This is a genomic window from Streptomyces sp. NBC_00158, from assembly GCF_045160885.1.
In the GTDB taxonomy this organism is placed as follows: Bacteria; Actinomycetota; Actinomycetes; order Streptomycetales; family Streptomycetaceae; genus Streptomyces.
Window position 1 is genome coordinate 1,852,672 of record NZ_CP108161.1, and the last position, 453,994, is coordinate 2,306,665.

General features: G+C 72.1%; 407 protein-coding genes, 6 tRNA genes, 1 pseudogene and 4 riboswitches (1 of these 418 cut by a window edge). Of the genes and pseudogenes, 155 read left to right on the forward strand and 259 right to left on the reverse strand.

From position 1 onward, the window contains the following. On the reverse strand, positions 1–1,053 hold the 5' end (the start) of the coding sequence (locus OG553_RS08130; RefSeq protein ID WP_405978348.1) for an ATP/GTP-binding protein. 1,347 nt of this gene lie to the left of the window's left edge; the window shows 1,053 of its 2,400 coding nt (coding positions 1–1,053); it begins with the start codon at positions 1,051–1,053; its stop codon lies beyond the left edge, outside the window. 239 nt (positions 1,054–1,292) lie between these two features. On the opposite strand from OG553_RS08130, the gene gabT reads away from it, so the two are divergent. Beyond that, positions 1,293–2,627 (forward strand): 4-aminobutyrate--2-oxoglutarate transaminase, encoded by a 1,335-nt coding sequence (gabT, locus tag OG553_RS08135; RefSeq protein ID WP_405978349.1) that lies wholly within the window; start codon positions 1,293–1,295, stop codon positions 2,625–2,627. Between the two features lie 410 nt (positions 2,628–3,037). Then, entirely contained in the window at positions 3,038–3,550 is a 513-nt protein-coding gene (locus tag OG553_RS08140) for a phosphatase PAP2 family protein (RefSeq protein ID WP_405978350.1), read from the forward strand. On the opposite strand, the gene OG553_RS08145 is transcribed toward OG553_RS08140, so the two are convergent. From OG553_RS08145 to OG553_RS08180, 8 genes are all read right to left on the reverse strand, one after another. Beyond that, positions 3,538–5,340, reverse strand: coding sequence for a chitinase (locus OG553_RS08145; RefSeq protein WP_405978351.1), 1,803 nt, complete (start codon positions 5,338–5,340; stop codon positions 3,538–3,540). The two genes, OG553_RS08140 and OG553_RS08145, sit on opposite strands and share 13 nt — an antisense overlap. Positions 5,341–5,436: 96 nt before the next feature. Beyond that, on the reverse strand, positions 5,437–5,892 hold the full coding sequence (locus OG553_RS08150; protein ID WP_405978352.1) for a hypothetical protein: 456 nt from the start codon (positions 5,890–5,892) through the stop codon (positions 5,437–5,439). Between the two features lie 188 nt (positions 5,893–6,080). Next, on the reverse strand, positions 6,081–7,499 hold the full coding sequence (locus OG553_RS08155) for an NAD(P)/FAD-dependent oxidoreductase (RefSeq protein WP_405978353.1): 1,419 nt from the start codon (positions 7,497–7,499) through the stop codon (positions 6,081–6,083). A 22-nt stretch (positions 7,500–7,521) separates the two neighbouring features. Next, positions 7,522–8,316 (reverse strand): ABC transporter permease, encoded by a 795-nt coding sequence (locus OG553_RS08160; RefSeq protein ID WP_405978354.1) that lies wholly within the window; start codon positions 8,314–8,316, stop codon positions 7,522–7,524. Beyond that, on the reverse strand, positions 8,316–9,245 hold the full coding sequence (locus OG553_RS08165; RefSeq protein ID WP_405978355.1) for an ABC transporter permease: 930 nt from the start codon (positions 9,243–9,245) through the stop codon (positions 8,316–8,318). Before OG553_RS08165 ends, OG553_RS08160 begins: the two co-directional genes overlap by 1 nt. Further along, positions 9,242–10,390, reverse strand: coding sequence for an ABC transporter ATP-binding protein (locus tag OG553_RS08170; protein ID WP_405978356.1), 1,149 nt, complete (start codon positions 10,388–10,390; stop codon positions 9,242–9,244). The genes OG553_RS08165 and OG553_RS08170 overlap by 4 nt, the downstream gene beginning before the upstream one ends. Positions 10,391–10,459: 69 nt before the next feature. Next, positions 10,460–11,707, reverse strand: a complete 1,248-nt coding sequence (locus OG553_RS08175) for a PotD/PotF family extracellular solute-binding protein (RefSeq protein WP_405978357.1) — start codon at positions 11,705–11,707, stop codon at positions 10,460–10,462. 49 nt (positions 11,708–11,756) lie between these two features. Then, positions 11,757–13,271, reverse strand: coding sequence for a gamma-aminobutyraldehyde dehydrogenase (locus OG553_RS08180; protein WP_405978358.1), 1,515 nt, complete (start codon positions 13,269–13,271; stop codon positions 11,757–11,759). A gap of 180 nt (positions 13,272–13,451) precedes the next feature. Between OG553_RS08180 and OG553_RS08185 the strand changes: the two genes are divergently transcribed. Together OG553_RS08185 and OG553_RS08190 are read left to right on the forward strand one after the other, a co-directional pair. Then, positions 13,452–14,006 (forward strand): NADAR family protein, encoded by a 555-nt coding sequence (locus OG553_RS08185; protein WP_405978359.1) that lies wholly within the window; start codon positions 13,452–13,454, stop codon positions 14,004–14,006. Continuing rightward, positions 14,003–14,416, forward strand: a complete 414-nt coding sequence (locus OG553_RS08190) for an NUDIX domain-containing protein (RefSeq protein WP_405978360.1) — start codon at positions 14,003–14,005, stop codon at positions 14,414–14,416. The genes OG553_RS08185 and OG553_RS08190 overlap by 4 nt, the downstream gene beginning before the upstream one ends. A 30-nt stretch (positions 14,417–14,446) precedes the next feature. Here OG553_RS08190 and OG553_RS08195 read toward each other — a convergent pair whose 3' ends face one another. Then, the gene (locus tag OG553_RS08195; RefSeq protein ID WP_405978361.1) at positions 14,447–15,199 is read right to left on the reverse strand and encodes a DUF4190 domain-containing protein; all 753 of its coding nucleotides are present in this window, start codon (positions 15,197–15,199) and stop codon (positions 14,447–14,449) included. A gap of 111 nt (positions 15,200–15,310) precedes the next feature. Between OG553_RS08195 and OG553_RS08200 the strand changes: the two genes are divergently transcribed. The 5 genes from OG553_RS08200 to OG553_RS08220 all read left to right on the forward strand — a co-directional run bounded on the left by OG553_RS08200 (position 15,311) and on the right by OG553_RS08220 (position 20,318). Continuing rightward, positions 15,311–16,336 (forward strand): adenosine deaminase, encoded by a 1,026-nt coding sequence (locus OG553_RS08200; RefSeq protein WP_405978362.1) that lies wholly within the window; start codon positions 15,311–15,313, stop codon positions 16,334–16,336. Between the two features lie 28 nt (positions 16,337–16,364). After that, the gene (locus OG553_RS08205) at positions 16,365–17,063 is read left to right on the forward strand and encodes a glycerophosphodiester phosphodiesterase (RefSeq protein ID WP_405978363.1); all 699 of its coding nucleotides are present in this window, start codon (positions 16,365–16,367) and stop codon (positions 17,061–17,063) included. After that, positions 17,060–18,265 (forward strand): sensor histidine kinase, encoded by a 1,206-nt coding sequence (locus OG553_RS08210; protein WP_405978364.1) that lies wholly within the window; start codon positions 17,060–17,062, stop codon positions 18,263–18,265. The genes OG553_RS08205 and OG553_RS08210 overlap by 4 nt, the downstream gene beginning before the upstream one ends. Beyond that, positions 18,262–18,963 carry a response regulator gene (locus tag OG553_RS08215; protein WP_405978365.1) on the forward strand — a complete coding sequence of 234 codons (702 nt, stop codon included), beginning with the start codon at positions 18,262–18,264 and terminating at the stop codon, positions 18,961–18,963. The genes OG553_RS08210 and OG553_RS08215 overlap by 4 nt, the downstream gene beginning before the upstream one ends. A 152-nt stretch (positions 18,964–19,115) precedes the next feature. Then, positions 19,116–20,318: a serine hydrolase domain-containing protein gene (locus OG553_RS08220; protein WP_405978366.1), complete on the forward strand. Its 1,203-nt coding sequence runs from the start codon at positions 19,116–19,118 to the stop codon at positions 20,316–20,318. On the opposite strand, the gene OG553_RS08225 is transcribed toward OG553_RS08220, so the two are convergent. The 3 genes from OG553_RS08225 to OG553_RS08235 form a co-directional block, all read right to left on the reverse strand. Continuing rightward, positions 20,285–20,794, reverse strand: a complete 510-nt coding sequence (locus OG553_RS08225; protein WP_405978367.1) for a hypothetical protein — start codon at positions 20,792–20,794, stop codon at positions 20,285–20,287. The two genes, OG553_RS08220 and OG553_RS08225, sit on opposite strands and share 34 nt — an antisense overlap. Before the next feature lie 77 nt (positions 20,795–20,871). Beyond that, a complete protein-coding gene (locus OG553_RS08230) occupies positions 20,872–22,047 on the reverse strand; it encodes a spermidine/putrescine ABC transporter substrate-binding protein (protein ID WP_405978368.1) in 1,176 nt (391 codons plus the stop codon). A gap of 112 nt (positions 22,048–22,159) precedes the next feature. Then, entirely contained in the window at positions 22,160–23,599 is a 1,440-nt protein-coding gene (locus OG553_RS08235) for a gamma-aminobutyraldehyde dehydrogenase (protein WP_405978369.1), read from the reverse strand. A 170-nt stretch (positions 23,600–23,769) separates the two neighbouring features. Between OG553_RS08235 and OG553_RS08240 the strand changes: the two genes are divergently transcribed. The 10 genes from OG553_RS08240 to OG553_RS08285 all read left to right on the forward strand — a co-directional run bounded on the left by OG553_RS08240 (position 23,770) and on the right by OG553_RS08285 (position 33,505). Then, positions 23,770–24,273: an Lrp/AsnC family transcriptional regulator gene (locus OG553_RS08240; protein ID WP_037686641.1), complete on the forward strand. Its 504-nt coding sequence runs from the start codon at positions 23,770–23,772 to the stop codon at positions 24,271–24,273. 3 nt (positions 24,274–24,276) lie between these two features. Continuing rightward, positions 24,277–25,638 carry an aspartate aminotransferase family protein gene (locus OG553_RS08245; protein ID WP_007266858.1) on the forward strand — a complete coding sequence of 454 codons (1,362 nt, stop codon included), beginning with the start codon at positions 24,277–24,279 and terminating at the stop codon, positions 25,636–25,638. A 181-nt stretch (positions 25,639–25,819) separates the two neighbouring features. Beyond that, positions 25,820–26,587 carry an ABC transporter ATP-binding protein gene (locus OG553_RS08250; RefSeq protein WP_405978370.1) on the forward strand — a complete coding sequence of 256 codons (768 nt, stop codon included), beginning with the start codon at positions 25,820–25,822 and terminating at the stop codon, positions 26,585–26,587. Next, the gene (locus OG553_RS08255) at positions 26,569–27,651 is read left to right on the forward strand and encodes a hypothetical protein (protein WP_405978371.1); all 1,083 of its coding nucleotides are present in this window, start codon (positions 26,569–26,571) and stop codon (positions 27,649–27,651) included. Before OG553_RS08250 ends, OG553_RS08255 begins: the two co-directional genes overlap by 19 nt. 26 nt (positions 27,652–27,677) lie before the next feature. Further along, positions 27,678–28,769, forward strand: a complete 1,092-nt coding sequence (locus OG553_RS08260) for an LOG family protein (protein ID WP_405978372.1) — start codon at positions 27,678–27,680, stop codon at positions 28,767–28,769. Between the two features lie 117 nt (positions 28,770–28,886). Next, positions 28,887–29,792, forward strand: coding sequence for a hypothetical protein (locus OG553_RS08265; protein ID WP_405978373.1), 906 nt, complete (start codon positions 28,887–28,889; stop codon positions 29,790–29,792). A 106-nt stretch (positions 29,793–29,898) separates the two neighbouring features. After that, positions 29,899–30,516 carry a hypothetical protein gene (locus OG553_RS08270; RefSeq protein ID WP_405978374.1) on the forward strand — a complete coding sequence of 206 codons (618 nt, stop codon included), beginning with the start codon at positions 29,899–29,901 and terminating at the stop codon, positions 30,514–30,516. Positions 30,517–30,627: 111 nt separating this feature from the next. Further along, on the forward strand, positions 30,628–30,858 hold the full coding sequence (locus OG553_RS08275; RefSeq protein ID WP_042801903.1) for a ferredoxin: 231 nt from the start codon (positions 30,628–30,630) through the stop codon (positions 30,856–30,858). Beyond that, positions 30,848–32,242, forward strand: coding sequence for an NAD(P)/FAD-dependent oxidoreductase (locus OG553_RS08280; RefSeq protein WP_405978375.1), 1,395 nt, complete (start codon positions 30,848–30,850; stop codon positions 32,240–32,242). The genes OG553_RS08275 and OG553_RS08280 overlap by 11 nt, the downstream gene beginning before the upstream one ends. 15 nt (positions 32,243–32,257) lie before the next feature. Then, positions 32,258–33,505, forward strand: coding sequence for a cytochrome P450 (locus OG553_RS08285; RefSeq protein WP_405978376.1), 1,248 nt, complete (start codon positions 32,258–32,260; stop codon positions 33,503–33,505). Between the two features lie 15 nt (positions 33,506–33,520). On the opposite strand, the gene OG553_RS08290 is transcribed toward OG553_RS08285, so the two are convergent. The 9 genes from OG553_RS08290 to rpsB form a co-directional block, all read right to left on the reverse strand. Next, entirely contained in the window at positions 33,521–34,546 is a 1,026-nt protein-coding gene (locus OG553_RS08290; protein WP_405978377.1) for an ABC transporter ATP-binding protein, read from the reverse strand. Next, positions 34,546–36,162 carry an ABC transporter permease gene (locus OG553_RS08295; RefSeq protein ID WP_405978378.1) on the reverse strand — a complete coding sequence of 539 codons (1,617 nt, stop codon included), beginning with the start codon at positions 36,160–36,162 and terminating at the stop codon, positions 34,546–34,548. Before OG553_RS08295 ends, OG553_RS08290 begins: the two co-directional genes overlap by 1 nt. Positions 36,163–36,212: 50 nt before the next feature. Beyond that, positions 36,213–37,313 (reverse strand): thiamine ABC transporter substrate binding subunit, encoded by a 1,101-nt coding sequence (locus OG553_RS08300; protein WP_405978379.1) that lies wholly within the window; start codon positions 37,311–37,313, stop codon positions 36,213–36,215. A gap of 84 nt (positions 37,314–37,397) precedes the next feature. After that, a riboswitch (TPP riboswitch) is annotated at positions 37,398–37,507 on the reverse strand. Positions 37,508–37,567: 60 nt separating this feature from the next. Beyond that, positions 37,568–38,683, reverse strand: coding sequence for a 23S rRNA (adenine(2503)-C(2))-methyltransferase RlmN (rlmN, locus tag OG553_RS08305; protein ID WP_405978380.1), 1,116 nt, complete (start codon positions 38,681–38,683; stop codon positions 37,568–37,570). Between the two features lie 180 nt (positions 38,684–38,863). Then, complete coding sequence (locus OG553_RS08310) at positions 38,864–39,940, reverse strand: phosphatidate cytidylyltransferase (RefSeq protein ID WP_405978381.1); 1,077 nt, start codon at positions 39,938–39,940, stop codon at positions 38,864–38,866. After that, positions 39,940–40,497 carry a ribosome recycling factor gene (gene frr / locus OG553_RS08315; RefSeq protein ID WP_007266846.1) on the reverse strand — a complete coding sequence of 186 codons (558 nt, stop codon included), beginning with the start codon at positions 40,495–40,497 and terminating at the stop codon, positions 39,940–39,942. The genes OG553_RS08310 and frr overlap by 1 nt, the downstream gene beginning before the upstream one ends. A 94-nt stretch (positions 40,498–40,591) precedes the next feature. Beyond that, positions 40,592–41,371 carry a UMP kinase gene (pyrH, locus tag OG553_RS08320; protein ID WP_405978382.1) on the reverse strand — a complete coding sequence of 260 codons (780 nt, stop codon included), beginning with the start codon at positions 41,369–41,371 and terminating at the stop codon, positions 40,592–40,594. Between the two features lie 162 nt (positions 41,372–41,533). Continuing rightward, positions 41,534–42,370 carry a translation elongation factor Ts gene (gene tsf, locus OG553_RS08325; RefSeq protein WP_405978383.1) on the reverse strand — a complete coding sequence of 279 codons (837 nt, stop codon included), beginning with the start codon at positions 42,368–42,370 and terminating at the stop codon, positions 41,534–41,536. A 134-nt stretch (positions 42,371–42,504) separates the two neighbouring features. Then, a complete protein-coding gene (gene rpsB, locus OG553_RS08330) occupies positions 42,505–43,389 on the reverse strand; it encodes a 30S ribosomal protein S2 (RefSeq protein WP_405978384.1) in 885 nt (294 codons plus the stop codon). A 250-nt stretch (positions 43,390–43,639) separates the two neighbouring features. Here rpsB and OG553_RS08335 point away from each other — a divergent pair, with 250 nt between their 5' ends. Further along, positions 43,640–44,191 carry a M23 family metallopeptidase gene (locus tag OG553_RS08335; protein ID WP_405978385.1) on the forward strand — a complete coding sequence of 184 codons (552 nt, stop codon included), beginning with the start codon at positions 43,640–43,642 and terminating at the stop codon, positions 44,189–44,191. Positions 44,192–44,206: 15 nt separating this feature from the next. On the opposite strand, the gene OG553_RS08340 is transcribed toward OG553_RS08335, so the two are convergent. The 18 genes from OG553_RS08340 to proS all read right to left on the reverse strand — a co-directional run bounded on the left by OG553_RS08340 (position 44,207) and on the right by proS (position 58,773). Further along, positions 44,207–44,764 (reverse strand): TetR/AcrR family transcriptional regulator, encoded by a 558-nt coding sequence (locus OG553_RS08340; RefSeq protein ID WP_405982989.1) that lies wholly within the window; start codon positions 44,762–44,764, stop codon positions 44,207–44,209. A gap of 94 nt (positions 44,765–44,858) precedes the next feature. Then, positions 44,859–45,695 carry an RNA polymerase sigma factor WhiG gene (gene whiG, locus OG553_RS08345; RefSeq protein WP_405978386.1) on the reverse strand — a complete coding sequence of 279 codons (837 nt, stop codon included), beginning with the start codon at positions 45,693–45,695 and terminating at the stop codon, positions 44,859–44,861. A gap of 209 nt (positions 45,696–45,904) precedes the next feature. Further along, positions 45,905–47,086 carry a DNA-processing protein DprA gene (dprA, locus tag OG553_RS08350; RefSeq protein WP_405978387.1) on the reverse strand — a complete coding sequence of 394 codons (1,182 nt, stop codon included), beginning with the start codon at positions 47,084–47,086 and terminating at the stop codon, positions 45,905–45,907. Continuing rightward, positions 47,083–48,705, reverse strand: a complete 1,623-nt coding sequence (locus OG553_RS08355; RefSeq protein WP_405978388.1) for a YifB family Mg chelatase-like AAA ATPase — start codon at positions 48,703–48,705, stop codon at positions 47,083–47,085. Before OG553_RS08355 ends, dprA begins: the two co-directional genes overlap by 4 nt. Next, complete coding sequence (locus OG553_RS08360) at positions 48,705–49,076, reverse strand: YraN family protein (RefSeq protein WP_405978389.1); 372 nt, start codon at positions 49,074–49,076, stop codon at positions 48,705–48,707. Before OG553_RS08360 ends, OG553_RS08355 begins: the two co-directional genes overlap by 1 nt. A gap of 119 nt (positions 49,077–49,195) precedes the next feature. Beyond that, a complete protein-coding gene (locus tag OG553_RS08365; protein WP_007266836.1) occupies positions 49,196–49,516 on the reverse strand; it encodes a DUF2469 domain-containing protein in 321 nt (106 codons plus the stop codon). A 55-nt stretch (positions 49,517–49,571) separates the two neighbouring features. Continuing rightward, the gene (locus OG553_RS08370; protein ID WP_405978390.1) at positions 49,572–50,072 is read right to left on the reverse strand and encodes an NUDIX hydrolase; all 501 of its coding nucleotides are present in this window, start codon (positions 50,070–50,072) and stop codon (positions 49,572–49,574) included. After that, positions 50,062–50,823 (reverse strand): signal peptidase I, encoded by a 762-nt coding sequence (lepB, locus tag OG553_RS08375; protein ID WP_405978391.1) that lies wholly within the window; start codon positions 50,821–50,823, stop codon positions 50,062–50,064. The genes OG553_RS08370 and lepB (OG553_RS08375) overlap by 11 nt, the downstream gene beginning before the upstream one ends. Positions 50,824–50,867: 44 nt before the next feature. Continuing rightward, the gene (gene lepB / locus OG553_RS08380; RefSeq protein ID WP_405978392.1) at positions 50,868–51,767 is read right to left on the reverse strand and encodes a signal peptidase I; all 900 of its coding nucleotides are present in this window, start codon (positions 51,765–51,767) and stop codon (positions 50,868–50,870) included. Between the two features lie 114 nt (positions 51,768–51,881). Continuing rightward, positions 51,882–52,733, reverse strand: a complete 852-nt coding sequence (gene lepB, locus OG553_RS08385; RefSeq protein ID WP_405978393.1) for a signal peptidase I — start codon at positions 52,731–52,733, stop codon at positions 51,882–51,884. Between the two features lie 100 nt (positions 52,734–52,833). After that, positions 52,834–53,598 (reverse strand): signal peptidase I, encoded by a 765-nt coding sequence (gene lepB / locus OG553_RS08390; RefSeq protein WP_405978394.1) that lies wholly within the window; start codon positions 53,596–53,598, stop codon positions 52,834–52,836. A 44-nt stretch (positions 53,599–53,642) separates the two neighbouring features. Continuing rightward, the gene (gene rplS / locus OG553_RS08395) at positions 53,643–53,993 is read right to left on the reverse strand and encodes a 50S ribosomal protein L19 (protein ID WP_007266830.1); all 351 of its coding nucleotides are present in this window, start codon (positions 53,991–53,993) and stop codon (positions 53,643–53,645) included. 133 nt (positions 53,994–54,126) lie between these two features. Further along, the gene (trmD, locus tag OG553_RS08400) at positions 54,127–54,948 is read right to left on the reverse strand and encodes a tRNA (guanosine(37)-N1)-methyltransferase TrmD (protein WP_405978395.1); all 822 of its coding nucleotides are present in this window, start codon (positions 54,946–54,948) and stop codon (positions 54,127–54,129) included. Continuing rightward, positions 54,948–55,553: a ribosome maturation factor RimM gene (gene rimM, locus OG553_RS08405; protein WP_405978396.1), complete on the reverse strand. Its 606-nt coding sequence runs from the start codon at positions 55,551–55,553 to the stop codon at positions 54,948–54,950. Before rimM ends, trmD begins: the two co-directional genes overlap by 1 nt. Positions 55,554–55,630: 77 nt before the next feature. Continuing rightward, a complete protein-coding gene (locus OG553_RS08410) occupies positions 55,631–55,870 on the reverse strand; it encodes an RNA-binding protein (protein WP_007266827.1) in 240 nt (79 codons plus the stop codon). A 2-nt stretch (positions 55,871–55,872) separates the two neighbouring features. Beyond that, the gene (gene rpsP / locus OG553_RS08415) at positions 55,873–56,310 is read right to left on the reverse strand and encodes a 30S ribosomal protein S16 (protein ID WP_125817063.1); all 438 of its coding nucleotides are present in this window, start codon (positions 56,308–56,310) and stop codon (positions 55,873–55,875) included. Positions 56,311–56,561: 251 nt separating this feature from the next. After that, positions 56,562–57,158 (reverse strand): hypothetical protein, encoded by a 597-nt coding sequence (locus OG553_RS08420; RefSeq protein ID WP_405978397.1) that lies wholly within the window; start codon positions 57,156–57,158, stop codon positions 56,562–56,564. A gap of 202 nt (positions 57,159–57,360) precedes the next feature. After that, positions 57,361–58,773 carry a proline--tRNA ligase gene (proS, locus tag OG553_RS08425; RefSeq protein ID WP_405978398.1) on the reverse strand — a complete coding sequence of 471 codons (1,413 nt, stop codon included), beginning with the start codon at positions 58,771–58,773 and terminating at the stop codon, positions 57,361–57,363. Between the two features lie 131 nt (positions 58,774–58,904). On the opposite strand from proS, the gene OG553_RS08430 reads away from it, so the two are divergent. After that, a complete protein-coding gene (locus OG553_RS08430; RefSeq protein ID WP_405978399.1) occupies positions 58,905–59,585 on the forward strand; it encodes a methyltransferase type 11 in 681 nt (226 codons plus the stop codon). A 9-nt stretch (positions 59,586–59,594) separates the two neighbouring features. Here OG553_RS08430 and ftsH read toward each other — a convergent pair whose 3' ends face one another. The 6 genes from ftsH to OG553_RS08460 form a co-directional block, all read right to left on the reverse strand. Continuing rightward, positions 59,595–61,517, reverse strand: coding sequence for an ATP-dependent zinc metalloprotease FtsH (ftsH, locus tag OG553_RS08435; protein ID WP_405978400.1), 1,923 nt, complete (start codon positions 61,515–61,517; stop codon positions 59,595–59,597). Between the two features lie 177 nt (positions 61,518–61,694). Continuing rightward, positions 61,695–63,269 (reverse strand): signal recognition particle protein, encoded by a 1,575-nt coding sequence (gene ffh / locus OG553_RS08440; protein WP_405978401.1) that lies wholly within the window; start codon positions 63,267–63,269, stop codon positions 61,695–61,697. A gap of 358 nt (positions 63,270–63,627) precedes the next feature. Further along, positions 63,628–66,063 carry a [protein-PII] uridylyltransferase gene (locus OG553_RS08445; protein ID WP_405978402.1) on the reverse strand — a complete coding sequence of 812 codons (2,436 nt, stop codon included), beginning with the start codon at positions 66,061–66,063 and terminating at the stop codon, positions 63,628–63,630. A gap of 10 nt (positions 66,064–66,073) precedes the next feature. Further along, positions 66,074–66,412, reverse strand: a complete 339-nt coding sequence (locus OG553_RS08450) for a P-II family nitrogen regulator (RefSeq protein WP_361610247.1) — start codon at positions 66,410–66,412, stop codon at positions 66,074–66,076. Further along, positions 66,409–67,752, reverse strand: coding sequence for an ammonium transporter (locus OG553_RS08455; protein WP_405978403.1), 1,344 nt, complete (start codon positions 67,750–67,752; stop codon positions 66,409–66,411). Before OG553_RS08455 ends, OG553_RS08450 begins: the two co-directional genes overlap by 4 nt. A gap of 262 nt (positions 67,753–68,014) precedes the next feature. After that, on the reverse strand, positions 68,015–69,508 hold the full coding sequence (locus OG553_RS08460; RefSeq protein WP_405978404.1) for a hypothetical protein: 1,494 nt from the start codon (positions 69,506–69,508) through the stop codon (positions 68,015–68,017). 408 nt (positions 69,509–69,916) lie between these two features. Between OG553_RS08460 and OG553_RS08465 the strand changes: the two genes are divergently transcribed. Beyond that, positions 69,917–70,585 carry a bifunctional DNA primase/polymerase gene (locus tag OG553_RS08465; RefSeq protein WP_405978405.1) on the forward strand — a complete coding sequence of 223 codons (669 nt, stop codon included), beginning with the start codon at positions 69,917–69,919 and terminating at the stop codon, positions 70,583–70,585. An 87-nt stretch (positions 70,586–70,672) separates the two neighbouring features. Here OG553_RS08465 and ftsY read toward each other — a convergent pair whose 3' ends face one another. Then, the gene (gene ftsY, locus OG553_RS08470; RefSeq protein ID WP_405978406.1) at positions 70,673–71,893 is read right to left on the reverse strand and encodes a signal recognition particle-docking protein FtsY; all 1,221 of its coding nucleotides are present in this window, start codon (positions 71,891–71,893) and stop codon (positions 70,673–70,675) included. A 143-nt stretch (positions 71,894–72,036) separates the two neighbouring features. Between ftsY and OG553_RS08475 the strand changes: the two genes are divergently transcribed. Further along, the gene (locus tag OG553_RS08475) at positions 72,037–73,551 is read left to right on the forward strand and encodes a cytosine permease (protein WP_405978407.1); all 1,515 of its coding nucleotides are present in this window, start codon (positions 72,037–72,039) and stop codon (positions 73,549–73,551) included. Positions 73,552–73,613: 62 nt separating this feature from the next. Then, on the forward strand, positions 73,614–74,600 hold the full coding sequence (locus OG553_RS08480; RefSeq protein ID WP_405978408.1) for an LLM class flavin-dependent oxidoreductase: 987 nt from the start codon (positions 73,614–73,616) through the stop codon (positions 74,598–74,600). A gap of 44 nt (positions 74,601–74,644) precedes the next feature. Here the strand turns inward: OG553_RS08480 and OG553_RS08485 are convergent, their stop codons facing one another. The 4 genes from OG553_RS08485 to OG553_RS08500 form a co-directional block, all read right to left on the reverse strand. Next, positions 74,645–76,081, reverse strand: coding sequence for a sugar porter family MFS transporter (locus OG553_RS08485; RefSeq protein ID WP_405978409.1), 1,437 nt, complete (start codon positions 76,079–76,081; stop codon positions 74,645–74,647). A 182-nt stretch (positions 76,082–76,263) separates the two neighbouring features. After that, complete coding sequence (locus OG553_RS08490; RefSeq protein WP_405978410.1) at positions 76,264–80,013, reverse strand: AAA family ATPase; 3,750 nt, start codon at positions 80,011–80,013, stop codon at positions 76,264–76,266. A gap of 182 nt (positions 80,014–80,195) precedes the next feature. Continuing rightward, the gene (locus tag OG553_RS08495) at positions 80,196–80,411 is read right to left on the reverse strand and encodes a hypothetical protein (protein WP_362457577.1); all 216 of its coding nucleotides are present in this window, start codon (positions 80,409–80,411) and stop codon (positions 80,196–80,198) included. Between the two features lie 349 nt (positions 80,412–80,760). Further along, complete coding sequence (locus OG553_RS08500) at positions 80,761–81,042, reverse strand: acylphosphatase (protein ID WP_385771721.1); 282 nt, start codon at positions 81,040–81,042, stop codon at positions 80,761–80,763. Positions 81,043–81,174: 132 nt separating this feature from the next. Between OG553_RS08500 and OG553_RS08505 the strand changes: the two genes are divergently transcribed. Next, positions 81,175–82,035 (forward strand): CAP domain-containing protein, encoded by an 861-nt coding sequence (locus OG553_RS08505; RefSeq protein WP_405978411.1) that lies wholly within the window; start codon positions 81,175–81,177, stop codon positions 82,033–82,035. A gap of 70 nt (positions 82,036–82,105) precedes the next feature. On the opposite strand, the gene OG553_RS08510 is transcribed toward OG553_RS08505, so the two are convergent. Next, positions 82,106–82,717: a flavodoxin family protein gene (locus tag OG553_RS08510; protein WP_405978412.1), complete on the reverse strand. Its 612-nt coding sequence runs from the start codon at positions 82,715–82,717 to the stop codon at positions 82,106–82,108. 130 nt (positions 82,718–82,847) lie between these two features. Here OG553_RS08510 and OG553_RS08515 point away from each other — a divergent pair, with 130 nt between their 5' ends. Beyond that, a complete protein-coding gene (locus OG553_RS08515; protein ID WP_405978413.1) occupies positions 82,848–83,252 on the forward strand; it encodes a winged helix-turn-helix transcriptional regulator in 405 nt (134 codons plus the stop codon). On the opposite strand, the gene mutM is transcribed toward OG553_RS08515, so the two are convergent. From mutM to OG553_RS08560, 9 genes are all read right to left on the reverse strand, one after another. After that, positions 83,225–84,094 carry a bifunctional DNA-formamidopyrimidine glycosylase/DNA-(apurinic or apyrimidinic site) lyase gene (gene mutM / locus OG553_RS08520; protein WP_405978414.1) on the reverse strand — a complete coding sequence of 290 codons (870 nt, stop codon included), beginning with the start codon at positions 84,092–84,094 and terminating at the stop codon, positions 83,225–83,227. The two genes, OG553_RS08515 and mutM, sit on opposite strands and share 28 nt — an antisense overlap. Positions 84,095–84,179: 85 nt before the next feature. Continuing rightward, positions 84,180–85,001, reverse strand: a complete 822-nt coding sequence (gene rnc, locus OG553_RS08525; RefSeq protein ID WP_405978415.1) for a ribonuclease III — start codon at positions 84,999–85,001, stop codon at positions 84,180–84,182. 19 nt (positions 85,002–85,020) lie between these two features. Continuing rightward, on the reverse strand, positions 85,021–85,194 hold the full coding sequence (gene rpmF, locus OG553_RS08530; protein ID WP_003965982.1) for a 50S ribosomal protein L32: 174 nt from the start codon (positions 85,192–85,194) through the stop codon (positions 85,021–85,023). A gap of 2 nt (positions 85,195–85,196) precedes the next feature. Beyond that, complete coding sequence (locus OG553_RS08535) at positions 85,197–85,904, reverse strand: YceD family protein (protein ID WP_405978416.1); 708 nt, start codon at positions 85,902–85,904, stop codon at positions 85,197–85,199. Between the two features lie 69 nt (positions 85,905–85,973). After that, the gene (locus tag OG553_RS08540; RefSeq protein WP_405978417.1) at positions 85,974–87,008 is read right to left on the reverse strand and encodes a DivIVA domain-containing protein; all 1,035 of its coding nucleotides are present in this window, start codon (positions 87,006–87,008) and stop codon (positions 85,974–85,976) included. Positions 87,009–87,110: 102 nt separating this feature from the next. Then, complete coding sequence (coaD, locus tag OG553_RS08545) at positions 87,111–87,590, reverse strand: pantetheine-phosphate adenylyltransferase (protein ID WP_405982990.1); 480 nt, start codon at positions 87,588–87,590, stop codon at positions 87,111–87,113. A 14-nt stretch (positions 87,591–87,604) separates the two neighbouring features. Then, the gene (gene rsmD, locus OG553_RS08550) at positions 87,605–88,183 is read right to left on the reverse strand and encodes a 16S rRNA (guanine(966)-N(2))-methyltransferase RsmD (RefSeq protein ID WP_405978418.1); all 579 of its coding nucleotides are present in this window, start codon (positions 88,181–88,183) and stop codon (positions 87,605–87,607) included. 73 nt (positions 88,184–88,256) lie between these two features. Further along, positions 88,257–91,481 (reverse strand): helicase-related protein, encoded by a 3,225-nt coding sequence (locus OG553_RS08555; protein ID WP_405978419.1) that lies wholly within the window; start codon positions 91,479–91,481, stop codon positions 88,257–88,259. Between the two features lie 26 nt (positions 91,482–91,507). Then, complete coding sequence (locus OG553_RS08560) at positions 91,508–93,196, reverse strand: DAK2 domain-containing protein (RefSeq protein WP_405978420.1); 1,689 nt, start codon at positions 93,194–93,196, stop codon at positions 91,508–91,510. A gap of 241 nt (positions 93,197–93,437) precedes the next feature. Here OG553_RS08560 and rpmB point away from each other — a divergent pair, with 241 nt between their 5' ends. Continuing rightward, complete coding sequence (gene rpmB / locus OG553_RS08565) at positions 93,438–93,623, forward strand: 50S ribosomal protein L28 (RefSeq protein ID WP_007266795.1); 186 nt, start codon at positions 93,438–93,440, stop codon at positions 93,621–93,623. 131 nt (positions 93,624–93,754) lie between these two features. Here the strand turns inward: rpmB and thiD are convergent, their stop codons facing one another. Next, positions 93,755–94,564, reverse strand: coding sequence for a bifunctional hydroxymethylpyrimidine kinase/phosphomethylpyrimidine kinase (gene thiD, locus OG553_RS08570; protein ID WP_405978421.1), 810 nt, complete (start codon positions 94,562–94,564; stop codon positions 93,755–93,757). After that, on the reverse strand, positions 94,561–95,541 hold the full coding sequence (locus OG553_RS08575) for a thiamine-phosphate kinase (RefSeq protein WP_405978422.1): 981 nt from the start codon (positions 95,539–95,541) through the stop codon (positions 94,561–94,563). The genes thiD and OG553_RS08575 overlap by 4 nt, the downstream gene beginning before the upstream one ends. A 245-nt stretch (positions 95,542–95,786) precedes the next feature. Between OG553_RS08575 and OG553_RS08580 the strand changes: the two genes are divergently transcribed. Then, positions 95,787–96,020 (forward strand): Lrp/AsnC ligand binding domain-containing protein, encoded by a 234-nt coding sequence (locus tag OG553_RS08580; RefSeq protein WP_007266792.1) that lies wholly within the window; start codon positions 95,787–95,789, stop codon positions 96,018–96,020. A 23-nt stretch (positions 96,021–96,043) separates the two neighbouring features. Continuing rightward, entirely contained in the window at positions 96,044–96,535 is a 492-nt protein-coding gene (locus tag OG553_RS08585) for a DUF3515 family protein (RefSeq protein ID WP_405978423.1), read from the forward strand. A 78-nt stretch (positions 96,536–96,613) separates the two neighbouring features. On the opposite strand, the gene OG553_RS08590 is transcribed toward OG553_RS08585, so the two are convergent. Genes OG553_RS08590 through OG553_RS08600 form a run of 3 tightly spaced genes read right to left on the reverse strand, consistent with a single transcriptional unit; the run spans position 96,614 to position 99,570 of the window. Further along, the gene (locus OG553_RS08590) at positions 96,614–97,771 is read right to left on the reverse strand and encodes a D-alanine--D-alanine ligase family protein (protein ID WP_405978424.1); all 1,158 of its coding nucleotides are present in this window, start codon (positions 97,769–97,771) and stop codon (positions 96,614–96,616) included. Between the two features lie 39 nt (positions 97,772–97,810). Then, positions 97,811–98,821 carry an NAD(P)H-dependent glycerol-3-phosphate dehydrogenase gene (locus tag OG553_RS08595; protein ID WP_405978425.1) on the reverse strand — a complete coding sequence of 337 codons (1,011 nt, stop codon included), beginning with the start codon at positions 98,819–98,821 and terminating at the stop codon, positions 97,811–97,813. Beyond that, positions 98,818–99,570, reverse strand: a complete 753-nt coding sequence (locus OG553_RS08600) for a 1-acyl-sn-glycerol-3-phosphate acyltransferase (RefSeq protein WP_007266788.1) — start codon at positions 99,568–99,570, stop codon at positions 98,818–98,820. The genes OG553_RS08595 and OG553_RS08600 overlap by 4 nt, the downstream gene beginning before the upstream one ends. Positions 99,571–99,759: 189 nt before the next feature. Between OG553_RS08600 and cofC the strand changes: the two are divergent. Beyond that, positions 99,760–100,410: pseudogene (gene cofC / locus OG553_RS08605) on the forward strand (2-phospho-L-lactate guanylyltransferase); the annotation flags it as partial. A gap of 324 nt (positions 100,411–100,734) precedes the next feature. Here the strand turns inward: cofC and OG553_RS08610 are convergent. The 4 genes from OG553_RS08610 to leuC all read right to left on the reverse strand — a co-directional run bounded on the left by OG553_RS08610 (position 100,735) and on the right by leuC (position 103,952). Further along, on the reverse strand, positions 100,735–101,421 hold the full coding sequence (locus tag OG553_RS08610) for an HU family DNA-binding protein (protein WP_405978426.1): 687 nt from the start codon (positions 101,419–101,421) through the stop codon (positions 100,735–100,737). A 144-nt stretch (positions 101,422–101,565) separates the two neighbouring features. Beyond that, the gene (locus OG553_RS08615) at positions 101,566–101,793 is read right to left on the reverse strand and encodes a hypothetical protein (RefSeq protein WP_007266785.1); all 228 of its coding nucleotides are present in this window, start codon (positions 101,791–101,793) and stop codon (positions 101,566–101,568) included. A gap of 137 nt (positions 101,794–101,930) precedes the next feature. Continuing rightward, positions 101,931–102,524, reverse strand: a complete 594-nt coding sequence (gene leuD / locus OG553_RS08620) for a 3-isopropylmalate dehydratase small subunit (RefSeq protein WP_405978427.1) — start codon at positions 102,522–102,524, stop codon at positions 101,931–101,933. Positions 102,525–102,527: 3 nt separating this feature from the next. Then, positions 102,528–103,952 (reverse strand): 3-isopropylmalate dehydratase large subunit, encoded by a 1,425-nt coding sequence (leuC, locus tag OG553_RS08625; protein ID WP_405978428.1) that lies wholly within the window; start codon positions 103,950–103,952, stop codon positions 102,528–102,530. Positions 103,953–104,138: 186 nt separating this feature from the next. Here leuC and ndgR point away from each other — a divergent pair, with 186 nt between their 5' ends. Then, on the forward strand, positions 104,139–104,855 hold the full coding sequence (ndgR, locus tag OG553_RS08630; RefSeq protein WP_112450208.1) for an IclR family transcriptional regulator NdgR: 717 nt from the start codon (positions 104,139–104,141) through the stop codon (positions 104,853–104,855). 169 nt (positions 104,856–105,024) lie between these two features. On the opposite strand, the gene OG553_RS08635 is transcribed toward ndgR, so the two are convergent. The 9 genes from OG553_RS08635 to OG553_RS08675 form a co-directional block, all read right to left on the reverse strand. Further along, positions 105,025–105,097 (reverse strand) — tRNA-Glu (locus OG553_RS08635). A gap of 21 nt (positions 105,098–105,118) precedes the next feature. Beyond that, positions 105,119–105,190, reverse strand: a tRNA-Gln gene (locus OG553_RS08640). A 22-nt stretch (positions 105,191–105,212) separates the two neighbouring features. Next, positions 105,213–105,288: transfer RNA gene (locus OG553_RS08645), tRNA-Glu, on the reverse strand. 61 nt (positions 105,289–105,349) lie between these two features. Further along, positions 105,350–105,422, reverse strand: a tRNA-Glu gene (locus OG553_RS08650). 27 nt (positions 105,423–105,449) lie between these two features. Continuing rightward, positions 105,450–105,521: transfer RNA gene (locus tag OG553_RS08655), tRNA-Gln, on the reverse strand. 88 nt (positions 105,522–105,609) lie between these two features. Further along, the gene (locus tag OG553_RS08660; protein WP_405978429.1) at positions 105,610–106,338 is read right to left on the reverse strand and encodes an HAD family hydrolase; all 729 of its coding nucleotides are present in this window, start codon (positions 106,336–106,338) and stop codon (positions 105,610–105,612) included. Between the two features lie 203 nt (positions 106,339–106,541). Continuing rightward, positions 106,542–108,017 carry a glutamate--tRNA ligase gene (gltX, locus tag OG553_RS08665; RefSeq protein ID WP_405978430.1) on the reverse strand — a complete coding sequence of 492 codons (1,476 nt, stop codon included), beginning with the start codon at positions 108,015–108,017 and terminating at the stop codon, positions 106,542–106,544. After that, entirely contained in the window at positions 108,010–108,801 is a 792-nt protein-coding gene (locus OG553_RS08670; protein WP_405978431.1) for a fumarylacetoacetate hydrolase family protein, read from the reverse strand. The genes gltX and OG553_RS08670 overlap by 8 nt, the downstream gene beginning before the upstream one ends. Positions 108,802–108,912: 111 nt before the next feature. Next, positions 108,913–109,098 carry a hypothetical protein gene (locus OG553_RS08675; RefSeq protein ID WP_362457519.1) on the reverse strand — a complete coding sequence of 62 codons (186 nt, stop codon included), beginning with the start codon at positions 109,096–109,098 and terminating at the stop codon, positions 108,913–108,915. Between the two features lie 582 nt (positions 109,099–109,680). Here OG553_RS08675 and OG553_RS08680 point away from each other — a divergent pair. The 8 genes from OG553_RS08680 to OG553_RS08715 all read left to right on the forward strand — a co-directional run bounded on the left by OG553_RS08680 (position 109,681) and on the right by OG553_RS08715 (position 120,048). After that, positions 109,681–113,382, forward strand: coding sequence for a nitrate- and nitrite sensing domain-containing protein (locus OG553_RS08680; protein WP_405978432.1), 3,702 nt, complete (start codon positions 109,681–109,683; stop codon positions 113,380–113,382). 9 nt (positions 113,383–113,391) lie between these two features. Further along, positions 113,392–113,805, forward strand: a complete 414-nt coding sequence (locus OG553_RS08685) for a roadblock/LC7 domain-containing protein (RefSeq protein ID WP_007266776.1) — start codon at positions 113,392–113,394, stop codon at positions 113,803–113,805. 148 nt (positions 113,806–113,953) lie between these two features. Beyond that, on the forward strand, positions 113,954–114,346 hold the full coding sequence (locus OG553_RS08690) for a DUF742 domain-containing protein (RefSeq protein WP_007266775.1): 393 nt from the start codon (positions 113,954–113,956) through the stop codon (positions 114,344–114,346). After that, positions 114,327–114,911 (forward strand): GTP-binding protein, encoded by a 585-nt coding sequence (locus OG553_RS08695; protein WP_401246567.1) that lies wholly within the window; start codon positions 114,327–114,329, stop codon positions 114,909–114,911. The genes OG553_RS08690 and OG553_RS08695 overlap by 20 nt, the downstream gene beginning before the upstream one ends. A 293-nt stretch (positions 114,912–115,204) precedes the next feature. Then, complete coding sequence (locus OG553_RS08700; protein WP_405978433.1) at positions 115,205–118,411, forward strand: nitrate- and nitrite sensing domain-containing protein; 3,207 nt, start codon at positions 115,205–115,207, stop codon at positions 118,409–118,411. Positions 118,412–118,421: 10 nt separating this feature from the next. Beyond that, on the forward strand, positions 118,422–118,835 hold the full coding sequence (locus tag OG553_RS08705) for a roadblock/LC7 domain-containing protein (RefSeq protein WP_007266772.1): 414 nt from the start codon (positions 118,422–118,424) through the stop codon (positions 118,833–118,835). Positions 118,836–118,928: 93 nt separating this feature from the next. Continuing rightward, positions 118,929–119,483: a DUF742 domain-containing protein gene (locus OG553_RS08710; RefSeq protein ID WP_362474798.1), complete on the forward strand. Its 555-nt coding sequence runs from the start codon at positions 118,929–118,931 to the stop codon at positions 119,481–119,483. Continuing rightward, positions 119,464–120,048 (forward strand): ATP/GTP-binding protein, encoded by a 585-nt coding sequence (locus OG553_RS08715; protein WP_007266770.1) that lies wholly within the window; start codon positions 119,464–119,466, stop codon positions 120,046–120,048. The genes OG553_RS08710 and OG553_RS08715 overlap by 20 nt, the downstream gene beginning before the upstream one ends. Before the next feature lie 166 nt (positions 120,049–120,214). Here the strand turns inward: OG553_RS08715 and OG553_RS08720 are convergent, their stop codons facing one another. Continuing rightward, the gene (locus OG553_RS08720) at positions 120,215–120,415 is read right to left on the reverse strand and encodes an acyl-CoA carboxylase subunit epsilon (RefSeq protein WP_405978434.1); all 201 of its coding nucleotides are present in this window, start codon (positions 120,413–120,415) and stop codon (positions 120,215–120,217) included. 23 nt (positions 120,416–120,438) lie between these two features. Continuing rightward, positions 120,439–122,022, reverse strand: a complete 1,584-nt coding sequence (locus OG553_RS08725; protein WP_405978435.1) for an acyl-CoA carboxylase subunit beta — start codon at positions 122,020–122,022, stop codon at positions 120,439–120,441. Between the two features lie 252 nt (positions 122,023–122,274). On the opposite strand from OG553_RS08725, the gene OG553_RS08730 reads away from it, so the two are divergent. After that, positions 122,275–122,904 carry a YceI family protein gene (locus OG553_RS08730; RefSeq protein WP_405978436.1) on the forward strand — a complete coding sequence of 210 codons (630 nt, stop codon included), beginning with the start codon at positions 122,275–122,277 and terminating at the stop codon, positions 122,902–122,904. Positions 122,905–122,943: 39 nt separating this feature from the next. Here the strand turns inward: OG553_RS08730 and OG553_RS08735 are convergent, their stop codons facing one another. Beyond that, positions 122,944–124,326 (reverse strand): hypothetical protein, encoded by a 1,383-nt coding sequence (locus OG553_RS08735; RefSeq protein ID WP_405978437.1) that lies wholly within the window; start codon positions 124,324–124,326, stop codon positions 122,944–122,946. A 130-nt stretch (positions 124,327–124,456) separates the two neighbouring features. On the opposite strand from OG553_RS08735, the gene OG553_RS08740 reads away from it, so the two are divergent. Continuing rightward, positions 124,457–124,957: a hypothetical protein gene (locus OG553_RS08740; RefSeq protein ID WP_405978438.1), complete on the forward strand. Its 501-nt coding sequence runs from the start codon at positions 124,457–124,459 to the stop codon at positions 124,955–124,957. Between the two features lie 12 nt (positions 124,958–124,969). On the opposite strand, the gene cimA is transcribed toward OG553_RS08740, so the two are convergent. The 5 genes from cimA to ureA all read right to left on the reverse strand — a co-directional run bounded on the left by cimA (position 124,970) and on the right by ureA (position 131,118). Continuing rightward, positions 124,970–126,592: a citramalate synthase gene (cimA, locus tag OG553_RS08745; protein ID WP_405978439.1), complete on the reverse strand. Its 1,623-nt coding sequence runs from the start codon at positions 126,590–126,592 to the stop codon at positions 124,970–124,972. Positions 126,593–126,927: 335 nt separating this feature from the next. Further along, positions 126,928–127,542, reverse strand: coding sequence for a TetR/AcrR family transcriptional regulator (locus tag OG553_RS08750; protein ID WP_405978440.1), 615 nt, complete (start codon positions 127,540–127,542; stop codon positions 126,928–126,930). A gap of 29 nt (positions 127,543–127,571) precedes the next feature. Further along, positions 127,572–128,618 (reverse strand): agmatine/peptidylarginine deiminase, encoded by a 1,047-nt coding sequence (locus tag OG553_RS08755; protein ID WP_405978441.1) that lies wholly within the window; start codon positions 128,616–128,618, stop codon positions 127,572–127,574. Positions 128,619–128,653: 35 nt separating this feature from the next. Further along, entirely contained in the window at positions 128,654–130,336 is a 1,683-nt protein-coding gene (locus OG553_RS08760) for an urease subunit alpha (protein ID WP_405982991.1), read from the reverse strand. A 56-nt stretch (positions 130,337–130,392) separates the two neighbouring features. After that, positions 130,393–131,118, reverse strand: a complete 726-nt coding sequence (gene ureA / locus OG553_RS08765) for an urease subunit gamma (RefSeq protein WP_405978442.1) — start codon at positions 131,116–131,118, stop codon at positions 130,393–130,395. Positions 131,119–131,275: 157 nt separating this feature from the next. On the opposite strand from ureA, the gene OG553_RS08770 reads away from it, so the two are divergent. Together OG553_RS08770 and OG553_RS08775 are read left to right on the forward strand one after the other, a co-directional pair. Further along, a complete protein-coding gene (locus OG553_RS08770) occupies positions 131,276–132,706 on the forward strand; it encodes a cytosine permease (protein ID WP_405978443.1) in 1,431 nt (476 codons plus the stop codon). 35 nt (positions 132,707–132,741) lie between these two features. After that, a complete protein-coding gene (locus OG553_RS08775) occupies positions 132,742–132,897 on the forward strand; it encodes a hypothetical protein (RefSeq protein WP_405978444.1) in 156 nt (51 codons plus the stop codon). Positions 132,898–132,976: 79 nt separating this feature from the next. Here the strand turns inward: OG553_RS08775 and OG553_RS08780 are convergent, their stop codons facing one another. From OG553_RS08780 to OG553_RS08795, 4 genes are all read right to left on the reverse strand, one after another. Further along, a complete protein-coding gene (locus tag OG553_RS08780; RefSeq protein ID WP_405978445.1) occupies positions 132,977–134,062 on the reverse strand; it encodes a branched-chain amino acid aminotransferase in 1,086 nt (361 codons plus the stop codon). Positions 134,063–134,287: 225 nt separating this feature from the next. Then, positions 134,288–135,328, reverse strand: a complete 1,041-nt coding sequence (locus OG553_RS08785; protein ID WP_405978446.1) for a 3-isopropylmalate dehydrogenase — start codon at positions 135,326–135,328, stop codon at positions 134,288–134,290. A gap of 117 nt (positions 135,329–135,445) precedes the next feature. Then, positions 135,446–135,577: a hypothetical protein gene (locus tag OG553_RS08790; RefSeq protein WP_260614121.1), complete on the reverse strand. Its 132-nt coding sequence runs from the start codon at positions 135,575–135,577 to the stop codon at positions 135,446–135,448. Between the two features lie 264 nt (positions 135,578–135,841). Beyond that, positions 135,842–136,726, reverse strand: a complete 885-nt coding sequence (locus OG553_RS08795) for a LysR family transcriptional regulator (protein ID WP_405978447.1) — start codon at positions 136,724–136,726, stop codon at positions 135,842–135,844. Between the two features lie 99 nt (positions 136,727–136,825). Here OG553_RS08795 and OG553_RS08800 point away from each other — a divergent pair, with 99 nt between their 5' ends. Together OG553_RS08800 and OG553_RS08805 are read left to right on the forward strand one after the other, a co-directional pair. Next, the gene (locus OG553_RS08800) at positions 136,826–137,839 is read left to right on the forward strand and encodes an NADP-dependent oxidoreductase (RefSeq protein WP_405978448.1); all 1,014 of its coding nucleotides are present in this window, start codon (positions 136,826–136,828) and stop codon (positions 137,837–137,839) included. A gap of 119 nt (positions 137,840–137,958) precedes the next feature. Beyond that, on the forward strand, positions 137,959–139,989 hold the full coding sequence (locus OG553_RS08805; protein ID WP_405978449.1) for a phosphocholine-specific phospholipase C: 2,031 nt from the start codon (positions 137,959–137,961) through the stop codon (positions 139,987–139,989). Here the strand turns inward: OG553_RS08805 and OG553_RS08810 are convergent, their stop codons facing one another. Together OG553_RS08810 and OG553_RS08815 are read right to left on the reverse strand one after the other, a co-directional pair. Next, positions 139,990–140,538, reverse strand: a complete 549-nt coding sequence (locus OG553_RS08810) for a GNAT family N-acetyltransferase (protein ID WP_405978450.1) — start codon at positions 140,536–140,538, stop codon at positions 139,990–139,992. Continuing rightward, entirely contained in the window at positions 140,535–141,248 is a 714-nt protein-coding gene (locus OG553_RS08815; RefSeq protein WP_405978451.1) for a tyrosine-protein phosphatase, read from the reverse strand. Before OG553_RS08815 ends, OG553_RS08810 begins: the two co-directional genes overlap by 4 nt. An 81-nt stretch (positions 141,249–141,329) precedes the next feature. Here OG553_RS08815 and OG553_RS08820 point away from each other — a divergent pair, with 81 nt between their 5' ends. After that, complete coding sequence (locus tag OG553_RS08820; RefSeq protein ID WP_405978452.1) at positions 141,330–142,031, forward strand: nitroreductase family protein; 702 nt, start codon at positions 141,330–141,332, stop codon at positions 142,029–142,031. Between the two features lie 97 nt (positions 142,032–142,128). Here OG553_RS08820 and pruA read toward each other — a convergent pair whose 3' ends face one another. After that, positions 142,129–143,760: an L-glutamate gamma-semialdehyde dehydrogenase gene (pruA, locus tag OG553_RS08825; protein ID WP_401246621.1), complete on the reverse strand. Its 1,632-nt coding sequence runs from the start codon at positions 143,758–143,760 to the stop codon at positions 142,129–142,131. A gap of 35 nt (positions 143,761–143,795) precedes the next feature. After that, entirely contained in the window at positions 143,796–144,722 is a 927-nt protein-coding gene (locus OG553_RS08830) for a proline dehydrogenase family protein (protein ID WP_405978453.1), read from the reverse strand. A 199-nt stretch (positions 144,723–144,921) separates the two neighbouring features. Here OG553_RS08830 and OG553_RS08835 point away from each other — a divergent pair, with 199 nt between their 5' ends. After that, entirely contained in the window at positions 144,922–146,130 is a 1,209-nt protein-coding gene (locus OG553_RS08835; protein WP_405978454.1) for a PucR family transcriptional regulator, read from the forward strand. 161 nt (positions 146,131–146,291) lie between these two features. Here OG553_RS08835 and OG553_RS08840 read toward each other — a convergent pair whose 3' ends face one another. Then, positions 146,292–146,900, reverse strand: a complete 609-nt coding sequence (locus OG553_RS08840) for a TetR/AcrR family transcriptional regulator (protein WP_405978455.1) — start codon at positions 146,898–146,900, stop codon at positions 146,292–146,294. Between the two features lie 103 nt (positions 146,901–147,003). On the opposite strand from OG553_RS08840, the gene OG553_RS08845 reads away from it, so the two are divergent. Then, positions 147,004–148,545 (forward strand): MFS transporter, encoded by a 1,542-nt coding sequence (locus OG553_RS08845; RefSeq protein ID WP_405978456.1) that lies wholly within the window; start codon positions 147,004–147,006, stop codon positions 148,543–148,545. 77 nt (positions 148,546–148,622) lie between these two features. Here the strand turns inward: OG553_RS08845 and serA are convergent, their stop codons facing one another. The 6 genes from serA to OG553_RS08875 all read right to left on the reverse strand — a co-directional run bounded on the left by serA (position 148,623) and on the right by OG553_RS08875 (position 158,472). Beyond that, positions 148,623–150,212, reverse strand: a complete 1,590-nt coding sequence (serA, locus tag OG553_RS08850; RefSeq protein WP_405978457.1) for a phosphoglycerate dehydrogenase — start codon at positions 150,210–150,212, stop codon at positions 148,623–148,625. A 294-nt stretch (positions 150,213–150,506) separates the two neighbouring features. Then, positions 150,507–151,508 carry a ketol-acid reductoisomerase gene (gene ilvC / locus OG553_RS08855; RefSeq protein ID WP_405978458.1) on the reverse strand — a complete coding sequence of 334 codons (1,002 nt, stop codon included), beginning with the start codon at positions 151,506–151,508 and terminating at the stop codon, positions 150,507–150,509. Positions 151,509–151,665: 157 nt separating this feature from the next. Further along, a complete protein-coding gene (gene ilvN / locus OG553_RS08860; RefSeq protein WP_405978459.1) occupies positions 151,666–152,190 on the reverse strand; it encodes an acetolactate synthase small subunit in 525 nt (174 codons plus the stop codon). Positions 152,191–152,222: 32 nt separating this feature from the next. Next, entirely contained in the window at positions 152,223–154,112 is a 1,890-nt protein-coding gene (locus OG553_RS08865; RefSeq protein ID WP_405978460.1) for an acetolactate synthase large subunit, read from the reverse strand. Positions 154,113–154,340: 228 nt separating this feature from the next. Next, positions 154,341–157,217 carry a putative bifunctional diguanylate cyclase/phosphodiesterase gene (locus OG553_RS08870; protein WP_405978461.1) on the reverse strand — a complete coding sequence of 959 codons (2,877 nt, stop codon included), beginning with the start codon at positions 157,215–157,217 and terminating at the stop codon, positions 154,341–154,343. A gap of 307 nt (positions 157,218–157,524) precedes the next feature. Then, complete coding sequence (locus OG553_RS08875; protein WP_405978462.1) at positions 157,525–158,472, reverse strand: 2-hydroxyacid dehydrogenase; 948 nt, start codon at positions 158,470–158,472, stop codon at positions 157,525–157,527. An 84-nt stretch (positions 158,473–158,556) separates the two neighbouring features. Between OG553_RS08875 and OG553_RS08880 the strand changes: the two genes are divergently transcribed. The 3 genes from OG553_RS08880 to OG553_RS08890 all read left to right on the forward strand — a co-directional run bounded on the left by OG553_RS08880 (position 158,557) and on the right by OG553_RS08890 (position 161,250). Beyond that, positions 158,557–159,564, forward strand: a complete 1,008-nt coding sequence (locus tag OG553_RS08880; RefSeq protein ID WP_405978463.1) for an aldo/keto reductase — start codon at positions 158,557–158,559, stop codon at positions 159,562–159,564. A 148-nt stretch (positions 159,565–159,712) separates the two neighbouring features. Beyond that, positions 159,713–160,969, forward strand: coding sequence for a PQQ-dependent sugar dehydrogenase (locus tag OG553_RS08885; protein WP_405978464.1), 1,257 nt, complete (start codon positions 159,713–159,715; stop codon positions 160,967–160,969). 50 nt (positions 160,970–161,019) lie between these two features. Beyond that, entirely contained in the window at positions 161,020–161,250 is a 231-nt protein-coding gene (locus OG553_RS08890) for a DUF6191 domain-containing protein (protein WP_405978465.1), read from the forward strand. Here OG553_RS08890 and OG553_RS08895 read toward each other — a convergent pair. The 6 genes from OG553_RS08895 to OG553_RS08920 form a co-directional block, all read right to left on the reverse strand. Continuing rightward, entirely contained in the window at positions 161,247–164,321 is a 3,075-nt protein-coding gene (locus OG553_RS08895; protein ID WP_405982992.1) for a helix-turn-helix transcriptional regulator, read from the reverse strand. The genes OG553_RS08890 and OG553_RS08895 overlap by 4 nt on opposite strands. 80 nt (positions 164,322–164,401) lie before the next feature. Then, a complete protein-coding gene (locus OG553_RS08900) occupies positions 164,402–164,596 on the reverse strand; it encodes a hypothetical protein (RefSeq protein ID WP_405978466.1) in 195 nt (64 codons plus the stop codon). 158 nt (positions 164,597–164,754) lie between these two features. Further along, positions 164,755–165,351: a hypothetical protein gene (locus OG553_RS08905; RefSeq protein ID WP_405978467.1), complete on the reverse strand. Its 597-nt coding sequence runs from the start codon at positions 165,349–165,351 to the stop codon at positions 164,755–164,757. 91 nt (positions 165,352–165,442) lie between these two features. Then, positions 165,443–165,997: a GNAT family N-acetyltransferase gene (locus OG553_RS08910; RefSeq protein ID WP_405978468.1), complete on the reverse strand. Its 555-nt coding sequence runs from the start codon at positions 165,995–165,997 to the stop codon at positions 165,443–165,445. A gap of 27 nt (positions 165,998–166,024) precedes the next feature. Then, positions 166,025–168,262 (reverse strand): MMPL family transporter, encoded by a 2,238-nt coding sequence (locus tag OG553_RS08915; protein ID WP_405978469.1) that lies wholly within the window; start codon positions 168,260–168,262, stop codon positions 166,025–166,027. A gap of 208 nt (positions 168,263–168,470) precedes the next feature. After that, positions 168,471–168,863 carry a signal peptidase I gene (locus tag OG553_RS08920; RefSeq protein ID WP_405978470.1) on the reverse strand — a complete coding sequence of 131 codons (393 nt, stop codon included), beginning with the start codon at positions 168,861–168,863 and terminating at the stop codon, positions 168,471–168,473. Positions 168,864–168,924: 61 nt separating this feature from the next. Between OG553_RS08920 and OG553_RS08925 the strand changes: the two genes are divergently transcribed. Both OG553_RS08925 and OG553_RS08930 read left to right on the forward strand, forming a co-directional pair. After that, positions 168,925–169,737 (forward strand): GNAT family N-acetyltransferase, encoded by an 813-nt coding sequence (locus OG553_RS08925; protein WP_405982993.1) that lies wholly within the window; start codon positions 168,925–168,927, stop codon positions 169,735–169,737. Between the two features lie 77 nt (positions 169,738–169,814). Next, positions 169,815–170,324, forward strand: coding sequence for a DinB family protein (locus OG553_RS08930; protein WP_405978471.1), 510 nt, complete (start codon positions 169,815–169,817; stop codon positions 170,322–170,324). A 64-nt stretch (positions 170,325–170,388) separates the two neighbouring features. On the opposite strand, the gene OG553_RS08935 is transcribed toward OG553_RS08930, so the two are convergent. Then, positions 170,389–171,123, reverse strand: a complete 735-nt coding sequence (locus tag OG553_RS08935; protein ID WP_405978472.1) for a siderophore-interacting protein — start codon at positions 171,121–171,123, stop codon at positions 170,389–170,391. Between the two features lie 72 nt (positions 171,124–171,195). On the opposite strand from OG553_RS08935, the gene OG553_RS08940 reads away from it, so the two are divergent. Together OG553_RS08940 and OG553_RS08945 are read left to right on the forward strand one after the other, a co-directional pair. Then, entirely contained in the window at positions 171,196–173,268 is a 2,073-nt protein-coding gene (locus tag OG553_RS08940; RefSeq protein ID WP_405978473.1) for a penicillin acylase family protein, read from the forward strand. Beyond that, on the forward strand, positions 173,265–173,879 hold the full coding sequence (locus tag OG553_RS08945) for a GNAT family N-acetyltransferase (protein WP_405978474.1): 615 nt from the start codon (positions 173,265–173,267) through the stop codon (positions 173,877–173,879). The genes OG553_RS08940 and OG553_RS08945 overlap by 4 nt, the downstream gene beginning before the upstream one ends. 46 nt (positions 173,880–173,925) lie before the next feature. On the opposite strand, the gene OG553_RS08950 is transcribed toward OG553_RS08945, so the two are convergent. From OG553_RS08950 to OG553_RS09005, 12 genes are all read right to left on the reverse strand, one after another. Continuing rightward, on the reverse strand, positions 173,926–174,570 hold the full coding sequence (locus OG553_RS08950; RefSeq protein ID WP_405978475.1) for an isochorismatase family protein: 645 nt from the start codon (positions 174,568–174,570) through the stop codon (positions 173,926–173,928). 90 nt (positions 174,571–174,660) lie between these two features. Further along, positions 174,661–175,653 carry a GlxA family transcriptional regulator gene (locus OG553_RS08955; protein ID WP_405978476.1) on the reverse strand — a complete coding sequence of 331 codons (993 nt, stop codon included), beginning with the start codon at positions 175,651–175,653 and terminating at the stop codon, positions 174,661–174,663. A gap of 141 nt (positions 175,654–175,794) precedes the next feature. Next, positions 175,795–177,285, reverse strand: a complete 1,491-nt coding sequence (gene gatB / locus OG553_RS08960; RefSeq protein WP_405982994.1) for an Asp-tRNA(Asn)/Glu-tRNA(Gln) amidotransferase subunit GatB — start codon at positions 177,283–177,285, stop codon at positions 175,795–175,797. 37 nt (positions 177,286–177,322) lie between these two features. Then, entirely contained in the window at positions 177,323–177,568 is a 246-nt protein-coding gene (locus OG553_RS08965; RefSeq protein ID WP_125816106.1) for a hypothetical protein, read from the reverse strand. Further along, a complete protein-coding gene (gatA, locus tag OG553_RS08970) occupies positions 177,565–179,064 on the reverse strand; it encodes an Asp-tRNA(Asn)/Glu-tRNA(Gln) amidotransferase subunit GatA (RefSeq protein ID WP_405978477.1) in 1,500 nt (499 codons plus the stop codon). The genes OG553_RS08965 and gatA overlap by 4 nt, the downstream gene beginning before the upstream one ends. 5 nt (positions 179,065–179,069) lie before the next feature. Next, positions 179,070–179,366 (reverse strand): Asp-tRNA(Asn)/Glu-tRNA(Gln) amidotransferase subunit GatC, encoded by a 297-nt coding sequence (gatC, locus tag OG553_RS08975; RefSeq protein ID WP_007266718.1) that lies wholly within the window; start codon positions 179,364–179,366, stop codon positions 179,070–179,072. A 282-nt stretch (positions 179,367–179,648) separates the two neighbouring features. Continuing rightward, on the reverse strand, positions 179,649–181,847 hold the full coding sequence (locus OG553_RS08980) for a putative bifunctional diguanylate cyclase/phosphodiesterase (RefSeq protein ID WP_405978478.1): 2,199 nt from the start codon (positions 181,845–181,847) through the stop codon (positions 179,649–179,651). Between the two features lie 383 nt (positions 181,848–182,230). Then, positions 182,231–184,441 (reverse strand): NAD-dependent DNA ligase LigA, encoded by a 2,211-nt coding sequence (gene ligA, locus OG553_RS08985; RefSeq protein WP_405978479.1) that lies wholly within the window; start codon positions 184,439–184,441, stop codon positions 182,231–182,233. 31 nt (positions 184,442–184,472) lie between these two features. After that, positions 184,473–185,456 carry a methionine synthase gene (locus OG553_RS08990; RefSeq protein ID WP_405978480.1) on the reverse strand — a complete coding sequence of 328 codons (984 nt, stop codon included), beginning with the start codon at positions 185,454–185,456 and terminating at the stop codon, positions 184,473–184,475. Continuing rightward, the gene (locus OG553_RS08995; protein WP_405978481.1) at positions 185,453–186,142 is read right to left on the reverse strand and encodes an SDR family oxidoreductase; all 690 of its coding nucleotides are present in this window, start codon (positions 186,140–186,142) and stop codon (positions 185,453–185,455) included. The genes OG553_RS08990 and OG553_RS08995 overlap by 4 nt, the downstream gene beginning before the upstream one ends. 61 nt (positions 186,143–186,203) lie before the next feature. Further along, entirely contained in the window at positions 186,204–186,548 is a 345-nt protein-coding gene (locus OG553_RS09000) for a DUF1330 domain-containing protein (RefSeq protein WP_405978482.1), read from the reverse strand. An 88-nt stretch (positions 186,549–186,636) separates the two neighbouring features. Further along, entirely contained in the window at positions 186,637–187,641 is a 1,005-nt protein-coding gene (locus OG553_RS09005) for a GlxA family transcriptional regulator (RefSeq protein ID WP_405978483.1), read from the reverse strand. Between the two features lie 125 nt (positions 187,642–187,766). Here OG553_RS09005 and OG553_RS09010 point away from each other — a divergent pair, with 125 nt between their 5' ends. Next, the gene (locus OG553_RS09010; RefSeq protein WP_405978484.1) at positions 187,767–188,690 is read left to right on the forward strand and encodes an NADP-dependent oxidoreductase; all 924 of its coding nucleotides are present in this window, start codon (positions 187,767–187,769) and stop codon (positions 188,688–188,690) included. Here the strand turns inward: OG553_RS09010 and mnmA are convergent. After that, positions 188,687–189,829, reverse strand: coding sequence for a tRNA 2-thiouridine(34) synthase MnmA (gene mnmA / locus OG553_RS09015; protein WP_405978485.1), 1,143 nt, complete (start codon positions 189,827–189,829; stop codon positions 188,687–188,689). The genes OG553_RS09010 and mnmA overlap by 4 nt on opposite strands. A gap of 68 nt (positions 189,830–189,897) precedes the next feature. Between mnmA and OG553_RS09020 the strand changes: the two genes are divergently transcribed. Further along, entirely contained in the window at positions 189,898–190,566 is a 669-nt protein-coding gene (locus tag OG553_RS09020; RefSeq protein ID WP_405978486.1) for an N-acetylmuramoyl-L-alanine amidase, read from the forward strand. 186 nt (positions 190,567–190,752) lie between these two features. Here the strand turns inward: OG553_RS09020 and OG553_RS09025 are convergent, their stop codons facing one another. From OG553_RS09025 to OG553_RS09075, 11 genes are all read right to left on the reverse strand, one after another. After that, positions 190,753–191,916: a cysteine desulfurase family protein gene (locus tag OG553_RS09025; RefSeq protein WP_405978487.1), complete on the reverse strand. Its 1,164-nt coding sequence runs from the start codon at positions 191,914–191,916 to the stop codon at positions 190,753–190,755. A gap of 109 nt (positions 191,917–192,025) precedes the next feature. Further along, positions 192,026–192,877 (reverse strand): thioesterase family protein, encoded by an 852-nt coding sequence (locus OG553_RS09030; protein ID WP_405978488.1) that lies wholly within the window; start codon positions 192,875–192,877, stop codon positions 192,026–192,028. 48 nt (positions 192,878–192,925) lie between these two features. Further along, positions 192,926–193,582, reverse strand: coding sequence for a trimeric intracellular cation channel family protein (locus OG553_RS09035; protein WP_405978489.1), 657 nt, complete (start codon positions 193,580–193,582; stop codon positions 192,926–192,928). 329 nt (positions 193,583–193,911) lie between these two features. After that, a complete protein-coding gene (locus OG553_RS09040; RefSeq protein WP_405978490.1) occupies positions 193,912–194,958 on the reverse strand; it encodes an ABC transporter ATP-binding protein in 1,047 nt (348 codons plus the stop codon). 5 nt (positions 194,959–194,963) lie between these two features. Continuing rightward, positions 194,964–196,025, reverse strand: a complete 1,062-nt coding sequence (locus OG553_RS09045; protein ID WP_405982995.1) for an ABC transporter ATP-binding protein — start codon at positions 196,023–196,025, stop codon at positions 194,964–194,966. A 29-nt stretch (positions 196,026–196,054) separates the two neighbouring features. Continuing rightward, on the reverse strand, positions 196,055–197,056 hold the full coding sequence (locus OG553_RS09050; RefSeq protein WP_405978491.1) for an ABC transporter permease: 1,002 nt from the start codon (positions 197,054–197,056) through the stop codon (positions 196,055–196,057). A gap of 163 nt (positions 197,057–197,219) precedes the next feature. Continuing rightward, positions 197,220–198,929 carry an ABC transporter substrate-binding protein gene (locus OG553_RS09055; protein WP_405982996.1) on the reverse strand — a complete coding sequence of 570 codons (1,710 nt, stop codon included), beginning with the start codon at positions 198,927–198,929 and terminating at the stop codon, positions 197,220–197,222. Between the two features lie 94 nt (positions 198,930–199,023). Further along, positions 199,024–200,016, reverse strand: a complete 993-nt coding sequence (locus OG553_RS09060) for an ABC transporter permease (RefSeq protein ID WP_405978492.1) — start codon at positions 200,014–200,016, stop codon at positions 199,024–199,026. 625 nt (positions 200,017–200,641) lie between these two features. Then, complete coding sequence (locus tag OG553_RS09065) at positions 200,642–201,382, reverse strand: enhanced serine sensitivity protein SseB C-terminal domain-containing protein (protein ID WP_405978493.1); 741 nt, start codon at positions 201,380–201,382, stop codon at positions 200,642–200,644. Positions 201,383–201,444: 62 nt separating this feature from the next. Further along, complete coding sequence (locus OG553_RS09070; RefSeq protein WP_405978494.1) at positions 201,445–202,185, reverse strand: enhanced serine sensitivity protein SseB; 741 nt, start codon at positions 202,183–202,185, stop codon at positions 201,445–201,447. A 261-nt stretch (positions 202,186–202,446) separates the two neighbouring features. Next, complete coding sequence (locus OG553_RS09075) at positions 202,447–203,106, reverse strand: AAA family ATPase (protein WP_405982997.1); 660 nt, start codon at positions 203,104–203,106, stop codon at positions 202,447–202,449. A gap of 208 nt (positions 203,107–203,314) precedes the next feature. Next, a riboswitch (glycine riboswitch) is annotated at positions 203,315–203,418 on the forward strand. Positions 203,419–203,598: 180 nt separating this feature from the next. Between OG553_RS09075 and gcvT the strand changes: the two genes are divergently transcribed. The 7 genes from gcvT to OG553_RS09110 all read left to right on the forward strand — a co-directional run bounded on the left by gcvT (position 203,599) and on the right by OG553_RS09110 (position 209,958). Then, a complete protein-coding gene (gene gcvT, locus OG553_RS09080; protein ID WP_405978495.1) occupies positions 203,599–204,714 on the forward strand; it encodes a glycine cleavage system aminomethyltransferase GcvT in 1,116 nt (371 codons plus the stop codon). A gap of 79 nt (positions 204,715–204,793) precedes the next feature. Beyond that, positions 204,794–205,177, forward strand: coding sequence for a glycine cleavage system protein GcvH (gene gcvH / locus OG553_RS09085; protein ID WP_405978496.1), 384 nt, complete (start codon positions 204,794–204,796; stop codon positions 205,175–205,177). 17 nt (positions 205,178–205,194) lie between these two features. Then, positions 205,195–206,451: a serine hydroxymethyltransferase gene (gene glyA, locus OG553_RS09090; RefSeq protein ID WP_405978497.1), complete on the forward strand. Its 1,257-nt coding sequence runs from the start codon at positions 205,195–205,197 to the stop codon at positions 206,449–206,451. Positions 206,452–206,758: 307 nt separating this feature from the next. Then, positions 206,759–208,141 carry an L-serine ammonia-lyase gene (locus OG553_RS09095; protein WP_405978498.1) on the forward strand — a complete coding sequence of 461 codons (1,383 nt, stop codon included), beginning with the start codon at positions 206,759–206,761 and terminating at the stop codon, positions 208,139–208,141. A 192-nt stretch (positions 208,142–208,333) separates the two neighbouring features. Next, positions 208,334–208,648: a hypothetical protein gene (locus OG553_RS09100; protein WP_401251109.1), complete on the forward strand. Its 315-nt coding sequence runs from the start codon at positions 208,334–208,336 to the stop codon at positions 208,646–208,648. Positions 208,649–208,942: 294 nt separating this feature from the next. Next, positions 208,943–209,353: an SsgA family sporulation/cell division regulator gene (locus tag OG553_RS09105; protein WP_405978499.1), complete on the forward strand. Its 411-nt coding sequence runs from the start codon at positions 208,943–208,945 to the stop codon at positions 209,351–209,353. A 92-nt stretch (positions 209,354–209,445) separates the two neighbouring features. Beyond that, positions 209,446–209,958 (forward strand): hypothetical protein, encoded by a 513-nt coding sequence (locus OG553_RS09110; RefSeq protein WP_405978500.1) that lies wholly within the window; start codon positions 209,446–209,448, stop codon positions 209,956–209,958. A 27-nt stretch (positions 209,959–209,985) separates the two neighbouring features. Here OG553_RS09110 and OG553_RS09115 read toward each other — a convergent pair whose 3' ends face one another. Continuing rightward, on the reverse strand, positions 209,986–210,705 hold the full coding sequence (locus tag OG553_RS09115; RefSeq protein WP_405978501.1) for a flavodoxin family protein: 720 nt from the start codon (positions 210,703–210,705) through the stop codon (positions 209,986–209,988). Positions 210,706–210,836: 131 nt separating this feature from the next. Beyond that, positions 210,837–211,063: riboswitch (cobalamin riboswitch) on the forward strand. Between the two features lie 28 nt (positions 211,064–211,091). Between OG553_RS09115 and OG553_RS09120 the strand changes: the two genes are divergently transcribed. From OG553_RS09120 to OG553_RS09140, 5 genes are all read left to right on the forward strand, one after another. Continuing rightward, positions 211,092–211,790, forward strand: a complete 699-nt coding sequence (locus tag OG553_RS09120) for an energy-coupling factor ABC transporter permease (RefSeq protein ID WP_405978502.1) — start codon at positions 211,092–211,094, stop codon at positions 211,788–211,790. Then, complete coding sequence (locus OG553_RS09125) at positions 211,790–212,164, forward strand: energy-coupling factor ABC transporter substrate-binding protein (RefSeq protein ID WP_405978503.1); 375 nt, start codon at positions 211,790–211,792, stop codon at positions 212,162–212,164. The genes OG553_RS09120 and OG553_RS09125 overlap by 1 nt, the downstream gene beginning before the upstream one ends. 3 nt (positions 212,165–212,167) lie before the next feature. Beyond that, the gene (cbiQ, locus tag OG553_RS09130) at positions 212,168–212,917 is read left to right on the forward strand and encodes a cobalt ECF transporter T component CbiQ (protein ID WP_405978504.1); all 750 of its coding nucleotides are present in this window, start codon (positions 212,168–212,170) and stop codon (positions 212,915–212,917) included. Then, positions 212,908–213,735: an ATP-binding cassette domain-containing protein gene (locus OG553_RS09135; protein ID WP_405978505.1), complete on the forward strand. Its 828-nt coding sequence runs from the start codon at positions 212,908–212,910 to the stop codon at positions 213,733–213,735. The genes cbiQ and OG553_RS09135 overlap by 10 nt, the downstream gene beginning before the upstream one ends. Positions 213,736–213,876: 141 nt before the next feature. Next, a complete protein-coding gene (locus tag OG553_RS09140; protein WP_405978506.1) occupies positions 213,877–214,506 on the forward strand; it encodes a PadR family transcriptional regulator in 630 nt (209 codons plus the stop codon). Positions 214,507–214,571: 65 nt separating this feature from the next. Here the strand turns inward: OG553_RS09140 and OG553_RS09145 are convergent, their stop codons facing one another. Beyond that, complete coding sequence (locus OG553_RS09145) at positions 214,572–214,784, reverse strand: EF-hand domain-containing protein (protein ID WP_405978507.1); 213 nt, start codon at positions 214,782–214,784, stop codon at positions 214,572–214,574. A gap of 278 nt (positions 214,785–215,062) precedes the next feature. On the opposite strand from OG553_RS09145, the gene OG553_RS09150 reads away from it, so the two are divergent. Together OG553_RS09150 and OG553_RS09155 are read left to right on the forward strand one after the other, a co-directional pair. Further along, positions 215,063–215,824 (forward strand): tRNA-dependent cyclodipeptide synthase, encoded by a 762-nt coding sequence (locus tag OG553_RS09150; RefSeq protein ID WP_405978508.1) that lies wholly within the window; start codon positions 215,063–215,065, stop codon positions 215,822–215,824. Next, a complete protein-coding gene (locus tag OG553_RS09155) occupies positions 215,805–217,043 on the forward strand; it encodes a cytochrome P450 (protein WP_405978509.1) in 1,239 nt (412 codons plus the stop codon). The genes OG553_RS09150 and OG553_RS09155 overlap by 20 nt, the downstream gene beginning before the upstream one ends. Before the next feature lie 60 nt (positions 217,044–217,103). On the opposite strand, the gene OG553_RS09160 is transcribed toward OG553_RS09155, so the two are convergent. The 7 genes from OG553_RS09160 to OG553_RS09190 form a co-directional block, all read right to left on the reverse strand. Further along, entirely contained in the window at positions 217,104–218,294 is a 1,191-nt protein-coding gene (locus OG553_RS09160) for a YncE family protein (protein WP_405978510.1), read from the reverse strand. Continuing rightward, positions 218,291–219,088, reverse strand: coding sequence for a polysaccharide deacetylase family protein (locus OG553_RS09165; RefSeq protein ID WP_405978511.1), 798 nt, complete (start codon positions 219,086–219,088; stop codon positions 218,291–218,293). Before OG553_RS09165 ends, OG553_RS09160 begins: the two co-directional genes overlap by 4 nt. A 381-nt stretch (positions 219,089–219,469) precedes the next feature. After that, on the reverse strand, positions 219,470–220,078 hold the full coding sequence (locus OG553_RS09170; protein WP_128637141.1) for an ATP-binding protein: 609 nt from the start codon (positions 220,076–220,078) through the stop codon (positions 219,470–219,472). 147 nt (positions 220,079–220,225) lie between these two features. Then, on the reverse strand, positions 220,226–220,993 hold the full coding sequence (locus tag OG553_RS09175) for an enoyl-CoA hydratase/isomerase family protein (protein WP_405978512.1): 768 nt from the start codon (positions 220,991–220,993) through the stop codon (positions 220,226–220,228). An 86-nt stretch (positions 220,994–221,079) separates the two neighbouring features. Continuing rightward, positions 221,080–222,324, reverse strand: coding sequence for an Ig-like domain-containing protein (locus OG553_RS09180; protein ID WP_405978513.1), 1,245 nt, complete (start codon positions 222,322–222,324; stop codon positions 221,080–221,082). 112 nt (positions 222,325–222,436) lie between these two features. Then, entirely contained in the window at positions 222,437–224,731 is a 2,295-nt protein-coding gene (locus OG553_RS09185; protein WP_405978514.1) for a choice-of-anchor A family protein, read from the reverse strand. 165 nt (positions 224,732–224,896) lie between these two features. Then, positions 224,897–226,132, reverse strand: coding sequence for an Ig-like domain-containing protein (locus tag OG553_RS09190; RefSeq protein ID WP_405982998.1), 1,236 nt, complete (start codon positions 226,130–226,132; stop codon positions 224,897–224,899). A gap of 174 nt (positions 226,133–226,306) precedes the next feature. Between OG553_RS09190 and glgX the strand changes: the two genes are divergently transcribed. Continuing rightward, on the forward strand, positions 226,307–228,580 hold the full coding sequence (gene glgX, locus OG553_RS09195; protein WP_405978515.1) for a glycogen debranching protein GlgX: 2,274 nt from the start codon (positions 226,307–226,309) through the stop codon (positions 228,578–228,580). A gap of 139 nt (positions 228,581–228,719) precedes the next feature. Further along, positions 228,720–229,442 carry a CDP-alcohol phosphatidyltransferase family protein gene (locus tag OG553_RS09200; RefSeq protein ID WP_405978516.1) on the forward strand — a complete coding sequence of 241 codons (723 nt, stop codon included), beginning with the start codon at positions 228,720–228,722 and terminating at the stop codon, positions 229,440–229,442. Here OG553_RS09200 and OG553_RS09205 read toward each other — a convergent pair. Next, entirely contained in the window at positions 229,423–229,917 is a 495-nt protein-coding gene (locus OG553_RS09205; protein WP_405978517.1) for an adenylyltransferase/cytidyltransferase family protein, read from the reverse strand. The two genes, OG553_RS09200 and OG553_RS09205, sit on opposite strands and share 20 nt — an antisense overlap. A gap of 171 nt (positions 229,918–230,088) precedes the next feature. Between OG553_RS09205 and OG553_RS09210 the strand changes: the two genes are divergently transcribed. The 3 genes from OG553_RS09210 to OG553_RS09220 are packed head-to-tail and all read left to right on the forward strand — an operon-like array spanning position 230,089 to position 234,205. After that, entirely contained in the window at positions 230,089–231,294 is a 1,206-nt protein-coding gene (locus OG553_RS09210) for a glycosyltransferase (protein WP_405982999.1), read from the forward strand. Beyond that, entirely contained in the window at positions 231,291–232,997 is a 1,707-nt protein-coding gene (locus OG553_RS09215; protein ID WP_405978518.1) for a lipopolysaccharide biosynthesis protein, read from the forward strand. Before OG553_RS09210 ends, OG553_RS09215 begins: the two co-directional genes overlap by 4 nt. After that, positions 232,994–234,205, forward strand: a complete 1,212-nt coding sequence (locus tag OG553_RS09220) for a hypothetical protein (protein WP_405978519.1) — start codon at positions 232,994–232,996, stop codon at positions 234,203–234,205. The genes OG553_RS09215 and OG553_RS09220 overlap by 4 nt, the downstream gene beginning before the upstream one ends. A gap of 70 nt (positions 234,206–234,275) precedes the next feature. Here the strand turns inward: OG553_RS09220 and OG553_RS09225 are convergent, their stop codons facing one another. Together OG553_RS09225 and OG553_RS09230 are read right to left on the reverse strand one after the other, a co-directional pair. Continuing rightward, positions 234,276–234,845: a hypothetical protein gene (locus OG553_RS09225; protein ID WP_405978520.1), complete on the reverse strand. Its 570-nt coding sequence runs from the start codon at positions 234,843–234,845 to the stop codon at positions 234,276–234,278. A gap of 245 nt (positions 234,846–235,090) precedes the next feature. Beyond that, on the reverse strand, positions 235,091–236,611 hold the full coding sequence (locus OG553_RS09230) for a hypothetical protein (protein WP_405978521.1): 1,521 nt from the start codon (positions 236,609–236,611) through the stop codon (positions 235,091–235,093). A 96-nt stretch (positions 236,612–236,707) separates the two neighbouring features. Here OG553_RS09230 and OG553_RS09235 point away from each other — a divergent pair, with 96 nt between their 5' ends. After that, entirely contained in the window at positions 236,708–237,247 is a 540-nt protein-coding gene (locus tag OG553_RS09235) for a WcaF family extracellular polysaccharide biosynthesis acetyltransferase (protein ID WP_405978522.1), read from the forward strand. Continuing rightward, a complete protein-coding gene (locus tag OG553_RS09240; protein ID WP_405978523.1) occupies positions 237,244–238,362 on the forward strand; it encodes a glycosyltransferase in 1,119 nt (372 codons plus the stop codon). The genes OG553_RS09235 and OG553_RS09240 overlap by 4 nt, the downstream gene beginning before the upstream one ends. A gap of 4 nt (positions 238,363–238,366) precedes the next feature. On the opposite strand, the gene OG553_RS09245 is transcribed toward OG553_RS09240, so the two are convergent. The 4 genes from OG553_RS09245 to gmd form a co-directional block, all read right to left on the reverse strand. Beyond that, positions 238,367–238,582, reverse strand: coding sequence for a DUF6458 family protein (locus tag OG553_RS09245; protein ID WP_405978524.1), 216 nt, complete (start codon positions 238,580–238,582; stop codon positions 238,367–238,369). A gap of 70 nt (positions 238,583–238,652) precedes the next feature. Beyond that, complete coding sequence (locus tag OG553_RS09250) at positions 238,653–239,345, reverse strand: hypothetical protein (RefSeq protein ID WP_405978525.1); 693 nt, start codon at positions 239,343–239,345, stop codon at positions 238,653–238,655. A gap of 75 nt (positions 239,346–239,420) precedes the next feature. Further along, positions 239,421–242,195, reverse strand: coding sequence for a LamG-like jellyroll fold domain-containing protein (locus OG553_RS09255; protein WP_405978526.1), 2,775 nt, complete (start codon positions 242,193–242,195; stop codon positions 239,421–239,423). Positions 242,196–242,451: 256 nt separating this feature from the next. Continuing rightward, entirely contained in the window at positions 242,452–243,465 is a 1,014-nt protein-coding gene (gmd, locus tag OG553_RS09260) for a GDP-mannose 4,6-dehydratase (RefSeq protein ID WP_405978527.1), read from the reverse strand. Between the two features lie 282 nt (positions 243,466–243,747). Here gmd and OG553_RS09265 point away from each other — a divergent pair, with 282 nt between their 5' ends. Beyond that, positions 243,748–244,692, forward strand: coding sequence for a GDP-L-fucose synthase family protein (locus tag OG553_RS09265; protein ID WP_405978528.1), 945 nt, complete (start codon positions 243,748–243,750; stop codon positions 244,690–244,692). Positions 244,693–244,709: 17 nt separating this feature from the next. On the opposite strand, the gene OG553_RS09270 is transcribed toward OG553_RS09265, so the two are convergent. Next, positions 244,710–246,197 carry an exopolysaccharide biosynthesis polyprenyl glycosylphosphotransferase gene (locus OG553_RS09270; RefSeq protein ID WP_405978529.1) on the reverse strand — a complete coding sequence of 496 codons (1,488 nt, stop codon included), beginning with the start codon at positions 246,195–246,197 and terminating at the stop codon, positions 244,710–244,712. Positions 246,198–246,579: 382 nt separating this feature from the next. On the opposite strand from OG553_RS09270, the gene OG553_RS09275 reads away from it, so the two are divergent. Next, complete coding sequence (locus OG553_RS09275; RefSeq protein ID WP_405978530.1) at positions 246,580–248,853, forward strand: M4 family metallopeptidase; 2,274 nt, start codon at positions 246,580–246,582, stop codon at positions 248,851–248,853. Between the two features lie 105 nt (positions 248,854–248,958). Here the strand turns inward: OG553_RS09275 and OG553_RS09280 are convergent, their stop codons facing one another. Together OG553_RS09280 and OG553_RS09285 are read right to left on the reverse strand one after the other, a co-directional pair. Then, complete coding sequence (locus tag OG553_RS09280; protein ID WP_405978531.1) at positions 248,959–249,450, reverse strand: hypothetical protein; 492 nt, start codon at positions 249,448–249,450, stop codon at positions 248,959–248,961. Between the two features lie 152 nt (positions 249,451–249,602). Next, complete coding sequence (locus OG553_RS09285; protein WP_405978532.1) at positions 249,603–251,117, reverse strand: DHA2 family efflux MFS transporter permease subunit; 1,515 nt, start codon at positions 251,115–251,117, stop codon at positions 249,603–249,605. A 141-nt stretch (positions 251,118–251,258) separates the two neighbouring features. Between OG553_RS09285 and OG553_RS09290 the strand changes: the two genes are divergently transcribed. Then, a complete protein-coding gene (locus tag OG553_RS09290) occupies positions 251,259–252,260 on the forward strand; it encodes an Lrp/AsnC family transcriptional regulator (protein ID WP_405978533.1) in 1,002 nt (333 codons plus the stop codon). Between the two features lie 46 nt (positions 252,261–252,306). Here the strand turns inward: OG553_RS09290 and glgP are convergent, their stop codons facing one another. Next, positions 252,307–254,943, reverse strand: a complete 2,637-nt coding sequence (gene glgP, locus OG553_RS09295; protein WP_405978534.1) for an alpha-glucan family phosphorylase — start codon at positions 254,941–254,943, stop codon at positions 252,307–252,309. A gap of 157 nt (positions 254,944–255,100) precedes the next feature. Beyond that, a complete protein-coding gene (locus OG553_RS09300) occupies positions 255,101–255,700 on the reverse strand; it encodes a GNAT family N-acetyltransferase (RefSeq protein WP_405978535.1) in 600 nt (199 codons plus the stop codon). A gap of 341 nt (positions 255,701–256,041) precedes the next feature. Here OG553_RS09300 and OG553_RS09305 point away from each other — a divergent pair, with 341 nt between their 5' ends. The 4 genes from OG553_RS09305 (at position 256,042) to glgB (ending at position 263,615) form a co-directional block, all read left to right on the forward strand. Continuing rightward, a complete protein-coding gene (locus OG553_RS09305) occupies positions 256,042–258,036 on the forward strand; it encodes a maltotransferase domain-containing protein (RefSeq protein WP_405978536.1) in 1,995 nt (664 codons plus the stop codon). Continuing rightward, entirely contained in the window at positions 258,033–259,739 is a 1,707-nt protein-coding gene (treS, locus tag OG553_RS09310) for a maltose alpha-D-glucosyltransferase (RefSeq protein WP_405978537.1), read from the forward strand. The genes OG553_RS09305 and treS overlap by 4 nt, the downstream gene beginning before the upstream one ends. A 154-nt stretch (positions 259,740–259,893) precedes the next feature. Continuing rightward, positions 259,894–261,333 carry a maltokinase N-terminal cap-like domain-containing protein gene (locus OG553_RS09315; protein WP_405978538.1) on the forward strand — a complete coding sequence of 480 codons (1,440 nt, stop codon included), beginning with the start codon at positions 259,894–259,896 and terminating at the stop codon, positions 261,331–261,333. Next, positions 261,330–263,615 (forward strand): 1,4-alpha-glucan branching enzyme, encoded by a 2,286-nt coding sequence (glgB, locus tag OG553_RS09320; RefSeq protein ID WP_405978539.1) that lies wholly within the window; start codon positions 261,330–261,332, stop codon positions 263,613–263,615. The genes OG553_RS09315 and glgB overlap by 4 nt, the downstream gene beginning before the upstream one ends. Here glgB and trxA read toward each other — a convergent pair. Together trxA and OG553_RS09330 are read right to left on the reverse strand one after the other, a co-directional pair. Beyond that, positions 263,605–263,967 carry a thioredoxin gene (gene trxA / locus OG553_RS09325; protein WP_405978540.1) on the reverse strand — a complete coding sequence of 121 codons (363 nt, stop codon included), beginning with the start codon at positions 263,965–263,967 and terminating at the stop codon, positions 263,605–263,607. The genes glgB and trxA overlap by 11 nt on opposite strands. Positions 263,968–264,025: 58 nt before the next feature. After that, entirely contained in the window at positions 264,026–264,415 is a 390-nt protein-coding gene (locus tag OG553_RS09330) for a MerR family transcriptional regulator (RefSeq protein ID WP_405978541.1), read from the reverse strand. A 350-nt stretch (positions 264,416–264,765) separates the two neighbouring features. On the opposite strand from OG553_RS09330, the gene OG553_RS09335 reads away from it, so the two are divergent. Next, a complete protein-coding gene (locus OG553_RS09335; RefSeq protein WP_405978542.1) occupies positions 264,766–265,455 on the forward strand; it encodes a helix-turn-helix domain-containing protein in 690 nt (229 codons plus the stop codon). A gap of 128 nt (positions 265,456–265,583) precedes the next feature. Here the strand turns inward: OG553_RS09335 and OG553_RS09340 are convergent, their stop codons facing one another. Then, positions 265,584–266,609 carry an ATP-dependent 6-phosphofructokinase gene (locus OG553_RS09340; RefSeq protein WP_405978543.1) on the reverse strand — a complete coding sequence of 342 codons (1,026 nt, stop codon included), beginning with the start codon at positions 266,607–266,609 and terminating at the stop codon, positions 265,584–265,586. 224 nt (positions 266,610–266,833) lie between these two features. On the opposite strand from OG553_RS09340, the gene pta reads away from it, so the two are divergent. The 5 genes from pta to OG553_RS09365 all read left to right on the forward strand — a co-directional run bounded on the left by pta (position 266,834) and on the right by OG553_RS09365 (position 276,201). After that, positions 266,834–268,921: a phosphate acetyltransferase gene (gene pta / locus OG553_RS09345; protein ID WP_405978544.1), complete on the forward strand. Its 2,088-nt coding sequence runs from the start codon at positions 266,834–266,836 to the stop codon at positions 268,919–268,921. 35 nt (positions 268,922–268,956) lie between these two features. Next, positions 268,957–270,171, forward strand: a complete 1,215-nt coding sequence (locus OG553_RS09350; RefSeq protein WP_405978545.1) for an acetate kinase — start codon at positions 268,957–268,959, stop codon at positions 270,169–270,171. Positions 270,172–270,232: 61 nt separating this feature from the next. Beyond that, the gene (pyk, locus tag OG553_RS09355; protein WP_405978546.1) at positions 270,233–271,663 is read left to right on the forward strand and encodes a pyruvate kinase; all 1,431 of its coding nucleotides are present in this window, start codon (positions 270,233–270,235) and stop codon (positions 271,661–271,663) included. 309 nt (positions 271,664–271,972) lie between these two features. Next, positions 271,973–275,821: a hypothetical protein gene (locus tag OG553_RS09360; RefSeq protein WP_405978547.1), complete on the forward strand. Its 3,849-nt coding sequence runs from the start codon at positions 271,973–271,975 to the stop codon at positions 275,819–275,821. After that, on the forward strand, positions 275,821–276,201 hold the full coding sequence (locus tag OG553_RS09365) for a hypothetical protein (RefSeq protein ID WP_405978548.1): 381 nt from the start codon (positions 275,821–275,823) through the stop codon (positions 276,199–276,201). The genes OG553_RS09360 and OG553_RS09365 overlap by 1 nt, the downstream gene beginning before the upstream one ends. Before the next feature lie 63 nt (positions 276,202–276,264). Here the strand turns inward: OG553_RS09365 and OG553_RS09370 are convergent, their stop codons facing one another. The 4 genes from OG553_RS09370 to OG553_RS09385 all read right to left on the reverse strand — a co-directional run bounded on the left by OG553_RS09370 (position 276,265) and on the right by OG553_RS09385 (position 280,414). Continuing rightward, a complete protein-coding gene (locus OG553_RS09370) occupies positions 276,265–277,542 on the reverse strand; it encodes a hypothetical protein (protein WP_405978549.1) in 1,278 nt (425 codons plus the stop codon). Continuing rightward, complete coding sequence (locus tag OG553_RS09375) at positions 277,532–278,077, reverse strand: DUF6114 domain-containing protein (protein ID WP_405978550.1); 546 nt, start codon at positions 278,075–278,077, stop codon at positions 277,532–277,534. Before OG553_RS09375 ends, OG553_RS09370 begins: the two co-directional genes overlap by 11 nt. A gap of 113 nt (positions 278,078–278,190) precedes the next feature. Then, positions 278,191–278,835 (reverse strand): DUF6230 family protein, encoded by a 645-nt coding sequence (locus tag OG553_RS09380; protein WP_405978551.1) that lies wholly within the window; start codon positions 278,833–278,835, stop codon positions 278,191–278,193. Positions 278,836–279,421: 586 nt separating this feature from the next. Next, positions 279,422–280,414: a tetratricopeptide repeat protein gene (locus tag OG553_RS09385; protein WP_405978552.1), complete on the reverse strand. Its 993-nt coding sequence runs from the start codon at positions 280,412–280,414 to the stop codon at positions 279,422–279,424. A 238-nt stretch (positions 280,415–280,652) separates the two neighbouring features. Between OG553_RS09385 and OG553_RS09390 the strand changes: the two genes are divergently transcribed. After that, positions 280,653–281,291, forward strand: coding sequence for a TetR/AcrR family transcriptional regulator (locus tag OG553_RS09390; RefSeq protein WP_405978553.1), 639 nt, complete (start codon positions 280,653–280,655; stop codon positions 281,289–281,291). Between the two features lie 89 nt (positions 281,292–281,380). Here the strand turns inward: OG553_RS09390 and OG553_RS09395 are convergent, their stop codons facing one another. From OG553_RS09395 to OG553_RS09410, 4 genes are all read right to left on the reverse strand, one after another. After that, positions 281,381–283,081, reverse strand: coding sequence for a methylmalonyl-CoA mutase (locus OG553_RS09395; RefSeq protein WP_405978554.1), 1,701 nt, complete (start codon positions 283,079–283,081; stop codon positions 281,381–281,383). Positions 283,082–283,178: 97 nt separating this feature from the next. Beyond that, on the reverse strand, positions 283,179–283,508 hold the full coding sequence (locus OG553_RS09400; protein ID WP_362459597.1) for a DUF3817 domain-containing protein: 330 nt from the start codon (positions 283,506–283,508) through the stop codon (positions 283,179–283,181). A 91-nt stretch (positions 283,509–283,599) separates the two neighbouring features. Continuing rightward, entirely contained in the window at positions 283,600–284,109 is a 510-nt protein-coding gene (locus OG553_RS09405) for a MarR family winged helix-turn-helix transcriptional regulator (RefSeq protein ID WP_405978555.1), read from the reverse strand. 21 nt (positions 284,110–284,130) lie between these two features. After that, positions 284,131–285,366, reverse strand: coding sequence for an MFS transporter (locus OG553_RS09410; RefSeq protein WP_405978556.1), 1,236 nt, complete (start codon positions 285,364–285,366; stop codon positions 284,131–284,133). Between the two features lie 84 nt (positions 285,367–285,450). Here OG553_RS09410 and OG553_RS09415 point away from each other — a divergent pair, with 84 nt between their 5' ends. Beyond that, positions 285,451–286,458 (forward strand): DUF5937 family protein, encoded by a 1,008-nt coding sequence (locus OG553_RS09415; RefSeq protein ID WP_405978557.1) that lies wholly within the window; start codon positions 285,451–285,453, stop codon positions 286,456–286,458. Positions 286,459–286,654: 196 nt separating this feature from the next. Here OG553_RS09415 and OG553_RS09420 read toward each other — a convergent pair whose 3' ends face one another. The 5 genes from OG553_RS09420 to OG553_RS09440 all read right to left on the reverse strand — a co-directional run bounded on the left by OG553_RS09420 (position 286,655) and on the right by OG553_RS09440 (position 289,499). Next, positions 286,655–287,296, reverse strand: coding sequence for a TetR/AcrR family transcriptional regulator (locus OG553_RS09420; RefSeq protein WP_405978558.1), 642 nt, complete (start codon positions 287,294–287,296; stop codon positions 286,655–286,657). After that, complete coding sequence (locus OG553_RS09425) at positions 287,293–287,973, reverse strand: DUF4166 domain-containing protein (RefSeq protein ID WP_405978559.1); 681 nt, start codon at positions 287,971–287,973, stop codon at positions 287,293–287,295. Before OG553_RS09425 ends, OG553_RS09420 begins: the two co-directional genes overlap by 4 nt. Continuing rightward, a complete protein-coding gene (locus tag OG553_RS09430) occupies positions 287,970–288,671 on the reverse strand; it encodes a hypothetical protein (RefSeq protein ID WP_405978560.1) in 702 nt (233 codons plus the stop codon). The genes OG553_RS09425 and OG553_RS09430 overlap by 4 nt, the downstream gene beginning before the upstream one ends. A gap of 190 nt (positions 288,672–288,861) precedes the next feature. Further along, positions 288,862–289,158: an MTH1187 family thiamine-binding protein gene (locus OG553_RS09435; protein WP_345499757.1), complete on the reverse strand. Its 297-nt coding sequence runs from the start codon at positions 289,156–289,158 to the stop codon at positions 288,862–288,864. Then, a complete protein-coding gene (locus OG553_RS09440; protein WP_405978561.1) occupies positions 289,155–289,499 on the reverse strand; it encodes a DUF3817 domain-containing protein in 345 nt (114 codons plus the stop codon). Before OG553_RS09440 ends, OG553_RS09435 begins: the two co-directional genes overlap by 4 nt. A gap of 162 nt (positions 289,500–289,661) precedes the next feature. Here OG553_RS09440 and OG553_RS09445 point away from each other — a divergent pair, with 162 nt between their 5' ends. The 4 genes from OG553_RS09445 to OG553_RS09460 all read left to right on the forward strand — a co-directional run bounded on the left by OG553_RS09445 (position 289,662) and on the right by OG553_RS09460 (position 292,327). Beyond that, a complete protein-coding gene (locus OG553_RS09445) occupies positions 289,662–290,300 on the forward strand; it encodes an AIM24 family protein (RefSeq protein ID WP_405978562.1) in 639 nt (212 codons plus the stop codon). Further along, complete coding sequence (locus OG553_RS09450; protein ID WP_042801807.1) at positions 290,300–290,950, forward strand: AIM24 family protein; 651 nt, start codon at positions 290,300–290,302, stop codon at positions 290,948–290,950. The genes OG553_RS09445 and OG553_RS09450 overlap by 1 nt, the downstream gene beginning before the upstream one ends. Next, a complete protein-coding gene (locus OG553_RS09455; RefSeq protein ID WP_405978563.1) occupies positions 290,947–291,765 on the forward strand; it encodes an AIM24 family protein in 819 nt (272 codons plus the stop codon). Before OG553_RS09450 ends, OG553_RS09455 begins: the two co-directional genes overlap by 4 nt. An 85-nt stretch (positions 291,766–291,850) precedes the next feature. Beyond that, positions 291,851–292,327, forward strand: a complete 477-nt coding sequence (locus tag OG553_RS09460) for a MarR family winged helix-turn-helix transcriptional regulator (protein WP_405983000.1) — start codon at positions 291,851–291,853, stop codon at positions 292,325–292,327. Between the two features lie 101 nt (positions 292,328–292,428). On the opposite strand, the gene meaB is transcribed toward OG553_RS09460, so the two are convergent. Together meaB and OG553_RS09470 are read right to left on the reverse strand one after the other, a co-directional pair. Next, complete coding sequence (gene meaB / locus OG553_RS09465) at positions 292,429–293,391, reverse strand: methylmalonyl Co-A mutase-associated GTPase MeaB (RefSeq protein WP_007266619.1); 963 nt, start codon at positions 293,389–293,391, stop codon at positions 292,429–292,431. 10 nt (positions 293,392–293,401) lie between these two features. Next, positions 293,402–294,604 carry an acetyl-CoA C-acetyltransferase gene (locus tag OG553_RS09470; protein ID WP_405978564.1) on the reverse strand — a complete coding sequence of 401 codons (1,203 nt, stop codon included), beginning with the start codon at positions 294,602–294,604 and terminating at the stop codon, positions 293,402–293,404. A 137-nt stretch (positions 294,605–294,741) separates the two neighbouring features. Between OG553_RS09470 and mce the strand changes: the two genes are divergently transcribed. The 7 genes from mce to OG553_RS09505 all read left to right on the forward strand — a co-directional run bounded on the left by mce (position 294,742) and on the right by OG553_RS09505 (position 305,098). Continuing rightward, positions 294,742–295,170: a methylmalonyl-CoA epimerase gene (mce, locus tag OG553_RS09475; RefSeq protein ID WP_405978565.1), complete on the forward strand. Its 429-nt coding sequence runs from the start codon at positions 294,742–294,744 to the stop codon at positions 295,168–295,170. A 179-nt stretch (positions 295,171–295,349) separates the two neighbouring features. Next, complete coding sequence (gene scy / locus OG553_RS09480; protein ID WP_405978566.1) at positions 295,350–299,939, forward strand: polarized growth protein Scy; 4,590 nt, start codon at positions 295,350–295,352, stop codon at positions 299,937–299,939. A 194-nt stretch (positions 299,940–300,133) separates the two neighbouring features. Beyond that, the gene (locus OG553_RS09485) at positions 300,134–301,072 is read left to right on the forward strand and encodes a hypothetical protein (RefSeq protein WP_007266614.1); all 939 of its coding nucleotides are present in this window, start codon (positions 300,134–300,136) and stop codon (positions 301,070–301,072) included. A 113-nt stretch (positions 301,073–301,185) separates the two neighbouring features. Continuing rightward, the gene (locus OG553_RS09490) at positions 301,186–302,169 is read left to right on the forward strand and encodes an ABC transporter ATP-binding protein (protein ID WP_405978567.1); all 984 of its coding nucleotides are present in this window, start codon (positions 301,186–301,188) and stop codon (positions 302,167–302,169) included. After that, positions 302,162–302,941, forward strand: a complete 780-nt coding sequence (locus tag OG553_RS09495) for an ABC transporter permease subunit (RefSeq protein ID WP_405978568.1) — start codon at positions 302,162–302,164, stop codon at positions 302,939–302,941. The genes OG553_RS09490 and OG553_RS09495 overlap by 8 nt, the downstream gene beginning before the upstream one ends. A 181-nt stretch (positions 302,942–303,122) precedes the next feature. Further along, a complete protein-coding gene (locus OG553_RS09500) occupies positions 303,123–304,247 on the forward strand; it encodes an ABC transporter ATP-binding protein (RefSeq protein WP_405978569.1) in 1,125 nt (374 codons plus the stop codon). After that, positions 304,244–305,098 carry an ABC transporter permease gene (locus tag OG553_RS09505; RefSeq protein WP_405978570.1) on the forward strand — a complete coding sequence of 285 codons (855 nt, stop codon included), beginning with the start codon at positions 304,244–304,246 and terminating at the stop codon, positions 305,096–305,098. Before OG553_RS09500 ends, OG553_RS09505 begins: the two co-directional genes overlap by 4 nt. 24 nt (positions 305,099–305,122) lie before the next feature. On the opposite strand, the gene OG553_RS09510 is transcribed toward OG553_RS09505, so the two are convergent. Next, complete coding sequence (locus OG553_RS09510) at positions 305,123–305,449, reverse strand: ATP/GTP-binding protein (RefSeq protein WP_385767167.1); 327 nt, start codon at positions 305,447–305,449, stop codon at positions 305,123–305,125. Between the two features lie 248 nt (positions 305,450–305,697). Here OG553_RS09510 and OG553_RS09515 point away from each other — a divergent pair, with 248 nt between their 5' ends. Further along, complete coding sequence (locus OG553_RS09515) at positions 305,698–306,729, forward strand: LLM class flavin-dependent oxidoreductase (protein WP_405983001.1); 1,032 nt, start codon at positions 305,698–305,700, stop codon at positions 306,727–306,729. Positions 306,730–306,810: 81 nt separating this feature from the next. Here OG553_RS09515 and OG553_RS09520 read toward each other — a convergent pair whose 3' ends face one another. After that, a complete protein-coding gene (locus OG553_RS09520) occupies positions 306,811–307,203 on the reverse strand; it encodes an SCO5389 family protein (protein ID WP_007266607.1) in 393 nt (130 codons plus the stop codon). A 220-nt stretch (positions 307,204–307,423) separates the two neighbouring features. Between OG553_RS09520 and nucS the strand changes: the two genes are divergently transcribed. Further along, positions 307,424–308,095, forward strand: coding sequence for an endonuclease NucS (nucS, locus tag OG553_RS09525; protein WP_362459659.1), 672 nt, complete (start codon positions 307,424–307,426; stop codon positions 308,093–308,095). A 433-nt stretch (positions 308,096–308,528) separates the two neighbouring features. Here the strand turns inward: nucS and OG553_RS09530 are convergent, their stop codons facing one another. The 4 genes from OG553_RS09530 to OG553_RS09545 all read right to left on the reverse strand — a co-directional run bounded on the left by OG553_RS09530 (position 308,529) and on the right by OG553_RS09545 (position 313,224). Beyond that, positions 308,529–310,994: an ATP-binding protein gene (locus OG553_RS09530; protein ID WP_405978571.1), complete on the reverse strand. Its 2,466-nt coding sequence runs from the start codon at positions 310,992–310,994 to the stop codon at positions 308,529–308,531. A 177-nt stretch (positions 310,995–311,171) separates the two neighbouring features. Beyond that, entirely contained in the window at positions 311,172–311,813 is a 642-nt protein-coding gene (locus tag OG553_RS09535) for a LysE family translocator (protein ID WP_405978572.1), read from the reverse strand. 81 nt (positions 311,814–311,894) lie between these two features. Further along, entirely contained in the window at positions 311,895–312,218 is a 324-nt protein-coding gene (locus OG553_RS09540) for an STAS domain-containing protein (protein ID WP_125603340.1), read from the reverse strand. A gap of 157 nt (positions 312,219–312,375) precedes the next feature. After that, the gene (locus tag OG553_RS09545; protein ID WP_405978573.1) at positions 312,376–313,224 is read right to left on the reverse strand and encodes a 3-hydroxyacyl-CoA dehydrogenase family protein; all 849 of its coding nucleotides are present in this window, start codon (positions 313,222–313,224) and stop codon (positions 312,376–312,378) included. A 342-nt stretch (positions 313,225–313,566) separates the two neighbouring features. Here OG553_RS09545 and OG553_RS09550 point away from each other — a divergent pair, with 342 nt between their 5' ends. Next, positions 313,567–314,139, forward strand: coding sequence for a cob(I)yrinic acid a,c-diamide adenosyltransferase (locus OG553_RS09550; RefSeq protein ID WP_125816345.1), 573 nt, complete (start codon positions 313,567–313,569; stop codon positions 314,137–314,139). On the opposite strand, the gene OG553_RS09555 is transcribed toward OG553_RS09550, so the two are convergent. Continuing rightward, positions 314,136–314,711 carry a hypothetical protein gene (locus OG553_RS09555; protein ID WP_405978574.1) on the reverse strand — a complete coding sequence of 192 codons (576 nt, stop codon included), beginning with the start codon at positions 314,709–314,711 and terminating at the stop codon, positions 314,136–314,138. The genes OG553_RS09550 and OG553_RS09555 overlap by 4 nt on opposite strands. Positions 314,712–314,868: 157 nt before the next feature. Between OG553_RS09555 and OG553_RS09560 the strand changes: the two genes are divergently transcribed. The 3 genes from OG553_RS09560 (at position 314,869) to OG553_RS09570 (ending at position 318,747) form a co-directional block, all read left to right on the forward strand. Further along, positions 314,869–316,065 carry a sensor histidine kinase gene (locus tag OG553_RS09560; protein ID WP_405978575.1) on the forward strand — a complete coding sequence of 399 codons (1,197 nt, stop codon included), beginning with the start codon at positions 314,869–314,871 and terminating at the stop codon, positions 316,063–316,065. Beyond that, a complete protein-coding gene (locus tag OG553_RS09565) occupies positions 316,062–316,715 on the forward strand; it encodes a response regulator (RefSeq protein ID WP_405978576.1) in 654 nt (217 codons plus the stop codon). Before OG553_RS09560 ends, OG553_RS09565 begins: the two co-directional genes overlap by 4 nt. Before the next feature lie 136 nt (positions 316,716–316,851). Then, positions 316,852–318,747 (forward strand): glycosyl hydrolase family 18 protein, encoded by a 1,896-nt coding sequence (locus tag OG553_RS09570; RefSeq protein ID WP_405978577.1) that lies wholly within the window; start codon positions 316,852–316,854, stop codon positions 318,745–318,747. 93 nt (positions 318,748–318,840) lie between these two features. On the opposite strand, the gene OG553_RS09575 is transcribed toward OG553_RS09570, so the two are convergent. From OG553_RS09575 to OG553_RS09700, 26 genes are all read right to left on the reverse strand, one after another. Continuing rightward, entirely contained in the window at positions 318,841–319,287 is a 447-nt protein-coding gene (locus OG553_RS09575) for a DUF2550 domain-containing protein (protein ID WP_405978578.1), read from the reverse strand. Between the two features lie 127 nt (positions 319,288–319,414). After that, positions 319,415–319,789, reverse strand: coding sequence for a F0F1 ATP synthase subunit epsilon (locus OG553_RS09580; RefSeq protein WP_007266595.1), 375 nt, complete (start codon positions 319,787–319,789; stop codon positions 319,415–319,417). Positions 319,790–319,930: 141 nt separating this feature from the next. After that, on the reverse strand, positions 319,931–321,373 hold the full coding sequence (gene atpD / locus OG553_RS09585) for a F0F1 ATP synthase subunit beta (protein ID WP_401250393.1): 1,443 nt from the start codon (positions 321,371–321,373) through the stop codon (positions 319,931–319,933). Continuing rightward, on the reverse strand, positions 321,373–322,290 hold the full coding sequence (locus OG553_RS09590) for a F0F1 ATP synthase subunit gamma (RefSeq protein ID WP_405978579.1): 918 nt from the start codon (positions 322,288–322,290) through the stop codon (positions 321,373–321,375). The genes atpD and OG553_RS09590 overlap by 1 nt, the downstream gene beginning before the upstream one ends. 20 nt (positions 322,291–322,310) lie before the next feature. Continuing rightward, complete coding sequence (gene atpA, locus OG553_RS09595) at positions 322,311–323,906, reverse strand: F0F1 ATP synthase subunit alpha (protein ID WP_401250387.1); 1,596 nt, start codon at positions 323,904–323,906, stop codon at positions 322,311–322,313. Positions 323,907–324,040: 134 nt separating this feature from the next. Next, a complete protein-coding gene (locus tag OG553_RS09600) occupies positions 324,041–324,856 on the reverse strand; it encodes a F0F1 ATP synthase subunit delta (protein WP_405978580.1) in 816 nt (271 codons plus the stop codon). Beyond that, positions 324,853–325,383: a F0F1 ATP synthase subunit B gene (locus tag OG553_RS09605; protein ID WP_362471677.1), complete on the reverse strand. Its 531-nt coding sequence runs from the start codon at positions 325,381–325,383 to the stop codon at positions 324,853–324,855. The genes OG553_RS09600 and OG553_RS09605 overlap by 4 nt, the downstream gene beginning before the upstream one ends. Before the next feature lie 52 nt (positions 325,384–325,435). Further along, complete coding sequence (gene atpE, locus OG553_RS09610; protein WP_007266589.1) at positions 325,436–325,669, reverse strand: ATP synthase F0 subunit C; 234 nt, start codon at positions 325,667–325,669, stop codon at positions 325,436–325,438. 82 nt (positions 325,670–325,751) lie between these two features. After that, a complete protein-coding gene (atpB, locus tag OG553_RS09615; protein ID WP_007266588.1) occupies positions 325,752–326,588 on the reverse strand; it encodes a F0F1 ATP synthase subunit A in 837 nt (278 codons plus the stop codon). Between the two features lie 210 nt (positions 326,589–326,798). After that, positions 326,799–327,236, reverse strand: coding sequence for a hypothetical protein (locus tag OG553_RS09620; protein WP_405978581.1), 438 nt, complete (start codon positions 327,234–327,236; stop codon positions 326,799–326,801). Positions 327,237–327,522: 286 nt separating this feature from the next. Beyond that, complete coding sequence (locus tag OG553_RS09625; RefSeq protein WP_405983002.1) at positions 327,523–328,851, reverse strand: MraY family glycosyltransferase; 1,329 nt, start codon at positions 328,849–328,851, stop codon at positions 327,523–327,525. Positions 328,852–328,955: 104 nt separating this feature from the next. Continuing rightward, entirely contained in the window at positions 328,956–330,185 is a 1,230-nt protein-coding gene (gene glyA / locus OG553_RS09630) for a serine hydroxymethyltransferase (RefSeq protein ID WP_405978582.1), read from the reverse strand. Positions 330,186–330,744: 559 nt separating this feature from the next. Beyond that, positions 330,745–331,383, reverse strand: a complete 639-nt coding sequence (locus OG553_RS09635; protein WP_405978583.1) for a protein-tyrosine-phosphatase — start codon at positions 331,381–331,383, stop codon at positions 330,745–330,747. Continuing rightward, positions 331,380–332,027: an L-threonylcarbamoyladenylate synthase gene (locus OG553_RS09640; protein ID WP_007266583.1), complete on the reverse strand. Its 648-nt coding sequence runs from the start codon at positions 332,025–332,027 to the stop codon at positions 331,380–331,382. The genes OG553_RS09635 and OG553_RS09640 overlap by 4 nt, the downstream gene beginning before the upstream one ends. Before the next feature lie 52 nt (positions 332,028–332,079). Next, positions 332,080–332,925: a peptide chain release factor N(5)-glutamine methyltransferase gene (gene prmC, locus OG553_RS09645; protein ID WP_007266582.1), complete on the reverse strand. Its 846-nt coding sequence runs from the start codon at positions 332,923–332,925 to the stop codon at positions 332,080–332,082. Between the two features lie 46 nt (positions 332,926–332,971). Beyond that, entirely contained in the window at positions 332,972–334,051 is a 1,080-nt protein-coding gene (prfA, locus tag OG553_RS09650; protein WP_405978584.1) for a peptide chain release factor 1, read from the reverse strand. A gap of 120 nt (positions 334,052–334,171) precedes the next feature. Then, positions 334,172–334,390 (reverse strand): 50S ribosomal protein L31, encoded by a 219-nt coding sequence (gene rpmE, locus OG553_RS09655; protein WP_007266580.1) that lies wholly within the window; start codon positions 334,388–334,390, stop codon positions 334,172–334,174. Between the two features lie 173 nt (positions 334,391–334,563). Then, positions 334,564–335,664, reverse strand: a complete 1,101-nt coding sequence (locus OG553_RS09660) for an LCP family protein (RefSeq protein ID WP_405978585.1) — start codon at positions 335,662–335,664, stop codon at positions 334,564–334,566. 265 nt (positions 335,665–335,929) lie between these two features. Beyond that, positions 335,930–338,011 (reverse strand): transcription termination factor Rho, encoded by a 2,082-nt coding sequence (gene rho / locus OG553_RS09665; protein WP_405978586.1) that lies wholly within the window; start codon positions 338,009–338,011, stop codon positions 335,930–335,932. 418 nt (positions 338,012–338,429) lie between these two features. Continuing rightward, positions 338,430–339,368: a homoserine kinase gene (gene thrB, locus OG553_RS09670; protein ID WP_362467228.1), complete on the reverse strand. Its 939-nt coding sequence runs from the start codon at positions 339,366–339,368 to the stop codon at positions 338,430–338,432. Between the two features lie 329 nt (positions 339,369–339,697). Further along, positions 339,698–340,768: a threonine synthase gene (thrC, locus tag OG553_RS09675; RefSeq protein ID WP_386273219.1), complete on the reverse strand. Its 1,071-nt coding sequence runs from the start codon at positions 340,766–340,768 to the stop codon at positions 339,698–339,700. Between the two features lie 6 nt (positions 340,769–340,774). After that, a complete protein-coding gene (locus OG553_RS09680; protein WP_007266575.1) occupies positions 340,775–342,067 on the reverse strand; it encodes a homoserine dehydrogenase in 1,293 nt (430 codons plus the stop codon). Positions 342,068–342,244: 177 nt separating this feature from the next. Then, positions 342,245–343,636 (reverse strand): diaminopimelate decarboxylase, encoded by a 1,392-nt coding sequence (lysA, locus tag OG553_RS09685; protein WP_405978587.1) that lies wholly within the window; start codon positions 343,634–343,636, stop codon positions 342,245–342,247. 19 nt (positions 343,637–343,655) lie between these two features. Further along, positions 343,656–344,588 carry an ArgS-related anticodon-binding protein NrtL gene (gene nrtL, locus OG553_RS09690; protein ID WP_405978588.1) on the reverse strand — a complete coding sequence of 311 codons (933 nt, stop codon included), beginning with the start codon at positions 344,586–344,588 and terminating at the stop codon, positions 343,656–343,658. A gap of 10 nt (positions 344,589–344,598) precedes the next feature. Further along, on the reverse strand, positions 344,599–345,879 hold the full coding sequence (locus tag OG553_RS09695; protein WP_405978589.1) for an RNA-guided endonuclease InsQ/TnpB family protein: 1,281 nt from the start codon (positions 345,877–345,879) through the stop codon (positions 344,599–344,601). Then, complete coding sequence (locus OG553_RS09700; protein ID WP_405983003.1) at positions 345,879–346,352, reverse strand: response regulator; 474 nt, start codon at positions 346,350–346,352, stop codon at positions 345,879–345,881. Before OG553_RS09700 ends, OG553_RS09695 begins: the two co-directional genes overlap by 1 nt. Before the next feature lie 100 nt (positions 346,353–346,452). Between OG553_RS09700 and OG553_RS09705 the strand changes: the two genes are divergently transcribed. Together OG553_RS09705 and OG553_RS09710 are read left to right on the forward strand one after the other, a co-directional pair. Beyond that, positions 346,453–346,524, forward strand: a tRNA-Arg gene (locus OG553_RS09705). Between the two features lie 129 nt (positions 346,525–346,653). Then, entirely contained in the window at positions 346,654–347,106 is a 453-nt protein-coding gene (locus tag OG553_RS09710; protein ID WP_405978590.1) for a hypothetical protein, read from the forward strand. A 62-nt stretch (positions 347,107–347,168) separates the two neighbouring features. Here OG553_RS09710 and OG553_RS09715 read toward each other — a convergent pair whose 3' ends face one another. Both OG553_RS09715 and OG553_RS09720 read right to left on the reverse strand, forming a co-directional pair. Next, positions 347,169–348,347 carry a hypothetical protein gene (locus OG553_RS09715; RefSeq protein ID WP_405978591.1) on the reverse strand — a complete coding sequence of 393 codons (1,179 nt, stop codon included), beginning with the start codon at positions 348,345–348,347 and terminating at the stop codon, positions 347,169–347,171. Between the two features lie 37 nt (positions 348,348–348,384). Next, the gene (locus tag OG553_RS09720) at positions 348,385–349,665 is read right to left on the reverse strand and encodes an MFS transporter (protein ID WP_405978592.1); all 1,281 of its coding nucleotides are present in this window, start codon (positions 349,663–349,665) and stop codon (positions 348,385–348,387) included. A gap of 222 nt (positions 349,666–349,887) precedes the next feature. Between OG553_RS09720 and OG553_RS09725 the strand changes: the two genes are divergently transcribed. Both OG553_RS09725 and OG553_RS09730 read left to right on the forward strand, forming a co-directional pair. Further along, positions 349,888–350,874 (forward strand): XdhC family protein, encoded by a 987-nt coding sequence (locus tag OG553_RS09725; RefSeq protein ID WP_405978593.1) that lies wholly within the window; start codon positions 349,888–349,890, stop codon positions 350,872–350,874. 172 nt (positions 350,875–351,046) lie between these two features. After that, positions 351,047–351,442 (forward strand): DUF6479 family protein, encoded by a 396-nt coding sequence (locus tag OG553_RS09730; protein WP_405978594.1) that lies wholly within the window; start codon positions 351,047–351,049, stop codon positions 351,440–351,442. A gap of 49 nt (positions 351,443–351,491) precedes the next feature. Here OG553_RS09730 and OG553_RS09735 read toward each other — a convergent pair whose 3' ends face one another. Next, entirely contained in the window at positions 351,492–352,409 is a 918-nt protein-coding gene (locus tag OG553_RS09735; RefSeq protein ID WP_405978595.1) for an ATP-dependent DNA ligase, read from the reverse strand. Beyond that, complete coding sequence (gene ligD / locus OG553_RS09740; RefSeq protein ID WP_405978596.1) at positions 352,406–353,290, reverse strand: non-homologous end-joining DNA ligase; 885 nt, start codon at positions 353,288–353,290, stop codon at positions 352,406–352,408. Before ligD ends, OG553_RS09735 begins: the two co-directional genes overlap by 4 nt. A 31-nt stretch (positions 353,291–353,321) precedes the next feature. On the opposite strand from ligD, the gene OG553_RS09745 reads away from it, so the two are divergent. Next, positions 353,322–354,509, forward strand: coding sequence for a Ku protein (locus OG553_RS09745; protein ID WP_405978597.1), 1,188 nt, complete (start codon positions 353,322–353,324; stop codon positions 354,507–354,509). A 7-nt stretch (positions 354,510–354,516) separates the two neighbouring features. On the opposite strand, the gene OG553_RS09750 is transcribed toward OG553_RS09745, so the two are convergent. Then, a complete protein-coding gene (locus tag OG553_RS09750; RefSeq protein ID WP_405978598.1) occupies positions 354,517–355,311 on the reverse strand; it encodes a nuclease-related domain-containing protein in 795 nt (264 codons plus the stop codon). Between the two features lie 207 nt (positions 355,312–355,518). Here OG553_RS09750 and OG553_RS09755 point away from each other — a divergent pair, with 207 nt between their 5' ends. From OG553_RS09755 to OG553_RS09765, 3 genes are all read left to right on the forward strand, one after another. Further along, positions 355,519–356,193 (forward strand): hypothetical protein, encoded by a 675-nt coding sequence (locus tag OG553_RS09755; RefSeq protein ID WP_405978599.1) that lies wholly within the window; start codon positions 355,519–355,521, stop codon positions 356,191–356,193. A 125-nt stretch (positions 356,194–356,318) separates the two neighbouring features. Further along, on the forward strand, positions 356,319–357,050 hold the full coding sequence (locus OG553_RS09760; RefSeq protein WP_405978600.1) for a hypothetical protein: 732 nt from the start codon (positions 356,319–356,321) through the stop codon (positions 357,048–357,050). Then, positions 357,047–358,279, forward strand: coding sequence for a histidine kinase dimerization/phospho-acceptor domain-containing protein (locus OG553_RS09765; protein WP_405978601.1), 1,233 nt, complete (start codon positions 357,047–357,049; stop codon positions 358,277–358,279). Before OG553_RS09760 ends, OG553_RS09765 begins: the two co-directional genes overlap by 4 nt. Positions 358,280–358,365: 86 nt before the next feature. Here OG553_RS09765 and OG553_RS09770 read toward each other — a convergent pair whose 3' ends face one another. Genes OG553_RS09770 through OG553_RS09780 form a run of 3 tightly spaced genes read right to left on the reverse strand, consistent with a single transcriptional unit; the run spans position 358,366 to position 360,347 of the window. Further along, on the reverse strand, positions 358,366–358,665 hold the full coding sequence (locus OG553_RS09770; protein WP_405978602.1) for a hypothetical protein: 300 nt from the start codon (positions 358,663–358,665) through the stop codon (positions 358,366–358,368). A 10-nt stretch (positions 358,666–358,675) separates the two neighbouring features. Further along, on the reverse strand, positions 358,676–359,395 hold the full coding sequence (locus OG553_RS09775) for a TetR/AcrR family transcriptional regulator (RefSeq protein ID WP_405978603.1): 720 nt from the start codon (positions 359,393–359,395) through the stop codon (positions 358,676–358,678). A gap of 22 nt (positions 359,396–359,417) precedes the next feature. Then, complete coding sequence (locus OG553_RS09780) at positions 359,418–360,347, reverse strand: diiron oxygenase (RefSeq protein WP_386273241.1); 930 nt, start codon at positions 360,345–360,347, stop codon at positions 359,418–359,420. A 211-nt stretch (positions 360,348–360,558) separates the two neighbouring features. On the opposite strand from OG553_RS09780, the gene OG553_RS09785 reads away from it, so the two are divergent. Then, entirely contained in the window at positions 360,559–361,665 is a 1,107-nt protein-coding gene (locus OG553_RS09785; RefSeq protein WP_405978604.1) for a ferritin-like domain-containing protein, read from the forward strand. A gap of 77 nt (positions 361,666–361,742) precedes the next feature. On the opposite strand, the gene OG553_RS09790 is transcribed toward OG553_RS09785, so the two are convergent. Both OG553_RS09790 and OG553_RS09795 read right to left on the reverse strand, forming a co-directional pair. Beyond that, on the reverse strand, positions 361,743–363,209 hold the full coding sequence (locus OG553_RS09790; RefSeq protein ID WP_405978605.1) for a penicillin-binding transpeptidase domain-containing protein: 1,467 nt from the start codon (positions 363,207–363,209) through the stop codon (positions 361,743–361,745). Beyond that, positions 363,206–364,579, reverse strand: coding sequence for an FtsW/RodA/SpoVE family cell cycle protein (locus OG553_RS09795; protein ID WP_405978606.1), 1,374 nt, complete (start codon positions 364,577–364,579; stop codon positions 363,206–363,208). Before OG553_RS09795 ends, OG553_RS09790 begins: the two co-directional genes overlap by 4 nt. A gap of 162 nt (positions 364,580–364,741) precedes the next feature. Here OG553_RS09795 and OG553_RS09800 point away from each other — a divergent pair, with 162 nt between their 5' ends. From OG553_RS09800 to OG553_RS09810, 3 genes are all read left to right on the forward strand, one after another. After that, a complete protein-coding gene (locus tag OG553_RS09800) occupies positions 364,742–365,146 on the forward strand; it encodes a DUF6325 family protein (protein WP_405978607.1) in 405 nt (134 codons plus the stop codon). Continuing rightward, positions 365,146–365,604 carry a hypothetical protein gene (locus OG553_RS09805; protein WP_405978608.1) on the forward strand — a complete coding sequence of 153 codons (459 nt, stop codon included), beginning with the start codon at positions 365,146–365,148 and terminating at the stop codon, positions 365,602–365,604. Before OG553_RS09800 ends, OG553_RS09805 begins: the two co-directional genes overlap by 1 nt. 736 nt (positions 365,605–366,340) lie before the next feature. Continuing rightward, a complete protein-coding gene (locus tag OG553_RS09810) occupies positions 366,341–367,309 on the forward strand; it encodes an endonuclease/exonuclease/phosphatase family protein (protein WP_405978609.1) in 969 nt (322 codons plus the stop codon). Here OG553_RS09810 and OG553_RS09815 read toward each other — a convergent pair. The 4 genes from OG553_RS09815 to OG553_RS09830 form a co-directional block, all read right to left on the reverse strand. Continuing rightward, positions 367,296–367,802, reverse strand: coding sequence for a GNAT family N-acetyltransferase (locus tag OG553_RS09815; protein WP_405978610.1), 507 nt, complete (start codon positions 367,800–367,802; stop codon positions 367,296–367,298). The genes OG553_RS09810 and OG553_RS09815 overlap by 14 nt on opposite strands. 32 nt (positions 367,803–367,834) lie before the next feature. Continuing rightward, complete coding sequence (locus tag OG553_RS09820; protein ID WP_405978611.1) at positions 367,835–368,461, reverse strand: hypothetical protein; 627 nt, start codon at positions 368,459–368,461, stop codon at positions 367,835–367,837. Between the two features lie 88 nt (positions 368,462–368,549). After that, complete coding sequence (locus OG553_RS09825) at positions 368,550–368,756, reverse strand: hypothetical protein (protein ID WP_405978612.1); 207 nt, start codon at positions 368,754–368,756, stop codon at positions 368,550–368,552. 206 nt (positions 368,757–368,962) lie between these two features. Then, on the reverse strand, positions 368,963–370,207 hold the full coding sequence (locus OG553_RS09830; protein WP_405983004.1) for a helix-turn-helix domain-containing protein: 1,245 nt from the start codon (positions 370,205–370,207) through the stop codon (positions 368,963–368,965). Positions 370,208–370,985: 778 nt separating this feature from the next. Here OG553_RS09830 and OG553_RS09835 point away from each other — a divergent pair. Beyond that, positions 370,986–372,281, forward strand: coding sequence for an NlpC/P60 family protein (locus OG553_RS09835; RefSeq protein ID WP_405978613.1), 1,296 nt, complete (start codon positions 370,986–370,988; stop codon positions 372,279–372,281). Here OG553_RS09835 and OG553_RS09840 read toward each other — a convergent pair. Genes OG553_RS09840 through OG553_RS09860 form a run of 5 tightly spaced genes read right to left on the reverse strand, consistent with a single transcriptional unit; the run spans position 372,173 to position 378,090 of the window. Beyond that, positions 372,173–373,468 carry a styrene monooxygenase/indole monooxygenase family protein gene (locus tag OG553_RS09840; RefSeq protein WP_405978614.1) on the reverse strand — a complete coding sequence of 432 codons (1,296 nt, stop codon included), beginning with the start codon at positions 373,466–373,468 and terminating at the stop codon, positions 372,173–372,175. The genes OG553_RS09835 and OG553_RS09840 overlap by 109 nt on opposite strands. A 33-nt stretch (positions 373,469–373,501) precedes the next feature. Continuing rightward, positions 373,502–374,137 (reverse strand): GTP-binding protein, encoded by a 636-nt coding sequence (locus tag OG553_RS09845; RefSeq protein ID WP_405978615.1) that lies wholly within the window; start codon positions 374,135–374,137, stop codon positions 373,502–373,504. After that, the gene (locus OG553_RS09850; protein ID WP_361605209.1) at positions 374,118–374,501 is read right to left on the reverse strand and encodes a DUF742 domain-containing protein; all 384 of its coding nucleotides are present in this window, start codon (positions 374,499–374,501) and stop codon (positions 374,118–374,120) included. Before OG553_RS09850 ends, OG553_RS09845 begins: the two co-directional genes overlap by 20 nt. Continuing rightward, positions 374,498–374,974, reverse strand: a complete 477-nt coding sequence (locus OG553_RS09855) for a roadblock/LC7 domain-containing protein (protein ID WP_362471593.1) — start codon at positions 374,972–374,974, stop codon at positions 374,498–374,500. The genes OG553_RS09850 and OG553_RS09855 overlap by 4 nt, the downstream gene beginning before the upstream one ends. Further along, positions 374,971–378,090 carry a nitrate- and nitrite sensing domain-containing protein gene (locus OG553_RS09860; protein WP_405978616.1) on the reverse strand — a complete coding sequence of 1,040 codons (3,120 nt, stop codon included), beginning with the start codon at positions 378,088–378,090 and terminating at the stop codon, positions 374,971–374,973. Before OG553_RS09860 ends, OG553_RS09855 begins: the two co-directional genes overlap by 4 nt. Before the next feature lie 378 nt (positions 378,091–378,468). On the opposite strand from OG553_RS09860, the gene OG553_RS09865 reads away from it, so the two are divergent. Then, on the forward strand, positions 378,469–379,242 hold the full coding sequence (locus OG553_RS09865) for a hypothetical protein (protein ID WP_405978617.1): 774 nt from the start codon (positions 378,469–378,471) through the stop codon (positions 379,240–379,242). 29 nt (positions 379,243–379,271) lie between these two features. Here OG553_RS09865 and OG553_RS09870 read toward each other — a convergent pair whose 3' ends face one another. Then, complete coding sequence (locus OG553_RS09870; RefSeq protein ID WP_050779716.1) at positions 379,272–379,712, reverse strand: MarR family winged helix-turn-helix transcriptional regulator; 441 nt, start codon at positions 379,710–379,712, stop codon at positions 379,272–379,274. Positions 379,713–379,847: 135 nt separating this feature from the next. Then, a complete protein-coding gene (lon, locus tag OG553_RS09875) occupies positions 379,848–382,244 on the reverse strand; it encodes an endopeptidase La (protein ID WP_405978618.1) in 2,397 nt (798 codons plus the stop codon). 125 nt (positions 382,245–382,369) lie between these two features. Here lon and OG553_RS09880 point away from each other — a divergent pair, with 125 nt between their 5' ends. Next, positions 382,370–382,771: a RidA family protein gene (locus tag OG553_RS09880; RefSeq protein WP_405978619.1), complete on the forward strand. Its 402-nt coding sequence runs from the start codon at positions 382,370–382,372 to the stop codon at positions 382,769–382,771. A 4-nt stretch (positions 382,772–382,775) separates the two neighbouring features. On the opposite strand, the gene OG553_RS09885 is transcribed toward OG553_RS09880, so the two are convergent. The 3 genes from OG553_RS09885 to OG553_RS09895 all read right to left on the reverse strand — a co-directional run bounded on the left by OG553_RS09885 (position 382,776) and on the right by OG553_RS09895 (position 387,888). Then, positions 382,776–383,543, reverse strand: a complete 768-nt coding sequence (locus OG553_RS09885; protein ID WP_405978620.1) for a DUF4097 family beta strand repeat-containing protein — start codon at positions 383,541–383,543, stop codon at positions 382,776–382,778. Positions 383,544–383,623: 80 nt separating this feature from the next. Then, the gene (locus OG553_RS09890) at positions 383,624–384,460 is read right to left on the reverse strand and encodes a sulfurtransferase (RefSeq protein ID WP_405978621.1); all 837 of its coding nucleotides are present in this window, start codon (positions 384,458–384,460) and stop codon (positions 383,624–383,626) included. A 2,021-nt stretch (positions 384,461–386,481) separates the two neighbouring features. Continuing rightward, positions 386,482–387,888, reverse strand: a complete 1,407-nt coding sequence (locus OG553_RS09895) for a hypothetical protein (RefSeq protein ID WP_405978622.1) — start codon at positions 387,886–387,888, stop codon at positions 386,482–386,484. Positions 387,889–388,191: 303 nt separating this feature from the next. Between OG553_RS09895 and OG553_RS09900 the strand changes: the two genes are divergently transcribed. The 4 genes from OG553_RS09900 (at position 388,192) to OG553_RS09915 (ending at position 394,584) form a co-directional block, all read left to right on the forward strand. Then, positions 388,192–388,515, forward strand: a complete 324-nt coding sequence (locus OG553_RS09900; protein ID WP_405978623.1) for a hypothetical protein — start codon at positions 388,192–388,194, stop codon at positions 388,513–388,515. Positions 388,516–388,621: 106 nt separating this feature from the next. Further along, positions 388,622–389,362 (forward strand): response regulator transcription factor, encoded by a 741-nt coding sequence (locus tag OG553_RS09905; RefSeq protein ID WP_401250222.1) that lies wholly within the window; start codon positions 388,622–388,624, stop codon positions 389,360–389,362. After that, positions 389,359–390,450, forward strand: coding sequence for an ATP-binding protein (locus tag OG553_RS09910; RefSeq protein ID WP_405978624.1), 1,092 nt, complete (start codon positions 389,359–389,361; stop codon positions 390,448–390,450). Before OG553_RS09905 ends, OG553_RS09910 begins: the two co-directional genes overlap by 4 nt. 258 nt (positions 390,451–390,708) lie before the next feature. Then, positions 390,709–394,584: a multifunctional oxoglutarate decarboxylase/oxoglutarate dehydrogenase thiamine pyrophosphate-binding subunit/dihydrolipoyllysine-residue succinyltransferase subunit gene (locus tag OG553_RS09915; RefSeq protein WP_405978625.1), complete on the forward strand. Its 3,876-nt coding sequence runs from the start codon at positions 390,709–390,711 to the stop codon at positions 394,582–394,584. A 124-nt stretch (positions 394,585–394,708) separates the two neighbouring features. Here the strand turns inward: OG553_RS09915 and fxsT are convergent, their stop codons facing one another. The 7 genes from fxsT to OG553_RS09950 form a co-directional block, all read right to left on the reverse strand. Then, positions 394,709–397,714: an FxSxx-COOH system tetratricopeptide repeat protein gene (gene fxsT, locus OG553_RS09920; protein WP_405978626.1), complete on the reverse strand. Its 3,006-nt coding sequence runs from the start codon at positions 397,712–397,714 to the stop codon at positions 394,709–394,711. A gap of 88 nt (positions 397,715–397,802) precedes the next feature. Then, positions 397,803–399,131: an HEXXH motif domain-containing protein gene (locus OG553_RS09925; RefSeq protein WP_405978627.1), complete on the reverse strand. Its 1,329-nt coding sequence runs from the start codon at positions 399,129–399,131 to the stop codon at positions 397,803–397,805. Continuing rightward, the gene (locus OG553_RS09930; RefSeq protein ID WP_405978628.1) at positions 399,128–400,387 is read right to left on the reverse strand and encodes an FxsB family cyclophane-forming radical SAM/SPASM peptide maturase; all 1,260 of its coding nucleotides are present in this window, start codon (positions 400,385–400,387) and stop codon (positions 399,128–399,130) included. Before OG553_RS09930 ends, OG553_RS09925 begins: the two co-directional genes overlap by 4 nt. A gap of 98 nt (positions 400,388–400,485) precedes the next feature. Beyond that, the gene (fxsA, locus tag OG553_RS09935) at positions 400,486–400,695 is read right to left on the reverse strand and encodes an FxSxx-COOH cyclophane-containing RiPP peptide (RefSeq protein ID WP_405978629.1); all 210 of its coding nucleotides are present in this window, start codon (positions 400,693–400,695) and stop codon (positions 400,486–400,488) included. A gap of 67 nt (positions 400,696–400,762) precedes the next feature. Beyond that, complete coding sequence (locus OG553_RS09940) at positions 400,763–404,047, reverse strand: SAV_2336 N-terminal domain-related protein (RefSeq protein WP_405978630.1); 3,285 nt, start codon at positions 404,045–404,047, stop codon at positions 400,763–400,765. A 6-nt stretch (positions 404,048–404,053) separates the two neighbouring features. Beyond that, positions 404,054–405,073 carry an AAA family ATPase gene (locus OG553_RS09945; protein WP_405978631.1) on the reverse strand — a complete coding sequence of 340 codons (1,020 nt, stop codon included), beginning with the start codon at positions 405,071–405,073 and terminating at the stop codon, positions 404,054–404,056. A 94-nt stretch (positions 405,074–405,167) separates the two neighbouring features. Beyond that, positions 405,168–407,246 (reverse strand): trypsin-like peptidase domain-containing protein, encoded by a 2,079-nt coding sequence (locus tag OG553_RS09950; protein WP_405978632.1) that lies wholly within the window; start codon positions 407,244–407,246, stop codon positions 405,168–405,170. 142 nt (positions 407,247–407,388) lie between these two features. Here OG553_RS09950 and OG553_RS09955 point away from each other — a divergent pair, with 142 nt between their 5' ends. Beyond that, complete coding sequence (locus tag OG553_RS09955) at positions 407,389–407,574, forward strand: DUF6104 family protein (RefSeq protein ID WP_007266501.1); 186 nt, start codon at positions 407,389–407,391, stop codon at positions 407,572–407,574. Between the two features lie 84 nt (positions 407,575–407,658). Here OG553_RS09955 and sodN read toward each other — a convergent pair whose 3' ends face one another. Next, a complete protein-coding gene (sodN, locus tag OG553_RS09960) occupies positions 407,659–408,054 on the reverse strand; it encodes a superoxide dismutase, Ni (RefSeq protein WP_007266490.1) in 396 nt (131 codons plus the stop codon). 159 nt (positions 408,055–408,213) lie between these two features. Between sodN and sodX the strand changes: the two genes are divergently transcribed. Further along, complete coding sequence (sodX, locus tag OG553_RS09965) at positions 408,214–408,648, forward strand: nickel-type superoxide dismutase maturation protease (protein WP_405978633.1); 435 nt, start codon at positions 408,214–408,216, stop codon at positions 408,646–408,648. Here sodX and OG553_RS09970 read toward each other — a convergent pair. Next, complete coding sequence (locus tag OG553_RS09970) at positions 408,552–409,181, reverse strand: CGNR zinc finger domain-containing protein (RefSeq protein ID WP_405978634.1); 630 nt, start codon at positions 409,179–409,181, stop codon at positions 408,552–408,554. The two genes, sodX and OG553_RS09970, sit on opposite strands and share 97 nt — an antisense overlap. A 90-nt stretch (positions 409,182–409,271) precedes the next feature. Between OG553_RS09970 and OG553_RS09975 the strand changes: the two genes are divergently transcribed. Next, on the forward strand, positions 409,272–410,042 hold the full coding sequence (locus tag OG553_RS09975) for a class I SAM-dependent methyltransferase (protein WP_405978635.1): 771 nt from the start codon (positions 409,272–409,274) through the stop codon (positions 410,040–410,042). 136 nt (positions 410,043–410,178) lie between these two features. Here OG553_RS09975 and OG553_RS09980 read toward each other — a convergent pair whose 3' ends face one another. From OG553_RS09980 to OG553_RS09990, 3 genes are read right to left on the reverse strand one after another with little or no spacing between them, the layout of a single operon-like run. Beyond that, complete coding sequence (locus tag OG553_RS09980; protein ID WP_362468031.1) at positions 410,179–410,931, reverse strand: amino acid ABC transporter ATP-binding protein; 753 nt, start codon at positions 410,929–410,931, stop codon at positions 410,179–410,181. Positions 410,932–410,942: 11 nt separating this feature from the next. Further along, positions 410,943–411,890, reverse strand: a complete 948-nt coding sequence (locus OG553_RS09985; protein WP_405978636.1) for an amino acid ABC transporter permease — start codon at positions 411,888–411,890, stop codon at positions 410,943–410,945. 29 nt (positions 411,891–411,919) lie between these two features. Further along, positions 411,920–412,870, reverse strand: a complete 951-nt coding sequence (locus OG553_RS09990) for an ABC transporter substrate-binding protein (RefSeq protein WP_405978637.1) — start codon at positions 412,868–412,870, stop codon at positions 411,920–411,922. A 525-nt stretch (positions 412,871–413,395) separates the two neighbouring features. Between OG553_RS09990 and OG553_RS09995 the strand changes: the two genes are divergently transcribed. The 4 genes from OG553_RS09995 to OG553_RS10010 all read left to right on the forward strand — a co-directional run bounded on the left by OG553_RS09995 (position 413,396) and on the right by OG553_RS10010 (position 416,773). Then, entirely contained in the window at positions 413,396–414,598 is a 1,203-nt protein-coding gene (locus tag OG553_RS09995; RefSeq protein ID WP_385763485.1) for an NADP-dependent malic enzyme, read from the forward strand. A gap of 391 nt (positions 414,599–414,989) precedes the next feature. Beyond that, positions 414,990–415,952 carry a zinc-binding dehydrogenase gene (locus OG553_RS10000; protein ID WP_405978638.1) on the forward strand — a complete coding sequence of 321 codons (963 nt, stop codon included), beginning with the start codon at positions 414,990–414,992 and terminating at the stop codon, positions 415,950–415,952. 51 nt (positions 415,953–416,003) lie between these two features. Continuing rightward, the gene (locus tag OG553_RS10005) at positions 416,004–416,213 is read left to right on the forward strand and encodes a helix-turn-helix domain-containing protein (RefSeq protein WP_362467998.1); all 210 of its coding nucleotides are present in this window, start codon (positions 416,004–416,006) and stop codon (positions 416,211–416,213) included. Then, entirely contained in the window at positions 416,213–416,773 is a 561-nt protein-coding gene (locus tag OG553_RS10010; RefSeq protein ID WP_405978639.1) for a Clp protease N-terminal domain-containing protein, read from the forward strand. The genes OG553_RS10005 and OG553_RS10010 overlap by 1 nt, the downstream gene beginning before the upstream one ends. Here OG553_RS10010 and OG553_RS10015 read toward each other — a convergent pair. The 3 genes from OG553_RS10015 to OG553_RS10025 all read right to left on the reverse strand — a co-directional run bounded on the left by OG553_RS10015 (position 416,770) and on the right by OG553_RS10025 (position 420,172). Next, entirely contained in the window at positions 416,770–417,654 is an 885-nt protein-coding gene (locus OG553_RS10015) for a helix-turn-helix transcriptional regulator (RefSeq protein ID WP_405978640.1), read from the reverse strand. The genes OG553_RS10010 and OG553_RS10015 overlap by 4 nt on opposite strands. A gap of 1 nt (position 417,655) precedes the next feature. Then, the gene (locus tag OG553_RS10020; RefSeq protein ID WP_405978641.1) at positions 417,656–418,576 is read right to left on the reverse strand and encodes a DUF4097 family beta strand repeat-containing protein; all 921 of its coding nucleotides are present in this window, start codon (positions 418,574–418,576) and stop codon (positions 417,656–417,658) included. Positions 418,577–419,239: 663 nt separating this feature from the next. After that, a complete protein-coding gene (locus OG553_RS10025; RefSeq protein ID WP_405978642.1) occupies positions 419,240–420,172 on the reverse strand; it encodes a LysR substrate-binding domain-containing protein in 933 nt (310 codons plus the stop codon). A 225-nt stretch (positions 420,173–420,397) separates the two neighbouring features. Between OG553_RS10025 and snpA the strand changes: the two genes are divergently transcribed. Then, on the forward strand, positions 420,398–421,063 hold the full coding sequence (snpA, locus tag OG553_RS10030; RefSeq protein ID WP_405978643.1) for a snapalysin: 666 nt from the start codon (positions 420,398–420,400) through the stop codon (positions 421,061–421,063). A gap of 33 nt (positions 421,064–421,096) precedes the next feature. Here the strand turns inward: snpA and OG553_RS10035 are convergent, their stop codons facing one another. The 5 genes from OG553_RS10035 to OG553_RS10055 all read right to left on the reverse strand — a co-directional run bounded on the left by OG553_RS10035 (position 421,097) and on the right by OG553_RS10055 (position 425,288). Further along, entirely contained in the window at positions 421,097–421,294 is a 198-nt protein-coding gene (locus tag OG553_RS10035; RefSeq protein ID WP_405978644.1) for a hypothetical protein, read from the reverse strand. Between the two features lie 54 nt (positions 421,295–421,348). Then, complete coding sequence (locus OG553_RS10040; RefSeq protein ID WP_405978645.1) at positions 421,349–421,933, reverse strand: dihydrofolate reductase family protein; 585 nt, start codon at positions 421,931–421,933, stop codon at positions 421,349–421,351. A 101-nt stretch (positions 421,934–422,034) separates the two neighbouring features. After that, positions 422,035–422,628 carry a GNAT family N-acetyltransferase gene (locus OG553_RS10045; protein ID WP_405978646.1) on the reverse strand — a complete coding sequence of 198 codons (594 nt, stop codon included), beginning with the start codon at positions 422,626–422,628 and terminating at the stop codon, positions 422,035–422,037. A gap of 207 nt (positions 422,629–422,835) precedes the next feature. After that, positions 422,836–423,891 (reverse strand): family 2 encapsulin nanocompartment cargo protein polyprenyl transferase, encoded by a 1,056-nt coding sequence (locus OG553_RS10050; protein WP_405983005.1) that lies wholly within the window; start codon positions 423,889–423,891, stop codon positions 422,836–422,838. After that, positions 423,879–425,288 (reverse strand): family 2B encapsulin nanocompartment shell protein, encoded by a 1,410-nt coding sequence (locus OG553_RS10055; RefSeq protein ID WP_405978647.1) that lies wholly within the window; start codon positions 425,286–425,288, stop codon positions 423,879–423,881. The genes OG553_RS10050 and OG553_RS10055 overlap by 13 nt, the downstream gene beginning before the upstream one ends. 225 nt (positions 425,289–425,513) lie before the next feature. Here OG553_RS10055 and OG553_RS10060 point away from each other — a divergent pair, with 225 nt between their 5' ends. From OG553_RS10060 to OG553_RS10075, 4 genes are all read left to right on the forward strand, one after another. Then, positions 425,514–425,963, forward strand: coding sequence for an RrF2 family transcriptional regulator (locus OG553_RS10060; RefSeq protein ID WP_405978648.1), 450 nt, complete (start codon positions 425,514–425,516; stop codon positions 425,961–425,963). A 101-nt stretch (positions 425,964–426,064) separates the two neighbouring features. Then, positions 426,065–427,264, forward strand: coding sequence for a globin domain-containing protein (locus OG553_RS10065; protein ID WP_405978649.1), 1,200 nt, complete (start codon positions 426,065–426,067; stop codon positions 427,262–427,264). A 143-nt stretch (positions 427,265–427,407) separates the two neighbouring features. Then, complete coding sequence (locus tag OG553_RS10070; protein ID WP_405978650.1) at positions 427,408–427,998, forward strand: N-acetylmuramoyl-L-alanine amidase; 591 nt, start codon at positions 427,408–427,410, stop codon at positions 427,996–427,998. Positions 427,999–428,110: 112 nt separating this feature from the next. Further along, complete coding sequence (locus tag OG553_RS10075) at positions 428,111–429,004, forward strand: 1-aminocyclopropane-1-carboxylate deaminase/D-cysteine desulfhydrase (RefSeq protein ID WP_405978651.1); 894 nt, start codon at positions 428,111–428,113, stop codon at positions 429,002–429,004. Positions 429,005–429,008: 4 nt separating this feature from the next. Here the strand turns inward: OG553_RS10075 and OG553_RS10080 are convergent, their stop codons facing one another. Further along, positions 429,009–430,592: a Na+/H+ antiporter gene (locus tag OG553_RS10080; RefSeq protein WP_405978652.1), complete on the reverse strand. Its 1,584-nt coding sequence runs from the start codon at positions 430,590–430,592 to the stop codon at positions 429,009–429,011. A 65-nt stretch (positions 430,593–430,657) separates the two neighbouring features. On the opposite strand from OG553_RS10080, the gene OG553_RS10085 reads away from it, so the two are divergent. From OG553_RS10085 to OG553_RS10095, 3 genes are all read left to right on the forward strand, one after another. Next, positions 430,658–430,918: a UBP-type zinc finger domain-containing protein gene (locus OG553_RS10085; protein WP_405978653.1), complete on the forward strand. Its 261-nt coding sequence runs from the start codon at positions 430,658–430,660 to the stop codon at positions 430,916–430,918. Positions 430,919–431,174: 256 nt separating this feature from the next. Beyond that, on the forward strand, positions 431,175–431,588 hold the full coding sequence (locus OG553_RS10090; RefSeq protein WP_033218654.1) for an anti-sigma regulatory factor: 414 nt from the start codon (positions 431,175–431,177) through the stop codon (positions 431,586–431,588). Positions 431,589–431,605: 17 nt separating this feature from the next. Further along, the gene (locus tag OG553_RS10095; protein WP_405983006.1) at positions 431,606–432,583 is read left to right on the forward strand and encodes an RNA polymerase sigma factor SigF; all 978 of its coding nucleotides are present in this window, start codon (positions 431,606–431,608) and stop codon (positions 432,581–432,583) included. 23 nt (positions 432,584–432,606) lie between these two features. On the opposite strand, the gene OG553_RS10100 is transcribed toward OG553_RS10095, so the two are convergent. Further along, entirely contained in the window at positions 432,607–433,050 is a 444-nt protein-coding gene (locus tag OG553_RS10100; RefSeq protein ID WP_405978654.1) for a hypothetical protein, read from the reverse strand. Positions 433,051–433,134: 84 nt separating this feature from the next. Between OG553_RS10100 and OG553_RS10105 the strand changes: the two genes are divergently transcribed. After that, complete coding sequence (locus OG553_RS10105) at positions 433,135–434,100, forward strand: diacylglycerol/lipid kinase family protein (protein WP_405978655.1); 966 nt, start codon at positions 433,135–433,137, stop codon at positions 434,098–434,100. Positions 434,101–434,419: 319 nt separating this feature from the next. After that, positions 434,420–434,677: a WhiB family transcriptional regulator gene (locus tag OG553_RS10110; RefSeq protein ID WP_004937597.1), complete on the forward strand. Its 258-nt coding sequence runs from the start codon at positions 434,420–434,422 to the stop codon at positions 434,675–434,677. A gap of 160 nt (positions 434,678–434,837) precedes the next feature. Here the strand turns inward: OG553_RS10110 and OG553_RS10115 are convergent, their stop codons facing one another. Further along, complete coding sequence (locus OG553_RS10115) at positions 434,838–436,307, reverse strand: sensor histidine kinase (RefSeq protein WP_405978656.1); 1,470 nt, start codon at positions 436,305–436,307, stop codon at positions 434,838–434,840. 412 nt (positions 436,308–436,719) lie between these two features. Further along, positions 436,720–437,310, reverse strand: coding sequence for a TetR/AcrR family transcriptional regulator (locus OG553_RS10120; RefSeq protein ID WP_405978657.1), 591 nt, complete (start codon positions 437,308–437,310; stop codon positions 436,720–436,722). 85 nt (positions 437,311–437,395) lie between these two features. Between OG553_RS10120 and OG553_RS10125 the strand changes: the two genes are divergently transcribed. Together OG553_RS10125 and nagB are read left to right on the forward strand one after the other, a co-directional pair. Further along, positions 437,396–438,157, forward strand: a complete 762-nt coding sequence (locus OG553_RS10125; RefSeq protein WP_405978658.1) for an SDR family oxidoreductase — start codon at positions 437,396–437,398, stop codon at positions 438,155–438,157. A 370-nt stretch (positions 438,158–438,527) separates the two neighbouring features. Continuing rightward, positions 438,528–439,313: a glucosamine-6-phosphate deaminase gene (gene nagB / locus OG553_RS10130; protein WP_405983007.1), complete on the forward strand. Its 786-nt coding sequence runs from the start codon at positions 438,528–438,530 to the stop codon at positions 439,311–439,313. Positions 439,314–439,370: 57 nt separating this feature from the next. On the opposite strand, the gene OG553_RS10135 is transcribed toward nagB, so the two are convergent. The 4 genes from OG553_RS10135 to OG553_RS10150 form a co-directional block, all read right to left on the reverse strand. Then, positions 439,371–440,855 (reverse strand): glycoside hydrolase family 3 protein, encoded by a 1,485-nt coding sequence (locus tag OG553_RS10135; RefSeq protein WP_405978659.1) that lies wholly within the window; start codon positions 440,853–440,855, stop codon positions 439,371–439,373. Between the two features lie 6 nt (positions 440,856–440,861). Continuing rightward, positions 440,862–441,698: a carbohydrate ABC transporter permease gene (locus OG553_RS10140; protein WP_405983008.1), complete on the reverse strand. Its 837-nt coding sequence runs from the start codon at positions 441,696–441,698 to the stop codon at positions 440,862–440,864. A gap of 35 nt (positions 441,699–441,733) precedes the next feature. Further along, on the reverse strand, positions 441,734–442,756 hold the full coding sequence (locus OG553_RS10145; RefSeq protein WP_405978660.1) for a carbohydrate ABC transporter permease: 1,023 nt from the start codon (positions 442,754–442,756) through the stop codon (positions 441,734–441,736). 130 nt (positions 442,757–442,886) lie between these two features. After that, positions 442,887–444,173, reverse strand: coding sequence for an extracellular solute-binding protein (locus OG553_RS10150; RefSeq protein ID WP_405978661.1), 1,287 nt, complete (start codon positions 444,171–444,173; stop codon positions 442,887–442,889). Between the two features lie 297 nt (positions 444,174–444,470). Here OG553_RS10150 and OG553_RS10155 point away from each other — a divergent pair, with 297 nt between their 5' ends. The 3 genes from OG553_RS10155 (at position 444,471) to OG553_RS10165 (ending at position 447,802) form a co-directional block, all read left to right on the forward strand. Continuing rightward, positions 444,471–445,235: a GntR family transcriptional regulator gene (locus OG553_RS10155; protein WP_007266450.1), complete on the forward strand. Its 765-nt coding sequence runs from the start codon at positions 444,471–444,473 to the stop codon at positions 445,233–445,235. A gap of 129 nt (positions 445,236–445,364) precedes the next feature. Further along, positions 445,365–447,605 carry a carbon starvation CstA family protein gene (locus OG553_RS10160; RefSeq protein ID WP_405978662.1) on the forward strand — a complete coding sequence of 747 codons (2,241 nt, stop codon included), beginning with the start codon at positions 445,365–445,367 and terminating at the stop codon, positions 447,603–447,605. Next, positions 447,602–447,802 (forward strand): CstA-like transporter-associated (seleno)protein, encoded by a 201-nt coding sequence (locus tag OG553_RS10165; protein WP_405978663.1) that lies wholly within the window; start codon positions 447,602–447,604, stop codon positions 447,800–447,802. The genes OG553_RS10160 and OG553_RS10165 overlap by 4 nt, the downstream gene beginning before the upstream one ends. Positions 447,803–447,856: 54 nt before the next feature. On the opposite strand, the gene OG553_RS10170 is transcribed toward OG553_RS10165, so the two are convergent. After that, on the reverse strand, positions 447,857–448,441 hold the full coding sequence (locus tag OG553_RS10170; protein WP_405978664.1) for a Uma2 family endonuclease: 585 nt from the start codon (positions 448,439–448,441) through the stop codon (positions 447,857–447,859). 91 nt (positions 448,442–448,532) lie between these two features. On the opposite strand from OG553_RS10170, the gene OG553_RS10175 reads away from it, so the two are divergent. The 3 genes from OG553_RS10175 (at position 448,533) to OG553_RS10185 (ending at position 452,738) form a co-directional block, all read left to right on the forward strand. Beyond that, entirely contained in the window at positions 448,533–449,027 is a 495-nt protein-coding gene (locus OG553_RS10175) for a GNAT family N-acetyltransferase (protein WP_405978665.1), read from the forward strand. A gap of 19 nt (positions 449,028–449,046) precedes the next feature. Then, positions 449,047–449,181, forward strand: a riboswitch (cobalamin riboswitch). Between the two features lie 144 nt (positions 449,182–449,325). Further along, positions 449,326–451,722 carry a ribonucleoside-diphosphate reductase subunit alpha gene (locus tag OG553_RS10180; protein WP_405978666.1) on the forward strand — a complete coding sequence of 799 codons (2,397 nt, stop codon included), beginning with the start codon at positions 449,326–449,328 and terminating at the stop codon, positions 451,720–451,722. Next, entirely contained in the window at positions 451,722–452,738 is a 1,017-nt protein-coding gene (locus OG553_RS10185; protein ID WP_358899304.1) for a ribonucleotide-diphosphate reductase subunit beta, read from the forward strand. The genes OG553_RS10180 and OG553_RS10185 overlap by 1 nt, the downstream gene beginning before the upstream one ends. Here the strand turns inward: OG553_RS10185 and OG553_RS10190 are convergent. Continuing rightward, positions 452,735–452,944, reverse strand: a complete 210-nt coding sequence (locus tag OG553_RS10190) for a hypothetical protein (RefSeq protein WP_405978667.1) — start codon at positions 452,942–452,944, stop codon at positions 452,735–452,737. The genes OG553_RS10185 and OG553_RS10190 overlap by 4 nt on opposite strands. Before the next feature lie 81 nt (positions 452,945–453,025). Between OG553_RS10190 and OG553_RS10195 the strand changes: the two genes are divergently transcribed. Next, complete coding sequence (locus OG553_RS10195) at positions 453,026–453,994, forward strand: helix-turn-helix domain-containing protein (RefSeq protein ID WP_405978668.1); 969 nt, start codon at positions 453,026–453,028, stop codon at positions 453,992–453,994.

Below are 453,994 nucleotides of genomic sequence, written 5' to 3' on the forward strand. Positions count from 1 at the left end.
CCGGGCGGCGCGGACCGGCAGGTCGCGGTCGCCGGAGGGGTGCACGCAGGCGCCGGCGCCCTTGTCCCGTACGGCGGCGTCGAAGGCCGTCAGCCGGGTCGGGTCGGCCCGCACGGACTCCCAGGCCCGCCGGATCCGCGCGAAGTCCACGTCGTTCATCCGCCCCCGGCCGACCTCGGCCGCGAGCCTGTCGGCCACTTCCCCGAGCCCGGCGGCCCGCACCTCGGACCACTCGGCGCGGTCGGCCGCCGGGTTGCCCGACGCCTGCGGATGCGGGCGCTTCCGGTCTGCGGGGGCGTCGTCCGCCTTGGTTCGGGAGCCCGGGGCGACGCGGCGCCGGATCAGTCCGCCGACGGCGAGCCAGGCGAACGCGAGGAGGACCACCGCGTCGATCGCCGTCCTCATGTTGCCGATGAGTTCGGCATTGGCCAGCGCGTCGTCTTCGAAGGAGATGAAGGACTCCACCAGCTGCCGGACCGGCAGCTGGTGGTTGTCGATCAGCAGCAAGGTCACGTAGGCGAGCGGTACGACCGCGAGGACCGGGGCCCACGCCCCGCGCGCCACGACCAGACGGTTCCATGCCGTGGCCCAGCTCCCGAGCCGGCCGAATCCGTAGAGCAGGGCCGCGTCGAAGAGCAGTTCGTAGATGGGCTTGGCGCGCATTCCGCCCTGCCGCGCCGCGGGCTCGCCGTTCGCGGTCCACCAGCTGTCCGGTGTGAACAACTTCAGCGGCACGTCCCAGAAGGGGATGTAGGAGTTGCGCATGAGCGACCAGACGAGCACGCAGGCCAGGGCGGAGATGGCTGCTCCGACGGCGAGGGACCGGTCGGCCGTCCGCGCCGGCTCCGTCTCGGGACGCGGGCTGTAGCCGTAACGCCACACCCCCGGATCGGCGGCAGGCCGGGCCGTGTGGAGCCAGTCCGTGAAGGGGGTGGCGGCGGCCGGGGCGTGCCGGGGTTTCGGCGGGGTGCCGAGGGGTGGCGGCGGGGCCGCCGGCCGGGGGACGTGACCCCCTCGGGTCGACTGTCCGTCGTGCGTGCCCTCGGTGTTCATGAAACCCCTGCCCCCTGCCCGTTCCAACGCGCCGCGGCGCTCAATCTAGTGCCCGGTCAGGCCCTCCGCCCCGCACCCCGCGCTGATCCGCGGGACACGCCCCGGTTCCTTCCTATGGCCGTCACGGACAAGGACACGCGGGTACCACTCCCGAACGGAGCATGCCTAACCCCCTCCCCCGGGCCTAGCCTGCGGACAAAGACACAAGTGCGTCCGAAAACACCCCCCAGGAGCCTTCCATGACTGCTCTCCCGCAGGAGCGCAAGCTCGTCACCGCGATCCCCGGCCCCAAGTCGCAGGAGCTGCAGGCCCGCCGTCTCGGCACGGTGGCCGGCGGCGTGGGCTCGGTGCTCCCCGTCTTCACGAAGCGCCTGGACGGCGGCATCCTGGAGGACGTCGACGGCAACCGCATGATCGACTTCGGTTCCGGCATCGCCGTGACCTCGGTCGGCGGTTCCGCCGAGGCCGTCGTGCGCCGCGCCACCGCGCAGCTCGCCGACTTCACCCACACCTGCTTCATGGTCACGCCGTACGAGGGCTACGTCGAGGTCTGCGAGGCGCTCGCCGAGCTGACCCCGGGTGACCACGCCAAGAAGTCGGCCCTGTTCAACTCGGGCGCCGAGGCCGTCGAGAACGCCGTCAAGATCGCCCGTGCGTACACCAAGCGCCAGGCCGTCGTGGTCTTCGACCACGGCTACCACGGCCGCACCAACCTCACGATGGCGCTGACGGCGAAGAACATGCCGTACAAGCAGGGCTTCGGTCCGTTCGCCCCCGAGGTCTACCGCGTCCCGGTCGCCTACGGCTACCGCTGGCCCACGGGTGCCGAGAACTGCGGCCCCGAGGCCGCCGCCCAGGCGATCGACCAGATCACCAAGCAGATCGGCGCGGAGAACGTCGCCGCGATCATCATCGAGCCGGTCCTCGGCGAGGGCGGCTTCATCGAGCCGGCCAAGGGCTTCCTGCCGGCCATCGTGAAGTTCGCCAACGACAACGGCATCGTCTTCGTCGCGGACGAGATCCAGTCCGGCTTCTGCCGCACCGGCCATTGGTTCGCGTGTGAGGACGAGGGCATCGTCCCGGACCTGATCACCACCGCCAAGGGCATCGCCGGCGGTCTGCCGCTGGCCGCCGTGACCGGCCGCGCCGAGATCATGGACGCCCCGCACGCGGGTGGCCTGGGCGGCACCTACGGCGGTAACCCGGTGGCCTGCGCCGGTGCGCTGGGCTCCATCGAGACGATGAAGGAGCTCGACCTCAACGCCAAGGCGAAGAAGATCGAGTCCATCATGAAGTCGCGCCTGTCCGCGATGCAGGAGAAGTACGAGATCATCGGCGACATCCGCGGCCGCGGCGCCATGATCGCCATCGAGCTCGTCAAGGACCCGGAGTCGAAGACCCCGAACCCGGAGGCGGCCGGCGCCCTGGCCAAGGCCTGCCACGCCGAGGGCGTCATCGTCCTCACCTGCGGCACCTACGGCAACGTGCTCCGCTTCCTCCCGCCGATCGTCATCGGCGAGGACCTGCTGAACGAGGGTCTGGACGTCATCGAGGCCGCGTTCGCGGGCATCTGACCGAACGTCCAGTTCGAAGGACTGGAACGCTTGCACGCGGCGCCCGCCCCCTACCACCGGTAACCGTCGGGCGCTGTGAAGAAGCTGTGGGGGGCCGATGGCGGGAGCGCGTTCCCGCTGTCGGTCCCCCTTTCGCTGGCGTACGGTTTCTGCAGATGAGTGAGACAGACCGTTCCCGGACTGCCGGGGGCGACACCGGTACCGGGCTTCCCCAGCGCCGTACTGGTCATGCGTTCGCGCACACTCCTCTCAGATCGGACGGCCGTCCGCCCCAAACCCCCCGGGGCGCACGGCAACCCGATCCGGGCGGCCGTCCCGGAACCATCCCCCCTGTTCCGGGACGGCCGGCCATCCTCCTCCCGACGGCCCTGTGCCTCGCCCTCTTCGCCCTGGTCACCTGGCAGGTCCTGGTGTCGGGGCCGCTCCTGGTCCCGGACCACGCCCTCAGCCGCGCCCTGGTGCGCGCCGTCCCCGACGCCGTCACCGAGCGCCTCGCGGACCTGGGCAACGTCCCGGTCGCCGTTCCCGTCCTCGCGCTGGCCATGGCGTACGCCGCCTGGCACGGGCGGCGCCTCGCGGCGCTCGCGGGCGGCCTGGCGATGGCCCTGGTCCCGGCGCTGATCGTGCCCCTGAAGGCGTGGACGGCCCGCCCGGGCCCGCTGGAGCCCTGGGCGGCCGGCTACTTCCCCTCGGGCCATACTGCGACGGCCCTGACCGCGTACGTGGGCGCCGCCCTGCTGCTGGCCCCGCACACCCGCCGCCGCTGGCCGATGGCCGCCGCCCTGGTGCTGTCGGCGGCGACGGCCACGGGCCTGGTGCTGCGCGGCTTCCACTGGCCGCTCGACGTGCTGGCCAGCGTCCTGCTGTGCGTACCGCTGCTGCTGGGGGTCCGCCGGGTGGCCGGCGGTCGTCAGCGGCCGTAGTAGGAGTCGAAGTTCCGGCTGAACTCCCAGCCGCCGAAGCGGTCCCAGTTGACGGACCAGGTCATCAGGCCGCGCAGTGCGGGCCAGCTGCCGTGGGTCTGGTAGGTGCCGCAGTTCCGCTTCTTCGTCAGGCAGTCCAGGGCCTTGTTCACCTCGGCCGGCGGGGTGTGCCCGTTGCCCGCGTTGGTGGTGGCCGGGAGGCCGATGGCGACCTGCTCGGGGCGCAGCGCGGGGAAGGAGCGGGTGGCGTCACCGGCGACGGGGAAGCCGGTGAGCAGCATGTCGGTCATGGCGATGTGGAAGTCGGCGCCGCCCATGGAGTGGTACTGGCCGTCGAGTCCCATGACCGGTCCGGAGTTGTAGTCCTGGACGTGGAGCAGGGTCAGGTCGTCGCGCAGGGCGTGGATGACGGGCAGGTAGGCGCCCGCGCGCGGGTCCTGGCCGCCCCAGGGGCCGGATCCGTAGAACTGGTGGCCGAGCTGGACGAAGAAGGTCTCGGGGGCCATGGTCAGGACGAAGCCGGGACCGTACCTGGCCTTGAGCGTCCGGATCGCGGAGATCAGGTTGGTGATCACCGGGGTGGTGGGGGCGCGGAAGTCGGTGTCGCCGGCGGCGAGGGAGAGGGAGTGGCCCTCGAAGTCGATGTCGAGGCCGTCGAGGCCGTACTCGTCGATGATCTTCGCGACGGAGGTGACGAAGGCGTCGCGGGCGGCGGTGGTGGCGAGCTGGACCTGGCCGTTCTGGCCGCCGATCGAGATCAGCACCTTCTTGCCGGCCGCCTGCCTGGCCTTGATGGCGGCCTTGAACTCGGCGGGGGTCTCGACGCCCGGGCACTCGCTGACCGGGCAGAGCCGGAAGCGGATGTCGCCGGAGGTCACCGAGGTCGGTTCGCCGAAGGCGAGGTTGACGACGTCCCAGGAGGCGGGGGCGTCGGCCATCCGGAGGTAGCCGGAGCCGTTGGCGAAGCTCGCGTGCAGGTAGCCGACGAGGGCGTGGGCGGGGAGCCCGCCGCCGGGGTTCCCGCCGCCCGGGGTGGTGGTGGCGGTGACGGCGGCGCTCCTGGCCGACTCGCCCGCGGCGTTGGTCGCGCTCACCTGGAAGGCGTACGTGGTCGAGGGCGCGAGTCCGGTCACGATGGCCGAGGTGCCGGTGACCGCGAGGGGCGGGACGCCGTCGCGGTGGACGCGGTAGCCGGTGGCGCCGGCGGAGGCCGCCCAGGTCAGCGTGACGGTGCCGGCGGTGGCCCCGCCGGCGCTCAGGCCGGCCGGCGTGGCGGGCGGCTGGGTCTGGCCGCCGCCGGGGTCGGGGCCGACGAGGGCGAGGTCGTCGGTGAGGTGGGCGCTCTGGCCGTACCACCCGTGGGTCCAGACGGTGACGGAGGTGGTGGCGGGGCCGGTGCGGAAGGTGGTGGTCAGCTGCTTCCAGGCGCCCGGGCTCTGGGTCCAGGTGGAGACGTCGGTGGTGCCGGTGCCGGTCGCGCCGAGGTAGACGTACGCGCCCTGCACCCAGGCGGAGAGGGTGTACGCGGAGTCGGGCTTGACGGTGACGGTCTGGGAGCAGCGGGCGTTGTCCTGGCCCGCGGGGGTGGCCCTGAGGGCGGAAGTCCCGCTGTGGACGGGGGTGCTGACGGTGGTTCCGCTGCCGCCGGTGCAGCTCCAGCCGTCGAGGCCGGATTCGAAGCCGCCGTTGCGGACGAGGTCGGCGTCCGCGGCGGTGGCGGGCGGGCCCGCGGTGAGGAGGGCGGCCGCCGCGAGCGCGGCGGCCGCGAGGAGGGACAGGGCTCTGCGCACGACTGCCTCCGGAACGTGGGGGGATGGAGCATCCGGGCACGACGGCGACCAAGATGGTCCAGACCAATCCCCTTGTCAAGGCTTCGCGCAGACCCCTCAGGCCTCTCCCGCCAGGGCCCGCGCCGCCGCCTCGTGCAGGGCGAGCTCCAGCAGGGCCGGGTCGGTGAGGGTGCCCCGGCCGTCCGGGAGTTCGAGCCAGCGCGGCCCGCCCGCGGCCCTGCCCGGGTACGGGACCGCGATCCAGCTCCCGCGCCCCGCCCCCCGTACGCCCGTGCCGATCCAGCGGGAGGCCGTGCCCGGCGGCACGAAGAAGCCCACCCGGGCGTCGCCGGAGCCTGCGAGCACCGGGCCGGGCCGCCCGGGCAGCAGGCCCAGTACGCCGAGGGCGGCCTGCCCCAGTTCCCCGGGCACGATCAGCACGTCCCAGTGCCGGCCGGCGGGCAGCAGGGCGACCCCGAGGGGGTTGCGCTCCCACTCCCACCGGCAGGCGTCCGGATCCGGCGCCGCCGCGGCCAGCCATTCCACTGCGGTCCTCGCTCCCGGGAGCGTCATCGCCCGGCCTCCGTTCGTCTCGTCGCGGTGAGGGTCCTCACCGGGAGAGAGCGGGGCCGGGCGGGGCTATGACGCGGGTTGTGCCACCCCGTGGAGGTGAAGCCGGTCACGGGGCGAACCGCGGGCGTGCGCCGGGGCGTACGGCCCGCGGGTGCGGACGCGGGTGCGGGCGCGAGGACGTACGGGTGTCAGCTGTCGAAGCCGAGCCCGAGGCGGTCCAGCGCCTTGAGCCACAGGTTGCGGTGGCCGCCCCGGGCGTCGGCGCGGGCCAGCGACCACTTGGTCAGGGCGATCCCGGTCCAGGCGAACGGCTCGGGCGGGAACGGCATGGGCTTGGACTTCACCATCTCCAGCCGGGTCCGCTCGGTGGACAGGCCGTCGAGCAGGTCCAGCATCACCTCGGCGCCGAACCGGGTGGCGCCCACGCCGAGCCCGGTGTACCCGGCCGCGTAGGCCACCCTGCCCCGGTGCGCGGTGCCGAAGAAGGCGGAGAAGCGGGAGCAGGTGTCGATCGCCCCGCCCCAGGCGTGGCTGAAGCGCACCCCCTCCAGCTGCGGGAAGGCGGTGAAGAAGTGCTCGGCGAGCTTGAGGTAGGTCTCGGGGCGGTGGTCGTACTCCGAGTCGAGCTTCCCCCGGTAGGGGTAGATCGCGTCGTAGCCGCCCCACAGGATCCGGTTGTCCTTGGTGATCCGGAAGTAGTGGAACTGGTTGGCGCTGTCGCCGAGCCCCTGGCGGTTCTTCCAGCCGATCGAGGCGAGCTGCTCCTCGTCCAGCGGCTCGGTCATCAGCGCGTAGTCGTAGACCGGGACGGTGAAGGGGCGGATCCGGCGGACCAGCGACGGGAAGATGTTGGTGCCCAGGGCCACCCGGCGGGCGAGGATCGTCCCGTAGGGGGTCTCCACCGTCATCCCGGCGCCGGTCTGCGCCATCTTCAGGCCGCGCGTGTTCTCGTAGATCCGCACGCCCTGCTCCAGGCAGGCCCGCTTCAGGCCCCAGGCCAGCTTGGCCGGGTCGAGCATGGCGACGCCGTCGCGGTCCCACAGGCCCGCGAGGAAGGTCGGCGAGTTGACCTCCGCACGCAGGGCCTCGCCCTCCAGCCACTCGGAGCCGCCGCCGAGGCCGAGCTTGACGGCCTCCTCGTGCAGTTCCCGCAGCTCCTCGACCTGGTGCGGCTCGGTGGCCACGTCGATCTCACCGGTGCGCTCGAAGTCGCAGTCGATGCCGTAGCGGGCGACGGCCTCCTCGATGGCGTCGAGGTTGCGGGCGCCCAGCTCCTCCAGCTTGGCCAGCTCGCCCGGCCAGCGGGCCATGCCGTTGGCCAGGCCGTGGGTGAGGGAGGCGGCGCAGAAACCGCCGTTGCGGCCGGAGGCGGCCCAGCCCGCCTCCTTGCTCTCGATCAGTACGACGTCCCGGCCGGGGTCCCGCTCCTTGGCGATCAGCGCGGTCCACAGACCGCTGTAGCCGCCGCCGACGACCAGCAGGTCGCACCGCTCGTCGGAGGTGAGGGCCGGCTGCGGCGCCGGGCGGCCGGGGTCGTCCAGCCAGTACGAGACGGGCTTCGCCTCGGAAAGGGATTTCGCAACACTACGCATGGCGACTGGGGCCATGGCTTCCAACTCCCTACGGGGTCTACTTCGGTTGTGCCTTCTTGCGGCGGTTGCCGGCCCACTGGCCGGCGAGGACCACCAGCACCGCGATGACGAACATCGCCGTGCCGATGACGTTGATCTGGACGGGCGTACCGCGCTGGGCCGATCCCCACACGAACATGGGGAAGGTGACGGTGTTGCCCGAGTTGAAGTTGGTGATGATGAAGTCGTCGAAGGAGAGCGCGAAGGACAGCAGCGCGCCCGCCGCGATACCTGGGGCCGCGATCGGCAGGGTGACCCTGAGGAAGGTCTGCACCGGTCCGGCGTAGAGGTCGCGGGCGGCCTCCTCCAGGCGCGGGTCCATGGACAGGACGCGTGCCTTGACGGCGGCGACGACGAAGCTGAGGCAGAACATCACGTGGGCGATGAGGATCGTCCAGAAGCCGAGCTGGATGCCCATGTTGAGGAAGAGGGCGAGCAGCGAGGCCGCCATCACGATCTCGGGCATGGCCATCGGCAGGAAGATCAGCGAGTTCACCGCGCCGCGCGCCCGGAACCGGTACCGCACGAGCGCGAAGGCTATGGCGGTGCCGAGGACCGTGGCGCCGATGGTGGCCCAGAGGGCGATCTGGAGGGACAGTGCGAGGGAGCCGCACATGTCGGCGACCCCGCAGGGGTCCTTCCAGGCGTCGAGGGAGAACTCCTGCCAGGCGTAGTTGAACCGCCCGGTGGGGTTGTTGAAGGAGAACACCGTCACGACGACGTTCGGCAGGATCATGTACGCGAGCGTGGCGAGGCCCGCGATGACCACGAGATTGCGGCGGAGCCAACGCATCAGACCAGGTCCTCCGTTCCCGCTCGGCGGATGTAGACGGTGACCATGATCAGCACGATGGCCATGAGGATGAAGGACAGCGCGGCCGCTGTCGGGTAGTCGAGGATCCGCAGGTACTGCGACTGGATGACGTTGCCGATCATCCGGGTGTCCGTGGAGCCGAGCAGTTCGGCGTTGACGTAGTCGCCGCTCGCGGGGATGAAGGTGAGCAGGGTCCCGGAGACCACGCCCGGCATCGAGAGCGGGAAGGTCACCTTGCGGAACACGGTGGCGGGGGCGGCGTAGAGGTCGCCGGCGGCCTCGTGGAGGCGGGTGTCGATGCGCTCCAGCGAGGTGTAGAGCGGCAGGATCATGAAGGGGAGGAAGTTGTACGTCAGACCGCAGACCACCGCGAGCGGTGTGGCCAGGACGCGGTCCCCCTCGGTCATGCCGAGCCAGCTGGTGACGTCGAGGAAGCCGACGGCGTTGAGGGCGCCGACCACCGGTCCGCCGTCGGCCAGGATCGTCTTCCAGGCCAGCGTGCGGATCAGGAAGCTGGTGAAGAAGGGGGCGATGACGAGGACCAGCAGCAGGTTGCGCCAGCGGCCCGCCTTGAAGGCGATCAGGTAGGCCAGCGGGTAGCCGAGCAGCAGGCACAGCGCGGTCGCGGTGCCCGCGTACAGCAGGGAGCGCAGGAACTGCGGGAGGTACTCGGTCAGGGCGTCCCAGTAGGTCTGGAAGTGCCAGGTGACCTTGAAGCCCTCTTCGAGCGAGCCGGTCTGCACCGAGGTGGAGGCCTGGTAGATCATCGGCAGCACGAAGAAGACGAGCAGCCACAGGATGCCGGGGAGCAGCAGCCAGTACGGGACCAGGCGCTTCTTCATCGACGCGCGGTGTACCGGGGGCTCGGCGGGCGCGGGGGCCTCGGGGGGCGCGGCGGTGGCGGTCACGCGCTCTCCCCGACGGTCTCGACGCCGGCGTCGATGTCCTGGGCGGCGTCCAGGCCGAAGGTGTGCTCCGGGTTCCAGTGCAGGACCACGTCGGCGCCGGGGACGAGGCGGGCGTCGCGCTCGACGTTCTGGACGTACACCTCCAGCTCCGGGCAGACCTGGCTGTCGATGACGAACTGCGTGGAGACGCCGATGAAGGAAGAGTCGGCGATCTTTCCGGTGATCTTGTTGCGGCCGGTCGCGATGGTGTGCTCGTCGGCCGCCGGGACCAGGGAGATCTTCTCCGGGCGCACGCCGACGAGGAGCTTCCCGCCCGCGCGGGGCGTGGTCGAACATCGGGCGGTGGGCAGCCGGAGGGTGGTGCCGGAGGCCGAGACGATCACGTCGGAGCCGGTGGACTCGACGGAGGCCTCGATGAGGTTCGAGGTGCCGAGGAAGTTGGCGACGAAGGTGGTGCGCGGGTTCTCGTACAGCTCGGCGGGGGCGCCCAGCTGCTCGACGCGGCCGCCGTTCATCACCGCGACCGTGTCGGCCATGGTCATGGCCTCCTCCTGGTCGTGGGTGACGTGCACGAAGGTGATGCCCACCTCGGTCTGGATCCGCTTGAGCTCCAGCTGCATCTGGCGGCGCAGCTTGAGGTCGAGGGCGCCGAGCGGCTCGTCGAGGAGCAGGACCTGGGGGTGGTTGATGAGGGCGCGGGCGACCGCCACGCGCTGCTGCTGGCCGCCGGAGAGCTGGTGGGGCTTCTTGCGGGCGTGCTCGCCGAGCTGGACCAGGTCGATCATCTCGTCGACCTGCTTCTTGACCGACTTGATGCCGCGGCGGCGCAGGCCGAAGGCGATGTTCTCGAAGATGTCCATGTGCGGGAACAGCGCGTAGCTCTGGAAGACGGTGTTCACCGGGCGCTTGTACGGCGGGAGGTGGGTGACCTCGCGGTCGCCGAGGCTGACCGTGCCGGTGGAGGGCTCCTCCAGGCCGGCGATCATGCGCAGGGTGGTGGTCTTCCCGCAGCCCGAGGCGCCGAGCAGGGCGAAGAAGGAGCCCTGGGGGATGGTGAGGTCCAGCGGCTGCACCGCGGTGAAGGTGCCGTAGTGCTTGCTGATCCCGGCGAGGCGGACGTCGCCGCTCGCGGTCTTGTCGGTCATGGGCCTGGGCCTTCGGTGGTGTGTCGTGGGAAGGGGACGGGGCGCGGGGGGGCCGGTGCGTGGGTCCGGTCAGGCGCCGATGAGCTTGGCGAACTTCTCCTCGTACGCCGTCTCTTCCTCGCTGGTGAGGGAGCGGAAGGCGTGGGCCTTGGCGGCCATCTCCTTGTCCGGGACGATCAGCGGGTTGTCCGCGAGGGCCGGGTCGATCTTGGCGAGTTCTTCCTTGACGCCGTCGACGGGGCAGACGTAGCTGATGAACGCGGCCAGCTGGGCCGCGACCTCGGGCTCGTAGTAGTAGTCGATGAGCTTCTCGGCGTTGGCCTTGTGCCGGGCCTTGGCCGGGACGAGCAGGTTGTCGCTGGAGGTGATGTATCCGGCGGCCGGGATCGCGTACTTGATGTCCGGGTTGCCGGCCTGGAGCTGGATGACGTCGCCCGCCCAGGCGATGCAGGCCGCCAGGTCGCCCTTGTCGAGGTCGGCGGTGTAGTCGTTGCCGGTGAAGCGCCGGATCTGCTTGGTGTCCACGCCCTTCTGGAGCCGGCCGATCGCCGCGTCGTAGTCGGCGGTGGTGAAGTTCGCCGGGTTCTTTCCCTGGTCGAGCAGGGTCATCCCGACGGTGTCGCGCATCTCGGTGAGGAAGCCGACGCGGCCCTTGAGGGAGGGGTCGTCGAGGAGCTGCGTGACGGAGTCGACCTTCTTGCCGTCGGTGGCCTTGGAGTTGTAGGCGATGACGGTGTCGATGCCGGTCCACGGGTAGCTGTGGGCGCGGCCCGGGTCCCAGTCGGGGTTGCGGAACTGCGGGATCAGATTGGCGTAGGCGTGCGGGAGGTGGGAGGGGTCGAGCTTCTGCGCCCAGCCGAGGCGGATGATGCGGGCGGCGAGCCAGTCGGTGACGACGATCAGGTCGCGGCCGGTGTCCTGGCCGGCGGCGAGCTGCGGGCGGATCTTGCCGAAGAACTCGACGTTGTCGTTGATGTCCTCGGTGTACTTGACCTGGATCCCGGTCCGCTTGGTGAACTCCTCCAGCGTGGGGCGCGTCTTCTCGTCGTCGCTGGTGTCCATGTACTCGGTCCAGTTGGAGAAGATGAGCTCCTTCTCCTGGTCCGAGTGGTCGTCGGAGGCCACCGCTGTGCCCTCGCGCTTGGCGGGCGGGATGCCGCAGGCGGTGAGGGCGGAGAGGCCGCCCAGGGTGAGCGCCCCGACTCCGGAGGCGCGCAGCAGCGAGCGGCGGGTGAGGGCGCCGCGCCCGCTGGTGAGGCTTCGCCGCATCGCGGCGGTCTGCGCCGCCGAGAGGCGGTCGGGCTCGAACTGCTCCATGCGCGTTGCCCTTTCGGGAGGGATGGCCGCTGGTCAGGCGGCGTGCTTCTTATCGGTCCCCGAAGATCGTGCGGTGCCAGTCCTTCGCGGCCACCGCGGTGTTGTCGAACATCACATGCTTGACCTGCGTGTACTCCTCGAACGAGTAGGCGCTCATGTCCTTTCCGAAGCCACTCGCCTTGTATCCGCCGTGCGGCATCTCGCTGATGATCGGAATGTGGTCGTTGACCCAGACGCAGCCCGCCTTGAGCTCACGGGTGGCGCGGTTCGCCCGGTAGAGGTCGCGGGTCCAGGCGGAGGCCGCGAGCCCGTACGGGGTGTCGTTGGCCAGGGCCAGGCCCTCTTCGTCGGTGTCGAAGGGCAGTACGACCAGGACCGGGCCGAAGATCTCGGACTGGACGACCTCGCTGTCCTGCGCGGCGCCGGAGATCAGGGTGGGCCGGTAGTAGGCGCCGTCCGCGAGGTCCCCGCCGGGGATCTCGCCGCCGGTGACGACCGTGGCGTACGAGCGGGCGCGCTCGACGAAGGCGGCGACCCGGTCGCGCTGGGCGTGCGAGACGAGCGGGCCGAGGTCGGTGCCGGGCGCGAAGGGGTCGCCCAGGCGGACGCTCTCCATCAGCTCCGCGACCCGGGCGGTGAAGGCGTCGTGGAGCGGGCGCTGCACGTAGGCGCGGGTGGCCGCGGTGCAGTCCTGGCCGGTGTTGATGAGCGAGGCGGCGACCGCGCCGTGGGCGGCGGCCTCGACGTCGGCGTCGTCGAAGACGACGAAGGGGGCCTTGCCGCCGAGTTCGAGGTGGAGCCGCTTGACGGTGGCGGTCGCGATCTCGGCGACCCGCTTGCCCACGGCGGTGGAGCCGGTGAAGGAGGTCATGACCACGTCGGGGTGGCCGACCAGGCGCTCGCCGGCGTCCCGTCCGGCACCCGTGACGATGTTGACCACGCCGTCGGGGATGCCCGCCTCCTTGGCCGCCTGGGCGAACATCAGGGAGGTCAGCGGGGTGAGCTCGGCGGGCTTGAGGACGATCGTGTTGCCCGCGGCGATGGCCGGGAGGATCTTCCAGGCCGCCATCTGGAGGGGGTAGTTCCAGGGGGCGATGGAGCCGACGACGCCGATGGCCTCGCGGCGTACGTAGGAGGTGTGGTCACCCGAGTACTCGCCTGCCGCCTGGCCCTGGAGGTGGCGGGCCGCGCCGGCGAAGAACGCGGTGTTGTCGATGGTCCCCGGCACGTCGAACTCGGTCGACAGCTTGAGGGGCTTGCCGCACTGGAGGGACTCCGCGTACGCGAAGTCCGCGGCCTGCTCGGCCAGTACGGCGGCCAGCCGGTGCAGGGCGTCCGAGCGCTCCCCCGGGGTGGCGGCCGACCAGGCGGGGAAGGCCCGCTTGGCGGCGGCCACGGCCTCGTCCACGTCCGCCGGTCCGGCAAGCTCGTAGGTGAGCACCTCCTCGCCGGTGGCGGGGTCGACGACGGTGTGCGACCGCCCCGAGGTGCCGGAGCGGAGCCTGCCGTCGATGTACTGCGCGCCGTCTGCGAAGCGGTCCTTGACCTGGAAGCGGTTACCCATCGCTCTCACGCTCTCCGTAGCTACAGCTCGAATTGAGTGCCGATCCTGGCAGAGGCGTTCTCCTCCGCCAAGTGATTCCGTTGTTGCCTTTTGATTACGCGACGGAATCGGTCGACCATGTGTCGAGGCATCCCCGAAATCCCGTACGAAGTGTCAGTGGTGACTGCAAGACTCGCGTGCATGGAGATGATCGACAAGTTGATCGAGCAGGTCAGCCGTGGTGAGCGGGTGAAGTACCTGCCCTTCTGGGGACACCGCCCCCTGCCGGACGGAAGGCTCGGACCGAGCTGTCTCAGCCAGTGGTGGCCCTCCCCCTTCACTGTGGGTGACGTCCGGTACGCCACGGCGGAGCACTGGATGATGGCCGGGAAGGCACGCCTGTTCGGGGACGCCGAGGCCGAGCGAGCCGCACTGGAGGCCGGCAGTCCGGCGGCGGCCAAGAAGGCCGGGCGGCTCGTGCGCCGCTTCGACGAGGAGGTCTGGCAGCGGGAGCGGTTCGCGCTGGTCGTCGAGGGCAGCGTGCACAAGTTCGACTCCGACCCGGCGCTGCGCTCCTACCTGCTGGGCACGGGGTCGCGGGTGCTGGTCGAGGCGAGCCCCGTGGACCGGATCTGGGGCATCGGGCTGGCCGCCGACGACGAGCGGGCCCTGCGCCCGGACCGCTGGCGCGGCCTGAACCTGCTGGGCTTCGCCCTGATGGAGGCCCGGGAGCGGCTGCGGGCGGAGGAGGCGTGACCGGGCGGCGCCGGGTGGCGGCGGTCATCGTGCGCGAGGGCGCCGTCCTGATGGTCCGCGAGCGCCACCGGGGGCCGTCCGGGCTGCACGACGGGGCCGAGTACTGGACGCTCCCGGGCGGCGGGGTGGAGCCCGGGGAGGACCTGGAGGCGGCGGTCCGGCGGGAGGTGGCCGAGGAGACGGGACTGCGCCCGCTGGAGGTGCGGTACGCGTACGAGGCGCCGTACCCCTCCGGGTGGACCACCTGCTTCCGGGTGGAGGTCGCGCCCGGCGAGCCCGTACTGGGGGTGGACGGGGACCTGGACTGCGCGTGTCCCCGGATGGTGGGGCTCACCTGGGTCCCGGTCCGCCGCGCCGCCCCCGACGGGCCCTGGATGGTCCCCACCCTGCTGTCGGCCGCCCCGATCTGACCCGGGCGGGAGCGGGGCCCGGCGGGTCGCTCAGGCCCGCTCGCGCGGGCCGTCGACCTGGGACACGGAGGACGGGGAGTCGCTTCCGCCGTCCGAGTCGTCGATGTCGGGGCCGAGGAAGATGATCAGGGTCGCGACTATGCCCAGCACCATGCCGACCGCGCCGAGGATGATGCCGGACAGGGCCACCCCGCCGTTGTTGGCCTCGCCCCGGGTGGCCTTGCCCCTGCCCAGCGCCCCGAAGACGACCGCGCCTATGCCGAGCGCGATGGCGCCGACCATCGTGGCGCAGGTGAACACCGACAGGATGCCGAGGACGAGGGCGGTGATCCCGAAGCCGTTGCTCGCGGGCGGCGTCGCGTACGGGTAGGCGTACGGATACCCGGGCTGGCCCGGCTGTCCGGGGTATCCCGGGTATCCGGGCTGTCCGGGGTAACCGGGGTAGCCGGCCTGGGCGGGATACCCGGGCTGCCCCGGGGCCCCCGGCGGGCCGGGGTAGGCGTACCCGCCGGGGCCGGGCTGCGCCGGGTACCCGTACGCGGACCCGGCGGCCGGGGGCCCCGGGTACGGAGCGGCGGCCGGCGGGGGCGGCTGGGGCGGCGGGTACGCGGACGGCGCGGGTGCGGGCGCGGGCGGCACGCCGGGCATGCCCGCCATCGTCGGCTGCTCGTGCACCGGGGGCACCGGCGGGGCCGGCTGCGAGCCCTGCGGCTTCCCCTGGCCGGCCGGCGGCCGCTCGGGCGGCGCCCACGGGTCCCTCGGTTCAGGGCTGTGGTCGGTCATGCGGCGCCCCCCTTCTCTCGTACGGCCATGCTAAGCGCTGCCACCGACACGGCCCGGGCCTGCCTACGATGAAGCCGACCCGCCCGCACCCGCGTCCCCCCGGAGGCCCCCATGCCCGACCTGCACCCCTTCATCGCGGGGCTGCCCAAGGCCGAACTGCACGTCCACCACGTCGGCTCGGCGTCGCCCCGCATCGTCGCCGAACTCGCCGCCCGCCACCCCGACTCCAAGGTCCCCACCGACCCGGAAGCGCTGGCCGACTACTTCACCTTCACCGACTTCGCCCACTTCATCGAGGTCTACCTGTCGGTCGTCGACCTGGTCCGCACCCCGGACGACGTGCGCACCCTCACCTTCGAAGTCGCCCGCGACATGGCCCGGCAGAACATCCGCTACGCCGAACTCACCATCACCCCCTACTCCTCCACCCGTCGCGGCATCGACGAGAACGCCTTCATGGAGGCCATCGAGGACGCCCGCAAGGCCGCCGAGACCGAACTCGGCGTCATCCTGCGCTGGTGCTTCGACATCCCCGGCGAGGCCGGCCTGGAGGCCGCCGCCGAGACCGCCCGCCTCGCCGTCGACCTGCGCCCCGAGGGCCTGGTCTCCTTCGGCCTGGGCGGTCCCGAGATCGGCGTCCCCCGCCCGCAGTTCAAGCCGTACTTCGACCTGGCCCGCGCCGCGGGCCTGCACAGCGTCCCGCACGCCGGCGAGACCACCGGCCCGGAGACCGTCTGGGACGCCGTCCGCGAGCTGGGCGCCGAGCGCGTCGGCCACGGCACCAGCTCCACCCAGGACCCCGAGCTGCTGAAGCACCTCGCGGAGAACCGGATCGCGCTGGAGGTCTGCCCGACCTCCAACATCGCCACCCGCGCGGTGGCCGAGCTCGACCGGCACCCCATCAAGGAGATGGTGGCGGCGGGCGTGCTCGTCACCATCAACAGCGACGACCCGCCGATGTTCGGCACCGACCTCAACAACGAGTACGCGGTCGCCGCCCGGCTCCTCGACCTCGACGAGCGGGGCCTCGCGCAGCTCGCCAAGAACGCCGTCGAGGCCTCCTTCCTGGACGGGGCCGGCAAGGCGAAGATCACGGCGGAGATCGACGCGTACACCGCCGAATGGCTCGCCCGCTGACTCCCCTTGATCGCCCGCGCCCCCGAGAATGGGGCGCATGAGCAATCTGACTGCCGTCGGCCACCGCGGGGACCCCTACCGCTTCCGTGAGAACACCCTCGCCTCCGTCCGCTCCGCCTTCGCGCGCGGAGCGGACGCGGTGGAGATCGACGTACGGCTGACCCGTGACGGGGTGCCGGTCCTGCTCCACGACGAGACCCTGGAGCGGCTGTGGGGGCACGACGTGCGGCTCGACGCCGTCACGGCCCCGCAGTTGAAGGAACTGACGGACGGCCGGGTCCCGACCCTGCGCCAGGCGCTGACGGAGGCCGGGGCCGGCCGGCTGATGATCGACCTGCCGGGTGCGACGTACGAGGCGGTGAAGACCGTCGTCGACCTGGTGCGCGAATGCGGGGCGCGCGACCGGGCGTACTACTGCGCCGGGCCGAACACCATGCTCGCGGTCCGCGCCGCCGATCCGGGCGCGGAGATCGCGCTGACCTGGACCACCCTCTCGCCGCCGCGCCGGGTGCTGATCGACGCGGTGAAGCCGCGCTGGCTCAACTACCGTTTCGGGCTGGTCGGCCGGGAGCTCGTGGACGCCCTGCACCGGGACGGGCTCCTGGTGTCGGCCTGGACGCCGGACACCGGGCGGTCGATGCGGGCCGTCGTGCGGGCCGGCGCGGACTCGGTCACCACCAACAGGCTGGACGTGCTGGCCGCCGTGAGGGCCGGGCTCGGACGATGACGCGGGGGCCGGCCGCGCGCCTGCGCGAGCGGATCCTGCGGGCCGATCCGCGCTGGCGGGACCTGGGCCTGACGCTGCTGGTGCAGGTGGCGACGACCATCCCCTTCGTGGTGCCCCGGGACCCGGCGGACTCGCCGGCCACCTGGACGGCGTACCTGGTGACGACGCTGGGCAACGTGCCGCTGGTGTGGCGGCGGCGGGCGCCGGTGGCGGCGCTGCTCGGGGTGGTGGCGGCCGGTTCGGCCTACCAGCTGGCCCTGGACGGGCCCGGGCAGCCGCTGCCGTACGCCGCGCTGGTCTGCGTCTACTCGATCGCGCTGCTGGGGCCGTCGCGGGTGCGGCTGGCCGTCGGGTGGGGTCTGGTGGCGGTGATCGCGGTGTCCGTCGCGTTCAACACGGGTACGGCGAGGGAGCTGTTGTTCGCCTGGTTCGTGTTCGGGGCGGCGTTCGCCCTCGGGCGGCTCCAGGCCACGCGGCAGGCCTACACGGCGGCGGTGGAGGACCGGGCGGCGCAGCTGGAGCGGGCCAACCGGATCGAGGCGGAGCAGGCGGCGGCGCGTGAACGGGCGCGGATCGCGCGGGAGATGCACGACGTCCTGTCGCACGCCGTCAGCATCATGATCGTGCAGGCGGAGGCCGGTCCGGTGGCGGTGCGCCGGGCCCCGGAGCGTGCGGAGGCGGCCTTCGAGGCGATCGCCGAGACGGGCCGGGACGCGATGGCGCAGCTGCGGACGATGCTGGGGGTGCTGCGGGCGGAGGAGGCGACGGCTCCGCGGGCTCCGCAGCCGGGGATCGGGGGTCTGCCGGCGCTGGTGGACCGGGTGCGGGCGAGCGGGCTCGCGGTGTCGTACCAGCGGACGGGCGAGGTGCGCGAGCTGCCCGCGGCGCTGGAGGCGACGGTGCACCGGGTGGTGCAGGAGGCGCTGACCAACGTGGTGAAGCACGCGGGGGCCACGGCGGTGGACGTACGCCTGGAGTACGGGGCCCGGGAGCTCTCGGTACGGGTCACGGACGACGGGCGGGGACCGGCCGGGGGTGCTCCGGGCGTGGGTGCTCCGGGCGGCGGCGCTCCGGGCGGGCACGGGCTGATCGGGATCCGGGAGCGGGCCGCGGCGCACGGCGGGACGGCGTGGACCGGTCCGGGCGCGGACGGGCGCGGCTTCACGGTGCTTGTAACCTCGCCGCTGGAGGTGGGGAATTGACGATCCGTGTGGTGGTGGCCGACGACCAGGAGCTCGTGCGCAGCGGCTTCGCGATGATCCTGGACGTGCAGGAGGACATCGAGGTCGTGGCGGAGGTCGGGGACGGGGCTGCGGCCGTGGCGGCGGTCGGGCGGCTGTCCCCGGACGTGGCGCTGCTGGACGTGCGGATGCCGGTGCTGGACGGGATCGAGGCCTGCCGGGCGATCTCGGCGGGGAGCGCGTGCCGGACGGTGATGCTGACGACCTTCGACTCGGACGAGTACGTCTACGAGGCGCTGCACGCGGGGGCGAGCGGGTTCCTGCTGAAGGACGTGCGGCGGGACGACCTGGTGCACGCGGTGCGGGTGGTGGCGGCGGGAGAGTCGCTGCTGGCGCCCTCGGTGGCGCGGCGGCTGATCGAGGAGTACACGGCGGCGACGGCCCGGCCCCGCGTGCCGGACGCCCTGGCGGCGGAGCGGCTGGAGGTGCTGACGGCGCGGGAGCGGGAGACGCTGCTGCACCTGGGGCGGGGGCTGTCGAACGCGGAGATCGCGGCGGCGCTGGTGGTGAGCGAGCACACGGTGAAGTCGCACGTGGGGAACGTGCTGTCGAAGCTGGGGCTGCGCGACCGGATCCAGGCGGTGATCTGCGCGTACGAGACGGGCCTGATCGCGGCGGGGTCGGCGGGTCCCTCCTGGGTTTCTCCCTCTGGCGGGTGAGGTGCGGCGTGTCGGCTCCCCCGCGCCGGTGAGTTGTCGTACCGCTGAAAACCCCTCTTGTTGGTGATCCGCAACTACCCCTGTGACCTGGAGCATTGAGGTCATCGGGGGGCAGCGGGCCCCACCGGTCGCACAACGCAGGGGGAACCGTCATGAAGGCACGTACGCGCACGCTCGTCGCCGCCGCTCTGGTCCTGGGGGTCGCCGCCGGTCCGGTGGCCGCCGCCCAGGCGGCTCCGGCACCGGCGCCGGTCTCGGCCCGGGTCTCCGCCCCGCCGGTGTTCACGACGCCGCCGGACGCCGCGGCGCTGGCGAAGGCGATCGCGGGCGTCGGGGCGGGGAACAAGGACGCGACCGCCGCTCTGGTCCGGGTGGGCGGGACGAGCGGCGCCTGGCGCGGCAGCGCGGGTGTCGCGGACGTCCGCAGCGGGCGCGCGGCGGTGGAGGACGCCCGCTTCCGGGCCGGGTCGGTGACGAAGGCCTTCACGGCGGCGGTGGTGCTCCAGCTGGCGGCCGAGGGCAGGGTGGACCTGGACCGGCCGGTGCAGGACTACCTGCCGGGGCTGCTGCCCGGCTTCGAGCCGGTGAAGGTGCGGCAGCTGCTGGACTACACGAGCGGCCTGCGGTCGGCCGACGGCCCCGGGGACCGCTTCGAGGACGAGTACGCCCACCGTTTCGACGTGGTCGACCCGCACGCGCTGATCGCCAACGCGGTCGCGAAGGGGCCGGAGTTCAGGCCGGGCGAGAAGCAGCGGTACAGCAACATCCACTACACGGTGCTGGGCGTGCTGATCGAGAAGGTGACGGGAAAGACGTACGAGAAGGCCGTCGGGGACCGGGTCATCAGGCCGCTCGGCCTGCGCCACACCTCGTTCCCGGCCCGTACCCAGAACCGCATACCGGGCCCGTACAACCACGGCTACCAGGCGGTGGCGGGGGCCGACGGGAGCCGTTCGCTGGTGGACGTGTCGGAGTGGAACTCCACCTCCAACTGGGCCGCGGGGGACCTGATCTCGACCACGGCGGACCTGGAGCGCTTCACGGTGGCGCTGTTCTCCGGCAAGGTCGTCCCGAGGGCGCAGCTGGAGGAGATGTTCACGGTGCCCGACGTCGTGGACGCCGCGAGCGAGACCGGGGCGCACGCGGTGCAGACGGCCGGCCTGAAGGAGTTCGCACTGCCGGACGGTACGAAGCTGTACGGCAAGACGGGCTCGCGGCACGGCTACAGCACGGTCATCGGCGGGAGCCGTGACCTGTCCCGCACCCTGGTCTATTCGGTGAACTCCACCAATGCCAAGGGGCAGGACATGAACCAGGTGGCCTACGGCATCATCGGGGCGGCCTTCGCCAGGTAGCCGGCACCCTCCGCCGCTTCGAGCACCTCCAGCCGCTTGATCAGGCGGCGCAGCGCGATCAGGGGGAGGATGCCGAAGACCCCGAAGGAGATGTCGATGAGCGACCACCAGCCGGGGATCCCGCGGACCGGCGCGCTGAGCAGGGCGAGGGGGACGACGCCGACGCAGGCGACCATGCCGGCCTCGACGATCCAGACGTTGCGGACCGGGTCGCGGTAGACCCCGTAGAAGAACACGGCGATCACCAGGTGGGCGAAGGCCAGCCAGTCGGTGCCGTAGAGGAGGAAGGGGTATTCGGAGTCGGCTCGGTCCAGTCCGTCGCCGACACGGCGCAGCCAGTCGTTGGAGACCAGCCCATTGACCCAGTGGAGCTCGGTGACCAGGGGAAAGGCGGTGAGTCCGCTGAGGACCAGGCAGACCAGGAACAGCACAAGCCAGGCACGGATCCGCCGCTGGAGGGCGCTTCTCTCGCTCATGGAAGGGAGCCTACACACGAAACTGAACACGTTCAGCCGGTTTCCTGAACGTGTTCAGTTCCGCCGCGAGATCGTGATCACAGTCCGACGATGGCGTTCCAGCGCTTGGCGAAGGAGGGCCGTTCGGCCGAGGAGACGTCCCGGGCCACCGCGAGGCGCCGGCGCATCGCGTCGTCGGGGAAGACCAGCGGGTTCTCCGCCAGTTGGGCGGTCTCCTTGTCCGACGAGGCGGCCAGCACCTCGCGGGCCGCGGGCACCGGGCAGACGTAGTTGACCGCGGCCGCCAGCTCCGCCGCCACCTCCGGGTCGTAGTAGTGGTCGACGAGGGCCTCGGCATTGGCCTTGTGCCGCGCGAGGTTGGGGACGAGCAGGCTCTCCGCCCACAGCTCGGCACCCTCCTCGGGAACCACGAACTCGATGTCGGGGTTGTCGGCCCGGAGCTGGATGGCGTCGCCCGAGTAGGCCTGACAGGCCAGGACGTCGCCCTTGCCGAGGTCGGAGGTGTAGTCGTTGCCGGTGAAGCGGCGGATGTGCTTCTTGCGGACCATGTTCTCGACCTGGTCGCACATCCGGTGGAAGTCGGACTCGGTCCAGCGGGTGACGTCGGTGCCGTTGCCCTGCATCAGCAGCGAGAAGGACTCGTCGAGGCCCGAGAACAGGGTCACCTTGCCCGCCAGGTCCGGGTGCCAGAGGTCCTTGACGGACTTGATCTCCCGGCCCAGCGCCCTGCGGTTGTAGGCGATGCCGGTGATCCCGGACTGCCAGGGGACGGTGTGCAGCCGTCCCTCGTCGAAGGCGGGCGAACGCAGCTGCGGGTCGAGGTACTTGGCGACGTTGGACTGCGCCGAACGGTCCATCTTCTGGGCCCAGCCCAGGTGGACGAAGCGGGCGGCCATCCAGTCGCTGACCACGACGAGGTCGTGGCCGGTCGCCTGGCGGCTCATCAGGGCCGGGCTGACCTTGCCGAAGAACTCGTCGTTGTCGTTGATCTCCTCGGTGTAGCGGACCCGGATGCCGGTCTTGCGGGTGAAGGCCTCCAGGGTCGGACGGCTCTCCTCGTCCTCGTCGTCGGTGTCGATGTAGAGCGGCCAGTTGGAGAAGGCGAGGGCGCGGTCGCGGTCCGAGAGGTCCGGGGCCTGCCGCCGGTCCTCCGGGACGTACGCGGAGGGCACGCCGCAGCCGGCGAGGGCGGCGAGCAGGCCCGCGGCACCGAGGCCGCGCAGCGCCGCGCGACGGGAGACGAGTTCAGGCATGGCCAAAGCCTGGGACAACGCGAAGGGGCGGGCAATAGACAAGATGTCTACTGCCCGCCCCGTCAGGGCCCTGCGTTGATCAGTGCGCCGCCGGCCCGGCGGCGGCCGCGGATCAGCCGTCGAGCGAGGTCATCACGTGCTTGATGCGGGTGTAGTCCTCGAAGCCGTAGGCGGAGAGGTCCTTGCCGTAGCCGGACTTCTTGAAGCCGCCGTGCGGCATCTCGGCGACGAGCGGGATGTGGGTGTTGATCCACACGCAGCCGAAGTCGAGGTTCTTGGACATGCGCATCGCGCGGGCGTGGTCCTTGGTCCACACGGAGGACGCGAGGGCGAACTCGACGCCGTTCGCGAACTCCAGGGCCTGGGCCTCGTCGGTGAAGGACTGGACGGTGATGACGGGGCCGAAGACCTCGTTCTGGATGATCTCGTCGTCCTGCTTCAGGCCGGAGACGACGGTCGGGGCGTAGAAGTAGCCCTTCTCGCCGACCCGGTGGCCACCGGCCTCGACCTTGGCGTGGGCCGGGAGGCGGTCGACGAAGCCCGCGACCTGCGCCAGCTGGTTCGGGTTGTTCAGCGGGCCGTACAGCACGTCCTCGTCGTCCGGCTGGCCGGTCTTGGTCTCCGCGGCGGCCTTGGCCAGCGCGGCCACGAACTCGTCGTGGATCGACTCGTGCACGAGCACGCGGGTGGCGGCCGTGCAGTCCTGGCCGGCGTTGAAGTAGCCGGCGACCGCGATGTCCTCGACGGCCTTGGCCAGGTCGGCGTCCTCGAAGACCACGACGGGGGCCTTGCCGCCGAGCTCCAGGTGGACGCGCTTGACGTCCTTGGAGGCGCTCTCGGCGACCTGCATGCCGGCGCGGACCGAGCCGGTGATGGAGGCCATGGCCGGGGTGGAGTGCTCGACCATGGCCTTGCCGGTCTCGCGGTCGCCGCAGACGACGTTGAAGACGCCCTTGGGCAGGACCGAGTCGATGATCTCGGCCATCAGGACGGTCGAGGCCGGGGTGGTGTCCGAGGGCTTGAGGACGACGGTGTTGCCCGCGGCGATCGCCGGGGCGAACTTCCACACGGCCATCATCATCGGGTAGTTCCACGGCGCCACCTGGGCGCAGACGCCGACCGGCTCGCGGCGGATGATCGAGGTCATCCCGTCCATGTACTCGCCGGCCGAACGGCCCTCCAGCAGGCGCGCGGCGCCTGCGAAGAAGCGGATCTGGTCCACCATCGGCGGGAGCTCCTCGCTGGCCGTGAGGCCCAGCGGCTTGCCGGTGTTCTCCGACTCGGCGGCGACGAGCTCGTCGGCGCGGGCCTCGAAGGCGTCCGCGATCTTCAGCAGGGCCTTCTGGCGCTCCGAGGGCGTGGTGTCGCGCCAGCCCGGGAAGGCCGCCGCGGCGGCGGCCATGGCGGCGTCGACGTCGGCCTGGCCCGAGAGCGGGGCGGTGGCGTACACCTCGCCGGTCGCGGGGTTGACCACGTCGGTGGTCCGCCCGTCGGCGGCGTCCTTGAACTCCCCGCCGATGTAGTTGCGCAGACGACGCAGTTCGGTGGTCACTACAGCCACTCTCCTGATCACATGTCCAATGATTGAGACGACCAGCCAAGCCTAGCCCCTCTGGCGACGCTTTCGACAGAGCCGGACCCAGCCAACTACGAAATCCGTGAAATCCGAGACGCTCGACAACGGATTTCATCGATTACGGGTTGCGGAACAGACGACTCCTCGTGCAGAGTGAGGTCGTGGTCAGTCGAAGCGCAGATTCCAGGAACAGACAACCGTCCCCTTCGGTCGATGCTGTGTCCCTGGCGATCATCGAGCAACTGCAAGAGGACGGTCGCCGTCCATATGCATCGATCGGCAAGGCCGTGGGCCTGTCCGAAGCGGCGGTGCGCCAGCGCGTACAGAAGCTGCTCGACCAGGGCGTCATGCAGATCGTCGCCGTAACGGACCCGCTCACCGTGGGCCTGCGGCGCCAGGCGATGGTCGGCATCAACGTCGAGGGAGACCTCGACCCGGTGGCCGACGCACTGACCGCCATGGCCGAGTGCGAGTACGTCGTGATGACCGCGGGGTCGTTCGACCTGATGGTGGAGATCGTCTGCGAGGACGACGACCACCTGCTCGAAACGATCAACAAGAAGATCCGCACGCTCCCCGGCGTGCGATCAACCGAAAGCTTCGTTTATCTGAAGCTGAAGAAGCAGACCTACATGTGGGGAACTCGATAGCCCGTGAGCCAGGACCTCTCCAAAACCGCCTACGACCACCTGTGGATGCACTTCACCCGCATGTCGTCGTACGAGAACGCGCCCGTCCCCACCATCGTGCGGGGTGAGGGCACCTACATCTTCGACGACAAGGGCAAGCGCTACCTGGACGGTCTCGCCGGACTGTTCGTGGTCAACGCCGGTCACGGCCGCAAGGAACTGGCCGAGGTCGCGTACAAGCAGGCCCAGGAGCTCGCGTTCTTCCCCGTGTGGTCGTACGCGCACCCCAAGGCCGTCGAGCTCGCCGAGCGCCTCGCCGACTACGCCCCGGGCGACCTGAACAAGGTCTTCTTCACCACCGGTGGCGGCGAGGCCGTCGAGACCGCCTGGAAGCTCGCCAAGCAGTACTTCAAGCTGCAGGGCAAGCACACCAAGTACAAGGTCATCTCGCGTGCGGTGGCCTACCACGGCACCCCGCAGGGCGCGCTGTCCATCACCGGCCTGCCGGCGCTGAAGGCCCCCTTCGAGCCGCTGGTACCGGGCGCGCACAAGGTGCCCAACACCAACATCTACCGCGCCCCGATCCACGGCGACGACCCCGAGGCCTTCGGCCGCTGGGCCGCCGACCAGATCGAGCAGCAGATCCTCTTCGAGGGCCCCGACACCGTCGCGGCCGTCTTCCTGGAGCCCGTGCAGAACGCCGGCGGCTGCTTCCCGCCCCCGCCCGGGTACTTCCAGCGGGTCCGCGAGATCTGCGACACCTACGACGTGCTGCTCGTCTCCGACGAGACCATCTGCGCGTTCGGCCGCCTCGGCACGATGTTCGCCTGTGACAAGTTCGGCTACGTGCCGGACATGATCACCTGCGCCAAGGGCATGACCTCGGGCTACTCCCCGATCGGCGCCTGCATCGTCTCGGACCGCATCGCGGAGCCCTTCTACAAGGGCGACAACACCTTCCTGCACGGCTACACCTTCGGCGGACACCCGGTGTCCTCCGCCGTGGCCATCGCCAACCTCGACATCTTCGACAAGGAAGGCCTGAACCAGCACGTGCTGGACCAGGAGGGCAACTTCTTCAACACCCTGAAGAAGCTGCACGACCTTCCGATCGTCGGCGACGTCCGCGGCAACGGCTTCTTCTACGGCATCGAGCTCGTCAAGGACAAGGTCACCAAGGAGTCCTTCACGGACGAGGAGACCGAGCGCGTGCTCTACGGCTTCCTCTCCAAGGCGCTCTTCGACAACGGCCTGTACTGCCGCGCCGACGACCGTGGGGACCCGGTCATCCAGCTGGCCCCGCCGCTGATCGCCGACCAGGGCACCTTCGACGAGATCGAAGGCATCCTGCGCTCGGTGCTCACCGAGGCGTGGACCAAGCTGTAACCGGTCCCGGGACGCGGTAGCCCGACAGCCCGACCACACGGCCCGGATCCTCCGTTCGAGTAGAACGCGAGGGTCCGGGCCGTGTGCTGTCAGCTTTCACGACGTTCATCTCTTTACATCTCATTGCGGTGCCAGTGACCGAAAGGGCTCCGCTTCGTTCCCCCGGACGGAGGTGTACGCCATGGTGGCTCCCCCGGACAAGGCCCGGCCCGACCAGGCCCCACCGCAGGAAGACCTGCTCTGGGCCCGGTCCCTGCACTACTCCCACGGAGGTACCCCAGGCCTCATCGGGGTCTCCGCCGGAGTCCGCCAGGGCGAGATCCTCGCCGTGACCGGCCCGCGCGGCTGCGGGAAGACCACGCTGCTGCGCTGTCTGGCCGGACGGCTGCTGCCCGAGCAGGGCGAGGTCTGGTTCAACAGCGTTCCCGTCCACACCCTCGGCGCCGCCGCCCGCGAACGGCTGCGCCGCGACCGCTTCGCGTGGATCGGCCCCGAACCGCAGCTGCTCCCCGAACTCAAGGTCTGGGAGAACGCGGCCCTGCCCCTGCTCATCGGCGGCGTCCCGCACCGCGCCGCCCGCCGGGCCGCCCTCGAATGGCTGGAGCGCCTCGACCTCGACCGCTTCGCCGGCAAGCGCCCCGGCGCCCTCAACCGCGCCGAGGCCCAGCGGGTCGCCCTGGCCCGCGCCCTGGTCGCGGAGCCCGCGGTGCTCTTCGCCGACGAGCCGGCCGCCCCGCTGCACCGCGCCGAACGCGCACTGCTGCTGCGCACCCTGACCACGGCCGCCCGCTCCCACGGCATCACGGTCCTGCTGGCCACCCACGACGAGGAGACCGCGGCCGACGCCGACCGCGCGCTGGCCCTGCTCGACGGCCGCCCGGCCGGTGCGGCGGCCGCCGCTTCCGCCCTCACCACGGAGGACCAGGCCGCGTGCTCGCTCTCCGCCTAGTCCGCGGCTCCCGCCCCCTGGTCCAGCTGCGCCGGCTGCTGGTCGCGGCCGCCTCCGCCGGCAGCGGGTTCCTCCTGCTGTACGTCCTCGCGGACGCGACGGCCCGCCCCGCCGGATCGTTCCCTCGCCTGCTGTGGGCGCTGGTCCCGCTCGCCGCCACCGCCCAGTTCGCGGTGGCCGTCGCCCGGACCGACCCCGCCACCCGGTCCCGCGACGGGCTCGACGCCGCCGGGCTGGGACCCGTACGGCTCACCCTGGTCGCGGCGGTCTCCACCGCCGTCGCGTGCGCCCTCGGCAGCGCCCTGGCCCTGGCCGCCTTCCTCCACCTGCGGGGCGACCTCGCCGGGCTGCCGTTCGACGGCGCCGGAGCCCGGCCGCTGCACGCCGACCGGCCCCTGCCGGTGGCCGCCGCCCTCACCCTGCTGGCCCTGGTCCCGCTGACGGCCGCCACCGCCACCGCCCTCGCCCTGCGCCCCCGCCCGCCGCACGCCGGACTGGCCCCGCAGACCGGTGTGCCCTGGGGAGTGGCGCTGGCCGCGTGCGGGCTCGCCGTCCTTGCGTACGCCCGTCCCGGCGGAGCCGCCGTACCGGCCGGCTGCGTGCTGATCGCGGTCGGGCTGGCCCTGGCCGGTCCGGGGCTGGCCTACGCCTGCGGGACCCTGGTGCAGGCCGTCCGGCCGGGCCTGCTGCGGCTGCTGGCCGGACGCGGCCTCCAGGAGGAGGCGCCCCGGCTGGGCCGGCCGCTGGGGGTGCTGGCCGCCGTGGGCGCCGCCGCCCTCACCTCCATCGCCCCGCACGGCCAGACCGCCCCCCTCGCCCCGCTCGGCCCGCTGACCGGCCCCGCGGCCGCCCTGGTGGCCCTCTGCGCCGCCGGGACCCTGCTCACCTCGGCCGTCGAGTCCCGGCAGGCCCGCGCCGCCTCCCGGGAGGCGCTGGCCGGACTCGGCACCCCGGGTGCGGTGCTGCGTACGGCCGCGGTCCTGCGGGCGGCCGCACTGCTCACGGCCGCGGCGGGGCTCGGCTGGGGTGTGGCGCAGCTGACGTCGCTGGCCCTGACCCGCTGAGACGACCAGCCCTTAGGGTGGGCCGAATGGTCAACGCAGACATCGAGATCGAGACGCTCGCGGAGTTCGACCGGGTCGTCGCCCGGGGCTCGCTGAGCGGCTACCGGATCCAGTCGGTCAACCTCCTGGAGCGGACCTTCGCCCTGCTGTCCGCCGACACCTCCGCGGCCGTGTTCCTGGGCTGCGCGATGGAGCCCGACGCCTCGGTGAAGGTCCGCGCGGACGGCGCGCTCGTCTTCCCGCCGATACCGGACCTGCCGTTCAACCCGTACCGGGGTCTGCTGTACACGGCCGAGGAACTGTTCACCGGTCTGGCCGAAGGCTACGAAACCACCCCGGACGCCCTGGCCTACGCCTGGTTCCAGGAGACCAAGTCCGACGGCGACGTCTTCTCCTCGATGCTCCGCTCCATCCACGACGACGCCATCTCCGACGCCCTGGACGAACAGCTCGCGGGCGCCCGCGTCATCGGCGTGATGGGCGGCCACGCCATGGCCCGCGGCGGTACGGACTACCGCGGCGCGGCGGAACTGGGCCGCACCCTGGCCCGGTCCGGGCTGACGGTCGCCACCGGCGGCGGCCCCGGCGCGATGGAGGCCGCCAACCTGGGCGCCTACCTGGCGCCCGCGCCGGACGAGGCCCTGCCCGAGGCGCTGGAACTGCTGGCGAAGGTGCCCTCCTTCAGCCCGTCCGTCTCCGACTGGGCGCGCGCGGCCTTCGCCGTCCGGGAGCGCTGGCCCCGCGGCGGGGACTCGGTCGGGATCCCCACCTGGTTCTACGGCCACGAGCCGCCGAACGCCTTCGCGGGCCAGATCGCCAAGTACTTCGCGAACGCCACCCGCGAGGACGGGCTGCTCGCCCGGTCCAACGCGGGCGTGGTCTTCCTGCCGGGCGCCGCGGGCACCGTGCAGGAGGTCTTCGACAACGCGACGCCGAACTACTACGAGTCGCGGGCCGAGCCGACCCCGATGGTCCTGGTCGGCCGCCACCACTGGACCGAGCGGCTGCCGGTCTGGCCGCTGCTGCGCGCGCTCGCCGCGGGCCGGTCCATGGAGTCGCGGATCGCGCTGGTGGACTCGGTGGAAGAGGTCCCGGACGCGCTCGCCGCGCTGGGCTGAGCCCCGCCCAGGGCAAAGAACCGGTCAACGAACTCCCTTGCGGAGGCAACTTCCCGGCCCGATATGACGTCTGGCAGAGGTACCGCCTTACCTGCCAGACGTTGAACGGAGCCTTCTGTGCTCATAGGCCTGCTGACCGCTGTCGCGGCATCCATCTGCTACGGCACGGGCTCTGTCCTGCAAGCCGTGGGCTCGCGCCGCGCCGCCCGGATGTCCCCGGCCGCCGCCGGCGTGACCGCCCACGGCGGACCGAACCTGACCTCCACCGCCAAGGCCGCGATGACCTGGGAGTTCATCGTCGGCACCATCCTCGACTTCGTGGGCTTCGGACTGGGCGCGCTGGCGGCCCGCATGCTGCCCCTGTTCCTCTCCCAGACGGTGATCAGCGCCAACCTGGTGATCACCGCCATCCTCAGCGTGAAGATGCTGGGCATCCGGCTGACCCGCAAGGAGTGGACCTCGATCGGCGTGGTCTGCGCGGCGCTGGTGCTGCTGGCGACCGCCGCCGGCCACGAGGGCGACCACCACGCCCCGATGTCCACGCACTGGTGGCTGCTGGCCGTGACCCTCGTGATCATCATCGGCGGCACGGTGGCCGTACGGTTCCTCGGCGCCCGCGCCGCGATCCTGGCGGGCCTGCTGTCCGGTCTGGCCTTCGGCGCGCTGGGCGTCGGCGTGCGCATCCTCGACGGCGTGGACCCCTTCGACCCGGTCACCCTCGCCACCGACCCGGCGCTGTACGCCATCCTCATCGCCGGCTTCGGCGGCATGTACCTGCACACGGTGGCCCTCCAGATCGGCTCGGTCAACGGCGCCACGGCCGCCCTGGTCGTCGGCGAGACGGTGCTCCCGGGCGCGATCGGCGTCCTGTGGCTCGGCGACGCCTCCCGCCCGGGCCTGGCCTGGCTCGCGGTGACGGGCTTCGTGCTGGCGGTCGCCGGCGCCGTCGCGGTGGCCTGGTACGGCAACCACGACGGGGCCGAGGAGCCCGCCGAGGAGCCGGTCCCGGCACCGGTGGCCTGACCCCTCTGCCCGACCCCGCGGCCCGGCCCCGGCGGCCGGGCCGCGGATTCACTCCCGTGGGGTCCCCCCGGTGGCGGGGCCCCGGCGGGTGCCGCCTGCTGGGGGCATGGAGTCCACCACCACGCGGATGCGCACGCCACGGGCCGCCGGGACGGCCGGGCTCGTCTTCGCCGTACTGCTCGCGGTCGCGATCGTGCTGATGAGGCTCGCCATCCCCTCCGGGAGCCCCTCCGACGCCCCCGTGGCGGACGCCGACCGCTGGGCCGTCCGGCTGGCCCTGGAGATCGTCCCCTTCGCCGGGATCTTCTTCCTCTGGTTCATGGGGGCCCTGCGCGCACACTCCGGCGGCGGCGAGGACCGGTTCGTCGCGGCGGTGTTCCTCGGCAGCGGCTACATCTTCGTCGGGACCCTGTTCGTCGCCGCCGCCGCGGCCGGCACCGTGCTCCAGGAAGCCGTCCCGCCGTCCGGGTTCGGCCGCCCCTTCGCGTACACCGTGCTCACCACGTACGCGATGCGCATGGCGGCCGTCTTCGTCTTCGTGACCTCCACCATCGGGCGCCGCCTGGGCTTCTTCCCGCGCCCTCTGGTCGCCCTCGGCTTCGCCACCGGGCTGGTGCTGCTCCTCCTCGGGTCCGGGGTGCCCTGGGCCGAGATGGTCTTCCCGTTCTGGGTGCTCGTCGTCAGCCTGCACGTCCTGCGGACCAACCTGCGGCGAACGGCCTGACCAGCGGCCCCGTACCCCGGCAGGCGGCGCGCGGGACTCGCGCGCATGCTGGAGACCGGGAGGGTGTCGGGGGCCGTGGGGGTCAACAGGTCACGGAAAGGCTGATGCCCCATGAGGCTTGTCGTGGACCTCAACCGGTGCCAGGGGTACGCGCAGTGCGCGTTCCTCGCACCGGACGTCTTCGCCATGCACGGCGACGAGTCCCTGCTCTACGACCCGCAGCCCGACGAGGAGCACCGCGAGAACGTCGTCCGCGCCGTCCACGCCTGCCCCGTCCGGGCCATCCTGCTGGATGCCGTGAACGGGTCCCTGTCGACGGCGGAGGCGCGTGGTGAGCGGTGACGCAGCCCTGGAGCGGCTCAAGCGCGAAGGCCGCATCGTCGTGGTGGGAGCCTCCCTGGCCGGCCTGCGGGCCGCCGAGACCCTGCGCGAGAAGGGGTTCACCGGATCCCTGACCATGATCGGCGACGAACCCCACGAGCCGTACGACCGGCCGCCGCTGTCCAAGCAGGTCCTGCTCGGCAAGGCCACCGCGGACCGCACGGCCCTCCCCCGGCGCCGGGACATCGACGCCAAGTGGCGGCTCGGCGTACCGGCCGCCGGTCTGGACATGAAGGCCCGCCGGGTCCGCCTCGCCGACGGGGACGAGGTGGAGTACGACAGGCTCCTGATCGCCACCGGCGTCCGCGCCCGGCCGTGGCCGAAGCCGGAGGAAGGCGCCCTCGACGGGGTCTTCGTCCTGCGCACCCGGGACGACGGCGCGGCCCTGGAACGCGCCCTCGCGGCCGGGCCCGGCCGGGTCCTCGTCATCGGTGCCGGATTCACCGGCTCCGAGATCGCCTCCGCCTGCCGGGAACGCGGGCTGGCCGTCACCGTGGCGGAACGCGGTGACGCGCCCCTGGTCGGGGCCCTCGGCGGGGTGGTCGGCGCGGTCGCGGCCGAAATGCACCGCGAGAACGGCGTGGACCTGCGCACCGGGATCATGGTGACGGCCCTGGAGGGCGACTCCTCCGGCAGGGTCCGCTCCGCGCACCTCTCCGACGGCACCACGCTGGAGGCGGAGGTGGTGGTCGTCTCCCTCGGCGCCCAGCGCAACACCGAGTGGCTGGCCGGCTCCGGACTCGGCGCGGGTCCGCGCGGCATCGCCTGCGACGCGGGCTGCCGGGCCTTCGACATCTGGGGCATCGTCACCGACGACATCTACGTGGCCGGCGACGTGGCCCGCTCCCCGCACGCCCTCTTCGGCTACCAGTTCCTGTCCCTGGAACACTGGGGCAACGCCGTCGCCCAGGCCGAGACGGCCGCCCACAACATGCTCAGCGAGAGCGCCGAGCGCCGCCCGCACGTCTGGGTCCCGGCCTTCTGGTCGTCCCAGTTCGGCGTGAACATCAAGTCGGTGGGCGTCCCCTCGATGGGTACCGAGATCGTCATCACCCAGGGCTCGCGCGCCGAGCGCCGCTTCGTCGGCGTCTACGGCTACCAAGGGCGCGTCATCGGTGCCGTCACCTTCGACCAGTGCCGCTGGCTGGACTTCTACGAGCAGCAGATCGAGCAGACCGCACCGTTCCCGCCGCCCTACGCGACGGTGGACCGCAGGCCCGAGGGGAACCGGCCGCTGGACGCGGACTTCCCCGACCCGTCGGTGCCCACGCACGGCCCGACGATCACCCTGAGCGGCTACTCACCGGCAGACCGGCGGATGACGTTCACGCCGGCGCACAACTGAGCACGAGGACCCCTCATGACTGAAGGCATCCTGCGGCAGATCCTCGACTACTCCAGCCGGGCCAATCCGTACCCCCTGTACGAGGAGCTCCGCAAGACCCCGGTGTTCCACGACGGGGACGGCCCGTACGTCCTCAGCACGTACCACGAGATCAAGGGCCTGCTGCACGATCCGCGGATCAGCTCCGACTCGCGCAACCTGACGGCGGCCTCCGGCGACCCGCTCGGCGAGGGCGAGGACGAGGGGGAGGGCGTCCTGCCGCCCTCCTTCCTGAAGCTGGACCCGCCCGATCACGACCGGCTGCGCCGGATGACGAACCGTCCGTTCGGGCCGCCGCACTCCCCGCGGCGCGTCGAGGAGATGCGCGGTGAGCTGGGCGGCATCGTCAAGGGGCTGGTCGACGCGATCGCCAAGGAGGGCGACCCCGCGCGGATCGACCTGGTCGAGGAGTTCTCGTACCCGTTCCCGGTGACGGTGATCTGCCGGCTGCTGGGCGTCCCCCCGGAGGACGAGGCGCGCTTCCACGTCTGGGCCGACACCCTCGCCGCGAGCCTGGACCCCGATCCGGACGCCGATCCGGCCGTGCGCGCGGAGAAGACGAAGGGCGCCCGGATGGAGCTCGGCATGTACCTGGCCGGGCTGATCGAGGAGCGGCGCAAGAACCCCACCGGGGACATGCTGTCGGAGCTGGCGACCGCGCAGGGGCCGGACGGCACCATGACCACGATGGAGGTGCTCAGCACGGCGGCGCTGCTGCTGATCGCGGGGCACGAGACCACCGTCAACCTGATCACCAACGGCATGCTCACCCTGCTGCGCCATCCGGAGCACCTGGAGCGGCTGCGCGCGGAGCCTGACCTGGCCGTGCCGATCGTGGAGGAGCTGCTGCGCTACGAACCGCCGGTGCAGCTGCTGCCGCAGCGCAGCACCCTCTCCGACATCGAGGTGGCGGGGGTGACCATCCCCAAGGGCTCCTCGCTCTGGCTGATCCTGGCCTCCGGGAACCGCGACCCGCAGCGGTTCGAGGACCCCGACCGCTTCGACCCCGACCGCGCGGACGTCCAGCACCTGGGCCTCGGCAGCGGTATCCACAGCTGCTTCGGTGCGCCGCTGGCCCGGCTGGAGGCGGCGCTGGCGCTGCGCGAACTGGCCCGCAGGCTGGAGAACCCGCGGCTGCTGGAGGACCCGCCGCCCTACCGGCAGAACGCGGTCCTGCGCGGCCCGCGCCACCTGCCGATCGCCGTCGACGGCATCCGGGACTAGAGGGTCCCTTCCGGATCAGGCCGGCTCCGGGAGTACGACGACCTCCGACGGGCTGAACGCCACCGCGACCCGGTCCCCCACGGCCGGCGCGGTGGCCAGCTCGCATTCGGCCTCCAGTACCGGCCCCGACGCGGGCTTCAGCCGCAGCGCCACGTGCGTGCCGCGGAAGGTCCGGGACTCCACCACGCAGCCCAGCCCGGCCTCGCACAGCACCACCCCGGCGGGGCGGACCAGCAGCCGCCGCTCCCCCTCGGGCGTGCCCGCCGGGACGGGCACCCGGCCCCACGCGGTGGCGGCGGCGGTACCCGCCACCGTCCCCGGCACCACGTTCTCGAAGCCGAGGAAGCGGGCCACGAACTCCGACGCGGGCCGCTGCCACACCTCCAGCGGGGTCCCGGCCTGCGCGATCCGCCCGTCCCGCATCACCACCACCCGGTCGGCCAGCGCGAAGGCCTCGCCCTGGTCGTGGGTGACGGCCAGGACGGTGGTGCCCAGCCGGGAGAACAGCCCCTGGAGCTCGACCACCAGCCGCTCGCGCAGCCCCCGGTCCAGCTGGCCGAGCGGCTCGTCCAGCATCAGCAGCCGGGGGGAGGGGGCGAGCGCCCGGGCGAGGGCCACCCGCTGCTGCTCCCCGCCGGACAGCGAGGAGACGGCCCGGCCCTGGGCCCCCGGGAGTCCGACCAGCTCCAGCAGCTCCGCGACCCGGGCCCCGTACGCGCCCTTCCCGGTGCCCTGCACGCGCAGGCCGAAGGAGACGTTCCCGCCGACGTCCCGGTGCGGGAACAGCTGGTGGTCCTGGAACATCAGGCCCACCCCGCGCCGGTGCACCGGCACGCCGGCCTGGTCGGCGCCGCCGAGCAGCACCCGTCCCGCAGACACCTGCTGGAGCCCGGCCACCACCCGCAGCAGCGTGGACTTGCCGCTGCCGCTGGGGCCCAGCACGCACACGGTCTCGTGCTCGGCGACCTCCAGGTCGACCGCGTCCACGACCGCCCGGTCGCCGAAACGGACCGTCACCCCTTCGAGCCGGAGCAGGGTCATCAGAACTCTCCCGAGGTCTTGTCGGGTCGCAGTCGCTCCAGCACCAGCAGGGACACCGCGCACACCAGCATCAGAATCGTGCTCAGGGCCATCGCCTGCCCGTAGTTCATCTCCCCGGCCCGCCCCAGCAGCCGCGCCACGGCCACCGGCAGCGTCGGACGGTCGGGCCGGGCGATGAAGACGGTCGCGCCGAACTCGCCCAGCGAGACCGCGAAGGCGAAACCGGCCGCGATCAGCAGCGCCCGCCGCACCAGCGGCAGGTCCACCTCCCGCCAGGCCCGCAGCGGCGAGGCACCGAGCACGGCCGCCGCCTCCCGCAGCCGGCCGTCGACGGCCCGCAGCACCGGCAGCATCGTCCGTACGACGAACGGCACCCCGACCAGCGCCTGCGCGAACGGCACCAGGATCCACGAGGTCCGCAGGTCCAGCGGCGGCTCGTCCAGGGTGATCAGGAACCCGAAGCCCACCGTCACGGCGGACACCCCGAGCGGAAGCATCAGCAGCGCGTCGAAGCCGCGTACGAAGCGGCCCCCGCGCCTTGTCAGGGCGGCCGCCGCGAGCCCCCCGATCAGCAGAGCGATGGCGGTGGCGGCCAGCGCGTACTGGAGGGAGTTCCAGATCGCCTCCAGCGGCGGCACCAGAAACGTTCCGCCCCCCGAGCCCGCGTCCTGCAGCGCCCGGTAGAAGCCGAATCCGTACCCGCCCGGCGCGTCGAAGGACCGTTCCACCAGCACCGCCAGCGGCGCCACGACCAGCAGCGCCACCGACAGCAGCACCCCGCCCAGCAGGCCCCGCTGCGCCCAGCCCCGCGGCGGACGCGCGGTGCGCGAGGGGTCCACCAGCCGCAGCGCGGTCTCCCGCCGGCGCACGGTCCACGCGTGCACGGCGAGGACGGCGGCGATGGCCGCGAACTGCACCATCGTCAGCACGGCGGCGGTCGGCAGGTCCAGCAGCTGCGCCGTCTGCCGGTAGACCTCCACCTCCAGGGTGGCGTACGCGGGCCCGCCCAGGATCTGCACGACGCCGAAGGAGCTGAACGTGAACAGGAACACCATCAGCGAGGCCGCGGCCACCGCCGGCCCGAGCGCGGGCAGCGTCACCCGCCGCCACGCCGCGAACCGCCCGGCGCCCAGCACCCGGGCGGCCTCCTCCTGGCGCGGGTCCAGCTGCGCCCAGAGGCCGCCGACGGTCCGCACCACGACGGCGTAGTTGAAGAAGACGTGGGCGAGCAGGATCGCCCACACGGTGGTGTCCAGCCGGACGCCCCACAGCTCGTCGAGCAGCCCGCCCCGGCCGACCAGCGCCAGGAAGGCACTGCCGACGACCACGGTCGGCAGCACGAAGGGGACGGTGACCAGCGCGCGCAGCAGCTGCTTGCCGGGGAACTCCAGCCGCGCGAACACGTACGCGCCCGGCAGCGCCAGGAGCAGGGTGAGGGCGGTCGAGGCGAGCGCCTGCCAGGTGGTGAACCACAGCACGCCGGCGATGTCGGGCCGGGCGAGGACCTCGCCGATCCGGCCGAACTGCCAGCCCTCGTCCGTCTTGAGCCCGCGGCCGACGATCGCGGCGACGGGGTAGGCGAAGAACAGTCCGAAGAAGGCGAGCGGCACGGCCATCAGAGCGAGTCTGACGGCCGTGGCGCGCCCGCCCCCCGCGGTAAGGCGCTCTACTTCACGACGAGCGAGGACCACGTCTTGACCCACTGCTCACGGTTCTTGGCGATGGCCTCCGGAGCGACGTTCTCCGGCTTGTCGACCACGACGCCGTGCTTCGTGAACAGCTCCGGCAGCTTCGCGTCCTTGACGACCGGGTTCACGAACATCTGGAGCGGCATGTCCTCCTGGAACTTCTTGGAGACCAGGAAGTCGATGAGGGCCTTGCCGCCCTCCTCGTTCTTCGCACCCTTGAGCAGGCCCGCGAACTCGATCTGGCGGAAGCAGGTGCCGGTGGCCACGCCCGTGGGCGCCTCGGCCGGCTGCGGCTCGCCGTAGAGGACCTCGACCGGCGGGCTGGAGGCGTAGGAGACGACCAGCGGGCGGTCGCCCTTGGCCTTCTTGCCGCCGGCGGAGCCGGAGAACCGCTCGTTGTAGGCCTGCTCCCAGCCGTCGACGACCTCGACGCCGTTGGCCTTGAGCTTGGTCCAGTAGTCCTTCCAGCCCTCCTCGCCGTACTTGCCGACGGAGGCGAGGAGGAAGCCGAGGCCGGGCGAGGAGGTCGCGGCGTTCTCGGTGACCAGCAGGTTCTTGTACTCGGGCTTGAGCAGGTCGTCCAGCGTCTGCGGCGGGGCGATCTTCTTGTCGGCGAAGTACGCCTTGTCGTAGTTGACGCAGATGTCGCCGGAGTCGACCGGGGTGACGCGGTGCTGCTTGTCGAGGACGTACTCGGGCTTCACCGTGTCCAGGCCCTTGGCCTCGTACGGCGTGAAGACGCCGTTGTCGAGGGCGCGCGAGAGCAGGGTGTTGTCGACGCCGAAGAAGACGTCGCCGCGCGGGGAGCCCTTGGTGAGGATCTCCTGGTTGAGGGCGGCGCCGGCGTCACCGGACTTCAGCACCTTGACGGTGTAGCCGCTCTGCTGCTCGAACTCCTTGAGGACCGTGTCGGTCACGTTGAAGGAGTCGTGGGAGACGAGCGTGACGGTCTTGGACTTCGGGGCGTCGGTCGCGCCCGCGGACTTGTCCTTGGCGTCGCCGCCGCCGCAGGCACTGAGCGTGGTGACGCCGAGCGCGGCCGCGAGCGCGGCGCCCGCGATCTTCCTGGTGGTGCTCACTGGTGATTCCTCCTGGGATGACCAGGAGAAGACGCGGCCCTGCCCGGCGCTCTGTGGGAGCGGACGCCGGGCAGGGCGCAACAGCTTGAGTGGTGACCGAACTTCCTACCCCGAATGACCGGGGCGAGGTTCAGAGGGTCTGCGGATGACGGATACCGCACTCTCAGCGCTGTGGCGCTCCCCTGTCGGAATATGCAATTGGTTCGGCCACAGGGTACCCCTGCGGCCGATTCACGCGGACGCCCGTCCGGAATCTATCGTTCCGAGGCGGCGAGCTGGCCGCACGCGCCGTCGATCTCCTGGCCGCGGGTGTCGCGGACGGTCACGGGCACCCCGTGGCGGGCGATCGCCTCGACGAAGGCCTTCTCGTCCTCGGGGCGGGAGGCGGTCCACTTCGAGCCCGGCGTCGGGTTCAGCGGGATCAGGTTGACGTGTACGCGCTTGCCCTTGAGCAGGCGGCCCAGCAGGTCGCCGCGCCAGGCCTGGTCGTTGATGTCGCGGATCAGGGCGTACTCGATGGAGATGCGGCGGCCGGACTTCTCCGCGTACTCCCAGGCCGCGTCGAGGACCTCGCGGACCTTCCAGCGGGTGTTCACCGGGACGAGGGTGTCGCGCAGCTCGTCGTCCGGGGCGTGCAGCGAGACCGCGAGGCGGCACTTGAAGCCCTCGTCGGCGAACCGCAGCATCGCCGGGACCAGGCCGACGGTGGAGACGGTGATGCCGCGCTGCGACAGGCCCAGGCCGTCGGGCTCCGGGTCGGTGAGGCGGCGGATGGCGCCGACGACGCGCTTGTAGTTCGCCAGCGGCTCGCCCATGCCCATGAAGACGATGTTGGACAGCCGGGCCGGGCCGCCGGGGACCTCGCCGTCGCGCAGGGCGCGCATGCCGTCGACGATCTGGTGCACGATCTCGGCGGTGGAGAGGTTGCGGTCCAGGCCGGCCTGGCCGGTGGCGCAGAACGGGCAGTTCATGCCGCAGCCGGCCTGCGAGGAGATGCACATCGTCACCCGGTCGGGGTAGCGCATCAGCACGGACTCGACGAGCGTGCCGTCGTGCAGCTTCCACAGGGTCTTGCGGGTGGTGTCGTCGTCGCAGCTGATGTGCCGCACGACGTTCATGAGCTCCGGCAGCAGCTCCTGCTGGAGCTTCTCGCGCGAGGCGGCGGGGATGTCGGTCCACTCGGCCGGGTCGTGCGCGTAGCGGGCGAAGTAGTGCTGGGAGAGCTGCTTGGCCCGGAACGGCTTCTCGCCGATCGCGGCCACGGCCTCACGGCGCTCGGCCGGGGTGAGGTCGGCGAGGTGCCGGGGCGGCTTCTTCGCTCCGCGGGGCGCGACGAAGGTGAGCTCGCCCGGAACGGGACGCGGGGCCATGCGGTACTCCTCGGTACGACGGGGTGGGGGTCACCCCGCGCGTGCAGGGCCGGTCCGCGGCCACTCGGCCGCCGGACGGAAAGGGCGCGCCGCGTGAACACGGCGCGCCCTCCAGGATAACCCGGCCCCGACCCGTAAGCCGGTGCTCCGCCCCCGGGCCCATGGGCCCGGGGCGCCACCTCAGCCGGTACCGACGAACGCGGCCAGCAGCAGCCACACCACCGGGGCGGTCGGCAGCAGGGAGTCCAGGCGGTCCATGATGCCGCCGTGGCCCGGGAGCAGTGTGCCCATGTCCTTGATGCCCAGGTCACGCTTGATCATCGACTCGCCGAGGTCACCCAGGGTGGCGGAGACCGCCACCGCGAGGCCCAGCAGCAGGCCCTGCCACCAGGCACCGCCGTCGATCAGGAACTCCATGCACAGCGCGCCGGCCACCATCGCGAAGGCCACCGCTCCGAAGAGCCCCTCGCGGGTCTTGCCGGGGCTGATGCGCGGGGCGAGCTTGGTCTTGCCGAAGCGCCAGCCGACCGCGTACGCCCCGGTGTCGCTGACCACGGTCAGCACCAGGAAGGTCACCACCCGCTGCGGGCCGTCGTCGGGGGTCAGCAGCATCGCGACGAAGGTGGCCAGGAAGGGCACGTAGAACGCCGCGAAGACGCCGGCCGTGACGTCCTTGAGGTAGTCCTCGGGAGGCTCGGTCATCCTCCACACGAGGACGGCCAGCGCGGTGAGCGCCATCGCCACCCACGCGCCCTCGGCCCCGCGGACGTACCCGGCGATGATCATCGCCGCGCCGCCGACCGCGAGCGGGACCAGCGGGGCCTTGATGCCCTTCTTCTCCTGGAGCCGGGAGGTGAGCTCCCACAGGCCGACCACGACCGCGACGACGATGACGCCGACGAAGACGGCCTTCACGATGAACAGCGAAGCGAAGATCACCGCGCCGAGGCCGACGCCGACCCCTATGGCGGCACGCAGATCCCGCCCCGCGCGCTTCTTCTGCGGCGGGGGCGAGGCGTCCTGCGGGGCCTGCGGAGGCGGGGGCGGGGGGCTGGGCATGGGCTCCTGCAACGGCGTCTCGGCGCGGAACGGGGGGCCGCCGACGAAGGCGGCCCCCCGATCGCGTGCTTCCCGGTCGTCGAAGGCACGGCCGGCGGCATCGGGCACGATGGGCATGGGCGCAGTCTGCGGGCCCACCAGCGCATCGTATGCGGGACCCGCCGGAACCGGCTCAGCGGCCCAGGGAGAGTCGTTCATCAGACCTCGAGCAGCTCGGATTCCTTGTGCTTGAGCAGCTCGTCCACCTGCGCGACGTACTTCGCGGTGGTGTCGTCGAGCTCCTTCTCGGCGCGGCGCACCTCGTCCTCGCCGGCCTCCTTGTCCTTGACCAGCTTGTCGAGGGCGTCCTTGGCCTTGCGGCGCACGGAGCGGATGGAGACGCGGGAGTCCTCGGCCTTGGTCTTGGCGACCTTGATGAACTCCTTGCGGCGGTCCTGCGTCAGCTCCGGGAAGGTCACCCGGATGATGCGGCCGTCGTTGCTCGGGTTGACACCGAGGTCGGAGTCGCGGATCGCCTGCTCGATGTTGCGCAGAGCGGAGGCGTCGAACGGCGTCACGATCGCCATGCGCGGCTCGGGCACCGCGAAGGACGCGAGCTGGTTGATGGGCGTGATGGCACCGTAGTAGTCCGCCACGATCTTGTTGAACATCGCCGGGTGCGCACGGCCGGTGCGGATCGCGGCGAAGTCTTCCTTGGCGACGACGACGGCCTTCTCCATCTTCTCCTCGGCCTCGAGGAGGATTTCTTCGATCACCACGTGCTCCTGCATGTCAGATATGGATGGTTCAGGCGGGCGCGGGCGGTCCGGGCCGCCCGGACCGGGCCCCTGCGGGCCCGGCTCGGTGGGCTCAGGCCCGGGTGCCCTGGTCGCTCACGAGCGTGCCGATCTTCTCACCCTTGACGGCGCGGGCGATATTGCCTTCGGCGAGCAGCTCGAAGACCAGGATCGGCAGCTGGTTGTCGCGGCACAGCGTGATGGCCGTGGCGTCGGCGACCTTGAGGTCCCGGGACAGCACCTCGTTGTACTCCAGCGCGTCGAACTTCACCGCGTCCGGGTTGGTCTTCGGGTCGGAGTCGTAGACCCCGTCGACGCCGTTCTTGCCCATGAGGAGGGCCTCTGCGTCGATCTCCAGGGCACGCTGGGCGGCCGTGGTGTCGGTGGAGAAGTAGGGCATGCCCATGCCGGCGCCGAAGATGACGACGCGGCCCTTCTCCAGGTGGCGGACGGCGCGCAGCGGGATGTACGGCTCCGCGACCTGGCCCATGGTGATGGCGGTCTGGACGCGGCTGTCGATGCCCTCCTTCTCCAGGAAGTCCTGGAGGGCGAGGCAGTTCATGACGGTGCCGAGCATGCCCATGTAGTCGGACCGGGCCCGGTCCATGCCGCGCTGCTGAAGCTCCGCGCCGCGGAAGAAGTTGCCGCCGCCGATGACGATCGCGATCTCGGCGCCGTCTCGGACCACGGCCGCGATCTCGCGGGCGATGGCGTGCACGACGTCAGGGTCGACACCCAGCCCGCCGCCGCCGGAGAAGGCTTCGCCGGACAGCTTCAGCATGAAGCGGCGACCCTTCTTCTCGTGGTCGCTCTTGTCGTGGGATGCGGTGTGGGGGTCCACGCCCTGATTCATGGAGATCTCCTCGTGCACATACGAAGAAGGCCATTGCCGGTGGGTCCTCGCGGTTCCCTCTGCGGCAATGGCCTCCTCGTCAGATCTGCGGTCGTCCTGCGCAAGCGCGGACGACTGCCTCAGACCCTATCGGGGTCCGGTGTCCGTCGCGTACGGACGGACTCAGATGCCGACCTTGATGCGGGTGAAGCGCTTCAGGGTGACACCGGCCTCGTCCAGAACCTTCTGGACGGACTTCTTGTTGTCGAGCGCGTACGGCTGGCCGAGCAGCGTGACGTCCTTGAAGAAGCCGTTGACGCGACCCTCGACGATCTTGGCGATCGCGGCCTCGGGCTTGCCCTCGGCGCGGGTGACCTCTTCGGCGACGCGGCGCTCGGACTCGACGACCTCGGCCGGAACGTCCTCGGCGGTCAGGTACTTCGGCGCGAAGGCGGCGATGTGCTGGGCGATGCCCTTGGCCAGGTCGGCGTCGGCCTTGTCCAGCTCGACCAGGACACCGATCTGCGGGGGCAGGTCGGGCATGGTGCGGTGCATGTAGGAGGCGACGAAGGCGCCCTCGTACTGCGCGAAGCGGTCCAGGACGATCTTCTCGCCCAGGTTGGCGTTGGCCTCGTCCACGAACGCCTGGACGGTCTGGCCGTCCTTGATCTCGGACGCCAGCAGCGCCTCGATGTCCGCCGGCTTGGTGGCGGCCACGTGGGCGGCGAGCTGGTCGGCGACGGCCAGGAACTTCTCGCTCTTGGCGACGAAGTCGGTCTCGCACTTGAGCTCGAGCAGCACACCGGAGGTGGTGTCGGCGGCGATCAGGGAGGTGACGGCACCGTTCTCGGCGGAACGGCCCTCGCGCTTGGCGACACCCTTCAGGCCCTTGACGCGCAGGATCTCGTTGGCCTTGGTGACGTCACCGTCGGCCTCGACGAGCGCGTTCTTGCAGTCCAGCATGCCGGCGCCGGTGAGCTCGCGGAGCTTCTTGACGTCAGCGGCGGTGTAGTTCGCCATGAGTCTGTGATTCTCTCTCGAAGTCGTAGATCTACGGGTGAACGGCGGAGGAGCGCGCTCGTGGCGCGGCTCCCCCGCCGTCATCGTCCGTGCTGCGAGTGCCCGGCGGATGAACGCCGGGCGCTCTCAGTGGGTCAGGCCTGCTCGGCGTCGGCGGCCGGAGCCTCGACGACGGCCTCGGCCTCGACGGCCGGGGTCTCGACAGCGGCCTCGGCCGCGGGGGCCTCGGCGTCAGCCTTCTTCTCACCCTCGAGCAGGTCGCGCTCCCACTCGGCGAGCGGCTCGGCGGCGGCCTTCTCGCCCGGCTTCGAGTCGCCGGTCGCGGCGCCGGAGCGGGCGATGAGGCCCTCGGCGACGGCGTCGGCGATCACGCGGGTGAGCAGGGTGACGGAGCGGATGGCGTCGTCGTTGCCCGGGATCTTGTAGTCGACCTCGTCGGGGTCGCAGTTGGTGTCGAGGATCGCGACGACCGGGATGTGCAGCTTGCGCGCCTCACCGACGGCGATGTGCTCCTTCTTGGTGTCGACGATCCAGACGGCGCTGGGAACCTTCGACATCTCGCGGATACCACCGAGGGTCTTCTCCAGCTTGGCCTTCTCGCGGGAGAGGACCAGGAGCTCCTTCTTGGTGAGACCCGAGGCGGCGACGTCCTCGAAGTCGATCGCCTCAAGCTCCTTCAGACGCTGGAGGCGCTTGTAGACGGTGGAGAAGTTGGTGAGCATGCCACCCAGCCAGCGCTGGTTGACGTACGGCATGCCGACGCGGGTCGCCTGCTCGGCGATGGCCTCCTGCGCCTGCTTCTTCGTACCGACGAACATGATGGAGCCACCGTGCGCGACGGTCTCCTTCACGAACTCGTAGGCGCGGTCGATGTACGACAGCGACTGGAGCAGGTCGATGATGTAGATGCCGTTGCGCTCGGTGAAGATGAAGCGCTTCATCTTCGGGTTCCAGCGACGGGTCTGGTGACCGAAGTGGACGCCGCTCTCCAGCAGCTCCCGCATCGTTACGACGGCCATGGCCATCTCCTTGGTTTCTCGGTTTTGGTTCCTGACGCCCCGCCGCGCCCTGCCCCTTGAGGGACCGAGAGACGCATTCACCTGACCGGAACCGGTCGGCGCTGGGGCGTGCGAAGTCGACCCGGTGACCCGGATCGCCACAAGAAGTGTACGGGACCCGGCGGTATGCCGGGTGACGCCGTTGTCCACACCCCCTCGGCCGTCCACAGGCGCGGACCGGCCGGGCCGGCCGGGCGGGATCCTGCCGGGCATGACGAAACTGCTGCTCATCCTGCTCCTGGCAGTGCCCCGGCCGCTGCCCGGCCCGGCTCCCGCGCCCGGTCCGGCGGCCCCGGATCCCGTCGCGTCGGCACACGTCGCACCGGTGCGCGGCGGGGGCGCGGCGGGCGGGGCCCGGGGCGCGCGCCCCCTGCCCGCGCCGCTGTCCGTGGCACGGTGGTGGGACCCGCCGCCGACCCCGTACGCGGCCGGGCACCGCGGTGTGGACCTGTCGGCGCGGGCCGGGGCGGAGGTACGGGCCGTGGGCCCCGGGCGGGTGCACTACGCGGGGCCGGTGGCGGGGCGCGGGGTGCTCTCGCTCACCCTCCCGGGCGGCCTGCGCACGACGTACGAGCCGGTGCGGCCGCTGGTGGCGCAGGGCGAGGCGGTCGCGGCGGGGCAGGTGGTGGCGGTGCTCACGGAGGGCTCCCACTGCCCGGGCCCCTGCCTGCACTGGGGCCTGCTGGCGGGCGAGGACGCCTACCTGAACCCGCTGGCCCTGCTCCCCGCGCCCACGCCCCGGCTGCTGCCGGGGGCCCCGTAGGCCGCGCCTTCCGGATCAGGCCGTGACGCCCCGCAGGGCCATGGTGACGGCGGTCTCGGTGATCACGGCCGGGTCCTCGGCGGCACCGAGCTCGATGCGGCGGGCCGCGGCGTCCACGACGCCCTGGAGCAGCATCGCGGACAGGCGGGGCTCCGGCAGCCCGAGGGCGCCCAGGGCCTCGACGATCATCGCCACCAGACCGCCGTGCGCGGCGCGGATCTTCTCCCGCGCGCCGGCGTCCAGCTCTCCGGCGGAGATCGCCACCACCGCTCGGTGGCGCCGGTCCCCGACCAGTCCCAGCTGGGTGCGCACGTAGGCCTCGATCTTCGCCTCCGGCGTGGCCGCCTGCTCCATCGCCGCCTCGATCTCGGCGGCCCAGACGGGGAAGTCCACCGCGCACAGTTCTTCGACGACGGCCGCGCGGGACCGGAAGTACTCGTACACGGACGACCGGGCGAGCCCGGTGCGCTCCGCGAGGGCGGGGAAGGTCAGGGCCTCGGTCCCGCCTTCGGACAACAGGGAACGTGCGGCGTCCAACAGGGCGCCGCGCTGCATCGACCGGTGCTCGGCCACGGAGGCCGCTCGAATCCTGGGCACGTCACCACTGTACGGAGGTCCCGCAAGGGGTGTCGGCCCCACCGGTGAGGCCGCCGGGCCCGCCGGAGGGTCAGCGGCCGACGTCGGCGAGCTTGGCCCGCAGCTGGAGCACGGATTTGGTGTGGATCTGGCTGACCCGGCTCTCGGTGACGCCCAGCACGTTGCCGATCTCGGCGAGGGTCAGGCCCTCGTAGTAGTAGAGGGTCACCACGGTCTTCTCCCGCTCGGGGAGCGTGTTGATGGCCCGCGCCAGCAGCCGGCGCAGCTCCCGGTCCTCGGCCACCTCGACCGGGTTGTCGGCGGCGTGGTCCTCCAGGGTGTCCATCAGGGAGAGGCGGTCCCCGCCCTCCCCGCCCACGTGCAGCAGCTCTTCCAGGGCGACCACGTTGGCCAGGGACAACTGACTGAAGACCGTGTGGAGTTCCTCCACCGCGATGCCCATCTCCCCGGCGACCTCACCCTCCGTCGGGGTGCGCCGCAGCTGGGCCTCCAGCGTCGCGTAGGCACGCTCGACGGCCCGCGCCTTCTGCCGCACCGAGCGCGGGATCCAGTCCAGCGCGCGCAGCTCGTCGATCATCGCGCCGCGGATCCTGGTGATGGCGTACGTCTCGAACTTGATGGAGCGTTCGATGTCGAACTTCTCGATCGCGTCGATGAGTCCGAAGACGCCGGAGGAGACGAAGTCGGCCTGCTCCACGTTGGGCGGCAGGCCCACGCTGACCCGGCCGGCCACGTATTTCACCAGGGGCGAGTAGTGCAGGATCAGCTGTTCCCGCAGCCGCTCGTCGCCCGAGTCCTTGTATGAGCGCCAGAGCACCTCCAGGGACGAGGGCGCGGTGGACCGCACGCCGCCACGGGCAGCGGGGGGCACCGCAGCGCGGTCGGACCCTGAGGTGTGCTGGGGCATGCTTCGCCTTTGCCGGAGCGGGATTCCTTGGGAGCGTAGCGTGACGGAAGTGTCGCGGTGCGCGAAGAGTACGGGATGGCGCGGGGGCCCAGGGGCGTCCGCCCTCGCGCGGGCGGCCCGGGACCGGCGCCTCGCGCACGGTCCCGGCGACTGCCACCGGGAGGACCGCGTCTGTCATCGCCGTCACTCTTTCACCGGAACGCCCCAGGTCAACGACCGCCTCGCCGGTCGGCCCCGGATTGCACCCCCTCTCGCGACGTCCGCGGGGTCAACCGCCAGCCGTCGCCCTGCCGTTCGACGAACCCCAGAGAGTGAAGTTCGTACAGTCTGCCGATGACTTCATCGGTGCCGGCGGCCGCGGCGAGGGCGATCTCGTCGACGCCCGCGGACCGCCCCGCGGGGAGCGCTTCCAGGACGCGCGCGGCGCCGGGGTCCAGCAGGTCCCGGGCGTGCACCGGGCCGCGTCGGGCGGGGGCCAGTTCGCCCATCTCGCCGACGAGTTCGACGATCTCGTCGGCGTCGGTGACGAGCACCGCCTCGCCGCGCAGCAGTTCGTGCACCCCTGCGGAGAGGCCGCTGGTGGCCGGGCCGGGTACGCCCATGGTGAGGCGGCCCAGCTGCTGGGCGCGGCGGGCGGTGACCAGTGAGCCGCTGCGGTGGGCGGCCTCGACGACCACCGTCCCCCGGGTGAGGGCGGCGATGACGCGGTTGCGCAGTACGAACCGGCTCGGGGTGGGGTGGGTGCCGGGCGGCAGTTCACCCAGGACCAGCCCCTGGCGGGTGATCCGGCCGAGGAGTCCGGCGTGGCCGCGCGGGTAGACCGTGTCGACCCCGCAGGCCAGTACCGCCGCGGTGGCTCCGCCCGAGGCGAGGGCCCCGCGGTGGGCTGCGCCGTCGATCCCGTACGCCGCCCCGGAGACGACCACCCAGCCCCGCTCGGCGAGTCCGGCGGCGAGGGTCTGCGCCATGTGGGCCCCGTACGGGGTACACGCCCTGGCACCCACCACGGCGACCGAGCGAAGGGCCCACGTCCGCAGGTGGGGGCTGCCCCGCAGCCAGAGCCCGACGGGCCGGGCGTCGCCGAGGTCGTCCAGCTGGGTCGGCCACTCCGCCGAGCCGGGGCACACGAAGCGGACGCCCGAGGCGGCGGCGCTCTCCAGGTCCCGCAGGGGCTCCGCGAGGGCGGCCCGTCTGCGGTACCCGGCGAGTCGCTCAGCCCCCACCCGGGTCAGCTGCCCGGGCTCCGGGTCGGGGCCGGTCAGCAGCCGTATCACCGCGGTGGCCCCGAGCTCCCGGATCCAGCGCCCGCCGTGCTCGTCGCCCGGCTCCAGCACCCTGGTCAGCGCGGCCCTGGCCAGGACCTCCGGACCGGGCCCTCCCTCCGCGTTCACGGCCCGCCCCCCACGGCCTGGGCGGCGCCCCGGGCGATCCCGGTGCGCAGCTCCAGCGCGACGGCCGCGTCCAGCGCCTCGGGGCGGTCGCGGCCCCGCAGGTCGGCGACGGTCCAGGCGACGCGCAGCACCCGGTCCAGCCCCCGCGCGGTGAGCAGTCCCCGCTCCATGTCCCGTTCCGCCAGGGCCAGTGCGCCGGGGCCGGCGGGCCAGCGGGTGCGCAGCTCGTGCCCGGGGACCTCGGAGTTGAGCCGCCACGGGGTGCCGGCGAGCCGGGCGGCCGCCCGGTCGCGTGCCTCGCGGACCCGGTCGGCGACGGCGGCGGTGGCCTCTCCCCGGCCGCCCTGGCCGAGCAGGTCGGAGCGGGTCACCGGCTCCACCTCGACCCTCAGGTCGACCCGGTCGAGCAGCGGCCCGGACAGGCGGGCCTGGTAGCGCCGGATCACCGAGGCGGGGCATTCGCAGCCGGACCCGGTGAGGGTGTGCCGGCCGCAGGGGCAGGGGTTCGCCGCGAGGACCATCAGGAAGCGGGCGGGCAGCCGTACCACCCCGGCGGCCCTGGCGATGACCACGTGCCCGGCTTCGAGGGGCTGCCGCAGGGCGTCCAGCACCTTGCCGCTGAACTCGGCGGCCTCGTCCAGGAAGAGCACCCCTCTGTGGGCCAGGGAGACCGCTCCGGGCCTGGGGATCCCGGCCCCGCCGCCGACCAGCGACTGCATGGTCGCGGAGTGGTGCGGGGCGCAGTACGGGGGCCTGCCGACCAGCGGTTCCCCGGGCGGCAGGATTCCCGCGACCGAGTGGACGGCCGTCACCTCCAGGGAGTCCTGTCGGGTGAGCGGCGGCAGCAGCCAGGGCAGCCGCTCGGCGAGCATCGTCTTGCCCGCGCCCGGGGGCCCGCTGAGGAAGAGGTGGTGGCCCCCCGAGGCCGCCACCTCCAGGGCCCGGCGGGCGCCCTGCTGCCCGGCGACGTCGGCGAGGTCGGGGAGATCCCCCGCATCGCCCCGGCCCGAGAGGCCCGTGCCGAGCCCGGCGCCGGGTACCACCAGGCCGGCGAGCATCGGATCGGGGCGCCCTGCCTCCGGCGGGGGGTCCTCCTCGGGCACCTCCCCGTCGGTCAGCACCGCGATCAGCTGCCTCAGGCTGCGCACGCCCAGTACCGAGACGTCCGGGACCAGGGTGGCCTCGGCCGCGCACTGCTGCGGCACCACCACCTGCCGGTACCCGGCTTCGGCGGCGGCGAGCACGGCGGGCAGGATGCCCCGCACCGGGCGCACCCGGCCGTCGAGGCCCAGCTCCCCGATGAGCACGAGGTCGGCGATCCTCGCGGGGTCGACGACCTCGGCGGCGCCCAGCACGGCCGCGGCGACGGCGAGGTCGAAATGGGCGCCGGCCTTCGGTACGGACGCCGGGCTGAGCCCTACCGTGAGCTTCTTCTGCGGCCAGGGGGCGCCCGAGTTGGCCACCGCCGCCCGTACCCGGTCGCGGCTCTCGACCAGGGTCTTGTCCGGCAGCCCCACCAGGGTGAAGGCCGCCACCCCGGGCTCCAGGTCGGCCTGCACCTCCACCAGTACGCCCTCGACGCCGACCAGGGCCACCGAGCAGGCCCGCGCGAACCCCATCAGGCCGCCCCCCTGACGTGCTCCACCACGGGCGCCCCGCGCCTGGGCAGCGTGACCCCGACGAGGTCGATCCGCACCCCGCCCGGCGGCGGGCCCCCGTGGTCGGCGAGCCACCGCCCGGCGAGCCGGCGCAGCCGCTCGGCCTTGCCCGCCCGGACGGCGGCCATGGGGTGTTCGAAGTCCCCCGCGCGGCGCGTCTTGACCTCGCACACGACGAGGGCGTCCCCGTCCCGGGCGACGATGTCGATCTCGCCGGTGCGGCACCGCCAGTTCCTGGCGATCACCGTCATCCCGGACTCGGTCAGCCTCCGCGCGGCGAGTTCCTCGCCGTACCGCCCCAATGCCTGCTGTGCCACGCCCTTCGCGTTCATCCGGCACCACCTCCGCCGCCGACGGTCCCGCGTTCCGGCACAGAGAGTGGATCTTGGTGGACAACCGGGGCGTTGTGGAAAACCGGCTCACCCCTGGGGGTGAACCGGTCGGCGGATCATCAGCCCGGCAGGTCGGCGCCCGGCAGTTCGAGGTCGCTCTTGTTGAGCTCCTCGATGTTCACGTCCTTGAAGGTCAGCACGCGGACCTGCTTGACGAAGCGGGCCGGCCGGTACATGTCCCAGACCCACGCGTCGGCCATGGAGACCTCGAAGAAGACCTCGCCCTGGACCGAGTGCACCTGCATCTCGTAGTCGTTCGTGAGGTAGAAACGTCGTTCGGTCTCGATCACGTACTTGAACAGCCCGACGACGTCGCGGTACTCGCGATAGAGCTTCAGCTCCATCTCGGTCTCGTACTTCTCGAGGTCCTCGGCGCTCATGGCATGTTCCCCTTCAGCCGTGCGTCCCCCTATTGTGCGCCAGCGCCGTACGCCCCTAAACGATTTCCGGGGCGAGGACCACCGGAGCGCCCGGAGGACCGTCGTCGAGCAGCGTCCGGAGCAGCTCGGCCAGTCTGGTCGGGTACACCGTCTCACGGGCCGCGAGAAGTTCCTCGGAGGTCCACCACCTGGCCCCCGTGACGCTGCGCCGCTCCAGCTCGGTGAGGCCGCCCATCTCGGTGTCGGTCTGGGCGGTACGTGCCAGGAAGTACCACTCGTCCTGCTCCCAGCGCCTGCCGTCGAACGGGAAGGAGCAGTACCGGTGCCACAGGACCGGCCCCAGTTCCACCTGTGTGATCCCGGTCTCCTCGGCGAGTTCCCGCAGCGCGGCCTGCTCCCGGCTCTCGGCGCCCTCCAGGCCCCCGCCGGGGGTGAACCACCAGTCGTCGGCGGGATCGTCCGGCTCGAAGCCGTGCAGCAGCAGGATCCGGTCCTCGGGGTCGAGCAGGACCACCCGCGAGACCTTCCGGGGCGCCCCCGCCCGCTCAGCGGCCACCGGTGCCCTCCCTGCCGCGCCCGCGGCCCAGGAGCCGCACCAGCGGCCCGTACGCGCCGCCCAGCAGCACCAGCACCCCGCCGGCCAGCACCGCCGTCACCTGGAGCCGCAGCGGCCCGGGGGCGGAGATCCCGCCGGGCAGGGCGGCGAACACCCGCGGCCGCTCCAGCATCTCCACGGACGGCCACGCGAGGGCGTCGACCCGGGCGGAGACCGCCGACCGGGGCACGGTCCCCTGGCCGGCGTCCTCCAGGTGCGAGCGGGAGTCCAGCGAGGCTCCGCGGCGGTCGCCCATCAGGAAGAGGTTGCCCTCGGGGACCTTCACCTCGAACTGCTTCGTGCCCGCGGCCGCCGCCGCGCTGTCGCCCTCCCGGTCCAGGTACGGCTCGTCCAGCGGCTCGCCGTTCACGGTCAGCCGGCCGCCCTGGCCGCAGCAGGAGACGGTGTCGCCTCCGACGGCCACGACCCGCTTGACCATGGGCGCGTTGCTCCACACGGTGTCCGTGAAGACGACCACGTCACCGCGCCGCACCTCGCCGCCGTCGATCCGCTGCGCCAGCACCCGGTCACCCGGCCGCACCGTCGGCACCATCGAGTCCGTCGGCACCGTGTACGGCTGGTACACCAGGGCGCCCCAGACGAAGCCGCCGAGGAAGAGCACAAAGCCGACGGCCACGGCGATCCCCGACAACGTGTTGCCGAGGCCGCCGCGGCCGTCCTTGCGCGCGCGTATTGCCTGCGTTCCGCCCATTGCAGCGCCCCCATGCTTCGGAGATCGTCGACCTGGGCGGCACCCTACCGGGCGGTACGCCCCTTGGTCAGCCTCCGCCTGCGCCACATGACCAGGGGAACGGCTCCGACGAGCCCCAGCGCGGCCGGGGTGACACCCGCCGTGCCCGCCCCGCTCGCCTGCGGCGAGTGCAGCGGCGCCGGGGGCTGCTTGCCGATGCCCGGCTGGTCGAAGGTGTCCGGCACGGGGAGCGTGGACCAGCGGGTGATGGGCCAGGCCACCACCACGGCCCGCCCGACGACTTCCTTGACCGGGACGAAGCCCTGGGTGGAGTCCTGCTGGTGGTAGCGGGAGTCCTGGGAGTTCTGGCGGTGGTCGCCCATCACCCAGATCTTGCCCTTGGGCACGGTGATCGGGCCGAAGGGGAAGTCGTCGCAGGCACTGTTGCCGGGGAAGATGTACGGCTCGTCCAGCGCCTTGCCGTTGACTACGACCGGGCCGCCCTTCTTGCACTCCACGGTGTCCCCGCCGATGGCGATGGTCCGCTTGATCAGGTCCTTCTCGTCGGCGGACGGCATCAGGCCGATCTTGCTGAGGATCGTCTGCGCGATGTTGGGCTCCGGGGTGGGCTCCCCGGCCAGCCAGTTCGCCGGGTCGTGGAAGACCACGACCTCGCCGCGCTCGGGCTCCGAGCCGAACCACGGGGTCAGCTTGTCCACGAGCACCCGGTCACCGCGCTGCAGGGTGTTCTGCATCGAGTCGGACGGGATCGAGAACGCCTGCACCAGGAAGGTCTTGATCAGCAGGGCCAGCAGCAGGGCGATACCGATGAGGAGCGGGAGCTCCTTCCAGAAGGAGCGCTGCGGCTTCTCCGCCTCGTCACCCTCCTCCACGGTCTCGTGCCCGACGGCGTCGTCCGGCCGCTCCTCGCCCTCATCGCGTCCGGATCGTGCGCCTACCGCCACGTCCCCCACATCCACTCCTCACTCGGAAAACCGCTGCCCGTACCGGAACAGGAACGGGCCCTCCCCTCCCCTAACGAGCGGGAGTTCCCTAAGGCGCGGGAGACCAGGGCCACACTATGCGAACGGTGTGCCCCCACGGCGCCGACGGGGCCCGCGCCGCCTGCCGCCCCGTACGGGATCCGGCACCTGCAGGAAGGTCGCCGGCTGGTCGAGTCCGCGCCAGTGGTCGAAGGGCCAGGCGATCACCACGGCCTGCCCTACCACGCCCTTCTCGTCGATGGTCCCCTCGAAGGCCTCGTCGAGGTGGTAACGCGAATCGGCCGAATTGGCGCGGTGGTCGCCCATCACGAAGATCCGACCGGCCGGTACGCGCACCTCGAATCGGATTTCGGAAGGGGCGTTGCCGGGTGACACGTAAGGCTCATCGAGCGGCGTTCCGTTGACGGTCACGCGGCCCCGGGCGTCGCAGCACTTCACCGTGTCCCCGCCGACGCCGATGACCCGCTTGATCAGGTCCTGTTCGTCCGCCGAGGGCAGCAGGCCGATGAAGGTCAGGGCCTGCTTGATCTGCTTGACGCCCGCCGGGTCCGGTTCGGACCTCGCGGCCTCCCCCTTGAGCCAGCCGCCCGGGTCCTTGAACACGACGACGTCGCCCCGCTGGACCTTGGAGCCGAACCACGGGGTCAGCTTGTCCACCAGCACCCGGTCCCCGATCCGGATCGTCTGCTCCATGGAGCCGGAGGGGATGAAGAAGGCCTGCACCAGGAAGGTCTTGAGCACCAGGGCTATGCACAGCGCGACCGCCACCAGCAGCGGCAACTCGCCCACCCTTCGGGTACGCCTGCGCCGGCGGACCTTGCGCGCCAGCCGACGGCGTTCGGCCCTCCCCCCGGGCTCCACGGGCTCCGCGCCCTCGGCCTCCGCGCCCGCCGGCTCCGCCGCGGCCGCCTCAACGGGTTCGGACACGGGCTCGGGTCGCGGCTCCGGCCGCGGGCTCCGCCCGGGCCGCTGCGCATCGCCGCGCCGCCCCGGCTCCGGGCGCCCCGCGCCCCGCGGCCGCCCGCGGCTACCCATGCGGGCCTTCTCCGGCCGGCGCCCCGGGCACCGAACCCCAGCGCGACACCGGCCAGCCGAGCCAGTCGGCCCGCCCGATCACCTTCTCCACCGGCACCATCCCCCCGCCCGGCTCCCCCAGGTGGTCCCGGGAGTCACGGGACTGGGAGCGGTGGTCGCCCATGACCCACAGGGTCCCCAGTGGAACGACGATCCGGAAGGGCACCTTCGAGGCGGAGTCTCCGGCGTACAGGTAGGGCTCTTCCAGCGGGACTCCGTTGACCGCGATCCGGCCGCCCTGGTCGCAGCACACCACGTCGTCCCCGCCGACGCCCACGACCCGCTTCACGAAATCGGTGTCGGAGGGCTCCGCGAGCCCGAGCGCGGAGAGCGCGCCGTGCACGGCGTCGGCCACCGGGTTGCCGTCGACGGGCTCCTGCACGAAGGAGCCGGCGCCGTCGAAGACCACCACGTCCCCCCGCCGGGGCTCGGCGCCGAAACGGTACGCCAGCTTGTTGACCAGGACCCGGTCCCCCACCTGCAGCGTCGGCTCCATGGAGCGGCTCGGGATCTGGAAGGGCTGGACCACGAAGTTGGCCAGGAGCAGCAGGAAGACCGCGCAGACCGCGCCGATCAGCCCGGCCCGCCGCCAGGAGCCGGACGGCCAGGCCCCGGAAAGGGCCCCGGAAACGGCTCCGGAAAAAGCAGAACGCGGCCGCCCCTCCCCCTGTTCGGGGGAGGAGTGGCCGCGCTGTGTGAGCTCTGCTTCGGTGTCCATCGGGTGCGAGCCTATCCGCCCGTCCCCGGGACCCGGAGAGGAGATCAGCGGTCGCGCTTCTCCTTGATCTTCGCGGCCTTGCCGCGGAGCTCACGGAGGAAGTACAGCTTGGCGCGACGCACGTCACCGCGGGTGACGAGCTCGATCTTCTCGAAGATCGGGGAGTGGACCGGGAAGGTACGCTCCACGCCGACGCTGAAGGAGACCTTGCGAACGGTGAAGGTCTCGGAGACGCCAGAGCCCTGGCGACGGATGACAACGCCCTTGAACTGCTGGATACGGGAGCGGTTGCCCTCGATCACGCGGACGTGCACGTTGATCGTGTCACCGGGGCGGAAGGCCGGGACGTCCGAGCGCAGGGAGGCGGCGTTGACGCCATCGAGCAGGTGAGACATGTTGTTCGTCTGCTTTCTTCGCACGACGCCACAGGTCGCCGGTGCGGGTTTCCGTAGAGAATTCGGGAGCCGTGCCACTCCCCGTACGGCGATCCCCCTGTGGCAGGAGCGTACGGAAGCACACAGCAGCCGCCTATTCTTCCACGGCCTGCGGCCTGCGCCAAAATCGGCCGTCCCCGGACGGCTTCCAGCCCAGGATGCTGAGGATCTCGCGGTCCTTCTTGTCGAAGGCGGAGGCCTCGCAGCGCTCGATCAGGTCGGGGCGGTTCTGCGCGGTCCGGCGGAAGGCCTCGTCCCGGCGCCAGCGGGCGATCTTCCCGTGGTGGCCGCTGAGCAGCACCTCGGGGATGCCGCGGCCGCGCCACTGCGGGGGCTTGGTGTAGACGGGGCCTTCGAGCAGGTTGGCCATCTCGCCGGGGGCGAAGGAGTCGTCCCGGTGCGATTCGGCGTTGCCGAGCACGCCGGGCAGCAGCCGGGCCACGGCCTCGGTGACGACCAGCACGGCCGCCTCCCCGCCCGCGAGGACGTAGTCGCCGATGGAGACCTCGTAGACCGGCATCCGCGTCGCGTACTCGTCCATGACGCGGCGGTCGATGCCTTCGTACCGGGCCGGGGTGAAGATCAGCCAGGGCCGCTCGGAGAGCTCCACGGCCAGTTCCTGGGTGAAGGGCCGGCCGCTGGGCGTGGGCACGACGATGACCGGGCCGTGCGCGCCGGACTCGTAGCCGTCGGCCAGCGCCGAGTCCAGGGCGTCGCCCCAGGGGTCGGTCTTCATGACCATGCCGGGACCGCCGCCGTACGGGGTGTCGTCGACGGTGTTGTGCCGGTCGTACGTCCATTCCCGCAGGTCGTGCACGTGTACGTCGAGCTGCCCGCGCGCCCGCGCCTTGCCGACGAGGGAGACGTTCAGGGGCTCCAGGTACTCGGGGAAGATCGTGACGACGTCGAGCCGCATCAGGCTTCGTCCCCGGACTTCCCGGCCGGCTCGGAGTCCTCGGCCCCGCCGGCCCCGGCGGCGGCTTCGGCGTCACGGGCGGAGGCGATCTCGGCGCGGTCGTCGATCAGCCCGGGCGGCGGGGTGATGACGCAGCGCTGCTCCTCCAGGTCGATCTCGGCGACGATCTCCTCGACGAAGGGGATCATGACCTCGGTGCCGTCGGGGCGCTCGACGATGAAGAGGTCCTGCGAGGGCAGGTGGGAGATCTCGGTGATCCGGCCGATCTCCGTGCCGTCCTCGAGTACGACGTCCAGGTCCATGAGCTGGTGGTCGTAGTACTCGTCCTCCTCCTCGGGCAGCTCCGCGGGATCGACGTCCGCGATCAGGAGGGTGTTGCGCAGCGCCTCGGCGGCGGTGCGGTCCTTGACCCCCTCGAAGCGGAGCAGCAGCCGGCTGCTGTGCACCCGGCCCGCCTCGATGGTCAGCGGACCCGCCGACGCCGGCTCGGTCCGCAGCACGGCGCCGGGCGAGAGCCGCAGCTCCGGCTCGTCGGTGCGCACCTCGACGGCGACCTCACCCTTGATCCCGTGGGCGCGGCCGATCCGCGCGACTACCAGCTCCACCTGTATCTCCTGTTCAGACGACAACGGGCCGGGGCGGGCACGTATGCCCTCCCCGGCCCGTGCCGGTGTTCAACTGCTCAGCGGACCTGGTCCACGTCGACGAGGTCGACGCGGATCCCCCGGCCGCCGATGGCGCCCACGACGGTACGCAGGGCACGAGCGGTGCGGCCGTTGCGGCCGATCACCTTGCCGAGGTCGTCGGGGTGCACCCGGACCTCCAGCACCTGCCCGCGGCGCAGGTTGCGCGAGGCGACCTGCACGTCGTCGGGGTTGTCCACAATGCCCTTTACGAGGTGCTCAAGAGCCTCCTCGAGCATGCTCAGGCCTCGGTCGACTCGGCGGCGGCCTCAGCCTCGTCCGCCTTCTTGTCGGCCTTCTTCTTCTGCGTGATGGCCTCGCCCTTGCCCTCGCCGATGCCCTCGAGGGCCTTGGCGAACTCGTCGAAGGAGCGACGCTTGTCTTCCTTCGTCGCCGGCTGCAGCAGCGGCGCCGGGGCCGGGAGGCCCTTGTGCGCCTGCCAGTCACCGGTCAGCTTGAGGATGGCGAGAACGGCCTCGGTGGGCTGGGCGCCCACAGACAGCCAGTACTGCGCGCGCTCGGCGTTGACCTCGATGCGCGAGGGGTTGTAGGTCGGCTGGTAGATGCCGATCTCCTCGATCGCGCGACCGTCCCGGCGGGTGCGAGCGTCGGCGACGACGATGCGGTAGTGCGGGGAGCGGATCTTACCGAGGCGCTTGAGCTTGATCTTGACTGCCACTGGAGTGGTGTCTCCTGAACTTGACGTGGTTGGGCACTTGAGATGCCACGTGGGGTTGCGGTACTCGGGTGCCCGATGGACGCGTCAGCCGGAGGAGAGAGGGGTCCTATGCGGCTGTCGAGTACAGCTGCCCATTGTGCCACACGCCTGCGGTGCCTCCGAGCGGGAGGGACCGCCCCGGCGGCCCGCACCACAGGTCGCGGCGCGGGCCGCCGCACCGGCGGGCGCGGCCGCGCGCCCGGCGGCCGCGCTCAGGAGGCGGCCGCGGTGGCGACCTCGGGGATCCGGAAGGGCTTCATGCAGCCGCCGCAGACGATCGGCGCCTGCGCCAGCACGGAGGGGACCACCCGGACGTTGCGCCCGCAGTCGCAGACCGCCTTGACCCGTACGCCGCCGCCCGAGGAGCCGTGCCGGGCGGCCGGACCGCGGAAGCTGCGCTTGGTGTCGGCCGCGGTGGCCGCCGTATGCGCCTTGAGGGCGCGCTGGAGCCGCTCGATGGTGGGGCGGTAGCGCTTCTTGGCCTCGGCATTCAGGGTGACCAGGGAGAACCCGCTGCTGGCGTGCGGCTCCTCGGAGTGGTCCAGCCCCATCTCCTCGGCGATCGCGAGGAATCTGCGGTTGTGGTAGCGGCCGGCGCGCGAGGTGTCACGTACTCCGCGGGCGGCGGCGATGCCGTGGACTGCCTCGTGCAGCAGTCGCTCGAAGGAGAGCTCGGCGCCGCAGGCGGACGAGGACTCTCCGATCAGGGACTCGGGCGCGGCAAGGTCAGGCAGCTCGGGGTGGTACCGCTGAATGTCGGCCCACGCCTGCGCCAGCTCTGCGGCGAGAACAGGTGGTGTCGTGCTCACGTCGTGACAACGAGCCGGGGTGCCCCGGTGTTCCGATTCCGGGCCATTCCAAATTTTTTGCACGTACCAGTCAGTTCACACTGATGCGTCCCGACGAGGACGGGTGCGCATATCCCAGGAGGAGTCGGTACGTAACGAGGGCTATCGACACCGACGCCCCCGGCGCGCGGCCGAAGCCGCACGCCAGGGGCGCCGGGGGAAATCAGTAGGAGCGCGCGACGATCGCGAGCGTACCGGGGGCGTCGTCGGCCACCGGGACCGACCCGTCCTCGGCCACCAGGCAGCGCACCGAGACGGCCTGCTCGCCCAGCTTGGCCTCGCCCTCGGGGCCCAGGTCGGCCCACGGGATGCGCGCCCAGCCGCCCGCGATGGCGGCCTCGGCGGCCTCCTCGATGGTGGCGACGTCGGTCGTACGGGCCTCGCGGCGCTCGCGGGACTCGCGCAGCAGCTGCGCCTGGTCCTCGTCGAGGACCTTGGGCAGCAGGTCGGCGAGGGCGTCGATCTGCACCGGGGTCTTCCCGCCCGGGATGCGGCGGGCCAGCATCGCGGTGCCGGCCTCCAGGTCCCGGGGGCCGATCTCGATGCGGACCGGTACGCCCTTGAGCTCCCAGTCCACCGCACGGCGGCCGAAGGGGGTGTCGACGCGGTCGTCGACGTGCACGCGGATGCCCGCGGCCTTGAGCCGGTCGCCCAGCTCGCGGACCTTCGCCACGGCCTCGTCGCCCTTGATCGCCATGACGACGACCTGGACGTTGGCCAGGCGCGGCGGCACCCGCAGGCCGTTGTCGTCGCCGTGGGACATGATCAGACCGCCGACCATGCGGGTCGAGACGCCCCACGAGGTCTGCCAGACCAGCTCCTGCTGGCCCTCCTTCGACAGGTACTGGGTGTTGAAGGCCTTGGCGAAGTTGGTGCCGAGCTCGTGGCTCGTGCCCATCTGCAGGGCCTTGCCGTCGCCCATCATGCCCTCGAGGGTGAGGGTGTTGATGGCGCCGGCGAAGCGCTCCTTGGCGGTCTTGCGGCCGAGCACGACGTCGATGCCGAGCACGTTCGTCATGAAGTCGCCGTAGACGTCGCGGTGGATGCGGGCCGCGTAGTCGCGGGCGTCCTCGTACGTGGCGTGGGCGGTGTGGCCCTCCTGCCAGAGGAACTCGCTCGTACGGAGGAACACGCGGGGGCGCATCTCCCAGCGGACCACGTTGGCCCACTGGTTGATCAGCAGCGGCAGGTCCCGGTAGCTCTGGACCCACTTGGAGAAGTAGTCGTTGATGATCGTCTCGGAGGTGGGCCGGACGACGACCGGCTCCTCCAGCTCCTTGCCGCCGCCGTGCGTGACGACCGCGAGCTCGGGGGCGAAGCCCTCGACGTGTTCGGCTTCCTTCGTCAGGTACGACTGCGGGATGAACAGCGGGAAGTACGCGTTCTGGGCGCCGGCGTCCTTGATGCGGGCGTCCATCTCCTGCTGCATCCGCTCCCACAGGCCGTAGCCGTACGGGCGGATGACCATGGTGCCGCGGACCGGACCGTTGTCGGCCAGTTCGGCCTTGTTGATCAGATCCTGGTACCAGCGGGGGAAATCCTCCGCCTGCGGGGTGAGAACGGGTGCCTTTGCCATGGCGCGAATGGTACGGCGCCGGGCGGGTCGAGCGTGAATCGGGTGGCGCGCTCCTCTGGACGCGGGGGCGAATGGGGAGTTCCCTGGCAACGGGGGCAAGGGGGCGAGACGGAATCAGGAGCGCTCTTTCGATGACACCGACGCCGACGGCGACGCTCGTCGCCCGGGACTGGGCGGAGATCCAGGAACGGATGCTGGTACCGCTGTACGAAGCGGTCTACGACCGGCTGGAGATCGGGCCGGGCGACCGGCTGCTGGGCCTCGACTGCGGGGCCGGGCTGGCCCTGCTGCTGGCCGGCGGGCGGGGTGCCGCCGCCACCGGCGTGGAGGCGGATCCGGCCCGCCGGGCGCTGGCCCGCGAACGGCTGCTGGAGGTGGTGGCCGCTCCCCCGGTGCCGGCGGCGCGCCCCTACGACGTGCTGCTCGCCTTCGCGCCCTCCCCGGGCGCCCTGGCCGCGGCCCTGCCGGCGGTCCGGCGGGGCGGCGCGGTGGTGCTGGCCGGCTGGGGTCCGCCGGAGCGCTGCACGGTGCCGGCGGTGCTGGGCGGCGGCCCGGCGGCCCTGGACCTGGACGCGCTGGCGGCGCGGGCGGGACTGGTGCCGGACGGGTCGGGGCGGGTGTTCTGCCCGTTCGGGTACGCGGACGTGGACAGCGCGGTACGGGGCCTGCTGTCGACGGGGCTGTACTCCGCCGCGGCGGATCCCGCCCAGGCGGAGAAGGAGCTGTCGGAGGCGCTTCACCCGTACGAGCGGGCCGACGGCGCCGTCTGGCTGCCGAACATCTTCCGGTACGTCGTCGCCCGGGTGGCGTAACCGGGTGGACTATTTCGCGAGGCGGGGGATGCCGGCCGCCGCGTACGCCGCCTGCTCGTCCAGGGTCTCGGCCTCCAGGAGGGCCTCGGCCAGGGCGTCGAGCTTCGGCCTGTGCTCGCGCAGCAGGCGGCAGGCCTCCTCGTAGCACTCGTCGACGATCCGCCGCATCTCGTGGTCCACGGCGTCGAGGGTGGCGGGGGCGGCGGCCAGCCCGTACGGGCCCTGCCCGTCGGAGGGGACGGCCGTGAGCTTGCCGACGCGTTCGCTCATGCCCCAGCGGGCGACCATGCCGCGGACGATGTTGGTGACCTGTTCGAGGTCGTTCTCGGCGCCGGTGGTGATCACGTCGTAGACGGTCTGCTCGGCCGCCATGCCGCCGAGCGCGCCGATGATGCGGCCCCGGAGGTACTCCTCCGTGTACGCGTACCGGTCCGCGTCGGGGGTGGAGAGGGTGACGCCGAGCGCCCGGCCGCGGGGCACGATGGTGATCTTGCGTACGGGGTCGGCGCCCGGCTGGAGCATGCCCAGCAGGGCGTGGCCGCTCTCGTGGTAGGCGGTGCGGCGGCGCTCCTCCAGGGGCATCACCAGGGGGCGTTCCGCGCCGAGCTGGACCTTCTCCAGGGCGTCGGAGAGGTCCGCCTGGGTGACCTGGCGCTGCTTGCGCTTGACGGCGAGCAGCGCGGCCTCGTTGGCGAGGTTGGCGAGTTCGGCGCCGGTCATGCCGGGGGTGGTGCGGGCCATCTGGGCGAGGTCGACGCCGGCGGCGAGCGGGATGTCGCGGGTGTGGATGCGCAGGATGGCCTCGCGGCCGTCCCGGTCGGGCGGGGAGACCACGACCGTGCGGTCGAAGCGGCCGGGGCGGGTCAGGGCGGGGTCGAGGACGTCGGCCCGGTTGGTGGCGGCGAGGACGACGACGCCCTCGGAGCCGGAGAAGCCGTCCATCTCGGTGAGGATCTGGTTGAGGGTCTGCTCGCGCTCGTCGTGGCCGCCCATGCCCGCGCCGCCGCCGCGCACCCGGCCGATGGTGTCGATCTCGTCGATGAAAACGATCGCGGGGGCGACCTTGCGGGCCTCGGCGAAGAGCTCGCGGACCCTGGAGGCGCCGACGCCGACGATCATCTCGATGAACTCGGAGGCGGAGGCGGAGAAGAACGGCACCCCGGCCTCGCCGGCGACGGCGCGCGCGAGCAGGGTCTTGCCGGTGCCGGGCGGACCGGCCAGCAGGACGCCGCCGGGCATCCGGGCGCCCATGTCGCGGTACTGCTGGGGGTTCTTGAGGAAGTCGACGACGTCGTTCAGCTCGCCCTCGACCTCGTCGATGCCGGCGACGTCGTCGAAGGTGGTGCGCGGGGCGCCCGCCTCCAGTTCCACGGGCTTGGGCGGGCCCTTGCGGCCGAGCGCGCCCATTCCGCCCATGGCCGAGCCCATCCGGCGGGCGATGAGCAGCCACAGGCCGACGAGGAGCAGCATCGGGGCGAGGGAGATCAGCAGGTTGGCCAGGAAGCTGCGCTGTTCGACCACCGGGGAGGCGGTGACGGTGACGCCCTTGCCGGTGAGGCTGGACCACAGCTGGTCGTCGGCGAAGGCGGGGCGCTGGGTGACGAACTTGGTGTAGTCGCCCTTGCCGCCGGGGACGGGCTGCTTGGTCTTGAGCTGGCCCTGGATGGCGTCGCCCTTGGAGTAGATCTTGGAGACGTTGCCGTCGGAGACCTGCTTGCTGAACTCCGTGTAGGAGATCGTCGGCTCGTCGCCCTCGTTGAAGAAGGACAGCACGAGGTTGGTCAGCAGGAAGACGATCAGGGCGGCGAGGACCAGTCCGCGCCAGCCCCCGCCGGGCAGCTTCCGCTTGGCGGGCGGGGCGGGCGGGGCCCCCTCCGAGCGCCAGGGGGTGTCTGCGCGGTCGCGCGGCGGTACGGGGGTGGGGCTGGGCACGTGGGCGCCTCCTTATGCCGTCATGCCGTCATGCCGTTTTGCCTTGTTGCCGTCTTGCCGTCTTGCCGTCCTTCCGGCCGACGATATGCGACAAATCAACCCGCTGCCCCCGCAGATACGGAAGGGCCCCGGGCGCACGACGCGCCCGGGGCCCTTCCGCGGTGGCTTCCCCACCCGCTACTTCATGAACTTCTTGAACTCGTCCGGCAGGTCGAAGTCCTGACCCGGCTGGCCGCCGCCGGCGGGGAGACCGAACGGGTTGCCGCCCGCGGCCGGAGCGTCGGGCTGCGCGCCCTGCTCGCGGCGGGCCGCGGCCGCGGCCTCCTCTTCCTTGCGCTTCATCGGGTTGCCGCTCTTGCGCTTGCCCTTGGCCTGCTTGACCTGCTTCTTCTGCCGGCCGGGGCCGCCGCCCATGCCCGGGATGCCGGGCATGCCGGGCATGCCGCCGCCCTGGGCCATGCGGGACATCATCTTGCGGGCCTCGAAGAACCGCTCCACGAGCGACTTCACGGCGCTGACCTCGACACCGGAACCCTTGGCGATACGGGCGCGGCGCGAGCCGTTGATGATGTGCGGGTCCTGGCGCTCGGCCGGGGTCATCGACTTGATGATCGCGGCGGTGCGGTCCACGTCGCGCTCGTCGATGTTGTTGATCTGGTCCTTGATCTGGCCCATGCCCGGCAGCATGCCGAGGAGCTTGGAGATGGAGCCCATCTTGCGGACCTGCTCCATCTGGGCCAGGAAGTCGTCGAGCGTGAACTCCTTGGGACCCTTGGCGAGCTTGGCCGCCATCTTCTCGGCCTCGGCCTGCGAGAAGGTCTTCTCGGCCTGCTCGATGAGGGTGAGCATGTCACCCATGTCGAGGATCCGGCCCGCCATGCGGTCGGGATGGAAGGCGTCGAAGTCGTCGAGCTTCTCGCCGTTCGAGGCGAACATGATCTGCTTGCCGGTGACGTGCGCGATGGAGAGCGCGGCACCACCGCGGGCGTCGCCGTCGAGCTTGGAGAGCACCACGCCGTCGAAGCCGACGCCGTCGCGGAAGGCCTCGGCGGTGTTGACCGCGTCCTGGCCGATCATGGCGTCGACGACGAAGAGGATCTCGTCGGGGCTGACCGCGTCGCGGATGTCCGCGGCCTGCTGCATCAGCTCCTGGTCGATGCCGAGGCGGCCGGCGGTGTCGACGATGACGATGTCGTGCTGCTTGGCACGGGCGTACTCGACGGAGTCCTTGGCCACCTGGACCGGGTCGCCGACGCCGTTGCCGGGCTGGGGCGCGTAGACCGCGACGCCCGCGCGGTCGGCGACCACGCTGAGCTGGTTGACGGCGTTGGGGCGCTGGAGGTCGCAGGCGACGAGGAGCGGGGTGTGGCCCTGCCCCTTCAGCCAGAAGCCGAGCTTTCCGGCGAGGGTGGTCTTACCGGCACCCTGGAGACCGGCCAGCATGATCACGGTGGGCGCGGTCTTGGCGAAGCGCAGCCGGCGGGTCTCGCCGCCGAGGATGGAGACCAGCTCGTCGTTGACGATCTTCAGGACCTGCTGGCCGGGGTTCAGCGCCTTGCTGACCTCCTCGCCGCGGGCCCGCTCCTTGACGTTCGCGATGAAGGAGCGGACGACGGGGAGGGCGACGTCGGCCTCGAGGAGGGCGATACGGATTTCCCGCGCCGCAGCGTCGATGTCCTGCTCGGAGAGGCGGCCTTTGCCCCGGAGGGACTTGAAGGTCGCGCTGAGGCGGTCGGAAAGCGTATCGAACACGGTGGTCGCGATTCCTCGGGTCGGGGGCGTGATGGTCGCCCCCCAGGGTATCCGCCCGTTCCCCCTCCCGGGGGCGGGGCTGTGGTCCCGCTGCGCGGAGCCGGTCCCCGCCGGCGGCTGCGCCGGTCCCGCTGCGGCGGGGCGAGGTCCCCTACCCGCCCTTCGCCCGTTCCCCGGGGCTGCGCCCCGGACCCCTTGCGGGGGCTCCGCCCCCGCACCCCCGCGCCTCAAACGCCGGCGGGGCTGGAATTCGCGCAGCGAATTTCCAGCCCGCACGGCGTTTGAGCGCAACGGGGTCAGGGTCGGAGCCCCTGGGAACGGTGGAAGGGCGGGCAGGGGACCCCGGCCCCCGCAGCGGCTACGCCAAGGCCCGCTCGACCCGGGCGGCCACGGCGGCGGCCTCCGGTGGCGGGAGGGGTTTGCCGTCCGGATCGACGACGTAGACCGTGTCCACCGCGTTCGCCCCCAGGGTGGAGACGTGCGCGCTGCGGACCCGGACGCCCGCCGCTTCCAGGGCGCGCCCGATCCGGTGCAGCAGTCCCACCGCGTCGGGGGCCCGCACCTCCAGGACGGTGGCCAGGGAGGAGACCTCCGGGACCACCGTGACCCGGGGCGGCGGCGGGACCACGCCCCGCCGCCGCGGGTACGCCGCCTCGCGGGCGGCGAGCTTCGCCGGGACGTCCAGGGAGCCGTCCAGCGCCCGCACCAGGTCCGTCCGCAGCCGGGCCGCCTGCGGCAGTGCCCCGAACTCCGCCGCCACCCGCCAGCGCAGCACGAGCACCTCCCCCGACGGCTCCGCGAGCTCCAGGAAGCGCAGGTCGGCGGCCCGTACGGTCAGCCGGTGCAGCGCCAGCACCCCGGACACGGCCGGGAGCACCCCGGGCTGGTCCGGTACGGCGACGACCAGCTCCACCCCGACGGCGTCGTCCTCCTCCTCATCCCGCGCGTGCAGCGCGACCACCGGTTCGCCCGTGCGCAGCGCCTCGACCGACAGGCGTTCCTGTTCGGTGGTCGGGATCTCCGGTTCGGTGGCGGCGGGCGGGGAGCCGCGCAGCGCGGCGGCGACCCGTCCCACCAGGTCGGCGACCAGGGAGCCCCGCCAGGTGCTCCAGGCGGCCGGGCCGGTGGCCAGGGCGTCGGCCTCGGTCAGGGCGTGCAGGATCTCCAGGGTGGAGGGGGAGCCGACGGCGTCGGCGACGGCCCGCACGGTCGCCGGGTCGTCCAGGTCCCGGCGGGTCGCGGTGTCCACCAGCAGCAGGTGGTGGCGTACGAGGGTGCCCAGTACGGCGGTGTCCTCGGCGTCGAAGCCCACCCGTACGGCCATGTCCCGGGCGATGGTCTCGCCGACGACGGAGTGGTCGCCGGGCCAGCCCTTGCCGATGTCGTGCAGCAGGGCCGCCATCAGCAGCAGGTCGGGCCGGCCCACCCGGCGGGTCAGCGCCGAGGCCCGTACGGCCGTCTCGATGAGGTGCCGGTCCACCGTCCAGGTGTGGACGGGGTTGTGCTGGGGGCGGCAGCGCACCCGCTCCCAGTCGGGCAGCAGCCTGCCGATCAGGCCCTCGGCCTCCAGCGCCTCCCACACCCCGACCATCGGCTCGCCCGCGCCGAGCAGGGTCAGCAGCTGCTCCCGGGCCTCCGCCGGCCACGGCACGGGCAGCGGCCGGGCCTGTGCGGCGAGACGGCGTACGGCGTGCAGCGAGACGGGCAGGCCGGCCTGCGCGGCGGCGGCGCCGAAGCGCAGGGGCAGGACAGGGTCCCGGTCGGGCCGGGCGGCGAGCGCGAGCACCGCCTCCCCGTCGGACTCGACCACGCCCTCGGCCAGCGGTGCCCGCTCGGGGGCGGCCGTGCTCCGGGTCCCGAGGAGCCCGCGCAGCCTCGGCCGGGCGGCCCGGGCGCGCAGCACCCGCCCGACCTCCCGCCAGGTGACGTCGCCGGCGTACGCGACCACCCGCGCGGCCTCGTACACCTCGCGCAGCAGCGCGTCGGCGTCGAGCAGTCCCAGCCGGGCGGCGACCTGGGGCTGTTCCTGGAGCGAGAGCCGGTCGGTGGCCCGGCCGGTGACCAGGTGCAGGGCGTCGCGCGCGTCCAGCAGCCGCCGCCGGGCACCGTCGAGTCCCTCGCGCGGGGCGTCGGCGAGCCAGGACGCGGCGACGGCCCGCAGGACGGTGGCGTCGCGGAGCCCGCCGCGCGCCTCCTTGAGGTCGGGTTCCAGCAGGAAGCGCAGCTCCCCGGCCCGCTCGGCCCGCTCCCGGCACAGGGCGTGCAGCTGCGGGAGGCGCCTGGGGGCCTGGTTGCGCCAGTCGGCGAGCACCGAGGTGCGCAGTCCGGCGAGGAGTCCGGCGTCGCCGGAGACGAGCCGCGCGTCGAGCAGTCCGAGGTGGGCCTTGAGGTCCTCGGCTGCGGTCTTGCGGGCCTCGGCGGGGGTGCGCACCGAGTGGTCGAGGGCCAGGCCGAGGTCCCACACGGGGTACCAGAGGCGGTCGGCGAGGGCCGACAGGTCGGCGGGGCGGGCCTTGCCGTCGTGGAGGAGCAGCAGGTCGAGGTCGCTGCGCGGGGAGAGGTCGGCGCGTCCGTAGCCGCCGACGGCGACGAGGGCGGCGCCGCGTACGCCGGTCTCCCGCACGGCCCGCGCGAACTGTGCGTCCAGCCATTGGTCGGTCAGCCCGGACAGGGCGGAACGCCGGGCGGGCCCGGACCGCGACTCCTCCTGGAGGAGTCGCAGCCGGGCCTCGGCGTAGCCGCCGGGTCCGGAGCCGGCCGGGTCGTCCTTCGTGGTCTCTTCGGCGCTCGTCACCCGGGGCTCCCTACAGCGCGTCGGCGCCGCGCTCGCCGGTGCGGACCCGGACGACCGAGTCCACGGGGACGCTCCACACCTTGCCGTCGCCGATCTTCTCGGTCCGGGCGGCGCTGACGATGACGGAGATGAGCTCTTCGGCCTCCTCGTCCTCGACGAGCACCTCGATGCGGATCTTCGGTACGAGGTCCACGGTGTACTCGGCGCCGCGGTAGACCTCGGTGTGGCCGCGCTGGCGGCCGTACCCGCTGGCCTCGGAGACGGTGAGGCCCTGGACTCCGAAGGCGTGGAGGGCTTCCTTGATCTCGTCCAGCTTGTAGGGCTTGACGATGGCGGTGATCAGCTTCATGCGTCGACCTTCTTGCTCGCGGCGGCGGGTGCGGGTGCGGCGGTGGTGCGGGAGGAGATCCCGCCGCCGGCGCCGCTGAAGTCGTAGGCGGTCTCGGCGTGCTCGACCTGGTCGATGCCGGAGACCTCGACGTCCTCCGCGACCCGCATCCCGATGGTCTTGTCGAGGAGGAAGGCCATGATCGCGGATGCCACGAGGGAGTAGGCGAGGACGGAGAAGACTCCGACGGCCTGCTTGCCGAGCTGTTCGAGGCCGCCGCCGTAGAAGAGGCCCTTGGCCTCGGACTGGACGCCGCCGGTGGCGAAGAGGCCTACGAGAAGGGAGCCGGCGATGCCGCCGACGAGGTGGACGCCGACCACGTCGAGGGAGTCGTCGTAGCCGAACTTGTACTTGAGGCCGACGGCCATGGCGCACAGCACGCCGGCGATGGCGCCGACGGCGATCGCGCCGAGCGGGCTGACGGAGCCGCCGGCGGGGGTGATGGCGACGAGGCCGGCGACGGCGCCGGAGGCGGCTCCGAGGGTGGTGAAGGAGCCGTGGCGCAGCTTCTCGTAGCCGAGCCAGGCGAGCATGGCGGCGGCGGTGGCGACCTGGGTGTTCACGAACATGACGGCGCCGATGCCGTCGTCGTTGCCGAGCCAGGAGCCGGCGTTGAAGCCGAACCAGCCGAACCACAGCAGGCCCGCGCCGAGCATGACCAGGGGGAGGCTGTGCGGGCGCATCGGGTCCTTCTTGAAGCCGACGCGCTTGCCGATGACGAGGATGACGCCGAGGGCGGCGGCGCCCGCGTTGATGTGGACGGCGGTGCCGCCGGCGAAGTCGATGACGCCGAGCTCGAAGAGCCAGCCGCCAGCGCCCCACACCCAGTGGGCGACGGGGAAGTAGACGACGGTGACCCACAGGGCGGTGAAGAGCACCCAGGCGCTGAACTTGACGCGGTCGGCGAGGGCGCCGCTGATCAGGGCGGGGGTGATGACGGCGAACATCAGCTGGAAGACGGCGAAGACGTAGACGGGGATGGTGTAGCCGTCCCACAGCTCGGTGAGGCCGATGCCGCTGAGGCCGACGTAGTCGGAGTTCCAGCCGATCAGGGAGCCGGAGTCGGTGCCGAAGGCGAGGCTGAAGCCGTAGAGGACCCAGAGGATCGTGACGATCCCGAGGCTGATGAAGCTCATCATCAGCATGTTGAGGCTGCTCTTGACGCGGACCATGCCTCCGTAGAAGAAGGCGAGTCCCGGGGTCATCAGCATGACCAGGGCGGAGCAGATGAGCATGAACCCGGTGTTCGCGGCAGACAGGGTCGGGGCGTCTGCTGCGAGGGTCGTGATGGCTGATGCCATCGGCGTCTCCTCGTCGTCGGTACGTTCGCGTGCGGGCGATCGTGGGAAACCTGAGCGGCGGCGTAAGGTCTGGCCGGTTATTGGCCCTGAGATTCGCGCAGGACGGTTTCCGGCGGCGCCGCTGGGTGTTTCGCTCCGATGACGAAGAGGTCGGGCGTGTTACGCCTCCATGAACCGGTGAGGTACGGGTCCGGTCCGGGTCATGTGAGGGTCAGGCGGGGGTGGGGCGCACGTCAGGCGTGCGCCCGGGCCGCGGGGCGGCTCAGACGGCCTCGGCGGCCTCGGGCAGCCGGGAGGCGAGGAGGTCGGTCAGCCGGACCACCTCGGCGACGTCCCCGTATTCACGTGCAGCGGTGTCGACGGTCTTGCGGAGCCGGGTGTTCACCCGTTCGGACCGTACCTTTCTCGCCACGTCGAGGGCTTGGTCGACGAGGACGGTGGCCTGTTCCGGCTCGCGCTGGAGCAGGTGGACGGTGGCCATGCCGACGAGGTTCAGGGCGTACGAGCGCTGGTGCTCCTCGTCCTTGGCGAAGAGTTCCACGGCCCGCTCCATGACCGGTTCGGCGAGGGAGGCGTAGGTGGGGCTGCGGCCCGCGACGTAGGCGAGGTCTCGGTAGGAGTGCGAGTTCTCGCCGTTGAGCTCGGCCTCGGAGAAGAACCGGATCCAGTCGGGTTCGGGCTCGGAGTCGAAGCCGACGTCGGAGAAGGTGTCCTCGGCCATCCGCACGGCCCGCTTGCAGCGGCTGGGCTGGCCCATGTTGGCGTAGGCGCGGGCCTCCATCGCGTACAGCATGGCCTGGGTGCGCGGTCCGGCGCAGTCGCGGCTGCCGTACTGGGCGAGGTGGATGAGTTCCAGGGCGTCCTCGGGGCGTCCCAGGTGGATCATCTGGCGGCTCATGCCGGAGAGGATGTACGAGCCCAGCGGCTTGTCACCGGCTTCCTTCGCGGCGTGCAGCGCGAGGACGAAGTACTTCTGCGCGGTGGGGTGCAGGCCGATGTCGTAGCTCATCCAGCCGGCGAGTTCGGCGAGTTCGGCGGCGACCTTGAACAGCCGCTTCATGACGGGGGCCGGGTGGCTCTCCTGGAGCAGGTCGGTGACCTCGTGGAGCTGTCCGACGACGGCCTTGCGGCGCAGTCCGCCGCCGCACTGGGCGTCCCACTGGCGGAACATCACGGTGGTGGCTTCGAGGAGGTCGAGTTCCGGCTCGGAGAGCCGGGGCGGCCGGTGTCCGCCGAGCGCGCCCGGGGGCCCGGCCTCGGGGCGGGGTCCGAGGTCGGCGGCCGGGGAGGGGACGAGCCAGCGCTGCATGGGCTCGATGAGGGCGGGGCCGGCGGAGAGCGCGAGGGAGGTCCCGAGGAAGCCCCGGCGGGCGAGCATCAGGTCGCTGCGGGAGAACTCGCTGAGCAGTTCCACGGTCTGCGGGCCGGCCCAGGGCAGGTCGACGCCGGAGACGGAGGGGGTCTGGTGGGCGGTGCGCAGGCCGAGCTGTTCGATGGCGACGACGGAGCCGAAGCGTTCGGAGAAGAGCTCCGAGAGGATCCGCGGGACGGGTTCGCGGGGCTGTTCTCCGTCGAGCCAGCGGCGCACGCGGGAGGTGTCGGTGCTGATGTGGTGGGCGCCCATCTGGCGCGCGCGGCGGTTGACCTGGCGGGCGAGTTCGCCCTTGGACCAGCCGCTGCGGACGAACCACGAGGTCAGCTGTTCGTTCCGGACAGCGGATTCGCCGCTCGTTCCGCTTGCGCCGTTGCCGCTCACTGGAACGCCCCCATCCGCATCGCCTCTTCACACGGAACCCTGGCCGTGGCGGCCGACTCCGCCAGGGACCTTCACAGGTCCTCCACCGATTGCCTCCGGCATACCCACGGTTGGGGTCCGCCGTCCAGGTTCGTGCACCGAAAGTAATCCTACGATCACCCCGTCGGCGAGGTCGATTCCAGAAACGCCACCATTCGCCACCCCTTCGAATGAACTCGCCACCGGCCAGGCGCGATTCACTTGACACCAAGGCGAAACAGCAGTGGTTGGACGGGAGTGCGCTCGGGGCGCGCGCGGCGAGGAGTGCGCCGGGCGGCTCCGGTGGACGGCGCGCCGCACCCGGCCTCCGACAGGTCTCGCCGACGTCGTAACCACCGGCGCGTCCGACCCGTTGGAGGGGGCATGGGCATGGGCTTCACGATCGGCGGCAGCCGCGGCACCAAGGAGTTCCGTTCCGGCGTCCGGCGCCGCGGACGGACCTCGGAGTGCACGACGGTGGCGGAGTACACCGGGCTCTGGGGCTGGGACGCGGTCCCCGGCGCCCGCGCCGCGGGTCCGGGCCGCGACTGCTCTTGCGGTCATACGAACTGCGGTGCGCCGGGGGCGCACCCGCTGGACTTCGCTCCGACCGTCCCGGGGGGCGCCACTCTGGACGAGGTCTCCGAGATCTGGGGCGAGTACCCGGGCTCGGCGATCCTGCTCCCGGTCGGCCGCTCCTTCGACGTCATCGAGGTCTCCGCCGAGGCCGGCCGGCGCGCCCTGGTCCGGCTGGAGCGGATGGGCCTGCCGCTGGGGCCCGTGACGGCCACCCCGGACGGCCGGGCGCAGTTCTTCGTCGCCCCGGGCGCCGCCGCCGAGCTGCCCGAGCTGCTGTACCGGATGGGCTGGGACGACGCCGACCTCGACCTGCGCGCCCTGGGCCACGGCGCCTTCCTGACCGCCCCGCCCTGCGACCACGCGGGCCTGGGCCCGGCCGCGTGGCTGCGCGGGCCCGCGCTGGACAGTGCGGGCGGCCCCCCGCAGGCCCGGCTGCTGCTCGGCACCCTGGCCTACACCTGTCACCGCTTCCGCCGCTGACGGCCCCCGTCCACGGCAGTGCCCCCGGGTCCTGGACGGACACGGGGGCACTGGTCTGCGCAGGTGCTCCGGCGAGGCTCGGATGCCTCAGTCGCCGATGAGGGCGTCCACGAACGCCTCCGGCTCGAAGGGGGCCAGGTCGTCCGGGCCCTCGCCGAGGCCGACGAGCTTGACCGGGACGCCCAGCTCGCGCTGGACGGCGACGACGATGCCGCCCTTGGCGGTGCCGTCGAGCTTGGTGAGCACGATGCCGGTGATGTCCACGACCTCGGCGAAGACGCGCGCCTGGGTCAGGCCGTTCTGGCCGGTGGTGGCGTCCAGGACCAGCAGGATCTCGTCCAGCGGGCCGTGCTTCTCCACGACGCGCTTGACCTTGCCGAGCTCGTCCATGAGGCCGGTCTTGGTGTGGAGCCGGCCGGCGGTGTCGATGAGCACCACGTCGGCGCCCTCGGCGATGCCCTCCTTGACCGCGTCGTAGGCGATGGAGGCCGGGTCGCCGCCCTCGGGGCCGCGGACGGTACGGGCGCCGACGCGCTCGCCCCAGGTCTGGAGCTGGTCGGCGGCGGCGGCGCGGAAGGTGTCGGCGGCGCCGAGCACCACGCTGCGGCCGTCGGCGACGAGCACCCGGGCGAGCTTGCCGGTGGTGGTGGTCTTGCCGGTGCCGTTGACGCCGACGACCATCACGACGCCCGGGGTGTCAGTGCCGCTCTCGGTCTTCACGGTGCGGTCGAAGTCGGTGCCGACCAGGGTCAGCAGCTCCTCCTTCAGCAGGGTGCGCAGCTCGGCGGGGGTGCGGGTGCCGAGCACCTTGACCCGCTCGCGGAGCCGCTCCACCAGTTCCTGCGTCGGCGCGACACCGACGTCGGCGATGAGGAGGGTCTCCTCGATCTCCTCCCAGGTGTCCTCGTCGAGGTGCTCGCGCGAGAGCAGCGTGAGCAGCCCCTTGCCGAGCGAGTTCTGCGAACGGGCGAGCCGCGCGCGCAGCCGGACCAGGCGGCCGGCGGTCGGCTCGGGCACCTCGATCTCGGGCGCGGCCGGGGCCTCCGGCTCGGCGACGGGCGCCTCGGCCTCGGGGGCCGCGGTCCCGGCCTCGGGGAGCACGACCTCCTCGATGGTCCGGCGCGGCTCTTCGGCCGTCGGTGCGGAGTCCTCCCCCACCTGCGGTTCGGCGGGCGGGGCAGTGATGGTCGGCGTGCTCGGCGGCGCCGTGGGGGGCAGCTGCTTCTTCTTGCGGCTGCTGACCACGAGCCCGCTGATCGCGCCGACCGCGACCAGGGCGATGACTACAGCAAGGATGAGGATTTCCATAACCCTCCCAGTATCGGCCACGGCCGCCCCGGAGCCCGGACCTCGGCACCCGTACCGGACCCTAAGCCCCCATTTGTGCAATTCGGCGCAAATCTACGATGATGGACGACTTCCCGCCCTCGCACGCCCCACGGAGCAACCGCATGCCCGCCGAGCCCGCCACCGGCGCCATACCGGCCGAGACCGCAGCCGGAACCGCCGCCGGAACCGCAGCAGCCCAGGCCACCGGCAAGACCGCAGCCGAGACCCGCGGGCTGGAGCCCGTACCGGACGCCGAGCGCACCGGCCGGGTCCGCGAGCTGGTCCCGACCTGGGTCGCCGCGAACATCAGCGTGCTGCTGCTCACCATGGGCGCGGGCCTGGTGATCTTCAACAAGCTCAACATCTGGCAGGTGCTGGTCGTCGCGCTCGCCGCGCCCGTCGTCTCGTACGGGATCGTCGGCCTGATCTCCGTCGCCGGAAAGCGCGGCGGCGCGCCGGGCATGGCGCTCTCGCGCGCCGTGTTCGGCCAGCGCGGCAACCTCTTCCCCGGCGCCCTGATCTGGGTGGCGCGCTGGGGCTGGGAGACCATCAACGCGGTCAGCGGCGCCTACGCCGTGCTGACCGTCCTGGACCTGCTCTTCGGCGTGAAGAGCAACACCGCGCTCATCGTGGTCACCCTGCTGTTCTTCGTGGGCTGCACCTTCGTGGTCTCGGGGCTGGGCATCAACGCGCTGCGGGCCTGCTCGAAGTGGTCGACGTACCTCTTCGGCGGCTTCAGCGTGCTCGTCCTCGGCTACCTCCTCTTCACCACCGACTGGTCGGCCGTCTTCGCCAAGCCGGCCGGCTCCACGGCGATGATGGTCGCGGGCATCGGCACCATCGCGGCGGGCGGCATCAGCTGGGTGCCGTCCGGTCCGGACTTCACCCGCTACCTGCCGCGCACCGCCTCCGCCAAGGGGATGGTCGGCGCGACGATCGGCGGCGCGGGCGTGGTGGTCCTGCCGATGGTGCTGATGGGCGCGGTGATGGCCGTCGGCACGCCGGACCTGGCGAGCGCACAGGACCCCGTCTCCTTCATCGGCGAGCTGCTGCCGACCTGGATCGCGGTGCCCTACCTGCTGATCGCCCTGATCGGGATGCTGCTGATCAACTCGATGTCGATGTACTCGGCCGGGTTCACCGCGCAGACCCTGGGCATCAAGGTGCCGCGCGCCTGGGCGGTCAGCGTGAACGCCGTCATCAGCCTGGTCTTCGGCTTCCTGCTGATGGTGGTGGCGACCAGCTTCTTCGGCTCGTTCATCTCCTTCCTCACCCTGCTGGCCGTGGCCTTCTCGGCGTGGATCGGCGTGTTCGGCGTGGACATGCTGCGCCGCCCCTCCTACGACGGTGCCGCGCTGCTGGACACCACGCCGGGCAGCGCCTACTGGTACCGGGGCGGTTTCGCCTGGCAGGCCATGACGGCCTGGGGCGCGGCCCTGGTGGCGGGCCTGCTGTTCACCAAGGTGGACTGGTTCAGCGGACCGCTCGCCTCCACCTGGATCGGCGAGAACGGCCTCGGCTGGGTGACCGGCATCCTGGTCTCCGCCGCCCTGTACGCCGTACTGCCGCGCACCCAGGCCCCCGTGGCGCCGGAGTCCGGTGCGGAGCGCGTCCCGGCCGGGACCCTGTCCAACTGACGCCACGTCAGCTAACGTCCCCCCTCGCCCGACCGTCCGCATCCGGCGAAGGGGGACTTCCCATGCCCATCACCGTGGCCCGGTTCAACCTGATCGACCCCGACGGCACCCCCGCGACGCTGGCCGCCCGCTACCAGGCGGCGGTGGAGATGGCCCGCTACGCCGACGAGCACGGGATCGACACGATCCAGACCGAGGAGCACCACGGCACCGACAACAACTGGCTGCCCTCCCCCTTCGCGTTCGCCGGAGCCGTCCTGGGCGCCACCCGGCGGATCGCCGTCACCGTCTCGGCGATCATCGGCCCGCTGCACGACCCGCTGAAGGTGGCCGAGGACATCGCCGTCCTGGACCTCATCGGCGGCGGGCGGCTGGTGACCGTGGCCGGCATCGGCTACCGGCCCGAGGAGTACGAGCAGCACGGGGTGGAGTGGGGGCGCCGCGGCAGGCTCCAGGACGAGCTGCTGGAGACCCTGCTGAAGGCCTGGACCGGCGAGCCGTTCGAGTTCCGGGGCCGCACCGTGAAGGTGACCCCGGTGCCGTTCACCCAGCCGCACCCGATGCTGCTGGTGGGCGGGAGTTCGAAGGCGGCGGCGCGGCGGGCGGCCCGGCTCGGGCTGCCGTTCTTCCCGAGCGCGCACCTGCCGGAGCTGGAGGCGTACTACGCGGAGCGGCTCGCGGAGTACGGCACCGAGGGGTTCTGCATGATGCCGGCGCGGGAGACCCCGCTGCTGCACGTGGCGGAGGACCCGGACCGGGCGTGGGCGCTGTACGGGAAGCACTTCCTGCACGAGGCGGGCACGTACGCCTCCTGGCAGTCCAAGGACATCCGCTCGGCGGTGCGGTCCGGCGCCCGCACGGTCGAGGAGCTGAGGGCCGAGGGGGTCTACCGGATCCTCGACCCGGACGGGGCGGTGGCGTACGCGCGCGCAGCGGGCGAGGCGGGGAACCTCGTACTGCACCCGCTGTGCGGCGGGATGCCGCTGGACGAGGGCCGGCGCAGCCTCCAGCTGCTGTGCGAAAGGGTCCTGCCCCGGCTCAGGGACTGAGCCGGGGCAGGACCGCGGAGGAGAGGGGCGGTGGCGGGGGTTTGTTACCCCATCTCCTCCAACGCCTTGCCCTTGGTCTCCGGCACCCACTTGAGGATGAACGGGATCGAGAGCAGGGCGAAGACCGTGTAGATGACGTACGCGCCGGACAGGTTCCAGTCCGACAGGGTCGGGAAGGTGACGGTGATGACCCAGTTGGCGACCCACTGGGCCGCGGCGGCGACACCGAGGGCGGCGGCGCGGATCCGGTTGGGGAACATCTCTCCGAGCAGCACCCAGACCACCACGCCCCAGGACAGGGCGAAGAAGAGGACGAAGGCGTGCGCGGCGATCAGCGCGATCGTGCCCTGGGTGTCGGGCATGGAGATGTCGTCGCCGGTGCCGGTCTTGTACGAGAACGCCCACGCGCACAGGCCGAGGGAGACGGCCATGCCCGCCGAGCCGATCAGCGCGAGCGGCTTGCGGCCGATCCGGTCCACGAAGATCATCGCGATCACCGTGCCGATGATGTTGATGATCGACGTGGTGAAGGAGTACAGGAACGAGCTGGTCGGGTCGATGCCGACGGACTGCCACAGCGAGGAGCTGTAGTAGAAGATCACGTTGATGCCGACGAGCTGCTGGAAGACGGAGAGGCCGATGCCGATCCAGACGATGGGCATCAGGCCGAAGCGGCCGCCGAGCAGGTCCTTGAAGGTGGACTTGTGCTCGGAGCGCATGGCCGCCTCGATCTCGGCGACGCGGCCGTCCAGGTCGACCGTGCTCCCCTCGACCTCGGCCAGCACCTTGCGGGCCTCCTCGGTGCGCCCGGCGGAGATGAGGAAGCGGGGCGACTCGGGGATGACGAAGGACATCAGCCCGTAGAGCACGGCCGGGACGACCATCACGCCGAGCATCCACTGCCAGGCCTCCAGCCCGCCGACCTTCCCGCGCTGGTCGCCGTCGGCGAGGTTCAGGATGCCCCAGTTGACCAGCTGCGAGATGGCGATGCCGATGACGATGGCGGCCTGCTGGAAGGAGGCCAGCCGGCCCCGGTAGGCGGGCGGCGACACCTCGGCGATGTAGGCGGGGCCGATGACGGAGGCCATGCCGATGCCGAAGCCGCCGATGACGCGCCACACGGCGAGGTCCCAGAGCGCGAACGGGAGGGCCGAGCCGATGGCGCTCGCCGTGAAGAGCACGGCGGCGATCTGCATGCAGCGGATGCGGCCGATCCGGTCGGCGAGGCGGCCGGCGGTGGCGGCGCCGAGCGCGCAGCCGATCAGCGCGGCGGCGATCACCTGGGCGAGCGCGCCCGAACCGATGTCGAAGCGTTCGCGGATGGCGACGACGGCGCCGTTGATGACGGAGCTGTCGTAGCCGAAGAGGAATCCGCCCATCGCGGCGGCCGCGGTGATGAAGATGACGTGCCCGAGGTGGTCGGGCTGGGACGCGCGTCCGCCGCCGCCGGGCGCCGGTGCCTGCGCAGTGCTGCTGGTCAAGGTGTGCTCCGTGGGGGGTTCTGTCCGTTCTCCTAGTGGCGCACAGGTCAAGATCGGGCACCACTGGAAGGCGGGAGGCAGCACAGAGCCTATGTGTTCATTTCCTGAAGTCAATAGGCGATGTGAAGGTCTGATTAAGTTCAGAGCTTGGGCTTTGTTTTCACTTCTTGAAGTTGCAGGGGTCAGCGGAGCCGCTGGCTGATGACCTTCGAGACCCCGTCGCCCTGCATCGAGACTCCGTAGAGGGCGTCCGCGACCTCCATCGTCCGCTTCTGGTGCGTGATCACGATCAGCTGCGAGCTCTCCTGGAGCTCCTCCATGATGCGGATCAGCCGCTGGAGGTTGGTGTCGTCCAGCGCCGCCTCGACCTCGTCCATCACGTAGAACGGGCTGGGCCTCGCCTTGAAGATGGAGACCAGCAGCGCCACGGCCGTCAGCGACCGCTCCCCGCCGGACAGCAGCGACAGCCGCTTGACCTTCTTGCCCGGCGGACGGGCCTCGACGTCCACGCCGGTGGCCAGCATGTCGTCCGGGTCCGTGAGCACCAGACGTCCCTCGCCACCGGGGAACAGCCGCGAGAACACCCCCTCGAACTCCCGGGCGGTGTCCCGGTAGGCCTCGGTGAAGACCTGCTCGACCCGCTGGTCCACCTCCTTCACCACTTGAAGGAGGTCGGCACGCGTCTTCCGAAGGTCGCCCAGCTGCTCGCTGAGGAACTGGTGGCGCTCCTCCAGCGCCGCGAACTCCTCCAGGGCGAGCGGGTTGACCTTGCCCAGCTGCTGGTACGCCCGCTCGGCCGCCTTGAGCCGCTTCTCCTGCCGGGCCCGGTCGAAGGGACCCGGCCGGTTGCGCGGGTGCTCCGGGTCCTCCGGGAGCACCTCGCCCTCGGCCGGCGGGGACGGGGGGACCGGCTGGTCGGGCCCGTACTCCGCCACCAGGGCGACGGGCTCCACGCCCAGCTCCTCCAGCGCCCGCGCCTCCAGCTGCTCGATCCGCAGCCGCTTCTCGGCGCCGAGCACCTCGCCCCGGTGCACGGAGTCGGTCAGCTTGTCGAGCTCGCCCTTGAGGTCGCGGCCCCGGCCGCGGGCCTCGCCGAGCTCCTGCTCGCGCAGCCCCTTGGCGTGCTCGGCGGCCGAACGCTCCAGCTCCGCCCGGCCGACCGACACCTCCAGGTGCGCCAGCAGCTGGCGGGCCCCGTCGGCGACGGCCCGGCCCACCTCGGCCTCGTACCGGCGGCGCTGCCGGCGCCGCTCCGCACGGGTACGGGCCTCGCGCTCGGCGCGGGCGCCCCGGTCGAGCGAGTCGGCCCGGCCGGCCAGGCCCTTGACCCGCTCCTCGTGCGTACGCAGCTGGAGGCGGGCCTCCATCTCGGTCTGCCGCGCGTTCGCCCCGTCGGCGGAGAGCCGGTCCCGGGCCGAGGTGTCGGGCTCCTCCGCCAGCGGCATCTCCTCCGCGACCGCGAGCCGCTCCGCGCACTCCTCCACGTCTTCCCGCGCGCGTTCGAGCGCCTCCTGGGCGGTGGCCGCCGCCCGGGCGCTGCGCTCGGCCTCGCCCGCGGCGCCCTTCGCCTGCCCGGCGAGCCGCCCGAGCTGCTGGGCGGCCCCCGCGCGGGCCTTCTCCCCGGCCCGGCGCAGCTCCGCCAGCTCCTCGACGCGGGCCGCCGCCCCGTCGCGGTGCTGCCGGGCCGTCGCTTCCGCCCCGGCCAGCTCACGGCACTCGCCGTCCAGCCGCTCCAGTTCCGCCGCCGCCTCGTCGACGGCGGCCTGCACCTCGATGAGGCTGGGCGCGCCCGCGGAGCCGCCGTGCGCGAGGTGGGCCCCGAGTACGTCCCCGTCGGCGGTCACCGCGACCAGGTCCGGCCGCGCGGCCACGACCGCCTCGGCCTCCTCCAGGCTCCCGACCACCACGTGGTCCCGCAGCACCCACCCCACGGCCCGCAGCACCTCGTCGTCCCCCCGCACGAGCGAAGCGGCCGCCAGGTACCCCGCCCGAGCCACGGCTCCGTGGCTCACCACCGCCACCTCCAGCCCCGCCGGCGCTTGAGGCGCGGGGTCCGGGGCGGAGCCCCACCCGCGGCGGAGCCGCTGATCGGCACTGTGGGAAGGGGCGGGGTGGGGGAGATTTCCGGTTCCGGGCCCCTGGGCCTGCCCGGGCAGGCCGGCAGAGCCCTGGGCAGGCGGGCCCACAGGGGCCGGGGCCTGCCCCGGAACGGCGGGCTCGGGCGGGGCGATCAGGAACGTGGCCCGCCCCGCATCGGCATCGCGCAGGTGCCGGATGGCAAGGGCGGCCGCCCCCGCCGAGGCGACGGCCACCGCGTCCGCGGCGGAGCCCAGCGCGGCGGCCACCGCCACCTCGTACCCCGGGACCACCGACACCCGCTCCGCAGCCGGCCCCAGCACCCCGGCCAGCCGCTCCCGCACCGCGAGCAGCGCCCCGGTCCCGTCCTTGCGCCGCAGCCCCAGCGCGAGCGCCTCCCGCCGGGCCGACACCGCCGCGCGGGACCGTTCCGCCGCGCCCAGCGCCTCCCGGGCGGCGCCGAGTGCGGCCTCCGCCCCGGTCAGCCCGGCCCTGGCCGCCTCGTACTCCCCCTCCACCGAGGGGTCCTCAAGTCCGCCGACCTCCCCGGCCAGCTCCTCGTACTCCTCCCGGGCCGCCACCGCCCGCGCCTCGGCCTCGTCCCGGGCCGCCACGAGCCGCTCGATCTCCGCCTGCGCCGCGCCCGCCCGCGACCGGGCCGCCCCGAGCCGCCCGGTCAGCCGCGCCAGTTCCTCACGCCGGTCGGCGATGGCCCGCGCGGCGTCCCGCAGCCGGCGCTCCTCCTCCGCGAGGGCCCGCTCCAGCTCGGCCCGGTGCGCGGCGGTGTCCTCCAGGGCCCGCTCGGCCGCCTCCAGCGCGGCGGTCAGCTCCGCCTCCTGCTCCCGGATCCGCGCGGCCTCCCGCTCCATCTCCTCGGGGTCGCGGCCGCGCCGCTCCTCCTCCACCGGCGCGGACGCGCTCCTGACCCTGGCCTCGGCCAGCGAAGCGGTGCCGCGCACCCGCTCGGCGAGCTGCGACAGCTCGTACCAGGTCTGCTGGGCTCGCTGGAGCCGCGGCGCGAGGCGGCGTACCGATTCCTCCAGCTCGGCCTCCCGGCGCAGCGCCTCGGCGAGGTCCCGCTCGGCGGACTCCTTGCGCTCCTTGAGGGCTGCCTCGTCCGCGATCTCCGCGTCCAGCGCGCCCCGCAGCGCCACCAGGTCGTCCGCGAGCAGCCTCAGCTTCGCGTCGCGCAGGTCGGCCTGGATCACGGCGGCCCGGCGGGCCACCGCCGCCTGCCGGCCCAGGGGCTTGAGCTGGCGGCGCAGTTCGTCGGCCAGGTCCTGCACCCGCGCGAGGTTGGCCTGCATCGCGTCGAGTTTGCGCAGCGCCTTCTCCTTGCGCTTGCGGTGCTTCAGTACGCCCGCGGCCTCCTCGATGAAGGCGCGGCGGCCCGTCGGGTCGGCGTGCAGGACGGAGTCGAGCTGTCCCTGTCCGACGATGACGTGCATCTCGCGGCCGATGCCGGAGTCGGAGAGCAGCTCCTGGATGTCGAGGAGCCGGCAGGTGTCACCGTTGATCTGGTATTCGCTGCTGCCACCGCGGAACATGATCCGCGTGATGGTGACCTCGGCGTAGTCGATGGGCAGCGCGCCGTCGGAGTTGTCGATGGTGAGGGAGACCTCGGCCCGTCCCAGGGGCGGCCGTCCCGTGGTGCCCGCGAAGATGACGTCTTCCATCTTCCCGCCGCGCAGGGATTTGGCTCCCTGTTCCCCCATGACCCAGGACAGCGCGTCCACCACGTTGGACTTGCCGGATCCGTTGGGTCCGACGACGCAGGTGATCCCGGGTTCGAAGCGCAGGGTGGTGGCGGAGGCGAAGGATTTGAAGCCACGCAGGGTCAGGGACTTGAGGTGCACGCCGCCGGACTCTACCTTTCACGTTCGGTTTCACCCATGAAGGTGCAGGGCACATCAGACGTTAAGGGAATCAGCCCCCCACCTGGCTCAACGCGCAATGCGCAGGGGAATGAAAGAAGGGACGCCGAGGCGTCCCTTGCATATCATTCGGGGCTGGAGTCGAACGACGGGTGAAGCGCGAATCAGGTGAGCGCAGGCTCCGCCTGGGGTACGTCGATCTCGATGCTGTCGAGCAGCGAGTCTCCGTGCTGAGCGGCGGCCGCGGTCAGAGCGTCGTTCTCGGACTGGATCCGTCCGAGCTCGGACTCGAGGTCCTGGACGCGCTGCTGAAGCCGTCGCATCTCGGCGAGGAGTCGCGGGTCGGAACCGCCGACGTAACCGAGAAGCGCCTTTGCCATGATGGATGGTCCTCCACACTGAGTGACCGACCGAAGCGGTGTGGGTCGTGAGGGAATCGCACCCGCGGATGTCCGGCAGCGACAGTCTGTCACTGCGCTTGCTAGTGCCACCACTGCCAAACAGCTCAGGTGCGCGGGGCTTCCAGCGTCTCACCAAAAAGTTTGACGGTCAACACGATCACGCCCCGTATCGGCGGGCGGCCCGGTCCGCGCAAGGGGCGGAGAGATCAACCTCGTCTCCGAGCCTTCCACGGATCGACCGCCGCGGCAACGCGTCGGCGGCGAATGCGCAGATCCGACCGGGTGCGGACGTTCCGGGGATCTGATCAGTCCATGATCAGTCGATTGATCACCGGATCTCGAAACCGTCGTATCCGCCGCGCGGTGTGCCCCAGATCTCCGTCACCCCGTCCACCCGTCCGGGCGTGTCGGCGGAGCGGAGCCACTCCAGCAGCCGGTGGCAATTCTCACGTTGACCTTCCGCCACGACCTGCACTCGGCCGTCGTCGAGGTTGAGCGCGAAGCCGGCCATGCCTCCGATCTCCAGGGCATTGGCCCTGGTGAACCAGCGGAAGCCCACTCCCTGTACACGGCCGCGCACCCAGGCGGTCATGCGTACGTCTTCGTCCATGCATGAACGCTAACCGGGCAAACGGTCGCGGAGCCCATCGCCCCCCTTTGCACATGGACTACAGTCCCCCACCAATGACTCACCCTTTCGAGTGAGCAAACGTTGATCTTGCAAAGGGAAGGCACGGCACCCATGGGACGCCACCGACTCCACGCCGCACCTCGGCGCGGCGCCAAGCGCACCGCCGTGCGCACCGGGCTGCTCGGCGCTTCCGTGGCCGTGGCCCTCGGTACGGCGGCCGTGACGACCGGGTTCGTCCCCGTCGGCGGCTCCTTCCCGTACGTCGGCACGGGCGCCGAGGAGAAGACGGAGGCCCGGTCCGAGCCCTCCGCCACCGCCTCCCGCGGGCCCGTCGAGCAGCCGAACGGCCTGGCCAACCTGTCGGGCCGGGCTTCCGCCGCCGCCCCGCAGGGCAGCGCCTCCCCCGGCACGCCCTCGGCCTCGCCCTCCCCGTCGCCCTCGGCGTCCCCCTCCGGGTCGCCCTCGGCGCCTGCCTCTCCCTCGGCCTCCACGAAGGCACCCGAGAAGGCTCCGGAGGAGACCGCCACCCCGAAGCCCGCCGCCCCCAAGCCGCCCGCCACCCCCGTTCCCGCCGCCCCCACGGCCGGCGACGGGCACTCGGCGGAGGAGGCCGAGGTGCTCGCACTCGTGAACCAGGAGCGGGCCCAGGCCGGGTGCGTTCCCGTGCGGGCGAACCCGCCGCTCGCGGCGCTGGCCGGCGCCTTCAGCAAGGACATGGCCGTACGGGGCTTCTTCGACCACACCGACCCGGACGGGAACTCCCCCTGGCAGCGGGCCCAGAACGCGGGGGTCTCCGGCATGGGCGGCGAGAACATCGCGCGCGGCCAGGGCGACGCGAAGTCCGTGATGCAGGCCTGGATGAACAGCCCCGGCCACAAGGCGAACATCCTCAACTGCGAGTTCCGCACCCTGGGCGTCGGCGTCTACTTCGCCTCCGGCGGCCCCTGGTGGACGCAGGACTTCGGCTTCTGACCGGTCCGGCGGAGCGCAACGGGAAGGGCGGACCACCCTCGGGTGGTCCGCCCTTCTCCCATGCGTGCGGTCAGACCGCGGCCGCCGCCAGGGCAGCCCGGCCCGCGACGACCACGCGGGTGTGCTCGGCGACGCGCCGGCCCAGGTGCTCGGCGGTGGCGATGTCGGCCTTGTGGACGCCCTCCGGACCCTCGTCGGAGTTGGTCTGGGCAGCCGCGCCGGAGGAGAAGCCGAGGCGGTTGAGGTCGAACTCGGTGCCGGCGGTGGAGTTCCAGCCCGGCTTCAGACCCAGGTTGACCCAGCTCATGCCGTGCTGCGAGGCCAGCATCTGGAAGTACTGCAGGGTGTTCAGCTTGTCGCCGGCCTTGGAGGCGGAGTTGGTGAAGCCCGCCGCGACCTTGTCCTGCCAGGCGTCGCCGAACCAGCGCTTCGAGGTGGCCTCGGCGAAGACGTGGAAGGCGCCCGAGGCGGTGCCCATGTAGGTCGGCGAGCCGAAGATGATCGCGTCCGACTCGTCCAGCAGCGCCCACTCGGCGTCGGTGATCTCGTCGACCTTGATCAGGTGGACCGTCGCGCCCGTGTCGGCGGCGCCGGCCCGGACGGCCTCGGCGACGACGGCGGTGTGCCCGTAGCCCGAGTGGTAGGCAATGGAGACGACGGGGGTGGGGGTGTTCGCGGACATGGCTGTTCTCCTCGAAAGCGTGGGGCGGCGCAGTGCGACCGGGGCGCATGGCTGCGCTGAACCAAGAGAAGCACTAACTTTTGGAAAGCGCAAGCAGACAGTTAGCGCTGCCCGGGAGTACGCTTGTTCCATGGAGAACCCTGCCTGTACCGAAGCCCTCCCGGCCGACCTGCCGTTCGACGTCTTCGCGCGCGCCTGCCCCTCACGGGAAACCCTGGAACACGTCACGGGCCGCTGGGGCAGCCTCACCGTGGGCGCCCTGCGCGAGGGCCCCTGCCGGTTCAACGAGCTGCGCCGCCGTGTCGACGGCGTGAGCGAGAAGATGCTCTCCCAGACCCTGCACGCGCTGGAGCGGGACGGGATAGTGCTGCGCGAGGCGCAGCCGACCAACCCGCCCCGCGTCGACTACGAGCTGACCCCCCTGGGCCGCGAGGTCGCCGAGCGCCTGCTCGCCCTGATCCACCTGCTGGAGGGCAGCATGGACGACGTGCTCGTCTCCCGGGCGACCTACGACGCGGCGCGCGGCGGCCGCTGACAGCGCGGGCAGAAGTAGCTGGACCGGTTCATCCAGGCCAGGCGCCGCATCGGGGTGCCGCAGCGGCGGCAGGGCTCGCCCTCGCGCCCGTAGGCGTCGAGCGACCGGTCGAAGTAGCCGGACTCGCCGTTCACGTTGACGTACAGGCTGTCGAAGCTGGTCCCGCCGACGGCGAGCGCGGCGTTCATGACCTCCCGCACGTGGGCGAGGAGTTCCGCGCTCCGGGGGCGGGTGAGGGTCGCGGTGGGGCGCTCGTAGTGCAGCTTCGCGCGCCACAGCGCCTCGTCGGCGTAGATGTTGCCGACGCCGCTGATCAGAGACTGGTCCAGCAGCGCCCGCTTGACGGTGGTGCGCTTGGCGCGCAGCGCCAGGTGGTAGGCCCCTTCGTCGAAGAGGGGGTCCAGCGGGTCGCGGGCGATGTGCGCGATCACGTCGGGCAGCCCCTCGTCGCTGCCCGGGACGGTCTCGTGCAGCGAGAGCCCGCCGAAGGTGCGCTGGTCGACGAAGCGCAGCTCGGTGTCCGTGTCGTCGGCGAAGCGGAGCCGGATCCGCAGGTGCTTCTCGTCGGGGGCGTCGGCCGGCTGCACCAGCAGCTGTCCGCTCATCCCGAGGTGGCCGAGGACGGACAGGTCCCGCCCCTCCAGGGGCAGCCACAGGTACTTCCCGCGCCGCCGCGGCACCCCGATGGTCTGGCCCGCGAGGCGCGCCGCGAAGTCGGCACCGCCCGCCAGGTGCCTGCGTACGGCCCGGGGGTGGAGCACCTCCACCGCCTCGACGGTCCGCCCGGCCACCCAGCGCTCCAGCCCGCGCCGCACCACTTCGACTTCGGGCAGCTCGGGCATGGTGTTCCTCCTGGAAGGGGGCGCGGCGTCGAACAGGAAACCCCGCCGCACCGGGGTGCGACGGGGTCACTGCAGGAGGAAGCGGTCAGGCGTCCGGCGCCGGGTCGGCGGGCGTCGGCGCCCCGTCGCCCTGTGCCGGAGCGGCTGCGGCAGCGGCTTCCGCCGCCTTCCGCTCGTCCGCGGCGGCGCGGATGCCGCGCCAGGCGGACTCCGCGGCCTGCTGCTCCGCTTCCTTCTTGCTGCGGCCGGTACCGGTGCCGTACGAGACACCACCGACGCGGGCGGCAGCTGTGAAGGTCTTCTCGTGGTCCGGCCCCGTCTCGGTGACGAGGTATTCCGGTACGCCGAGACCCTCGGCCGCCGTGAGTTCCTGGAGACTGGTCTTCCAGTCCAGGCCGGCACCGAGGTTGGAGGACTTCTCGATGAGCGGGTCGAAGAGCCGGTGGACCAGCTCCGAGGCCGCATCGAGGCCCTTGTCGAGATAGACCGCGCCGATCACCGCTTCAAGGGTGTCGGCGAGGATGGAGGCCTTGTCCCGGCCGCCCGTGCCCTCTTCGCCCCGGCCGAGCCGGATGAAGGAGCCGAGTTCGAGTCCGCGCCCGACCTCCGCCAGCGCACGAGAGTTGACCACCGCGGCCCGCAGTTTGGCCAGCTGGCCTTCCGGCAGGTCGGGGTGGGTCGTGTACAGCGTGTCCGTGACCACCAGGCCGAGCACGGAGTCCCCGAGGAACTCCAGGCGTTCGTTGGTGGGCAGGCCGCCGTTCTCGTACGCGTACGAACGGTGGGTCAGCGCACGCACCAGAAGGGCGGTCTCGAGTTGGTACCCGAGCCGCCCTTCCAGAAGCGTGTGGGACGAGGCCGCGTTGTTACTGTCTGCCTGCTTCTCAGCGTTGGACAGCTCAGACATTGCGCCTCTCACCAGCCGCTCAGACCTCGAGGACCTGGCGCTTGTTGTAGGTGCCGCAGCTCGGGCACGCGATGTGCTGGAGCTTCGGCTCCTGGCAACGCTCACACGAAACCAGGGTGGGGACCGCAGCCTTCCACTGCGACCGGCGGTGGCGCGTGTTGCTGCGCGACATCTTCCGCTTCGGAACAGCCACGGCTACTTCTCCTGCTTCTCGGCGGCGCTCTGAACTCCGTCAGACGCAGTGCCGCTCATGTTGTCCTTCTCATCGCCCTGATCGGTGACGAGTCCCTGCAATGCCGCCCAACGGATGTCGACGGCGTCGTGGTGGTGCTCCGGGTCGTCGTTCAGGCTGAGCCCGCAATCGGGGCACAGTCCGAGACAGTCCTCCCGGCACACCGGCTGCATGGGCAGTGCGAGCACCACCACATCGCGCAGCACGGGTTCGAGGTCGAACAAGCCGTCCTCGAGAAGGAGCACGTCCTCGTCGTCCTCGGCGTCGTCGGCCGGCTCCGCCTTGGGGCGGCCCCGGTCGTCGGCGTCAGGGTACGAGAACATCTCCTGGAAGTCCGCCTTGAGCTCGCGCTCGACGGTCTCCAGACACCTTACGCACTCCCCCGTCGCCGATGCACGGACGGTGCCTGTGACAAGCACCCCTTCCATGACCGACTCGAGGCGGAGGTTGAGCTTCAGCGGCGCGCCTTCCGGCACTCCGATGACGTCGACGAGACCGAAGTCGGCCGGCGCCTGGATCTCGCGGGACAGCCGCTGCATGGCGCCAGGACGCCGGCCCAGCTCGTGCGTGTCGAACACGAGGGGGTTGCGGTGGTCAAGGCGGGTGTTCAGGGCCGTTCCTGCTTTCACAGATCGCTGAAGATCAAAAATTCCGCCGCTCACGGGCAGCATGGATCGCGACGCATACGCGCGACCGAAGAGCCAGGATACCCGGCGCTTCGCTCTGAGCCCAATCCGGGCTCAGCGCCCCTGGCCGTACTGGTGCAGCTGGTCCAGGTTGATCATGCTCGTGTCGAAGAGGCTGGTCTCGTCGAGCGCAGGCTGCTGGGGCTGCTGGGGCTGCTGGTAGAAGGCGTACGGGTCGGGCTGCTGCTGGTAGCCGCCGTACGGGTCCGGCTGCTGCTGCGGGTATCCCGCGTACGGGTCCTGGTACGCATAGCCGTCCTGCTGGGGCTGCGCCGCGGGCTGCGCGGGGTACGCGGCGGCGTAGGTCTCGTACACCGGCTCCGGCTGGGCGGGCAGCGGCAGGGGCAGCGGCCCGGGGCCCGGGTCTGCCAGGCCGGCCAGGAAATCCGCGTCGCTCGACGGCCGGGCCCCCTGGGCCCCGGCGGCGTCCTGGGCGGCCATGTGCGCGCCGAGGTCGTCCGCGGGCGCCCGGCCCAGGAGCTTCTGGCGGCCCCGTCCGACGGCCTCCAGGGTCTTGGAGAGCACCGCTTCGAAGGTGGCGAGCTTCTGGTCGACGTACGCGTCCGCCTGTTCGCGGCGGATCCCCGGGTCGGGGCTGGGCTCGGGGGCGCCGCTGTCGTCATGGCCCAGCTCGTCCGTTCCGGGCCCGCGGCCGAGGAGCTTCTCGCGACCCCGGTCCACCGAGCCGATGGTCTTGCTGAGCACGACCTCGAAGTTGGCGAGCTTGCTGTCGACGTAGTCGTCGGCCTCGGCCCGGATCTCGGCGGCCTCCCGGCGTGCCTCGGCCAGGATCCGGTCCGCCTCGCCCTGCGAGCGGCGGGCGATCTCGGTGTCGGAGATCAGCGAGCTCCGCTGGGCGTGGGCGGACCCGATGATCCGCTCCGCCTCCCGGCGGGCCTCCTCGACCATCTGCTCGCGCCCGCCGATGAGCTCCTCGGCCCGGGCGAGCGAGCCGGGCAGGGCCCGGCGCACCTCTTCGAGCCGGGCGAGGAGTTCCGCGCGGTTGATCACGCAGGAGGCGGACATCGGCATGGTGCGGGCGCCGCCCACGGCCGCGACGATCTCGTCCAGCTTCTTCTGTACGTCCACGGGGGGCTCGCGCTCTCTCGGCCTAGGACTGACGGGACGACTGTAGGGCCCCGGGCCGGACGCGCGGGACGGGCCGGAGAACTCGGCCCGCCCGGCGCCGGGTCACTTCGCGCGCAGCCGTTCGACCAGGGCCGCGTGGACGTGCGCGGGCAGCAGGTGGGCGACGTCGCCGCCCCAGGCGGCGACCTCCTTGACCAGGGAGGACGACAGGAAGCTGTAGGTCGGGATGGTCGGGACGAACAGCGTTTCGACGCCCGACAGGCCCATGTTCATCTGGGCCATCTGGAGCTCGTAGTCGAAGTCGCTGACCGCGCGCAGGCCCTTGACGATGGCCGGGATGTCGCGCTGCTTGCAGAAGTCGACGAGCAGCCCGTGGAAGGACTCGACCTCGACGTTGCCGTAGTCGGCGGTCGCCTCGCGGATCATGTCGATCCGCTCCTCGATGGTGAACAGGCCCTGCTTGGACTTGTTGATCATCACTGCGACGTGCACGACGTCGTACAGCCTGGAGGCGCGTCCGATGACGTCGAGGTGTCCGTTGTGGATGGGGTCGAAGGATCCCGGACAGACGGCGCGGCGCAACTGAGCTCCCTCGTTCATGAGTCTTCGCTGGTGGAGGCGGCGCGACCGTACCAAAGGGTGCCTTCGCCGTACTTGCGCGAACGCAACGGCTCGAATCCCTCCGGCCACGGGAACGGACCGCTCCTCGTGCTGCGCTCCACCGTGACGAGCGCGTCGTCGGTGAGCCAGCCATTGGCGCGGAGTGTGAGGAGGATCTCGCCGAGACCGGCGTGCTCGACGGCGTAGGGCGGGTCGAGGAAGACGATGTCGTACGGGTCCCCGGACGCGGTGGCGGCCACGATCTGCTCGGCCTTGCCGGCCCGGAATTCGGCGCCGGGCAGGCCCAGGGTCTTGATGTTGTCCCGGATGGCCTTGGCGGCCTTGGCGTCGGCCTCGACCAGCAGGGTGTGGGCGGCGCCCCGGGAGAGGGCCTCCAGCCCGACGGCGCCGGAGCCGCCGTAGAGGTCGAGCACGCGGGAGCCGTCGACGCCGTGCAGGGACTCCCAGGTGGAGAAGAGCCCTTCGCGCATCCGGTCGGAGGTCGGGCGGGTGCCGGTGCCGGGCGGCACGGCAAGCCGCCGCCCGCCGGCGGTGCCGGCGATCACGCGGGTCATCTGGGGTCCTTCTCTGGGGCGGTCGGGGGAGGCCCTGGCCTCCGTTCTGGCCTCCAACGATAGGTCGTGCGCCTCAGCCCTTCTCCAGGTACTGCTCGCGCTCGGCGTCCAGCAGGGCCTCCAGCGCGGTGCGCAGGCCGGGGAGGTGCTCCAGCTCGGGGTCTGCGGCGACGACGCGGGCGGCCTCCTCCCGGGCCTGGGCGATGACCTCCTCGTCCTCGATGACGGCGAGCATGCGCAGCGAGGAGCGGACTCCGGACTGGGCCTGGCCGAGGACGTCGCCCTCGCGGCGCTGCTCCAGGTCGATCCGGGACAGTTCGAAGCCGTCGAGGGTGGCGGCGACGGCGGCGAGCCGGGCGCGGGCGGGGCTGGCCTCGTGCATCTCGCTGACGAGCAGGCACAGGCCGGGGGCGGAGCCTCGGCCGACGCGGCCGCGGAGCTGGTGGAGCTGGGAGACGCCGAAGCGGTCCGCGTCCATGATCACCATGACGGTGGAGTTGGGGACGTTCACGCCGACCTCGATGACGGTGGTGGCGACGAGCACCTTGACCTCGCCGGCGGCGAAGCGGCGCATGACGTCGTCCTTGTCGGCGGGGTCCATCCGCCCGTGCAGGACCTCGACGGAGAGTCCGGCGAGGGGGCCCCGGGTGAGCTGTTCGGCGATCTCCAGGACGGCCAGCGGCGGCCGCTTCTCGGCCTCTTCCTCGGCGGAGGCCTTCTTCTTGTTCTTGGGGTCGTCCTCACCGTCGCCGATCCGCGGGCAGACCACGTACGCCTGGTGGCCGTTCTCCACCTCCTCGCGGACCCGCTCCCAGGCACGGGAGAGGAAGTGCGGCTTGTCCTTGGCGGGCACCACGTGGGTGGCGATCGGGGAGCGGCCGGCGGGCAGCTGGTCGAGGACGGAGGTCTCCAGGTCGCCGAAGACGGTCATCGCGACGGTGCGCGGGATCGGGGTGGCGGTCATGACGAGCAGGTGCGGGGGCTGCTTCCCCTTGGAGCGCAGGGCGTCGCGCTGTTCGACGCCGAAGCGGTGCTGTTCGTCCACGACGACGAGGCCGAGGTCGTGGAACTGCACCTTGTCCTCGATCAGGGCGTGCGTGCCGATGACGACGCCGGCCTCGCCGGTGACCAGGTCGAGGAGGGCCTGGCGGCGGGCGGCGGTGCCCATGGAGCCGGTGAGGAGGACCACCTTGGTGCCCTGGTCGGAGCCGCCGAGCATGCCGCCCTCGGCGAGTTCGCCCATCATCTCGGTGATCGACCGGTGGTGCTGCTGGGCGAGCACTTCGGTGGGCGCGAGCATGGCGGCCTGCCCGCCGGAGTCGACGACGGCGAGCATGGCGCGCAGGGCCACCATGGTGTTGTGCGTCACGGTGAAGTGGTCGGTGACGTAGGCCCGGCTCGGGTGCTTCACGCTGATGCACTGAACGGGCTTGCGACCCACGTACTCGACGTCCCTGATGCCGCGCCGGAAGTTGTCGTACTTCGTCCGGGGCGCCATCCGCCCCGCCTTCCGCGACAACCGGAAGGGCACGAAATCCTCGGGCAAGCTGAGCGCCACTTCGAAGGCGTTCATCTTCGGCCGGATCCGGGCTCGGCCGCCCAGGGACCGGGCGAGCCACGCCACGTCTGCGGCGAGTCTCTCCGACGCCGAGCAGAACGAGATCCCCAGGCCGGTCTTCCCGATCGTGCCGTCGGTGTCCATGAGCCCTTGCAGGATGGCCAGGCGCTCCTTGACCGTCGCGTTTCGGTAGGCGTCCGGAACGAATTTGTCGTGCGAGGTCAGTCCCCACAGGCCCATGGCACGTAGCGCCTGGATCACAGGGTTCCGTCGGGTGCCGCCCTTCGGCCGGCGCATGGCGATGGTGAAGTCGCACGGGGATCCCGGAACCGCGGCCAATTCACATTCGGGTGCCACGGCCGCGCCCACCGCCGCCAGAACCTCGTCATCTGTCGTGGACAGTCTCAGATTGTGGCGGAACGACCCGTCTCCGATGAGCACTCCGAGCAGATAAGGGTCGAGCGGCCGGTCTCCACCTGCATCCAGATCCGCGGCCACGGCCGCCGGGAGGTACCACTTCGAGGAGCCGTTGGCCTTGTACAGGTCATGGCGGATCTCCCTGGTCGTGAGGACCTTGGGTTGTTCGCCCCGGGCCCAGGCGCAGCTCGTTGCCACGATCCACAGGTGCTCGTCGTCGCACTCGACCCGGCTTCCGTCGGAGAGGACCAAGCGCCATACGTCGCGAACACCTTGCGGGTAGACGCCGTCAATCACGGCGACCTCGCCGTTCGGTGCGATGACCTCGTCACCCGCCGCCATCTCTCCCATGGCGCGGAAGCCGGTCGGTGTCAGCACTTGGGCATCGAGCGGCTGCGCCTTGCCCGAACCGACCTCGCCCTGGAGGAGGCGGTGCATGGGGTGGCTGGTGGCGAGGTCGTCGAAGATCTCCTTCGAGACGTTCTGCTGGCCGTCGGTGAGGGTGAAGGGCAGCTTGGCGTCGAACGCGTCGAGGAGGCCGCCGGGGGTGGCGCGGCGGGCGACGGCGGGGAGCTGGGAGTCGGCGTGCCGGCGGCGGGCCAGGGCGACCTGGAGGACGAAGGCCTCGTCCCACTTCAGGCGCTGGCGGGCGTCCTCGATGTCGGCCTTGGTGGCGGGGCGGTGGATCTTGAGGAGGGCCTCGGTGAGCGGGACGAGTCCGCGGCCCTCGCGCAGGGCGGGCGGGAGCGGGTCCACGGCCTCCTGGGCGCGGGGCAGTACGGCGTCCACGCACTTGGCGATCTTCCAGGACTCCAGCTTGGCGCAGGCCGGGTAGATCGGGATCAGCTGGTTGGCGAAGGCGGTGGCCGCGTCCCGGTCGGAGGCGTCGGCGCCGAGGGGCTCGTACGCCGGGTGCGCGAGCTGGAGCTTGTTGTTGAAGCGGGAGACCTTGCCGGCGAACATGGCGCGGCTGCCGGGCAGCAGTTCCTTGTGCGGCTTGTGGACGCCCGCGCCGAAGAAGACCAGCTGGAGGCGGCCGCTGCCGTCGGTGATGGTGACTTCGAGGCGCTTCCCGCCGCCGCGGCTGCCGTGGTAGGTCAGCAGGCGGGCGTCGGCGACCTGGGCGACGACGGTGACGTGCTCGTCGATCTGGTCCGCGAGGTCCGCCAGCGAGGTCAGCTCGCCGCGCTCGGCGTACCGCCGGGGGTAGTGGTGGAGCAGGTCCAGGGCCGTGTGCAGGCCGAGCTGCTCGGCCAGCACCTTGGCGGTGGCGGGGCCGAGGGTCTTCTTGAGGTCTTCGTCGAGCGCGGGCACGTGTTCCATTGCACACCATCGCGCTGACAAGCCGGCTATTCGACTCCGATGAGCAGGGGCGCCGACCAGCGGCCGCCGCGGTAGGTGACGGTGTCGACGGCCAGGTGCGCGTGCTGGACGTACGCCTCCAGGCGGGCGGCGAGGGCGTCCGGGACCTCGGGGCCCAGGACGAGGGTGACCAGTTCGCCGCCGGAGCCGAGCATCCGCTTCAGGACGGCCTCGGCGGTCTCGGGCAGGCCCGCGCCGATGACGGCGACGTCCCCGTCGATCAGGCCGAGGACGTCCCCGGCCTGGCAGATCCCGGCGGAGGTGAAGGACTGGCGTTCGGCGACGGCCAGTTCTCCGTAGCGGGTGGCGCCGGCGGCCGCGGTCATGGCGACGACGTCCTCGTCGAACGTGGCGTCCGGGTCGTGCACGGCGAGGGCGGCCAGGCCCTGGACGGCGGAGCGGGTGGGGATCACGGCGACCCGTACCCCTTCGGAGCGGGCCTGTTCGGCGGCGGCCGCGGCCGCGGCGCGCAGTTCGGGGCTGCCGGGCAGCAGGACCACCTCGCGGGCGTGGGCCCGGCGGACGGCGTCGAGCAGCTCGGCGGCGGCGGGCTGTTCCCCGGGGCGGGCGAGCACGGTGGTGGCGCCGGCCTCGCCGCACAGGGCGGCCAGCCCCTCGCCCTGGACGACGGCGACCACGGCCCGCTGTGCCCGGGGGGCGGCGGCGCGGCGGCGCTGGTCGCCGAAGTGGGTGATGCGGATGCGGTAGGGCCGGCCGGCTTCCACTCCGGCTTCGACGGCCGCGCCGGGGTCGTCGACGTGCACGTGGACGTTCCACAGCCCGTCGCCGCCGACCACCACGAGGGAGTCGCCGAGCAGGTCGAGGCCGCGGCGGAGCCCGGCGACGGCCTCGTCGGAGGCCTCCAGCAGGTAGACCACCTCGTACGCGGGACCGCCCTGTTCGTGCCCTTCGTGTCCGCAGGACTCGGGGTCCGGCAGCACGGCCACGGGCACGGCGGGGCCGCGCACCGGTTCGGCGGCGGGTTCCTGGCCGGACAGCGCCTGCCACAGGGCTCCGAGTACGGCGACCAGCCCGCAGCCCCCTGCGTCGACCACTCCGGCCCTGCCGAGCGCGGGGAGCTGGCCCGGGGTCTCGGCGAGGGCGGCGCGGGCCCCGTCGTATGCGGCGCGGGCGACCTCGGCGGCGGTGGCGGCCGCGGTCCCGGCGGCGGCACCGGCCCGGGCGGCGGCTCCGGCGACGGTGAGCATGGTGCCCTCGACCGGGTGCGCGACGGCCCGGTAGGCCTCCTCGGCGGCGCGGGTCAGGGCCCGCGCGAGCAGCGGGCCCGGGGCGTGGTCGGCGGGGCCGGCCGGATCCGCGGGGTCGGCGGGATCTGCGCCGAGGACGTCTGCGACCCCGCGAAGGAGCTGGGCCAGGATGGTGCCGGAGTTGCCCCGGGCGCCTATGAGGGCGCCGTGCGCGTAGGCCCGTACGGCCTCGGCGAGGGAGGCGGGGGCGGCTGTGGGGTCCGTCACGCCCGCGAGGGACTCGTCGAGGGCGCGGTCGGCGGCCTCGGCGGTCAGGTAGAGGTTGGTTCCGGTGTCGGCGTCCGCGACCGGGTAGACGTTGATCGCGTCGATTTCCTCGCGGGCCCGGCCCAGTGCGGCCAGGGCCAGCGAGCTCCAGGTGCGCACCGCTTCGGCGTCGAGGGTGTGCGTGCCAGGCTCGTGCGCCACCGGGCGTTCCTCCTTGTGCGGGCCAGGGTTCACCGCAGGGTAACGAAGGGAGCCCTCCGCCCGGGGGCTCCGGGGCGGAGCGGGGCCCCGTCATGGTAGTTTTCTCGGACCCAAGCAGTCGTTGTATGCTGCTCAGGTTGCCCGTCGAGAGTCGGGCCATTCGTCCGGCAAGCCACTTCAGATCTCTGATTCCGGTGCGCCGGATTCCACCGTAATTGCATCTGAAGTCTTGGAGTGACCTGTGGCTGCCAACTGCGACGTTTGCGCCAAGGGGCCGAGCTTCGGCAACAACATCTCCCACTCGCACCGCCGCACCTCGCGTCGCTGGAACCCGAACATCCAGCGCGTCCGTGCCGTGGTCAATGGGACGCCGAAGCGCCTCAACGCCTGCACCTCGTGCATCAAGGCCGGCAAGGTCTCGCGCTGACGCCTCCCGTCGTCGTAGCGCAGCCCTTTCTGGTTGCCAAGAAGGCCGGTTCACCTCTGGTGAACCGGCCTTTTGCCTTGTCCGGGGCATTGCGGATCAGCCCTTGACGGTTAAGGGCTGATCCTGACGGGTCAGCGCCACTGCCAGGCGTGGTCCACCGGGCCGATGCCGCCGCCGAGGGCGAAGCCGGCGGCGATGGCGCCGGTGACGTACTCCTTGGCGGCCGTGACGGCCTCCGGCACGTCCAGGCCCTTGGCCAGGCCCGCGGCGATCGCGCTGGCGAGGGTGCAGCCGGTGCCGTGGGTGTGCCGGTTGTCGTGCCGCGGCGCCCGCAGCCACAGCTCCCGCGAGCCGTCGCTCAGCAGGTCCACCGCCCGGTCGCCGTGGGCCGCGAGGTGGCCGCCCTTGATCAGCGCCCAGCGGGGCCCGTAGCCGAGGACCGCGTCGGCGGCCCGCCGCATGTCGTCCTCGGTCTCCACGGCCAGCCCGGTGAGCCGGGCCACCTCGTCCAGGTTCGGGGTGGCGACCGTGGCCCTGGGCAGCAGCTCCCGGCGTACGGCGTCCAGCGCCGAGGCGGCGAGCAGCGCGTCCCCGTGCTTGGAGACCCCGACGGGGTCCACCACGGCCGGGGCGGGGGTGCCGGCCAGCAGCTCGGCCACCGTCTCGACGAGTACGGCGGAGGACAGCATCCCGGTCTTGACGGCGTGCACGCCGATGTCGTCCACCACGGCCCGGTACTGGGCCGTGACGGCCTCGGCGGGCAGTTCCCAGGCCCCCTTCACGCCGAGGGAGTTCTGGGCGGTCACGGCGGTGATCACGCTCATGCCGTGCACGCCGAGCGCCAGCATGGTCTTGAGGTCGGCCTGGATGCCGGCGCCGCCGCCGGAGTCGGATCCGGCGACGGTCAGGCACAGCGGCGGGGCGGCCCCGGCGACGCTCACGCGGTCTCCCCGTCGACCGGGTCGGCGCCGAAGTGGTCCCAGCCGCCGGTGCTGGTCCACGGGGCGCCGTCCACGGTCACCTGGGGCAGGGCGGAGCGGTGCTGGACGGAGCCGATGACCTTCCAGCGGGCCGGGAGCTTCACGTCGGGCGGGAAGGTGGCCACGATGGCGTGGTCCTCTCCCCCGGTGAGCACCCACTGGAGCGGGTCGACGCCGACGGCCTGGCCGATGTCGTGCATCTGGGTCGGGATGTCCACGGCGCCGGAGCGCAGGTCGATGCGGACCTTGCTGGCCTCGGCGATGTGCCCGAGGTCGGCGATCAGGCCGTCGCTGACGTCGGTCATGGCGGTGGCGCCGAGCCCGGCGGCCGCGGGGCCGGCGTGGTAGGGCGGCTCGGGGCGCCGGTGGGCCTCGACGAAGGCCCGCGGGGAGCGGAAGCCGCGCGAGAGCACGGCGAAGCCGGCCGCGGACCAGCCGAGCCAGCCGGTGACGGCGACCACGTCGCCGGGCTGGGCGCCGGAGCGCAGCACGGGCTCGTGGTTGCGCAGGTCCCCGAGGGCGGTGATGGAGACGGTGATGGTGTCGCCGCGCACGACGTCGCCGCCGACCACGGCCGCGCCCGCGACCTGGCATTCGTCGCGGATGCCGTCCATGAGCTCGGTGGGCCAGGTGACCGGCAGCTCGGCCGGGACGACGAGGCCGAGCAGCAGCGCGGTGGGCACGGCGCCCATGGCGGCGATGTCGGCCAGGTTCTGTGCGGCGGCCTTGCGGCCGACGTCGTAGGCGGTGGACCAGTCGCGGCGGAAGTGCCGGCCTTCGAGCAGGATGTCCGTGCTCGCCACGACCCGCCGGTCGGGGGCCGACACCACCGCGGCGTCGTCCCCGGGTCCGAGCCGGACCGCCGGGGTGGTGGTGAGCCGTGAGGTGAGCTCCCGAATGAGCCCGAACTCCCCCAGCTCGCCCACAGTGCCCTTCATCGCTGTGCCCCTTCTTGGCAAGTCCGCTTGCGGTCGCGAGCCGTCACAGCTCTGGGTACCGTCAACAGATACGTCAACTTCTGCTCTGCGTACGCCCCGCTGTGCGTGGCGCCGGGCCCCCGGGTCTCCCCGTGGCACGCGGCGACGCGGTACCGTGGCGTCCCTTCTTCCCCGGGCCCGCCCGATCTCCCAGGGCCCATCCGAAGGTTAGGGGAAATGATCCTCGTGGCCGCCCTGGAGGTTCCGTGGTACAGGCGTACATCCTCATCCAGACCGAGGTGGGCAAGGCGTCGGTCGTCGCCGAGTCCATCTCCAAGATCGCGGGGGTGATCCAGGCCGAGGACGTGACGGGGCCGTACGACGTGATCGTGCGCGCCCAGGCCGACACCGTCGACGATCTCGGCCGCATGGTGGTCGCCAAGGTCCAGCAGGTGGAGGGGATCACCCGCACCCTGACCTGCCCGGTGGTCCATCTGTAGCCCCCGTCTAGTCTTGGCCGGTGATGTCTTCGCACCACCGGCCCCTCCGTCTACTGGCCCCGTCCGCCCTGGTGGCGGTCGTGGCCCTGGCGGGCTGTGCCCCCGGGGCCTCCGAGGCCCGGGTGACACCCCCGCCCGCACCGCCCGCCGGTGTCGCGCAGCTCTGTGCGGCGCTGCACAGGGAGCTCCCGGAGACGGTGTCGGGGCTGGCCCGGTCCGTCACCGAACCCGAGACGGACCTGACCGCCGCGTGGGGCGGCTCGGCGATCGTACTGCGGTGCGGTATCCCCAAGCCCCCCAAGATGGCCGATCCCAAGGCGGACGGCGTCGAGGTCGACGGCGTGGGCTGGCTGGTGGAGCGGCCCCCGGAGGGCGGCCTGCGGTTCACCACCACGGGCCGGCTGGCCTACACGGAGGTGTGGATCGACAAGGAGCATGCCACGGACGCGAGCATGCTCGTCGGTCTGTCCGCCGCGGTGGCCGCATCGGTCCCGGCCGGGATCTCCTCGTACTGATCGGGCCGCCCCGCGCACACCGCCGCCCGCTGGATCGTTCCAGCGGGCGGTCGGCTGTTCGGGGCGCCGGGTGCGCGGCTAGCGCAGTCCGGTGGAGCGGCGCAGGGCGGCCTGGATCAGCCGGTCCACGAGCTCCGGGTACTCGATGCCCGACTCCTGCCACATGCGCGGGTACATCGAGATCGGCGTGAACCCGGGCAGGGTGTTGATCTCGTTGATGACGAAGGTGCCGTCCTCGGTCAGGAAGAAGTCGGCGCGCACCAGACCCTCGCACGAGGCCGCCTCGAAGGCGTCGATCGCGAGCTTCTGCACCTCGGCGGTCTGCTCCGGGGTGAGCGGGGCGGGGACCAGGCCGGCGGCGGAGTCGATGTACTTCGCCTCGAAGTCGTAGAAGTCGTGGCTGGAGACCGGCGGGATCTCCGCGGGCACGCTGGCGCGCGGCCCGTCCTCGAACTCCAGCACGCCGCACTCGATCTCGCGGCCGCGCAGCAGCGCCTCCACGATGACCTTCGGGTCGTGGCGGCGGGCCTCGCGGATGGCCGCGTCGAGCCCGGAGGCGTCGTCGACCTTGGTGATGCCGATGGAGGAGCCGGCCCGGGCGGGCTTCACGAACAGCGGCCAGCCGTGTTCGGCCGCGAAGTCCAGGACCTTGGCCGTGGCGGCGTCCCGGTCGGCTTCCCACTCACGGGGGCGGATGGTCACGTACGGGCCGACGTTAAGCCCGTACGAGGTGAACACCCGCTTCATGTAGTCCTTGTCCTGGCCGACGGCCGAGGAGAGGACGCCGCAGCCGACGTACGGGATGCCGGAGAGCTCCAGGAGGCCCTGGAGGGTGCCGTCCTCGCCGTAGGGGCCGTGCAGCACGGGGAAGACGACGTCGACCTCGCCCAGCGCCTTGGGGACGGCGCCCGGCTCGGTGTAGACGACCTCGCGGCTGGCGGGGTCGACGGGGAGCACGACGGTGCCGTCCGGGGACTCCGCCAGCGCCTCGACGCTGGGGAGCTTCCGGTCCGCGATGGCCATGCGCTCGGGGGCGTCCGCGGTCAGGGCCCACCGGCCGTCCGTGGTGATGCCGATGGGCAGCACCTCGTACTTGGACCGGTCGATGGAGCGCAGCACGGCGCCCGCGGTGACGACCGAGATGGCGTGTTCCGAGCTGCGGCCGCCGAAGACGACGGCCACGCGGGGCTTGCGGCCCTGCTGCTCAGGGGTCTGGGGGAGGTTCTCGCTGCTCATATCGCCACGAGAGTACCCGCTCAAGCGTCCGGAAAGGTGTCAGTGACGTTCCGGTTTGGCGCTGCGGCCCATCAGTTCCTTCAGCGCGACCAGCGGGGGCTTGCCGTGGTGGACGATGTCGACGACCGTGTCGGTGATCGGCATGTCCACTCCGTACCGTCGTGCCAGATCCGCCACGGACTGGCAGGACTTGACCCCTTCCGCGGTCTGGCTGGTGACCGCGATGGTCTCCTCCAGGGTCATCCCGCGGCCCAGGTTGGTGCCGAAGGTGTGGTTGCGGGAGAGCGGCGAGGAGCAGGTCGCGACGAGGTCGCCGAGGCCGGCGAGTCCGGAGAAGGTGAGCGGGTCGGCGCCCATCGCCAGGCCCAGGCGGGTCGCTTCGGCGAGGCCGCGGGTGATGAGCGAGCCCTTGGTGTTGTCGCCCAGGCCCATGCCGTCCGCGATGCCGACGGCCAGGCCGATGACGTTCTTGACGGCACCGCCGAGTTCGCAGCCGATGACGTCGGTGCTGGTGTACGGGCGGAAGTACGGGGTGTGGCAGGCGGCCTGGAGGCGCTGGGCCACGGCCTCGTCCACGCAGGCGACGACGGAGGCGGCGGGCTGCCGGGCGACGATCTCGCGGGCCAGGTTGGGGCCGGTGACGACGGCGACGCGCTCGGCGGGGACCTTGGCGACCTCCTCGATGACCTCGCTCATCCGCTTGGCGGTGCCGAGTTCGATGCCCTTCATCAGGGAGACGAGGACGGCGTCGGCGGGCAGCAGCGGGGCCCATTCGGCGAGGTTGGCGCGCAGGGTCTGGGAGGGGATGGCCAGGACCGCGAAGTCGGCGTCCCGGGCGGCCTCGGCCGCGTCGGTGGTCGCGCGGATGTTCGCGGGGAGTTCCACACCGGGGAAGTAGTCCGGGTTGGTCCGGCCGGTGTTGATGGCGTCGGCCAGTTCCTGGCGGCGGCCCCACAGGGTCACCTCGCAGCCGGCGTCGGCGAGGACGACGGCGAAGGCCGTGCCCCAGGAGCCGGTTCCGAAGACGGCCGCCTTCACGGGACGTGTCACTTCTTGCCCTCCCCCGCGGCCTTGCGCCGCTGTTCCGCCCTGGCCTTGCGGTGGTCGTACGGCTCTGCGGGCGCCTGCTGGCCCCGCAGCTCCTCCAGGAGCTTGGTGATGTCGGCCATGATGGCCTCGGTGGCGCCCTTGAGGACGTCGGGTGTGGGCTCGCGGTCGTAGAAGGCCGAGAGGTCCACGGGCGGTCCGGCGAGCACCTGGAGGGTCTTGCGCGGGAACAGCCTGACCTTGTTCTCCTTGGCGTAGGGCGGCATCGCGAGATTCGCGCCCCACTGGGCCACGGGAATGACGGGGGCCTTGGTGATCAGCGCCACGCGGGCGACGCCGGTCTTGCCGGCCATCGGCCACATCTCCGGGTCGCGGGTGAGGGTGCCTTCCGGGTAAAAGGCGACGCATTCACCGCGCTCGACCGCGTCCACGGCGGCCCGGAATGCGTCCAGGGCGTTGGTGGTCTCGCGGTAGACGGGGATCTGTCCGGATCCGCGCAGGATCATGCCGACAAAAGGCACCTTGAAGAGGCCGGCCTTGGCGAGCAAACGCGGCACCCGGCCGGTGTTGTACTGGAAGTGCGCGTAGGAGAGCGGGTCCAGATACGAGTTGTGATTGACGGCGGTGATAAATCCGCCGTCGGCCGGAATGTGATCCATTCCCCGCCAGTCCCGCTTGAACAGCACTACCAGCGGCGGTTTTGCGATGACCGCCGCCAGGCGGTACCAGAAGCCGATTCTGCGGCGGGACACTCGGACACCTTCCTCTAGGACCGGTGCGTGGCTTGGGCACCTTGTGGGCCGGACAAGTGTCGCTGCGGGTCCGGCCTCTGTCGAGGACACCGTACGCCCCGCTCGCACCACGAGGCCCCCCTGCGGCCGCTCGGGGGCGACAATGGGCCGACTGATGACCGGGCCGTGACCTGCCGATGGGTCGGGCGGGTGCCGCAGCGCACCGGAGCGAAGGGGGCCGCCACGAACGCCGCATGGACCTTGGTGGTCCCGCTGAAGCCCTTGGCGCTGGCCAAGAGCCGTCTCGCGGCGGCGGTGGGCGCGTCCCGCCCCGGGCTGGCGCTGGCCTTCGCCCAGGACACCGTGGCGGGGGCGCTGGCCTGCGCTTCGGTCGCGGATGTGGTGGTCGTCACGGACGACGCCGTGGCGGGTGCGGAGCTGGCGCGGCTGGGGGCGCGGATCCTGCCGGACGCCCCGGGGGCGGGGCTCAACGCCGCGCTGGACCACGGGGCGCGGGCGGTGCGGGCGGGGCGGCCCGGGGCGGCGGTGGCGGCGATGAACGCCGACCTGCCGGCCCTGCGGGCGCCGGAATTGCTACGTGTGCTCGATATCGCGGGGCATTTTCCCCGGGCATTTCTGGCGGATGCGGCCGGAATCGGTACGACCCTGCTTTCCGCGGGCCCCGACGTGGAATTGGCACCTGCGTTCGGCGGGCCGTCCCGGGCCCGGCATTCCGCCTCGGGGGCGGTGGAAATAGCCCTCGCCGGCGTGGAGAGCGTGCGCCGGGACGTGGACACGGGAGCGGACCTGCGCACGGCCCTGGCCCTCGGGGTCGGGCGGCACACGGCCCGATACAGTTCCCGTATGCAGGCGACCGCGTACACGTACGACTCCCAGACCCGCAGCGGCAGTGTGCTGCTGGACGACGGCACCCCGGTGCCCTTCGAGACCGCGGCCTTCGACGCGGGGGGCCTGCGGCTGCTGCGGCCGGGGCAGCGGGTCCGCATCGAGACGGACGGCGAGGGCCCGGCCCTGCGCATCACGCTGGTGACCCTGCAGACCTTCTGACCCTCGCACCGGGCCTGCCCACAGGCCCGTGACCTGCGAGGGAACGCACCGGAAGAACGCACCGCGGGCCGGCCTCCCCAGTCGGGGAAGCCGGCCCGGCGTGTGTAACCCGTGCCCTTACTTCTTGCGGGCGGTGGTCTTCTTCGCGGTGGCCTTGCGCGTCGCCGTCTTCTTGGCGGGCGCCTTCGTCGCGGTGGCCTTCTTGGCCGCCGGGGCGGTCTTCTTCGCGGTGGCGGTGGTCTTCTTGGCCGCCGTCGCCGTCTTCTTGGCCGGGGCCGCCTTCTTGGCGGTGGTCGCGGCCTTCTTCGTGACCGTGGTCTTCGCCGCGGTCTTCTTGACGGTCGTCGCGGCCTTCTTCACGACGGCCTTCTTCGCCACGGTCTTCTTCGCGGCCGTGGTCTTCGCGGCGGCCTTCTTCGCCGTGGTGGCCTTCTTCGCGGCGGCCTTCTTGACCGTGGCGGACGCGCCGCCGGTCAGGCTGCCCTTCGGGGCCTTCTTCACGGCGACCTCGTCGCCCTTGGGGAGCTTCTTGGTGCCGCTGACCAGGTCCTTGAAGCCCTGACCCGCGCGGAAGCGGGGGACGGAGGTCTTCTTGACCCGGACGCGCTCACCCGTCTGCGGGTTGCGGGCGTAGCGGGCCGGACGGTCGACCTTCTCGAACGAGCCGAAGCCCGTGACCGAGACCCGGTCTCCCGCGACGACCGCGCGGACCATGGCGTCCAGTACCGCGTCGACGGCGTCCGCGGCCTGCTGGCGGCCGCCCAGCTTGTCGGCAATCGCTTCTACGAGCTGCGCCTTGTTCACGTCTTCCCCTTCGGAGACATCGCCAGAACGAATGTGTTCAAGCTTATTTCGCACGTTAGGCGGATATATACCGCAAATCAAACACGAAACGGGCTAATCACCCTAGTGCCGCAACGATGTGAGCCGTTACGGAGTTCCTTCGCATCAGTCGCCTTCAGGGAATCGACCCTCGTCGAGGTCCTTCATCAACCTGTCCAGGCGCCTTGCCGCGTCGGCGAGATCGTGCTTCGCCGCGGCAGTGACGACCAACAGCTTCCGGGACAGCGTCATCCTTACGCCCTCCGGGACTTGCAGTGCGCGCACCCTTGCGTGTGCTTCTTTCAACCGGTCCGCGACGAGCTCGTAGAGCTCGAGTTGACTGTCGCGTTCCATGCACAGATTGTGCCATCTGGGGCGAGTTGTCGCCTCACGGGGCCTCAACATACGGCTGTGCCCCCCGCCGGAAGGCGGGGGGCACAGTGTTGCCGATGTGATCACCCGAGGGTGAATAAGCGCTGATCAGGCAGGAATCACAGCTGAATGGTGCGCGGCTTGAAGGCCGGGCGGGTGCTTTCGTAGGCGTCGATGTCGGCTTCGTTCTGAAGGGTGAGCGAGATGTCGTCCAGGCCCTCCAGCAGACGCCAGCGGGCGTTGTCGTCGAGCTCGAACTCCGCCTCGATCCCCTCGGCTCGGACCTTGCGGTCGACCAGGTCGACGGTGACCTCGGCGGTGGGGTCCGCCTCGGTCAGCTCCCACAGCCGGTCGACGGTCTCCTGCGGCAGGACGACGGTCAGCAGACCGTTCTTCAGCGAGTTGCCGCGGAAGATGTCGGCGAAGCGGGAGGAGATGACCGTCTTGAAGCCGAAGTTCTGCAGGGCCCAGACGGCGTGCTCGCGCGAGGATCCGGTCCCGAAGTCGGGACCGGCGACCAGGACGGTCGCGCCGGCCCGCTCGGGACGGTTGGTGACGAACTCCGGGTCCTTGCGCCAGGCCTCGAAGAGCCCGTCCTCGAACCCGTCGCGGGTGATCTTCTTCAGCCAGTGGGCCGGGATGATCTGGTCGGTGTCGACGTTGCTGCGGCGCAGCGGAACGGCCCGGCCGGTGTGGGTGGTGAAGGCTTCCATGGTTCAGACTCCGGCGGTCGCGTCGGCGGCGGACAGGTCGGCGGGCGAGGCCAGATGGCCCAGCACCGCGGTGGCGGCGGCCACCTGCGGGGAGACCAGGTGGGTGCGCCCGCCCTTGCCCTGCCGGCCCTCGAAGTTGCGGTTGGAGGTGGACGCGGAACGCTCACCGGGGGCCAGTTGGTCGGGGTTCATGCCCAGGCACATCGAACAGCCCGCGTGCCGCCATTCGGCGCCGGCCTCCTTGAAGACCTTGTCCAGGCCCTCTTCCACGGCCTGCAGGGCGACCCGGACCGAGCCCGGAACGACCAGCATCCGTACGCCGTCGGCGACTTTGCGGCCCCCGATGATGCCGGCGACGGCGCGCAGGTCCTCGATGCGGCCGTTGGTGCAGGAACCTACGAAGACGGTGTCGACCTTGATGTCGCGCAGCGGCTGCCCGGCCGTCAACCCCATGTACTCCAGGGCCTTTTCGGCGGCCAGGCGCTCCGAAGCGTCCTCGTACGAAGCCGGGTCGGGGACGTTGGCCGACAGCGGCGCGCCCTGGCCCGGGTTGGTGCCCCAGGTGACGAACGGGGACAGGGAGGCGCCGTCGATGACGACCTCGGCGTCGAAGACGGCGTCCTCGTCGGTGCGCAGCGTCTTCCAGTAGGCGACCGCCGCGTCCCAGTCCTCGCCCGTCGGGGCGTGGTCGCGGCCCTCCAGGTAGTCGAAGGTGGTCTGGTCGGGGGCGATCATGCCCGCGCGGGCGCCGGCCTCGATCGACATGTTGCAGATGGTCATGCGGGCTTCCATCGAGAGTTTCTCGACGGCCTCGCCGCGGTATTCCAGGATGTAGCCCTGGCCGCCGCCGGTGCCGATCTTGGCGATGATCGCCAGGATCAGGTCCTTGGCGGTGACGCCCTCGGCCAGCTCGCCGGTGACGGTGATGGCCATCGTCTTCGGGCGGGCCAGGGGCAGCGTCTGGGTGGCCAGCACGTGCTCGACCTGGCTGGTGCCGATGCCGAAGGCCAGCGCGCCGAAGGCGCCGTGCGTGGACGTGTGCGAGTCGCCGCAGACCACGGTGGTGCCCGGCTGGGTCAGGCCCAGCTGGGGGCCCACGACGTGGACGACACCCTGCTCGACGTCACCCAGCGAGTGCAGGCGGACACCGAACTCGGCGCAGTTCTTGCGCAGCGTCTCCAGCTGGGCCCGGGAGACCGGGTCGGCGATCGGCTTGTCGATGTCGAGGGTGGGGGTGTTGTGGTCCTCGGTCGCGATGGTGAGGTCCAGACGGCGGACCTTGCGGCCGGCCTGGCGCAGGCCGTCGAAGGCCTGCGGGCTGGTCACCTCGTGCAGCAGGTGGAGATCAATGAAGAGGAGATCGGGCTCGCCCTCGGCGCGCCGGACGACGTGGTCGTCCCAGACCTTCTCCGCGAGTGTCCTACCCATCGCTTTCCCTCCGGCCGGCCGGTCGGGCCGGCGCTTCTGTAGAGATCTGGTGCGCCTGATCGCCCGCTACCCCACTCGCGGAACGACGGCTCGGACCCAGTGGTTCGTGGACCCGCACATACAGACTCGCTCGTTCTTGGAAAATTTGAACTTGCGTTTCACAGTGTGAGACGTGAATATCGTTTCATGGACAACTCTAGCGGCGTCGGCGTTCTCGACAAGGCAGCTCTGGTACTGAGCGCACTGGAGTCCGGTCCGGCCACCCTCGCCGGGCTGGTCGCGGCGACAGGGCTCGCACGACCCACGGCACATCGCCTGGCCGTGGCACTGGAACATCACCGGATGGTGGCGAGGGACATGCAGGGCCGGTTCATCCTCGGCCCGCGGCTGGCAGAGCTTGCCGCCGCGGCCGGCGAGGACCGCCTGCTGGCGACGGCCGGACCGGTGCTCACGCACCTCCGTGACGTGACGGGCGAGAGCGCACAGCTCTACCGCCGTCAGGGAGACATGCGCATCTGCGTGGCGGCCGCCGAGCGGCTGTCGGGCCTGCGGGACACCGTCCCGGTGGGCTCCACGCTCCCGATGAAGGCGGGTTCGGCCGCGCAGATCCTGATGGCCTGGGAGGAGCCCGAGCGGCTCCACCGCGGCCTGCAGGGCGCGCGCTTCACGGCCACGGCCCTGTCCGGCGTACGCCGGCGCGGCTGGGCCCAGTCGATCGGCGAGCGGGAGCCCGGCGTGGCGTCCGTCTCGGCGCCCGTACGGGGCCCCTCGAACCGCGTGGTGGCCTCCGTGTCGGTCTCCGGGCCGATCGAGCGCCTGACCCGCCACCCGGGGCGCATGCACGCCCAGGCCGTCATCGACGCGGCCGCCCGCCTGACGGAGGCCCTGCGCCGCTCCAGCTGACCCTGCCCCCGCTCCATCCATCCCCCGGGCCCGGGGGCGCGTACGACGCCGCACACGTCCGAACTCGCGCCTCCGGGCCCGTACTTGTACTCGCGCACCGGCGGCGGAGCAGGGCCCGGGAAACACGGAAGAGGCCCTCCGCGATGATCGCGGAGGGCCTCTCCTCTCGTACCCCCGACCGGATTCGAACCGGCGCTACCGCCTTGAGAGGGCGGCGTGCTAGGCCGCTACACAACGGGGGCTAGCTTTACTGCGGTACTGCGCTGGGCTACCAGGACTCGAACCTAGAATAAGGGAACCAGAAACCCTCGTGTTGCCAATTACACTATAGCCCAATGGTCTAGACCTGCCAGACCTTGGTACCCCCGACCGGATTCGAACCGGCGCTACCGCCTTGAGAGGGCGGCGTGCTAGGCCGCTACACAACGGGGGCCCTAGCGATCCTGCATCAAGATCTCCGGGAGCGACCCTGGAGATCCCGCGGGAAGGATCTGTACCCCCGACCGGATTCGAACCGGCGCTACCGCCTTGAGAGGGCGGCGTGCTAGGCCGCTACACAACGGGGGCAAAGCACTGCGTTACTGCTGCACTGCGCTGGGCTACCAGGACTCGAACCTAGAATAAGGGAACCAGAAACCCTCGTGTTGCCAATTACACTATAGCCCACCGAACTTCAAGCCCCTGAGGGCCTTTCGTTTGGTTAGCGCCTGTGGTTTCCGGCCTTTCGGCCCGTTTCCCCGGCGCAGAAAGAACATTACCGGATGCCTGACCGTGCTCCAAAACGGGTATCCGCCGCCAGCAGCTCGGGCAGCCGGTCGAGCCCCTCGATCCTGTGTACGCCCTCGGGACCGGGCCCCCTGCCGCCCTCCCTGTCGAGCCAGACGGCGGTCAGTCCGGCGTCCCGCGCCCCGCGCGCGTCGATCTCCGGCTGGTCCCCCACGTACGCGACCTGGCCCGGAGGGAGGGCCAGCGCCTCGCAGGCGGCCAGGAAGGCGGCGGCGTCGGGCTTGCTCACGCCCAGCTCGGCTGCGCAGACCAGCACCTCGAAGCGGTCGCGCAGACCGAGGTGGCGCAGCTTGGGGTCCTGGTTGGCCGCGGAGGAGTTGGAGAGCACCCCGTGCCGGTGCGTGCCGGCGAGGGCGTCCAGGACGGGCAGTACGTCCGGGAAGAGCGCCCAGGCCGCCTTGTAGTGCTCGACGTAGCGGTCGAACCAGGCGTCGGCCTGTGGGTCCGTCATGGCGGGCCTGCCGAGGAAGTCCCGCACCCTGTCCTGCCGCTGGCCCTGGAAGGTGACCTCGCCCGCGGCGAAGCGGGCCCAGTTCAGCTCGGTGATCCTGCGCCAGAGGGCCAGCGCCTCCTGGGGGGATCCGTAGCGCTCTCCGAGCCCCTCGTCGCGCAGGTGGGCGGCCAGGCCGGCCGCATCGGCCCCCGTGTAGTCGAACAGGGTGTCGTCGATGTCCCACAGCACTGCGCGGATCGGCATAGGGGCGAGCCTACGCCGCCGGCGGGTCGCGTGTGGGGCCCTCGGCGAAGTCCGCGTGAGGCGCGTCACGGCACGGGCGGGGCCGTGACGGGTGAGGCGGACGCGCCGGGTGCGGTGGGTGTGGCCGTTCTCACCGCGCCGGGGCCGGGAACGCCGTGGGGGCGGCAGCCGGGTCGGCTGCCGCCCCCACGGGGTGGTGCGGGTCAGGCGGAGAGCTTCGCCAGGGTCGCGTCGATGCGCGCCAGCGAGCGCTCCTTGCCCAGGATCTCCAGGGACTCGAAGAGCGGCAGGCCGACGGTGCGGCCGGTGACGGCCACGCGGACCGGGGCCTGTGCCTTGCCGAGCTTGAGGCCGTGGGCCTCGCCGGCCGTCAGGACGGCCTGCTTGAGGGACTCCGGGTCCGACCAGTCGGCGGCGGAGAGGTTCTCCCGCGCCGTGGTCAGCAGGGCCGCGGGCTCGCCCTTCATGGCCTTGTCCCAGGACGCCTGGTCCTCGACGGGCTCCTTCAGGAAGAGGAAGTCCACGTTCGCGGTGATGTCCGAGAGGACGGTCACCCGGGTCTGGGCGTGCGGCGCGATCCGGGCCCAGGCCTCGGCGTCGAAGTCCTCCGGCGCCCAGTTGGCGTGCGGGGCGCGCAGCCACGGCTCGCAGGCGTCCGCGAAGGCCTTGGGGTCCATCCGGCGGATGTGGTCGGCGTTGATCGCCTCGGCCTTCTTCAGGTCGAAGCGGGCCGGGTTGGCGTTGACGCCGTCGATGTCGAACTTCGCCACCATCTCCTCGATCGAGAAGATGTCCTGGTCCTTGGAGAAGGACCAGCCGAGGAGCGAGAGGTAGTTCAGCAGGCCCTCGGGCAGGAAGCCGCGCTGGCGGTAGAGGTTGAGCGAGGACTCGGGGTCGCGCTTGGAGAGCTTCTTGTTGCCCTCGCCCATCACGTACGGCAGGTGGCCGAAGCTCGGGGTGGCCTTGGCGACGCCCAGCTCGGTCAGCGCCTTGTAGAGGGCGATCTGGCGGGGGGTGGAGGACAGCAGGTCCTCGCCGCGCAGGACGTGCGTGATCTCCATCAGAGCGTCGTCGACCGGGTTGACGAGCGTGTAGAGCGGGGCGCCGTTCGCGCGGACGATGCCGAAGTCCGGCACGTTCTCCGGGGTGAAGGAGAGCTCGCCGCGGACCAGGTCCGTGAAGGTGATGGTCTCGTCGGGCATCCGGAAGCGGACGATCGAGGTGCGGCCCTCGGCCTCGTACGCGCTCTTCTGCTCGGCGGTGAGGTCGCGGCACTGGCCGTCGTAGCCGGAGGGCTTGCCGGCGGCGCGGGCGGCGTCGCGGCGGGCGTCGAGCTCCTCGGTGGTGCAGTAGCAGTGGTAGGCGTAGCCGCCGTCCTTGAGCTTCTGCGCGACGTCCTTGTAGATGTCCATGCGCTGGGACTGGCGGTACGGAGCGTGCGGGCCGCCGATCTCGGGGCCCTCGTCCCAGGTGAAGCCGAGCCACTTCAGCGAGTCGAGGAGCTGCTCGTACGACTCCTCGGAGTCGCGGGCCGCGTCGGTGTCCTCGATGCGGAAGACGAACGTACCGCCGTGGTGGCGGGCGAACGCCCAGTTGAAGAGGGCGGTGCGGACCAGGCCCACGTGGGGGTTGCCGGTCGGGGAGGGACAGAAACGTACGCGGACGTTCGCGTTAGCCACGCTTGATCACCTTGTTGGTGAGAGTGCCGATGCCTTCGATGGTGACGGCGACCTCGTCGCCGACGTTGAGGGGGCCGACTCCGGCCGGGGTCCCCGTGAGGATGACGTCGCCCGGGAGCAGCGTCATGGCCTCGCTGATGTGCACGACCAGGTCCTCGATGGAGCGGACCATGTCGCTGGTGCGGCCGAGCTGGCGCTGTTCGCCGTTGACGGTGCACTGGATGGTCAGGTCGCCCGGGTCCAGGTCGGTCTCGATCCAGGGGCCGAGCGGGCAGGAGCTGTCGAAGCCCTTGGCCCGGGCCCACTGCTTCTCGCGCTGCTGGACGTCGCGGGCGGTGACGTCGTTGGCGCAGGTGTAGCCGAGGATGACGTCCTTCACGCGCTCCTTCGGGACCTCGCGGCACATGCGGCCGATGACCACGGCGAGCTCCGCCTCGTGGTGCACGTCCTGGGAGAAGGAGGGGTAGACGATCGGGTCGCCCGGGCCGACCACGGAGGTGGAGGGCTTGAAGAAGGTGATCGGGGCGTCCGGGACCTCGTTGCCCAGCTCCGCCGCGTGCTCCGCGTAGTTGCGGCCGATGGCCACGACCTTGTTCGGGAGCACGGGCGGCAGCAGCCGGACCTTGCTCAGCGGGACCTTCGTGCCGGAGAGCTCGAAGTCCGCGAACGGGATGCCCTTGATGATGTCGAGGACGAGCTCACCTTCGGACGCCGCGAGGGCAGTGCTGCCCTCGACCGCGCCGAACGCGACATTGCCGTCGATCGAGAACCTGGCGATGCGCACGTGTTGCGTCTGCCCCTCTGTATTTCCGCTGGCTGGAGTCTGCGGACTCCAGGCTAACGCGGTGGGCGGCGGCGCCTCGCGCTCCTTTACGGAGCCACTACTGCGGAGGGACTACTGTGCCGCGGCGGCCGGCGCGTTCATGAGGACCGTGCGGCGGGGGTTCGCGGTCTGCGTCGGCAGGTCGACGGAGTGCTCCGGGGTGGCCGGCGCCGCCTGCAGGTCCTCGGCGTCCTTCAGGTGCGCGAGGGTGGTGCGGCGGGGGTTGGCTATGTTGCGGAACAGCATCGTCGTCTTCATCGGAGTTTCGGGCCCTCGGGTCGCTTCGTGGGATGAGGGTTGTCGGATGCGCCGTATGTGGCGCCAACCCTTTAACAGGCAAGGCTAAACATCCGAATCCCCGTCTGAACCGGTAAGTAATGGCCACAGTCGTGTGAGTTTGCTCACCACCGACCGGGCAATACGGGCATAACGGGTGGTCAATTCGGCCCATCGAAACGGACATTGCGCCACTGAATGCGCCATTCCGCTCCTGATCATCTCGACTGGGACACCTTGCCGGACCGGAGCTTTGATTGACGTAAGTCCGTTTCCTCCCCATAGTGCCTCCACATCGCGTAGCCCCTCTGTCACAAGCCGTGACGGGCTCGCCGGGGCGACACGCGCACCTTGTTGGAGATCCCCCACTGTGCTGGAATTCGCGGGACCGCCGCGGGTATCAGCCGGCGCGCAGGTGGCGCAAGAGAGCGCCGACGCGCGGTGGCAATGGAGAGGGAGACGCGCCGGTCACCGACGACCACCACGGGGCCGTCAGTGCCCCACGACTCGACACCGTTCCGCCGCTCACCCGGCGGGGCGCCTGGTCCAGAGGTTGCGACGCTAGTGCAGGGACGATTCAAGAGGGATGGCAGCGCTGCGGCGGAGCAGGAGCCGCGCGGCGGGATCGACCGTGGCTCCTCGCCCCAGCACGCCCAGAACCGCGGGCCGGCTGTCGAAGGAGCCGGCCCCGACACCTCCTCGGTGAAGGCGAAGGGCCGCGGCAGGTCCGGCAAGGCCGGGAAGCCCGGCAAGGCCGTCAAGCCGGGCAGGGCCAAGGGCAAGGCCGAGTCGCCCGCGACCGAAGAGGCGATACCGAAGGCCCCGCCCGGGCCCGGTTCCCGTCTCGCCATGCAGAACTGGCGCATCAGCACGCGACTCGTGTCGCTGCTGACCCTGCCCGTCGTCGCCGCCACCTCGCTCGGTGGCTTCCGTATCAACGACTCGCTCGAGGACATCCAGCAGCTCGAGCACATGCAGCTGCTGACGGTCATGACCCGCCAGGCGACCAGCCTCGCCGCCATGCTCCAGGAGGAGCGGGACAAGTCGGCCGGTCCGATGTCGCTCACCAAGGACGGCAAGGCCAACAGCCTCGTCGAGGGTGTCCGCGACCAGACCGACGCCGCCGCCAAGGCCTTCGCCGCCGCGACCGACAAGGTCGACAACGCGGAGGACAAGGACGAGACCCTCAAGTCGATCCGCAACAACATCCTCCAGATCGGCCGCCAGCTCACCGGCATCGAGGACATCCGCAAGAAGGCGTACCAGAACGGCGCCCAGCAGACCGTCACCGAGTACAACGCGCTGATCGTCTCGCTGCTCTCGCTCTCGCAGGACATGGCGCAGGCCACCTCGAACCCCGAGATGATCAAGCGCACCCGCGCCCTGGCGGCGTTCTCCTCCGCCAAGGAGTACGCGTCCATCCAGCGCGCGATCATCGCCGCCTCGCTCCCCGAGAGCGGCGACAAGCAGGGCAAGCTGGAGGAGAACGACCGCCTCTACGCCCTCTCCGCCCTCCGCGGCGAGAGCCAGGCGAAGAAGACCTTCGAGCTCGTCTACCAGGGCAAGCCCGAGGAACTCCTCAGCTCCCTCGGTGACGGCAACTCCGAGATCGGCAGCGCCGACCACTACGCCCGCCGCGTGCTCAGCACCCAGGGGCAGTTCGTCAAGGAGAAGAACCGGTCCTGGATGGACTGGTACGACGCCGACGACACCAAGCTCCGCGCGATGCAGCAGATCGAGCTCTCGCTCCTGGAGGACATGGAGCAGAAGGCCCGCGAGCTCAAGAACGAGTCGCAGCAGGACGCCATCATCAACGGTGCCCTGATCCTCCTCGTCCTCGGCGTCTCCCTCATCGGCGCCTTCGTCATGGCCCGGTCCATGATCCGCTCGCTGCGCCGCCTGCAGGACACCGCGACGCGCGTCGCCCAGGACCGTCTGCCCGAGCTCGTCAAGCAGCTCTCCGAGTCGGACCCGCAGGACGTGGACACCTCCGTGGAGTCCGTCGGCCTGCACACCCGCGACGAGATCGGCCAGGTGGCCGCGGCCTTCGACGACGTGCACCGCGAGGCCGTCCGCCTCGCCGCCGAGCAGGCCCTCCTCCGGGGCAACGTCAACGCGATGTTCACCAACCTCTCGCGCCGCTCCCAGGGCCTCATCCAGCGCCAGCTGTCGCTCATCTCCGAACTGGAGTCGCGCGAGGCCGACCCGGACCAGCTCTCCTCGCTCTTCAAGCTCGACCACCTCGCGACCCGCATGCGCCGTAACGGCGAAAACCTCCTCGTCCTCGCGGGCGAGGAGCCGGGCCGCCGGTGGACCCGCCCCGTCCCGCTCGTCGACGTGCTCCGCGCCGCCGCGTCCGAGGTGGAGCAGTACGAGCGCATCGAACTGGCGGCGGTGCCCGGCACCGACGTCGCCGGCCGCGTCGTCAACGACCTCGTGCACCTCCTCGCCGAGCTGCTGGAGAACGCCACCTCGTTCTCCTCCCCGCAGACCAAGGTCAAGGTCACCGGTCACGCGCTGCCCGACGGCCGCGTGCTCGTCGAGATCCACGACACCGGCATCGGCCTCTCCCCCGAGGACCTCGCCGCGATCAACGAGCGGCTCGCGTCGCCGCCGACCGTGGACGTCTCGGTGTCCCGCCGAATGGGTCTGTTCGTGGTCGGCCGCCTGTCCCTGCGACACGGCATCCGCATCCAGCTGCGACCCTCCGACTCGGGCGGTACGACGGCCCTCGTCATGCTTCCGGTGGACGTCGCCCAGGGCGGCAAGAAGCCGGGTCCGATGCCGGGCCAGGGCGGCCAGGGCGGTCCCGGCGGCGCGCCGGGCGGTCCCGGCGGTCCGGGTGCCCCCGGCGGCCAGCAGGCGGCCATGCCCGGTGCGGGCGCGCGTCCTCCCGTGGGCGCCGGCCAGCAGCGCGGCCAGGTCGCCGGCGGCGGCCAGCGCGCCGCCCTGCCGGGACGCGACGGCGGACCCGGCCAGCAGCAGCGCCCGCAGGGCCAGGGCCCCCGTCCGCAGGGCGGTCCCTCCGCCCCGACGGGCCAGTCGCAGGGCCAGGGTGCCTTCGGCGGCGGCGCGCCGCTGCCGTCCCGCGGCCAGAACGGCGGCCCGCAGGGGCGGCCGGCCGGCGGTCCCGGCGGCTTCCCGCAGCAGGGCGGCAACCAGGGCGGCAACCAGAGCGGGTTCGGGCAGCAGGGCAACGCCTTCGAGCGGCCGCAGCAGGGCCAGGGCCAGCAGCAGCAGCAGCAGCAGCAGGGCCAGCCCCAGCAGCAGCCCGGTGCCCCCGTCAAGCGCAGGCGGCCGCAGCTGCCGGCGCGCGACGGCGGCGCGGCCCGCGCGGAGCTCCCGGGCTCGGGCGTTCCGGCGGCCCCGGCTCCGGCCCCCGCCCCGCAGAGCACCAGCTGGGGCGCCACGCCCCAGGGCGGCCACGAGATCCCGCGCGGCCACGACGAGCTGTCGGGCCCCGGCTCCACGGCGGAGTTCGCCCGCCCCGACTTCAACGCCCCGTACCCGCAGGGCGGCAGCACCCCGCTCGGCGGCAGCACCGGCCAGTTCGAGCGGCCGCAGCCGGCGGGCCCGCTGGACCAGTCCTCCACCGGCCAGTTCGCCCGCCCGGGCGGCCCCGGTGTCGGCGGCTACAGTGAGCAGCAGCAGGCGCAGCAGCCGGGCGGTTACGCTCAGGCTCCGGCCCCGCGTGCCGAGGCCCCGCGCCTCCCGCAGGCGTACCAGCCGGAGGCCCTGCCGCCGGCTCCGGCGCAGCCGCTGGACTCGAACTGGACCTACCAGGGCGGGCAGCAGTCCGCCGGGCAGGGACCGGCCGTACCTCAGCAGCCGCACCAGCCCCAGCAGGCGGCCCCGGTCGCACCGGCTCCGCACCAGCGCCCGCAGCAGCAGTCGCTGCCGCAGCGCGGCCAGGAGCTCGCGGCCGAGCCCGCCGCGGCGGTCACCGGCAGCACGCCGACGGTCAGCTGGAAGGCGTCCCCGAACGACGAGCTGATGCGGCAGGCCGAGCGCGTGCGCCAGCCCGCCGCCGGCGGGATCACCACCTCGGGTCTGCCCCGCCGGGTGCCGCGTGCGAACCTCGTGGCAGGTACCGCGCAGCAGCAGTCGGACACCCAGGCCGGCCCGCAGGTGTCGCGTGCCCCGGACGACGTCCGCGGCCGTCTCACCAACCTCCGTCGCGGTATCCAGCAGGGCCGCCAGGCCGGCACCACCGGCCCCGCGACCGGCAGTTACCACATCGACCCCACTTACCAGCAGGAGCGATAGTTGAGTTCGATGAGCCAGGCGGCACAGAACCTGAACTGGTTGATCACCAACTTCGTGGACAACACCCCCGGGGTGTCCCACACCGTGGTGGTCTCCGCCGACGGACTCCTTCTGGCGATGTCCGAAGGATTCCCCCGTGACCGCGCCGACCAGCTGGCGGCCGTGGCCTCCGGTCTGACCTCGCTGACCGCCGGGGCCTCCCGGATCTTCGAGGGCGGCGCCGTCAACCAGACCGTTGTGGAGATGGACCGTGGGTTCCTCTTCCTGATGTCCGTCTCCGACGGATCCTCGCTGGCCGTGCTGGCGCACCCCGAGTGCGACATCGGCCTCGTCGGCTACGAAATGGCCCTCCTCGTTGACCGCGCCGGCAACGTCCTCACCCCGGACCTGCGCGCGGAGCTCCAGGGAAGCCTGCTCATCTGACACCCCCCTCTCCGGCCGGACGGTACTTCCGGCCGGGGAACCGGGTCCGCACACCCGGAATCCAGTACCCCCGACAGGCCGTCATGTCCCCCCACCGGCCGCCCTGTCAGACGGCACGCTGACCACTGCTGTCCAGCCCGGAGGATCAATGACCCCGCCCCCCGCCTACCCCGACGCGTACGGAGATTCGTACTCGGAAGGCGATCAGCCGCTCGTCCGCCCGTACGCGATGACCGGCGGCCGGACCCGTCCGCGCTACCAGCTCGCCATCGAGGCGCTGGTCAGCACGACGGCCGACCCGATGCACCTGTCCGGCCTGCTGCCGGAGCACCAGCGCATCTGCACCCTGTGCCGCGAGGTGAAGTCGGTCGCGGAGGTCTCCGCGCTGCTGTCGATGCCGCTCGGCGTCGCCCGCATCCTCGTGGCCGACCTGGCGGAAGCCGGCATGGTGGCAATCCACCAGCCGGGCAATGGAGAGGCCGGCGGAACGCCGGATGTAACGCTGCTCGAGAGGGTTCTCAGTGGACTTCGCAAGCTCTGACGGTGGGGCGGCTCCTCGCTCCACCACCTCCGCGAAGATCGTGGTGGCGGGCGGCTTCGGCGTGGGCAAGACCACGTTCGTCGGCGCGGTCTCCGAGATCAATCCGCTGAGAACCGAGGCCGTGATGACGTCCGCGAGCGCGGGCATCGACGACCTCACGCACACCGGTGACAAGACGACCACCACGGTCGCGATGGACTTCGGCCGCATCACCCTGGACCAGGACCTGATCCTGTACCTCTTCGGTACGCCCGGACAGGACCGCTTCTGGTTCATGTGGGACGACCTCGTACGCGGCGCCATCGGCGCCGTCGTCCTCGTCGACACCCGCCGCCTCGCCGACTGCTTCCCCGCCGTCGACTACTTCGAGAACTCGGGCCTCCCCTTCGTCATCGCCCTCAACGGCTTCGACGGACACCAGCCCTACACCCCCGAAGAAGTGCGCGAGGCCCTCCAGATCGGCCCCGACGCCCCCATCATCACCACCGACGCCCGCCACCGCGGGGACGCCAAGAGCGCACTCATCACGCTCGTGGAGCACGCCCTCATGGCCCGGCTCAAGTAGTACGCACGAACAAGGCAATACGCCGGGGCGGGCTGTGTTCTCGAACACGGCCCGCCCCTCGTGTTCATAACGTTTCGACAGTGAATTGTCGTCAGCCGCACACCCTGCGCGTTCATCCGGTGCCGCTGCGCGCACAACAGGTCCCATTTTTGCCGCAGCTCGCTCTTTATGTCCGTTTTATGTGGGGCGTAAGGTTCTGGGAATGGCCGGATTCAACTGTTTGGAACACGGCGCTTAACCGTGCTGGAATTCAACGAACCAGCTAGTAGCACCGCCGAGAGGTTGTTGGTCGAGTGAGGCGAAGCAACTCGAGCCCCGCGGATGAACCCGCGCGAGGCAACTTCACCCCGCCGCCGCGCGCGGCCATGTCGCCCGTCGACGTGCCCGTGGAACCATCCACGAGCAGCGGAAGCACCAGCAAGCTCTCCCCCCGCAACTGGCGGGTGGCCACCAAGCTGAACGCCATCCTCATGGTTCCCGTCCTCGTCGGACTGGTCATGGGCGGCTTCCAGGTGAAGGGCTCGGTCGACAGCTGGAACGAGGCCAAGGACGCCGAGAAGACCGCCCGGATCGTCCAGGCCGCGGCCGAATACGGCCAGGCCCTCCTCAACGAGCGCGACCTCACCGCCGAACCCCTCCTCAAGGGCGACCGCAACAACGACGGGGTGGCGAAGGCCTACGCGGCCACGGACGCGGCCAAGGCCAAGTTCGCCCGGGCCGTCAAGGACCTCCCGTCCAAGCAGGGCCTGGAGCGCCGCCTCGAACTCTTCCGCCAGGAGGAGCCGAAGCTGGAACAGGTCCGCAAGACGGCCTACGCCGTCCCGGAGACCCAGAAGAAGAACCTCCCCTCCTCGGCCGGCCCCATCCCGACCGAAGAGGGCTACGTGCTGGTCCAGCACTACCTCATGCAGTTCTCCAACGAACTGGGTCTGGGCACCGGAAACGTCACCAGCTACGGCCGCATGGTCTACGCGGTCGAGCTGGCCAAGGCCGCGAACTCGCTCCAGCGCTCCGTCGGCACGCACCTGCTGGTGCGTCCGAACGAGAACGAGGAAGTCCGCAAGGCCCAGCTGGTCGCCTTCTCCTCCTACGCCTACCTCGAAGAGATCGCCATCGGCGAGTACGTCGCCGCCGGTACCGACGAGGACACCAACCGGCTCAAGGAGGTCATGGGCAAGAAGTCCCAGGAGGGCGCCGCCAAGCTCGCCCAGGCCAAGCAGGCCGCCGAGCAGGCCGGCACCGTCTTCAAGGCTCCGCCCGTGGTGAACGGCTCCGCCCTCACCGGCATGACCGAGGCGATAGCCGGCGGCGAGAAGCCCGCCAAGCTGGCCCTGGGCGGCACCACCGCCCCCGCCTGGCAGGCCGCCGCCACCGCCAAGTTCGACGGCTACGCCGAGATCGAGAAGGACCTCCTCGACAAGGCCGTCAAGGACGCCGTCGCGGTCTCCGACAAGTCGCGCGGCGACGCCATCCTGACCGGTGCCATCGTGGTCGTGGCCCTGCTGGCCGCGTTCATCCTGGCGGCCATGATGGCCCGCCAGATGAGCCGCTCGATGCGCCGTCTGCGCGGCTCCGCCTTCGACATCGCCGAGCAGCGCCTGCCCTCGCTCGTCGACCAGCTCTCGCGCACCGACCCGGGCAAGGTCGACACCCGCGTGGAGCCGATCCCGATCACCTCCCGCGACGAGATCGGCGAGGTCGCCCGCGCCTTCGACCAGGTCCACCGGGAAGCGGTCCGGCTCGCCGCCGAGCAGGCGCTCCTGCGAGGGAACGTCAACGCGATCTTCACCAACCTCTCCATGCGCAACCAGTCGCTGATCGAGGGCCAGCTGACCCTCATCACCGACCTGGAGAACAACGAGGCCGACCCGGACCAGCTGGAGAACCTCTTCCGCCTGGACCACCTGGCCACCCGTATGCGCCGCAACGGCGAGAACCTCCTCATCCTCGCGGGTGAGAACCCGGGCCGCCGCTGGGACCAGCCGGTGCCCCTCGTCGACGTGCTGCGCGCCGCCTCCTCCGAGGTGGAGCAGTACGAGCGCATCGAGCTGTCGGGCGTCTCCGAGGCCGAGATCCACGGCCAGGCCGTGACCGACCTCGTGCACCTGCTCGCCGAGCTCCTGGAGAACGCCACCACGTTCTCCTCCCCGCAGACCAAGGTCCGCGTCACCGCCACGCGTCTGCCCGACGGCCGCGTGATGGTCGAGATCCACGACAAGGGCATCGGCCTCACCGCCGAGGACTTCGCGGACATCAACCACAAGCTGGCCAACCCGCCGACCGTGGACGCCGCGATCTCGCAGCGCATGGGTCTGTTCGTGGTCGGCCGGCTGGCGGACCGCCACAGCATCCGCGTCCAGCTGCGCCCCTCGGGCGAGGCGGCCGGCACCACCTCGCTGGTCATGCTCCCCGACGCCATCACCCACGGTGGCGGTGGCGAGGGCATCCCGGACGACGACTTCACCGTCTCCTCGATCATTCCGCAGCAGCAGGCCCAGCAGGCCGCCCCGCTGCGGACGGCCGCCGAGCTCGGCTTCGACGACTCCGCCTACGACGCCCCGGGCGCCCAGGGCGGCGACGCGAAGCCGTCGGACGCGGTCGGCCGGTCCCTGGGCCGCGAGGAGCGCCGGGCGGCGCTGGAGGCGCAGCTCAACTTCCCGCAGGCGCAGCAGGGCCAGGAGCAGTACCCCGGTCCCGAGGCGCAGGAGTATGCGGAACCCCAGCCGGAGCACGGGTACCAGGAGTACCAGGGCTACGAGCAGCAGTCCGCGCAGGGCTACGAGGCTCCGTACGACTCCCAGCAGCAGCCGGGGTCCTACGAGACGTACCCGGAGCAGGGCTACGCGTATCCGGAGTCCGGCTACCAGGACGGGCAGCAGCCCGCCCAGGCGTACGACGGCGGCTACGAGGACCAGTCCCAGCAGGCCGAGTGGCCCGGTCAGAACACCTACCCGGGCTCCTACCAGCAGGATTACGGGACCGATTCGGAATCGCCCTCCGCTCCCGAACCGGCCCTGGACCGCGTAGGCTTCGACCGTCCGGGCGCCGCTGCCGACGCCGGTCACGAGTTGACCGGAGCGGGCCTGCCGCGACGCGGCAGCCAGCAGCAGTGGCAGCCGGCGCAGCAGGAAGCGGAGTCCGCCGGATCCCTCTTCGAGCAGCGGCCGCAGCGTCAGCAGCAGGCCGCCGAACCGAAGCAGGATGTGGAGGAGGCAGCAGCCGGAGCGGGCTGGCGCTCGACGAACGACGAGCGCTGGCAGCAGGCCGGCAAGCTCCGTGAGCCGAAGGCGGGCGGGGTCACCTCGTCCGGTCTCCCTCGGCGCGTGCCCAAGGCCAACCTGGTCGAGGGCGCTGCGGAGACGACCCCGCAGGGAGGCCCCCAGGTCTCCCGCGCCCCGGAGGACGTCCGCGGCAGGTTGAGCAACCTGCGGCGCGGTGTCCAGCAGGGACGCAGCGCGGGTTCCGAGCAGTCAAGTAACAGCTATGACCAGGAGCGTTAGTGTGAGCGCGATGAGCCAGGCGGCGCAGAACCTGAACTGGTTGATCACCAACTTCGTGGACAACACCCCCGGGGTGTCGCACACGGTGGTGGTCTCCGCCGACGGCCTTCTGCTGGCGATGTCCGACGGATTCCCGCGCGACCGCGCCGATCAGCTGGCGGCCGTGGCCTCCGGCCTGACCTCGCTGACCGCCGGTGCCTCCCGGATCTTCGAGGGCGGCGCCGTCAACCAGACCGTTGTGGAGATGGACCGCGGGTTCCTCTTCCTGATGTCCGTCTCCGACGGATCCTCGCTCGCGGTGCTCGCGCACCCCGAGTGCGACATCGGCCTCGTGGGCTACGAGATGGCCCTCCTCGTGGACCGCGCGGGTACGGTCCTCACCCCGGACCTCCGTGCGGAGCTGCAGGGAAGCCTTCTCAACTAGCAAACGGGCAGTGCGTTTCGCGTCATCGCACCGTAGGGTGCGGTGGCGCGGTTCCACAGGGAGTACTGCGTTCTTGGAGTCGGAGGAGGAAACGTGACAACACCCGGAGGACATCCTTATGGCGGCCAGCAGCCGCAGGGTGGGCACGACCAGAACCGCTTCAACTTCCCCTCCTCTCCCAGCCGGCCCGTGCCGGAGCACAACCCCTACGCCCAGCAGCCGTACGGCCAGCCCCAGCAGCCCCAGGCGCCCCACCGGCTTCCGCACCAGCCCCCCAGGGCCGCACAGCCGCAGGCCCCGAAGGCGCACAACCCGCTGGTGCGTCCGTACGCGATGACCGGCGGCCGTACCCGGCCGCGCTACCAGCTCGCCATCGAGGCGCTGGTCAGTACCACGGCGGATCCCGCTCGTCTGCAAGGGCAGTTGCCCGAGCACCAGCGCATCTGCCGCCTGTGCCAGGAGATCAAATCCGTTGCGGAGATCTCGGCACTTCTCTCCATTCCTCTTGGTGTCGCCCGCATCCTCGTCGCCGACCTGGCGGAGGCGGGCCTTGTCGCCATTCACCAGCCCGGCGGCGACGAGTCTGCCGGCGGCCAGCCAGATGTGACACTGCTCGAAAGGGTGCTCAGTGGACTTCGCAAGCTCTAACGGCGGAGCGGCTCCGCGCTCCACCACCTCCGCGAAGATCGTGGTGGCGGGCGGCTTCGGCGTGGGCAAGACCACGTTCGTCGGCGCGGTCTCCGAGATCAACCCCCTGCGCACCGAAGCCGTCATGACCAGCGCCTCCGCTGGTATCGACGACCTCACCCACACCGGTGACAAGACGACCACCACGGTCGCGATGGACTTCGGCCGCATCACCCTGGACCAGGACCTGATCCTGTACCTCTTCGGTACGCCCGGACAGGACCGCTTCTGGTTCATGTGGGACGACCTCGTACGCGGCGCCATCGGCGCCGTCGTCCTCGTCGACACCCGCCGCCTCGCCGACTGCTTCCCCGCCGTCGACTACTTCGAGAACTCGGGCCTCCCCTTCGTCATCGCCCTCAACGGCTTCGACGGACACCAGCCCTACACCCCCGAAGAAGTGCGCGAGGCCCTCCAGATCGGCCCCGACGCCCCCATCATCACCACCGACGCCCGCCACCGCGCGGACGCCAAGAGCGCACTCATCACGCTCGTCGAGCACGCCCTCATGGCCCGGCTCCGGTAAGCAGAGCGGAACGAGAGGAAGGCCCCCGTGTCCCGGACACGGGGGCCTTCCCCGTACCCGGGACGCGGCGTGCGCCCGGCTACGGCGTCCCCCTGTGCGGGGCACGCGGAAGGCCCCGCACCCCTGGACGGGGTACGGGGCCTTCCGGCGTTCGTGCGTGCGCTGCTCAGCCGCGCCAGCTGTGGGGGGCCTGGAAGCCCCGGCTGCGCTCCAGGCGGCGCCAGCCGGCCGTGGAACGGCTGGTGGCGGCGGCCTCCTCCGGGGTGGCGGCGGCGCGGGCGAGGAGGATCGCGGTGATCGCGGCCAGCTCCTCGGGCTCGGCGTTGCCCTTCTCGACCTTCAGCAGGGTGTCGGTGGCGGTGCTCATCGTCGGCAGGTCTCCTTCGCTCGTTACTGCGGCGGGTTGCCGTGCTTGCGAGACGGCAGATCGGCGTGCTTGGTGCGGAGCATCGCGAGGGCGCTGACGAGCACCCCGCGGGTCTCGGCGGGGTCGATGACGTCGTCGACGAGGCCGCGTTCGGCCGCGTAGTACGGGTGCATCAGCTCGGCCTTGTATTCCTTGACCATCCGGGCCCGCATCGCCTCGGGGTCCTCGGCGTCCGCGATCTGCTTGCGGAAGATCACGTTGGCGGCGCCTTCGGCGCCCATGACGGCGATCTCGTTGGTGGGCCAGGCATAGGTGAGGTCGGCACCGATGGACTGGGAGTCCATGACGATGTACGCGCCGCCGTAGGCCTTGCGCAGGATCAGCGAGATCCGCGGCACCGTGGCGTTGCAGTACGCGTACAGCAGCTTGGCGCCGTGGCGGATGATGCCGCCGTGCTCCTGGTCGACGCCCGGCAGGAAGCCGGGGACGTCCAGCAGGGTGACGATCGGGATGTTGAAGGCGTCGCACATCTGGACGAAGCGCGCGGCCTTCTCGGACGCGTGGATGTCCAGGACGCCGGCGAGGTGGCCGGGCTGGTTGGCGACGATGCCGACGACCTGGCCGTCCAGACGGGCCAGGGCGCAGATGATGTTGCGCGCCCAGCGCTCGTGGATCTCCAGGACGTCCCCGTCGTCGACGAGCTCCTCGATGACCTTGAGCATGTCGTACGGGCGGTTGCCGTCGGCGGGGACCAGGTCGAGGAGGACGTCCGAGCGCCGGTCGGCGGGGTCGGTGTTCTCGTGGACCGGGGGGTTCTCGCGGTTGTTCGAGGGGAGCATCGTGATGAGGTACCGGACCTCGGCGATGCAGGTCTCCTCGTCGTCGTACGCGAAGTGCGCGACGCCGGAGGTCTCGGCGTGCACGTCCGCGCCGCCGAGGCCGTTCTGGGTGATCTCCTCGCCGGTCACGGCGCGGACCACGTCCGGGCCGGTGATGAACATCTGCGAGGTGTCCCGGACCATGAACACGAAGTCCGTCAGTGCCGGGGAGTACGCGGCGCCGCCGGCGCACGGGCCCAGCATCACCGAGATCTGCGGGATGACGCCCGAGGCCTTGGTGTTGCGCTGGAAGATGCCGCCGTAGCCGGCGAGGGCGGAGACGCCCTCCTGGATGCGGGCGCCGGCGCCGTCGTTGAGGGAGACCAGCGGGGCGCCGGCCGCGATGGCCATGTCCATGATCTTGTGGATCTTCGTGGCGTGGGCCTCGCCCAGTGCGCCGCCGAAGATGCGGAAGTCGTGCGCGTAGACGAAGACCGTGCGGCCCTCGACCGCGCCCCAGCCGGTGATGACACCGTCGGTGTAGGGCTTCTTGGCCTCCAGGCCGAAGCCGGTGGCCCGGTGCCGGCGGAGCTGCTCGACCTCCCTGAAGGAACCTTCGTCGAGCAGGAGCGCGATGCGCTCGCGGGCGGTCAGCTTGCCCTTGGCGTGCTGCGCCTCGGTCGCGCGGTCACTGGGGCCGCGCCGGGCCTCCTCGCGGAGGGAGTGCAGCTCGGCCACGCGCCCGCGGGCGTCCGTCGGCTCGCTCGGAGTCTGGTCCACAACGGTCATGTACCGACCTTACGAAGCGTGGCCATCAAAACCCTCCGTTGGTTCTACACAGTCTCGGGCGCCCTGCGCTGTGCGGCCCGGACAGAACCTCCGAAGGATGCATGGACTCCCCCAGCGGGGACCTTCGGCCTTTGTGGAGGTCCTACAAAACGGCAATGCCAACGTCGAGGAAGTTGAAATTTGAACGGAATGGGTCTAGCTTCGTTCTTGTTGAAAGTTGAACCAAACCGCAGGACTCCCCAGGAGGACGTCATGGGCATCTTCTCCCGCCGCAGCCAGACCGCCGCAGCCCCCGCCGCCGCCCAGCAGGGCTCGGTCGCCACGCTCCCCGTCGACCCGGCGCTCGCCGCCCTCACCGGCGACTACGCCATCGACCCGGCGCACAGCAGCATCGGCTTCACCGTCCGCCACGCCATGGTGACCAACGTCCGCGGCAGCTTCGCGCAGCACGAGGGCACCCTGCACCTGGACGGCAGCGACCCGGCGCGCTCCACCGCCTCCATCGACGTGCAGATCGCCTCGGTCAGCACCGGCATCGCCGACCGCGACGCCCACCTGCTGGGCAGCGACTTCTTCGACGCCGAGCTCTTCCCGCTGATGACCTTCCGGTCCACCTCGGCGGCGCAGCTGGGCGGCGACAAGTACCGCGTCACCGGCGAGCTGACGATCAAGGACGTGACGCGTCCCCTCTCCATCGACCTGGAGTTCGCCGGTTCCGCCACGGACGTCTACGGCAGCGAGCGCGTGGGCTTCGAGGGCTCCGCCGAGATCCTGCGCTCCGACTGGGGCCTGACCTGGAACGCGGCCCTGGAGGCCGGCGGTGTGATGGTCAGCGACAAGGTGAAGCTGACCTTCGACATCTCGGCGGTCAAGCAGGGCTGACGACGGGCTGACCACGGCCCGCGCGGAACCCGGGGGCGGCTACCAGCCGCCCCCGCCGTCGAACCCGCCGCCGCCCCCGTCGAAGCCGCCACCGCCGCCGAAGTCCCCGCCGCCGAAGTCGGACGGGTTGAAGTCGGCGCCCGAGACGTCCCCGCCCTCGAAGCCGCCGCCGTCGTAGCCGCCGTACCCTCCGCCGAAGTCCGAGGCGTACGCGGGCGTGGCCATCATCGAACCGAGCATCGTGCCCACCAGCAGGCCGGGCAGCATCCCGCCGCCGAAGTACCCGCCGGCCCAGGGACCGTACGCCGGGCCCGCGTCGTAGTACGGGCGGCGGCCGTGCTCCGTGTCCACGGTGCGCACCGCCGGGTCCAGCCCGTCGCGCAGCCGTACGGCGTCCGCCGCGCAGACCGGTACGGTACGGGCCGCCCCGCCCGCCGGGGCCCAGGCCGCGTCCTCGGTGCTCGGCCCGTGGCGCGGGTCGAAGAAGCAGGGCGCACGGCGCTCGGGCAGCGGCCTGCCCTGCCGGCGGGCGTCGAGGCTCGCGAGTGCGAACCGGCCGTCCTCCAGCGCCTGGGTCACGCCCTGCACCTCGTGCGGCTCCCGCACCGAGGCCATGATCCGCTTGGCCTTCTCGTAGGAGTCCAGCCCCTTCTCGTAGTCCGCGCGCATGGCGTCGTCGGCGCCGGGCTCGCCGGGGTGGAAGTCGAGGCGTTCGAGCTCCTCGCCGAAGGCGGTGATGTCCTCGTCCACGACCACGCCGAGCCGGGCGATGGCCCCCCGCCGGGCCTCTTCCTTCTTCTTCCGGTTCCGCTTGACCAGCAGGTAGGTCCCGCCACCTCCGGCGAGGACCACCGCGCCGAGCGCGATCATCGCTCCGGCCCCGGAGCCGCCGTCGGAGGAGCCCGTGGTGCCCCAGGAGGCCGGGGCCCTGCCCTTCATCTGCGGGAGGGCCTGGTCGACGAAGTCGTTCAGCTCGGTCGCCGCGTCCACCGTCCCGCCCGCCTTCACCGCGTCGGTGAGGTTGCGGACGGCGTTGACCGGCATCACGGCCCGGTCCGCCCCGGCATTGAAGCCGTCGCCGAGCCGGATCGCGTACAGCCCGGTGATCCCGGTCTCGGTGCGGAGCGTCCGCAGCACGCTGTCGGCCGGGAAGGCGGGGGTGGCGGGCAGCACGGCGACGAACAGCGGCTTGCCGGCCGTCTTGATCTTGGCGGCCAGGGCGTCGGCCTGGGCCTGCGACAGCTGCGCGGCGGCTCCGGGGTCGACGTAGACCGGGCCCTTCTTCAGCGCCTCGGCCACGGCCGCGGTCCCCCCGTCGGCGGCGGCCGCCCGCGGAGCGGCCCCGATCGCGCCGACGGTCAGCGCCAGCAGCAGACCGGACAGCACCGATCCCATGCGTACGGATATCAGCCTGGTCCTCATACCGACGACGCTACCCGAACCGGCTGTTTCCCGTGTGAGCCGGACATAAGCCCTTCTGTACACCCACGAGACCCCGCCCGCGTAGCCTGCCGCCGGGGGGGGTGGGCCTATGCGGCGCGCGTGGTGCGGGGTGGCTCTGACACTGGCGGGAGCGGGGATGCTGGCCGGCTGTTCGGCGGCCGATCTGCCGCTGATCTCGGTCGGCATCGGAGCCGACGGAACGCCGCAGGTCACGATGGTGCCGTGCGGCAAGGACGCGATCGGCACGGTGGACTTCTTCGTCCACGGCACTCCGGCGCCCGGTGCGCCGCAGCCCACCGTGACGACGCCGTCGACGGCCTCGGAGGACGGCTGGCTGGCCGGCGGCTCCCCGCTCGCCCCGGGGCGGGTCACGTTCCCCCTCTTCTCGCCGCCCGCCACGTGGGCGGTCCGTGAGTGGGGCGCCGAACGGAGCCTCAAGCCCGGCCGGGAGTACAGCCTGAGCTTCCGCCCGCCGGGCTTCGGCGACTACTCGGGAAGCGTCTCCTTCACCGCCGAGGACCTCGCCGGGCTGAAGCCCGGCGAGGTGTGGGCCGGCGGCAGGGCCATGTCGCAGAAGAAGTTCCGCAAACGCGTCGCGGACAAGTGCTGACCGCCGCCGGGACTACTCGGCCGGCTCCACGCCCGCGTGGAGGAGGCCGTAGGTGTACGCGTCCTCCAGGGCCTGCCAGGAGGCGGCGATGACGTTCGGGGCGACGCCCACCGTGTTCCACTCGCGGCTGCCGTCCGTCGTGGCGATCAGGACGCGGGTCGTGGACTCCGTACCGTGCTTGCCCTCCAGGATGCGGACCTTGTAGTCCACCAGCTCGAACTTGGCCAGCTGGGGGTAGTGGCGCTCCAGCGCGACCCGCAGCGCCCGGTCGAGGGCGTTGACGGGGCCGTTGCCCTCCGCCGTGGCGACGATCCGCTCGCCCTTGGCCCACAGCTTGACCGTGGCCTCGTTGGCGTGGGTGCCGTCGGGGCGGTCCTCGACGATGGCCCGCCAGGACTCCACGCGGAAGTACTTGCGCGCCCGGCCCTCGGCCTCGGCGCGCAGCAGCAGCTCGAAGGAGGCGTCGGCGGCCTCGTACGTGTAGCCCGCCAGCTCGCGCTCCTTGACCCGCTCGACCACGCGGGCGATCAGCGCGCGGTCGCCGCCGAGGTCGACACCGAGCTCCTTGCCCTTGAGCTCGATGGAGGCCCGGCCGGCCATGTCGGAGACCAGCATGCGCATGGTGTTGCCGACGCGCTCGGGGTCGATGTGCTGGTACAGGTCCGGGTCGACCTTGATCGCCGAGGCGTGCAGGCCCGCCTTGTGCGCGAAGGCGGAGACGCCCACGTACGGCTGGTGGGTGGAGGGGGTGAGGTTGACGACCTCGGCGATGGCGTGGGAGATGCGGGTCATCTCGGCGAGCGCGCCCTCGGGGAGGACCTTGCGGCCGTACTTGATCTCCAGCGCGGCGACGACCGGGAAGAGGTTGGCGTTGCCGACGCGCTCGCCGTAGCCGTTCGCGGTGCACTGGACGTGCGTGGCGCCCGCGTCGACGGCGGCCAGGGTGTTGGCGACGGCGCAGCCGGTGTCGTCCTGGGCGTGGATGCCGAGGCGGGCCCCGGTGTCGGCCAGCACGGTCGAGACGACGGCGGTGATCTGGGCGGGGAGCATGCCGCCGTTGGTGTCGCAGAGGATGACGACGTCGGCGCCGGCCTCGTGGGCGGTGCGGACGACGGACTTGGCGTACTCGGCGTTGGCGCGGTAGCCGTCGAAGAAGTGCTCGCAGTCGACGAAGACCCGGCGGCCCTGGGCGACGAGGTGGGAGACGGTGTCGCGGACCATCTCCAGGTTCTCTTCGAGGGTGGTGCGCAGCGCGAGTTCGACGTGCCGGTCGTGCGATTTGGCGACGAGGGTGATGACCGGCGCGCCGGACTCCAGGAGGGCGCGGACCTGGGGGTCCGAGGCGGCGTCGCCGCCGGCCCTGCGGGTGGCGCCGAAGGCGACCAGCTGGGCGTTCTTGAAGTCGATCTCGGCGCGGGCGCGGGCGAAGAACTCGGTGTCGCGGGGGTTGGCGCCGGGCCAGCCGCCCTCGATGAAGCCGACTCCGAACTCGTCCAGGTGCCGGGCGATGGTCAGCTTGTCCGCGACCGTGAGGTTGATGCCCTCACGCTGGGCTCCGTCGCGCAGGGTGGTGTCGAAGACGTGGAAGGCGTCGTCGAGGGCCGCTGTCGGCTGGGTCGCCTCTGTCGTCGTCATGCTGATCTGACTCCTGTCGGATGAGTGGTTCCGGAGACCGGGGATCCACTGCCCCCATCATCGCGCGCTGCCCGGTTCCGGCATGTTTCTGCCCTTGGAAACGAAAAGACCCCTCGCGGGTGCGAGAGGTCTGCGCGCGGGTCTGAGGCACGGTGGCCGCTGCCGCGGAGGTCGTCCACGGTTTCAGCGGTCACAGAGGACCGGCGCGCTGCTGTCCATAATCATGAGCTGAGCAGACACGCCCGCAGTGTGTCACAGGGCCCGTCACCGGTGGACGCCGGTCTCAGCATGCGGGCATCCACCGTCCGCCAGGCGGCCCGCAGCCGGTGGAAGCCCTAGCCGGCAAGGGTTTCGGCGAGGAACTCCGCGACGTGTTCCAGGATGTCCTCGCGCCCTATGCCGGGCAGGCCCACGGCGACCTGGATGCTGAACCCGTCGAGCAGGGCCCGCAGCCGGGACGCGAAGCGGTCGGGGTCCACCGCGCGGAACTCTCCGCGCGAGATGCCCTCGGCGAGCAGGGCGACCAGGTCGCGGTGCCAGGCGCCCTCGATGGCGGCCTGCCGCTCGCGCTCCTGGGGGCCGGCGTTCTGGGACCGGTTCCAGACCTCCAGCCACAGGGTCCAGTGCGGATCGCGGGCGCCGTCGGGCACGTACAGGTCCACGTACGCCCGTACCCGCTCGCGCGCCGGGCCGGGGCGGGCCAGCAGGGCCCGCCGCTCGGTGCCGAGGGCCGCCTCGCTCCACTCCAGGGTCTGCAGCAGGAGCTCGTCCTTGCTGCCGAAGTAGTAGAGGAGGTGGCCGCTGCTCATGCCGACCTGCCGGCCCAGGCCGGCCATGGTCAGGCCCTCCAGCCCGCGCTCGGCGATCGTGGCCATGGCGGCGACGAGTACGTCCTCGCGCGGGGGCGCGTTCTTGCGCGCCGCCCGTACCGGTACTCCACCCGCCACCATGGTCACTCCTTCACGCGGTCCGCCTCGGGTCAGACCTTCGGCTGCTGCTGGGTGATGCAGTGGATACCGCCACCCCCGGCGAAAATCGTACGTGCGTCAACGAGCGTCACGGTCCGCTCGGGGAACAGTCCGCGGAAGATCTCGGCGGCCTCCTCGTCGCGCGGGTCGTCGAAGGCGCACAGCACCACGCCGCCGTTGCAGAGGTAGTGGTTGATGTAGGAGTAGTCCACCCACTCGCCGTCCTCCTCCAGCACGGTCGGCGCGGGGACCTCGACGACCTGGAGCTGCCGGCCCCGCGCGTCGGTGGCGGCGCGCAGGATGGCGGCGATGGTCTTGCAGCGCTCGTGGTCCGGGTGGGCCGGGTCGGGCTGGGTGTGGACCATGACCACGCCGGGGCGGGCGAAGGCGGCGACGATGTCCACGTGGCCCTGGGTGCCGTAGGTGCCGTAGTCGCCGGCCAGGCCGTACGGCAGCCAGATCGCCTTGGTGGTGCCGAGGTGGGCGTGGATCTCCTCCTCGACCTGCTGGCGGGTCCAGCCGGGGTTGCGGCCCTCGCCGAGCTGCACGGTGTCGGTGAGGAGCACGGTGCCCTCGCCGTCGACGTGGATGGCGCCGCCCTCGTTCACCAGGCGGGTGCTGTAGGTGCGGGTGCCGACCACGTCGGATACGTGGCGGGCGATCTTCGAGTCGTGGTCCCAGCGGGCCCACTCCTGGGCGCCCCAGCCGTTGAAGGTCCAGTCGACGGCGGCCAGCTCGCCGGCGTCGTTGGTGACGAAGGTGGGGCCGATGTCGCGCATCCAGGCGTCGTCGAGCTCCTGCTCGACGAGCTGGACGTCGTCGCCGACGATCGCGCGGGCGCTCTCGGCGTCGCCCGGGGAGACGACGAGGGTGACCGGCTCGTAGGCGCGGACGGCGCGGGCGACGGCGCCCCAGGCCTGGCGGGCCTCGGCCAGCTCCTGCTCGTTGGTGAAGGTGGGGTTGGGGCTGGGCCAGGCCATCCAGGTGCGCTCGTGGGGGGTCCACTCGGCGGGCATCCGGAAGCCGTCGTTCACGGGCTTGGCGGGCTGTGCAGTCATGGCAGGGGTCCTAACGGGCTTACAGGCTGTGCCGATTACAGGAAGTACAGGCGGTTGAGGGAGACCGAGTCGGCCGCTCCGGAGCGCAGCGGTTCCCCGTCGAGGGAGACGAGGCCGCTGCGCGCGTCCACATCGACCGCGCCCACCCGGGAGTTGAGGAGCATGTCCTTGGGGCCGATGCCGCGGGTGCCGCGTACGGCGACGCGGCGGCGGCGGGTCGGCATCTCGTCGCTGCCCAGCGCCGCCGCGGCGGCGGAGACGAAGGCGACGGAGATGTCGGCGGCGGTGGCCCCGTAGGAGCCGAACTGCGGTCCGAGGACGAGGGGTTCGCAGGTGTCGGTGGCGGCGTTGGGGTCGCCGGTGACTCCGTACGCGGGGAAGCCGGACTTGAGGACCAGCTGGGGCTTGGCGCCGAAGAACTGGGGGCGCCAGAGCACGATGTCGGCGAGCTTGCCGATCTCGATGGAGCCGATCTCGTGGGCCAGGCCGTGCGCGATGGCCGGGTTGATCGTCAGCTTGGCCATGTAGCGCAGGACGCGGGCGTTGTCGTCGCCCTCGCCGTCGCCTTCGAGGGGGCCGAGCTCGCCCTTCATCTTGGCGGCCATGGCGAAGGTGCGGCGGATGGTCTCGCCGGCGCGGCCCATGCCCTGGGCGTCGGAGGAGGTGATGCCGATGGCGCCCAGGTCGTGCAGGACGTCCTCGGCCCCCATCGTCCCGGCGCGGATCCGGTCGCGGGCCATGGCGGCGTCGCCGGGGAGGTCCGGCTTGAGGTCGTGGACGGAGACGATCATGCCGTAGTGCTCGGCGACCGCGTCCCGGCCGAAGGGCAGGGTGGGATTGGTGGAGGAGCCGATGACGTTCGGCACGCCCGCCATCTTCAGGACGTTGGGGACGTGCCCGCCGCCGCACCCCTCGATGTGGAAGGCGTGGATGGTGCGCCCTTCCAGGACGCGCAGGGTGTCCTCGACCGAGAGGCATTCGTTGAGGCCGTCGGAGTGCAGCGCGACCTGTACGTCGTGCTCCTCGGCGACGCGCAGCGCGGTGTCCAGGGCCCGGGTGTGGGCGCCCATGTCCTCGTGCACCTTGAAGCCGGACGCGCCGCCCTCGGCCAGGGCCTCCACCAGCGGCGCCGCGTCCGAGGAGGAGCCGCGCGCCAGGAACCCGATGTTCACCGGCCAGGCGTCGAAGGCGTTGAAGGCGTGCTTCAGCGCCCAGGGGGAGTTGACGCCGACGCCCCAGACGGGGCCGAACTCCTGGCCGATGACGGTGGTGACACCGGCGGCGAGGGAGGCCTCCATGATGCGTGGGGAGAGGAGGTGGACGTGGGTGTCCACCGCGCCCGCGGTGGCGATCAGGCCCTCGCCGGAGACGATGCTCGTGCCGGTGCCGACGACCACGTCGACCCCGTCGAGGGTGTCCGGGTTGCCGGCCCGGCCGATCGCGTGGATGCGGCCCTCGCGGATGCCGATGGACACCTTCTCGATGCCGAGGACGGCATCGATGACGAGGACGTTGCTGATCACGACGTCACAGGTATCGCGGACGGCGGCGCCCTTCAGGTGCAGGCCGTCGCGGGCGGTCTTGCCGAAGCCCGCGAGGAACTCGTCGCCGGGCTTCTGGGCGTCGTGCTCGACGCGGACGGTCAGCCCGGAGTCGCCGAGCCGGACCCGGTCCCCGGCGCGGGGGCCGAAGACGGAGGCGTACTCGTGCGCGTCGATGTGGCGGCCGCCGGGGGCGCAGTGCGCGCTGTGGTCGGTGTGGGGGGTCTGACGGCTCACGCCCGGTCTCCCTTCTGGCCGTCTTCGGCGGCGGCGGTGGCGGTGGCGCCGAGGTAGCCGCAGGCGGCGGCGCGGGCCAGGGCCTGCTCCTTGGCTCCGGGGGCGTCCAGCGGGCCGTCCACCAGGCCGGCGAAGCCGATGGCGATCCGGTCGCCGCCGATCGGGACCAGGCCCACCTCGCCCTCGCCGTGCGGGTCGAAGCGGACCGAGGAGCCGGCCGGTACGCACAGCCGCATGCCGTAGGCGGCGGCGCGGTCGAAGTCGAGCCGGGGGTTCGCCTCGAAGAAGTGGAAGTGCGAGGTCACGCTGACCGGCACGGGCGCGGTGTTGCGCACCCGCAGGCGCAAGCGCGGTTCGGGCTGCGGCGCGCCGGGGCCCGGGAGGACCGCGCCGGGGGCGTCGTCGCCGAGGGAGACGGCTCCCCGGATGGGCGCCGAAACCACCGCGAGGCGGGAGCCGTCGTCGAAGACGGCCTCCACGTGCACCTCGGTGACCACGTCGGCCACGCCGGGCAGCACGTCGTCGGGGCCCAGGACGCCACGGGCCTCCTCGATGGCCTCGGCCAGCCGCTTGCCGTCGCGCGCGGCCTCGCAGACCGTGTCCGCGATCAGCGCGGTGGCCTCGGGGACATTGAGCCTGAGGCCCCGGGCCCGCCGGGCCCTGGCCAGTTCCGCGGCGCCGCGCAGCAGCAGCCGGTCGCGCTCCGTAGGGGTCAGCCGCACGCCGATCCACCACCTTTTGAGTCGATGGGTTAGAGCATCACTCTAACTCTTCATTTCCTCGCAATGAAGCATTGACCTGGGACCAGGGGTTGAGTCACATTGAATGCCGCTCAAACGAATGCGCAACCACCCCCCGCCCTGCCAAGGGAGTCCCCCCATGCCCATCGAACAGCGCGGAGTCGACACCATTCCGGAGGAGGAGCGGACGAGCGGTCCCCGTGACCTGATCTCGATCCTCCTCGGCTCCAACCTCTGCCTCGGCGTGATCGTCTTCGGCTGGCTGCCCCCGTCCTTCGGGCTCGGGCTGGTGCCCTCCGTCACCGCCATCGTGACCGGCACCGTGGTCGGCATCGCCTTCACCGCGCCGCTCGCCCTGGTGTCGCTGCGCACGGCGACCAACCTGTCCACCTCCAGTGGCGCCCAGTTCGGCGTACGGGGGCGGCTGGTCGGCTCCGTCGTCGGACTCCTGCTCTCCCTCGGCTACACCGCGCTCACCCTCTGGATCGGCGGCGACGTGATGGCCGGGACCCTGTCCCGGCTCACCGGACTGCCCGACACCGGCCTCACCCGGGCCGTGATGTACGGCGTGCTCGCCGCCTGTACCGTCGTCGGAGCCGTCTTCGGCTACCGGCTGCTGCTGCGCATGAGCAAGGTGCTGTCCATCGCCATGGTGGTCCTGCTGGCCGTCGGCGTCGTCGCCTACGCCCCCCACTTCACCGCCGCCGCCCCGCCTGACACGGAGTACCTGCTCGGCTCCTTCTGGCCGACGTGGCTGCTGGCCGCCGTCGCCGCCGGGCTCAGCGGGCCCGTCGCGTTCATCACGCTGCTCGGCGACTACACCCGCTACGTCTCCCCGCGCCGCCACGGCTCCCGCAAGGTGTTCCGGGCCACCTGCCTCGGGCTGCTGTTCGGCCTGCTGGTGCCGCAGCTGTTCGGCACGTACACCGCCCTCGCCGCCCGCGCCGGTGCCGACTACGCCGGGCCGCTCGTGGCGGCCGCGCCCTTCTGGTACCTCGTCCCGCTGCTGGTGGCCGCGGCGGCCGGCTCGGTGGGCAACGCCGGGCTGATGCTCTACTCCATGGGCCTGGACCTGGACGCCATCATCCCGAAGGCCACCCGCACGAAGGCCACCGTGATCGCCGCCGCCGTGGCCACCGCGTTCGTCTTCTTCGGCTCCTTCGAGTGGGACGTGCAGTCCGCGATGACCTCCTTCGTACTGCTGCTCACCGCGATCGGCACCCCCTGGGCCGTGATCACCCTGATCGGCTACGTGCGCTGCCGCGGGGTCTACGACGCCGACGCCCTCCAGGTGTTCAACCGTCGGGCCCGCGGCGGCGTCTACTGGTACAGCGGCGGCTGGAACCTCCGCGCCACCGCCTCCTGGGCGGCGGGTGCGGCCGTGGGACTGGCTGCCGTGTCGACCCCGGTGTACGAGGGCCCTCTGCTGGCGCTCACCGGCGGGGTGGACTGTAGTTTCATCCTGTCGGGGCTGGTCGGAGGCGCGGTGTACGCCGCGCTGACCATCCGGCCGCAGGCGGCACCGGCCGCCGGCCCGACGGCGGAAGCAGTGATGGCGGCGGCCGACTAGGACAGGGGCCGCCGCGTACGACACGGGGAGGCGTCGTGGAAGAGCTCGCGTACGTGGCAGGCAAGATCATCAAGGGGGTCGCGGGTCTGGCCTACGCCCTGGGGGACGCGCTCGTCGGGCTCGGCCCGGAGGGCTCGGGCAAGGAGCGCAAGGAGAAGAAGGACCGGGGCGAGGCGGAAGGGGAGCGCTGACCACGCTCCTCCCCCGGAACGCCCGAAGGCCCCCCGCGCATTGCGCGGGGGGCCTTCGCCATGTCCGGGGCGGGCAGCCCTAGCCGAGCGGGTGCATCCAGCCGTGGGTGTCGGCGGTGCGGCCGGTCTGGAGGTCCAGGAGCGCCTTGCGGAGCTTCATGGTGACCTCGCCGGGCTGTCCGTCGCCCTGGGTCCAGTTGGCGCGCTCGGACTTGACCGAGCCGACCGGGGTGATGACGGCGGCGGTGCCGCAGGCGAACACCTCGGTGAGGGTGCCGTTCTCGTTGTCGCGCTTCCAGTCCTCGGTGGTGATCCGGCCCTCCTCGGCGGTGTAGCCGAGGTCGCGGGCGATGGTGAGGAGGGAGTCGCGGGTGATGCCGGGGAGGAGCGAGCCGGTCAGCTCGGGGGTGACGATGCGGTCGCCGTACACGAAGTACAGGTTCATGCCGCCCATCTCCTCGATCCAGCGGTGCTCGACCGCGTCGAGCCAGACGACCTGGTCGCAGCCGTGCGAGGCGGCCTGGGCCTGGGCGACGAGGGAGGCCGCGTAGTTGCCGCCGGTCTTGGCGGCGCCGGTGCCGCCCTTGACGGCGCGGACGTACTCCTCGGAGAGCCAGACGGAGACGGGCTTGACGCCACCGGGGAAGTACGCGCCGGCGGGCGAGGCGATGACCATGAAGAGGAACTCGTTGGCCGGGCGGACGCCCAGGCCGACCTCGGACGCGAACATGAACGGGCGCAGGTACAGCGAGGCCTCGCCGGAGTCCGGCACCCAGGCGCGGTCCTGCTTGATCAGGGCGTCGCAGGCCTCGATGAAGAGGTCGGCGGGCAGCTCCGGCATCGCCATGCGGCGGGCGGAGGCCTGGAAGCGCTCGGCGTTGGCGCGCGGGCGGAAGGTGGCGACGGTGCCGTCGGGCTGGCGGTAGGCCTTGAGGCCCTCGAAGATCGTCTGCGCGTAGTGCAGGGTCATGTTCGCGGGGTCGATCGCCAGCGGGGCGTACGGGACCAGCTCGGCGTCGTGCCAGCCGCGGCCCTCGGTCCACTTGATCGTCACCATGTGATCGGTGAAGTGGCGGCCGAAGCCGGGGCTGGCCAGGATCGCCTCGCGCTCCGCGTCGGACAGCGGGTTCGAGGAGGGCTTGAGCTCGATCGTGGGCGTCGTCATGAGTGCTTGTCCTTCACCGGTTGGGTATGGCGGACCGCGCTCATGCGTACTAGGACGTCCGAGCTTCCCCGTAATCCGCGGCCTCGCGTTCGATTATCGCGCGCGGGCAGGCTTCGGAGAAACGGGGCTTTAGCGGCCCAGGGGAGATGGTGGCACCGGGGGCCGCACAGGAGAAGCCGCCAGGTCCCTTTGTGACCTGGCGGCTTCCTGGGTGGAGCTGCCGGGTCAGCCGGCTACTCGCGCGGCGAGGGCGTCGCCGATGGCGTCGGTGGAGCGGAAGGTGCCGTCGCGCTCGGCCAGGTCGGCGGAGACCGCGTCCTCGATGCGGACGGCCTGGGCCTCGTAGCCGAGGTGGCGCAGCAGGAGGGCGACCGAGAGGATCGTCGCGGTCGGGTCGGCCTTGCCGGTGCCCGCGATGTCGGGCGCCGAGCCGTGGACGGGCTCGAACATGGACGGGAAGGAGCCGGTCGGGTTGATGTTCCCGGAGGCGGCCAGGCCGATGCCGCCGGTGACGGCCGCGGCCAGGTCGGTGAGGATGTCGCCGAACAGGTTGTCCGTGACGATGACGTCGAAGCGCTCGGGCTGGGTGACGAAGAAGATCGTCGCGGCGTCGACGTGCAGGTAGTCGGTGGTGACCTCGGGGTACTCCTGGCCGACCTTGTCGAAGATGTTCTTCCACATGTGGCCCGCGTACACGAGGACGTTGTTCTTGTGGACGAGCGTCAGCTTCTTGCGGGGGCGGGCGTTGGCCCGCTCGTACGCGTCGCGCACGACGCGCTCCACGCCGTAGGCCGTGTTGACGCTGACCTCGGTGGCCACCTCGGCGGGGGTGCCGGTGCGCAGGCTGCCGCCGTTGCCGGTGTACGGGCCCTCGGTGCCCTCGCGGACCACGACGAAGTCGATCTCCGGACGGCCGGCGAGCGGGGTGGCCGTGTTCGGGAACAGCTTCGAGGGGCGGAGGTTGATGAAGTGGTCGAAGGCGAAGCGGAGCTTCAGCAGCAGGCCGCGTTCCAGGACGCCCGACGGGACCGACGGGTCGCCGATGGCGCCCAGCAGGATCGCGTCGTGGTGCCTGAGGGCCTCCAGCTCCGCGTCCGGGAGGGTCTCACCGGTGCGGTGCCAGCGCTGGGCGCCGAGGTCGTACTCCTTGGTCTCCAGCTTCACATCCTGGGGCAGGACCGCGGTAAGGACCTTGAGGCCCTGAGCCACGACTTCCTGGCCGATGCCATCACCGGGGATCACTGCGAGATTGATGCTGGTCGACATGTCGGAACCGTACTCCGTGTCCCAGCCCTCAGACATATCGCGTCCAGCATTTGGACCAACGGTGACGCGACACGTCCGGGGCGTCCGGGCCGGCGTGCGGGGCCGGCCGGAGGGCGGTCAGTGGCCGGTCGAGCCGCCGTTGTCGCGGCGGTCCAGGGCGCGCTGCAGGGCGGCGGCGGCGTTCTTGCGGTCGGCGTCGGCCGGGGAGGTGTGGCGGACGCGACGGGATGCGGCGGTGGTGGGGGTCATGGTGATCGACTCCTTGGGATCACGGCGTGGCGGGGCCACGGATGAGGGGTGTTCCTTCAAGGCGCCGGAAGAGGCGGGGGGCAGCACGCCGCAGGGGTTGCCTGCCAGTGGGCGCGCGCCCTCGACCGCCATTCGCTGGATCAGCGAGACGTTCGGCTCCTACAAAGCTAGGGCAGGTCCGGCTGTATGTCTCCGCAATTACTCGGACTTCCTAGTATCTGAGATGGGAAACCCCCCGAAGGGAGCCTTCCGCAGGTTCCGTTTTCAGGCCTTCTCAGCCCTGAGTGCCCTGATCAGAGCCCTTACTGCGAGAGTGGAAGCCAATTCCGTTGTGGTGACGTATCCCACCTGCCTCACCGGCCTCCGGGGCCCCAGCGCGGTGATCTCGACGCCGTCCGGGGCCTCCCGCAGCGACAGCTCCGGCATGATCGCCATGCCCAGGCCCCGGCCGACCATGGTCAGCACCATGGCGTCGTCCTCCGCCTTCAGGGTGGCCCTTGGGATCCAGTCCTGGGACCTCCACCACGCCCGGGTGTAGGAGCCGCAGTTCTCGTCCCAGTCCAGCAGCGGCAGCGCCTTGGGGTCCGGGTGCCCGGCCGGGTGCACCAGGGCGTACGCCTCCTCCGCGAGCACCCCGGTCAGCAGCCCCGGCGGTACGTCCTCCCGCGCGCCCAGCGTCGCGATGCCCAGGTCCGCCCGCCCCGCGGCCACCTCCCCCGCCGTGCCGGCGCCGATCTCGCGGACCACCCTGACCTCGGGCCGGATGCCGGGGTGCAGCGCGGCGAGCCGCTCCAGCGCGGGCGGCAGCAGGTGCAGGGCCGCGCTCCGGAAGGCCGCGACGCGCAGCACCCCCTCCACCGCCTCCCGCCCGGCGGGCGCCCGGGCCGCGCCGCGCGCCTCCGCGCCGAGCACCTCGTACAGCCGCAGGATGCGCCGGCCCAGCGCCACGGCCCGTTCGCCGGCCGGGGTCGGCGAGGCTCCGGTGCGGCCGCGCTCGAAGAGCACCGCGCCGACCTTGCCCTCGCTGCCGCGCACCGAGTGCGAGACGGCCGACTGGCTGACCCCGAGCACGGCGGCCGCGGCGGAGAAGCCGCCCGTGTCGGCGACGGCGACCAGGACGCGCAGTTCCTGCGGAGCGAGCTCGGCCACTGGTTCCCACCTCGGTGTATGAGCCGCGCTCATGGACGTGCGGCTTCCATGAGGGCAACCCCCTGCCCGGCCGCGGGATTCCTTCCTAGGTTCGTGGCCATGAGCACCGACACGGCCCACTTCGTCCACCAGATCGCCCGCCCGACCGGTTTCCCGGTCGCCTCCGACTTCGCGTACGTCTCCTCCCCCGTCCCCGAACCCGCCCCCGGCACCGCCCTGGTGGAGAACCTGCTGCTGTCGGTGGACCCGTACCACCGAGGGCTGATGGACGGCGGCGAGGGCGGCTTCGAGCTGGACGCCCCGCTGGAGGGCCGCACCGTCGGCCGGGTCACCGCCTCCCGCGACCCGGGCCTGAAGGAGGGCGACCTCGTCTTCCACCGCGCGGGCTGGCGCACCCACGCCCTGGTCACCCCGGGCGTGGACGGCACCCGCAAGCTGCGCGGCCACGAGGGCGTCCCGCTGGAGGCGTACCTCTCCATCCTGGGCGGCACCGGCCTGACCGCCTACGCCGCCCTCACCCGGACCGCCGCCCTGCGCGAGGGCGAGGACGTCTTCGTCTCCGCCGCCGCCGGCGGGGTCGGCACCGCCACCGGGCACATCGCCCGACTGCTCGGCGCCCGCCGGATCATCGGCAGCGCCGGCTCGGCGGCGAAGGTCGCCCACCTCACCGGGACCCTCGGCTTCGACGCCGCCTTCGACTACCACGACGGGCCGGTCGGCGAGCAGCTCGCGCAGGCCGCGCCGGACGGCATCGACGTGTACGTGGACAACGTGGGCGGGAACCACCTGGAGGGCGCCATCGACTCCCTGCGCGAGTACGGCCGGATCGCCTGGGTCGGCGCGATCTCGATGTACAACGCGGACCGCGCACCCGCCGCGCCCCGCAACCTCTTCGAGGTGGTCCACAAGTCGCTTCGCATGGAGGGCGTATTGGTCCGTAACCACACCAATCTCCAGGACGAGCTGGAGGACTTCCTGGTCCCTCACCTGCGCAGCGGCCGGATCGGCACCGACACCACCGTTGTCCAGGGGTTCGACCGCACCGTGGAGGCCTTCCTGGGCATGCTCCACGGCGAGAACACGGGCAAGATGCTCGTCCGCACGGGGAGCTGAATCCGGCCATCCGGATGTTCACCGATTTCTTACCGCACGGATGTAGACCTTTGGAGCGGCTGCCGCCACCCTTGCCGTCAATGTGCCAGAGGGGCACTCGAGTTGGAGGCGGGCAGTCAGTGACACCCATCAGCCGCAGGGGTTTCGTGGGGATCGGCGCCGGGATCGTGGCGGGGGCGGCCCTGCCCACCGCCCTGCCGGGGACGGCGGCGGCGGCCGCCGCGACGGGCACGATCACCGACGTGAAGCACGTGGTGGTCCTGATGCAGGAGAACCGCAGCTTCGACCACTACTTCGGCAGGCTGAAGGGCGTACGCGGCTTCGGCGACCGCGCCGCCGGCAACATCCCCGGCGGCTGGGGCACCTTCAACCAGCCGAACTGGGGCGGCCGCCAGTACCCGTGGAAGCTGTCCGCCACCCCCTCGGCCGGCGGGGCCGACGGCCGGACGCTGGCCCAGTGCACCGGGGACCTCCCGCACAGCTGGACCTCGCAGCACGCCGCCTGGAACAACGGCCGGATGGACAACTGGGTCGCCGGCGTCGGCAAGACCCACACCCTCGGCTACCTGGAGCGGGGCGACATCCCCTTCCACTACGGCCTCGCCGACAACTACACGATCTGCGACGCCTACTTCTGTTCCACCCTCAGCGCCACCGGCCCCAACCGCACCTTCCTGTGGAGCGGCAAGGTCGACGCGGGCAGCAAGGACGGCGGCGAGGAGTCCGGGCTGACCTGGGAGTCGTACGCGGAGGCCCTCCAGCGGGCCGGGATGAGCTGGAAGGTCTACCAGAACGCCCAGGACAACTACGGGGACAACGGGCTCGCCTACTTCAAGAAGTTCACCGACGCCCGGCCCGGCGACCCGCTGTGGGACCGGGGCATGGCCTCGGTCCCCAGGGTCACCGGCTCCACCCCCGACGACATCGCCGCCGCGATCCGCGCGGACGTGGTCGCAGGGACCCTGCCCCAGGTGTCCTGGGTGGTGGCGAGCGAGGCCTTCTCCGAGCACCCGTACGCCCCGCCCGGCGACGGCGCGCACTTCGTGGACCTCGTCTACCGGGCGCTCGCCGCGGACCCGGAGGTCTTCGACTCCACCGTCCTGTTCCTCAACTACGACGAGAACGACGGGTTCTTCGACCACGTCCCGCCGCCGGTCGCCCCGCCCGGCACCCCGGACGAGTACATCGACGGCGTCCCGATCGGGCTCGGCTTCCGCGTCCCGATGCTGGTCATGTCTCCCTGGACGCGCGGCGGCTGGGTCAGCTCCGAGATCTTCGACCACACCTCGGTGCTGCGCTTCATGGAGAAGTGGACGACCGCGATCGGCACGCCCGCCCTCTGCCCGAACATCAGCGCCTGGCGGCGCAAGGTGACCGGCGACCTGACCGGGGTCTTCGACTTCGCGCACCCGGTGTACGGGGTCCCCGGGGGCCTGCCGTCCACGGCGAAGGTCATCGGCCAGTCCACCTGCGGCCCGCTGCCCAACCCGGTGCCCCAGGACAACGCCCAGCCGGCGCAGGAGCCCGGCACGCGGCCGGCCCGCGCGCTGCCGTACCAGGTGAACGGCAACCTGGACCGCTTCGAGTTCGGCCCGATGGGCAAGATCCTGGCCTGGTTCTCGATGACCAACCAGGGCCCCCAGGCCAAGCAGGCCGCGCACTTCTCGATCCACCCGCACCAGCACCGGGACACGGCCGCCTGGCAGTACACGGTCGACCCGGGCGCCACCTCGACCGACTGGTTCTCCATCGGCCTGGGCGCCGGCTCGGGCAAGTACGACATCTCGATGTACGGCCCGAACCGGTTCCTGCGCCGCTTCATCGGCGACGCGACCAAGGCCGGGAAGGACCTGGAGGTCGCGGCCCGCTACGCGGTGGAGTCCGGCACCGGCAAGACGGCCGTCTGGTTCAAGATGACGAACTCCTCCGGCTCCCCGGTCACCTTCACCATCCGCTCCAACGCGTACCGGACGGACGGCCCCTGGACCTACACCGTCCCGGCGAACTCCTCGCGCGAGGACTTCTTCAACGCGGTGGCGTACAGCAAGGGCTGGTACGACTTCACGGTCCTGGCGGACTCCGACGGCACCTGGTCGCGCCGCTACACCGGCCACATCGAGACGGGCACCGCGAGCGTCTCCGGCTCCTAGCTAGACGACGTCCCCGTCCCGCCAGTCGAAGTCGAGCCGCCCGGCGGAATCCAGTGCGACCCCGCCGGGCGGCGTCCACACGTAGGTCGAGCCCTCCTCCTCGGCCAGCCGCTCCGGCCCGGCCGGGCCGAGCACGCCGATCTGCCCGGGGTACGGCTTCCACCCCCGGCTCTCGTACAGGGCCGCGCCCTCCTCGGACGCGGAGAGCGCGCCCAGTACGTACGCCCCGGCGATCACGCCCTCCAGCGCGGCCATCACCGCCCCGCCGAGCCCGCGCCGGCGCCGTTCGGCGCGTACGGCCACGGCCTCCACGTACCCGGTCCGCAGGGCCCGCCCCTGGTGCAGCACCCGCCGCTGGACGAGGCTGCCGTGCGCGACGAGCGCGCCGCCCTCGTACACCAGGGCGTGCATCCCGCCGAGGGCGTGCTCGAAGTCCTCGTCGCCGAAGTCGCCGTCGAAGGCCCCGTCGAGCAGGTCCCGGACGGCGGCGAGGGTGTCCGGGCCGAGCTGGGAGGTGTGCGCGAGGCGGGTCCGCGTGTCGTCGCTCATGCCCCCAGTCTGCCCCTCAGCCCCTCCAGTTCGGCCGCCGTCAGCCCGGCCCCGCGCAGGTAGCCGCCCGCATCCAGCCACTGCGCGGTCTCCCGGGCGAGGGCGTGCACGGTGGTGCCGAGGCCGGCCGTGTACTCCTCGATCTCGGTGTCGTCGTACGACCTGCCGCGGGCCGCGTACCGGGCCCGGACCCGCGGCTCGCTCAGCCCGTGGTCGTCGGCGATCTCCTGCGGGGTCGCCCCGGCCAGCCGCAGCAGGACGAGCGCGATGATCCCCGTACGGTCGCGGCCCAGACCGCAGTGGAAGACCACCCCGCCCGGCGGGGCTCCGGCGACGGCGCGGGCGACGGAGGCCACGCGGTCGGGGAAGCGCTCCAGGAAAGGCCGGAAATACGCGGGGGTGCCGAAGCCGGGGGTGCCCCACCACACGTCCCAGAAGTCCCGGTGCTCGATGCCGTCGAGCGGGATCCGCAGGGTGGTCAGCCCGGCCGGGCGCGGGGCGTGGTCCACCTCGGCCTCGCCCTCGTTGCGCAGGTCGATGACGGTCCGCACCCCCTGCGCGGACAGTGTGGTCCAGCCCCGGGCGGTGAGCCCGTCCAGACTGTCCGCCCGTATCAGCGCCCCTGGCCGCAGCGCTCCCAGACCGCCGAGGTCGCGGGCGTTGAAGCAGCCCTCCCAGTCCACGAATCGACCGACGTTCGACACGGTCATAGCCCCCCTGTCAGTACACAACGGACATTGGTTCATGACGTTCCCCTGGCCTCAGGAGTTCCCCCGCTGGAAGATCTGCGCATGTCGCCTGAGACCCAGCAGTGGACCCCCACCCATGGCCAGCCCTACCGGCCCGTCGCCTACCGTCCCGCGCGCATGCCCGGCCCCGAATCCCTCGCGCGCGCGGCGGAGTTGCGGGCCCGGATGGACGAACGGCGGACCGTGCGCCACTTCTCCCCCGATCCCGTCCCGGAGCAGGCCGTCCGCGACGCCATCGCCTGCGCCGCCACCGCCCCCTCCGGTGCGCACCAGCAGCCGTGGACCTTCGTCCTGGTCAAGGACCCGGCCATCCGGCAGCAGATCCGCGCCGCCGCCGAGCAGGAGGAGCAGATCTCCTACGACGGCCGCCTCGGCGACGAGTGGCTCGCCGCCCTGCGCCCCATCGGCACGGACGCGGTGAAGACCCACCTCACCGACGCGCCGGCGCTGATCGTGGTCTTCCAGCAGCGCTACTGGCTCGGCCCGAACGGCACGAAGCGCAAGCACTACTACGTCGACGAGTCGGTCGGCATCGCGGTCGGCATGCTGCTGTCCGCCCTGCACCTGTCGGGCCTGGCCGCGCTCATCCACACCCCGAGCCCGATGCGCTTCCTGGCGCACGTCCTGAACCGCCCGGAGAACGAGAAGGCCTTCGCCGTCATCCCGGTCGGCTACCCGTCCGACGACTGCGAGGTCCCGGACCTGCTCCGCAAATCCCTGGACCAGGTCCTCGTGGAGGTCTGAGCCCCGGGAGGCGCCCGTGGGCGGGCCCCGAAACTGGGACCGCCCCCGCTCCGGACTTGGGGGTACCGGAGCGGGGGCGGGGTTCAGCTGTGGGCGGTCAGCCCATGTGGGGGTAGCCGTACTCGGTCGGCGGGACCAGGGTCTCCTTGATGGAGCGGGTCGAGGTCCAGCGGAGCAGGTTGGACGCCGCGCCCGCCTTGTCGTTGGTGCCCGAGGCGCGGCCACCGCCGAAGGGCTGCTGGCCGACGACGGCGCCGGTCGACTTGTCGTTGATGTAGAAGTTGCCCGCCGCGAAGCGGAGCTTCTCCATCGTGTCGGCCGCCGCGTAGCGGTCCTGCGCGATGACGGCGCCGGTCAGGGCGTACGCCGAGACGTTCTCCATCTGCGCGAGCATCTCGTCGTACTTGTCGTCCTCGTACACGTGGATCGCGAGGATCGGGCCGAAGTACTCGGTCGTGAAGACCTCGTTCTCCGGGTCGGTGCACTCGATGACGGTCGGGCGGACGAAGTAGCCCTCCGAGTCGTCGTACGTGCCGCCCGCGACGATCGTGCAGGTCGGGTCGGCCTTGGCGCGGTCGATCGCGGCCTTGTTCTTCGCGAAGGAGCGCTCGTCGATGACGGCGCCGATGAAGTTGCCCAGGTCGCGGACGTCACCCATGGTGATGCCGTCGACCTCGGCCGCGAACTGCTCCTTGAAGCCGTCGTTCCAGATGGAGGCCGGGACGTAGGCGCGGGAGGACGCGGAGCACTTCTGGCCCTGGAACTCGAAGGAGCCGCGGGTCAGGGCGGTCTTCAGGATCGCGCGGTCCGCGGACGGGTGCGCGACGACGAAGTCCTTGCCGCCCGTCTCGCCGACCAGGCGCGGGTACGAGCGGTAGTTCTCGATGTTGTTGCCGACCGTCTTCCACAGGTACTGGAAGGTCTTGGTCGAGCCGGTGAAGTGGATGCCGGCCAGCTCGGGGTGGTTCAGGGCCACCTCGGAGACCGCGATGCCGTCACCGGTGACGAGGTTGATGACGCCCTTGGGCAGGCCGGCCGCCTCCAGGAGCTCCATGAGGAGGACCGCGGAGTGGGTCTGCGTCGGGGACGGCTTCCACACGACCACGTTGCCCATCAGGGCGGGGGCGGTCGGCAGGTTGCCGGCGATGGCCGTGAAGTTGAACGGCGTGATCGCGTAGACGAAGCCCTCCAGCGGGCGGTGGTCGCTGCGGTTCCACACGCCGGCGCTGTTGGCGGCGGGCTGCTCGGCCAGGATCTGGCGGGCGAAGTGGACGTTGAAGCGCCAGAAGTCGACGAGCTCGCAGGGGGTGTCGATCTCGGCCTGCTGCGCGGTCTTGGACTGGCCCAGCATGGTGGAGGCGGCCAGCTTCTCGCGCCACGGGCCGGCCAGCAGCTCGGCGGCGCGCAGGATGATCGCGGCGCGGTCGTCGAAGGACATGGCGCGCCAGGCCGGGGCGGCGGCCAGGGCGGCGTCCACGGCCTCCTGGGCGTCGGCCTGGGTGGCGTTGGCGTACGTACCGATGACCGACTTGTGGTCGTGCGGCTGGACGACGTCGAAACGCTCGCCGCCACCCATCCGCTTGACGCCGTTGATCGTCATCGGGAGGTCGATCGGGTTCTCGGACAGCTGCTTCAGCTGGATCTCGAGGCGCGCGCGCTCGGCACTGCCGGGAGCGTACGAGTGGACCGGCTCGTTGACCGGCGCGGGGACCTGGGTCACAGCATCCATGGGGCGGTAACTCTCCTTGACCTGGTTCGGGCGGGCTAGTTCTTGGTGATCATCGAGCGGAGGAAGAAGAGCAGGTTGGCCGGCTTCTCCGCGAGACGGCGCATGAAGTAGCCGTACCAGTCGGTGCCATAGGCCGTGTAGACCCGCATTCGATGCCCCTCGGAGGCGAGCCGGAGGTGCTCCTCGCTGCGGATGCCGTAGAGCATCTGGAACTCGTACTCGTCCAGCTTGCGCCCTGCCTGGCGGCCGAGCTCCTGCGCGATGGCGATCAGGCGCGGGTCGTGGGACCCGATCATCGGGTAGCCGTCGCCCTCCATCAGGATCTTCATGATCCGGACGTACGCCTTGTCGATCTCGCCCTTGTCCTGGTAGGCGACCTCGGCGGGCTCCTTGTAGGCGCCCTTCACGATCCGGACGCGGCTGCCGGCGGCGGCCAGGCGGCGGGCGTCGGCCTCGGTGCGGAAGAGGTAGGCCTGGATCACGCAGCCGGTCTGCGGGAAGTCCCGGCGCAGCTCCTCGTGGATGGCGAACATCGAGTCGAGGGTGGTGTGGTCCTCGGCGTCCAGCGTCACGGTCGTGCCGATGGCGGCGGCGGCCTCGACGACCGGGCGGACGTTGGCGAGGGCCAGCTCGTGGCCGCCCTCCAGGGCCTGGCCGAACATGGAGAGCTTGACCGACATCTCGACGGTCTCGCCCAGCTCCAGCTCCTTGAGGCGCCCGATGAGCTCCAGGTAGGCGTCCCGGGCCGCGTAGGACTGCTCCACGGCGGTGATGTCCTCGCCGACGACGTCGAGGGTGACCTCGAGACCCTTGCGGGTGAGCTCCTCGACGATCGGGATGACCTGGCCGACCGTCTCGCCGGGGATGAACCGGTTGACCACCGGCTTGGTCACCGGGGCGGCAGAGACGATTCGGCGCATCTTGTCGCTGCGCGAAGCGGCGAGGATCGCGGGACCCAGCACGGGGCACCTCCAACGGGGGCAGAAGCGGACGAACGGACGCCGCAGGGGTGGGGCCGCGACCGTAAGGAAAACGCAAGTAAAACCACCGTGAAACCTAAGGATCTCCACGATCCTCTGCCATCGACAGCTGTCACGCATCCGTGGCCCGGATCTCATACATCTGTCTGAAGGGCCCGCCGCGGGGTGGGAGAATGGCCGCGTGAAGGGCGATTACCAGGACCTGGTGGACGAGATCTCGGCGCTGCTCGGCGCCCCGGCGACGCTGGAGAACCGGGACTTCCGCCTCATCGCCTTCGGCGCGCACGACAGCGAGGACGACCTGGTGATGGACCCGGTGCGCACCCGCTCGATCCTGACCCGGCAGTCGACGGCGGACGTCCGCTCCTGGTTCGAGGGCTTCGGGATCGCCCGCGCCACCGGCCCGGTCCGGATCCCGGCGGCCCCGGACGCGGGGGTCTTCCGGGGGCGGCTCTGCCTGCCCGTGCGGTACCGCGGAATCGTGCAGGGCTACGTGTGGCTCCTCGACCAGGATCCCGGCCCGGGTCCGGCCGCCCTTGAGGCCGCCATGGAGGTGGCCCAGCGGATCGGGGTGCTGCTCGCCGAGGAGGCCAAGGCGGGCGCCGACCTCTCGCGGGAGTTCCTGGCGGTGCTCACGGCCGGCCGGGGCTGGCAGCAGGACATGGCGGTGGCCGCGCTGCGGGTGGCCCTGGGGCCTGGGGCCGAGGGGCCGCACGCCGCCGTGTGCGTGTCCCCGTGGTCCGGGGAGGCTCCGGGGTCGGTGCCGGGGGCGGCGGCGGTGTGCGTGGTCCCGGCGGGGCCGGTGGAGCAGGACGGCCCCGGGACGGGGCCGGGGACCGGGGTGCTCGCGGTGCTGGTGCGGCTGCGGTCGGGGGACGCGCTGGGTCCGGCCCTGGCGGCGGTCGGGCGGCTGCTGCCCCGCGCGGCGCCGGCGGGCTCCCCCGGGACCCGGGGCCCCGCCGCCGGGGGCGGCTCCGTCACCGCCGGGCTCTCCGACCCGGTACGGGCGCTCGCGGAGCTGCCGGCCGCGTGGGCGCAGGCCACCGCCGCGGCCCGGGCGGCGGCGGCGCAGCCGGGGCTGGGTCCGGTGGCGCAGTGGGCGGGGATCGGGCCGTACCGGATGCTGGCCGCGCTGGGCGCCGGCCCGGCGGACGATCCCGCGACGCGGGACCTGCTGGGCCCGGCCCACCGGGAACTGGCCCGCACGGCCGAGGTGTTCCTCGACTGCGCGGGGCAGGCGGGCCGCGCGGCGGCGGAACTGGGCATCCACCGCCAGACCCTGTACTACCGGCTGGGCCGGGTCGAGCAGCTGACGGGACTCGACCTGGACCTCGGCGAGGACCGACTGCTGCTCCACATGGCCCTCAAGGCCGCCCGCCTGCGGCCCTGAGGCCGCCGGGCCCGGCCACCTGACCGCCCGACGGCTCGCCGCCTGACACCCGACGGGCCGACCACCCGATCACCGGACGCCCGGACCACCCGACGGGTCGACGGGTCGACGGGTCGACGGGTCGACGGGTCGACGGCCCGACCGCCCGACCGCCCGAGGGGCTACTCCCCCGCCGGCGCGGCGGAGCCGCCGGGGAGGGACGCCGTCAGGGTTTGCGCGATCCGGCGCAGGCCCTCGGTGAACTCCTCGGCGGAGGAGGCGGTTCCGGGGTCGAGCAGCCACTGGATCATCAGCCCGTTGAGCAGTGCCTGGACGACGGAGCCGAGGGTGCGTTCGTCGCGTTCGGTGAGCTCCTCCTCCGGGGTGCCGGTGAAGAGCGAGATCAGGCCCCGGCGGCCCTCGGACTGGGAGGCGGCGAGCATCCCGCGCAGCTGCGGCAGCCGGTCACCGCTCAGCGCGACCTCCATGCTGGCCGCCCAGACGGGCGCCGATTCGTCGTGCTGCGCGAGCACGCCGTCCCACATGGCGTGCAGGCGCTCCGCGGAGCCGTCGGCACCGGGCAGGCGGCCCTGGAAGGCGCTCTCGCCCCACTCCTGCATCAGGGCGATGAACGCCTGGGTGAGCAGGGCGTCCTTGGAGCCGTAGTGGTAGCCGATGGACGCCAGGTTCGTGCCGGAGGCGCCGACGATGTCGCGCGCCGTGGTGCGTACGAACCCCTTCTCGACCAGGCACTTCTTCGCGCCTTCGAGCAGATCCTCTTTGTGTCCCATGGCCGCCACCGTAGCAAGACGGGCGTCCTAGACGAAGGTCCCACACGAACTTTCCATACATCCGTCATAGACAAGCGTTCAACACGCTTGTACATTCCTGCTCATGACGAACCCCGCCGCCACGGCACACCTCGCCGGCCGCCGCGAATGGACGGCCTTCACCGTCCTGCTGCTGCCCCTGCTCCTGGTCTCGATGGACGTCTCCGTCCTCTACTTCGCGGTCCCGGCCATCACCCGGGAGCTCGACCCGACCGCCGCCCAGCAGCTGTGGATCTTCGACAGCTACGCCTTCGCCCTCTCCGGGCTGCTGATCACGATGGGCTCGCTCGGCGACCGGATCGGCCGCCGCAGGCTGCTGCTGATCGGCGCCGGCGCCTTCGGCCTCGCCTCCGTCGCCGCCGCCTTCGCCACCAGCGCCGCGATGCTCATCGCGGCCCGGGTCCTGCTCGGCGTCGGCGGCGCCACCCTGATGCCCTCCACGCTGGCCCTGGTCCGCAACCTCTTCCAGGACCCCGGGCAGCGCGGCAAGGCCATCGGGATCTGGTCCGGCGCCATGACCGGCGGTGTCGCCCTCGGGTCGGTGCTCAGCGGGGTGATGCTGAAGCACTTCCACTGGGGCTCGGTCTTCCTGGTCAACGTGCCCGCGATGCTGCTCCTGCTGGTCCTGGTCCCGGTCCTGGTACCGGAGTTCAAGGACCCGGCCCCCGGCCGCTTCGACCTGCTGAGCGTGCCGCTGTCCATGGCCGCCGTACTGCCCGTGGTCTACGCGCTGAAGGAGATCGCCGCCGAGGGCTTCGAGCCGCTGTACGCCGCCTGCCTGCTGGCCGGCCTGGCCTTCGGGTACGCCTTCGTCCGGCGCCAGCGCGGCCGCGAGGACGCGATGGTGGGCCGGGCACTGTTCCGGGACCGCCGCTTCGGGGCGGGCATCGGCCTGAACTCCGTCGCCGCCTTCGCGATGATGGGCTCCGCCTACTTCACCACCCAGTACCTGCAGTCCGTGCTCGGCATGGGCACCCTGGAGGCCGCCCTGTGGAGCCTGGCGCCCTCGCTGCTCATCGGCGCGGCCGCACCGGTCGCGGCCGCCCTGGCGCAGCGGACCGACCGCTCGCGGGTGATCGCCGGGTCCTTCGCCGTCGCCGCCGCCGGGTTCGGGCTGGTCTCCCTCGTGGGCACCGACTCCCTGTGGCTGCTGCTGGCCGGCGCCGGGGTGCTCGCCTCCGGCATCGTCGGCGTGATGTCCCTGGTCTCCGACATGGCCCTCGCCACGGCCCCGGCCGAGAAGGCCGGTTCGGCCGCCTCGTTGCTGGAGACGGGCCAGGAGTTCGGCGGGGCCCTCGGGATGGCGCTGCTGGGCAGCCTCGGCACCGCCGTCTACCGCGCCGACCTGGCGGGCGAGCCGTCCGCCGTACGGGAGACCCTGGGCGGCGCCGTCGCCGCGGCCGGGCAGGCCGGGGGCGCGGCCGGCGGGCAGCTGCTGGCCCTGGCCCGGGAGGCCTTCGTGCACGGGATGCAGTACGCGGCCTGGGGCGGTGCGGTACTGCTCCTCGCGGCGGCGGGGCTCGCGGCGGCCCTGACGCGGGGCGGGACGGGCGGGGCTCCCGCCGGGGCGGAGCCGGCCCCGGCCGAACCGGTACCGGCGCGCTGAGCCGCGTACGGGTGTGGACGGGCGCGCGAAAGGGCCCGGGGTCGGCGACCCCGGGCCCTTTCACACGTGCGCGCCGGTCAGACGAGGTTGACCGTACGGGCCGAAGCGGCGCCGATCTCCTCGGAGATGGCCGCGAGGACGTCCACCGGGACCTCCGCGTCGACGGTGAGGACGACGAGCGCCTCGCCGCCCTCCTCGGCACGGGCGACCTGCATGCCCGCGATGTTCAGACCGGCCTCGCCGAGCAGCTGGCCGACCTTGCCGACCACGCCCGGGCGGTCGGTGTAGCGCAGCACGATCATGTGGTCGGCCAGGGCCAGGTCCACGTCGTACTCGCCCACGCCGACGATCTTCTGGAGGTGCTTCGGGCCCGCGAGGGTGCCGGAGACCGACACCTCCTGGCCGTCCGACAGGGTGCCGCGGACGGTCACCACGTTGCGGTGGTCCGGGGACTCCGAGCTGGTGGTCAGACGGACCTCGACGCCGCGCTCCTGCGCGAACAGCGGGGCGTTGACGTAGGAGACCGTCTCGTCGACGACGTCCTCGAAGACGCCCTTGAGGGCGGAGAGCTCCAGCACCTTGACGTCGTGCTGGGTGATCTCGCCGCAGACCTCGACGTCGAGGCGGACCGCGACCTCGCCCGCGAGGGCGGTGAAGATGCGGCCGAGCTTCTCGGCGAGCGGCAGGCCGGGGCGCACGTCCTCGGCGATGACGCCGCCCTGGACGTTGACCGCGTCCGGCACGAGCTCGCCGGCGAGCGCGAGGCGCACCGACTTGGCGACCGCGATGCCGGCCTTCTCCTGGGCCTCGTCCGTGGACGCGCCGAGGTGCGGGGTGCAGACGACCTGGTCGAGCTCGAAGAGCGGGGAGTCCGTGCAGGGCTCCTTCGCGTACACGTCCAGGCCGGCGCCGGCGACGCGGCCCTCCTTGATGGCCGAGTACAGCGCGGCCTCGTCCACGATCCCGCCGCGGGCGGCGTTGACGATGCGGACGGACGGCTTGACCTTGTGCAGGGCCTCGTCCCCGATGAGACCGAGGGTCTCGGGGGTCTTGGGGAGGTGCACGGTGATGAAGTCGGCGACCTCCAGGAGCTCGTCCAGCGTCAGCATCTTGACGCCCATCTGGGCGGCGCGCGCGGGCTGCACGTAGGGGTCGTACGCGACGATCTTCATGCCGAAGGCCGACATGCGCTGGGCGACCAGGACGCCGATGCGGCCGAGGCCGACGACGCCGAGGGTCTTCTCGCTGAGCTCGACGCCCGTGTACTTGTTCCGCTTCCACTCGCCGTCCTTCAGGGCGGTGTTGGCCTGCGGGATGTTGCGGGCGGTGGCGACGAGCAGGCCGCAGGCGAGCTCGGCGGCGGTGACGATGTTGGAGGTCGGGGCGTTCACGACCATGACGCCGGCCTTGGTGGCGGCGGAGACGTCGACGTTGTCGAGGCCGACACCGGCGCGGGCGACGACCTTCAGCTTCTTGGCCGCGGCGATGGCCTCGGCGTCCACCTTGGTGGCGGAGCGGACGAGTATCGCGTCCACGTCGACGATCGCGGGGAGCAGCTCGGCGCGGTCGGCGCCGTTGACGTGCCGGATCTCGAAGTCCGGACCGAGCGCGTCCACCGTGGCGGGCGACAGCTCTTCGGCGATGAGTACGACAGGTTTCGAGCTCACGTGGGTCCTCACAAGTCCAGTGCGGACGGCCGTCCCGACGGCCGCAGGCGGTGGAGGGGGTAGCCGCGTGGAAGACGCACGACACTGTGGGCCTGACGCGTTGTGTTGAGCAGTGTAGTGGCGGATCGGGTGCGGATTTCCGCCTGTACGGAAGGATCACCCGTCCGGGATTGGCCGGGGTGGACAATCCGTCCTATCCGAGGGCTACATTCCGGTGTTCTCCGGCCGGGGCCGGAGGGGAGCGGGTATACGGCGGGGCCGGGACTCGCCGTCCCGGCCCCGCCGTTCACGAGATCAGCTCTCGTCGCTGTCGACCCAGCTCATCAGCTTGCGCAGCTTCTTGCCGGTGGTCTCCAGCAGGTGCTCCGAGTCGGCCTTCTTGTACTCGTTGTACTTCGGCAGACCGGCCTTGTACTCGGCCATCCACTCCTCGGCGAACTTGCCGCTCTGGATCTCCTCCAGGACCTTCTTCATCTCGGCCTTGGTGGCGTCGGTGATGACGCGCGGGCCGGTGATGTAGTCGCCCCACTCGGCGGTCTCGGAGACCGACCAGCGCATCTTCTCCAGGCCGCCCTCGTACATGAGGTCGACGATGAGCTTCAGCTCGTGCAGGCACTCGAAGTAGGCGATCTCCGGCTGGTAGCCGGCCTCGGTCAGGGTCTCGAAGCCGGCCTTGACCAGGGCGGAGGCGCCACCGCAGAGGACGGCCTGCTCACCGAACAGGTCGGTCTCGGTCTCCTCGGTGAAGGTGGTCTTGATGACGCCGGCGCGGGTGCCGCCGATGCCGGCCGCGTACGACAGGGCCAGGGCGAAGGCGCTGCCCGAGAAGTCCTGCTCGACGGCGGCGATGCACGGAACGCCGCGGCCCTCCTCGTACTGACGGCGGACCAGGTGGCCCGGGCCCTTGGGGGCGACGAGGGCGACGTCCACGTTGGCCGGGGGCTTGATGAAGCCGTAGCGGACGTTGAAGCCGTGGCCGAAGAAGAGCGCGTCGCCCTCCTTCAGGTGGTCCTTGATGGACGCCTCGTAGATCTCGGCCTGGAGCGGGTCCGGGGTCAGGATCATGATGACGTTCGCCCACTCGGCGGCCTCGGCGACCGGGAGGACCTTCAGGCCCTGCTCCTCGGCCTTGGCCTTGGAGCCGGAGCCCTCCTTGAGGCCGACGACGACGTCGACGCCGGAGTCACGGAGCGACAGCGCGTGGGCGTGGCCCTGGCTGCCGTAACCGATGACCGCGACCTTGCGGCCCTGGATGATGGACAGGTCGGCGTCGTTCTCGTAGAACAGCTCGGCCACTGGGATATCTCCTTGGTGCGCTGGTGTTGCTCCCACCGTACGGCGGGGAACGGAATGAGAGTTTCTCGGTCTCGCTATGCGGGCCGGCGTGTCAGCCGCCACGCCGTGGATCCGCCACGTCGTGGATCCGGCGCGGCTGGTCCGGTGGCCGCGGGGCTCAGGCGCTGCGTTCGAGGGAGCGCAGGCTGCGGTCCGTGATGGACCGGCCGCCACGCCCTATGGCGATGGTGCCGGACTGCACGAGTTCCTTGATGCCGAAGGGCTCCAGCATCTTGAGCATCGCGCCGAGCTTGTCGGTGCCGCCGGTGGCCTCGATGGTGACGGCCTCCGGGGAGACGTCGACGGTCTTGGCGCGGAACAGCTGGACGATCTCGACGATCTGCGAGCGGGTCTCGTTGTCGGCGCGGACCTTCACCAGGACGAGCTCGCGCTCGATGGCGTTCGACGGCTCCAGCTCGACGATCTTGAGCACGTTGACCAGCTTGTTGAGCTGCTTGGTCACCTGCTCCAGCGGGAGGTCCTCGACGTTGACGACGATGGTGATGCGGGAGATGTCGGGGTGCTCGGTGACGCCGACCGCGAGGGAGTCGATGTTGAACCCGCGGCGGGAGAACAGCGCGGCGATCCGGGCGAGGATGCCGGGCGTGTTCTCGACCAGGACGGAGAGCGTGTGCTTGGACATGTGAGTCGTTCTCTCTCTCAGGCTCTCTCGGCTCAGTCGTCTTCGTTGTCGCCGAAGTCGGGGCGGACGCCCCGGGCTGCCATGACCTCGTCGTTGGAGGTGCCGGCGGCGACCATCGGCCACACCATGGCGTCCTCGTGGACGATGAAGTCGATCACGACCGGACGGTCGTTGATCGCGTTGGCCTCGGCGATGACCTTGTCCAGGTCGGCCGGGTCCTCACAGCGCAGGGCGACGCAGCCCATGGCCTCGGACAGCTTGACGAAGTCCGGGACGCGGGTGCCCATGCGGGGGGAGGCGGACTCGCCGACCTGGGAGCCGACGGTGTCGTGGCCGGTCTCCTCCGCGTGCAGGACCGTGTTCGAGTACCGCTGGTTGTAGAACAGGGTCTGCCACTGGCGGACCATGCCCAGCGCGCCGTTGTTGATGATCGCGACCTTGATCGGGATGTTGTTCAGCGCGCAGGTGGCCAGTTCCTGGTTGGTCATCTGGAAGCAGCCGTCGCCGTCGATCGCCCAGACGGTGCGCTCCGGCATGCCGACCTTGGCGCCCATCGCGGCGGGGACCGCGTAGCCCATGGTTCCGGCGCCACCGGAGTTCAGCCAGGTGCGGGGCTCCTCGTAGTTGACGAAGTGCGAGGCCCACATCTGGTGCTGGCCGACGCCGGCCGCGTAGATGGTGCCCTTCGGCGCCAGCTGGCCGATCCGCTCGATGACCTGCTGCGGCGAGAGGCTGCCGTCCTCGGGCAGGTCGTAGCCCAGCGGGTAGGTCTCGCGCCAGCGGTTGAGGTCCTTCCACCAGGCGGTGTAGTCGCCGGTGTTGCCCTCGTTCGCCTCCGCCTGGACGGCCTGGATCAGGTCGGCGATGACCTCGCGGGCGTCACCGACGATCGGGACGTCGACGGCGCGGTTCTTGCCGATCTCCGCGGGGTCGATGTCCGCGTGGATGACCTTGGCGAAGGGGGCGAAGCTGTCCAGCTTGCCGGTGACGCGGTCGTCGAAGCGGGTGCCGAGCGCGATCAGCAGGTCCGACTTCTGGAGCGCGGTCACGGCGGTGACGGCGCCGTGCATGCCCGGCATCCCGACGTTCTGCGGGTGGGTGTCCGGGATGGAGCCCAGGGCCATCAGGGTGGTGACGACCGGGACGCCGGTGAGCTCGGCGAGGACCTTCAGCTCGGCGGTGGCGCCGGCCTTCATGACGCCGCCGCCGACGTAGAGGACCGGCCGCTTGGCGGCGGCGATCATCTTGGCGGCCTCGCGGATCTGCTTGGCGTGCGGCTTGGTGACCGGCCGGTAGCCGGGCAGGTCCTGGCTGGGCGGCCAGGAGAAGGTGGTCTTCGCCTGGAGGGCGTCCTTGGCGATGTCGACGAGGACCGGGCCGGGGCGGCCGGTGGAGGCGATGTGGAAGGCCTCGGCGATGGTCTTCGCGATGTCCTCGGCCTTGGTCACCAGGAAGTTGTGCTTGGTGATCGGCATGGTGATGCCGACGATGTCCGCCTCCTGGAAGGCGTCGGTGCCGATCGCCTTGGAGGAGACCTGGCCGGTGATCGCGACCAGCGGGACGGAGTCCATGTGCGCGTCGGCGATCGGGGTGACGAGGTTGGTGGCGCCCGGGCCCGAAGTGGCCATGCACACGCCGACCTTGCCGGTGGCCTGGGCGTAGCCGGTGGCGGCGTGGCCGGCCCCCTGCTCGTGGCGGACCAGGATGTGACGGACCTTCTTGCTGTCCATCATCGGGTCGTACGCCGGGAGGATGCAGCCGCCCGGGATACCGAAGACGGTGTCGCACCCCACCTCTTCGAGAGAGCGGATGAGGGACTGCGCGCCCGTGACGTGCTCAACTGCGGTGGGCTGGTGGTGCCCACCCGTACGGGGCCGCGGCTGCGGATGGTGGGCCCCGGAGGCCTGCTCGGTCATCGGCATTCTCTTCTCGAAGCTGAGGGTTTTACGAGGAGCGGGGGGTGGTCCGGATCTGGTCCGGACGCGTGTGCCAGTGCAACAAAAAACCCCTCGTGCCGGGTGGCAAGCGAGGGGAGCGCGTCGGTGGTGTCGAGCGGGGACATGCAGGCCCCAGCTTCAGCCGACGCGCTTTCCAAGTACGAGAATTCGGGTGCGCATGGCATTGACCCTCCCTCCGGCGGGAGGTGGATGTCAAGCGGGTGGGACGGGCGTCTCATTATTTGAGCCTCTACGGATGACCATCGAGCCACCGGACGAGCCGCCGGCCAAGGCGTGCTGGGCCGTACCGCCCGGTACTGGGAACGTACCTCTCACGAGCGCGCGCCGCAGCCTGTATTCGTCAAGCGGTCCGGAGAAGGCCGCCCCCTGGCCGTGGGTGCAGCCCATCGCCCGCAGCGCCAGCACCTGCTCCGGGAGGTCCACCCCGTCGGCCACGGACTGCATGCCGAGGTCGTTTGCGATCCGCAACAATCCGGCCGTGATCTTGTGCAGCCTGGCCGATTCGACCACCCCTTCGACCAGGCCCCGGTCCAGCTTGAGGAGGTCCACCGGGAGCCGCCGGAGGGCGCTGATGGCCGCGTAGCCGCTGCCGAAGCCGTCCAGGGCGATCCGTACCCCGAGCCGGTGCAGGGCCGTGAGACGGCGCTCCAGCTCGTCGAAGGGCACCCTGGGGTCGGACGCGGCTAGTTCGAGCACCAGCGACCCGGTGGGCAGCCCGTGGCGGCTCAGCAGGGCCTCCACGCTGCCGGCGGGCGCGGAGCGGTCCAGCAGCCGCTGGGCGGTCATCCGGACGGCCACTGGTACGTCGTGCCCGGCCCGGTGCCGCTCGGCGGCCTGCTCCACGGCCTCCTCCAGGAGCCAACGGCCCAGTTCGGCGGTGCGCGAGCCGTCCGGGCCGGCGGCGGCACCGCCCTCGGTGTGTTCGGCCACCCGGAGGAACTCCGCCGGGGTGAACAGGATCCCCTGGGCGGAGCGCCAGCGGGCCTGCGCGGCGACGGCGGCGACCTCGCCGGTGGCCAGGCAGACCACGGGCTGGTGCAGCAGGGCGAACTCGCCCTCGTGCAGCGCGGTGCGCAGCCGCCCGGCCAGCTCGGCCTTGCGCACGACCTCGGCCTGCATCTGGGGCGCGTACAGCTCGACCCGGTCCTTGCCGCCCGCCTTGGCCCGGTACATCGCGAGGTCGGCGTTGCGCATCAGGTCCGAAGGGGTGATGCCGGGGTCGGCGAAGGCGACGCCGATGCTGGCGGCCACCCGGACCTCGCTCCCGGCGATGCGGTAGGGCTGGGAGAGGGTGGCGCGCAGCCGGTCGGCGATGTCGTGGACCTGGTACTCGCGGGCGCTGCGGTCGCGGCTGCCGTCGCCGAGGATCAGGGCGGCGAACTCGTCGCCGCCGAGGCGGGCGGCCGTGTCGCCGGCCCGGACGGCGTCCTGGAGGCGGCGGGCGGCCTCGACGAGGAGCTCGTCGCCGGCCTGGTGGCCGATGGTGTCGTTGACGGCCTTGAAGCCGTCGAGGTCGATGAAGAGCACGGCGGTGCTGTGGTCGCCGGCCCGGCGTCCGGTGAGGGCCTGGCGGACGCGCCGGGTGAACAGGGCCCGGTTGGGCAGGTCGGTCAGCGGGTCGTGCTCGGCGCTGTGCTGGAGCTGGGCCTGGAGGCGGACCCGTTCGGTGACGTCGCGGCTGTTGAGGATGAGGCCGCCCTGGTGGCGGTTGACGGTGGACTCCACGTTCAGCCACTCGCCGCCGCCCGACTTGAACCGGCACTCGATGCGGGTGGTGGGCTCCTCGGCGGGCGGGGCGGCCAGGAAGCGGCGTACCTCGTGGACCACCCTGCCGAGGTCGTCGGGGTGGATCAGGGCGGCGAGCTCGGTGCCGACCAGTTCCTCCGCCTCCCGGCCGTAGACCCCGGCGGCGGCGGGGCTGACGTAGCGCAGGGTCCCGGTGGGCGCGGCGATCATGATGACGTCGCTGGAGCCCTGGACCAGGGAGCGGAAGTGGTTCTCCTTCTGGGCCAGTTCCTGGGTGAGCGCGATGTTGTCGAGGAGCATGATGCCCTGCCGGATGACGAGGGCGAGGACGACGGTGCAGCCGGTGAAGACCACCATGCGGTCCACCTTCCGGCCGTCCACGACGTTGTAGAGGATGCCGAGGGTGCAGACGGCGGCCGCGAGGTACGGGGTGAGCGCGGGCAGCGAGCCGGTGATGGGGCGGCTGTGCGGGCGCTCCGGGCGCGGCGGCGCGGGGCGCGGGACGGGATCGGGCCGGCGGGCGCCCCAGGGGGCGTAGGCGAGCAGCAGCGAGCCCGCGAACCAGCCGGCGTCGAGGATCTCCCCCGAGCTGTAGGTGGTGTTGAGCAGCGGCGAGGTGAACAGGGCGTCGCTCAGGACGGTCAGGGCGAGGGCCGCGATGGCCGTGTTGACCGCGGAGCGGTTGTTCGCCGAGCGCCGGAAGTGCAGCACCAGGACCATCGAGACGAGTGCGATGTCGAGGAGCGGGTACGCGAGCGAGAGCGCGGCGCGCGGCACGCTGCCGGGGGCTCCCGACTGGGCGGTGCGGGCGGCGTTGGCGAGGGCCAGGCTCCAGGACAGGGTCAGCAGCGAGCCGCCGATGAGCCAGGAGTCGAGGCCGAGGCAGACCCATCCGGCCCGGGTGACCGGGCGCTTGGCCAGGACGAGCAGGCCCACGATGGCGGGCGGTGCGAAACAGAGGAAGGCGAAGTCGGCGAGCGAGGGCTCGGGGACCTTCTGGCCGAGGACCACCTCGTACCAGCCCCAGACGGCGTTCCCCAGGCCGCCCATGAGCGAGGAGAAGGCGAACATCAGCCAGGCGGGACGTTCGCGCCGGTCGATCGCGCGGGCGTAGTGGTAGCAGGAGACGGCGGCCAGTAATCCGGCGGCGCTGAGCCCGAAGTCGCCCATGATCTTGGCGAGTTCGGGCGATCCCCAGCCGAGGGCGGCTCCGACGGCGTAGCCGCCGCTGACCAGCGCGAGGAGGAGTTGCGCCGCGAGACCCCGGCCGCCTCCGCCGGTGACCGGCGGCCGGGTCAGCAGCGCTGCTCCCGGGGCGCTCACCGGTGCCCCTCGCCGGCCGGTTCCGGTGCGGTCCAGTCCCGGCAGCGCCGCCTGCGGCGGCCCTGCCGCATCGGATCCTTCGTCCATTGGCCGTACATCGCCCGTCGCCCCCCAAAGTGTCCGATCACTCCCCAGCGCCAGACGTACGTGGCGCAGCCCCTTGTTCCGGACGATACACCACTTTCGTCACTCAGCGACATAGCTGCTCTACGCTCCGTCACCAAGAGGGGGGTCCTGGCCACCGGTCGCGCACGCTTGGTCGCCCAGCGTAGCCGCGCGGCGTCCCGAAGTGCGGGACGCGCCGCCCTCAGTCCTTGATCAGGACGGTGTTGTGGACCTCTTCCCCGGCGGCGAACCGGGTGAGCTGCCGGGCCACGAGCCGCTTCGCCCTGGGTTCGAACGCCGAGCTGCTGCCGCCGACGTGAGGGGTGATCAGGACGTTCGGGGCGTGCCAGAGGGGGTGGCCCGCGGGCAGCGGCTCCGGGTCGGTGACGTCCAGCGCGGCGCGCAGCCGGCCGGAGTCCAGTTCCGCCAGCAGGGCGGCGGTGTCGACGACCGGCCCGCGCGAGACGTTCACGAGCAGGGCGCCGTCCTTCATGCGCCCGAGGAAGGCGGAGTCGACGAGTCCCCGGGTGTCCTCGGTCAGCGGGGTGGTGAGGACGACGACGTCCGCTCCGGGGAGGAGGCCGGGGAGGTCGGCCAGCGCGTGGACCGGCCCGTGCGGGGCGGTGCGGGCCGAGCGCGCGACGCGCGTGATCCGCCCGCACTCGAAGGGGACGAGCCGGTCCTCGACGGCCGCGCCGATCGCCCCGTAGCCGACGATCAGGACGGACCTGTCCGCGAGGGCGTCGTAGAAGCCGCCGCGCCACTCCTCGCGGTCCTGGCCGCGCACCATGCCGGGGATGCCGCGCAGGGAGGCAAGGACCAGGGTGAGGGCGAGCTCGGCGGTGCTGGCCTCGTGGACGCCGCGGGCGTTGCACAGCCGCACTCCGGGGCTGAGGTGGCCGAGGCCGGGCAGGACGTGGTCGATGCCGGCGGTGAGGGTCTGCACCACGCGGAGACCGGGCATCCGCGGGAGCGGGCGCAGGGTCACCTCCTGGGACTTCATGTACGGGGTGACGTAGAAGACGCAGTCGGCCGGGTCGGCCGGGAAGGTGTCCTCGCCGTCCCACTGGCGGTAGTGGAAGCAGTCGGGGAGGCCGTCGACCTCTCCGGGCGGGAAGGGGAGCCAGACGTCCCCGGTCGTTGCAGTCATGATCACGAGGCTATGCGAAGGGAACTGGATCAAGCCGTTAGTTTGAGGGCCGGACCGGGAGCGGGCCGGAAGGGGGACGCAGGGGTGGAGCGCAGGTCGATCGGGTCGGGACCGCTGACGGTGGGAGCCATAGGGCTCGGCTGCATGCCGATGAGCTGGGCCTACGCGCCTTCTCGGCGGCGGGGCGAGGAATCGCTGAGCACCCTGCACACGGCGCTGGACCTGGGGGCGAACCTGCTGGACACGGCCGATCTGTACGGGCCCTACACCAACGAGCTGGTGCTGGGCCGGGTGCTGCGGGAGCGGCGGGCCGAGGCCTTCGTGTCCGCCAAGGTGGGGCTGCGGGCGGGCGAGGGGCACGTGGTGGCCGACGGGCGGCCGGGGTACGTGCGGCGGGCGTGCGACGCCTCGCTGCGGCGGCTGCGGACCGACGTCATAGACCTGTACCAGCTGCACCGCGTGGATCCGGAGGTGCCGGTGGAGGAGACCTGGGGCGCCATGGCGGAGCTGGTGCAGGCCGGGAAGGTGCGGGCGCTGGGGTTCTGCGCCCTGGGCGCGGGGGCCGGGCCGGGCGCGGGGCGGCGCGGGGACCGGGGGTACCGGACGACGCTCCGGCAGCTGGAGCGGGTGCAGCAGGTGTTCCCGGTGACGGCGGTGCAGGCGGAGCTGTCGGTGTGGTCGCCGGAGGCGGCGTGGCAGCTGCTGCCGTGGTGTGCGGCGCGGGGGGTGGGGATGCTGGCGGCGATGCCGCTGGGCAGCGGGTTCCTGACCGGGACGCTGACACCGGGGCAGGGGTTCGAGGAGGCTGACGTGCGGGCGCGGCACCCGCGGTTCACCGCGGACGCGATGGCCTCCAACCAGGTGCTGGTGGCGGGGCTGCGGCGGGTGGCCCGGCGGCACGGGCCCGAGGTGACGGCGGCGCAGGTGGCGCTGGCCTGGGTGCTGGCGCAGGGGCCGCACGTGGTGCCGGTGCCGGGGGCGGAGCGAGCACGGTGGGCCGCGGAGAACGCCCGGGCGGCGGAGGTGCGGCTGACGGGTGCGGAGCTGGCCGAGATAGCGGCGCTGCCTGCGGCGGTGGGAGCCTGGGACTAGGCGGCCGGATCTCGTCCCTCTCCCCCGAATCCACTCGATCGGGTGTACGAGGGGTGGAACTTCGGGAGCGGCCGGGTCTGTTGGGATGGGTGAAGGGCAGGACTGGAGGACACGGGCAGGGGACGGACGACCGGAGGGGAGCGGGACGATGCGGTACGGGCAGTTCCACAGGGGCGGGGCGGTACGGGGCGCCGGGGAGGCGCCGGGGTACGGGGGCGGTCGCGCGCGGCGCCGGGGCGTGCCCGCGTGGCTCGCGCTGGCCGGGTGCGGGGTCCTGCTGGCGGCGGGGTGTTCCCCGCCGGACGGCGAGCGGGCCGGGCCGGGCGGTTCCCCGCCGGGCTCCCCGCCACCGGTAGCGGCGTCCTCCGGGGCGTCGGGGGCCGCGGACGCCTCGGGGCCGCCCGTGAAGGGGTCGGTGACGGTGTCGGGCGAGCTGGCGAAGGGGCTGGAGTCCCCCTGGGGCGTGGCCCCCCTGCCCGGCGGGGACCTGCTGGTCGCCTCCCGCGACAAGGGCACCGTCAGCCGGGTGCGGGCGGACACGGGCGCGGTGACGCAGATCGGCCGGGTTCCCGGGGTGGCTCCCGGCGGGGAGGGCGGGCTGCTGGGCCTCGCGCTGTCCCCGGACTTCGCGTCGGACCGGATGGTCTACGCGTACTTCACGACCGAGTCCGACAACCGCATCGCCCGGATGCGGTACGGCGAGCAGAGACCGGCCGGGCAGCAACTGGGCGCTCCCGACACGGTGTTGCGGGGCATCCCGAAGGGGCTCATCCACAACGGCGGCCGGATCGCCTTCGGCCCGGACCGGATGCTCTACGCGGGCACCGGCGAGACCGGGGACACCTCGCTGGCGCAGGACAGGAAGTCGCTGGGCGGGAAGATCCTGCGGATGACCCCGGACGGGCGTCCGGCGCAGGGCAATCCGGAGGCCGGCTCGATCGTCTACTCCTACGGGCACCGCAATGTGCAGGGCCTGGCCTGGGACGGGGACAAGCGGCTCTGGGCGTCCGAGTTCGGCCAGCGCACCTGGGACGAGCTGAACCTGATCGAGCCCGGGGGCAACTACGGCTGGCCGGAGGCTGAGGGGAAGGGGAAGGGCGGCAAGGCGGGCTTCCGTGAGCCGGTGGCGGTGTGGAAGACGGACGAGGCATCGCCGAGCGGGATCGCCTGGGCGGAGGGCTCGATCTGGATGGCCGGGCTGAAGGGCGAGCGGCTGTGGCGGATCCCTCTGAAGGGGACCGCGGCGGCCGGGGAGCCGGAGGCCTTCCTCCAGGGGAAGTACGGCCGGCTGCGCACGGTGGTGCCCCTCGGCGGTGACGGACTGCTGCTGGTCACGAGCGAGACGGACGGGCGCGGGTCGCCGGAGCCGGGCGACGACAGGATCCTGAAACTGACGGTGCGGTGACCTGAGCGGCCCCGGAGGGGGCGGAAGGCGGGGCGAGCGCGGTGTTCAACATGATCGAGGAGCTCTTCAACCCGGGGCGCAAGCACGCGCACGAGGAGAAGAAGCGGCTGGAGCTGTCCCGGACCGACGTCGGTGACGGCGATCCGGGACGGGGCCCCATAGACCTCGACTCCGGCAAGGTGCTCATACGCCCGGCCGAGGTCCCCGAGCCCGGCGCGGCCGAAGGGGCCGAAGGCGCTGACCGTTCCGACGGGTCGGCCGGGGGCGGGGGCGCGGCCTAGCGGGGTCCCGCCGCGGGTGCGGGGGCCTGCGCCGCCGCCGGGGTGAGCGGCGCGGTGAAGAGGTGCAGCCGGTGGGCGAGGGCCGCGGCCTCCCCCCGGCTCGCGACTCCGAGCTTGGCCAGGATGTTCGAGACGTGCACGCTGGCCGTCTTCGGGGAGATGAAGAGTTCCTCCGCGATCCCGCGGTTGGTGCTGCCGGCCGCGACGAGCCGCAGGACGTCCCGTTCGCGGCTGGTCAGCCCCAGGGCCTCGATGGGGTCGGTGTCGGGGACCGGGGCGGCCGCGTGGGCCTCCTCGGCGGTCAGCGGGAGCCGGGCGCGCTGGGCGAGCAGGGCCAGGTCCTCCCGCAGCCGTCGCGAGCCGAGCCGGTCGGCGGCGGCGTGGGCGTCGCGGAGCAGGTCGGCGGCGGTCTCGCGGTCGCCTCCCGAGACGAGCAGCGCCTCGGCTAGCCGGTGGCGGGCCCGGGCGAGCAGGTACGGGCGTTGGAGGGGGCGTACGGCTGCCTCGACCGCGGTCCAGTCGGCGGCGGTGTCGCGGGACTCGGCTCGGAGCAGTTCTGCCCTCAGGTACTCGGCGTGCGCGGCCCACAGGGGGACCGGGGTGGCCAGGGTCCGGGCGGCGGTGCGCAGCACCTCCAGTGCGGCGTCACGGCCGGCGTCGGCCACCGGCAGGCCCCGGGCGTCCGCTTCGGCGGAGGCGGAGGCCAGCAGCAGCGGCCAGGCGTAGCGGTGCTGGCCGAGCGGGAAGCCGTGGGCCACGGCGTCGGCGGTCTCGGCGCGGACGTCGGCTATGCGGCCCTCGCCGTCGGCCAGTCCGATGGCCAGCCGGTAGAGCGGGAGCCGGTGCTGGGGCTGGCGGTCGTGGGTGCCGAAGTGGGCGTGGGCGGCGGCGAGCTGCTGGGCGGCCTCGGTGAGTTCGCCGCGGGCGAGGGCCAGGTAGGCCAGGCGGGCGGAGGCGGAGCCGCGCGGGGCCGCGCTCTGGCCGACGCGCAGGGTGCGGCGGGCGGCTTCGGTGGCCTCGTCCCAGCGGCCCAGGCTGTACAGGCTCTCCGCCATGTTCCCGCAGACCCAGGCCTCGGTGTCCAGGAGCCGGGACCTGCTGACGAGTTCGACCCCTTGTTCGGCCAGTTCCACGGCTTCGCGGGACCGGCCCATGGATTCGAGTTGAGAGGTGATGTTGACGTGAGCGCGACCCGCGACCACGGTGAGTCCGAGTTCGGTGGCGCGGTCCTTGACCGCGTGCAGTTCGGCGAGGCCGGTGGTGCCGTCGCCGGAGTCGGTGAGCAGGCAGCCGTAGGTGATCCGGGCGTTGAGCTCGGTCTCCTCGGCGCCGATCATGCGGGCGTACTCCACGGCCCGTTCGGCGGCGGCGAGGTTGCCGGGGCCCGGGTTGTGGAGCATGCCCCAGCCCGCGGCCCGGACGAGGACGTCGGCGTGCACCTGGGACGGGGGCAGCCCCTTGACCAGTTCCTGGGCGGTGGCGATCTCGTGCCAGCCGTCGCCCCGGCCGAGGTTGGCGACGAGGCGGGAGCGTTCGGTCCAGAACCAGGCGGCGCGCAGCGGGTCGTCGCCGTCCTCGTCGAGGGTGCGCAGGGCCAGTTTGGTGAGTTTCAGGGCGCGTTCGCGTTCGCCGCCGAAGCGGGCGGCGACGGTGGCCTCGGCGAGCAGGTCGAGGCGTTGGAGCGGGGTGGTGGCCGGGTCGCAGCCGCAGGGCGGGTAGACCTCGGTGTAGTCGGCGGGGCGCAGGTCGGCGCGGACCTCGTCGGGGACGCTGTCCCACAGGTCCATGGCCCGTTCCAGCAGGCTGAGCTGCTCGGAGTAGGCGTGCCGGCGGCGGGCGGTGACGGAGGCGGCGAGGACGGCGGGCAGGGCCTTGGCGGGCTCGTTGGCCGCGTACCAGTAGTTGGCCAGCCGGATGACCCGCTCCTCGGCGCGGACCAGCGATTCGTCGTCTTCCATGGCTTCGGCGTAGCGGCGGTTGACGCGGGCGCGTTCGCCGGGGAGCAGGTCGTCGCTGACCGCCTCGCGGACCAGGGAGTGGCGGAAGCGGTAGCCGTCGCCGTCGCTGGTGGCGAGGAGGATGTTGGCGCCGACCGCGGCCCGCAGGGCCTCGATGAGTTCGTCCTCGCCGAGCCGGACCACGGCGCGCAGCAGGGCGTACTCGACGGTGGAGCCGCCCTCGGCGACGATGCGCACCACCCGCTGGGCGGCGTCGGGCAGTACCTCGACGCGGACGAGAAGGAGGTCGCGCAGGGATTCGGTGAGCCCGGTGCGGCAGCCGCTCTCCTGGGAGGCGACGAGTTCCTCGACGAAGAAGGCGTTGCCGTCGGAGCGGTCGAAGACGGAGTCGACGAAGCTCTCCTCCGGCCGCGAGGCGAGGATCCCGGCGAGCTGGCGGCGCACCTCGGCCCGGTTGAAGCGGGACAGCTCGATGCGGTGGACGGTGCGGAGCCGGTCGAGTTCGGCGAGCAGCGGGCGCAGCGGGTGGCGGCGGTGGATGTCGTCGGCGCGGTAGGTCGCGACGAGGACGAGGCGGCCGCGGGCGAGGGTGCGGAAGAGGTAGGCGAGCAGGTGCCGGGTGGAGGTGTCCGCCCAGTGCAGGTCCTCCAGGACGAGCACGACGGTGCGGTCGGCGGCGAGGCGTTCCAGCATCCTGGCGGTCAGTTCGAAGAGCCGGGCGGTGCTCTCCTCGTCGTGGGGGCCGCGGGGGGTCTCGCCGAGTTCGGGGAGGATCCGGGCGAGTTCGTCCTCCTGGCCGGCGGCGGCCTCGGCCAGTTCGTCGGGGAGGCTGCGGAGCAGGGCGCGCAGGGCCGTGGAGAAGGGGGCGAAGGGAAGTCCCTCCGCCCCGATCTCCACACAGCCTCCGACCGCCACCACGGCGCCGCGGCGGGCGGCCTCCGTGATGAACTCCTCGGTCAGCCGGGTCTTGCCGACTCCCGCTTCTCCGCCGATGAGCAGGGCCTGCGGCTCCTGGTCGGCGGCGCGCCCCAGGGCGTCCACGAGTGCGGCCAGTTCGTCGGCTCGGCCGACGAACACCGGGCTGACAGATCTGGTCTCCACGCCGCCGAGCATCGCACACAGGTCCGGTCGGGCGGCAGTCGTTATCGCTGCGCTTGTCATCTCGCCCCGTCTCCGGTGGTCCGCGGCGCGGGTTACGCGGCGCGGGTGAAGAGACCCCGGTGGCGACTCACCGTCCTCTCGGATTCCTGGCTCCGAGAGGAGCGGGCGGCCTGCTTGGCCTCGCGGACGGCCCGGTACCGGTCGGCCTCGCGGATGAGGTCGGCGCGGCGGGCGGTGGCGATCTCGTACTCGAACATCTCGTTCTCCCTGGTTGCTTTCTCGGGCACCTCGTTCGGTGTGATCCAAGATTCGCGTCCCAGAGGGGTGCGGCACATGGGGCTCATGCCGCATCTCTGCGGTGCCCGGGTCCTTAGGCCGGGGGCCGGGGGGCCTGAGCCGCGCTGGGGCGGCCTAAGGCCGGGCGGGAGTTCCCGTAAGGCGGTGCCTACTGGGCGGCCGTGGGGAGCGGGAACAGCAGGTCGAAGTACATGAGGCCGAAGAGCAGGACTCCGAGGAGGCCGAGGGCGACCGCGGCCCAGGAGACGGAGCGGACCCAGGTGGGGTGGACCCGGCCGGGGGCGCCGAAGGCGGGACCGGCGAGGACGAAGACGGCGAGGAGGAGGGCGAGGGTGGAGAGGACACCGTTGACGAGGGCGGTCATGTGCCAGGCGTCGCCGTACAGGGCGGCGATCTTCTCCTTGGCGGTGGTCGCGCTGACCGATTCGATCTGGCCGATGAGCGTCTGGCGTTCGGCGGCGACGCGGGAGACCCAGCTGCCGCTGAGGGCGACGAGGCCGAGGCCCGCGGCGACGACGGCGGTCGCGGCGGCTCCGACGCCGGTGCTCCGTTCGGGGGCGTCCTCGTCGATGTCGTCGATGTCGTCAGTGTCGGCCCCGTCGGCGGGTTCGGTGGTGCCGGCCTGCTCGGGGTCGAGGTCCGCGGCGGGTTCGGCGGCTGCCGTCCCGGGGGTGGCCGCCTTGTCCTCGGGGGCGTCCGCGTCCGCTTCGGTGGCGGTCGGGACGGGGGTCTTCGTGGTGTCCATGCCGGGCACCGTAGGCGGCGTTTCTGAGAGGTTCCTGAGAGGTCGCGCGGAGCCCGGCCGGCCGGGGGCCGCGGGCCCCCGGCGGTGGTGGCTACGCCTGGCGGGCGGCGGCCCGTTCGTGGGCGAGGACGGCCCAGACCTCGGTGTCCTGGCGGACTCCGCGGTGGAGGTGGTTCTGCCGCATGACCCCGTCCCGGGTCAGCCCGAGGCGCTGGGCGGCGGCGATGCTCTTCTCGTTGCCGGCGGCCACGTGCCATTCCACGCGGTGCATCCCGCGCACGTCGAAGGCCCAGTCGATCAGGATCCGGCAGGCCTTGGTGACCAGGCCCCGGCCGGCCCCGGCGGGCTCCAGCCAGCAGCCGACCTCGCAGTTGCCGGCGGCGGCGTCGAAGGTCCGGAAGAGGACCCCGCCGACGAGGGTGCCTTCGACCCGGATGCCGTAGAGCCGGGCGCCGTCCCTGGCGGCCTCCTCCGCCTTGGAGCCGAGCAGGTGCCGCGCCGATTCGAGGTCGGTGACCCGGTCCGGCAGGCCGATGAACCGGCCGATGAACTCGCGTCCCCGGTCCATGTGCGCCAGGAACTCCTCGGCGTGCCACACCTCCAGCGGGAACAGCTGGGCGTCGTCGGCCAGGTCTATCGCGAACATCTCTGCTTCCTTACGGCTCGTGACCGGTCAGCGGGGCGTGCGGGCCGCCGGTTCGGTGTGGTCCGTTTCCGGCCGCTGCGACGGAAGTGTCGCACGGGGAGCGGTCCGTTCCGGCGGCTCGATGCTGATGCGGGGCAGCCGGCGGTCGAGCCAGGCGGGGATCCACCAGTTGGCCCCGCCGAGCATGTGCATGAGCGCCGGGACGAGCAGGGTGCGCAGGACGAAGGCGTCGAGTGCGACGGCGGCGGCGAGTGCGATGCCGAACATCGCGATGAGCCGGTCGCCGCTGAGCACGAAGGCCAGGAAGACGGAGATCATGATGACGGCCGCCGAGTTGATGACCCGGCTGGTCTCGGCGAGGCCCACGCGGACGGCCCGCCTGTTGTCACCGGTCTCCAGCCACTCCTCGTACATCCGGCTGACCAGGAAGACCTGGTAGTCCATGGAGAGGCCGAAGAGCACCGACACCATGATCACCGGCAGGAAGGGCTCGATCGGTCCGGCGCTGCCCAGGCCCAGCAGCTCGCTCCCCCACCCCCACTGGAAGATCACGACGACCACGCCGAAGGAGGAGGCGACGGCGGCGACGTTCATGGCGGCGGCCTTGAGCGGTATGCCGATGGACCGGAAGGCGAGCAGCAGCAGGACGCAGCCGAGCGCGATGACCACTCCGACGAACAGCGGCAGTTTGCCGACGATGACCTCGGCGAAGTCGTCGTAGCCGGCCGTGACGCCGCCGACGTGGGCGTCCATGGTGCTGCCGTGTCCGGCGCGGGGGATGGCGTCCCGGCGCAGGGTGTCGACCAGTTCGCTCGTGGCCCGGGACTGCGGGGCGGAGTCGGGGACGACGGTGAGGACGGCGGTGTCCCCGCTGCGGTTGAAGACGGCCGGGCCTGCGGAGGCGACGCCCTCGGTGGTGCGCAGTGTTTCCGTCAGCCGCTCGAAGGCGACGCGGTCGCCGGCGCCGTCGAGCCGGGCGACGACGCTGAGCGGGCCGTTGGCGCCGGGCCCGAATCCTTCGGCCAGCAGGTCGTAGGCCTTGCGGGTGGTGGAGGAGGCCGGGTTGTTGCCCTGGTCGGAGGTGCCGAGGTGGAGCGAGAGCGTCGGGAGCGCGAGCGCGGCCATCACCAGCGCGGCGAGCAGTCCGAGCGGTTTGGGGTGGCGTTCCACGAAGGCCGACCAGCGGGCTGCGAACCCGGTGGGCTGCTCGGGCCGGGGGCCCTCGGCGGCGAGCCGGCGCCGTTCGCGGCGGGAGAGGGCCCGTATGCCGATGTACGAGAGGAGGGCGGGCAGCAGGGTGACGGAAGCCGCCACGGTGAGGACCACGGTGAGGGAGGCGGCTATCGCGACCCCGTCGAGGAAGTTCAGCCGCAACACCAGCATGCCGAGCAGGGCTATGCAGACGGTGGCGCCGGCGAACACGACGGCCCGGCCGGTGGTGGCGACGGCGTTCGCGGCGGCTTCCTCGACGGTGAGGCCGCGCGCCAGGCCCTTGCGGTGCCGGGTGACGATGAAGAGGGCGTAGTCGATGCCGACGCCGAGGCCGACGAGGGTGCCCAGCATGGGGGCGAAGTCGGCGACGGGCATGGCGTGCCCGAGGAGGGTGATGCCGAAGTAGGCGCTGCCGACGCTGACGAGGGCGGTCGCGATGGGCAGCAGGCTCGCGGCGAGGGAGCCGAAGGCGAGGAAGAGGACCACGGCGGCGATGCCGACGCCGATGACCTCGGCGAGGTGGGCGCCGGGTGCCTCGGTCAGGCCGATGGCGCGGCCGCCGAGTTCGACCTGGAGGCCGTCGGCCTGGGTGTCGGCGTTCTTCGCGGTGGTGACGACCGCCTTGGCCTGGGCCTTGGGTACGGAGTCGGCCTGCCGGTCGAAGGTGACCACCGCGTAGGCGGTGCGGCCGTCGGGGCTGATCTGCGCGGCGCCGGCGGGGCCCGGTGCGTAGGGGCTCGCGACCGATGCCACCCCGGGCAGGGCGGCGACGGCGTCCAGGGCCCGGGTCATGCGCTGTTCGATGTCCGGGGTGCGTGCCGTCCGGTGGTCCGGGGCCCGCCACACGATGGTGTCGGTGTCGCCGCCCTGGCCGTGGAAGCCGTCGCGCAGCAGGGCGTGGGCCTTGGCGGATTCGGTGCCGGGGACCTCGTAGTCGTTGGAGAACGCGGTGCCGGCCGCGCCGGCGGCCGCGGCGGTCCCGCCGAGGGCGAGCAGCCAGATCAGGACGGTGACCAGTCGGTGCCGCAGGCACCACCGTGCGATTGCTGCCAACGGACGTGCTCCCTGGTGGTTCGGATCTTCACCGGGAGGTGGCCCGACGCAAAGAACTCATGAACTCGTGGACTTGTGAAGGTTCGGCCGCGAGGTCCGCCGCGGCCAGGGTGGTCTACACCTCGATTGACACGATTCCAGCCTTTGGTGATCGTTGGCTGGTTTCGTGTGCATCGTCACAGGCTCGTGGGGGAATGCGGGACCTTGGTCACTGGTGCTCCGGGGCGGACGGCTCGTCGGCCCGGTAGCCGGGGAGCGAGGGCCAGCGCACGGTGAGGACCACCGAGTCCTCCTCCGCGTGCCAGGAGTGGTCGACGCCTCGCCCCCACACCACGTAGTCGCCCTGCTCGGCGAGGACCACGGTGCGGCCGGGGAACTCCAGCCGGAACCGGCCGCTGATCAGTACCTGGAGGGCGGTGCGGCGCTCGCCGGTGACCCACCGCTCGCGCTCCTCGCCCTTGGGGTGGACCCCCCACTTGATCTCGACGTCCTCACTGCGGCGGGGATCGCCGGGGCTCTTGAAGTGGCCCAGGAGCCAGCCCCGGTCGGCGGCGGCGTCGGGGGTGGCCTTGCCGGTGTAGATGGCGGAGTCGTCAGTCACGTCGTGAGGCTAATGCAGTTGTACGCGCGGCCCCGCACCTGGTCAGCTGGCCCCCATGACGATGGATCTTGATGAACTGATGAAGGTGCGCGACCGCTACGACGCGGAGATGCGGCGCGACGCGCAGCCCGACGGCGCGCACGCGCGGGTGGAGCGGGTGGGCCGGGTCGTACGCCAGACCGTGCCGGGGCTCGGATGGAACGGCGTGCTCTGGTCGGACCTCGACGAGGAGACGGCGGACGCGGAGATCGCGGCGCAGGTGGCGTACTTCGGGGCGCGCGGGGAGGAGGAGGGCGGGCCGGAGTTCGAGTGGAAGCTGTACTCCCACGACGGCCCGGCCGACCTCGGGGACCGGCTGCTCGCGGCGGGCTTCGTGCCGGAGGCGCCCGAGACGCTGGTGGTCGCCCGTACGGCCGACCTCGCCGCCCTGCCGGTGGAGCCGCCGGAGGGGATCACCCTGAAGGTGGTGAAGGACGAGGCCGGGGTGGACCTGATGATGGAGGTGCACCACCGGGCCTTCGGCACGGAGCGCCCCCGGATCCGGGAGCAGATGCTCACGCTGCTGCGGGAGGAGCCGGACACCATCGAGGCCGTGCTGGCGATGGCCGGGGACGTCCCGGTCAGTGCGGCCCGGATGGAGATGCGGCCGGGCAGCGCCTTCGCCGGCCTGTGGGGCGGCGGCACCGCCCCGGAGTGGCGCGGCCGGGGCATCTACCGTCTGCTGGTGGCCCACCGCGCCCGTGTGGCGGCGGCCCGGAACATCCCCTACCTCCAGGTCGACGCCTCGGACGACAGCCGCCCGATCCTGGAGCGCCTGGGCTTCGGCGTGCTCGGCGTGACGACCCCGTACATCTGGCAGGGCACCCGCTCCTGACCCGCCCGCGCCGCTGCCGCCGGCCGGCCGGCGCAAATGCGTTTCGCGCGCCCGGGGAGACGGGGGAGGATCGCGGCATGGAGAAAACAGAACGCTTAGGCCCGCCCCTGACCGGCGGGGAGCGCGAGACGCTCCGGGCCTACCTCGACTTCCACCGCGCCACCCTCGCCTGGAAGTGCGAGGGGCTCGGCGACGAGGAACTGCGGCGGCAGTCGTCGCCGCCGTCCACCCTGTCCCTGCTGGGGCTGGTGCGGCACATGGCCGAGGTGGAGCGGCAGTGGTTCCGTCGCACGATCGGCGGCGCCGACGTACCGCACCTGTGGTCGGAGAACCGCGACTTCCAGGCCGCCTACGACGCGACGGACGCCACCCGCGCCGAGGCCTTCGCCGCGTGGCAGGCGGAGGTGGAGCACGCGCGCGCCGTCGAAGCCGCCGCCGAGTCCCTGGAGGTGACGGTGTACGTCCCCCGGTGGGAGCAGGAGGCCTCGTTGCGCCTGGTGATGCTCCACATGATCAACGAGTACGCCCGCCACAACGGCCACGCCGACTTCCTCCGCGAGGCCATCGACGGCACGGTCGGCGCGTAGCCGGTACGCCGACGGCCCGCGGACGGCTCGCGGAGGGGACGCGGACGGAGCGCGCGGGCCCGTCCTACGCGGCGCGCCAGTAGCCCAGGCTGTTCACGCGCTGCTTGGGCAGGCCCAGTTCCTTCTTGAGGTATCCGGCCAGGTCCCGGGTGGTCGCCGTGTCACAGGCCAGCCAGACGTACGCGTTGGCCGGGTCCGGGCCCAGCAGCTCCGGCAGTTCGGCCCGTACCCGGTCGGCCAGGGCCGACCCGTCGCGCGCCACCCGCCGGACCTCGTGCCGGTCCGGCTCGGCGCGCACGGGCAGTTCCGCGTCGGAGTCGTGCTGGGTCTCGAACCAGATGGTGGCCGGGGTGCTCGGGTAGGCGTCCAGCAGGGAGTTGACGGCCGGCAGCGAGGCCGGGTCGCCGATCACCAGCAGCCGCTCCGGCTCCGGGTCCGGCGCGGTGAAACCGGTGCCCTGGACGGTCGCCTCCAGGGTGTCCCCCGGGGCGGCCGTGCGCGCCCACCGGCTGGCCAGCCCGTCGTGCAGGGCGAACTCGAAGGCGAAGGTCCCGGCCGCCGGGTCGGGGTCCACCAGCGTGTAGGCCCGCTGGTGCGGACGGCTGCCGCCCTGGAACCAGACCCGGACCCACATGGTCGGGTGCAGGGAGGCGCCGGCGGCGGCCAGCAGGCCGCCGTCGCTGAAGCGGACCCGGCGGAAGTGCTCGGTGACCTCCTCAACCGCCGTGACCGTGAACGTGAAGTCCTTGCCGCGCAGCAGCTTGAGGACCACGCCCTCCCAGCCCTTGCCGACCGCCATGTCCGCCCCTCCCCCTGACACCCTTATAGTAAGGCCAGCCTAACCTAAGACGCCCGGGGAGACGTGAGCAGTGTGACTACAGAGCCCTACGAGGTCTACCGCGACAGCTGGGGCATCCCGCACCTGCGCGCGTCCGACCCGACCCGCCTCTCCTACGCGCAGGGCCGGACCACCGCCCTCGACCGGGCCTGGCAGCTGGAGGTCGAGCGGCACCGTGCACAGGGTTCCAGCGCCGCCTTCCTCGGCGCCGACTGCGTCCCCTGGGACCGCTTCGCCCGCCAGGCCCGCCTCGACGACACCGCCCGCCGCTGCCACGAGGCCCTGGACCCCGAGACCGCCGCCTGGCTGCGCGCCTACGTCGACGGCGTCAACTCCGGCCTCGCCGAAGGCGCCGCACGCGACGAGCGATTCGCCCGCACCGGCCACACCCCCACCCCGTGGGAGCCCTGGGTCCCGCTGTCGATCTGGATCGCCACCCACATCCTCTTCGCCGGGTTCGCCACCAAGCTCTGGCGCGAGCGCACTGCCCGCGTCCTCGGCGACGGCGCCGCCACCCTCTTCGCCACCGACGGCCCCGGCACCGCCGGCAGCAACGGCTGGCTGGTCCCGGGCGACCGGACCGCCACCGGCGCGGCGATCATCGCGGGCGACCCGCACCGGTTCATCGAGGACCCGGGCGTCTACCAGCAGATACGCCTGGCCTGCCCCGAGTACGACGTCCTCGGCCTGGCCGTGCCCGGCGTCCCCGGCCTCGCACACTTCGGCCACGCCGGCGGCGTCGCCTGGGCCATCACCAACGCCATGGCCGACTACCAGGACCTCTACGCCGAGCGCCTGCGCCCCGCCGGCGACGGCCTGGAGGCGCTCGGCCCCGACGGCACCTGGGAGCCCGTCGCCCGGCACACCGAGACGATCGCCGTGGCCGGCGGCGCCGACGTCGAGGTGGAGGTCCTGGAGACCCCGCGCGGCCCGGTCGTCGTCCACGGCGACGCCGACGGCCTGGTCCCCGACGGGGCCGACGCCCTCGCCCTGCGCTACCCGCCGCGCGTCCGCCGCGACCTGGGCTTCGCCGCGCTGCCCGCCCTGCTGCGCGCCCGCACCGTCGCCGACGTCGACCGCGCCCTCGACGGCTGGGCCGAGCCGGTCAACGTGGTCCACGCCGCCGACTCCGAGGGCGGCCTGCTGCACCGCGTCGCCGGAGCCGTCCCGCTGCGCGACGCCGCGAACCGGCTCCGGCCGGTGCCCGCCTGGGACGCCCGGCACGCCTGGCAGGGCTGGGCGGCCACCCCCGCCGAACCGGTGCAGGGCTTCGCCGTCATGGCCAACGCGCGCGGGATCGCGTCCCCGCTCGGCGTGGAGTTCGCGCCCCCGCACCGCGCCGACCGGATCCGGGAGCTGCTCAGCGGCTCGGCCGGCTGGTCCCCGAAGGCCATGGCCGACGTGCACGCGGACACCTACCTGGCCTCCGCCGGACCGCTGCTGGCGCTGCTGCCCGCGCCCGACGGCCTCTCCCCCGCCGCCGCCCGGCTCCGCGAGCGGCTCCTCGCCTGGGACCGGCACATGGCGGCCGACAGCACCGACGCCGCCGCCTTCGCCGCCTTCCGGAGCGCGACCGTACTCCGCCTCGCCGCCGACCCCGTCTTCGCCGGCCTGGCCCCGGCCCCCACCGGCCCCGAGGTCTTCCACCCCTGGCTGTACCTCCTGCCCCGCGTCGGCTACGCCCTGGAGGGCCTGCTGACCACTCCCCTCCTCCCCGGCCTCGACCGCGCCGCGCACGTCCGCGCCGCCCTGGAGGAGGCGGCGGAGGCCGGCGCCCACGACACCCCCTGGTCCCGGCTCCACCTCCTCGCCCCCTGGTCGGCACTGCCCGACCCGGAGGCCGAGTGGCCGGGCCTGGGCGGCGACCACGACTGCGTCAACGCCACCTCCTCCGTACCCGGGTTCACCGACCGCGCCGCCCGCGCCTCGGCGGCCCGCTACGTCTGGGACCTGGCCCGCCGCGAGGACAGCCTCTGGGCGGTCCCGCTGGGCGCGGACGGCGTCTCCGGCTCCCCCCACCACCTCGACCAGCTGCCCCTCTGGGCTCGCTGCGAACTCGTCCCCGTCGTCACCGACTGGGCCCGCCTCACCAAGGAATCCGTATGAGAACCGGCTCCGCCGCCGCCCCCGCGTCCACCCGTACGCCCGTCCACACCCAGCACGTCGAGGACTTCGGGACGGTCACCATCACCCCCGTCGACCCCGCCGCCGACTCCGCACTGCTCCACTCCTGGGTCACCGAGGAGCGGGCGCGCTTCTGGGGCATGGCGGAGGCGAGCCGCGAACTGGTCCAGGAGATCTACGAGGACGTCGACCGCCGCACGACCCACCACGCGTTCATGGTCCACCGCGACGGCGAGCCGGTCGCGCTCTTCCAGACGTACGAGTGCGCCGAGGACCGGGTCAGCGAGTGCTACGAGGTCCGGCCCGGGGACGTCGGCGTGCACCTGCTGATCGGCCCCAGCCACGGCGGGGTCCAGCACGGCTTCACCGGCGCCCTGATGAAGGTGTTCATCGCCTACGTGTTCTCCGACCCCGCCGCCCGCCGCGTCGTCGGCGAGCCGGACGCCCGCAACGCCAAGGCCATCGCCCTGCTGGAGCGGACCGGCTTCGAGCTCGGCCCCGAGGTCGAGCTGCCGGAGATCGACCTGCCCGAGGTCTACCTCCCGGCGAAGCCGGCCCGCCTGGCCTTCCTCAGCGCGCCGGACGCCCGCTGAGGAACTCCGCGACCGGGGCGGCCCGTTCCGCCGCCGCCAACGATCGCTACAGAAGACCGTCCGCCCCCTGCACCACGACGCCGAACAGGTCCGCGATCGTGGTCAGGGCGGCGGCCTGGAGGGCCGCGGCGGGCAGGACCGTGCCGTCCGGGGCGGCCAGGGAGCGGGTGGCGGTGGCCTCGGCGACCACGGTGGGCCGGTATCCGCGGTAGAAGGCCCCCTCGGCGGTGAAGGTGACGCACATGTGCGTCATGAAGCCGGCCAGCACCAGCTCCTTGCCGCTGCCCGCGCCGAAGCCCAGCCCCGTGAGGACCTTCTCCAGCTCGGTGCCGTGGAAGGCGTTCGGGACCTGCTTGACCACCACCGCCTCGCCCTCGGCCGGGGCGACCTCGTCGCTGATGGCACCGACGTGGGCGCGGATGTCGTACGGGGTGCCCTCGCCGCCGTCGTTGACGACGTGGACCACCGGCGCCCCGGCGGCGCGGGCGCGCTCCAGCAGCCGGGCGCCCGCCGCGAGGGCCTCCTCGGCGCCGTCCAGGGCCATCACGCCGGAGCGGTAGGTGTTCTGGAAGTCGATCAGCACCAGGACGGAGTCCGCCAGCCGGGCCGGACGCCCGTCCAGCCCGCTCACCTCGCGCAGGGTCGCGGAGACGGCACCGGCGTTCGTGTTCGTGTTCGTGTTGGCGCTCATGAAGACCTCTCAAAAGTGATGGACAAGGATGAATCACACGGAAGAAGGCGTGGCGGAGCCGCCCTTCCTCCTCCAACGGTTCGGCCGGGGTCAGCCGGCCTGGGTACGGAACCGGCGCCGGTAGGCCGCCGGGGTCGTGGCGAGCTGCCTGCGGAAGGCCCGGTGCAGGGTCTCCGCGGAGCCCAGACCGGCGGCGGCCGCGACCTGGTCGAGCGGGCTGTCGGTGGTCTCCAGCACGCGCCGGGCCACCTCGATGCGGGCCGCTTCGACGTACGCGGCGGGGCTGGTGCCGGTCTCCTGGGTGAAGACGCGGGCGAAGTGCCGCTCGCTCAGGCACATCCGGGCCGCCAGGGCCGGTGCGGACAGGTCCGCGTCGAGGTGGTCGGCGATGTACAGCCGCAGCTCGTCGATGTCCCGGCGGCCCGCGGCCGGCCTGCTGAGCGGTACCGAGAACTGGCTCTGTCCGCCCTGCCGCTTGAGGTACATCACCAGCTGCCGGGCCACCGCCAGCGCGGTCTGCTCGCCCATGTCCTCCGCGACGAGGGCCAGCGCCAGGTCCAGACAGGCGCTGATCCCCGCCCCGGTCCAGAGCCGGCCGCGGTCGGTCCGTACGAAGATCGGATCGGGGTCGACCACGACCTCCGGATGATCGGCCGCCAGCTGCGCGGCGGTCGACCAGTGGGTGGTCGCCGTCCGCCCGTCCAGCAGCCCGGCCGCCGCCAGCAGGTGCGCCCCCACGCACACCGACGCCACCCGCCGGGCGTGCGGGGCGGTCTCCCGCACCCACGCCACGACGGCGTCGTCGATCCGGGCGACCGGGCCGGCCCCGGTCATGTCGACCGCGCCGGGCACCAGCAGGGTGTCCACCCGCCCGCCGACCTCGCCGAAGGCCCGGTCGGCCAGCAGCCGCACCCCGGCCGAGGTCCGCACCGGTCCGGCCGCGGGCCCCGCGAGGGTGACCTCGTAGCCGGCCCGGCCGCCGGTCTCCCTGTTGGCCAGGGAGAAGACCTCGGCCGGGCCGGTGACGTCGAGGAGGTCGACATCGGGGAAGACCGCGATGACGACCCGGTGGGGAGTGGGCATGACCCCATCCTCACGCGGCCCCCGGATGGCGGCAATGACGATTCCCCGTCACATCCGGACACGGCCCCCGCCCTGCCCGGACACGGCGGAGGCCCCGCACCGGGATCCGGTGCGGGGCCTCCGTCGGGTGTTGCCCCGGGCTCAGCCCTCGACGCCGAGGCGCTCCAGGATGAGCTCCTTGACGCGGGCCGCGTCCGCCTGGCCGCGGGTGGTCTTCATGACCGCGCCGACCAGGGCGCCGACGGCGGCGACCTTGCCGCCGCGGATCTTGTCCGCGATGGCCGCGTTGCCCGCGATGGCCTCGTCCACGGCCGCGCCGAGCGCGCCCTCGTCCGAGACGACCTTCAGGCCGCGCTTGTCGACGACCTCGTCCGGGGTGCCCTCGCCGGCGAGGACGCCCTCGATGACCTGGCGCGCCAGCTTGTCGTTCAGGTCGCCGGCCGCGACCAGGGCCGCGATCCGGGCCACCTGGGCCGGGGTGATCGGCAGCTCGTCGACGACGACGCCCTGCTCGTTGGCGTTGCGCGCCAGCTCGCCCATCCACCACTTGCGGGCGGCGGTGGAGTCGGCGCCCTCCTCGATGGTGGCGACGATGGAGTCCACCGCGCCCGCGTTGAGGATCGACTGCATGTCGTGCTCGCTGACGCCCCACTCCTCGCGGAGGCGGTTGCGGCGCACGCGCGGCATCTCCGGCAGCCCGGCGCGCAGCTCCTCGACCCAGGCGCGGGCCGGGGCGACGGGGACCAGGTCCGGCTCGGGGAAGTAGCGGTAGTCCTCGGCGTTGTCCTTGATGCGGCCGGCCGTGGTGGAGCCGTCCTCCTCGTGGAAGTGCCGGGTCTCCTGCACGATCGAGCCGCCCGACGAGAGCACCGCCGCGTGGCGCTGGATCTCGAAGCGGGCCGCGCGCTCGACGGAGCGCAGCGAGTTGACGTTCTTCGTCTCGCTGCGGGTGCCGAACTCGGACTCGGGGGTCGGGCGAAGCGACAGGTTGACGTCGCAGCGCATCTGGCCCTTGTCCATGCGGGCCTCGGAGACGCCGAGCGCCTTGATGACCTCGCGCAGCTCGGCGACGTACGCCTTGGCGACCTCGGGGGCCCGCTCGCCCGCGCCCTCGATGGGCTTGGTGACGATCTCGATGAGCGGGATGCCGGCGCGGTTGTAGTCCAGCAGGGAGTGGGACGCGCCGTGGATGCGGCCGGTGGCACCGCCGACGTGCAGCGACTTGCCGGTGTCCTCCTCCATGTGGGCGCGCTCGATCTCCACGCGGAAGATCTCGCCGTCCTCCAGCTGGACGTCCAGGTAGCCGTTGAAGGCGATGGGCTCGTCGTACTGGGAGGTCTGGAAGTTCTTCGGCATGTCCGGATAGAAGTAGTTCTTCCGGGCGAAGCGGCACCACTCGGCGATCTCGCAGTTCAGCGCGAGACCGATCTTGATGGCGGACTCGACGCCGATCGCGTTGACGACCGGGAGCGAGCCGGGCAGACCGAGGCAGGTCGGGCAGGTCTGCGAGTTGGGCTCGGCGCCCAGCTCGGTGGAACAGCCGCAGAACATCTTGGTCTTGGTGCCGAGCTCGACATGGACCTCAAGGCCCATGACGGGGTCGTACGACGCGAGGGCGTCCTCGTACGACATCAGTTCGGTGTAGGTGCTCACGGTGAAACTTTCCCTCTCAGCCCAGCAGGACGTCGTCGTCGCCGAGGCGCTTCAGCTCGCGGTACAGGATCGCGAGGCCGGTGACGATGGCGGCGGCGGACACAACGGCGTCGACGAGCTTCAGCGTGTCGTGGTCGGTGCGGGCCTTGCGGGCCTGCTTGATCACGCTGATGGCACCGAAAGCGGTGGTGCCGATCGACAGGTAGGTGCCGGACTTGGACTTCTTGAAGCCCTTGGCCTTGGACAGTGCACTGGAACTCACAGGGACGGAGCCTCCTCAAGCAGCGGGTGGCCCCAGCGCTCGACGAAGGCGGCCTCGACGGCGGCACCGACCTTGTACAGCCGGTCGTCCTTCATCGCCGGGGCGATGATCTGCAGCCCGACCGGGAGACCGTCCTCCGGTGCCAGGCCGCAGGGCAGCGACATGGCGGAGTTGCCGGCCAGGTTGGTCGGGATGGTGCACAGGTCCGCGAGGTACATCGCCAGCGGGTCGTCGGTGCGCTCACCGATCGCGAAGGCGGTGGTCGGGGTCGTCGGGGAGACGATCACGTCGACCTGCTCGAAGGACTTCTCGAAGTCCTTCGTGATGAGCGTGCGGACCTTCTGGGCGGAGCCGTAGTACGCGTCGTAGTAGCCGGAGCTGAGCGCGTACGTGCCGAGGATGATGCGGCGCTTGACCTCGTCGCCGAAGCCGGCTTCGCGGGTCAGGGCGGTGACGTCCTCGGCGGACTTCGTGCCGTCGTCGCCGACGCGCAGGCCGTAGCGCATGGCGTCGAAGCGGGCCAGGTTGGAGGAGGCCTCGGACGGCGCGATCAGGTAGTACGCGGCCATGGCGAGGTCGAAGGACGGGCAGTCCAGCTCGACGATCTCGGCGCCGAGCTCCTTGAGGAGCTCCACCGACTCGTTGAAGCGCTGGACGACGCCGGCCTGGTAGCCCTCGCCGGCGAACTGCTTGACCACACCGACGCGCATGCCGGCGACGGAACCGTTGCGGGCGGCCTCGACGACCGGAGGGACCGGGGCGTCGATGGAGGTGGAGTCGAGCGGGTCGTGGCCGGCGATGACCTCGTGCAGGAGGGCCGCGTCCAGGACCGTACGGGCGCACGGGCCGCCCTGGTCGAGGGAGGAGGAGAAGGCCACCATGCCGTAGCGGGAGACGCCGCCGTAGGTGGGCTTCACGCCGACGGTGCCGGTGACGGCGGCGGGCTGGCGGATGGAGCCGCCGGTGTCCGTGCCGATCGCGAGGGGCGCCTGGAAGGCGGCGAGCGCGGCCGCGGAACCGCCGCCGGAGCCGCCGGGGATCCGGGTGAGGTCCCAGGGGTTGCCGGTGGGGCCGTAGGCGCTGTTCTCGGTGGAGGACCCCATGGCGAACTCGTCCATGTTGGTCTTGCCGATGATGACGACGCCGGCTTCCTTCAGCTTGCGCGTCAGGGTGGCGTCGTACGGCGGGATCCAGCCTTCGAGGATCTTCGAACCGACGGTGGTCGGGACCCCGACGGTGGTGAAGATGTCCTTGAGGGCGAGCGGGACGCCGGCCAGCGGGCCGAGCTTCTCGCCGGCCGCGCGCTTGGCGTCGACGGCCGCCGCCTGGGCGAGCGCGCCCTCGCGGTCGACGTACAGGAAGGCGTTGACCTTCTCGTCCGTCGCCTCGATGCGGGCGAGGTGGGCCTCGGTGACCTCGACGGCCGTGAGCTCGCCGGAGGCGATCTTCTCGGCGGTCTGGGCGGCCGTGAGCTTGATGATGTTGGTGTCAGCCATGGTGATTAGTCCTCCCCCAGGATCTGCGGCACCTTGAAACGCTGCTGCTCCTGGGCGGGAGCGCCGGAAAGCGCCTGCTCGGGGGTGAGCGAGGGACGGACCTCGTCCGCGCGCATGACGTTCGTCAGCGGCAGCGGGTGGGAGGTCGGCGGGACGTCTTGGTCGGCGACCTCGGAAACGCGGGCGACCGCGCCGATGATGTCGTCGAGCTGTCCGGCGAAGTGGTCGAGCTCTTCGCTCTTCAGTTCCAGACGTGCCAGCCGAGCGAGGTGGGCGACCTCCTCGCGCGTGATGCCAGGCATGCAGCGATCCTCTGGGGGTGAGTGTGTAGGTTTCGGGCCCAATCCTATGGGGCCCGCCGCTGGACCTGCTAAACGGTTTGCCGGCGGCCTGCGGCACGGCACGGGTGGACCGCTGCGCGGGGCCGTCCCCTACCCGCCCTTCACCCGTTCTCGCCTCAAACGCCGGCGGGGCTGGAAGATCCAGCCCCGCCGGCGTTTGAGGCGCGGGTCCGGGCAGCGCCCGGGGAACGGTGGAAGGGCGGGTAGGGGAGCTCGCCCCGCGCAGCGGCGGCCCCGCCCCGGCTACGGGGCCGGGGTTTCGGCGGAGCCCGTGGCGGCGAGTTCCGCCGTGATGTCGGCCGGGCGGCGCCAGCCGCGCTCGCCCCGGGCGAGCAGCCAGGCGGTGGCCTCCTGCGGCGGCATGGCGGCGGCGACCAGCCACCCCTGCACGGCGTCGCAGCCCAGGTCCCGCAGCCGCTCCCAGGTCTCGTCGTCCTCGACGCCCTCGGCGACCACCAGCAGGCCCAGGGAGTGGGCCAGGTCGACCGTGCAGCGGACGATCTCCGCGTCCTGGGCGTCCACCGCGAGGCGGGCGACGAACGAGCGGTCGATCTTCAGCTCGCTCACCGGCAGTCGCCGCAGGTGCACCAGCGAGGAGTAGCCGGTGCCGAAGTCGTCGAGGGACATCTTGACGCCGTGCCCGGTCAGCCCGGCCATGGTGTCGGCGGCCCGCTGCGGGTCCTCCAGCAGGACGTGTTCCGTTATCTCCAGCTGGAGGCCGCTCGCCGGGACCCCGTGCCGGGCCAGCCGGGCGGCGACGGCGCCCGCGAAGCCGGGGGTGTGGACGTCGCGCGGCGAGACGTTGACGGCGACGGGGACCTTCAGGCCCTGCGCCCGCCACCGGGCTACCTGGGCGAGGGCGGTCTCCAGGACGTACTCCGTCAGGTGCGGCATCAGCCCGGAGGTCTCGGCGATCGCGATGAACTCGTCCGGGGGGACCCGCCCCCGCTCCGGGTGCACCCAGCGGACCAGGGCTTCCAGGCCGGCCACCTGGCCGTCGAAGCGGACCTTCGGCTGGTAGTGGAGTTCCACCTCGCCGGCGTCGAGGGCCCGGCGCAGGTCGCCGAGGAGGCCGAGCCGGTCGGGGGTGTTGCTGTCGCGCTTGGACTCGTAGACCTCGACGCCGGTGCGGTCCCGCTTGGCCTGGTACATGGCCACGTCGGCCCGGCGCAGCAGGCCCTCCGCGTCGAGCGCGTGGTCGGGGAAGACGGCGAGGCCGGCGCTGGCCTCCAGGACGAGGGTGAGGCCGTCGAGGTCCAGCGGGGAGCTGAGCTCGGCGACCAGGTTGCGGGCGACGCGCTGGGCGCTGGTGGTGGAGTCGGTGGTGGGCAGGAGCACGGCGAACTCGTCGCCGCCGAGCCGGGCCGCCTCCGCTTCGGGCGGCAGCGCCTGGCGCAGCCGCTCGGCGATCTGGAGCAGCAGCCGGTCCCCCGCGAGGTGGCCGAGGGTGTCGTTGACGGCGCGGAAGCGGTCCAGGTCGATCAGTACGAGGGCGGAGCGGGTGCCCTGCCGTTCGGCCTCGTCCAGGGCGGACCAGGCGCGCTCCAGCAGCCACTGCCGGTTGGGCAGCCCGGTCAGCGGGTCGCGCAGCTGTTCCTCGGCGCGGGCCCGGGCGATCCACAGGGTGGAGTCGAGGGCGATGAGCGGTACGGCGAACAGCGGCAGCAGTACCGGCTGGGTGCTGGCGACCACGCAGATCAGCGGGGCGATGCCGAGGAGGGCCGCGGCCACCAGGGCCTGGCGCAGGATGGTCGCGCGGGCCACGGTGGGCAGTCCGCCGCCGCGCGGGGTGAGCGCGAACCAGAGCAGGATCCGGGTGACGAGCAGGTAGGAGAGGGCGACGAGGATCACCTCGGGGGCGGCCGCGAGGTCCCAGTCCATGGGGAGCCACGGTCGTTCGACGCTGGGCGCGTCGCCGAAGGCGGCCAGTACGAGGGCTCCCGCGCCGATGCCGAGGATGTCGACGGAGCCGTGCAGCAGGCCCTGGCGCCAGCGCTGCCGGCGGGCGGCCCCGACGAGGGAGACCACCGCCAGGGAGACGAGTCCGGCGGGGATCCAGCCGTAGAGGATCAGGACGCCGAGGGTGAGCGCGGCACCGGATCCGGTGCCGCCCCACCAGCGGTCGCGGCCCAGGGCGACGAGGTGGCCGACGATGATGCCGGTGAGGAGGGCGAGGCCCCATCCGACGGACCCGCCGGGGAACAGTGCCTGACGGTTGGTCAGTGCGGCGGCGATGCCGGCGGCGAGCACCACGGCGGCGAAGCCGACGAGGGCGAGGGGCAGCACGGTGCGCCGCCGCTCCTGTCCCGGCACGCCCGCTCCGGTGTCGAGGGCGCGGGTCTCCGGTGTCCTGGCACCCAGGACACCGAGCCGGCCCGCCCGCACGGGCGGGATGTCCCCGCCGAATTCAGGTGACGGGTCGGCGCTTTCGGTGGGTTTCATGCCCGTCCCTCTCACAGCCGGCGATGCCGATGCCACGCGATGGCCCCGATGTCATGCCATCACGGCTGAAAGCGCATCAGGCAGCCGCGCACGACAGGCGCACCCCACAACAGTAGGACGCGAGAGGGTCCCAGGGGCAGCGGTCGGCGGTGGTTGCCCGAATGCGGCCCAGCCATCCTCATCAGTACGGTATCCGCCGAACGGGTGAGTTTGGACCAGGACCCCCCTGTCACCCGACCGATGATCCGACAGCTCATCACCCCTGGACCAGCCGTGTACCGGCCGTTTGCCACCGGGAGCCGCGCCGGGCGTGCGCCCGCCCGCACGGACGGGCGCCATGCATCCGTTCGCCTCCGCCGCCCCCTGGACGACTCCCGTGCGGGTTACTCCCCGTCCTCGGCAGCGGCGGCGCCCTCCAGCGGGAGTGCGGCCTCGCGCGCGGCGTCGGGCCCCTGTCCGAGGAGCACCTCGAAGCCGGCGTCGTCGAGGACGGCCAGCTTGAGCTGTACGGCCTTGTCGTACTTCGAGCCGGGGTTGTCGCCGACGACGACGAAGGAGGTCTTCTTCGACACGGAGCCGGTGACCTTGGCCCCGCGGCTCTGCAGGGCCTCCTTGGCCCCGTCCCGGGTGTGGTTCCGGAGGGTGCCCGTGACGACCACGGTCAGCCCCTCCAGCGGGCGCGGCCCCTCCTCCTCGGCGGAACCTTCCTCCTCCATGCGCACGCCGGCCGCCCGCCACTTGCGCAGGATCTCCTGGTGCCAGTCGACGGCGAACCACTCCTTGAGGGAGGCGGCGATGATCGCCCCGACGCCCTCGGTGGCCGTCAGCTCCTCCTCGGTGGCCTGCTCGATGCGGTCGATCGAGCGGAACTCACGGGCGAGCGCCTCCGCGGCGACCGGGCCTACGTGCCGGATCGACAGGCCGTTGATGATCCGGGCCAGCGGGCGCTCCTTGGCGGCCGCGATGTTCTCCAGCATGGCCAGGGCGTTCTTCTTCGGCTCGCCCTTCTGGTTGGCGAAGACCGTGACGATCTTCTCCTCGCCCGTCTTCGGGTCCCGCTTGGGCAGTCCGCTGTCCGGGTCCAGGACGTACGCCTTGATGGGCAGCAGCTGCTCGATGGTGAGGTCGAACAGGTCGCCCTCGTCCAGCAGCGGCGGCTGCGCCGGCTCCAGCGGCCCGGTCAGGGCGGCTGCGGCCACCATGCCGAAGTTCTCGATGTCGAGGGACTGCCGGCCGCCCAGGTAGAAGAGGCGCTCCCGCAGCTGCGCGGGGCAGGTCTGCCCGTTGGGGCACCGGACGTCGATGTCCCCCTCCTTCATCGGGCGCAGCTCCGTCCCGCACTCGGGGCAGAGGGCCGGCATGACGAACTCGCGCTCGGTGCCGTCCCGCAGGTCCACGACGGGGCCGAGGATCTCGGGGATGACGTCGCCGGCCTTGCGCAGGACGACGGTGTCCCCGATGAGGACGCCCTTGGCCTTGACGACCTCCTGGTTGTGCAGGGTCGCGAACTCGACTTCGGAGCCGGCCACCGTCACCGGCTCGACCTGGGCGTACGGGGTCACGCGCCCGGTGCGCCCGACGCCGACCTTGATGTCGACGAGCTTGGTGTTGACCTCTTCGGGGGCGTACTTCCAGGCGATCGCCCAGCGGGGGGCGCGGGCGGTGGAGCCGAGGCGGCCCTGGAGGGCGATCTCGTCGAGCTTGACGACGACGCCGTCGATCTCGTGCTCCACGGAGTGCCGGTTCTCTCCGAAGCGGGCGATGAACTCGCGCACCTCGGCGAGGGAGGAGACGACCTGGTTGTGCCGGGCGGTGGGCAGGCCCCACTCGCGCAGCAGCTCGTACGCCTGCGACTGGCGCTCGATCTCGAAGCCCTCGCGGGCGCCGATGCCGTGCACCACCATGTGCAGCGGGCGGCTCGCCGTGACCTTGGGGTCCTTCTGGCGCAGCGAACCGGCCGCCGCGTTGCGCGGGTTGGCGAAGGGCTTGCCCTCGGCCTCGACGAGCCGGGCGTTGAGCTCCTCGAACTTCTCCATCGGGAAGTACACCTCGCCGCGGATCTCGACGAGGGCCGGGACCCGGTCCCCCTTGAGGCGGTCCGGGATCTCGGCGATGGTGCGGACGTTGGGCGTGATGTCCTCGCCGGTGCGGCCGTCGCCGCGGGTGGCGGCGCGGACGAGGCGGCCGTTCTCGTAGGTGAGGTTGACGGCGAGGCCGTCCACCTTGAGCTCGCACAGGTAGTGGTAGTCCGGGGTGTTCACGTCCCGGGCCACCCGGTCGGCCCAGGCGGACAGCTCCTCGTCGTCGAAGGCGTTGTCGAGGGAGAGCATCCGCTCGCGGTGCTCCACGGAGGCGAAGTCCGTCTCGTACGCCCCGGCCACCTTCTGGGTGGGCGAGTCGGGCGTGCGCAGCTCGGGGTACTGCTCCTCCAGGGCCTCCAGCGAGCGCAGCAGCTGGTCGAACTCGGCGTCGCTGACGACCGGCTGGTCGTTCACGTAGTACCGGAAGCGGTGCTCCTCGACCTGCTCGGCGAGCAGCTGGTGCTGCTCCCGCGCCGCCGTCGGTACTGCCGTGTCCTGCTGTTCGGCTGCCATGCCGTGTCCTCCCGTGGCCCGTCCTCGACCGTCACTCAGGGTTGTCGGCGAGCGACCTCGCCGCCCTGACGCAATGGGCCTGCGCCGCGCGGGCGTACGCGGGCGAGGCACCCGCCAGACCGCACGACGGGGTGACCACGACGGACTCGGCGAGAGTCCCCGGGGCCAGTCCCAGCCTGCGCCAGAGCTTCCTGACACCCATGACGCTACCGCCCGGGTCCGACAACGGGGCATCGGTGCCCGGCACCACTCCGGCGAAGAGTTTGAGGCCGCCTTCGACGGCCTCGCCGATGGCGTCGTCCTCGCGCTCGGTGAGCAGCGAGAAATCGAACGAGGCGCCCGTGGCGCCGGCCCGGTGCAGCAGCGCGAAGGGGACCTCGGGCGCGCAGGAGTGCACGACGACCTCCCCGTCGTGCACGGCGAAGAGGTCGCGCAGGGTGCTCTCGACGACCTGCCGGTCGACGGCCCGGTAGGTGCGGTAGCCGCTGGCGGAGCGCACCCGGCCGCGCAGGACGGCGGTGAGGGACGGCTCGTCGTACTGGAGCACGATCTCGGCGCCGGGGACGCGCTTGCGTACGTCGGCGAGGTGGTCGCGCAGGCCCTCGGCGAGGGATCCGGCCAGGTCGCGGCAGGCTCCGGCGTCCTGGAGCACGGCCTCGCCGCCGTGCAGTTCGAGCGCGGCGGCCAGCGTCCAGGGGCCGACGGCCTGGACCTTGAGCTTGCCGGTGTAGCCCTGGGTGAACTCCTCCAGGGCGTCGAGGTCCTCGCCGAGCCAGGAGCGGGCGCGGCGGGTGTCGCGGCCGGGGCGGTCGCTGACCCGCCAGCCGCTGGGCTCGACGTGGGCGTACATGTCGACGAGCAGCCCGAGGGAGCGGCCGATCATGTCGGCGCCGGGTCCGCGGGCGGGCAGCTCGGGCAGGTACGGGAAGTCCTCGAAGGAGCCCGTCGCGGTCTTGGCGGCCTCGCGGGCGTCGCCGCCGGGCAGCGAGCCGACGCCGGTGGCGCTCGCGGTCATCGGCCGGGCCTGACGGACAGGTCGTTGACCTCGGCGTCGCGCGGCAGGTCGACGGCCATGACGATGGTCGTCGCCACGGACTCGGGGTCGATCCAGCGCTCGGGGTCGTACTCCTTGCCCTCCTGGGAGTGGACCTTGGCCTGCATGGGGCTGGCGGTGCGGCCCGGGTAGACGGAGGTGACGCGGATGCCGTTGGCCTTCTCCTCGGCGCGCAGGGAGTCGGCGAGGGCCTTGAGGCCGTGCTTGGAGGCGGCGTACGCGCTCCAGTCGGCGTGGGCGGTGAGGCCGGCGCCGGAGTTCACGAAGACGACGGTGGCCTTGGAGGCGCGCAGGGTGGGCAGCAGCAGCCTGGTGACCTCGGCGGGGGCGATCAGGTTGACGTTGAGCTGCTGGTGCCAGGTCTTGGGGCGGAGCTCCCCGACCGGTCCGAGGTCGACGATCCCGGCGATGTGGAGCAGGGAGTCGATCCGCTCGGGGACCGGCTGCTTGGAGAAGGCCCACGACAGCCGGTCGGGGTCCGCGAGGTCGCCCACGAGGGTCCGCGCGCCGGGGTAGCGCTCGACGAACTGCCGGGCGCGCGCGGCGTCGCGGGCGAGGAGGACGAGGTCGTCGCCGCGGGCGTGCAGGCGGGAGGCGACGGCAGCGCCGATACCGGAACCGGCACCGGTGATCAGGTGAGTAGGCATACCGCCATGCTCGCATCCGCCCGGCCCCCGCCGCCGCCTCGGTCCGCGGCCGGGCGGGGGGTCAGAGTCCGGCGGCCTCGCGGAGGGCGCTGGCCCGCCCGGTGGCGTCGTAGTCGGCGGGGACGCCCTCGACGAGGAAGGCGGTGCCGGGGATGTGGTCGGTGCGCAGCGGGAGGATGGCCTGGTAGGCCTCGGAGGCGTACCAGGCGCGGGCCCGCTCGACGTCGGGGAAACCGATGACGACGACGGTGCCGGGGAAGGGGCCTTCGAGGACCTCGACCTCCTTGCCGTGGACGAGGAAGCGGCCGCCGAAGGGGTCCATGGTGGCCTGGATCTCCTCGATGTAGCGCAGGACGTCCTCGTTGATCGTCGGCCGGTGCAGGTGGGCGATGGCGTACGCGGTCATGTGGGCCTCCCCTGTCGGTGCGCCGGGCGGTCCCGGCCGTTGCTCCGATGCTGTCAGCGGGCGGCGGGCGTGGCGATTACCCCGGAGGTCATGCCCGGGCGGCGGGCTGGAAGGTGCGGCGGTAGGCGATCGGGGAGACGCCGATGGACGCCCGCATGTGCTGGCGCAGGGAGTTGGCCGTGCCGAAGCCGGAGCGGTGGGCGACCAGGTCGACGGGGAGGTCGCTGGACTCCAGCAGGTGGCGGGCGATCTCCAGGCGCTGGGCGGTGAGCCACTGGACGGGGGTCATGCCGACCTCGTCGCGGAAGCGCCGGGTGAAGGTGCGCAGGCTCATGCGGGCGTGCTCGGCGAGTTCGGCGAGGGAGATGGGCTCGCCGAGCCGTTCCAGGGCCCAGGCGCGGGTGGCGGTGGTGGTGGCGACGGTGGGCTCGGGGACCGGCCGGTCGATGAACTGGGCCTGCCCGCCGTCGCGCCAGGGCGGTACGACGCACATGCGGGCGGCCCGGTTGGTGACGGCGGCGCCGTGGTCGCGGCGGATGAGGTGGAGGCAGAGGTCGACGCCGGCGGAGACCCCGGCGGAGGTCAGGACGTCGCCGTCGTCGACGAAGAGGACCTCTTCGTCGACCCGGACGCGGGGGTAGGCCCGGCGGAATTCGGGGGCGAGGTTCCAGTGGGTGGTGGCGGGCCGGCCGTCGAGGAGTCCGGCGGCGGCGAGCACGTAGGAGCCGGAGCAGATGGAGACGAGCCGGGTGCCGGGCCGGATGCAGGCGATGGCGGCGGCCACCGCGGGCGGCAGCGGGGCGCCGAGCGCCAGCTCGGGCATGGCGTGGGTGGGCGGGACGATCACCGTGTCGGCGGCGGCGAGGGCCTCCGGGCCGGCGGCGGGCTGGAGCGTGAAGCCGGAGTCGCTGGGGACGGGCTCGCCGTCGGCGGTGCAGACGACGACCTCGTAGAGGGGTTCGCCCGTCTCGTCCACGGCCTGGCCGAAGACGCGCGAGGGGATGCCCAGCTCGAAGGGCGGGAAGCCGGGCAGGGCGAGCACCGCGATCAGGTGCCTGCCGTGCGGGCCGCTTCCGTCCGGATATGTACCCATGGCCAGATCCTGTCACATGGTGGCCGGACGGCCAATACCGCCGTGGTGGGCGATGCCCGAATCTGAGTGATGTCACCGGGCGAGGCCCGGAAGAGTACGGAATCAGCCGGAAAGAGGCAGTAGAGATGCGTGCGATCGTCGTGAACGCGTGGGGCGGCCCCGAGACCCTGGTCGAGCGGGAGATCGAGCGGCCCGAGCCGGGCCTGGGCGAGGTCCTCGTCCGCGTCCACGCGGCCGGGGTCAACCCGGTCGACTGGAAGACCCGGGCGTCCGGCCACCTGATCGAGTGGGGCGGGACGCCGATCGTCGGCTGGGACGTCTCGGGCACGGTCGAGGCCGTCGGCCCCGGCTCGACCGTCTTCCGGCCGGGCGACGAGGTGTACGGCATGCCGCTCTTCCCTCGGCAGGCCGGCGGCTACGCGGAGTACGTGGTCGCCCCGGCCCGGCAGCTGGCCGCCAAGCCCGCCTCGCTGACCCACGTCGAGGCCGCCGCCCTGCCGCTGGCCGCGCTGACGGCCTGGCAGGCGCTGGTGGACACCGCCGGCGTGCGCCCCGGCGAGCGGGTCCTCGTCCACGCGGCCGCCGGCGGGGTCGGACACCTGGCGGTGCAGATCGCCAAGGCGCGCGGGGCGTACGTGATCGGCACGGCCAGCGCGGGCAAGCACGAGCTGCTGCGCTCGCTGGGCGCGGACGAGGTCGTCGACTACCGCGCCGTGGCGTTCGAGGACGTCGTCTCGGACGTGGACGTGGTCCTGGACGGCCTCGGCGGCGAGATCGCCGAACGCTCCCTCTCGGTGCTCCGCGAGGGCGGCCGGCTGGTGACCCTGCCGGGCCCGGACGACGTGCCGGCCGACAGCCGCGGCTTCCGCGCCGAGTGGGTGCTGGTCGAGCCGGACCGGCTGGGGCTGCGCGAGATCGCCGCACTGGCCGACGGCGGCGCGCTGAAGCCGCTGGTGGACACCGTCCTGCCGCTGGAGCAGGCCGCGAAGGCCCACGAGCTCGGCGAGCTCGGCCGCACCACCGGCAAGATCGTCCTGACGGTCGGCTAGGCCGTCGCGGTCGCGGCCTCCGCGCGGGTCGTCTTCGCGATGGTGGCGGAGCCGACCACGCGGGTGTCGTCGTAGAGGACGATCGCCTGGCCGGGGGCCACGCCGCGGACCGGCTCGGTGAAGGTGACGCGCAGCTCGCCGTCCACGACCTCGGCGAAGACCTCGGTCTCGCCGCCGTGGGCGCGCAGCTGCGCGGTGTAGGTGCCCGGGGCCGCGGGGGTGGAACCGCACCAGCGGGGGCGGATCGCGGTGAGGGCGGTCACGTCGAGGGCCTCGACGGGGCCGACGGTGACGGTGTTGTTCACCGGGGAGATGTCGAGGACGTAGCGGGGCTTGCCGTCGGGCGCCGGGTGGCCGATGCGCAGGCCCTTGCGCTGCCCGATGGTGAAGCCGTAGGCGCCCTCGTGGGTGCCGACCTTCTCGCCGGTCGCCCCGTCGACGATGTCGCCCTCGGCCTTGCCGAGGCGCTTGGCGAGGAAGCCCTGGGTGTCGCCGTCGGCGATGAAGCAGATGTCGTGGCTGTCGGGCTTCTTCGCCACGGCCAGGCCCCGGCGCTCGGCCTCGGCGCGGATCTCGTCCTTGGTGGTGATCGTGTCGCCGAGCGGGAAGAGGGCGTGGGCCAGCTGCTTCTCGTCGAGGACGCCGAGGACGTAGGACTGGTCCTTGGCCATGTCGGAGGCGCGGTGCAGCTCGCGGGAACCGTCGGCGTTCTCGACGACGGTGGCGTAGTGGCCGGTGCAGACGGCGTCGAAGCCGAGGGCGAGGGCCTTGTCGAGCAGCGCCGCGAACTTGATCTTCTCGTTGCAGCGCAGGCAGGGGTTCGGGGTGCGCCCGGCCTCGTACTCGGCGATGAAGTCCTCGACGACGTCCTCGCGGAAGCGCTCGGCGAGGTCCCAGCAGTAGAACGGGATGCCGATGACGTCGGCCGCGCGGCGGGCGTCGCGGGAGTCCTCGATGGTGCAGCAGCCGCGGGCGCCGGTCCGGAAGGACTGCGGGTTCGCGGAGAGCGCCAGATGGACCCCGGTGACGTCGTGCCCGGCTTCGACGGCACGGGCGGCGGCGACGGCGGAGTCCACACCGCCGGACATGGCGGCCAGGACGCGGAGGGGGCGGGCGGTGCGCGGCAGGTTCTCAGTCATAGCACCGTCCAGGGTACGGGGAACCGGGCGGGGTCACAGCGCGTTGTCGGCTGTGGGGGGTGGATCACATGACCGAGCAGGTGGAGAAGGGGCCGAAGGGGCCGCGCCGGACCCGGCGGGCGGTGCTGCTGGGCGGGCTGGGGGTGCTCGCGGCGGCGGGGTTCGCGGCCCGGGACGAGATCGGGCGGGCCTGGTGGCTGCTGCCGGGGGTGTCCAAGCCGCGCAAGGAGGGCGAGCTCGACTACGCGTCCGCGAACTGGACGGCGGCCTCGCCGGCGAACTGGCGGCTCGCGGACCGGCCCGACGACTACCGGGTGGACCGGATCGTCGTCCATGTCACACAGGGTGGCTTCGAGTCCTCGGTCGACGCCTTCAGGAACCCGTTCCACAAGGCGTCGGCGCACTACATAGTGCGCCAGGACGGGCACGTGGAGCAGATGGTGCGCGAGCTGGACGTGGCCTTCCACGCGGCCAACCGGAACATGAACGAGCGCAGCATCGGCATCGAGCACGTGGGCTTCGTCGACCGTCCCCGGGACTTCACCGACGCCATGTACGCGGCCTCGGCCCGGCTGGCCGCCGACGTCTGCCGGAGGTACGGCATACCGGCGGACCGGGGGCACATCCTGGGCCACGACGAGGTCCCGGGCGCCGACCACACGGACCCGGGCCCGCACTGGGACTGGGCCCGCTACATCCGCATGGTCCGGCAGGAGCTCGGGGCGAAGGCCGGCTAGGTCGTCTCTTTCGGATCTTGCCGGTCAAGCCCGCGCCTCCCCCAGCTACCGCTGGGAGGGGCCCCCAGGCGCCGTGCATCGGCGCCTGGGCGGGGCGCCGCCGTACTGGACGTACTTGGTGCCCCGCCAAGGCGGCGAGGTGCGGTGCCGGGCGGCGCGGGCGAGGCAAGATCCGGAAGAGACGCCCTAGCTGAGCCCGGCGCTGCGGGCCCGTTCCACGGCGGGGCCGATCGCGGCGGCTACGGCGGCGACGTCCTCCTTGGTGGAGGTGTGGCCCAGGGAGAACCGCAGGGTGCCGCGGGCCAGCCGGGGGTCCGTGCCGGCCGCCAGCAGGACGTGGCTGGGCTGGGCGACCCCGGCGGTGCAGGCGGAGCCGGTGGAGCACTCGATGCCCTGGGCGTCCAGCAGCAGCAGGAGGGAGTCGCCCTCGCAGCCGGGGAAGCTGAAATGGGCGTTGGCCGGCAGCCGGTCCACCGGGTCGCCGCCGAGGACGGCGTCGGGGACGGCGGCCAGCACGGCCGCGATCAGCTCGTCGCGCAGGGCTCCGACCTCGGCGGCGAACCGCTCGCGCCGCTCGGCGGCGAGTACGGCCGCCACCGCGAAGGCGGCGATGGCCGGCACGTCGAGGGTGCCGGAGCGGACGTGCCGCTCCTGGCCGCCGCCGTGCAGGACCGGGACGGGGCTCTGGTCGCGGCCGAGCAGCAGCGCGCCGATGCCGTAGGGGCCGCCGACCTTGTGGCCGCTGACGGTCATGGCGGCGAGGCCGCTGTCGCCGAAGCGGACGTCGAGCTGGCCGAAGGCCTGGACGGCGTCGGAGTGCAGGGGTACGGCGAACTCCCGCGCGACGTCGGCCAGTTCCCGGACCGGCATGACGGTGCCGATCTCGTTGTTGGCCCACATCACGGTGGCGAGGGCGAGGTCGTCGGGGTTGCGCTCGACGGCCGCCCGGAAGTCCTCGGGGTGCACGCGGCCGTAGCGGTCGACGGGGAGGTACTCGACCTCGGCTCCCTCGTGCTCGGCGAGCCAGTGCACGGCGTCGAGGACGGCGTGGTGCTCGACGGGACTGGCGAGCACGCGCCGGCGGGCCGGGTCGGCGTCGCGGCGGGCCCAGTAGAGGCCCTTGACGGCGAGGTTGTCGGCCTCGGTGCCGCCGGCGGTGAAGACCACCTCGCTCGGACGCGCGCCGAGCGCCTCGGCGAGGGACTCGCGGGCCTCCTCGACGGTACGGCGGGCCCGGCGGCCGGCGGCGTGCAGGGAGGACGCGTTACCGGTGGCGGCGAACTGCGCGGTCATCGCCGCAGCGGCTTCCGGGAGCATCGGCGTGGTCGCGGCGTGGTCGAGGTAGGCCATGATTTTTTGATTCTACGAGCCCGCCGCCCCACCGGATCCCTCCCGGGTGGGGTTGGTCCGACCACCGGGCCGCCCCCTCCGCGGCCCGGGCGGCCCATCCGGCTCCCCTTTAACGCGGGGCGCGGGCCAGTTGGCGGGACTGGGCCACCAGGCGGTCGGCGGAGTCCCAGACCTCGGCGTCCTCCTCCAGGAAGCCCCCGGCGAGGTTGCGGGTGACGATGCCCACCCGCAGCGGGCCCGGGGCCGGGCGACAGCGGATGTGCGTGGTGAGTTCCACGGTCGGCGCCCAGCCCAGCAGGCCGAGGTCGAAGGCGGTCGGCGGCAGCGCGTCCACCGCGAGCAGCAGCGACAGCGGGTCGGCGTCGCGGCCGTCGGCCAGTTCGAACCAGGCCCGCATCTCGCCCTTGCCGGAGGGGGCTCCGACCGCCCACCCCGCCGTCGCCGGGTCCAGCCGCAGCCGCAGCCGGTCGACGATCGCGCTGCTGCCGGGGATCGGGGCCGGGCCGGCCTCCGCGCCGAAGCAGTCCTCGTAGGGCGGGATGGCGGGGGGCCGCGCCACCGTGTGGACGGTGTCCGGGAGCGCGGCGAGGTCCCCGTACGAGGCGAGGACGCGGATGCGCTCGACCTCGGCGCCGTTCTCGTCGTACTGGAACAGCGAGGCCTGGCCGGTGGAGAGGGTGCGTCCGACGCGGACCACCTCGGTGCGGATCACGGCGGGGCCGGGCACGGAGGAGGTCAGGTAGTGGGCGGAGACGGTGAAGGGGTCCGGGTGCGGCAGGGCCGACGCGAGGGCCCGGCCGACCAGGGCCAGCAGATAGCCGCCGTTGACGGCGGTGATGATCGTCCAGCCGGCGGACAGCTCCGCGTCGTACACCCCGGGTTCGCCCGCGCGGGCGGTGACGGTGGTGTCGCGGTCGAATTCGCTGTCGCCGATGGAGGCCTGGGCCGCTGCGTAAGACATGCCGACGACGGTACACCGGCAAGCTACTAAGCGGTAGCTTTTCCTTGCCTACGCCTCTTCGGCCACCGAGGAACGGCGGTTCCAGGCCAGCGGGGCCCGCCAGTGGTAGCGCATCGCGAGCAGCCGCAGCACGAAGGTGGTGACGATGGCGATGCCGGTGGTCACGGGGTTGAGCACCTCGAAGCCGATGAACACGGCCACCATCGCGGCGCCGACGACGGCGGGCACGGCGTACATCTCGCGGTCGCGCAGCAGCGAGGGCACCTCGTTGGCGAGCACGTCGCGCAGCACGCCGCCGCCGACGGCCGTGGCCAGGCCCAGTGCGGCGGAGGCGGTCAGGCCGAGGCCGTACTCGTAGGCCTTGGTCGTCCCGGTGACGCAGAAGAGGCCGAGGCCGGCGGCGTCGAAGACGTTGATGGCGCGGTTGATGCGCTGGACCTCGGGGTGGAGGAAGAAGACGATCGCGGCGGCGATCAGGGGGGTGACGAAGAAGCTGAGTTCGCTGAACGCCGCGGGCGGGACGGCACCGATGCAGAGGTCCCGCAGGAGGCCGCCGCCGAGGGCGGTGACGAGGGCGAGTACGCAGATGCCGAAGACGTCGAAGTTCTTGCGGACCGCGAGGAGGGCGCCGGCGGTGGCGAAGACGAAGATGCCCGCGAGGTCCAGGGCGTGCTGGACGTCGGGCGGGAAGAGATCGTGGAGCACCTCGTCATTGTCGCCCGGCGACGGGGTGGGGGTGTCCGCGCCGTTCCGCTGCCGCCGGAGGGTGGGTGCGGTTCCGGTGCCGCTGCGCGGGGGCCGGGGTCCCCTACCCGCCCTTCGCCCGTTCCCCGGGCTGCGCCCGGACCCCTTGCGGGGGCTCCGCCCCCGCACCCCCGCGCCTCAAACGCCGGCGGGGCTACAGATAGCCCAGCCGGCGTTTGAGGCGTACGGGGTCAGGGGCGGAGCCCCTGGGAACGGTGGAAGGGCGGGTAGGGGACCGCTCCGCGCAGCGGCCCACCCACCCGCACCCGGCTCACCGGCCCCGGCCCGTGTCAGGAAGGCTCGGGCGCGTTTTCCGGGTGGTGGCAGGCCGTCTGGTGGCCCGGCTTGATGGTGAGCAGCGGCGGGTCCTGCTTCGCGCAGAGTTCCGTCGCCTTCCAGCACCGCGTGTGGAAGCGGCAGCCGGCCGGCGGGGAGATCGGCGAGGGGACGTCGCCCTTGAGCAGGATGCGGCCGCTCTTCGCCCCGCGCCGCCTCGGGTCCGGGACGGGGACCGCGGAGAGCAGGGCGTTCGTGTACGGGTGCATCGGGGACTCGTACAGCGACTTGCGGTCCGCCAGCTCCACGATCTTGCCGAGGTACATCACCGCGATGCGGTCCGACACGTGCCGGATGACCGACAGGTCGTGCGCGATGATCACGTACGTGAGGCCGAGCTCCTGCTGGAGGTCGTCCAGCAGGTTCACCACCTGCGCCTGGATCGACACGTCCAGCGCCGACACCGGCTCGTCCGCGACGACCAGCTTCGGCTTCAGCGCCAGGGCGCGGGCGATGCCGATGCGCTGGCGCTGGCCGCCCGAGAACTCGTGCGGGTAGCGGTTGTAGTGCTCCGGGTTCAGGCCGACGAGCGAGAGGAGGCGCTGGACCTCCTTCTTGACGCCGCCCTCGGGCGTGACGCCCTGGAGCTTGAAGGGGGCCGAGACGATCGCGCCGACCGTGTGGCGCGGGTTCAGCGAGCCGTACGGGTCCTGGAAGATCATCTGCACGTCGCGGCGCAGCGGGCGCATGCCGGCCACGCCGAGGTGCGTGATGTCCTTGCCCTCGAACTCGATGCGTCCGGCGCTCGGCTCCAGCAGCCGCGTGATGAGGCGGCCCATCGTGGACTTGCCGCAGCCGGACTCGCCGACGACGCCGAGGGTCTCACCCCGCCGGACGTCGAAGTCGATCCCGTCGACGGCCTTGACGGCGGCGGTCTGGCGGCTCAGCAGCCCCTTCTTGATGGGGAAGTGCTTGACCAGGCCGGTGACCTTCAGCAGCGGCTCCGCCTCGGCGACGGCCGTACCCGTCGCCGAGTCCTGGGCGGCGGTGTCCTTCTTCATGTCCGTCACAGCTTCGGCGCAATCTCTTCGGTCCAGATCCGGGTCCGCTCCTCCTGCGACATGTGGCAGGCGGACCAGTGCCGGCTGTCGTCCTGGGTCAGCTCGGGCCGCTGGGTGCGGGTGATGCCCCCCTTGGGCACGTCGGCGTAGGGGCACCGGGGGTTGAACGCGCAGCCGCTCGGGATGTTGATGAGGCTGGGCGGCGAGCCCTTGACCGGGATCAGCCGCTCGGTCTGGTCGCGGTCGATGCGCGGCATGGAGCCGAGCAGTCCCCAGGTGTAGGGGTGGCGGGGCTCGTAGAAGACCTTCTCGGCGGTGCCGCGTTCGACGCACCGGCCGCCGTACATCACGAGGATCTCGTCGGCCATCTCGGCGACCACGCCGAGGTCGTGCGTGATCATGATGACCGCGGAGCCGAACTCCTTCTGCAGATCGCGGATGAGGTCGAGGATCTGCGCCTGGACGGTGACGTCCAGGGCGGTGGTCGGCTCGTCCGCGATGAGCAGTTCGGGGTTGTTGACCAGCGCCATGGCGATCATCGCGCGCTGGCGCATGCCGCCGGAGAACTCGTGGGGGTACGCGTCCACGCGCCGGTGGGGCTCCGGGATGCCGACGCGGTCGAGCATCTCGACGGCGCGGGCGCGGGCCTTCTTCTTGTCGACGTCGTGGTGGGTTCGGTACGCCTCGACGATCTGCTTGCCGACCGAGTAGTACGGGTGCATCGCGGACAGCGGGTCCTGGAAGACCATCGCCATCTTGCGGCCGCGCAGCCGGCGCACGTGGTCGGCGTCGGCGCTGACCAGGTCCTCGCCGTCGAGCACGACCCGGCCGGAGATGTCCGGGCGGCTGCGGGCGTTGCCGGTGCGGTGCAGGCCCATGATGGCCAGCGAGGTCACCGACTTGCCGGAGCCGGACTCGCCGACGATGCCGAGGGTCTTGCCGCGCTCCAGGTCGAAAGAGAGGCCGTCCACGGACTTGACCAGGCCGTCGTCGGTCGGGAAGTGGACCTTGAGGTCGCGCACGGAGAGGAAGGGGATCGCGTCGGGCGCGCCGCCCTGCTCGGGCACGAAGGCCGGCTGGTCGGAATCGTTCTTGGTCACGTCAGCCTCACGCGCGGGTCGATGACGACGTACAGCAGGTCCACGATCAGGTTGGCGAGGACCACGAACAGGGCGGCGAGCAGGGTGACGCCCATGATCACGGGAAGGTCGCCGGCGCTGATGGCGGCCACCGCTGCCGTGCCCAGGCCCTGGAAGTTGAAGGTGGTCTCGGTGAGCACCGCGCCGCCGAGGAGGCCGCCGAGGTCCAGGCCGAACATGGTGACGACCGGGGTGAGCGTGGAGCGCAGGGCGTGCTTGCGGATGACCACGGACTCCTTGAGGCCCTTGGCTCGGGCGGTGCGGATGTAGTCCTCGCCGAGGACCTCGAGCATGGTCGCCCGGGTGATGCGGGCGTAGGTGGCGGCGAAGAGGAAGGCCAGGGTGACCCAGGGCAGGATCATGCTGTTGAGCCAGGCCAGCGGATCCTCGGTCAGGGGTTGGTAGTTGGAGACGTCCAGCCAGCCGAGGCTGTAGACCAGGATCGCGGGGGCCACCATGCCGGTGAAGAAGATCGGCAGGGAGACGCCGGCGAGCGCGCCGACCATGACGGTGCGGTCGATGGCGGTGCGGCGTTTGAGTGCGGAGATCACGCCCGTGGCCACGCCGGCGATCACCCAGATCACGGCCGCGCCGAGGGCGAGCGAGAGGGTGACCGGGATGCGGTCCATCATGGTTTCCCAGACGGGCGCCTCGGTCTTGAAGGAGTAGCCGAAGCAGGGGGCCGCACAGTGGGTGATCTCGGTGCCGCCGTCGTAGTCGCGGCCGGCGAAGATGCCCTTGACGAAGAGCAGGTACTGCTCGGAGATGGGCTTGTCGAAGCCCATTTTCACGCGGATGCCCGCCAGGGCGGTCTCGTTGGTCTCCCGGCCGGCGTACATGAGCGCGGGATCGCTGCCGGTCAGCTTCGGGACCGCGAAGAAGATGCCGAAGGTGACCACGGAGACCACCAGCAGCGTGGCGGCGACGTTGAACAGCCGCCGTATGAGGTAGACGAGCACTGCAGTCGGCCGCCCGGGGCTGGTGGCCGCCGCCCCTCGTGGGGGCGGCGGCCAGCGCCTGCGGCCTTCACCTGCCCTTCGGACTAGCGCATGTGCGGTGAAGGCACTTACTAACGTGCTGAGTTGCTGTTGCGTGCCCGGCGGTCTGCCGGGCCGCCTGCTGCTACTGCTTGATGCCCACGGTGGCGAGGTCGATCTTGCCGAAGGACTCGTTGAAGAAGACGTTCGTCAGGCGCGGGTTGTGGTAGACGAGCGCCTTGTCGAAGTTGATCGGCAGGTAGAGCGCCTTGTCCATGACCTTCTTGTTGATCTCTCCGTAGAACGGAGCGGCGGCCTCGGGGGTGGCGGCGGCAGCGGCCTTGTCGAACAGGCCGTTGATCTCGCTGTCGTTGACCTCGGTGTAGTTGTTGTTGCCGTTCGGCAGGATGAACGATCCGTCGACCAGCGGCTGCAGGAAGCCCGCGCCGGAGTTGTAGTCGGCGCCCCAGCCCATGACGATGATGCCGTAGCCCTTCTTCTTCACGTTCTCGGGCGAACCGATCGTGGAGGAGGAGAGCTTGCCGTCGAACTGGTCGATCGTCGCCTTGATGCCGACCTTGGCGAGCGAGGCCTGCAGGGACTCGGCCGTCTTCACCTCGGGGGCGCGGTTGTTGCGCACGGCGATGACGGTCTCGAAGCCGTCGGGCTTGCCACAGGCCTTGAGGGCCTCCTTGGCCTTGGCCTCCTGCGGCTTGCCCTTCGTCAGGCCGAAGGGGTCGTAGCTCTTGTCCGAGCCGGGGACGCCGGCCGGCAGCATGTTCGCACCGAGGTCACCGCTGGTCGGGCCGCCGCGGGCGGTCTGCAGGGACTTCGGGTCGGCCGCGTAGATGACGGCCTTGCGGCACTCGATGTTGTCGAACGGCGCGACGGTCTGCGGGAAGGCGAAGTAGCGGATGTAGCCCGTGAACGGGTTGTCCGCGTTGGCCTTGAGCTTCTCGTCCTTGAGGATCTTGTTCTTCGCGGCCTGCTGGACACCGGTGCCGTCGACGGCCATGTCGATGTCGCCGGAGAGCAGGCGCTGGTCCATGTCGTCCGGGTTGGTGGTGACCGTGAAGGAGACCTTGTCCGGCAGACCCTTGCGGATCGGGTCCGTCTTCGGGTCCCAGTTCTCGTTCCGGACGAAGGTCGCGCCCTTGCCGGCGGTGAAGCTCTCGACCTTGTAGGGGCCCGTGGAGATGGGCTTGTTGGTGTACGTGGCGCCCGTGTCCTTGCCCGCCGGGACCGGCGAGGAGGACGGCATGGCCAGCAGGTAGCTGAAGTCGGAGTTCGCGCTCGCCAGGTTGAAGACGATCGTCTTGTCGTCCGGCGTCTCGACGGTCTTCAGACCCATCTTGTTCGGGTCGGTGTCCTTGTACGGGCCGGGGTACTTCTGGCCCTGGTCCAGGAGGTCGATCAGGTAGGTCGGACCGCCGGACAGGACGTCCTGCGCGAAGACGCGCTCGACGCCGTACTTGATGTCCTTCGAGGTGATCGGCGTACCGTCCTCGAACTTCACCCCGTCCTTGAGCTTCAGGGTGTAGGTCTTGCCGTCGTTGCTGATGACCGGCAGGGCCTCGGCGAGGTCGGGGACGACCTTCGTGCCGTCCTTGCCCGGCTTGGCGTCGTAGGCCAGCAGGCTGCGCACGTAGAGGCGCTGCATGTTCCAGACGAAGCCGTAGTAGGCGCGCGCCGGGTCGAGGTAGTCGACGTCCTGCGGGGACCAGAGCTTGAGCTCGCCGCCCTTGGCGTCGGAGGGGTTGATCACGGCGGTGGCGGCACCGCTGTAGCCCTTGCCGCTGTCGCCGTCGGCCTTGTCGTCCTTCTTGGCCCCGTTGTCACCGCACGCGGCGGTCATCGAGAGGGCGGCGATCACGGCGGCGATCGCGAGGGCCTGCTTTCTGCGGGTCACGGTTGTCCAACCTCCATAGGTGGTGAATCGAAGAAGCGGTTCAGCTGCCCTTGGGGTCGAGTGCGTCACGCAGCCCGTCCCCGAAGAGGTTGAACGCCAGGACGGTGATGAAGATCGTCATACCGGGAACCACCATGTACATGGGGTCGTCCTGGTAGATGGGGACGGCGTCGGAGAGCATCTTTCCCCAGGAAGCGGTGGGCGGCTTGACGCCGGCGCCCAGGAAGCTGAGGGCCGCTTCGGTCAGGATGTTGGTCGGGATGATCAGCGTGGCGTAGACGAGGATCGGCGCGACCAGGTTCGGCAGCAGCTCCTTGAGGAGGATGTAGCCGCGGCCGGCTCCGAGGCTGCGGGCCGCCTCGACGTACTCGCGTTCGCGCAGCGAGATCGTCTGGCCGCGGACGATGCGGCCGATGTACGGCCAGCCGAAGAAGCCGATGACCAGGATGAGCACGCCCATCCGGACGCCCGAACCCTCGAAGCCCCACACGGAGTTGGGGACCACCGAGACCAGGGCGATGGTGAACAGCAGCTGCGGGAAGGCCAGCAGCAGGTCCATCAGGCGGCTGATGACCCCGTCCACCCAGCCGCCGAGGAAGCCGGCGAGGGCGCCCAGCAGGCTGCCGAGGACGACCGAGACGAAGGCCGCCAGGAAGGCGACGACCAGCGAGATGCGGGCGCCGTAGACGATCCGGCTGAACACGTCGCGTCCGTTGGTGGGTTCGACGCCCAGCAGGAAGTCGGAGCTGATGCCGCCGAAGGAGCCGAGCGGCGTGCCCAGGTCCGGGTCGATCATGTCCTCGTGGAACTCGTTGGGGTCGTGGCCCAGCAGGTTCACGATCAGCGGCGCGAAGACCGCCACCAGGATCAGGAGGATCACGATCACGCCGCCGGTCAGCGCGACCTTGTCGCGCTTGAGCCGCATCCAGGCGATGCGGCCGGGCGAGCGGCCTTCGATGGCCTTGGCAGGGACGTCGGCTACGGACACGGGTGCGGGTGTTTCCGCGTCCGTGTCGTGCAGTGGTGCCGTCATCGTGGTGGGGACCCCTCTCGGCCGACGGGTGGGTCGGCCCATGCCCGCCGCTGTGGCGGCGTTGGTGCGGAGTGGCGTTCCAGTGCTCGGGGCACGTGAACGCGTACGAGGTGCGAGGTGCTGGCAGTGCGGCCGTGCTGTGGGTGGAGCAGGGTGCGGTGCGTGCGGTGCGGTGCAGCTGAGGTGCGGGAAGTGCGGAAGCGCCGTGTCGGGACGAGCGGCGAAGTCCACGTGCCGAACCGCGTCCTGGAGGACTGACCGGCTCTTGGGTGGGGAGTCTTCATCGGGCGCTCGACCAGCCGCCAGACCCGCAGATGAATGGATGCGCAACCGTGATCTGAGGCCGGGGTTCCCGTTATCCGGACTCCGCTCACGGCTCAGCGGAGCAAGACCGTCCGTTCGGTACGCAAACGGACATCACAGCCAACTCCGGGGTCTAGTGCGCCAATTGGGCGCCCACCTGCGGCGATATCCGGACAAGACGAAGGCCGCCGGGAACCGTGGTTCCCGGCGGCCTGATGTCCGTCGGAGGGGGTCGTCCCAGAGTGCGGGCGCACCCCGGAAGTCCCTGTAGGAAGCTCGGGGAAAGGCCCCGGAACGCCCGCGCGGCGCCCGCGGGGGCGGCTCAGTAGGCGGCGGCCTGCCCCTCGCGGTCGTAGAAGGGCCGCGTCTGCGCACGCAGCCACATCGCCACCGGGTCGTGCTCGTCCGCGAGCGCGACCGTGCACACCGGAACCCCCTCGGGCACGGCGCCGACCGACTGGCGCATCATCTCCCGTACGGATTCCAGCGCGGGCGCCGAGGCGTCGTACAGGTCGAGCCCCACCGCGAGGTACGCGGACCCGAGCGAGGGCTGCACCCAGGCGCGGCGCAGCGACCTCACGGCCGGCGTGCGGTGCGCGTGCTGGGTCAGCAGCCCGTAGAACTGCGGGAGCTCCAGGGCGGGCTCGGACAGCCGCAGCGGCCCCGCCGGCATCCGGTCCAGGCCGGTGGCGACCCGGCGCAGGTCGGCCCAGGGGATGCCGAGGCCGCCGCCCTGGGCGTGCGGGTTGACCCACAGCCCCCAGCGGTCCGGGTAGAGGGCGCGGGCGATGTCCCGGCCCGTGACCACCTCGTAGCCGCGGTTCCAGCCGCTCGCGGCCAGCTCCTGCGGGGAGGTCACGCAGGGGGCGTAGCCCAGCCCCTCGACCTCCATGCCGCCGTACTGGGCGTCCGGCGAGCCCGGCTGCCCCTGCCACAGGAGCATCCACAGCCTGCCCTCGGCGAGGGCGTGCAGGAATGACTCGTAGCCCTCATAGCGCCCGGGAGTCACCTGGCGCAGCATGTGCTCGACCTGCCCGGCCGCGGCCGTGCCTGACGCACTCACCCGGTACCCCTCTTCGTCTTCGTCCGCCCGTCGTCCACACGTCCCGACCAGCTTAAGCGGCGCTACGGGAGGTAGAAGGGGCGTACGCGCTCACGAATCCACTCCGTGACCGGGTCCTCGGCGGCGTCCAGCAGGATCAACTGCACCGGCCAGGGCGCCGGTACGCGGGCCAGGGCGCGGCCGAGCGCCTCCAGCGGGGCGTTCCGCGCCTCGGGATCCCATCCCACCAGGCGGACGCCGATGTAGAGCTGGGGCTCGCCGCCCTCGACGCTGGCGAGGCAGCGGTGGGCGGCGGCGACGGCTCCGGTGGCCCGGAACTCCTCGGCCGCGGCGGCGAGGAAGTCGACCGGGTCGTCCTGCCAGTCGGGCTCGAACAGCCGGACGCGGGCGCCGGAGGCCGGACCGTCGAGCTCGGTGCGGCCGGTGCGGCACAGCTCGGCGACGGCGGCCGGGGGCAGCGGGACCCCGACGGCGCCCTCGGGGTTCAGGGCGATGCCGAGCTGCGGGGGCAGGCCGCGGGCGAACTCGACGGCGGGGGCCACGGCGAAGTCCATGGCGGGGCCGGCGGCGAAGCGGAACTGCGCCTCGGAACTGTAGACGGGGACGTACGCCGCGCCGTCGATCAGCATCGTGGGGAGGTCGAGGGAGGCGCTGTCGGGCCCGCCGCCATTGGGGAGCGGGACCCAGACCTGGCTGCGGCCGAGCGCGTCCATGATCCGCGGGCCCGCGTCCGGCCGGCCGAGCGCCGTCCCGAGCACCTGCTCCAACTCGTTCGCCGGCCAGCCGTTGCCTTGCGCCTGCATGTGCCCGTGCCTCCGTGTGGTTCCGCGCCGTGTGGCCCCGAGGCTATCGGGGCCGGGGCCGGGGCCGGCGGGGCGGGTGCGGGTGGTCGGCCGCTGCGCGGGGCCGGTCCCCTACCCGCCCTTCGCCCGTTCCCTGGGGGCTCCGCCCCCAGACCCTCCCCCAGCTACCGCTGGGGGGACCCCCAGCGCCTCAAACGCCGGCGGGGCTGCATATTCGCTGCGCGAATCCAGCCCGCGCAGCGGCGAGTGTCCCGGGCGGGGTCAGGGGCCGAACGTGATCCGGGTGACGGCGGCAGCCGACGGGCGGTCCAGGAGGGTGACCGAGGCGCAGCCCCGCGGGGGGCGTCCGGCTTCCGCGGAGCGCAGCAGGCGGGAGACGGCCCCCCGGTGCCGGGCGAAGGCGTACGCGGACACCCGTCGCCCGCGGACGGCCTGCCCGGACAGCGCCTCCTCGGGGGTGGTGTCCAGCAGCAGCAGGTGCAGCCCCCGCCCGCGCCGCCGGGCGACGGCCGCCAGCAGCCCCCGCACCCACGGCTGGGTGCCGCAGTCGTGCACCACCACAGAGGCGCCGGAGCGCAGCTCGCGCCACAGCCCCCCGTAGTGCGCGGCGCGGACCAGCGGCCGGTACACCGCGTACGGCAGGCCGGACGGCATGCGGCGCTCCCAGCGCTCGCGGGTGTCCTGCGAGTCGACGCCGGCTTCGGCGGCCCGTTTGATCAGGGTGCTCTTGCCGCCGCCGGGCAGCCCGGACACCACCACGATGTCCCCGGCGGCGTAGCTCAGCCGGTGCGGGCGCGCGGACTGTCCGCGCAGGTCACGGACCGGGCCGCCGCCCGCGGCGGACCGGGCGGCGCCCCGCTGCTCCGGGACCGCCCCGACCGCGCCTGTAGTCGTAGCCACTCCGAGTCTGCGCACAGTGATCGTCTCCCCCGAATCGGGCCGCGAGGGCCCCATGCCCACTGAATGTAAAGAGACGGTAATCCGACGGCCCCGGTTGCGGCCGGGCGTTCCACAGCGCGGACGGCCGGGCCCGTCCGGACCGCACGTTCTTCCGGGCCCCACTGCCCTCTCCCGCCCGTCCCGTGCAATGATGTGCGCCATCTGGACACCAAACTGCATACCGGCCGCTTGAATCCGCGCGGGAGAGTCCCGGCAGGCCGCGAGGCCGTGCCCGGGCGCCGAAGGAGCAAGTTCCTCCCTTGAATCTCTCAGGCCCCGTACCGCGTGGATGAGGCAGATCTGAAAAGCGAGCCCCGCCGCGTCCGTCCCCGACGGCCGCCCGGCGCGTGCTCCACCCAAGGTGCAAGTCGGCGTTCCCCCTCCGGGAACTCTCGGCGAACCTCTCAGGTTCCGATGACAGATGGGGAGGAACCTCCTCGTCATGTCATGCCCTGGGACCCGGGAGCCACACCCATGAGCACTGCCCCCCGTCTGACCGCGCTCGACGCGCTGCACCGCTCGCTCGGTGCGACCATGACCGACTTCGCGGGCTGGGACATGCCGCTGCGCTACGCCAGCGAGCGCGACGAGCACAACGCCGTGCGCACCAAGGCCGGCCTGTTCGACCTCTCCCACATGGGCGAGATCACCCTGACCGGCCCGGAGGCCGTGAAGGCGCTGGACTACGCGCTCGTCGGGAACATCTCCACCGTCGGCGTCGGCCGCGCCCGCTACACGCACATCTGCCAGGAGGACGGCGGGATCCTCGACGACCTGATCGTCTACCGCCTCGGCGAGACCGAGTACATGGTCGTCGCCAACGCCTCCAACGCCCAGGTCGTGCTGGACGCGCTCACCGAGCGCGCCGCCGGCTTCGAGACCGAGGTCCGCGACGACCGTGACGCGTACGCGCTGATCGCCGTCCAGGGCCCGGAGTCCCCCGGCATCCTGAAGTCCCTCACGGACGCCGACCTGGACGGCCTGAAGTACTACGCGGGCCTGCCGGGCACCGTCGCGGGCGTGCCCGCGCTGATCGCCCGTACCGGTTACACCGGCGAGGACGGCTTCGAGCTGTTCGTCTCCCCCGAGCACGCCGTGGCGCTGTGGCAGGCGCTGACCGAGGCGGGCGCGGACGCGGGCCTGGTGCCGGCCGGCCTGTCCTGCCGCGACACGCTGCGCCTGGAGGCGGGCATGCCGCTGTACGGGCACGAGCTGACCACCGCGCTCACCCCCTTCGACGCCGGGCTGGGCCGGGTCGTGAAGTTCGAGAAGGAGGGCGACTTCGTCGGCCGCGCCGCCCTGGAGGCCGCCGCCGAGGTCGCCGCCACCAAGCCGCCGCGCAAGCTGGTCGGCCTGGTCGCCGAGGGCCGCCGCGTCCCGCGCGCCGGCTTCCCCGTGGTCGCGGGCGGCGAGGTCATCGGCGAGGTGACCTCCGGTGCCCCGTCCCCGACGCTGGGCAAGCCGATCGCGATGGCGTACGTCGACGCGGAGCACGCCGCGCCCGGCACCTCCGGCGTCGGCGTCGACATTCGCGGTACGCATGAGCCGTACGAGGTCGTGGCCCTGCCCTTCTACAAGCGGCAGAAGTAACCCTCGTACCGGGTCCCCCCGTCTCAGCACGCAAGACCACCGTTCGTATCCACCTCCCCGCATCCAGGAGAATCAGGTCATGAGCAACCCCCAGCAGCTGCGTTACACCAAGGAGCACGAGTGGCTGTCGGCCGTCGAGGACGGCGTCGCGACGGTCGGCATCACGGAGTTCGCGGCCAACGCGCTCGGTGACGTCGTCTACGCCCAGCTCCCCGAGGTCGGCGAGACCGTCACCGAGGGCGAGACCTGTGGCGAGCTGGAGTCGACCAAGTCGGTCAGCGACCTGTACTCCCCCGTCTCCGGTGAGATCACCGAGTTCAACCAGGACGTCGTGGACGACCCGTCGCTGGTGAACTCCGCCCCGTTCGAGGGTGGCTGGCTGTTCAAGGTGCGCCTGTCGGAGGAGCCGAAGGACGCGCTCACCGCCGACGAGTACGCCGCGCTCACCCACTCCGACAACTGACACCCCAGGGGCCCTGAATGTCCGTTCTGAACACCCCCCTCCACGAGCTCGACCCCGACGTCGCCGCCGCCGTCGACGCGGAGCTCGTGCGCCAGCAGTCGACCCTGGAAATGATCGCGTCGGAGAACTTCGCTCCGGTCGCCGTCATGGAGGCCCAGGGCTCGGTCCTGACCAACAAGTACGCCGAGGGCTACCCGGGCCGCCGCTACTACGGCGGCTGCGAGCACGTCGACGTGGTCGAGCAGATCGCGATCGACCGCATCAAGGCGCTGTTCGGCGCCGAGGCCGCGAACGTCCAGCCGCACTCGGGTGCGCAGGCCAACGCCGCCGCGATGTTCGCGCTGCTGAAGCCGGGCGACACGATCATGGGCCTGAACCTGGCCCACGGCGGTCACCTGACCCACGGCATGAAGATCAACTTCTCCGGCAAGCTCTACAACGTGGTCCCGTACCACGTCGACGAGTCCGGCCAGGTCGACATGGCCGAGGTCGAGCGCCTCGCCAAGGAGTCCAAGCCGCAGCTGATCGTCGCCGGCTGGTCCGCGTACCCGCGCCAGCTGGACTTCGCCGCGTTCCGCCGGATCGCGGACGAGGTCGGCGCGTACCTGATGGTCGACATGGCCCACTTCGCGGGCCTGGTCGCCGCGGGCCTGCACCCGAACCCGGTGCCGCACGCCCACGTCGTGACCACCACCACGCACAAGACCCTCGGCGGTCCGCGCGGCGGTGTCATCCTGTCGACGCAGGAGCTGGCCAAGAAGATCAACTCCGCGGTCTTCCCGGGCCAGCAGGGCGGTCCGCTGGAGCACGTGATCGCGGCCAAGGCCGTCTCCTTCAAGATCGCGGCCTCGCCGGAGTTCAAGGAGCGCCAGGAGCGGACCCTGGAGGGCGCGAAGATCCTCGCCGCCCGCCTGGTCCAGGACGACGTCAAGGCCGTGGGCGTGGACGTCCTCACCGGCGGCACCGACGTGCACCTGGTCCTGGTCGACCTGCGCAACTCGGAGCTGGACGGCCAGCAGGCCGAGGACCGCCTCCACGAGGTCGGCATCACGGTCAACCGCAACGCCATCCCGAACGACCCGCGCCCCCCGATGGTCACCTCGGGCCTGCGGATCGGTACGCCGGCCCTGGCGACCCGCGGTTTCGACGCCGAGGCCTTCACCGAGGTCGCCGAGATCATCGCGCAGGCGCTGAAGCCGAGCTACGACGCCGCCGACCTCAAGGCGCGCGTCTCGGCCCTGGCCGCGAAGTTCCCGCTGTACCCGTCGCTCTAGGCACGGCTCGGGGGCCCGGCCTTGTACCCACAAGGCCGGGCCCTTTTCATGACCGCCCGCACCCGTACGGGTACTCCCCGGCGGCACGCACACCCCCTGAAGGCCGTCACGGCCCCCGGCGGGCCCTCCCGGGCCGTCCCGGCACCGGAACGCGATCCGGCTCACGCCCGGCGGCCGCGTCCGGGAGGCGAACCGTTCATCTCCACGCGTTACGCTCGTCTGCCGGACAAAATCCGCAGATCCTCCCGTCTTGATCACCACACCCCTGCCCCCTCCCCACCCCACGAGCAGACAAGGGAGTCCGCCAGTGGCCATCTCCGTCTTCGACCTCTTCTCCATCGGCATCGGCCCGTCCTCCTCCCACACGGTCGGCCCGATGCGCGCGGCGCGCATGTTCGTGACGCGGCTGAAGAAGGACGGCGTCCTCGCCCAGACCGCCTCCGTGCGGGCGGAGCTCTTCGGCTCGCTCGGCGCGACCGGCCACGGGCACGGCACGCCCAAGGCGGTCCTGCTGGGCCTGGAGGGCCACTCCCCCCGCACCGTGGACGTCGAGACCGCCGACGACGAGGTGGAGCGCATCCGCAAGAGCGGCAAGCTGCGGCTGCTGGGCACGGAGATAGGCGGTGCCCACGAGATCGACTTCGACGAGCCGAGCCAGCTGATCCTGCACCGCCGCCGCTCGCTGCCGTACCACGCGAACGGCATGACCCTCTTCGCGTACGACGCCGCCGGCGCCCCGCTGCTGGAGAAGACGTACTACTCGGTCGGCGGCGGCTTCGTCGTGGACGAGGACGCGGTCGGCGAGGACCGGATCAAGCTCGACGACACCGTGCTGAAGTACCCCTTCCGCTCCGGTGACGAGATGCTGCGCCTGGCGAACGAGACCGGCCTGTCGATCTCCTCCCTGATGCTGGAGAACGAGAAGGCCTGGCGCACCGAGGAGGAGATCCGCGAGGGCCTCCTGGAGATCTGGCGCGTCATGCAGTCCTGCGTCTCGCGCGGCATGTCCCGCGAGGGCATCCTCCCGGGCGGCCTGCGCGTCAAGCGCCGTGCCGCGTCCACGGCGCGCCAGCTGCGCACCGAGGGCGACCCGATGATGCACCGCAGCGAGTGGACGACGATCTACGCGATGGCCGTCAACGAGGAGAACGCGGCGGGCGGCCGGGTCGTCACCGCCCCCACCAACGGTGCCGCGGGCGTCCTGCCGGCCGTCCTGCACTACTACGTGAACTTCGTGCCCGGCGCGGACGAGGACGGCGTGGTCCGCTTCCTGCTGGCCGCGGGCGCGATCGGCATGCTCTTCAAGGAGAACGCCTCGATCTCCGGCGCCGAGGTCGGCTGCCAGGGCGAGGTGGGCTCCGCCTGCTCGATGGCCGCGGGCGCCCTCGCCGAGGTGCTGGGCGGCACCCCGGAGCAGGTCGAGAACGCCGCCGAGATCGGCATGGAGCACAACCTCGGCCTTACCTGCGACCCGGTCGGCGGCCTGGTCCAGATCCCCTGCATCGAGCGCAACGGCATGGCCGCCGTCAAGGCCGTCACCGCCGCGAAGATGGCGATGCGCGGCGACGGCAGCCACAAGGTCTCCCTCGACAAGGTCATCAAGACCATGAAGGAGACGGGCGCCGACATGAAGATCAAGTACAAGGAGACGGCACGCGGCGGGCTCGCGGTCAACGTCATCGAGTGCTGATCCGAGAAGTGCGCAAATGATCCCCGGTTCGGGGTTTGGACCGGGATGATCACGCTTGCGAGGGAAGAAGCCGGTCCGGGCTGGTTTCTCGATGATCACGTGCGCCAGTCTGGTCACACGACGTCGCGTCACCCCCGGGCGGTCGGCCAACCGCCTTACCCCCTTGCTGTTTTGCGTACTGGAGGCTTCACCATGGCAGGCATCCGCAGCATCCGCGTGATGGCGGCGCTCGCATCGCTCCCCCTCGCCGCCGCGCTCTTCACGGGCACGGCCCAGGCGGACAACGGTGCCGGCGCCGCCGGCACCGCCTCGAACGCGGCCCTCGCCGGGATCCTCGGCAGCGGCGTCGGCGGCAGCAACCTCGGCAACTCCTCCACCGCGCAGCAGGTCGCGTCGGGCTTCGGGGCGTCGAACCAGAACAACGGCGCCCAGGCCAACGGCTCCGGCTTCACCGCGATCGGCCAGTCCAACAACCACGACTCGCTGATCTACAACCCGCTCCCGTAGCGGCCGGCCGCGCGGCCCCGCCGCAGCGCGCCACCGGGCCCGCCCTCCCCCCGGAGGGCGGGCCCTTCGCATGCCTGTGACGCATGCCTGTGACGCATGCCTGTGGCGCATGCCTGTGGCGCGTGCCCCCGGCGCCTGCCCGCGACGCGTGGCCCGCGGTGCACGCGGTGGCCGAAAAGAGGCCCTGCGGCCCGGCGCCTCGGGACCTTCGGCCCGGCGGCGCGGCCCCGGGCCGGGGATAGCGTGCCGGGAGGGGCGCGGGAAGACCCCACGCGCGACGAGAGGCAGCCGCCGATGGCCACCATCACCGAACAGAGACTCCTGCCGCTGAGGCTGGAAGCCGCCCCCCTGTCCGTGCCGCTGACCGGCCGGTTCGTCTACCGCACGGACCGCCCGTACGAGGTGGCCGTCGACTTCCGGGGCGCCGGGACGCACCTCGCCCGGTGGGTGTTCTCGCGGGAGCTGCTGCTCGACGGGCAGACCGCCGCCACCGGCGAGGGCGACATACAGGTGTGGCCGCGCTGGAGCGGCTCGGAGCCGCGCGTCCTGCTCGGCTTCAGCAACGGCGAACAGAGCTGCGTGGTCTCCGCCCGCGCCAAGGACGTGCGCGAGCTGTGCCGGCGGATGACGGAGCTGGTGCCGCGCGGGCAGGAGCGGCGCCACTACGACCTGGACGCGGAGCTGAGCGCGCTGCTCACGTTCTGACGCGGGGCGGGGTCCCGTGGAACCGGTCGCGGCCCGGCGCTGTCTTATGAGATGACAGGCAAGTCCCCGTCTCACGGAACCGGGGAGACATCATGCGTCACCCGCACCGCCGCCGGATCGTGGCCATCGCCACGGGTGCCCTGCTCACCGCCGGGCTCGCGCTCTCCGCGTCGCCGGCCTCCGCAGCCACCACGACCACCCGCACCCAGACGCCGCTCGTCGTCAATGCCCGCTGGGGCGGGCACTGCACGTACGACCGGCTCGTGATCGACCTCCAGGGCTACGTGCCCCCGGTCACCGTCACTCCCGTGTCCGAGCTCGTCTACGACGGGTCGGGACAGCCCGTCCCGCTGGCCGGGAAGTACTTCCTGGAGATCCGCCTGCACCCGGCCGCCGGGCACAACGACGCCGGGCAGAACGTCTACCAGGGGCCCCGGCTCCAGAAGATCTACCTCAGCAAGCTCAAGGGCATGGCCATGACCGGCGACTACGAGGGGTACGTGACCTTCGGCGCCGCCTTCGACACCCAGCCGACCTGGAAGACCTCCGTCCTGCACTCGCCCGAGCGGCTCGTGGTGGACTTCCCGCACCCCAACACCTGCTGACCCGATGACGGCCCCGGAGCCGCCCGGCTAGCGGTGCTCGGGGTTGGGGAAGTCGAAACGGCAGCCGGCGTCCCAGAGGGAGCGCTGGTTGCCGTGGGCCGGCATGCCCCCGGCGCGCTTGAGGAGCGCCGCCAGGTGCATCAGGTTCCACGACATGAACGTGGTGTTCCGGTTGGTGAAGTCGTTCTCGGGACCGCCCGAGCCCGGGTCCAGGTAGGAGGGGCCGGGGCCGGCCTCGCCGATCCAGCCCGCGTCGGCCTGGGGCGGGATCGCGTAGCCGAGGTGCTGGAGGCTGTAGAGGACGTTCATCGCGCAGTGCTTGACGCCGTCCTCGTTGCCCGTGATCAGCGCTCCGCCGACGCGCCCGTAGTAGGCGTACTGGCCCTGCTCGTTCAGCAGGGAGGAGCAGGCGTAGAGCCGCTCGATGACCCGCTTCATGACGGAGCTGTTGTCCCCGAGCCAGATCGGGCCGCACAGCACCAGGATGTCGGCGTCCATGATCTGGCTGTAGAGGACCGGCCACTGGTCGCTCTCCCAGCCGTGGTCGGTCATGTCCGGCCAGACGCCGGTGGCGATGTCGTGGTCGACGGCGCGGATCAGCGAGGTGCGGGCGCCGGCCGATTCCATGACGGCCCGGCTCCGCGCGATCAGTCCCTCCGTGTTGCTGGTCTCGGGCGAGCGTTTGAGGGTGCAGTTGACGTAGACGGCGGAGAGGTCCTCGTACCGGGGGCTGTCGTCGGCGGCCATGTCCTCCACCGTGCCGGGCGCCGCGCGGGCCGGCCAGCGGGCCTGGCCCGTCCGGGTGCGCGGCGGGGCGGGTGGCGGGGCGGGCGCCGGGTGGCCGGATCGGTCCGGGTTGTGACGGTCCGTGCGGGCGACTAGGGTCGTCTGGCCTTGGTGTTCGGGAAACCGGTGGAAAACCGGTGCGGCCCTCGCCACTGTGATCGGGAAGTCCGGCTCCACCCTCCCCCAGACTCCGTCCGGGAGGTGCCCCCACCGCGGGAAGCCACTGGGCCCGCGTGGGAGACCGCACGGGCCCGGGAAGGCGGAGCCAGGGCATCAGCACCCGTGAGCCAGGAGACCGGCCGGGGCGCGTCGTCCATCCACGAGGTGCTGGAGAGGTCTCCCAACCCATGCATATAGCCGAGGGGTTCCTGCCCCCATGGCACGCGGTCGCCTGGGGCGCCGCGTCCGCCCCCTTCGTCGTCCACGGCGTCCGCGCGCTGACCCGCGAGGTCAGGTCGAACCCGGAGAGCACGCTGCTGCTCGGGGCGTCCGGGGCGTTCACGTTCGTGCTGTCCGCCCTGAAGATCCCTTCCGTGACGGGCAGTTGTTCGCACCCGACGGGAACGGGGCTCGGCGCCATCCTCTTCCGGCCGCCGATCATGGCGGTGCTCGGCACGATCACCCTGCTCTTCCAGGCGCTGCTGCTGGCCCACGGCGGGCTGACCACGCTGGGCGCCAACGTCTTCTCGATGGCCATCGCCGGACCCTGGGCCGGCTACGGCGTCTACCGGCTGCTGCGGAAGTCCGGCGCGCCGCTGATGGTGACCGTGTTCTTCGGCGCGTTCTTCGCCGACCTGGTCACCTACTGCGTCACCTCCGTCCAGCTGGCGCTGGCCTTCCCCGACCCGGCGAGCGGCTTCCTCGGCTCCCTGGAGAAGTTCGCGGGCATCTTCGCCCTCACCCAGATCCCGCTCGCGATCAGCGAGGGCCTGCTGACGGTGCTCGTGATGCGGCTGCTGATGCAGTCCAGCAAGTCGGACCTGGTCCGGCTCGGGGTCGCGAAGCTGACCGGCGGCAAGCAGGCGGAGCCGGAGGCGGCCCTCTGATGAGCAGGAACGCGAAGATCAACTCCCTGCTGCTGCTCCTGGTGGCGGCCCTGGCCGTGATCCCGCTCGCGCTGGGCCTCGGCGACGGCAAGGAGGAGCCGTTCGCCGGCGCCGACGCGCAGGCCGAGGCGGCCATCACCGAGCTGAAGCCGGACTACGAGCCCTGGTTCTCCCCGCTGTACGAGCCCCCCTCGGGCGAGGTCGAGTCCGCGCTGTTCGCCCTCCAGGCGGCCCTCGGGGCGGGCGTGCTCGCCTACTACTTCGGCATCCGCAAGGGCCGCCGCCAGGGCGCGGCGCAGGCCCTCGCCCAGGCTGCGGCCCCCGAGGCCGCGGCCGCGGAGGCCGGGCCGGACCGCCCGGCCCGGGAGTCGTAGGCGGTGCTGCCGATCGACGTGGCGGCCCACTCCAGCCGCTGGCGGGGCCGCCACCCCCTGGAGAAGGCCCTGCTGGGTCTCGGGCTCACCGTCACCGCGGTGTGCCTGCCGCCCTGGCCGGGCGGGCCGCTGGTGGCCGCCGCGACCCTCGCCGTGCTGCTCGGGCCGGCCGGGGTCGCCGGGCGGCAGCTGTGGCGGGCCTTCCGGGTCCCGCTGGGCTTCTGCGTGACCGGGGCGCTGCCGCTGCTGGTGTCGGTGGGCGGCCCGGACGGGTTCCTCGCCCCGGCCCCGGACGGCCCCCGGCACGCGGTGGAGCTGCTGCTGCGCACCTCGGCGGCCTCGCTCGGGGTGCTGCTGTTCGCCTTCACGACACCGGTCTCGGACGTGCTGCCGCGGCTGGTGCGGGCCGGGGTGCCGGCGCCGGTGGTGGACGTGGCCCTGGTGATGTACCGGATCGGCTTCCTGCTGCTGGACTCGATGGCGCAGGTCCGGCGCGCCCAGGCGGCCCGGCTCGGACAGACGGGCCGGGCGGCGGTGTGGCGTTCGCTGGCCGGGCTCGCGGCGACCTCGTTCGTCCGGGCCTTCGACCGTGCGGCCCGGCTCCAGGAGGGGCTGGCGGGGCGCGGATACGACGGCGCGCTGCGGGTGCTCGTGCCCGAAGCGACGCTGTCCTGGCGGTTCCTGACGGGGTCCGCCGCCCTGCTGACCGCCCTGGTCGCGGGGACCCTCGTACTGAAGGAGCTGTGGCTGTGACCCCGTTGGTGGAGCTGGTGGGCGCGGGGTACGCGTACGAGGACGGCCCGGCCGTGCTGTCGGGGGTGGACTTCGGCATCGCCGAGGGCCGCGCGCTGGTGCTGCTGGGCCGCAACGGCAGCGGCAAGACCACGCTGATGCGGCTGCTGAGCGGGGGCCTGCGGCCCGGCCCGGGGTCGCTGCGGCTCGGCGGCGCGGAGGTGGCGTACGACCGCAAGGGCCTGGTCCGGCTGCGCACCTCGGTGCAGCTGGTGGTGCAGGACCCGGACGACCAGCTCTTCGCGGCCTCCGTGGAGCAGGACGTGTCCTTCGGCCCGATGAACCTGGGGCTGCCCGCGGCGGAGGTCCGCGAGCGGGTGGACGGCGCGCTGGCCGCGCTGGACATCACCGCGCTGCGGGACCGCCCGACGCACCTGCTGTCGTACGGGCAGCGCAAGCGCGCGGCGATCGCGGGCGCGGTGGCGATGGCCCCGCGGGTGCTGATCCTGGACGAGCCGACGGCCGGCCTCGACCCGGACGGGCAGGAACGGCTCCTGGACGTCCTCGCCGGGCTGCGGGCGGCCGGCACCACGGTCGTCATGGCCACCCACGACGTGGACCTCGCGGTGCGCTGGGCCGACGACGCGGCCGTACTGACCCCGTCGGGGATCCGGGTAGGGCCTGCCGGGATCCTGCTGGCGGATCCCGAGCTGCTGGCGGCGGCGGGGTTGCGGTCGGCCTGGTCCCCAGTGGTCGCCGCGTTCCTGCGGGCGAAGGGGATGCTGCCGGACGGGGCACCGGGGCCGCGCACCCCGGAAGAGCTCGCCTCACTGGGGTGAGCCGGGCCCTCGCAGGGGCCGAGCTGTGAGCGGGGGCCCGGTGGGGCGGGGTTGCCCTGCCGGGCGGGATGTCCCGGTGTGCCCACCCGTACCGCCCTGCGGGACGATTGCCCACACCTCGCGCACACCTACGATGGCGGCATGTCGCTGCCGCACGCCATCCTCACCGCCCTGATGGAGAAGCCCTCGTCGGGGCTGGAGCTGACGCGGCGGTTCGACAAGTCGATCGGCTACTTCTGGTCCTCGACGCACCAGCAGATCTACCGCGAGCTGGGGCGGCTGGAGGAGGCCGGGCTGATCCGCGCCCTGCCCAGCGAGGTGCCGGTGCGCGGGCAGAAGAAGGAGTACGAGGTGCTGCCCGACGGCCGCGCGGAGCTGGCGCGGTGGGTGGACGAGAGCCAGGACCCGAAGCCGGTGCGGGACGCGCTGCTGCTGCGGATCCGGGCGGCGGCGGTGGTCGGGCCGCAGGGGCTGGGGCCGGAGCTGCGGCGCCATCTGGAACTGCACCGGGCGCAGTTGGCCACGTACGAGGCCATCGAGGCGAAGGACTTCCCGGCGGAGCGGGACGCGTCCGCGGACCGGTTGCGCCGGCTCGTGCTGCGCGGCGGCATCGCCCTGGAGGGCTTCTGGCTGAGCTGGCTGGAGGAGGCCCTGTCGGAGGTCGAGGCCCTGTCGGAGACGGAGGCGCTCTCCGGAGCGGAGCGACCGGCGCGGGCCGAGGCGCCGCAGGGCGGGGCGCCGGAGAACGGGGCGCCGCAGGGCGGGGCCTGACGCGCCCCCGCCCCGGCGGGCGGGGCGGAGGCGGACGCGCCGCGCTTACTTGTGACGCGCCGCGCTTACTTGTTCAGGGAGGCCCAGAACTCGTCGAAGCTCATCAGCTTGTCGCCGTCGCTGTCCTTGGCGGCGATCACGGAGTCCGCGATCGCGGCGGTGACGTAGTGGTCACCCATCGCCTTCATGGCCGCGCTGTACTCGTCGGCCGTGACGAAGCCGTCACCGTTCACGTCGAACTTGTCGAACGTCGCCCGTGCGCTCTCGATGTCAGCCACTGGGTCCACCCCTTCTCGGTGCTTCTTGACCGGCTCAGGGTAGCGGCCCGGGGCGCCGGAGGCTCCCGCGGGTCCCGTTCGGGCGGCAGAAACATATTCAATTACCCGTGCGTAAGCCGCCGGAACAGCTCGCCGGATGGACGGAATCGAGAATTCCACCCAACAGGTCCGCCTACCACTTGTCACGCTCCGGCACCACGGCATAACGTACCGGGCATTGCCGCCACACCAGGAGCGCAGGGCTCCCAGGGACATGCGGCAAACAAGGGCGATCACAGGTGACGATCACAGCCGACGCATCATTCGAAGTTCTGCCCTTCACCCGTACCTGCCGCCATATCTGGGAAGACGGCGACCATGTGCTCATAGGCGTGAGCCCCGGCAACGGCTACTTCAGCGCCGCGCGCGTGTCCAGTCTCGCCCGGTGGGCCGTGACCCGGTTCGCACAGGTCGACTTCGTCTACGCGGACCTCCACGTTGACCGGATGTTCGCCGCCTTCGGCTACACCCCGGAGCACGCGAGCCGGCGCGCCTCGAAGGAGATCAAGGCGGTCCGCCGCAGGATCATCAAAGGCGTCGAGGATTCGGGCCCGCAGCACGCCGAGATACGGGTGAGGGCGCTTTCCGAGTTCCAGTCGAACCCCGTCTACCAACTGCTGCACAGGCGCGTACTGCATTTCCTGGAGACCGATGACGCATTCCGCAAGGGATGCGAGGAAATGGCCCTGCATTTCGTGGGGTCGAAGTTGCCCCAGGGTGAATCCATGTCGGATTCCCAGTTGCGGGCCTGTTTCGACTACCTGGCGGCCGAGCTGCCGTTCTTCATCGACACCCCCAGCATTCTCGACGTGCCGTCCTCCGTGGCCGCGTACCACGTCAGGATGCCGATGACCGACGTCCTCTTCGCCCGGGGCGGGGGCCTGCGGGCGACCCGCAACCAGGCGTACGCAGTCGTACGCCCCGGGACCGCCCCCGCCGACGGCACCACCGCGCCGGCGGCCACCACCGAAGGGAGCGCCGATGAGCACCGAGCGGCCTGAGGGCGTCGGGACCCCGGAGCAGCCCCTGCTCGACTTCCCGCTCTCCCGGCGCGGCGACGTCGTGCCGCAGGAGTGCGCCTGGCTGCGCGAGAAGGCGCCCGTCGCCCGGGTCCGCACCCTCACCGGGGACCCGGCCTGGCTGGTGAGCAGCCACGCGCTGGCCAAGCGGGTGCTGGAGGACGGGCGCTTCAGCCTCAAGGACACCGCGGCCGCCGGGGTGCCCCGCCAGTACGCGCTGACGATCCCGCCGGAGGTCGTCGACAACATGGGCGGCATCAACGGCGCGGGCCTGCGCGACGCGGTGATGAGGGCGCTCAGCCCGCGCCGTCCGGGCCTGCGGGAGGCGCTGCGCGCCAAGGCCGGGGAGCTGCTGGACGCGGTCGTCGCCGAAGGGGGCCCGGCCGACCTCCGGGCCGGCTTCGCCGACCCCTTCTCCGCGGCCCTGCACTGCCGGGTGCTGGGGGTGCCGTTCGAGGACTGGCGCCGGCTGATGTCGGGGCTGGACGTCGCGTTCATGACCGCCCGCGAACCGTTCGCCGACTCGGCGCTCAACTGGTACAAGGACGTCGGCTACTTCGCCGACCGGTTCCGGGCGCAGCTGGCGCTCCCCGCCGAGGAGCGTACGGGGCTCCTCGGCGCCTTCGCCGGCCTGCGCGAGGCCGACCCCGGATCGGCGCACCTGACGGACGAGATGTTCGCGACCGTCGCCGTCTCCCTGTTCGGCGCGGGGGCGGTCTCCACCTCCGCCTTCCTGGTCCTCGCGGTCCTGGCGCTGCTCCGGCGGCCCGAGCTGATCGGTTACCTGCGCGGGCGTCCGGAGCGCATGGGCGCGGCCGTCGAGGAACTGCTGCGGTGGAACCTGTCCGTCGGGGACGGCCTGCCGCGGATCGCGCTGGCGGACGTGCGGGTCGGGGAGGTCCTGGTGAAGGAGGGCGAGCTGGTGCTCGTCCTGCTGGAGGGGGCCAACTTCGACCCGGCGGCCTTCGAGCGTCCCGAGGAGCTGGACCTGGAGCGGGTGGACGCGGGGTCCCACCTGGCCTTCGGTGCCGGCCGGCACTTCTGCCCCGCCTCGGCGCCGGCCCGGGCGCACGCCGAGACCGCGCTGGAGGTGCTGGTGGAGCGGCTGCCGGGGCTGCGGCTCGCCGTGCCTGCGGAGAACCTGGTGTGGCGTACGGGCTTCGTCAAGCGGCTGCCCGAGCGGCTGCCGGTCGCCTGGTAGCGGCCTCGCGGACGCGGTGTCCCGGGTGCTGTGCGGGCTCCCGGGGCACCGTCGCGCGCGCTAGCGGAAGATGCCGGTGTGGCCGAGGGAGTAGCGGCCGGGCTGCGGGTACACGGCGAGGCCGTGGGGGCCGCCGCCGACGGGGACGCGGGCCAGCTGCTTGCCGGTGACGGTGTCGATCGCGTAGACCTCGGAGTTGTAGCGGCCGGAGAGCCACAGCACCTTGCCGTCGGCCGAGACCCCGCCCATGTCGGGGCTGCCGCCGTCGGGCAGCTGCCACTTCTTGGTGAGGCGGTTCTCCTTGAAGTCGAAGACCGAGACGCTGCCCTCGCCCCGGTTGGAGACGTACATCTCCCTGGAGTCGCGGCTGACGTACAGGCCGTGGCAGCCCTTGCCGGTGGGCAGCAGCTTGGGCACGTCGAACTTGTCCCCGCTGAGCACCCACATGCCGTGCGCCATCATGTCCGCGACGTAGAAGGTCTTGCCGTCCGGGGAGATCTTGACGTCCTGCGGCATGGCGCCCTCGAAGGGCAGCTTCTGCTGGCCGATCACCTCCATCTTCTCGGTGTCTACCTTGAGCAGTTCGCCGGAGAACTCGCAGCTGACGATGAAGTAGCGGCCGTCCGCCGAGAAGTCGGCGTGGTTGACGCCGAAGCAGGTGACCGGGACGGTCTTCACCCGGTCCATGGTGTGCGGATCGCGGAAGACGAGCTCGCGGTCCATGGAGGCCATCACGACGGCGTACTTGCCGTTGGGCGTGAAGTACAGGTTGTACGGGTCGTGCACCTCGACGGGCTTGCCGGCCTCGCCGGTGGCCGGGTTGATCGGGGTGAGCGTGTGGCCGCGGTTGTTGTTGACCCAGAGGGTCTTCATGTCCCAGGAGGGCACCACGTGCTGGGGCTGGACGCCGACCGGGATGGTGTCGATGACCTTGTACGTGGCCGGGTCGATGACGGACACCGTGTTGGAGTTGGTGTTCGGCACGTAGACCCGGGACGGGAAGTCCTTGACCACCGGGGAGAGCTTGCCCGGCCGGTCGGCGGCGTACACGTCGTGGGGGTCGAGCAGCGGCGGCATCCCGGCCAGGCCCGGCGGCACGGCCGGGACGGCCTTGGCGGGCACCTTCGCGGGCCCCTTGGTGCCGAGCGCCTCGGCGGGGGCCTTGTCCGCCGATCCGCAGCCGGCCAGGGCGGCGAGGACCAGACCGGCCAGGAGCACGGTGGCCTTCCGGGGAAGGCGGGTGGTCTTCATGAGGTCAGCAGCTCCGTGGTGGTCACCGCGCGCAGTTCGCGGCGCGCGAGTTCTTCGAGGAGGGGGGGCATCGCGTCGACCGTGTCCGCGTAGCCGAAGTGCAGGCTCACCACCGATCCGGGCCGGATCGTCCCGGTGACGTTGCGGATGACGGCCGCCGCGCCGGGCGAGGTGAAGTCGAGGGAGTCCACGTCGTACGAGAGGACGTGCGGGTAGCCCGCCCGCTGGGCGAGGGTCCTGACGAGGGGGGTGGCGTGCTGGGTCTGCGAGGGGCGGAACCAGGTGCCGATGGAGCCGGTGAGCCGCTTGAGCCGCTGGGCGCAGCCGGTGATCTCGGCGTAGGCCTCGGCCTCGGACATGGCGTTGACGGCGAGGTGGCGCTGGGTGTGGTTGCCGAGTTCGTGGCCGCCGTCGAGGATCCGCCGGGCCATGTCGGGGTGCTCGTCGAGCCATTCGCCGATGGCCAGTACGGTGACCCGCGCGCCTGCCTTCTCCGCGGCGGCGAGTACGGCGCGGGCGGTGGCGGGGTCCCCGTTGCCGTGGAAGGTGAGGGCGACCCGGGGCCGGTCGCGGGGGCCGTGCGCGATCTCCACCGGCTGCCCCGGGATGCGGCGCGGGGCCGGGGCCGGGGCGGCGGGCGCCCGCCCTGCGGGGCGGGCGGGTGTGGCGGGGGCGGCCCGGCCGGGTCCCGGGGCCGCCGGGTCACCGCCCGCGCCGCAGGCCGCGGTGAGGGCGCCGGCGGCGGCCGCCGCCGTGGCGCGCAGGGCCGTACGACGGTCTGGATAACAGAGCACCCGCCCATTTAAGAGCCGGATGCCCCTCAAGGTAATGATTGACCCAATTTGGGACTTTCGTCAGAGGGGCGCCCAGGGCCGGGTGTCCGGTATGTGATCAACGATTTACACAGAGCGGTCGATATTTATTCGTTGATTACGAGGTGAGTGGCCCATCTCACCTAGGATTTAGGTGGAAACTCTTGGGATATGCACACTTATGTCCGAGTCGGGACTTTTGGCGTTTGAGCCCTCGTCTGCCATAGTCGGAACCACGGCTTCCCTTTGACCCGAGCGAAGTCCTCCGCCGAGGATCACACACCCCACCGATCCTCGGCGCCCCATGAAACCCCCGTAGCGCCCCACCTCGGCGACAGGGGGTTTCTGGCGTTCCGGGGCCCCTCAGCGGTCGGCGACCCGCATCTCGAACCAGGTGATCTTGCCGCGCGGCAGCAGGTCGGCGCCCCAGCGGTCGGAGAGCTTGTCGACGAGGAAGAGCCCCCGCCCCGTGGTGTCCAGCTCGTGGACCGGCATCAGACAGGGCAGCCCGCGCGAGGGGTCGCGCACCTCAACGCGGATCCAGCCGCGCCTGCGCAGCATCCGTAAGCCGAAGGAGCGGGCCCCGGTGTGGCGCACGGCGTTGCCGACGAGCTCCGAGACCAGCAGGACGGCGTGCTCGGAGATCTGCGGCGACAGCCCCCAGAAGCGGACGACCACGCTCTGCGTGAGCCGGCGGGCCGTGCTCGCGGACTCCGGCATGGACGGCAGCGTCACTTCCGCCTCGGCCGGGTTGCCGTACAACTCCAGGGCCCTGAGACCCTGTTCGTCCTCGACCGCCGCCGTGAGCCGTACGGCCGAAGCGCTGCTGCGCTGCCGCGGCTGTTCCACACCCTCCAGGCCCGCCATGCACCCATCATGGACGGCCCGCGCGCCCGTCCGGGCCGTTCCACAGGAATACACCCCCCGGAACCATGGATTCCGAGGGGGCGTCCCGGCATATGCGAAAGGCAATCGAGGGCCGCATGAACCACCCTGACCTGGGGTGACGTTCCGCTGTGCGGCGATCACCGTCGGTGGATCACCAGGTCCCCTTAAGGTTGCCTTAAGGCCTGGCTAATCCACCCGCAGGGGTTCCGTGCGGGTGGATTCGAGCACTCCTCAGACGAACTTGGCCTTGCCCGGGCCCTCTTCGACGAAGCTGCGCATCCCGCGCTCGCGGTCCTCGGTGGCGAACAGGCCCGCGAACCAGTTGCGTTCGATGGTCAGGCCGGTGTCGATGTCCGCCTCCAGGCCGGCGTCCACGCACTCCTTGGCGGCACGCAGCGCGATCGCCGGGCCCTGGGCCAGCCTGGCGGCCCAGGCGTGCGCCTGCTCGTACACCTCGGCGGCGGGCACGACGCGGTCCACCAGGCCGAGGGAGAGGGCCTCTTCGGCCTTGACCATGCGGCCGGTGAAGATCAGGTCCTTGGCCTTCGAGGGGCCGATCAGCCGGGAGAGCCGCTGGGTGCCGCCGGCGCCCGGGATCAGGCCGAGCAGGATCTCGGGCTGGCCGAGCTTCGCGTTGTCGGCGGCGATCCGGTAGTCGGCGCACAGCGCGAGCTCGCAGCCGCCGCCGAGGGCGTAGCCGGTGATGGCGGCGACGACGGGCTTGGGGATCCGGGCCACGGCGGTGAAGGCGTCCTGGAGCGCGCGGGACCGGGCGACCATGGCCGCGTGGTCCATGTTCTGCATCTCCTTGATGTCCGCGCCTGCCGCGAACACCTTCTCCCCGCCGTAGAGGACGACCGTGCGCACGTCGGCGCGGTCGGTGGCCTCCACGGCGAGCTCGCGCAGCCGGTCCTGGGTGGCGATGTCCAGGGCGTTCATGGGCGGGCGGTCCAGCAGGATGGTGCCGACGCCTTCGGAGACTTCGAGAGAGATGGTCATACGGGGAAGGTTAGCCGCGGTTAACGCACCGTGGCCCGGTGCTGTGGGTCACAGCACCGGGCCACCGGTTCACGTACGCGGACCGGTTACTTGATCCACTCCGCCCAGTCCATGTTCCAGCCGTTGAGGCCGTTGTCCGGGGCGATCTGCTTGTCCTTGGAGTTCTTCACGACGACCACGTCGCCGATCAGCGACTCGTTGAAGAACCAGGCCGCGGGGGTGTTCGGGTCACCGGCGCCGCGCTCGTCCTCCAGGCCGACGCAGCCGTGGCTGACGTTCTCCGAACCGAACGTGCTGGACGGGGCCCAGTAGTTGCCGTGCACGAAGGTGCCGGAGGTCGACAGGCGCATGGCGTGCGGGACGTCCGAGATGTCGTACTCGCCGCCGAAGCCGACGGTGGCGCCGTTCATCCGGGTCACCTTGTACTTCTCGCTGATGACCATCTGACCGTTGTAGGTGGTCGTCGACGGGGCGCCCGCGGTGATCGGGATGGTCTTGAGGACCTGGCCGTCGCGGACGACCTCCATCTTCTTGGAGGTGGCGTCGACGGTGGTGACCTGGGAGCGGCCGACGGTGAAGGTGACCGTACGGGTCTGCTTGCCGTAGACGCCGGGGCGGCCCTCGACGCCGTCCAGCGCCATCTTCACGGTGACCTTGGTGCCCGCCGCCCAGTACTTCTCGGGACGGAAGTCGAGGCGGTCGTTGCCGAACCAGTGGCCCTCGACCGGCACGGACGGCTCGGCCGTGACGGTGATGGCCTTCTCGACGGCCTCGGTGTTGGTGATGCCGCGGGTGAAGTTGATGGACACGGGCATGCCCACGCCGACGGTCGAGCCGTCCTCGGGCGTGTAGTGGCCCACGAAGGTGTTCTGCGGGGTCAGGGTGCTGAAGGTGGTGTCCTTGGCGGACTCGCGGCCCGCCTCGTCCTTGGCCACCGCGTGCACCTTGTACTCGGTGGCGGCGGCCAGGTTGCGGGCGGGCTCCCAGGTCGCGCCGTCGGCGGCCAGCTTGCCCTCGACCGCGTTGCCCTTGGTGTCGGCCACCGTCACGGTGGTCAGCTTGCCCCCGCTGCTGGTGATCTTCAGGACGCCACTGGTGGCGACTTCCTTCGACCCGTCGTCCGGCTTGACGTTGACCACGGCCTTGGACGCCTCGGTACCGGTCTTCGCCGTACCGCCACCGGCCTTGCCGTTGTCCCCGCCGCTGCCCCCGCTGTTGCCGCCGCCGCTGCACGCGCTGGTCAGCAGCAGGGCCGCCCCCAGCAGAACGGCCGGCAGGCCGGTGCGGACGCGGCCGCGTATCGGCTGCAGGTTCACTCGTGTTCTCCCCATGTCCCCCGCGCACGGACAGTCGCGCGCTTGTCGACAGGAAATCACATGGGGAGATTACGAATAGGCACAGTCGTGTCACCGTTCCGTCCCAAGTACCGGGGCGGAAGGGCTGTCAGGCCTTGCGGTCACCGCCCAGCGGCCACTCGCCCGGGTTCCAGCCGGGGCCGTCGGGACGCCCGTGGCCGGGACCGTCGTGGCCGGGCCCCTCGTGGTCGGGACGGCCGTGGTCCGGCTTGCCGTGATCGGGCTTGCCGTGGTCCGGCTTCCCGTGTCCGGGCTTGCCGTGGTCCGGCTCGTCCTTGCAGTGGCAGGTCTGGCCGTCGTGCGCGCGCTTGTTGAGGAGGGTGACGGCGAGGCGGTGGCCCGGGGTGCGGCCGTCCAGGGTCAGCGGGCCCGTCACCGGGTCGCGCGGCAGCACGTAGCCGTCCGGGACGTCCACCTCGACCACGTAGTACGAGCCGTCCGGGAGCTCGTCGAAGGCGCAGACACCGTCCCGGCCCGTGGTGCACTCGTCCCCGACCCGCTCGTCGGCGTCGTCACCGCTCCGCTGGAGGCCCACTGCCCTGCCGGTCTCCCGCCAGAGCTCGAACTCCGCGCCGCGCAGCGGCTGCTTCGTCTTGGCGTCCTTCTTCAGCACCTTGATGACGCCGTTCGGGTCCTCGTCCGCCTTCCTGTTCGGGACGGTGACGATGACGTACTCCTCGTTCTCGCCGAGTTCCAGGTCGAAGGCGGTGACGGGGTCACGGGGGCTCTCGTAGCCCGCCGGCAGGCCGACCTCCCGCCAGTAGTAGCGCTGGCCGACCGGCAGCTCGACCGTGCAGGTGCCCCGCGCGTCGGTGACGCAGGCGCCGTCCCCGAGGAGGGTGTCGGGGTTCGTTCCGGTCTGGAGGCCGGCGGTGCCGTTGCTCTCGCGCCACAGCTCGAAGCGGGCGCCGGGCAGCGGGTCGCCGCTGTCCTTGTCGACCTTCCGCAGCACGACCCGGGCGCTCTCGTCCGGCGGCACGGGGGTCTTGGTGTTCACGGCCGTCCACCGCACGCCCTGGGCGGCGTTCTCGGCCGTCAGGACCAGCGTGTGGACGGGCTGCGCGGGGAGGTCGTAGCCGGTGGGCGGGGCGGTCTCGCGCCAGTAGTAGGTGCCGAGCTCCTCCTCCCGCGCGCAGATCCCGTCCGCGCCCGTGGTGCAGTCGGCGACCTTGGTGTCGGCGTCGGCGCCGGTGGCCTGGAGCCCGTCGACGCCGTTGGTCTCCTTCCACAGTTCGAACTTCGCTCCGGACAGGGCGCGGCCGTTCTCGTCGTGCTTGAGGACGGACACCGAGCCCCGGGCCGGCGGCACGGGCGCGCAGTCGGGCAGGTCGCCGTTGAAGGGATAGGCGTGGAACTCCGCGCCCAGGCCGGTGGTCGCCGTCGGGCTGGTATGGGTGACGCTGCCCGCGGTGAAGAAGCGGCCGTTCATGCCGATCACGGAGACGTTGGTGACCGACGCCTGCGGGCCGATCAGGACGCTGCCGCCGAGCTGCGCCGAGCCGGCGATGGTGGCCGACTCCGCGTTGGGGAAGTTCCACAGCAGCCGCTCGCGCAGCCCCTCGGGGAGCAGGGAGTTGTTGACGCGCAGGGCGGGGTTCTCCCCGGTGACGTTGACCAGGACGGTGGCGTTGGCCGGGATCCCGGCGAAGCGCAGGGTCTGCTGCCGGCCGGAGGGGCCGGAGAGGTCGAAGTCCACGTTGAAGACCTGGAGCGGCGAGCGGCCGTCGCCGGTGAACACGGTCTCCTGGTCGCTGTACACGGCCCGGCCGGTCGGCGTGCGCGGGACTCCGCCGGGCAGGGCGTAGCAGGTGCTGGCGGAGGTGAGGGCGCCGCGCAGGCGGGTGTAGGGGTCGGCGGCGTTGGCGTCGCGGGTGCGGGTGCCGGTCACGTTGCCGGTGAGGGCGCCCGCGTAGCGGACGACGCCGCCGTCGGCGAGCAGGGTCTGGCCGGTGGCCACGGTGACGTTGCCGCCGGTGGTCAGGAAGTCCGATCCGTTCGGCGGGGGGACGCGGGAGCCGACTCCGGCGATGCCCACGTTGTAGACGCCGGCCGTCTTGTTCATGTCGAAGTCGCCGAGGACGACGACCTTGCCCTCGGCCTCGGCGGCGCCCAGCCGCACCAGCATGTCCCCGCCGACGAAGACGTTGATGTTCTTGTCCCGGCCGGTGAAGGGGAGGTTGTTGGGATCCGGCCAGAAGGGCGGACACGCCTCGCCCGGCCCGTCACCCGGGATGCAGGGCCCCAGGCCGCCCGGCAGCGGGGCCCTCAGGGTGCGCGCCGTGGCCGGCGGCTCGGTGCCGGGGCCCGCCGCGAGGGCCGTGGGGGACCCGCTGGCGAGTACGACGCCCACGGCCAGCCCGAGGGTCCATTTCCTTGCTGACATGACACTCCGTCCGCTGTCTCGGCCACCTGCCCGCGCCGATGGCCCTGACAGGCTGCGGGCAGGCTTCGGCGCGGCGGACGGAAGACACTCGGCGAGTACGGCATTCCGGTCTGACAATCACTCGATTGCGCCGCTCCCCCGGGGTGCGGGGAGGTCCGGAGTGTGTCAGCCGATGGCGGAGCCGGCCACCCAGTCGGCCCAGGACATGTTCCAGCCTCCCAGTCCGTTGTTGGGGGCGACGGTCTTGTCCTGCGAGTTCACGACCTCCACCACGTCCCCGATCAGGGTCCGGTCGAAGAACCAGCCCGCCGGGGTGTCCGAGCCGCCGCCCTTGTCGTCGCGCAGGCCCACGCAGCCGTGGCTGGTGTTGGTGGAGCCGAAGGTGTCTGGGCTGGCCCAGTAGTTGCCGTGCAGGAAGGTGCCGGAGGCGGTGAGCCGCATGGCGTGGGGGACGTCCGGGATGTCGTACTCGCCCTTGCCGTCCTCGCTGGTGAAGCCGACGGTGGCGCCGTTCATCCGGGTGACGTCGAACATTTCCATCACCACCATCTTGCCGTTGTAGGTGGTGTTCTTGGGCGCCCCGGCGCTGATGGGGATGGTGGACAGCAGCTGCCCGTCCCGGCGGACCTCCATGGTGTGCGCCTCCGCGTCGACGGTGGAGACCTGGGAGCGGCCGACGGTGAAGCGGATGGTCTTGTCCTGGATGCCGTAGGAGCCGGGCGCCCCCTCGATGTCGCGGAGCTTCATCTTCACGGTGACCTCGGCGCCGGCCTTCCAGTACGTCTTGGGCCGGAAGTCCAGGCGCTCGGAGCCGAACCAGTGGCCGACGACCTCCACGGCCGGGTCTGAGGTGATGGTGATGGCCCGCTCCACGTCGGCGCGCCGCTTGATCGACCGGTTGAAGTTGAAGGAGACGATCATGCCGGTGCCGACGGTGGAGCGGTTCTCGGGCTTGAAGTAGCCGATGAAACGCTCCTCGGGGACGTAGGTGGTGAAGGTGGTGTGCCGGGCCTGGCGGCGGTTGTGCCCGTCGAGGGCGACCGCGTCGACGGTGTACTTGGCGGCGAGCGCGAGGCGTCCGGCGTCGGGGTCGGGGCTCCAGCTGAGGCCGTCGGCGGCGATCTCGCCGGGGACCTCCTCCTCCTGGGCGTCCTCGACCTTGGTGACCCGGACCCGTTCGAGGCGGCCCTCGGGGACGTTCACCCGCAGCGGGCCCTCGGCCGGTACGCCCTTGGCGTTGTCGTCCGGGGTGATCCGGATGGCCTCGTCCGGGGAGCGGGGTTTTCCGGGCAGGGAGATCTCGACGGGGGACCCGCCGTCCCCGGTGCAGCCGGTCAGCCCGCCCAGCAGGCCCGCCCACGCCGCCACGGCGGCCAACCCCGCCCCTGCCCGCCTCGTCAGAAGAGTCACGTTCCGTCCAACGACCGGGGCCCTCCGGGGGAAACGTGAGGGCCGGGCACGTTCCGGGCAGAACAGTCAGGGCAGAACAGTGGGAAGGACCAGACGGGGCGGGCCCTGGCCGGGACGCCGGGCCGCACTCCCCCCGCCGGTACCCAGGAGCCGTGGAGGCGGGCAGTGTCGAGCGCAGCCGAGCAAGAGGCGGTGGACGCCGCCGGCAGTGATGCCGGCCGGGCCGTCGAGGGGATGGACGCCGTACGGGAACGGGTCCAGGCGAAGGTGTTACGGGCGGCCGCGCACCCGCCGCCACCGGTGTGGCCGGGTTCCTCGCACCCGCTGGGGGCCCGCTACCACGCGGGGCCGGCCGGAGTGGAGGGCACCAACTTCGCGCTCTGGGCCCAGGGCGCGGAGGCGGTGGAGCTGTGCCTGTTCGACGCCCTCGGGGCGGAGACGCGCTGCACCCTGACCGAGCTGACGCACGAGATCTGGCACGGGTTCGTACCGGGTGTGCGGCCCGGTCAGCGGTACGGCTTCCGGGTGCACGGGCGCTGGGACCCCTGGACGGGCGCCCGGTACAACCCGGCGAAGCTGCTGCTGGACCCGTACGCGCGTGCCGTCGACGGCGATTTCTCGCTGCCGCCGGAGGTGTACGGGCACGTGCGGGACTGGCCGCAGCAGTACATCGCGGACACGGTGCGCGACGACCGGGACTCGGCCCCGTACGTCCCGAAGGGGGTGGTCGTCCACGATGACGACGACTGGTCGGACGACGTCCGGCCGAAGACGCCCTGGGCCGACACGGTGATCTACGAGCTGCACGTGCGCGGGTTCACGATGCGCCATCCGGGTGTTCCCGAGGAGCTGCGCGGCACGTACGCGGGGCTGGCCCATCCGGCGGCGGTGGAGCACCTGAAGACCCTGGGCGTGACGGCGGTGGAGCTGCTGCCGGTGCACCAGTTCGCGCACGAGGACCACCTGCTGCGGCGGGGCCTGCGCAACTACTGGGGGTACAACTCGGTGGGGTACTTCGCCCCGCACGCCGGGTACTCCGCCAGCGGGACGGCGGGGCAGCAGGTCGGCGAGTTCAAGCGGATGGTGAAGGCCCTGCACGCGGCGGGCATCGAGGTCATCCTCGACGTGGTCTACAACCACACGGCGGAGGCCGGTGAGCTGGGGCCGACGCTGTCGCTGCGCGGGATCGACAACCGGGGCTACTACCGGCTCCAGTCCGACCAGCGCCGCTACGCCGACTACACCGGCTGCGGGAACACCCTGCACGCCGGGCGCCCGCACGTGCTGAGGCTGATCACGGACTCGCTGCGGTACTGGGTGACCGAGATGGGGGTGGACGGCTTCCGCTTCGACCTGGCGGCGGCGCTGGCCCGCTCGATGCACGACGTGGACATGCTGTCGCCGTTCCTCGCGGTGATCGCCCAGGACCCGGTGCTGCGGCGGGTCAAGCTGATCGCGGAGCCGTGGGACGTGGGCTCGGGCGGGTACCAGGTGGGGGCGTTCCCCCCGCTGTGGACGGAGTGGAACGACCGGTACCGGGACGCGGTGCGGGATTTCTGGCGGGGTGCGCTGCCCGACGTACGGGACCTGGGGTACCGGCTGTCGGGCTCCAGCGACCTGTACGCGTGGGGCGGGCGGCGTCCGTACGCCTCGGTGAACTTCGTGACCGCCCACGACGGGTTCACCCTGCGCGACCTGGTGTCGTACGAGCGCAAGCACAACGAGGCCAACGGGGAGGCCAACCGGGACGGCACCAACGACAACCGGTCCTGGAACTGCGGCGCCGAGGGCGAGGACGGCGATCCGCGGACCGGGGCGCTGCGGCGGCGGCAGCTGCGCAACCTGCTGACGACGCTGCTGCTGTCGACGGGGGTGCCGATGCTGGTGGCGGGGGACGAGTTCGGGCGCACGCAGGGCGGCAACAACAACGCGTACTGTCAGGACAACGAGACGGGGTGGGTGGACTGGTCCCTGCTGTCCGACCCGGAGTGGAGCGGTCTGTTCGCGCTGGCCCGGCGGCTGGTCGCGCTGCGCCAGGCGCATCCGGTGCTGCGCCGGCGGGCGTTCTTCTCGGGGCGGGCGCAGGGCGCGGACGGGCTGCGGGACCTGGCCTGGTTCACCCCGGCGGGTGCGGAGATGACGGAGCGGGACTGGTACGCGCCGGCCGCCGCCCTGGGCCTGTACCTGTCGGGGCGGGACATCCCGGGCCGGGACGAGCGGGGCCGCCAGGTGACGGACGACAGCTTCCTCGCGCTGCTGCACGCCGGGGACCGGCCGGTGGAGTGGGTGCTGCCGGGGCCGCCGTGGGCGGCGGCGTACGAGCTGGTGCTGGACACCTCGCGGGAGTCCCAGGAGGCTCCGCCGGGGACGCGGCACCGGGGCGGGGAGCCGCTGACGGTCCCGGCCAGGTCGGTGCTGCTGCTGCGGGTGGTGAACTGAGGAGGACGGTTGCTTCCGTGAGTTGACCGATCCGGAGCGGAACCTTTCGTTCCCCCTGCGATGATGTGCCCTTCCCGTGAACGCACGAACATGTGAACGCGGGAACACATGACCACACGGACAGGGCAGGGGCAGGCGCATGGGGAACTTCGGGACCGCGCTCCGGGAACTGCGGGGGGCGCAGAAGTCGGCGAAGGGGGTGTCGCTCTACTCCCGGTTCGTCAACCGGCCGGCCGGCCGGTACCTGGCCGCCGGGTCGTACGCGCTCGGCCTGACGCCCAACCAGGTCACCCTGATCAGCGCGGCGTTCAGCTTCGTGGCCGTCGCCGCGGTCGCGCTGGCCGCCCCCTCCTGGGGGCTGGGGATCGCCGTCTGGGCTGCGCTCGCGGTCGGCTTCGCCTTCGACTCGGCCGACGGCCAGCTCGCCCGGCTGCGCGGCGGCGGGAGCGCGGCGGGCGAGTGGCTCGACCACGTGGTGGACGCCGCCAAGCTGACCGCGCTGCACGCCTGCGTGCTCATCGCCTTCCACCGCTTCCCCAAGGCGTACGGGACCGGCTCGGAGGGCTGGCTGCTGGTGCCGCTCGTCTTCCAGTTCGCCGCCGTCGTCACCTTCTTCGGCGGCCTGCTGACCGAGAAGCTCAAGCCGAAGCCCGCCCCGGGCAGCCCGGCCGCCACCCCCTCGACCCTGCGCGCGGTGGCCCTGCTGCCCGTGGACTACGGGGTGTTCTGCCTGGTGTTCCTGATGCTGGGCGGCGGTGCGCTGTTCCGCTGGGCGTACGCGGGCCTGGGTGCGGTCGCCGTCCTGTTCCTCGCGGCGTTCCTGGCCAAGTGGTTCCGCGAGCTCAGCGCCGTTCGGCGGTGAGCTGCTCCGGCAGCGGCGGGTGCGCGGGCTGGGCGAGGGCGTCCAGGGCCCGGCGCAGCTGGGTGCTGGAGGTGTGCACGGTGTACGGGAAGTAGACGACGTCGACCCCGTGGGCGGCGAAGTCCCGTTCCAGCTTGTCCCCCTTGGGGGTGCCGCGCCAGTCGTCGCCCTTGAAGATGACGTCGAAGCGGACCTGCTTCCAGGTCTCCACCTTGTCCGGAACCGTCTCCACGAAGGCGGCGTCGACGTACTTGACGCTGCGGACGATCTCCAGCCGCTCGACGAGCGGGATCATCGGGCGGCGCCCCTTGGCCAGTTCGGCCATCTCGTCCGAGACCACTCCGGCCACCAGGTAGTCGCACCGGCTGCGGGCGTGGCGCAGGATGTTCAGGTGTCCTATGTGGAACAGGTCGTAGGCACCGGGGGCGTAGCCCACCCGGTACGGCCTGCGTGCGGACGGCACAGGATCGGTCATGTCGTGCTCCGTCATCGGTTACCCCCAGCGGCCGCACCCCCCGGTGCGGCGATTAGCCGACAATAGCGTGCGCGTTCCACACCCCGCCGGGTGAACGAATAGGGTGACGTGCGCATCATCCAGGGGAGAAGGGGACGTTCAGTGTCCACATCCGGTCACCGGCGCCTGCTGCTGGTTTCCACCAACTACGCCCCGGAGCATGCGGGCATCGGCCCGTACGCCACCCAGATCGCGGAGCACTGGGCGAGTACCGGCCACGACGCGCACGTTCTGGCGGGCATGCCGCACTACCCGGCCTGGTCGGTCGAGCCGGAGTACAAGGGGAAGCTGCGGCACACCGAGGAGCGCGCGGGGGTCACCGTGCACCGGCGGGCGCACACCGTGCCGCCCCGTCAGACCGCCGTCAGGCGCGCCCTCTTTGAAGGATCGATTCTGCTGCACGGTGCCGTGGCCCCGCCCCGGATGCCGAAGCCCGACCTGGTCATGGCGCAGATGCCGAGCCTCGCCGGCGGGGTGACGGCCGCACGGCTCGCGGCCCGCTGGAAGGTGCCGTTCGTACCCGTCGTACAGGACCTGATGGGCGCCGCGGCCGCGCAGAGCGGCATCAGCGGCGGGGACAAGGCGGCCGCGATCGCCGCGCGCGCCGAGGCGTACGCCCTCAAGCGGGCCACCCTGGTCGGCGTCATCCACGAGACGTTCGTGGACCGGGTGGTGGCGATGGGCGTGGACCCGGAGAAGATCCGCCTCGTCCCCAACTGGTCGCACGTGGCCAAGCCCACCAAGCCGCGCGGGGAGACCCGCCGGCACCTGGGGTGGGCGCCCGGCCAGACCGTCGTCCTGCACTCCGGGAACATGGGCCTCAAGCAGGGCCTCGAAGTCCTCGTCGGCGCCGCCCGCCTGGACCCGCGGGTCCGCTTCGTCCTCATGGGCGACGGCAGCCAGCGCGCGGCCCTCGCGGACATGGCCGCCGACGTCCCGAACCTGGACATCATCCCGCCCGCCTCCGACGGCGGGTTCCCGGACGTCCTAGCCGCCGCGGACGTCCTCGCGGTCACGCAGCACGCCGCCGTGCTGGACATGAGCGTGCCGTCCAAGCTCACCTCGTACTTCCAGGCCGGCCGCCCCGTCGTCGCCTCCGTCGCCTCGCAGGGCGGCACCGCGCAGGAGGTGCGCCGTTCGGGCGCCGGGGTGCTGGTACCGCCGGAGGACCCCGAGGCGCTGCTGGAGGCCGTCCGGTCCCTGGCCGAGGACCCCGCGGGCGCCGACGCCCTCGGGGCGGCCGGGCCCGTCCACGTGGCGGCCCACCTGAGCCGCGAGGCGGGCCTCGCCCGCATCGACGCACTGATCGACGAAGCACTCGGGGGGAACCGGCCGTGACCGAGACGAACCGCCCGGCGACGACCCCCGCCGAGGACGAACCCGATCTCCTCCGGGACCAGTTCAAGCAGCTCCTGCGCTACCGCAGGCTCCTCGGCGCCGGCGTGGCCGTCGGCCTGCTGGGCGGCGTCTACCTCGGCGTCTCCACGGCGGACACCTACGTGTCCGTCGCGGACGTGGTGCTGCGCGCGCCCACCGACGACCCGTTCAACCCGAGCCTGGCCCCCGACAAGGCCATCAACATCGGCTCGGAGCGGCAGGTCGCGCTCTCCAGCTCCATAGCCGAGCAGGCCGCGAAGAACCTCGGCGTCGCCGCCAAGGACCTCCCGGCGCTCCGCTCCGGACTCCAGGTGACCAACCCGCCGCAGACGATGGTGCTGCGCTTCACCTACACCGCCGCCTCCCCCGAGGAGGCCGCCAAGCGCGCCAACGGCATGGCCGCCGCCTACCTGCTCAAGCGGCAGGAGGCCCTCGACGTCACCCGCGACAAGATGGTCAAGGGGTACGAGGCCCAGCGCGACCCCGTCGCCAAGCAGCTCGACGAGGTCGCCCGGCAGATCAACAACATGCCGGCCGGCACCGCCCGCGACGCCTCCCTCTCCTCGCGCACCGACCTCCAGAACAAGGTCAACACCCTCAACAGCAACATCGCCAAGCTCCAGGCCCTGGACATGACCCCGGGCCGGGTCACCAGCGCCGCCGCCCCGCCCTCCGCACCCGACGGGCCCGGCGTCCCCATGTCCCTCGCCCTCGGCGCGGCCGTGGGCCTGGCCCTCGGCCTGCTCGCCGCGTGGGTCCGGCTGGTCTTCGACCCGGCCCCGCGCTCCGAGGGCGACGTGGCCCGGTCCCTGCGCGCGCCCGTACTGGGCTACCTGCCCCGGGACCGGACCGGCGGCGGCCCGCTCCTCGCGGCCGGGGAGGCCGACCCGCGGCTCGCCGAGGAGTACCGCTCGGTGGCGTTCCGGCTCGCCTACGACGCCCGGTTCGCCGACCGGCGCCGGCTGCTGGTGGTCGCCCCGCGCGGCAGCAGCGAGACGGCCGCCGCCGTGGCCGTGAACCTGGCCGCCTCCTTCGCCGAGACCGGCAAGGACGTGCTGCTCATCGAGGCCGACCTGCGCACCCCGGTCCTGGCCAGCCAGCTGCCGACCGACACCGACGACCGGCCGCGCTGGAGCGCGGGGGCGGGCGGCGGCGCGGCCGCCGACTCCGACTGGCCCGCCGGGCGGCGGCTGATCGTGGACGCCGCCGAGTCCGGCGACTTCGACCTGATCCCCGGCGACCGGGTGCGCAACGTGCCCCGCGCGCTGACCTCCGCGCGCACCAGCCGGCTGATCTCCGAGGCCGACGACCCCAACTCCACCGTCGTGGTGCTCGCGCCGCCCGTGCTGTCGTACGCCGACGCGCTCGCCCTCGTCGACCGCGTCGACGGCGTCCTCGTCGTCTGCGACCCGCGCGCCGTGCACCGCAGCGACCTGGCCCGGATCCGCGAGCTGATCAGCGGCGCCGGCGGGACCGTGCTGGGCGCGGTGCTGCACGCCCCGCTGCCCACCGGGAAGCGCGGCTCCAAGGCCGGTGCGCCGGCCGGACCCGGACCTGACGCGGCGCCCCCGTCCGCCGGCGCGGCCGCCGGGGACGCGGAGTCCGCCCCGGGCGACGGGAGCGACACGGTGGCGCTGCGCACGGTCCGCACGGGCCAGAGGTGAGCCGGCGGGGGCTCGCCGCGGTCTCCTCGGTCCTGGACCAGGCCGCCTCCAGCGCCACGAACATCCTGGTGCTGGTGCTGGCCGCCCGGCTGTCGTCGGCGTCGGGGTTCGCCGCGTTCTCGATGGTCTACGTGGCCTTCAGCGTGCTGCTCGGGCTCAACATGTCCTACGTCGGGCAGACCGTGGTGCTGGAGAAGGGCGAGGGGCTCGGGCGGGTCTGCCGCTCCTCCGTACTGTTCACGGCCGCCGCCTCGGCCGCGGCCGGGCTCGTCCTGGCCGCGGCGGGCCTCGCGGTGCCCGGGGACGCCGGGTGGGCGCTGCTCGCGCTGGGCCTCGTACTCCCGCCGGTCCTCGTACAGGACGGGCTGCGCTACTGCTTCTCCGCCCTGCGGGTGCCCGAGCGGGCGCTGGCCGCGGACTCGCTGCGGCTGGTGTGCGTGGTCGCGGCGCTGGCCGTACAGCCGCAGGGGGTCTCCGCGGGCCGGCTGGTGCTGGTGTGGGGGCTGTCCGCGCTGCCCGCGCTGGGGCTGGGGCTGTGGCTGCTGCGGCCGTTCGTCCGCGGGGGCCGCGGTGACCTGCGGCCCTATCTGCGGCGCGGGCACCTCGGGCAGCGCTTCGTGGTCGAGTTCGCCGTGGGCAACGGCTCCAGCCAGCTGGCGGTGCTCGGGCTCGGGGCGTTCGCGACTCCGCTCGCCGTCGGTGCGCTGCGCGGCGCCAGCACCCTCTTCGGCCCGCTGAACGTGCTGTTCAACTCGGCCGGCGCCTTCGGGCCGCCGGTGGTCGGCCGGGCCTCCGGCAAGCGCGGCGTGGTCCGGCTGACCCTGCTGGCGGGGGCCGTCCTCGCGGTGCTGGGCGGGGGCTGGGCGGCGGTGCTGTACGCGCTGCCGGACCGGCTGGGCCGGGAGCTGCTCGGCGACACCTGGCCGGCCGCCGCCGCGCTGCTGCCCGCCACGGGTGCGCAGTACGCGGTCATGGGCCTGGGCACCTGCGCCCTGCTCACGCTGCGCGTGCTCCGGCCGAAGGCCACCCTCTCGCTCCAGGTGGTGTTCTCGCTGCTGTCGGTGGCCCTGCTGCTGGGCGGGTACGCCGTGTGGGGCGTGGCGGGCGCCGCCTGGGGCCTGGCCCTGGGCTCCGCCGCGAAGGCCGCCGCCGGGTGGCTGCGGGTGGCCCGGCTGAAGGTTCCGGCGGAGGCCGCGGCCGCCGCCTGAGGAGCACGGGAGCGGGCCCGGGACGGTGATCGTCCCGGGCCCGCCGTGTGTCTGGATAAGGGGTGCCGGATCAGTTGTAGGTGCCGGTGATCGAGACGCCGGTCCGGGTGCCGGGGACGCCGGTCAGGTCGACCGGGGCCGCCGGGGACCAGGTGCCGTTCACCGCGCGGATGGTGTGCAGGACCCGGCCGTCGGTGGTCACGAAGGCCGCCTGGAGCTCGTTGTTCACCTGCGCCGCCGCCACGTCCGTGACCGTCACGCCCGAGGGGACGACGGAGGAGAGGTCGTTCAGGACCCACTGCCCGCTCGCGAAACGGGCCCCGTGGTAGCGCTTGGCACCGCCCTCGGTGGTCACCACCAGCTGGAGGTCACCGCCCGTGCCCGCCACCGCGACGTCGTCGACGCCGGTCACGCCGGTCTCGGCGGAGGCGTCGCCCCAGCCCGTCCAGGTGCCGTCGGCGTGCCGGACCGTGTGGAAGAGGGTGCCGCCGGAGACGGCCTCCCACTGGGCGACCTTGTCCCAGGTCGCCACGCTGGCGGCCGAGGCCGGGGCGGTGCCCAGGGACAGGAGCACGGAGGAGCTGACGGCAACGGTGGCGGTGACGGACGCGAGCGTGGTGAGCCGACGGCGAGCAGGCATGGCAATCCCCCAGATTTCAGACGCAGATGGGCCGCGTGTGCGCACTCGCACTGACCCGTGATGACGTGGCGCTCCAGGTGTGCGCCCATCGGCGCCGGCCCGGTTTCCCCCCCGGCGCCCCACTGCTGCGATGTTGAGAGGATCATGTCTTCCGGGCCCCGGGGTGTTCCAGGGGTTCGGGGTGGCACGGAGGTGCCTGGCCCCCTGCGGCCACGAAGGGCCGCACGGGTGCGCGGTGCGCCGCGTCAGCGCAGCGTGGTGGCCTTGTCCTGGCGGTACGTGGCCACGAGCGCGAGGCACATCGCGGCGATCGCGACCCGGCCGGAGGCCTGGAGCAGTGGACCGCGCAGCAGGATGAAGGAGTACCCGGCGACCAGCGGGACCACCACGGAGATCAGGCTGCCCGGGGCGGAGCGGCGCGTGGCACGCTTCGCGTAGCGGCGGTCGACGCGCGCGGCGGCGTAACCGATGCCCAGCAGGCCGGCGCCCATGCCCAGCGGGCCGAAGTCCAGCCAGAGTTCGGCCCAGATCGGGGAGGAGAGGTTGGTGTTGACCGTGCCCATCCACTGGCCGACCATCACGCCCGTGTCGCGCGGCTTGCCCGGCCACACCGAGCGGGGCACCGCGAAGAAGACGGATCCGGCGAGCTGGCGCCCGTAGAAGTGGCCGGGGCCGGAGTTGGAGAAGGTGATGGTGTTGGCGAACATCCCGATCTGGTCGTAGTCCTTGAGCGCCATCGGCTCCAGGAACGAGGTCGTCTCGACGGGCTTGTAGTTCTTCTCGTCGTAGCGGAAGCGGTCCGCGAAGGGGAAGACGAGGAGGGCGACCACGACCGCCATCGACAGCGCCACCCGGTACATGGCGGCGCTCACCGGGAAGACCGTGAACAGCAGCGCGAACAGGACGGTCAGGAACCAGTAGCGCGGGTTGGACACCGGGTTGTTGACGATCACGTTGAGCACCGCCAGCGCCGCCCACGTGGCGATCACCGACATCCTGCGGCGGGCGAACTTCGAGGTGATCAGCCACCGCGTGTACAGCAGCAGCGCGAGCAGTGCGGGCACGGTGCCGAAGCCGCGCAGCAGGGCCTGGCCGGCCTGGCCGTCACCGTTGGACACGCCCGCCTCCTGGATGCCGGCGATGATCTCCTGCCGGCTGGAGAAGAAGACGGCGGGGCCTCCGAGTTTGACGATGAAGGCCGCGCTGCCCAGGAAGGCGAGGACGGTCAGAAGCTGGAGCCTGCGCCGGTGGGCCATGACCGGCCGGGGTTCCTTCTGGGAGCCGCCCGCCCGTCCCGCGGGCCGGTGGCGGGCGAGCAGTACTCCGACGTCGAAGGCGGTGCAGCCGAGCAGGACCAGCCCGATGGCGAGGGTGAGGTCGGAGCGGGGCCCGACGACGGGGGTGGGGACCCGGCCGAGGACGGCCTGGGCGAGCGGGGCCACGCCCATGGCCATGTAGACGAAGAGCCAGAAGGAGCCCTGGAGCAGTTTGCGGCGGCTGGTCAGGACCATCGCGGAGAGCCGGGCGCCCGCGTACATGGTGAGCAGCAGCTGCAGCCAGTAGGCGGCGTCGCGCTGGCCGTCGCCGGGCTGGACGGCGACGAGGAGGGGGAGGAAGACGCTGAACCCGAGGGCGAGCGGAACGGACAGCGCGCGGGAGAGCAGGGTGCGCGGGGTGGTGACCCTCCCCCACTGGGACTCGTCCTCGGCGGGCGGCGGCGGTACCGGAACCGGCTTCACGGTGGGCTTGCGTATGTCCGTGGCCACTGTTGCCCCCACCCCTGTGCGTGATCAGCGGGCAGTCTAGTCTGAGCGTTCGGCGCCCGGGGAGGCGCGCCCGGGGTGGACGACGAGGGGCTTCTGTTGCGCGATCTTCCTGCCTTCACACTGGCCGGATACGACAAGGGGCGCGGGTTTCTGACGCAGGCTCTGTGGTTCGCCGTGATGAACACCCTCTTCATGTCGTGGTTCTGCCCTTCCCGGCTGCGCGTGGCGCTGCTGCGGGCCTTCGGGGCGGAGATCGGCGAGGGGGTGCTGATCCGGCACAAGGTGCGCGTGCTGTGGCCGTGGAAGCTGGAGGTCGGCGACCACACGTGGATCGGCGAGGGCGCCTGGCTGCTCAACCTGGAGCCGGTGACCATCGGTTCGCACGTGTGCCTGTCGCAGGAATCGATGCTGTGCACCGGCTCGCACGACCACCGGGCCGCCGACTTCCGCTACCGCAACGCCCCGATCACCGTCGAGGACGGCGCGTGGGTGGCCGTACGGGCGACCGTGCTGGCGGGCGTGACCGTGGGCCGGTGCGCCGTGGCGGGCGCGGGCGCGGTGGTCCACAAGGACCTGCCCGAACTGACCCTGCAGACCCAGGACGGCAGCCGCCGCCCGGTGGAGGAGCCGAAGTGAAGGTCCTGCACGCGGTAACGCTCCACTCCCCCTCGCACGCCTTCGGCGGCCCGGTGCGGGTGGCCCTGAACCTGGCCAAGGGGCTGCGGGCGCGCGGCCACGAGGCGCGCCTCCTCGCCCTGGGCGAGGGCTTCGACCCGTGGCCGACGTCGGTGGAGGGCGTCCCGGCGAAGCTGTTCCCGGCCCGCCGCATCCTCCCGCTCGGCTTCAGCGGGATGACCTCGCCCGCGCTGCTGGCCTCGGCGTCGCGGCTGGTGCGGGAGGCGGACGTGGTCCACGTCCACCTGGCCCGCGACCTGGTGACCCTCCCCCTCGCCCTGGCTGCCCTGCGCGCGGGCAAGCCGCTGGTCCTCCAGACCCACGGCATGGTGGACCCGAGCGGGAAGCTCCTGGCGAAGGTCCTGGACGCGGTGGCGGTGCGCCGCCTGCTGCGCGGCGCGGACGCCGTGCTGTACCTGACCCCGCACGAGCGGGAAGGGCTGAACGCCGTCGTGGGCTCGCCCCTGGCCGGTGCCGTCCGCCTGGTGAACGGCACCCCGGCCCAGGAGGAGCGCCCGCCGCTGTCCGGCCCGCCCCGCATCCTCTACTCGGCCCGGCTCCAGGCCCGCAAGCGCCCGGTGGACTTCGTGGACGCCGCTCCGGCGGTCCTGGAGGCCCACCCGGACGCGGAGTTCGTGGTGGCCGGCCCGGACGAGGGCGAGCTGGCGGCGGTCCGGGCCCGGATCACCGCCCTGGGCCTCACCGACCGCTTCACGGTGCCGGGCGCCCTGTCCGCGGCCGAGGTCCTCACCGAGCTCCGGCGCGCGCACGTCTACGTACTGCCCTCGGTGGACGAGCCGTTCCCCATGTCGGTCCTGGAGGCCCTCGCGGTGGGCGTCCCCCCGGTGGTCACCCACTCCAACGGCCTGGCCCGCGAGATAGCGTCGGCGGGCGCGGGCCGCACGGTGGACCCGGGCCCGGCCCCGGTGGCAGAGGCGGTCCTGGCCCTCCTCGACCCGTGGAACAACCCCGCCGCGTCGAAGGCAGCCCGCGAACTGGCCGCCACCGCCTTCTCGATGGACGCGGTACTGGACACCCTGCTGCCCGTCTACGAGGGCGCGGCCTCACGCCGCTGAGGGCTCAGATCACGTCCCGGTGGTGTTCCTCCACCACCGGGAGGGCGGCCGTGCGGCGGCGCTTGAGGACGCTGGCGTAGACCGCGAGACCGATGCCTCCCGCCACCATCATGATCAGGCCGACGAGGTCGAGGTCGACGCTCTCCAGCTCCCAGTCGCTGGCGAAGGTGAGGACGGCCCCCACCACGATCAGGGTGATGCAACCGCCGATGCCGCGCATGCGAATCGCCTCCGCTGTGTCGTGTGACGGCGCGGGTACCCGGAAGGTGGGGGCGGAAACGCGGTCGGGGCTAGGCCGGGAGCCAGGCGTAGCAGCCCGTCGAGGTGAACTGGTCGGTGCCGGGCGGGATGGTGGCCGTGATCCTGTCTCCCTGCTTGGGCGGGGCTTCCGGGCCCGAGGCGAGGACGGAGCCGTCCTTGGACTTCGCCTCCCAGGTGCACGTGGTGCTCTGGGTGGCGGCCCGGTAGGTGCCGGGGGCCGGGGCGGGGCGGGTGCCGTCGGCGAAGCCCTTCTGGGCCGCGTCGAGGACCGGCTTCTGTTCCGGGCAGAGGAAGGTGATCGCGTCCTTCGCGCCGGTGACCTCGCCGGAGACGATCGACGCGGCCGCCGCGTCCTTGTCCCGCTTGGCGGTGCGCTCCACCCGCTGGCAGGTCTCCTGGCCGGTCTGGAGGACGGCGGCCGGGTCCGTCTTCTCGGGGACGCGTCCGCTCAGGTACTTCTTCTCGTTCTCCTTGAAGCTGCCCGTCTTGGGGATCAGCTTCGCGTCCGGGAGGACCGGGCCCGTCGGCTTCGCGTCGGGGGACGCCGGGGTGGTGGGCGCCGTCGTGGCGTCCGCCGGGTCCGGGGCCGGGGAGGCGGCCGGGGGCTTCGGGGTGGCGGCGGCCCGCGCGGAGTCGGCCTTGCCGTCGTCCGCGGAACTGCAGCCGGTCAGCGTGAGGGCGGCGGCGAGCAGGACGGCGGCCGCCGCGGGGCGTCGGTACATCAGGTGGCTCCCGTACGTGGGGAGGAGCACGGGGCCCGGCACGTCCGGTGCCGGGCCCCGTGTTCCGTCAGGCGGTTACTTCTGGCCGAAGGTGAGGACCAGCTGCGGAGCGGCGTCCGCGGCGGTCGACTCCGAGGACCAGATCCACAGCGGGTCGGTGCCCGCGCTGGTCAGGCCGAGGCCGTAGCTGCTGCCCAGCACCGCGGAGACCGCGGCGGTGTCCAGTTCGACGTTCTGGATGGCCGAGCCGTCCGGCACGCCCGTGATGCTGCCGAGCGGGGTGGTGCCGAGGGCGGGCTTGGTGTTGAACGTCGTGGCGTCGCCGCTCCAGCTGCCGGTGACCGGGACCACGGAGACGGTGTCGGCTGTGCCGGCGCCGGTCTGCGTGGAGGTCTTGAACTGGAGGGAGGCGGCCTTCAGGACCTGCCCGGCCGGGGCGGCCGGGAGGGTGAAGCGCAGGTACGTCTCGTACGCCGAGGTGCCGCGCACCGCGAGCGAGGACGAGGTGCCGTAGGAGGTGCCCGGGGCGCCCTGGTTGACGTAGGTGTCCTCGGACGCGGTGACCTTGGAGACCGTGTCGGTCGGGGCCTTGGCCAGGTCGAAGTGGGACTTGACCTGGGCCTGGGTGAGCGCCGACGGGTAGACGGCGGTCTCGTCGAGCTGGCCGGCGAAGAAGTTGCTCGTCGGGCGGTTCGGCCAGCTGTTGAGGTTGTCCCCGCCCACGTGCCAGTAGCCGGCGTACGGGGTGGAGTTGGTGGCGCTGTTGGTGCCCTTGTTCTGGCCGTCGACGTAGAGGGTCATGCCGCCGGGGCCCTGGGTGCCGACGACGTGGTGCCACTTGTTGTCGTTGTACGTCTCGAACAGGCCGGTGGTGATGGTCCGGGCCGAGCCGTTGTAGACGCCGAAGGCGAGGCGGCCGGTGTTGGTCATGTACAGCTGCTTGTCGTACGAGCCGCTGCTGTTGACCGTGTTGTTGCCGAAGCCGATCAGCTTGCCGCCGCGCGTGGTGTTGGTCTTGAACCACGTCTCGATGGTGAAGCTGGCGCCGACGAACTGCCGGTGGTCGCTGTGGACCTGCTGGCTGGTGCCGTTGAAGCCCATGGCCGTGCTGGTGCCGCTGACGGCGCCGGGGCTCTGGCGCAGGGCCGGGGCGTTGACCTGGACGCCGCCGGTGTTGCCACCGTTGGAGGAGTCCGCGACGTACGGGCTGACGGTGTCGTCGTAGCGCCAGTACAGGTTGGCGCCGTCGGCGCGGACCTTCTCCGGGTACGCCGCCGCGGTGGTCGGGACGGTCGCGGAGACGCTCGCCGAGAGGGCGCTGGTGTTGCCGGCGGCGTCGGTGGCGCTCACCCGGTAGCTGTAGGACTGGCCGGCCTTGGCGGTGGTGTCGTTCCAGGACGCCTGCGGCCGCTCGAACTCCAGGGAGTCGGCGGTCACGGTGGCGATCGGGGTGGCCGAACCGTTGCGGTAGATCCGGTACGTCAGCTTGCTGTCGTCCTGGTCGTAGCTGGTGCGCCAGCGGACCTGGACCTCGCCGGGCTTGACGCTGGCGGCGCTGGCGACCGGGGTGGTCGGCGCGCCGACGTCGCCGGTGTTGGCGAAGCGGGTCAGGCCCTGCTGGGGCTGGCCGTTGATGAGCGTGAACTCACCGCCCGCCCAAAGGTACTTGACGCCGTTCTTCTCTGCGACGGACATGACGCGCGGGCCGATGCCCTCGCCGATGCCGTCGTTGGCGGTGGGGTGCCAGCCGAGCTTGCGCGGGCCGCGCACGAAGCCGTCCACGGGCGCGGGGGCTGCGCCGGTGTGGTCGGTGGACTGGGCGAGGAAGAAGTTCCGCTTGCCGTCGGGGAACTCCAGCTCGCTGGAGCAGTCGTGTGCGTGCGAGGAGCTGTAGAGGACCCCGTCGTACGGCAGCACGTACTGGGTGGCGCCGAGGCAGCGGTCGCGCCACTTCTCGCTGAAGTCGGTGTTCAGGCCGATGCGGCCGTCGAAGACGCCGCCGCCGGAGCCCTCGTTGCCGGTGTAGTAGCCCGTCGCGTCGGCCGAGATGTGCTTGACGACCGAGTTGGAGGGGATGTTCGAGTACGTCTTGGCGACCGCACCCGTGGTGGCGTTGACGACGGCCAGGGCGTGCGTGTTGGCGCCGTTGACGGAGAAGAAGTCGCCGCCGAGCAGGACGTTCTTGCCGTCGTTGCTGACCTTGACCGCACGGCCGGGCTCGTCCGCGTTGGCGGTCCAGGGCTTGAGGGCGCCGGAGGCGGCGTCGACCGCGGCGAACCGCTCGCGGGTCTGGCCCTCGACGGCGGCGAAGTCGCCCGCGACGTACAGCGTGTCGTCGGTGACGTCGAGCGCGCGCACGGTGGCGGGCACACCCGGGTGGAAGGCGCCCTTGGGGGTGCAGGTCTCGATGTCGATCGCCGCGAGGCTGGAGACCGGGGTGCCGTTGACGGCGCCGAAGTAGCCGCCCGCGTACAGGGTCTTCTTGTCCTTGGAGACGGCCAGCGCCCGGACGGTCGCGCTGCCGTCGCCGACGGTGAAGGCCAGCTTGCAGGAGGTGGGGTTGCCCGTCGCGGCGTCCAGCGCCACGAAGTTGACCGCTTCCTGCTCGGCGCCGCCGACGGCGTCGGGCGGGCGGACCGCCGAGAAGGTGCCGCCGGCGAAGACGGTGCCGTTCGCCTGCTCCATGGCGAAGACGACGCCGTTCGGCTGCCAGGTGGGCAGCTCGTCGGCGGTGAAGGCCACCGGCGGTGTGATGGCGGATGCCTCGGGCATCAGCACCAGGCCGAGGCCCGTGCCGGCACCGGCCAGTGACAGTGCGAGGGCAGCACTCAGCCCTCTGGATCTACGCATGAGCCCCCCAGGGCCGTTGGCCCGGTTTGATGGCTGGAACTATCCGAACAGCCGTATGTACTGGCGCAGACTAGGGCTCACGCGAGGACCCGGTCACCTCTCTTGACCCATTGCATACCAACTTGGAATCAACGGAGTTCAGGCTGGAGGGTGCGCCGTGGACGTACGGCGGGTGCGCGCCCGGCCACGCCCGTACGGAGCCCTGAGCTCGTAGGGATGACCGGGACACGGCAAATCGTAGGCGAAGGCGGGAGCCTCAGCGGTCGATCCGGACGTTGGCGCCCGCCAGTTGGTCCTCGACCTGACGGATGTCGGCGTCCACCATGATCTGCGCCAGCTCGGGCACCAGGACCGTCGGCTTCCAGCCAAGGATCTCCCGCGCCTTGGAGGCATCGCCGATGAGGGCGTCGACCTCGCTGGGGCGCTCGTACTTGGGGTCGTAGCGGACGTGGTCGGTCCAGTCCAGGCCGGCGTGCGCGAAGGAGGACTCGACGAAGTCCCTTACGGTGGCGGCGACTCCGGTGGCCACCACGTAGTCCGTCGGCTCGTCCTGCTGGAGCATGCGCCACATCGCGTCGACGTACTCGGGCGCGTAGCCCCAGTCGCGGACGGCGTCGAGGTTGCCGAGGTAGAGGTGGTCCTGGAGACCCGCCTTGATCCGGGCGACCGCGCGGGTGATCTTCCGGGTCACGAAGGTCTCGCCGCGGCGCGGGGACTCGTGGTTGAAGAGGATCCCGTTGACGGCGAACATCCCGTAGGCCTCGCGGTAGTTGACCGTGGTCCAGTACGCGAAGACCTTGGCGCCGCCGTACGGGCTGCGCGGGTGGAAGGGGGTGTCCTCGTTCTGCGGGGGCGGGGTCGAGCCGTACATCTCGGAGGACGAGGCCTGGTAGATGCGGGTGTCGACGCCGCTGGCCCGGATGGCCTCCAGCAGTCGCAGCGCGCCGAGTCCGGTCACGTCGCCCGTGTAGAGGGGCGCGTCGAAGGAGACGCGGACGTGGGACTGGGCGCCGAGGTTGTAGACCTCGTCGGGGCGTATGTCGCGCAGCAGGTTCACCAGGGCGACGCCGTCGGAGAGGTCGGCGTGGTGCAGGACGAAGGAACGATTCGCCGTCTGCGGGTCCTGGTAAATGTGGTCGATCCGCTCCGTGTTGAAGCTGGAGGACCGCCGCACGAGCCCGTGCACCGTGTAGCCCTTGGAGAGCAGGAGCTCTGCGAGGTACGAGCCGTCCTGTCCGGTGACGCCGGTGATCAGTGCGGTCTTGCCCATGTGGTGTCCCCCTGGGGTCCGTTGCTGTTCTGATGTGCTCCGGCCGCTGGCTCGGCCGGTCTCTTGATGTACGCCCCCGGCCCGGCGCGCGGGGCCCCCCGACGGCCCTGCGCCATTCCGGCGGGCGGCGGGCCAGGCCCGCCCGTCCCTGGTCCGGGACTGGATGCGTACCGTACACGCCCACTCCGCATGAACCAGCGCCGCAGCGGCAACCCGGCGGGATGGACGCCGGGTCCGGGCTCCCCGGAAACCCGCGGCCGGCGGACTGGCATGATCGGCGGTATGACAAGCACCCCGCCCCTCCTGCCCCCGCACGCCCGCGTCTTCGTCGCCGGACACCGCGGCCTCGTGGGGTCCGCGGTCGCGCGCCGCCTCACCGCCGACGGCCACGAGGTGCTCACCCGCGGCCGCGCCGACCTCGATCTGCGCGACGCGGCCGCGACGGAGGCGTACCTGCGCGACGTCCGCCCGGACGCGGTGGTGCTGGCCGCCGCCAAGGTCGGCGGGATCATGGCCAACAGCACGTACCCCGTGCAGTTCCTGGAGGACAACCTCAGGATCCAGCTCAGCGTCATCGCCGGCGCGCACGCGGCCGGAGTGGGCCGCCTGCTGTTCCTCGGCTCCTCCTGCATCTACCCGAAGCTGGCCCCGCAGCCCATCACCGAGGACGCCCTGCTCACGGGCCCGCTGGAGCCGACCAACGAGGCGTACGCCCTCGCGAAGATCGCCGGCATCGTGCAGGTCCAGTCGTACCGCAAGCAGTACGGGGCCTCGTACGTCTCGGCCATGCCCACGAACCTCTACGGACCGGGCGACAACTTCGACCTCCAGTCCTCGCACGTGCTGCCGGCGCTGATCCGCCGCTTCCACGAGGCGGCGGTGGAGGGCCGGGACGAGGTCGCGCTGTGGGGCAGCGGCACCCCGCGCCGGGAGTTCCTGCACGTGGACGACCTGGCGGCCGCCTGCGCGGTCCTGCTGGAGCGCTACGACGGCGACGAGCCGGTCAACATCGGCTGCGGCGAGGACCTCACCATCAAGGAGCTGGCCGAGACGGTCGCCGAGGTCACCGGCTTCCGGGGCCGGCTGGCCTGGGACACGTCCAAGCCGGACGGGACCCCGCGCAAGCTGCTCGACGTGTCCCGTCTGACCTCGCTGGGCTGGAAGCCGGGCATCGGGCTGCGGGACGGCATCGCCTCCACCTACCGCTGGTGGCTCGACCAGGGCTGACGTCACGCCGTGGCCCCTCAGTACGCTCCGCGGCCGTCGACCACGGCGCGGAGCGTACGGCCCATGACGTCGACATCGCTGGTGAAGGACCAGTTGTCCACGTACTGCAGATCGAGCTGAATCGTTTCGTCCCAGGACAGGTCCGACCGTCCGCTGATCTGCCACAGGCCGGTCATCCCGGGCCGTACGGTGAGCCGGCGCAGTTCGACCTCGTCGTACTCCGCCACCTCCTCGGGCAGCGGGGGGCGGGGGCCGACCAGTGACATGCTGCCCGTCAGCACGTTGACCAGCTGGGGCAGTTCGTCCAGCGAGGTGCGGCGCAGCAGCCGGCCCACCCGGGTCACGCGGGGGTCGCGGCGCATCTTGAACATCAGGCCGTCGTTCTCGTTGGCCCCCGCCAGTTCGGCCTTGAGGCGGTCGGCGCCGGTGACCATCGTGCGGAACTTCCACATGACGAAGGGGACCCCGTCGCGCCCGATGCGCCGCTGGCTGTAGAAGGCGGGCCCCTTCGAGCCGAGGCGGATGGCCAGGACGAGGCCGAGGAACAGCGGCGACAGCAGGAGCAGCCCGAGGGCGGCCCCCGCCCGGTCGAGGACCGTCTTGAGCAGGGGCTGCACCCCCCGTCGCACGGGCGGCGCGACCCGCAGCACGGCGAGTCCGCCCGCGGACAGGGTCTCCAGCCGTTTGACGGATATCTCCACCAGCCCGGGGAAGACGGCCAGTTCGAGGCCCTCGTCGTGCAGGGCCCAGGCCACCCGCCGCAGCCGCTCCCCCGCGAACCGCGCCCCGGGCGCCACCAGCACCAGATCGGCGTCGTGGCGGCGGACGGCGCGCAGCACGGCGGCGGCGTCCCGGTTCGGGGCCTTGGGCATCGAGGCGTCCAGCCTGGCAGCGACCGGCATCCCGCCGACGAGCGGGCCGCCGCCGACCGGGACGGTGCCGACGACGACGTACGGGTGGTCGGTGCGCGCGGCAAGGTGTGCGATGACGTGCTCGGCGGCGGCGGGCTCGCCGACGACCAGCACCCGGCTGACGGCCTGCACCTCGCGCCGGGCGGCGGACAGGTGGCGGTACGTCAGTTTGTGGCAGGCGACGGTGACGAGGAGCGCGGGCAGCAGCGCGCCGAGGGCGGCGAGGCGGGGTGTCTCCTCGGCCGTCACCACGCGGACGACGGCCAGGACACCGATGAGAATCAGCCAGTCGTGCAGTACGGGGAGCACTCCGCGGGACTCTCCGAGCACCCGGGCCGCGTAGCGTCGGCGCAGCGCCTGCACGCCGGTCCAGGCGAGGGCCGCGCCGGCCGCGCAGTACAGGGGCCTGGCCTGCCCGGCGGCGTCGAAGACCAGGCCGACGGGCACGGCGGCGCCGACGAGGTCGGCGGTCACGGCCGCGGGCAGGTACCACCGCGCCTTGTCGCCGAGCCGCCGCACCGGGGCGCCGGCCGGCCCGTCGGGCCCGGCCGCCTCGGAGGCCACTCTTTGCTCAGGAAAATGGACATGCCTCATGGGCCCCCCTGGCACGTGGTCTGTGTCGGTGCCACTTGTCCACTGCTTCCCCTGGCAGCGAACACATGTCGCACCGGGAAACAGTACGACAAACACCCGTACGGTAAATGCCGTTCGTGTTAACGGGACCTCTTGTTGCCCAAGTGTTAACAGCCGGTAGCAACCGTTCCACCCGCCGGATCGGCTCCTCCCACACAAAGGTGAATGGTTCGGATACCGGATACGTATCTTCGGACAACGGACTGTTTCCGGCCAACCTTTTGATGTGGCCCTGACATCGTCGCCAACAGCTGGCACTCTTCGATCCGTTCATCGCACCAGCCCTGATCTGCCCGGAGGCCCACCCAGCCATCCGGAACCCCCCTTGCAGAAGGAGTCTGCGTTGAGTCCCACCCCCCAGCGGCGTGCCACCGCGGCCGGCGCACTCGTAGCCGCGGCCGCCCTGCTCGCCGTAGGCATACAGGCCGGAACCGCCACCGCCGCCGCCGACGCCACCGCGTCGCAGGCCCGCACCGCCGCCCAGCCCAACCCGGGCGCGGCGGCTCGTGCGCTCAGCGCTTCGGAGCGTGCGACGCTCCTCGCCGAGGCCAACTCGACCACCGTCCAGGCCGCGAAGGCGCTCGGCCTCGGTGGTGGCGAGAAGCTGATCGTCCGCGATGTGGTCAAGGACGTCGACGGCACCACGCACACCACCTACGAGCGGACCTACGACGGTCTGCCCGTGCTCGGCGGTGACCTCACGGTCCACGCCAAGGACGGCGTCACCAAGAGCGTGACCAAGGCGACCCAGCACGAGATCAAGGTCTCGGACACCACCGCGACCGTCACCCCGGCCGCCGCCGAGGGCCAGGCCGTTTCGGCCGCGAACGCCGAGGGCTCGAAGCAGACCAAGGCCGACAAGGGCGCCCGCAAGGTGATCTGGGCCGCGGAAGGCGTCCCGGTCCTCGCCTTCGAGACCGTCGTCGGCGGTCTCCAGGACGACGGCACCCCGAGCGCGCTGCACGTGATCACCAACGCCAAGACCGGCGCGAAGATCACCCAGTGGCAGGGCGTCCAGACCGGCACCGGCAACACCATGTACAGCGGCCAGGTCACCCTCGGCTCCTCGCAGTCGGGCAGCAACTGGACGCTGACCGACGCCGGCCGCGGCAACCACAAGACCTACAACCTGAACAAGGGCTCCTCCGGCACCGGAACCCTGTTCTCGGGTCCGGACGACACCTGGGGCAACGGCCTGCCCTCCAACGCGGAGACCGCCGCCGCGGACGCCCACTACGGCGCCCAGGTCACGTGGGACTACTACAAGAACGTCCACGGCCGCAACGGCCTGCGCAACGACGGCGTGGCCCCGTACACCCGGGTCCACTACGGCAACGCGTACGTCAACGCCTTCTGGGACGACTCCTGCTTCTGCATGACCTACGGCGACGGCGAGGGCAACAACAAGCCGCTCACCTCGACCGACGTGGCCGCGCACGAGATGACCCACGGCCTCACCTCGGTCACCGGCAACATGACCTACAGCGGTGAGTCCGGCGGTCTGAACGAGGCCACCTCCGACATCATGGCGGCGGCGGTCGAGTTCTACGCCAACAACCCGCAGGACGTCGGCGACTACCTGGTCGGCGAGAAGATCGACATCAACGGCGACGGCACCCCGCTGCGCTACATGGACAAGCCGAGCAAGGACGGCTCGTCCAAGGACGCCTGGTACTCGGGCCTCGGCGGCATCGACGTCCACTACTCCTCGGGTCCGGCGAACCACTGGTTCTACCTGGCCTCCGAGGGCTCCGGCGCCAAGGTCATCAACGGCGTGAGCTACAACTCGCCGACCGCCGACGGCCTGCCCGTCACCGCGATCGGCCGTGACGCCGCCGCGAAGATCTGGTTCCGCGCGCTGACGGTGGGCTACTTCAAGTCCAACACCAACTACGCCGACGCCCGCGTCCAGACGCTGAAGGCCGCCGCCGACCTGTACGGCCAGGGTTCGGCCACGTACAACAACGTCGCCAACGCCTGGGCCGCCATCAGCGTCGGCCCGCGCATCAACGACGGCGTGACGGTCACCCCGATCGCCAACCAGAACACCCAGATCAACACCGCGGTGAGCCTCCAGGTCCAGGCGACCAGCACCAACCCGGGCGCCCTGACCTACTCGGCGACCGGCCTGCCGGCCGGCCTGTCGATCAACTCCTCGACCGGTCTGATCTCCGGTACGGCGACCACCGCGGCCACGTCCAACGTGACCGTCACGGTGACGGACTCGGCCGGCAAGTCGGGTACGGCGTCCTTCACCTGGACCGTGGGCACCTCGCAGCCGAACGTGTTCGAGAACACGACCGACTACGCGATCGCGGACAACGCGACGGTCGAGTCCCCGATCACGGTGTCCCGCACCGGCAACGCGCCGAGCACCCTCAAGGTGGACGTCAACATCGTCCACACCTACATCGGTGACCTGAAGGTCGACCTGGTCGCCCCCGACGGCTCCGTCTACAACCTGCACAACCGTTCCGGCGGCAGTGCGGACAACATCGTCAAGAGCTACACGGTGAACGCCTCCTCCGAGGTCGCCCAGGGCGTCTGGAAGCTCCGGGTCAACGACAACGCGAGCCTGGACACCGGCAAGATCGACAGCTGGAAGCTCACCTTCTGACCCCCTCGGGGCAGGAAGTGAACCACGGCTGAACCGCTGAAACCACGGGGCCGCCCGGGAGGAATCCTCCCCGGGCGGCCCTGTCCCATGCGGCGGGACGGTCCGTCAGCCGATGGAACGGAAGACCTGGTTCATGAAGTCCCCCGGGGTCATCGCCCGGCCCTGGCCGGGGCGGACCATGCTGCGGTCGTCGTCGTCCCAGTCGTCGTCACGGCCGTTGTGGTGCCCGCCGTGGTGGCCGTCCGGCTTGAGGAAGACCGAGCGGGCGTTGAGGTCGTGCGCGCGCTCGCCCGGCCGCAGCGTCTCCTGGGCCTCGCCCCCGCAGCTGTCGCCCCGGAAGACGAGGACCAGCGCTTCCGTGTCGTTCTCCACGAAGTAGGCCGGCCGGTTCCGGCTGGTTCCCGTCAGCCGGTAGCAAGTGTCGTAGTCGGCCGGTTCGATCGTCCTGCGGTGCCCGTCCCGGTCGTACTCCGCGTACCGGTAGTGGATCTCGCCGAGGCCGTGGTTGCGGTTGTCGGCCAGGGACTGGCCGGCGGTGGGGAGGACCAGCGCGAAGGAGGCGAGGAGCGCGGCCGCGGCGGTGGAGCGAAGACGCATGTGAGGGTCCGTTCTCGGGGGCGTGGGGACTCGGGGGCGTGGGGACCGGGTCCGGTGGACGTCCGCGGGCAGCCTAGGAGCGGACCCGCCCCCGGCAGCACCGCCATGCACAGCACGTTCGAAGGTTCACCCTCCCGGGGAGCCCCGGCGGCTCAGGCGGAGGTCCGCTCGGAGGCGGCAGCGCCCGCCCGAGCACCTCCCTGCGCCGGGACCGGGGCCCCGGCGGCCGGGCGGCGCACCAGCAGCGCCACCGCCAGCGCGCCCGTCAGGCCCATCGCCCCCGAGACCAGGAAGGTGTCCCGCAGCCCGCTCGCGAAGGCCGCGTCGACCCACTCCCGCGCCCCCGGCGCCGCCAGCAGCCGCCCCGCCCCGCCGGAGGCCAGGGCGGCGGCCAGCTCCCGGGGCCGCCCGCCGAGCCCGTCCGCCAGCCCGGCGTGGAACACCGCGCCCAGTACCGCGATCCCGAGCGCGGTGCCCAGCTGCCGTGCGGTGTTCAGCACGCCGCCCGCCATGCCCGCCCGCGCCGGGGCCACCGCCCCCATCGCGGTGGCCGCCAGCGCCGGGGTCGCCATGCCCACGCCGACACCGCTCACCAGGAGTCCGGGAGCCAGCGCCGTCCAGCCGTCCCCCGCGTCCAGCATCCAGGCCTGGAGCAGCGCCCCCGCCCCGATCAGCAGCAGCCCGCCGCCGATCGTCAGCCGGGGCGGTGCCCCGTGCAGCAGCCGCCCTGCCAGTGCCGCGACCACGAAACCGGCGAGGCTCATCGGCAGCAGCACCAGGCCACCGCCCACCGGGCTCATCCCCTCGGCGGACTGGAGCCACAGGGAGACGTACATCAGGTACGAGAACGCCGCCCCGGACAGCAGCAGCCCGGCGGCCATCACCGCCACGAAGACCGGGCTGCGGAAGAGCGACAGGTCCAGCATCGGGCGCGGACCGCGCAGCTCGACGAGGACGAAGGCGGCGAACGCGGCCACCGAGAGGCCGAACAGCCCGAGGGTCGCGGCCGAGGTCCAGCCGTTCTCACCGACCCGGATCAGGGCGTACGTCAGGGCCGCCGCGCCGACGGTGAAGGCGGCCATGCCGGGCAGGTCGAGCCCCCGGGCGCGCGGATCACGGGACTCGGCCACCGCCCTCAGGGTCACCCAGACGGCCAGCGCGCAGACGGGCAGGTTGATGAAGAAGATCCAGCGCCAGCCGAAGTGCTCGGTCAGCAGCCCTCCGATGACCGGCCCGGCCGCGGCGGCGGCGCCGTTGACCGCGCCCCACACCCCGAAGGCCACACCCCGGTCGCGGCCCTGGTAGGCGGAGCTGAGCAGGGCCATGGTGGTGGCGAACATCGCCGCTCCCCCGATGCCCTGCACCGCGCGGAAGGCGATCAGCGCGGCCGGCCCGTCCGCGACCCCGCAGGCGAGGGAGGAGAGCGCGAACAGCACCAGTCCTCCGAGGTAGACGCGGCGCCGGCCGATCCGGTCGGCGAGCGAGCCCGCGCCGAGCAGCAGGGCGGCCAGGGCGAGGGCGTAGACGTCCATCACCCACTGGAGGCCGGCGAAATCCGTGCTCATGTCGGCGGCCATGTCCGGGAGGGCGACGGTCACGATCGTGACGTCGACCAGGAGCATGAACGCCCCGAGGCAGACCGCGGTCAGCGGCAGCCACTTGCGCATGGGGGTTCTCCTCTTGTCGGGGGGTGGGGCGGGGAGCGCCCCCGCGTGGTCCCACGCTCGCAGCGGGCCGCCCAGGAACCCCACCCACAGACCCCCCGCCGCCGGATTCCGGTCACCGTCGGAGCCGTCATGATGGAAACCATGAACGAGGAGGAGCTGGACGGTCTCGACCGTTCCCTGATCCAGGCCCTGGTGATCGACGGCCGGGCGGCCTTCAGCCGCATCGCCGAGGTGCTGGAGGTCTCCGACCAGACCGTCGTACGCCGCTACCGGCGGCTGCGCGGCGCCGGGCTGGTCCGGGTCGTCGGGCTGCCGGTGGGCAGCCGCGTCGGACTGTTCGAGTCCTGGCTGCGGATCCAGTGCGCCCCCGACGCGGCGCTCCCGGTGGCCGAGGCGCTCGCCCGCCGCCCGGACATCGCCTGGGTGACCATGAACTCCGGCGGCACGGAGATCCACTGCATGACCCGGTCCCGGACCCGCAAGGACCGCGACGCCCTGCTGCTCGACAAGCTGCCGCGCACCCGCCGGGTCACCGGCATCAGCGCCCACACCATCCTGCGCAAGTTCTTCGGGGGTCCCGACGCGTGGGCGGGGGTCGACGAGCTGCGCCCCGACCAGATCGCCGCCCTGCAGCGCCCCCCGGCCGGTCCGGTGCCCGAGCGGTACGTCCTCGACGCGGCGGAGTCGGCGCTGCTGGCGGTGCTGGGCCGGGACGGCCGCGCGGGCTATCCGGAGCTGGCGCGCGCCACCGGGCTGTCGGAGTCCACCGCCCGCCGCCGGCTGGAGCGGCTGCGGGACCTCGGGGCGCTCTTCTTCGACGTGGAGTTCGTGCCCGAGCTGTTCGGCTACGAGGCGGAGGCGACGCTGGTGCTGACCGTTCCGCCGGCCCGGCTGGCGGAGGTGGGCAACGCCCTCGCCGGCCACCGCGAGGTGCCGTTCGCGGCGGCCGTGACGGGGGCGGCCTCGCTGATGGCGGTGGTGGTGTGCCGGGACACCGACGCCCTCTACACCTATCTGACCGAGCGGATCGGCGCGGTGGACGGAGTGGGCCAGGTGGAGGTGATCCCGGCCCTGCGCAGCGTGAAGCGGGCCGGGATGCTGGTCGAGGGCGGGCGGCTGGTGGATCCGCCGCCCGCCCCCTGAGCCCGCCCGCCCCCGTCCGGCGCCGGGGGCCGGCGCAGCGGTACGGTCAGCGCAGGAGTACGCCGCCCAGCGCGTCGGTGTCCACCGGGGCGGCCACCAGGCCCAGTTCGGCCGGGCTCGCCAGCAGCGGGTGCGTCGGCAGGATCCGTACGGTGTACCCGAAGGGCCCGGTCCGGTCGAGCGCGAGCGGGCCCTCGTACACCCAGCGCCCCTCCATGTCGGGTCCGGCGGCGGGCTTGAGCGGGAATGCCCGCCCGTCCCGGATCACGTCCTGGGCGTCGACCCGCCCGGCGACCGCCTGCACCTCCACGTCCTCCGGCGCGAGCGCGTCCAGCGCGACCCGCACCCGCAGCGTGAGGGTGGCGCCGAGTTCGGCGGTGCCACCGACGGGCGCGGCGGCGACGGCCTCCACGTGCTCGACGGCGACCCGGGGCCAGGAGGCCCTGATCCGCCCCTTCCACCAGGCGAGTTCCTGTGCGGCGTCGGCGGTCAGGGCCCGGTGGGAGAGGGCGGCGGGGGCGTAGAGGCGTTCCACGTACTCCCGTACCATCCGCCCCGCGAGCACCTTCGGGCCCAGGGACACCAGGGTGCGCCGGACCATCTCGATCCACCGCACGGGCAGCCCGGCCCGCCCGTCCCGGTCGTAGAAGCGGGGTGCGACCCGCTCCTCGATCAGCTCGTAGAGGGATCCGGCCTCCAGGTCGTCGCGGCGGTCCTCGTCCGTGCCGAGGCCGTCGGCCGTCGGGATGGCCCAGCCGAAGTCGGGCTCGAACCACTCGTCCCACCAGCCGTCCAGCACCGACAGGTTGAGGCAGCCGTTGAGGGCGGCCTTCATCCCGCTGGTGCCACAGGCCTCCAGCGGGCGCAGCGGGTTGTTCAGCCAGACGTCGCAGCCCGGGTAGAGCTTCTGCGCCATGGCCATGCCGTAGTCGGGCAGGAAGACGATGCGGTGGCGCACGCGCGGGTCGTCGGAGAAGCGGACCAGCTCCTGCACGAGCCGCTTGCCGCCGTCGTCGGCGGGGTGGGCCTTGCCGGCGACGACGATCTGTACCGGGCGCTCCGGGTCCAGCAGCAGCCGGCGCAGCCGCTCCGGGTCGCGGAGCATCAGCGTGAGCCGCTTGTACGAGGGCACGCGGCGGGCGAAGCCGATGGTCAGCACGTCCGGGTCGAGGACGCCGTCCACCCAGCCGAGTTCGGCGTCGGCGGCCCCGCGCTGCTTCCACGAGGCGCGCAGCCGGTCGCGGACCTCCTGGACCAGCTGCTCGCGCAGGGTCCGGCGTACGTCCCACACGTCCTGGTCGGGGATCTGCGCGACGGCGTCCCAGCGGGCGGAGGCGCCCACGGCCAGGGCGTCCTCGGTGCGTCCGGCCCCGATCTGGCGGGCGCCGAGCCGCATGACCTCGGGGGCGACCCAGGTCGGGGCGTGCACCCCGTTCGTCACGGAGGTGATGGGGACGTCGGCGGCGTCGAAGCCCGGCCAGAGCCCGGCGAACATGCCCCGGCTGACCGCCCCGTGGAGGGTGGACACCCCGTTGGCGCGCTGGGCGAGGCGCAGGCCCATCACGGCCATGTTGAACACCCCGGGGTCGCCGCCCGGGTAGGACTCGGCGCCCAGCTCCAGGATCCGCTCGACGGGTACGCCGGGCAGCTCGCCGCCGTCGCCGAAGTGCCGGGCGACGAGGGAGCGCTCGAAGCGGTCGATGCCGGCGGGGACGGGGGTGTGCGTGGTGAACACGGTCCCGGCGCGCACGGCTTCGACGGCCGCGTCGAAGCCGAGGCCCTGGTCGCCGTCGAGTTCCCTTATGCGTTCCAGTCCGAGGAAGCCGGCGTGTCCCTCGTTGGTGTGGAAGACCTCGGGGGCGGCGTGCCCGGTGATCCGGCAGTACGCCCGTACGGCTCGGACGCCGCCGATGCCGAGCAGCATCTCCTGGAGGAGGCGGTGGTCGCTACCGCCGCCGTAGAGCCGGTCGGTCACCTCGCGGGCGCCGGCGTCGTTGTCCTCGACGTCGGAGTCGAGCAGGAGCAGCGGCACCCGGCCGACGCGGGCCTGCCAGATGTGCGCGTGCAACGACCGCCCGCCGGGCAGGGTGAGCGTGACCCGGGCGGGGACGCCGTCCTCCTGGCGCAGCAGGGACAGGGGCAGCTCGTGGGGGTCGAGGACCGGGTAGTGCTCCTGCTGCCAGCCGTCGCGGGAGAGCGACTGGCGGAAGTAGCCGTGCCGGTAGAGCAGGCCGACGCCGATGACGGGGACGCCGAGGTCGCTGGCGGCCTTGAGGTGGTCCCCGGCGAGGATCCCGAGGCCGCCGGAGTACTGGGGCAGGGCGGCGGTGATGCCGAACTCGGGGGAGAAGTAGGCGATGGCGGCGGGGAACTCCGCGGCGTTCTCGCTGCTCTGGTACCACCTGCCGCCGTGGAGGTAGTCGTCGAGGTCGGCGGCGGCCACGGCGAGCCGCCGCAGGAACCGCCGGTCGGCGGCGAGTTCCTCCAGCCGGGAGGCGGGCACGGCGCCGAGCAGCCGGACGGGGTCGCCGCCGGCGGCCTGCCAGCCCTCGGGGTCGACGGATTGGAAGAGTTCGCGGGTTTCCGTATGCCACGACCAGCGCAGGTTGCGCGCGAGGTCGGCGAGCGGCATCAGGGGTTCGGGGAGGACGGGGCGCACGGTGAATCGACGGATAGCCTTCACACGTTCCACCTTCGCAGGGGATGACGGATCGGAGCGACCGCACCACGCTGTGCAACCGCGCATCGCCCCCGGAAGGCTAGCCGCGGAACGGCGCCGCGGCCATCCCGCCTCCCGGGCCTCCCTGTCCCCGACTCCGCCCCCGCTCCGCCCCCGCCCGTCAGGCGTCCGTCGCGAGCCGGGCGTGCAGGTGCTCGTCGTGCCAGCCGTCGGCGTGCCGCAGGGCGCCGCGCATGGTGCCCTCCAGCGGGAAGCCGGCCTTGAGCGCGACGGCGCAGGAGGCCGGGTTGGCCACCGAGTGGCAGATCCGCTGCCGGTGCAGGCCGGCCTCGCGGAAGCCCCAGCCGGCCACCGCGGCCACCCCCTGTGCCATCACCCCGCGCCCGCGCCCGGCCGGCAGCAGCCAGTACAGGAACTCGGCGCTCGCGCCCTCCGCGTCGAAGTCGGCGAGGCCGATCAGGCCGACGGCCGGGGCGGCCGGCTGCGCCGACACGGCCCAGACCGCCGCCTCGCTCCGTTCCCAGCGCCGGTTCCAGCGGGCTGTCCGGGCCGCGGCCGACTCCCGGGTTTCGGGCTCGGGCCGGTTCCAGTGCCGGACGTCCGGGTCCTCGTACGCGGTGACCAGCACCGGGGCGTCGGCCTCGCGCCAGGGCCTCAGCACCATCCCGCAGGGCAGGGGGAGCAGCGGCTGAGGGGTCGCACCCCATGGGGTGGGAGGGGTTGCGGGGGCCTGTGTGACATGGGTGTTTTCGCTGTCCATCGGCCCATCCTCACCGACTTGACGGAGCCTCGGCGGATACCGGGCAGGCCCGAGCCGTTCCCCGGCCGTCCGCGTCCCACTACGTACGAGTAGTTAACCGACGGCGCGGATTGGGCGGGGTGAGAGTGGGAAGGGCTGTGCGGGTACACGCGGTACACGCACGGCGCACCCGCCCACAACCTTTCCCCGCCACCCGAGTGAACGCGGACAGGAGCGGCCATGCCCGCAGCCCAGCCGTCTTCCGAGCGGCTAGAAACAGAGCGAACAGAGCGTGCACTACCAGCCGCGATTCCGGCTGGACCGTCACCGAGCCCTGCGAACTGCCCCCAGGTGATCCCATCATGATCGGTCGCATTCCCGTGCTGGACGTCCGCCCCGCCGTCGACTGCGGCGCCAGACCCGCCAAGGCGGTCGTGGACGAGGTCTTCGAGATCTCCGCCACCGTGTTCCGAGAGGGCCACGACGCCGTCGCCGCCCACGTCGTACTGCGCGACCCGAGCGGGCGGCTGCGCCCGCCGGTGCCGTTGCGGGAACTCGCCCCCGGCACCGACCGGTGGGGGGCGCGGGTCTCCGCCGAGGTCGAGGGGAGGTGGACGTACACCGTCGAGGCGTGGAGCGACCCGGTCGCCACCTGGCGGGCCCATGCCGCGGTCAAGATCCCGGCCGGCCTCGACACCGGGCTGACCCTGCTCGAAGGCGCGGAGCTCTACGAGCGCGCCGCCGCGAAGATCCCCAAGCGGGACGGCCGCGAGGCCGTACTGGCCGCGGCCGACGCGATGCGCGACGAGGAGCGGCCCGCCGCGGAGCGGTACGAGGCCGCGCTCGCGCCCGCGGCGCTGGCCGCGCTCGCCCGGCGCCCTTACCGGGAGCTGGTCACGGCCGCCAAGCCGCTGCCGCTGATGGTCGAACGCAAGCGGGCCCTCTTCGGTTCCTGGTACGAGATGTTCCCCCGCTCCGAGGGAGCGGTGGTGGAGCCGGGCGGCACCCCGGTGAGCGGTACCTTCCGCACCGCCGCCGAACGGCTGCCGGCCATTGCCGCCATGGGCTTCGACGTGGTGTACCTGCCGCCGATCCACCCCATCGGCTCCACGTACCGCAAGGGCCCCAACAACACGCTGTCGGCGGGGAGTTGGGACCCGGGCGTGCCCTGGGCCATCGGTTCCCCGGAGGGCGGGCACGACGCGGTCCACCCGGAGCTCGGCACCCTGGAGGACTTCGACGCCTTCGTGGCGCGCGCCCGCGACCTGCGGATGGAGATCGCCCTCGACTTCGCCCTCCAGTGCTCCCCCGACCACCCGTGGGTGGAGAAGCACCCGGAGTGGTTCCGCCACCGCGCCGACGGGACGATCGCGTACGCCGAGAACCCGCCGAAGAAGTACCAGGACATCTTCCCGGTCCACTTCGACTCGGACATGGCGGGCATCGTCGAGGAGACGGTCCGGATCCTGCGGCACTGGATGGAACACGGCGTCCGGATCTTCCGGGTCGACAACCCGCACACCAAGCCGGTCGTGTTCTGGCAGAAGGTGATCGCGGAGATCAACAAGTCCGACCCCGACGTCATCTTCCTGGCGGAAGCCTTCACCCGGCCCGCGATGATGCGCGCGCTCGCCTCGATCGGCTTCCAGCAGTCGTACACCTACTTCACCTGGCGCAACACCAAGGCCGAGCTGACCGAGTACCTGACCGAGCTGTCCGGCGACCGTTCCGCCTCCGTGATGCGGCCGAACTTCTTCGTGAACACGCCCGACATCCTCCACGAGTACCTCCAGCAGGGCGGCCGGCCCGCCTTCGAGGTCCGGGCGGTCCTCGCCGCCACCCTCTCCCCCACCTGGGGCGTCTACGCGGGCTACGAGCTCTGCGAGAACACCCCGGTCCGGGAGGGCAGCGAGGAGTACCTGAACTCCGAGAAGTACGAGCTGCGCCCGCGCGACTGGGCCGCCGCCGACCGCGAGGGCCGCACGATCGCCCCGCTGATCACCGCCCTGAACCGGCTGCGCCGCCGCAACCCCGCCCTCCAGCAGCTGCGCGACATCCACTTCCACCCGACCGACAACGAACAGGTGATCGCCTATTCGAAGCACTCCGGTGGCAATTCCGTACTGGTGGTCGTCAACCTCGATCCGCACCACACCCAGGAGGCGACGGTCTCGTTGGACATGCCGGTACTCGGCCTCGACTGGCACGGGTCCCTCGCGGTGCGCGACGAGCTCACCGGCGAGACCTACCACTGGGGCAGGGCGAACTACGTGCGCCTGGAACCGGGCCGTACGCCCGCGCACGTCCTGGCCGCCCTGCGACCGTCCCCGCCCATCGGAGGGTCACCCACCACATGATGATCAACGATCCCGTCCACGACACCTTCGAGGACACCCCCGCCAAGGACCGCGACCCCGACTGGTTCAAGCGGGCGGTCTTCTACGAGGTCCTGGTCCGCTCCTTCCACGACAGCAACGGCGACGGCGTCGGTGACCTCAAGGGGCTCACCGCCAAGCTGGACTACCTCCAGTGGCTCGGCGTCGACTGCCTGTGGCTGCCGCCGTTCTTCGCCTCGCCGCTGCGCGACGGCGGCTACGACGTCTCCGACTACACCTCCGTGCTGCCCGAGTTCGGCGACCTCGCCGACTTCGTGGAGTTCGTGGACGCCGCGCACACCCGCGGCATGCGGGTGATCATCGACTTCGTCATGAACCACACCAGCGACCAGCACGAGTGGTTCCAGCAGTCCCGCAAGGACCCCGACGGGCCCTACGGGGACTACTACATGTGGGCCGACAACGACAAGCAGTACCAGGACGCCCGCATCATCTTCATCGACACCGAGACCTCCAACTGGACGTACGACCCCGTTCGCAAGCAGTACTACTGGCACCGCTTCTTCTCGCACCAGCCGGACCTCAACTTCGAGAACCCGGCCGTGCAGGAGGAGATCGTCTCGGCGCTGCGGTTCTGGCTCGACCTCGGCATCGACGGGTTCCGCCTCGACGCCGTGCCCTACCTCTACGCCGAGGAGGGCACCAACTGCGAGAACCTGCCCCGCACCCACGAGCTCCTCAAGCGGGTCCGCGCCGAGATCGACGCGCACTACCCGGACACCGTGCTGCTCGCCGAGGCCAACCAGTGGCCCGAGGACGTGGTCGACTACTTCGGGGACTTCGCCAAGGGCGGGGACGAGTGCCACATGGCGTTCCACTTCCCCGTCATGCCGCGCATCTTCATGGCGGTGCGAAGAGAGTCCCGCTACCCCGTCTCCGAGATCCTGGCCAAGACCCCGGCGATCCCGGACGGCTGCCAGTGGGGCATCTTCCTGCGCAACCACGACGAGCTCACCCTCGAAATGGTCACGGACGAAGAGCGCGACTACATGTACGCGGAGTACGCCAAGGACCCCCGGATGCGGGCCAACATCGGCATCCGGCGCCGGCTCGCCCCGCTCCTGGACAACGACCGCAACCAGATGGAGCTGTTCACCGCCCTGCTGCTGTCGCTGCCCGGCTCGCCGGTGCTGTACTACGGCGACGAGATCGGCATGGGCGACAACATCTGGCTCGGCGACCGCGACGGCGTACGGACCCCCATGCAGTGGACCCCGGACCGCAACGCCGGTTTCTCCTCCTGCGATCCGGGCAGGCTGAACCTGCCGGTCATCATGGACCCGGTCCACGGGTACCAGGTCACCAATGTCGAGGCGGCCATGGCGTCGCCCTCCTCACTGCTGCACTGGACCCGCAGGCTGATCGAGATCCGCAAGGCCAACCCGGCCTTCGGCCTCGGCTCGTACACCGAACTGCCCTCGTCCAACCCGGCGGTGCTCGCGTTCCTGCGCGAGTTCGGGGACGACCTGGTGCTGTGCGTGCACAACTTCTCCCGCTTCGCGCAGCCCACCGAACTGGACCTGAGGTCGTTCAACGGGCGGGTCCCGGTGGAGCTCACGGGAGACGTGCGCTTCCCGCCGATCGGCGAGTGGCCGTACCTGCTGACCCTGGCGGGCCACGGCTTCTACTGGTTCCGGCTCCGCAGCGACCAGCGCGCCGACTGACGGACCCGCTACGGGGCGGGCACTCCTTTGGGTCAACGGCCCGCCCCTGTACGGATCATCCTGACCCGACACACGCACATACCGGAGAAGCAACTGCCGCGCATCCGGGACACTCTGCGCATTCTGTGACGGCCCGGGGAAAGGACGCGACGCCATGTCGGAGGCTGCATCCGCCCGGAGCCGGCTGACGCCCGCCCGGGCCGGCGGGACCGCCGAGCTGGAACCGATGCTGCGGGACTGGCTGCCCGCACAGCGCTGGTTCGCCGGCAAGGGACGCCGGATCGGCAGGATCGAGACCGTCTCGGCGGCCGAACTGCTGCCGCCTGGCTCCTCCCCCGGACTGCTGCACCTGCTGCTCGACGTGGACGGGGACTGCTACCAACTCCTGCTCGGCATCCGCCCGTCCCCGCTGCCGCCCGCCCTCGCGCCCGCCCTGATCGGGTACGCCGAGAGCGGCCCGTACGCCGGCCGGGCCGTGTACGAGGCGCTGGGCGACCCCCGGCTCGCCTCGCTGCTGCTGGAACGGCTGCGCTCCCCCGGCACGCTGGGCCCGCTCCGCTTCGACCGGGACCCGGACGCCCCGGTCCAGGCCGGACTGCTGCCCCGGCCGCTGTCCGGGGAGCAGACCAACTCCTCGCTGATCTACGGGGATTCGTACATCCTCAAGGTGTTCCGCCGGGTCGGTCCCGGGGTCAACCCGGACCTGGAGCTGCCCCGGGCGCTGGCCGCCGCCGGCTGTGCCCGCGTACCCGCTCCGGTCGCCTGGTACGAGGCCGAGCTGGCCGGTGGAGAACCGTTGACCCTGGGCGTGCTCCAGCCCTACCTGCGCGGCTCCGACGACGGCTGGCAGCTGGCCCTGCGCAGACTCGGGGCCGGGGCCGACTTCACCTCCGAGGCGCACGCCCTGGGCCGGGCCACCGCCGAGGTGCACAGCGCCCTCGCGACCGCCCTGCCCACCCTGGCCCTGGGCCCCGAGCAGACCGCCCGGCTCGCCGCCGGGATGACCGCCCGGCTCGCCGCCACCTGCCGCGAGGTGCCCGCGCTCCAGCCGTACGAGGCCGGGCTGCGCGGCGCCTTCGACGCCCTGGCCGCCTCCCGGGGCGCCGGGGTCCCCGCCCAGCGCATCCACGGGGACCTGCACCTGGGCCAGACCCTGCGCACCGCCGACGGCAGCTGGGCGCTGATCGACTTCGAGGGGGAGCCGGCCCGGCCGCTCGCCGACCGCCGCCGCCCCGAGCCGGCGGTCCGGGACATCGCCGGGATACTGCGCTCCTTCGACTACGCCGCCCGCTCGCACCGGCCCTTCGCCCCCGCCTGGGCCGACGCCTGCCGGGCCGCGTTCTGCGAGGGCTACGCCCGCACCACCGGCCGCGACCCGCGCGAGGACCCGGTGCTGCTGCGCGCGTACGAGACCGACAAGGCGGTGTACGAGGCCCGGTACGAGTCCCGGCACCGCCCCGACTGGCTGCACGTCCCGATGGCGGCGATCCGCCGGCTGTCGGAACCCCAGCGGCCCGCACACCGCATGCCCCCGCCGGCCCCCGGCACCGCCCCCACCCCCCACCCGAAGCCCCCGAGGAGGCCGCTCCCGTGAGCGCCGCACGACAGCCGTCACCGACCGTCCGCGAGGAAGCCGCAGCCGTACCCGAACCCGCGAAGCGGGCCCGCGCGCCACGCGCCCGCCGCGCCGCCCCGCCGCACGGGGTCCGGCCGGCGCCCGCGCTGGACGGGGAGGAACGGGCCCGGCTGCTGGAGGGCCGCCACCACGACCCGCACGCGGTGCTGGGCGCCCGCGCGCAGCGGGGCGGGGTGGCCTTCCGGGTGCTGCGTCCGTACGCGAAGGCCGTCACCATCGTGGCCAAGGGGCTGCGGGCCGAGCTGTACGACGACGGGGACGGGCTGTTCTCCGGGCTGCTGCCGCTGACCGGGGTGCCGGACTACCGGCTGCTGGTGACGTACGAGAGCGACGAGGTCGAGGTCCACGACCCGTACCGGTTCCTGCCCGCCCTCGGGGAGCTGGACCTGCACCTGATCGGCGAGGGCCGGCACGAGGAACTGTGGACGGCGCTGGGCGCCCGGCCGATGGAGCACCAGGGCGTGGCCGGCACCCGCTTCACGGTGTGGGCGCCGAACGCCCGGGGGGTGCGGGTCACGGGGGACTTCTCGTACTGGGACTCGGTGGCCTACCCGATGCGCTCCCTCGGCTCGACCGGGGTGTGGGAGCTGTTCCTGCCCGGGGTCGGCGAGGGCGCCCTGTACAAGTACGACATCACCCGCCCGGACGGCGGCCACACCCTGCGCGCCGACCCGATGGCGCAGTACGCGGAGGTCCCGCCGGCGAACGCCTCGGTGGTCACCGCCTCGCGGTTCGTGTGGCAGGACGCGGAGTGGATGGCCACGCGCGGTGCCCGCGCCCCGCACCAGGCGCCGCTGTCGGTGTACGAGCTGCACCTGGCGTCCTGGCGGCCGGGGCTCACGTACCGGCAGCTGGCCGACCAGCTGCCCGCGTACGTGAAGGAGCTCGGGTTCACGCACGTGGAGTTCATGCCGGTCGCCGAGCACCCCTTCGGCGGGTCCTGGGGCTACCAGGTCACCGGCTTCTTCGCCCCGACCTCGCGGATGGGCACCCCGGACGACTTCCGGCTGCTCGTGGACGCGCTGCACCGGGCCGGGATCGGGGTGATCGTCGACTGGGTGCCGGCGCACTTCCCGCGCGACGACTGGGCGCTCGCCGAGTTCGACGGGCGGCCGCTGTACGAGCACCAGGACCCGCGCCGGGCCGCGCACCCGGACTGGGGGACGCTGGAGTTCGACTACGGGCGCAAGGAGGTCCGCAACTTCCTGGTGGCCAACGCCGTCTACTGGTGCCAGGAGTTCCACGTGGACGGGCTGCGCGTGGACGCGGTGGCCTCGATGCTGTACCTGGACTACTCGCGCGACGAGGGCCAGTGGTCGCCGAACGAGCACGGCGGCCGGGAGGACCTGGACGCCGTGGCCCTGCTCCAGGAGATGAACGCGGTGGTCTACCGGCGCTGCCCGGGTGTGGTGACGATCGCGGAGGAGTCGACGGCCTGGGACGGGGTCACGCGGCCGACGGACTCCGGCGGGCTGGGCTTCGGCCTGAAGTGGAACATGGGCTGGATGCACGACACGCTGCGCTACGTGTCGAAGGAGCCGGTGCACCGCAAGTACCACCACCACGACATGACCTTCGGGATGGTGTACGCGTTCAGCGAGAACTACGTGCTGCCGATCTCGCACGACGAGGTGGTGCACGGCAAGCGCTCGCTGGTGTCGAAGATGCCGGGCGACTGGTGGCAGCAGCGGGCCACGCACCGCGCGTACCTGGGCTTCATGTGGGCCCACCCGGGCAAGCAACTGCTGTTCATGGGGCAGGAGTTCGCCCAGGGTTCGGAGTGGTCGGAGACGTACGGGCCGGACTGGTGGCTGCTGGACTCCTCCTACCCGGCGGCCGGCGACCACCGGGGGGTGCGGGACCTGGTGCGCGACCTCAACCGCGCGTACACGGCGGCCCCGGCGCTGTGGGAGCGGGACACGGTGCCGGAGGGCTTCGCGTGGGTGGAGGCGGACGCCGCCGAGGACAACGTGTTCGCGTTCCTGCGGTTCGCGCAGGACGGCTCGCAGCTGCTGTGCGTCTCGAACTTCTCCCCCGTGGTCCGGCACGGCTACCGGATCGGGGTGCCGGAGGAGGTGCCGCTGTGGCGGGAGGTCCTCAACACCGACCGGGAGGGGTACGGCGGGAGCGGCGTCCACCACGACCGGCCGCTGCGCCCGGAGCCGGTACCGGCCCAGGGGCGGGCGGCGAGCCTGCGGATGACGCTCCCGCCGATGGCGACGGTCTGGCTCAGGCCGTGACCGGCGCCGTCGCCGTCGCCTGGGCCTCGTCGAGCTCCTGAAGGAGCCGGCGCTTGGGCCGGGCGCCGACGATCTGCCGGACGGGCTCGCCGTCGCGGAAGAGGAGCATGGTCGGCATGGACAGCACCCCGTAGCGCGTGACGGTGGCGGGGTTGCTGTCCGCGTCGATCTGGACGACCTTGAGGTGGTCGGCCCGCTCGGCGGCCACGGCGGAGAGCACCGGGGCGAGCTGGCGGCAGGGGCCGCACCAGTCGGCGGTGAACTCCACCAGTACGGGCCGTCCCCGTTCGGCCAGCACCTGCGCCTCGAAGTCGGCGTCGGTCACTTCGGCCACACCCTTGGCGTGGATCATTTCCGTTCCCCTCTCGTCAGCCGGTTCCGTCCGGCGGGTCCTCTTCGGCCGGCCCTCTTCAGCCGGTCATCTCGCAGCGCGGCGCGGCTTCCCCGGCGGCCTCCTCGGCCGCCGCCAGCTGGCGGGCGACCTGGTCGCGCACGTCGGCCAGCTGGCCGATCAGGGCGTCCAGCTCCGCGAGCTTGCGGCGGTAGACCGCGAGCGAGGCCGGGCAGGAGTCGCCGGCCGGGTGGCCGGCGCGCAGGCATTCGACGAACGGCCGGGTCTCCTCCAGCTCGAAGCCGAAGTCCTGGAGGATCCGGATCTGGCGCAGCAGGCGCAGGTCGTCCTCGTCGTAGTCGCGGTAGCCGTTGCCGGTCCGCCGGGCCGCGAGCAGTCCGCGTGATTCGTAGTACCTGAGCGTCCGGGTGCTGGTCCCGGCCCGCTTCGCCAGTTCGCCGATGCGCATGGCCCGACCGTATTCCTTGACGCCGACGTCAAGGGAAGGGCGGGCGTCCGGCGGGGGGATGCGGGGCCCTCGCCACCCCCGTATGCGAGGGCCCCGACATGGATCACGGACGGCGGGCCGGAACGGTTCACGTCGAGTGACCGGGATCACTCCGCGGGCTCCCCGGGTCACCTGAAATGGAGTGGCCTAATCCGTACGCTGGCCCCATCCGCAAAATGGATCTTCGCATGATCCGATTACCGGACAGTCGCCGGGAAAACCGCCCAAAGTCATGAACTCCATAGGACTTTCCTACGAGTTATGGGCTTGTTTGAATAGTCTGTAGTCGTCGAAGGTTGGCCACTTCTACCGTGTGCCCTGTGCACTCCAGCCCACCTTTCAATGCCCCCGCCGCGCGCCGCCTGCGCGCGGCCCTGGGCATGGCTCCCGGTCATGTCGCCTACGGCCTGCGGGCCCAGTACGGACTGCTCGTCGCACCAGAGACCGTCATGGCCTGGGAGCGGGGCGAGCAGTCGCCGACCTCCGCCGAGCTCACGGCGCTGGCCGGCGTGCTCTGGTGCTCCCCCGGGGAGCTGCTGGCCGAGCCCGTCACCCTGCGGGAACACCGCATCGCCCGGGGCCTGGACCCGGAGGACCTGGCCCGCCGGATCGGGGTCGAGGCGAACGCGTACCGGAAGATGGAGGAGACCGGGCGCTGGAAGGGCAACGAACGCCAGTCCGCCGCCCTCGCCTCGGTGCTCGGCCTGACCCTGGCCCAGTTCGTGACGGCCACCGGCAAGCACGAGGAGCTCGCCGACCTGCTGCGCAGCGCGGCCACCACCCGCTGGCAGGCCTACGTGAAGCCGCTGGGCAAGCTGCTGCCGGTGCCCAAGGCCCACCTGGAGCGGGTCCTGGAGCTCCTCTACAACGACTACCAGTCGCGGATGGTGGCCACCCTCGGCTGGGGCGGCGCCGAGGGCGCGGCCGGCACGGGCGACGCGGGGCGGGAGTTCCTCTCGGAGATCACGGACCGGTTCTGGGCCCTGGCCGGCGGTGCCTGACCCGGCGGGCCGCGCCGGGCACCCGGCGGGTACGCGGCGGCCCCGGGCACTTCCCGGGGGAGGCGCGCCGGGGCCGTTCGGCGGGGAAGTCGGGACGTCGGTCCCGGCGGGCGGGGCCGTCCGCCCGGTCAGAAGACCGACTCGGCCTCGTACATCCGGTCCTCGGGGACGGTCTTGAGCTCGGTGACGGCCTCGGCCAGCGGGGCCATCACGATGTCGGTGCCGCGCAGGGCGGTCATGTTGCCGAATTCCCCGCGGTGCACGGCCTCGACGGCGTGCCAGCCGAAGCGGGTGGCGAGGACGCGGTCGTAGGCGGTGGGCACGCCGCCGCGCTGGACGTGGCCGAGGATGACCGGGCGGGCCTCCTTGCCGAGGCGGTGCTCCAGCTCGATGGCCAGCCGGTTGCCGATGCCGGCGAAGCGCTCGTGGCCGTACTGGTCGATGGCGCCCTTCTCGTACGGCATGGAGCCGGCAGCCGGGTGCGCACCCTCGGCCACGCAGACGACGGCGAACTTCTTGCCGCGGGCGAACCGTTCCTCCACCATCTTCACCAGGGCGTCCACCTCGAAGGGGCGCTCGGGCAGGCAGATGCCGTGGGCGCCGCCGGCCATGCCGGACTCCAGGGCGATCCAGCCCGCGTGACGGCCCATGACCTCGACCACCATCACGCGCTGGTGGGACTCGGCGGTGGTCTTGAGCCGGTCGATTGCCTCGGTGGCGACCGTGACGGCCGTGTCGAAGCCGAAGGTCCGGTCGGTGGAGGAGATGTCGTTGTCGATGGTCTTCGGTACGCCGACCACCGGCATCCCCGCGTCCGCGAGCATCCGGGCGGCCGTCAGGGTGCCCTCGCCGCCGATCGGGATCAGCGCGTCGATGCCGTAACGGCGTGCCAGCTCGTGGGCGTTCTCGGCGGCTTCGTGCAGCCGCGCGCGCTCCATGCGCGCCGAGCCGAGGATCGTGCCGCCGCGGGCCAGGATGCCGCTGACGGCGTTGATGTCGAGGGGGCGGTAGTGGCCGTCGAGGAGGCCCTTGAAGCCGTCCTCGAAACCGATGACCTCGTCCCCGTGTCCGACGACGGCACGGTGTACGACCGACCGGATGACAGCGTTCAGTCCCGGGCAGTCGCCGCCTGCGGTGAGAACTCCGATACGCATCGTGCTGTGTCTCCTGCCGTACATATGAAGGTCGTATTTGATGACGCCTGTCCGATTGTTCCATGTTCCGGGAGGGGTGCGCGCTCGGCACCGCTCCACCCACCAGGCCTTTCGTCCCTCCCGCCCGGACCTTTTCCCGGGGGCGCTCTATCCACTGCCGGAGGTATTGTCAAGAGGTCGAGGCACACCAATCAGACATTCACTGCATGGGACGGAGAGCACGCGTGACGCGCAGCGTGTACGTGACCGGTATCGAGCGGGGTGACGGCCGGCAGGTCGTCGAACTCGGGATCATGGAGCTCCTGACCCGGCAGACGGGCCGGGTCGGCGTGTACCGCCCCCTGCTGCACGACGGGCCGGACCGGCTCTTCGACCTGCTGCGGGCCCGCTACCGGCTGGACCAGGACGCGGCCACGGCCTACGGCATGGAGTACCACGAGGCCTCCGCCGTCCTCGCCGAGAAGGGCACCGACGAGCTGGTCTCCCGGCTGGTCGACCGCTACCACCGGGTGGCCCGGGACTACGAGGTCATGCTGGTCCTCGGCACCGACTACGCCGACACCAACCTGCCCGACGAGCTCGCGCTGAACGCCCGCCTCGCCAACGAGCTGGGCGCGGTCGTCGTCCCCGTCGTCGGCGGCACCAAGCAGCCCGCCGACGCCGTCCGCGCCGAGGCCCAGGGCGCCCACCGGGCCTACGAGAGCCTCGGCTGCCACGTCGTGGCGATGGTCGTCAACCGGGTGGCCCGCGAGGACCGCGACGCCATAGCCGAGCGGCTCGCCGCCCGCCTCCCCGTGCCCTGCTACGTCCTGCCCGACGACAAGAACCTGTCCGCCCCGACCGTCGCCCAGATCACCCGGGCGCTCGGCGGCGAGGTGCTCCTCGGCGACGAGGCCGGCCTCGCCCGCGACGCCGTGGACTTCGTCTTCGGCGGCGCCATGCTGCCCAACTTCCTGAACGCCCTGACCCCCGGCTGCCTCGTCGTCACCCCCGGGGACCGGGCCGACCTGGTGGTGGGCGCGCTCGCCGCTCACGCCTCGGGCACCCCGCCGATCGCGGGCGTGCTGCTGACCCTGAACGAGCGCCCGTCCCAGGACGTCCTCACCCTGGCCTCGAAGCTCGCCCCCGGCACCCCGGTGGTCTCGGTGGCCGGCAACAGCTTCCCCACCGCCGCCGAACTCTTCTCCCTGCAGAGCCGGTTGAACTCCGCGACCCCGCGCAAGCTGGAGACCGCGCTCGGCCTCTTCGAACGGCACGTGGACACCGCCGAACTGCGCGGGCTGCTGTCCGTCACCCGCTCCGAGCGCGTCACCCCGATGATGTTCGAGCACGAGCTGCTGGAGCGGGCCCGCTCCGAGCGGCGCCGCGTGGTGCTGCCCGAGGGCACCGAGGAGCGGGTGCTGCGCGCCGCGGACGTGGTGCTGCGCCGGGGGGTGTGCGACCTGACCCTGCTGGGCGAGGAGCAGGCCATCCTGAAGAAGGCCGGCGACCTGGGCGTCGACATCTCGGCCGCGCAGCTGATCGACCCGGCGACCTCCCCCCTGCGGGAACGGTTCGCCGAGTACTACGCCAAGGCCCGCGCGCACAAGGGCATGACCGTCGAGCTGGCCCACGACGTCGTCACCGACGTCAACTACTTCGGCACCCTGATGGTCCAGGAGGGCCTGGCCGACGGCATGGTCTCCGGCTCGGTGCACTCCACCGCCGCCACCATCCGCCCCGCCTTCGAGATCATCAAGACCAAGCCCGAGGCCTCGATCGTCTCCTCCGTCTTCTTCATGTGCCTGGCCGACCAGGTCCTCGTCTACGGCGACTGCGCCGTCAACCCGGACCCCGACGCCGCACAACTCGCCGACATCGCCGTCCAGTCGGCCGCCACCGCCGCGGCCTTCGGCGTCGACCCGCGGATCGCGATGCTCTCGTACTCCACCGGCACCTCCGGCTCCGGCGCGGACGTGGAGAAGGTCCGCAAGGCCACCGAGGCCGTCCGCGAGCAGCGCCCGGACCTGCTCATCGAGGGCCCGATCCAGTACGACGCCGCCGTCGAGCCCTCCGTCGCCGCGACCAAGCTGCCCGGCTCCGAGGTGGCCGGCCGGGCGAGCGTGCTGATCTTCCCTGACCTGAACACGGGCAACAACACGTACAAGGCGGTGCAGCGTTCGGCCGGAGCCGTCGCGGTCGGCCCCGTCCTCCAGGGCCTGCGCAAGCCGGTCAACGACCTCTCGCGCGGCGCGCTGGTCCAGGACATCGTCACCACCGTGGCGATCACCGCGATCCAGGCGCAGTCGCAGTCCCGGCCCCAGGCCCAGTGATCCCCCCGCCCCACCCGAAGGAGAGACCCCCCACCGTGACCGCAACGCGCGTACTCGTCCTCAACTCCGGCTCCTCGTCGGTGAAGTACCAGCTGCTCGACATGACCGACCGTTCCCGCCTCGCCTCCGGCCTGGTGGAGCGCATCGGCGAGGAGACCTCCCGCCTCGTGCACGAGCCGCTCACCGGGGCCGGCGCCGAGGGCGGCAAGCGCGAGCGGCTCGGCCCGATCGCCGACCACGGCGCCGCCCTGCGGGCCGTCGCGGCGGAGCTGGCGGCCGACGGCCTCGGCCTGGACTCCCCCGAACTGGCGGCCGTGGGCCACCGGGTGGTGCACGGCGGTACCCGGTTCACCCGGCCGACCGTCATCGACGACGAGGTGCTCGCGGAGATCCGCAGCCTGATCCCGCTGGCCCCGCTGCACAATCCGGCGAACGTGACCGGCATCGAGGTGGCGCGCGAGCTGCGCGCGGACCTGCCGCAGGTGGCGGTCTTCGACACCGCCTTCCACTCGACGATGCCGGAGCACGTGGCCCGGTACGCGATCGACGCGGCGACCGCCGACAAGTACGCCATCCGGCGGTACGGGTTCCACGGCACCTCCCACGCCTACGTGTCGCGCGCGACGGCGGCGCTGCTGGGCAAGCCGGTGGAGGACGTGAACGTGATCGTGCTCCACCTCGGCAACGGCGCCTCCGCCTCGGCGGTGCGCGGCGGGGTCTGCATGGAGACCTCGATGGGCCTGACGCCGCTGGAGGGGCTGGTCATGGGAACCCGCTCCGGCGACCTGGACCCGGCGGTGATCTTCCACCTGGCGCGGGTGGGCGGGCTCTCGGTCGACGAGATCGACTCGCTGCTCAACAAGAAGAGCGGTCTGCTGGGTCTGTGCGGCGACAACGACATGCGCGAGGTGACGCGGCGCGCGGGCGAGGGCGACGAGGCGGCCCGACTCGCGCTGGCGGCGTACGTCCACCGTCTGAAGAAGTACATCGGCGCGTACACGGCGGTCCTGGGACGGGTGGACGCGGTGGTGTTCACGGCGGGCGTCGGCGAGAACGCCTCCGCCGTGCGGGAGGCGGCGATCGCCGGCCTGGAGGAGCTCGGCCTCGCGCTGGACCTGGAGGCGAACGCCGCGCGCTCCCCGGAGCCCCGGCTGATCTCCCCGGACTACGCGCGGGTGGCGGTGGCGGTGGTCCCGACCGATGAGGAGCTGGAGATCGCCGCCCAGGCGTACGCGCTGGTTACCCAGTAGTCACTTGGACTTTCCGCCAGACGGAATATTCCGCTACGAAACAAACGGATAGGATCCGGTCATGCGCCGTTCCAAAATCGTCTGCACGCTGGGCCCCGCCGTCGACTCGTATGAGCAGCTGAAAGCACTCATCGAGGCAGGTATGAACGTGGCCCGATTCAACTTCAGCCACGGGTCCCAGGCAGAACACCAGGAGCGGTACGACCGCGTCCGGAAGGTCTCCGAGGACACCGGGCGCGCGGTCGGCGTCCTCGCCGACCTCCAGGGCCCCAAGATCCGTCTCGAAACCTTCGCCGAGGGTCCCGTCGAGCTGGTGCGCGGTGACGAGTTCACCATCACCACCGAGGACGTCCCGGGCGACAAGTCCATCTGCGGCACCACCTACAAGGGCCTCCCGGGCGACGTCGCCAAGGGTGACCAGGTCCTGATCAACGACGGCAACGTCGAGCTCCGGGTGACCGAGGTCGACGGCCCCCGGGTCAAGACCATCGTCATCGAGGGCGGTGTCATCTCCGACCACAAGGGCATCAACCTGCCCGGCGCGGCCGTGAACGTCCCCGCCCTGTCGGAGAAGGACATCGACGACCTGCGCTTCGCCCTCCGCATGGGCTGCGACATGGTCGCCCTCTCCTTCGTCCGCGACGCCAACGACGTCAAGGACGTCCACCGCGTCATGGACGAGGAGGGCCGCCGGGTCCCCGTCATCGCCAAGGTGGAGAAGCCCCAGGCCGTCGAGAACATGGAGGCCGTCGTCGCGGCCTTCGACGCGGTCATGGTGGCCCGCGGCGACCTGGCCGTCGAGTACCCGCTCGAAAAGGTCCCGATGGTCCAGAAGCGGCTCATCGAGATGTGCCGCCGCAACGCCAAGCCGGTGATCGTCGCGACCCAGATGATGGAGTCGATGATCACCAACTCCCGCCCGACCCGCGCGGAGGCGTCCGACGTCGCCAACGCCATCCTCGACGGCGCCGACGCGGTCATGCTGTCCGCCGAGTCCTCGGTGGGCGCCTACCCGATCGAGACCGTCAAGACGATGTCGAAGATCGTCACCGCGGCCGAGGAGGAGCTCCTCGCCAAGGGCCTCCAGCCGCTGGTCCCGGGCAAGAAGCCGCGCACCCAGGGCGGCTCCGTCGCCCGCGCGGCCTGCGAGATCGCGGACTTCCTGGACGGCAAGGCCCTGGTCGCCTTCACCCAGTCCGGCGACACCGCCCGCCGCCTGTCCCGCTACCGCGCCCAGCAGCCGATCCTGGCGTTCACGACGGACGTGAACACCCGCAACCAGCTCACCCTGAGCTGGGGCGTCGAGTCGGCCATCGTCCCGCACGCCGACAGCACGGACGCGATGGTGGACCTGGTCGACGCCGAGGTGCTGAAGCTCCAGCGCTTCAACCCGGGCGACACCATGATCATCACGGCCGGCTCGCCCCCCGGCGTCCCGGGCACGACCAACATGGTCCGCGTCCACCACCTGGGCGGCGGCACCCCCGCCTGAAGCCCGAAGGCCTGACGGCCTGAACGCCTGACTCTGCCGCACAGAGACCGAGGGCGGCACCCCGGGTCCCGTAACAGGGACCCGGGGTGCCGCCCTCGGTGTTTTCGGTGCTCAGACATCCGTTGCCTGCGGCTACCGGCCAGTAGTTTCGGCCGAAACCCAGCGGGTGTGGCCGAAATCGCACTACCGCCGGTAACCCGATCGTGAAACGCTCGAACCGCCTTGGGGGAAGGCGAACGGGGTTGTGCACCTGACCCGTGCACAGGGGGAAACGACCATCTCTGCTCCACTCCGCCGTGCCACCGCGACATGCGCGGCGGCACGGCCGTACGCACGCACGCGCCTTCCTTCGGGCTGACCGAACCCCTGAAGACAGGCAACAAGCACGTGCAAAGAACCACCCTCCTGCGGGGCAGGAGCCGCGCGTCCCGCGACGCCGTGCGGCGCGGACTGGCAGGCACCGCCCTGCTCACCGCCTCCGCGGTCCTCGTCGGCCTCATCCAGGCCGCCCCCGCGAGCGCCGTCGAGGTCCCCCCGGACACCGACCCTCCCTACCGCCCGATCAGCCTCGGCGAGCAGGCCCGCCTCGACCGCTGCGCGGCCGGCTTCGCCCTGCACATCGGCGGGCCCGAGATGAAGAAGACGGCGGCCAAGGCCCTCACCGGTCCCGCCGCCGACCTGGCCACCGCCACCGACCTGGCCACGGGCATGTACCCGCTGGACCAGGCCCGGATCAAGGACCGCGACTCGTACGAGGGCTCCCCGGTGGCCTCGGCCGAGCGGCGGGAGCGCTGGGAGAAGGCGAACTACCCGTACTGGAAGTCCGGCACGGGCGCGGGCGTCGACCAGTACGCCCCGAAGTTCGACAAGGACGTCGTCGCCTTCACCCTGGGCCCCCAGCGGGACCTGTACAACCAGCTGGGCTCCGACGCCCACGCCGTGCCCTCGAAGGCCGCCCTCGACAAGGCCAAGGGTCTCGCCGCCGAGCTGGGGGGCAAGGACGAGAACCACGACTTCGTCACCAACGGCATGCTGAAGGACGCGTCGAGCGGCAACTACCGCATGCCGACCGCGAGCGACATCGCGCGCTACCTGCGGCTCGGCGGCTACATGGCCAAGACCCCGGCCGAGGACTCGGCGGAGTTCCGTCTTGAGGTCGAGGCGCTGAAGGTCGCCTGGGGCGCGTGCGACAGCCGCAACCCGCTCGACTTCTACCGCGTCATGTCCCCGATCGTCGTCACCGCGCACCTGGAGTGGGAGAAGGAGTACGCCACCCAGGCCAAGCCGCGTGCGGAGATCGTCAACGCCGAGGTCGCGGCCGCGGCCGAGGTGCGCGAGTCCACCGAGGCCATGATCGAGGCGCTGGGCCAGGCGTGGCTCGCCGACCAGATCCTGACCTGGCAGAAGTACTGGGCCGGCCGGCCGGCCAACGACTCGGGCCGTCCCGCCGCGTCCGTGTTCACCCAGGCCACGAAGGACCTGGCCACGGCCCGCACCAAGGCCGCCGAGCAGGCGAAGACCGCGGCGGCCTCCGCCGCCTCCGCCAAGACGGCGTCCGAGAAGGCCGACACCGCGCAGGACGCGGCGTGGGCGCTCGCCGACGCGGCCAAGGCTCCGCGCGGCCGGGGTCTGCTCTTCGCGCAGCAGTCCGTCCAGGTCGCGAAGGCTTCGGCCGCCGCCGCCCAGGCCGCGGCGAAGGCCGCGGAGACGGCGTCGAACGCCGCCAAGGCGACGGTCGCGGACAGCAACACCCTGTACGCCCTGGCGCAGACCCAGTCGCACGCCCTGAACACCGAGTTCCGCCGCGTCGCCGCGCAGGAGGCCGCCGCCCAGGCGAAGGCCGCCGCCACGTCGGCCGCGGCCCAGGCCAAGGAGGCCGCGGAGAACGCCGCCAAGGCGAAGACCGCCCAGGCCACGGCGGAGGCGGCGCGGGACACGGCGAAGACGGCCGCGGACAACGCCAAGGCCCAGCGGATCAAGGCCGAGCAGGAACGTGACGTCGCCAAGGCCGAGCACGCCAAGGCCACGGCGGAGCGGAACAAGGCGCTCGCGGCGGAGAAGCGCGCCACCACCGAGCGCGAGACGGCCGCCAACGCCCGTACCGCCGCCGAGTCCGCCGGCTCGACCGCCGCGGACAAGCTGGACGCCGCCGAAGGCGCCGAGAACCGGGCGGCCACCGCCCGTGACGCGGCCGCGCGGGCGGAGCGCGACATGCGCGCCAAGGACGCCCGCGCCGCGGCCCTGGAGTCGGCGGCGGCCGCCGCCGAGGGCACCGCCGCCGCCGGGGACAGCCGCAAGGCCGCCACGGAGGCCCGCGCCGCGGCCAACACCGCGAAGGGCGCGGCGGACCGCGCCCGTACCGCAGCCGACGAGGCGGGCTCCGCAGCGGTCGAGGCCCGTGCCGCCGCCACGCGCGCCCAGGGCGCCGCCGCCCGCTCGCAGGCCGCGTACGAGAACGCGAACTCGCAGTGGTGGACCAGCTACGCCGCCGCCCAGACGGCCCACGCGGCCGCCGCCGAGGCCATCGACGCCTCCGACGCCGCGAAGGCGAACGCCGTGAAGGCGGAGGCGGAGGCCAAGAAGGCCCAGGCCGCCGCGGCCCAGGCCAAGAAGGAAGCGGCCGCGGCCCAGGACGAGGCCGAGAAGACCTCGGCCTGGTCCGCGGTCACCGCCGGACACGCCTACGCGACCGCCCAGGCGGCCACGGCCGCCCGTGACTCGGCGGCGGAAGCCGTCAAGCCGGCCAACACCGCCATCGCGACCGGCACCCCGTACCGGGAGTCCGACTCCGCCGCCGCCTTCGCGGTCCTGGTGGGCCAGTCCGCCAAGTCGCTCGCCGAGCAGCAGGCGGCGGCGGCCACCGCGAAGTCCGAGGAGGCCACCAAGGCCGCGGCGGCCGCCAAGGCACTGGCCGACAAGGCATCCGGTGACGCCAAGCTCGCCGCCCAGGCCTCCGCCGCCGCGGCGGCCGACACCGCCGCCGCGCTGAAGTCGGTCGCCGCCGCGCGTGCCTCCGCCGCCACGGCGGCCAAGGCCGCGGCCGCCGCCAAGGCCGCCGAGACCAAGGCGACGGAGTACAACTCCCAGGCCGGTGCCGAGGTCGTCCTCGCCGGCAACGCCTCGCGGGACGCGGCCAGCGAGGCCGCCGCCGCCAACAGCGAGGCGACCGAGGCGGAGAAGAGCGCCGCCAACGCGCGTAACGCCGCCAACGCGGCGAAGAAGGACTCCGACGCCGCGAACAGCGCGGCCACCAAGGCCGAGTCGGACGCGAAGGCCGCGGAAGGTGCCGCCGCCAACGCCCAGCAGTCCGCCAAGGACGCCGACGCGTCGGCGGACCGGGCCGAAGAGGCCCTCCGGAAGTGGGAGGAGGAGCAACGCGCCGCGCAGATCGCGGCCTCCAAGAACAACGGCGGCCAGGGGTACGGCGGCGCGGACCTGAACCTCACCCAGGAGGAGGCGCTGCGCAAGGCCTGCGGTCAGGCCTGCGTGGACGAGTACAAGGCCGCCCTGGAGGCGGCCAACAAGGACGTCATCGACTGGGTGGTCGAGAACGGCGGCCAGATCCTCCTCGACGTCCTGGGCGTCACGGCCGCGAAGAAGTGCTTCTCCTCCTGGGACGTGGAGAGCTGCCTGTGGACGGCGCTGAACGTCGTCCTCGTGGGCGCCGCGGTGCTGAAGATCCCGCAGGTCGCGGTGGCCGTGACCAAGATCGCGGTCGGCCTCGGCGGCTACTTCCGCGCGACGGCGGCAGCCGTCCAGACGCTGGCCCGGCTGAAGCCGATCGCCCAGGTCAGCGCGCACGTGGAGTTCAGTGCCTACACCGTCACCTCCGCGGCGGGCATCGACGCCACCCTCATGAAGCGGGCGCTCTCCGCCGGCGGCTGGAAGTGGACGATCAGCACCGGCCACGCGATGCACCGGGCGCACAAGGCCCCCAAGGGCGCGCCGTCTTTCCCCGCGCTGGAAACCACGCACCTGAGCCCCGACACCATCGAGAAGGCGCTTATCCTCAAGACCCTGGAGGAAATGGGCCTGAACGGTGCCATCCAGGGGTTCAAGAAGATCGTCGTCACGATCGACGGCATGGAGATCACCGGGCACCTCTTCAGGGCCGGCGACGACCTGATGTCCATCTCGACCTACTACCGGACCGGCTGATGAGCGAACAACGAACGACCGTGACGGAGCTGTTGAAGCTGGGGCACGGTGTCACACCGGAGGACAACCCGGAAGTGACCCCCGAGCAGTTCGGCCTGGCCGAGTTCGAGTACGTGGAGACGATCATCTACGCGGGCCCGGACGAGATCCTCTCCATGCTGCGCACGCTGAAGGCCGAGAACTTCATCGGCCTCCCTCCGTGGGCGCGCAACCTGGCCTACCGGATCGCGTGCCTGCAGCGCCCGGACGACGCGGCACTGCTGCGGGAGGCGGCTGACGACCTCCTCGCCTTCGGCCCCGACTGGGACGACATCGCGGAGGAGCTCCAGGCGAAGGCGGACGTCCTGGACCCGCCGCAGGGACCGGCGGCGGCTTCCTAGCCCGCCCGACCGCGCAAGAAGGCCTGCACCCCGAGGGGTGCAGGCCTTCTTCGCGTGCGGGGACTACTTCTCCGCCGGGCCGACGTAGTTCTTCAGGCCCGGGACGGTGAGGTTGCCGCCGAACTGGCCGGCCTGGACGACCTTGACCTTCGTGAAGAAGGCGAAGGGGACGTTCACGGGCGGCGGGGTGTTCGGGGTGAACTCGACCGGGATGATCCCTAGCAGGTTGCCCTTGAGGCTCTCCGTGTACATCGTCACCTTCGCGCCCCGGATCGTGGACGTGGAGCCCGGACGCGACTTCAGGTGGGCGATGGTGGGGCTCTTGCCCACGGTCTGGTAGAGGTCCTTGATGTCCAGCGAGTCCGCCGTGAACTTCAGGACCTTCTTGACCTTGCCGCTCGCCGTCTTCACCTCCACGATGCCCTCGTAGTCGAGGCCGTAGAGGGTCAGCAACGAGCTGTCCAGGTACCAGGGCTCGTCCGGCAGGAGCGGGATCCCCTGCTCCAGCTTGGCGTTGGCGAAGGCCTCGGCGTCGAAGGTCGGGCAGGGGAAGGGCTGCTTCCCGTCCGGGCCCGTCGTCGCCGACGTGCTCGGGGAGGGGCTGGGCGAGGCGCCGTCCTCGTCCTTGGCCGTCCTGCCCGTCTCGTCCTTCGGCTTGGTGACCGTGTCCTTGACGCTCTGCGGGAGTTCCTCGACCTTCACCCCGGCCTTCTTCGCGGCGTCGCGGATCGCGTCGGCCGTCGGGTCGGCGGTCTTCGTCGTGCTCGGGGTGGGCGCGGGTGCCGGGGTGGCCGGCTTCTTCGCGTCCTGGAGGGGCTTGCCGAGTCCGCCCACGAGGTCCTTGAGGGCGTCGCCGACGCCCAGCGGGTCCAGCGGGTTCGCCGGCTTGGCGGCCGGAGCCGAGGTCGACGGCGACGGCGAAGCCGTCGTCTTCGGGGTCTCGGGCTTCTTGGCGGACGGGGAGGCCGAGGGGCTCGTCGACGGCTTCGGCGCCTTGCTCGCACCCGGGGACGGGCTCGCACCCGGTGAGGCGGAGACCGAGGGCGACGGCGACGTGGACGTCGAAGGCGTCGGAGAGGGCGACTTCGTGGGCTCGTCGGACCGGGTCACGCACGGGCCCGGCGCGTACGGGAAGTCCTTGTCGTCGGCCAGCGCCAGCTTCGGCGCGATGCCCATCCCGACGAGGACCGCCGTCGGCATCGCCGCGAGCGCCATCGTCTTTCCGACGGGTATCTGGATCTTGTTCAGCAGCGACTTCCTGGGCGCCGCGTGGCGCGGTCCCTTTCTCACGCGGGGTTCCGCACCGGGGTCCATGCCCCGCTGCGTCTCGTCACCCGGCACTGTTCCTCCCGCCATCGGCGTGGGCAGTCGTCTCGGTCGAGTACGCCGTTTCCGTGGGACGGGGACCCGGGATGCCGTGGAACGGGTCCACGGGCGCAACGTCGGCCGCGTCGGCGGGCTCCTCCTCCACCGCGACGCCCGGCGCCCAGGCGAGGGCGAGGCAGCCGCCGATCAGGGAAGCGAGGAAGCCGATGAAGAAGCCTCCGAGGTTGGACACCGGGATCGACACCAGGGCGAGCAGGATCGCGGCGACGCCGGCGAAGACCCGGATGCCCTGCTGGAACCAGAGGGCGATGCCCAGCGTGATCAGGAGAACGCCGATGATGAGCGAGCCGGCCCCGGCCGTCGTCGCCATGGCGATGGTGACGTTGCCCAGCCGGACGTCCGCGTACGGGAAGTAGGCGATCGGCACACCACCGAGGGTCGTGAACAGGCCGGCCCAGAAGGGGCGGCCGCCCCGCCAGTCACGGAACTGATGGCGTGCGACGGTGAGCCAGTGGTCGTCTGCGGCGCGAACCTGGGACGCGGGGTTCATGGACAACAGCTCCCTGGAAACGGTGGTACGGGGAAATCTGTGGAGCCCGGGCGGGCGCACGGCGGCCGCTGCCGCCGTCCGCCCGCCCGGTCACGTCACAGGACGGAAGAGGCTTACTTCTCGTCCTGGTAGCACGGCTCGTTGCCGCTGATCAGGCGCAGCTTGAGGTCGGGCAGCGTGAAGGTGCCCGCCGTCGTCGCCCACGCCTTCTGGCGCACCTTGGTCAGCGTCGCCGTCTTGGCGCGCTGCGAGAAGAGCGCGCCGTCCGCCACCGTGTTGGGGACGGGCTTGGTGGTGTGGCTGGGGTCGCCCACCGCGACACCGATGTCGAGCTGGTCGAACTTGGCGTCCGCGTCCAGCTCGGCCACGTCCAGGTAGAGGTTGGTCGCCTCGGCCGAACGGCCCTTGTTGCCCGTGCGCAGCTGCAGGGTGATGGCACCGAGACCCGGCACCGGGGTCACCAGCGACTGGCACATGTTGGTGATCTTGGCCGAGCTGAAGCCGGAGATCGTGACCGGGTGCTTGGAGACCTTGTCACTGCCGATCGTCTTGCCCTCGGCGACGCTGCCGTACTGGATCAGGTCCTGACCGACGAGCTCGTCCGCCGACACCTTGAAGTCCTGGCCCGAAACGCTGAAGGACGCCGCGAGGGCACCCTGCGCCAGACCCACACCGACCGCGGCCGTGGCCGCGATGCTCGGGACCATGACGAGCGCGAAGCGCTTCCATCTGGTCCCGCCACGAACCTGAGAACTCATCTTGTTCCTCCTTCTCGGACGTACATCTCCGGTCCGGGCCGGGAGGCCCGTCCTGGGATGGGAGAAGTGCTACGTCCTCGGGAAGGAGCGCAGGCGGCCGAGCCGCGGCGCAGCCGCGTCCGATACACCGGCGTTCACCCCCGAGCGACAACCACTGGGCCACGCGTTCGCGCAACCTGGAGGACAGGCCCTGCCGGGTGTGGCAGAGACCCCCCTGTCCACAGCCGGTGACGCTGTCACCGGCCGGCCCGGTGGGGACCCTCCGCCGCGGTTCCGGATAGCGGTTCTGCGGGAAGGACCGAGCGTCGCCGATCGTGGTCCATTCCCGGCCGGGGCACAAGGGGGTTCGTTACTGGCGGGTAACGGCTGGATAACCGGAGTCTGGCCCGGTGCCGTCGCGCGGCCACACAGGGTGTCACCGTGGGCCACGACAGAAGGGGAGAAGAACGAACCAACCGGACAGTTCACGGGGTTCGATTTACTGCGAGTAACAGCGGCCGCGATTACCAAGTTTTGGCAAAGCGCGGCCGCTGTTTATCTCCGTGTCAACAAATCGCCGGCAGCTGCATACGCAACCTGAGTACGGCTAGAACAGCACCCGGGCCAGAGCCGTACGGGCCTGCGAGACGCGCGGGTCGTCCGCGCCGATCACCTCGAACAGCTCCAGCAGCCGGACCCGTACCGCGTCCCGGTCGTCACCGAACGTCACCCGGACCGTATCCACCAGGCGCCCGAAGGCGTCGGCCACGTGCCCGCCCGCGAGGTCCAGGTCGGCCGCTGCCATCTGCGCGGCCGGGTCCTTCGGGTTCGCGGCCGCCTCGGCGCGCACCGTCTGCGGGTTCATGTGCTGCACCCGGGACAGCAGCTCGGCCTGGGCCAGGCCCAGCTTCGCTTCGGTGTTCGCCGGGTCGTCGGCCAGTACGTTCTTGTACGCCTGCACCGCGCCGCCCAGGTCACCCGCGTCCAGCGCGTCGACGGCCGCCTCCAGCAGCGCGTCGTACGGACCGGCCGGAACCTCGGCGGGACCCGCCGGGGCGCCCTCGGCGCCGGCGTCGACCTGGAGGCCGACGAGCCCGAAGCGCTCCTCGGCGACCTGGACCAGCTGGGCCAGGGTCTCGCGGATCTGCTGCTCGGGCGCCACGCCCTGGAACAGCGGCAGCACCTGGCCGGCGACCACGGCGAACACGGCCGGGATGCCCTGGATGCCGAACTGCTGCATCAGCATCTGGTTGGCGTCGACGTCGATCTTCGCCAGTACGAAGCGGCCGTTGGCCTCGACGGTCAGGCGCTCCAGCAGCGGGCTGAGCTGCTTGCACGGCTCGCACCACTCGGCCCAGAAGTCGAGGACGACCGGAACCTCGTTGGAGAGCTGGAGCACGTCGCGCTCGAAGCCCGCCTCGGATACGTCGATGACGAGGGCGGACGGCGGTACGGCGCCGCCGGGCGCGCTGCCCGCGCCGCCGCCGCCCTGCCGGGCCGCGTCGTTGCGCGCCTGCTCGGCCTTGGCCTTGGCTTCGCCGGCCGCCTTCACAGCGGCGAGGTCGACCACACCGCTCATGGACATGTTTCTGGGCTGCATGCGTACATCCTCCCCCGAGTGCGCGCGCCGACGAAAAGGATCCCGGAAGATCGGCCTGCGTTGTGCGTTATTCCGTTGGTCGGCGCCGGGTCCCCACCTGGCGCCAGTAGCTTCGCGTGGTTGTCGCTCTTACGCTACGAGCCGTAGCGTAACTCCCCCGGAGCCCGCGCGCCCCGTGATCTGAACCACAGCGAACAGCCCCCTTTCGGTTCCCCTACCGACGGGTATGGTCTCGGCCATGCGCAACCCCAGCCCCGGCGTCAGCTCCCCGCACGGCCGTACCGGCCGGCCCCGCAGCGCGGCCGCCGACACCGCGATCCTCGCGGCGACCCGGGACGCGCTGGTGGAGCTGGGCTGGTCGAAGCTGACGATGGGGGACGTCTCGGCCCGCGCCGGGGTCGCGAAGACCACCCTCTACCGGCGCTGGGCGGGCAAGAACGAGCTGGTCGTGGACGCGGTCGCCGAACTGTTCGACGAGCTGGAGCTGCCGGACCGGGGCTCGCTCGAAGCCGACGTCGAGGACGTGGTGCTCCAGTTCGCGCGGCTGCTGCGGCGCCCCGAGGCCCGTACGGCCCTGATGGCCGTGGTCGCGGAGTCCACCCGGGACGAGGCGCTGCGGGACCGGATCCGGTCGGCGATCGTGGACCGGCAGAAACGTCTCGTCGTACTGGGCCGCGAACGGGCACAGGCCCGGGGCGAACTCCCGCCCGAGGAGGACGCGGCCCTGGCCCGCCACACCACGGACCTGATCTTCGACGTGATCGCGGGCACGGTGGTGCACCGGGCGCTGGTGAGCTGCGAGCCGGTGGACGAACTGTGGGCGGGCGCCTTCACCGCCCTCCTGATGCACGGCCTCCAGGGCGTGGCCCGGGCCTGAGCGGGAGAACGGGAAGGCCGGTCGCGCCCACCGCCACAGGGCGGGCACGACCGGCCGTCGCGTTTCCGGGCCGGGGCCGGGCGGCCCCCCTAGAAGCCGGGCGGCTCGGTGTAGACGCCCCACTCGTCGCGCAGGACGTTGCAGATCTCGCCCATCGTGGCCTCGGCGCGGACGGCGTCGAGCATGGCCGGGATCATGTTCGACCCGTCGCGGGCGGCGTCCAGCATCGCCTTCAGCGAGGCGGCCACCTTGGCCTCGTCGCGGCGCTCCTTGCGGGCGGCCAGGGCGCGGACCTGCTCGCGCTCCACCTCGTGGCTGACGCGGAGGATCTCCAGGTCGCCGGTGACGGAGCCGTGGTGGACGTTGACGCCGACGACCCGCTTGTCGCCCTTCTCCAGGGAGCGCTGGTACTGGAAGGCCGACTCGGCGATCTCGCCGGTGAACCAGCCGTCCTCGATGCCGCGCAGGATGCCGGAGGTGATCGGCCCGATGGGGTGCCGGCCGTCCGGGTGGGCGCGCAGGCCGCGCTCCTTGATCTGGTCGAAGATCTTCTCGGCGTCGGCCTCGATGCGGTCGGTGAGCTGCTCGACGTACCAGGAACCGCCCAGCGGGTCGGCGACGTTGGCGACGCCGGTCTCCTCCATCAGTACCTGCTGCGTGCGCAGCGCGATCTCGGCGGCCTGCTCGCTGGGGAGGGCGAGGGTCTCGTCGAGGGCGTTGGTGTGCAGGGAGTTGGTGCCGCCGAGGACGGCCGCGAGGGCCTCGACCGCGGTGCGCACGACGTTGTTGTACGGCTGCTGCGCGGTGAGGGAGACGCCGGCGGTCTGGGTGTGGAAGCGCAGCCACATGGCCTTGTCCGACTTCGCTCCGTAGACCTCCTTCATCCAGCGGGCCCAGATGCGGCGGGCGGCGCGGAACTTGGCGATCTCCTCGAAGAAGTCGAGGTGCGCGTCGAAGAAGAAGGAGAGGCCGGAGGCGAAGTGGTCCACGTCCAGGCCGCGGGAGAGGCCGAGTTCCACGTAGCCGAAGCCGTCGGCCAGGGTGTAGGCGAGCTCCTGCGCGGCCGTCGCCCCGGCCTCGCGGATGTGGTAGCCGGAGACGGAGAGCGGCTTGTAGGCGGGGATGCCGTTCGCGCAGTACTCCATGAGGTCGCCGATGAGGCGCAGGTGCGGCTCGGGTTCGAAGAGCCACTCCTTCTGGGCGATGTACTCCTTGAAGATGTCGGTCTGGAGCGTGCCGTTGAGCACGGCCGGGTCGACGCCCTGGCGCTCGGCGGCGACCAGGTACATGCAGAAGGCGGGCACGGCCGGGCCGCTGATGGTCATGGAGGTGGTCACGTCGCCCAGCGGGATGTCCTTGAAGAGGACCTCCATGTCGGCGGCGGAGTCGATGGCGACGCCGCAGTGGCCGACCTCGCCGAGCGAGCGCGGGTCGTCGGAGTCGCGCCCCATCAGGGTCGGCATGTCGAAGGCGACGGAGAGGCCGCCGCCGCCTGCCGCCAGGATCATCTTGTAGCGCTCGTTGGTCTGCTCGGCGTTGCCGAAGCCGGCGAACTGCCGGATGGTCCAGGTCCGGCCGCGGTAGCCGGTGGCGTGCAGACCGCGGGTGAAGGGGTACTCCCCCGGCCAGCCGATGCGCTCGAACCCCTCGTAGGAGTCGCCGGGGCGGGGCCCGTAGACGGGGTCGACGTCATCTCCGGAGAGCGTCGTGAAATCGGCCTCGCGCTTGCGGGCCTTGTCATACCGGGCCTGCCAGCGGCGGCGGCCCTCCTCGATGGCGTCAGCGTCCATACCCACGAATTTACTAGGACGTCCTAGTAAATGTCGATGGCAAACCCCCGGGGAGTCTCCCCGGGGGTGTCCGGATCCGGTCGGACCCCAGCGGCGCTCAGGCCTTGGCGGTCGCCATGCCGTCGGTGACCAGCGGCTCGACCTCGGCGCGGATGCCGCGCTCGACGAAGAAGGCGGCCAGCGGGATGGTCCCCGAGACCAGCACCCACAGCAGCTTGCCGAACGGCCACTTGGCCTTGGAGCCCAGGTCGAAGGCGAAGACCAGGTAGATCATGAAGAGCACACCGTGGACCTGCGAGACCGCGAGGGTCAGGCCGGCGCCGGTGTCGAAGCCGTACTTCGCCACCATGCAGGCGCAGAGGATCAGGAGCATGACCGCGGTCACGTAGGCCATGACGCGGTAGCGGGTCAGCACGCTTCGTTTCATGCCGTCGAGCCTAACCGTCCGTTTTGCTCGATCTTGACGCGGCCCCGGCTCCGGGCCCGCTTCCGGCGCGGAGCCGGCCCGCTTCCGTGACTCAGCTCTCCTCGAAGTCCGCCGCGGCCACCCGCAGCGGGCGCAGCAGGGCGAAGATCTCCCCGCACTCCTCCGAGTCGTACACGCCGAGCCCGAAGTCGACCGCCATCAGGTCCTTCGTCGCCGCCTCGACCACCTCGCGGCCCTTCGCCGTGATCGACGCGAGCGTGCCGCGGCCGTCCTGCGGATTGGGCCGCTTGTCGACCAGCCCGGACTTCACGAGCCGGTCCACGGTGTTCGTCACCGAGGTCGGGTGGACCATCAGGCGCTCGCCGATCTTCGACATCGGCAGCTCGCCCGCCTGGGAGAAGGTGAGCAGCACGAGCGCCTCGTACCGGGCGAAGGTCAGCCCGTACGGCTTGACGACCGCGTCGACCTCGGCGAGCAGGATCTGGTGCGCGCGCATGATGGAGGTGATCGCCGCCATGGACGGCACGGGACCCCAGCGCTGACGCCAGAGCTCGTCGGCGCGGGCGATGGGGTCGAAGGGGAGGCTGAGCGGCTTGGGCACCCACCAGACCCTACCGGGCGGTCATATGACCGCGAGGCCCGTCTCATTCCTCGATCGCCGCACTTCGGCCAGGAGCAGTACGACGACCCCGGTGCCGAGCGCACCCGACCCGGCGACGACCACGTGCGCCGGGAGGAACTCGGCGGCGGCGCCGGCCAGGGCCATGCCGATTCCCTGGAAGGTCATCAGGCCCGTGCCCAGCAGGGTCATCGCCCGTCCGCGCAGCTCGTCGGGGACGGCGTCCACGTACATCCGGTCCAGCCCGAGGGTGTAGGCGTGCGTCAGCCCGGCGAGCAGCAGCGCCGCCAGGACCACGGCCGGACCGGGGCGCAGCGCGAACAGCAGGAGCGGCAGCAGGGAGGCGGCGGCCAGCGGAGCCGTGATCCGCGAACGCGTTCGGGCGGTGAGCACCGACCCCGCCCACAGCTCACCCGCGACGGTGCCGACGGGCAGCGCGCACATCAGCACCCCCAGGGTGACGGTCCCGGCCCCGACGCCCTCGGTGTACGGGGCGAGCAGCGCCTCCGGCACCACGGCGAAGGCGGGCGGCAGCCAGCACAGCAACGTGAGCGCCCGCAGCCGGCGCCCGCCGAGGACGGCCCGCAGCCCGGCCACCGGGGACTCCCGTACGGCGGCGGCGCGGGCGGGCCGGGCCCGGGTTCCCAGGCGCAGCAGCAGCGCGGAGGCCAGGAACCCGGCGGTGGTCAGCGCGAGCGCCGCGCGCGGGGAGACGGCGGCGAGCAGCAGGCCGCCGAGGCCGAACCCGGCGAGCTGGGCACTCTGCGCGACCATCCGCAGCAGCGAGCGGCCGAGCACGAAGGCCTCGCCGGTCCCGAGGACGTCGGTGAGGGAGGCGCTGCGGGCGCCCTGGAAGAGCGGGGCGACGAAGGCCATGGCGCAGCGCAGTACGAGGATCCCCGCCACCGGCGTCCCCGGCCAGACCATGCCGGCCGCGCAGGCGGCGCACAGCAGGTCGCACCCGACGAGCACCCGACGGGCGGGGTAACGGTCGGCGAGCGGGGCGAGCAGGGTGCCGCCGAGGGCGTACGGCAGGAAGCCGAGGGCGAAGGTGAGCGCGCTCAGCAGGGGCGAGCCGGTGGCGCGGTACACGAGGACGGTGAGGGAGATCTCGGCGACGACGACGCCGAGCAGGGACAGCAGGTGCGCGGCGAAGACCGCGCGGAACTCGCGGACGCGGAAGACGGGGCGGTACCCGGGGGTGGTCGTGGTCGTGCTGATCGCTTCGTCGGTGGGCATGGGCCGAACCCTGGCGGGGCTGGGCTCGTGGCCGTAGGGATTCGGCCCTGTCCGAATCTTCCGGGTGCTGGTAGTGGTGGGCGCATGGGGTTCCACTACCGGTTCGGACCGGCCGACCTGCTGCGGTGCCGGTTCGCGATCTCCCCGCTGTGGGAAACGCAGGAGGCCGTACGGGTCCTGCTCCGCCCGCACCGGCAGGCGTACCACCTGCCCTGGCTGAGCCGGGTCCGGTCCGCCGCGGCCGGCCTGGACCTGCGTCCGCTGTGGCTGCTGATGCCGCGGAAGGGGCACAACCCGGACCTGCTGAGCCCTCCCCCGGCCGGGCCGGACGTCACCTTCGCGGAGGAACTGGCCCGGGTGCGGGCGGCGGCCGGTGACCCGGACGCGGCGCGCGAGGACCTGCGGCGGGCACTGGTGTGCACCCCGGGGGCGGTGGACGGCGGGATCGGGCGGCGGATGCTGGCGGATCCCGCGCGGGCGGTCGGGGAGCTGGCCGATCTGTACGAGCGGGCCTGGGAACTGCTGATCGCCCCGCACTGGGCCCGGCTGCGGGCCCTGCTGGAGGCGGACGTGCTGTTCCACTCGCGGCGGCTGGCGGCGGGCGGGCTCCAGGCGCTCCTCGACGGGCTCCACCCGGACCTGCGGTGGTACGGGGAGGAGCAGACCCTGACCATCGAGCGTCCCTCCCACCACGACCGGGATCTCGGCGGGCAGGGGCTGCTGCTGATGCCGAGCGCGTTCGTCTGGCCGGAGGTGGTCGGCGGGTTCGACCCGCCGTGGCAGCCGGCGCTGGTGTACCCGGCGCGGGGCATCGGCGCGCTGTGGACGGCCCCGGCCGGTCCGGCCCCGCGGGCCCTGGCGGGGCTGCTGGGGCGGGGCCGGGCGGAGGTGCTGTGCGCGCTGCACGAGCCCGCCTCGACCACGGCGCTCGCGCACCGGCTGGGCCTGGCCCCCTCGACGGTGTCCGCGCACCTGAAGGCCCTCCGCGCGGCGGGCCTCCTCCTCCCCTTCCGCCAGGGCCACCGGGTCCTCTACGAACGCACGCCGCTGGGGATCGCTTTGGCTGCGGCTGCGGGGTCTGCTGGCGGCTGACGTGCGGGGGGTGGGGGGTGGGGGGTGGGGTGCGTTGCCTCGCGGTTCGGGCACGCTGTCTCCCCCTCGACCCCCCGGGGCCGGGCGGTGGTTGCCCACCCGCCTCCCTGGGTGCGGGGCGGTGGCCGGGTGGCCACCGCCCCGCGTCCTCGCCCCCGCCCGGCCTCCCGCCCCCCCCCGGGCGGCGGGGCCGGGGTCAGGTTCGGGTGCCTCGCCGGAGGCCGTGGCGGACGGCTCGCTGCGTGAGCGGGCCGAGGCCCTCCAGGACGGCCGCCAGTGCGGCGAGCTGCTCCAGCGCGTCCATCGCCCGCCCGGCCCCCTCCGGGTCGACCCCCTCGTACAGCTCGATGCCGACGAACGACGCGGCCGTGGCCCGGGCCAGCCCCGCCGGATCGGCGAAGCCGGCCAACGGGGTCGCCGCCAGCAGCCGCCCGAGCACCGCCTCCAGCTCCTCGATCCACAGCCCCAGCCCCGCCGCGGTCGCCGCCGCCAGGGAAGGCGAGTTCTGCCCGGCCGCGAGCAGTTGCCCGAGCATCGCCACGTACCCGGCGGCCCGCTCCTCGGCGTGCATCTCCCGGGCGAACTCCAGCAGCTCGGGCAGGCTGCCCAGCGCGGCGAGCCGGTCGCGGTAGCGGTCGACCCGCTGCTCGGCCCCGTACCGGCAGGCGGCGGCGAGCAGTTCGTCCACGGAGCCGAAGTGGTAGAAGATCAGCCCCTGCCCCACCCCGGCGGTGGCCGCGATGGTCCTGGCCGAGGCCTTGGCGATGCCCTGCTCGACGAGGGTGCGCAGGGCGCCTTCGAGGAGCTTCTCCTTGGTGGCCGCACTGCCCGCGCTCATGCCCGGACCTCCTCGCGGACGGGCCGCAGGCCGCCGCGGAGCCCGTGCGTGCGGATGTCGACGTACTCGGCGGTGAAGGAGCCCTCGTACCCGAAGAGCGGCCCGAAGCGGCGGTTGACCACCCGTACCCGGATCCGGAAGCGGCCGGTGGCGTCGTCGAAGGATTCGCGCACCTCGGCTTCGCCGCCGATCAGGTCGGGCACGCGGACGTCGACCGGGCCCTCGCGGAAGCGGTGCTCGCCGGAGCGGATGAGCAGCGAGCCGTCGGGCTCGGCGCTCATGTGCAGGTCGCTGGCGAGGTGCTGGTGGGTGCCCAGGTAGTCGAGGACGCAGTCGCGTTCGGGGCTGTGGACCATCGTGGCGTCGAAGCGGCGCGGCCCGTCCGGGAGCTGGAAGGTGCGGACGAAGGTGACGGTCTCCCGGCCGAAGGAGTCGGTGTAGGGGAGGTTCTCGATGACGAAGGGGATGTTCCGGCCTTCGCGCGGGACGAGGATGTTGCGGGTCCCGCCGAGCCGGAGGAAGGGCTTCACGAAGCTGCGGCCGTGCCAGATCCGCTCCATGGTGCCGCGGCCCACGCAGCCCTCCCCGCTGTCGAGGCCCACGGAGAAGCGGCGCTGGATCTGCGGGTGCAGACGGTCGAAGTCGGCGCCCATGTGGGCCCGGAAGATGGAGGTCACGACGGCTCCAGGGTGGTCAGCAGGCGGGGTGCGGGGACGGCGGTCCGGTCGGGCGGGGTGCGCAGGCAGCGGCGGGCGGCCGGGGTGCCGGGCAGCGGCGGCAGCAGCAGCGCGGCGGCGAGTACGGGCGGGGCGGCGGCGAGCGGGGCGTACGCCAGGACGGCCGCGCAGAGCAGGATCCGCAGGCCGGTCTCGGCGAGGGCCCGGGCGAGTGCGCGGCCCGGCGGGGTGCCGCGTTCGCACCACAGCCGCAGCCGGTCGAAGGACCAGGCGGTGCCCCAGCCCATCAGCGGGCGGAAGACCAGGCGGTCGGCGAGGGCGCCGAAGCGGCCCCAGCGCGGCCGGTAGTCGTAGCCGGTGAGGAACCGGATCCCGTCGGGGCCGGGGACGTAGCGCCAGTACCCGCTGCCCACGGCGAGCAGCGACAGCGGATGCTCCGAGGCGAAGCGCAGGGCCGAGACCCGGGTCCCGTCGGGGCGGTGGCGCTCGCCGGCGGAGATCCCGGTGCCGGCGACGGAGACGAAGGGCAGCACGCGGGTGGCGTAGCGGAAGCGCTGGGGCTCGCCCTCGGCGCGCGGGAGGTAGTCGATGGAGGTGAACCTCAGGTCCCACCGCTGGTGCTGCGCCGGGTCCTGGCTGCGCTCCCACAGCTCGTCCATCCCGGTGCGGATCACCGTCTCGACGTACAGGCTTCCCATCCCGGCCCCACCTTCCCTTTTGAGCGGTCGCTCAAGAAGGAAGGTAGGTGATTTTGAGCGGTCGCTCAACGTCTTGAGCGACCGCTCAACTGTGAGCCCGGACACACCGGACGGGTCCCGGGCGCGCGAAAAGCGCCCCCCGCCGGCGGGCGGGGGGCGCTTTTCGGAAACGTTTCGGACGGGCGGGCGGTCAGCCCTCGGCGAGGTGCCGCTCGACCGTCTCGACCTTCGAGGTGATGCCGTCGGTGACGCCGGGCCGGATGTCGGCCTTGAGGATGAAGGAGACCCGGGGGGCGCGCTCCTCGACGGCGGCCACGGCGCGGCGCACCACGTCCATGACCTGGTCCCACTCGCCCTCGACGGTGGTGAACATGGCGTCGGTGCGGTTCGGCAGCCCCGATTCGCGCACGACGCGGACCGCGTCGGCCACGTATTCGCCGACCTCTTCTCCGACCCCCAGCGGGGTCACCGAGAACGCGACGATCACGCGTCCGCCGCCTGGCGCGCGCGGGCGGCGATGACGCTGTCGGCCTCGTCCCGCTTGAGCAGCTTGTCGCCGTAGAGGCCGCCGAAGGGCAGCAGCGCGAGGACGAAGAACAGGGCGACCTTCTTGACCGGCCACTTCGCCTTGTTCCAGACGTCCAGCAGGAAGATCGCGTAGATGACGAACAGGATCCCGTGCAGGATGCCCAGCGGCATCATGAGGTAGTCGATGTCCGATACCCGGCTCAGCACCGAGCCGAAGATCAGCAGGGCCGGGAACGACAGCGCCTCCGGAACGGAGATGAGGCGCAGCCGGTGCAGGGCGGAAGCGGTCTTGATGTCCACGTGGAACCTTCGGGGCCGGATACCTGGGGTCCGTCCCAGTGTCTCAGCCGCCCTCCGCGATCTTCCCTCGGGGCCCCGGATCCGCCGAAGACCGGCGATTGTGGCGGATATCGGCCCACCAGACCCTGTTCGCCCCGGCCCGCTGCCGATACCTTCGTCCCCGTGGCTCAGTTCAGACTCCAAGGCAGCAAGGTGCTCGCCGTCGACCTGACCGGTGACGCCGTGAAAGCGAAGAACGGCGCCATGGTCGCGTACGACGGCCAGATGGCCTTCAAGAAGATGACCGGCGGCGGCGAAGGCCTCCGCGGAATGGTGACCCGCCGGCTGACCGGCGAACAGATGACCGTGATGGAGGTCCAGGGGCACGGCACCTGCTACTTCGCCGACCGCGCGAGCGAGATCAACCTCGTGAACCTGCGCGGCGAGAAGCTCTACGTCGAGTCCAGCAACCTGCTGTGCACCGACGCCGGCCTGCGCACCGGCACGACCTTCACCGGTCTGCGCGGCGCGACCTCCGGCAACGGGCTCTTCACGACGACCGTCGAGGGCTCCGGCCAGGCGGCGATCATGTCCGACGGCCCGGCGGTGGTGCTGCGCGTCAGCTCCCAGTACCCGCTGTCGGTCGACCCGGGCGCGTACATCGCGCACACCGGCAACCTCCAGCAGTCCTTCCAGTCGGGGATCAACTTCCGCACCCTGATCGGCGAGGGCTCCGGCGAGGCGTTCCAGATCCGCTTCGAGGGCGAGGGCCTGGTGTACGTCCAGCCGAGCGAGCGCAACACCGTCGGGGGTGACATCTGATGCCGTTCCGCGAGATCAACTCGAAGATGGTCGAGGCCCAGGTGGTCCCCGGCCAGAAGATGTACAGCCAGCGCGGGGCGATGCTCGCCTACCGGGGCGAGGTCTCCTTCACCCCGAGCATCACCGGCGGCCAGGGCGGCGTCATGGGCATGATCGGGCGCCGGGTGGCGAACGAGCAGACCCCGCTGATGACGGTCGAGGGCAGCGGCACCGTGATGTTCGGCCACGGCGGCCACCACATCCAGGTGATCAACCTCCAGGGCGAGACCCTGTACGTCGAGGCCGACCGGCTGCTCGCCTTCGACGGCACCCTCCAGCAGGGCACGATGTTCATGGGCTCGCAGGGCGGCGTCATGGGCATGGTGCGCGGCCAGGTGACCGGCCAGGGCCTGTTCACCACCACCCTCAAGGGCCACGGCGCGGTCGCCGTGATGGCCCACGGCGGAGTCATCGAGCTCCCCATCACCCCGAACAGGCCGGTCCACGTCGACCCGCAGGCGTACGTGGCCCACCACGGGGACGTCCGGAACAAGCTCTCCACCGCACTCGGCTGGCGGGACATGGTGGGGCGCGGCTCGGGCGAGGCGTTCCAGCTGGAGCTGTCCGGCCAGGGCGCGGTCTACGTACAGGCCTCGGAGGAGAAGCTGTGAACTTTGGCCCCGTGATCCCGGGCCCCGGCGGCCCGACGGTCTTCGACCCGCACAGCCTGCCCTCGAACGACAACGTGAACGCGTACACCTTCTGCGTGGAGCTCAAGGGGAGCCAGTGGTTCCTGCAGAAGGGCAAGATGATCGCCTACTACGGGCGCATCGAGTTCAACGGCGTCGGCAACGGCCGCTTCGACCGCCTGCTGCGCACCAGCTTCCACTCGCCGCTGCACGCCAGTGACTGGGTGGTGGCCGAGGGCCAGGGCAAGATGCTGCTGGCCGACCGGGCCTTCGACGTGAACTCGTACGACCTGGACAACGGCAATCTGACCATCCGGTCGGGGAACCTGCTGGCGTACGAGCCCTCGCTGGCGCTGAAGCAGTCGATCGTCCCGGGTTTCCTGACCTTGATCGGAACCGGGAAGTTCGTCGCGGCGTCCAATGGACCGGTGGTCTTCATGGAGCCGCCGCTGCGTGTCGATCCGCAGGCGCTGGTGGGCTGGGCGGACTGCCCCTCCCCCTGCCACCACTACGACCACGGCTACATGTCGGGCGTGATGGGCGGCCTGCGCTCGCTGACCGGCATCGGCGGCACCTCCGGGGAGGAGCACCAGTTCGAGTTCGTCGGCGCGGGCACCGTCCTGCTGCAGTCGACCGAGCTGCTGATGGCCGAGCAGTCGGTGGGCACGGTGGGTGCCGGGGCGGCCACGGGCAACGCCCAGGGCGTTCCGGGGGCCGGCCAGGGCCCGCTGGGGCAGCTGGGCGTGCCCAGGATGCCGGGGCAGCTGGGCGATCTCCAGCGGCGTTTCGGGCTGTGAGGTCCGCGGCCCGCGCCACCCGAATCCGATGTTCCTATTTTTGTACGTAATTCAACTTCTTAGGTAGAGTTCTTTCATGGAGACGATGGAGACCGAGACGGCCACCCGCTGGCTTACCGACGCGGAACAGTGCGCCTGGCGCACCCACCTGGACGTCAGCAGACTGCTGATGCACCAGCTGGAAAAGGATCTCCAGCCCTTCGGACTCACCAACAACGACTACGAGATCCTGGTGAACCTCTCGGAGTCGGAAGGCCTGCGGATGCGGATGAGCGACCTGGCCACGGCCACGCTCCAGTCCAAGAGCCGGCTCTCCCACCAGATCACCCGCATGGAGACCGCGGGCCTGGTCCGCCGGGTGAACTGCGAGTCCGACCGCCGCGGCCTGTACGCGGTCCTCACGGACGAGGGCATGGAGACCATGCGCAAGGTCGCCCCGCACCACGTGGCGTCCGTCCGCGAGCACTTCATCGACCTGCTGCCGCCGGAGGCCCTCCAGGCCCTGCGCGAGTCGCTGCGGCCGGTCGCGGAGCACCTGCGCGGCAACCGCGGCAAGATCTGAGCGCACGCGGACGCAGGCGGCGTACGCGCCGTACGCGCCGCGGGCACGGGAAAGGGCGGGGAGCCGAGGCTCCCCGCCCTTTCCTTTCCACGCCCGGCCCCTCAGCCCTCGGTCAGACTGTCCAGCAGGGCGTCCGCGGCCGCGTACGGGTCCAGCTCGCCGGCCGCCACCCGGGCCGCCAGCGCGTCCAGGTGCGCGTCCCCGCGCAGGTCAGCCAGACGCCCCCGCAGTGCGGTGATCGCGATGGTCTCCACCTCCCGCGCCGCCCGCGCCGCCCGGCGCTCGGCCAGCACCCCGCGCTCGTCCATCCACGCCCGGTGCTTCTCCAGCGCCTCGACCAGCTCGTCGATGCCCTGCCCCTTGGCGGCGACCGTCTTGACGATCGGCGGCCGCCAGTCGCCGGGACCGCGGGTCTCCCCCAGGCCCAGCATGTGGTTCAGCTCCCGGGCGGTGGCGTCCGCGCCGTCCCGGTCGGCCTTGTTCACCACGTACACGTCGCCGATCTCCAGGATCCCCGCCTTCGCGGCCTGGATCCCGTCGCCCATGCCCGGGGCCAGCAGCACCACCGAGGTGTCGGCCTGCGAGGCGATCTCCACCTCGGACTGCCCGACCCCGACCGTCTCGACGAGGATCACGTCGCAGCCCGCCGCGTCCAGCACCCGGATCGCCTGCGGGGCCGCCCAGGCGAGCCCGCCCAGGTGCCCGCGGGTGGCCATCGAGCGGATGTAGACCCCGGGGTCGGACGCGTGGTCCGACATCCGGACCCGGTCGCCGAGCAGCGCCCCGCCCGAGAAGGGCGAGGACGGGTCGACCGCGAGCACGCCGACCCGCTTGCCGGCCGCGCGGTAGGCCGAGACCAGCGCCGACGTCGAGGTCGACTTCCCGACCCCCGGGGAGCCGGTCAGCCCGACCACGTACGCGCCGCCGGTCAGCGGTGCCAGGGCGGCCATCACCTCGCGCAGTTGCGGGGACGCCCCCTCGACCAGTGAGATCAGCCGGGCCACGGCCCGCGGCCGGCCCTCACGGGCCTGTGCCACCAGCGTGGGGACGTCCACCGTCGCCATGCGCTCGCCCCTACGCCTTCGGGACGCGGATCACGAGGGCGTCACCCTGGCCGCCGCCGCCGCACAGGGCCGCGGCACCGGTGCCGCCGCCGCGGCGCTTGAGCTCCAGCGCCAGGTGCAGCACCACACGGGCGCCGGACATGCCGATCGGGTGGCCCAGGGCAATGGCGCCGCCGTTGACGTTCACCTTTTCCGGGGTCACGCCGAGGTCCTTCATTGACTGCACGGCGACCGCCGCGAAGGCCTCGTTGATCTCGATGAGGTCCAGGTCGGAGACCTCCAGGCCGTCCTTCTTCAGGGCGTGCAGGATCGCGTTCGAGGGCTGCGACTGGAGGGAGTTGTCGGGGCCGGCCACGTTGCCGTGGGCGCCGATCTCGGCGAGCCACTCCAGGCCCAGCTCCTCGGCCTTCGCCTTGCTCATCACGACCACCGCGGCCGCACCGTCGGAGATCTGCGAGGAGGTGCCCGCGGTGATGGTGCCGTCCTTGGCGAACGCCGGGCGCAGCTTGCCCAGGGACTCCACCGTGGTCTCGGGGCGGATGCCCTCGTCGGCGGCGAAGATGACCGGGTCGCCCTTGCGCTGCGGGATCTCGACCGGGGTGATCTCGGCCTCGAAGACGCCGTTCTTCTGCGCGGCCGCGGCCCGCTGGTGGGAGGCGGCGGCGAACTCGTCCTGCGGGGCGCGCTCGATGCCCAGGCGGGTGTTGTGCTTCTCGGTGGACTCGCCCATCGCGATGCCCTCGAAGGCGTCGGTCAGGCCGTCGTAGGCCATCGCGTCCAGCATCTCGATGGCGCCGTACTTGTAGCCCTCGCGGGACTTCGGCAGCAGGTGCGGGGCGTTGGTCATCGACTCCTGGCCGCCCGCGACCACGATGTCGAACTCCCCGGCGCGGATCAGCTGGTCGGCCAGCGCGATCGCGTCCAGACCCGACAGGCACACCTTGTTGATGGTGAGCGCGGGCACGTTCATGGGGATGCCGGCCTTGACGGCGGCCTGGCGGGCGGGGATCTGGCCCGCGCCGGCCTGGAGCACCTGGCCCATGATCACGTACTGGACCTGGTCGCCGGAGATCCCGGCCCGCTCCAGCGCGGACTTGATGGCGAAGCCGCCGAGGTCGGCGCCCGAGAAGGACTTCAGCGAGCCGAGCAGCCGCCCCATGGGCGTGCGGGCCCCGGCGACGATCACTGAGGTGGTGTTGTTCGTTCCGGACATGAGGCACAGCCCCTTGAGGATGAGGAGTGAACGAGGGTTTACCCGAATGTACTGAGCGGTACCCGCGCAGTCACCGGGCAGTCGGTGTGATCGCTGGCACGTTGCGTGACGCCCCTCCTCGGCGGTGCACTGGTCCCATGCTGACAAGAATCGACCACATCGGGATCGCCTGCTTCGACCTGGACAAGACCGTCGAGTTCTACCGTGCCACGTACGGGTTCGAGGTGTTCCACACCGAGGTCAACGAGGAGCAGGGCGTCCGCGAGGCCATGCTCAAGATCAACGGGACCTCCGACGGCGGGGCCTCCTACCTCCAGCTCCTGGAGCCCACCCGCGAGGACTCCACGGTGGCCAAGTGGCTGGCCAAGAACGGCGAGGGCGTGCACCACATCGCCTTCGGCACCGCCGACGTCGACGGCGACGCGGAAGCCATCCGCGGCAAGGGCGTCCGCGTCCTCTACGACGAGCCCCGCACCGGCTCCATGGGCTCCCGGATCACCTTCCTCCACCCCAAGGACTGCCACGGAGTCCTCACCGAACTGGTCACCTCCAACCCTGAGCACTGATGTCCCCATTCCCCGGCCGGTAGAGTGGCCATGGCTCGGCCGGGGTTCGGTGCGGAACGGGGTCGGGGCCGAGAGCCCTGCCCCGACATCTGACACCATTCCCCGGGGGCGTCGTTCAGCGGGCGAGCGATGCTCAATTGGGAGTGAGCTTGCGACCAGGGGACGGATGGGACCGCGCTGTGCGGGGCTACGAAAGCCAGGAGAGCCATCAGGCCGAAGCCGACCATCTCTCGCGCTTCGAAGCCGAGATGGAGCGGCTGAAGAAGGAGCGCGGGAAGGCCGTCCAGCACGCCGAGGACCTCGGGTACCAGGTCGAGGTGCTGCGCGCCAAGCTGCATGAGGTGCGGCGCGCGCTCGCGTCCCGCCCTGCCTACGACGGCGCGGACATGGGCTACCAGGCGGAGCAGCTGCTGCGCAATGCCCAGGTGCAGGCCGACCAGATGCGGTCCGACGCCGAGCGCGAGCTGCGCGACGCCCGGGCGCAGACCCAGCGGATCCTCCAGGAGCACGCCGAGCACCAGGCGCGCCTGCAGGCCGAGCTGCACACCGAGGCCGTCAACCGGCGCCAGCGCCTGGACCAGGAGCTCAACGAGCGCCGCCAGACCGTCGAGGCGCACGTCAACGAGAACGTCGCCTGGGCCGAGCAGCTGCGCGCCCGTACGGAGTCCCAGGCCCGCCGGCTCATGGAGGAGTCCCGCGCCGAGGCCGAGCAGGCGCTGAACGCCGCCCGCGCCGAGGCCGCCCGGACCGCCGAGGAGGCCCGCCGGCGGCTCGCCGCCGACGCGGAGGCCGCCCGCACCGAGGCCGAGTCGGCGCTGCTGCGCGCCCGCAAGGAGGCCGAGCGGCTGCTGGCCGCCGCTTCCGCACAGGCCCAGGAGGCCACCGAGCACGCGGAGCGGCTGCGCTCCACCACCAGCGCCGAGGCCGAGCAGACCCGGCAGCAGACCATGGACCTCGGCCGGGTCGCCGAGGCCCGCGTCCAGGAGGCCGACGGGGCGCTGCGCACCGCGCGCGCCGAGGCCGAGAAGCTGCTCGCGGAGGCCAAGGAGAGCGCCGCCCGGCAGCTCGCCTCGGCGGAGTCCGTCAACGACCAGCGCACCCGCACCGCGAAGGAGCAGGTCGCCCGGCTGGTCGGCGAGGCCACGAAGGAGGCCGAGGCCCTCAAGGCCGAGGCCGAGCACGCGCTGGCCGACGCCCGCGCGCAGGCGGAGCGGCTGCGCACGGAGGCCGGCGAGCAGGCCCGTACGGCCGCCGCCGAGGACACGGCGGCGCAGCTGGCGAAGGCGGCCCGCACCGCCGAGGACGTGCTGAACAAGGCCTCGGAGGACGCCCGGGCGACGACCCGCGCCGCGTCCGAGGAGGCCGAGCGGATCCGCCGCGAGGCGGAATCCGAGGCGGACCGGCTGCGCGCCCAGGCCGCGGCCACGGCCGACGAGCTCAAGGGCGCCGCGAAGGACGACACCGAGGAGTACCGGGCCCGCACGGTCGAGCTCCAGGAGGAGGCGCGGCGGCTGCGCGGCGAGGCCGAGCAGCTGCGCGCGGAGGCCGTCGCCGAGGGCGAGCGGATCCGCGGCGAGGCCCGCCGCGAGGCGGTGCAGCAGATCGAGGAGGCGGCCCGGACCGCCGAGGAGCTGCTGGGCAAGGCCAAGTCGGACGCGGACGAGCTGCGCGGCGGGGCCACCGCCGAGAGCGAGCGGGTCCGTGCCGAGGCCGTGGAGCGGGCCACCACCCTGCGCCGGCAGGCCGAGGAGACCCTGGAGCGGACCCGCGCGGAGGCCGAGCGGCTGCGCGCGGAGGCCGAGGAGCAGGCCGAGGCCCTGACCGCCGAGACGGACGCCGCCGTACGGGCGCGCCGCGAGGAGACCGAGCGGGCGCTGGCGGCGAAGCGCGCCGAGGCGGACGCGGAGCTGGCCCGGCTGCAGACGGACGCAGAGGCCCGGCTGACGTCGGCGGAGCAGACGCTGCGCGAGTCCCGGCTGGCGGCGGAGAACATCCGCAAGGAGACCACCGAGGAGAACGACCGGCTGCGCGCCGAGGCGGCGGAGCGGATCCGTACCCTCCAGTCGCAGGCGGAGTCGGAGTCCGAGCAGCTGCGCGCCGAGGCGGCGCAGGACGCGGGCCGGGTCCGCGCGGAGGCCGAGCTGGTCTCCGTACGGCTGCGGGCCGAGGCGGAGGCCGAGTCCGAGCGGGTGCGCACCGAGGCGCAGGAGACCGCGGACCGGCTGCGCGCCGAGGCGAAGGCGGCGGCCGAGCGGGTCGCCGAGGAGGCCGCGGAGGCCCTGGCGGCCGCCCAGGAGGAGGCCGCGCGGCGCCGCCGGGAGGCCGAGGAGACCCTGTCGGCGGCCCGGACGGACGCGGGCAACGAGCGGGCGCAGGCCCGTGAGCAGAACGAGGAGCTGCTGGCGCAGGCCCGCAAGCGCTCGGAGGAGGCGCAGGCCGAGGCGGCCCGCCTGACCGAGGAGGCGGAGCGCCGCGCGTCGGAGCTGGTCGCGGCGGCCGAGGCCACCGCGCAGCAGGTGCGCGACTCCGTGGCCGGGCTGCACGAGCAGGCCGAGGAGGAGATCTCCGGGCTGCGCAGCGCGGCCGAGCACGCGGCGGACCGTACCCGCACCGAGGCGGAGGAGGAGGCGGACCGGGTCCGCGCCGACGCCCACGCGGAGCGCGAGCGCGCGGCCGAGGACGCCGCGCGGGTGCGCAGCGAGGCCCGTGTGGAGACGGACGCGGCGAAGGAGCTGGCGGCGCGGACCGTCGGCGACGCGATCACCGAGGCGGAGCAGCTGCGGGCCGACACGGCCGAGTACGCGCAGCGGGTGCGCACCGAGGCGACGGACGCCCTGGCGGCGTCCGAGCGGGACGCGGCGCGGACCCGGGCGGACGCCCGGGACGACGCGAACCGGATCCGCGGCGAGGCGGCGGAGTCCCTGGAGGCCTCGCGCGCCGAGGGCGCCCGGATCGTGGCCGATGCCGAGGCGGAGGCGGAGCGCCTCACCGAGGAGACCCTCGCGGCGAACGAGCTCACGGTCACCGAGGCCCGCGCGGAGGCCGAGCGGCTCGGCGCCGAGGCCGTCGAGGCGGCGGACGCCACCCGGGCCGAGGCCGCGGGCACCCTGGACGAGGCGCGCGCGGAGGCCAACCGGCTGCGCACGGAGGCCGCCGAGCAGGCGGACCGGCTCATCACCGAGGCGGCGTCCGAGGCGGACAAGCTCACCGAGCAGACCCGCGAGGACAACGAGCGCACGGTCGGCGAGGCGGCCGCGGAGGCCGAGCGGCTGCGCGCCGAGGCGGCACGGGTCCTGGAGGAGGGCGAGGCGCGGGCCGCCGCCCTGAAGACGCAGGCGGCCGACACCCTGGCCGCCGCCGAGCGGGATTCGGCGCGGATCCTGGTGGAGTCGCGCGCGGAGGGCGACCGGCTGGTCGAGGAGACCCGCGCGGCCAACGAGCGCACGGTCGGCGAGGCCGCGGCGGAGGCCGACCGGCTCGTCGCGGAGGCGGCGCGGACGCTGGAGGAGGCCCGTACCGAGGGCGGCCGGATCATCGGCGAGGCCACGGCGGAGGCGGAGCGCGTCACGGCCGCGGCGAACGAGACCCTGGAGGCCGCCGAGCGGGACGCCGAGCAGACCCTGGACGAGGCGCGTGCCGAGGGCAACCGGCTGCGTACCGAGGCCGCCGAGCAGGCGGACCGGCTCATCACCGAGGCGGCGTCCGAGGCGGACAAGCTCACCGAGCAGACCCGCAAGGAGAACGAGCGCGCGGTCGGCGAGGCCGCCGGCGAGGCGGAGCGGCTGCGCGCGGAGGCGGCGGAGGCGCTGGCCTCGGCGCAGGAGCACGCGACGCGCACCCGGTCCGAGGCGGAGCGGGTGAAGGCGGAGGCGGCGACCGACGCGGAGCGCACCCGTACGGAGACCCGCGAGGAGTCCGAGCGGCTGCTGGACGAGGCCCGTGAGGAGGCCAACAAGCGGCGTACGGAGGCCGCGGAGCAGGTGGACCGGCTCATCACGGAGGCGGCCGCGGAGGCGGACAAGCTGACCTCGGACGCGGGCCGGCAGGCCCTCGCCGCCACCACGGCGGCCGAGGAGCAGGCCGACGCGATGGTCGACGCGGCCCGCAAGGAGGCCGCGCGCATCACGTCGGAGGCGACCGTGGAGGGCAACTCCACGGTGGAGAAGGCCCGTACGGACGCGGACGAACTGCTGGTCGGCGCGCGTACGGACGCCGCCGCCATAAGGGAGCGGGCGGAGGAGCTGCGTTCCCGCGTCGATTCCGAGGTGGAGGAGCTGCACGAGCGTGCCCGCCGGGAGTCGGCGGAGCAGATGAAGTCGGCCGGCGAGCGCGTGGACAAGCTGGTCCGTGCGGCGACCGAGCAGAGCGCCGAGGCGGAGGCGAAGGCCAAGGAGCTGGTGTCGGACGCGAGCAGCGAGGCGAGCAAGGTCCGCATCGCGGCCGTGCGCAAGGCCGAGGCGCTGCTGAAGGAGGCCGAGACGAAGAAGGCGGAGCTTTCGCGGCAGGCCGAGAAGGTGCTCGCGGAGGCGACGGCGGAGGCGGAGCGGCTGGTCGACGAGGGCCGTCGCGAGCTGGAGGTGCTCGTGCGCAGGCGCGAGGACATTCAGGCGGAGATCTCCCGTGTCCAGGACGTTCTTGAGGCGTTGGAATCTTTCGAGGCACCTTCGGGTGGCGGAAAGCCCGCATTGGGCGGCCAGGGCGCGGGGGGCGTGAAGGCCGGCGCATCAGCGGGTTCCACTCGTTCGGGTGGCAAGGGGTCAGAGGGGTAGTCAGAACACCGGATGTGTGCTTCTGAGGGAGGTTCAGTCGAAGGAGTGACAATCATTCCGTCGCCTTGCCACTCAAAAGGGGTGTCATTGTCCAGGGCAAACCCGGATTGACTCGATGACACGCCGCCCTGGCGCCTAGGATTCCCCTTAACACCTCACGTAGCACCTCATCGGTCTCATTCGACAGGAACCCCATGAGCGACACTTCCTCCCCCTTCGGCTTCGAGCTCGTGCGGCGTGGTTACGACCGCGGTCAGGTGGACGACCGCATTACCAAGCTGGTCTCCGACCGCGACAGCGCCCTAGGACGTATCAACTCTCTGGAAAAGCGGATCGAGGAGCTGCACCTCGAAACGCAGAACGCCCAGGCCCAGGTGAGCGACGCCGAGCCGTCGTACGCCGGTCTCGGCGCCCGGGTCGAGAAGATCCTGCGGCTGGCCGAGGAGGAGGCGAAGGACCTGCGCGAGGAGGCCCGTCGCGCGGCCGAGCAGCACCGCGAGCTGGCCGAGTCGGCGGCCCAGCAGGTGCGCAACGACGCCGAGTCGTTCGCGGCGGACCGGAAGTCGAACGCGGAGGACGAGGGCGTCCGCATCGTCGAGAAGGCCAAGGGCGACGCGGCCGCCCTGCGCGCCGAGGCCCAGAAGGACGCGGCCTCCAAGCGCGAGGAGGCCGACGCGCTGTTCGAGGAGACCCGCGCCAAGGCCGCCCAGGCCGCCGCGGACTTCGAGACCAACCTGGCCAAGCGTCGCGAGCAGTCGGAGCGCGACCTGGCCTCGCGTCAGCAGAAGGCCGAGAAGCGTCTCGCGGAGATCGAGCACCGGGCCGAGCAGCTGCGCCTGGAGGCCGAGAAGCTGCGTACGGACGCCGAGCGCCGGGCCCGCCAGACGGTGGAGACCGCGCAGCGCCAGGCCGAGGACATCGTGGCCGACGCCAACGCCAAGGCCGACCGCATCCGCAGCGAGTCCGAGCGCGAGCTGGCGGCGCTGACGAACCGTCGCGACTCCATCAACGCGCAGCTGACCAACGTCCGCGAGATGCTCGCGACGCTGACGGGCGCGGCCGTGGCGGCCGCCGGCTCCCCGATCGACGACGAGCCGGTCACCCGGGGCGTCCCGGCGCAGCAGAGCCGCTAGTACGCCCGCGCGTACGCCGCCGTCTACCCGCGGGTAGCGAAACCCGCACATCAGGGGCCGTATGTCACCTTTTTGAGGTGGCGTACGGCCCCTGGGCGTTCTAGCGTGGCCGCATGATCGAGCTTGAGGGCCTTACGAAACGATTCGGCGCGAAGACCGCCGTGGACAACCTCAGCTTCCAGGTCAGACCGGGGGTGGTGACCGGCTTCCTCGGCCCCAACGGGGCGGGGAAGTCCACGACCATGCGCATGATGCTCGACCTCGACCGCCCGACGGGCGGCACGGTCCGGATCGACGGGAAGCACTACCGGGACCTGCCGGAACCGCTGAAGCACATCGGGGCGCTGCTGGACGCGAAAGCCATGCACGGCGGTCGCAGCGCGTACAACAACCTTCTCTGCCTGGCCCAGTCGAACCGGATCCCGGAGCAGCGGGTGGCCGAGGTGCTGGACCTGGTCGGCCTGACGGCCGTCGCCAAGAAGAAGTCGAAAGGATTTTCGCTCGGAATGGGCCAACGGCTGGGAATCGCCGCTGCCCTGCTGGGGGATCCGGAGATCCTCATGTTCGACGAACCCGTCAATGGTCTGGACCCCGAGGGAATTCTCTGGATCCGCAATCTTATGAAGGGGTTGGCGTCCGAAGGGAGGACGATCTTCGTCTCCTCCCACTTGATGAGCGAAATGGCGCTGACCGCGGACCATTTGATCGTCATCGGTCAGGGAAAGCTCCTTGCCGACATGTCCATGTCCGATTTCATCCGCCAGAACTCCCGCAGTTACGTACGGTTGCGCTCGCCGCAACAGGAACGGCTCAAGGACGTACTGCACGAGGCCGGCATCAACGCGGTCAGCGTGCCCGCCACCGGCACCCTGGAGATCGACGGCGTCGAACCCGAGCGGCTCGGCGAACTGGCGGCCCAGCACCAGATCGTGCTGCACGAACTCAGCCCGCAACGGGCTTCACTGGAAGAAGCGTTCATGCGCATGACGGCGGACTCCGTCGAATACCATGCCCACGCCCCCGGCGCGGCCGCAGCCCCGCCCGCCGGCCCCGCGTGGGGCACCGGCTTCGAGGCGACCCGCAAGGGCGGTGAGTGACGTGGCGTACTCCGCCGTCCTCCGGTCCGAGTGGACCAAGATCCGCACCGTCACCTCCACCAGCTGGACGCTGGCCACCACGCTGCTGGTCACCGTCGCCATGGGCGCCGGCCTGTGCGCCGTGACCAACGCGACCTTCGACAAGCTGCCCCCTGCCTCGCAGCTCACCTTCGACCCCACGCAGATGAGCTTCTCCGGGATGTTGCTGGGCCAGCTGGCCGTGCTGGTCTTCGGCGCGATGGTGGTCGGCAGCGAGTACGGGACCGGCATGGTCCGCACCTCGCTCGCGGCCGTGCCCCGGCGCGGCACCCTGCTGCTGGGCAAGGTCACCGTCGCCACCGGCCTCGCCCTGGTCGTCGGCCTGGCCACCGGCTTCCTGTCCTTCTTCCTCGGACAGGCGCTCCTCGGCGACCACAGCACCTCGCTCGGCGAGGAGAACGTCCTGCGCGCGGTGACCGGCGTCGGCCTCTACCTGGCCCTGCTCGCTGCGTTCGCCATCGGGATCTCGATGGTCCTGCGGAACTCGGCCGCCGCGATCTCGGTCCTGATCACCTTCGTCCTGATCCTGCCGATCGTCCTCAGCCTGGTCGACGCCACCCGCAAGATCGCCGAGTACCTGCCCAACATGGCGGGATCCGCGATCATGCAGACCGTCGCCTCCTCGGACGCCGACGCGCCCTACGGACCCTGGGGCGGCCTCGGGATCATGGCGCTGTGGTCCCTGGCCGCCGTCGCCGCCGGCTACCTCACCCTGGCGAAGAGGGACGCCTGACGCACAGCCCGTGACGTGGGACGTCCTCCTCGTGACGGACGTCCCGCGTACTACGGGACATCCCCGGGTCGGATCTCAGGGGCAGCTCAGGGATCCGGCCCGGACGGGAACCGCACGGGCCTCGATATCCTCTTAAGGCGTACGCGGGCGAGAGACGTCCCGGCTGGCAAGGGGCACGAGGATGATCGAGGCAGTCGGGCTGACCAAGCGCTTCGGCGCCAAGACCGCCGTCGACCAGCTGTCCTTCCAGGTCAGGCCGGGCCACGTGACCGGCTTCCTGGGCCCCAACGGCTCCGGCAAGTCCACCACCATGCGCATGGTCCTCGGGCTCGACCGGCCCACCTCCGGCCGCGTCACGATCAACGGCCTCCCCTTCCGCGAGCTGCCGAACGCACAGCGTCACGTCGGCGCCCTGCTCGACGCCAAGGCCATGCACGGCGGCCGCCGGGCCCGCACGCACCTGCTGTCCATCGCCCAGCTCTCCGGGATCCCCGAGAAGCGCGTCGACGAGGTCCTCGGCGTGGTCGGCCTGCAGGACGCCGCCCGACAACGCACCAAGGGCTTCTCCCTCGGCATGGGCCAGCGCCTCGGCATCGCGGCCGCCCTCCTCGGCGACCCCCAGGTGCTGCTCTTCGACGAGCCCGTCAACGGCCTCGACCCCGAGGGCATCCTCTGGGTCCGCAACCTCATGCGGAAGCTGGCCGCCGAGGGCCGGACCGTGTTCGTCTCCTCGCACCTGATGAGCGAGATGGCGCTGACCGCCGACCACCTGATCGTGATCGGCCGGGGCCGGCTGCTCGCCGACATGAGCACCCAGGACTTCATCACGCACAACTCGGCCGGATTCGCGCGGGTCCGCGCCGCCGACGGGCCCGCGGCCGACGGCTCAGACGGCCGGACCGCCCTCGCCGCCGCGCTGACGCGGGCCGGCGGCCGGGTCCTCCAGGAACCCGACGGGGCGCTGCGGGTGACCGGGCTGGAGCTGCCGCGCGTCAGCGACCTCGCGCACGGGGCCGGCGTACGACTGTGGGAGCTCTCCCCGCACCGGGCCTCGCTGGAGGAGGCCTACATGCGGATGACGCAGTCCTCCGTCGAGTACACCTCCACCGAGGACCCCCGCGCCGAGCTGTGGGAGCCCGAGCCGCTGACCGTCCCGGACTGGGAGGAGGAGGCGGCCGTCCCCGCCGAGACCGCGGCGAGCTTCTTCGCTCCCCCGCCGCCCGGATCCGGGCGCCCGTTCCTGATGCCGGGCAGCGCGGCCGACCTGGCCCGCGGCTCCGAGAAGACCCCCGAGGACCCCCGATGACCCCCACCCCCGCCGGCCCGCCCGCGGCGAGCGCGGAGCAGCCGCAGGCGTACAGCTCGCCGCTGCCCACGCCGCGGCCGCACCTGGGGCACGCCGTGGCCTCGGAGTGGACGAAGCTGACCTCGGTGCGCTCCACCCTGTGGACGCTCGGCTCCCTCGTGGCGCTGGTCGTCGGCGTGGGCATGATCGCCGTGCTCCAGACCTCGCCCGCCGACTACCAGTACCTGCCCTTCACCGGCCCCGCCCTCTTCGGGCTGATGGCCGGGCAGGTGTCCGTGATCGTGCTGGGCGTGCTGACGATCTCCTCCGAGTTCGGCACCGGACTGATCCGCACCACCTTCACCGCCGCCCCCGAGCGGCTGCGGGTGCTCACCGCGAAGTACCTCGTCTTCGGTACGTCCGCGTTCCTGGTCACCCTGGGCTCGGTGCTGTTCGTCGGCCTGTGGGCCGCGATCCTGCACAACGGGCCCGCCGCCGGGGTGCACGGGCTGAGCGACTGGACCGGCGCGGTCGCCGGCTCCTTCTACGTGACCATGCTGGGCGTCCTCGCCCTCGCGGTCGGGGCGCTCGTACGGCACTCCGCGGGCGGGATCGCCGTCATGCTCGGCGTGGTCACGATGCCCCCGGTGCTCGGGGCGATACTGACCTCGTGGCCGGTCACCTCGTGGCTCGGCGGGCTGGTGCTCCGCTACAACGCCCCGGTGGGCCTGGTCCAGTTGTTCGGGCTGCAGGGCGTCGACATGGAGGGCCGGTCGGCCCCCAGCGACGTGGTCCAGTTCTTCCTGCTGCTGGTGGTGACGGCGGGCGCCGTCATCGCCTCGTACGCGGTGGTGCGCCGCCGGGACGTCTGACGCGGCCCGGCCCGGCCCGGGGGGCTAGTACCTGGGCGCGTTGCGGGACCGCTGCACCTTGGAGGTGCGGCGGTCCTTCGCGTTCCAGCAGGCCTTGTGCCAGTGCCGGCGGTCGTCGACGCCGCCGTACTCGGGCCACGCCACCAGGTGCGGGGTGCCCGAGGGGATCTCCTGGTCGCAGCCGGGGCAGCGGTAGCGCTTGCCCGCCGCGCTGGCCCCCGCCACGTGCCGGACCTTCCAGTCCTCGCCCAGGTACTCCTCGGTGCGCTCCAGGCCGAACCGGTCGAGGCCGGTGCCGGGTCGTTCGTCCGGAGTCTCGCCGCCCCTGGGGCGGTTGTGGCGCGGTGACACGTATACCTCACGAAGGGGCGGCCGACAGTGACTTTCTCCCAGACTACGCGCAGCGAGGCGGGGTACCCGCAGGGTGGCGGGTGGAGGCAGGCCCTCCGGAGACAGCTGGCCCGACAATCTCAATAACTTTCCTGTCAGGCCGTGCCTTTGGCACGTGTCAGACGTTGTTGCCAGCAGACGTCGATGCCGTCGACGAGTCGGTCCGCCTGGGGGAGGCCGCGTCAGCCGCGAGGAGGCTAAGGGCGATGATGCGCGTAGGAGCGTTTGTACTGGCGGCCCAGTTCCCGGGCCAGGGACAGGGCGAGGCACTGCACCGGGCGGTGCGTACCGCCGAGGTGGCCGAGGAGTCGGGGCTGGACTCGGTGTGGCTCGCCGAGCACCACTTCGTGCCGTACGGGGTCTGCCCGTCGGCGGTGACCCTGGCGGCCCTGCTGCTGGGCCGGACCCGGCGGCTGCGGGTGGGCACGGCGGTCAGCGTGCTGCCGAACACGCACCCGGTGGCCCTCGGCGAGCAGGCCGCCCTGCTGCACGTCACCTCGGGCGGCCGGTTCACCCTGGGGGTGGGGCGCGGCGGGCCGTGGGTGGACCTGGAGGTGTTCGGGGGCGGACCCGGGGCGTACGAGACCGGCTTCCCGGAGGACCTCGACCTGCTGCGGCGCTGGCTGGCGGAGCCCCGGGTGGGGGCGGCCGGCCCGCGGCGCTCCTTCCGCGAGGTGGCCGTCGTACCGCGCCCGTCCGACGCGCTGGACGGCGACGGGACGGGGCCGGAAGTGATCGTCGCATGCACCTCCCCGGCGTCCGTACGGCTGGCCGCGGAGCGCGGGCTGCCGATGCTGCTGGGCATGCACTGCGGGGACGAGGAGAAGGCCGAGCAGATCGCGCTGTGGCGGCGGACCGCGCTGGCGCACGGGCACTCGCCGGAGTCCGTACGGGCCGCGGGGCACGTGTCGGCCGGGGTCTGCCAGCTGGCGGACCGCTCGGCCGACGCGCGCGAAACCCTGCTGAAGTCGATGCCGGGCTGGTTCCGCCAGGGCCTGGACGCCCACGTGACCGTGGACGGCCGGCAGCGCGCGATGCGGGACCCGCACGCCTACACGGAACTGCTGTGCTCCCTGCACCCCGTCGGCAGCCCCGCCCTGGCGGCGGACCGGCTGGCGCAGACCGCGGAGCGGACGGGCATCACCCGCTTCGCCCTGCTGACGGAGGGGTCGGGCGACCTCGCCGCCACGGAGGACAACGTCCGCCGGCTCGCCGCGGAGGTCCTCCCCCTGCTGGTGTGACCCCGTACGGGGCGTGGGGCTGCCGCTCCTGTGTCAGTCGCACCTCCCGCGACACGGAGCGGCAGCGGAGTACCGGTACTGCTAGCAGTCCCGAAGTTCCGGGGACTGGTTGAGCAGCTGGCCGCGGATCGACGTGAACTTGGCCAGCCGGTCGTCCACCGAGGAATCCAGCGGGAACACGGCCACCCGGTGGCAGTTCTGGAACGCCAGGCGCACCCCGAAGTGCCGCTGCAGCGCACCCCGTATCGCGTCACTCGCGAGCGCGCGCAGCAGCTGCCCGCGCGCCTGCTCGTCCGGCGGCGGCGTCTGGTTGTCGGCGAACTCTCCGCCCTCAACCTCCAGCTGGGCCACCAACGAGCTGATCATCTCCCATGCGTAAGGCAGGGAGGTCCGGACGCAGTCGACGAAGGCGGCTTCGTCGACCTCGCCTCGCTCGGCCTGTTCGAGTAGGGCCGGTGAGACGTCGAGCGACATGGGTTCTCCTCTCGTGACCCAGGCAGTTTGGGCTGCCGGAGTCCTACGGGCAGGGAGGGAGGTCGCGACGCAGTGTGCACGCTCGACAACCTCCCGCTCACCACGGTAGGCGCCCACCGGGTGCCGCACCAGGAGAATGCGCATACAACGCGCCATCGGCGAACGGGGCTTTCAGGGGCGAATCGCGTGGAGGCCCGTCGGTCGAGTAGCGTTGCCGACCATGCGTCTCGTCATTGCCCGCTGCTCCGTCGACTACGCGGGCCGGCTCACCGCCCATCTGCCCTCGGCACCCCGTCTGATCCTCGTGAAGGCCGACGGCAGTGTCTCGATCCACGCGGACGACCGGGCGTACAAACCGCTCAACTGGATGTCGCCTCCGTGCACCCTCAAGGAGGGGACCGGGGACGACGCGAACGTCTGGACCGTCGTCAACAAGGCGGGCGAGAAGCTCATCATCACCATGGAGGAAGTCCTCCACGACTCCTCCCACGAGCTGGGCACCGACCCCGGCCTCATCAAGGACGGCGTCGAGGCGCACCTCCAGGAGCTGCTCGCCGACCGCATCGACACGCTGGGCGAGGGCTACACCCTGATCCGGCGCGAGTACATGACGGCGATCGGCCCGGTCGACATCCTGTGCCGGGACGCCTCCGGCGCGACGGTGGCGGTGGAGATCAAGCGGCGCGGCGAGATCGACGGCGTCGAGCAGCTGACCCGGTACCTGGAGCTGCTGAACCGCGACCCGCACCTCGCGCCGGTGCGCGGCGTGTTCGCGGCGCAGGAGATCAAGCCGCAGGCGCGGGTCCTGGCCAACGACCGCGGGATGGACTGCGTGGTCCTCGACTACGACGCCCTCCGCGGCATCGAGGACGACAAGCTCCGCCTGTTCTGAGCATTTTTACGCGCCGCTCGCGCGGCTCGGCGCCTGGGCGCCTCACCGGCTTCGCGCCGCTGCGACAGCCTCCGGCTGTCGGATGCGGGGCGGGGCCGGTTCGCGTTGCGGGGGCCGGTGGGTCGGGTGCGGGTCCATTGCCGCTGCGCGGGGCCGGGGTCCCCTACCCGCCCTTCCACCGTTCCCAGGGGCTCCGCCCCTGACCCCGATACCGGACGCTCCGCGCCCGGTGCGCTCAAACTCCCCCAGCTACCGCTGGGAGGTGCCCCCAGCGCGGGCTGGATTCGCGCAGCGAATTCCAGCCCCGCCGGCGTTTGAGGCGCGGGGGTGCGGGGGCGGAGCCCCCGCAAGGGGTCCGGGCGCAGCCCGGGGAACGGTGGAAGGGCGGGGAGGGGCAGGCCCCGCGCAGCGGCCCGCCCCCACCCCGGGCGGGTCAGATGGTCTTCGGGGACTCCGACGCCGTGGGCGACTGCGCCTCCGTCGAGGTCGTCGGCGGCGTCGGGGCCTCCGAGGTGACGGGCGGCGGGGTCGTGACCGGCGGGGGCGTCGTGGCCGGCGGCGGGGTGGTCGCCGGGGGCGGAGTCGTCGCCGGGGGCGGGGTCGTCGCGGGCGGCGGGGTCGTCCCCGGGGCCGGTGTCGTCCCCGATGGCGGGGGCGTCGCGGCCGGCGGCGGGGTCGTGGGTCCGGGGCCCTCGCCCCGGGTCGGGTCGCTCCCGGCCCCCGGCGGAGCCACCGGCTCCGGCGGCGAATCGTTCCCGCTGTTCCCCGGCACCTGCGGCGGGGTCACCGCCGGCGCGTCCGGGGACGAGGACACGGCCGGTTCCGCCGGCTGCTCCGGGTCCTCGCCCGCCGTCAGCGACAGGCCGACGACCGTGCCGAGCGCCACCACCGTCAGCGCCCCGGCGGCGGCCAGCAGCACCGTCTTGCGCCGCTGCACGGGCCCGGGCTCCGGGCGGCGCGGGAACGGCGCCGGCACCGGAGACGGAGCCGGCGCGAACGCGTCCGCGTAGACCTGGGACAGGGTCGTCGCCGAACCGGCCGGCTTCCCGATCACCTGCGTCACCCGGGTGACCTGGGTGACCGCCTCGGAGCCAGGGCCGGCCGGCTTCACCGCGGCGGACGCCCCGGGCGGCAGCGCCGCGAGGACCGGCGGGGCCTCCAGCCGCAGCGGCGGCGAGGCCTTCGCCCCCAGCGCCTCCCGGTCCCGGTCGGTGACCAGCGCCAGCGCCCGCCGCCCCGCGACCGTCCCGCGCTTGTCCGCGAGCGCCCCGCGCAGCCCGATCGAGGCCTCCAGCTCCGCCCGCGCCCGGTCCAGGCGCCCCTCGCAGAGCGCGAGCACGCCGAGCTCGTGGTGGAAGTACGCCTGCTCCGCGACCTCCCCCGCCTTCCGCGCGGCCTCCGCGCCCGAGCGCAGCACCCGCCCCCAGGCCTCCCAGGACGGTGCGGCCGCCAGCGCCGGGGCGGCCGTACGGGCCAGGAGCACGGCGGCCACCACATCGGCGCCGCCCAGCGCGGCGAGCACCGCGTCGGCCTCCGCCGCGACCCGCTCCGGGGTCACCGAGGCGTGCCCGGTCCACCAGGCGTAGTGCCGGGCGGCGGTGCGCGCCTCCTCGGCGGCGCTCTCCCCGTACCCGGCCTCCTCCAGCTGCCGCGCGACCCCCTCCGCGAGCCGGTGGCGCGGCCCGACGGGGGTGATCAGCCCGCAGCCGAGGAGTTCCGCGACGGCGGCGTCGGCGTGCGTGTCGCCGACCAGCGCGGGCAGGTGGGCGTGGTGCGGGAGTTCCCCGCCGAGGGCGCAGGCCGTGCGCAGGGCGGCCCGGGCCGACTCGCTCACCCGGGAGGCCAGCAGCTCGGCGGGGGCCGCGGCCTGCGCCAGGGTGGGCAGCGGCACGTGGGAGGGGTCGCGGGGGCGTTCCTCGAAGACCCCGGGCTCCTCGTCCTCGTCGTCGGCGGAGCCCCGGTTGAGCTCGTCGCGCTGCCGCAGCAGCGCGGCGGCCTGTACGAAGCGCAGCGGCAGGCCCTCGGAGGCGAACCGCAGGTCCTCCGCCCAAGCCGTCTCCTCGTCGGTGAGCGGCCTGCCGGTGGCGGCCTCCAGCAGCCGTACGCAGTCGGCCCGGCCGAGGCCGCCGAGGAAGACCTCCTCCAGGTGCGATTCGTCGGAGGGGGCCTTGGTGTCGGGGGTGGCGGCCAGCAGGTAGGCGCATTCCGGGGTGGCGCGCAGCAGTTCTTCGAGGGCGGCGCCGCCGAGTTCCAGGTCGTCGAGGAGCACGATCGCGCCGATCTCGGCGACGCCCGCGAGGAGTTGCGTACGGTCGGGGCGCTCGTCCCGGGTGTCGTACACGGTGGCGTAGAGGGTGTGGAGCAGTTCGGCGGGCTGCTGCCTGCCGTGGCCGCTGAGCCGGACGACCCCGTCGGGGGCGAGGTCCGCGCAGTCGGCGGCGACCGCGTCGAGGAGGACGGAGCGGCCGGATCCGGCGGGGCCGGTCAGCCGTACGGAGCGCCCGCGGCCGAGGAGGCGTACGAGCCGCTCGCGCTCGTCGGCGCGCGCCAGGAGCGGCAGGGCCGGGACGGGCGGTCCGGGCAGCACGGGCGGGCGCGCGGCGGCGGCCCGGTCGGCGCGGGAGGCGGCGCCGCGCCGGGCGGGGCGGCGGCCCGCGGCCTCGCGGGCCTCGGGCCGCAGGGGCTCGATCTCGCTGCCGTCGACGGGGTTGACGGTGAGGGTGAACTCCCCGCTGGTCAGGGTCACGACGCGGGCGGGGGCCGGTGGCTGCGCGGCGGACGCCGGGGGCCTGGAGGCCGGGGCCTTGGGGGCCCCGGCCTCCGCCGCCGGTGATGCGGCCGGCCGTCCCGTCGCGGCCTGCTGCTCGTCCTTGCCGGGCTGCCCCTGTGTACGGTCCATGCCCCTGTCCCCCGATCGCGCCGCGCGCCCGCCGCCGTCTTCGCCGTCTTCGTCGTGCCCGGCGCCCGCTCACGTCGTTGTCGCCACCGGTCCGGTTTCCGCCCGACCCTAGACCGTGGGCGGGCCCGGCGTCACCGCAGGGGTGCCTTCACCACGGGACCGTCACGGTTCGTGCGGTCAGTCCTTGCGGCCGGTCACGGCGATGGTGACGCCGAGGCCGATCATGGCGAGCCCGCCGGTGCCGCCGATCACGGACAGGCGGCGCGGGGATCCCGCGAACCAGTCGCGGGTGGTGGCGGCGGCGAGTCCCCAGAGGCTGTCGAAGACGATCGCGATCAGGTTGAAGACCAGTCCGAGCAGGAGCATCTGGAGCATGACGTGCCCCTGCTCCCGGTCGACGAACTGGGGCAGCACGGCCGCGAAGAAGACGATGGTCTTGGGGTTGGCCACGCCGACGGCGAAGCCCTCGCCGAGGGTGCGCAGGGTGCCGTGGGCCTCGGGGGCCGCCTCGGCGACCGCGGCCCGCAGCGATCCGCGGCCGCGGAAGGCCTTGACTCCCAGGTAGACGAGGTAGGCGGCGCCGGCCAGCTTCAGGGCGGTGAAGACGAGGACGGAGCGTTCGACGACGGCGCCGACGCCGAGCGCCACGGCCACCACGAGTACGTACGCTCCGAGCGTGTTCCCGGCCACCGTGGTCAGGGCGGCCCGTCGGCCCTGTGCCAGGGCCCGTCCGACGACGAAGAGCACGCTGGGGCCGGGGATCACGATCAGCACGAGGGACATGGCCGCGAAGGCCAGCAGTCTGTCGGTGGACACCATGGATCCATGTAAACGGAGCCCGCCCCGGGCCCGCAGCCCCTTTTTCCCGGGCCCGCCCCCGGGCCGGACCCCTGGCCCCCGTCACACGCGGGGCAGGGACTCCGCTTCCAGTCCGCCCTCGATCGCGAGGATGCGGTGCAGCCGGGTCGCGACGAGCAGCCGCTGCATCCGGTCGGGCACCCCGCGCAGGACCAGGCGCCGCCCGGTCCGGCCGGCCCGCCGGTGCGCCCCCATGATCACGCCGAGTCCGGTCGCGTCCCAGGAGTCCAGGCCGGTGAGGTCGAGCACGAGGTCGCCGTGGCCGTCGTCGAGGGCGGTGTGGAGGACCGTACGGGCGTCAGCCGCGCTGCGCACGTCGAGGCGGCCCCCGACAGCGAGTTCGGCGTGGTCGCCCCTGATGTGCATGTGTGCTCCCCGGCTTTACTGCGTACGTGTGGTCCGACGGGTCCGTGGTCGGCAACTCTCACTGCAACTGACTGCCGTGCGGGCGGTGAAGTTGCCGACCGTGAGCGAACCGATACCTAATTCACCCCGTAGGGTGCGGGGATTCGAACGGCCGTGCTCAGTGCTTGTAGAAGCCCTGGCCGCTCTTGCGGCCGATGTCGCCGGCGTCGACCATGCGGCGCATCAGCTCCGGCGGCGCGAACTTCTCGTCCTGGCACTCGGTGTAGATGTTGCTGGTGGCGTGCAGCAGGATGTCGACGCCGGTGAGGTCGGCGGTGGCCAGCGGGCCCATGGCGTGGCCGAAGCCCAGCTTGCAGGCGATGTCGATGTCCTCGGCGGTGGCCACGCCCGATTCGTAGAGCTTCGCGGCCTCGACGACGAGGGCGGAGATCAGGCGGGTGGTGACGAAGCCGGCGACGTCGCGGTTGACGACGATGCAGGTCTTGCCGACCGACTCGGCGAACGCGCGGGTGGTGGCGAGGGTCTCGTCGCTCGTCTTGTAGCCGCGCACCAGCTCGCAGAGCTGCATCATCGGGACGGGCGAGAAGAAGTGCGCGCCGACGACCCGCTCCGGGCGCTCCGTCACGGCCGCGATCTTGGTGATCGGGATGGCGGAGGTGTTGGAGGCCAGGATCGCGTCCTCGCGCACGATCTTGTCGAGCGTGCGGAAGATGTCGTGCTTGACCTCGAGCTTCTCGAAGACGGCCTCGACGACGATGTCCACGTCGGCGACCGCGTCGAGGTCGGTGGTCGTGGTGATCCGCGCCAGCGCCGCCTCGGCGTCCTCGGCGGTCATCCTGCCCTTGGAGACGAACTTGTCGTAGGAGGCCTTGATGCCGTCCGTGCCCCGGGTCAGCGCGGCGTCGGTGACGTCCCGCAGGACGACGTCCCAACCCGCCTGAGCGGAGACCTGAGCGATCCCGGAACCCATCAGTCCCGCGCCGATGACGGCGAGCTTCCCAGCCACTGCACACCCCTAGTTGTTCTCAGTACGACCCGGCCTCGTAGCCTCTCCGGCGGAGACTAGCGCCCGTGAGGGGCCCAGTGACCGCGAAGTAACACGCGTCACGTCTCAGATGACGGACATCACACTGGTACGGCCCAGGAGGCCTGCGCGGCCGCACAGTTCAGTTCTCGCCACCTTCGTACCGGGCCACCAGCTCCTCGATGCGGCCCGGTTCCCAGCGGGCGGCCGGGAGGTGGCCGGGGGCCGCGCCCGGGCGTCCCGCTCCCCCGCTCTCCGGGCCCGCGCGGCCCCGCGGCCCCCGCTCGACGGTACGCGGCCTGCGGGCCCGTCTACGCTGGCGCCATGGTGAACCTGACGCGCATCTACACCCGTACCGGCGACAAGGGCACGACCGCCCTGGGCGACATGAGCCGGACGCGGAAGACGGACCTGCGGATCTCCGCGTACGCCGACGCCAACGAGGCCAACGCCGCCATCGGGACGGCGATCGCGCTGGGTGCGCTGCCGGAGGAAGTGGTGAAGGTACTGGTCCGCGTGCAGAACGACCTGTTCGACGTCGGCGCCGACCTGTGCACCCCGGTGGTGGAGGAGCCCGAGTACCCGCCGCTGCGGGTGGAGCAGTTCTACGTGGACCGGCTGGAGGCGGACTGCGACGTGTTCAACGAGCAGCTGGAGAAGCTGCGCAGCTTCATCCTCCCCGGCGGCACCCCGGGCGCGGCCCTGCTGCACCAGGCCTGCACGGTGGTCCGCCGGGCCGAGCGCTCCACGTGGGCGGCGCTGGAGGAGCACGGCGAGGTGATGAACCCGCTGACGGCCACCTACCTCAACCGCCTCTCCGACCTCCTGTTCATTCTGGCCAGGACGGCCAACAAGGAGGTCGGGGACGTGCTCTGGGTCCCGGGCGGCGAGCGCTAGCGCTTGGTTTCGGCCAGCTCGGCGTCCTGGCCCCCGGCGCCCGCCGGGGCCTTGCGGGGCCAGATCGTGTAGGTCGCGGCGATCAGGGCCTGGATGCCGATGACCTTCAGGGTGACGCCCTGGTACGCCTGGAGCTGGGCGGTGTCGGCGGTGTCGCCGACGTACCAGATGCCCGCCTGGAGCAGCCCGTACGCGACCGCGGCGGCGGCCAGGGTCCGCGTCCACAGCTTCCACTCGTGGACCGCGCGGGCCTTGCCGTACTTGCTTCCCGGCGGCTTCGGGCCCCCGGCGAAGCGGTGGGCGGCGTGTCCGTCGAGCCACTTCACGGTGTAGTGGCCGTAGCCGACGGTGTAGCCGATGTAGAGCGCCGCGACACCGTGCCGCCAGCTCGGCTCGCCGCCGTTCTTCAGGTCGATGAAGGACACCACCAGCAGGACCAGCTCCAGCAGCGGCTCGCACAGCAGCAGCACGGCCCCCAGCCGCGGCATTCCGGCCAGGTAGCGCAGCGCCAGACCGCCCGCCAGCAGTACCCAGAAGCCGACCTCACAGGCGATGATCAGCCCGACCAGCATGACGGCTCTCCCTTCCTTCCTCGTTCCCCCGGTCTCCACTCCAAGGGTTCCGGCCGCCGCGCCCCGCCGCGTCGTCGTCAGTGACGAAAGCCCACTGCATCCTTCGATGTAGCGCAGCATCAGCCCGGGTGCCGAGGCCCCGCCGCGCCGGACCGTGTTGGATGGGGACGTGCTCCCCAAGATCCCCCGCCCGCACCGCGACGACGTCGTGCTCGCCGGCGTCAGCGTGCTCGCCGGCCTGCTGCTGTGGGCGCTGGGCGTGCACAGCTCGCCCAGCCGGCACTTCCTGCCCGACTGGGCGGTACTGGTGCCGCTGCTGGTGCTCGGCGCCCTGGAGCTGCTGCGCCGCACCATGCCGAACGTCACCCTGTCCGTCGGAACCGTCGCCGTGGTCGTGGACCAGTTCACCCTCGGCAACATCGCCAGCGTCATCATCTTCACCGACCTGATGTACGCGGCCGTGGTGTACGGCAAGCCCGCCATGGCCCGCCGGCTGCCGGTCACCACCGGCCTGATCACCGTGGCCGTCACCATCGGCTCCCTGGTCTGGCTGCGCACCCCGCAGGCCCTGCTCATCGGCGTGATCACCGGCATCGTCAGCTTCGCCCCGGCCCTGACCGGCGCGACCCTGCGCAACCACCGCGAGGCCGCGGAGGCCGCCCGGCTGCGGGCCGAGCAGACGGCGCTGCTGGCCGAGATGGACCGCAGCCAGGCCGTGGTCGCCGAGCGCGCCCGGATGGCGCGGGAGCTGCACGACATGGTGGCCAACCACCTGTCGGCGATCGCCATCCACTCCACCGCCGCGCTGTCCATCGACTCCCCCGCCACCAGCCGCGAGGCCCTCGGCGTGATCCGGGAGAACAGCGTGCAGGGGCTGGCGGAGATGCGCCGGCTGATCGGGCTGCTGCGGGACGCGGGGGCGGAGCAGGAAGCCGTCGCGGTGCCCTCCCTGGACGGCCTGGACGCCCTGCTGGGACAGGCCCGTACCAACGGGTCGGCGAGCGGTCTGGACTTCGTCCTGGCGGACGAGCGGCCCGCCGGCGCGGCGCTGCCGGCGCCGGTGGAGCTGGCGGCGTACCGGATCGTGCAGGAGTCGCTGACGAACGCCCTCAAGCACGCCGCGCCCGGCACGGTCCGGGTGCGCGTGGCGCACGGCGCGGGGCTGCTGACGGTGGCGGTGGACTCCCCGTACGGGGAGCGGCCGGACCCGCGGGCCCCGGGTTCCGGGGCGGGGCTGATCGGCATGCGGGAGCGCACGGAGCTGCTGGGCGGGACGTTCACGGCGGGCGCTACGAACAGGGTGTGGCAGGTGCGGGCGGTACTGCCCGCCGAGGAGAGGGCGGTGCAGTCATGACCATCAGGGTCGTCGTGGCCGAGGACCAGCGGGCGGTACGGGCCGGTCTGGTGCTGATCCTGCGCAGTGCGGGCGACGTCGAGGTGGTGGGAGAGGCCGCCGACGGCGAGGAGGCGGTGCGGCTGGCCGAGGAGCTGCGGCCGGACCTGGTCCTCATGGACGTGCAGATGCCGAAGCTGGACGGGGTGTCGGCCACCCGGCAGGTGGTGGAGCGGGGGCTGGCGGACGTGCTGGTCCTGACCACCTTCGACCTGGACGAGTACGTTTTCGGCGCGCTGCGCGCGGGGGCGGCGGGCTTCCTGCTGAAGGACGCGGACGCTGCGGAGCTGATCGCGGCGGTGCGGACGGTGGCGCGCGGCGAGGGGCTGATCGCCCCGGCGGTGACCCGGCGGCTGATCGCCGAGTTCGCGGCGCCGAAGGTGGTGCGCGCTCCCGTGCGGCCGGGGGCGGCCGCGGCGGTGGACTCGCTGACGCGGCGCGAGCGGGAGGTGCTGGGGGCGCTGGGCGAGGGGTTGTCGAACGCGGAGATCGCCGTACGGCTGGACATGGCGGAGGCCACGGTGAAGACCCACGTCAGCAGGCTGCTGGGGAAGCTGGACCTGCGCAGCCGGGTCCAAGCAGCCGTACTGGCACAGGAGTTGGGGATCTAGACGGCCCCTGGAGCTAAGGTCTGGACCTCTTGACGCTTGGTCCAGACCTTTCTAGTCTCACCGCATCACTGTGGTGAGCGTGCCATGACAAAGAGCGACACCGGGCGTGCTCACGGGCGGCGCAGGTCCCACCCCCATGTACCGATCGGCCCCACGATCGGTACGGACCTACGGAGGAGCACCCTTGAGCACAGCACCCCCACGACCCAACCGTCTGTTCAGGAGGCTGGCCGCCACCGTGGCGGCCCTCGCCCTGCCCGTCGCCGGCCTCGTCGGCCTGGCCGGCCCGGCGCAGGCGGCCCCCTCCGCGACCGCCACCTACACCAAGGTCTCCGACTGGGGCTCCGGCTTCGAGGGCAAGTGGACGGTGAAGAACACCGGCACCACCTCCCTCAGCAGCTGGACCGTGGAGTGGGACTACCCGGCCGGCACCCGGGTGACCTCCGCCTGGGACGCCACCGTCACCAGCTCCGGCAACCACTGGACCGCCAAGAACCTCGGCTGGAACGGCACCCTGGCCCCCGGCGCCACCGTCAGCTTCGGCTTCAACGGGACCGGCGCCGGCGCCCCCTCCGGCTGCAAGATCAACGGCGGCTCCTGCGACGGCGGCACCAACCCCACCGACAACCCGCCCTCGGCCCCCGGCACCCCCACCGCGACCGGCGTCACCGAGAACGCGCTGACCCTGTCCTGGACCGCCGCCACCGACGACAAGGGCGTCAAGAACTACGACGTCTACCGCAACGGCGGCAAGCTCACCACCGTCACCGGCACCACCTTCAACGACGGCGGCCTGACCAAGGGCACCACCTACACCTACGCGGTCACCGCCCGTGACACCGCCGACCAGACCGGCCCCTCCTCGGGCGAGCTCTCGGTCACCACCCCGGGCGGCGGCGGCACCGATCCGGACCCCGGCGCCAAGGTCAAGCTCGGCTACTTCACGAACTGGGGCGTCTACGGGCGCAACTACCACGTGAAGAACCTCGTGACCTCCGGCAGCGCCGCGAAGATCACCCACATCAACTACGCCTTCGGCAACGTCCAGAACGGCAAGTGCACCATCGGCGACGCCTACGCCGACTACGACAAGGCCTACACCGCCGACCAGAGCGTCGACGGGGTCGCCGACAACTGGGACCAGCCCCTGCGCGGCAACTTCAACCAGCTGCGCAAGCTCAAGGCCAAGTACCCGAACATCAAGGTCCTCTTCTCCTTCGGCGGCTGGACCTGGTCCGGCGGCTTCGGCCAGGCCGCCCAGAACCCGGCCGCCTTCGCCGACTCCTGCTACGCCCTGGTCGAGGACCCCCGCTGGGCGGACGTCTTCGACGGCATCGACATCGACTGGGAGTACCCCAACGCCTGCGGCCTGTCCTGCGACACCAGCGGCGCCGCCTCCTTCAAGAACCTGATGTCGGCCCTGCGCACCAAGTTCGGCGGCTCCAACCTGGTCACCGCCGCGATCTCCGCCGACGGCTCCAACGGCGGCAAGCTCGACCTCGCCGACTACGGCGGGGCCGCCCAGTACGTCGACTTCTACAACGTGATGACGTACGACTTCTTCGGCGCCTGGGACGCCAAGGGCCCCACCGCCCCGCACTCCCCCCTGACCTCCTACGCCGGCATCCCGATCGCCGGCTTCAACTCCGAGGCCGCGATCACCAAGCTCAAGGGCAAGGGCATCCCCGGCTCCAAGCTCAACCTCGGCATCGGCTTCTACGGCCGCGGCTGGACCGGAGTCACCCAGGACGCCCCCGGCGGCACCGCCACCGGACCCGCCCAGGGCACCTACGAACAGGGCATCGAAGACTACAAGGTCCTCAAGAGCAGCTGCCCGACCACCGGAACCGTCGCCGGCACCGCCTACGCCAAGTGCGGCAGCAACTGGTGGAGCTACGACACCCCCGCCACCATCGCCTCGAAGATGACCTGGCTGAAGAACCAGGGCCTCAAGGGCGCCTTCTTCTGGGAGTTCAGCGGCGACACCGCCAATGGTGAACTCGCCGGAGCGATCCACACCGGTCTGCAGTAACCCCCACGCACTGCACGGCCCGGTGTACGACGAAGCCGGGGAGGCGGGACCGTCCCCCGCCTCCCCGGCTTCTTCACGTACGCACGGCCCGGATCAGGCCACGTTCACCCTCTGCCCGGGCGGCGCCGCCTCCAGCCAGGCCAGGAAACCGGTCAGCGCGTCCTCGCTCATCGCAAGCTCCAGGCGGGTCCCCTGGTGGGAACAGCCGAGCACGACCGCGTCGGACAGCAGGGCCAGCTCCTCCTCGCCCTCGGGCGCGCGCCGTGCGAGCACCTCGATGGAGGAACGCTCCAGCAGCCGGCGCGGGCGGGGCGAGTACGAGAAGACGCGGAACCACTCGATCCGGTCACCGCTGTAGCGGGCGACCCCGTAGACCCAGCCCTTGCCGGAGACGTCCGGCTCATCGGCCACGCCCCAGCGCATGCTGCAGTCGAAGGTCCCGCCGGACCGCTGGATGAGCCTGCGGCGCAGCCCGAACACGAACAGCCCGATCACCACCAGGGCTACGACCAGGCCGCTCACAAGCAGAGCGAGGAGCATCTTCACCGACCTCCTCGCTCATCGAAAACCGCACAGACAAAAGTACGTACATCGCCTCAGCCGCGACCCGGTCCGGAAAATTCCGGACCCGACCGCGGCTGAGGTATCAAACTGTTCGGTACGGGGCTCAGTGGCCCGCGACCGCGCGCAGCCGGACATCGGCGCGACGTTCGGCGGCCGCGTCGGCCTCCGACTTCGCGCGCTCCAGTGCCCGCTCCGCCCGCTGGACGTCGATCTCGTCCGCGAGCTCGGCGATCTCGGCCAGCAGGGACAGCTTGTTGTCCGCGAACGAGATGAATCCGCCGTGCACCGCGGCGACGACAGTGCCGCCCTCGCTGGTACGGATGGTCACCGGGCCCGATTCCAGCACACCGAGAAGCGGCTGGTGACCGGGCATGACGCCGATGTCGCCGGACGTGGTGCGGGCGACGACCAGGGTGGCCTCGCCGGACCAGACATTGCGGTCCGCCGCGACCAGCTCGACGTGCAGCTCAGCAGCCAAGGTGGCTCCTCGGGTCACCACCCGGCGGGTCAGCCGGGTGTTGGGTCAAATTCTAATGGGCGTGTGGAGAGGGACGGGACACACCCGCCCCTCTCCGGAGAAACCTGCGAACCGGATGCGCTCCTCGCGGAGCGCGCCGGATCAGGAGACGCCCAGCTCCTTGGCGTTGGCCTTCAGGTCCTCGATGCCACCGCACAGGAAGAACGCCTGCTCGGGGAAGTGGTCGTAGTCACCGTCGCAGATGGCGTTGAACGCGGTGATCGACTCGTCGAGCGGAACGTCCGAACCGTCCACGCCGGTGAACTGCTTGGCGACGTGGGTGTTCTGCGACAGGAAGCGCTCGACACGACGGGCACGGTGGACAACGAGCTTGTCCTCCTCGCCCAGCTCGTCGATACCGAGGATCGCGATGATGTCCTGGAGGTCCTTGTACTTCTGCAGGATCCCCTTGACGCGCATGGCGGTCGCGTAGTGGTCCGCCGCGATGTACCGCGGGTCGAGGATGCGGGACGTCGAGTCCAGCGGGTCCACGGCCGGGTAGATGCCCTTCTCGGAGATCGGACGGGAAAGAACCGTCGTCGCGTCGAGGTGGGCGAAGGTGGTCGCCGGCGCCGGGTCGGTCAGGTCGTCCGCGGGGACGTAGATCGCCTGCATCGAGGTGATCGAGTGACCACGGGTCGAGGTGATGCGCTCCTGGAGGAGACCCATCTCGTCGGCCAGGTTCGGCTGGTAACCCACCGCGGAGGGCATACGGCCGAGCAGGGTCGACACCTCGGAACCCGCCTGGGTGTACCGGAAGATGTTGTCGATGAAGAAGAGCACGTCCTGCTTCTGCACATCGCGGAAGTACTCCGCCATGGTCAGACCGGCGAGGGCGACGCGCAGACGCGTGCCCGGCGGCTCGTCCATCTGGCCGAAGACGAGGGCGGTCTTGTCGATGACGCCCGAGTCGGCCATTTCCTCGATGAGGTCGTTGCCCTCACGGGTGCGCTCACCGACGCCCGCGAAGACCGACACACCGTCGTGGTTGTTGGCGACGCGGTAGATCATTTCCTGGATCAGAACGGTCTTGCCGACACCGGCACCACCGAACAGACCGATCTTTCCACCCTTGACGTACGGGGTGAGAAGGTCGATGACCTTGACGCCGGTCTCGAACATCTCGGTCTTCGACTCGAGCTCGTCGAAGCGGGGGGCCTTGCGGTGGATCGGCCAGCGCTCGGTGACGTTGGCATTCTCCTCCGGGTAGTTCAGCACCTCACCGAGGGTGTTGAACACCTTGCCCTTGGTGAAGTCACCGACGGGGACGGTGATGCCCTCGCCCGTGTCGGTCACCGGGGCCTGGCGGACCAGACCGTCGGTGGGCTGCATGGAGATGGTGCGGACCAGGCCGTCACCCAGGTGCTGGGCGACTTCCAGGGTCAGCGTCTTGAGCGCGCCGTCCTCGGCCGGGTCGGAGACCTGGACCTTCAGCGCGTTGTAGATGTCGGGCATCGCGTCGACGGGGAACTCCACGTCGACGACCGGGCCGATGACCCGGGCGACGCGGCCCGTGGCGGCGGCCGTCTCAACAGAGGTCGTCATTACTTGTCACTCCCCGCGGTCGCGTCGGCCATGGCGCTGGCGCCACCGACGATCTCGCTGATTTCCTGGGTGATTTCGGCCTGGCGGGCCGCGTTGGCAAGCCGGGAGAGGCTCTTGATGAGGTCTCCGGCGTTGTCGGTCGCCGCCTTCATCGCGCGGCGGCGGGCGGCGTGCTCGGAAGCGGCAGCCTGCAGCAGTGCGTTGTAGATACGGCTTTCGACGTAGCGCGGCAGCAGGGCGTCGAGGACGTCCTCCGCCGACGGCTCGAACTCGAACAGCGGAAGGATCTCGCCCTTCGCACCGTCCTCGTCCGGAGCCTGGTCGAGGCTGAGCGGCAGCATCCGACCGTCCACCGGGTTCTGCGTCATCATCGACACGAACTCCGTGTAGACGATGTGCAGTTCGTCGACGCCGCCCTCGGCCGTCTCGGTCTGGATGGCTTCGATCAGCGGCCCGGCGACGCGCTTGGCGTCGGCGTAGGCCGGGCTGTCGGTGAAGCCGGTCCACGAATCCGCGACCTTGCGCTCACGGAAGCCGTAGTAGGCCAGACCCTTACGGCCGACGATGTAGCTGTCGACCTCCTTGCCCTCAGCGCGCAGCCGCTCGATGAGCCGCTCCGCCTGCTTGATGGCGTTCGAGGAGTAGCCGCCGGCCAGACCGCGGTCGCTCGTGATGAGCAGGACCGCGGCGCGGGTCGGCGCCTCGACCTCGGTGGTCAGGGCGTGCTTGGTGTTCGAACCGGTCGCCACCGCGGTCACCGCACGGGTGAGCTCGGTCGCGTACGGCATCGACGCCGCCACCTTGCGCTGCGCCTTGACGATGCGCGAGGCGGCGATCATCTCCATCGCCTTGGTGATCTTCTTGGTCGCCGTGATGGCACGGATGCGACGCTTGTAGACCCGGAGCTGCGCTCCCATGAGTCAGGTCCCTTCCGTCGTCACTTGGAGACGTTGACGGCCGGGACGTCCTCGCCCAGGAGCTTTCCGTCGGAGGTCTCGAACTGGCGCTTGAAGGCGGCGATCGCGTCGGCGATCGAGCCCAGCGTGTCGTCCGACATCTTGCCGCCGTCGGCGATGGAGGTGAGGAGGTCCTTGCGCTCGCGGCGCAGGTGCTCCAGCAGCTCCGACTCGAAGCGACGGATGTCGTTGACCGGAACGTCGTCCATCTTGCCGGTGGTGCCGGCCCAGACGGAGACGACCTGCTCCTCGACGGGCATCGGCTGGTACTGGCCCTGCTTCAGCAGCTCGACCAGGCGCTTGCCGCGCTCCAGCGCAGCCTTCGACGCGGCGTCCAGGTCGGAACCGAAGGCGGCGAACGCCTCCAGCTCGCGGTACTGGGCGAGGTCCAGGCGCAGACGGCCGGAAACCTGCTTCATGGCCTTGTGCTGGGCGGAGCCACCGACGCGGGAGACCGAGATGCCGACGTTCAGCGCCGGGCGCTGGCCCGCGTTGAACAGGTCGGACTCCAGGAAGCACTGGCCGTCGGTGATGGAGATGACGTTGGTCGGGATGAACGCCGACACGTCGTTCGCCTTGGTCTCGACGATCGGCAGACCGGTCATCGAACCGGCACCCATGTCGTCGGACAGCTTCGCGCAGCGCTCCAGCAGACGGGAGTGCAGGTAGAAGACGTCGCCCGGGTAGGCCTCGCGGCCCGGCGGACGGCGCAGCAGCAGCGACACGGCGCGGTAGGCGTCGGCCTGCTTCGACAGGTCGTCGAAGATGATCAGGACGTGCTTGCCGGCGTACATCCAGTGCTGACCGATGGCGGAACCGGTGTACGGCGCCAGGTACTTGAAGCCGGCCGGGTCGGACGCCGGGGCGGCGACGATCGTCGTGTACTCGAGCGCGCCGGCGTCTTCCAGGGCGCCGCGAACGGACGCGATGGTCGAGCCCTTCTGGCCGATGGCGACGTAGATGCAGCGGACCTGCTTGTTCACGTCGCCGGAGCGCCAGTTGTCGCGCTGGTTGATGATCGTGTCGACGGCCAGCGCGGTCTTGCCGGTCTGACGGTCGCCGATGATCAGCTGACGCTGGCCACGGCCGACGGGCACCATGGCGTCGATGGCCTTGTAGCCGGTCTGCATCGGCTCGTGGACCGACTTGCGGACCATGACGCCGGGGGCCTGCAGCTCGAGGGCGCGACGGCCTTCGGTCGCGATCTCGCCGAGACCGTCGATCGGGTTGCCGAGCGGGTCGACGACGCGGCCGAGGTAGCCCTCGCCGACGCCTACGGAGAGGACCTCACCGGTGCGCTGCACCGGCTGGCCCTCCTCGATACCGCTGAACTCGCCGAGGACGACCGCACCGATCTCGCGCTCCTCGAGGTTGAGGGCGAGACCGAGGGTGCCGTCCTCGAACTTCAGCAGCTCGTTCGCCATGGCGGAGGGCAGGCCCTCCACCTTCGCGATGCCGTCGCCGGCAACGCTGACCGTTCCGACCTCCTCGCGCGAGGCCGCGTCCGGCTGGTACGACTGGACAAAGGTCTCCAGTGCGTCCCGGATCTCCTCCGGCCGGATCGTGAGCTCCGCCATCTGGGTTCCCTGCTCTCCTTGTTGGGCCTGAAGCTTCTTAGGGGTCTGGGGGTGACCCCCAGGAATCTTCTGCAAGTTCTGCACGGCCCAACCGGGCCGCTAGGAATGCTTTGTATCTGTGTGGTGGCGGCTGGTCAGCCGGCCATGCGGCGCGACGCCTCGGCGAGGCGGTCCGCGATGGTGCCGTCGATGACCTCGTCGCCGACCCGCACCGAGATCCCGCCGAGGACCGCGGGGTCCACGTCGAGGTTCAGGTGCATCTGGCGGCCGTACAGCTTGGCCAGCACCGCGCCGAGACGCTGCTTCTGCACGTCGCTGAGCGGGATCGCGCTGGTCACGGTGGCGACCATGCGGTCACGACGCGCAGCGGCGAGCGTCGAGAGGGACTCGAGTCCCCCCTCAAGGCTACGTCCACGCGGGTGCGTGACGAGACGGACGACCAGGCGCTCGGTGACGGCGTTCACCTTGCCGCCGAGCAGGCTGCGCAGCAGCTCGCTCTTGGCGGAGGAGGTGGCGGCGCGGTCGGTCAGCGCGGCACGCAGCTCGGTGTTCGAGGCGACGATCCGGCCGAAGCGGAACAGCTCGTCCTCGACGTTGTCGAGCGCGTTGCCCTGCTGGGCGGCCGTGAGGTCGGCGGTGGCCGCCAGCTCCTCCAGCGCGTCCACCAGGTCGCGGGACTGCGACCAGCGGGAGCGCGCCATGCCGGACACCAGGTCCAGGGTGTCCCCGGAGACCTGGCCGGACAGCAGCCGGCCGACCAGCTCGGCCTTGGCCTCGCCGGACTGCGCCGGGTCCGTGATGACCCGACGCAGCGAGACCTCACGGTCGAGCAGCGCGGTGACGGCTGCCAGCTCACCGGCGAGCTTCGCCGCGTCGACGGACGTGTTGTCCGTCAGCGCGTCGAGGCGCTCGCGCGCGGAGGCCAGCGCCTCGCGGCTCGCTCCGTTCATCGGGCCGCCTCGGCCTTCTCCTCAAGCTCGCTGAGGAAGCGGTCGATGGTGCGGCTCTGGCGGGCGGCGTCCTCGAGGGACTCGCCGACGAGCTTGCCGGCCAGGTCGGTGGCGAGCTTGCCCACGTCCTGACGCAGCGCCTGAGCGGCGGCCTTGCGGTCTGCCGCGATCTGGGCGTGACCGGCAGCGATGATCTCCTCACGCTGCCGCTGGCCCTCTGCGCGCAGTTCTTCCTTGAGCGCAGTGCCCTGCTCCAGCGCGTCCTGGCGCAGGCGCGCGGCCTCGTGCCGGGCCTCGGCGAGCTGGGCCTTGTACTGCTCCAGCACGCTCTGGGCCTCGGTCTGAGCGGCTTCGGCCTTCTCGATACCGCCCTCGATCTGCTCGCGGCGCTCGTCCAGAACCTTGTTGATGTTCGGGAGGAGCTTCTTCGCGAGGAAGCCGAAGACGATGACGAAGGCGATCAGACCGATGACGAGCTCGGGGATCGGCGGGATGAGAGGGTTTTCCATCTCAGCCGCGAGAACCATGAGGTTCACATCAGTGCCTTTCGTCTAGTGGGCTGTTCGTCGAGACCGAGGATCAGGAGCTCGGGTAGACGAACGGCATGACCAGACCGATCAGGGCGAGCGCCTCACAGAAGGCGAAGCCGAGGATCTGGTTGGCGCGGATCAGGCCGGCAGCCTCGGGCTGGCGGGCGAGGGCCTGGGTGCCGTTACCGAAGATGATGCCGACGCCGACGCCGGGGCCGATGGCCGCGAGACCGTAACCAACGGAGCTGAGGGAGCCGGTGACGGCGGCAAGGGTCTGGGACATGCCAGTTCTTCCTTCTCTTTCACGGACCGGTGGGGGTTGGCCACCGGACGAATACGGGGGGCTGAGCGGGGGCGGGCCTGGCTCAGTGGTGCTCGGCGAGCGCGCCCTGGATGAAGCTGCAGGCCAGGAGGACGAAGACGTACGCCTGGACAGCCTGGATGAAGAGCTCGAAGGCGGTCATCACGATCACCATCACGAACGACACACCGGCGTAGGCGATGCCGATGCCGTTCAGCAGGTACCAGCTGGCGATCGTGAAGAGCAGCAGCAGGGTGTGACCGGCGAACATGTTCGCGAAGAGTCGGACCGCGTGGGTGAACGGGCGCACCAGGACGTTCGAGAAGAACTCGATGACCATGATGAGCGGCAGGACGCCGCCGAGGCTCTTGTCGTAGCCGGTGAGGTTCTTCAGGCCGCCGACGAAGCCGTGGCGCTTGAAGGTGACCGACATCCAGATCACGTAGACGATCAGGGCGAGCACGGCCGGGTACGCGATGATCGAGGTCACCGGGAACTGGGCCACCGGGACGATCGACCAGACGTTCAGGATCCAGACGAAGAAGAACAGCGAGACCATGAAGGGGACGTACTTCTCGCCCTCCTTCTTGCCGAGGGTCTCGTAGACGATGCCGCGGCGCACGAAGTCGTAGCCGGCCTCGCCGACCATCTGGAGCTTGCCGGGGACGATCTTCGCCTTGCCGAAGGCGGCCCAGAAGAAGGCCACGATGATGATCGAGCCCAGGAGGGCCAGCAGCATCGGCTTGTTGAAGTAGGCATTGCTGCCCGCTTCGCCCCAGAGCGGCTCGAAGAGGAACGAGTGCAGGCCCGGGCCGGGGAAGCCACATCCGTCGAAGATGTGACAGTCGGTCTCGAAGGCGAGGACCTGCGTCGGGTCAGCACTCACCGCGGGCTCCTTCAGCGTGGCGCATAGGTACGGCAACCTCGTTGTGTCGGCGCGGCGCGAGGCCGCGGTTCGGCACTGGACTGGTGTAACGGGTGTGGGGGCGGCAGTCAGGCATCGAGCCTCGCGATGGAACAGGCGTCAGCTCAGATGCCCGCGCCCGCAGAGCCGCAGTTGGAACCGGACGATAGCAGCATCTCGAACGCACACTTATCCCGGCCCTACCCCTCACGACTTCGACCCCGGGTTTTCGGGCTTTTCACCCTTGGTCGAGTCCGGCTCGACGTAAAGGATCTTCGCCTTCATGTGGGCACGCGTCTGTGCGCCGATCCACACGAGGGTGGCGGCGACGAGCGTGATGGCGAACGCCCGGGGGTTGAACAGTGTCGTGTTCTTGAACACGGCGAGAAAGACGAAGAGCAGCAGGATCTGCGCGGCGTAGAGCATGAGACCCATGGCCTGGAACAGATGCGGCAGGGATTTCGCCGTGCGCTGCAGGACGACGAATCCGAGACCCATGAACACGATCACGACCACGGTCGCGACGACTGATCCGACGGCACCCTTGCCTCCGACGACCAGACCGCTGATCACGGCGGCGATTGCGCCGGCGGCAGCAGTGGGTACGGCGGTTTGCAGGAGGGATCGGACGTCATCTGACCGCATGGCGGTTTGCTCCGCGTGGTGGTGGGGGCACGGACTCGTACGGGAACTCGTACGGGGACGAGCGTAAGCCCGGTCCGAGTGAGAGCCTCGGGCCAATGGACCGTCGCACTACGGTCCTTCGGCTCTGTCGCCGGGTTTAGTGAACGGTATCACAAACTATTTGATGAGAGCTTTACCTGTCAGGTGTGCTGACTGTCACACATGAGGGCTAACGCGCCCGTGTGTGCAGGACAAGCCCTCTCATTGTCTGGTAAAGGGCGCCCATGTCGGAAATGCGCCCGGCCCGTCAGCGAGCCGATCCGGCCTTACGCCGGTCGGGGAGGCGCGAACGGGGGCCTACGGCGGTCGCTCCGTTGACGCCCGACACACCCGCCACGACGGGCCGCGCCGGCTCCGTCCCCTCGTCGTTGCGCACGGCGGCCTCCGCCGCCCGCTCCACGTGCCGGTAGCGGGGCGGCACCAGGCCCTCGGCCCAACGCGGCGCCCGCGGGGTGAACCGCGGCATCAGGAGCAGTACGAGGCCCAGCGCGCTCAGCGCGGCCAGCGACAGCACGATCCACATCGAGGCCGAATGCACGGAATAGGCCACCGTGCCGAATGCGATCAGGCCCGACCAGAAATACATGATGAGTACGGCCCGGCTGTGGGAATGCCCGAGTTCCAGGAGCCGGTGGTGCAGGTGGCCGCGGTCCGCGGCGAAGGGCGACTGCCCGTTCCAGGTGCGCCGCACGATCGCCAGGACCAGGTCCGCCATGGGAATGGCGATGATGGTCAGGGGCAGCAGCAGCGGAATGAAGACCGGGAGCATCGCGTGGGTGGCGTTGCGCTCACCACCGACGAAAATGGCCATCGTGTCGGGGTCCACCTGCCCCGTGATCGAGATGGCCGAGGCGGCCAGCACCAGGCCGATCAGCATCGACCCGGAATCCCCCATGAAGATCCGGGCGGGGTGCATGTTGTGCGGCAGGAAGCCCAGGCACATGCCCATCAGGATCGCCGCGAAGAGGGTCGCCGGGGCGGCGGACTCGATGCCGTAGCCGAACCAGATCCGGTAGGCGTAGAGGAAGAACGCGCACGTGGCGATGCAGACCATGCCCGCCGCCAGACCGTCGAGGCCGTCGACGAAGTTCACCGCGTTGATGGTGATCACCACCAGTGCCACGGTGAGCAGGGTGCCCTGCCACTGGGTCAGCGACACCGTGCCGATGCCCGGAACCGGAATCCACAGGATGGTCAGGCCCTGCATGACCATCACGCCCGCGGCGATCATCTGGGCGCCCAGTTTGATCAGCGCGTCGAGCTCGAACTTGTCGTCCAGGACGCCGATCAGCCAGATCAGCGCGGCTCCCGAGAGCAGTGCTCTGGGCTCGTTGGAGCGTTCGAAGACCCCGTTGAGGTTCTGCAGGTGGTCGGCGATCAGCAGCCCCGCGCACATACCGCCGAACATGGCGATGCCGCCGAGCCGCGGAGTGGGCTCGCGGTGCACGTCGCGCGCGCGGATCTCCGGCATCGCGCCGGCCGCGATCGCGAACTTCCGCACGGGCCCGGTCAGCAGGTAGGTCACCGCGACCGTGACGCAAAGCGTCAGCAGATATTCACGCACTGGCTGCCCCAGATGTATCGCCGGCCATCTCAGCCCCACACATTAGCCGCGATGTCACCAGGGACGAGGACGCACGGAGGCCCCGTTCCGGTTGCACTACGCCATGCTCGTACCGGTTACGCCCCGTACGGGGGAAAACCACCCGTCAGAGCGGCTACTTCGGCCCGCGTCCGGGCCGCTTCCCCGCCCAGGGCGGCGGCGAACAGCTCCGCGATCCGGCCCATCTCCGGCTCCCCCATCCCCTGCGTGGTCACCGCCGCGGTGCCCAGGCGGATGCCGCGCTGGTCCCCGTACGGCAGCGCGCAGGTGTCCAGGACGATCCCGGCGGCCGCCAGCCGGCCGCGCGCCGTCGGCCCGTCGACGCCGAGGGCCGCGGGGTCGGCGCTGATGAGGTGCGTGTCCGTCCCGCCGGTCGTCACGGCGAACCCGCGCTGCTCCAGGGCCGCGGCCAGGGCCCGGGCGTTGGCCACGACCCGGTGCGCGTACCGGGTGAAGGGCGGGGCGGCCGCCTCGCCGAAGGCCACCGCCTTCGCGGCGATGCTGTGCATCTGGGCGCCGCCCTGGGTGAAGGGGAACACCGCCCGGTCGACCCGCTCCGCGAACTCGGCGCCGCACAGCACCATCCCGCCGCGGGGGCCCCGCAGCACCTTGTGGGTGGTCGCGCAGACCACGTCGGCGTAGGGGACGGGGCTCGGCGCGGCCCCTCCGGCCACCAGCCCGATGGGATGGGCGGCGTCGGCGATGAGGTACGCCCCGACCTCGTCGGCGATCTCGCGGAACGCCGAGTACTCCAGGTGCCGGGGGTAGGAGATCGAGCCGCACACGATGGCCTTGGGGCGGTGCGCGCGGGCCAGCCGCTGCACCTGCTCGTAGTCGACGAGCCCGGTCTCGGCGTCGACCCCGTACCCGACGAAGTCGAACCACCGGCCGGAGAAGTTGGCGGGCGAGCCGTGCGTGAGGTGCCCGCCGTGCGCGAGCCCCATGGCCAGGACGGTGTCCCCGGGGCGCAGCAGCGCCGCGTAGGCGGCCAGCACGGCCGCGGAACCGGAGTGCGGCTGCACATTGGCGTGCTCGGCCCCGAAGAGCGCCGTGGCCCGCTCCACGGCCGTCCGCTCGGCGAGGTCCACGTACTCGCAGCCGCCGTGGTAGCGGGCCCCGGGGTACCCCTCGGCGTACTTGTTGGAGAGCACGGACCCCAGCGCCGCGAGCACGGCGGGGGAGGTGAAGTTCTCGGCGGCGCTCATCTGGAGCGTCTCCGCCTGCCGGCGGCGCTCAGCCTCCAGGACGTCGGCCATCTGCGGGTCCTGCTGGCGCAGGGCGTCCGTGGGCTGGGTCATGACGCTCATGGCGCGACTCCCGCACAGTGGGGGTACCGGTACCAGCCACTGTAGGCCGGACCCGCCCTTCCCGCCCGGGACGGCTCCGGCGCCGCCCGCTGCGCGGGGCTTGGGTCCCCTACCCGCCCTTCGCCCGTTCCCCGGGGCTGCGCCCGGACCCCCCTGGGGGCTCCGCCCCCAGACCCCCGCGCCTCAAACTCCCCCAGCTACCGCTGGGAGGTGCCCCCAGGCGGGGCTGGATTTGCCGCTGCGCGGCAACTTCCAGCCCGCGCGGCGTTTGAGCGCACCGGGGTCAGGGGCGGAGCCCCTGGGAACGGTGGAAGTGGGGGTCCCCCCGGACGGAGTCTGGGGGAGGGTAGGGGACCCTCGCCCCGCGCAGCGGCCCACCGAGCCGCACCCAGCCCACCGGCAGCGGCCACCCGAACCGGCCCCGCCCGCCGGGCCGACGGCCTGCCGTCGCAGCGGTTCGAAGCCCGGGAGGCCCGCCAGGGCCGAGCGGTGCGAGCGGCGCGTTCAGAAGGCGCGGCCGCCCGCGGCCGAGCCGCGCGAGCTGCGCGTCAAGAGGGGCTCAGCGGCCCGCGTCGACGCCCGTCAGCGCGGTGACCACGGGGTCCAGCGCCTGGTTGATCTCGTCGCCGATCGAGCGGAAGAACGTGATCGGCGCCCCGTACGGGTCGTACACCTCGTCCGCGTCGGCGGACGGCGCCAGCAGCCACCCGCGCAGCGCCGCGGCGGCCCGCACCAGCGCCCGCGCCCGCTCCGCCATGCCGTCGTCCAGCGGCGGCAGCGTCGCCGGGTCTATGGCGCGCACCAGCCGGGTGAACTCCTTCAGCGTGAAGGTCCGCAGCCCCGCCGAGTGGCCCATGGAGATGACCTGCGCCCGGTGGTCCCGCGTGGCGGTGAGCACCAGGTCGGCGCGTATGACGTGCTCGTCGAGCAGTTCGCGCCCGGTGAACCCCGTCGCGTCCGCGCCGAAGTCCGCCAGTACGGCGGCCGCGTTGGCCTCCATCGGGGCGCCCTCGTGGCCCCAGGTGCCCGCGCTCTCCACGATGAGGTCGCCGGCCGGCAGCCCCAGCACGCCCAGCCGGTGGGCCAGCGCGTGCCGCGTCAGCCGCTCGGTGATGGGCGAGCGGCACACGTTCCCGGTGCTGACGTGGAGTATGCGGAAGGTGTCTCCCTTGGCTATGCCACGCCCCTCAGGGCTCACGGAGCCACCTCGAGGTCGGGTACGACCTCCCGGAGCTGTGCGGCGCTCAGCGCCCCCTCGCGCAGCAGCACGGGAACCTTCCCGGTGACGTCGACGATCGACGACGGCTCGGTGCTCGGCGTGGGACCGCCGTCCAGGTACACGGACACGGAGTCGCCCAGCATCTCGCGCGCCGCGTCGCAGTCGGCCGGCGCCGGGTGCCCGGACAGGTTGGCCGAGGAGACGGCCATCGGGCCGACCTCGGTCAGCAGCTCGATCGCGACGGGGTGCAGCGGCATGCGCACGGCGACGGTCCCGCGGGTCTCGCCCAGGTCCCAGGCCAGCGACGGCTGGTGCTTGGCGACCAGCGTGAGCCCGCCCGGCCAGAAGGCGTCGACGAGTTCCCACGCCTGCTCGGAGAAGTCCGTGACGAGGCCGTGGAGGGTGTTCGGGGAGCCGATGAGGACGGGGGTCGGCATGTTGCGGCCCCGGCCCTTGGCGGCGAGCAGGTCTCCGACGGCCTCCGCGCTGAAGGCGTCCGCGCCGATCCCGTACAGGGTGTCGGTGGGCAGCACGACGAGCTCTCCGCGGCGCACGGCCGAGGCCGCTTCGCGCAGACCCGTCTTGCGGTCCGTCGCGTCGTTGCAGTCGTATCGCCGGGCCATCAGCGGGTCTCCTCGTGCAGCGTGGGGGTGGCGGGTGAAGCGGTCGCGCCGGTCACGGCATGGCCTTGCGGGCGGTCGCGAAGCGCGGGCGGTTGTTCAGGTCGGGGTGGTCGGCGGCGTCGGCCCAGCCCCGCTCGTCGGCGAAGATCCACGGCACCTGGCCGCCCTGGGTGTCGGCGTGCTCGATGACGACGATGCCGCCGGGCCGCAGCAGCCGGTGGGCGGTGCGTTCGATGCCGCGGATGGTGTCGAGGCCGTCCTCGCCGGAGAACAGCGCCATCTCGGGGTCGTGGTCGCGGGCCTCCGGGGCGACGTACTCCCACTCGGTGAGAGGGATGTACGGCGGGTTGGAGATGACCAGGTCCACCTGTCCGTCCAGCTCGGGCAGCGCGGTGAGCGCGTCGCCCTGGTGGACGGTGACGCGGGAACCCTCGGCGTTCTTGCGGGTCCAGCGCAGCGCGTCCTCGGACAGCTCCACGGCGTGCACGCGCGAGCGCGGCACCTCCTGGGCCATGGCGAGCGCGATGGCCCCGGACCCGGTGCACAGGTCCACGATCAGCGGCTCGACCACGTCCATGGCCCGGACGGCGTGTATGGCCCAGTCCACGACCGACTCGGTCTCGGGCCGGGGCACGAACACCCCGGGGCCGACCTGGAGCTCCAGGTAGCGGAAGAAGGCGCGGCCGGTGATGTGCTGGAGCGGCTCGCGCGCCTCGCGGCGGGCGACGGCCTCCCAGTAGCGGGCGTCGAAGTCCGCGTCCTTGACGTGGTGCAGTTCCCCCCGCTTGACGCCGTGCACGAAGGCCGCGAGCTCCTCGGCGTCGAAACGCGGTGAGGGCACGCCGGCGGCGGCCAGCCGCTGGGTGGCCTGGGCCACCTCGGCAAGCAGCAAGTTCACGCTGGTCCTCCGGGCTGCTGTCGTACGGGGGGGGGTGGGGCGAAGGTCAGTGCGCGGCCGCGAGCTTCGCCGCGGAGTCGGTGTCGACACAGGCCTGGATGACCGAGTCGAGGTCGCCGTCGAGCACCTGGTCCAAGTTGTACGCCTTGAAACCGGTCCGGTGGTCCGAGATCCGGTTTTCCGGGAAGTTGTACGTACGGATCTTCTCGGATCGGTCCACGCTGCGCACCTGGCTGCGGCGCTGGTCGGAGGCCTCCTGCTCGGCGGCTTCCTGGGCGGCGGCCAGCAGGCGCGAGCGCAGGATGCGCATGGCCTGCTCCTTGTTCTGGAGCTGGCTCTTCTCGTTCTGGCAGGAGGCGACCACACCGGTCGGGAGGTGCGTGATGCGCACGGCCGAGTCGGTGGTGTTGACGGACTGGCCGCCGGGGCCCGAGGAGCGGTACACGTCGATGCGGAGGTCGTTCATGTTGATCTCGACCTCGACCTCCTCGGCCTCCGGGGTGACGAGCACGCCGGCGGCGGAGGTGTGGATGCGGCCCTGGGACTCGGTGGCCGGCACGCGCTGCACGCGGTGCACGCCGCCCTCGTACTTCATCCGGGCCCACACGCCCTGGCCGGGCTCGGTGGCGCCGTTGCCGCCCTTGGTGCGGACGGAGACCTGGACGTCCTTGTAGCCGCCGAGCTCGGACTCGGTGGAGTCGATGATCTCGGTCTTCCAGCCCACGCGCTCGGCGTAGCGCAGGTACATGCGCAGCAGGTCACCGGCGAACAGGGCGGACTCGTCGCCGCCGGCGCCCGCCTTGATCTCCAGGAGCACGTCCTTGTCGTCGCTGGGGTCGCGCGGGACGAGCAGCAGGCGGAGCTTCTCGGTGAGCTCTTCGCGCTGGGCGCTCAGTTCCTTGACCTCGGCGGCGAAGTCGGGGTCGTCGGCCGCCAGCTCCTTGGCCGTTTCGATGTCCTCGGCCGACTGCTTCCAGGCGCGGAAGGTCGCGACGATCGGGGTCAGCTCCGCGTAGCGCTTGTTCAGCTTGCGGGCGTTCGCCTGATCGGAGTGGACCGAAGGGTCGGCGAGCTTCTTCTCGAGGTCGGCGTGCTCGCCGACCAGATCCTCGACCGCTTCGAACATCGGATGCTCCTGGGGTGAAAAAGTCAAAAGTGGGCTGGGCTGGCTGAACGACGACAAAGGCGCCGGTCCGGCCGCCCCCGCGTGGTCAGGGGGCGGCCGGTGACCGGCGCCTGGGTCGCGCTACTTCTTGGCCGCACCCTTGCCGAAGCGGGCCTCGAAGCGGGCCACACGGCCACCGGTGTCGAGGATCTTCTGCTTGCCCGTGTAGAACGGGTGGCACTCGGAGCAGACCTCGGCACGGATGGTGCCCTCGGTCAGGGTGCTGCGGGTGGTGAACGACGCGCCACAGGTGCAGCTGACCTGGGTCTCGACGTACTCGGGGTGAACATCGCGCTTCAAGGTGTCTCCTAGATTCGGGAGGGCGCCGGGTCGCAGGAGCCGAATTGCGCACTGCGTGAACCGGGGCCGACAGACCAGTCTGCCAGGACCGGGCCGCCTGTCAAAATTCCGGGAACGCACCCTTCAACAGGAGGGGTGCGGGATGTATTCCTGCCGGGTTCCGGCAGGGACGGCTACTTGACGATCGAGCCCGCGGTGCTCTTGTCCCCGTTGGAGTGCTCGGTGGCCGCGGCGGGGATGGGCTGGTCCGCCAGCAGGGCGTCCCAGACCATCTTGGAGTCCTTGGGCAGGATCGCCACGCGGTCCCTGTCGAGCGGGTCCGGGCCCACCGGCAGGGTGATCATGTGCATGTTCTCGGCACCGATGCCCTGGAGCCCCTGGGCGAAGCTCGCGAGGGACTTCACGTCGCCGAGCGCCTTGTCGGTGGTGATCGCCTTGGTGGCGGAGTCGGCGAGGCCGTAGAGCTTCTTCGGGCTGTCGAACACCCCGACGCCCTTGACCTGCTTGATCAGCGCCTTGATGAAGGCCTGCTGGAGCTGTATTCGGCCCAGGTCGCCGCCGTCGCCGACGCTCTTGCGCGTGCGGACGAGGCCGAGGGACTGCTCGCCGTTGAGCTTGTGGGAGCCGGCCGGCAGGTCGAGGTGGCTGCCGTCGTCCTTGATCGGCTTGGTGGTCGTGAGCTCGACGCCGCCGAGGTTGTCGATGATCTTCTTGAAGCCGGTGAAGTCGACCTCGATGTAGTGGTCCATGCGGATCCCCGACATCGCCTCGACCGTCTTGACCGCGCAGGCGGCCCCGCCGATGGTGAAGGCCTCGTTGAACTGCGCGCGCTGCCGGGGGGCGCTGGTCTTCCCCTTGCCGGTGGGGCAGGCGGGCCGCGGGAGCATCGTGTCGCGCGGGATGGACACGACGCTGGCCTGCTTGTGGCCCTCGTAGAGGTGGATGATCATCGCCGTGTCGGAGCGGGCCGAGCCGCCGTCGTCCGCGCCGTACTCGCTGTTCGCCCCGTCGCGGGAGTCGGAGCCGAGGACGAGGATGTCCATCGAGCCGTTGTCGACGTTCGGCGGGCGGTCCTTGCCGAGGGCCTGGTCGATGTCGACGCTGCGCAGGTTGCCGTTGAGCTTGAAGTAGAACCAGCCGAGGCTCCCCCCGCCCAACAGGACCACCCCCGCGGCGGTCCAGGCGGCCACCCTGAGGCCCTTACGGCGGCGCGGCTGCGCCCGGCGCCCGCGCCTGCGCGCCCGGCGCCCGCTGCCCCTGCTGTCCTCGCTCATGCTCTCCTCGGTCCTGGCTCCGTTGCCCGCTGCTCTCTCACACAGACGGACTAGCGCATTCCAGGGTTCCACGGAGCGCGGACCGCTCCGCACTCCCCCTCCCCATGAGCACAACCCGTCACCGGGCACCCACCGAGGGTGCCGGTCCGGGGGTCAAGGGTCGCGTAAGGAGCCCCGCGGGCGCAGGCGTGTGGCGAAGGTCGCACAAATGGAACCGCCCCCGCCGCGAATGCGGCGGGGGCGGTCCCGTGTGCGGGCGACCCGGTCAGTCGTCGTTCTTGCCGGCCGGGGTCGTCTTGGCGATCTGCATCAGGAACTCGGCGTTCGACTTCGTCTGCTTCATCTTGTCGAGCAGCAGCTCGATCGCCTGCTGCGAGTCGAGCGCGTGCAGCACCCGGCGCAGCTTCCAGACGATGGCGAGCTCCTCGCTGTTGAGGAGGATCTCCTCCTTGCGGGTGCCCGACGGGTCGACGTCGACGGCCGGGAAGATGCGCTTGTCGGCGAGCTTCCGGTCGAGCTTGAGCTCCATGTTGCCGGTGCCCTTGAACTCCTCGAAGATCACCTCGTCCATGCGCGAGCCGGTGTCGACGAGCGCGGTGGCCAGGATGGTCAGCGAGCCGCCGTCCTCGATGTTGCGCGCGGCACCGAAGAAGCGCTTCGGCGGGTACAGCGCGGTCGAGTCGACACCACCGGACAGGATGCGGCCGGAGGCGGGCGCCGCGAGGTTGTACGCGCGGCCCAGACGGGTGATGGAGTCCAGCAGGACGACCACGTCGTGACCCAGCTCGACGAGGCGCTTGGCGCGCTCGATGGCCAGCTCGGCGACGGTGGTGTGGTCCTCGGCCGGGCGGTCGAAGGTCGAGGAGATGACCTCGCCCTTGACCGACCGCTGCATGTCGGTGACCTCTTCCGGACGCTCGTCGACCAGGACGACCATCAGGTGGCACTCGGGGTTGTTGGTGGTGATCGCGTTGGCGATCGCCTGCATGATCATGGTCTTGCCGGTCTTCGGCGGGGCCACGATCAGGCCGCGCTGGCCCTTGCCGATCGGCGACACGAGGTCGATGATGCGGGTGGTCAGCACGCCCGGGTCGGTCTCCAGACGGAGCCGGTCCTGCGGGTAGAGCGGGGTCAGCTTCTGGAACTCCGGCCGTCCGCGGCCCGATTCGGGCGCCATGCCGTTGACGGAGTCCAGGCGCACGAGCGCGTTGAACTTCTCGCGGCGCTCGCCGTCCTTGGGCTGACGGACCGCACCGGTGGTGTGGTCGCCCTTGCGCAGGCCGGCCTTGCGGACCTGGGCGAGGGAGACGTACACGTCGTTCGGGCCGGGCAGGTAGCCCGAGGTCCGGATGAACGCGTAGTTGTCGAGGATGTCGAGGATGCCCGCGACGGGGATCAGCACGTCGTCGTCGGCGACCTGCGGCTCGTTCGGCGCGAACTCGTCACGGCCGCGACGGCCACGCCGGTCGCGGTAGCGTCCGCGGCGGCCGCGACGGCCTTCCTCGTCGAAGTCGTCCTGCGGGCCGTTGTCCTGACGGTCCTGACGGCCCTGGCCGCGGCCGCCCTGCTGCTGGCGGTCGCCGCGGTCCTGGCGGTCGCCGCGGTCCTGGCGGCCGCCGCCCTGCTGCTGGCCCTGCTGGCCGCCCTGCTGCTGGCCCTGCTCGTCGGCCTTGGCGCCGCGCTCGCGGCGGCCCTGCTGACGCTCGCCTCGCTCGGCGCGCTCGCCACGGTCGCCGCGGTCACGGCGGTCGCGGCGGGTGCGGCCCTCGCCGGCCTCCTGCGCCTGGCCCTGGGCCTGCGCGGAGACGGCGGTGGCGGCCTCGGCCTTGGCCTCGGGCTGCGCGGCCGGGGCGGCGGTCTCAATCTTCTGCTCGACCTGCACGGCCGCGGCGGGAGCCGAGGACTCGGGGCTGCCGGAGGGGGCGGTGGCACGGCGGCGGCGACGCTCGCCGATCGGCGCGTCCTCGCTGGCCGGCTGGCCCGGGATCTCGATCTGCGCCTGGGCGGCGGGCTTCTCGGCGGGGGCCGCCGCGGCGGCCTCGCCCGTACGGGCCTTGCTGGTGGCGCGGCGCTTCGGCTTGGCCTCGGCGGCGTCGGCGGCGGGGGCCGCGGCGGCCTTGGGGGCGCTGCCGCCCTGCGCCTCCTTGATGACCTCGATCAGCTGGCTCTTGCGCATCCGCGCGGTGCCCCTGATACCGAGGCCCGACGCGACCTGCTGCAGCTCGGCCAGGACCATGCCCTCAAGGCCGGTGCCGGAGCGGCGGCGCTTCGGGGCCGCGCCCGCGGCGGGGGCACTGGTGTCGACGTTGGTGTCGGCAGCGCCCATCAGATCGGTGGTGTCGCTCACGAAGGGTCCTTCCCTGGAGCGGACGTCGGCCTGTCTGGCTCGGCGACCGGTTGTGCTGTCCGACAACGGTCCGGTGTGTGGACCGTGCCGGGGCGGTGGTCCGCCGGTAAGAGTTACGGCGGAGAGAAACGTGCATGGTGGTTCCGGCGAGAAGCCCCCGAGCTGGAAGCGTGGGAATGTCACGCCGATTCCGGAGCGTGCTCGAAACTGCTGGCAGCGATCAAAGCAGTCGGGGAGGCTCCCGGAAGAAATGTGGTCCCGGATGGGGACACTGAGCACCGAGCCATGGCGGCTTCGGATGCGCACTTGAGGTTAACACTACCGGATCCAACAGACATTCCCCCTCTCAATCACCGGCAATCGCCCTGTCGTGGGCGGGCGGCCTGCCCGGCCGCCCGCCCACGACGGGGCCGTGTCGTCACGACACGGGCTGACCGCCCTGGGCGCCCAGCGGAAGGACGCTCGCGCCCGCGGCGTCGAGCGCGAGCCGGTTGGCGGCCCACCCCTCGCCCGCGAGCTGCGCGACCTTGTCGGCCGCGCCGTTGTCGACCAGCGCGAGGACCGTCGGGCCCGCGCCGGAGATCACCGCGGGGATGCCGTCCGCCCGCAGCCGGTTGACGAGTGCCACGCTCTCCGGCATCGCCGGGGAGCGGTACTCCTGGTGCAGCCGGTCCTCGGTGGCGGGCAGCAGGAACTCGGGACGCCTGGTCATGGCCTCCACGAGCAGGCCCGCGCGGCCCGCGTTGACGGCCGCGTCCACGTGCGGGACGGTGCGCGGCAGCAGGCCGCGGGCGGTCTCGGTCAGGACCGGCTTCGACGGGACGAAGACCACCGGAACGATGGAATCCGCGGGGTCCATCCGGATCGCCTTGGCACTGCCCCCCTCCATCCACGCCAGGGTGAAGCCGCCGAGCAGACAGGCGGCGACGTTGTCGGGGTGGCCCTCGATCTCGGTGGCGAGCTCCAGCAGCGCCGCGTCGTCGAGCTTGGCCTCCCCGCCTATGGTCACCGCGCGGGCGGCGACGATGCCGGCGCAGATCGCGGCGGAGGAGGAGCCGAGGCCCCGGCCGTGCGGGATGCGGTTGGCGCAGACGACCTCGAGGCCGCGCGGCTGACCGCCCAGCAGGTCGAAGGCGGTGCGCATGGAGCGTACGAGGAGGTGGCTCTCGTCCCGCGGGAGGGTGTCGGCGCCCTCGCCCGCGATGTCGATGTCCAGGCCGGAATCGGCTACCCGGACGACGACGTCGTCATAGAGCCCCAGGGCCAGGCCGAGGGCGTCGAAGCCGGGGCCGAGGTTGGCGCTGCTGGCGGGGACGCGCACCCGTACGGCGGCGGCGCGGAACGCTGGACCTGCCATCGGTCGATGACACTCCTTGTGACTGTGCGGGATCCGGCTGCTGCGCGGGATCTTCGCTGCGAATGTACTGGAGAACGTACGACACCCGAAGGCCCTTGGGGCAGCACCGCGGTCATATGCGCGGTGGCGGATGTAAGTACAGCGTATCGAAGGAAGGTTCTCCCGCGACATAGGGCGCACAGGAGGCGCACGATGCGTGTCGGTGTCTTCCGCCGGATCCCGCGGGATCGCCGCTGCCTTTCGGTGCCGTACGGCCCGGGTCGCCGGATTCCGGACGCTTCCGGAATCCGGCAACGGGGCCGGGCCCCCTCAGGGGCCGGTGACCTGGGTCAGACCAGGCCGAGACGGATCGCCGCGGCCTCGGCGTCCACCGGGACGGTGACCGGCTGCGGAGCGCCGGCGACGGCCCAGTCGGGGTCCTTGAGGCCGTTGCCCGTGACGGTGCACACGATCGTCTGGCCGGGGTCGACCAGGCCGGCTTCCGCGGCCTTCAGCAGACCGGCGACGGACGCGGCCGAGGCGGGCTCGACGAAGACGCCCTCCTGGGAGGCCAACAGGCGGTAGGCGGCCAGGATCTGGCGGTCCGTCACCTCATCGATGAGACCGCCCGACTCGTCACGCGCGGCGAGCGCGTAGTCCCAGGAGGCCGGGTTGCCGATGCGGATCGCGGTGGCGATGGTGTGCGGCTCCTTGACGACCTCCCCGCGCACGATCGGCGCGGAGCCGGAGGCCTGGAAGCCCCAGACGCGGGGCGTGCGGGAGGCCAGGCCGTCGGCCTTGTACTCCTTGAAGCCCTTCCAGTACGCCGTGATGTTGCCGGCGTTGCCGACGGGCAGCACATGGATGTCGGGGGCGTCGCCGAGCGCGTCGACGATCTCGAACGCGGCCGTCTTCTGGCCCTCGATGCGCACCGGGTTGACGGAATTGACCAGCGCCACCGGGTAGTTGTCGGACAGCGCTCGGGCCAGGTCCAGGCAGTCGTCGAAGTTGCCGTCAACCTGCAGGATCTTGGCGCCGTGCACCAGGGCCTGGCCCATCTTGCCGAGCGCGATCTTGCCGCGGGGCACGAGGACCGCGGACACCATGCCGGCGCGCACCGCGTAGGCGGCGGCGGAGGCCGAGGTGTTGCCCGTCGAGGCGCAGATGACGGCCTTGGCGCCGTCCTCCTTGGCCTTGGTGATGGCCATGGTCATGCCGCGGTCCTTGAAGGACCCGGTGGGGTTCGCACCCTCGACCTTGAGGTGCACCTCACAGCCCGTGCGCTCGGAGAGCACCTGGGCGGGGACGAGGGGAGTGCCGCCCTCGCGGAGCGTGACCACGGGAGTCGTGTCCGTCACCGGCAGTCGGTCGCGGTACTCCTCGATGATGCCGCGCCACTGGTGGGTGCGATTGCTGCTCATGGGTCCTTACTCCCCTTCAACACGCATGATGCTGGCGACACCGCGCACGGTGTCCAGCTTCCGCAGCGCCTCGACGGTCCCGGAGAGGGCGGCGTCGGGCGCGCGGTGGGTGACGACGACGAGGGAGGCCTCGCCGTCCTTGCCCTGCTGGCGGACGGTGTCGATGGAGACACCGTGCTCCGCGAAGGTGGTCGCCACCTGGGCGAGGACGCCCGGCTTGTCCGCCACATCGAGGCTGATGTGGTAGCGGGTGACGACGTCCCCCATGGGGCTGACCGGCAGCTGGGTGTACGCCGACTCGCCGGGCCCCGTTGCCTCGGCGAGCTTGTTGCGGCAGACGGCGACGAGGTCGCCGAGGACCGCGGACGCGGTCGGCGAACCGCCCGCGCCGGGCCCGTAGAACATCAGCCGTCCGGCGGCCTCGGCCTCGACGAAGACGGCGTTGTACGCCTCGCGGACGGAGGCCAGCGGGTGGCTGAGCGGGATCATCGCCGGGTGGACGCGGGCGGTGACGGACTCGCCGTCCGCGGCGCGCTCCAGGATGGCGAGGAGCTTGATGGTGCAGCCCATGCGCTTGGCGGAGGCGAAGTCCGCGGCGCTGACCTCGGTCATGCCCTCGCGGTACACGTCGTCGAGGCGGACCCGGGTGTGGAAGGCGATGCCGGCCAGGATCGCGGCCTTGGCGGCGGCGTCGTAGCCCTCGACGTCGGCGGTGGGGTCGGCCTCGGCGTAACCGAGGGCGGTGGCCTCGTCGAGCGCCTCCTGGTAGCCGGCGCCGGTCGAGTCCATCTTGTCGAGGATGAAGTTCGTCGTGCCGTTGACGATGCCCATCACCCGGTTGATCTTGTCGCCGGCGAGGGACTCGCGCATCGGACGGACCAGCGGGATGGCGCCCGCGACGGCGGCCTCGTAGTAGAGGTCCAGCCCGGCCTGCTCCGCCGCGGCGTGCAGGGCGGCGCCGTCCTGGGCGAGCAGCGCCTTGTTCGCGGAGACGACGGAGATGCCGTGCTCGAACGCGGTGGTGATCAGGGTGCGGGCGGGCTCGATGCCGCCGATGACCTCGATGGCCACGTCGATGTCACCGCGTTTGAGGAGGGCGGTCGCATCGGTGGTGACGAGGGCGGGGTCGATGCCCTCGCGCACCTTGGAGGGACGGCGCACAGCCACGCCGGCGAGTTCGACGGGCGCGCCGATCCTGGCTGTCAGATCGTCGGCGTGCGTCGTCATGATGCGCGCCACCTCTGAGCCGACCACTCCACAGCCCAGCAGCGCCACCTTCAGCGGACGCGTACGCATCATTGACCTACGCCTTTCGATCTTCCATCGCTCCCGGCGCGCGGTTTTGCGCGCCAGGTATGAACCAGTCTCACTCAATGGACAGGACTTTCCATCTCCGGTCCATTGAGTGAGACGTGTGCCAGATGTACCTGGACGTCTATTTTGGGGGTCGGGACCCTTCCCCCCGAAATATGGGGGTCATCCGAGGTCGAGGGACAGGAGATCTTCTTCCGTCTCCCTGCGGACGATCACCCGCGCCGCGCCGTCGCGCACGGCGACGACGGGCGGGCGGAGCGCGTGGTTGTAGTTGCTGGCCATGGAGCGGCAGTACGCCCCGGTGGCGGGCACGGCGAGCAGGTCGCCGGGGGCCAGGTCGGCCGGCAGGAAGGCGTCCTTCACGACGATGTCACCGCTCTCGCAGTGCTTGCCGACGACGCGGACCAGCATCGGCTCGGCGTCGGAGACGCGGGAGACCAGGGTGACCGCGTATTCGGCGTCGTACAGGGCCGTACGGATGTTGTCGGACATGCCGCCGTCGACGGAGACGTACGTGCGCAGCCCCTCCAGCGGCTTGATCGTGCCGACCTCGTAGAGGGTGAAGGCGGTGGGGCCGACGATGGCGCGGCCGGGCTCGACGGAGATGCGCGGGGCCTTCAGGCCGGCGCTCTCGCACTCCCGCGCGACGATCTCTGTGAGGGCCTTGGCGATCTCGTGCGGCTCGCGCGGGTCGTCGGCGGAGGTGTAGGCGATGCCGAGGCCGCCACCGAGGTCGATCTCCGGCAGCTCGACCCCGTGCTCGTCCCGTACGGCGGCCAGCAGCCGCACGACCCTCTTCGCGGAGACCTCGAAGCCGGCCATGTCGAAGATCTGCGAGCCGATGTGGGAGTGGACGCCGAGCAGCTCCAGCGAGTCGTGCCCGAGCGCCCGGCGGACGGCCTCCGCGGCGGACCCGTCGGCGACGGCGATGCCGAACTTCTGGTCCTCGTGGGCGGTGGCGATGAACTCGTGGGTGTGCGCTTCCACACCCACGGTCACCCGGATCTGCACGGGCTGGCGCACACCCAGCTCACGGGCGACGTGCGCGACCCTCGCGATCTCCTGGAAGGAGTCGAGGACGATCCGCCCGACGCCGGCGGAGACCGCACGCCGGATCTCGCCCTCCGACTTGTTGTTGCCGTGGAAGGCGATCCGCTCGGCGGGCATCTCGGCGGCGAGGGCGGTGGCCAGCTCCCCGCCGGAGCAGACGTCGAGGTTCAGCCCCTCCTCCTTGAGCCACTTCACGATGGCCTTCGACAGGAACGCCTTCCCGGCGTAGAACACGTCGGCGTCCTTGCCGAAGGCGTGCGCCCAGGCGCGGCAGCGGGCCCGGAAGTCCTCCTCGTCGAGGAAGTAGGCGGGGGTGCCGAACTCCTCGGCGAGCCGGGTCACTTCGATCCCGCCGACGGTCACGACCCCGTCGTCGTTCCGCGTGACGGTACGGGACCACACCTTCTCGTCGAGCTCGTTCAGGTCGGCCGGCGGCGGGGCGTAGTGGCCCTCGGGCAGGACGTCGGCGTGGCGGGGCCCGGCGGGGTGCGCGGAACGGCTCATCGGAATCTCTCTTCGCGGGTCACAGGAAGTCTGGGGCGTCCATGCCGAGCAGGGCGAGGCCACCGGCCAGCACCGTCCCGGCGGCTTCGGCGAGTGCCAGCCGGGCGCGGTGGGCGGCCGAGGGTTTCTCGTCCCCCTTGGGCAGGACCTGGTGCTGGAAGTCGAGGAGGGCGTCGGCGACGGCGACGAGGTGCCGGGTGAGCCGCTCGGGGGCGCGGTGGTGCGCGGCCGCCTCCAGCACGAGCGGGTACTCGCCGATCAGCCGGAGCAGCCCGGGAGCGCCGGCCTCGCCGGGCTCCCCCGCGAACCCGAGATCGGCGGCGTTGATCCCCAAGGCCCTCGCGCGGGCATGGGCGTACCGCACCCTGAAGAACTCACCGGACTCGTCCTGGACGAGCAGGGCGGGGCCGAAGGAAGGGGTCTCACGGGCGGGCGCGCAGAGCATGGCCCAGCCGGCGGCGTCCGCCCCGTACGCGGCGACGACGTCCCCGTCCCGGCGGGCGACGGGCGCGACGCGAAGCTCTTCGTCCGCCCCGGGCAGCCCCTGACTGGCCCGGATCCTCCCCACGGCCTCCCGCACCACCCGCCCGCGCAGCTCCCCGCCGTCCACGAACCCGTACCTGCGCCCCGCGGCCCGGACCTGGCCCACGAGCTCGGCGGCGGGGGCGGGCAGGAGGCTGAAGTTCAGGAACCCGGGCCCGGTGATCTCGACGTCCCGGATCCCGGGCTCGTCGGCGAGGAGCCGGCCCGCGAGCACCCGGGCGACCTCACGGGGCTCCAGCCGGGCGCCCTTCGCCACCTGGAGCGCGACGGGGCTGGCGTACTCCCCCGCTCCCCCGGGCCGGGTCCGCTCGACGACCACCCGCTCGGGCACGCCGACGGCGAGCTCACCGCCCTCGACGGCACGGCGTACGGCTTGTACGACGGCACGAGAGAGGTCGGCGGGGATCACGGAACCCAGCCTAGGCGAGAAGCCCCGGGGGCATGCATCGGGTTTCGCCATTTGAAACCTCCCCGCCCGGGAGGGCGGGGATTCCTGGCTCACGTGGGCTGCGGACCAGCGATCCGTCAGCTCTTACGCGATCAACACCAGCCGGGTTGAGACCAGCCCGGACGAGCATCACACGGGCGGAGTTCTTGTCCCTGGGGGATACGGCTCCGCACGCGTTGCACGAGTAGGTTCGTTCCGAGAGGGGTAGCGCGTGCTTGGTTCTCGCTCCGCACTGCGCGCAGTCCATGGTGGTGTGCGCGGGGTGCACCAGGTGCACAGGACGGCCGTGCTTGCGGCTCATCTCGAGCAGGGCCGTCTTCGTGGCTCCGATCGCAGCGTCCGCAGCCTTGCGGGCCGTGGTGGATCTACCGAGGAACTCGGGCTTGAAGTCCTCGACGGCAAGCGCGTCATGGTCACGGACGACCCTTTTGGCCCACTTGCGGCCGGTGTCCTGACGCCGGCGGGCCACCGTCTTGTGCAGCTTGGCGGCCTGCCGCTGGGCTGCACGGCAGCCCTTCGACTGCGCCTTCCCCCTGGGCGCGCGGCGGCGGGCCATCATTCGCTGGTAGTGCGCCAGCTTCGCGGCTGATTTCCTGCCGTGCTCCAGGTGGGGCAGGTCGTGGTCGTCGGACGTGGTGGTCGCGGTCTCGCTCACGCCCCAGTCGATACCGATCACCGCGCCCGTGGCGGGAAGCGGCTCGATGGTCGTGGGGACGACGAAACTCGCGTACCAGTGGCCGAGGCTGTCGCGGCACACCCGCACCGACGACGACGGCTCGGGCAGGTCCCGAGACCACACCACGGTGACCCTGATGCCCCCGGCCAGTTGCAGGCGCCCGTCCTTGATCCTGAAGCCGCGCTGTGTGTAGTTGAGCGTGGGAGCCGACTCGCGCTTCTTCTTGTACTTCGGCATTCCAGCACGCTGCCGCACCGGCATCCCGGCCTTGATGTCTCTGAGGGCCTTCGCACGGGATTGGGCGAAGGCCCGGATGGTCTGCTGCTGCGGAACACTGCTGCCCTCACGCAGCCAGGCATTCGAGGCGCGTGCCCTGGTCAGCATCTTGTCCAGCCGTGCCGGCCCGCACGTCTCACCCTCGGCGTGGGCCTTCTTCGCCCGGGCGCAGCTCTCGTTCCAGATCCACCGGCACCGCGCCCACTCCGCTTCCAGCGCGGCGGCCGCGGTGGACGACACGCGCAGTCGGAAGGTGTACCGGGCCTGCCCGGGGCCCTCCCCACTCCGAGCTCCTGTCATCAGGCCCCCCGACCGGCCCTCCCGCCCCTCCCCGCAGGGGCACCCTTCCGCTCGACGAGCCGCCGCACGACCCGCACCAGCTCGGCGGGCTCGAAGGGCTTGGCGACGAACGCGTCCACCCCGGCGGCGATCCCGGCCTCGACCTCGTGCTGCGTACAGGCGCTGACGATGGCGACGGGCACGTGCCGCGTCCGCGGATCGGCCCGCAACTGCGCGGCGGCCCCGAACCCGTCCAGCCGGGGCATGACCACATCAAGGGTGATCGCGTCGGGACACACCCGGTGGACCACGTCCAGACACTCGGCACCATCGCTCGCGGTCACGACCTCGAAGCCCTCCAGCTCGAGATTGACCTTGATCAGCTGCCGGATGACCTTGTTGTCGTCGACAACAAGCACCCGGCCCGAGGCGCCTGGCACAACTTGAGGGTAGGTCGCCCTAAGCCCCCGCGTCCGGGTTTTTGCCACTTCCACCCCCTCCGGGCGACCGGCCTCCCCCTCCCGCCCAAAACCGTTCCTGATCACCCTGTGGAAGCTGGTAGTGTTCAACCCGTCGCCGCAAAGCGAACGACACGCCCCCGTAGCTCAGGGGATAGAGCAACGGCCTCCGGAGCCGTGTGCGCAGGTTCGAATCCTGCCGGGGGCACTTCGCATGAAGTGCCACAAAGGCGCTGACCAGCAGAGATGCAGGTCGGCGCCTTTTTGTCGTCCCAAGCACGTGGATGTCGGCAGCCGGGCTGGTGTTGCCCGGGAACAGGAAGAGCTCTTCCGTCGGATGGACCACATCCAGCGGAGCGGTTTCACCATCATCGTCGACGGAGAGAACGCCGTGATCGGCATCCTCACGTCCACGGACCTCGCCGGAGAGTTGAAGGCACGCATCGAGCCGTTCACGCTCCTTGAGGAGCTGGAACGCAGGATCCGCAGGCTGACGCGGCACTTTTCCGTGGACGAACTTCCGGCGAAGATCCGCAAGGCGCGGGAGCAGGGGCGTCAGTTCACCCTGGGCCGGTACGTCTTCCTGGTGGAGGACCCGCACTGCTGGGCCAAGCTCAACTGGCCTTATGACCAGCAGCAGATGCTCTCGCGACTGCGCATCGTCACGAAGTACCGCAATGAGCTCGCGCACTGGGCGGTCGACGCGCCGGCGGAAGACGCCGAGGCTCTCGACGCCACGGCACGCCTGCTCAAGCTCCTCAAGGTCGTCGACCGGGACCCGGTGGTCTGAACGGGAGGCCAGGCACCTGCCCGGGGCTGCCTCGCCGGACTCGGCAGGCGGCCCCGGCCGGCTCAGGCCATCCAGCGCGCACGGGGCAGGAGGACGCCAACGGCACCGCTGAGTCCGAAGAGAATCGGGGTGACGAACTCTCCCGGTGCACCGGCCCAGCTGAACAGGGCTGCGAGCGCGATCAGGATCGTGACCGCTGCTGCGGTCTGCCAGACGGTCTGTCGCCGTGTCCCCCGGCTCGGCGCCGCCCGCCGGTCCTCGGGAAGGTCCTGCCAGTCGAGCACCGGAAGGATCAGCCGATCCTGACAGACCTGTGCCAGCACGCCAGAGACGAGGGACAGCACACGACCGTGGGCTTCGCGCAACGCGGCACTTTCGTCAGCGCCACAGCCCGGTGCACCGGCTGCGGCATCGACCGCGGCTGCATGCGCCACGGCCGCCAGACGGTACCGCTCAAGGGCCTCCTGCACATGCGCCTCGTACACGTGGACCTCTGCCTCCCTCCGCGCCCTGCCCACCCGGTCCCCGCTGATCACCGCATAGCGCGCCAGCCTCTCCAGCGCGAGACAGAACTCCTCGACGGTGCGGAACGTCCAGTCGACGGGGAAGTACGCCGTCGGCCGCCGGTCTCGACTCCGCAATGACCCCAGCAGGGTTCTGACCCGGCTTTCCGCGCTGTCCGGCAGTACCAGTGCCTCCAGAGCCAGGACGCCTCGATACGCGGCTTCTCCATAGGGATCCGCCCGGCGTCGCGAGACGGCCTCCGCAGCCGTCGCCGCAGCGGCAAGGGCCAGCAGGCCGGCGGCGATGGCGGCGGTGGTCGGTCGGAGCGGCCCACCCCATCCTCCGAACGCCCCGTACAGCAGCAGCCCTGCCGCCAGGTCGGCCGGGCCGTACAGCCACAGACGTGCGACCGCCCAACGCCGGGACGCACAAAGCCGTATGGCGAGCGCGTCAGCGTCCGGAAGACCGGCACGCGCTCCGTCCGCGGCCGTGAGCGCCGTCCGAAGCTCGACGATGCGTTTCCGGGCCGACCGGCTCCGGCGCAGCAGGCCGGAGGTCAACCACCCCCCGGGACGTCTGCGGGTACAGAACGCGAGACACCCCGTGATTATGAGAAGAAAGGGCAACCAGAGGGTGCTGAGGTCCAGGAGGAACATCATCAGCCAGGCGGCGGTGTCGGGCTTCGCCTGTGCGAGTTGTTCGTGCCCCGGGAGGGCGATGGTCGCGGAGTGCATCATGCGCCCCAAGTTCACACACCCTACTGACACATTGGGGTCACGCCGGGTGTTCGCCCTTGGTGGGGGTCGTGTCCTGGGCTCGGGCCGGGTCCGGTACCCCGGCGGAATGGGCGGAACGCCTGCCTGCGGTGAACGCCAGGGTCAGGGCTGCCACCGTGAGGGAGATGAGGCCGCCCGTCGTGAGGGACCAGCGGGGGCCCCAGTGGTCGGTGAGCCAGCCCGTCAGGAGGGCGCCCAGGGGGGTGGTGCCCATGAAGATCAGGGTGAAGAGGGCCATCACGCGGCCGCGGTAGGCGGGGTCCGAGCCGAGCTGGATGCGGTGGTTGGCCGCCTGGGCGAAGTACATCATCGCGAAGCCCGTGAGGGTGAGGCAGAAGGCCGCCGTCGGGAGGCTGGGGGCCAGGCCCGTGAGGGCTTCCGTCGCGCCGAAGGCCAGGGCGGAGCCGGTGACCACGGCGGCCGTCGGGCGGGTGCGGCGGGCGGTCGTCGCGAAGGCGGCCAGCAGGGAGCCCGCCGCGAGGGAGCTGCTCAGCAGTCCGAAGGCGGCCGAGCCGGTGTGGAACTCCGTCTTGGCCAGCAGCGGCAGCGTCAGCTGGAAGTTGAAGCCGGCCAGGCCGAGGACGCCGACCAGGAAGAGGGGCAGGATCAGGTCGGGGCGCCGGGAGACGTAGCGCAGGCCGTCCGCGATCCGGGCGCCGGCCGGGCGGGAGGGCGGGCCGTGGAGTTCCGCGGGGCGCATCAGGGCGAGGCCCGCGACCGCGGCCAGGTAGCTGCACGCGTTGAGCAGGATGACCGGGCCGACGCCGAGGTGGGCGATGAGCAGGCCCGCGGCCGCGGGGCCCGCCACCCGGGCGGCGTTGAAGTAAGCGCCGCTCAGGGCCGAGGCGTTGGGGAGCAGTTCGTTGCCGACCATCTCGCCGACGAAGGCGATGCGGGTGGGTGCCTCGACGGAGTTGACCGCGCCGAGGGCGAGGGCGAAGAGCCAGATGTGCCACAGGTGGATGTCGCCGAACGTCACCCACAGGCCGAGGAGCAGGGAGAGGGCGCCCGACGTCAGGTTCGCCAGGATCAGGATGCGGCGTTTGCTGTGGCGGTCGGCGAGCCGGCCGCCGTAGAGGGTGAGGAGGAGTACGGGGGTGAACTGGAGGGCCGTGACGAAGCCCAGGGCCGTGCCCGAGTTCCCCGACAGCTCCAGCACCAGCCAGTCCTGCGCGACCACCATCATCCAGGTGCAGGTCACCGAGAGGAGCTGGCCGAGGAAGAAGAGCCGGAAGTTGCGTACGGAGAGGGAGTCGAAGGCGCGTTTCAGGGTGAGCACGGGCGGTAGTTTCCCTTCGCTCCCTCGATTCTCCGTGGTGGCTGCGGAGCGGCCACTCGTGGACGGTTCCGGTGGTCCGTACGAGGGCGACGGGCCGGGGTTGGTGGGTTCGGGGGATGGGTGGCGGCCGGGGGCGTGCGTAGGGTGGTGCCCGAGGCCGCTTTGTGCCCGTTGACCAGGTGCTTTGCGGCGAGGGAGCGCACAGAGGATGGGGCGACGAGGATGCGTGAGCTTGCGGAGACGGCGCGGCAGTGGGCTGCCGAGGGACGGGTGGCGTTCCTGGCCCGGCCGGTGACCGAGCAGGGGTTCGGGCCCCGCGACCCCGCCGGGGCCGTGCTCGTGGACGCCCGCGGGGAGTGCGTCGGGGCGCTGTACCGGGGGGTGTTCGACGCCGAGCTGGTCGCGGAGGCCGCGGCCCTGGGCGGCGCCGCCCGGGAGGCCGCGCGGGTGTGCGAGGTGTCGGTCGGGGCCGGTGAGGCCACGGAGGCGAAGCTGACCTGCGGCGGGCAGGCGGAGGTGCTGCTGCAGCCACTGTCCGCGATCCCCGCCGAGTGGTGGGAGCTGCTGGGCACCGGGGCCGGGGTGGCGCTCGTGACCCGGCTCAGCGAGGGCGCGGACGGTGCCGTCAGCGAGGTCGTACGGGCCGGCGACGCGCCGGCCGACGACGCCGGGCGGCGCGCCGGGGAGCTGCTGGGGACCCGGCGGCCCGGGCGGGACGCCCTGTACGGGGGCTCCGGGCTGGTGCTGGTGGAGGCGTACCCGTCGGCCCCGTACGTGGTGATCGGCGGGACGGGGGAGCTGGCCGACGTGATCGGCGCGCAGTCGGCGCTGCTGGGCTGGGAGTCCATCGTGGTGGAGAACGCGGCGGACGCGGAGAAGGTGCTGACCGCGCACCGGGACGCCGCCTGTCTGGTGATGCTCAGCCACGATCCGGACTTCGACGTGCCGACCCTGCGGAACGCGCTCGCGCTGGAGGTCCCGTACGTCGGCGCGCTGGGGTCCCGGCGGACGACCGCGCGCCGCCAGGACGGGCTGGTTGCGGCCGGGGTGGGCGCTTCCGAGCTGGCGCGGGTGCACGGGCCGATCGGGCTGGACCTGGGGGCCAAGACCCCGGCGGAGACGGCGCTGGCCATCTGTGCCGAGATCCTCGGGGTGCTCGGCGGCCGGGACGCGCGCGGGCTGCGGGACTCGGACGGGCCGCTGCGCTGACGGGCCCCCTGGAGAGGAGGACCGCCGCCCCCGTCATCCGTTCGGAGTAGGGGGCGGTGCGTCGTGGCGGGGGCGGGGGCTCGGCCCGGGGGCGGGGCGGCTGCCGTCTTCCGGGGGGATTCTTTGTGCCGTCCCGGCGTGCAAAAGTAGCAAAAACGGGAAAATGGGTTCCATGGACACGATCCTCAGCGTGGACAAGATCCTGACCAACATCGCTTGGTTCTTCGTCGTCGGCATCGTCATCGCCGGCGTCCTGCTCGCCGGGTTCAAGCTGGGCCAGCGGGTCCGGGAGAAGGAACCGCCGCCGCCCACCCCCGAGAGCCAGCCCCACCTGCCCGAGGGCGGGGCGGTCCACGAGGTCCGCGAGGAGCGTGACCCGGTGGAGATCCCCGAGGGCGGCCTGCGCCCGCACGAGATGCAGGGCTACGGGAACTTCGGCTCCACCACCTCCGCCCATGCCGACGAGGTACGGGCCGAACGCGAGTCCGGCTACAGGAAGCCGGAGGGCCCGGGGCCGCACCCGCAGCCCGGGGCGCCGCCCGACGCGGGCCGCGGCGCGCACTCCTGAACGCACCACCATCGCCACCGGACCTCTGGCCCGCCGCCTCCCGCGCGGGTCAGAGGTCCGTGCGCAGCCGCAGCACCTCCGGCGGCGGGTGGCGCAGCGCGGTGTGCCGGACCTCGGCCGCCAGCGGCGGGTCCAGCAGCCGGAACGGCACCTCGCCGAACCCGATGGCCGTGACCACGCCCCCGTCGGCGCCCCCGCCGGCACCCGCGCCCCCGCGCTCCGCGACGGCCGCCGCCAGCTCCGTGCGCAGCACCGCCGAGAGCGGGCTCGACACCAGCGGCGCCTCGTCCTCCTCCCCCGGCAGGACCAGTACGAGCGCCTGCGGGCGGCGCGGGGTGCCGGTGTAGCCGATCACCGCCGCGTCCCGCACGTTCGTGTGCCGGAGCTTCCGCCAGGAGCGCCGCCCGGCCGGGTAGGGCTGGTCCAGCCGCTTCACGACCAGGCCCTCGATGCCGCTGGCGGGCAGGGTCTCGTACCAGGTCTCGGCCAGCTCCGGGTCCGTCGTCATCGGCACCGGCTGGAGCGGCGGGCCGAGCGGCAGCAGCAGGTCGACCAGCAGGGCCCGGCGCCGTTCGTAGGGGCGGCCGCGTACGTCCACCCCGGCCAGCTCCAGCACGTCGAACGCCGCGTACGAGGCCGGCAGGCTCTGCGCGAGCACCGCCGCCCGCGCCGCGGTGGCCGCCGCCGCGCGCCGCTGGACCAGCGCGAAGTCCGTGCGGCCGGCGTGCCAGACGACCACCTCCCCGTCCAGCACGGTCCCGGCGGGCAACTGCCGGGCGGCGGCCGCCAGATCGGGGAACGCGGCGGTGACGATCCGCCCGGAGCGGGCCTGGAGCGCCACGTCCTCACCGGTGCGCAGCACGACCATGCGGTGGCCGTCGAACTTCGGCTCGTACGCCAGGCCCGCCGCCCGCGGCAGGGTCCGTACGGCGGCGGCGAGCGCGACCTGGACGGCCGGCGGGGTCACGGCAGGCTCCCGGCCCGCGCGGGGTCGGTGAGCGGGGCGAGGAGGTCGCCGTCGCGGGCCAGCCGGGGCGGGATGTCGTCGGCGAGGAACTCCAGGTCGGAGGGGTCGCGGCAGGCTTCGACCTCCGCCCAGGAGACGGGCGCGGAGACGGTCGGCCGGGGCCGGGCTCGCAGCGTGTAGGGGGCGGCGGTGGTCTTGGCGGCGGCGTTCTGGCTGTGGTCGACGAAGACCTTGCCGGGACGCAGCGCCTTGGCCATGCGGTGCACGACCAGGTCGGGGAGCTCGGCCTCGGCCTCCTGGGCGAGGGCCTTGGCGTACGCGGACGCGCGCGCGGAGGGGACGGGTTCGAGGGCCACGGCCAGGTGGAGGCCCTTGGAGCCGGAGGTCTTGGCGTACGCGGTCAGGCCGTCGGCGGCGAGGCGCTCGCGCAGCCACAGGGCGGCGGCGCAGCATTCGACGATGGTGGCGGGCGGGCCGGGGTCGAGGTCGAGCACGAGCCGGTCGGCGACGGCGGGGGCGCCGGCCCGCCACTGGGGGGTGTGGAACTCGACGACGAGGTTGGCGGCCCACATCAGGGAAGCCAGGTCGGATACGACCACCTGTTCGGCCCGTTCGTCCTCGGAGCGGGGGACGGGGGTGGTCCTCACCCATGCGGGCGTGCCGGGCGGCGGGTTCTTGGTGAAGAAGAGCTGGCCGTCGGGGCCGTCCGGATAGCGCAGGAAGGAGAGCGGGCGGTCCTCGATGTGCGCGAGGAGGGAGTCGGCGACGGTGGCGTAGTAGTGCAGCACCTCGCCCTTGGTGAAGCCGGTCCCCGGGTAGAGGACCTTGTCCAGGTTGCTGAGCGCGATGCGACGCCCCTCCACCATCGTGATCGGCGTCATACGATGAGATTGCCACGAATCAGGAGGAACCGTGCGATCCATTTGGAACGGGGCGATCTCCTTCGGCCTGGTCAGCATCCCGATCAAGCTCGTGAACGCCACCGAGAGCCACTCGATCTCCTTCCGTCAGATCCATGTGACCGACGGCGGCCGCGTCCGCTACCGCAAGGTGTGCGAGCTGGACGGGGAGGAGGTGTCCTCCGACGAGATCGGCAAGGGGTACGAGGAGGCGGACGGGTCGATCGTCCCGATCACGGAGGAGGACCTGGCCACGCTGCCGATCGCCACGGCGAAGACGATCGAGATCGTGTCGTTCGTCCCCGCCGACGAGATCGATCCGCTCCAGATGGACGCCGCGTACTACCTCGCGGCGAACGGGGCCACGGCGGCCAAGCCGTACACCCTGCTGCGGGAGGCGCTCAAGCGCAGCCGGCGGGTGGCGATCGCCAAGTACGCGCTGCGGGGGCGGGAGCGACTGGGCATGCTCCGGGTCGTCGACGACGTGATCGCGATGCACGGGCTGCTGTGGCCGGACGAGATCAGGGCGCCGGAGGGGGTGGCCCCGGAGGCCTCGGTGGCCGTCCGGGAAGCCGAACTGGACCTGGCCGACGCGCTGATGGCGACGCTGGGCGAGGTGGAGATGTCCTCCCTGCACGACGACTACCGCGAGGCCGTGGAGGCGATGATCTCGGCGAAGGCGGGCGGGGCGTTCGAGCCGACGGAGGCGGTGGTGGAGCCCGCCGGCGGGCAGGTGATCGACCTGATGGCGGCGCTGGAGAACAGCGTCCGGGCCGCCAGGGCCTCGCGGGGCGGGCAGGGCTCGGAGGACGGCACGGATGCGGAGGTGACCCCGATCCGGCGCGGGACGGCGTCGGCGTCGGCCTCGACCTCGGCCTCGGCCTCGGCCTCGGCCGCACCGAAGGCGGTGGGCGGGAAGAAGTCGACGGCATCGGCCGCCGGCCGGAAGACGGCCTCGGCGGCGAAGAAGACCTCGGCTAAGTCCACTTCGGCGGCGCCTTCCGCCAAGGCGGGCGGCAAGAAGTCGACCTCGGCCGCCACGAAGTCCGCCTCCACCGCGAGGAAGTCCACCTCGGCCGCCGCCAAGTCCGCCTCCACGGCCGGGAAGTCCGCCTCGGCCACCGCCAAGTCCACGTCCGCCACCGCGAAGAAGACGGCCGCCGCGAAGAAGGCCGCACCCAGGAAGCGGAGTTCGGCCTGAGGATCCTCTAGGTCCAGGCCGGGCGAGCGCGGGCCAGGGCGAAGAGGGCTTCGATCTCCGGGGGTTTGAGGGTCGCCGGCGTGCCCCGCAGGAGGGTCGTCAGGGTCGGCGGCTGGAGCACCAGGACGTCGCGCTGCGTCGGGGCCACCTCCACCCGGGAGGCATCGGCCAGGGCGAGGGCCGGGGTCACCGGCGCGGCCAGCACCCGGGCCGCGCACGCCGCCGCCCGGCGGATCCAGCGCGGGTCGGGACGCGGCTCGGCACGGCCCACCGTGAGCAGCAGGTCCCCGACCTGGGCGCGCTGGCGGCGGCCCGGGACCGTACGGACGGCGAGGACGCCCGGCGGGCCGATCAGCAGGTGGTCCAGCAGCCCCAGACCGGGCAACGGGACGTCGTGCAGCGCCCGCCAGTCCGACGCCTCCAGCAGGTCGAGCTCCGCGCCCGTGCGCTGCCGCGCCTGGAGCTCCTGCCGCATCCGGTGCCGGGCCCGGCTGCCCTGCGACCCGTACGCCAGCTCGCCCAGCAGGGTCTCGCCGGGCCGGTTCGGGGCGAGGTCCCCGTCGGGCGGCAGGCTCAGGCCGCGCAGCTCGGCGCGGGTGGGCACCGGGGGCGGTCCGATGGTCCAGCCGCGGGTCAAGTACGGGCGCAGGGCCGCCAGTACCGCCTCGCGCTGGTCGTCCGCCAGGACGCTGATCCGGTTGGCCTGCCGGTCGTACCAGGCCACCGCCTGGCCGTCGGGCCGGTTGACGTAGAGCCGGCCGCGGCCGGGCCGGCCGCTCGGAAGGACCTTGAGTCCGCGCATCGGCCTCACCCCCGCCGTCCATGGGAGCAGGCGGCGGGCCGGTGGGCAATCCCTCGGTTGTGTAGTGGGCAATCCCTCGGTTGTGTAACAGCTCCGTCGGCTCCCTGCGGCCTTCCTGTTACAAGGCCAGCGCACTACCGCAACGGCCGGGGCCTACTTTTGTGCCGTCCGGAAGCGCCAGACCCTGACCACTGCCGAGGGAATCCCGTGGAAACCGCCCGCCGCCGCACCATCGTTCGCGCCACCGCCGTGACCGCATGCGCCGGCGCACTGCTGGCACTGCCGACCGCCGCCGCGCTCGCCGACGGGGCGCCGGCCGCCTCCGGCACGCAGCGGACCCTGGTCAGCAGCATCTCCCTCGCCGACGGCCGGTCGACCGCCAAGGTGTACCGCCTCGCGAAGGACGCGTACCAGGCCGAGATCCTGCGCGCCGGCGCCAAGGTCGCCACCCTGACCAGCCGCGACGGGTCCACCGGGGTCGGCGCCGCCGGCGAACTGCACGCCGCGCTGCGGCCCGACGGGCGGCTGTCCTCCTGGGTCGGCGACACCGTGCCCGGCGGCGGCTCCCACGCGGTCGCGGGCGACGGCCACAAAACCGGTACCCGGCACGGCGGAGCCACGGGCGCGGGTACGGGCGGCAACGGCGGCGGCCAGGTCGTCCCCGCGTCGCTGGACACCCCGGGCAACGCGGGCACCCCGGCCGGCACCCCGGTCAAGGGCGGCTCCGGCGCCCCCGGCACCGCCGAGGCCCTGCGGCTGAACACCCTGGCCGACGGGCCGGGCGACGGCGTGCTGCTGCTCGCCGCGGGCGGCGGGATCGCCGCCGTCGGCGCCGCCGGGCTGGGCTTCGCGATGCTGCGCCGCGGGCGCACGGACGGCTGATCGGCGCCCCTCGCCGCCTCAGAGGCCTCCGGAGGCCTCTGAGCGACAAATGCGGTCGAGCTGCGCATAGGGTTGGCTGGATATCAGCCATCACCGACCGGCCACGCGCAGAGGAGGGCCCGCACGTGCGACAGACCTCCCCCGCAGCACTGCTGGCGACGGCCCTGCTGCTGCCGCTGGCCGTCGGCTGCGGCAACACCGGCGGGCTCGCCTCCGCCGGACCCACCCCGACCGCCAGCGGCCCCGTACACCTGTGGCCCGAGCGGAAGGGCGCCGAGGTGCCGCCCGCCGATCCGGGGGGCGCGCCGCCGGAGTACGTACGGGGACTGCCGAAGGTCACCGGCCAGAACGTGCACGAGGTCGACCCGGTCGCGCTGGTGCAGGCGGAGCTGCGCGCCCACCCCGACATCAGCGTCGGCGCCGACGGCATGCCCGCGGAGACCGCCGCCGCGATCCGCGCCTGCGGGAAGATCGGCCAGGACCCGGCCGCGTGCCCGGTGCGGCAGCCGTACTACCGGGACCTCACCGGCAACGGCAAGGACGAGCTGGTCATCGGCATCGAGCTGCCCGACCGGATGATGTCCGTACGCGCGTACACGGTGGACGCGGGCGGCCGGATCAACCGGATCATGGCCACCACCGAGACCGTGATCAGCGTGGAGCTGGCCGGGCGGGACGTCATCCTGCGCGTGCCGAGCGGCAACCCCGGATACGAGCTGATCACCGCATGGTCATGGGACGCGAAGCAGCGCACGATGCTGCCCGAGCGCGAGCAGATCGTACGGGTGCCGGCCGGGGCGGCGGCGTCACCGTCGGCGTCTCCCCCGCCCCCGGCCAGTTCTCCGGTCGCGCCGTGAGGGCGCGGCTGCCCGCGTGGACGGCCACGCTGACCTGGAAGTCCGCCTGCTTCATCGTCGTGATGTGCTGCGCCCTCGCGGCGGTGCTGGGCGTCCTCGTGCACGTGGAGGTGACCCGGCAGACGGTCGGGGCGGCACGGGACAAGGCGCTGGACAAGCTGGACGAGGCCTCGTACGCCTACGAGGCGGGCGAAACGCTGCCGCCCCAGTCCGGACTCGACCCCGCGGGGCTGCCGCCCGAACTGCGGGCGCTCGCGCTGAGCGGCCGGCGCGGGACCGTCGTCGGCGACGTCGGCGGACGGCCGGTGATGTGGGCGGCGGCCCCGGCCGACGGGAAGGCCCTGGCCACCCTCATCGACTACGGACAGAGCGCGGGAACCATCCGGGGCCTGGACAACGCCATCATCGGATCCTCGGTCCTGGCCCTCGGCGGCACCCTGCTGATCGGCGCCTTCGCGGTGACGCGGGTGACGCGGCGGCTGCACCAGACGGCCACGGTCGCACGCCGGATCACCCAGGGCGACCTGGACGCGCGGGTCGGCGACCCGCGCACCGAGGACCCCTCACGGCACCAGGACGAGGTGTCGACGGTGGCGGGCGCCCTCGACACGATGGCGGGGACCCTGCAGCGGAAGCTGCAGAGCGAGCAGCGGTTCACGGCGGACGTCGCCCACGAGCTGCGCACACCGCTGACCGGCCTGCAGGCGGCTTCGGAACTGCTGCCGGAGGGGCGGCCGACGGAACTGGTGCGGGAGCGGGTGCGCACGATGCGGCAGCTGACGGAGGACCTGCTGGAGATCTCACGGCTGGACTCGGGGAGCGAGCGGGTCGACACCGACCTGCACCAGCTGGAGCGGCTGGCCCGGCGGGTGGTGCGGGCGTCCGGGCTGGAGACCGAGGTGGTCGTGGTGCGGGACGCGCACGTGGAGACGGACCGGCGACGGCTGGAGCGGGTGCTCGGGAACCTGCTCGCGAACGCCCACAAACACGGCCGGGGCCCGGTGGTGCTCACGGTGGACGGCCCGGTGCTGACCGTACGGGACCACGGCGACGGGTACCCGCAGTACCTCCTCGCGGGCGGCCCGCAGCGGTTCCGCAGCGGGGGCAGGGGACACGGCCTGGGCCTGACCATCGCAGCGGGCCAGGCGGAGGCCATCGGCGCCCGCCTGGAGTTCCGCCAGGCGCGGGGCGGCGGCGCGGAAGCGGTCCTGACGCTGCCGGTGCCTTAGGCCGGCGGGGGGGGGACGCCGTCTCGCGGTGCGGGCGCGCCATCTCCCCCCCCCCCCCCCCCCCCCGACCGCCCGAGGGGCTAGGGCTACCGCTCCCCCGCTCCCGGCGCGCCCGCGCCCCCGCCCCGGGACTTCGTCCAGGGCCAGCGGAGCTTCGGCTTTTCGCCCGTCGGGGAGTAGGTGTACTTCCAGCCCTTCTGGAGCCCCAGCCGCTTCGTGTAGCCCGAGGGCACGCGTTCGTACAGCAGTACCGTCGGGGGGCCGCCGTCCGCCGACGGGACGGGGATCTCGTACCACTTCGGCGGGTGGCCCGTCGGGCCCACGAGGATCGGGAGGACGCGGCCGTCCATCGGCCCGCCCTCGAAGGGGGTCGGTTCGCTTCTCACCCCACCAGTGTCACAGCAGGTGCGCCGCCTCGGAGACCACCGGGATCACGCGGCGGGCCAGGACGCCCGCCGGGCCGTCCGGGCGTTCCAGGGCGAGGGCCGCGCGGGCTGCGGTGGCCGTTTCGGGGTCGGTGGCGGCCGTGGCGGTGAGGAGGGCGATGAACTGGTCCACCAGCCAGTCGCGGAGGGTGGTGGCGTCGGGCTGCTTGCCCTCGTCGATCCAGATCAGGGAGGCGGCCTCGACGGCCGTGATCCAGGTGCGGACCATCATCCGCAGCCGGGGGCCGGGCCCCGGGGCGGGGACGCCGAGGTGGAGGAGGATCTGTTCGGCCGCCGCGCGGCGGATGCCGTCGACGGTGGCGGTGGTGCGGGAGGTCTCCACGACGCTGCCGCCCTGGAGCAGCGCCGCGAAGCCGGCGTCGTGCTCGTCGACGAAGGAGAGGTAGCGGTCCAGGACCCTGGACAGCCGCTGGGTCAGCGGGCCGGTCTGGGGTTCGGCGAAGCAGAGTTCGAGGAGGTCCGCAGCCGAGCGCAGCGCGGCCTCGTACAGCTGCTGCTTGCCGCCCGGGAAGTAGCGGTAGACCAGCGGGCGCGAGACGCCCGCGGCCTCCGCGACGTCGTCGAGGGAGATCTCCTCCGGTGCGCGGTCTGCGAACAACGAGAGTGCGGCGTCGAGGAGCTGGGCGCGCCGCTCCTCGACGCTGAGTCTGCGGTACGCCCGTACGGTCATGCCCGCAGAGTAGACGACCCGTCTAGGCGAGGAGGCCGGAGCTGCGCCAGAGCCGGCGGCCGACGCCGCGCAGGACGCCGATGTCGTCGAGGAAGTCGGTGAGGCGCTTGGCGCCGGTCTGCATGACCTCGCGGCGGTGGCCGCTGGCCTTGACCTGGGCGACGGCTTCGCGGCGGTCGAGGCCGACGTTCTCGTAGACGGCGGGGTTGACGAAGGCCACGGAGAAGACGCGGGCGGCCTCGCCGCAGCTGATCCGGGTGAGTTCCTGTTCCCAGCGGGGGGCGGTCAGCATCTGGCGGCGCAGTTCCTCGCGGGCGTAGCGGACGTGCCGGGCCTCCTCGATGACGTGGATGCGGGTGACGCCGCGGACGAGGGGCTGGATGCGCTCGTCCGGGAAGGTGAGGCGCTGCATCCAGTCGAGGATCTCCTCGCCGAGGAGGGTGCAGGCGAAGGAGCCGGGGGTGGTGGAGACCGTTTTGAGGACGCGGGCGAGGTTGTGGTTGAGCCGGGTGACCGGGTACTCGGGGGCTCCGCCCTTCTGGATCATGCGGGCGAACATCATCGAGTGGCGGCACTCGTCGGCGATCTCGGTGAGCGCGTACCGGACGTGGTTGCTGGTCAGCGACTTGTCGTAGATGTGCCGGACCAGGAGCTGCATCAGGATGATCTCGAACCAGATGCCGAGGGAGGCGAGGGACGCGGCCTCGTGGCGGGAGAGGTCGATGCGCTGCTCCTCGCCCATCTTCTTCCACATGGGGGTGTCGTAGAGGGAGAGCAGCTCGGGCGGCCAGTAGTACTTGCCGTCGATCGGCGGGGCGTCCCAGTCGAGTTCCCGGTCGGGGTCGAAGGAGTGCTTGGCGGAGGATTCGAGGAGTCGTTCGGCGATCTGCTCGCGGTCCTTGAGGAGGCCGAGGGCGTCCCTCAGCGCGGCTCGTTCCGTCACTGTCGTCATGGCTTGGGGCACCTCGCGGTCGGGTTGCCTGTCGGGTCACCGGTCAGGCCACCTGTCGGGTTACCTGCGGTCACCCCTTATGAGACTCCTTGTCAGCAAGGTCGTCAATCCCTCCCGCACGACTTGTTGACCCCGTGTCTACCAACGTGTGACGCTGCCAACTGTCCACTCCCGCACGGCAGTACGCGAGACGAGGAACGAGGAGGCGTCAGTGTCGACGCACGAGCTCTACACCCAGGCCCCGGACGAGCCCGTGTGGCCGGTCCCCGCCTCCGGTGCGGCCCGCTTCAGCTGGGAGTACGACGGGGGACGCGACCGCCTCCTCGCCCTGTACCAGAAGGGCAAGGACAAGCAGTGGGACGGCGCCAAGCGCATCGACTGGGACATCGAGGTGGACCCGTACGACCCCCTCGGCACCCCCGACGAGATGCTGACCCTCCACGGCACCCGGCACTGGGCGAAGATGACCGAGCGGGACAAGGGCGAACTGCGCCGGCACTACAGCGCCTGGAACTTCAGCCAGTTCCTGCACGGCGAGCAGGGCGCGATGGTCTGCGCGGCACGCATCGTGGAGTCCGTGCCGGACCTGGACGCGAAGTTCTACTCCGCCACCCAGACCATGGACGAGGCCCGGCACGCCGAGATCTTCGGGCGCTTCCTGCACGAGAAGGTCGGGATGCTCTACCCGATCAACGACAGCCTCCAGGGACTGCTCGGCGACACCCTGCGCGACTCCCGCTGGGACATGCCCTACCTCGGCATGCAGGTGCTCATCGAGGGGCTGGCGCTGGCCGCGTTCGGGATGATCCGCGACACGACGGACAAGCCGCTGCCCAAGCAGATCCTCGCGTACGTGATGCAGGACGAGGCCCGCCACGTGGCCTTCGGGCGGATGGCGCTGCGCGACTACTACCGGCAGCTGACGGACGCCGAACTGCGCGAGCGCGAGGAGTTCGTCATCGAGGGCTGCTACCTGATGCGCGACCGGCTGCGCGGGATCGAGGTACTGGAGAACTTCGGCATCCCGAAGCGGGAGGCGGTGGAGTACACCGAGCAGTCGGAGTTCCTGCACCTGTTCCGCAAGCTGCTGTTCAGCCGGATCGTGCCGTGCGTCAAGGACATCGGGCTCTGGGGGGACCGGCTGCAGAAGGCGTACCTGGAAATGGGGGTCTTCGAGATGGGCGACTCCAACCTCGACCTGCTGATGACCCAGGACGAGGAGATCGCCGAGTCGCTGGACCGCGAACGCTTCGCGGCCGAGGAGCGCGAGCGGGTGGCGGAGGTGCGGGCCGCCATCCAGGAGGGCGCCCAGACCTGACGGTGCGGGCGCGTGGGCCAGGCAGCACCGGCGCCCAGGCCTGACCGTACGGGCGCGGCATGATCCGACCACACCCCCTAGGGCTCGGCGGTCCGCAGTGCCGCCTCCATCACCGCCCGGGCGATCGGGGCCGCCGCGCCGTTGCCGCTGATGTCGCCGCGCACCGCCGAGGCGTCCTCGACCACGACCGCGACCGCCACCGCCGGCCGCGGCGCGTCCTGCCCGTGGGCCCAGGCGATGAACCAGGCGTACGGGGTGCCGGCGTTGCCGACGCCGTGCTGCGCGGTGCCGGTCTTGCCGCCGACCCGCGCGCCGGGGATCGCCGCGTTGCGCCCGGTGCCGTCCTCGACCACCTTCACCATCAGCTCCTGCACCCGGAGCGCGGTGGCCGGGCTCATCGCCCGGCCCAGGGTGCGCCGGTCGGTGCGCCGCACCAGGGAGCCGTCCTCCTGGGTCGTGCGGTCCACCAGGTAGGGGGTCCGCAGCTCGCCCCCGTTGGCCACCGCCGCCGCGACCATCGCCATCTGCAGCGGGGTGGCCTTGGTGTTGAACTGCCCGATCGAGGACAGCGCCAGCTGGTCGGGGCTCATGTCGGTGTCGAAGTTCGACCGCGATACCCACGACGGCACCCGCAGCCCCTCGTCGTTGAACCCGAAGCGCTCCGCCGCCTCCGCCATCCCCCGCAGCCCGACCCGCACCCCGATGTCGGCCATCACCGTGTTGCACGACCACTGCACCGCCTCCGCCATCGAGGCCTCCGCGCAGCCCGTGGCCGCGTTCGGCAGCAGGGTGCTGGTGCCGGGCAGCGGGTACGGGTCCGGGGTCCGGGTCGGGGCGTCGACGTCGGTGACCACGCCCGCGTCGAGGGCGGCCGCCGCCGTCACGATCTTGAAGGTGGAGCCCGGCGGATAGGTCTCGCGCAGCGCCCGGTTGAGCATGGGCCGGGTGGGGTCCGCGTTCAGCCGCTCCCAGGCCGCCTTGACCCGCGTACCGGTGCCGGAGAGCAGGCCCGGGTCGTACGAGGGGCTGCTGACCAGGGCCAGGATCCGGCCCGTGGCCGGCTCGATGGCGGCGACCGCGCCGCGCTTGCCGCCGAGGCCCCGGTACGCGGCCTGCTGCACGACGGCGCGCAGGGTGGTCGCGGCGTCGCCGCCGCCGGGGCGGCCGCGCGAGAGGTCGTACCAGAGCGGGAAGACGGAGAGCCCCGGGTCGGTGCCGGAGAGGACGGCGTCCTCGGCGCGCTCGACGAAGCTGGTCCCGTACGTCTGGGAGGAGAAGCCGGTGACGGGCGCGTAGAGCGGGCCGTCGGCGTAGGTCCGCTCGTAGCGCAGCAGCTGGCCGCTGTCGCGGGAGCCGGTGACGGGCCGGCCGTCGACCAGGATGTCGCCGCGCGGTTCGGCGTAGCGCTCGATGGCGGGGCGCTTGTTGGCGGGGTTCGCCCCGTAGGCGGCGGACTCCCACACCTGCACCCGGGCGACGTTGGCGAGCAGGGCGGCGAGCAGCAGGGCGCAGAAGTACGCGCACCAGCGGATGTAGCGGATCATTCGGCCGCCTCCTGCGCGGGACGGGGTCTGCGGGCGCTGTCGCTGAGCCGGACGAGGAGGGCGACGATGATCCAGTTGGTGACGACGGAGGAGCCCCCCTGCGCCAGGAAGGGCATGGCCATGCCGGTGAGCGGGATCAGGCCGGTGACGCCGCCCGCGATGACGAACACCTGGAGGGCGACGATCGAGGCGAGCCCGGTGGCGAGCAGCCGCCCGAACGGGTCGCGCAGCGCGAGTCCGGCACGGAAGCCCCGGGACACGAGGAGCCCGTAGAGCAGCAGGATGGCGGTGAGGCCGACGAGGCCGAGCTCCTCGCCGGCGGTGGCGAGGACGAAGTCCGACTTGGCGGCGAAGCCGATGAGGAAGGACTGGCCGTGCCCGAGGCCGGCGCCGAGGAGGCCGCCGGCGGCGAAGGCGAAGAGGGACTGGGCGAGCTGGCCGGGACCGTCGCCGCGCTCGATGGAGGCGAAAGGATTCATCCAGTCCTGGACGCGGCTGTGGACGTGGGGTTCGAGGGTGCCGACGGCGTACGCCCCGAGGGCGGCGAGCAGCAGCCCGATGGCGATCCAGCCGATCCGCCCGGTCGCGGTGAACAGCATGATCACGAAGAGGCCGAAGAAGAGGAGGGAGGTGCCGAGGTCCCGTTCGAGCACGAGCACCCCGACGCTGAGCAGCCAGATCGCGAGGATCGGCCCGAGCACCCGCCCGGGCAGGAGGCGGAGCTTCCAGAAGAGCCGGCGTCCGGTGAGGGCGAGGGCGGTGCGGTTCGCGGCGAGGTAGGCGGCGAAGAAGAGGGCGAGCAGGATCTTGGCGAACTCCCCCGGCTGGAAGGAGAACCCGGCGAAGCGGATCCAGATGTGGGCGCCGTTGACCGCCGGGAAGAACACGGGGAGCAGCATCAGGGTGAGGGCGGCGGTGACGGAGAGGTACGCGTACCGCTGGAGCGCGCGGTGGTCGCGCAGGAGGGCCAGGACGAGGACGAAGAGGACCACCCCGAGAGCCGACCACCGCAGCTGGTCCCCCGCCCCGGGCTCCCCGGGGGTGGCCAGGTCGAGGCGCTGGATGAGCACCAGGCCGAGCCCGTTGAGCAGGACGGCGATGGGCAGCAGGAGCGGATCGGCGTACGGGGCCCGGAGCCGCACGGCGAGGTGCGCGAGCAGCGCGGCCCCGCCGAGCCCGGCGGCGTAGGGGGCCGCGGGGGCACGGGTGCTCTTGCCGTCGGCTGCGAGGCCCACGTAGAGGTGGCCCAGTACGGAGATCAGGACCGCGCCGGCGAGGAGCGTCAGCTCGATGCCGCGGCGCTTGGCGGCGCGGGCGTCGGGGGGCGGCGGCGGAGCGGGCTCCGTCACCTTCGCCGTCAGAGCGGTCATACGGGGAAACGTAGCAAGGTCGCGGCTGGTATGTCCGCTTATGTCATAGGGTGCCGAAGAGTCGTCAGAAACGGTCAGGTGGGGACGTCGGGCAAGGACGTCGGGCAGGAACGTCAGGCAGGAACGTCAGGCAGGAACGTCAGGAGTGAGGAGCCCCGGATCATGGGACCTGTGGAATTCATCGTCCTCGCCTTCCCGGAGGAACAGCTCCGGGTCCCGGCGGTCGAGGCCGTGATGGGGCTGCGCAAGACCGGCGTGGTCCGGCTGATCGACGGCCTCGTCACTACGAAGACGGCCTCCGGGGAGGTACTGGCGGCGGAGTTCGACGAGTTCGTGGAGCTGCGCGGCATCCTGGCCGGCCGTGACGTGGCCCGGCTGATCGGCCCGGAGGACGTACGCGAGGCGGCGGAGCTCCTGGACCGGGGCAGCTGCGCGCTGCTGCTGGTGGTCGAGCACGTCTGGGCCCAGGACGCGGCCGTCGCCGTACGGGCGGCGGGCGGACGGATCGTCGGCTCGGTCCGGATCCCGGCGGAGCGGGTGGGGGCGGATCGGGTGGGGGCGGCGTGATGTTCATCCGTCCGGTGGGTGTCACGGTCAAGGCGGCGGTCCGCCCGGCGGGCCGCCCCCTCCTGCGCGGCCTGCTGCGCCGGGCGGCGGGCGCGGCGGAGTGGGCGCAGGCGGAGGACAGCGGGGAGGCGGTGGTGGAGGGGTTCGGGGACGAGTACGGGGACGAGTTCGGGGATCGGGTGGGGGATGGAGTTGGGGGTGAGGTCGGGGGTGGGGAGCCCTGGGAGGAAGCGCCCGGCCCGGCCCCCACCGCCGAGGAGGAAACGCAGCCGGCTCCGGCGGAGACCCCCTCCGCCCCCGGCCCGGACGCCCCGGCGGTTCCACCGCTGCCCGGCAGCCTGGTGGCGGAGCTGACCCAGCTGGCGGACCTGACCCGGGAGGGTCTGCTGACCCGGGAGGAGTTCAGCAGGGCGAAGGCACGGTTGCTGGGGGGCGGGGGTGCGGGGGCGGAGTCGTAGCGGGGCGGTCTCAGGGAGGGGCGGGGGCTTCCCGTCAGTCCCATCGTCCTTCCGGGGCGGGCCGGCCCGTCAAGGGCGCTCCTTCGTCGCGTCGCTACGCGATCGCCTTCGGCGACCCTTGACAGACCGACCCGCCCCGGAAAGCCGAAAGACTGCCGGGAAACCCCCGAAGAAACGGCACGGTCCAGAGGAGGAGGGACGGGTGTCGCAGCGATGAGGCGACGGGGCCGGGGCCCGGCCCGCCGGGCATCCGGGCCGTCCAGTCCCGATCCCGGATCGGGGGCGCGGCTACCCGCACGAGAGGCCGATCAGAGCGGCCTGCGGAGCCCCCGGGCGCGTCAGATCGCTACGCGCTCCTCTCGTCTCGGCGTCCGACGACCGTCCGTGGCTGATACCCGCACGAGAAGACGAACGGAGCAGGCCAGGGAGCCGGGTGGCGCGCCAGATCGCTACGCGCTCCTCATTGCCTGGCGTCCGACGACCGCCTTGGGCTGATACCCGCACCGGGGGTCGCGCAGGACGCTTCCGGGCACGGCACTCACGGGCCGTAGGCCGGGCGGCCTAGGGGCGGATGCCGGACCGTGATGGTCATCCTAGATTCGGGTCGTTCGCCATGGTTCGCACCGAAAGGGCCGTCCGTATGACACGCCGTTGGTTCGCGTCCGTTGTGTGCGCGCTCGCACTGCTCGCGCCAGGGTCTGCGGCCTCGGCCGCCAATCCCCCGTCCGAGTTGCGGGTGCTGACCCGCAATCTGTACCTGGGGGCCGACCTCGGGCCGGTGCTCGCGGCGACGAGTCCGCAGGGCCTCGTCGCGGCGGTGACGGCGGCCTATGCGAACGTCCAGGCGACGGACTTCCCCGAAAGGGCCCGGGCACTGGCCGACGAGATCGTCCACGCCGACCCCCACCTCGTGGGGCTCCAGGAAGCGGTGCTGTGGCGGAGCCAGACGCCTGCGGGGCCGGGCAGCGCCACCCATGTCGAGTACGACTTCCTGCAGATCCTCCTCAAGGCGCTCGACGCCCGGGGCCGGCACTACAAGGTCGTCGGGGAGGTCACCGTCGGCAGCGACTTCGAAGCCCCTCGGTCCACGCCGGACGGACTGCAGGACATCCGCCTCACCGACCGGGACGTTCTCCTGGCCCGCGCCGACCTCTCCGTGGCCAATGCGCAGACCGGCCGCTTCCAGGCCTTCCTGCCCATCTGCCGTCCCCTGCTCGGCTGCCCGCCCGATCCGCCCCTGCGGGTCGAGCGCGGCTGGGTGGCGGCCGACGCCACCGTGCACGGCCGTACCGCCCGGGTCGTCACCACGCACCTCGAACCCGCCTCGGCGGCCGTCCAGGAGACCCAGGCCGACGAGCTGCTCACCGGCCCCCTGAACACCACGCTGCCCACCGTGCTCCTCGGCGACCTCAACTCGGACGCCGACGGCAGCGGGACCCGGAGCTACGCCCGTCTCGTAGCCGCAGGCTTCAAGGACGCCTGGACCGCCACCCGGCACCACGACCTCGGCCTGACCTGCTGCCAGGCCCCGGACCTGCGGAACCCCTTCTCCACCCTCACCCGGCGCATCGACCACGTCCTCTTCCGGGGCCACATCACCGCCCGGTCGGCCCACACCGTGGGCGACACGCAGGCCGAACGCACCCCGTCGGGCCTGTGGCCCTCCGACCACGCCGGCGTGAAGAGCGTGCTCAAGCTCGCGTGATCACCTTCTGGAACCAGGCCACGTCCCAGAAGCGGTCGAATTTGCGCCCCACTTGTTCGAAGCTGCCGACATGTCGGAAACCGAAGCGCTCGTGGAGCCGTCGCGAGGCTTCGTTGGGCATGGCGATTCCGGCGAGGGCCATGTGGACGTCCTCTTGTGACAGGACCTCGAAGAGCGACGCGTACAGGAGACCACCGACGCCACGTCCGACGTGCTCGGGCGCCAGGTAGACGCTGGTCTCCACGGAGGTGGCGTAGGCGGGCTTGGGGCGGAAGGCGCTGCTCGTCGCATAGCCGAGGAGCTTTCCGCCCTCCTCGGCCACGAGCAGGCGATGAGGTCCCGAGGCTGGATGGGCCAGCAGCCAGGGCTTCCGCTGCTCGACGGTCAGCGGCTCGACGTCGAAGGTGATCGGCGTCTCGACGACGTAGTGGTTGTAGATGCGGGTCAGCTCTTCGAGGTCGTCCTCGACACCAGGCCGGATTTCCATGGTCATCGAGCGTACGCGGGCCTCGTTACGCCGCCGTTTCAGTGGCCCTGTGCGGTCTCGCGGGGATCGGTGGCCGTGATCTCCTCGATGAACCGTCGGACCTGGTCCTGGACGGGCTCGCGGGTGGACACCGGCATCGTGTACCAGCGATACCCGTCGTCGGGAGCCGTCAGGAAGTGCATCGACACGCGTGAGGACTCGCCACGGCCGCTGACGGTGATGCCGTGCCGCAGCGGCCGACAGTTCCAACGGTCGTACCAACCGGCTTCGGCGATCCCGTGGGCGAGCAGGCGGGCGGCGGTGTCCACGGGCTCTTCCCAGCCATGGTCAGCGACGGCGCGGGCGAGCTCGGTGTCGTACTGAGCGGCGTCGAACTCGGCCTCGGGCGGAACCGGCACCCGGATGTCGTCGGTGTTCTTCCAGTCGCTCCAGACCACCCGCTCCCCCTGGCGCCGGATGGTGACGAACACCCCTCCGCAGCAGTCGGTCACGCAGTCGTTGTTCGACAGCTCGACCCGCGCCGGCTCCTCGGATGCCCACAACGGCCACGTCTCCGGAGGTCCGAACCACTTCTCCTGCCGACAGCTCGAATCACCGTCGGGATGCGTCTCCCCCAGCACGTCCCGCCCGTCGACCAACGGCCGCATGGCCACCGACTTGAACATCGCACGAGCATGCGGACGGTCGGGGCGAAGGGTGAGGACGGACGGTCGGCGCTCCATCCCCCCATCATCGCCCAGAGCAATTGCGTCCTCAGGCGGGTTCTACGTTGGTGACGGCCGTCGTGAACTCGCGACCGGAGGCGCCACGGATGTAGGCGAGCTCCGTCCAGCGTTCGATACCGGTATCGGAGACGTTCTCGTTGATCACCGCCATCAGCACACCCTCGACCCCTGAAGCGATGTCGCGCACGCGTCGGCGTAGGAGGCGGTGGGGCACGTACTCGTAGCACTCACTCATCGGACGCCGCCTCGAACGTGCCGAGGAACCGCTCCCACCCGGCCAACGCCCGGTCGAGCAGATCCGCTCTGGGCTCGCCTCCGCTGTCCGGGGTCTCGCTGCAAGTACACGTGCACACAGGCCACTCCCTACGCCGTCAGGGTCGATCAAGTACGACGTTAGAGAGGGATTCCGGTAGGAAGGGGCCCGAACCGGGCCCCTTCCCCTCACGCGGCCAGCAGGCCGATGTCCACGGCGAGGCGGCTGGCTCGCTGCCGCCGCTCCGGCAGCCGGGATGCCGCTTCCTCCAGGACGATGGCCCGCGCGTAGCCGTTGTACCTGGTCGTCTCTGGTGCCACCGCGTGTGCCTGTTCCAGCGTCGCCAGCGCCGCGTCCGGCTGTCCGTCCAACTGGTAGGCGCGGGCCTGCTCGATCCTGTGCCGGGCCCGGCGGGGCAATGACGGGATAACCGCCGTCTCCGAACCGGCCGCCTGCCGCACGGCCTCACCGCCGGTCCGGAGCTCCACCGCCAAGGTGACCGCGTGCGCCCCCATGACCGGGCGGCCGAAGCTCGTCACCTGGTGGAAGTAGCCGTCGGGCAGCTCCTTGGCCACACGATCCGCCCGCTCCCACCAGCCCCACGCAGCACCCGTCTCACGGCGCTTCGCGGCAGTCAGTCCTGCCTCCGCACGCAGCGCGCCGACGATCGCCCGGACCTCGACCGTAGCGTCCGTCAGCCCCGGCTCCAGCAGTCGCAGCACCTGCTGGACCAGGTCCTCAGCCTCTTCGTACTGCCCCGAGTCGCGGTGTGCCTGCGCGGACAGCCAAGCGGCGACCCCCATCGCATGCGGGTCCTCTGACTCCTGCGCAGCAGTCATGCCCCGATCGGCGACCCGCCACAAGAGCGAAGGGTCCGGCTGGTAGGCAACGAAGAACTGAGCGAGGAAATACGTCTCGGCCTTGAGCCGCAGCGCGCCCCGGCGCTCGGCAGCGGTCTCCGCCTGCCCTGCCGCGAGTTGCGTGTCCCGGATCAGCCCCGGCAGTAGGGAGCCGATCACCGCCCGGTGATTCGGCGCCTTGTGCCTCGCGGCCCAGGCAGCGTCCAACGCAGCCCGCAGGAACGTCTGGGACGGAGCCTCTCCCCCACCCGGGAAGGCAGTGAGCGCAGCTCGGACGGCCGGCAAGCGGTCGTGGCCGGGTCCGAGGAACAGGTCCGTATTCGGTGACGCGCCCATGTCTCCCACGAGGTCATTGAGTCGACGAACACGGAGCGCTTGGGCAATGGCGAGGATTTCCGGGAGTCTCGGCATTCTCATGGCACCGGTCTCGACCTTCTTGACCCACGACGGATGATGGCCGAGCAACCCGGCCAACTGCTCTCGGGTCATGCCTCGGCGGGTGCGGTAGATCTGAACGCGTTGCCCGAATGCGACAGGGTTGTCGTACGGGTCGGGGGGTGCATCGGATGACACGGCCATGCCCCTTCTCTGTACAGCTCGACACCGAACAGCCTATGGGGCAGGGCCATTTGCGGATCCTCGAAAGCGCGACCCCAGACGGCCGCCGGACGCCGGAATTCGAGGAGCGCGTAGCGATCTGACGCGCCCGTCCGCTTCCTCGGCTGCTCTGTTCGTCCTCTCGTGCGGGTATCAGCCCAAGACGGTCGCCGGACGCCGAGAAATGAGGAGCGCGTAGCGATCTGACGCGCCTGGGGGCTCCTTCGGCCGCTCTGATCGGCCTTTCGTGCAGGTTGCCGCGCCCCTGGTCCGGAACCTGGGCTCCTGAGGGCCCGGATGCCCGGCGGGCCGGCCCCCGGCACCTCGCCTCATCGCTGCGACACCCGTCCCTCCCCCTCTGGACCGTGCCGTTCCTTTGGGGGTTTCCCGGCAGTCCTTGTCTTTCCGGGGCGGGTCGGTCTGTCAAGGGTGGCCGAAGGCCATCGCGAAGCGACGCGACCGAAGGGAGCGCCCTTGACAGGCCGGCACGACACGGAAGGACGATGGGACTGACGGGAAACCCCCAAGGCCGCTCAGAGACCGCCCGAGGGAATACCGCCCCCACCCCACCGCCCCGCACCTGGGGAGGCGGGTGGACAGCCACCGACCCGCCCCCACCCCCTCGCGGGGGAGATAGCGCGCCCCCACCGCAAACCCCGTACGCCCCCAACCGGGTGACGCCCCCCGACCCGCCCCCCGCCCTCGCCGTCCCTCCCGCCTCACCGTGGCAGCATCGGGCGGCGGAGGTGATTACATGACAAAACGACTGCTGCGGATCGCCTGCCTAGCCGCCGTCTTCGTCGCCGCCGGCCCCCCGGCCGGCGTCCACGCCGAGCCGGCCCCGCAACCCGGGCCCGCCGCCACCCAAGGCCCCCTCCCCGAGGCCCGTGCCGCACCCGCACCCGCACTCACACCCGCCGCCACCCCCGCCCGCACCCTCGGCGAGCTGCTCACCCGCCTCCAGAGCCTCTACCAGCAGGCCGAGGAGGCGAGCGAGGCCTACAACGCCGCCGAAGCGGCCCTCAAGGCCCGCCGAGCCGACGAGGAACGGCTCGCCACCGAGCTCGGCCGCGCCCGCTCCGCGCTCGACTCCGAGCGGGCCACCGCCGGGCGGCTCGCGCGGGAGCAGTACCAGGGGGCCCGGGGCGGCAGCCTCTCCCCGTACCTGCGGTTGCTGCTCTCCGGCGACCCGCAGCAGGCCGTCGACCAGCGTCGGCTCGCCGCCCGCGAGGGCGCCCGGCGGGCCGGGGTCGTGGCGCGCCTGGAGCGGGACCGGAAGCAGGCGGGGGCGATCGCCGGGGCGGCGCGCAAGGCCCTGGACGACCAGGAGGCGCTGGCCGCGCGGCAGAAGGAGGCCCAGACCGACGTGACGGCCCGGCTCAAGGAGGTCGAGCGGCTGCTGGCGGGGCTCACCCCCGAGGAACTCTCGGGGCTCGGGGCCCGGGAGGCGGCCGTGACCGCCGGGGCGCAGCGCACGCTGGTGGACTCGGGCCGGCTGCCCGACCGTACGACCACGCCGACGGCGGCGGGCGGGGCCGCCCTGCGCTACGCGGCGGCGCAGATCGGGAAGCCGTACGTGTGGGGGGCGGAGGGGCCGGGTTCCTTCGACTGCTCGGGGCTGACCTCGCAGGCGTGGGAGCACGCCGGGCGGTCCATCCCGCGGACCAGCCAGGAGCAGTGGGCCCGGCTGACGCGGGTGCCGCTGGACCGGCTGCGTCCGGGTGATCTGGTGGTCTACTTCCCGAAGGCCACGCACGTGGCCCTCTACATCGGGGACGGCAAGGTGATCCAGGCGCCCCGGCCGGGGGCCACGGTGAAGGTGTCCCCGATCGCGGCGAACCCGCTGCTCGGGGCGGTCCGCCCGGATCCGGAGGGAACGCCGCTGGCGGAGTTCACCCCGCCGCCGCTGCCCGGGGCCGCGGCGGCGGGGGACGACGCGGGCTACTCGTCGGAGGAGGCACCCGACGACGAGGCCGACGACGGGCCGGACGACGCGGCCACCGACGCGGCGGCCTCCGCCAGCCAGTCGGCCGTGTCCTCGGGGTCGTAGAAGTACGAGTCGAAGTCGGCCGGGTTGTCGAAGCCGTTGGCGAATCGATTCGCCACCGGCTGGAGCTGCCCGGCCGCGCCGATCAGGTTCAGCACGTGCTCCGGCGGGACGCCCAGCATGGCGTTGGTCCACTGGGTGACCGGCTTGCCCGTGGTGAACCAGTACTTGTCGAAGGTGGCCTTCATCCACGCCTCGTCGAACGGCTTGTCGCCGTGCATGAGGATCGAGGAGAGGTACGAGGCGGCGCACTTGGACGCCGCGTTCGAGCCCTGGCCCGTGATCGGGTCGTTCGCCACGACCACGTCCGCGACGCCCAGTACCAGGCCGCCGCCGGGCAGCCGCCCGATGGGGTTGCGGACGACCGGCGCGTAGCGGCCGGACAGCGTGCCGCCCGCGTCCGTCAGCTCGACCTTCGTCGCCCGCGCGTACTCCCAGGGGGTGTACTTCTCCATGAGCTCCAGCGTCAGCGCCAGGTGCTCGGAGGGGTCGTTGACGCCCTTGAAGACGTCCAGCGGCCCGCCCGGCAGGCCCTCCCAGAACAGGATGTCGGCGCGCCCCGAGGTGGTCAGGGTCGGCATGACGAACAGTTCGCCGACGCCCGGGACCAGGTTGCAGCGCACGGCCTCGGTGTCCGGGTGCTCGCGGCGCGGCCCGAGGCCGTGGACGTAGGAGACGGCGAGCGCGCGCTGCGGGGTGTCGTAGGGGGAGCGTGCCGCGTCCCGCCCGAACATCGACACCAGCTCGCCCTTGCCGGCGGCGACGAGCACGAGGTCGTACGTGCGGGAGAAGAAGTCGAGGTCGGCGACGGACGCGCCGTGCACGACGAGCTGTCCGCCGCGCTGGGTGAAGGTGTCGAGCCAGCCGGCCATCTTCACGCGCTGGTCCACGGACTGCGCGTACCCCTTGAGGCGGCCCAGCCAGTCGATGGGGCGGGAGCCGTCGGGGGCGGCGACGGAGACGCCCAGGCCCTGGATCTTCGGGGCCTGCTTCTCCCAGAAGTTCAGCTGGAGGTCCCGCTCGTGCTGGAGCGCCGTGTCGAACATGCACTGTGTGGACATGACCCGTCCGGTGCGGATCTCGTCCGCGGTCCGGTTGGACATGAGGGTGATCTCGTAGCCCTTGGCCTGGAGGCCGAGGGCGAGCTGGAGACCGGACTGGCCGGCCCCGACGACGAGTATCTTGCGCATCACGTTCTCGATTCGGGGGGAGGGGGAACGGACCTACTCGGGAGTGGCGTCCAGTGCGTGGCCCACGAGGGTCAGCAGGGACTCCACGACCGTGGCCCGGCGCCGCGCGTCCATGATCACGACGGGGACGTGCGGCGGGATGGTGAGCGCCTCCCGCACGTCCTCCACGTCGTAGGAGCGCGAGCCCTCGAAGTGGTTCACGGCGACCGCGTACGGCAGCCCGCAGGTCTCGAAGTAGTCGAGCGCGGGGAAGCAGTCGCGCAGCCGGCGCGTGTCGGCGAGCACCAGGCCGCCGATGGCCCCGCGCACGAGGTCGTCCCACATGAACCAGAACCGTTCCTGGCCGGGGGTTCCGTACACGTAGAGCACGAGGTCGTCGTCGAGGGTGATGCGCCCGAAGTCCATCGCGACGGTGGTCGTGCTCTTGTCCGGGGTCCCGGTCAGGTCGTCGGTGGGGACGCTGGCCTGGGTCATCACCGCTTCGGTGCGCAGCGGGGTGATCTCGGAGACCGAGGACACGAAGGTGGTCTTGCCGACGCCGAAGCCGCCGGCGACGAGCACCTTGACGGCGACGGGGGCGCGCGAGCGGTCGTACTGCCAGGGCTGGACGGGCTCGTCGTCCACGAGGCCCGTCACGTCGGCGGCGAAATCAGAGACGGCGGAGGCCACTGAGCACCCTTTCCAGCAGCGCGCGGTCGGGCCGGCCGGTGCCGTGGCCCGTGCCGTAGACGCGTATCCGTCCCTGGTCGGCGAGGTCGCTGACCAGGACCCGGACCACGCCGAGCGGCAGCTTCAGCAGTGCGGATATCTCGGCGATGGTGCGCATCCGGCGGCACACCTCGACTATGGCGCGCATCTCGGGCATGCGGTCGGGCGTCTTGGCCGGGCCGCTGTCGAGCGTGGCGACGAAGGTCTCCACCAGCAGCACCTGCGGGAAGCGGGTGCGGCCGCCCGTCAGGGAGTACGGGCGGACGCGGGCGGGGCGGCGGTCGGCGCCGCGTATCGGCAGCCGGTCGGAGGCCGTACTCCTCACGGGTTTTTCTCCATCGACTGGCGCAGCTCACTGCGGACTTCGGGGGTCAGGACGTGGCCGGCGCGGCCGACGAAGAGGGCCATGTGGTAGGCGACGACGCTCATGTCGCAGTCGGGCGTGGCGTGCACGCCGAGCAGGGAGCCGTCGCTGATGGACATGACGAAGACGGAGCCGTTCTCCATGGCGACCATCGTCTGCTTGACCGTGCCGAACTCCATGAGGGCGGCCGCACCGGTGGTGAGGCTGCCGAGTCCGGACACGATGGTGGCGAGGTCGGCCGAGGCGCCGCGGGGGCCCTTGGGACGGTCACCCTGGGCGGCTTCCGCCGCGGGCTCGGAGGAGAGCAGCAGCAGCCCGTCCGAGGACACGACGGCCACGGAGTTGACCCCGGGCACCTCCTCGACCAGGTCGGTCAGCAGCCACTGCAGGTTGCGGGCCTGGGTGCTCAGTCCGTACGTACTGGGCGCGGTCATGTGCGTGCCTCCTGTGCGGTGTCCCCCTGGTCGGTGTGCCCCTGCCCCCGGTCCTGCGCGAGTTCCTCCGCGACGACCCGGCGCCCGTCCTGGGCGCCCTGGTAGAACCCGCCGAGCCGGCGGCGCAGTTCCTCGGCGTCGACCCGGCGCGGCTCGGGGCGGGCCGCTGCGGGGTTTCCGATGCCGGGGGCCGCCACGGAGCGCGGGGTCCGCTTGGGCAGTCCCTTGGCGGTGACGGTCTGGGTGGCGGGCTCGGCCATGGGCTCGGGGTGGCTGCCCTGGCGGGGGACGAAGCCGTCCTCCGCGTCGGCGGCCCGCCGGTGGCTGGACTGTTCGGCGTCGTGCGCCGGTCCGGTGTTTCCTTCGTCGTGTACGGGTGCACCCGGCGCGGTCTCCGGTCCCCCGGCGGTCTCCGCCGGGGCGGGGCCGGCCGCTGTGAAGGCGTCCGCGTCCGCCTCGGCGACGACCCGCGCGAGGAGTTCCTGCTCGGGAGCGACCCCGCCCGGCGTCCCGGCGGCGGGGGCCGTCCCGGGGGCGGCCGCGGTGAAGACCTGGTCGGCGGGCGGCGGCGGGGCGTCCTCGAAGGCCTCGGCGAGGGTGACGACCTTGGCGGGCTCCGGCTCGGCGACGGGCTCCGGCTCGAAGGCGGGCTCCGGCTCGAAGGCGGCTTCCGGCTCGGCGGCTCCGTCGGCGCGGGTGAAGGCGCCGGCTCCGAAGGCCTCGGCCACCAGGGACCCGGCGTCGAAGGTGTCGGACTCGTAGACCTCGGCCTCGGCGGACTCCTGCGCGGCGGCAGCGGCGGCGGCCGGCTCGGCGGCGGCCGCGTCCTCGTCGGCGGTGTCCGCCGCGTCCGCCGCGTCCGCCTCGCCCGTCTCCGGGTCGAAGGCCTCCGCGAGGGTGACGACCTTGGCGGGCTCCGCGTCGGCGGCCGGCGGCTCGGCGGCGGGCTGTCCGGCGGGCTCCACGGGCTGCGCGTCCTGCTCCGCGGCGGGCGTGCGCAGCCGCGGCGGCAGGGTGTTCTCGTTGGCCTCGGCGATCACGCCGGGCAGCTGGAACCCGGGACCGCCGGGCGTGGCCAGGGTGTGCACCGGGGAGCTCGGCGGGGCGTCCGGCAGCAGCGCCTCGGGGACGACGACCAGGGCCTCCAGGCCGCCGTGCCGGCCGGCGCGGAGCTCCGCGGTGACGCCGTGGCGCGCCGCGAGGCGTCCGGCGACGTACAGGCCGAGTCCCAGGCCGTGTTCGGCCTCGGGCTCCTCGTCGTAGGCGTCGGGGGTGGACAGGCGGGTGTTGAGGGAGGCCAGGCGGTCCTCGGTGACGCCGATGCCCTCGTCCACGACGGACAGGACCACGTCGCCGGCGTCGTTCAGCCAGCCGGACACCTTCACCTTCGCCTCGGGCGGGGAGAAGGTCGTGGCGTTCTCGAGGAGTTCCGCGAGGACGTGGGAGATGTCGTCGGCGGCGTGCCCGGCGACCTGGGTGTAGGAGGGCATGGCCGCGAGGTCGACGCGCTCGTAGCGCTCGATCTCGCTGACGGCGGCCCGCATGACGTCGACGAGGGGCACGGGCAGGCTCTGGCCGTGGCCGTGCTCCTGTCCGGCGAGGACGAGCAGGTTCTCGTTGTGGCGGCGCATGACCGTCGCCAGGTGGTCCAGCTTGAAGAGGGTGGCGAGCCGGTCCGGGTCGCCCTCCTTGGACTCCAGCTCCTCGATGACGGCGAGCTGGCGCTCGACGAGGCCGAGGGTGCGCAGGGAGAGGGAGACGGAGGTCGTCGACATGATGCGGCGGTGCTCTTCGAGTCCCGCGCGCAGCTTGGCGAGCTCGTCCTCCAGGACCTCGCGGCCGCCGGCGAGGGCTTCGTTGCGGCCGATGAGGCGGCGGCGGTCGGCGTCGAGCCCGGCGATCTTGGTGTGGAGGCCGACGGTCTGGTCGCGGACCGAGTTGAGGTGGCGTACGACCTCGGCGAACTCGTCGTTGCGGCCGGTGAAGCGGACGGGTTCCTGCGAGCCCTCGGGGGTGGCGAGCCGTTCGGCGCCGCGCCGCAGCACCGAGAGGGGTCTGGTGAGGGAGCGGGCGACGGCGGTGGAGAAGCCGATGACGAAGAGGAAGAGGACGCCAAGTCCGGCGGCGATCAGCTCCAGCCGGGTCACGTCGTCGTCGCGCAGCTTGGTGAAGGCGGTGGCGCGGTCCCCGGCGAGGGTGGACTCCACCGAGCGCATCCGGTCGATGCGGGCGGTGAGGGTGGTGGCGAGGGCGGCGGCGTCGGTGGCCTTGCGCTCGGCCGGGGTCAGGGTGGACCGCTCGGTGAGGCGCTTGAGCTGGTCGTCGGCGGCCTTGACCTCGGGGCCGGTGACGGTGGCGGCGAGGGTCTGGCGCACGGCGGGCCGGGCGGCGCGGGCGAAGTCGTCGAGGGCGGCCTGTTCGCGTACGCGGGAGCGCTGGGCGGCGCCGGTGAGCTCGTCGGCGACGGCGGAGTTCGGGGCCTGCTCGGCGCGCGGGACGGCGAGGGCGGCGAGCAGCAGGCCGCGGGTGGCCGACGCCTGGTCGACGGCCTGGCCCAGGGGGGCCATGGGCCGGGTGACGGCGAGGGCGGCCTCGGCGCGCGGCGGGGTGAGCTCGGCGAGGCGGTCGCCGGGGGTGAGGAGTTCGGTGAGGAGTCCGGCGTAGGCCTGCTGCGCGGCGAGGGCGGTGCCCTTGCCGTCGACGGCTTCGGCGCGGACGGCCTTCACCTTGCCGAGGGCGCGGGCGAGTTCCGCGTCGGCCTCCGGCTGGAGTTCGGCGATCTGCCGGTCGGTGCGCGCGGTGCGCTCGTCGACGGGCGCCTTGGCGTTGCCGGGCCGGCCCTTGGCCGCGTACTCGACGACGGCGTCGCGCTCGTCGCCGAGGAGGTGGGCGAGGGTGAGGGCGTGCTGCGTCTGCTCGGCCAGGGTGACCAGGCGCTGGGAGTCGTTCAGTTCCCTCGTGGCGGAAACGACGGCGGGGGTGCCTGCCGCGAGGACGGTGAGTCCGGCGACTGCTACTCCGACGACCAGCCTGCTGCGGACGCGTACGCGCCGTCCTGCGTTGGCGGGTCCGTCGGCGCTGGCGGTGCCGTTCTTCCGAGACCGCTTCTTAGACACCGGTGCTCGCAATCCTGTACGTGTGCTCGTGCTCGTCTACTCGTGTGGCCGAGGTAACGGCCGGTCAACAAGTAAACGCCCCCTGCCCCCTCGTACCGCCTCAGACCTTCGCAGTGTGTTGGGAGGAGAGCCGCACATCGCCCACCCGGCCACTCGAAGGAGTGAACATCACGGAGGAGTGGCCGACCAACTCGGGCATCGCGTGCCAGGGGCCCGGCATGGACGGGCGGTTGAAAGAACGCCGCGGGCTTTGGCAGTATGCCCGCCCACATTTCGCGGGGAGCGGGCGGGCGGGCCCCCGGGCGGGCGGCGACGCCGTTCCGGGCATTGGTATGGACCTTCCGGGCTCCAGGGGGTCCCGGCGGGCAGAATGTCCGCATGCGCATCGACCTGGCCTCCGAACCCGGCAACCCGGAACACCCCAACCAGGACTGGGTGTCGGCGTCGGCACCTGCGTCGGGAGGCGGCGTCGTGGTCGTCCTGGACGGGGTCACCCCGCCGCGCGGGGACGACGGATGCGTGCACGGGGTGCCCTGGTTCTCCACCCGGCTCGGCGGCCGATTGACCGAACTGTCCGGATCGCGGCGGGACATGCCCCTGGAGGGGGTCCTGGCCCGGGCGATCGCCGACACCGCGGACGCGCACCGCGACACCTGTGACCTTTCTCACGTTCGCACCCCGCAGGCGACGGTGGTCCTGGTCCGCTGGGACGAGTCGTACGTGGAGCACCTCGTGCTCTCGGATTCCGTGCTCCTGCTCCGCGGACCCGGCGGTGCCGTCACGCCGGTGCTGGACGACCGGCTGGACCGGGTGCCGGACGGGGTGCGCGGCTCGGTCGCGGCGACCGACGCGCTGCGCAACGCCGAGGGGGGCTTCTTCACGGCGGCCGCGGACCCGGAGGTGGCGGCCCGGGCCGTCACCGGGCGCACCCCGCGCGCGGAGGTGCTGGCGGTGGCCGCGCTCACGGACGGGGCGAGCCGCTGGACGGACACGTTCGGGGAGGGCGACTGGGCGGCCTGCCTGGACGTGCTGCGCAAGGAGGGGGCGCGGGGGCTGATCGGGCGGGTCCGGGCGGTGGAGTCGGATCCGCTGCGCCCGCCGGCCCGGCACAAGCGGCACGACGACGCCTCGGCGGTCTACGCGGAGCTCTGAGCCCCGGCCGGCTGCGGGGAGAGGGCCGGCTACTCCTCTCCGGAGTTCAGCTGGTTGAGCAGTCTGGCCAGTTCCGCGACCTCGCCGCGGTCCCAGTCTGCGAGCTTGCGCATGTACTGCTCGCGCCGGGCTCCCCGTACCCGCAGGAAGCGCTCCCGGCCCTCCTCCGTGAGGCCGACGAGGAACGCGCGGCCGTCGGCGGGGTCCGGCTCGCGGGCCACCAGGCCGAGCACCTCCAGGGCGCGCAGCTGGCGGCTCATGGTGGCCTTGCCGACGCCGAAGTAGGCGGCCAGCTCGGTGGCCCGCTGGCGGCCGGCCGCCTCCAGCCGGACGAGCAGCCCGTAGGCGGCCGGCTCCAGCTCGGGGTGCAGGGCGCGGGCCATCTCGCCGGAGGAGGCGCGGGCGCGCCGCAGGAAGACGGACAGCTCCCGCTCCAGGGCGAGGAACTCCTGGTCTTCGCTGCCGTGCACGTGCCGCTCCCATCCGTGGCGGGGCACACCGTGGCACCCCTGTTCGGGACAGTATTTCGCAGCGGGTGCGCCGAGGGCCCGGGGCCCCGCCGATGGGGGGTCCGGGCCCTCGGGCGACCGTGTGCGGCTTCCGGATCAGGCGGCCTTGGTGAAGGACACCACCGCCGGGGCGAGGGCCAGCTCCAGCACCTGCCGCACGTCCGTCACCGGGTGCACCTCCAGTCCCTCCAGCACCTCGCCCGGGACGTCGTCCAGGTCGGCCTCGTTCCGCTTCGGGATGATCACGGTGGTCAGCCCGGCCCGGTGCGCGGCGAGCAGCTTCTGCTTGACCCCGCCGATCGGGAGCACCCGCCCGGTCAGCGAGACCTCGCCGGTCATGGCCACGTCCGTGCGCACCTGGCGGCCGGACAGCAGGGACGCCAGCGCGGTGGTCATGGTGATGCCCGCGCTCGGCCCGTCCTTGGGGACGGCGCCCGCCGGGAAGTGGATGTGCACGCCCCGGTCCTTCAGGTCGGCGACCGGCAGCTCCAGCTCCGCGCCGTGCGAGCGCAGGAAGCTGAGGGCGATCTGCGCCGACTCCTTCATGACGTCGCCCAGCTGGCCCGTCAGGGTGAGCCCGGCGGCGCCGGTCTCCGGGTCGGCGAGGGAGGCCTCGACGAACAGGACGTCGCCGCCGGCCCCGGTCACGGCGAGGCCGGTGGCCACGCCCGGGACCGCCGTGCGCCGCTCCGCCGGGTCCTGGGCGGACTCCGGGACGTGGTGCGGGCGGCCGATCAGGCCGCGCAGCTCGCCCGCGCCGACGGTGAAGGGGAACTCCCGCTCGCCCAGTTCGTGCTGGGAGGCCACCTTGCGCAGCAGCCGGGCGATGGACCTCTCCAGGGTGCGCACGCCGGCCTCGCGGGTGTACTCCCCGGCGAGCTTGCGCAGCGCGTCCTCGCCCAGGACCACCTCCTCGGCGGTCAGCCCGGCGCGCTCCAGCTGGCGGGGCAGCAGGTGGTCGCGGGCGATGACGACCTTCTCGTCCTCGGTGTAGCCGTCGAGGCGGACCAGCTCCATGCGGTCGGCGAGGGCCTCGGGGATGGCCTCCAGTACGTTGGCCGTCGCGAGGAAGACGACGTCGCTGAGGTCCAGCTCCACCTCCAGGTAGTGGTCCCGGAAGGTGTGGTTCTGCGCCGGGTCCAGGACCTCCAGCAGGGCGGCCGCCGGGTCGCCCCGGAAGTCGGAGCCGACCTTGTCGATCTCGTCGAGGAGCACGACCGGGTTCATCGACCCGGCCTCCTTGATCGCCCGCACGATGCGTCCGGGCAGGGCGCCGACGTACGTCCGCCGGTGCCCGCGGATCTCGGCCTCGTCCCGCACGCCGCCGAGGGCGACCCGGACGAACTTCCGGCCCATGGCGTGGGCCACGCTCTCCCCGAGCGAGGTCTTGCCGACGCCGGGGGGCCCGACCAGCGCGAGGACGGCACCTCCGCGCCGTCCGCCGACGACGCCCATGCCGCGCTCGCCGCGCCGCTTGCGCACGGCCAGGTACTCGGTGATGCGGTCCTTCACGTCGTTCAGCCCGGCGTGCTCGGCGTCGAGCACCGCGCGGGCGCCCTGGATGTCGTACTCGTCCTCGGTGCGCTCGTTCCAGGGCAGTTCGAGGACGGTGTCCAGCCAGGTGCGGATCCAGGAGCCCTCGGGGCTCTGGTCGCTGGACCGCTCCAGCTTGTCGACCTCCTTGAGGGCGGCCCCGCGGACCTTCTCGGGCAGGTCGGCGGCCTCGACGCGGGCGCGGTAGTCGTCGGACTCCTCGCCCTCCTTCTCCCCGCCCAGCTCGCGCAGCTCCTTGCGGACGGCCTCCAGCTGGCGGCGGAGCAGGAACTCGCGCTGCTGCTTCTCCACGCCGTCCTGGACGTCCTTGGCGATGGACTCGGCGACGTCCTGTTCGGCGAGGTGGTCGGAGAGCGCCTTGACGGCGAGGCGGAGGCGGGCGACCGGGTCGACGGTCTCCAGCAGCTCGACCTTCTGGGCCACGCTCAGGAACGGCGAGTACCCGGAGTTGTCGGCGAGGGCGGACACCCCCTCGATCTGCTGCACCCGGTCCACGACCTGCCAGGCACCGCGCTTCTTCAGCCAGCTGGTGGCGAGGGCCTTGTACTCCTTGACGAGCTCGGCGACGGACCCGGGCAGCGGGTCGGGCACCTTCTCGTCGACGGTCTCCCCCTCGACCCAGAGCGCCGCCCCGGGCCCGGTGGTGCCGGCGCCGATCCGGACGCGGCCGCGCCCGCGGATCAGCGCCCCGGGATCGCCGTCGGAGAGCCGCCCGACCTGCTCGACGGTCCCCAGCACACCGATCCCGGCGTACTTCCCGTCGACCCTCGGCACGAGCAGCACCCGGGGCTTCCCGCTGCCCACCGCCGCCTGCGCCGCCTCGACGGCTCCGCGCACCTCGGCGTCGGACAGGTCCAGGGGGACGACCATCCCGGGCAGTACGACCTCGTCGTCGAGCGGCAGTACGGGCAGGGTGAGCGATACGGACGTCGAAGCCATGATCTTCCCTCCGGCAGTGAAGTTGAGCTATGCCGACTCAATGCTTCTGCGTCCGGCAATGTTCCCCAACGCCCGTTCGCCGGGGGCGAACACCTCCGGCGGGCCCCCCGTAGCACCATGACGCCATGACAGAGACACGACGGACCGTCAGCTCGCGCTCCCCGCTGGAACCCCGGATCGGCTTCTCCCGCGCGGTGCGCACGGGCCCTTACGTGGCCGTCGCCGGCACGGCTCCGATCGGGGACGACGGCTCCACCGTCGGCCCGGGCGACGTCCACGCCCAGACGGTGCGCTGCCTGGACATCGCGCAGCGGGCCCTGGAGGAGGCGGGCGCCTCGCTCGCCGACGTCGTGCGGACCCGGATCATGCTCACCGACATCACCACCTGGGAGGAGGCCGCCCGGGCCCACGGCGAACGGTTCGCCGCGATCCGCCCGGTGACGACCTTCGTGGAGGTGTCCCGCTTCATCGACCCGGCCTGGCTGGTGGAGGTGGAGGTCGACGCGGTGACGGGTGTGACGGCCTGACGGGCTAGGCGGCCGAGAGGCGGATGTCGCCGGAGGTGGTCCGGACCGTGATCCGGGAGGGGGCGTCGGGGGCGTCCCCGAGGGTGACGTCCCGGTCGCCCGAAGCGGTGTCGGCCGACACCCGGTACGGGGCCTGCGGCGCCTTCAGGGTCACGTCGCCCGAACTGGTGGTGACGGACACCGAGGCCGGGGCCTTCTCGAAGCCGACCACGGCGTCCCCGGAACTCGAACGGAACTCGCCCTCCGGGCCGGACAGGCCGGTGGCCGTGATGTTCCCCGAGGAGGTACGGGCCTTCAGCGGGCCCGGGATCCGCTCCGCCCGGACGTCACCGGAGGAGGAGTCCAGCTCGGCGGAGGCCACGCCCGTCACCGTGATGTCGCCGCTGCTGCTGCCGACCTTGAGCTTCGCCGACGCCGGCACCTCCAGCCGGTAGTCCACCCAGCAGGAGTCCTGGTCCCCCTGGCAGCCGTGGGTGAAGCTCAGCACCCCGCCCGCGACCCGCTGCCCCGGCACGGGCGCGGTGTCGCCCCGGTAGTGCACGACCCGGTGGACGGTGACTCCGGGACCACTGCCCGGGGACACCACCACCGACCCCCGCCGAAGACCCGTCAGCTCCACCGCGGTGACGGCCTCGGCGACGGCGGCGTCGGCCTCGGCGGTCTTCAGCCTGGCCTCCTCCACGAAGGAACACCCCGACAGCAGCAGGGCCGAGGCGGCGACGGTGGCCGCGAGAGCGGTGCGGACGGGGCGCGAGGAGGTGTGGAGTGCCATGCCGACGAGTCTGCCGAGCGGGGGCCCGGCCCGCGCTGGTGCAGGTATCCGAACCCGGGGTGGGGCTAGCCCCACCCCCGTCAGGGCCCGGTCACCACCGGCCGCAGCTCCGACGGCAGGCCCCACTCGCTCCACGACCCGTCGTACACGGCGGTCTCCCCGTACCCCGCCAGGGTCGCCCCCAGCGCGAGCACGCAGGCCGTGACGCCCGAACCGCAGCTGAAGTAGAACCGCTCCCGCTCCCCCGCCAACACCCCGAAGGCCTCGCGCAGTTCCCCGGCCGGACGCATCAGGCCGTCCGGCCCCTGGAGTTCCCCGAACGGCAGGTTCAGCGCGCCCGGCATGTGCCCGCCGCGCAGCCCCGGCCGGGGCTCGGGGGCGGTCCCGGCGAAGCGCCCGCGGGTCCGGGCGTCGAACACGGCGGCGGCCGGATCGCCGAGCGCGGCGGCGACGGCGCCGGCGTCCACGAGCAGCCCCGGGCGCGGCCGGGCGGTGAAGTCCCCGCGCGGCCCCTCGTACGCCGCCGCCCGCGCCTCGACGTCCAGCCCGGCCGCCACCCACGCGGGCAGCCCCCCGTCCAGCACGGCCACCCGGTCGAAGCCCATGGCGCGCAGCATCCACCAGGCGCGGGCACTGGAGTAGATCCCGGCGCCGTCGTACACGACCACGGCGTCGGCGTCGCACACCCCGAGCCCGCGCAGGGCCTCGGCGAAGTCCGCCGGGGCGGGCATGGTGTGCGGGGCAGCGGCGGCGTGGTCGGAGAGGACACCGTCGAGGTCGAAGGGCCGGGCGCCGGGAATCCTCACACCGGCCCCGCGATGCGCCCCGACGGAGGCGTCGAACACCACGACGCCCCCGAGCCGCTCCGCGAGCCACGCACTGCCGACGAGGGGACCGGGCATCTCGGTGACGGGCATACGGGGGCCTCCGGCTGGCGGCGTCGGACACTGACACGGACACGGTCTGCGGCCCATCCTCACCCATCGACGCGCCGGGCGGGGGGGTACCGGGGGCGGTATCCCCCGGGGCGGTCTCAGGGAGGGTTGGGGGCTTCCCGTCAGTCCCATCGTCCTTCCGGTTCGGGCCGGCCCGTCAAGGGCGCTCCTTCGTCGCGTCGCTTCGCGATGTCGCTTCGCTCCACCCTTGACAGACCGACCCGAACCGGAATGCCGAAAGACTGCCGGGAAACCCCCAAAGAAACGGTCACTGGACAGAGGACAAGGGGCGGGCCTGTCAGGGACGAGACGAGGGGCCGGGGCCCGGCCGACTGGGCATCCGAGCCCTCAGATGTCGAGATTCCGAGCCAGGGGCGCGACAACCCACACCAAAAGGCGACCAGAGCCCCCTGCCGAACCCCCAGACGCGCCAGATCGCTACGCGCTCCTCTTTTCTCGGCGTCCGGCGACCGTCCGTGGCCGATACCCGCACGAGAGGACGAAGAGAGCGGCCCAGGAAGCCGAGAGGCGCATCAGATCGCTACGCGCTGCCCAGATTCGGGCGACCAGCGGCCGTCTGAGGCTGATGCCTGCACCAGAGGACGAACAGGGCGGCCCGGGGGGCCGACGGGCGCTTCAGATCGCTACGCGCTGCCCGTTCTCAGGCGTCCGGCGGCCGTCTGGGGCCGGTGTGGGAAAGGAATGGGGCGGAAGGCCACCTTCGAGCGGCGAATCGGCCCGCCCGCACAGTCCTCGGCGGCCTGTCGGAGCCTGCGGACGTCTTTTTCGACCACAGACTCCGACAGAGACCCTTCCGACCTCACCACAGCCCCCAGAAACGGACAAAGAGGGCGCGCGAGCCTTCCTTCTGACCCAAGACCGGCCCAAGACGCCCGCTGGCCGCTGGCCGCTGGCCGCTGGCCGCTGGCCGCCAAACAGTAGGCAACGCGCCGCGATCTGGCGCGCCCACCGGCTTCCCGCGTCGCCCTACTCGTCCTCTGGTGCGGGTATCAGCCCAGGACGGTCATTCGCCGCCGAGGAACGAGGAGCGCGTAGCGATCTCACGCGCGGGGAGGCATCCCGGGCTGCCCTGGCCGTCCTCTCGTACAGGTATCAGCCCCAGACGGTCGCCGGACGCCGAGACGAGAGGAGCACGTAGCGATCTGATGCGCCCGGACGTCTCCCGGGCTGCCCTGGCCGTCCTCTCGTACAGGTATCAGCCCCAGACGGTCGCCGGACGCCGAGACGAGAGGAGCACGTAGCGATCTGATGCGCCCGGACGTCTCCCGGGCTGCCCTGGCCGTCCTTTCGTGCAGGTATCAGCCACGGGCGGTCGCCGGACGCCGAGGAAAGGGGAGCGCGTAGCGATCTGGGGCGCTAGGGGGCTCCGCAGGTCGCTCGGGTCGCCTTTTGGTGCGGGTAGCCGCGCACCCGGCCCGGAACCGGGACTTCTGAGGGCTCGGATGCCCGGCGGCCGACGCCCGGCCCCTCGCCTCAACGCTGACGAGGCCGCTGTCCCTCTCCTGCCCCGTGACCGTTCTTTTGGGGGTTTCCCGACAGTTCTTCGGCTTTCCGGGGCGGGTCGGTCTGTCAAGGGTGGCCGAAGGCCATCGCGAAGCGACGCGACGAAGGAGCGCCCTTGACAGGCCGGCCCGACACGGAAGGACGATGGGACTGACGGGAAACCCCCAAACCAGCGATGATCCCGCCCCAGGGGGCTACCGCCCACCCGGAAGCCGCCCCACCACCGGAGCCCCGCCGCGCACACAGCCGGACGGCATGCCCCCACCGCCGTACCGCGCGAGCCCCCACACCCCGAGCCGCGGGCGGCCGATACCGCCCGGGGCCCACCCGCGAAGGTCACCCCACCGCCGCACGGTGTCGCGTACCCACCGGCCCGCACCCGGGGAGGCGGGTGGGCAGCCACCGACCCGCCCCCACCCCCTCGCGGGGGAGATAGCGGGCCCGCACCGCAAGCCCCGTACCCCCGCCCCCCACCACCCTCACCCGCACCCGCCCCGCCGCGCGTACACCGCCACCCGGGCTCCGTGTACCGGTGTCACCGAGCAGCGGTCGAAGGCCTGGCTCAGGGCCTCGCGCTTCGCCGCCTCGGCCGGGTGGGCGTCCAGCGGCTGGTCCGGGGGGTCCAGCAGGGCGATGACCCTCGGGGAGGCCAGGACCGCCGCCCGGACTGCGTCCGGCGGGAGTTCCGTGCCGTGGAGGGTGGCGGACTCGGCCGGGCTGCGGGACAGGGCCACGTCGCGGACGGACGCGTACAGCCCGGGCGACGACAGCAGCCACTCCCGCCGCCGGGACGGCATGAACAGCACCGCGTCCCCCGGCCGGGCCCGCTCCCGTACCGCCGCCGCCACGGCGAGGGCGTCGTCCTTGCGCGCCTCGGGGGTGCGCAGCCACACCGACCACGCCCCGGCCGGCACCAGCAGCGCCCCCACCAGCACCCACGCCGGCCACGGCCACGGCCGCACCAACCGCCCCCGCCCCCACACCCCCACCAGCACCGCGAGCCCCGCCAGCGCGTAGAGGACGTACCGGTCGACGTACAGGGGCTGCACCAGCGAGACCGCCATCAGCAGCCCCGGCGGCAGCAGCGCGAGCGGCACGGCCACCCGTACGGCTTCCCGCTCGCCCGCCCCCCGGGCCAGCAGGGCCACCGCCACCACCAGCACCCCGTACGCCACCCAGTCCTGCCACGACGGCCGCCCCAGCCACCCCAGCTGCGCGGACGCCTGGCGCGCGCTCACGAGGGCCAGCGGGAGCAGCCCGGCGAGGACGGCGCCGGCCGCCCACCGCCAGCCGCGCGCCCGCCACGCGGTGAGGGCGTGCGCGGGCAGGGCCAGTACGGCGAACTCGTGGAGCCAGCAGCCCAGCAGGAGCACCACCGCGTAGGCCGCCCACCGCTCGCGCAGCATCAGGTACGTCGCCCAGGCCACGGCCGCGGAGACGAGTGCGTACGAGCGGCCCTCCTGGGCGTACGTCTGCACCGGTGGCAGCAGGGCGTACGCGGTGCCGGCGATCAGCGCGGCCCGCTCACCCGCCAGCCGGTGCGCCACGGCGGCCACTCCGGCGGCGGCGAGGGCGGTGCCGGCCACGGACGGCAGCCGCAGGGCCCACAGGCCGCCGTCCCATAGGCCGTAGACCCCGTGCATCAGCAGGTAGTGGAGGCCGTGCACCGCGTCGACCTGCCCGAGCAGTTCCCAGAGTCCGCCGAGGGGGCGGTGGGCCACCTGCCAGGTGGTGGACTCGTCGCGCCACATGCTCCCGCCGCCCGCGCCGCGCGGCAGGCCCCACAGTCCGAGGAGCACGGCGGCCAGCGGGGGCAGCACGCGCCAGGGGGTGATGCGGCGGATGGCGGCCTCCGGGTGCTTTCGGTCGGCGGGCGGGGCCTCCATACTCGGTGTTCGGTCGGAGTACCTGCGGAGGTGGGTGTGCGAGCGATCCGAGCGGCTGGTGCCGCGACGGTGGTGTTGTTGGGCGCGGTGCTGGTCCTGGCCGGCTGCGGTGGCGGGTCCGGTGGTCCCCCGGAGGCCACGGCGGCACCGACGGCGCCCACGGCAGCCGCGCCCACCGCGACCCCACCCCCAACGCCCACGCCCGCCCCCTCCCCCACCGCATCCACCGCATCCCCTTCGCCCTCCTCCTCCCGTCCCCCCTCCCCCACGGCAACCCAGGCCGCCTCCCAGACCCTCGTCCGCGTGACGCGCAGCGGTGGTTTCGCGGGCCAGGTCCGGACCGTGATCGTCAAGGGCGACGGCTCCTGGAGCCTCCTCGACGGGAAGGTCCGCGACCTGCGTTCCGGGAAGCTGGAGCCGTCCCGGCTGGAGGCCCTGCGGACGGCGCTGCGTGAGGCGGACTTCGCTCACCTGCCCCGGGTGGCCACGGCCGATCCGCCGGTCTACGACGGGTTCACGTACGCCTTCGTGCACGGTGGTTTCGAGGTCGCCGCGGACCAGACGGAGCTGGCTCCGGGGCTCCGCAAGGTGCTGGGCGCGCTGCCGGGATTCGACGCGACGGGATGAATCTCTGATTCCGGATGACCCCGGCTCCTGTCCGAACCCCGCATAGCCGCAGGCCGGTGCCTCCTCTACGCTGCACCCCATCACGCGGGATCTTCAGGGGCGGGACATGGAACAGACACACACCACCCACAGCGTCGCCGCGGCCACACCAGGTGCGCAGCGGCGCGTGCTCGTGGTCGAGGACGACCGCACGATCGCCGACGCCATCGCGGCCCGGCTGCGGGCCGAGGGCTTCCAGGTGCAGACGGCGTACGACGGTCCGGCCGCCGTCGCCGCCGCGGAGAGCTGGCAGCCCGAGCTGCTGGTGCTGGACGTCATGCTGCCCGGCTTCGACGGGCTGGAGGTCTGCCGCCGGGTCCAGGCACAGCGGCCGGTCCCGGTGCTGATGCTGACGGCGCGGGACGACGAGACCGACATGCTGGTCGGTCTCGGGGTCGGGGCCGACGACTACATGACGAAGCCGTTCTCGATGCGCGAGCTGGCCGCGCGGGTGCACGTGCTGCTGCGCCGGGTGGAGCGGGCGACGCTGGCCGCGACGGCTCCGCGCGGGGCGACGCTGCGTCTGGGCGACCTGGAGATCGACCACGCGCAGCGCAGGGTGCGGGTGCAGGCGGAGGACGTGCACCTGACGCCGACGGAGTTCGACCTGCTGGTGTGCCTGGCGGGGACGCCGCGTGCGGTGCTCTCGCGGGAGCAGTTGCTGGCGGAGGTGTGGGACTGGGCCGACGCGTCGGGGACCCGTACGGTCGACAGCCACATCAAGGCGCTGCGGCGGAAGATCGGCGCGGACCGGATCCGTACGGTCCATGGCGTCGGGTACGCCCTGGAGACCCCGGCGCAGGCGTGAGCGGGCCGCCGCGGGGGCCGGGTCTGCGGCCCTATTCGCCGTTCTCGATCAAGACGAAGCTGGGTGTGCTCGTCGTGGTCTCGGTGTTCATCACGACGGGGCTGCTGATGGTGGCCCTCCGTACGGCGACGGAGCTGCGGTTCATCACGGTCTTCTCGGTGATCGCCTCGATGCTGATCACGCAGTTCGTGGCGCACGGTCTGACGGCGCCGCTGGACGAGATGACGAAGGTGGCGCGGGCGGTCTCGCACGGGGACTACACGCGCCGGGTGAGCGGTGCGGGGCGGCGTGACGAGCTGGGTGATCTGGCGTCCACGATCAACCGGATGGCCGACGATCTGGAGGCCGAGGACAGGCACCGTCGAGAGCTGGTCGCGAACGTCTCGCACGAGCTCCGCACTCCGATCGCGGCGTTGCGGGCGGTGCTGGAGAACGTGGTGGACGGGGTCTCGGAGGCCGATCCGGAGACGATGCGGACGATGCTGAAGCAGGCCGAGCGGCTGGGCCGGCTGGTGGACACCCTGCTGGACCTGTCGCGGGTGGACAACGGTGTGGTGCCGTTGAAGGCGCGCCGGTTCGAGGTGTGGCCGTATCTGTCGGGGGTGCTGAAGGAGTCGGGGCTGGCGGCTGCCGGACGGCCAGGGCTGACTTCCGGTTCGGGTGGGCACACCCGCAATGACGTGCACCTTCATCTGGATGTGCACCCTCCGGAACTGACCGCGTACGCGGACGCGGAGCGGCTGCACCAGGTGGTGGCGAACCTGATCGACAACGCGGTGAAGCACAGTCCCGCGCACGGCCGGGTCACGGTCCGGGCCCGCGCCGGGGAGGCGCCGGGGAGCCTGGCGCTGGAGGTCGTGGACGAGGGGCCGGGGATTCCGGAGGCGGAGCGGCACCGGGTTTTCGAGCGGTTCAACCGGGGTTCGGCCGGCGGCGGGGATTCGAGCGGGGACGGGGGCACCGGGCTCGGGCTGGCCATCGCCCGCTGGGCGGTCGGGCTGCACGGGGGGCACATCGGCGTGGCCGAATCGTCACGGGGTTGCCGAATCCTTGTCACCCTTCCGGGCAGCTCACAGGTGTCGTCTTGACGTAGGGTTCGAGTGGGAAGGACATGATCTCGGCCACACGTGCCCGGGGTCGTCAGGGGTGCGAGGCCTAGGGGGTCGCAACCTGGCTGACCCCTACCCGAACCACGCTTGTTTCCCGCCATTCCGATGGGTGAAACCCGCCGTTCGGTGTGACCTGCACGACGGAAGTCCCGCCCGGCCTGCATCACACGCCCTGGGAGGCGTAGCCTTTATCCCCGCTGTCCATACCTTGTGAAGCGGAAGAGGGCGGTTGCCGCCGTGTCGCCACAGTCCCCCAGTAACCCGAGCACCACGACCGACGCAGCAGAGGGCGGGAAGAACCCCGCCTCAGGCTTCGGCGCGAATGAGTGGCTCGTCGACGAGATCTATCAGCAGTACCTCCAGGACCCGAGTTCGGTCGACCGGGCCTGGTGGGACTTCTTCGCCGACTACAAGCCGGGGGGCGCTGCCGCCCCGGTGAAGGCGGCCGAACCCATCAAGACCCCGACGACGGACGGCGCCTCCGCACAGGCCGCCACCGCCACCGCCGGGGTTCCTCAGGCCGTCGACGCCGCCACGGGGGCGGCGCCTGCCGCGCCCGCAGCCGCGCCCACACCTGTGTCAGCTCCTGCCCCTGCTCCTGCCACCCCCTCTGGTGCCCCTGCTGTGACTGTCACCTCCCAGGCCCCGGCCGCCGCACCGGCCGCGCCCGCCCCTCAGGCCCAGGCTCCGGCCGCCGCCGCCACCCCGGCCCAGAAGGCCGCGCCCGCCACCGAGGCCCCCGCCGGCCCCGAGCTGGTGACGCTCCGCGGCCCCGCCGCCGCCGTGGCCAAGAACATGAACGCCTCCCTCGACGTCCCGACGGCCACGTCCGTCCGCGCCGTCCCGGTGAAGCTGCTGTTCGACAACCGCATCGTCATCAACAACCACCTCAAGCGCGCCCGCGGTGGGAAGATCTCCTTCACCCACCTCATCGGCTACGCGATGGTGCAGGCCATCAAGGCCATGCCGTCCATGAACCACTCCTTCGCGGAGAAGGACGGCAAGCCGACCCTGGTCAAGCCGGAGCACGTGAACTTCGGCCTCGCGATCGACCTCGTGAAGCCCAACGGCGACCGCCAGCTCGTCGTCGCCGGCATCAAGAAGGCCGAGACCCTCAACTTCTTCGAGTTCTGGCAGGCCTACGAGGACATCGTGCGCCGCGCCCGCGTCGGCAAGCTGACGATGGACGACTTCACCGGCGTCACCGTCTCGCTGACCAACCCCGGCGGCCTGGGCACCGTCCACTCCGTGCCCCGCCTGATGCCCGGACAGTCGGTCATCATGGGCGTCGGCTCCATGGACTACCCCGCCGAGTTCCAGGGCACCTCGCAGGACACCCTGAACAAGCTGGGCATCTCCAAGGTCATGACCCTGACCTCGACCTACGACCACCGGGTCATCCAGGGCGCGGCCTCCGGCGAGTTCCTGCGCATCGTCGCGAACCTGCTCCTCGGCGAGGGCAACTTCTACGACGACGTCTTCGAGTCGCTGCGGATCCCGTACGAGCCGGTCCGCTGGAACCGTGACATCGACGCCTCGCACGACGACGACGTCACGAAGGCCGCCCGCGTCTTCGAGCTGATCCACTCCTACCGGGTCCGCGGCCACGTCATGGCCGACACCGACCCGCTGGAGTACAAGCAGCGCAAGCACCCCGACCTCGACATCACCGAGCACGGCCTCACCCTGTGGGACCTGGAGCGCGAGTTCGCGGTCGGCGGCTTCTCCGGCAAGTCGATGATGAAGCTCCGCGACATCCTCGGCGTGCTGCGCGACTCGTACTGCCGCACCACCGGCGTCGAGTTCATGCACATCCAGGACCCGAAGCAGCGCCGCTGGATCCAGGACCGCATCGAGCGCCCGCACACCAAGCCGGAGCGCGAGGAGCAGCTGCGCATCCTGCGCCGCCTGAACGCCGCCGAGGCCTTCGAGACCTTCCTGCAGACGAAGTACGTCGGCCAGAAGCGCTTCTCCCTGGAGGGCGGCGAGTCCGTCATCCCGCTGCTCGACGCCGTCATCGACTCGGCCGCCGAGGCCCGCCTCGAAGAGGTCGTCATCGGCATGGCCCACCGCGGCCGCCTGAACGTCCTGGCGAACATCGTCGGCAAGTCGTACGCGCAGATCTTCCGCGAGTTCGAGGGCAACCTCGACCCGAAGTCCATGCACGGCTCCGGCGACGTCAAGTACCACCTGGGCGCCGAGGGCACCTTCACCGGCCTGGACGGCGAGCAGATCAAGGTCTCGCTCGTCGCGAACCCCTCCCACCTGGAGGCGGTGGACCCGGTCCTGGAGGGTGTCGCCCGCGCCAAGCAGGACGTCATCAACAAGGGCGGCACGGACTTCACCGTCCTGCCGCTGGCCCTGCACGGCGACGCGGCCTTCGCCGGCCAGGGTGTGGTCGCCGAGACGCTGAACATGTCGCAGCTGCGCGGCTACCGCACCGGCGGAACCGTCCACGTCGTGATCAACAACCAGGTCGGCTTCACCGCCGCCCCGGAGTCCTCGCGTTCCTCGATGTACGCGACCGACGTGGCCCGCATGATCGAGGCGCCGATCTTCCACGTGAACGGCGACGACCCGGAAGCGGTCGTGCGCGTTGCCCGTCTGGCCTTCGAGTTCCGCCAGGCGTTCAACAAGGACGTGGTCATCGACCTCATCTGCTACCGCCGCCGCGGCCACAACGAGTCGGACAACCCGGCGTTCACGCAGCCGCTGATGTACGACCTGATCGACAAGAAGCGCTCGGTGCGCAAGCTGTACACCGAGTCCCTCATCGGTCGCGGTGACATCACCCTGGAAGAGGCCGAGCAGGCGCTCCAGGACTTCCAGGGCCAGCTGGAGAAGGTCTTCGCGGAGGTCCGCGAGGCCGCCACGCAGCCCGCGGTCGCCGCGCCGGTCCCGGCCCCGCAGGCCGACTTCCCTGTCGCCGTGAACACGGCGATCTCCCAGGACGTCGTCAAGCGGATCGCCGAGTCCCAGGTCAACATCCCCGAGGGCGTCACCGTCCACCCGCGTCTGCTGCCGCAGCTGCAGCGCCGCGCGGCGATGATCGACGACGGCACCATCGACTGGGGCATGGGCGAGACCCTGGCCTTCGGTTCGCTGCTGATGGAGGGCACCCCGGTCCGGCTGTCCGGCCAGGACTCCCGCCGCGGCACGTTCGGCCAGCGCCACGCGGTCCTCATCGACCGGGAGACCGGCGAGGACTACACCCCGCTGCTGTACCTGTCGGACGACCAGGCCCGCTACAACGTCTACGACTCGCTGCTCTCCGAGTACGCGGCCATGGGCTTCGAGTACGGCTACTCGCTGGCCCGTCCGGACGCGCTGGTCCTCTGGGAGGCCCAGTTCGGTGACTTCGTCAACGGCGCGCAGACCGTCGTCGACGAGTTCATCTCCTCGGCCGAGCAGAAGTGGGGCCAGACCTCCGGCGTCACGCTGCTGCTGCCGCACGGCTACGAGGGCCAGGGCCCGGACCACTCGTCCGCGCGTCCCGAGCGCTTCCTCCAGATGTGCGCGCAGGACAACATGACGGTCGCGATGCCGACCCTGCCGTCGAACTACTTCCACCTGCTGCGCTGGCAGGTCCACAACCCGCACCACAAGCCGCTCATCGTCTTCACCCCGAAGTCGATGCTGCGTCTGAAGGCTGCGGCGTCGAAGGCGGAGGAGTTCACGAGCGGTTCGTTCCGTCCGGTCATCGGCGACTCCACGGTGGACCCGAACGCGGTCCGCAAGGTCGTCTTCTGCGCGGGCAAGGTCTACTACGACCTGGAGGCCGAGCGGGAGAAGCGCGGCATCACGGACACCGCGATCATCCGCATCGAGCGTCTGTACCCGCTGGCGGGTGCCGAGATCCAGGCGGAGATCGCCAAGTTCCCGAACGCGGCGAAGTACATCTGGGCGCAGGAGGAGCCGGCGAACCAGGGTGCGTGGCCGTTCATCGCGCTGAACCTGATCGACCACCTCGACCTGGCGGTCGGCGCGGACATCCCGGCGGGCGAGCGCCTGCGGCGCGTCTCGCGTCCGCACGGCTCGTCTCCGGCGGTGGGCTCCGCGAAGCGCCACCAGGCGGAGCAGCAGCTGCTGATGAACGAGGTCTTCGAGGCCTAGTCGCTGACGCGACCTGCACATGACGGAAGGCCCGGCCCCCCACCTGGGGGCCGGGCCTTCCGGCTTCCCCGCCGCTGCCGGGGCTCCGCCCCGGACCCCGCGCCTCAAACGCCGGCGAGGCTGGTTACGGCTGCGGTTCGAAGTCCCAGTAGGGGCGGGTCTGTTGGCGGGCCGAGACGGTGTGGACGTGTTGGGGGCCCAGGGTGCGGGTGAGGGCCTTGAGGCCGGCGTCCTCGTGCTTCGAGGCCTCCGCGTCCTCGCGGACCGCGCGGAGGTCGGCGGCCAGGGCGATCTGGGCGCTCAGGGTCATGGGGTGGTCCGGGCCCAGGACCTGTTCGGCGGCCCGCAGGGTGTCCCGGCTCAGGTCCAGCGCGGCGTCCAGGCGGCCGGTGATGTTGCGGTGGCCGGTGGCGTTGAGGGCGCAGCCCAGGGTCCAGGGGTGGTGGTCGCCGAGGGCGCCGCGCATGCCGACCAGGGCCTGTTCCGCGAGGTTCAGGGCTTCGGTGCGTTCGCCCTGGGCGCGCAGCACGAGGGCGAGGTTGCCGACGGTGCCGATGCTGTAGGGGTGGGCGAGGCCGAGCTGGGACTGGTAGCCGCGTACGACCTCTTCGGAGATCCGGCGGGCCTCCTCGATGTCCCCGTACTCGCGCAGGTAGGTGGCGTAGTCGGAGGCGACCATCAGGGTCCAGGGGAATTCGGCGCCGAACACGCGGGTGGAGCGTTCCAGGACGCTGCGCAGCCGGGAGCCGGCGCCGGGGATGTCGCCGGTGCGGCGCAGGCACTGGCCGAGGTTGTGTTCGGCGCGCAGGGTCTGGGGGTGGTTGGCGCCGAGGACCTGGACGTGGAGCTTGAGGCCCTGTTCCTGGCGGGCGAGGGCCTCGCGGTAGCGGCCCATGAGGCGCAGGCCCATGGCGCAGCCGATGCCGGAGGAGAGGGTGGCGATGTGCCGGACGCGCAGGACGCGCTCGCGGCGGCGCAGGGTGTCGAGGTCGGTGTCGTAGGCCTCCTGGTAGCGGCCGAGGAGGCGGAGGGCGACGGCCACGTTGTTCTGGGCGCCGAGGGTGGTGGAGTCGTCCTCGCCGAGGAGTTCGCGGTAGGTGGCGAAGGCGTGTTCCAGCAGTTCGCGGGCCTCGTCGAACTTGGCGGTGCTGAGCAGGACTCCGGCGTAGGTGCTGGTGGCGCGGAGGGTTTCGAGGTCGCGGTCGCCGCGTTCGGCGAGGAGCCGGTCGGCGACGTTGCGGGCGAGGGTCTCGGCCTGCCGGAAGTGGCCGAGCATGCGCAGGGCGCCGCCGTAGTGGTAGCTGAGTTCGCGGACCTGGTCGTGGTCGTCGCCGAGCATGGCCCGCCAGACGCCGTCGGTCCGTTCGGACAGGCGCAGGCAGGTGCGGTACTCGCCGGCGAGGATCAGGTAGCGCAGGCAGTGCAGCAGGAAGTTCTGGATGCGGGGGTTGCTGCTGGTGAGGACTCCGGCGTGGTCGAGGTGGGGGACGAGTTCGGCGTAGCGGGGCCAGAGCCGGGAGTCGGTGGGGCGGCCGGGGTCGGCGGCGGCGAGGACCTGGCGGACGGCGCGGGAGAGCTGGTCGGACTCGTCCTCGGCGAGGTTCTCGCGGACGATGTTGTGGACCATGCGGTGGAGCTGGACGGTCTCCAGGCCGCCGCCCTCCTCGACGGAGAGGTCGGAGTACTCCAGGCGGACCACGGAGAACTGGACGAGCTTGTTGAGGGCGGCGTTCCAGCGGATCTGGTCGTTGAGGATCCCGGCGAGGTGTTCGGGGACGCCGTCGGCGGGGAATTCGCGCAGCAGGCGCAGCGGGACCCGGCCGGGGGCGAAGAAGACGAACAGCCGCAGCAGGGCGAGGGCGTCGGGGAAGTTCTCCCGGACGTTGTTGAGGAGTATGGCCAGCGCGGTCGGGAAGGGCAGCGGGTAGTCGTCGGAGAGGGTGACGGCCTCGTGGGAGTCGAGGCGGTGCTGGAGGAGGGTGAGGTACTCGCCGACGCCGAGCGGTGAGTCGGCGAGCCAGCCGGCGGTCTGGTCGAGGGCGAGGGGGTAGTCCTCCAGGGCGTCGGCGAGCTGGTCGGCCTCGTCGCCGGTGAGGCGGCGGGCGCGGCGGCGGATGAAGGTGACGGACTCGGGGCGGGCGTAGAGGGGGACCTCGACGAGGCTGGTGTGCCGGGCGGCCCATTCGCGGTTGCGGGAGGTGATGATGACGTCGCCGGCGCCGGAGGGCAGCAGGTCGGTGAGGTCGTCGGGGTTGTCGCAGCCGTCGAAGACCATCAGCCAGCGGTGGTACGGGGACCCGCGCCGCAGTGCCTCCAGTACGGCCCGGATCTGCTCGCCGTAGCTGCCGGCGCCGCGCGGCAGGCCGAGGGCGGGGGCGAGGTCGGCTAGGCGTTCGCGCAGGGTGGGCCGGTCTTCGGCGGGCACCCACCACACGACGTCGTACTCGGAGGCGAAGCGGTAGGCGTACTCGGTGGCGACCTGGGTCTTGCCGACGCCGGAGAGGCCGAGGAGGGTGACGGTGGAGGCGCCGGGCGGGGCCTCGGTGAGGGCGGCCCGGAGCCGGCCGATGACGTCGTTGCGGCCGGTGAAGCGGGGGTTGCGGCGCGGGACGCGGCCCCAGATCTCGGGCGGGTCGTTGGGGAAGCGGGGTCCGCGGCGGCCGCTCTCGGTGCCGATGCGGTCGGTGGGGAGTTCCAGGCGGCGCAGTACGCGGTATTCGGCCTCGTAGGCGTCCAGGCCCCACAGGTCGGTCTTCTCCAGGGCGGCGACGGCGCTGGGCAGGGGGGCGTCGGTGAGGCAGACGGCGGCGAACCGGTCGGGGTGGGAGGCGGTGACGGTGCGCAGGGCGGTGTTCCACTCCTCGTCGGTGTGGGTGCCCGCCGAGAAGTAGCGCTCGCTGAGGACCACGAGGATCCGGCCGCCCGCGCGGGCCAGGTCGTCGAGGGCCTCGGTGAGCCCGCCGGGGCTGCTCTGCGGGTCCCAGCGCTGGAGGACGACGCGGTGGCCGTGTTCTTCCAGCCGGTGGGCGATCCACACCGCCCAGGGGCGGTTGAAGCCCGCGAAGCTGATGACGAAGCGCTGCGCGGGGGCGGCTCCGTCGCGGTCGTGACGCATGGCGGTACCGGTCATGCGGCCGTCTCCCTGTGGTCCGTGCGATGGACGGGGTGCGGGGCGGTGCGGAGGGGCTGGCTTGAAAGGTACCGCAGCGGACGGGGCGTCATACCCGTACGAACGGGGCGAGTTCGGGGTGGGCCTCGCACCAGGCGCGGCGTTCGCGTTCCAGGGTGCGGCGGGCTCCGGCGTGCTGGTCGCCGGGGGGCGGGGTGGCGTCCATGGCGCGTTCGGCGGCGGCCATGCCGTCGACGAACTCCCGTCCGGTGACCGTGAGTGCGGGGTGGGCGCGCAGGGCGGGGAGGACGGCGGCGACCTGGGCGCGGATCCGGGCGTGCTGGGCCCAGGCGCCGCGGGCTCCGTAGAGGGCGGCGTGCTGCCAGTAGCCGGCGAGGGCGAGGTGGGCGTAGGTGCCGTGCAGCAGCCCTTCCAGGGGGCGGGGGTCGGTGCGCCAGGGGGCCCAGTGGCGGGGGGTGCGGTCGGCGGTGTGGAGGGTGAGGACGTCGGCGAGGGCGGCGAGTTTGCCGTGCTGGACCTCGTGGACGAGGGTCGCGGCGAGGGCGGGCGGGGCCTGGGCGCGGGCCAGGACGGAGCCGGCGGCGGCGGGCAGGGTGGCGCCGGTGGAGCGGGAGCCGCCGGCGAGGGGGACCACGGAGCGCAGCAGCAGGCCGATCTCCTCGGCGCGGGCGGAGTCGTAGCGGCCGAGGAGGGTGTGGGCGCCGGACCACTGGATGTCCCAGCGCTTGTGCCCCTTGGGGGTGAGGCGGCGGGCTGGGCGGACGGCGGCCGGGCCGGTGGCGGTGCCGGGTGGCGGGACCCGGTAGGGGTCGAGGTCGTCGAGGGAGGTGCGGGCGCCGCCGGGCAGGGCGTGCAGCGGGAGGACGTCGGCGGTGTCCCAGGAGCGTTCGGTCAGGGCGAGCCGGCCGGGGCCCTGGGGGCGGATCAGGCCGAGGGTGGGCAGGACGAGGCGGCCGTTGACGGGGCGCAGGGTGGCCTTGAAGCCGATTCCGGCGCGCAGCGCGGCGGCCACGGCGAGCGCTCCGAGGTGGGCGAGGTCGGGCGGGGGGCCCTGGGGGGCGTGGAGGCGGCGGAGGGTCTCCTCGGCCCAGACTCCGGTGGCGGGGTAGTGCAGTACGTCGTGGACGGCCAGGGGGTCCTGGCGTTCGGCTTCCTCCAGGAGCGCCCAGTGTTCCGCGGTCTCGGTGCCGGGTGCGGCGTCGAGTACGGCGCGCAGCAGGAGCAGCCGCTTGGAGCGGCGTACGTCGTGCACGAGGCGGGTGCCCTCGTCGGAGGGTTCGGTGGAGGCGAGGGCGCGCAGGGTGTGGGAGCTGACGGCGAACCGGGCGAGGTCCTGCCGTCCGGTCCCGGGGGGCCCGGCCCCGTTCCGCTGGGCGGGGAGGCCGGTGTCGGTACCGGTGTCGGTGCGGTGGGTCATGAGGCGGACCGTCCGGCGGCGGTGTGGAGGGCGTGGGCGACGTGCCGGATGACGGCCTGGAGGTCGGCGCAGTACACGGACGGCTGGCGGAAGCCGTCGCCGGCCCGGTAGCGGTGCGGGTAGTGGCCGCCGCCGCACACCTCGACGAGTTCGCAGGTGCGGCAGCCGGCGGCGAGGGCGTCGCGGCCGAGCTGGCGGGCGGCGAAGCCGGGGTGTTCGAGGAGGTCGTCGAAGCTGTGGCCGTCCAGGGTCATGCCGGTCGCGGCGGCCCCTTCGTAAGCGGACTTCAGGGAGTCGGCCTGTTCGATGCTGCCGTCGGTCTCGACGACGGCGGTGGTGACGGGCGCCAGGCCCAGTGTCTCGGTGGCGGCGGGCAGGCCGAGCAGCAGGGCGATGACCTCCTCGAAGATCCGGATGCCGGTGCGCCGGGTCCGGTCGTGCCACCAGCGTTCGAAGACGGCGAGGAGCCAGTCCCCGTACGGGGTCGGGTGGCCCGGGCGGCCGGGCGGCGGGGTGCTCCAGTTGGCCAGGGGCAGCAGCAGGCCGATGCTGGGCGGGGCGAAGGCGAGCAGGGACTCGTACGTCTCCACGGGGTCCTGGGCGATGTCCACCACGCACAGCACCCCGGCGTAGCTGTCGGGGTGGCGGGCGAGGAGCCGCAGTCCGCGCGCGGCGGCGGCGAAGCCGGGCCGGCCGGTGTGGTCGACGCGGCGCCGGTTGTGGGCGGGCAGGCCGCCGTCGAGGCTGACGCCGATCCGGATCCCGGCGGCGGCGAGGGCCTTGATCCGGCCGGCGGTGAGGAGGGTGCCGTTGGTCTGGACGGCGGCGGTGACGCGGGTGCGGGGCGCGTGCCGGGCGACGGCGGCCCGTACCGCCTCGACGGGGGCGGCGAGTTCGGCGGGCGCTGCGAGGAGGGGTTCGCCGCCGTGCAGGACGAGGTCGACGCGGGGCAGTTCGTGGGCGGCGGCGTGCTCGGCGATCCGCTCGGCGGCGCGGCGGGCGGTGGCGGGGGTCATGGCGACGGGGCGGGTGCGCCAGCTGCGGTCGGCCATCTCGTAGACGTAGCAGTAGGTGCAGGCGAGGTTGCAGCGGCTGCGCGTCTTGAGGACGAACTGGCGGATGGGCTGCGGGCGGTGGCCCGCGGCGCGCAGGCCGGGGACGTCGAGCCGGGCGTACGGCCAGCGGGCGTGGCGGGCGTGACCTGCGAGGGTCCGGTGCACGGGCGGCACGGGACCGCTCGTGATCGCTTGGCTCATCGCCTGTACCTCTCCCCTGCGGACGGTCCATCCCTGCCCTCCGCGGGGGCCCGGCTAACGGCGGAAAGTGGTCAACTCCGGCGCGGGGGCGGCGGCCGTCAGGCGACGCCCGAGTCGAACGCGTTGAGGATTTCGGCCGGGTGCGTGACCCGGTCGACCAGGCCGTCGATGACCTCGGCGAGCACGGGGTGGTCGATCCCTCGCAGTGCGGCCAGGTCGATCCCGGTGAGGTCCGGCAGCCCGGGCCTCGGCCCGGGACACGGGCGGGCCGGTGGGGGTGCTTCCGCTTCCTGACGTCCGCTCAGCATGGGCTGCCCGTCCCCTTGTCGTGTGTGGTCCACTGCCTTTTCCCTGTGCCCGGCGGGGGGAAACGGTTCAGGTGCCCGCCTCCAGGGCGCTGACGCGGGCGCGGACGGCGCGGGCCGGGGCGCCGTCGGGTTCGCCCAGGCGGTGGCGGAGCTCCAGTGCGGACCGGTAGGCGTCCAGGGCGGCGCGGGGGCGGGCGAGGCGTTCCAGGACCTCCCCGCGCAGCTCCTGGACCCTGGCCGCGAGCGGCAGGGCCGCGTCGGCGCCCTCGGTGCGGTCGGCCTCCAGGGCGGCGCGCCAGGCCCGCCGGTAGGAGTCCGCCGCGCGGTCGAGGCGGTCGGCGGTGCGGGTGTGGGCGTGGATCTCCTGCTGCACGTCGCCGTGTTCCCGCCAGGCGCGGGCCCGGTCCAGGGGGCCGTGGCCCTGGCGGACGGCCAGCTCCAGCAGGTATTCGGCCTCCCGCAGGTCGACGAGGTCCCCTTCGTAGACGTGGCGCAGCCGCAGCCCGGCGGCCAGCCGGCGCAGCCGGTACGCGGCCCCGGGGTCGGACTGGGGGACGGCGGCGCGGCTCTCGCGCAGCACCCGCACGGCGGTGGACGCGAAGCCGCGCCCGTCGGCGGCGCGGGCCCGGTCCAGGAGTACGTCGCCCCACTCGGGCAGCAGTTCCCCGAAGGCCTCGCCGTCCCGGGGGATCAGCCGCCGGGCCCGGCCGTAGGCCTCGGCCGCCGCCTCCAGGGCGGCCGGGTCGGCGTCGCGCGCGTACCGGGCGCGGTGCACGCGGGCCAGGCACAGCAGGGCGGCCAGCCGCAGCCCGGAGTCCCCGGCCGCCTCCTCCAGGGCCGGTGCCAGTTGCGCGACGGCCTCCTCCAGCCGGGCGGGCAGGTACCGCAGCGCCGCGCCCAGCTCGACGCGGATCCGCGCGGTGAGTCCGGGGCCGGGGTCGTCGGCGGGGTCCTGGGCCGGGGCGAGGAGGGCCGCGGTCAGGGTGCCGGCCGCCCCCTCGGCCAGGGCGGTGCGTTCCGCCGGGTCCGGGGTGCGCGAGAGGAGGGCCACCAGGACGCGGCCCAGGGTCAGGAGGAGCTCCGGGTCCGGGGCCGCCGCCCCCTCCGCGGCGGCGAGCGGCCCCAGGGCGGCCCGTGCCTCGTGCAGCGGCCCCTCCTCGTCGCGCAGCGCGGCCAGCCGGAGCAGGGTCCGGCCGCGCAGTACGGCGCAGTCCCGCTGGAGGGCGGGGTCGGCGGCCGCGGCGGCGAACTCCCGGTCGGCGGCGGCCAGCAGCTCGGGGGCCGCGCCCGCCGCGACGGCCCGCTCGTACAGCACCCGGCCCAGCGCGGCCCGGCCGGCGGCGGTGCGCAGCCCGGTGGCGGCCCGTTCGGCCTCGTCGAGGTGTTCGGGGTCGCGCTGGACGGCCCACAGCCGCAGCAGTACCGCGGCGAGTTCGGTCTCGGCCTCCTCCGGGGGGTCGTCCGGGCCTGGCGGGACGGCCACGGCCCGGCGCAGCAGTGCGGCGGACTCGTACAGGGGCCGCGCGTCGGCGTCGGGCGGGCCGGCCGCGAGCCGGTCCCGGGCGGCGCGGACGGCCCAGGCGCGGCCCGGCGGCGGTTCGGTGACCGGGACCGGGACGGGCGGTGCGGGGGGTTGCGGGTCCTCCTCGGGCGGGCCCGGCAGGTAGCGGCGTACGACCTTCGCGGAGACCTGCGCGAAGGCCTGCGGGAGCTGTCCGGGCGGCACCCGGCCGCCGTCCCACCCGGCGTCGGGGCCGGGCGCCGGGGCGGTGTCCGGGTCGGGGGCGGGTTCCCCGGTGAGCTGGGCGACGGCCAGTGCGGGGAAGTTGCGCACGCCCCGCCCGAAGTGGGCCAGTACGTACTCGGAGCAGTGCTTGAGCACCAGTGCGGCTTCGTCCCGGCCGAGCGGCCCGAGCAGCACCTCCTGCACGCCGGGCACGAACTCGTACCACTGTCCGGCGGGTTCGCCGCTGCGCCGCAGCAGTCCGCCGAGCAGGACCTCGGCCAGGTCGGAGGGTTCGGAGTCGGGCAGCATCGTGCGCTGCACCAGCCGCATCACGGGCAGGGTCAGCGGTGCCGCGGCCAGGTACACGGCGAGCTGGACGGCGCCGGGTGCGGCGGAGGAGCGGAACCGGCGGACGAGTTCGCGCGGGGGACGGGCGGTGGGCGGGAGCGGTACGGGGGCGGCGGGGTGGCGGGCGAGGACGCGGCCGACCTCGGCGGGGACGGGCCCGGTGCCGAGTCCGGCGACGAGCCGGGCCCACGCGCCGAGGGCGATGGCGTTGGGCGGCAGCACGGGCACGGTGAGGCCGCCGGTGGGCCGGCCGGGCCGGGGCGGGCGTTCGGGCCGGAACCGCAGCCCGGTCCCGCCGGCCGCTCCCCCTCCCCCTCCCCCTCCTCCGCCTCCGCGGGCCCGTTCGAGCAGTCCGCGTTCGGTCGGCAGCCAGGTGCGGGCCCACAGCCGCTGCGGCAGGGGCTGTACGACGGCGCAGGGCGCGCACTCGGCCCAGCGGTGCAGCAGCCGCTGCGCCCGGCCCTCCCGCCACAGCGGGCCGGCGCAGTCGGAGACGACGATGGTCAGGGCCCGGCCGGTGGGGTCGCGGAGCTGGTCGCCGGAGCGCAGTCCGGGGCCGGGTGCGGGTCCGCGGCCGACGGCGGCGGTGCCGTCGGGAAGCCGGTGCAGGTGGTGGGCCTGGACGTCGCGGAAGGCGCCGAGGCGTTCGCACACGGAGCGGAGTTCCTCGAACATCTCCCGCCAGACGGCCATGGAGGGCGAGGCGTCCATGACCAGCCGTACGGTCGCCTCGCGGCGGCTCTCCGGCCGGAACACGGGGATGACCAGTCCGAGGGCCCGGGCGCTGGCCTCGGCGGTGGCGGCCTCGTCGAGGACGGTACGGGTGGGGCGGCCGGGGGGCCGGTGCCGCTGGAGGGCGCGCAGGGCCCGCTGGATCTCCAGGATCCGGGGCAGTGCCGCCGCCCCGGGCACGCGTACGGGGACCCCGCCGGCGACGGGGATCTCGGCGGCGGCCCCGGTGTCGGGGGCGGCGGGTTCCCCGGCGGGGTAGAGGCTGACCGGGTCCTCGGGGTCGGGTTCCTCCGGCGTCGGCTCGGGGGGCGGTCCGGCGGTGTCGGCGGGTCCGGGCGGGCCGTCCGCCCCGTCGGGCTCGGCGGGGCCGGGCTCCGGGCCGGTGCCGGCGGGCCGGGCCGCCGCGCTGCCGGCCCTGGCGGCCAGCCAGAGCGCGTCGGCGAGTTCCTCGGCGGACGGGTCGAGCCCGGCGGCGCGCAGCAGCCCGGCGAGGGCGCGGATGTCCGCGGCCGCGGCCCCGTCGGGGTGTGCGGGTTCCTGGGGCACCGGGGCTCACCTCGGGCGGTCGAGGCGCTGGATGAGCAGGTCGGCGAGGTCGTCCCGGCTGGGCGGGGCGGCGTAGTGGGTGAGGTAGATGGCGTTGAGGAGCTGGTCGGCGGCGACCAGTTCGGAGCGGGAGCGGGTGAGGAACTCGCGGATGAGGTCGGCGCCGAGCTGGGCGGCCTCCTCGCCGAGGTGGGCGCGGACCATGGTGGCGAGGCGTTTCTCGCCGGGCTGGCCGAGCTTGAGCTGGATGCAGCGGCGCAGCAGGGCGGCGGGGAAGTCCCGTTCGCCGTTGCTGGTGAGGATGATGAAGGGGAAGGCGCGGCAGCGGACGCGGCCGTCGCGGACGGTGACCTTGGCCCCGTCGTCGGTGAGGACCTGGACCTCGGGTTCGGAGTCGGCGACGCGTTCGAGTTCGGGGAGGGTGAACTCGCCTTCCTCCAGGACGTTCAGCAGGTCGTTGGGGAGGTCTATGTCGCTCTTGTCGAGCTCGTCGACGAGGAGGACGCGGGGGCGTTCGGTGGGCAGCAGCGCGGTGCCGAGGGGGCCGAGCCGGATGTACCGGCCGATGCCGGGCGGCGGGCCGGCGGATCCTCCGGCGCCGGCTCCGGCGGCGATCTGTACGTCCTGGAGGCGGGCGAGGGCGTCGTAGCGGTAGAGGCCCTCCTGGAGGACGGTCCGCGAGACGACGGGCCAGCGCAGCACGCGGCCGAGTTTCAGTTCGTGGGCTACGGCGTGGGCGAGGGTGGACTTGCCGGTGCCGGGGTAGCCGGTGACGAGGAGGGGCCGGCGCAGGTAGAGGGCGGCGTTGACGGCCTCCAGTTCCTCCGGTTCGGGCCGGTGGAGCTCGGCGGCCTGCCGGTGGGCGCCGAGGCGGCGGGCCACGTTCCCGTCGGCGGCCGCGGCGGGGCCGCCCGGTTCGACGGCGGGGCCGCCGTCGAAGTCCCGCCAGGGCGGCGGTTCGGGCAGGGCCTCGATCCCGTCGTGGGGTTCGCCCACGCCCCGGTAGATGAGCCATTCCTCGTTCACTCCCGCTCCCTCCCGCGCAGCCCGTACCGTCCGTACCCCGCTCCCGCACCCGCCCCGCGGGCCCGCGCGGGTGCCCGCCGCCTCACCGGTGGCCTCACAGGTCGCCCCGCAGCGGCTCGTCCTCCGGCAGCGCCCGTGCGGGGTCGTCCCATACGAGGGCCAGCCCGGCCGCCCAGTAGGCGTCGGGGTCCGCCCCGTACGCCCGTTGCCGCAGGGCCTGGAGGCGCTGCGGCAGCACCGCGCCCCGGCCCGCCTCGGCCAGTTCCTCCCGCAGCCCCCGGTGGAAGGGGGCGCAGGAGGCCCCCGGGTCGGGCGGGGGCCTGCGGCAGACCACCACCCCGTAGCCGGCCTCGCGTACGGAGTGCAGCGCGCCCAGGGTCGGTTCGGCGTCCGCAGCCCGGCAGAGCACCGGGACGGTGTTGTCGAGGAGTCCGGCCAGCCAGCCCGGCGAGGGGCTGCGGGGGCGGCCGCGCAGGCAGTCGGCCCGCTGGTCCAGCAGCGGCCCCGCCTGCACCCGCGCCCACCGACCGGCCGCGACGGCTCCGCCGCCGGAGCGGAACACCACCGGCCGCTGCACCCCGACCGGGGTCCCGCCCGACACGGTCCACTCGTCGACGGCGAGCCCGAACAGTTCGGGGGCGACGGCGACTTCGAGGAGTGCGGCCGCCTCGTGCGTGTCGCACCGCCGGAAGCCCTCGGCGAGCGGGGCGCGCAGCGCCTCGGGCAGGGCCGCCAGGGTCGCGCGTACGCCGGCGGCGACGGGGGTGACCCGGTCGGGGCGGGCGGGGCCGGCGAGGACGGACACCCGCCAGTCGTAGACGTCCTCCCAGCCGTGGGCCCAGGCCTCCAGCAGTACGGAGGGGCCCGGCGGCAGCCCGGTGTGGCGCCGGGCGGGGCCGTGCGCCTCCCGGCCGGCGGCGGCGCGGCGGCGGCGTTCGCGTTCGGCGAGGCCGCGTTCGTGCCGCTCGCCCAGTTCCCGGCGCAGGGGGCGCCAGAGCCGTTCGGCGGTGGCGCGCACCCAGTCCCACAGTTCCTCGTCGGCGCCCGGGGCGGGCGGCTCGCGGTGGTCGGCGACGCTGACGGCGGTGGCGTAGCGGAGCATGGCGGCGGCCTCGCCGCCCGCGCCGGGCGGGTCGTGCAGCAGGCCGAGGCCGTCGCGCCAGCTGAGCGGGGCGGGCAGGGTGGTGTCGGGCTCCTCGCCCCTGGCCTGCTCCGCGAGCTCCCGTACGGCTTCGGAGGAGCCGGGCGGCGGGAGTTCGGCGAGGAGTCCGCACAGGGTGGTGCGTTCTCCGGCGGTGAGGCGGCCGCGGCCGCCGTAGGGGTCGCCGTCGCCGGCGGGCAGTTCGTCGTGCACGTCGGTCCAGGTCCTGCGGCTGTCGAGGTCGCTCAGGTGCCGGTCGTAGTGGTACAGGTCGTGGGCCTGCATGACCCGGCGGTAGAGGCCGGTCTGGCCGGTGGGGGCCATGGGCAGGGTGCGCAGCTGGGCCACGGAGACGGCGAGGCCGCCGCCGGCTCCGTTGCGGCGGGCCTTGACGACGCCGACGACCTCTCCGCGGGCGAGGTCGACGACGGGTCCGCCGGACATGCCGGCTTCGATCTCGTCGTCGTCGCCGAGGCGGATCGCGGCGCCGCCGGCGGCGTGGCCGCGCAGCCGGGTGGTGCGGCCGGTGATCTCGCGGAAGCCGAGTTCCTCGGTGCAGCCGAAGTAGGCGGCCTCGTCGAGGCGGGGTCTGGCCCGGTCGGTGAGCCAGACGCAGGCGTGGGTGACGGGGGCGAGGACGCGGACGAGCGCGAGGTCGGGCAAGTCCCACAGGGCGCGGCGGCCGGGCCGCCGCTCGTCGAGCCGTTCGGGCAGTACGCATTCCACCCGGCCGGTGACCGTCCCGGTGGCGCCGTCGCCGCCGGAGCCCCGGGTGCCCGCCCCGCCCCCGGAGAAGAAGGTGATGCCGACCTCACGCCCGGCCAGCCGCACGGCAGCACCCCCTTCGCCGACCACGTGCGCGCACGTCAGGACCCAGCCCGGGGCGATGAAGAACCCGCTCCCCCACGTCGGCCCCGTCCCGGGGGTCTCATACCCGTCCGGGGGCGCGTGGACGCGTACGGTGGCGGCCCGGACGAGGGGTTCGAGGAGCTCGAAGGCGCGCGCGGATCCGGCCGTGCGCCCGTCCGGCATCTCTGGTCCCCCGTCCCCCGCTCGCCCCGTGAAGGGCGTCCAAGGTAGCGCCGTGTGACCGGCGGGCGGGAGGGTCTCGGGGGTAAGCGGATTATCCTGGCGGGAAACACCCCCATCACCACGACACGGCACGGAGCCCGACTTGTACTTCACCGATCGCGGCATCGAGGAGCTGGAGAAGCGGCGCGGCGAGGAGGAGGTCACCTTCGAGTGGCTCGCCGAGCAGCTCCGCACGTTCGTCGACCTGAACCCGGACTTCGAGGTCCCGGTGGAACGCCTGGCGACCTGGCTGGCCCGGCTGGACGACGAGGACGAGGACGACGAGTAGTCCGAGCAGTGCGTACGCACGACTGAGGGGCCCGACCGCGTGCGGTCGGGCCCCTCGGTCGTGTACCGCTGGGGAGGGCCCGGATCAGGCGGCCTTGGTCTCCCAGAAGATGCGGTCGATTTCGGCGATGAGCTCCAGGGCCTTGGCGCCGGTCGCCGGGTCGTTCGACGCCTTGGCGGCCGAGAGGGCCTTCAGGGTGTCGTTGACCAGGGTGTGCAGCTGGGGGTACTTCTCGAAGTGCGGGGGCTTGAAGTAGTCGCTCCACAGCACCGAGACGTGGTGCTTCGCGAGCTCGGCGCGCTGCTCCTTGATGGTGATGGCGCGCGCGCGGAAGTCCGCGTCCTCGTTGGCCTGGTACTTCTCCTGGACGGCCTTGACGGACTCGGCCTCGATGCGGGCCTGGGCCGGGTCGTACACGCCGCAGGGCAGGTCGCAGTGGGCGGAGACCTTCACCTTGGGGGCGAAGAAGCGGGAAAGCATTGGAGTGGGTCCTCCTCGTGATCGTCTTCTCAAGGGTGGAGATTACTCGCTGAGAATCCGGAAATCGCGGGCGCCCCCATGGGCTTAGGACAAAAGTCCAGCCCCGGCCGAGCGGGGGTGAGCGAACGTACGGGGCCGTACGGCAGCATGCGGGGAGCGATGAGGAGGCCTGAGATGGTGCGGAGCGGGCGGGCGCGGGTGCGCGTGGGGATCACCGAGGTGTCGGGGCCGTCGATGGTGCCGACGCTGGTGCACGGGGACCGGCTGGCGGTCCGGTACGGGGCGTTGGTCCGGCCGGGTGACGTGGTGGTGTTCCGGCATCCGCTCCAGCAGGACCTGCTGGTGGTGAAGCGGGCGGCGGAGCGGCGGGCGGGCGGCTGGTGGATGCTCGGGGACAACCCGTTCAACGAGACGGGGGACAGCGCCGACTACGGCGCGGTGCCCGAGGAGCTGGTGCTGGCGGTGGCGTTCCTGCGGCTGCGGCCGCGCCCGGCGGGTCAGCGTTCGCTGAGGGCGCGGCTGTCCTGGGCGCTGTCGGCGGTGCGGCCGCTGCGTGCGGACGCCTCGGCCTCCAGCCGCTTGCGGGCGCGGTAGGCGGCGACGTTGGCGCGGGTGGCGCAGCGGTCGGAGCAGTAGCGCCGGGAGCGGTTGGTGGAGGTGTCGAGGTAGGCGTTGCGGCAGGGCGGGGCCTGGCACAGGCCGAGGCGGTCGGGGCCGTGTTCGGTGAGGGCGAAGGCGAGTCCCATGGCGGCCATGGCGGCGTAGCCGGCGGAGGCGTTGGAGGGGTGCTCGGCGAGGTGGATGTGCCAGTCGGGGCTGCCGTCCTCGCGGACGGTGTCGTGGCCGGTGACCTGGGGGCTGACGGGGAACTCCATGAGGAGGGAGTTGAGGAGGTCGACGGCGAGGGCGTGGTCGCCGCCGTCGGCCGCCTCGAAGACGGCGCGCAGCCGGCCGCGGACGTTGCGGAAGCGGGTGACGTCGGTGTCGGTGACCCGGCGGGCCATCTGGACGCTGGCGCCGAAGAGGGCGCGGACGTCGTCCACGGAGGTGAGGGCGTCCTTGTTGCGGGCCGGCTCCTCGGTGTTGACCAGACGCACGGCGAAGTCCGAGTAATGGGCCAGTTCCACTTGTAGTCCTTACGGCTGCGGATTAGTGTCTGCATCAGCCGGGTAACGGCTGCTTTGGCTTCGAGGGTATTACGTATGGAGGGGTTCGGGATGGCGGACGCCGTGACTGGCGCGTTCGGTACGGACTGGCGGGCCTGGCAGGAGAGCTGGGACCGCCAGCAGGAGTGGTACATGCCCGACCGCGAGGAGCGGTTCCGGGTGATGCTGGACATGGTGGAGGCCTTCGTCGGCCCCTCCCCCCGGGTGCTCGACCTCGCGTGCGGTACGGGAAGTATCACGGACCGGCTGCTGCGAAGGTTCCCGGAGGCGACGAGTACGGGGCTGGATCTGGACCCCGCGCTGCTGACGATCGCCCGGGGCCACTTCGAGGGGGACGACCGGGTCTCCTTCGTCACCGCCGACCTCAAGGACCCCGACTGGCGCTCGGCACTGCCGTACGACTCGTACGACGCCGTGCTGACCGCGACCGCCCTGCACTGGCTGCACAGCGAGGAGCTCACGGTCCTCTACGGCCGGATCTCGTCCCTGGTCCGCCCGGGCGGCGTCTTCATGAACGCCGACCACATGCCCGACGCCTCCACCCCGCTGATCAACGCCGCCGACCGGGCGCAGCGGCACGCCGGGATGGACCGGGCGAAGGCCGCCGGGGTCCTGGACTGGCGGGACTGGTGGGCGCTGGCCGCGTCCGACCCGGTGCTGGCCGGGCCCACGAAGGCCAGGTTCGAGATCTACGGGGAGCACGCCGACGGGGACACCCCCGACGAGTTCTGGCACGCCCGCACCCTGCGGGAGGCGGGCTTCGCGGAGGCCCGTACGGTCTGGCGCTCCCCCTCGGACGCGCTGGTCCTAGGCCTCAAGTAGGAATTCCCCGCGGCAGCGCGAAGGGGCGGTACGGATGTCCGTACCGCCCCTTCCGCACCCCGCCGGGGGCGCGGGGAACTGCGCGACCGGCCACGGACGGCCCGCACGCAGCTCCCCCACACGTTCCCGCGGAGCGCTACAGCACCTTGGAGAGGAACGCCTTCGTGCGGTCGTGCTGCGGGTTGCCCAGCACGTCGCGCGGGTTGCCGGACTCGACCACGACGCCGCCGTCCATGAAGACGAGGTTGTCGCCGACCTCGCGGGCGAAGCCCATCTCGTGGGTCACCACGATCATGGTCATGCCCGACTCCGCCAGGTCGCGCATGACGTCGAGGACGTCACCGACCAGCTCCGGGTCCAGGGCCGAGGTGGGCTCGTCGAAGAGCATCAGCTTCGGCTCCATGGCCAGCGCGCGGGCGATCGCCACGCGCTGCTGCTGGCCGCCGGAGAGCTGGGACGGGTAGTTCCCGCCCTTGGTCCCGAGGCCGACGCGGTCCAGGAGCTTGACCGCGCGCTCGCGCGCCACGGCCTTGCTCTCGCCCTTGACCATGACCGGGGCTTCCATGACGTTCTCTATGGCGGTCATGTGCGGGAAGAGGTTGAAGCGCTGGAAGACCATGCCGATGTCCCGGCGCTGGGCCGCGACCTCGCTGTCCTTCAGCTCGTAGAGCTTGTCGCCCTTCTGCTTGTAGCCCACCAGCTGGCCGTCGACCGAGAGCCGGCCGGCGTTGATGCGCTCCAGGTGGTTGATGCAGCGCAGGAAGGTGGACTTGCCGGAGCCGGACGGGCCGACCAGGCAGAAGACCTCGCGGGGGGCGACCTCAAGGTCGATGCCGCGCAGGATGTGGGCGGCGCCGTACGACTTGTGGACGCCTTCGGCCTTGACCATCGGCTGGGCGGTCACTTCGCCACCTCCGTACGGCGGAACATGTTCAGGTTGGCCTTGAGCCGCTCGAACGGGGTGGGCGGCAGGCTGCGCAGCGAGCCGCGGGCGTAGCGGCGCTCCAGGTAGTACTGGCCGACGCTGAAGACGCTGGTCAGCGCGAGGTACCAGATGGAGGCCACGAAGTACATCTCGATGACCGCGCCGGCGGTGCTGCCGATGTTGGAGCTGGCCCGCAGGAGTTCGGTGTACTGCACGGCCGAGACCAGGGACGAGGTCTTCAGCATGTTGATGAACTCGTTGCCGGTCGGCGGGATGATCACGCGCATCGCCTGCGGCAGCACGACGCGGCGCATGGTCTGCGTCTGGGTCATGCCGAGCGCGTGCGAGGCCTCGGTCTGGCCCTCGTCGACGGACTGGATGCCCGCGCGGACGATCTCCGCCATGTAGGCGCCCTCGTTCAGGCCGAGGCCCAGGAGGGCGACCATGAACGGCGTCATGACGTCGACGGTCTCGTTCTTGTAGATCGGGCCCAGGTTGATGTACTGGAAGATCAGCGGGAGGCTGAACCAGACCAGCAGCTGCACGTAGACCGGGGTGCCGCGGAAGAACCAGATGTAGAGCCAGGAGACGAAGCTCGTGACCGGGTTCTTCGACAGCCGCATCACGGCGAAGAGGATGCCGAGCGCCAGGCCGAGCGCCATGGCCGAGATGCTGATGATGATGGTGTTGCCGAGGCCGGTGAGGACCGCGGGGTCGAACAGCTTGTCGCCGACCGTGCCCCAGATGATCTTGCCCTGGGAGAAGGCGTAGACGAGCCACGCCAGGATGACGGCGACGGCCACGGCGCTGATCCAGCGGCCGTAGTGCCGTACGGGGATGGCCTTGATCGCCTCGTAGGGATTGCCCGAGGCGCCGGGCCCGGCCGGAGTTGCGGCCGGACCCTTGTCGATCTTGTCAGTCACAATGACTGCCCTTCAGTGGAGCTCTCGGATCACTTGCCGGCGTTGATCGTGGCGGACTGCACGGCGCTGTCCTTCACGTTCCACTTCTCCAGGACCTTGGCGTAGGAGCCGTCCTTGATGATGGCGTCGAGGGCTTCCTTGAGCGCGTCGCGGAGCTGGGTGTTCTCCTTGGAGACCGCGATGCCGAAGAGGCCGACGTCGGCCTGCTGGCCGCCGACCTCGAAGTCGTTGCCGCCGCCCGAGGTCTTCGCCGTGTAGGCGGTGACCGGGAAGTCGTTCAGGTCGGCGACGGCGCCGCCGGCCTTGACGCGGGTCTGGGCCTCGGCGTCGGTGTCGAACGCCTCGATGGTGAGCTTCTTGTCGCCGCACTTCTCGGCCTGGGCCTTGAAGGTGTCCTCGTACGTGGTGCCGCGCTGGACGGCGACGGTCTTGCCGCAGAGGTCGTCGAGGGACTTGATGCCCTGCGGGTTGCCCTTCTTGACGAGGAGCGAGACGCCGGAGGAGAAGTAGTCGACGAAGTCGACGCCCTTGCCGATCTTGGCACCCTTGTCGTCCAGGCCCTCCTGGCGCTTCTTGTTGTCCGTGATCGAGGACATCGCGATGTCCTGGCGACCGGTCTCCAGGGAGGTGATCAGACCGTCGAAGGTGCCGGAGGTGAACTGGAACTTCACGCCGAGCTGCTTGCCGAGGGCCTCGGCGATGTCGGGGTCGACACCCACGATCTTGCCGCCGTCGACGAACTCCATCGGCGCGTACGCCGTGTCGGAGCCGACCTTGATGACACCCGCGTCCTGGATCTTCTTCGGGAGCTTCGAGAACAGCGGGGCGCTGTTGTCGGTCTTGCCCGAGTCCGAGGAGCCGTTGCCCTCGGTCTGGTCGCCACATCCCGTGAGGATCAGGGCGCCGGCGACCGCGATCGCGCCGACCGCGGCGATCCGGGACCGGGCGGCGGTCGTACGACGGGTGGTGCTTGCGGTCATGAGCGGTTCCTCCGACAGGGGTGGAAAAGCATCCGAGAGAAGGGCGGACACGCACCATCGAGTGTCGCGACCTTGTGTGATTACGGCATCTTGCCATTCGGACTGACGCATTCAGGGTGCCCGTCAGGTCAAAATCAGATAACGGGCGCCCCCGACTACCCAACAGGACTGCGGGCAAGGCCCATCGGAGCCGCACAAACCCCCGTGACCAGCCGTTTTCGCCTCACTATTTACGGTGCGTCTCGCCTGGTGGACAGAGAGATTTGGACTTTTAGCCAAAACCGGGGCAAGGACCCTACGATCAGTCCGGAATCGACTCGTCTGGGCGAGTGTTCTTCGGGTAGAACAGATCCTTACACCCCTCATCCGGGGCTCAGGGCGCGCGTGCGGCGCGCCCGCGCGTACGAACCTCCCCTCCGCGGAGGCGGTCCAACCGTCGATGCGGAGTACGGACGCGGTGCCCGCCCACCCCTTAACCAGGAGTGGCCACCCTCAACGATTCAAGGACTTAAGGGGTCACACGAAGTGGCAGCGGAGATCGTCAACCCTCGCAGCGACAGTGCGACGGACAACAACCCCGATGCGGTGTTCGCACTGCACCGTGGCGGCAAGATGGCCATCCAGGCCACGGTGCCGGTGAACGACAAGGACGACCTGTCCCTGGCGTACACCCCCGGCGTGGCGAAGGTGTGCACCGCCATCGCCGAGCAGCCGGAGCTCGTGAACGAGTACACCTGGAAGTCGAACGTGGTCGCCGTCGTCACCGACGGTACGGCCGTGCTCGGACTCGGTGACATCGGTCCCGAGGCCTCCCTCCCCGTGATGGAGGGCAAGGCGATTCTTTTCAAGCAGTTCGGCGGCGTGGACGCGGTTCCGATCGCGCTCGCGACCAAGGACACGGACGAGATCGTCGAGACGGTCATCCGTCTGGCGCCGTCCTTCGGCGGGGTGAACCTGGAGGACATCTCCGCGCCCCGCTGCTTCGAGATCGAGCGCCGCCTCCAGGAGGCGCTGGACATCCCGATCTTCCACGACGACCAGCACGGCACGGCCATCGTGACGCTGGCCGCCCTGCGCAACGCCGCGAAGCTCACCGGTCGCACCCTCGGCGACCTGCGCGCCGTGATCGCGGGCGCCGGCGCGGCGGGCATCGCCATCGCCAAGATCCTGGTCGACGCGGGCATCGGCGACGTCTGCGTCACCGACCGCAAGGGCGTCGTCTCCTCGGACCGCTCCGACCTGACGGACGTCAAGGCGGAGATCGCGGGCCTGACGAACAAGACCGGCCTGAACGGCACGCTGGAGGAGGCCCTCGCCGGCGCGGACGTCTTCATCGGCGTCTCCGGCGGCACCGTGGGCGAGGAGGCCGTGGCCACGATGGCGAAGAACTCCTTCGTCTTCGCCATGGCCAACCCGAACCCGGAGGTCCACCCCGACGTCGCGCACAAGTACGCGGCCGTCGTGGCGACCGGCCGTTCGGACTTCCCGAACCAGATCAACAACGTGCTGGCGTTCCCGGGCATCTTCGCGGGTGCCCTGAAGGTCCGCGCGACCCGGATCACCGAGGGCATGAAGATCGCCGCCGCCGACGCCATCGCCGGCGTCGTGGGTGACGAGCTCGCCGCCGACTACGTGATCCCCTCGCCGTTCGACGAGCGCGTCGCCGAGGCCGTCACGGCCGCGGTCGCCGCCGCCGCGAAGGCCGACGGGGTGGCCCGCCTGGCCTGAGCGCCACGCTGAGTCACGGTTGCACGAGTGGGGCCCGGCCGGATCCATCCGGCCGGGCCTCTTCGCGTGCGCGTCGTCCCCCCGCGGGAACGCACCCTCCCCGCCCCCGAACCGGGAGGGGTCGTTCCGCCCTCCTTGCCGGGCGCGCGAGAGAACGCGGGAACGCAAAGCGAGAACGCGGCGGGAATGACAGGCTCATGACGAGCGCGCCGCATGGCTTGAATCCTACCCCTCTCCGAGACCCCCGCTGACGTTCCGGTTAGTCCTATGAGCGCCACAAACCGCCTGGTACGGCTGGTAGTTGAGTATCGAACCAGTACTTCCGCTCCCACCGACCCGCGATCACCCACCCCTGGCCAGGACGGCCTACCGACCGGTAGCGTCTGGCGCCATGTTCGCTGCCTATGCCGCCCGAATCGACCGAGACCAGCCGCTGACCGGCCTTGAGCTGGGCGAGCGCCCGGCCCCCGGGGCCCGCCCCGGCTGGGTGACCGTCAACGTCAAGGCCGCCTCCCTCAACCACCACGACCTGTGGTCGCTGCGCGGAGTCGGCCTCGGCGAGGACAAACTGCCCATGATCCTCGGCTGTGACGCCGCCGGGACCGACCAGGACGGCAACGAGGTCGTCCTGCACTCCGTGATCGGCCAGAGCGGCCACGGGGTCGGCCCGGACGAGCCCCGCTCGATCCTGACCGAGCGCTACCAGGGCACCTTCGCCGAGCAGGTGACCGTCCCCGCCTGGAACGTGCTGCGCAAGCCCGCCGAGCTGTCCTTCGAGGAGGCCGCCTGCCTCCCGACGGCCTGGCTGACGGCGTACCGGATGCTCTTCACCAACGCCGGGGTCCGCCCCGGCGACTCCGTGCTCGTCCAGGGCGCGGGCGGCGGGGTCGCCACCGCCGCGATCGTCCTGGGCAAGGCCGCCGGCCTGCGCGTCTTCGCCACCAGCCGCGACGAGGCCAAGCGCAAGCGGGCCGTGGAGCTGGGCGCGGTGGAGGCGTACGAGCCCGGCGCGCGGCTCCCGCACCGGGTGGACGCGGTCATCGAGACGGTGGGCGCCGCCACCTGGTCGCACTCGGTCAAGAGCCTGCGCCCCGGCGGCACCCTGGTGATCTCGGGCGCGACCAGCGGCGGCACCCCGCCGGCCGGCGAGCTGCACCGGATCTTCTTCCTGGAGCTGAAGGTGGTCGGCTCGACCATGGGCACCAAGGACGAGCTGGAGGACCTGCTGTCCTTCTGCGCGGCCACCGGCATCCGCCCAGTCATCGACCAGGTGCTGCCGCTGGACCGCGCCCGCGAGGGCTTCGAGAAGCTCGAATCGGGCGACCTCTTCGGAAAGATCGTCCTCACCACCTGAGTCTGTCAATCGGGGTTGACGACCCTCCCGCGTCAACCTACATTGACAGACATGACCGAAGCGACCGACCTCGCCGCACGCGCCGGCGACCGGGACCCGCGCGTGGGCCTGCGCGCCGTGGCCGCCCTCCGCAGACTGCTGGAGCAGCTGGAGGCCGTCCAGGTGCGCAGCGCCCGCGCGCAGGGCTGGTCCTGGCAGGAGATCGCGTCCGAACTGGGCGTCAGCCGGCAGGCCGTACACAAGAAGCACGGGAGGCTGTGATGTTCGAACGCTTCACCCGGGACGCTCGGAACGCGGTGGCGGGCGCGGTGGCCCAGGCCCGGACCGCGGGAGCCGGGTCCGTCACGGAGGAGCACCTGCTCCTCTCACTGCTGGACGGCGGCGCGCTGGACCCACTCCGAGTCGACGGCACGGCCGTCGCGGCCGACCTCGAAGCGGCCCGCCGCCGGGGCGGGATGTCCAAGGCGGACGAGGAGGCCCTCGCGGGCCTCGGCATCGACCTCTCGGAGATCGTCTCCCGGATCGAGGAGACGCACGGCACGGGCGCCCTCGCGGCCCCCGCTCCCCGCAGGCGGGGGCTGGGCACCTCGCTCCGCGAGGCCCTGGGCCGGCCCTCCCCGGACCGGCGCCACTTCCCCTTCACCCAGGGCGCGAAGAAGACCCTGGAGCAGTCCCTTCGCATCGCCCTGGGCCGCAAGGACCGCCACATCGGCACCCTCCACCTGCTCCTGGCCCTGGTCTCGCGCCCCGGCCCGGCCTCCGAAGCCCTCGCGGACCACGGAGTCACGTACGCCACGGTGGAGACCGCCCTCGCCGCCTAACCCTTGAGGCCCGCCGCGATGCGGGCGGCGGCGGCCGCCAGGTGGGCCCGGGCCTCGGCCAGCTGGGCCGGGGTCACGCCGTGGTCCCGCGCCGCGTCCCGGACGTCGTCGCGGAAGCGGTCCAGCAGCCGGTCCAGGTCCCGCGCCGGGTCGGCGGTGGCCGTCAGGTCCTCGGCCCAGCCCGAGCCCGCGGGCCCGGGGGCGGCCGTCCACTCGGGGGCGGGGGCGGTGTGGCCGTTGCCCAGCCAGGCGCCGGCCAGGCTGCCCAGGACGCCGCCGGACTTCGCGAACTGCTCCTGGAGCTGCGCGGCGATCCGCTGGACCTCCTCGCGGGCCCGCTCCTGGGCCTCCTTGGCCTGGCGGCGGGCCTGCTGGGCCTCCTCGCGGGCCCGGCGGCTCTCGTCCTTGGCCCGGCGGGCCTGCTCCTTCCACTCCTGCTTCGCCTTGCGGAACTCCTCCTTGGCGGCCTTCCAGGACTCGTCGTCCACCTGCGTGGCCGTCGCGGAGGCCGCGGCCCGCATCTCGCGGCGCAGGTCGCCGGCGGCGCCGCGGACGTCGTCGCGGATCTCGGCGGCCAGCTCGGAGACGGAGTCGCGGATCTCCAGCTCCAGGTCCGCGAGCTCCCCGACCCGGTCGGCCAGCTCGGCACGGCCCGACTCGGTGATCGAGTACACCTTGCGCCCGCCCTCGGTGGCGTACGTGACCAGCCCCTCGGCCTCCAGCTTGGCCAGCCGCGGGTACACGGTGCCCGCGGAGGGCGCGTACAGGCCCTGGAACCGCTCCTCCAGCAGGCGGATCACCTCGTACCCGTGGCGGGGCGCCTCGTCCAGCAGCTTGAGGAGGTAGAGGCGGAGGCGGCCGTGGGCGAAGACGGGCGGCATGTCAGAGCACCTTCTTGTCGAGCTGGAGGGGAGCGGCCGCGGCCTCGGACTGCGGGCGGCTCAGCAGGGCGATCGCCCCGGAGACGGTGGTGGCCCGCAGGGTGCCGGCGCCCGAGCCGAGGGTGCCGGTGATCCGCTTGGCGCCGAACTGGCCGGTGACGCGCAGGTCCTCGAAGCCGTTGGAGACGCTGCCGGTGGCGGTGTTGGCCTCGACCTTGGCGTCGGCCGGGTGCGGGAGGCGGATGGCCACCTCGCCGGACACGGAGTTCAGGAAGATGTCCACCGGCTTGGCGGCGTCCGGGTCGGGGACGAGGTCGATGAGCATGTCGCCGCTGACCGAGTCGGCCCTTACGCTGCCGGCCGCGCCGTCGACCAGGGTCAGGCCGCCGGAGACGGAGTGGAAGCCGAACTCACCGGTGACGGACTGCGCCTCGACGGCGCCGGACACCGTACGCGCCTCCACCCGCCCGGAGAGGCCGACCAGCGTCGCGTCGCCCGAGACCCCGTTGACCTCGGTCCCGCCGGAGATCCCGGAGACGAAGGCGGCGGCGCTGACGGCGGCCAGCTGGACGTGGGTGCCGGCGGGGACGGTCACCGTCACGGTGACGCTGCGCTCCCAGGCCTTGCGGCCGTCCGGGGAGGAACCGGCCCAGGCCTTCCACGGCTTGCCCTCGATCCACTTCCGGAAGCCCTGGGAGCCGTTCCAGGGGAGGTCCTCGTAGGAGAGCGTGAGCGTGCCGCCGTCCTGGACCACGTGCAGCGGCGGCCCGTCGACCTCGGCGACCTCCAGGCGGGCCGGGCCCTCCTCGGCGGCGACCACGTTCACGGTCCCGCCGACGACGCGTACGCGGAGGTCGTGGACCGGCTGCTCGAAGGCGAGCTTCTGCGGTGCGGCGACGGACCACGTCATCTGCTCTGGCATGTGCTGCTCCTTCTTCAGGCTGACGCACGCAACATATCGCGTCTTCTGTAGACACGATATATCGCGGCACCCCGAAGTCAAGCACCCCCTTTTTGACGCGTCGCTCGCGCGGTGCGGCCGCGGGCGGCCTTACCGGCTTCGCGCCGCTGCGGCGGCCTCCGGCAGTCTGGGCCGGGGCGGGGTCGGTTCGGGCGGGTGGGGCCGGTGGGTTGGGTGCGAGTGGGTGGGCCGCTGCGCGGGGCGAGGTCCCCTACCCGCCCTTCCACCGTTCCCAGGGACTCCGCCCCTGACCCCGTTCCGGGCGCTCCGCGCCCGGTGCGCTCAAACGCCGCGCGGGCTGGATTGCCCGCAGGGCAGTTCCAGCCCCGCCGGCGATTGAGGCGCGGGCGCGGTAGCGCCGTGTCTTGAGCCGCACCGGCTCGGAGCGCCAGCTCTCCCAGCGGCACCGGCACGCAGCGCCGGACTCTTCCCCAGCCCCGCCGGCGCTTGAGGCGAGAACGGTTGAAGGGCGGGGAGGGGCAAGCCCCGCGCAGCGGCACGGCAGCCGCAGACGGCGGGGCCCCGGCCCGGGGGCAGGGCGACAACAGCCCGGCCAGGGCCGAGGCGGCGGACGCGTCCGCCCGGGGGCACCACGGTCCGGCCCCGCCGGGGAGGGGCGAGCCCCTACGCCACCAGCAGCGGGCTTCCGCTTCGGCGGAGCCAGGCTCGGTACGGCGGGGTGCGGAGGGCGGCTTCGCGGTAGGCGTCGCGGAGGTCCTCGAAGACCTCCGCGTGCTCCCCCGGCCGCGTCGCGAGAAGCAGCCGCACCGCCAGCGGGTCCCCCGACAGCGGCCGGATGGCCATGTCGTCGCGCGGCCCGGACGTCGGCTGGCACGGCGCCACCGCCTCGCCGGAGACGATCAGCGAGGTCGCCGTGTGGTAGTCGGCGTGCAGTACGGGCGGGTCGACCCCGGCCCCCGCGAAGACCCGTCTCAGGCCGTCCCACTCACCGTCGACCGATGGGTCCACCGTCCAGCGGTCCCCGGCCAGGTCCTCTAACGCGACCACCGGCGACCGCGCGGCGGGGTGGTCCCGGGACATGGACACGAACTGCGGCTCGCGTTCCATCAGCACCCGGAGCTCCAGCCCGGCCGGCACCCGCAGCGGGCTGCCCTCCACCTCGTGCACGAACGCGACGTCCAGCTGTCCGCCGGCCGTCATCCGCAGCAGCGCGTTCGCCGAGGTGTCCACCACCAGCGAGGTCTCCGTTTCCGGGGCGCGCCGGTGCAGCCGTCGCAGCCAGCCCGGCAGGGCCCGGCTCGCGGTCGAACCTATGCGCAGCCGGGGCCCGTTCGCCGCCGCGCGCGCCTCGGCGACCAGTGCGGCCATGTCCGCGAGCAGCGGCCGCGCCCGCCCGAGCACCGTGCGCCCGAAGGGGGTCGGCCGGCAGCCGGTCCGTTCGCGCAGGAACAGTTCTCCGTCCAGGGCCCGTTCTATGCGGCGCAGCTGGGTCGTCAGGGAGGGCTGGCTCACGCCGAGTTGCCGGGCGGCCTTGTGCAGACTGCCGGCGTCCTCGATGGCACACAGTGCGCGCAGGTGCCTCACCTCGAGCTCCATGTCCCGAGGGTAGGCGGGGCCCGCGTACCGCACCAGCCGCCGATAGCCCCCCGAATCCCGCCATTCTCACGCCAGTTGACCAAGGTGAATCCTGCCGAAACCTGCCCGATAGCTCCGCGCTATCGGGCTCTGACATCATCCCCCGGCCCCCTCGGCTCCCGCAGACTCCTGTGCCGGATGACCCATCCACCCCCCACCGCACCAGCCGAGTAGGAGCCCCCCCACATGCGCCACTCCCGCAGGAACATGCTGTCCGCCGCCGCCGTCGGACTCGGTGTCGCCGCCGCCCTCGGCGGTGTCGTGCCGGCCGCCGGTGCCGCGACGGCCGCCCCGGCCGGCAGCCCGGCGAGCTACGCCGCGTACGAGGCTTCGGCGGAGAACGACGCCGCCACCCGGGCCTTCTTCGAGGCCGTGAAGCGTTCGGTCGCCGAGCAGCGGGCCGCGAACCCGGGCGCACTGGCCGTCACCGTCACCTACAACACCCGCAGCGCGCCGAGCTTCCGTACCCAGATAGCCAACTCCACCCGCATCTGGAACAGCTCGGTCGCCAACGTGAAGCTCCAGGAGGTGTCCTCGGGCGGGAACTTCTCGTACCGCGAGGGCAACGACTCCCGCGGCTCGTACGCGAGCACGGACGGCCACGGCCGCGGCTACATCTTCCTGGACTACCGGCAGAACCAGCAGTACAACTCCACCCGCGTGACGGCGCACGAGACCGGTCACGTGCTGGGTCTGCCGGACCACTACTCGGGTCCGTGCAGCGAGCTGATGTCGGGCGGCGGCCCGGGCACCTCGTGCACGAACGCCACCCCGAACAGCGCCGAGCGGTCGCGCGTCAACCAGCTGTGGGCCAACGGGCTGGTCGCCTCGGGCATGGACACCAAGGGTTAAGAGCCAAGGGCTACGCCACCCTCTACGTCCCCGTCACCCGGCGGGGACGTAGAGGGTGCAGTCCGGGTTCCGGCAGGGACCCGGACTCCACTCGGGGACGAAGATCCCCAGGGACTTGCGCCGGTGGAGCATGGTCTCCACCGCACGCCCGCAGGCCGGACACGCCCGCTGCTCGTGTCCGGCCCGCGGGGCGACCGTCCCGCGCTCGTGCTGCTGCTGTTCACCGGCCATACCTCCACGGTAGGCCGGTTTCGTGCGTTATGGCACGGCCGGCCGCGCGCGGGGTCAGCGCTTGACGTCGTACGAGGTGACGATCTGGCCGCCACCGAGGGCGGTGCAGCCGGTCAGCTCCAGGGGGCGCACCCCGAACCCGGCGCGGGACATCGGCATGCCGGTGCCGACGACGACGGGGTAGGTCTTGACGATGTACTCGTCGATCTCGTCCGCCAGCTGGGCCGCGAGGTCGGCGCCGCCGCACAGCCAGATGCCGAGCCCGTCCCGCGCCTTCATCTCCCGCACGTGGGCGACGAGGTCGCCGCCGATGAGGCGGACCTCGGGGTCCGGCGGGGTGGTGAGGCTGCGCGAGACGACGTACTGCTCGCGCATGTGGCCGTAGGGGCTGGGCAGGCCGGCCTTGAGGCCGGGCTCGTAGGTGTTGCGACCCATGATCACCGCGTCGAAGCGCTTGGGCGCGGCGTCCTCGATGCCGAGCTGCTTGCGTCCGGCGGCGGAGATCGTCTCCGGGTACTCGGCGGTCAGGAGGCCGATGAACTCAGGGTCGACGTAGCTGTAGATGAAATCGGCATCGCCGTCCGGGGCTCCGATGAAGCCGTCGACGGTGGTGGCGATGAAGTACGTGAGCTTGCGCAAGCGATTCTCTTCCGTCCGGGGGTGCCGCCGCTCCGGGGCACGTCAATGAAAGTACTTCACCTGAAGTGCTTTGCCAACCCCCCATTCGTGGGGGGGTCCGTTCAGCCCCGCGGCTTGCGCCACATCGGCCACATCAGGGGCCCCTCCGGCAGTCGCACCGCCTCACCGGTGAACTCCCACCCGAGCCGCTCGTACAACCCCTTGCTGCGCTCGCTGCTCGCCTCCAGGTAGGCCGGGAGCCCGTCCCGGTCGCAGCGCTCCAGTACCGGCCGCATCAGCTCGGTGCCCAGCCCCTCGCCCTGCCGGCCGGGGGCGACCGCGATCATCAGCAGGTACTCGTGCTCCTCGGCGGTGGGGTGCACCGCGCCCGTGAGCCGCCCGACCAGCTCGCACCGCTCGTTGTCGGGGTCGGCGACCGCCCGCATCTTCGCCGGGACCTCGTCCTCGCCCTCCGGCTCGCCGGCCGGGACGCGCACCCACAGCGCCGCCGCCGAGCCGTCCGCCGCGTAGTCGATCCGCCCCTCGGCCAGGGCGACGTCCACGAAGACCCCGAGGAACCTGCCGTGCACGGCGGCCCGGTGCTCCGGGTCGGGGAAGACCCAGCTGCTCACCGGGTCCTCACGGAAGGCCTCGTCCAGCAGGCGCGCGACCGCGTCCCGGTCCGACTGATCCGCCTGACGTATCTCCAGCACCACGGGGAACACCCTTCACTCGCATGTCAACTACCGCGAGTGATCCTAGAGTTGCCCGCCGCTCCTCCCGCCGTCCGCCCGTGAAAAGGCCCGTTCCGGCGCCCCGCAGCGCCGGAACGGGCCGCTCCGCGGCACCGGCCCGGATGTGACCGGACCGACCGGACCGGACCGACCGGACCGGACCGACCGGACCGGACCGACCGGCCGCCGCTACCTGGTGCGCCGCGTCACGAACTCCGCGAGCGCCAGCAGCCCGCCCGCCGCCGCGAGGTCGGGGACCGCCCGGGACAGCTCCTGCACCGCCCGGCCCATCCGGTCGGCGGCTTGGGCCTGCGCCCAGTCGCGGCCGCCGGCCCGCTCCACCGCGCGGGCGGCCCGGGACACGTCGTCCTCCTTGAGCGGCCCCGCGTACAGGAGCGCCAGCTCCTCCCCCGCCCCGGTGCCCGAGGTGAGGGCGGCCACGACGGGGAGGGACTTCTTGCGGGCGATCAGGTCGGCACCGGCGGGCTTGCCGGTGTGCCCGGGGTCGCCCCAGATGCCGATCAGGTCGTCGATCAGCTGGAAGGCGAGCCCCGCCTGCCGCCCGAAGGCGTCCATCGCCTCGACCTCCTCCGGCCCGGCCCCCGCGTACAGCGCGCCCAGCGCGCACGCGCAGCCCAGGAGGGCGCCGGTCTTGGCCTCCGCCATGGTCAGGCACTCGTCGAGGGAGACGTGCGTGCGCTCCTCGAAGGCGCAGTCCGCCTGCTGTCCCTCGCACAGCTCGACGACGCAGGCCGCCAGCCGGGCCGAGGCCCGCGCCGAGGCCGGGTGCGGGTCCTCGGCGAGCAGCCGCAGCGCGAGCGCCATCATGGCGTCGCCCGCGAGGATCGCGTGCGGGGTCCCGAAGACGGTCCACGCGGTGGGCCTGCCGCGGCGGCGGACGTCCCGGTCGATGATGTCGTCGTGCAGCAGCGTGAAGTTGTGCGCGAGCTCCACGGCGGCCGCCGCCCGTACGGCGCCCCGGACGGCCTCCGCGGGCGCGCCCAGCGCCTGCGCGGAGGCGAGCACGAGGGCGGGCCGGATGGCCTTGCCCGCGCCGCCCGCGGCCGGGCCGCCGTCCTCGCGCTCCCAGCCGAAGTGGTACATCGCCACCCGGCGCATCTGGCCGGGCAGGCCCTCGACGGCCCGGCGCAGTTCCGGGTTGACCGTTTCTCTCGTCTCTTCCAGCAGGGCGGCCGCTTCCTGTCCCTCGCCGGCGACGACGGTGTCGGCGGTCACCGGTCCCAGCGGCCGATCTCTACGTTCTCCAGGACGCCGAGCGCGTCCGGCACCAGGACGGCGGCGGAGAAGTAGGCGGTGACCAGGTAGGAGATGATCGCCTGCTCGTTGATGCCCATGAAGCGCACGGACGTGCTCGGCTCGATCTCGTCGGGGATGCCGGGCTGGTGGAGGCCGATGACGCCCTGCTCCTCCTCGCCGGTGCGCATGCACAGGATGGAGGTCGTGCGGGAGGCGCTGACCGGGATCTTGGTGGACGGGAAGATGGGCACGCCGCGCCAGGAGGTCACCCGGGTGCCGGCGACGTCGACCGTCTCCGGGTAGAGCCCGCGCTTGTTGCACTCGCGGCCGAAGGCGGCGATGGCCCCGGGGTGCGCGAGGAACAGCTTGGAGTCGCGCCGCATGGAGAGCAGGGCGTCGAAGTCGTCGGGGGTGGGCGCGCCGTCGTGGGGCTGGATGCGCTGGTCGTAGTCGGCGTTGTGGAGCAGGCCGAACTCCGGGTTGTTGAGCAGCTCGTGTTCCTGGCGTTCGCGCAGCGCCTCGACCGTGAGCCGCAGCTGCTGCTCGGTCTGGTTCATCGGGTGGTTGTAGAGGTCGGCGACGCGCGTGTGGACGCGCAGGACCGTTTGTGCAATGGAGAGTTCGTACTCGCGCGGGCGGGGTTCGTAGTCGGCGAAGGCGCGGGGGAGCACGGCCTCGCCGACGTGGCCGGCGGAGAGCTCGATGGCGGCCTCGCCGTAGGGGTTGGTGCGCCGCTCCGGCCGGGTGCGTACCCGGTCCACGTGCGCCCGCAGCGAGTCGGCCCGGTCGGCGAGGAGCAGGAAGTCCTCGCGGGACAGCACGAGGGCGGTACCGGGGGTGGCGGCGCGGGCGGTGTACTCCCAGATCGCCGCGCCGTCGGTGAGGGAGGCCTCGCCGAAGTAGGCGCCGTCGGCGACGGTCCGCAGGACCGCGTCCTCGCCGTAGGGGCCGGGGCCGATCTGTTCGACGCGGCCGTGGGCGAGCAGGAAGACCTGGTCGGAGGGGCTGCCGAAGGAGGTCAGCTCCTGTCCGGCCTCGAAGTCGACCTGGCGGCAGCGGCCGGCGAGTTCGGTGAGGACCTCGGGGTCCTCGTAGTCGCGCAGCAGGGGCAGTTCGCCGAGCTCGGCCGGGATGACCTGGACCCGGGAGCCGGTCTTGACGAACTCGACGACGCCGTTGCCGACGGTGTGGCTGAGCCGGCGGTTGACCCGGTAGGCGCCGCCCTGGACCGAGACCCACGGGAGCGTCTTCAGCAGCCACCGTGAGGTGATCTCCTGCATCTGCGGCGCGGACTTGGTCGTGGTTGCCAGGTTCCGCGCGGCCGCGGTCCCCAGACTGCTCTGCGGTGTCCGGGTTCCGGCTTCGGAACCTGCCTGGACCGACATGTATTTCCTTCCGATCACTCCATGGTCTGCGGAGCGGAAGCCTTCCAGTGCGCCATGTGGCCGGACCACTACACAAACGGGTGGGACTGGCTCCCGGGACCCGGGGCATGCTCAAAGGTTCAACTGCTTCACATTTCCTCCCGGAGACCTGACCCGTTTCGGCCATCCCGCACGCCCGGCCGCCCTTAATTTGTATCTGCGATGCCAGTTTTCTACGCTGGGGCCATGCGGCTGACGCGATTCACCGACCTGGCGCTGCGCGTGCTCATGCGCCTGGCCGTCGAGGACACGGACCTGCCCACCACCCGGGAGGTGGCGGCGACCATGGAGGTCCCGTACACCCACACCGCCAAGGTGGTCGCCAGGCTGCAGCACCTCGGACTGGTCGAGGCCCGGCGCGGCCGCGGCGGCGGGCTCGCACTCACCGCCGCCGGACGCGCCGCCTCGGTCGGCGGGGTGGTGCGCGAGCTGGAGGGCGCGGGCGACGTCGTGGACTGCGAGGGCACCACCCCGTGTCCGCTGCGCGGGGCCTGCGTACTGCGCGGCGCGCTGCGCCGGGCCCAGGAGGCGTTCTTCGCCGCGCTGGACCCGCTCACGGTGAACGAGCTGGTGGCGGCCCCCACGGGACCCCTGCTGCTGGGCATTTCGAGCGCCGGCGGCCGAGTGGCCGATTGACCGCACCCCCCGGCCCGCTTTCGAACGGATCTCCGTATGGCGGCGGGCCTCCCCGAACCCTTTAATACGAATCTGAAGTACCAATTAAGCGAGGAGCCGCCATGCTGTCGGAGAAGTCGACCGCGACCGTACGCGCCACCCTGCCCGCCGTCGGGGCCGCCATCACGGACATCACGGAGCTGTTCTACTCGAAGCTCTTCGCGGCCCACCCGGCGCTGCTCCGGGACCTGTTCAACCGCGGCAACCAGAACGCCGGGCTCCAGAAGCAGGCCCTGGCCGGCTCGATCGCCGCCTTCGCCACCCACCTCGTGGAGCACCCGGACACCCGTCCCGACGTGATGCTGAACCGCATCGCCCACAAGCACGCCTCCCTCGGCGTCACCCGCGAGCAGTACCCGGTCGTCCACCGGCACCTCTTCGAGGCCATCGCCGAGGTCCTGGGCGAGGCCGTCACGCCCGAGGTCGCCGAGGCCTGGGACGAGGTCTACTGGCTGATGGCGAACGCCCTGATCGCCGCCGAGGAGCGGCTCTACGCCGAGCAGCGGGTCCTCGCCGGCGAGGTCTGGCGGGAGTGGACGGTGGCCGCGCGGATCGAGGAGACGGCCGACTGCACCACCTTCCACCTGGTCCCCGCCGACGGCGCCCCCGCCCCCGGCTCCAAGCCCGGCCAGTACGTCTCGGTCCAGGTCGAACTCCCCGACGGCGCCCGCCAGATCCGCCAGTACAGCCTCTCCAGCTCCCCCGGCTCCCCCGTCCGCGCCATCACCGTCAAGCGGGTCCACGGCCCGGCCGCCTGCGGCGGCCCCGACGGCGAGGTCTCCCACCACCTCCACTCCCGGGTCCGCACCGGCGACACCCTGCGCGTCTCGGCCCCGTACGGCGACCTGGTCCTCCAGGACCCCGACTCGCCCGTACTGCTCGCCTCGGCGGGCATCGGCTGCACCCCGATGCTGTCGATGCTGGAGCACCTGGCCGACACCGGACACACCGGCCCGGTCACCGTGGTGCACGCCGACCGCAGCCCCGCCGACCACGCCCTGCGCTCCGACCACCGCGCGCTGACCCACAAGCTCGCCGACGCCACGGCCCGCTTCTGGTACGAGGCCGGGGCCGAGGCCGGCGACTCCACCGGCCTCGTCGACCTCGCCACGGTCCCGGTCGCCCCCGGCACCCGGGCGTACCTGTGCGGGCCGCTCCCCTTCATGCGGGCGGTCCGCGCCCAGCTGCTCGCCAAGGGCGTCCCGGCCTCCCACGTCCACTACGAGGTCTTCGGCCCGGACCTGTGGCTCGCCTCCGCCTGACGGCCGGCTCGGCGTGACGGCCGGCTCGGCGTGACGGCCGGCTCGGCCTGACGGCTGGCCGAAAGACGCCCTAGCCCCGGAAGGGCCGCCTCCACTACACCGTTAAGTAACCGCATGAACACACACGGTGAAAGGAGGCGGCCGTGTCCGCACCCATGTCCGCTGACCGCTTCATCCAGGCACTGCGCGCCGAAGGGCTGACCGTCGTGGAGGTCGGCGCCTGGCGCAACCGCAACCGCAACCACAAGGGCCCCTGGGGGCCGGTGCACGGGGTGATGGTCCACCACACCGTCACCCGCGGCACCGCGTACACCGTGGAGCTCTGCCGCGACGGCGACTCCGCCCTGCCCGGCCCCCTCTGCCACGGCGTGATCGCCAAGGACGGCCGGGTCCACCTCGTCGGCTACGGCCGCACCAACCACGCCGGCGCCGGCGACTCCGACGTCCTGGCCGCCGTGATCGCCGAGAAGCGGCTGCCGCCGGACCACCACGCCGACACCGACGGCAACCGGTACTTCTACGGCTTCGAGTGCGAGAACCTCGGCGACGGCGAGGACCCCTGGCCGCCCGCACAGCTCGACGCCATCGCCCGCGCGGCGGCCGCCGTCTGCCGGGTCCACGGCTGGGGCGCCCGCTCGGTCATCGGCCACCGGGAGTGGCAGCCCGGCAAGGTCGACCCCAGGGGCTTCGCCATGGACTGGCTCCGCGAACGCGTCGCCGACCGCCTCAAGTAACGAAGCCCCCGGCGACGGTGACCGCCCCGCCCCGCCCATCGCCCGCGTCCTGCCCGCTCACCGCCGCCAGGACCCGGGCCGCGCCCTCCGCGCCCGGACCGACAATGGACGGGTGACCCACCCCGAACTGCGCCCCCGCCCACCGTCCCCCCTCGTCGAGGCGGCCGACGAACGCTTCACCGCGCACGGGGTACGGCTCCTGCTCAAGCGGGACGACCTCGTCCACCCGGAACTGCCCGGCAACAAATGGCGCAAGCTCGCGCCGAACCTCCGGGCAGCGCTGGAGGCGGGCCACGACCGGCTCGCCACGTTCGGCGGCGCCTACTCCAACCACCTCCGGGCCACCGCGGCCGCCGGCCGGCTGCTCGGCCTGGAGACCGTCGGCATCGTCCGGGGCGACGAACTGGCCGGCCGCCCCCTCAACGACTCCCTCGCCCGCTGCGCCGCCGACGGCATGCGGCTGCACTTCGCCACCCGCTCCGAGTACCGCCGCAAGGCCGAACCCGACACCCGGGACGGCCTGCTGGCCGCCGCCGGGGCCACCGGGGCGTACCTGGTCCCCGAGGGCGGCAGCAACCCCCTGGCCCTCACCGGCTGCGCGGAACTGGGCCGCGAGCTGCGCGGGACGTCCGAGGTGGTGGCGGTCGCCTGCGGTACGGGCGGCACCCTGGCCGGCCTCGCGGCGGGGCTCGCCCCCGGGCAGCGGGCGCTGGGCGTACCGGTGCTGGCCGGCGGCTTCCTGGGCGCGGAGATACGTTCCCTCCAGGCGGCGGCCTTCGGCGGCCCGGCCGGCGACTGGACCCTGGCGGAGGGTTTCGACCACGGCGGCTACGCCCGCGTCCCGCCCGCCCTGGACGCCTTCGCCGCCGACTTCGAGCACCGGCACGGGCTCCCGGTGGAGCGGATCTACGTCGCGAAGCTCCTCTGGGCCCTGCACGCCCTCACCGCCGCCGGCGCCTTCCCCCGGGGCACGACCGTCACCGCGGTCGTCACGGGCCGACCGTAGGCCGTCACGCCGACTCCTCCCGGTAGGCGGCGGCCTCCTCCAGGTCCAGGCGGCGCAGCAGCGCGCGGAGCATCTCGTCGTCGATGCGGCGGCCGTCGCGGAGGGAGACGAAGACCTCCCGTTCGGCCTCGATCATCTCCCGGGCCAGCCTCCGGTAGACGTCGTCCGCCGACTCCCCCGTCACCGGGTTGACCTCGCCCAGCCGCTCCCACACCGCGTTGCGCCGGCGTTCCAGTACCGTCCGCAGCCGGTCCGCCAGCGGCGGCGGCAGGGTGCTGTTCTCCGGCTGCCCCAGCAGCTCCGCCAGCCGCTCCTCCGCCGCCCGCGAGGCCTCGCTCTGCGCCTGGGCCTCCGCGAGGGTCTCCGCCTGCACGTCCCGCGGCGGGAGTTTCAGCAGCCGGATCAGGGGCGGCAGGGTCAGGCCCTGGACGACCAGCGTGCCGATGACGGTCGTGAAGGTGAGGAACAGGATCAGGTTCCGGTGCGGCACCTCCATCGGCACGGAGAACGCGATCGCCAGCGAGACGACACCGCGCATCCCGGCCCATCCCACGATCGCGGGGGACTTCCAGTCGGTCTCCGGCTCCCGGAGCCGGATCCGTTCCGACACCCACCTCGGCACGAAGGTCGCCGGGAACACCCACACGAACCGCGACGCCACCACCGCGAGGAACACCGCGAGCGCGTACCAGGCCGCGGCCGCCCCCTCGTACTCGCCGAGCCCCTTGAGGACCACCGGCAGCTGGAGCCCGATCAGCGCGAACACCACCGACTCCAGCACGAAGGCGACCACCTTCCACACGGCCTCCTCCTGGAGCCGCGTCGCGAAGTCGACCTGCCAGTTGCGGTGGCCGAGGTACAGTCCGACCACGACCACGGCCAGCACCCCCGACGCGTGCACCCGCTCCGCCGCCGCGTACGCCACGAACGGGATGAGCAGCGAGAGGGTGTTCTGCAGCAGCGGCTCCCTCAGCCGCTTGCGCAGCCAGTGGATGGGGACCATCAGCAGCAGGCCCACCCCGACCCCGCCCACCGACGCCAGCAGGAACTCCGCGACCCCGCCCGCCCATCCGGCGCTCACGCCGACCGCCGCCGCCAGCGCCACCTTGTAGGCGGTGATGGCGGTGGCGTCGTTCACCAGGGACTCGCCCTGCAGGATGGTCGTCATCCGGTTGGGCAGCCCCAGCCGCCGCGCGATCGCCGTCGCCGCGACCGCGTCCGGCGGCGCGACGACCGCGCCCAGCACCAGCGCCACCGGCAGCGACAGCCCCGGCACCACCAGGTACGCGGCGTAGCCGACGGCGAGCGTCGCGAAGAGCACGTAGCCCACGGAGAGCAGCGCGATCGGCCGTACGTTGGCCCGCAGGTCCAGGTACGAGCTGTCCACGGCCGCCGTGTGCAGCAGCGGCGGGAGCAGCAGCGGCAGCACGATGTGCGGGTCGAGGGCGTACGAGGGCACCCCCGGCACGTACGCGGCGATCAGACCCGCGGCGACCAGCAGCAGCGGGGCCGGCACGGGCGTGCGCCGGGCGATGCCCGCCACGGCGGCGCTCCCGGCGACCAGTGCCACCAGCGGCAATACCTCCATCGAAGATCCATCCCCATCCGTCGTCACCGTCGTCGCGCCCGCACCCCGGCCGTAACCTGGCCATCATGAGCGAGTGCACCCACGTTGCCGAACTGCCGCGCCCCGAGCCGGTCCCGCATGCGTTGACCTGCCCGGAATGCGAGGTGCTCGGGAGCCATCCGGTCCAGCTGCGGATGTGCCTCGGCTGCGGGTACGTGGGTTGCTGCGACTCCTCCCCCCACCGGCACGCCACCGCCCACCACCACGAGAGCGGCCACCCGGTGATGCGGAGCTTCGAACCGGGCGAAACCTGGCGCTGGTGCTTCGTCGACGGTTCCCTCGTCTGAGGACCCGGATTGGATCATCCGTGGACGACGGTTCGATCGGCGGCAGCGGGGTAGGTCAACCCTCCGCCGGTTCCCCCGAATTGGGCCCGCAGACCTCTAGCCACTGTGCGTACTCATGGGCTTACCATCAGTCACCGCACTTGGCGGGGTCGGCCCGGTCGCTCCCAGCGGGCGCCATGAGGGGTGCCGCGACACGATCGCCCGGATCGCGATAGCGTCACCGGCGAACAGAGCTCGTACCACCTTGGAGGTGAGGGTGTCCCAGATCGCAGGCGAGCCCGGGACCCAGGACTTCGTGGAAGTCCGGCTGCCGGCTGCGGGTGCCTACCTGTCGGTGCTGCGAACGGCCACGGCCGGTCTCGCGGCACGTTTGGACTTCACCCTCGACGAGATCGAGGACCTCCGCATCGCGGTGGACGAGGCCTGCGCGATCCTGCTCCAGCAGGCCGTGCCGGGCTCCGTCCTCAGCTGCGTCTTCCGGCTGATCGACGATTCGCTGGAAGTGACCGTCTCCGCCCCGACCACGGACGGGCGGGCGCCGGAGCGCGACACGTTCGCGTGGACGGTCCTGTCGGCCCTGGCCGGCAAGGTCGAGGCTACGGTCGAGGAGAACAAGACAGTGAGCATCAGCCTCTACAAACAGCGCGGCGCGGGGCCAGGCCCGGCGTGAGCGGCGGGGAGATCCCGGTGCGGGGCGGGGATCGGCCCCGGGTGAGGCACGAGGTCGACGGCGGCATCCCGGAACAGCAGCACGCCCGGCCGCACCCGGCTGACGCGGATGCGGAAGACGGCTTTTTGGACTCGGCGGAGCGACGGGCGGGCCCTATGAGCGAGAACCAGCACGACCAACCACAGCCCCCGGAGGCAGCGGCCCCGGAGGTGCCGGCCGCGCCCCCGGCGGTGCCGGACCCGCGGGACCGCAGCGGCGCGCGGGCCCTCTTCTTCGAGCTGCGGCAGCTGCCCGAGGGATCACCCGAGCGGGCGGAGCTGCGCAACCGGCTGGTGCGGATGCACCTGCCGCTGGTCGAGCACCTGGCGCGGCGGTTCCGCAACCGCGGCGAGCCGCTGGACGACCTGACGCAGGTCGCCACCATCGGCCTGATCAAGTCGGTGGACCGGTTCGACCCCGACCGCGGGGTCGAGTTCTCCACGTACGCGACGCCCACCGTGGTGGGCGAGATCAAGCGGCACTTCCGTGACAAGGGGTGGGCGGTACGCGTACCGCGGCGGCTCCAGGAGCTGCGGCTCTCGCTGACCACGGCCACGGCGGAGCTGTCCCAGCAGCACGGCCGGTCCCCGACGGTGCACGAGCTGGCCGAACGGCTGGGGATCTCCGAGGAGGAGGTGCTGGAGGGGCTGGAGTCGGCCAATGCCTACAGCACGCTCTCCCTGGACGTGCCGGACACCGACGACGAGTCGCCGGCGGTCGCGGACACCCTGGGCTCGGAGGACGAGGCGCTGGAGGGCGTCGAGTACCGGGAGTCCCTCAAGCCTCTGCTGGAAGGGCTGCCGCCGAGGGAGAAGCGGATCCTGCTGCTGAGGTTCTTCGGCAACATGACCCAGTCGCAGATCGCGCAGGAGGTCGGCATCTCGCAGATGCACGTCTCCCGGCTGCTGGCCCGCACCCTGGCCCAGCTCCGGGAGAAGCTCCTCGTGGAGGAGTAGTCGAGGGGCGGTGCAGCGCGGGGCTATCGGGCCTGGTCGCCCGGTCCGATGCCCAGCGCCTCGGTCGCCGTCGGGTTGACCAGCAGCGCGGTGACGGCCACCGCGGCCAGGGCCAGTGCCACGGCCGCGGCGGTCATCGCCCCGCCGGTGGTCCACAGGGTCCAGGCCACCGGCAGCGCCATCAGCTGGGTGATCAGCGCCGGGCCGCGGCTCCAGCGGCGGCCCAGGCGCAGACCGCGCGCCGCGATCAGCGGGAGCGCGGCGAGGGCGAGCAGGGTGATCCCGCCGGTCTCGGCCTGCTGCGGGGAGTCGGGGTCGCCCGCGATGCCGACGAACAGCATGTAGACGCCGAGCCCGGCCAGGGCGAGGCCCTCCAGCGCGGTCAGCGCGGCGGCGGCGGTCAGCCGGCCCGGCAGCGCTGCGGGCTCGGGGGCGGCGGGGGCTTCGGGGGTCGGCTTCTTGCTCACCCCAGCAGCGTAGCCGTGCGCCGGGGGGCCCGGACGGTACGGTCGGTATGGGCCGCATATGGAGGGGTGGGTACTCTGGCGACCATGCGTGCTCTTCTCGTGGCCAACCCTGCAGCGACGACCACCAGTGCGCGCACGCGCGACGTCCTGACCCATGCCCTGGCCAGCGAGATGAAGCTGGAGGCGGTGACCACCGAGTACCGGGGGCACGCGCGCGACCTCGGGCGCAGGGCCGCGCGGGAGGGCGTCGACCTGGTGGTGGCGCTCGGCGGTGACGGCACCGTCAACGAGGTGGTCAACGGACTCCTGCACGAGGGTCCCGATCCGGAGCGGCTGCCGGGGCTGGCCGTGGTCCCGGGAGGTTCCACGAACGTGTTCGCCCGCGCGCTCGGGCTGCCGAACGATTCGGTCGAGGCGACGGGTGCCCTGCTGGACGCGCTGCGGGAGAAGCGCGAGCGGACGGTCGGGCTGGGGCTGGCGTCCGGTGTGCCGGGGACCGAGGACGAGTCGGTGCCGGAGCGCTGGTTCACGTTCTGCGCGGGCTTGGGTTTCGACGCCGGCGTGGTGGGGCGGGTCGAGCAGCAGCGCGAGCGCGGCAAGCGTTCGACCCATGCCCTGTACGTGCGGCAGCTGATGCGCCAGTTCTGGGAGGAACCGAACCGGCGGCACGGCACGATCACCCTGGAGCAGCCCGGCGTGGATCCGGTGTCGGGCCTGGTGCTGTCGATAGTCTGCAACACCTCGCCCTGGACGTATCTGGGGAACAAGCCCCTTTACGCCTCTCCGGAGGCGTCGTTCGATACCGCACTTGACGTATTGGCGCTGGACCGTTTGTCAACTCCGGCCGTGGCCAGGTACGCGACACAGCTCCTGACCTCGACTCCTGAGCGCGGTCCGCACGGCAAGCACGCGGTGTCTCTGCACGATCTGACGGACTTCACCTTGCATTCGAAGGTTCCGCTCCCATTCCAGATGGACGGCGATCACCTCGGACTGCGCACCAGCGTTCGGTTCACAGGCGTACGCCGTGCACTGCGTGTGATTGTGTGAGTGGAAGGGCCCAAAGTCCTTTCAGTCGAACGTTTACACGCCAGTCCACCCCCAGGAACTAGGGCTGTGACCTAGTAGACACCGACGAATCCAAAAAAACTTTCCGGAAGGGGTTGTATCCCCGTCCGAGGTTTGCGAATCTCTACATGGCGATCGGGACAGCCCGCAGAACCGGCACCCACACAGACCGCCAGAACCCCACCACGAATCTTCGGACCGCACCAGGCAACTGGGCGTCGGCCCTTCCCTCACGGGGGGATTCGTGAAAGCGTTCACATTCACAAGCAACCTGCCCGCAATACAAGGAGATGGAGCAGCCATGGACTGGCGTCACAACGCCGTTTGCCGCGAGGAAGACCCGGAACTCTTCTTCCCCATCGGCAACACCGGTCCTGCGCTGCTGCAGATCGAGGAAGCCAAGGCCGTCTGCCGCCGCTGCCCCGTCATGGAGCAGTGCCTGCAGTGGGCGCTCGAGTCCGGTCAGGACTCCGGCGTCTGGGGCGGTCTCAGCGAGGACGAGCGCCGCGCCATGAAGCGCCGCGCCGCTCGCAATCGGGCGCGTAACGCCACCGCCTGACATCGACTTTCGAGCCTCGAGCCGCAGCGCGTAGTACCCATATAAGCGCTCAGCAACGTGCTCTTGAGCCCCGGACCGGTAACCCCGGTCCGGGGCTCAGTGCTTTGCCGCCGCAGTGCGCGGAGAACGGCCCGTCACACTGAGTGACGGGCCGTTCGTACTACTTCTGCGGGCTGGCGGGTATGTCGAGGACGACCCGGGTGCCGCGCGGCTCGGCCCGGACCATGTCGAAGGTGCCGCCGAGTTCGCCCTCCACGAGGGTCCGTACGATCTGCAGGCCGAGGTTGCCGGCCCGCTGGGGGTCGAAGCCGTCGGGCAGACCGCAGCCGTCGTCGACGACGGTGATCAGCAGCCGGGAGTCGTTGCGGCCGCTGCCCGAACGGCCGGCCGACACCTCCACCGTGCCGCCCTCCCCGTGGGTGAACGCGTGCTCCAGGGCGTTCTGCAGGATCTCCGTCAGCACCATCGACAGCGGAGTGGCGACCTCCGCGTCCAGGATCCCGAACCGGCCGAGGCGCCGGCACTCCACCCGGCCGGGCGAGATCTCGGCGACCATCGCGATCACGCGGTCGGCGATCTCGTCGAACTCGACCCGCTCGTCGAGGTTCTGGGAGAGGGTCTCGTGCACGATCGCGATCGAACCGACGCGGCGCACCGCCTCGTTCAGCGCCTCGCGGGCCTGGGGCGAATCCATCCGGCGGCCCTGGAGCCGCAAGAGGGCGGCCACGGTCTGGAGGTTGTTCTTCACCCGGTGGTGGATCTCCCGGATGGTGGCGTCCTTGGTGATCAGTTCACGTTCGCGACGGCGCAGTTCGGTGACGTCGCGGCACAGGACGAGGGAGCCGATGCGGGTCCCCTTGGGCTTGAGCGGGATGGCGCGCAGCTGGATGACGCCCCCGTTGCCCTCGACCTCGGTCTCGCGCGGGGCCCAGCCGCTGGCGAGCTTGACCAGGGCCTCGTCCACCGGGCCCCGGGAGGGGGCGAGTTCGGCGGTGGTGGTGCCGAGGTGCTGGCCGACCAGGTCGGCGGCGAGGCCGAGTCGGTGGTAGGCGGAGAGCGCGTTCGGGGACGCGTACGTCACCACGCCGTCGGCGTCGAGGCGGATCAGGCCGTCGCCGACGCGCGGGGAGGCGTCCATGTCCACCTGCTGCCCCGGGAAGGGGAAGGCACCCGCGGCGATCATCTGGGCGAGGTCGGAGGCGGACTGGAGGTAGGTCAGCTCCAGCCGGCTCGGTGTACGCACAGTGAGCAGATTGGTGTTCCGCGCGATCACGCCGAGGACGCGCCCCTCGCGGCGGACGGGGATCGACTCGACGCGGACCGGCACCTCCTCCCGCCACTCCGGGTCGCCCTCGCGGACGATGCGCCCCTCGTCGAGGGCGGCGTCGAGCAGCGGGCGGCGGCCGCGCGGGACCAGGTGGCCGACCATGTCGTCCTGGTAGGAGGTGGGGCCGGTGTTGGGCCGCATCTGCGCCACGGAGACGTACCGGGTGCCGTCGAGGGTGGGGACCCAGAGCACGAGGTCGGCGAAGGAGAGGTCGGAGAGCAGCTGCCACTCCGAGACCAGCAGGTGCAACCACTCCAGGTCGGTTTCACCGAGAGCGGTGTGCTGGCGTACGAGGTCGTTCATGGAGGGCACCTTGCGAGCGTACCCCGGGTACGAGGATGACTTTCCCCACCACGAATACTCAGGAGTATCCAGGAAGGGCACACTCCGCGTACTGTTGGAGGAAGTGACGGGTCAGTAGACCCCGCACTTGGATGGACAGGACAGATTGGTCTAGTCCACAATTGGGTTTCAGACTTCCGCCCTCCCCGCACAGGAGGACGGAGCGAGGTGGCCACGCGTTCTGCCCTGACCGCGCAGGCACCTCCCAAACGGCCGCCGGGCACCGCACACCCTACGGCCGTAAGTACTCCGGGCTACGGTGCCGGGTGGGTTGAGGGTCCCGCCCTGCACCGTGGCCCAGAGGAAAGCGCCTCTCGTGCGGATTCCCCCGGTTCTCCCCGGCGCATCTCCCCGCGCGGATTCCGCTTCACCGTCACGGCCAGGCCAGCAGCGCCCTCTCCGCGACCGCCTCCAGCTCCTCCCGGCTCGCCCCGTCGCGCGACTGCTGGGACATCCCCTGGAGCACCGCCCCGGCGAAGCGGGCCAGCGCCCGCGCGTCGGTCCCGGCCGGCAGCTCGCCGCTCGCGATGTCGGCCCTGATGCGGCTCTCGAACAGCTCCAGGTTGGTGTTGCGGCGCTCGCGCAGGGCCTCCGCCACCTCCTCCGAGGTGGTGTTGGCGGCCGCGCTGATCACCATGCAGCCCGGCGGGTGGGCGGGGTCGGTGTAGATCTCGGCGGCCTCGCGCAGGATGCGGCCGATGGCCGCGGCGGCGGTGGGCTCCTCGGAGAGCGCCACGCTCGCGAAGTCCCCGTACCGGCTGCCGTAGACCACCACGACCTCGTCGAAGAGCTTGCGCTTGTCGCCGAAGGCGGCGTAGAGGCTGGGGGCGCCGATGCCCAGGTTGCGGGTCAGGTCCGCGATGGACGTGGTCTCGTAGCCCTGCTCCCAGAAGGTGAGCATCGCCTTTTCGAGAGCGGCGGCCCGGTCGAAGGAGCGGGGCCTGCCGCGCTGTCCTGTCACCATGGCGTCATTCTATAGCGGCCGCTACGGAATCTGGTACGGTCCCTTTCTGTAGCGACCACTAGTGATTGATGGAGGGGGGCGCGTCATGGGCGTGCTCAAGGGGAAGACGGCACTGGTCACGGGCGGCAGCCGGGGCATCGGGAGGGCCGTCGCCGAGCGGCTGGCGCGGGACGGGGCGCTGGTCGCGGTGCACTACGGGAGCAACGAGACCGCGGCGAAGGAGACCGTCGGGGCGATCGAGGCGGCCGGGGGCCGGGCCTTCGCCATCGGGGCGGAGCTCGGGGTACCCGGGGACGCGCAGGCGCTCTGGGCCGCGTACGAGGCCCACCCCGCGCACACCGAGCGGGTGGACGTCCTGGTGAACAACGCCGGGGCGGCTGCCTTCGCGGGCATCGGCGAGACGGACGAGGAGACCTTCCAGCGGGTCCAGGCGCTCAACGCGCAGGCGCCGTTCTTCGTGATCAAGCACGGGCTGGAGCGGCTGGCGGACGGGGGCCGGATCGTGAACGTGACCGGTACCCCGGACATCGCCCTGCCGGCGATCCTCGCCACGGTCATGGCCAAGGGCGCGGTGAACGCGCTGACGGTGTCCCTGGCCGCCGCGCTCGCCCCGCGCGGGATCACGGTGAACTCGGTGGGCCCCGGCATCACGGAGACCGACCTGAACGCGGCCTGGCTGGCCGATCCGGCGGCCCGCGCGCACGCCGCCTCCCGGTCGGTCTTCAACCGGGTGGGCACGACGGAGGAGGTCGCCGACGTGGTGGCCTTCCTGGCCTCGCCGGACTCCCGCTGGGTCACCGGCCAGCACCTCTCCGCCACGGGCGGCCTCCAGCTGTCGCTGCTGTAGCGGACCGGGCCGGGCGGAGGGGGTGCCGCTGTGCGGGGCGAGGTCCCCTACCCTCCCCCAGACTCCGTCCGGGGGGACCCCCACTTCCACCGTTCCCGGGGGCTGCGCCCCTGACCCCGGTCCTCAAACGCCGGACGGGCCATACATAGCCCCGCCGGCGTTTGAGGCGCGGGGGTCCGGGGGCGGAGCCCCCGGGGGAACGGGCGAAGGGCGGGGCGGGGAGCAGCCCGCGCAGCGGCACCCGCAAGCCGGGCGGGGGGCCGGGAACGGCGGGACGATGGATGTGCCGGAGGCCCGCCGCGGGCGAGCCCACTCTGCTAGATTGGTCTATACCACAACCCCGCACACCACTCAGATCGGCAGGCCCAGCGTGGAAGTTGTCATCGTCCCGGACGCCAAGGCAGGCGGCGAGCTCATCGCGGAGGCCATGGCCGCCCTGGTCCGCCGCAAGCCCGACGCCCTGCTCGGTGTGGCGACCGGCTCTACCCCGCTGCCCATCTACGAAGCCCTCGCGGCCAAGGTCAAGGCCGGCGAGGTCGACGCCTCCGCCGCCCGGATCTGCCAGCTCGACGAGTACGTCGGCCTGCCGGCCGGGCACCCGGAGTCCTACCGCGCCGTGGTGCTCCGCGAGGTCGTCGAGCCCCTCGGCCTGACCGAGGCCTCCTTCATGGGCCCCGACGGCTCCGCCGAGGACGTCCAGGCGGCCTGCGAGGCGTACGACGCGGCCCTCGCCGCCGCCGGCGGGGTGGACCTCCAGCTGCTGGGCATCGGCACCGACGGGCACATCGGCTTCAACGAGCCCTGCTCCTCGCTGGCCTCCCGCACCCGCATCAAGACGCTGACGGAGCAGACCCGCGTGGACAACGCGCGCTTCTTCGACCACGACATGGACCAGGTGCCGCACCACGTCATCACCCAGGGCATCGGCACCATCCTCGACGCCCGCCACCTGGTCCTGCTGGCCACCGGCGAGGGCAAGGCCGAGGCCGTCGCCCAGACCGTCGAGGGCCCGCTGTCCGCGCTGGTCCCGGCCTCGGCGCTGCAGCTGCACCGGCACGCGACCGTCGTCGTGGACGAGGCCGCCGCCTCCAAGCTGAAGCTGGCCGACTACTTCCGCCAGACCTACGCCGCCAAGCCGGCCTGGCAGGGTCTGTAACCCCGGGAACACGAGAAGGCCGGGCCCCCCTCCACGGGGGCCCGGCCTTCTCGTGTCTCAGGCCCGGCCGGCGATGACCTCGGCCGCGGCCCGCCCGCAGACGCGGGCGGCGCCGTGCGTGGCGACGTACAGCGCCCCGCGCGGCTCGGCGCGCGGCAGGCCCATCTCCACGACCACGGTGTCCGGCCTGGCCGCGACCAGGGCGTCCAGGACGTCCGTCATCCACGGGTGCCGGTGCGCGTCCCGGACCACCGCCACGACGGTGCGCTCCCCCGCGGCCGCGAGCACGTCGGCGGCGGCCGATCCCTCGGCGTAGACGCCCGAGCCGGTGCCCGGGAGCAGCTCGGCGAGCTCGGCGGCGACCCCCCACGGGGTCTCGTCGCCCACCGCGATGTTCGCGACGGGGGCGAGCGTGGCGACGTACGGGTCGGAGACCGGAGCCGCCGTGCCCGAGACGACGACCGCGCGGCGGGCCGCCGTGAGGCCGATGCCGGACGCGCCGCTCCCCTCCCGCGGCGCGTCCGGGCGGGACCGGAGGGTCCAGTCGGCGAGGGCGCGGACCCGGGCGGCGGCGTCGGCGAGCCGCTCCTCCGGGAGCACGCCCTCGCGTACGGCGGCGACCAGCGCGTCGCGCAGGCCCAGCACGGTCGCCTCGTCGGCGAGGCCCCCGCCGACGCAGATGGCGTCGGCGCCGGCCGCGATGGCGAGCACCGAGCCGCGTTCGATGCCGTACGTCCCGGCGATGGCGTTCATCTCCATGCCGTCGGTGACGATGAGGCCCTCGTAGCCCAGCTCCTTGCGCAGCAGGCCGGTGAGGACCTGCGGGCTGAGGGTGGCGGGGCGGGTCGGGTCGAGGGCGGGCACCAGGATGTGGGCGCTCATCACGGCCTTGGTGCCGGCCTCGATGGCGGCCTTGAACGGGACCAGCTCGCGGGCCTGGAGGGTGTCCAGGTCGACGTCGATGCGGGGCAGCGCGTGGTGCGAGTCGACGTTGGTGTCGCCGTGGCCCGGGAAGTGCTTGGTGCAGGCGGCGACGCCGGCGGCCTGGAGGCCCTCGACGTACGCGGCGGTGTGCCGGGCGGCGAGCGCGGTGTCGGCGCCGAAGGAGCGGACGCCGATGACCGGGTTGTCGGGGTTGGAGTTGACGTCCGCCGACGGGGCCCAGTTGAGGTTGACCCCGCACTCGGCGAGGCGGCGGCCCAGCTCGCGGGCGACCTCGCGGGTCAGGGCGGTGTCGTCGACGGAGCCGAGGGCGAGGTTGCCGGGGAAGGACGAGCCGCCCCGGACCTCCAGGCGGGTGACGTCGCCGCCCTCCTCGTCGATGGCGACGAGTACGTCCTCCCGGACCTCCCGCAGCTGCCCGGTGAGCGCGGCGAGCTGCTCGGGCGAGGCGATGTTGCGACCGAACAGGCCGACGGCGGTGAGCCCCTCGCCGACCTGGCGCAGCAGCCAGGCGGGGGCGGTGGTGCCCTCGAAGCCGGGCTGGAGGACCGCGAGGGCGTCGCGGGTGAGGCTGTCGACGCGGTGCGCAAGGATCGTCATGGTCCGTTATCCCTTCACGGCGCCGGAGGTCATGCCGCCGACGGCCTTGCGCTGGAGGAAGATGAAGATCACCAGGACTGGGATCGCGAAGATCGAGGACGCGGCCATGGTGGCGCCCCAGTCGTTGCCGAAGGCGGTCTTGAACTGGGTCAGCCACAGGGGCAGGGTCTGGGCGGTCTTGTCCTTGTTGAGGATCAGGACCATCGCGAACTCGTTCCAGGCGGTGATGAAGCCGAAGAGCGAGGTGGACATCAGGCCGGGGGCCAGCAGCGGGAAGATCACCTTGCGGAAGGCCTGGCCGCGGGTGCAGCCGTCGATCTGGGCGGCCTCCTCCAGGGTCACCGGGACCGCGGCGATGAAGCCGCGCAGGGTCCAGATGGTGAAGGGGAGGACCATCGCGAAGTAGATCGCGGTCAGCACGGCGAGGCTGTTCAGCATCTCGGCGTCGCGCATGATCATGTACATCGCGATGACCATGACCTCCCAGGGGGCCATCTGGGCCATCATCACGCCGAGGACGAGGCCCTTGCGGCCCTTGAACTTCATGCGGGCGATCGCGAAGCTCGCGGCGAGCGCGACGAGCAGGGCCAGCAGGACGGCGCCGACGGTGACGACCAGGCTGTTGGTGACGTACGTCCAGAAGTTCTCGACGCCGGTGGCCTTGGTGAAGTTGTCCATCGTCGGGGTGAAGACGAAGACCGGGTCCTTGGTGAGGATCTCGCTGTTCGGCTTGAGGGCCGAGGAGAACATCCAGTAGACCGGGAAGACGAAGACCAGGGCCAGGAGCACCGCGCCCAGGTTCTTGGCGACGGTCGCGGGGCGCAGCGGCTTGCGGGTGCGCAGCTGCTGTGCGGGCTCGTTCGGGGCGGTGGTGGTGCTCACTGCTCCTCCTCCTGCTTCAGGATCAGGCGGAAGTAGAAGGACATGACGACCAGCAGGATCACGATCGTCAGGACGGAGATCGCGGCGGCGAGGCCGTAGTGGGCCTGGCTCTGGCCCTCGACGTAGGCGAAGACCGGGAGGATCTCGGAGCCGCGGTCCGGGCCGCCCTTGTTCATCGCGTAGACCTGGGTGAAGGCCTTGAAGACCCAGATCACCTCGAGGAACGTGGTGACCATGAAGAAGGGCCGGAGGTTGGGGAAGACGACCTTCCAGAAGGTCTGCCACCCGTTGGCCCCGTCCATGCGCGCGGCCTCGTACAGCTCGGCGCCGACCGTGGTGAGGCCGGCGTACATGTTGAGGGCGACGAAGGGGATGGAGCCCCAGACGACCAGGAGCGTGATGATCGTCAGGGTGGAGAAGCCGGTCTCGAACCAGTTGTGCTGCTCGTAGCCGGAGAAGCCGAGGGTGCGCATCACCCAGTTGATGACGCCGAACTGCTCGTCGAACAGCCAGTAGAAGACCTGGACGGAGGCGACGATCGGCATGGCCCAGGCCATCACCAGGGCCATCGAGAGGACCAGGCGCATCCACTTGCCGAGGCGGTTGAGCAGGATGCCGATGAGGCTGCCGATCACCATGATCAGCACGACGTTGGCGAGGGTGAAGGCGAAGCTGCGGACGACGACGGTCCAGAAGTTCGAGTCGCCGAGCAGCTGGGTGTAGTTGTCGATCCCCGCGAAGGGGTACTTCCGCTGGATGAACTCGATCTTGTTGATGTCCTGGAAGGACAGGATCACGTTCTTGATCAGCGGGTACAGCAGCAGGAGCGCGAGGCTGGCCACGGCCGGCAGGACCAGCAGGTAGGGCAGCCACCCCGAGGGGAGCGACCTTCTGCCCCCGCGAGGAGACGTATCACTGGGGCCGGTGGCGGCTGTGGGCGCCTCGGGCGGCCGTCCGGCGGACTTGTGTGGTGCGTCCTGTGGAGCGCTGGTCGTCGCTCCCTGGGAGTGCACGGTCATGGCTTGGCTTCCTCGCGGTTGACTGTGGAGTCAAATGCGCGACCGGGGGCGCGGCGGGCGGCTGGCCGCCCGCCGCACCCCCCGGTGCGTTCACACTGCTGGGCTGTGCGGGTACTGCCGGGTGGGGCTGTTACTTGTTGATGCGGTTCGCGATTTCCTTGTCCGCTTCCGCGCCCGCCTTGGCGGCGTCCTCACCCTTCAGGACCTTGGTCATGAACTCCTTGATGGGGTTCGGCTCGGTCTCGACGTTCGCCCAGCCCGCGGTCACCGGGGTGATCTTGCCGTTGGCGCCGGCCTTGGCCATGGCCTCGGCGAAGGAGCCGGCGGCCGGGGCGAAGTTCGCGCCGGTCTGGTTCGGCAGCAGCGCGCCCTTGACCTCGGCGGCGTACTTGGTCATCTGGTCCTTGCCGGTGGCGAGGGCCAGCCACTCCTTGGCGAGCTCCTTGTTCTTGGAGCGCTCGGCCACGGCGAGGTTGGAGCCGCCGAGGAAGACGGTGCCGGACTTGTCGGCCGTCTTGCCCGGGATCGGGAAGTAGCCGAAGTCGGCCTCCTTGCCCGCGTCCTTGATGGCCTTCTCCGCACCGCCGGCCTCCCAGCCGAGACCGATCCAGGAGGAGACGCCGCCCTTGGGGATGATGTCGGTGGACTGCTGCGGGGTGGCCTCGTCCTTGTCCTTCGGCGCGGTGGAGAAGGACTGGAGCTTCTTGTAGAAGTCCATGGCGGAGGCGGCCTGCGGGGTGGCCAGCTGGCCCTTCCACTTGCCGCCGTCCTTGACGGCGAGGTCGCCGCCCTCGTCCCAGATGAAGCCGGCGAGGATGTACCAGCTCTGGCCGGGCAGGTAGATCGGCTGGGCGGAGGGGTCGGACGCCTTCAGCTTCTCCAGACCGGCGATCCACTCGTCGCGGGTCTTCGGCGGGGTGACGCCGGCCTTCTCGTAGGCCTTCTTGTCGTAGACGACGACGCGGTTGGCGGCGTACCACGGGGCGGAGTAGAGCTTGCCCTCGACCTCGGCGGAGGCGAGCATGCTCTTCTGCCAGGCGTCGGCGCCGAGCTTGGCCTTGTCCTTGGTCAGGTCGGCGAGGCCGCCGGTGACCGCGTAACCGGCGGTCTGGGTGTTGCCGAGCTCGATGACGTCCGGCGGGGTGTTCTCGGAGAGGGCCGTGGTGACCTTCTCCTGGATGCCCGTCCACTTCTGCTCCTCGACCTTGACCGTGACACCGGGGTGCTTGGCCGAGAACTCCTTGTTGACCTGCTCGATCCAGGCCTTCGGCGCGGAACCGTCCATCACCCAGACGGTGATCTCCTTGGCGCCACCCGACGCGTCGGACTTCGGCTTGTCGTCGCCGCCGTTGCCGCACGCCGCGACACCGACCATCATGCCCACGACACCGACCGCCGCAATGAGCTTGCGCTTCACGCCACCCTCCTCAGGGATGCTGCTGCTTTGCACCTTCCCTCGCCCGCCGCGGTGACGTACGTACCAAGTACTGCCGTGGGGCCGGGATCTGATCCACATTGGTTTAGACCAGTACCGGGAGCTTGGCCTAGACCTTTAGGGGTGTCAAGGGTCTAATGAGCGGGTGCTCGGTCCGTTATCGGACCGACACCTGGGGGAGGGGAGGAGGCCTGCCCTCCCGCCCGTGTCACCATGTGACCGCACATATCGGAGGAGCCGGTGACGGCAGCGAAACTGGAGTCGGGAAGGCGGGCGGCGATGGCCACCGAAGGGGCGACCACGGAGCCGGAAGGCGGGCCGGCCACTCGCACGGCACGCGTGCCCAAGTACTACCGACTCAAGCGGCACTTGCTCGACATGACCGAAACGCTCCCCCCCGGCACCCCCGTGCCGCCCGAGCGTACTCTCGCGGCCGAATTCGACACCTCCCGGACCACCGTCCGGCAGGCCCTCCAGGAGCTCGTCGTCGAGGGCCGGCTGGAGCGCATCCAGGGCAAGGGCACCTTCGTCGCCAAGCCCAAGGTCTCGCAGCCGCTGCAACTGTCCTCCTACACCGAGGACATGCGGGCCCAGGGCCTTGAGCCCACGTCCCAGCTCCTGGACATCGGGTACGTCACCGCCGACGACACCCTCGCGGGCCTATTGAAGATCGCCACGGGCGGACGGGTCCTGCGCATCGAGCGGCTGCGCCTGGCCAGCGGCGAACCGATGGCCATCGAGACCACCCACCTGTCGGCCAAGCGCTTCCCCGCGCTGCGCCGCTCCCTCGTCAAGTACACCTCGCTCTACACCGCCCTCGCCGAGGTGTACGACGTCCGGCTCGCGGAGGCCGAGGAGACCATCGAGACCTCCCTCGCCACCCCGCGCGAGGCCGGACTGCTCGGCACCGACGTGGGTCTGCCGATGCTGATGCTCTCCCGGCACTCCCTGGACGCCGACGGGGAACCGGTCGAATGGGTGCGTTCGGTATATCGCGGCGACCGTTACAAGTTCGTTGCCCGCCTCCAGCGACCTGCTACCTGATCACCGGTTGACTCCCCCTCCGACCTGGGTGGACGCTCGTACCGCTATGCGGACGGGGGCTTACATCCAGCGGTAACCCCCCGTAGATTCCCTGCGCTTAAGCAGATGATCAACGAGGGGACGAGGATCATGCCGGAACCGGAAGCAACAGGTACGGACGGGGCTCCGACAGCGGGAGGACCGGCGGGCCCCGGCTCGCCCCCTCCCCTCGGACGGACCTCCCCGCAGTCCATCGCCGTCTGGGTGGGCGTGGCCCTCGTCGGGGCCATCGGCTGGGGCGTACTGGCACTGTCCCGGGGTGAGGAGATCTCGGCCGCCTGGCTGCTCGCCGCCGCGCTGGGCTCGTACGCCATCGGCTACCGCTTCTACTCCCGGTTCATCGCCACCCGCGTCCTGCGGCTCGACAAGACGCGGGCCACCCCCGCCGAACGCCTCGACAACGGTGTCGACTTCCACCCCACCGACCGGCGCGTGCTCTTCGGCCACCACTTCGCCGCCGTCGCCGGCGCCGGCCCCCTGGTCGGCCCGGTGCTCGCCGCGCAGATGGGCTACCTGCCGGGCACCATCTGGATCGTCGCGGGCGTCATCTTCGCCGGCGCCGTCCAGGACATGGTGACCCTGTTCTTCTCCACCCGGCGCGACGGCCGCTCGCTCGGCCAGATGGCCCGGGACGAGATCGGCCCCGTCGGCGGCGCCGCCGCCCTCGTCGCCGTGTTCGTCATCATGGTCATCCTGCTGGCGGTGCTCGCACTGGTCATCGTCAACGCCCTGGCGCACTCCCCCTGGGGTGTCTTCTCCATCGGCATGACCATCCCGATCGCCCTCTTCATGGGCGTCTACCTGCGCGTCCTGCGGCCGGGCCGGGTCACCGAGGTCTCCGTCATCGGCGTCGCGCTGCTGCTCCTCGCCATCGTCGCCGGCGGCTGGGTCGCCGACTCCTCCTGGGCGGCCACCTTCACCCTGGAGAAGGAGACGCTGGTCATCTGGATGGTCGTGTACGGCTTCATCGCATCGGTGCTGCCGGTGTGGCTGCTGCTCGCGCCCCGCGACTACCTGTCCACCTTCATGAAGGTCGGCACCATCGCCCTGATGGCGGCCGGCGTGGTCATCGCGATGCCGACGCTGAAGATGCCCTCGGTCACCGACTTCGCCACGCGCGGCGACGGCCCCGTCTTCGCCGGTTCGATGTTCCCCTTCGTCTTCATCACCATCGCCTGCGGCGCCCTGTCCGGCTTCCACTCGCTGGTCGCCTCGGGCACCACCCCGAAGATGATCCAGAAGGAGACCCAGGTCCGGGTCATCGGCTACGGCGCCATGCTCACCGAGTCGTTCGTCGCCGTCATGGCGGTGATAGCGGCGAGCATCATCGAGCCCGGCCTCTTCTTCGCGGTGAACTCCCCCGGCGGCGTCATCGGCGCCACCGTCCAGACCGCCTCGAAGGCCGTCACCGACTTCGGCTTCGCCATCAGCCCCGAGGCCCTCGCGCAGGCCGCGAAGGACGTCGAGGAGGCCAGCCTGCTGTCCCGTACGGGCGGCGCGCCGACCTTCGCACTCGGGATGTCGGAGATCTTCTCCTCGGTCATCGGCGGCGCCGGGATGAAGGCCTTCTGGTACCACTTCGCCATCATGTTCGAGGCCCTGTTCATCCTGACCACCGTCGACGCCGGCACCCGCGTCGGCCGGTTCATGCTCCAGGACACCCTCGGCAACGTGCACAAGTCCTTCAAGGACGTCAGCTGGAAGCCCGGCGTGTGGCTCGCCAGCGCCATCGTCGTCGGCGGCTGGGGCTACTTCCTGTGGGTCGGCGTCAAGGACCCGCTGGGCGGCATCAACCAGCTCTTCCCGCTGTTCGGCATCGCGAACCAGCTGCTCGCGGCGGTCGCGCTGGCCGTCTGCACCACGCTGCTGGTCAAGTCCGGGCGGCTCAAGTGGGCCTGGGTCACGGGCGTTCCGCTGGCGTGGGACGTGGCCGTCACCCTCACCGCGAGCTACCAGAAGATCTTCTCCGACGACGTGAAGGTCGGCTTCTTCGCCCAGCGCGACAAGTACCAGACCGGCATCGACGCCGGGAAGGTGCTGCCGCCCGCCAAGAACATGGACGACATGCACACCGTGGTCACCAACGCCACGGTCGACGGGGTCCTGTCGGCACTGTTCGCGCTCCTGATCATCGTCGTACTGGTGGACGCGGCCCGGGTCTGCCTGAAGGCCGTCCGCAACCCCGGGGCGGTCAGCCTCTCCGAGGTGCCGTGGACCGAGTCGAAGATCATCGCCCCGGCCGGGCTCATCGCCACCGCCGAGGAGAAGGCCGAGCTCGCGGCCGCCGGCCTCGACGGGAGCGGGGGCAAGGCCAAGGAACCGGTCGCGTGAGCGGCGGGGTGCGCGGGGCGCTGGCGAAGGCCCGGTTCTACGTAAGGGAGTTCTCCGGCGAGGCCGCGTACGACCGCTACGTGGCGCACGCGCGCTCGCACGACCCGGACGCCGAGGTCCTGACCCGGCGCGCCTTCGAGCGGGCCCGCACCGACGCCCGCGAGGCGGACCCGCGCGAGGGCTTCCGCTGCTGCTGAACGGCCAGGAGGGCCCCGCCGGCGCTTCCGGCGGGGCCCTTCACGTGCTCCGAGTCAGCGCACCCAGTCCTTGAGGACATCGGTCTGGAGAGTGATGCCGACGGGCTCGGGGAGGGCGATCTCCGTGCCGTACGGCACGATGTGGATGCTCTTGTACTCGCGGCCGACGGGCTGGCTGTAGACGGAGACCTCACACTTGGCCCGGTCGATCAGCAGGTACACGGGGATTCCCGTCTCCGCATAGGCGCGGGGCGTCTCGACGTGATCCCGCCGACGGGTGTCGGCGTCCCACGAGGTCACCTCGACAGCCATGAGGACCGGCTCGGGTTCGGCCCAGTCGCCCTGGCCGACGAACGCGTCCTCGTGTGCCAGGACTCCATCCGGAATGGCGCGGCCCTGTCGGTACGGTTCCACCTTGATCCCCTGCCCCGGATGCATCCAGAGCTCCGGCCGGTACTGCAGGCAGATCCGGGTGAGCCACTGGACGATCCGCCCGTGGTCCGCGTCCGGCATGGCCTTGCTCCTGATGACCCCGTCGATGAATTCCAGCCGTGTCCCCACCCGCTCGCGGGCCGCTATGCGCGCCACGGCTTCGAAGTCCTCGGTCGTCATGTGGGGACGGTCAGTCATGAGGGTCATGCCTCGCTCGCCTTCCTCGACCGCCTTCCTCGACGGTGCCGTCTCCGACGATAGCGCCGACCACCGACACCCGTCCGGCACACTCGGCGGCATGGACTTCGAGATCAGAACGGCGAGGGAAGACGAGTACGGGCGGCTCGGGGAGATCACCGGAGCCGCCTACACCGGGGATGGGCTGCTGGACCTGAACGAGGACGACACCTACCTGAACGTCCTGCGCGACGTCGCCGGGCGGGCCGACGACGGGGAGGTGCTCGTCGCCGTGGAGGACGGCCGGGTGCTCGGCGGCGTGACGTTCGCCGCACCCGGCAGCCGGCTCGCGGACGTGGCCGGGCCGCGCGAGGCCGAGTTCCGGATGCTCGCGGTGGCCCCCGAGGCGCGCGGCAAGGGCGTCGGGGAGGCCCTCGTACGCGCCTGTGCCGAACGGGCCCGCGCCCTGGGCGTCACGGCCCTGGTGCTGTCGACCCAGCCGGCCATGCTGGGCGCCCAGCGGATCTACGGGCGACTGGGCTTCGTACGCACTCCCGAGCTCGACTGGTCACCCGTCCCGGCGCTGAAACTGCTGACCTACCGTCTGGAGCTGTAGCCGCGCCGACACAACATGTGGTGGGTCGCGCACGGGCGGCCCCCCACATGTATGCTCATCCTCGCTGTCGCCGCAGGGGAATCCGGTGCGAATCCGGAACTGTCCCGCAACGGTATGAAAAGTCCGAGGACCTGCCGACAGTGCGCCCGGATCGACCGAACCGGGTGCCGACACGTCCGGGCCTCGCGGTTGGGCCGGTGGACGCCATGTGGTGAGTACGCGATCCCGTCGCGCCCGCATGCGCCTCCCCCCGCCCCGATCCGCCGAAGACCGGGCCGAGCGAGGGAGAGCTCCCGCCGTGACCATCGCGCCTTCCGCACCGCGCGCCGAGTCCGTTTCTGGCGACACCACCGAAGGCCCGGGGGCCGCGCTGCTGCGTACTCTCACCGAGCTGACCGCCGACCTCCCCGACACCGACCCCGGCCGGATCGCCGCCGCCGCCCTGCGCGGCCGCAGCGCCACCGCCGACGAGGCCGAGCTGCGCGGGCTGGCCACCGAGGCCGCGGCGGGCCTGATCTCCGAGGACCCCGCCTACTCCCGGCTCGCCGCCCGCCTGCTGACGCTGGCCGTGGCCGACGAGGCCGCCGGCCAGGGCGCGACCTCCTTCGCCGAGTCCGTCGCCGTCGGCCACCGCGAGGGCCTGATCGCCGACCGCACCGCCGAGTTCGTCGCCGCCCACGCCGCCCGCCTGGACGCGCTGGTCGAGCACGCGCTCGCCGAGGGCGCCGACGACCGCTTCGGCTTCTTCGGCCTGCGCACCCTGCACAGCCGCTACCTGCTGCGCCACCCCATCACCCGCCAGGTGATCGAGACCCCGCAGTACTTCATGCTGCGCGTGGCCTGCGGCCTCGCCGAGGACCAGAGCGTCCAGGCCGTCGAGGAAGTCGCCTCGCTCTACACCTTGATGAGCCGGCTCGACTACCTGCCGTCCTCCCCCACGCTCTTCAACTCCGGCACCCGCCACCCGCAGATGTCCTCCTGCTACCTGCTGGACTCCCCGCTGGACGAGCTGGACTCGATCTACGACCGCTACCACCAGGTGGCGCGCCTGTCCAAGCACGCCGGCGGCATCGGCCTCTCGTACTCCCGCATCCGCGCCCGCGGTTCGCTGATCCGCGGCACCAACGGCCACTCCAACGGCATCGTGCCGTTCCTGAAGACCCTCGACGCCTCCGTCGCCGCCGTGAACCAGGGCGGCCGCCGCAAGGGTGCCGCCGCCGTCTACCTGGAAACCTGGCACGCGGACATCGAGGAGTTCCTGGAGCTCCGCGACAACACCGGCGAGGACCAGCGCCGTACGCACAACCTCAACCTCGCCCACTGGATCCCGGACGAGTTCATGCGCCGCGTGAACGCCGACGCCGACTGGTCGCTGTTCTCCCCGGCCGACGTCCCCGAGCTGGTCGACCTGTACGGCGACGAGTTCGACGCCGCCTACGTCAAGGCGGAGGCGGCCGGCCTCGCCAAGAAGACCATGCCGGCCCGCGACCTGTACGGCCGCATGATGCGCACCCTCGCGCAGACCGGCCAGGGCTGGATGACCTTCAAGGACGCCTCCAACCGGACCGCGAACCAGACCGCGCTGCCCGGCACCGTCGTCCACTCCTCCAACCTCTGCACCGAGATCATCGAGGTCACCAACGACGCCGAGACGGCCGTCTGCAACCTCGGTTCGGTCAACCTCGGCGCCTTCGTCGCCGACGGCGACATGGACTGGGAGCGCCTGGACGAGACCGTCCGCACGGCCGTGACCTTCCTCGACCGCGTCGTGGACATCAACTTCTACCCGACCGAGCAGGCCGGCCGCTCCAACGCCAAGTGGCGTCCGGTGGGCCTGGGCGCGATGGGCCTCCAGGACGTCTTCTTCAAGCTGCGCCTGCCCTTCGACTCGGCCGCCGCCAAGGCCCTGTCCACGAAGATCGCCGAGCGGATCATGCTGGCCGCGTACGAGGCCTCCTGCGACCTCGCCGAGCGCTCCGGCCCGCTCCCGGCCTGGGCCGAGACCCGCACCGCCCAGGGCGTCCTGCACCCGGACCACTACGAGACCGAGCGCCACTGGCCCGAGCGCTGGGACGCCCTGCGCGCCCGCGTCGCGGAGACCGGCATGCGCAACTCCCTGCTCCTCGCCATCGCCCCGACGGCGACGATCGCCTCGATCGCGGGCGTCTACGAGTGCATCGAGCCGCAGGTCTCCAACCTCTTCAAGCGCGAGACCCTCAGTGGCGAGTTCCTCCAGGTCAACGGCTACCTGGTCGAGGACCTCAAGCAGCTCGGCGTGTGGGACGCGCAGACCCGCGAGGCCCTGCGCGACTCCTCCGGCTCCGTCCAGGGCTTCGGCTGGATCCCGGCCGAGATCCGCGAGCTGTACCGCACGGCGTGGGAGATCCCGCAGCGCGGCCTGATCGACATGGCGGCGGCCCGTACGCCGTACCTGGACCAGAGCCAGTCGCTGAACCTGTTCCTGGAGACGCCCACCATCGGCAAGCTCAGCTCGATGTACGCGTACGCCTGGAAGCAGGGTCTGAAGACCACGTACTACCTGCGCTCGCGCCCGGCGACGAAGATCGCCCGCGCCGCGTCCGGCGCCGCCGCCGTCCCGGCCGCCACCACCCCGGCCCAGCTGCCCCAGGCGCTCGACGCCGAGGCGCTGGCCTGCTCCCTTGAGAACCCCGAGTCCTGCGAGGCCTGCCAGTAATGAGCTCCACCGAGAAGAAGAACCTCCTCGACCCGGGCTTCGAGCTCACGCTCCGTCCGATGCGCTACCCGGACTTCTACGAGCGCTACCGGGACGCGATCAAGAACACCTGGACGGTGGAGGAGGTCGACCTCCACTCCGACGTCGCCGACCTCGCGAAGCTGACGCCGGCCGAGCAGCACATGATCGGCCGTCTGGTCGCGTTCTTCGCGACGGGCGACTCGATCGTCTCGAACAACCTCGTCCTGACGCTGTACAAGCACATCAACTCCCCGGAGGCGCGCCTGTACCTGTCGCGCCAGCTGTTCGAGGAGGCCGTGCACGTCCAGTTCTACCTGACGCTGCTCGACACCTACCTGCCCGACCCGGACGACCGCGCGGCGGCCTTCGACGCCGTCGAGGAGATCCCGTCGATCCGCGAGAAGGCGCAGTTCTGCTTCAAGTGGATGGACTCGGTCGAGAAGATCGAGCGCCTGGAGACGGCCGCCGACCGGCGCCGCTTCCTGCTGAACCTGATCTGCTTCGCCGCGTGCATCGAGGGCCTGTTCTTCTACGGCGCCTTCGCGTACGTGTACTGGTTCCGCTCGCGCGGCCTGCTGCACGGCCTGGCGACCGGCACCAACTGGGTTTTCCGGGACGAGACCATGCACATGAACTTCGCGTTCGAGGTCGTGGACACGGTCCGCAAGGAGGAGCCGGAGCTCTTCGACGACGCGCTCCAGCAGCAGGTCACCGACATGCTGAAGGAGGCCGTCGAGGCGGAGCTCCAGTTCGGCCGCGACCTGTGCGGTGACGGCCTGCCGGGCATGAACACCGACTCGATGCGCGAGTACCTGGAGTGCGTCGCCGACCAGCGCCTGGTCCGCCTCGGCTTCCCGCCGGTGTACGGCTCGCAAAACCCGTTCTCGTTCATGGAGCTCCAGGGCGTCCAGGAGCTGACGAACTTCTTCGAGCGCCGCCCGTCGGCCTACCAGGTCGCCGTGGAGGGCACGGTCGACCTGGACGAGGACTTCTAGGCCCCGGCCGCCGTCCGCTGTACGCACGTCCCCGCTCCCGGCACCGTCCGGGGGCGGGGACGTCGTGCTGTGCGGGCGGGGGCGGGCCGGGCCGCGGCGGCGAGCTGGCGGTTCGTGCGGCGGTCGCGGAGGGCGCCGTGGAGGGCGGGGGCGAGGAGGAGGGCGGCGACGGCGAGGACGGTGAGGTAGTCGAGGAACGTGTTCATGACTCAAAGATCGCCCGGCCCGCCGGAACCGGACAGTGGCAGGACTGTCATGGAAGGGCGAATTACTGCCACACTGGCCCCATGCTGAAGAACGTGGCGGTGGCCCTCGTCGACGGAGTGGCGCCCTTCGAGTTCGGGATCTTCTGCGAGGTCTTCGGGATCGACCGGAGCGAGCAGGGACTCCCCGTGTACGACTTCGCGGTGTGCGCGGCCGAGGACGGGCCGCTGGCCATGGCGGACGTCGGCTTCACCATCGCGCCGGCGCACGGGCTGGAGCGGCTGGAGGAGGCCGACCTGATCTGCCTGCCCGCCGACCGGCAGGCGCCGGTGCGGGACTACCCCGAGCCGTTCCTCGACGCCCTGCGCCGGGCCGTGGACCGGGGGGCGCGGGTGCTCAGCGTGTGCAGCGGCGCCTTCGTGCTCGGCGCGGCCGGGCTGCTGGACGGGCGGCGCTGCACCACGCACTGGATGCACTCCGCGGCGCTGGCCCGCCGCTACCCGGCGGCCCGGGTCGACCCGGACGTGCTCTACGTGGACGAGGGGCCGGTGATCACCTCCGCCGGCACCGCCTCCGGCATCGACGCCTGCCTGCACGTGGTCCGCCAGGAGCACGGCGCCGAGGTGGCCAACACCATCGCCCGGCGGATGGTGGTACCGCCCCACCGCGACGGCGGCCAGGCCCAGTTCATCCAGCGGCCGCTCCCCCGCACCTCCTGCGACACGGTCGGCGAGGTGCTCGGGTGGATGTCCCGGCACCTGGACGAGGAGATCACCGTCGAGCGGCTGGCGGAGCGGGCCCACATGTCGCCGCGGACCTTCGCCCGCCGCTTCCTCCAGGAGACGGGCACCACCCCGTACCAGTGGGTGCTGCGCCAGCGGGTGCTGCTGGCGCAGGAGTTGCTGGAGGCCACCGACGACACGGTGGACGCCATCGCCGGCCGCAGCGGCTTCGGCACCGCGGCCGCCCTGCGCCACCACTTCCTGCGCACCATCGGCACCACCCCGAACGCCTTCCGCCGCGCCTTCCGGGGACCCCGCGCGGTGGCCTGA

What these genes read in the sequence shown, in the direction of transcription:
- gabT (WP_405978349.1), top strand. Translation starts at nt 1,293, where the DNA reads ATGACTGCTCTCCCGCAGGAGCGCAAGCTCGTCACCGCGATCCCCGGC.
- OG553_RS08150 (WP_405978352.1), bottom strand. Translation starts at nt 5,892, where the DNA reads ATGACGCTCCCGGGAGCGAGGACCGCAGTGGAATGGCTGGCCGCGGCG.
- OG553_RS08155 (WP_405978353.1), bottom strand. Translation starts at nt 7,499, where the DNA reads ATGGCCCCAGTCGCCATGCGTAGTGTTGCGAAATCCCTTTCCGAGGCG.
- OG553_RS08160 (WP_405978354.1), bottom strand. Translation starts at nt 8,316, where the DNA reads ATGCGTTGGCTCCGCCGCAATCTCGTGGTCATCGCGGGCCTCGCCACG.
- OG553_RS08170 (WP_405978356.1), bottom strand. Translation starts at nt 10,390, where the DNA reads ATGACCGACAAGACCGCGAGCGGCGACGTCCGCCTCGCCGGGATCAGC.
- OG553_RS08175 (WP_405978357.1), bottom strand. Translation starts at nt 11,707, where the DNA reads ATGGAGCAGTTCGAGCCCGACCGCCTCTCGGCGGCGCAGACCGCCGCG.
- OG553_RS08180 (WP_405978358.1), bottom strand. Translation starts at nt 13,271, where the DNA reads ATGGGTAACCGCTTCCAGGTCAAGGACCGCTTCGCAGACGGCGCGCAG.
- OG553_RS08185 (WP_405978359.1), top strand. Translation starts at nt 13,452, where the DNA reads ATGGAGATGATCGACAAGTTGATCGAGCAGGTCAGCCGTGGTGAGCGG.
- OG553_RS08195 (WP_405978361.1), bottom strand. Translation starts at nt 15,199, where the DNA reads ATGACCGACCACAGCCCTGAACCGAGGGACCCGTGGGCGCCGCCCGAG.
- OG553_RS08200 (WP_405978362.1), top strand. Translation starts at nt 15,311, where the DNA reads ATGCCCGACCTGCACCCCTTCATCGCGGGGCTGCCCAAGGCCGAACTG.
- OG553_RS08205 (WP_405978363.1), top strand. Translation starts at nt 16,365, where the DNA reads ATGGGGCGCATGAGCAATCTGACTGCCGTCGGCCACCGCGGGGACCCC.
- OG553_RS08210 (WP_405978364.1), top strand. Translation starts at nt 17,060, where the DNA reads ATGACGCGGGGGCCGGCCGCGCGCCTGCGCGAGCGGATCCTGCGGGCC.
- OG553_RS08220 (WP_405978366.1), top strand. Translation starts at nt 19,116, where the DNA reads ATGAAGGCACGTACGCGCACGCTCGTCGCCGCCGCTCTGGTCCTGGGG.
- OG553_RS08225 (WP_405978367.1), bottom strand. Translation starts at nt 20,794, where the DNA reads ATGAGCGAGAGAAGCGCCCTCCAGCGGCGGATCCGTGCCTGGCTTGTG.
- OG553_RS08230 (WP_405978368.1), bottom strand. Translation starts at nt 22,047, where the DNA reads ATGCCTGAACTCGTCTCCCGTCGCGCGGCGCTGCGCGGCCTCGGTGCC.
- OG553_RS08250 (WP_405978370.1), top strand. Translation starts at nt 25,820, where the DNA reads ATGGTGGCTCCCCCGGACAAGGCCCGGCCCGACCAGGCCCCACCGCAG.
- OG553_RS08260 (WP_405978372.1), top strand. Translation starts at nt 27,678, where the DNA reads ATGGTCAACGCAGACATCGAGATCGAGACGCTCGCGGAGTTCGACCGG.
- OG553_RS08270 (WP_405978374.1), top strand. Translation starts at nt 29,899, where the DNA reads ATGGAGTCCACCACCACGCGGATGCGCACGCCACGGGCCGCCGGGACG.
- OG553_RS08275 (WP_042801903.1), top strand. Translation starts at nt 30,628, where the DNA reads ATGAGGCTTGTCGTGGACCTCAACCGGTGCCAGGGGTACGCGCAGTGC.
- OG553_RS08285 (WP_405978376.1), top strand. Translation starts at nt 32,258, where the DNA reads ATGACTGAAGGCATCCTGCGGCAGATCCTCGACTACTCCAGCCGGGCC.
- OG553_RS08290 (WP_405978377.1), bottom strand. Translation starts at nt 34,546, where the DNA reads ATGACCCTGCTCCGGCTCGAAGGGGTGACGGTCCGTTTCGGCGACCGG.
- OG553_RS08295 (WP_405978378.1), bottom strand. Translation starts at nt 36,162, where the DNA reads ATGGCCGTGCCGCTCGCCTTCTTCGGACTGTTCTTCGCCTACCCCGTC.
- rlmN (WP_405978380.1), bottom strand. Translation starts at nt 38,683, where the DNA reads ATGGCCCCGCGTCCCGTTCCGGGCGAGCTCACCTTCGTCGCGCCCCGC.
- OG553_RS08310 (WP_405978381.1), bottom strand. Translation starts at nt 39,940, where the DNA reads ATGAACGACTCTCCCTGGGCCGCTGAGCCGGTTCCGGCGGGTCCCGCA.
- pyrH (WP_405978382.1), bottom strand. Translation starts at nt 41,371, where the DNA reads ATGAATCAGGGCGTGGACCCCCACACCGCATCCCACGACAAGAGCGAC.
- tsf (WP_405978383.1), bottom strand. Translation starts at nt 42,370, where the DNA reads ATGGCGAACTACACCGCCGCTGACGTCAAGAAGCTCCGCGAGCTCACC.
- rpsB (WP_405978384.1), bottom strand. Translation starts at nt 43,389, where the DNA reads ATGGCCGTCGTAACGATGCGGGAGCTGCTGGAGAGCGGCGTCCACTTC.
- OG553_RS08335 (WP_405978385.1), top strand. Translation starts at nt 43,640, where the DNA reads ATGACGAAACTGCTGCTCATCCTGCTCCTGGCAGTGCCCCGGCCGCTG.
- whiG (WP_405978386.1), bottom strand. Translation starts at nt 45,695, where the DNA reads ATGCCCCAGCACACCTCAGGGTCCGACCGCGCTGCGGTGCCCCCCGCT.
- OG553_RS08355 (WP_405978388.1), bottom strand. Translation starts at nt 48,705, where the DNA reads ATGGGGTTCGCGCGGGCCTGCTCGGTGGCCCTGGTCGGCGTCGAGGGC.
- OG553_RS08360 (WP_405978389.1), bottom strand. Translation starts at nt 49,076, where the DNA reads ATGAACGCGAAGGGCGTGGCACAGCAGGCATTGGGGCGGTACGGCGAG.
- OG553_RS08365 (WP_007266836.1), bottom strand. Translation starts at nt 49,516, where the DNA reads ATGAGCGCCGAGGACCTCGAGAAGTACGAGACCGAGATGGAGCTGAAG.
- lepB (WP_405978391.1), bottom strand. Translation starts at nt 50,823, where the DNA reads ATGGGCGGAACGCAGGCAATACGCGCGCGCAAGGACGGCCGCGGCGGC.
- lepB (WP_405978394.1), bottom strand. Translation starts at nt 53,598, where the DNA reads ATGGACACCGAAGCAGAGCTCACACAGCGCGGCCACTCCTCCCCCGAA.
- rplS (WP_007266830.1), bottom strand. Translation starts at nt 53,993, where the DNA reads ATGTCTCACCTGCTCGATGGCGTCAACGCCGCCTCCCTGCGCTCGGAC.
- trmD (WP_405978395.1), bottom strand. Translation starts at nt 54,948, where the DNA reads ATGCGGCTCGACGTCGTCACGATCTTCCCCGAGTACCTGGAGCCCCTG.
- OG553_RS08410 (WP_007266827.1), bottom strand. Translation starts at nt 55,870, where the DNA reads ATGCTCGAGGAGGCTCTTGAGCACCTCGTAAAGGGCATTGTGGACAAC.
- proS (WP_405978398.1), bottom strand. Translation starts at nt 58,773, where the DNA reads ATGGCAAAGGCACCCGTTCTCACCCCGCAGGCGGAGGATTTCCCCCGC.
- OG553_RS08430 (WP_405978399.1), top strand. Translation starts at nt 58,905, where the DNA reads ATGACACCGACGCCGACGGCGACGCTCGTCGCCCGGGACTGGGCGGAG.
- OG553_RS08450 (WP_361610247.1), bottom strand. Translation starts at nt 66,412, where the DNA reads ATGAAGCTGATCACCGCCATCGTCAAGCCCTACAAGCTGGACGAGATC.
- OG553_RS08455 (WP_405978403.1), bottom strand. Translation starts at nt 67,752, where the DNA reads ATGGCATCAGCCATCACGACCCTCGCAGCAGACGCCCCGACCCTGTCT.
- OG553_RS08465 (WP_405978405.1), top strand. Translation starts at nt 69,917, where the DNA reads ATGGGCTTCACGATCGGCGGCAGCCGCGGCACCAAGGAGTTCCGTTCC.
- ftsY (WP_405978406.1), bottom strand. Translation starts at nt 71,893, where the DNA reads ATGGAAATCCTCATCCTTGCTGTAGTCATCGCCCTGGTCGCGGTCGGC.
- OG553_RS08475 (WP_405978407.1), top strand. Translation starts at nt 72,037, where the DNA reads ATGCCCGCCGAGCCCGCCACCGGCGCCATACCGGCCGAGACCGCAGCC.
- OG553_RS08480 (WP_405978408.1), top strand. Translation starts at nt 73,614, where the DNA reads ATGCCCATCACCGTGGCCCGGTTCAACCTGATCGACCCCGACGGCACC.
- OG553_RS08495 (WP_362457577.1), bottom strand. Translation starts at nt 80,411, where the DNA reads ATGGCAAAGGCGCTTCTCGGTTACGTCGGCGGTTCCGACCCGCGACTC.
- OG553_RS08500 (WP_385771721.1), bottom strand. Translation starts at nt 81,042, where the DNA reads ATGGACGAAGACGTACGCATGACCGCCTGGGTGCGCGGCCGTGTACAG.
- OG553_RS08505 (WP_405978411.1), top strand. Translation starts at nt 81,175, where the DNA reads ATGGGACGCCACCGACTCCACGCCGCACCTCGGCGCGGCGCCAAGCGC.
- OG553_RS08510 (WP_405978412.1), bottom strand. Translation starts at nt 82,717, where the DNA reads ATGTCCGCGAACACCCCCACCCCCGTCGTCTCCATTGCCTACCACTCG.
- OG553_RS08515 (WP_405978413.1), top strand. Translation starts at nt 82,848, where the DNA reads ATGGAGAACCCTGCCTGTACCGAAGCCCTCCCGGCCGACCTGCCGTTC.
- mutM (WP_405978414.1), bottom strand. Translation starts at nt 84,094, where the DNA reads ATGCCCGAGCTGCCCGAAGTCGAAGTGGTGCGGCGCGGGCTGGAGCGC.
- rnc (WP_405978415.1), bottom strand. Translation starts at nt 85,001, where the DNA reads ATGTCTGAGCTGTCCAACGCTGAGAAGCAGGCAGACAGTAACAACGCG.
- OG553_RS08535 (WP_405978416.1), bottom strand. Translation starts at nt 85,904, where the DNA reads ATGCTGCCCGTGAGCGGCGGAATTTTTGATCTTCAGCGATCTGTGAAA.
- rsmD (WP_405978418.1), bottom strand. Translation starts at nt 88,183, where the DNA reads ATGACCCGCGTGATCGCCGGCACCGCCGGCGGGCGGCGGCTTGCCGTG.
- OG553_RS08555 (WP_405978419.1), bottom strand. Translation starts at nt 91,481, where the DNA reads ATGGAACACGTGCCCGCGCTCGACGAAGACCTCAAGAAGACCCTCGGC.
- OG553_RS08575 (WP_405978422.1), bottom strand. Translation starts at nt 95,541, where the DNA reads ATGAAGGGCACTGTGGGCGAGCTGGGGGAGTTCGGGCTCATTCGGGAG.
- OG553_RS08585 (WP_405978423.1), top strand. Translation starts at nt 96,044, where the DNA reads ATGTCTTCGCACCACCGGCCCCTCCGTCTACTGGCCCCGTCCGCCCTG.
- OG553_RS08590 (WP_405978424.1), bottom strand. Translation starts at nt 97,771, where the DNA reads ATGAGCAGCGAGAACCTCCCCCAGACCCCTGAGCAGCAGGGCCGCAAG.
- OG553_RS08615 (WP_007266785.1), bottom strand. Translation starts at nt 101,793, where the DNA reads ATGGAACGCGACAGTCAACTCGAGCTCTACGAGCTCGTCGCGGACCGG.
- leuD (WP_405978427.1), bottom strand. Translation starts at nt 102,524, where the DNA reads ATGGAAGCCTTCACCACCCACACCGGCCGGGCCGTTCCGCTGCGCCGC.
- leuC (WP_405978428.1), bottom strand. Translation starts at nt 103,952, where the DNA reads ATGGGTAGGACACTCGCGGAGAAGGTCTGGGACGACCACGTCGTCCGG.
- ndgR (WP_112450208.1), top strand. Translation starts at nt 104,139, where the DNA reads ATGGACAACTCTAGCGGCGTCGGCGTTCTCGACAAGGCAGCTCTGGTA.
- OG553_RS08660 (WP_405978429.1), bottom strand. Translation starts at nt 106,338, where the DNA reads ATGCCGATCCGCGCAGTGCTGTGGGACATCGACGACACCCTGTTCGAC.
- OG553_RS08675 (WP_362457519.1), bottom strand. Translation starts at nt 109,098, where the DNA reads ATGAAGACGACGATGCTGTTCCGCAACATAGCCAACCCCCGCCGCACC.
- OG553_RS08685 (WP_007266776.1), top strand. Translation starts at nt 113,392, where the DNA reads ATGAGCCAGGCGGCACAGAACCTGAACTGGTTGATCACCAACTTCGTG.
- OG553_RS08690 (WP_007266775.1), top strand. Translation starts at nt 113,954, where the DNA reads ATGACCCCGCCCCCCGCCTACCCCGACGCGTACGGAGATTCGTACTCG.
- OG553_RS08705 (WP_007266772.1), top strand. Translation starts at nt 118,422, where the DNA reads ATGAGCCAGGCGGCGCAGAACCTGAACTGGTTGATCACCAACTTCGTG.
- OG553_RS08720 (WP_405978434.1), bottom strand. Translation starts at nt 120,415, where the DNA reads ATGAGCACCGCCACCGACACCCTGCTGAAGGTCGAGAAGGGCAACGCC.
- OG553_RS08725 (WP_405978435.1), bottom strand. Translation starts at nt 122,022, where the DNA reads ATGACCGTTGTGGACCAGACTCCGAGCGAGCCGACGGACGCCCGCGGG.
- OG553_RS08730 (WP_405978436.1), top strand. Translation starts at nt 122,275, where the DNA reads ATGGGCATCTTCTCCCGCCGCAGCCAGACCGCCGCAGCCCCCGCCGCC.
- OG553_RS08735 (WP_405978437.1), bottom strand. Translation starts at nt 124,326, where the DNA reads ATGAGGACCAGGCTGATATCCGTACGCATGGGATCGGTGCTGTCCGGT.
- cimA (WP_405978439.1), bottom strand. Translation starts at nt 126,592, where the DNA reads ATGACGACGACAGAGGCGACCCAGCCGACAGCGGCCCTCGACGACGCC.
- OG553_RS08750 (WP_405978440.1), bottom strand. Translation starts at nt 127,542, where the DNA reads ATGGTGGCGGGTGGAGTACCGGTACGGGCGGCGCGCAAGAACGCGCCC.
- OG553_RS08755 (WP_405978441.1), bottom strand. Translation starts at nt 128,618, where the DNA reads ATGACTGCACAGCCCGCCAAGCCCGTGAACGACGGCTTCCGGATGCCC.
- OG553_RS08770 (WP_405978443.1), top strand. Translation starts at nt 131,276, where the DNA reads ATGCCCATCGAACAGCGCGGAGTCGACACCATTCCGGAGGAGGAGCGG.
- OG553_RS08780 (WP_405978445.1), bottom strand. Translation starts at nt 134,062, where the DNA reads ATGACGACGCCCACGATCGAGCTCAAGCCCTCCTCGAACCCGCTGTCC.
- OG553_RS08785 (WP_405978446.1), bottom strand. Translation starts at nt 135,328, where the DNA reads ATGTCGACCAGCATCAATCTCGCAGTGATCCCCGGTGATGGCATCGGC.
- OG553_RS08790 (WP_260614121.1), bottom strand. Translation starts at nt 135,577, where the DNA reads ATGACCCCCACCACCGCCGCATCCCGTCGCGTCCGCCACACCTCCCCG.
- OG553_RS08800 (WP_405978448.1), top strand. Translation starts at nt 136,826, where the DNA reads ATGAGCACCGACACGGCCCACTTCGTCCACCAGATCGCCCGCCCGACC.
- OG553_RS08810 (WP_405978450.1), bottom strand. Translation starts at nt 140,538, where the DNA reads ATGAGCGACGACACGCGGACCCGCCTCGCGCACACCTCCCAGCTCGGC.
- OG553_RS08815 (WP_405978451.1), bottom strand. Translation starts at nt 141,248, where the DNA reads ATGACCGTGTCGAACGTCGGTCGATTCGTGGACTGGGAGGGCTGCTTC.
- OG553_RS08820 (WP_405978452.1), top strand. Translation starts at nt 141,330, where the DNA reads ATGTCGCCTGAGACCCAGCAGTGGACCCCCACCCATGGCCAGCCCTAC.
- pruA (WP_401246621.1), bottom strand. Translation starts at nt 143,760, where the DNA reads ATGGATGCTGTGACCCAGGTCCCCGCGCCGGTCAACGAGCCGGTCCAC.
- OG553_RS08840 (WP_405978455.1), bottom strand. Translation starts at nt 146,900, where the DNA reads ATGGGACACAAAGAGGATCTGCTCGAAGGCGCGAAGAAGTGCCTGGTC.
- OG553_RS08845 (WP_405978456.1), top strand. Translation starts at nt 147,004, where the DNA reads ATGACGAACCCCGCCGCCACGGCACACCTCGCCGGCCGCCGCGAATGG.
- ilvN (WP_405978459.1), bottom strand. Translation starts at nt 152,190, where the DNA reads ATGTCCAAGCACACGCTCTCCGTCCTGGTCGAGAACACGCCCGGCATC.
- OG553_RS08865 (WP_405978460.1), bottom strand. Translation starts at nt 154,112, where the DNA reads ATGCCGATGACCGAGCAGGCCTCCGGGGCCCACCATCCGCAGCCGCGG.
- OG553_RS08875 (WP_405978462.1), bottom strand. Translation starts at nt 158,472, where the DNA reads ATGACTGCAACGACCGGGGACGTCTGGCTCCCCTTCCCGCCCGGAGAG.
- OG553_RS08885 (WP_405978464.1), top strand. Translation starts at nt 159,713, where the DNA reads ATGCGGTACGGGCAGTTCCACAGGGGCGGGGCGGTACGGGGCGCCGGG.
- OG553_RS08890 (WP_405978465.1), top strand. Translation starts at nt 161,020, where the DNA reads ATGATCGAGGAGCTCTTCAACCCGGGGCGCAAGCACGCGCACGAGGAG.
- OG553_RS08895 (WP_405982992.1), bottom strand. Translation starts at nt 164,321, where the DNA reads ATGCTCGGCGGCGTGGAGACCAGATCTGTCAGCCCGGTGTTCGTCGGC.
- OG553_RS08905 (WP_405978467.1), bottom strand. Translation starts at nt 165,351, where the DNA reads ATGGACACCACGAAGACCCCCGTCCCGACCGCCACCGAAGCGGACGCG.
- OG553_RS08910 (WP_405978468.1), bottom strand. Translation starts at nt 165,997, where the DNA reads ATGTTCGCGATAGACCTGGCCGACGACGCCCAGCTGTTCCCGCTGGAG.
- OG553_RS08925 (WP_405982993.1), top strand. Translation starts at nt 168,925, where the DNA reads ATGGATCTTGATGAACTGATGAAGGTGCGCGACCGCTACGACGCGGAG.
- OG553_RS08930 (WP_405978471.1), top strand. Translation starts at nt 169,815, where the DNA reads ATGGAGAAAACAGAACGCTTAGGCCCGCCCCTGACCGGCGGGGAGCGC.
- OG553_RS08935 (WP_405978472.1), bottom strand. Translation starts at nt 171,123, where the DNA reads ATGGCGGTCGGCAAGGGCTGGGAGGGCGTGGTCCTCAAGCTGCTGCGC.
- OG553_RS08945 (WP_405978474.1), top strand. Translation starts at nt 173,265, where the DNA reads ATGAGAACCGGCTCCGCCGCCGCCCCCGCGTCCACCCGTACGCCCGTC.
- OG553_RS08950 (WP_405978475.1), bottom strand. Translation starts at nt 174,570, where the DNA reads ATGAGCGCCAACACGAACACGAACACGAACGCCGGTGCCGTCTCCGCG.
- OG553_RS08955 (WP_405978476.1), bottom strand. Translation starts at nt 175,653, where the DNA reads ATGCCCACTCCCCACCGGGTCGTCATCGCGGTCTTCCCCGATGTCGAC.
- gatB (WP_405982994.1), bottom strand. Translation starts at nt 177,285, where the DNA reads ATGTCGTACGAGGACGCCCTCGCGTCGTACGACCCCGTCATGGGCCTT.
- gatA (WP_405978477.1), bottom strand. Translation starts at nt 179,064, where the DNA reads ATGGCTGACACCAACATCATCAAGCTCACGGCCGCCCAGACCGCCGAG.
- gatC (WP_007266718.1), bottom strand. Translation starts at nt 179,366, where the DNA reads ATGCCTGGCATCACGCGCGAGGAGGTCGCCCACCTCGCTCGGCTGGCA.
- OG553_RS08980 (WP_405978478.1), bottom strand. Translation starts at nt 181,847, where the DNA reads ATGAAACCCACCGAAAGCGCCGACCCGTCACCTGAATTCGGCGGGGAC.
- ligA (WP_405978479.1), bottom strand. Translation starts at nt 184,441, where the DNA reads ATGGCAGCCGAACAGCAGGACACGGCAGTACCGACGGCGGCGCGGGAG.
- OG553_RS08990 (WP_405978480.1), bottom strand. Translation starts at nt 185,456, where the DNA reads ATGACCGCGAGCGCCACCGGCGTCGGCTCGCTGCCCGGCGGCGACGCC.
- OG553_RS08995 (WP_405978481.1), bottom strand. Translation starts at nt 186,142, where the DNA reads ATGCCTACTCACCTGATCACCGGTGCCGGTTCCGGTATCGGCGCTGCC.
- OG553_RS09000 (WP_405978482.1), bottom strand. Translation starts at nt 186,548, where the DNA reads ATGACCGCGTACGCCATCGCCCACCTGCACCGGCCGACGATCAACGAG.
- OG553_RS09005 (WP_405978483.1), bottom strand. Translation starts at nt 187,641, where the DNA reads ATGGGTACATATCCGGACGGAAGCGGCCCGCACGGCAGGCACCTGATC.
- OG553_RS09010 (WP_405978484.1), top strand. Translation starts at nt 187,767, where the DNA reads ATGCGTGCGATCGTCGTGAACGCGTGGGGCGGCCCCGAGACCCTGGTC.
- mnmA (WP_405978485.1), bottom strand. Translation starts at nt 189,829, where the DNA reads ATGACTGAGAACCTGCCGCGCACCGCCCGCCCCCTCCGCGTCCTGGCC.
- OG553_RS09020 (WP_405978486.1), top strand. Translation starts at nt 189,898, where the DNA reads ATGACCGAGCAGGTGGAGAAGGGGCCGAAGGGGCCGCGCCGGACCCGG.
- OG553_RS09025 (WP_405978487.1), bottom strand. Translation starts at nt 191,916, where the DNA reads ATGGCCTACCTCGACCACGCCGCGACCACGCCGATGCTCCCGGAAGCC.
- OG553_RS09030 (WP_405978488.1), bottom strand. Translation starts at nt 192,877, where the DNA reads ATGTCTTACGCAGCGGCCCAGGCCTCCATCGGCGACAGCGAATTCGAC.
- OG553_RS09040 (WP_405978490.1), bottom strand. Translation starts at nt 194,958, where the DNA reads ATGAAGAAGGACACCGCCGCCCAGGACTCGGCGACGGGTACGGCCGTC.
- OG553_RS09055 (WP_405982996.1), bottom strand. Translation starts at nt 198,929, where the DNA reads ATGACCGCCGCGTGCGGTGACAACGGGGCCAAGAAGGACGACAAGGCC.
- OG553_RS09060 (WP_405978492.1), bottom strand. Translation starts at nt 200,016, where the DNA reads ATGACGGCACCACTGCACGACACGGACGCGGAAACACCCGCACCCGTG.
- OG553_RS09070 (WP_405978494.1), bottom strand. Translation starts at nt 202,185, where the DNA reads ATGCAGGCGCAAGGCAACGGCTGGCCGGCGAACGAGTTGGAGCAGGTG.
- gcvT (WP_405978495.1), top strand. Translation starts at nt 203,599, where the DNA reads ATGAGCACTGCCCCCCGTCTGACCGCGCTCGACGCGCTGCACCGCTCG.
- gcvH (WP_405978496.1), top strand. Translation starts at nt 204,794, where the DNA reads ATGAGCAACCCCCAGCAGCTGCGTTACACCAAGGAGCACGAGTGGCTG.
- glyA (WP_405978497.1), top strand. Translation starts at nt 205,195, where the DNA reads ATGTCCGTTCTGAACACCCCCCTCCACGAGCTCGACCCCGACGTCGCC.
- OG553_RS09100 (WP_401251109.1), top strand. Translation starts at nt 208,334, where the DNA reads ATGGCAGGCATCCGCAGCATCCGCGTGATGGCGGCGCTCGCATCGCTC.
- OG553_RS09105 (WP_405978499.1), top strand. Translation starts at nt 208,943, where the DNA reads ATGGCCACCATCACCGAACAGAGACTCCTGCCGCTGAGGCTGGAAGCC.
- OG553_RS09110 (WP_405978500.1), top strand. Translation starts at nt 209,446, where the DNA reads ATGCGTCACCCGCACCGCCGCCGGATCGTGGCCATCGCCACGGGTGCC.
- OG553_RS09115 (WP_405978501.1), bottom strand. Translation starts at nt 210,705, where the DNA reads ATGGCCGCCGACGACAGCCCCCGGTACGAGGACCTCTCCGCCGTCTAC.
- OG553_RS09120 (WP_405978502.1), top strand. Translation starts at nt 211,092, where the DNA reads ATGCATATAGCCGAGGGGTTCCTGCCCCCATGGCACGCGGTCGCCTGG.
- OG553_RS09125 (WP_405978503.1), top strand. Translation starts at nt 211,790, where the DNA reads ATGAGCAGGAACGCGAAGATCAACTCCCTGCTGCTGCTCCTGGTGGCG.
- OG553_RS09140 (WP_405978506.1), top strand. Translation starts at nt 213,877, where the DNA reads ATGTCGCTGCCGCACGCCATCCTCACCGCCCTGATGGAGAAGCCCTCG.
- OG553_RS09155 (WP_405978509.1), top strand. Translation starts at nt 215,805, where the DNA reads ATGAGCACCGAGCGGCCTGAGGGCGTCGGGACCCCGGAGCAGCCCCTG.
- OG553_RS09160 (WP_405978510.1), bottom strand. Translation starts at nt 218,294, where the DNA reads ATGAAGACCACCCGCCTTCCCCGGAAGGCCACCGTGCTCCTGGCCGGT.
- OG553_RS09175 (WP_405978512.1), bottom strand. Translation starts at nt 220,993, where the DNA reads ATGACCATCTCTCTCGAAGTCTCCGAAGGCGTCGGCACCATCCTGCTG.
- OG553_RS09180 (WP_405978513.1), bottom strand. Translation starts at nt 222,324, where the DNA reads ATGGGGAGAACACGAGTGAACCTGCAGCCGATACGCGGCCGCGTCCGC.
- OG553_RS09185 (WP_405978514.1), bottom strand. Translation starts at nt 224,731, where the DNA reads ATGTCAGCAAGGAAATGGACCCTCGGGCTGGCCGTGGGCGTCGTACTC.
- OG553_RS09200 (WP_405978516.1), top strand. Translation starts at nt 228,720, where the DNA reads ATGGGGAACTTCGGGACCGCGCTCCGGGAACTGCGGGGGGCGCAGAAG.
- OG553_RS09205 (WP_405978517.1), bottom strand. Translation starts at nt 229,917, where the DNA reads ATGACCGATCCTGTGCCGTCCGCACGCAGGCCGTACCGGGTGGGCTAC.
- OG553_RS09225 (WP_405978520.1), bottom strand. Translation starts at nt 234,845, where the DNA reads ATGCCTGCTCGCCGTCGGCTCACCACGCTCGCGTCCGTCACCGCCACC.
- OG553_RS09245 (WP_405978524.1), bottom strand. Translation starts at nt 238,582, where the DNA reads ATGCGCGGCATCGGCGGTTGCATCACCCTGATCGTGGTGGGGGCCGTC.
- OG553_RS09250 (WP_405978525.1), bottom strand. Translation starts at nt 239,345, where the DNA reads ATGTACCGACGCCCCGCGGCGGCCGCCGTCCTGCTCGCCGCCGCCCTC.
- OG553_RS09255 (WP_405978526.1), bottom strand. Translation starts at nt 242,195, where the DNA reads ATGCGTAGATCCAGAGGGCTGAGTGCTGCCCTCGCACTGTCACTGGCC.
- gmd (WP_405978527.1), bottom strand. Translation starts at nt 243,465, where the DNA reads ATGGGCAAGACCGCACTGATCACCGGCGTCACCGGACAGGACGGCTCG.
- OG553_RS09265 (WP_405978528.1), top strand. Translation starts at nt 243,748, where the DNA reads ATGACAAGCACCCCGCCCCTCCTGCCCCCGCACGCCCGCGTCTTCGTC.
- OG553_RS09270 (WP_405978529.1), bottom strand. Translation starts at nt 246,197, where the DNA reads ATGAGGCATGTCCATTTTCCTGAGCAAAGAGTGGCCTCCGAGGCGGCC.
- OG553_RS09280 (WP_405978531.1), bottom strand. Translation starts at nt 249,450, where the DNA reads ATGCGTCTTCGCTCCACCGCCGCGGCCGCGCTCCTCGCCTCCTTCGCG.
- OG553_RS09285 (WP_405978532.1), bottom strand. Translation starts at nt 251,117, where the DNA reads ATGCGCAAGTGGCTGCCGCTGACCGCGGTCTGCCTCGGGGCGTTCATG.
- OG553_RS09290 (WP_405978533.1), top strand. Translation starts at nt 251,259, where the DNA reads ATGAACGAGGAGGAGCTGGACGGTCTCGACCGTTCCCTGATCCAGGCC.
- OG553_RS09300 (WP_405978535.1), bottom strand. Translation starts at nt 255,700, where the DNA reads ATGGACAGCGAAAACACCCATGTCACACAGGCCCCCGCAACCCCTCCC.
- OG553_RS09305 (WP_405978536.1), top strand. Translation starts at nt 256,042, where the DNA reads ATGATCGGTCGCATTCCCGTGCTGGACGTCCGCCCCGCCGTCGACTGC.
- treS (WP_405978537.1), top strand. Translation starts at nt 258,033, where the DNA reads ATGATGATCAACGATCCCGTCCACGACACCTTCGAGGACACCCCCGCC.
- OG553_RS09315 (WP_405978538.1), top strand. Translation starts at nt 259,894, where the DNA reads ATGTCGGAGGCTGCATCCGCCCGGAGCCGGCTGACGCCCGCCCGGGCC.
- trxA (WP_405978540.1), bottom strand. Translation starts at nt 263,967, where the DNA reads ATGATCCACGCCAAGGGTGTGGCCGAAGTGACCGACGCCGACTTCGAG.
- OG553_RS09330 (WP_405978541.1), bottom strand. Translation starts at nt 264,415, where the DNA reads ATGCGCATCGGCGAACTGGCGAAGCGGGCCGGGACCAGCACCCGGACG.
- OG553_RS09340 (WP_405978543.1), bottom strand. Translation starts at nt 266,609, where the DNA reads ATGCGTATCGGAGTTCTCACCGCAGGCGGCGACTGCCCGGGACTGAAC.
- pyk (WP_405978546.1), top strand. Translation starts at nt 270,233, where the DNA reads ATGCGCCGTTCCAAAATCGTCTGCACGCTGGGCCCCGCCGTCGACTCG.
- OG553_RS09360 (WP_405978547.1), top strand. Translation starts at nt 271,973, where the DNA reads ATGCGCGGCGGCACGGCCGTACGCACGCACGCGCCTTCCTTCGGGCTG.
- OG553_RS09365 (WP_405978548.1), top strand. Translation starts at nt 275,821, where the DNA reads ATGAGCGAACAACGAACGACCGTGACGGAGCTGTTGAAGCTGGGGCAC.
- OG553_RS09375 (WP_405978550.1), bottom strand. Translation starts at nt 278,077, where the DNA reads ATGAACCCCGCGTCCCAGGTTCGCGCCGCAGACGACCACTGGCTCACC.
- OG553_RS09380 (WP_405978551.1), bottom strand. Translation starts at nt 278,835, where the DNA reads ATGAGTTCTCAGGTTCGTGGCGGGACCAGATGGAAGCGCTTCGCGCTC.
- OG553_RS09385 (WP_405978552.1), bottom strand. Translation starts at nt 280,414, where the DNA reads ATGCAGCCCAGAAACATGTCCATGAGCGGTGTGGTCGACCTCGCCGCT.
- OG553_RS09390 (WP_405978553.1), top strand. Translation starts at nt 280,653, where the DNA reads ATGCGCAACCCCAGCCCCGGCGTCAGCTCCCCGCACGGCCGTACCGGC.
- OG553_RS09395 (WP_405978554.1), bottom strand. Translation starts at nt 283,081, where the DNA reads ATGGACGCTGACGCCATCGAGGAGGGCCGCCGCCGCTGGCAGGCCCGG.
- OG553_RS09400 (WP_362459597.1), bottom strand. Translation starts at nt 283,508, where the DNA reads ATGAAACGAAGCGTGCTGACCCGCTACCGCGTCATGGCCTACGTGACC.
- OG553_RS09410 (WP_405978556.1), bottom strand. Translation starts at nt 285,366, where the DNA reads ATGCCCACCGACGAAGCGATCAGCACGACCACGACCACCCCCGGGTAC.
- OG553_RS09415 (WP_405978557.1), top strand. Translation starts at nt 285,451, where the DNA reads ATGGGGTTCCACTACCGGTTCGGACCGGCCGACCTGCTGCGGTGCCGG.
- OG553_RS09420 (WP_405978558.1), bottom strand. Translation starts at nt 287,296, where the DNA reads ATGAGCGCGGGCAGTGCGGCCACCAAGGAGAAGCTCCTCGAAGGCGCC.
- OG553_RS09430 (WP_405978560.1), bottom strand. Translation starts at nt 288,671, where the DNA reads ATGGGAAGCCTGTACGTCGAGACGGTGATCCGCACCGGGATGGACGAG.
- OG553_RS09450 (WP_042801807.1), top strand. Translation starts at nt 290,300, where the DNA reads ATGCCGTTCCGCGAGATCAACTCGAAGATGGTCGAGGCCCAGGTGGTC.
- OG553_RS09460 (WP_405983000.1), top strand. Translation starts at nt 291,851, where the DNA reads ATGGAGACCGAGACGGCCACCCGCTGGCTTACCGACGCGGAACAGTGC.
- meaB (WP_007266619.1), bottom strand. Translation starts at nt 293,391, where the DNA reads ATGGCGACGGTGGACGTCCCCACGCTGGTGGCACAGGCCCGTGAGGGC.
- OG553_RS09470 (WP_405978564.1), bottom strand. Translation starts at nt 294,604, where the DNA reads ATGTCCGGAACGAACAACACCACCTCAGTGATCGTCGCCGGGGCCCGC.
- mce (WP_405978565.1), top strand. Translation starts at nt 294,742, where the DNA reads ATGCTGACAAGAATCGACCACATCGGGATCGCCTGCTTCGACCTGGAC.
- OG553_RS09485 (WP_007266614.1), top strand. Translation starts at nt 300,134, where the DNA reads ATGAGCGACACTTCCTCCCCCTTCGGCTTCGAGCTCGTGCGGCGTGGT.
- OG553_RS09490 (WP_405978567.1), top strand. Translation starts at nt 301,186, where the DNA reads ATGATCGAGCTTGAGGGCCTTACGAAACGATTCGGCGCGAAGACCGCC.
- OG553_RS09500 (WP_405978569.1), top strand. Translation starts at nt 303,123, where the DNA reads ATGATCGAGGCAGTCGGGCTGACCAAGCGCTTCGGCGCCAAGACCGCC.
- OG553_RS09505 (WP_405978570.1), top strand. Translation starts at nt 304,244, where the DNA reads ATGACCCCCACCCCCGCCGGCCCGCCCGCGGCGAGCGCGGAGCAGCCG.
- OG553_RS09515 (WP_405983001.1), top strand. Translation starts at nt 305,698, where the DNA reads ATGCGCGTAGGAGCGTTTGTACTGGCGGCCCAGTTCCCGGGCCAGGGA.
- OG553_RS09520 (WP_007266607.1), bottom strand. Translation starts at nt 307,203, where the DNA reads ATGTCGCTCGACGTCTCACCGGCCCTACTCGAACAGGCCGAGCGAGGC.
- nucS (WP_362459659.1), top strand. Translation starts at nt 307,424, where the DNA reads ATGCGTCTCGTCATTGCCCGCTGCTCCGTCGACTACGCGGGCCGGCTC.
- OG553_RS09530 (WP_405978571.1), bottom strand. Translation starts at nt 310,994, where the DNA reads ATGGACCGTACACAGGGGCAGCCCGGCAAGGACGAGCAGCAGGCCGCG.
- OG553_RS09535 (WP_405978572.1), bottom strand. Translation starts at nt 311,813, where the DNA reads ATGGTGTCCACCGACAGACTGCTGGCCTTCGCGGCCATGTCCCTCGTG.
- OG553_RS09540 (WP_125603340.1), bottom strand. Translation starts at nt 312,218, where the DNA reads ATGCACATCAGGGGCGACCACGCCGAACTCGCTGTCGGGGGCCGCCTC.
- OG553_RS09550 (WP_125816345.1), top strand. Translation starts at nt 313,567, where the DNA reads ATGGTGAACCTGACGCGCATCTACACCCGTACCGGCGACAAGGGCACG.
- OG553_RS09555 (WP_405978574.1), bottom strand. Translation starts at nt 314,711, where the DNA reads ATGCTGGTCGGGCTGATCATCGCCTGTGAGGTCGGCTTCTGGGTACTG.
- OG553_RS09565 (WP_405978576.1), top strand. Translation starts at nt 316,062, where the DNA reads ATGACCATCAGGGTCGTCGTGGCCGAGGACCAGCGGGCGGTACGGGCC.
- OG553_RS09570 (WP_405978577.1), top strand. Translation starts at nt 316,852, where the DNA reads ATGTACCGATCGGCCCCACGATCGGTACGGACCTACGGAGGAGCACCC.
- OG553_RS09575 (WP_405978578.1), bottom strand. Translation starts at nt 319,287, where the DNA reads ATGCTCCTCGCTCTGCTTGTGAGCGGCCTGGTCGTAGCCCTGGTGGTG.
- atpD (WP_401250393.1), bottom strand. Translation starts at nt 321,373, where the DNA reads ATGACGACCTCTGTTGAGACGGCCGCCGCCACGGGCCGCGTCGCCCGG.
- OG553_RS09590 (WP_405978579.1), bottom strand. Translation starts at nt 322,290, where the DNA reads ATGGGAGCGCAGCTCCGGGTCTACAAGCGTCGCATCCGTGCCATCACG.
- atpA (WP_401250387.1), bottom strand. Translation starts at nt 323,906, where the DNA reads ATGGCGGAGCTCACGATCCGGCCGGAGGAGATCCGGGACGCACTGGAG.
- OG553_RS09600 (WP_405978580.1), bottom strand. Translation starts at nt 324,856, where the DNA reads ATGAACGGAGCGAGCCGCGAGGCGCTGGCCTCCGCGCGCGAGCGCCTC.
- OG553_RS09605 (WP_362471677.1), bottom strand. Translation starts at nt 325,383, where the DNA reads ATGGTTCTCGCGGCTGAGATGGAAAACCCTCTCATCCCGCCGATCCCC.
- atpE (WP_007266589.1), bottom strand. Translation starts at nt 325,669, where the DNA reads ATGTCCCAGACCCTTGCCGCCGTCACCGGCTCCCTCAGCTCCGTTGGT.
- OG553_RS09620 (WP_405978581.1), bottom strand. Translation starts at nt 327,236, where the DNA reads ATGCGGTCAGATGACGTCCGATCCCTCCTGCAAACCGCCGTACCCACT.
- glyA (WP_405978582.1), bottom strand. Translation starts at nt 330,185, where the DNA reads ATGAGCGTCATGACCCAGCCCACGGACGCCCTGCGCCAGCAGGACCCG.
- OG553_RS09640 (WP_007266583.1), bottom strand. Translation starts at nt 332,027, where the DNA reads ATGGCCCGGCGATACGACTGCAACGACGCGACGGACCGCAAGACGGGT.
- prfA (WP_405978584.1), bottom strand. Translation starts at nt 334,051, where the DNA reads ATGTTCGAAGCGGTCGAGGATCTGGTCGGCGAGCACGCCGACCTCGAG.
- OG553_RS09660 (WP_405978585.1), bottom strand. Translation starts at nt 335,664, where the DNA reads ATGAGCGAGGACAGCAGGGGCAGCGGGCGCCGGGCGCGCAGGCGCGGG.
- thrB (WP_362467228.1), bottom strand. Translation starts at nt 339,368, where the DNA reads ATGGCAGGTCCAGCGTTCCGCGCCGCCGCCGTACGGGTGCGCGTCCCC.
- thrC (WP_386273219.1), bottom strand. Translation starts at nt 340,768, where the DNA reads ATGAGCAGCAATCGCACCCACCAGTGGCGCGGCATCATCGAGGAGTAC.
- OG553_RS09680 (WP_007266575.1), bottom strand. Translation starts at nt 342,067, where the DNA reads ATGATGCGTACGCGTCCGCTGAAGGTGGCGCTGCTGGGCTGTGGAGTG.
- lysA (WP_405978587.1), bottom strand. Translation starts at nt 343,636, where the DNA reads ATGAGCCGTTCCGCGCACCCCGCCGGGCCCCGCCACGCCGACGTCCTG.
- OG553_RS09695 (WP_405978589.1), bottom strand. Translation starts at nt 345,879, where the DNA reads ATGACAGGAGCTCGGAGTGGGGAGGGCCCCGGGCAGGCCCGGTACACC.
- OG553_RS09710 (WP_405978590.1), top strand. Translation starts at nt 346,654, where the DNA reads ATGGACCACATCCAGCGGAGCGGTTTCACCATCATCGTCGACGGAGAG.
- OG553_RS09715 (WP_405978591.1), bottom strand. Translation starts at nt 348,347, where the DNA reads ATGATGCACTCCGCGACCATCGCCCTCCCGGGGCACGAACAACTCGCA.
- OG553_RS09725 (WP_405978593.1), top strand. Translation starts at nt 349,888, where the DNA reads ATGCGTGAGCTTGCGGAGACGGCGCGGCAGTGGGCTGCCGAGGGACGG.
- OG553_RS09730 (WP_405978594.1), top strand. Translation starts at nt 351,047, where the DNA reads ATGGACACGATCCTCAGCGTGGACAAGATCCTGACCAACATCGCTTGG.
- ligD (WP_405978596.1), bottom strand. Translation starts at nt 353,290, where the DNA reads ATGACGCCGATCACGATGGTGGAGGGGCGTCGCATCGCGCTCAGCAAC.
- OG553_RS09750 (WP_405978598.1), bottom strand. Translation starts at nt 355,311, where the DNA reads ATGCGCGGACTCAAGGTCCTTCCGAGCGGCCGGCCCGGCCGCGGCCGG.
- OG553_RS09775 (WP_405978603.1), bottom strand. Translation starts at nt 359,395, where the DNA reads ATGACCGTACGGGCGTACCGCAGACTCAGCGTCGAGGAGCGGCGCGCC.
- OG553_RS09780 (WP_386273241.1), bottom strand. Translation starts at nt 360,347, where the DNA reads ATGACGACAGTGACGGAACGAGCCGCGCTGAGGGACGCCCTCGGCCTC.
- OG553_RS09790 (WP_405978605.1), bottom strand. Translation starts at nt 363,209, where the DNA reads ATGATCCGCTACATCCGCTGGTGCGCGTACTTCTGCGCCCTGCTGCTC.
- OG553_RS09795 (WP_405978606.1), bottom strand. Translation starts at nt 364,579, where the DNA reads ATGACCGCTCTGACGGCGAAGGTGACGGAGCCCGCTCCGCCGCCGCCC.
- OG553_RS09800 (WP_405978607.1), top strand. Translation starts at nt 364,742, where the DNA reads ATGGGACCTGTGGAATTCATCGTCCTCGCCTTCCCGGAGGAACAGCTC.
- OG553_RS09805 (WP_405978608.1), top strand. Translation starts at nt 365,146, where the DNA reads ATGTTCATCCGTCCGGTGGGTGTCACGGTCAAGGCGGCGGTCCGCCCG.
- OG553_RS09815 (WP_405978610.1), bottom strand. Translation starts at nt 367,802, where the DNA reads ATGACCATGGAAATCCGGCCTGGTGTCGAGGACGACCTCGAAGAGCTG.
- OG553_RS09820 (WP_405978611.1), bottom strand. Translation starts at nt 368,461, where the DNA reads ATGTTCAAGTCGGTGGCCATGCGGCCGTTGGTCGACGGGCGGGACGTG.
- OG553_RS09825 (WP_405978612.1), bottom strand. Translation starts at nt 368,756, where the DNA reads ATGAGTGAGTGCTACGAGTACGTGCCCCACCGCCTCCTACGCCGACGC.
- OG553_RS09835 (WP_405978613.1), top strand. Translation starts at nt 370,986, where the DNA reads ATGACAAAACGACTGCTGCGGATCGCCTGCCTAGCCGCCGTCTTCGTC.
- OG553_RS09840 (WP_405978614.1), bottom strand. Translation starts at nt 373,468, where the DNA reads ATGCGCAAGATACTCGTCGTCGGGGCCGGCCAGTCCGGTCTCCAGCTC.
- OG553_RS09855 (WP_362471593.1), bottom strand. Translation starts at nt 374,974, where the DNA reads ATGACCGCGCCCAGTACGTACGGACTGAGCACCCAGGCCCGCAACCTG.
- OG553_RS09865 (WP_405978617.1), top strand. Translation starts at nt 378,469, where the DNA reads ATGCGCATCGACCTGGCCTCCGAACCCGGCAACCCGGAACACCCCAAC.
- lon (WP_405978618.1), bottom strand. Translation starts at nt 382,244, where the DNA reads ATGGCTTCGACGTCCGTATCGCTCACCCTGCCCGTACTGCCGCTCGAC.
- OG553_RS09880 (WP_405978619.1), top strand. Translation starts at nt 382,370, where the DNA reads ATGACAGAGACACGACGGACCGTCAGCTCGCGCTCCCCGCTGGAACCC.
- OG553_RS09885 (WP_405978620.1), bottom strand. Translation starts at nt 383,543, where the DNA reads ATGGCACTCCACACCTCCTCGCGCCCCGTCCGCACCGCTCTCGCGGCC.
- OG553_RS09890 (WP_405978621.1), bottom strand. Translation starts at nt 384,460, where the DNA reads ATGCCCGTCACCGAGATGCCCGGTCCCCTCGTCGGCAGTGCGTGGCTC.
- OG553_RS09895 (WP_405978622.1), bottom strand. Translation starts at nt 387,888, where the DNA reads ATGGAGGCCCCGCCCGCCGACCGAAAGCACCCGGAGGCCGCCATCCGC.
- OG553_RS09905 (WP_401250222.1), top strand. Translation starts at nt 388,622, where the DNA reads ATGGAACAGACACACACCACCCACAGCGTCGCCGCGGCCACACCAGGT.
- fxsT (WP_405978626.1), bottom strand. Translation starts at nt 397,714, where the DNA reads ATGACCGGTACCGCCATGCGTCACGACCGCGACGGAGCCGCCCCCGCG.
- OG553_RS09925 (WP_405978627.1), bottom strand. Translation starts at nt 399,131, where the DNA reads ATGACCCACCGCACCGACACCGGTACCGACACCGGCCTCCCCGCCCAG.
- OG553_RS09930 (WP_405978628.1), bottom strand. Translation starts at nt 400,387, where the DNA reads ATGAGCCAAGCGATCACGAGCGGTCCCGTGCCGCCCGTGCACCGGACC.
- fxsA (WP_405978629.1), bottom strand. Translation starts at nt 400,695, where the DNA reads ATGCTGAGCGGACGTCAGGAAGCGGAAGCACCCCCACCGGCCCGCCCG.
- OG553_RS09950 (WP_405978632.1), bottom strand. Translation starts at nt 407,246, where the DNA reads ATGCCGGACGGGCGCACGGCCGGATCCGCGCGCGCCTTCGAGCTCCTC.
- sodN (WP_007266490.1), bottom strand. Translation starts at nt 408,054, where the DNA reads ATGCTTTCCCGCTTCTTCGCCCCCAAGGTGAAGGTCTCCGCCCACTGC.
- sodX (WP_405978633.1), top strand. Translation starts at nt 408,214, where the DNA reads ATGAGGAGGCCTGAGATGGTGCGGAGCGGGCGGGCGCGGGTGCGCGTG.
- OG553_RS09975 (WP_405978635.1), top strand. Translation starts at nt 409,272, where the DNA reads ATGGCGGACGCCGTGACTGGCGCGTTCGGTACGGACTGGCGGGCCTGG.
- OG553_RS09980 (WP_362468031.1), bottom strand. Translation starts at nt 410,931, where the DNA reads ATGGTCAAGGCCGAAGGCGTCCACAAGTCGTACGGCGCCGCCCACATC.
- OG553_RS09990 (WP_405978637.1), bottom strand. Translation starts at nt 412,870, where the DNA reads ATGACCGCAAGCACCACCCGTCGTACGACCGCCGCCCGGTCCCGGATC.
- OG553_RS10000 (WP_405978638.1), top strand. Translation starts at nt 414,990, where the DNA reads ATGTTCGCTGCCTATGCCGCCCGAATCGACCGAGACCAGCCGCTGACC.
- OG553_RS10005 (WP_362467998.1), top strand. Translation starts at nt 416,004, where the DNA reads ATGACCGAAGCGACCGACCTCGCCGCACGCGCCGGCGACCGGGACCCG.
- OG553_RS10010 (WP_405978639.1), top strand. Translation starts at nt 416,213, where the DNA reads ATGTTCGAACGCTTCACCCGGGACGCTCGGAACGCGGTGGCGGGCGCG.
- OG553_RS10015 (WP_405978640.1), bottom strand. Translation starts at nt 417,654, where the DNA reads ATGCCGCCCGTCTTCGCCCACGGCCGCCTCCGCCTCTACCTCCTCAAG.
- OG553_RS10020 (WP_405978641.1), bottom strand. Translation starts at nt 418,576, where the DNA reads ATGCCAGAGCAGATGACGTGGTCCGTCGCCGCACCGCAGAAGCTCGCC.
- OG553_RS10025 (WP_405978642.1), bottom strand. Translation starts at nt 420,172, where the DNA reads ATGGAGCTCGAGGTGAGGCACCTGCGCGCACTGTGTGCCATCGAGGAC.
- snpA (WP_405978643.1), top strand. Translation starts at nt 420,398, where the DNA reads ATGCGCCACTCCCGCAGGAACATGCTGTCCGCCGCCGCCGTCGGACTC.
- OG553_RS10035 (WP_405978644.1), bottom strand. Translation starts at nt 421,294, where the DNA reads ATGGCCGGTGAACAGCAGCAGCACGAGCGCGGGACGGTCGCCCCGCGG.
- OG553_RS10055 (WP_405978647.1), bottom strand. Translation starts at nt 425,288, where the DNA reads ATGTCGGTCCAGGCAGGTTCCGAAGCCGGAACCCGGACACCGCAGAGC.
- OG553_RS10060 (WP_405978648.1), top strand. Translation starts at nt 425,514, where the DNA reads ATGCGGCTGACGCGATTCACCGACCTGGCGCTGCGCGTGCTCATGCGC.
- OG553_RS10065 (WP_405978649.1), top strand. Translation starts at nt 426,065, where the DNA reads ATGCTGTCGGAGAAGTCGACCGCGACCGTACGCGCCACCCTGCCCGCC.
- OG553_RS10080 (WP_405978652.1), bottom strand. Translation starts at nt 430,592, where the DNA reads ATGGAGGTATTGCCGCTGGTGGCACTGGTCGCCGGGAGCGCCGCCGTG.
- OG553_RS10085 (WP_405978653.1), top strand. Translation starts at nt 430,658, where the DNA reads ATGAGCGAGTGCACCCACGTTGCCGAACTGCCGCGCCCCGAGCCGGTC.
- OG553_RS10105 (WP_405978655.1), top strand. Translation starts at nt 433,135, where the DNA reads ATGCGTGCTCTTCTCGTGGCCAACCCTGCAGCGACGACCACCAGTGCG.
- OG553_RS10110 (WP_004937597.1), top strand. Translation starts at nt 434,420, where the DNA reads ATGGACTGGCGTCACAACGCCGTTTGCCGCGAGGAAGACCCGGAACTC.
- OG553_RS10115 (WP_405978656.1), bottom strand. Translation starts at nt 436,307, where the DNA reads ATGAACGACCTCGTACGCCAGCACACCGCTCTCGGTGAAACCGACCTG.
- OG553_RS10120 (WP_405978657.1), bottom strand. Translation starts at nt 437,310, where the DNA reads ATGGTGACAGGACAGCGCGGCAGGCCCCGCTCCTTCGACCGGGCCGCC.
- OG553_RS10125 (WP_405978658.1), top strand. Translation starts at nt 437,396, where the DNA reads ATGGGCGTGCTCAAGGGGAAGACGGCACTGGTCACGGGCGGCAGCCGG.
- OG553_RS10135 (WP_405978659.1), bottom strand. Translation starts at nt 440,855, where the DNA reads ATGACGATCCTTGCGCACCGCGTCGACAGCCTCACCCGCGACGCCCTC.
- OG553_RS10145 (WP_405978660.1), bottom strand. Translation starts at nt 442,756, where the DNA reads ATGACCGTGCACTCCCAGGGAGCGACGACCAGCGCTCCACAGGACGCA.
- OG553_RS10155 (WP_007266450.1), top strand. Translation starts at nt 444,471, where the DNA reads ATGGCCACCGAAGGGGCGACCACGGAGCCGGAAGGCGGGCCGGCCACT.
- OG553_RS10160 (WP_405978662.1), top strand. Translation starts at nt 445,365, where the DNA reads ATGCCGGAACCGGAAGCAACAGGTACGGACGGGGCTCCGACAGCGGGA.
- OG553_RS10170 (WP_405978664.1), bottom strand. Translation starts at nt 448,441, where the DNA reads ATGACCCTCATGACTGACCGTCCCCACATGACGACCGAGGACTTCGAA.
- OG553_RS10175 (WP_405978665.1), top strand. Translation starts at nt 448,533, where the DNA reads ATGGACTTCGAGATCAGAACGGCGAGGGAAGACGAGTACGGGCGGCTC.
- OG553_RS10185 (WP_358899304.1), top strand. Translation starts at nt 451,722, where the DNA reads ATGAGCTCCACCGAGAAGAAGAACCTCCTCGACCCGGGCTTCGAGCTC.
- OG553_RS10190 (WP_405978667.1), bottom strand. Translation starts at nt 452,944, where the DNA reads ATGAACACGTTCCTCGACTACCTCACCGTCCTCGCCGTCGCCGCCCTC.
- OG553_RS10195 (WP_405978668.1), top strand. Translation starts at nt 453,026, where the DNA reads ATGCTGAAGAACGTGGCGGTGGCCCTCGTCGACGGAGTGGCGCCCTTC.